Below are 456501 nucleotides of genomic sequence, written 5' to 3' on the forward strand. Positions count from 1 at the left end.
ACGCCGAGCCCGGCGGTGACGAGGCCGCGCAGCGTCTCGACCTCGTCGCCTTCGAAGCCGATGCGTGGGGTGAACCCGGCCTCGGCGCACAGGCGCTCGGTCGTTTCGCGCAACGCGTAACCGGGCCGCAGGAGGATGAACGTTTCGTCCGCGAGATCGGCGAGGCGCACCCGGCGGCGCCGGGCCAACCGGTGCCGTGGCGGGACCGCCAGCCGCAGTGGCTCGACGAGCAGGCGTTCCCAGTGCAGCTGGGGGTGCCCGGGGTCGCCGCTGGTGAGGACGAGGTCGGCGGTGCCGTCGAGCAGCTCCGCCTCCAGCCCGGCCTCGCCGTGCTGGCGCAGTTCGAAGCGGGCGCCGGGGTGCTCGAGCAGGAAGCCCCGCAGGACATCGGGCACCAGCCAGGTCCCGAACGTGTGCAGGAAGGCCAGCGGCACGACCCCGGTGCCCGGCGCGACGATCTCGCCGACTTCGCGCAGGCCCTGGTCCAGCTGGTCGAGCACGGCCTCGACGTGCCGCTTGAAGGCGTGCCCGGCCGGGGTCAGCCGCAGCAGCCGCCCGGACCGGCGGAACAGCTCGGCGCCGGCCTCGTGCTCCAGCCGCCGCAGCGCCCGGGACAGCGCGGGCTGGGTGAGGTGGGCCCCGGCCGCGGTCTCCGTGACGGTCGCGCCGCCGGCGACCTGGCGGAAGAGCCGCAGCGTCTGGACGTCCATGCCTCCAGTGTATGGAAATTCAGCCAATCAGGCATTGGACGCATGAGCGGCGCGCGGGCACGCTGGAGTCATGGCTACGGTGGCAGAACAACTGGTCAGGACGTTGCGGGACGCGGGCGTCGAGCGCATCTACGGCATCGTCGGGGACAGCCTGAACCCGATCGTCGACGCCGTGCGCCGCCTCGACGGCATCGAGTGGGTGCACGTCCGCCACGAGGAGACGGCCGCGTTCGCCGCGGCGGCGGAAGCGCAGGTCACCGGCAAGCTCGCGGTGTGCGCGGGCAGCTGCGGGCCGGGCAACCTGCACCTGATCAACGGCCTGTTCGACGCGCACCGCTCGGGCGCGCCGGTGCTGGCGATCGCGTCGCACATCCCGTCGAACCAGATCGGCACCGGGTTCTTCCAGGAGACCCACCCGGACCGGCTCTTCGCCGAGTGCAGCCACTTCAGCGAGGTCGTCGCGGACCCGGCGCAGCTGCCGCGGCTACTGCGCATCGCCACCCAGGCCGCCGTCGGCAAGGGCGGCGTCGCGGTGCTGACCATCCCGGGCGACCTCGCCGACCGCAAGGCCACCGGCCCGCTGACCGAGCGGCTTCCGCTGGTCGAGCCGTCGCCGCCGGTGCCGTCTTCGGAGACCGTGCGGGAGCTCGCCGACCTGCTGAACTCGGGGGAGAAGGTGATGCTGTTCGCGGGCGCGGGCGTCCGCGGCGCGCACGAAGAAGTCATGGCGCTGGCGGAAAAGCTCGCCGCGCCGGTCGGGCACTCGCTCGGCGGCAAGGAATGGATCCAGTACGACAACCCGTTCGACGTCGGCATGAGCGGCCTGCTCGGCTACGGCGCCTGCTATGACGCGATGCACGAGGCCGACCGGATCGTGTTGCTGGGCACGGACTTCCCGTACGACAAGTTCCTCCCGCAGGCCCGCACGATCCAGGTCGACCACGACGCTTCGCGCCTCGGCCGCCGCACGCCGCTGGACCTGGCCGTGCACGGCGACGTCAAGGAGACGCTGAAGGCGCTGCTGCCGCTGCTGCGGCCGCGCACCGACCGGGCGTTCCTCGACCGGATGCTGCGCGAGCACGTGCGGAAGCTGGAGAAGGTCGTCGGCGCGTACACGGGGAAGATCGAGCAGCGCCGTCCGATCCACCCGGAGTACGTCGCTTCGGTGCTCGACGAGGTCGCGGCCGACGACGCCGTGTTCACCGTCGACACCGGCATGGGCAACGTCTGGGCCGCGCGCTACCTGACCCCCAACGGCCGCCGCCGGGTGCTCGGCTCGTTCCGGCACGGCAGCATGGCGAACGCGCTGCCGCACGCGATCGGCGCGCAGCTGTCCCAGCCGGGCCGCCAGGTCGTGTCGCTCTCGGGCGACGGCGGGCTCGCCATGCTGATGGGCGACCTGCTGACGCTGCCGGCCTACGACGTGCCGGTGAAGGTGGTGGTGTTCAACAACGCCACGCTCGGCATGGTGAAGCTGGAGATGCTCGTCGACGGCCTCCCGGACTTCGGCACCGACCACGCGCCGGTGAACTTCGCGGCCATCGCGGCGGCGTGCGGCATCTTCGCCGAGCGCGTCGAGGACCCGGCCGACGTGCGCGGCGCGCTGGAGAAGGCGTTCGCGCACCCCGGCCCGGCGGTTGTCGAGGTCGTCACCGACCCGAACGCGCTGTCGATCCCGCCGCGGATCACCGGCGAGATGGTGCGCGGGTTCGCCCTCGGCGCGACGAAGACGGTGCTCAACGGCGGCGTCGGCAAGATGGTCGACCTGGCGCGGGCCAACCTGCGCAACGCCCCGCGGCCGTGAGGCCGGTGGCCACCACGCCGGGATCGTGGTGGCCACCGTGGTTCACGGGACGGCGACGATGACGCCGGTGGCGGCGAGGTGTTCCAGCGCCGCCACCACCCGGGCCCGGCTCGTCTCGCCGAGTTCCGCGGCGTCGAGCGCGTCGCGGGCGGTGGCGTGCATCGCCAGCTCCCGGACGAAGCGGACCACGTCCGGGGCGCCGAGCAAGCACCCGTCACGGCGCTCGCAGTGGTGGGCGAGCGCCTCGAAGGGCTCCCGCGGGTTGACCCGGTACGGTGCGTCGAGGTCCACTGTGGACGCCGTCCGTCACGCGTGGACGATCACGCCGCGGATGTTCTTGCCGTCCCGCAGGTCCTGGTAGCCCTCGTTGACCTGCTCCAGGGTGTACTTGCGGGTGACCAGCTCGTCGAGCTTGAGCTTGCCGGCGTCGTAGAGCCGCAGCAGCCGGACGATGTCGTACTGCGGGTTCGCCGAGCCGAACAGCGTGCCCTTGACCGTCTTTTCGAACAGCGTCAGCACGGCGCCGGACAGGTGCACGGTGAGCTTCTCGGGGTTGGCGAGCCCGGTGATGACGACGGTCCCGCCCTTGCCGACGACGTCGAACGCGGCGCTGACGACCTCCTCGTCGACCGTGCCGACGGTGATCAGCGCCTGGTCGGCCAGCTGGCCCCAGGTCAGCTCGCTGACCTTCTCGGCGGCTTCGGCGGCGGTGGCGAAGGCGTGCGTGGCCCCGAACTTCAGCGCCGTCTCCCGCTTGAACTCCACCGGATCGACCGCGACGACGTACTTCGCCCCGGCGTGCGCGGCGCCCTGCACGGCGTTGATGCCGATGCCGCCGATCCCGTAGACGACGGTGGTGTCCCCGGCCCGCACCCCGCCGGCGTAGTTGGCGGTGGCCCAGCCGGTGGGCACCCCGCAGCCGACGAGCACGGCGGTTTCCAGCGGCAGCCAGTCGTCGACCTTGACCACCGAGTGCTGCGAGATGGTGGCGCGCTCGGAGAACGTGCCGAGCATGCACATCGCCCCGAAGTCCTGCCCGCCGCCGTGGAAGCGGAACGAGCCGTCCGGCATGTGGCCGTCGAGGATGGTGGCGCCCATGTCGCACAGGTTCTGGCGGCCCGTCGAGCAGTAGCGGCAGGTGCCGCAGTTGGGGATGAAGCTGCACACGACGTGGTCCCCGGGCTGCACCTTGGTCACGCCCGGCCCGACCTCTTCGATGATCCCGGCGCCCTCGTGCCCGCCGATGATCGGGAACCGCGGCACGAGATCGTTGTCGATCAGGTGCAGATCCGAGTGGCACAGCCCGGCGGCGGTGTACTTGATGAGCACTTCGCCGGGGCCGGGCCCGTCGAGGTCGAGCTCCATGATCTCGAACGGCTTCCCGGCGTCGAACAGTACGGCTGCCTTCGTCTTCACGGCCATCTCCTCCACGTGCGGCGGTGCGCGTGCCTCGATTGTGTGGAGAAGGCGAGGGGGTGGAGTGTCCAAATCCCGGACACCTCGGCGTCAGCGGCCGGTCAGAGCGCCCCAATGTGGCGTTCGGTGCGTTGGACGCACCGAACGCCACATTGGGTGCGTTGGACGCAACCAACGCCACATTGGGGCGCTCGGGCTCAGCGGACCCGCAGCGCCCGCATCCGGTTGTAGAGGGTGGAGCGGCTGATGCCCAGCTGCTTGGCCGCCCGGACCTTGTTGCCGTCGCACGCGCGCAGCGTCCGGACGATGACGTCGTACTCGGCCTGCTCCCAGCCGGTCAGGGCCGCGCCCGTCTCCGTGCAGTCCGGGGCGAGGTCGGCCGCCGTCAGGTCGCCCGCCGAACGGCGGTCGGCCGCGGCCGCCAGTACGCCTTCGAGCTCGCGCAGGTTGCCCGGCCAGTGCTGGGACGCCAGCAGCTCCAGCGCGCCCGGGGTCAGGCGCAGCGAAGCGCCGAAGCCGCGTAGCAGCTCGCGGGCGATCGCCGGGATCTCGTCGCGGCGCTCCCGCAGCGGGGGCAGCTCGATCCGGCGGTGCACGCGCGCCGCCAGGGTCGCCTGCTCGCCGTGCAGCTCCGCCGGCGGGCCGCTGAGCAGGGCGAACCACGCCGTCGACGTGTCCAGCAGGCGGGCCAGGCGGACGGCCGCGAGCGGCGGCAGCAGCTGGATCCCGTCGAGCACCAGCAGGCCCCGCGCACCCGCCGCGGCCTCGACCCGCGCGCACCACTCCGCTTCGCCCGCGACGACGTCGGACGCGTCGAACTCGTGCACCGGCTCGTCCCCGGCGATCACCCGGGCCGCCGTGCTGCGGCCGGCGCCGGGCTCCCCGCAGACGAGCACCCGGCGGCGGGCGCGGCCGGCGCGGTGGAGGCGGTCCTCGATCGGCGCTGGGAAGAGCCCGCGGGCGGTGCGCGGGCGGGACACCACCGGGCTGGCCGGGCGCACCGGCGCCAGCTCGAACAGCAGCCCGGCGCTCGCCGACACGGCTTCGACGCGCACCTCCACCGGCGTGCCGGAGGTCAGCCGGATGCGGCGGAGGCCGCGCTGGGTGCGGCCGAGGTCCTGCAGCAGCCGGTGGTCGGCGGTGTCGACCAGCTCGGTCGCCGCGGTGTTGGCCAGCACGACGTCCTGGCCGAGCGCCAGCACCGCGCACGCCCGGTGCTGCACCGACTGGAACGCGGCCAGCAGCTGCTGCTCGGCGAGCTTCGCGCCGTCGAGCAGCCGCCGTTCGATGTCGGCGACCGCGCGCCGCAGGAAGGGCCCGAGCAGCGGGTTCGCGTCGCCGGCCGGGCCGGTGATGTCGAGGACGCCGGCCAGCCGCCGCGTCGACGGGTGCACCACCGGGTGGCCGTAGCAGGTGAACTGCTTCATGGCTTCGAGGAAGTGCTCGTCGCCGTCGACGGAGACACCGCGCCGGGTCTCGAACGGCGTGGCGAGCGAGTTCGTCCCGGTCCGCTCCTCGAGGAACTGGCAGCCGGGCACCGCGCTGATGTTCTCCAGCGCCAGCTCGACCGACCGTTCGGTGAACCGCCGCGCGACGATCCGGCACTCGTCGTCGGCGAGCACGACGCAGAACCGGGTGCCGGCCAGCTGCCGGGCCAGCTCGTCCAGCACGGGCGACGCGGCCCGCAGGAGCCGGCTGCGGCTGTCGACGTCGGTGATGTCCAGCCGGTCGATCGACGACGCCGGCGAGAGCCCGGACAGCTCCGCCCGCCGCCACGACTGCGCGATCTCGGTCCGCAGGTCCACTCGCACTCCTCGTCGAGCCGCTCGGTGTCCCCGGGCTCCCATCATCACACGCGGCGCAAGCGCGGGGCACCCGTCCGATCGGGCAGGTACCCGCCCGCTCCGGCCGGACGGTTCTCCGGTCCCGCCCGGACGGTTTCCGGTGTGAGCCATTTCGCTTGCCCGGCAACGGAAATAGCGTCGCGGAGCACCAAGCCCGTTCGTGAAAGGGACACCCCATGCAGGTCGACGAACTGATCAAGCCGTTCCCGCTCAAGGAGTTCCACCCGATGCCGCGGGCGCTGCTCGGCCCGGGCGCGCACGAGATGATCGGCCCGGAGGCCCTGAAGATGGGGATGAAGCGGCCCCTGGTCATGACGTCGGGGCTGCGCGGCACCGGCATCGTGCACAAGCTCTTCGAGTCGCTCAAGTACCACGGCCTCGACCCGGTGCTCTACGACCAGGTGGAGTCCAACCCCAAGGACTACAACGTGATGGACGCCGTCGCGCTGTACCAGGAGAACACCTGCGACGGGTTCGTCTCCATCGGCGGCGGCTCCTCGCACGACGCCTGCAAGGGCGCGCGCATCTCGGTCGCCCACGACGGGCGCAACATCAACGAGTTCGAGGGCTTCAACAAGAGCGAGAACCCCAAGAACCCGCCGCACATCGCCGTCTCGACGACCGCGGGCACCGGCTCCGAGACGTCGTGGGCCTACGTCATCACCGACACCACGACCGACCCGGACAACCCGCACAAGTACGTCGCCTTCGACGACGCGTCCGTCGTCACCCTCGCGGTGGACGACCCGGTGCTCTACTACGACTGCCCGTCGCACTTCACCGCCCAGTGCGGGTTCGACGTCCTCGCCCACGCGTCGGAACCGTACGTCTCCCGGCTCAACTTCACCCCCTCGCTCGGCAACGCGCTGTATTCGGCCGAGCTCGTCGGGCAGCACCTGCGGGCCGCCACCTGGCACGGCGACAACCTCGAAGCGCGCGAAGGAATGATGTACGCGCAGTACACCGCCGGGCAGGCGTTCAACTCCGGCGGCCTCGGCGTCATCCACTCGGTCTCGCACGCCGTGAGCGCCTTCTACGACACCCACCACGGCCTCAACAACGCCATCGCGCTGCCGCGGGTGTGGGCGTGGAACCTGCCGGTCGCGTACAAGCGGTACGCGAAGCTCGCCGGGGCGCTCGGCGTCGACACCACCGGCATGACCGACGTCAAGGCCGCCGACGCGGCGGTCGCGGCCGCGATCCGGCTGCTGCGCGACGTCGGCATCCCGGAGAAGTTCACCGACGTCCGCCCGGACACCCACCCGAAGAACCGGCTCGGCACCGGCCCGACGAAGTTCTACGAGCAGGCGGCCGTGATCAAGGGCGACGACCACGACGTCGACCGCGTCTCCCACCACATCCTCGGGGACTCCTGCACGCCGGGGAACCCGAAGGAGACGACGTTCGAGACCGTCCGCCCGGTGGTCGACCACTGCTTCAACGGCGACCTGGACGACTTCCTCTCCTGAAATCCGGCCCGCGGGTGCTCCGGCACCCGCGGGCCCCGGTCTTGAAAGGGACGCTCCGTGACGAGTTTCGCTTCGGTCGACGACGTCGCCGCGCGGCTGGCCGAGGTCGGTTACCTCGCCGACCGGCGGCTGGCCACCACCGTGTTCCTGCAGGCCCAGCTGGGTAAGCCGGTGCTGCTCGAAGGCCCGGCCGGGGTCGGCAAGACCGAGCTGGCCAAGGCGCTGGCCGCCGCGACCGGCCGCCGGCTGCTGCGCCTGCAGTGCTACGAGGGCCAGGACGAGACCAAGGCCCTCTACGACTGGGACTACGGCAAGCAGATGCTCTACACGCAGCTGCTGCGCGAGAAGATCGGGGCGATCGTCGAAGACGCGGCCGACCTGCGCGAGGCCGTCGACCGGATCAGCGCCCAGGACAGCGTCTTCTTCTCGGAGCGGTTCCTCGCCGCCCGGCCGCTGCTCGAAGCCGTCCGCTCGCCCGAGCCGGTGGTGCTGCTGGTCGACGAGGTCGACCGCGCCGACGAGGCGCTCGAAGCCGTCCTGCTGGAAATGCTCGCCGAACAGCAGGTCTCGGTGCCCGAGCTGGGCACGTTCACCGCCGAGCACCCGCCGTTCGTCGTACTGACGTCGAACAACACGCGTGACCTCTCGGCCGCGCTCAAGCGGCGCTGCCTGCACCTGTTCCTCGACTACCCGTCGGCCGCGCGCGAGCTCGACATCATCCGCTCGAAGAAGACCGGGCTGGCCGACGCGCTGGCCGGGCACCTCGTCGACGTCGTCCGCGGGCTGCGCGGGCTGAGCCTGCGCAAGCCGCCGAGCATCTCCGAAACGATCGACTGGGCCCGGACCCTGGCCGTCCTCGGCGCCACCGAGCTCGAACCCGGCCTGCTCGAAGACACGATCTCCGTGGTCGCGAAGTACGACAAGGACGTCGAACGCGCGGCCGCGGCCCTGCCGAAGCTCGTCGCGGGGGAGGAGGTGGCCGCCGGGAACGAAGGCGCGGCGGTGCGCGGCGAGCGCGACCGGCCCGGGCGGCACGGCCCCGGCTACTACGGCGAGAAGCAGCAGCCGGCGCCGGGCGACGAGCACGGCCGTGTCCGCCAGGTCAGCACCAGCCAGGGGGCGCGGTCGTTCACCGCGAACCTCGGCCGGCCCCGGCGGGCGTGATGGAAGCGACCGTCCACCACTTCGCGCGGCTGCTGCGCGCGGGCGGCGTGCGGGTCTCGGTGTCGGAGGTGCTCGACGCGCTCGCCGGGTCCGCCGCGCCCGGGATCCTCGCCGAGCGCGGCCTCTTCCGCGAGGCGCTGCGGACGTCGCTGGTGAAGGACCACCGCGACGACGAACGGTTCGACGAGCTGTTCGACGCCTTCTTCGCCCTCGTCCGGTTCGCCGGTGAGCCGTCGCGACGGGCGCGGGACCTCGACGGGTTCACCCTAGCCGACGAACTCGGCCAGCGGCCGCCGCGCGCGGACATGGAGAGCCCCGACGCCGAGGCCGGCGACCTGTTCGACCGGGCGAAGCTCGTCGAACGCTACAGCCCGCACCCCGAGCTGAACCCGATCGTGCTCGACGACGACACGACGGACGAGGTCGTGTTCTCCCAGCAGGAAGTGGCTTCGCTGGAGGACTCCAACTCCGTCCGGCTCGACGTCGACCGGACGCACGGCGCCGATCCCGGCGCGGTGAGCACCGCTCCGGGGACCGCACTGGACGCCGAGCTGAGCCTGACCGAGCAGGACGCGCTGCTGGGCTGGCTCGACGACGCCGCCGACCCGGGCGGCGACGAGGACGACGCCGCGGCGGTCCGGGCGCGCCTCGCCGGCGTCCTGGCAGGCCTGCCGGAGGCGCTGAAACGGCATCTCGAGTACCTGATGTCCCTGCGGCACACAGTGGAAGGCCGCCGCGTGGCGCCGGTGGGGGAGCTGGGCGGCCGCGAGCAGGACCAGCTGGAAGCCGCGGTGCGGCGGCTCGTCCAGAGCCTGCGGGGGAGCCCGACGCACCGGAAGCGCGAGGCCGCGCGCGGGCGCGTCGACTCGGCCCGGACGATGCGCCGCAACCTGCGCTACGACGGCGTTCCGTTCCGGCCGGTGACGGTCGCGAAGGCCGAGGACAAGCCGCGGCTGGTCGTGCTCGCCGACGTCAGCCTGTCGGTGCGCGCGACCGCCCGGTTCACGCTGCACCTGGTGCACCGGCTGCAGGGGATGTTCGGGCACGTGCGCACCTTCGCGTTCGTCGCGGAGCTCGCCGAGATCACCGGGCTGTTCGGGCGCTACCACGTCGAAGAGGCGCTGGGCCACGTGTTCGGCGGCGACGTCCTGGACATCGACGCGAACTCCGACTACGGCCGCGTCTTCGGCACGTTCCTGGCCGAATTCGGCGCGTCGGTGACGCGTCGCACGACCGTGCTGGTGCTCGGGGACGGGCGCGGCAACGGCAACGACCCCGACCTGCCCGCCTTCGAGGAACTGACCCGCCGGGCCCGCGAAACCATCTGGCTCACGCAGGAACCGCGCTACTCGTGGGGACTCGGGCCGTGCGACCTGCCCGCCTACGCCGAGTTCTGCGACCGCGTCCGCGTGGTGCGCGACCTGTCCGGTTTGGACAGTGCGGCGGCCGACCTGGCGACGGCGAGGACCGGCCGGTGACCGCCGTCCTGGACCCGCTGGCCCCGGGCCACCGCGGCTGGTGGGAGCGCGGCGAGCTGCTGGTCTGCCACGAAGACGGCGTCGCGGTGCCGAACGCGCTGACCGCCCGGCTGGCGCCGGCGCGGGTGACGCCGCACTTCCGGGTGTACGCACTGGGCAGGCGGACGCTGGTGTCGCACCGCTACCGCGGCGACGAGCTCGACGACGACCTGGCCGGCCACCTGGCTTCTGAGCTGGACTTCCTGGCCGGCCACTTCGAGGAGCTGTTCACCGGCGTGGTCCGCACCACCGTCCACGACCCGCTGCTGGCGTGGACGGTGTTCTACGCCAACACCTTGGCGGCGTTGCGGCGCCCGGCCCCGTCGGGGGCGATCGCCGAGTTCGCGCCGGTGCACTCGCGGGCGCTGGAGCTGGTGCGGGGCCGGTCGGTGCTGGATGTGGGGTCCTGCTTCGGGTTCTTGCCGCTGCAGATGCTCGCCAGAGGCCTGCGCCCGATCGCGTCGGATGTCTCCCCGGGCACGATGGGCCTGCTGTCCCGCGTCGCGTCCTGGTTCGGCACCCCGCTCCCGGTCCTGGCGTGCGACGCGGCGGCGGTGCCGCTGGCCTCGGGCAGCGTCGACACGGTGACGGCGATCCACCTGCTGGAGCACGTGCCCGCCGCCCACGGGCTGGCGGCGCTGCGCGAGATGCTGCGCGTGGCCCGGTGCCGGGTGGTGGTGGCGGTCCCGTTCGAGGCCGAGCCGAACCCGGCGTTCGGGCACGTCCGCTGCTTCGACTTCGCGGCGCTGCGGCAGTGGGGGCGCACGTCGGGAGTGCCGTTCACGGTCTTCGAGCACCACGGCGGCTGGCTGGTCCTCGACGTGGCGTGAGGTGCGTCTACTGGACAGCCGGTCTCCCGCTCAGCTCGGATACTCCTGCGGCCTCGAAACTCGTCTCTCGTTCCGACAACCCGAGCGCCGGAAGTACATCGTGCGGCAACCGCGCGAGGTCCGGGTTCTGATCGAGGGTGAGCTGTTGTGCCGGAGTCAACTGATGCACAACATGACTGCGGTGTTTTGTGCATCCGCGGAGTGGACTACTCGTGCACTTGCAGCTTGTATTCCGGCTGTTCTTGCGTCCCGTCCGGCTTCGGAATTCGAAATCCGTTTGAAGGATGCGCCCAACCTTCTGAACCATGAGCCGATCGCGGGCTTTTCCCGCCAAATTACGTGGCCGTCTGCCGATTCCACGAGAGTGGTCACGGCGTCTTCTACTTGTTCGGCGTCGGGCGAGCTGTCGAGGTAGATGGTTACGAGCGCGAAGTTCGATGGTGTTGGGGACCCGGCGTCATCTGCTGCGTGAGGAAAGTTCCACCGCTGATGCGGTCTTGCGCTCTGCGGACCATGAAGATCCAGGACTGCTTGGCGGATCTCCTCGAGTCGCCCGCCAGCTGCCTGAGTTCCGGATGGTCGGGTGCGAGTGATTCGAACTGGTAGACGAGCATTCGCACTTTCTCGGCCAAGTGGCGCAGGTCCTTGTGATCTTGTTTCGGTGTTGGCAGGTGAAAAGATTCGATTTTGTTGCCTGTCTGGATGGCGGTGCTGCTGTTGTCGCCGGAGACGGAGAAGCTCTCGGTCTGTGTGGGCTGGTCGTCGGACATGCGGCTAATTTGCCGCAGGCAAGGCAACCGGGCTACGGCCGATCAAGCGACGTGAAGCTCAGATCAACGCCCGTTTCGAAGCCGCGTAAACCGCCTCCGCGCGGCTGCCCACCTCGAGCTTCCGCATGATGTTCCCGACGTGGAACTTCGCCGTGGTCGGGGAAATGAACAGCTCCGCCCCGATCGCCTGGTTCGACAGCCCCTTGGCCAGCAGCTTCAGCACCGTCAGCTCACGCCCGGTCAAGCGCTGCGCGTCCGGCTGCCCCCGCCCCGAGAGCGTCCGCACCACCGAGGTCACGCTGCGCGAGTCGAACGCGGTTTCCCCGCGCGACACCGCTTTGATCGCGTTCGCCAGCGCCGTCGTGTCGACGTCCTTGACCACATACCCCCGCGCGCCCGCCTGGACCGCTTCCACCACCAAGTGGTCCTCGAGGAACGTCGTCAGGACCAGCACGGCCAGCGAGGGGTAGGCGGTCGTCAGCGAACGGCACAGCGCGAGGCCTTCGGAATCCGACGACGTCGACAGCTTGAGGTCCAGCAGCACTACCGCCGGCCGGCGGTCGGCGACCACCGCCTGGGCCTCCGCTGCCGTCGAGGCTTCGCCGACGATGCGGAACAGCGGGTCGCGCTCCAGGACCGAACGCAGGCCCTGTCGCAGGATCGCGTGGTCGTCGACCAGGACGATCGTGATCGGCTCAGCCATCGAGCGGCACCCCCACGACGATCTTGACCCCGCCGATGCGCGAGCGGCGCACCGAGAACGTGCCGCCCAGTTCGCGGGCGCGGGCGTCCATGTTGGCCAGGCCGCGGTGCGCGCCGTCGAGGTCTTGGCCGCCCGCGACGCGCAGGACCCGGCGCAGCACCTCCGGTTCGCCGCAGCCGTCGTCGGACACCGTGAGCACCACTTGGTCCGGGCGGTAGGTCAGCCGGATCAGGGCGCGGCGGGCGTGGCCGTGCACCGCGCTGTTGAACAGCGCCTCGCCGCAGATGCGGAACAGCGAGTGCTCGGCGCCGGCGGGCAGGTCCACCGGCTTGCCGCCGATGCGCAGCTCCACCGCCAGCTCGGTGGGCAGGTGCACGCTGGTCAGCCGTTCCAGCAGCTCGGGCAGGCCGTGGTGGGCGTGCTCGCGGTCGTGGCTCAGCGCGTGGATGACCGACCGCAGCTGGTCGACCGCGCCGCGCGCGAGGTCCTTGGCCACGCCCAGCCGCTCGGCCGCCTCCCCGGTCGCGTCGGCGCGGCACAGCTCGATCTGCATGCCCGCCGACAGCACCGACTGCGTGACGCTGTCGTGCAGTTCGCGCGCGATCCGGTTGCGCTCGGAGTCGAGCACCTCGCGCTGCCGGGCGGCCAGCAGCTCCTGCTGCGCGCGCTCGCTGCGCCGGTGCAGCGACGAGTTGTGCAGCGCCACCACGCTCTGGCTGGCGAGGATCCGCAGCACGGCCTCGTCGGTCGCGTCGATCTCGCGCCCGCGCGGTGCCCACAGCAGCAGCCCGCCGACGACCTCGCGCTCCAGCGCCACCGGCACCCGCAGGTGGCGGCCCGGTTCGTTGCCGGGCTCGTCGAAGTCGAGTGCGCCGGCCAGCACCCGGGTCAGGCAGGCGCGCACGTACCCCGGCATCGGGTCCACAGTGGACAGCTGACGGCCGCCGGGGCCGATGATCGTGCACCGCGGCTCGGCTTCGGGCAGCACGGAGTCGGCGACGGCGAACAGCGCGTACTCCGCGTCGACGTGCTCGGCGGCGGTCCGGACGGTCGCGCGCAGCAGGCTGTCCTGCTCCTCGACGGTCCGCACGAGGGTCCGGGAAATCCGGTCCAGCGCGTGGATGACGCCTTGCAGCCGCTCGATCGACGTCACGTAGGCCGGGTAGAACGACCGCTTGCCCGACCGGACGCCGGTCAGCTCGGCGAGGTAGCCGGGCCGGTCGTGGTCGTCGAGCGGGGCGCGGGTCACAGGGCCGCCCGGAACAGCGCTTCGATCTCCGCCACGCCGGCGCCGCGGGGGTTGGTTGCCAGGCAGGCGTCGTGGAGCGTGTTGCGGGCCAGCACCGGCAGGTGGGCGGCGGTGACGCCCAGCTCGCCGAGCCCCTTCGGCACGCCGACGTCGTCGGCGAGCGCGCGCACCTGGTCGGCGACGGCGAGGCCGGCTTCCTCCGGCGGCGTGCCGTCCTCGGCCAGCCCGAGCGCGCGGGCGATCGGCACGTACCGCGCGGGGTGCGCGCGGGCGTTGAACCGGACGACGTGGGGGAGCAGCACCCCGTTGACGACGCCGTGCGGCAGGTCGAGCAGGCCGCCGACCTGGTGGCTCATCGCGTGCGCCGCGCCGAGGATCGCGTTGGTGAAGGCCAGCCCCGCCTCCAGGCTCGCCTGCGCCATGAGCAGCCGGGGCGAGCGCTCGGCCGGCCGGTCGATGCTGCGCACCAGGTTGCCGTTGACGAGCGCGATCGAGTTGAGCGCGTGGTGGTCGGTCAGCGGGTTGTGCGCCTTCGACACGAACGCCTCGATGCCGTGCGTCAGCGCGTCCAGCCCGGTCGCGGCGGCCAGCCAGTCCGGCATCGTGGTGAGCAGCCGCGGGTCGGTGATCGAGACGTCCGGCACCAGGGTGCGGCCGATGATGGTGATCTTGGTGTTGTGCGTGGTGTCGGTGACGATGCAGAACTGCGAGACGTCCGCCCCGGTGCCCGCGGTCGACGGGATCATCACCATCGGCGGGATCGGCTGGTGGCTGCGGTCCACGCCTTCGAAGTCGAGGATGTCGCCGCCGTTCGCGGCCAGCAGCGCGACGCCCTTGCCCGCGTCGATCACCGAACCGCCGCCGAGGCCCATGATGACGTCGCACCCGGCTTCGCGGTAGCGCTCGTACCCGGCGGCGATCTCGTGGTCCTTGGGGTTCGGCGTCGGGTCGGCCCACACCGTGGCCGTCAGCCCGGCGGCGCGCAGGTGCCCGACCAGCTCGTCGACCCACGGTGTCGCGGACAATCCGGCATCGGTGATGAGCATCGGGCGCCGGGCGCCCAGCCGCGCGGCGACGTGCCCGGCCTCGGCCAGCGCGCCTTCGCCGAACATGATCTCGGGGGCGTGGAACTTCGCGATCGTGAGGCCTTCGGGCGGCGTGCTCGTGGCGCCGCACGGCCCGGCCGGCTGGGTGAGCCCGGTGGCGGGCCAGGCGCCGTCGTCGGTCACCCGGGCGGGCCGGCGGGTGAGGACCACGGGCACTCCCGATGTCGGGTCGGCGTTGACTTCCGGCCAGGCTACCCCGGCGATCCGCCGCTCCGGCCCGTCCGATCGGGTAGGTCGGCCCACTCCGGCAGCCGGACGCCGTGCAGCCCGCGGTAGGCCGCGCGCGCCGGTGGCGACCAGCTTTCGAGCAGCTCGGCGCGGGGTGCGAACACCTCGACGCCGATCGGGTGGCAGACGTCGACGGGGTCGCGCGCGTCCGGGCCCCACAGCGGGACGGACAGGTCGCCGCCCGGGCACGTCGACAGCGCGCACAGCAGGTCCACCTCGGCGAAGAACTCGAAGAAGTCGCCCGGGCGGGCCGGGCACGCCTTCATGAAGTACCGGTCGTCGCCGGTGAGCCCGGTGCACTGGAAGACGTTCAGGACGTCGTGCACGTCGAACTCGGTGAGCCCGAACGGCGCGACCGCGCGGACCAGGTTCGAGTGGCAGTGGAAGTCGAAGTCCTCGCCGGTGAGCAGCCGGTTGACGTACGGGTCGCAGCGGGTGCCCAGGAGGTCGTGGACGCGGCCGCCGTCGCCGTCTTCGCCGTAGTGCTCGAGGGTGTCGGCGGTGATCGTGGCCAGCGGGCGCAGGAACGGCAGCGTCGACCACAGCCGGTCGAAGGTGCTGACGTGCGCGCGCTGGAGCTGGCGGGTGCGGGCGGCCCAGAACCGCTCGCGCGGGTCGTCGGCGTGCCACAGGTTGAGGTCGCCGACCTGCGGGCCCTCGACGGTTTCGAGGCGGCACAGGTGCCCCTTCGGGACCCGCCACGCGCGGCCGGAGCGGATCGGGATCTCGAAGGCGTCGACGCGCACCCGGCCGGGCTCGGCGGCGAGCCGCCGGTAGAACGACCGGTCGACCTCGAGTGCGGCACCTCGGTAGGCGGGCGGGGGTGACCCCATGGGCGTGCTCCTTTCCTCGGGTGCGTCCAGCATGCCCGCGATCACGCACGGTGGTGTTCGATCACTCGTTCGGCTGCTGGGGCGGCGGCGGCCGGGCTTTTACCGTCGAAGTGCCCTATTTCGTGGGAGGAGTGACCGGCGTGCTCGTGGCCCTCCAGCGCACCGGCGACGAGCGTGCCCTGCCGCCCGCGGCGGAGCACGTCGTGGAGTTGCTGCGTTCCTGGGGCCGGGGGCCGGACCACCTGACGGGCCTGGCGCTGGCGGGCATCGCGTTGCCGGGCCCGCGCTTCGTCGACGCACTGGTGTTCACGCGCACCGGGGTGGTGGTGATCGCCGCGTACGAGCCCGGCCTTGACCCGGGATCGGGGGAGCGGGCGGGCGCGGCCGTCGCAGCGGCGAAGGGGGCGCTCTCCGGACACGAAGGCGGCCGGTACGTGACGGGCCTGGTCGCGGTCGTGCCGGGGGAGCCGCACTGGACCGAACCGGCCACCGTCCCCGGGGTCGCCGTCGTCCTGGCCGATCCGCGGAGCCTGCGCCGGATCATCGTCCAGCACAACCGCTGGCGGACCGTCTGGTCGGCCGACGACGTCCTCGACGCCTGCTACGCGCTTTCCCTGGCGCACCTGGCCCCGCCCCGGTCCGCCCTGGTCGCCGACGGGTTCCCGGCGCGCCTGCCGGTCCGCGACCGGCTGCCGGAGCTGCCCGCGGTCGTGCCGGTCCTGACGGAGCCGCCGCCCGTCGCCGAGGAACCCGCCGAGCCGGCCGTCCCGATGCCCCGTCGGCCGGGCTCGGCCGTCTTCCCGCGGCCACGGCCGATCCGGCAGGTCCCCTGGGGTCTGCTGACCGTGCTGGTGCTGCTCGTCGCGGCGGGGGTGATCGCCGCCGTGTTCGTGGCGCAGGTCTTCCACGGCTCGTAAAGATCGCGCCAAGTCGACCATCTGCACCGTTTCCCCGTGGCGTCCGCTGGGCACCTCCCGGTAGACGTGAAAGGGGTTCACGATGCCGCGCACCCGAGCGCTCCTCCTGCTGGCCGTCCTGACCGGCGCCGCCCTCACCGGGTGCAAGGTGCCCGGTGAGCCGGCGTCCGGGTCCCAGCCCTCCGGAACGGCCGCCGCCCCGCCGGTCGCGCCCGCCGAGGCACGGGCCCAGCTGGGGCAGCTCAAGGTCGCCGTCCGCGGCACCATGGACGGCTACAGCCGCGAGAAGTTCCCGCACTGGGACAAGGTAGACGGCGCCTGCGACACCCGCGAAGAGGTGCTCAAGCGCGACGGCAAGGACGTCACCACGAACGCCGACTGCGCGGCCAAGTCCGGGACCTGGGTGAGCCAGTACGACGGCGAGACCTGGCACAAGGCGTCCGATGTGGACATCGACCACATGGTGCCGCTCGGCCAGGCCTGGATCAGCGGCGCCAAGTCGTGGACCCAGGAGCGCCGGGAGCAGTTCGCGAACGACCTCGTCCGCCCGCAGCTGCACGCGGTCACCGACAACCTCAACGAGCAGAAGAGCGACAAGGCGCCGGACCAGTGGAAGCCGCCGCTCGTCGCCTACTGGTGCACCTACGCCACCGACTGGATCGTCGTGAAGCGCAACTACGGCCTGACGATCACCGTCCCGGAGAAGAACGCGCTGGAGTCGATGCTGCAGCACTGCTAACGCCGCTTCCCATGCGCCCCAATGTGGCGTTCGGTGCGTCCAGCGCACCGAACGCCACATTGGGGTTGTTCATCGTGGTTTGTGCTGGTCATGGTGATCGGGTGGCTGTGGTAACGCTTAGTTCGCGGTAGCGCGGACGCGGTCGCGGACGGTTTGTTCGTGCTGGACGAGCACAAGCAGCGCGCGCAGCAGGGTGGTGGCGTGGCGGGTGTCGAGGCGGAGTTTGTTGAGGATGCGCCAGTGTTTGAGGGCGGCGAAGCCGCCTTCTACCGCGCATCGCATCGCCGCGAATGCGGCGTTGGCCTGCTTCTGTGCCTTGGTCAGCGGCCGGTTGGTCTCGGCTTTGTAGGGGGTGAGCACGACCTGCTCACACCGGCCACCACACTCGGTGCAGTCACCGGTCGTGCGGACGTCTTTGTGCCAGCCGTGGAAGCCCTTGTCCGCGGCCGGGGTCAGGCCGTGCTCGTGCAGCCGTTCCCGCAGGCGTAGCCGGCGGGCGGCGGTGATGTCGGCGGTGCGGCCTGGCAGCGCCGCCGAGATCCACAGCAGCCGGCCGGTCTCGTCGGTCAGGGCGAGTACGACCAGGCCGTGGTGTTTGTGCTTGCCGTTGTAGTGGGCTCGGTTGGCTTTGCCGGTGCGGCGGCGGGTGCGGATCAGGGTGCCGTCCACCAGCACCACCTGCGCGCCCCGGGTGGCTTGGCGGCGCAGTACCCGGTTCAGGCGGGTGGCGCGGGCGGCGAGCAGGGTGATGGCTTCCAGTACCCAGCGGCGCACCGTGGAGGCGGAGACGCCCATGCCGGCTCCGAGGTGGGCCAGGCGCGGGTCGTCGCGCAGTACGGCGAGTACGACCAGTGCCTGGCCGGCGGGGTCGGCTTTGCGCCAGCGGGACCGCAGCTGACGGCGATGGGCGCGGATCAGCTCGGCCAGCATCTGCAGGGTCGGCTGCGACAGCGGAAGAACGACCTGGTAGGAAATGGGGTCGAAGCCCTCGGCGGGTTGTTGACTCACATCTCGATCGTGCCGAGGGCTTCACCTATGTCCGGGTCACCACGCCGGTCCCGGGCGCAGTTGCTGCCACAGAACCCAACCTGCCCGGCCACGCCACCGTGACCAGCCACAACCACGATGAAACAACCCCATTGGGGGCCTCAGCGGTCGCGCCGGCCAACGTTGCTGCAGCACTGCTAACGCAGCGAGCGCGCCGCCGCCAGTGCCTGGCCGGCGTAGGACTGTCCGAACAGGACGGTGTGCACCAGCAGCGGGAACAGCTGGTGCAGCGGGATCCGCTCGGCCCAGCCGTCGGCCAGCGGCGCGACCTCCTGGTACGCGGCGAGCACGCGGTCGAGGTGCGGGCAGCCGAACAGGTGCAGCATCGCCAGGTCCGTCTCGCGGTGCCCGCCGTGCGCGGCGGGGTCGATCAGCCACACCCGCTCGCCGTCCCACAGGACGTTGCCGTTCCACAGGTCGCCGTGCAGCCGGGACGGCGCTTCGGCCGAGGCGGGGATCCGGTCGCAGGCGCGCTCGACCAGCGCCGCATCGGCCGGGCCGAACGTCCCCGCGTCGACGGCCAGCCGGACGTAGGGCAGCACCCGGTGCGCGGCGTACCACGACGCCCAGTCCTCGCCGGGGACGTTCGCCATCGGCGCCTGGCCGATCCACGCGTCGGCGGGCCCGCCCGGGGGCGCGGCGCCGAACGCCGGCGCCCCGGAAGCGTGCAGCCGCGCGAGCCCGCGCCCGAAGCGCTCCGCGGCGGCCGCCGACGGACGGCCCGCCGGAACGCGGTCGAGGACCAGCTCTTCGTCGTCGTGGCGGTGGACGGCCGGCACCGGCACCGCGTCCGCCGCGGCCAGCCACCGCAGCCCCGCGGCTTCGGCGGCGGTCGCGCCGGGGGCGTGCCCGCGCTTGACCACCACGACGCGGCCGTCGTCGAGTACGGCTTCGCGGATGCTCATGTCCCGCACGGTACCGGCGCGCTACCGTAGTCGCGGCGAGACAGGGGGAACGACAGGTGACGGTCACGGTCCGGAAACTCGAGCAGCTGCTGGGCGGGCTCGCGGAGGTTGAGCGCTCGGAAGCGCGCGACTACTCCTCGTTCAGCGTGCGCGGCAAGCGGTTCGGCTACTTCTGGCCGCGGACGCGGACCGTCGGCCTGAAGCAGGAGATCTCCGAGCAGCTGGCGCTCGTCGCGGAACGCCCGGACGTCTTCGAAGTCCAGTTCACCGCCGGCGGGTTCGGCTGGGTGGTCGTGTACCTCGACGGCATCGACGCCGACGAGCTGGCCGAGCTGCTCTACGAAGCCTGGCGGCTCTCGGCCCCCGAGGAGCTCGTCGCGGAGACGCCCTTCACCAGGACCGCTCGCGCGTAGAGCAGGTCGAACCCCAGCCGCTGGACGTTCTGCTGCGACTTCGAGCCCGGCTGAGTGGTGACCACGGCGAGGTCGCACCCGAGTTCGGCGGCGGCCGCGAGCCGCGCGCGGACCAGCGCCGTCTGCACGCCGCGGCGGCGGTGGGCGGGCAGTGTCGCGGCGGCGCCCAGCTGGGCGATCCCGTCGGCGACCCGGAGCCCGGCGCCGCCGGCGAACTCGCCGTCCCGTTCCGCGGTGAACCGCAGCATCCCCGGCATGTCCCGCAGCGCGTTGAGGATCGTCTCGCGCGGGAATTCCTCGTGCGAAGGCACGCCTTCGGTGTCGGCGACGACGGACGCTTCGGCGATCCCGGCCAGCCACGTCTCCAGCTCGTCGTCCCCGGTCCGGCGGATGCCCTCCGGCGAGTCGGCGGCGGTGACCCGCCGGCCCAGCACGTTCTCGTAGTTCTCCAGCCGGTACCCCCGGCCGGTCAGGAAGGCACCGACCGAGGCGTCGGCCAGCTGCGACAGCTCGATCTGCACCGGCGCGCCGAACTCGGCGAAGGCCGCTTCGACCTCGTCGAGGGCGTCCGGCAGACCGTCGAAGCCGATTCCGGCGACCTTGTTGAACGGCGAATCCGCCTCCGCGAAGCTCGCGACCCCACCGGCGAACGGCCGCGCGAAGCCGATGTCGTCGCCCCGGCGGGCCCGCGCGGCGTCACTGCTCTCGACGACCAGCCGCACCTCGGCGCGTTCGATCCGCTCGGCCAGTGCCACGTCGCAGAAAAGCCGTTCCCCGTCCATGTCCCCACAGTGGCGGACGCGGACGGGGAACTCCAACCGGTTTTCTCAGCCCTCCACGCGGTGCGAGGCCCAGAACGACGTCAGGTCGGTCGACCCGGCCGCCGCCTGCGCCGCCGCTTTGAACTCCGCGGTGGTGGACACGCCGTACCAGTGCGACTGGGCGTAGGACTTCAGCAGGTTCGCCATCGCCGTGTCGCCGATCAGCCGCCGCAGGTCGTGCAGCGTGCACTTGCCGTAGTTGTAGACGACCGTCGAGTACCGCGACGAATGCGCGTCCCAGTAGGCCATCGAGTTGGTCAGCTTCTCCGCGCTCGACTGCCACGTGATGCCGCAGCCGCTGCCGGTGATGCCGCGGTAGAGGTCGGTGGCGTAGTCGGTGAAGCTCTCGTCCAGCCACGGGGAGTTGTACTCGTCGTCGCCGACGATCCCGTAGAACCACTGGTGCGCCAGCTCGTGCGGGAGCGCAGTGGTGGACACGAGGTCGAGGACGAAGCCCGGGTACTCCATGCCGCCGAACCAGAAGTTGTTGTCCAGCACCACGTCCACCTCGCCGTACGGGTAGTCGCCGAAGCGGCCCGAGTGGACGTCGATGGAGTCGGTGGCCAGGCTCAGCATCTGGTTGGCGCTGCTCGTGGAGATCCCGCTGACCGAGTAGACGTTCACCCGCACGCCCTTGCCGGACGTCGTGGTGATCTTCGCGAACGGACCGGCGGCCCAGGCGAAGTCGCGGACCTTCGAGGCGGTCGCGTGCGTCGTGGTCGTGCTGCCGCTGGTCGTCTCGGTCGACGAGCCGGTGGCCGGGGTCAGCAGCGACGTCGGGTGCACCAGCGTGACGTCGAAGTCGCTGATCACGGTGTAGAACGACTCTCCGTTGTTGGTGTACGGGTCGAGGTGCCAGCCGGCGCCGTCGCGCACCGCGAGCACCGGCAGCGCGTTGCCGATCATGTTGTACGCGCCGTCGTGGCCGAACCGGTCGGCGCCGCTGGGCACGACGATCTGCAGGTCGAACCCGATGGTCGCGGACTGGCCCTGGGCCAGGGCCGCGGGCAGCGTGATCTTCATGGCCGTGCAGTTCACGCTCAACGCCGAGGGCGTGCCGCCGGTGACGTTGGTGACCGTGATCGGCGTGGACGGGCAGCTGCCGTGGTAGTTGTCCCAGAGCCGCAGGTAGACCTCGGGCAGCGCGGTCGCGGAGCCGTTGGTGAAGCTGACGCTCTGGTGGCCGTTCCACGTGTCGCCCGCGGTGTTCGACGTCAGGTTCACCGTGTAGGCGGGGTTGATCGGGGTGCGGGTGGAGTCGGCCGGGGCCGAGCCGATCGTCCAGGTGAAGGTGGCGCTGCCGCTGTTGCCGGCCGGGTCCTTGGCGGTGACCGTCACCGACGAGGTGCCCGCGGTGGTCGGCGTGCCGGTGATCTTCCCGGTGCTGGCGCCGATCGTCAGCCCGGCGGGCAGGCCGGTCGCGCTCCAGGTGAGCGCGTCGCCCTGCGGGTCACTGGCCTGGACCTGCAGCGACACGGCCTGGCCGACGGCGCCGGACTGGGCACCGGGCGAGGTGACGACCGGGGACTGCGGGTTCTGCGAACCGGTGGTGGTCAGCGAAAAGTCGTCGAGGAGGAAGTTGGTGGCGAGGCTCGAGTCCTCGGTGCCGGTGACCTTGAGCGTCACCGTCTGGCCCAGGTAGCGCGACACGTCGACGGTGCGCTGGACGTACCCGGTGTTCTTGTCGAGGTTCGAGTAGCTCGCGAGGGTGTCGGTGCCGACCTGCACCACCAGCTTGTCGTAGGCGGTGGTGGTCGTCGTCTCCTTGGTGTCGATGTGCGACCACCACGACAGCGCCGCCGACGCGCAGCCCGCGGGCAGCGTCAGTGACTGGGACAGCGTGTCGGTGTGCGTACTGCCGTAGCCGTCGAGCCAGGCGTCCATCGTGCCGCCGTGGGCCGGCTCCGCCGTGGTGGCGGCGGAGATGACCCCGCTGGTCTGGGTCCACGGCGTGGTGCCGCTTTCGAACCCGCCGTTGCCGACGACCTGGTCACCGCAGACCGCCGCGGCCTCGGCCGGCGCGGCGGCGACGACTGTGCCCAGCAGGCCCACGGCCGTGCTGAGCGCAGCAGAAAGCACCCTCGATCTCATGGGGGAGTCCTTTCGCGGCCCCGTCCGTCGGGGCCACGGAAAAGGGTCCTCCGCGGCCGGGGCGGCAACAACCCGCCATGAGTCGGGTTCCGGGGTCAGGCCTGCTGGAGCACGTTCAGCAGGATGAAGAGCAGCACGAGCGCGCCGGCCACCGCGACGGCGGCGGAAACCGCCGACCGGATCATCTCCCCGAAGCCCTTGGCGGTCCGGGCCCGGTAGGCGGAGTAGTTGGCGCGGGCCTCGCGGGCACCGTGGACCCGGCTGCCGACGAGCAAGCCGGCTCCGAGTGCGAGGAGGACGGCGATCAAAACGGACACGAGCGAATCCCTTCGTAAGGGGGAACGGTGGATGGCCTCTATTCCTAGACCCGACGGACGGCGCGCGCCACGGCTTTCCGCGGATTCTTCACGGGCCGGTCGGCCCTGGTGGGACGCGCGTCCCGCGTTCTCCGGAAAGCACGGGCGGACGGTCGGCGGTATCCGTCGTTCTCCCTGTCGCGCAAGGGGAATTCGGTGGTCAGCCGCTCGCCGCGAGTCCCTTGTGCCGTTCCCGCAATTCTCGTTTGACGATCTTACCGCTCGGATTCTTGGGAAGGCGCTCCGTGAATACGACGTACTTGGGACATTTGTAACCGGCGAGGTGTGACTTCGCGTGGTCGATCACTTGCTCTGTGGTGAGAGTGACGCCTTCGCGTGGCACGACGACGGCGGTCACCGCTTCGATCCAGTGTGGATGGCTGATGCCGAACACCGCCGCTTCGGCGACGCCGTCGAGCAGGTACAGCGCCTCCTCGACTTCCCGGCTCGCGACGTTCTCGCCGCCGGTCTTGATCATGTCCTTCTTGCGGTCCACGACGGACAGGTAGCCGTCCTCGTCGACGACGCCGAGGTCGCCGGAGTGGAACCAGCCGGCGCGGAACGCCTCGGCCGTCTTGTCCTCGTCGCGGTAGTACCCGAGCGTGGCGTGCGGGCTGCGGTGCACGATCTCGCCGACGACGCCGGGCGCGACCGGCCGGTCCTCGTCGTCGACGATCCGGGTTTCGACGTTGAGCGACGGCCGCCCGGCCGAACCGGCCCGGTCGAGCTGCTCGTGCGGGCGCAGGATCGTCGCCAGCGGCGCCATTTCGGTCTGGCCGTAGAAGTTCCACAGCTCGACGTCCGGCAGCCGGCGGCGCAGCTCGCGCAGCACCTCGACCGGCATCGCGGAGGCGCCGTAGTAACCCTTTCGAAGACTCGAGAGGTCCGTGTGGTCGAAGTTTTCGTGGCGCAGCAGGGAGATCCACACCGTCGGCGGCGCGAACAGCTTCGTCGCGCGCTCCCGCTCGACGGCGGCGAGCAGCGCGGCCGGGTCCGGGCCGGGCAGGAGCACGCTGGTCGCGCCGAGGTAGACGTCGACGGAGAAGAAGCAGTCCAGCTGCGCGCAGTGGTACAGCGGCAGGGAATGCACCTCGACGTCGTCCGCGCTCATGCCGCCGTCGATCACGCACGAGACGTACTGCGAGAGCAGGGACCGGCTCGAGAGCAGCACGCCCTTCGGCCGCGATTCCGTGCCGGAGGTGTACATGATCCGCAGCGGGTCGTCGTCGGCGACGAAGACCTCCGGCGCGGTGGCGTCCCCTTCGGACAGCCACCCGTCGACGTCTTCCCACTCGCCGCCCGCGCCGATCCGGCCGCGGACGACGTCGCCCAGCTCGGCGAGCTCCAGGGCTTTCCGCGCGGTCGGCTCGAGCGCGCCCTCGGCGACGAACGCGGCCACTTCGGCGTGGCGGAGGAGGTAGGCGATCTCGTCGGCGCCGAGCATGAAGTTGACCGGCACGAGGAGCACGCCGAGCTTGGCGGTGGCGAACGCGAGCGCGCCGTACTGCCAGCAGTTGTGGCTGAGCAGCGCGAGCCGGTCACCCTTGCGCAGCCCGCGCGCGGCGAGCGCGTGCGCGAAGTGGTTGGCGGCGGCCTCGAACTCGGCGAAGGTGAACCGCCGCGGCCCGTCGACGACGGCGAGCTTGCCCGGCACCCGCAACGCGGTCCGGCGGAGCAGGTCGCCCAGCGCGTGCTGCCGCGCCCGGTCGACGAGGGCGGCGGTGGCAGCAGTGTCTTCGGAGAACGGCTGATCCATCCCGGCAGTCTCGGCCGGGAAGTGCGAACTCGCAAGCCTGCCCGGTTCGCGGCGTATGCACCCGCTGTACGGATCTTGTACACCGGGTTGCCAGCTTGAAGTCTTCCGACAGGGAGGAAGACATGGTCCCCAAGATCAAAGCGCTGGCCGCGGTCGTCTGCGCGCTGCTCACGCTCTCCGGTGGCGCGGTCGCGACCGCCGCGCCGGCCGACGTCGCCGGGAGCGGGATGGAAGCGCTCTTCAACACCCCGGCCGAGAACGGCGACCGCGACCACTCGATCGAACAGCGGCTGGTCCAGCTGGTCGACGGGGCCCCGGCCGGCTCGGAGATCCACTTCTCCGTCTACAGCTGGACCCGCCCCGCGGTCGCCGAAGCCATCAAGGCGGCGCAGGCCCGCGGCGTCAAGGTGCGGATCGCCATCGACGGCGGGGCGGACGACGACCCGGCCAACACCGCGATGCCGATCCTCAAGTCCGCCGGGCTCACCCAGCTGGTGTTCTGCGGCACCGGCGGGCTGAACACCGGCTGCATCGCCCACGGCGGCAGCCCGCACTCGATCAACCACGACAAGCTGTGGATGTTCTCCGAAACCGAGGGCAAGAAGGACGTCGTCGTCATCGGCTCGCACAACCTGACGACCACGCAGGGCAACATGTTCAACAACGCCCTGCTCACCTACGGCGACCCTGATCTGTACGGCTTCTACCTCGGGCACGTGCGGAAGATGCTGGCGCAGAAGAAGGACAACGGCTACTTCGACAACGGCGGCTACCACAAGTCACCGGACAGCGGGGTGACGAGCTACCTCTCGCCGCGCGCGGACTCGAAGGGCGGCACGTCGGAGGAGTTCGCCACCGACACCTGGGCCCAGCTGCTGAAGTGGATCACCAAGTACGAGGCGGGCTGCGCGCTCGACGTCGCACAGGCGAACATCGCCGACTCGCGTACGCCGGTGGTCACCGAGCTGGCCCGGATCGCGAAGCTCGGCTGCCAGGTCCGGATCGTCTACGGCACCATGGGCACGGCCGCGCTGGCCGCGCTCAAGGGCAAGGCGAACGTGACGCTCAAGCGCTACAGCTCGACGGTGAACGGCCGCGAGATCACGGTCCATTCGAAGTACATGCTCTACACGGGCCACTACAACGAGACGGCGCACCGGTCGATCGTCTTCACCGGCTCGCACAACGTGTCGGGCGCGGCGCTGCGGGACAACGACGAGATCCTGATCAAGGTGGAGAACCCGGCGATCAGCACGGCCTACCACGACAACTTCGCGACGATCCTGTCCCGCGCGAAGTGTTCCGCCCCGCCGACCGGCACCTGCTGAGCGGAAGTTCGTGAATGCCACATCGAGGGACCAAGTGTCCGTGAATGTGGCATTCACGTCCGTTCGGCGAGCTGTCCGAGGGCCGCCGCGGCCCGCGTCTCCAAGGGCCGGTAACCGGACTGCGCGGCCAGCTTCGCCGCCGCTTCGCCGTGCGTGCGGGCCAGCTCGGCGTCGCCCACCGCCAGCGCGGCCTCCGCCAGCCCGGTCAACGCGGCCGCCTCACACCACGTAAAACTGGTCTCCCGCGCGATCTCCAGCGCCGCCGACAACGGCGAGACCGCCTCCGAGGCCCGGTCCAGCCGCAGGCACGTCTCACCCAGCGCTGCCAGCGCTGACGCCTCCGTACCCCGGTCGCCGATCCGCCGGGTCAGCTCCACCGCCTCCGCCGCGTCGGTCAGGGCCCGCGTGGCGTCGCCCGCGCGGGCCTCCAGCACCGCCCGGCCGGACAGCGCCGCCGCCTCGCCGTACTGGTAGCCCAGCTCGCGGTTCGCCGTCAGGGCCCGCTCGTAGAACGACGCCGCGACCGGGTCGCCCAGGTCGCGGTGGACGTGGCCGAGGTCGACCAGCACCACCGCCACGCTGAAGCGGGCGCCGTCGCGTTCGGCGATCTCCAGGGCGCGGCCGAAGTGCGCCAAGGCTTCGCCGAGGTCGCCGACCTGGCCGCAGGCGAAGCCGACGTTGGCCAGTGCCATCGTGACGCCCGGGATGGCCAGCTCTTCGCACAGCCGCAGGGACTCCAGGCCGCACGCGATCGCCTCGTGCGGGTCGCCGAGGCGCTGGTGGACCGCGCTCAGGTTGTTGAGGACCGCGGCGCGGCCGGCGGGCCAGTCCGCGGCGAGCCCGTCGTGCAGGACCGTCGTCAGGTGCGCGCGGGCTTCGGCGTAGCGGCCGCTGTTGACGCCGGCGAGCGCGATCGACAGCCGCATTGCCGCCTGGGCCTGGCGGGCGCCCGCGGCCTGCGCGGCGGCCAGCGCGGTCGTGGCCGTGTCGATCCACTCGCCGTGGTGGCCGCGGTGGTGGAAGAACGCCCGGAGCGCGTCGGCGAGGTGCCACGCGTATTCCCGGGCGTCGGGGTGCTCGACGGCCGCGGCGAGGTTCGGCCACTCCGTGTCCAGCCAGCCGAGCGCCGCTTCCGTGCCGTCGAAGACCCGCGCGGGCTCGGCGCGGGGGAGGCGCAGGAAGTGCGGGATCAGCACGCGGCCCGCGGCGTCGGCCGTCGCGAGGTAGTGGTCGAACAGCCGGCGCCGGGCCGCGTCCTGGTCCGCCGCCGTGTCGTCGGCGGTGGCCCGGCTCGCCGCGTAGCTGCGCAGCAGGTCGTGGAAGCGGTAGCGGCCGGGCAGGTGGCGTTCGACGAGGTGAGCCGCGGCGAGTGCCTTGAGCAGCCGGCCCGCGTGGCTTTCGGCAACCTCGGCGAGCTCGGCGGCGACCGGTGCGGTGAACGTCTGGCCCGGCACCAGCGCGAGCCGCCGGAACAGCAGGCGGTGCTCGGCGGGCAGGGCCCGGTAGGACACCGAGAACGCCGTCGTCACCGCGCTCTCCTCGGCGCCGTCGACGCTCAGCCCGGCCAGCGGGTCGCCCCCGGCCAGCTCGCGGGCCAGCTCCGCGATCCCGGACGCCTCGCCGGCACCGAGGTTCGCCGCGGCCAGCCGCAGCGCCAGCGGGAGGTGCCCGCACAGCCGGGCCAGCTCGGCCGCGGCGGCCGGCTCCGCGGCGACCGCGGGCGGGCCGAGCATCGTCTCCAGCAGCTGCCGGGCGTCGTCGGCCGGCAGCACCGACAGCGGCACCGCGCGAGCCCCGGTCCGGGCGATCAGGTCGCCGAGCCGCTGGCGGCTGGTGATCAAGACGGTGCCCGACGGCGGCAGCAGCGGCGTCACCTGCGCGCTGTCGCGGGCGTTGTCGAGCAGGACCAGCACCCGCCGGTCGGCCAGCAGCGAGCGCCACAGCGCCGTCCGCCCGTCCGGGTCCGGCGGGATGGCCCGCGGGCTGGTGCCCAGCGCCCGCAGCAGGTGCGCGGCCGCGACCGCCGGGGTGAGCGGCTCGTGGTCCGGGTCGAACCCGCGCAGGTCGAGGTAGAGCTGGCCGTCGGGGAACCGGTCGCGGACGCGGTGCGCCCACCGGACGGCGAGCGCGGTCTTGCCGACGCCCGCGGTACCGGTGACCAGCCGGATGTCCGGCCCCGGCCCGGTGCCCGCCGGTGCGTCGAGCCGGGCCAGGTCGGCGGCGCGGCCGGTGAAGCCGCGGACGTCGTGGGGGAGCTGGGCCGGGCGCACCGGCTCGGGCGGTGGCTCGGGTGCGGCGTCGAGCGCGGGGTCGCCGGCCAGGATCGCGGCTTCGAGGCGGGCCAGCTCCGGTGCCGGGTCGAGGCCCAGTTCGGCGGCGAGCCGGGCGCGCAGGCCCCGGAAGGCGGCGAGGGCGGCGTCGGTGCGGCCCTCGCGGTGCAGGGCGAGCATCAGCTGGCCGACGAACCGCTGCCGCAGCGGGTGCGCGGCGACCAGCTCGGTGAGCTCGGCCAGGAGGGCGCGGCCCTGCCCCAGCCGCAGCTGCGCGTCGATCCGGTCCTCCAGCGCGCTCCACCGGGCCTCGTGCAGGCCGGCGAGCAACCGCTCCGCGACGTCGGCATCGGCGGCCCCGGCCAGCGCGTCGCCCCGCCACAGCGCGAGCGCCTCCCCGAGCAGCGCGACCGCGGTCTCGTCGTCGGCCGCGCGGGCCCGCCGGACGAGCGCGGTGAAGCGGTGCGCGTCGACCGCGTCCGGGGCGGCGCGCAGGACGTACCCGTGCCCTTCGGTGACCAGCTCGGGGCCGCCCGCGGCGCGGAAGACCGCCCGGATCCGGGACACGAGCGCCTGCACGGTGCCGCGCGCGCTCGCCGGGGGCTCGGTGGGCCAGAGCAGGTCGACGAGCCGGTCGCGCGACACCGGGCGGCCGGCGTCGAGGAGCAGCACGGCGAGCACGAGCCGTTGTTTGCGGGAGCCGAGGTCGACCGGGGCGCCGTCCGCCGTGGCCTCGACGGCGCCGAGGACGCGGAACTCCACCCGGTCACCTCCCGTTCACCCGGCCGGGGCAAGGCGTGCAAGCTTACTGCAAGCTTCTTGCAGGCCCGGTCCGCGATCCTGGCCGGGCTGCAGGACACCACCCCGACGATGTCCACGCGCCGGCTCGTTCCGCCGGTGGAACCGACGGGTTCGGCTGTTGTAACCACCGCGGCACGAGCTGGGGGTAGGGCCACCTCGGCGACCCCTCCACGGTCGCCGAGGTGGCCCTTCGCGCGTTCGGCATGGGGACGGGTTCCTGCCCGGGGCAGCTTCCGCCTGGAGCCGTAACCCGCCACCGTCCGTCCACAGCGCCCGCCGGAGGGTCTTGAATGAGTCATTCAGGACCTCCGAAGACCTGAATGACTCATTCAAGACGTTCGGGAAGTCGGTCGCCGGCGGGCGTCACGCGGTTGCGCACCAGGTCACCGCCCCGCTCCGGTGGCGGCGCACGCGGGCGCACCGCAGAATGCGCGCATGCAGCCGACGGTCGTCCGGGTGGCGCGCCTGACCGACCCGGCCGGGCCCGCCGACGGAACTCGCGTGCTCGTGGAACGCCTGTGGCCCCGCGGCACCGCGCGCACGGCGGTCGTCCTGGACGGCTGGTACCGCCAGCTGGCCCCGTCCGACGACCTGCGCACCTGGTACGGCCACGACCCGGAGCGGTTCGCGGAGTTCGCCGAGCGGTACCGCGCGGAGCTGTGCGAGCCGGACCGGGCGGCGGCGCTGGAGAAACTGCGCGAGCTGGCCGCGGCCGGCCCGGTGACCCTGCTGACGGCGAGCGGGTCGCCGTCGATCAGCCAGGCCGCGGTGCTGGCTGGGGTGCTCACCGGCGAGGCGTGAGCGGCCGTCATGAGCGGGTTCCCCCGGAACCGGCCGTGATCGTCGCCGTCGCGGTGCCGAGCACGTCGTGGCGGGCGGTCAGCACCAGCGTTCCCGGCGGGCCCGCGAACGGCCGCACCCACACCGCCGCCGCGCCGCCCGTCGCGCCGAAATCCAGTACCGCGTCCCCGATCAGCTCGCCGGGCCCGGTCAGCGTCAGTGAGACCGATCCCGTCGTCCCGGCCCGGATCGTCCCGAACCGGTCGGTCGCGGCGACCACCACCCGGGTCGCGTCGCCGCCGTCGGCGCGCAACTCCGGATCGTCGGGCACGCAGGCGAGCACGTCCCGGCTCCGGTCCCCGCTGAACCGGCGGCTGACGACCAGCCGCCCGCCCGCGTAGCCGTCGATCCGCAGCTGCGGCCGCTGCCCGCGCGGGACCACGAGATCCACCGCGAACGGCGGGTGCGGCAGGTGCGGGAAGTCCGCCCGGCGGCTGCGCGCCTCACCCACGGGACGGTCGTCGAGGAACACCGCCAGTCGGTCGCAGTTCGACCAGATCGTCGCGCCCCGCCCGGGCCCGGACGGCTGGGCGGTGAAGTCCCACTCGAACCCGGGCTCGACGACCGCCCGCACGTCCGGTGAGCCCTGCGACGCGTAGACCGCCGCCGCGGGCTTCGCGATCCGGAAGATGTCGGACACCCCGGCGTACTTCGACCCGCCGACCGACCGCTGCCAGCCCGACGGGTAGTCGAACGCGCACCACGCCAGCAGCCCGCAGTAGCGGTCGTCCGCGGCGGCCAGGTCGTGGGCCTTCGCGTGCAGTTCCGCCTGCAGCTGCCGGGTGGCGGGCGGGTCGGTGCGGCGGTAGGCGCGGGCCCCGGCGAGCGTGCCGATCGTCTCCGTCACCAGGTACGGCACGCCCGCACGTGGCGGGCGGAGCCGAAAGGGCGCTCCGCGGCGGGCGGTGTAGTCGTTGTACGCCAGGATCTCGACGTCGGCGCCGGCGTAGCGCGCCCCGGTCGCGCTGGCGAGCGCGCCGCTCGTCGGGCGCGACGGGTCGAGCCGCTTCGCCAGCCGCCCGGTCTCGGCGTACATCGCCGTCGTGCCGTCGGCCTCGTTCACCCGCGTACCCCACACGACGACGCTCGGGTGGTTGCGGTCGCGGGTGACCATGCCGGCCACGTCCTGGAGGTTGCTCCGCTGCCAGGCGGCGTCGCCGACGTGCCCCCAGCCCGGGATTTCCTCCCACACCAGCAGGCCCAGTTCGTCGCAGGCGTCGAGGAACGCGCTCGACTGCGGGTAGTGCGAGCAGCGGACCATGGTGCAGTTCAGCTCGCGGCGCAGGATCTCCGCGTCGCGCCGCTGCACGCGGTCCGGCATCGCGCCGCCCGCGAACGGGTACCACTGGTGGCGGTTGAGGCCGAACAGCTTGAGCCGCCTGCCGTTGAGGAAGAAGCCGTCCGGGGTGAACCGGGCCTCGCGGAACCCGGTCCGCACCGTCCGCCCGCCGAGCACCGCCGTCCCGGCCCGGACGGTCACCACGACGTCGCACAACGCGGGGTCGTCGACGTCCCAGAGCCGGACGTCGCCGAGCCCGTGGACGTCGAACTCCACAGTGGATCCGTGGATCGGCGCCGTCGCACGCGCGAGTTCCCGGCCCGCCTGCCGCACCGATGCGGTCACTTCACCGACCACCGGTGCTTCGAGTGTGCACGTCAGGTGCAGCGAGCGGCCGGGGGAGAGGACGTCCACAGGACGCGCGAAGACGTCGGTCACGCGGATCCGCGGCACGGCCCCGATCGTGGCCGGGCGGTAGATCCCGGCGGGCTGGTAGAAGTCGAGCACCGCCGGGCCCGCGCTGCCCGGCAGGTTCGGCGGGACGTCCAGCGCCCACCGCCCGTCGACGACCACGGCGAGGACGTTGTCGCCGTCGGCGATCCCGGGCAGCTCGACCTCGAACGGGAGGTAGCCGCCCTGGTGGGTGGCCAGGAGCGTGCCGTTGAGGTACACCGCCGCGTTCGTCAGGACGCCGTCGAAACGCGCCCGGTACCGCTGCGCCGGGCTCGCCGTGAAGTGCTTGCGGTAGATCCACCGGTCCTGCCACGACGCCGGGTTCCAGCCGGTCCAGGACAGCGGCGTCACGCAGTGCGGGAGCCGGACCGGATCGAGGTCGGTCTCGTCGAACGCGGCATCGGCGCAGCCGTCGGCGTACCGCCCGAACAGCCAGAAATCGGTCAGCAGCCCGGTTTCCGGGCCGGGCGCGGCGAGTCCCGACGAGCCCGCGACGACGGCGCCGAGCAGCGCGGCCCCGCCCGCGGCGAGGAAGCCGCGCCGCGAAAGCCGCGGACCGGTCATGGCGACCTCCGTACTCGGGCGGGACTTCCCCAGTGTGTCCCAGGAGGACGCCCGCCGGCACGGATTTCAGCGCAACGTCGAAGCGCGCACCACCAGTTCGGGCGTGAAGACGACCTGCCGGTGCTCGTGGTCGCGCTCGGTGGTCTCGGCCAGCAGCAGCTCCGCGGCGGTGCGGCCCAGCCGGCGCCGGGGCTGGCGGACGGAAGTGAGCGGGACCGCGGCCGCCGCGGCGAACTCGATGTCGTCGTAGCCCACGATCGCCAGGTCGTCCGGGACGCCCATGCGCAGGTTCGCGCAGGTTTGCAGCAGGCCGAGCGCGACGAGGTCGTTGGCGCAGAACGCGGCGGTGGGGCGGATCGCCGCGGGCAGCCCCGCCAGCCGTTCGCCGGCGCCGCGGCCGTCGGCCACGGTCAGCGCCGTGGTCGTCAGGTCGACCAGCCGGTCCGGCGGGAGACCGGCGGCGCTCAGCGCCCGCAGCGCGCCGAGCCGCCGGTCGCGGACCTGGCCCACCGAGGTGTGGTTGCCGATGAACGCGATCCGCTCGTGGCCCTGCTCGATCAGGTGCCGCACGGCGATCTCGCCGCCGTAGACGTCGTCCACCGCGACCGAGCAGTGCGTGGTGCCGCCGGGCGTGCGGTCGACGACGACCACCGGCGTGCCGCGGCGCGCGATCTCGTGCAGCAGCGGGGCGTCCGGGTCGACCGGGGTGATCAGGATGCCTTGCACGCGCTGCTGTTCCAGTCGCCCGAGGTAGGCCGCCTCCCGCGTGGGCTGGTGCGCGCTGTTGCAGAGGAACAGCGAGAGGTCGCCCGCGTCGGCGGCGTCCTCCATGCCGGCGGCGACGTCGGTGAAGAACGGGTTGCTGCCGTCGAGCATGACGTAGGCCAGCACGCGGCTGCGCCCGGCGCGCAGCTGCCGCGCGGATTCGTTGCGCACGAAGCGGAGTTCCGCCATCGCGGCCTCGACCTTCGCGCGGGTCGCGGGGCTGACCCGGTCGGGCCGGTTGAGCACGTTCGACACCGTGCCGAGGGAGACGCCGGCCGCCGCGGCGACGTCCTTGATGCCCGCCGCTCTCGGCTCGGCGCCGGACTCCTGGACCGTCATCGGACCCCCTCATTGAAACGTAATATCGCCACGAACTGTCGGCGTACGAAGCCGTTCGGCCACGGTTCGGCCGATTCATTGACTTGCTCTTCCATCGCATAGTAGCGTCACCGCGCCAGGTTTGTGAAACCTTTCAATCCGGAGGTCGCGATGACGCGGCAGGACCCGGGCGCGGCCCCTCTGCTGGAGGTGCGCGGCGTGACGAAGTCGTTCGGCGCCGTCGCGGCGGTCGCCGGCGTGAGCTTCGGCCTGCACGCCGGCGAAGCCCACGCGCTGGTGGGCGAAAACGGCGCCGGCAAGTCCACGATCGTCAAGATGCTCGCCGGGGTGCACAAACCCGACGACGGCACCTTGCTCCTGGACGGCCGGCCGGTCGAGTTCGGCTCCCCGGCCGACGCGAAAGCCGCCGGCATCGCGGTGATCTACCAGGAACCCACGCTCTTCCCCGACCTTTCCGTCGCGGAGAACATCGTGATGGGCCGCCACCCCCGCACCACTCTCGGCCGGATCGACCGGGCGGCGATCCGCGCCGAGGCCGAACGCCTCTTCGCCCGCCTCGGCGTCCGGATCGACCCGGCCCGCCCCGCGCGCGGCCTCTCCATCGCCGACCAGCAGATCGTCGAGATCGCCAAGGCGCTCAGCGCCGACGCCCGCGTGCTGGTGATGGACGAGCCGACCGCCGCGCTCAGCCGGGTCGAGGTGGACCGGCTCTTCGCCGTCGCCCGCACGCTGCGCCAGGAAGGCGCGGCGATCATGTTCATCTCCCACCGCTTCGAGGAGATCACCGAGCTCTGCCAGCGCGTCACGATCATGCGCGACGGCCGCCACGTCTCCACCGACCGGCTCGAAGACGTCACCGTCGACGAGATGGTCAAGCGGATGGTCGGGCGCGACCTCGACGCGCTGTTCCCCAAGCAGGACGTCGAACCCGGCGCGGTCGTGCTCGAAGTCGAAGGCCTGGCCCGGGAAGGCGTCTTCCGCGACATCTCCTTTTCGGTGCGGGCGGGGGAGATCGTCGCGTTCGCCGGACTCGTCGGCTCCGGCCGCAGCGAAGTCGTCCAGGCCGTCTTCGGTGTCGACGAGCGCGACGCGGGTGTCGTGAAGGTGAGCGGCAAGAAGCTCAAGCCGCACTCCTCACGGGCCGCGATGGGCGCCGGGATGGCCCTGGTGCCCGAAGACCGCCGCCAGCAGGGCCTGATCATGGACCTGTCGATCGAACGCAACGTCACCCTCCCGCGGTCGCGCGCGCTCTCGAAGCTCGGCTTCCTGACCGGCGCGAGCGAACGGCAGGAGGCCCGCCGCTGGACCGAACGCCTGCGCACCAAGTACCGCCGCCTCGGTGACCCCGTCGGGACGCTGTCGGGTGGCAACCAGCAGAAGGTCGTCCTCGCCAAGTGGCTGGCGATGGCGCCGAAGGTGCTGATCGTGGACGAACCGACCCGCGGCATCGACGTCGGCACGAAGGCCGAGGTGCACCGGCTGATGTCCGCGCTGGCCGCCGAAGGCGTCGCGATCGTCATGGTCTCCTCGGAACTGCCCGAGGTGCTCGGCATGGCCGACCGCGTCCTCGTGATGCGGGAGGGCCGGATCGTGGCCGAGCTCCCGCGCGCCGACGCCACCGAGGACGCCGTCATGTTCGCCGCGATGGGCCAGGGAGCCGCCGCATGACCGCGACGAAGGAGGCACCCGTGACCAGGGAGCCGGCTGTCCACTCCGGACGATCGTGGACCGCGAACGTCTTCAAGGCGCGCGAATCCGGCATCGTCCTCGCCCTGATCGTCCTGGTCGCGTTCACCGCGACGCAGAACTCCCGGTTCCTGTCCGGGCAGAGCATCCGCGACATCCTGCTGGGGACCGCGATCCTGGCCGTGCTCGCCGTCGGGCAGGCGGTCGTGATGATCACCCGCAACATCGACCTCTCGGTCGGCTCGGTGCTCGGCCTGTCGGCGTTCGCGGTCGGCACGCTGATGAAGGACCACCCGGGCCTGCCGGTGCTCGTCGCCGTGCTGGTGGGGCTCGTCGTCGGCGCGGTGTGCGGCCTCCTCAACGGCGCGCTCGTGCGGTTCGGCCAGGTGCCCGCGCTGGTCGTCACCCTCGGCACGCTCTACGCCTACCGCGGCGTCAGCTACTTCTGGGCCGGCGGCCAGCAGATCAACGCCGACAAGCTGCCTGCGTCCTTTTTGGACTTCGGGACGGCGTCGGTGCTCGGCGTGCCGTGGCTGGTCCTCATCGCACTGCTGGTGCTGGTGGTCGCCGGGATCGTGCTGCGCAGCTACCCGGCCGGGCGCGAGCTGTACGCGATGGGGTCGAGCCCGCAGGCCGCGCAGCTGGCCGGGATCCGGGTCGGCCGCAACACCATCGCCGCGTTCCTCGTCAGCGGCGCCCTCGCCGGGCTCGCCGGCGTCCTGTTCGCGGCCCGCTTCGGCACCGTGGACGCAGCCGCCGGCACCGGCTACGAGCTGAACGTCGTCGCCGCGGCCGTCGTCGGCGGGGTCGCGGTGTTCGGCGGCAGCGGCTCGGTCTGGGGCGCCGGCCTCGGGGCACTGCTGCTGACCGTCATCGGCAGCGCCCTGGCCGTCCTCGACATCAACCAGTTCTGGCAGCAGGCGATCGTCGGCGCGCTGATCCTGCTGGCCATCGGCGCCGACCGGCTGGTCGCCGTCCGGGTCGCCAAGGCACTGAAGAAGAGGGACGCCCATGTCTGACCGACCGAACCCGCTCGGGCGGCTGCTCAGCTGGGACGCCGCCGTAGTGCTCGTGACGGTGATCGTGCTGGTCGTCGCTTCGGGCGCCGTCGAGAACTTCGGCACCAGCCGCAACTTCACCTTCCTGCTGCTCGACCTCCTGCCGATCGCGCTGGTCGCGCTGCCGATGACGTTCATCATCGTCACCGGCGAGATCGACCTCTCGGTGGCGAGCACGCTCGGGCTGACGTCCGCGGTGATGGGCTCGCTGTGGGACTCGGGACTGTCGATCGAGACGATCATCCCGCTGTGCATCGTGCTCGGCGCGGTCCTCGGCGCACTGAACGGCTTCTTCGTCACCGTGCTGAAACTGCCTTCGCTCGCGGTCACCATCGGCACCCTGGCGCTGTACCGCGGCCTGGCCTTCGTGGTGCTCGGCGACGGCGCGGTCGCCGACTTCCCGCGGGCCTACACGAGCTGGGTCACCGGCACCATCGGCGACGGTCCGATCCCGAACGTCCTGATCCCGCTGGTCATGGCGGCGATCGTCTTCGGCATCGTGCTGCACGCGACGCCGATCGGCCGCGGCGTCTTCGCGGCCGGTGCGGGCGAACAGGCGGCCCGGTTCGCCGGCATCCGCACCGGGCGGCTCAAGTTCTGGCTGTACGTCGTGAGTGGCGCGGTCGCCGGGCTCGCCGGGGTGCTGTGGACCCTGCGGTACTCCAGCGCCCGCGCCGACAACGGCTTCGGCCTCGAACTCGCCGTCGTGGCCGCCGTGCTGCTGGGCGGCGTGTCCATCTTCGGCGGCAAGGGCACGCTCCCCGGCGTGCTCGCCGGGGTGGTCCTGCTGGCGTCCCTGCAGAACGCGCTGCGCCTGCAGGACGTGTCCAACGAGGCCCTCAACATCGTGACCGGCGTGCTCCTCATCGTGTCGGTCCTGCTCCCCAACATCGTGACTTCGGCTCGCACGGCAGTGCGTCGTCGTCGGCAAGCGGTAACTCCGGAAAGGTGACGAAGATGTCCCGACGGTTCCTCAGCGGCGCGGTCTCGGCCGGGCTGGTGCTGGTCCTGGCCGCCTGCGGCGGCACGACCAAGAACGACAACGCCGGTTCCGGCGCGCAGCAGTCCACCGGCGCGGCGAACCCGAACGCCGCGGCGCAGACGGGCGTCAAGATGGCGTTCCTGCCCAAGCAGCTCAACAACCCCTACAGCGACATCGAGGTCAGCGGCGGCAAGGAGGCGCTGGGCGAGCTGAAGGGCGAGTACAAGCTGGTCGGGCCGAACGACGCCAGCGCGTCGTCGCAGGTCAGCTACATCAACACGCTGATCCAGCAGCAGCAGGACGTCATCGGCATCGCCGCGAACGACCCGAACGCCGTGTGCCCGTCGCTCAACCAGGCCCGCAGCGCCGGCATCAAGGTCGTCGCCTTCGACTCCGACGCCGCCAAGGACTGCCGCGACGTCTTCATCAACCAGGCCACCACGCAGGGCATCGGCGAGGCGCTGGCCAAGCAGGCCAAGGACCTCTCCGGCGGCTCGGGCGAGATCGCGGTCCTGTCCGCGACCCCGAACGCCACGAACCAGAACGCCTGGATCGAGGTGCTGAAGAAGGAACTGGCCAAGCCGGAGTACGCGAACATCAAGCTGGACAAGGTCGCCTACGGCAACGACGACGACCAGAAGTCGTTCCAGGAGGCCCAGGGCCTGCTGCAGTCGTTCCCGAACCTCAAGGTGATCGTTTCGCCGACCACCGTGGGCATCGCGGCCGCCGCGCGCTACGTCAGCTCGTCGAGCTACAAGGGCAAGGTCGCGGTGACCGGCCTGGGTACGCCGAACCAGATGCGCGCGTTCGTCAAGGACGGCACGGTGAAGCAGTTCGCGCTCTGGAACCCGGCCGACATCGGCTACCTCGCCGCGTACGCCGGGGTCGCGCTCAAGTCGGGCCAGATCACCGGCAAGGAAGGCGAGAAGTTCAAGGCGGGCAAGCTCGGCGAGTACACGATCGGCGCGAGCGGCGAGATCGTCCTCGGCCCGCCGACGACGTTCGACGCGAACAACATCGACAAGTTCAACTTCTGATGCCACGGTACTGCTTCTGGCTCCAGGTCAAGCCCGACCGGAAAGCCGAGTACGCCGAGCGGCACCGGGCGGTGTGGCCCGAAATGCGGCAGGCCCTGCACGACGCCGGCTGGCGGAATTATTCGCTGTTCCTCCGCGACGACGGCCTGCTGATCGGGTACGTCGAGGCGGACGACCTCGAAGCCGCACAGGCCGCCGTGGCGGAGACCGACGTCAACACCCGCTGGCAGGCGGAGATGGCGGAGTTCTTCACCGGTCTCGACGGCGGCCCACCGGATGAAGGGTTCCAGCTGCTCGACGAGGTCTTCCACCTCGACGTCCGGGAAGGACAGTGATCGCCGTGGATGTCAAAGCGGCCCTGCGGGCCCAGCGCATCGAGACGCCGTCGTGGGCGTACGCCAACTCGGGCACCCGGTTCAAGGTGTTCCCGCAACCCGGCGTCCCGCGAACCGCGGAGGAGAAGATCGCCGACGCGGCGACCGTGCACCGCTTCACCGGGGTCGCGCCGAGCGTGGCGCTGCACATCCCGTGGGACAAGGTCGACGACTACGGCGCCCTGACCGCGTACGCCCGGGACCTGGGCATCGAGATCGGCGCCATCAACACCAACGTGTTCCAGGACGAGGACTACAAGCTCGGTTCGGTGACCAACCCGGACGCCGGGATCCGCCGCAAGGCGACCGACCACCTCCTGGAAGCCATCTCCATCATGGACGCGACCGGGTCGCGGGACCTGAAGCTGTGGTTCTCCGACGGCATCAACTACCCCGGCCAGGACGACATCCGCGACCGCCAGGACCGGCTCGCGGCGGCGCTTCGCGAAACGTACGAGCGGCTCGGGGAAAACCAGCGGATGCTGCTGGAGTACAAGCTCTTCGAGCCCGCGTTCTACGCCACCGACGTCCCGGACTGGGGCACGTCGTACGCGCACTGCGTCGAGCTGGGGGAGAAGGCGACGGTGTGCATCGACACCGGCCACCACGCCCCCGGCACGAACATCGAGTTCATCGTGGCGTTCCTGCTGCGCGCGGGGAAGCTGGGCGCGTTCGACTTCAACTCGCGGTTCTACGCCGACGACGACCTGATGGTCGGGGCCGCGGACCCGTTCCAGCTGTTCCGGATCATGTACGAGATCGTCCGCGGCGACGCCCTCGACCCGGCGTACGGGATCGCGTTCATGCTCGACCAGTGCCACAACATCGAGGCCAAGATCCCGGCGATCATCCGGTCGGTGATGAACGTCCAGGAGGCCACGGCCAAGGCGCTGCTGGTGGACCGGACCGCGTTGCGCGCGGCGCAGCAGGCGGGGAACGTCCTCGAGGCCAACGCGGTGCTGATGGACGCCTACAACACCGACGTCCGGCCGCTGCTGGGCGAGCTGCGCACGGACGCCGGGCTCGACCCGGACCCGGTCGCGGCGTATGCCCGCAGCGGGTACCAGGAGAAGATCGTGGCCGAGCGCGCCGGCGGCACGCAGGCCGGGTGGGGAGCATGAGCATGACCGTCCCGGAAGAACTCGTCGCGCGCAGCAACGCGCTCGGCGCCGACCCCCGGAACACCAACTACGCCGGCGGCAACACCTCCGCCAAGGGCACCGCGGTCGACCCGGTCACCGGCACGCCCACCGAACTGCTGTGGGTCAAGGGCTCCGGCGGCGACCTCGGCACGCTCAAGGAGTCCGGCCTCGCGGTGCTGCGGCTGGACCGGCTCCGGTCGCTGGTCGACGTCTACCCGGGCGTCGAACGCGAGGACGAGATGGTCGCCGCGTTCGACTACTGCCTGCACGGCCGGGGCGGCGCGGCGCCGTCGATCGACACGGCGATGCACGGTCTCGTGGAGGCCGCGCACGTCGACCACCTGCACCCGGACTCGGGCATCGCGCTGGCCACCGCGGCCGACGGCCCGGCGCTGACGAAGGAGTGCTTCGGCGACCGGGTCGCGTGGGTCGACTGGCGCCGGCCGGGCTTCCAGCTGGGCCTGGACATCGCCGCGGTCAAGGCGGCGAACCCGCAGGCCATCGGCGTGATCCTGGGAGGGCACGGCATCACCGCGTGGGGCGCGACCTCCGAAGAGTGCCAGCGCAACTCGCTGGAGATCATCCGGACGGCCGAGGAGTTCCTCGCCTCGCGGGGCGCGCCCGAGCCGTTCGGGCCGGTCGTGCCCGGGTTCGAGGCGCTGCCGTCGGGTGAGCGGCACGCGCGTGCGGCGGCGCTGGCCCCGGTGATCCGCGGGCTGGCCTCGACCGACCAGCGCGTGCTCGGCCACTACACCGACAGCGACGTCGTCCTGGAGTTCCTGGCCCGGGAGAAGCTCGCGGCCTTGGCGGCGCTCGGGACGTCGTGCCCGGACCACTTCCTGCGCACCAAGGTCCGGCCGCTGGTGGTGGACCTGCCCGCGACCGCGCCGCTCGAGGACGTCGTCGCGCGGCTGAAGGAACTGCACGCCGAGTACCGCGACGAGTACCGCGCCTACTACGAGCGGCACGCGGTGGCCGATTCGCCCGCGATGCGCGGAGCCGACCCGGCGATCGTGCTCGTCCCCGGCGTCGGGATGTTCTCCTTCGGCCGGGACAAGCAGACCGCGCGGGTGGCGGGGGAGTTCTACGTCAACGCGATCAACGTGATGCGCGGCGCCGAAGCGGTCTCGACGTATGCGCCGATTCCGGAGAGCGAGAAGTTCCGGATCGAGTACTGGGCGCTGGAAGAGGCGAAGCTGCAGCGGATGCCGAAGCCGAAGCCGCTGGCCGGGCGGATCGCCCTGGTCACCGGCGCCGGTTCGGGCATCGGCAAGGCCATCGCGCAGCGGCTCGCCGCTGAGGGTGCCTGCGTGGCGATTGCCGACCTCAACGGCGACGCGGCGGCGGAGGTCGCGGCGGAAATCGGCGGTACCGCCGTCACCGCCGATGTCACCGACGCCGCGGCGGTACAGGCGGCGGTGGACGCGACCGTGCTCGCCTTCGGGGGCCTCGACCTGGTGGTCAACAACGCCGGGCTGTCCATCTCCAAGCCGTTGCTGGAGACCACCGAACGCGATTGGGACCTCCAGCACGACGTGATGGCGAAGGGGTCGTTCCTGGTCGCGCGGGCCGCCGCGAAGGCGATGATCGACCAGGGCATCGGCGGCGACATCGTCTACATCTCCTCGAAGAACGCGGTGTTCGCGGGCCCGAACAACGTCGCCTACGGCGCGGCGAAGGCCGACCAGGCCCACCAGGTCCGGCTGCTGGCCGCCGAACTCGGCGGGTACGGGATCCGCGTCAACGGCGTGAACCCCGACGGCGTCGTCCAGGGTTCGGGCATCTTCGCCGGCGGCTGGGGCGCCCAGCGCGCCGCCGTCTACGGCGTCCCGGAGGAGAAGCTCGGCGAGTTCTACGCCCAGCGCACCATCCTCAAGCGCGAGGTGCTGCCCGAGCACGTCGCGGCCGCCGTGTTCGCCCTGACCGGCGGCGACCTCACCCACACCACCGGCCTGCACGTGCCGGTGGACGCCGGGGTGGCCGCCGCGTTCCTCCGCTAGGAGAGCCGATGACCCTCGATCGCATCACCCCGCGCCGCACCCGCGTCGGCCTCGTCTCCGGCGGGCTCGGGGCGTACTGGCCGCAATTCCCCGCGCTGCTGCCGCAACTGGCGGCGTCTGCCCGCCGGGTCTCTTCGCGACTGTCCGAACTGGACTGCGAAGTCGTCGACGCCGGGTTCGTTTCGGACGCCGCCGAAGGCGCGGCCGCGGCGGAGAAGCTGCGCGTCGCCGGGTGCGACCTGATCATCGGGTTCCTCACCACGTACCTGACCTCCAGCATGCTGGCCCCGGTCGCGCAGCGCTCGGGCGCGCCGGTGCTGCTGCTCAACCTGCAGCCCACCGAGTCGATGGACCACGAGTCCTTCGACACCGGCGCCTGGCTCGCCTACTGCGGCGCGTGCCCGCTGCCGGAGATGGCCAACGCGTTCCGCCGCCTGGGCGTCGAGTTCCGGTCGGTGTCCGGGTACCTGGAGGATCCCCGTGCGTGGGCCCGGATCGAACGGTGGATCAAGGCGGCCGGGGTGCGGGCGGCGCTGCGGCACGGCCGCCACGGCCTGCTCGGGCACCTCTACCCGGGCATGATGGACGTCTCGACGGACCCGACACTGGTGTCGGCCCAGCTCGGCGGGCACGTCGAGGTCCTGGAGGTCGACGACCTGCGGGTGCGGGTGGAGAAGGTGTCCGACGACGAGACGGCGGCGCGGGTCGAGCTGGCCCGCGAGGTGTTCACCGTGGACGAATCTGTCGTGGCCGAAGACTTCGCCTGGGGCGCCCGGGTTTCGGTCGCGCTGGACCGGCTGGTCGAGGACTTCTCGCTGGATTCCCTGGCCTACTACCACCGCGGCCTCGACGGCGAGACCCACGAGCGCGTCGGCGCCGGCTTCATCCTCGGCGCGTCCCTGCTCACCGCGCGCGGCATCCCCGCGGTCGGCGAGTACGAGCTGCGCACGTCACTGGCCATGCTGGTGATGGACCGGCTCGGCGCCGGCGGTTCGTTCACCGAGCTGCAGGCGCTGAACTTCCGCGACGGCGTCGTCGAGATGGGCCACGACGGCCCGGCGCACCTCGGGATCAGCGCCCGCAAGCCCCTGCTGCGCGGCCTCGGCGTCTACCACGGCAAGCGCGGCTGGGGCGTGTCGGTCGAGTTCGACGTCAAGCCCGGCCCGGTGACCCTGTGCGGGCTCGGGCAGCGGCGTGACGGGACGTTCTCGCTCATCGCGTCCGAAGGCACGGTCGTGCCGGGACCGCTGCTGCGCATCGGCAACACCACATCCCGCGTCGACTTCGGCTGCGACCCCGGCGAGTGGACCGACGCGTGGTCGGCCAGCGGCATCGCGCACCACTGGGCCCTGGGCACCGGCCACCGCGTCGCCGAGCTCACGGCCGTCGCGGACCTGCTCGGCCTGGAGCTGACCGCGGTGCGCCCGTGAAGCGGGTCGCGGCCGTCGACCTGGGCGCGTCCAGCGGGCGCGTGATGGCCGGAACGGTCGGCCCGTCGACGTTGCGGCTGGAGGAGGTGCGGCGCTTCCCGAACGGCGGCGTCCAAGCCGGGCCGTTGCTCTACTGGGACATCCTGGGGCTGTACCGCGAAACCCTCGCCGGGATCCGGGACGCCGGCGCGGTGGACGGCGTCGGCATCGACTCGTGGGCCGTCGACTACGGGCTCCTCGACGATCGCGGCGCCCTGCTCGGCAACCCCGTCTGCTACCGCGACCCGCGCACCGACGGCGTCGCGGCGAAGGTGGCGGCCACGGTGCCGGCCCGCGAGCTGTACGACGTGACGGGCTTGCAGCGGCTGCCGTTCAACACGCTGTACCAGCTGCTGTCCGAGGGCGACCGGATCGAGGCGGCGTCGGCCATGCTGCTGATCCCGGACCTGCTGAACTACTGGCTGACGGGCTCGATCGGCGCCGAGCGCACCAACGCGTCCACGACGCAGCTGTACGACGTGCGTGCCCGGACGTGGGCGCTCCCGCTCGCGTCCCGGGTCGGGATCCCGTCCCGCCTGTTGCCCCCGTTGCGCGATCCGGGCACGGTGGTGGGTACGGCCGCCGAGCTGTCCGGCCTCCCGGTGATCGCGGTGGGCTCGCACGACACGGCGTCGGCGGTGGTCGCGGTCCCGGCCGCGGCCGGCGAGAACTTCGCCTACATCTCCTCGGGCACATGGTCCCTGGCCGGCCTGGAGCTGCCGGCACCGGAGCTGAGCGACGCGGCACTGGCGGCGAACTTCACGAACGAGGGCGGCGTCGACGGCACGATCCGCTTCCTGCGCAACGTGATGGGCCTGTGGGTGCTGTCGGAAACGCTGCGCACGTGGTCCATTTCGGACTTACCGCCGCTGCTCTCCGCCGCGGCTTCGTCCCCTGCACTGGCGGCGGTGGTGGACATCGACGCCCCGGAGTTCCTGCCGCCCGGCGACATGCCCGCCCGGATCGCTCTGGCTTGCACCGCCACCGGCCAGCGCCCGCCGCCGGACCGGCCCGCGATGGTGCGCTGCATCGTGGACAGCCTGGCCCTGGCCCACCGCCGCACGATCCGCGAGGCGGCGCGCCTGACCGGCCGCCGCGTCGACGTGGTCCACCTGGTGGGCGGCGGCGCCCGCAACGAACTGCTCTGCCAGTCGACGGCGGACGCATGCGGCGTCCCGGTCCTGGCGGGCCCGGTGGAGGCGGCGGCGCTGGGGAACGTGCTGGTGCAGGCCCGGGCGCTGGGGGAGGACCTCCCGGATCTGGTTTCGATGCGGGCGCTGGTGCGGGAGACGCAGGAGATCCGGCGCTACGAACCGTCGGGCACCGGTGACTGGGACGCGGCCGAGGCGCGCCTCAGAGGTTGATGTTGCCGTGCACGTCGCGCAGCTGCACGACCTTGCCGGTCACGTTCCCGGTCACCGTGTTGTGCACCTCGCCGTAGGAGATCCGGCTCTCCGGGAGCTGCTCCCACTCCGCCCGCAGCGCCTCGGCGAACTCCGGGTCCGCCGCCTCCGCGGACTCCAGCCGCTCGGCGAGCGCCTTGACCGGCTCGGTGCCCGACGGCGCCCCCGAGGCCGCTTCCAGGGCCAGGGTGGCGGCGGGGTCCTTGGCGAACTTGCGTTTCACCAGGTCGTACAGGCCGGTCGCACCCTTCGCCGCGAGCGCCGCGGCAATGGAGATCAGGATCGGTTCGGGCATCCTCCCAACCTAGCCGCGCCCCGGCCGCGGAACCAGGTTTGCGCGTTCGTGCCCCACGGAAAGCGGCAGCCGGGCAGACTCCCGCCACCACGGTTGTGCGCCCCGGTGATCCTCGCGACGCTGGTCGGAAAATCACCGACAAAGGAGTCCGCGATGGCGCACCGCTCCCGCACCCTGGCCGCCGCTGCCGCCGGCGCGCTGGCCCTCTCCATCCTGTTCCCGGCCATCGCTCGAGCCGACCCGCCCGGCGCGCTCCCGGTGAACGCGTCCGACTTCGAAAAGACGTTCCAGCCGGCCTTCGACTACGACAAGGACGGCTGCTACCCGACGCCCGCCATCGGCCCCGACGGCACGATCGCCCCCGGCCTGTCGCTGGGCGGGGACACCAACGGCCACTGCCGCGACTCCTGGGACCTCGACAACACCAACTCCTATTCGCGCCAGAAGTGCAACAACGGCTGGTGCGCCGTGATGTTCACCCTCTACTTCGAGAAGGACCAGGCCTCCCTCGGCCCGGGCAGCGCCGGCCACCGCCACGACTGGGAGCACGTGGTCGTCTGGGTCAAGGACAACCAGGTGGAGTACGTCGCCACCTCGCAGCACGGCGGCTTCGCCGTCCACGACCGCGCGAGCATGCGGTTCGAGGGCACCCACGCGAAAGTCGTCTACCACAAGGACGGCGGCTCGACGCACTGCTTCCGCGCGGCCAACGGGAACGACGACCCGCCGGAGAACCACCGGGGCACCTGGCAGTACCCGGCGCCCGTCGGCTGGGACGGGTACCCGGCCGGCCTGCGGGACAAGCTCGTCCAGGCCGACTTCGGGAGCGCGACCTTCGGCATCAAGGACGGCCAGTTCACCGGCAACCTCGCGAAGGCCAAGCCGGCCGGGATCCCGTTCGACGAGAACGCCTAGAGCCAGCCCCGTTCGTCGGCGATCCGGACCGCTTCGACGCGGTTGCGGGCGCCGGTCTTCGTGATCGCCGCCGAGACGTAGTTGCGGACCGTCCCCTCGGACAGGTAGAGCCGGGACGCGATCTCGGCGATCGTCGCGCCGGTCCGCGCGGTGATCAGGACGTCGCGTTCGCGGGCGGTCAGCGGGGATTCGCCCGCCGCCAGCGTGGCGACCGCCAGTGCCGGGTCCACCACCCGCTCGCCGGCCCGGACGCGGCGGATCGCGTCGGCGAGCACCTCGGCGGGCGCGTCCTTCACCACGAAGCCGGCCGCGCCCGCCTCCATCGCGCGGCGCAGGTAGCCGGCGCGGCCGAACGTGGTGAGCATGACGACCCGGCAGTCCGGCACCTGCGCGGCGAGCACCGCCGCGGCGGTCAGGCCGTCGAGTCCCGGCATCTCGATGTCGAGCAGCGCGACGTCGGGCCGGTGTTCGCGCGCCGCGGCGACGACCTGGTCGCCGCGGCCGACCGACGCGACCACCTCGAAGTCAGCCTCGAGCGCGAGCAGCGCGCACAGCGCCTGGCGCACCAGTTCCTGGTCGTCGGCCAGCAGCAACCGGATCACACCGTCACCCGCAACCGCCAGCCGCGCGGGTCCGCCGGTCCCGCGTCGAGCACCCCGCCGGCCGCCGTCACGCGCTCGCGGAGCCCGGCGAGCCCGGAGCCGCCTGCGGCCGCGCCGCCCACACCGTCGTCGATGACCTCCACAGTGGACGCTGAGAGCGTCACCGTGCAGCGGGTCGCCCGCGCGTGCCGGGCCACGTTCGTGAGCCCTTCTCGCACCACCCAGCCGAAGAGTTCCTGGTGCGCGGGCGCGACGATGTCGGTGGCCGTGGGCAGGTCGGCGGTCACCCCGCAGGCGCGCAGCAGTTCGCGGCCGCGCGCGAGCTCGCCGGCGAGGGAGACCTCGCGGTAGCCCGACACCGCGGCGCGGACCTCGGTCAGCGCTTGGCGGGCCAGCGTTTCCACCGCGCCCATCTCCGCACCCGCGCGAGCGCCGTCGGTGCCGACGAGCCGTCGCGCCAGGGTGCTCTTCACGGTGATCGCGGTGAGCGAGTGGCCGAGCAGGTCGTGCAGGTCCCGAGCGATCCGCGCGCGTTCGGCTTCGGACGCCAGCCGCGCGACCTCGGCGCGGGCCGCGACCAGCGCGGTGTTCGCCCGGATCGCCTCGGCGAAGGCGCCGACCATGAGCACGGTGAACACGAGTGCGACCGCCTGCGCCCAGCCCGGCCCGTCCGGCCACGGGACGGCGACGGCCGCGACCGCGGCCCCCGCCACGAGGACGACCGCGACGCGCCGGGGGAGCCGGGGCGCGGCGAGGGAGAGGACGACCGCCGCGAGGAAGAACGCGTCGGCGTGGGCGAAGGGGAGCGCGGCGGCGAACAGCACGGCACAGGTTCCGGTGAGCAGCCAGAACGGGCGCTTCGCCCGGCGCGCCGCCGCGGCCGCGGCGAGGAGGTAGCCCACGGCGAACGCGGCCACGAGCGCGCAGCCCACGGCCGCAGCGGTGCCCGCAGAGTGCTGCAGCACGCCCGCCAGCGTCACCGCCGGGTACACGAGCATGCCCGCGTCGAGCAGCCGCAGCCGCCAGCCGCGCACCCAGCGCTGCACGTCCGATGCCCCGTCCACCACCGGAACGCTACCGCGATCGCCGGCCGTTGATCAGCACGGTGACACCGAGGAGCAGCAGTCCGCAGACGCCCTGTTCGACGCGCAGCCACAGCGGGAACAGCCCCGGCAGCGCGACGACGACGGCGATCGCCACGAGCATCACCGCCGAGACGATCCGCAGCCGCAGAAGCCCCTTCTTCGACCCGCGGGCGGCGCTGCGGGCGAAGGCGAACGTCAGCAGCGAACTCGCGACGACGAGGGTGGCGCGCACCCAGACGGCGTCGGTCACCATCGCCGGGTGGTTCCGGAACAGGACGATCACGGCGAGCGTGAGCACGGAGAGCGCGGCGTACGCGCCGGTGAGCAGCAGCAAGGGCCGGAAACCGGCCGGTCGGGTCGTGGTGGTCATGCCGGAAATGCTCGTCCGGAGCGGCGCGCGGAGGCAGTGCCGTCCCGCATCGGGCGGTCATGACATTTGTCATCGGCGCGGTAGTGGGAGAGCGCTCTCACAGCGTGCTACAAAGGACGGGTGACGACGCAGCCGCCCACCTTGGAGGACGTCGCGCGGGTCGCCGGCGTCTCGCGGGCCACGGTGTCCCGCGTGGTCAACAGCGTCCGCAACGTCGACCCGAAGCTGCGCGAGACGGTCGAGCGCGCGATCGCCGACACCGGCTACGTCCCGAACCGGGCCGCGCGCTCCCTGGTCACCCGGCGCACCGGCGGGATCGCCCTGGTGGTGTCGGAGCCGGAGCGGCACGTCGAAGCGTTCACCGGCGGCGTCTTCGGCGACCCCTTCTTCGGCCGCGTCGTCGAGGGGGTCGTCTCCCACCTGCGGCCGCACGGGCTGCACCCGCTGCTGATGCTCGTCGACAGCGACGACGAGCGCGCGAAGCTGGTCGCAAAGCTGCGCCAGGAGCAGGTCAGCGGCGTCCTGCTGATTTCCCTGCACCCCGCGGAGGACCCGCTGCCGCGCGCGCTGACCGACGCGGGCGTGCCCACGGCGCTGTTCGCGCGGCCCGCCCGCCCGGCGCCGGTGTGCTACGTCGACGTCGCCCACCAGGACGGCGCCCGGCTCGCGGCCGAGCGGCTCGTTGCGCGCGGCTGCCGGCGCGTCGCCACGATCGCGGGCCCGGCGGGCACCCCGGCCGGCCAGGACCGGCTGGCCGGGTTCCGCGACGCGATGGCCCGGCACGGCCATGCCTACGTGGCGGTCGCCGAAGGCGATTTCACCGAGCACGGCGGCGAACGGGCGATGGAACACCTGCTGGCCGAGGAACCCGCGCTGGACGGGCTCTTCGTGGCCAACGACCTGATGGCGTACGGCGCGCTGACGGTGCTCCGCGAAGCCGGCCGCCGCGTCCCGGACGACGTGGCGGTGATCGGCTTCGACGACAGCCGGGTCGCGCTGAGCTGCCGCCCCCGGCTCACGACGGTCCGCCAGCCGGTCGAGGAGATGGGCGCGGCGATGGCCCGGATGGTCCTGGACCGGATGGCCGATCCGGACCTGCGGGCCGAATCGGTGATCTTCGACCCGGAACTGGTGGTCCGCGGCTCGGCGTGAGCGCTGGGTGCTCGAGCACATGACGAGCGAGACCGCGCGGGGCACGCCGACATCCCGCGCGAGCAGCTCGACGGCGTCACCGGCCGCTGAACTGTCCGGACAAGTTCCGCTCGGTGGTCTGGACACCGGCCACCGCGCTGTGCTCAGATCGACCCGGCTTTTCCAACGTTGTAAAAAATGCCATGGTCCCCAGACCGGAACGGAGTTCCGCCCGTGCGGACGAGAACAGCGAGAGCCATCCGGCTGACGTGCGTGGTCGCCGTCGCCGCGGCTACCGTGACCGTCGCGACCCCCGCCACCGCCGCCCCCCGTGGCCAGACCGTCACCGCCGGGAACGCGCGCTTCGAGGTGCTGTCGCCGACGGTCATCCGGACCGAGTACGCCGGTGACGGCCGCTTCACCGACGCCGCCACCTTCAACGCCGTCGGGCGTGACGCGTTCACGCCGACGCCGTACACCTCCACCGTTTCCGGTGGCGTGCTCACGATCCGCACGAGCGCGACGACCCTGACCTACCGGCTCGACTCGGGCCCGTTCGACGGCGGCAACCTCGAAGTGCGCACGACCGCCGGCGCGACCCCGGTGCTCGCCGCGCCGTGGCGGCACCTGACGTGCCGGACCGGCGCGCTGTGCGAGGCCGAAGACCTGACCGCCGACGGGCTCGGCGTCGCCACCGACCACCGGGGCTACACCGGCGAAGGCTTCCTCGCCGGCTTCGAAAGCACCGGCACGTCGGCGACCGCGGACGTCGAAGCCACGACCGCCGGGACGTACTCGGTGGCTGTCCGCTACGCCAACGGCCAGGGCGGGGACGGCCAGCACGTCACGCGCACGCTGAGCGTTTCGGTCGACGGTGGCGCGCCGCAAAAGCTCACCCTGCCGGTGACGGCCGACTGGGACACCTGGGCGGTCGCGTCCGTCCCGCTGACCCTCGGCGCCGGGCACCACAGCGTCCGCCTGCAGCGGACCGCGGCCGACTCCGGCAACGTCAACGTCGACGCCCTCGCGGCGCTCCCCGCCGGCGCGGCCTTCCCGCCCGCGTCGGCCCGCGCGTTCACCGGCTGCCCGGCCGGCGTGAGCTGTGAGGCGGAAGCCGGGCTCCGGGCCGGTTCGGCCGTCGTCGCGACCGACCACCCGGGCTACGCCGGGCGCGGCTTCGTCGCCGAGCTGAACCGGGGTTCGTCGCTGACGCACCGGATCACCGACGTCGCGACCGCCGGCACGTACCTGCTGCACGTCCGGTACGCCAACGGCACCGGCGGCGACGGGCGCCACGAGACGCGTACCGCGTCGGTCGCCGCGAACGGCGTCACGCGCACGCTGAGCCTCCCGGTCACCGACAACTGGGACGCGTGGAAGAGCGCGTCGGTCCCGGTCGACCTGAAGGCCGGCGCGAACGACGTCGTCCTCGGCTGCCCCGACGACACCAGCTGCCACGTCAACATCGACACCGTCGCGGTCACCGCGTCGGGCGCGGCCGCACCGCAGCCGCACCTCGCGCTCGGCGGCTACCGGCGCGGCCTCGACGGCGTGAACGGCGACAACGGCACTCCGTCGCTCACCGAAGGGCTCCTGCACCAGGACGGCTGGTACCTGCTGGACGACAGCCCGTCGGCGCTCTACGACACCGCGACCCGCAAGGTGACCCAGCGGCCGTCGCACGGCGGGAGCCCGTACCAGGACGGCTACGTCTTCACCTTCGGGCACGACTACAAGGCCGGGCTCCGCGACCTCGCGACGCTGACCGGGCCGCCCGCGCTGCTGCCGCGCTGGGCGTACGGCGTCTGGTACTCCGAGTACATCGACCGCACTGCGGCCGACTACCGCGACACGATCCTGCCGCGCTTCCGCAGCGAGGGCGTGCCGCTCGACGTCCTGGTCACCGACACCGACTTCAAGGCGCCGGACACCTGGAACGGCTGGCAGATCGACACGAACAAGTTCCCGGACCCGGCGGGCTTCTTCGCGTGGTCGAAGGCGCAGGGCCTGCACAACACGCTCAACACCCACCCGAGCATCATGGGCTCGGACCCGCAGTTCGCCCGCGCGCAGGCGACGGCGAAGGGCAAGCTGGTGAAGTCCGGCTGCGGCACCGACTGCTACGTCTTCGACTGGGGCGACCCGGACCAGCTGAAGGCCTACCTCGACCTGCACGCCGGGATGATGCAGCAGGGCAACGACTTCTGGTGGCTCGACTGGTGCTGTGACGCGTCGAAGTCGAGCCTGCCGGGCGTCACGCCGGACGCGTGGATCAACCAGCAGTACGCCGACCTGGCCGCGCCGGCGACCGGCCGCGGCTTCGTCATCTCGCGGGCCTACGGTTCGCTGCAGGCCGGCGGTTACGGCGGCCCGATCGGGCTGTCGACGGGACCGTGGGCCGACAAGCGCAGCACGCTCCACTTCACCGGCGACACGTCGTCGACGTGGGGCACCCTGCGGATGGAGGTCGGGATCACCCCGGCCGAGTCGGCCGCGACGGGGATGTCGGCGATCAGCCACGACATCGGCGGGCACAACGACACGACCGGCCTGCGCGGCAGCGAGACGTACACCTCGGGCGGACAGCAGCGGCAGACGGCCAAGCTGCCCGACGACATGTACGCGCGCTGGGTGCAGCTCGGCACGTTCCAGCCGATCGACCGCCTGCACAGCAACCACAGCGACCGGCTGCCGTGGCAGTACGGCGACGCGGCGAAGGCGTCGGCGACGAAGTTCCTGAACCTGCGCGAGAACCTGGTGCCCTACACCTACACGCTGGCCCAGCAGGCCGCCACGACGGGCGTTCCCGTGGTGCGGCCGACCTACCTCGAGTACCCGGACGACCCGGCCGCCTACGCGGCCGCGTCGAGTGAGTACTTCTACGGGCCGGACCTGCTGGTGGCGCCGGTGACCACGCCGGGGACGTCGGCGACGACGTCGGTCTGGTTCCCGCCGGGGCAGTGGACGGACTACTTCAGCGGCAAGGTGTACACCGGCGGCACGACGCAGCAGGTCACGTCGGACCTCGGCACGATGCCGGTGTTCCTGCGCGGCGGCGGCATCACCGCGACCCGCACGGCGGACGTGCCCAACGACGCCAAGAGCCCGCTGGACCGGGTGACGGTGACGGTCGCGCCGGGCGGGTCCGGGTCCTTCTCGCTGTACGAGGACAACGGCACTTCGTCGGCGCAGAGCACGACCACGAAGATCAGCTACGCCGAGCGCGGCGGGTCGCGCACGGTGACGGTGGCGCCGCCGCAGGGCCGGTACCGGGTGGCGGATCGCGAGTGGACGGTGAAGTTCCTCGGCGTGGCCGCGGCACCGAGCCGGGTCAAGGTCGGCGCCGGGTGGGCCCCGGCGTCGGCGTGGAGCTGGGACGCGGCGACGAAGACGTTGACGGTGAAGGCCCCGGCCGGCCCGGGCCGGGCGCCGGTCACCGTGACGTACTGAGCCGCCGATAAGGGGCTTTCCCCGCAGTTGATGCGGGGAAAGCCCCTTATTTTTGCTTACTTCGCCAGCACTTCGGTTTCGCGGGCGCCTTCGGCACCCAGTTCCGCGGCCAGCGCGCGGGTTTCCGGGTCGGCGCCGGAGGTTTGTTCCCCGCGCGCGAGGACCACGACCTGCGCCGCGTGCGCCTGCAGCAGTGCGATCAGGCGCCGGTCGAATTCGTCGGCGCCGTCGGTGCGCAACGCCGCCAGGTCCGCGGGCGTGACCATCCCCGGCATCCGGTGTCCACTGTGGACGTCGCTGTCCGGCAGCCCGGCTCGGTGCTGTGCCGACTTCAACCGCGTCAGCAAGCGTTCCGAAGGCGCCACCACGGCGCTCGCCGCCGACCGCACGGCCGCGCTCCCGGCCCGCTGTGGGGCCAGCCGGGCCGCCGCGAGGGCGTTCGCCGTCATCGGCACCACGAGCTGCAGCCACGCCACGTCCGTCGGGTTGAAGGCCGCCGGCGTGGTGGCGGGTCCGGGGGCGGCGGGAGCGGTGGTGGCGCACCCGCCCAGGATCAGCGCCACCACCGCCGCCCCCAGGGCCCGCCCTCTCACGGGCGGCCGGGCAGCCGGTAGTTCGGCCCGAGCACCGTGCCGCGGTCCGGCTTGTACAGGTCGAACCCGCGCGGGTCGCACTGCAGGCCGCCGTTGATGCAGTGGCTCACCAGCGCGGCCAGGGTCGGCGGGTCCCACGCGTTGAAGAAGTCGTAGTGCCACGAATACCCGCGTCCGCTGGCCAGGTGCACCCCGGACATGTCGCCGCTGACCGGGAAGGCGATCTTGAACTCCAGCATCGGCACGGCCACCGGGTGGTCGGCGGGACACGTCAGCGTCGCCCGGTCCGGGTACGCCATGTGACTCTTGTGGTCGGCCGAATCCAGGTGGACGCCGTCCCAGCAGCTCGGGGCCTGGTAACGGATGTTGAGCTGGCTGCCGGCCACGCAGTTCACCGGGATGTCCCAGTTGTGGAAGCTGTCCCCGCACTCCCAGCCCTCGATCGCTCCGGGGGCGTGCTGGAATTCGTCCTGGGTCGCGGTGACGGTGCCGGCGACGTACCGCAGCCCGGTCGGGAACGGCACGACCTTCGTGTAGTCGAGGATGCCCGACTTGTAGTAGACGACCTGCGCGAAGTTCGGCAGCACCACGTTGCTCCCGTTGTACACGGTCGGGAACCAGTACGCCGACAGGTCGTCCGGTGCCAGGCAGGTCGTGTTGCCGACGCCCGCGGCCTGCAGTGATTGCAGTGTCGTGGCCGCGTTCGTCGTCTTGTTGCCGATGAACGTGTGGTCGTGCGAAGCGCCGGGCAGGCCCGGGAAGACGATCGGGTCGTCCGGCTGGTGGTGGCTGGGGGAGCAGTTGACCTGGAACTCGTGGTGGGTCACGAGGTCGTCGGCTCCGGCGGGCGACCAGGTGGCCGCGGTCAGGAAGGCGCCTGCCAGCACGGTGGCGGCGGTGCAGGCGAGGAGCGCGGCTTTCGTTGCCAAGGGTCCTCCACGGTGAGGGTGCCAAGGATGGGAGAGCGCTCTCCAAGAGCATGCGCACCCGGGCACCGCCGTGTCAAGGAGCACCCGGATACCGCGCTCGGAAGCCATTGTCCGGTTCGGGACGAGATTCTTGACAACGCGGGCCGCCGTGCCGAACCATCGAGCGCGCCGGAGAGCGCTCTCCAATCTCCGTCCTCTTGTCGTACGGGAGTCATCGTGGACCGACCGTCGCTCCTCCGTGCCGTCCCGGCGCTGGTGGCCCTGCTGGTGCTGGGGTTGCTCGCCGGCCCCGCCCCGGCGCACGCCGCCACCCTGCTTTCCCAAGGCAGACCGGTGACCGCGTCCAGCACCGAAGGCGCCGGCACCCCGGCGTCGGCGGCCGTCGACGGCGACCCCGGCACGCGGTGGGCGAGCGCCTGGAGCGACCCGCAGTGGCTGCAGGTCGACCTCGGCGCGTCCGCCGACATCAGCCAGGTCAGCCTGAACTGGGAGGCCGCCTACGCGACTGCATACGAAATCCAGATTTCCGACAACGCCACGAATTGGCAGACTGTATACAGTACGACCACGGCCGTCGGTGGTCTGCAAAATCTCGCCGTCACCGGGCACGGGCGTTACGTCCGCCTCTACGGCACCCACCGCGTCGGCGGCTATGGCTATTCGCTGTGGGAGTTCCAGGTCAGCGGCACCCCGGGCGCGCAGAGCGGTCCCGGCGTCACGCGGGTGACCGGCTCGCAGGGGAACTGGCAGCTGACGGTCGACGGTATCCCGTGGACCGTGAAGGGTCTGACCTGGGGCCCGCCGGTGAGCGAAGCAGCTACGCGGATGCCGGAGCTGCACGCGATCGGCGTCAACACCGTCCGCACCTGGGGCACCGACGGCACCACACAGCCGCTGCTCGACGCCGCCGCGGCCAACGGCATCAAGGTGGTCAGCGGCTTCTGGCTGCAGCCCGGCGGCGGCCCGGGCAGCGGCGGGTGCGTCGACTACACGACGGACACGAACTACAAGAACACGATGCTCGCCGAAATCCAGAAGTGGGTTACTGCATACAAAACACATCCCGGCGTGCTGCTGTGGAACGTCGGCAACGAGTCGATCCTCGGCATGCAGAACTGCTACTCCGGCACGCAGCTGGAGCAGAACCGGATCGCCTACACGCGGTTCGTCGACCAGGCGGCGCAAGCCATCCACGCGATCGACGCGAACCACCCGGTCACCTCGACCGACGCCTGGACCGGGGCCTGGCCGTACTACAAGGCGTACGCGCCGAGCCTCGACCTGTACTCCGTCAACTCCTACGCCCAGGTGTGCCAGGTCAAGCAGGACTGGCTCGCCGGCGGCTACACGAAGCCGTACATCATCACCGAGACCGGGCCGGCCGGCGAGTGGGAGGTGCCGGACGACGCCAACGGCGTCCCCGCCGAACCGACCGACCAGCAGAAGCGCGACGGTTACGTCAACGCGTGGAACTGCGTGCTCGCGCACCCGGGTGTGGCGCTCGGCGCGACGCTCTTCCACTACGGCACCGAAGGCGACTTCGGCGGCGTCTGGTTCAACATCACCACCGGCAACGAGAAGCGGCTGTCCTGGTACGCCGTCCGCAGGCTCTACAGTGGACAGACCGGGGGCAACACGCCGCCGGTGATCTCGTCGATGAACCTCAGCCGCAGCACCGACGTCCCGGCGGGCGGCACGTTCACCCTGACCGCCGCGGTGTCCGATCCGGACGGTGACCCGATCACCTACACCATGGGGTACAACAGCAAGTACATCAACGACGCGGCAGGGCTGATCCCGGCGCAGTTCACCGGGAACGGCACGTTCACCGTCACCGCGCCCCAGCAGCTCGGCGTCTGGAAGATCTACCTCTACGCCCGGGACGGCCACGGCAACGTCGGCATCGAGACGCGTTCGCTGCGCGTGGTGGCGCCGCCGGTGCCGGGCACCAACCTGGCCCGCGGCACGGCGACGACGGCGTCGACGTACCAGGCCGACGGTCCCGGCGCGCCGTACCCGCCGCAGGCCGCGACCGACGGGAACACCGCGACCCGCTGGGCGAGCGCGTGGGCGGACCCGCAGTGGCTGCAGGTCGACCTCGGCCGCGCTCAGGCGTTCGACCACGTCCAGCTGGTCTGGGAGGCGGCGTTCGGGAAGGCGTACGAAATCCAGGTCAGCGACGACGCGGCGAACTGGCGCAGCGTGTACGGGACGACGTCCGGGGACGGCGGTGCCGACGACATCGCGGTCTCGGCCACCGCGCGGTACGTCCGCGTGAACGCCACGCAGCGCGGCACCGGGTACGGCTATTCGCTGTACGAGTTCGGCGTGTACCGGACGTGACCCGGTGGGTGGCCCCTCCCTGGCGAGGGGCCACCCGTTGCGTCAGGCCGGGATCAGGCAGAAGAGGTGCCCCTCGGGATCGGCGAGCACGACCCAGTCGGTCCCGCCGGGCTGGAAGTCCGGCCGGGTGGCCCCGAGTCCTTCGAACTCGGCGACGGCGGCTTCGAGGTCGCCGACGGTGAGGTCGAGGTGCGCGTGCTTGGCCGCGTCCGGCCAGCCGGGGCCGCGGTAGCCCTCGACGCGCTGGAAGCCGAGCCCGACCGGGCCGCCGCCGAGCTGGGCGGAGTCCGCGTCCTGGTGCGCCACCTCCCGGCCGAGCGCCTTGGCGTAGAAGGCGGCGAGCGCGGCGGGGTCGGCGCAGTCGAGGACGATCGTGGTGAGTTCTGCGGGCATGGAACCGCTCCTTTCGTTGTGCGGCAGCCTGCCCGCGGTCCCGGGGTGCGGTCTTGAAGATCCTTGCGGCGCGGAATTGTCGTACCCCCGGCGTACCGTCCGGGACGTGCGTGAAGCAGTCGAAGTCGTGGCCCGCCCCGGGTACGCGGTGAGCGTGGTCGAATGCGCCGACGACCACACCGGGTGGTCGCCGCCCGAGGTGTCGCCGGCGTACCGGATGGTGCTCGTCCGCCGTGGCCGGTTCCGCCGTCGTGCCGGGGGAGTGGTGGCGGACGCCGACCGGACGGTGGCCTACCTCGCCGTGCCCGGCGACGAGGAGTGCTTCGCGCACCCGGCGGGCGGGGACACCTGCACGTCGGTGAGTTTCGGGTCCCGCTTGTGGTCCCGCCTGGCGGGCGAGCGCCCAGCGCGGCCGGTGGTGTATGTCGACGCCGAGTTGGAACTGGCCCACCGCCGAGCCGTCGCATCGGCGGCCGACCCGGATTACGCGCTGGCGGAGGAGTTACTGGTCCTGGTGGGCCGGGCGATCACCCGGGCGGTGACCGGGACGGCGCGTGCGGACGACCGCGAGCTGGTCGCGCGGGCCAGGGAAGCGATCGGCGCCGACGATCCGGCGTCGGGCGGGCTGTTCCCGCTGGCGGAGGCGCTGGGGGTGTCACCGTACCGGTTGAGCCGCGTGTTCCCGCGCGAGCTGGGTGTTTCGGTGACGCGGTACCGCAACCGGGTACGCGTCGGCCGGGCACTCGACCGGCTGGCCGCGGGGGAGCGGGAGCTGGCGGTGCTGGCGGCGGATCTGGGGTTCGCCGACCAGGCCCACTTGACGCGCACGGTCCGCGAGCACACCGGCGCGACACCGGGGGTGATGCGCCGGCTGCTGGCGAACTAGACGGAGAAGCGAACCGTCCCACGCCACCACCGGACGTGGTCCCACATGCAGCTCGGCGCGCGCGAACCACAGCACCGATGAGCCCGAACCCCGCCACCCGGCTCGCAAGGATCGCGCGGCGGGCACGGAGTTAGGCGCGTGGTCACCCCCAGCGGCCACGTGAGTCACCCCGTGGCCGCAGCGCCACCCAGGGTCCTGTGTCATGTTTCCGAAACACCGAACGGGGGTATCGTAGTCTTTCCGGGACGGCCTGTGTCAAGTTTTCGGAACAGCTACGCTGATGGTTGTCACGTTTCACGGCTGAGGGTGGTGTGTGGTGAGCGAAGAGCGCAGTTTCGCCGAACGGCTGGCGCACTTGATCGCGACCGTGCACCCGCCGGACCGCAAGCCGTACTCCTACCGGGAGATCGCGACCGGGGTCGCCGACCAGACCGGCGTCTCGATGTCGGCGACGCACGTGCAGCAGCTGGCCGTCGGCGCGCGCAAGGACCCCAAGCGCTCGCACATCCAGGCGCTCGCGCAGTTCTTCGGCGTGCCCGTCACCTACTTCTTCGACGAAGAGGTCGCCGGCCAGGTCGACCAGCAGGTCGAGGACGTCGTGGCGTGGCGTGACACCGAAGCGCGGAACCTGGCGCAGCGCGCGATGCGGCTCTCGCCGCGCGACCGCGAGACCGTGACGGCGCTGCTCGACCAGCTCAGCAGTTACGACGACAACCGCAGCCGCGAAGGCCGCCGCCGGAAGCCCGAGTGAGTCACCGCGGTCGGTTACGATGACCTCGTCCGTGATCGCGCCCCGGTGCAGCCGGCTGGCGCCCGGTGAGCGGGGAGGACCCATCGACGAGCGTGGTCTGCCGGACCTCCGCGACCGGGCGCGGGCGCGCGTCCGGACGGTGCTCGCCGCCGTCCCGCTGCCGCGGCCGTGGTCGATGAACGGCTGGGTGGACGGTCTCGAGGCGTGGCGGGGGCGCGAGATCGACCTGGTCCCGATCGCCTACCGGCCCGGGCAGCCGTCCGGGGCCTGGCAAGCGCGCCCGGGCTACGACCTGATCGCCTACACCGAGCACACGTCGGCGCTGCACCAGGACCACATCATCGCCCACGAGCTCGCCCACATGCTGTGCGCGCACACCGGCACCTGCCTGATGGCCGAGTCCGAAGCCGCCGAGCTGGCCCCGGACCTCGCGCCGGCGGCGTTGTCGCACCTGCTCACGCGCGTCACGAGCAGCACCGAGGAGTACGAAGCCGAGCTGATCGCCGTCCTGCTGATGAGCGCGGCGACCAGCGAGCCACCCGCCGTTCAGCCGGGCGCGTCCGGCCGGGCGGCCGACCAGGCTAGGCGGCTGGCGGCACTCCTGGGATAGTCGCGTCCCGTGATCGACATTCTGTTCCTCGGGGTCGGGGCGTTCGCGCTCGTCGTCGGCATCTGGCGGGCCGTCCGCGCGCGGCGCACCGGTGCGGGCGCGGGACTGGCCGTCTCGCTCATCGCGCTGGGCGCCGCGTTCTGCTTCCTCTCCAACCGCACGCAGCAGTTCGAGAGCGAGCTCTACCCCAGCCTCGGCCGCCTGCTGTCGAACCTGGCGACGATGGTCGCCGCGTACGGGATCGGGCTGACGGTCGCGGAAATCAGCGGCACCCGCGACCGCGGCCGCCGCACCCGGGCGATCGCGCTCGGCGTCGCGCTGACGCTGCTGACCGTGATGTTCTTCAGCACATCGGACCTGCCGCGCGGGGTCGGCCTGTTCGACGAGCTGTACCGCACCCACCCGACGCTGGTCGTCTACGTCTTCACCTACACCGTGTACCTGGGCCTCGCGGTCATCGACATCGGGATCGTGGCCGCGGTGACGATCCGCGCGAGCGGCGGCGCACTGCGCGCCGGGCTGGCGCTGTTGCTGCTGGCGTCGGCGTTCGCGATCGCGTACCTCACGGGGAAGGTCGTCGCGACGATCCACGCGCTGGAGGCCGACCACCCGGCGAAAGCGTTGTGCCGCGGGCCGTTCTCGACGCTGCCGTGCACCCTGGACGTCGGGTTCCCGGCCGTGTCGGTGCTGCTGATCGTGCTGGGCCTGACGATCCCGGCGGTCCCCGGCCTGGCGGCGGCCCGCCGCGACGCGCGGACGTTGCGCCTGCTGCGCCCCCTGCGCGCGCACCTGACGCGCCGCTACCCGGAGATCGTCCGCATCGACCCGGGCGGCCCGTCCCGCCGCGAGCGCCTGCTGACGGCGATGAGCGAAACCAACGACGGCCTGATCCTGGCCGGCGCCACCCCGGACCTCCCGCCCGCCGCGGCGGCGCGCCTGGTCCGCGACCTCCCGGACGAACCCGAAGAAACCCCACCCCCCACCGCGGCCGCCGAACCGTTCGCCGCGGACGTGGCCCGGCTCCGCGCGATCGCCCGCGCCTACCGGAAACTGGAGGGATCGGCCCCGCCCGAACCGACGCCACGGTGAGCGGCCGTCACGCCACGACAACCGGCACACGGACCACCCGGCGGTCAGCCTCGGTTCGCGGGGCGCCTGCCGTTCAGCCCCCGAACGGCGCTGAGAGCCTCGGTTCCCAGCCCTTGTCCGTGAGCGCGACCAGCTGCAACTCCACCGCCCGGTCATACACCGGAAGCAGCGGCCGGACCTCGGCGGCCACCCGCTCGAGGACCTCCACCTCACCACCCATCGCCACCGTCAGGTGCGCGGCCGGCCGGGGACCGAACCGCCCGCCGTACGGCTCGACCGAGGGCCACCGAGCGCAGACCGCGTCGGTGACCGGCTGGAGGGCGGGGACCGGGATCGCCGCGAAACCGGGCGCGGTCAAGAACTCGGTCAGCGGCACGTCGATCGGCGGGAACGTCGCCGCCAGCTCGCGCGCCGCGTCGAGGACCTGGTCGGTCAGCTCCGCATCCGGCAAGAAGGGGTAGAGGGCCGTCACGTGGGCGGGCAGGCCGGGGCGGACCAGGGCGGGGTCGACGCGGCGGGCGGCGTCCAGGATCGGCTCGGCGGCGGGCAGCAGGATCACCAGTGCGGTGGTTCCGGTTTCGGGCACCTCCGCATCATGGCAGTCACGCGACGGCGGACTCCGGGAACCGGCCCGCGCGGGCCAAGGAAAGGCTGCGCCGGCACAGCTCGACGAGCTCCTCGTTGGCGCGGCTGCGCGGGACGCGCCCGCAGAGCCCGCACCGGATGGTCACCTCGCCGGCCAGTTCGTCGACCGCGACCAGCGCCTGGTGGTCGCAGCGGCGGCACCAGCGGTAGCCGATCGCCGGGTTCGTGTGTACCGGCGACGACACGCATTCGTGCAGCCAGCGGCGGTGCGTGCGGCAGGTGACGCGGTCGGTCGGATCGAGGCCGCCGTCGTCTTCCACGCGGTCTTCGCTCGCCAGCGTCGAAGCCAGCAGCGGCTGCCGCGCGGCCGCGGGCCGGTCTTCGGGGTTCGGCGTGGCCCACGCGTGGTGGTCGCCGCACCGGCACTTCTCGCTCATGTCGCCCCCAGGGTCGGGTCGTTCGATGGCTCGAGTGTGAGCGCGGCCACGCACGGCGGACAACCGGAAAAGCGCTCTGTGTCGACCGGCGGCACGCCATTCGCGTCGGACGGGTGAGCGGACTTCGGCGCTCAGTTATGCGAACATATGTTCTATGACCGACGAGGGGCCCATCCTGCACGCCGATCTCGACTCGTTCTACGCGTCGGTCGAGCAGCGCGACGATCCGGCGTTGAAAGGACGGCCGGTGATCGTCGGCGGCGGGGTCGTGCTCGCCGCGAGTTACGAGGCCAAGGCCTACGGCGTGCGCACGGCGATGGGCGGCACGCAGGCCCGCAGGCTGTGCCCGCACGCGGTCGTCGTGCCGCCGCGGATGTCGGCGTACCTGGCCGCCAGCCGCGCGGTGTTCCAGGTGTTCCACGACACGACGCCTTGGGTGGAAGGCATCTCGATCGACGAGGCGTTCCTGGACGTCGGCGGGTTGGCCAGGATCGGCGGACGGCCGAGCCACATCGCCGAACGGCTCCGCGCCGCCGTCGCCGAGCGGGCGGGGCTGCCGATCACGGTCGGGGTGGCGCGGACGAAGTTCCTCGCCAAGGTCGCCAGCCGGGTGGCCAAACCGGACGGCCTGCTCGTCGTCCCGCACGACGGCGAGCTGGAGTTCCTCCACCCGCTGCCGGTTTCGGCGCTCTGGGGCGTCGGCAAGGTCACCACGGAGAAGCTGCACGCGCGCGGGATCCGCACGGTCGGCCAGCTCGCGACGTCCGAGCAGGTCGACCTCGACGGCTTGCTCGGCCGCGGACCCGGCCGCCACCTCCACGCCCTCGCGCACAACCGCGACCCGCGCCGGGTGGAGGTGGGGGTGCGGCGCCGCTCGATCGGCGCCCAGCGGTCACTCGGCCGCGGCAGGCGGACCCCGGCCGAGCTGGACGTCGTGCTGGTGGCGCTGATCGACCGGATCGCCCGCCGGCTGCGAGCGGCCCACCGCGTCTGCCGGACGGTCACGATCCGCCTGCGCTTCGCGGATTTCGAACGCGCGACCCGTTCGCACACGCTGGCCGACCCGACAGCCGGCACCGGCGTGCTGCTCGCCGCGGCGCGGGAACTGCTCGTCGCCGCGCTCCCGCTGATCGCGGACCGGGGGATCACGCTGCTCGGCGCCGCACTGTCCAACCTGACCGACGACGACCCGTTCCAGCTCGCCCTCCCCTTCGAACGGCAGCGGGCGACGGAACTCGACAGCGCGCTGGACGCGGTGCGCGACCGTTTCGGGAAGGCGGCGGTCACCCGCGCGGTTCTGCTCGGCCGCCCGGACGACCTCGAAGTGCCGATGCTCCCCGACTGAGGAATCGCCGGATCAGCTGTCGATGCGGCGGGCATGGGTCAGCGTGGACAGGGCGACGGGCCGAAGCGCGTCGGTGCGCTCCCACAGCCGCGCGGCGATGCTCTGCCGCTGCCCGGCCTGTTCGAGGACTTCGAATCCCGCGGCGCGCAAGAGATCGGCGAACGCGGCGGGGGAGAGGACCGTGTGCCACGGCTCACCCCCGGCCGCGGCGACCGGCCCGACCGCTTCGGCGTAACCGTTTCCGGCCGCGTCGCGCAGTTCCGCGGGAAGCAGGTGATCCGCGACGATTTCCGATCCCGGCGCGAAACGGCCGAGATCCGTCAATGTGGCGGCAATCGCCTCGCGCGTCAGGTACATGGTGACACCGAGCCAGCTCACGAACACGGGGCGAAACAGGTCCAGTCCACTCTGGACGAGCCGTTCCCGGAGCGGATCCGCTTCGAAGTCGACCGGCACGAAGGTGACCGAAGCCGGTTCGGCGATCCCGGCGGCGGCGAGCAGTTCCCGTTTGACCACCTGGGTCGCCGGGTGGTCGACCTCGAACACCCGGAAACGTCCGGGTACTGTGCGATATGCGAACGAATCGAGGCCGGCGCCCAGAATCAGATACTGGTCTATACCGGAATGGGAGAGCCGCTCCTCGGTGAACCGGCTTCGGCACAGCGCCTCGGCGCGGGCCCCCGCGAGGACCGGATGGGTGCCGTGGAGCCTGTGGTATACCAAGAGATCCTCCGCCCGCGCGCCGAGGAGCGTCACGGCGAAGGAGTCCGCGAAGATGTACGGTTCGGCGTCGACGAGCAAATGTGCCGCCCGTGCGGCGGCTGCGGTGAAGGCGGTCCGGCTGGCATTACCGGGAAACTCGGGGTTGGTCACGTCACCACGGTACCGATTTGATTTCGAGCATATCACAAAATTGATTTTTCGACAAGACGCAGCCCATTTCGACTCCGTTGCGGTCACTCTGGACCCGGGCGACCCGCTCGCCCGGGCGGCCATTGTGGACGCTTCACGGGTGTCGCGCGTGCCGGACGGGATTCGACAGGTTAGGGTCTGTCCGACCGTGTTCTGGAGAAGATGAGGAACGACGAACCATGGCGCAACGGGTGCAGGTCCAGATGGTGGACGACCTCGACGGGAGCGAGGCTTCGCAGACCGTCCCCTTCAGTCTCGACGGGGTGACCTACGAAATCGACCTGTCGGAGGACAACGCCTCCGCGCTGCGCGACGAACTCGCGCGCTACGTCGGCGCCGCGCGGCGCATCGGGGGCCGCAAGGTCCGCCTCGCGACCGGCCAGTCGCTGTCCGGCTCGGGCAGCTCGGGCACCGACCGCGAGCGCAACCGGCAGATCCGCGAATGGGCCCAGGCCAACGGCTACGAGGTCGCCGAGCGCGGCCGCCTCTCCAGCGAGATCATCGCCGGCTTCGAGGCCGACCAGGCCGCGGCGGCCGAGCCGGTCGACACCAAGCCGGCGCGCAAGCGGGCCCCGCGCAAGAAGTCTTGAGGTCGGCGGAACCGCCTGACGCGTAGCCGGATCGTCGCGGTGAGTGCGCACCGCGCGGTCCGCTCGCGGGAGTTCCGGCCGGAGCGCCCCGATGGGACGTCGAGTGCGATCACCGCGCCCGACGTCACTTCGGGGCGCTTTCGTGCGTCCGTAGGTGTTCGTTGTGGACGACGGACGCGGTTCGGCGGGTGTCAAACCTTGTCGACGGTGCCTTCGATGGCCAGACTGTCAGTGCTCCGCGCGGCCGGTACCGCGTAGGAGCACCGGCCCGGTGGCCGCCTCCTCCCTCGATGGCCACCGGGCCGCCTTCTTGCCTCAACCGGCCGTCTACCGCATACTGCATACAATCTGCAGTCTGCGAGGAGGCGGTCGCCATGACCGAGATCCGCGAGCTCCGGGACGTCTACGGCCGGCGGTACCGCGTCGGGGAATCCGATCGGGAACTGCTCGGCAGGCCGCGGACGTGGATCACCTGGCTGGCCGCCGCGGCCATGCTCGCCGCCGGGGTGCAGCAGTACGGCTTCGCCGCGATCGTCCCGGCGCTGAGCCGGGCGCACGGCTGGACGTTCGGCGGGATCGCGCTGTCCTTCGCGGTGTGGGCGATCTGCCAGGCCGGGGTGGCCTTCCCGGCGGCGTGGCTGCGCGACCGCGGGGCGCTGCCCGCGCCGATCGCGATGGCCGCCGGCGCTGTTCTGTGCGCGGCCGGGCTCGTCACGCTCGGCCACGCGAGCAGCCTGGTCACCGTGTTCCTCGGGTACTCCGTGCTCGGCGGGCTTGGCACCGGACTGGTGTACGCCACCTGTGTCGGCGCCGTCCTGGCGTGGTTTCCGGAGCGCACGGGCCCGCGCGCGGGCGTCGTGAGCGGTGCTTTCGCCTTCGGCAGCGTGCCTTTCGTCGTCCTCGCCGCCGCACTGCCCGAGGCGAGAGCAGCGCTCTTGGACGTGACTGCCGCTCTCGTGGTCGTCGTGATCGCCGGCTGTGGCGCGGTGCTGCGCTACCCGCCGCGGCACTGGTGGCCCGCCACACCGGAGCCGCGTGCCTGGGCGCTGGACCGGGCGCACAACCGGCGGCCGGCCGTCCGGCACTACCGGCCGGCGGAACTCCTCCGGTGCGCCACGACGCGCGCGCTGTACCTGGTGGTCGTGCTCGCCGCCGCCGTGCTGTTGTTCGACCTGGCCTACCTGGCGACGTTCGTCGCCGAGCGCAGCGGACCCGGGCTCGCGGCGGCCGCGGTGGCGGTGCTCGCCGCGGCGACCGGCGGTGGTCGCGTCCTCATCGGACGGCTGGCCGACCGGCTCGGCCGCCACCGGATCCTGCGCTTCGCGCTCGTCGCGGGCGGGCTCGCGCAGTTCGTCCTGTTCTCTTCGGGCGAGCACCGGCACGCGGCCGGCCTGCTGCTGGGCGCCGCGCTGGCCGGGCTCGGCAACGGGTGCTGCTACACGCTGCTGGTCGGGCTGGTGCGCGAGTACTTCGGCGAGGAGTCGGTCGCGCAGAACTTCGGGATCCTCTACAGCGCCAAGGCGGCGGGCGCCGTGGTCGGGATCGGGCTGACCGCGGTCGTCGTGGCTTCGCACGGGTTCGCCGGTGCCTTCACCGTGGCCGGTGTGCTGAGCCTGGCGGCCGGGGTGCTGTCCGGGCGGCTGACCCAGCCGGGCCGCCCCGAGTCGCTGCTGCCGGTGGCCTGACGTGGGCCGGATGACGAGCCGGCGCCGGGTGGTGCGCGTCCGGGACGGCGCGCACACGATGCGGCCGGACACGCTCACCGTCGAGGAACCCCTCGAGATCCGGGTCGGCGGCAAGGCGCTGTCGATCACGATGCGGACGCCGGGCGACGACTTCGACCTCGCCGCGGGCTTCCTGGTCGGCGAAGGGGTGGTCCGCGCGCCCGCCGACATCCAGGCGATCCGCTACTGCGCCGGCGCGACGGCCGACGGCGGCAACACCTACAACGTCCTCGACGTGGCGCTGGCCGAGGGCGTCGCCCCGCCGGACGCGTCGGTGGCGCGGAACTTCTACACGACGTCGTCGTGCGGCCTGTGCGGAAAGGCGAGCCTGGACGCGGTCCGCACGACGGTGCCGTGGCCGGTTGCCACCGACCCGTTCACGACGGACCCGGCGGCGCTCGCTGGTCTGCCAGACGAACTCCGTGCGGCGCAACGGGTTTTCGACCGGACGGGCGGCCTCCACGCGGCGGGCCTGTTCGACGCCGACGGGAAGCTGTTGTGCCTGCGCGAGGACGTCGGGCGGCACAACGCGGTGGACAAGGTCGTCGGCTGGGCCACGCGAGCCGGGAACCTGCCGCTGGCGGGCACGGCGCTGATGGTGAGCGGCCGGACGTCGTTCGAGCTGGTGCAGAAGGCCGTGATGGCGGGGATCCCGTTGCTGGCCGCGGTTTCGGCGCCGTCGTCGCTGGCGGTGGACCTGGCCGCGGAGCTGGGGCTGACGCTGGTGGGGTTCCTGCGCGGGACGTCCATGAACGTCTACACGCGACCGGACCGCCTGGGCCTTCAACCGAGCTGACCGAGCACCACCCCGACGGCGCCTTCGACCGGACTCCGGTGCACGGCAGCGAGCTGCCACGTGGGCGGGTGGTCGAATCGCCGCACGGTGAGCTCGGGAAACCGCGCGGCCACGGAGGCGGGCAGCACACAGGCGGCGAGCCCGGCCCGCACGATCCCCGTGGCGGCGGCGAGATCATCGACTTCGAGCGTGATCCGGCGGCAGGGGAAGGCCCGGTCGACGGCTTCGCGGATCGCCCAGCCGAGCGGAAAGTCGACGAGGGCCAGGGCGGAGAGGTCCGCGGGAGCGGAGCGCGATCCACCGGGCGCGGTGGCGAGCACGAGTTCTTCGGCGGCGAGCGGAGTGGTGACCAGGCCAACCCGGGCATGATCCGCGACCGTCGCGGAAACCGCCGTCAACACCACGTCCACTGTGGACTCCGCCACCGCGCACCCCGCCTCCCCGGCCGCCACCGAGCGGACCTCGACAGCCAGGCCCGGGTGCGCCTCCCGCAGTCTCACCAGCACCCGGTGCAGGTCCGTCAGCAATCCCGCGCAGACCCCCACCCGCACCCGCCCACCCACCGGCGAAACCACCGCCCGTGCACGCTCCGCCGCCTCCAGGGCCGCCCGCGCCGCGGGTACGAAGGCCTCGCCGGCGGGCGTCAGCACCACGCGGTGGGTCGTGCGGTGGAACAACGGCGTCCCCAAATCGCGCTCCAGCGCGCGGACCACTGTGGACACCGTCGACTGCACCGTCCGCAGCCGCTGGGCCGCCGCCGTGAAGCCGCCCTCCTCGGCGACGGCCACCGCCACCGCCAGCTGACGGAGTTCCATTTCAGCCGAGCACCTCGCGGACCAGTGCCGCGGTCTCGCTCGGGGTGCGGCCCACGCGGATGCCGGCCGCCTCCAGGGCCGCCTTCTTCGCGGCCGCCGTGCCCGATGAGCCGGAGACGATCGCGCCCGCGTGGCCCATCGTCTTGCCCTCCGGTGCGGTGAAGCCCGCGACGTAGCCGACGACCGGCTTGGACACGTTGGCCCGGACGAACTCCGCGGCGCGTTCCTCCGCGTCGCCGCCGATTTCGCCGATCAGGACGATCACGTCGGTCTCCGGGTCCTTTTCGAACGCTTCGACGGCGTCGATGTGCGTCGTCCCGATGATCGGGTCGCCGCCGATGCCGACGCACGTCGAGAAGCCGACGTCCCGCAGCTCGTGCATCAGCTGGTAGGTCAGCGTGCCGGACTTCGACACCAGGCCGATCCGGCCCGGGCCGGTGATGTCGGCCGGGATGATGCCGGCGTTGGCGCGGCCGGGGGAGATGATGCCGGGGCAGTTCGGGCCGATGACACGCGTCCGCCCGCCCGCCGCGACGGCGTGGGCCCACAGCCGCGCGGAATCGTGCACCGGGACGCCTTCGGTGATCACCACCGCCAGTCCGATGCCGGCGTCCACCGCTTCGATCACCGCGTCCGCGACGAACGGCGGAGGTACGAACAGCACGCAGACGTCGGCGTCCGCCGAAGCCATCGACTCCGCGACGCTGCCGAACACCGGCAGCGAACGGCCGGTGAGCTCCACCGTCTGCCCGGCCTTGCGCGGGTTCACCCCGCCGACGACGTTCGTCCCGGCGGCCAGCATCCGCCGGGTGTGCTTGGCGCCTTCGGAGCCGGTCATGCCGGAGACGACGATCCGGCTGGTCTCGTCCAGGAAGATGGCCACGTCAGACCTCTGCGATCGCGAGCTTCGCCGCCTCGCGGGCGGCGTCGTCCATGGTGGCCACCACGGTGACCAGGGGGTGGGCGGCTTCGGCGAGGATCCGCCTGCCTTCGGTGACGTTGTTCCCGTCGAGCCGGACGACCAGTGGCTTGGTCGCGCGCGAACCCAGAACCTCCAGCGAGCGCACGATCCCGGTCGCGACTGCGTCGCACGCGGTGATGCCGCCGAAGACGTTGACGAACACGCTGCGCACCCGCGGGTCCCCGAGGATTACCGTCAGCCCGTTCACCATGACCTCGGCCGACGCGCCGCCGCCGATGTCGAGGAAGTTCGCCGGGCCGCGCGCGCCCGCCTCGGCCGCGGCCGCCGCGACGACGTCCAAAGTGGACATGACGAGGCCGGCGCCGTTGCCGATCACGCCGATGTCGCCGTCCAGCCGGACGTAGTTGAGGCCCTTCGCGTGCGCCTCCCGTTCCAGGGGGTCGCCGCCGGTGTCGTCGTCGAACGCGGCGGACCGCCGGAAGGCCGCGTTGTCGTCCAGGGTGATCTTCCCGTCCAGCGCGACGATCCCGGCCGACGTGCTCGCCAGGGGATTGACCTCGACGAGCGTGCAGTCTTCGGCGACGAACACCGCCCACAGCTTCTCGACGACCCTGGCCACCGCGGCCCGGACGTCGGCCGGGAACGTCGCCGCGACCTCGGCCGCGTCGACGCCGGTCAGCGGGTCGACCGGGACGCGCCGCAGCGCCGCCGGGTCGGTGGCCGCCACCTCTTCGATCTCCATCCCGCCGTGAACCGAGGCCATGGCGAGGAACGTCCGCCCGGCCCGGTCGAGCAGGAAGGAGACGTAGTACTCCTCGGCGATTTCGCTCGCTTCGGTGACCAGGACGCGGTGGACGGTGTGGCCCTTGATGTCCATCCCGAGGATGTCGTCGGCGGCCTGCTCGGCGTCGTCGGCCGTATGCACTACGCGGACGCCGCCCGCCTTGCCACGGCCGCCGGTCTTCACCTGCGCCTTGACCACGACCGGGCCGCCGAGAGCCGCCGCCGCGGCGCGGGCTTCCGCCGGATCGGCGGCGACGCGGCCGCGGGGGACGGGTACGCCGTGCTTCTCGAAGAGGTCACGGGCTTCGTGTTCGAAGAGGTCCATGCGGGGGCGTCCTTTCCGTGACGGGGCAGGGCAAGGGCGTGGAGTAGTGGTCCGCGGGGGCGGGATCGAGGCCCGGGAAAAACCCTGCGGATAGCCCTGGACACGGGCTGCTCGAGGAGTGACTATATGCCTACCCCATACGGTATGCAATCTACAGTCTGCCGCGAAGAGGCCGCTGACCTCGAAGGACGCCGGCAGCGGCACGAGCGGACCCGGAAACGGACCGCCGGACAAGAGAGATCCGGCGGCGGACCAGAGGAGTTGAGCGATGGCGCTGACCACGACCGGCACGACCGCGGGGGAGAGTGCCCGTGCGACGAACGGCGCCGAGCCCGCGCCGGCCGAAATCTCCGGCGGGCACCTGGTGGCGAAAGCCCTGAAGGCCGAAGGGGTCGACACGATCTTCACCCTGTGCGGCGGCCACATCATCGACATCTACGACGGCTGCGTCGACGAAGGCATCGAGGTCATCGACGTCCGGCACGAGCAGGTCGCGGCCCACGCCGCGGACGGCTACGCGCGGATCACCGGCAAGCCCGGCTGCGCGGTCGTGACCGCGGGTCCGGGCACCACCGACGCCGTCACCGGGGTCGCGAACGCGCTGCGCGCGGAGAGCCCGATGCTGCTCATCGGCGGCCAGGGCGCGCTGACCCAGCACAAGATGGGGTCCCTGCAGGACCTCCCGCACGTGGACATGATGGCGCCGATCACCAAGTTCGCCGCCACCGTGCCGCACACCGCCCGGGTCGCGGACCTCGTGAGCATGGCGTTCCGCGAGGCCTACGCCGGTGCGCCGGGACCGTCCTTCCTGGAGATTCCGCGTGACGTCCTCGACGCGCGGGTGCCACTCGATCAGGCGCGCATCCCCGAAGCGGGCCGCTACCGCGCCTCGACGAAGAACGCGGGCGACCCCGCCGACATCGAGAAGCTCGCGGACCTGCTGGTCCACGCGAAGAAACCGGCCATCCTGCTCGGCAGCCAGGTCTGGACCACGCGGGCGACCGGGCCGGCGACCGACCTCGTCCGCACGCTGAACATCCCGGCGTTCATGAACGGCGCCGGCCGCGGCACGCTGCCCCCGGGCGACCCGCACCACTTCCAGCTCTCCCGCCGGTACGCCTTCGACAACGCCGACGTCATCGTCATCGTCGGCACCCCGTTCGACTTCCGGATGGGCTACGGCAAGCGGCTGTCGAAGGACGCCACCGTCGTCCAGATCGACCTCGACTACCGCACGGTCGGCAAGAACCGCGACGTCGACCTCGGCATCGTCGGCGACGCCGGCCAGGTCCTCGCCGCCGTCGCGGAGGCGGCATCCGGCCGGACCGACAACGGCGCCGTCGGCCGCAAGACCTGGCTCGAAGAGCTCCAGGCCGTGGAGGAGAAGGCGAAGCAGAAGCGGCTGCCGCTGCAGCACTCCGACGCGAGCCCGATCCACCCGTACCGGCTGGTCCACGAGATCAACGAGTTCCTCACCGAGGACTCGATCTACATCGGCGACGGCGGCGACATCGTCACCTTCTCCGGGCAGGTCGTCCAGCCCAAGTCGCCCGGGCACTGGATGGACCCCGGTCCACTCGGGACGCTCGGCGTCGGCATCCCGTTCGTCATGGCCGCCAAGCACGCCCGGCCGGACAAGGAGGTCGTCGCGCTCTTCGGCGACGGCGCCTTCAGCCTCACCGGCTGGGACTTCGAGACGCTGGTGCGGTTCGACCTGCCGTTCGTCGGGATCGTCGGCAACAACTCGTCGATGAACCAGATCCGCTACGGCCAGGCCGCGAAGTACGGCCTCCCGCGCGAGCGCGTCGGCAACACCCTCGGCGACGTCCGCTACGACGAGTTCGCGCGGATGCTCGGCGGCCACGGCGAAGAAGTCCGCGACCCCGCCGACATCGGGCCGGCGCTGCTGCGGGCGCGGGAGTCCGGCAAGCCGTCGCTGATCAACGTCTGGGTCGATCCCGACGTGTACGCCCCCGGAACCATGAACCAGACCATGTACAAGTGAGCGGAGGCCAACGCATGGGTAAGGCATTGGAGGGCGTCCGCGTCCTCGACATGACGCACGTGCAGTCCGGTCCGTCGTCGACGCAGCTGCTCGCCTGGCTCGGCGCGGACGTCATCAAGCTCGAAACGCCCGGCCGAGGCGACATCACCCGCGGGCAGCTGCGCGACCTGCCCGGGGTGGACAGCCTCTACTTCACGATGCTGAACGCCAACAAGCGCAGCATCACGCTCAACATGAAGAGCGAAGAAGGCAAAGAGATCTTCGAAAAGCTGGTGTCCGGTGTGGACGTCCTGGTCGAAAACTTCGGCCCCGGCGTCGTCGACCGGTTCGGCTACCCGTGGGAGAAACTGGCCTCGCTCAACCCGCGGTTGGTCTACGCCTCCATCAAGGGCTTCGGGCCCGGCCGCTACGCCGACTTCAAGGCCTACGAGGTGATCGCGCAGGCCATGGGCGGCGCCATGAGCACCACCGGCTTCGAGGACGGGCCGCCGACCGCGACCGGGGCGCAGATCGGCGACTCCGGCACCGGCATCCACCTGGTGGCCGCCATCCTCGCCGCGCTGTACCAGCGGACCTCCACCGGCCGCGGCCAGCGCGTCCAGGTCGCCATGCAGGACGCCGTGCTCAACCTGTGCCGGGTCAAGCTGCGCGACCAGCAGCGGCTCGCCCACGGCCCGCTCGGGGAGTACCCGAACGACCAGTTCGGCGACGAGGTCCCGCGGTCGGGCAACGCTTCCGGCGGCGGGCAGCCCGGCTGGGCGGTGAAGTGCGCCCCCGGCGGGCCGAACGACTACATCTACGTGATCGTCCAGCCACCCGGCTGGGCCCCGCTCGCCCGGCTGATCGGCAAGGGGGAGCTGGCCGACGACCCGGCGTGGGCCACCCCCGAGGTCCGCCTGTCCAAACTGGACAAGATGTTCGCCCTCGTCGAGGAGTGGACCGAGCGGCACACCAAGTGGGAAGTCATGGAGAAGCTCAACGCCTGCAACATCCCGTGCGGGCCGATCCTGTCCACGAAGGAGCTCATCGAGGACGACACCCTGGCCGAGCTCGGCTCGGTCGTCGAGGTGCCGCACCCGGAACGCGGCGCGTTCAAGACCGTCGGCTGCCCGCTGAAGCTGTCCGACTCACCGGTCGAGATCGAGCGGTCGCCCCTGCTCGGTGAGCACAACGAGGAAGTGCTGGGCGAACTCGGCTACGGCGAGGCGGAGCTCGAGAAGTTCCGCTCGGCGGGGGTGATCTGAGTGGCGGATCGCGCGGCGGTCGAAAAGATCCTCGACCAGGTGGCGGCCGAGGGGCGGTCCTCGCTGACCGCGCCCGAGGGGCGTGCGGTGTGCGAGGCATACGGTATCCCGACCCCGGCGGAACGGCTGGCGACCTCGGCCGAGGACGCCGTGGCCCACGCCGAGGCCATCGGGCTCCCGGTGGTGCTCAAGATCGTCTCCCCGGACATTCTCCACAAGACCGAGGCCGGCGGGGTGCTCGTCGGCGTTCAGGACGCCGAAGCCGTGAAGGCGGGTTTCGAGAAGATCGTCGAGAACGCGAAGGCCTACGACGCCGATGCGCGGATCCTCGGTGTCCAGGTCCAGCAGATGCTCACCGAAGGCCAGGAGGTGATCATCGGCTCGGTCACCGACCAGACGTTCGGGAAGGTCGTCGCGTTCGGCCTCGGCGGCGTGCTGGTGGAGGTGCTCAAGGACGTCACCTTCCGGCTCGCGCCGACGACCGCCGAGGAAGCGCTGTCGATGGTCGACGGTATCCAAGCGGCCGAGATCCTGCGGGGAGTCCGTGGCTCGGATCCTGTCGACCGAGACGCCTTGGCCGCCGTGATCACCGGCCTCGGCGAGCTGGTCACCGACTTCCCGCAGCTGTCCGAAGTGGACCTCAACCCGGTGCTCGCCACCGCGCGCGGCGCGACCGCGGTCGACGTCCGCATCCTGGTCGACCCGGACGCGGCGAAGGAGCCGATCCGGTTCACCCAGGAGGAGATCCTCGCCTCGATGAACCGGATCATGAAGCCGGCGTCGATCGCGGTGATCGGCGCGTCGGTCGAAGCCGGGAAGATCGGCAACTCGGTGATGAAGAACCTGGTCAACGGCGGTTACGCGGGCGAGATCCACCCGATCAACCCCAAGGCGGCCGAGATCCTCGACCGCAAGGCCTACCCGAGCATCGCCGACGTGCCGGGGGACGTCGACGTCGCGGTCTTCGCCATCCCGGCGAAATTCGTCCCCGCGGCGCTGGAGGAAGCCGGGAAGAAGGGCGTGGCCGGGGCGATCCTCATCCCGTCCGGCTTCGGCGAGACCGGCAACATCGAGCTGCAGGACCAGGTCGTCGCGATCGCGCGCAAGCACGGCGTGCGCGTCCTCGGCCCGAACATCTACGGCTACTACTACACGCCGGAAAACCTGTCGGCCACCTTCTGCACCCCGTACGACGTCAAGGGCGGCGTGGCCCTGTCGTCGCAGAGCGGCGGCATCGGCATGGCGATCCTCGGCTTCAGCCGCTCGGCGAAGATGGGTGTCTCCTCGATCGTCGGCGTCGGCAACAAGGCCGACATCGACGAGGACGACCTGCTCACGTTCTTCGAGCACGACGAGAACACCGAGCTGATCGCCATGCACTTGGAGGACCTGAAGGACGGGCGGGCGTTCGCGGAGACGGCGAAGCGCGTCTCCCGGCGCAAGCCGGTCGTGGTGCTGAAGGCCGGGCGGACGTCGCAGGGCGCGAAGGCGGCCAGTTCGCACACCGGCGCGCTGGCCGGGAACGACAAGGTCTACGACGACATCCTGCGCCAAAGCGGCGTCGTACGGGCACCCGGGCTCAACGACATGCTCGAGTACGCCCGCGGCATCCCCCTGCTGCCCGCGCCGAAGGGCGAGAACGTCGTCATCATCACCGGCGCCGGCGGCTCGGGTGTGCTGCTGTCGGACGCTTGCGTCGACAACGGGCTGCACCTGATGGAGATCCCGCCGGACCTCGACACCGCGTTCCGCGCGTTCATCCCGCCGTTCGGCGCGGCAGGCAACCCGGTGGACATCACCGGCGGCGAACCGCCATCGACCTACCGCAACACGATCGCGCTGGGCCTCGAGGACGACCGCGTCCACGCCCTGATCCTGGGCTACTGGCACACCATCGTCACCCCGCCGATGGTGTTCGCGGAACTGGTCTCCGAAGTGGTCGGCGAATACCGGGCGAAGGGGATCCACAAGCCCGTCGTCGCGTCGCTGTCCGGCGACGTCGAAGTCGAGGAGGCGAGCGCGTACCTCTACGACCACGGGGTGGTCGCCTACCCGTACACGACCGAAAAGCCCGTGGCGGTGCTCGGCGCGAAGTACCGCTGGGCGCGGGCCGCGGGCCTGCTCTGAACGTCCTCCACAGGGGCTGGCCCGACTACCGGGAAAGGACGAAGATCCACCGCACGACGGCAGCAGAGGGACACGAGTCAACGGTGACGGAAGAGAACTCTTATGACCGCAGCCACGTACCAGGAGATAGTTGACGAGAACGGAAGAGTTTACCGGGTGGGCGAGTCCCCGCAGGACATCATGGGACGCTCACGCAGCTGGATGGTCTGGCTGCCCTGGATCGCCATGATGGCGGTGAGCGTGTTCGAGTACGGCTGGGGCGCCGTCGAAGGCACGTTGGAAGAGAAGTACGGCTGGACGCTGTCGGACGCGTTCTGGCTGGCGAGCATCTGGGCGGTGTTCCAGGCCGGGGTCGCCTTCCCGGCGGGCCGGCTCCGGGAACGCAACGTCGTCTCGGCCAAGACGGCGATGCTGCTCGGCGCCGTGTTCAGCGGCATCGGCTACTTCACCATCGCGCACAGCGGGAACCTCACGCTGGCGTTCATCGGGTACTCCGTCCTCGGCGGCACCGGCGCCGGGCTGGTGTACGCGACCTGCATCAACATGGTCGGCAAGTGGTACCCGGAGAAGCGCGGCGCGCGGACCGGGTTCGTGAACGGCGGCTTCGCCTACGGCTCGGTGCCGTTCATCTACCTGTTCAGCGCGTTCCTCGGGCACGAGAACGTCACCGGGGTGCTCGACGGCATCGGCCTGTACATGCTGATCGTCGTCGGCGTGTGCGGGTTCCTGTTCAAGGACCCGCCGAAGAGCTGGTGGCCGAAGGAGGTCGACCCGCTCACCTGGGCCAAGGGCAAGGCCGGGGTGAAGACCCTCGCCAAGAACCCGCCGGCGGTCCGCCAGTTCACGCCGATGGAGGCGATCCGGACCGGCATGCTCCCGCTGATGTGGGTGTGCCTGGTGATCATCGGCGGGGTGTCGCTGTTCGGCATCAACTTCCAGGTGCCGTTCGCCAAGGAGAGCCACTTCGGCGCGTTCGTCGCGGCTTCCTCGGCCGGTGTGCTGGCCATCGTGAACGGCACCGGCCGCGCGGTCGTCGGCTGGGCGTCGGACAAGATCGGCCGACGGCAGACGCTCACGCTGGTGCTGGTGATCGCGGCCGGCGCGCAGTTCGGCGTGCTGTACGCCGGGAACACGCACAACCTGGTCCTGTTCATGGTGTTCGCGTTCCTGACCGGGTTCGGCGGCGGGGCCTTCTACCCGCTGTTCGCCGCGCTCGTGCCGGACTACTTCGGCGAGAACAACAACGCGTCGAACTACGGCCTGGTCTACAGCGCGAAACTGGTCGGCGGCGTCGGCGGCGGCGGGCTCGCCGCCGGCGTCATCAGCGCGTGGGGCTACACCGGCGCGTACATCCTCGCCGGGTGCATCGCGCTCCTTTCCGCGGTGCTGACGCTGTTCCTGCGCCAGCCCGGCCGGACACGCCACCAGCTCGCCGAAACCGAGCTGGTGGCGCGGCCTTCCGCCGCGACGGGCGGCTAGCTTGAGTTTTAACCTGTTTGGCGGGGTCGTGGGTTGCTGGACTTGGTTTTCTTGCCGTGTTTGGGTTTTTGCTTGTTCGTGCCGGTGACGGTGTGGACGTCGTGGCGTGTGGCGGGCTGCTGGTTGGGCAGTCCCGCGGGTCGTCCGGGGCCGGGCCGGGAAGGTTTCGGGACACGGGCGGGACAGGCCAGTTGTGGACGCAGGTTGCGAAACCCCCGTCGGATCCGTGCCGGGCTGAGTCGCTGGGCGGGGCGGGGTTTCTCCCAGGGGCGGCGCAGATCCTCGGTGAGGTCGCGGGCGAGGCGGAGCTGGGTGTAGGCGATCAGAAGAAGCCAGGTCCAGCGGTCGGCGGCGTCGGCTGAGCGCAGTTTCGGGGTGGTCCAGCCGAGGGTTTGCTTGAGCATGCGGAAGGTGTGCTCGATGTCGAACCGGCGCAGGAAAGCCTGCCAGGCCAGATCGACCTCGGCGACCTCGAGGCCGGTGCGGGAATGCCAGAGCCACACGGGTTTCGGGATCGCGCCGGAAGGCAGCCGCTGGACCTGCAGAAGGATGACGGTGCCGTCGAGGATGGGCAGGTCTCCGGTGTGGCCGGTCCAGGCGGTGCGGGAGGTGAGCTTGGGGTGCAGCCGGTCCCAGGCCCGGATCAGTGCTGGGCCGTAGAGCCGGGTCGTGGTCTCGATGGTGATATCCGGCTCGCCCCAGGTGGCCGGGTCGCCGAAGGCGAACTCGGCGCCGTGGCGGGCGGGGCGGCCGGGGCTGGGGCCGGGCCGCAACGGCGGCGCGGGACGGCGCAGCACCCGGTCCGACCGCATCCGCACCAGCACGACGACCGGGAGATCGGCCAGCACGTGCGCGAGCCGGGGTCCGTCGTAGCCGGCGTCGGCCACGAGCAGGATTTCCGGATCCCCTGGTGACCAGTGTCCGGCGGTGATCAGCCGGTCCACGACGTCGCGGATCTGGCGGGCGGTCACGCTCGCGGTGTCGTCTCCGGGCGCGAGCCGGACCGCGTCCAGCGGCGCGGTCCACGAGTGCCGCCCGCTCTCCAGAGCGACGACGATCGAGTAGGGCCAGCCCGGCACCATGATGTGCTGGTCCTTGCCCCGGCCATAGGTGTGACACAGGATCCGTTGCGGGCTCGTGTGTGCTTCCGGGCGCAGCCAGCAGGTGACGTCCACCGCCAGCACCAGCCGCCCGTCCGCGGCACGAGGCAGCGACACCGTGGTCAGGGCGGTGCGTAACCGGTGGAAGTCGACCCGGCCCTGGGCCAGCGCGGCATAACCGCTGCCATGCCCGCGGCGATGCTCACCGGTCAGTGACAACTCCGCGACCGAGCGGACCGGGCCGTCCACGCACAACACCGCGTCGGTCAGCTCGAACAACGCGTCCGCCCGCCGGGGCAGACAACGGTAGAACTCCTGCCGCAACGCCGACAGCTCCCCGGCCGCATCGACGTCCCCAGCATGGTGCACACTGATCAACTGAAGCCCTTGGTTCGATCTTCCATCTGTCGCAAGAGGAATGATCGACCAAGGGCTTCACTCATGATCAACCAGGGTCTCACCCAGCCACGCAAACGTTAAAACTCAAGCTAGGGTCTGTATCGAAGTCGGCGTCGGTGTCGGTGTGGACAGCCGGCGGGTGGTCCGCCGACGTCTTGAATGACTCATTCAGGACCTCCGAGGACCTGAATGAGTCATTCAAGACCTTTGACCTGGCGAACACGGCGGCAGCGCGGCGGGCCAGGCGTGGACGGTCTGCCGGAATCCGGGATCACGCTCGCGGCATTCCTGCGCTTAGAAGGCGGGGCCACGGTCGCCGAACGGCTCTGAACGATTTAGATAAGGCGCTAGTCCGGTTTGCCGCTCCCCGGTCCTGCCGAAATCAGGATCGGGGAGCCTCCGGACGTTCGTGGTAGGCCTGGCGGGTCCGTTCGGTGTGCTTGGCCATGATCTGCTCGGCTGCTTCGGCGTCCCCGTCGGAGATGGCGTGGATCAGCTCGTCGTGCTCGTTCCACGCGTCTCGTCCCCGGGGCCGGGCGATCGGCGTGTAGTACCACCGGACCCGGCGGTCGACCAGGCCGATCAGCTCCGCGAGCACCGCGTTCCCCGACAGCTTCGTGATGAACGCGTGGAGGGCGGCGTTGGCGGCGACCAGCCCTTCGGTGTCTTCCGCGTGCAGGGCCTGGACGCCCACCTGCTGCAGGTCCCACAGCTGCCGGACGTCCTGTGGGGTCGCGTTGCCGGCGGCGAGCTTCGCGGAGTGCGTCTCCAGCACGCCGCGGACACTCAGCAGCTGGTCGGCCTCTTCGTCGGTCGGGAGGTGGACGAACGCGCCCTGGGCCGGGCGGAGGTCGACCCAGCCTTCGCTCTGCAGCCGCTGCAGGGCTTCCCGGACGGGCTGCCTGCTGACGCCGAGGTACTCGGCCAGGTCGGCTTCGACGAGGTGCTGCCCGGGTTCGAGGGTGCGGTTGATGATCAGCTCGGCGAGGGCCTCGTAGACGACCTGCCGCAGCGGCGCCGGCCGTTCGACGCGCTTGGCGGGGGTGGAGCCGAGCGCGCCCTTCGCGGTGCGGCGGCCGGTCGGGCCGCGGTCTTGGAGCGGGGAAGCGGGCTGGCTCACGGGACACCTCGGAAGGGGAGAGGAACGCGATGATCTGCTCACAGGATACAGGTTTTGGTATGCAAAATCCCGGAATCTCACCCGGCCGGGAGTTTTCTCCGCGCACGCCACCTGCCTCTGGCCTGCGTAGCGGATCCAGGATACTGTATGCAATCACGTGCTGGACCGAAGCGGGAGGCACATCATGAAGGTGGCTGTTCTCGGGGCCGGGGCGATCGGCGCCTACGTCGGGGCCGCGCTACACCGCGGCGGGACCGAGGTGCACCTGATCGCCCGGCGGGCCCACCTCACGGCGATGCGCGAGCACGGCGTCCGCGTGCTCAGCCCGCGCGGCGACTTCACCGCGCACCCCCACGTCACGGACGATCCGGCCGAAGTCGGCGAAGTCGACTTCGTCTTCCTCGGCCTCAAGGCCAACTCCTACGCCACGTGCGGGCCCTTGCTCGCCCCGCTGCTCGGCCCGGAAACGGCGATCGTGGCCGCGCAGAACGGCATCCCGTGGTGGTACTTCCACGGCCTCGCCGGACATCCCCTCGAAGGGCGGCGGATCGAGACGGTCGACCCCGGCGGCTCGGTGACCGCGGTGCTCGGGCTGCGGCGCGCGATCGGCTGTGTCGTCTACTGCTCGACGGTCATCGAGGAACCGGGCGTGATCCGGCACCTGGAAGGCACCCGGTTCTCCCTCGGCGAGCCGGACGGCGGGATCTCCGCGCGCTGCAAGGTGCTGAGCGCGGCGATGATCGTCGGCGGGCTCAAGGCGCCGGTCGAGCCCCGTCTGCGCGACGACATCTGGATCAAGCTGATGGGCAACGTCGCCTTCAACCCGCTCTCGGCGCTGACCCGAGCGACCATGGCGCAGATGTGCGAGCACGACGACACGCGCGCGCTCGTCGCCACGATGATGACCGAAACCCTCGCCATCGCCCGTGCCGCGGGCAGCGACCCGAAGGTCTCGGTCGAGAAGCGCATCGACGGCGCCTGGCGCGTCGGCCACCACAAGACGTCGATGCTGCAGGACCTCGAAGCCGGCAAGCCGCTGGAGACCGACGCGATCATCGGCGCGGTCGTCGAACTCGCGGCGCTGACCGGCGTGCCCGCGCCGGCGTTGCGCCACGTCCACGCCGCCATCGGCCTGCTCGGCCACACCAGCACGACGCCCGTCCCCGTCGGGTCGCACTGAACCGGAGGTGCCCGTGAAGCGCAAGAAGACCGAGCCGTACGTCCGGCTCACCCAGCCACTCGTGCGCGATTCCGGCGTGCTGCGGCCGGCGACCTGGGAAGAGGCCCTCGACCGGGCCGCCGCCGGGATCCGCCGGACCCTCGAGACCAAGGGGCCGGAGGCGTTCGGGATGTTCTCGTGCGCCCGCGCGACCAACGAGATGAACTTCGTCGCGCAGAAGTTCACCCGCGCGGTGATCGGCACGAACAACGTCGACTCGTGCAACCGCACCTGTCACGCGCCGAGCGTCGCCGGCCTGGCGCGGGTGTTCGACAGCGGCGGCGGGACGTCGTCATACCAGGAGATCGAGGACGCCGACGTCATCGTGATCTGGGGCGGCAATCCGCGCGAGGCGCACCCGATCTTCTTCCAGCACGTGCTCAAGGCCGTCCACAAGGGAGCGAAGCTCTTCGTCGTCGACCCCCGGCAGACGAGCACCGCGAGCTGGGCGCACCGGCAGCTGCAGCTCGAAGTCGGCACCGACATCCCGCTCGCCCACGCGATCGCGCGGGAGATCATCCACTCCGGACTGGCGAACACGGCGTTCATCGAGCGGGCCACCGAGGGTTTCGCCGACTTCGCCGCGTCGGTCGAGCCGTGGACCCTGGAGGTCGCCGAGAAGACCACCGGCGTCCCGGCCGAGCTGATCCGCGAACTGGCCCACGCCTATGCCCGCGCCGACCGCGGGCAGCTGTCGTGGACGCTCGGGATCACCGAGCACCACAACGGCACCGACAACGTCCTGGCGCTGATCAACCTGGCACTGCTGGCCGGGCAGGTCGGCCGCTACGGCGCCGGGCTCAACCCGCTGCGCGGGCAGAACAACGTCCAGGGCGGCGGCGACATGGGCGCCATCCCGGACCGGCTGCCCGGCTTCCAGGACGTCCTCGACGCGGACGTGCGCGCGAAGTTCGACGCGGCCTGGGGCTCGTCGATCCCGCCGCACAGGGGCCTGAACCTCACGCAGATGCTCGACGCGATGGAACGCGGCGACCTGACCTGCGTGTACATCATCGGCGAGAACCCGGTCCAGTCCGAAGCGGACTGCGAGCACACGATCAAGCGGCTGGCCAACGTGGACCACCTCGTGGTGCAGGACATCTTCCTCACCAAGACCGCGCAGCTGGCCGACGTCGTGCTGCCGGCGTCGGCGGCCTGGTGCGAGAGCGACGGCACGTTCACCAACTCCGAACGGCGGGTCCAGCGCGTCCGCAAGGCCCTCGAACCGCCGGAAGGCGCGCGCGACGACATCGAGCTGCTTTCGGAGCTGGCCCGCCGGCTCGGCCACGACTGGGACTACACCGGCGGCGAGGAGGTCTGGGACGAGCTGCGCTCGCTCTCGCCGATGCACGCCGGGATGTCCTACGCGCGGCTGGAGGAACTCGGCGGGATCCAGTGGCCGTGCTACTCCGAAGACACCCTGGAGCCGACGTTCCTGCACGGGCGGCTGTGGGCCGAGGACCCGGCCGAACGCGGCCGCCCGGCGCCCTTCACCGTGCTCGAGCACAGCCCGCCGGTCGACCTGCTCACCGAGGAGTTCCCCATCCGGCTCACCACCGGGCGGCGGCTGGACTCCTACAACACCGGCGTCCAGTCGGGCGGGTTCCCCTCCCCGCTGCGGCAGGGCGAGACCTTGGACCTGTGCCCGGAGGACGCCCGCGCCCTCGGCGTCACCCCGGACGAACTCGTCCGCATCACGTCGCGGCGGGGCGAGATCGTCGCCCCGGTCCGGCTCGACAAGGGCCTGAAACCGGGGCTGGCGTTCATGACCTTCCACTTCCCGGACGAGATCGACGTCAACGTCATCACCATCGAGGCGACCTGCCCGATCGCCGGGACCGCGGAGTACAAGGCCGCGGCCATCCGCGTCGAGAAGCTCCCGGTGGAGGTCTGAAGTGGACCTCAAGCTCTTGGACGCCGTTGCCTCACGGGAAGAGCGGGAGGCGGTCGCGGGGTTCGCCGGTGGCGGCCGCGACCAGCTGCTGCCCGCGCTGCACGCGGTCAACGACCGGGTCGGCTGGATCAGCCAGGGCGCGCTGAACCTGATCTGCGAGACGTTGCACGTCCCGCCCGCCGACGCGTACGGCGTGGCGAGCTTCTACTCGTTGTTCGCGCTGGAGGAACGCCCGGAGCGGGTCGTGCACGTGTGCACCGACCTGGCGTGCCGGGTGAACGGCGCGGAGACCGTGTGCGACGTCCTCACCGAGCACGTCGGCGCCGCGGGGAAGGCGCGCGGCGGGGTCACGTGGCTGCGCAGCCCGTGCCTCGGCGTCTGCGAACGGGCCCCCGCGGCGCTGACGTTCCAGGCCGGTGACCCGGCCACCACCGAGCTGGTCGCCCCGGCCACCGGCGCGTCGGCCGTGCTGGCCGCGCAGCGGACACCGTCCGCTTCGGACGGTGCCGCGCCGGTGATCCACCAGAAACAGGGATTGCGGCTGCTGCGCCGCGTCGGGGTCGTCGACCCGTCCAGTTTGGACGGCTACCGGGCGACCGGCGGCTACGCGGCCCTGCGCAACGCCCTGCGGATGGGGGAGGCCGCGGTGCTCCGGGAGGTCACCGACTCGGGCCTGCTCGGCCGCGGCGGGGCGGCGTTCCCGACTGGGCGGAAGTGGGCGGCCACGGCCGCGCAGCCCGCCGGGCCGCACTACCTCGTGTGCAACGCCGACGAAAGCGAACCCGGCACGTTCAAGGACCGGGTGCTGCTCGAAGGTGACCCGTTCGCGCTGGTGGAGGCGATGACGATCGCCGCGTTCGCCATCGGCGCGCGTCAAGGGTACGTCTACCTGCGCGGCGAGTACCCGCGGGCGCTGCGGCTGCTGCGCAACGCGCTGGCGGTCTGCCGCGAGCGTGGCTTCCTCGGCACGGACATCATGGGGCACAACGGGTTCTCGTTCGACATCGAGATCCGGCGCGGCGCCGGCGCGTACATCTGCGGCGAGGAAACGGCGATCTTCAACTCGATCGAAGGCTTCCGCGGGGAACCTCGCACGAAGCCGCCGTTCCCGGTCGAGAAGGGGCTGTTCGGCAAGCCGACCGTGGTCAACAACGTCGAGACGCTGGTGAACGTGCCGCTGATCCTCACCGAGGGCGCGGCCGCGTACCGTTCCCTCGGCACGGAGGCCTCGGCCGGGCCCAAGCTGTTCTGCCTGTCCGGCAACGTCGAACGCCCCGGTGTCTACGAAGTGCCGTTCGGTACGACGCTGCGGGAATTGCTGGCCATGGCCGGAGGCGTACCGGAGGGCCGCTCGTTGCGCGCCATCCTGCTGGGCGGCGCGGCGGGCGGGTTCGTCCGGCCGGACGAGCTGGACCTGCCGCTCACCTTCGAGGACGCGCGGGCGGCGAAGACGACGCTCGGTTCGGGCGTCGTCCTGGTCCTCGACGACCTGGCCGATCTCGGCGGCTTCCTGCTGCGGATCGCGGAGTTCTTCCGCGACGAGTCTTGCGGGCAGTGCGTCCCGTGCCGGATCGGGACCGTGCGGCAGGAGGAGGCGATCCGGCGCGTCCTCGCGGCCGGCTCGGAGGAACGGCCGTTGCTGCGCGAAGTGGGCGGGGTGATGCGGGACTCGTCGATCTGCGGCCTCGGCCAGACCGCGTGGAACGCCATCGAGTCCGCCATCGACCGGTTGGGAGCCCTCCAATGACCATTGTGGACATCGGAATTCCGAAGCGGCTGGTCGAGTTCACCGTGGACGGCGAGACCGTCCGCGTCCCCGAAGGCTCGACGATCCTCGACGCGTGCACGGAGGCGGGCAAGGAGATCCCGACGCTGTGCTACGGCGACACCCTGGAACCGGCGAACGCCTGCCGCGTCTGCATGGTTGAGGTCGAGGGTTCGCGGACGCTGGTGCCCTCGTGTTCGCGCAAGGCCGAGCCGGGCATGGTGGTGCGCACCGATTCCGAGCGGACCCGGACCAGCCGCAAGGTCGTCCTGGAGCTGCTGGCATCCGCGACCGATCTCTCGACGACGCCCGGGGTGGCGGAGTGGCTGGCGGAGACGGGCGCGGATCCGGACCGCTTCGGGCCGGACGCGGCGACGGTGGCCCAGCCGGCCATTGTGGACAACGAGCTGTACGTCCGGGACTACGGGAAGTGCATCCTCTGCTACAAGTGCGTCGACGCGTGCGGCGAGCAGTGGCAGAACTCGTTCGCCATCACCGTCGCCGGCCGGGGTTTCGACGCGCGGATCTCGACGGAGTTCTCGAACCCGCTGCCCGACAGCGCGTGCGTGTACTGCGGCAACTGCGTCGAAGTCTGCCCGACCGGGGCGCTCAGCTTCAAGCGCGAGTACGACAAACGCGAGGACGGCACCTGGGACGAGACGCGGCAGAAGCAGACCACGACGGTCTGCACGTTCTGCGGCGTCGGCTGCAACCTGACACTGCACGTCCAGGACAACGAGATCGTGAAGGTGACGTCCCCGCACGACAGCTCGGTGACGCACGGGAACCTGTGCATCAAGGGCCGGTTCGGCTGGCAGCACGTCCAGAACCGGTAGCCGCACCCCCGCGCGGAGGCGCCGTGGCTCGACGAGTCGCGGCGCCTCTGTCGTTCCCGAGCGTTGACCCCGCCGCAGGTCACCGGCTATTCTCGATATGCGAAAGAAAAATTCCGGATAGTGAAATTTGAGGTAGCGATGCCCGAGCACTCCCTGCCGTACGTCGTCAACCTGTCGCTGCTGTTCAAGGAGGTCCCCCTCCTCGAGCGCGCGGCGGCCGCGCGGGCGGCGGGCTTCACCGATGTCGAGTACTGGTGGCCGTTCGAGTCCGCCGTACCCGCGCGGGACGAGGTGGACGCCTTCGTGAAGAGCCTGGACGGCGTTCGGCTGCGCGGGCTGAACTTCTACGCCGGGGACATGGCGGCGGGGGAGCGGGGCCTGGTCTCGTGGCTGGGCCGCGAGGCGGAGTTCGCCGACAGCCTGGTCGTGGCGCTGGGCATCGCCGAACGCACCGGGTGCCGCAGCTTCAACGCCCTCTACGGCAACCGGCTCGACGGCGAAGACCCCGTCAAGCAGGACGACCTGGCGCTCGTGCACCTCGCCGGCGCCGCGGAAGCCGCCGCGAAGATCGGCGCGCAGCTGGTCCTCGAACCGCTCTCCGGTGCGGACCGCTACCCGCTCAAGACCGCCGCGGACGCCGTGGCCGTGCTCGACGACCTCGGGCGCGACAACGTGCGGCTGCTGGCCGACCTGTACCACCTGGCAGTCAACGGTGATGACCTGGACGCGCTCGCGACGACGCACATCTCCCGGATCGGGCACGTGCAGATCGCCGACGCACCCGGGCGCCACCAGCCCGGCACCGGCTCGCTGGACATCGAGGGACACCTCGCGAAGCTGCAGAACGCCGGCTACGACGGGTTCGTCGGGATCGAGTACGTCCCGGAGCCCGACACCCTCGCGTCGCTGGACTGGCTGCCGAAAACTCGAAGGGGACAAGCATGAAACTCGGATTCATCGGACTGGGCGTGATGGGCGCCCCGATGGCCGCGCACCTGGTCGCGGCCGGGCACGACGTGAGCGGCTACGACGTCAACGCCGCCGCGGGGGAGAAGCTCGCGGCCGCCGGCGGGCGGGCCGCGACCGGGGTCGCCGACGCGGTCGCCGGTGCGGACGTCGTGATCACGATGCTGCCGAACCACCCGCAGGTCGAGGAGGTCGTGCTGGCCGCCGGTGGCGTGCTCGACGCCGCCGAACCCGGCACGCTGCTGATCGACATGAGCACGATCCGCCCCGAGACGTCGATCGCCGTCGCGGAAGCCGCGCGGGACAAGAAGATCCGCGTGCTCGACGCGCCGGTGTCGGGCGGCCAGGCCGGGGCCGAGCAGGCGTCGCTGTCCATCATGGTCGGTGGCTCCGGAGAAGACTTCGAGGCCGCGAAGCCGGTGTTCGACGTGCTCGGCAAGACCGTCGTGCACGTCGGCCCGCACGGCGCCGGCCAGGTCGTGAAGGCGGCCAACCAGCTCGTCGTGGGCGGGATCTACGGGCTCGTCGCCGAGGCCATCGTGCTGCTCGAAGCGTCCGGTGTGGACGCCGCGACCGGGCTGGACGTGCTCGCCGGGGGCCTCGCGGGCAGCCGGATCCTCGAACTCAAGCGCAAGTCCATGGTGGAGCGTCAGTTCGCGCCCGGCTTCCGGATCGACCTGCACCACAAGGACATGGGGATCGCGCTGGCCGCCGCCCGGCAGGCCGACGTCGCGCTCCCGCTCACCGGGCTGGTCGCCCAGCTCGTCGCCGCCGGCCGCGCCATGGGGTACGGCTCCCTGGACCACTCGGCCTTGCTGAAGGTCGTCGAACAGTTGTCGGGCCGCGTCCCGGCGGAGGTGTGACATGCCCAGAATCCCCGCGATGCAGGCGGTCGTCGACGTCCTGGAAAGCGAAGGCGTCGACACCGTCTTCGGCTGCCCCGGCGCCGCGATCCTCCCGCTGTATAACGCCCTACAAGGCCGGGCGATCGAGCACCTGATCGTCCGCCACGAGGAGGGCGCGACGCACATGGCCGACGGCTGGGCCAGGACGAACGGCAACGTCGGCGTCGCCATCGGCACCTCCGGTCCGGCCGGGACGAACATGATCACCGGGCTGTACACCGCGCACGCGGACTCGATCCCGATGATCTGCATCACCGGCCAGGCGGCCACGACGAAGCTGCACCAGGAAGCCTTCCAGGCGGTCGACATCGTCGAGATCGCCAAGCCGGTGACGAAGTGGGCGGTGCAGGTCAAGGAGGCCGCGCAGCTGCCGTGGATCTTCCGCGAGGCCTTCCGGATCGCCCGCTCGGGGCGGCCGGGCCCGGTGCTCATCGACCTGCCGATCGACGTCCAGAAGCAGGACATCGAATGGGACTCCTCGATCGACTCGCCGTTGCCCGTGACCAGGGTGACGCCGGCCGCCGCGCGGGTCGAGCGGGCCCTCGACCTGCTCTTGGCGGCCGAGCGCCCGATCATCCTGGCCGGTGGCGGCGTCGTCCTCGGCGAGGCGAGCGGGCAGCTGCGGGCGGCGGCCGAGCGCCTGGATGTCCCGGTGCAGGTGACGCTGATGGGCAAGGGGAGCTTCCCCGAGGACCATGAGCTGTTTGCCGGGATGGCCGGCATCCAGACGTCGCAGCGCTGGGCGAACGCGGCCTTCCTGGAGTCGGACCTGGTGCTGGCGCTGGGCGCGCGCTTCGGCGACCGGCACACCGGCGAGCTGTCGGTGTACCGGGGTGACCGGAAGTTCATCCACGTCGACATCGAGCCGACGCAGCTGGGCAAGGTGTTCGGGCCCGACCTCGGCATCGTCTCGGACACGCGCGAGTTCCTGGACGCGCTGCTGACGGCACTGGAGAAGCGCTCGACGGCACCACGCCGCGAGTGGGTCGGCCGGATCGCGGAGCTGAAGGAAGCGCTTCCCCGCCGCGAGGACTTCGACACGCTGCCGATCAAGGCGCCGCGGGTTTTCAAGGAGATCAACGAAACCTTCGGCGAGGACACGTACTTCGTCACCGCGATCGGGCTCTACCAGATCTGGTCGGGCCAGTTCCAGAAGGCGCACAAGCCGCGCCACTACCAGGTGTGCGGCCAGGCCGGCCCGCTCGGCTGGGAGATCCCCGCCGCGATCGGCGTCAAGAAGGCGCGACCCGAAGCCGAGGTCGTCGGCGTGGTCGGCGACTACTCGTTCCAGTTCCTCGTCGAGGAGCTGGCGGTCGCCGCGCAGTACGACGTCGGGTTCGTGCTGATCATGCTCAACAACGAGTACCTCGGCCTGATCCGCCAGGCCGAGACCGGGTACGACATGAACTTCGAGGTCGACATCCACTACGACTCGAACGGCACGGACAACGTCAAGATCATGGAGGCCTACGGCTGCTCCGGCACCCGCGTGCACGAGCCGGGGGAGATCCGGACGTCCCTGGAGTGGGCGCGCAAGGAGGCCGAGCGCACCAGCCGCCCGGTCCTGGTCGAGATCATGATCGAGCGCGAGGGCAACGCCGCCATGGGTGCCGCTCTCGACGCCGTGAAGGAGTTTGAGCCCGCGTAACACCCGCGTGACCACGGCCGCCGCACGAGACCCCGACCTCGTGCGGCGGCCTTTCCGCGTCCGGGGCCCGGCGGTTGTCGGAAAGTACAAACCGGGGTCGCAAATTCACCCTTCTTTCAGGGGTTTTGCCGTGGCCCCGGCCACACCCGAGCGTGTGTACTCCTTGACGAAGCAGCCCCGAAAGGACGTCCACAGTGGAATTCCTCCGACCCGCCTCGCTGGCCGACGCGCTCGCCGCGCGTGCCGCGAACCCCGGTGCGGTCCCGATCGCCGGCGGCACGGACGTGATGGTCGAGCTCAACTTCGACCACCGCCGTCCCGGCGCCCTGCTCGACCTCGGCCGCGTCGCCGAGCTGCACGAGCACGGCACCGACGACGGCCGGATCCGGCTCGGCGCGGCCGTGCCCTACACCCGGATCATCGCCGAGCTGGGTGCGAAGTTGCCCGGCCTGGCGATGGCCGCGCGGACCGTCGGGTCCCCGCAGATCCGCAACCGCGGCTCCGTGGGCGGCAACCTGGGCGCGGCTTCGCCCGCGGGCGACTCGCACCCGGCCCTCCTGGCCGCCGACGCCGAGGTCGAAATCGCGTCGGTACGCGGCACCCGGGTCGTGCCGGCGAAGGACTTCTACGTCGGGGTCAAGCGCAACGTCCTCGAGCCGGACGAACTGATCACGGCCGTGCTCATCGACCCGGCCACCGGGCCGCAGCAGTTCAGCAAGATCGGCACGCGCAACGCCATGGTCATCGCCGTTGCCGCTTTCGGGCTGGCGCTGCACCCGGAGGAACGGCGGGTCGGCACCGGCGTCGGCTCGGCCGCGCCGACGCCCCGCCGAGCGCTCGACGCCGAGGAGTTCCTGGCCGGCGAGCTGGACTGGGAGTCGCGCCGACCGGTGGCCGATTCGGTCAAACGCCGCTTCGGTGACTTGGTCGCCGGAGCCGCGTCCCCGATCGACGACGTCCGCGGCAGCGCGGCCTACCGGCGCCATGCACTGGGGGTCATGGCGCGGCGCACGCTGACCTGGGCCTGGACCGAATACTGCGGAGGGAGCGCGAAGTGCGCGTGAACGTCACCGTCAACGGCGAATCCCGCCAGGCGGACAACGTCTGGGAAGGCGAGAGCCTGCTCTACGTGCTGCGCGAGCGGCTCGGCCTCCCGGGCTCGAAGAACGCCTGTGAGCAGGGCGAATGTGGATCCTGCACGGTCTACCTCGACGGCGTCCCGGCGTGCGCGTGCCTGGTCGCGGCCGGGCAGGCCGAGGGCCGCGACGTCGTCACCGTCGAAGGCTTGGCGGAAGGAGACGACCTCGACCCGGTGCAGGAGTCGTTCGTCGAGAAGGGCGCCGTCCAGTGCGGCTTCTGCACGCCCGGCCTGCTGGTCGCCGCGCACGACCTGATCGAGCGCGTCCCGGATCCGAGTGACGTCGAGATCCGCGAGGCCCTCGCGGGGAACCTCTGCCGCTGCACCGGGTACGAGAAGATCCTCGACGCCGTCCGCGACGCCGCCGCGAAGAAGGCCGTCCGATGAGCGCCCCGGCCCGCTCCCCGCAGGAGCTGCACGACACTATCGCCGGCGGCATCGGCGAAAGCCCGCTGCGCCCGGACGGCACGCTCAAGGTCCGCGGCGAGTTCGCCTACTCCTCGGACCTGTGGCACGAGGACATGCTGTGGGGCGCCACCCTGCGCAGCCCGCACCCGCACGCCCGAATCGTCCGCCTCGACGTCTCCCGCGCGCTGGCCCAGCCGGGCGTGCACGCGGTGCTGACCCACGAGGACGTACCCGGCGAGAACGTCTACGGCCTGAAGTACCAGGACACCCCGGCGCTGGCCGACGGCCTGGTCCGCTACCAGGGCGAGCCGATCGCGATCCTCGCGGCCGACCACCCGGAGATCGCGCGGCAGGCGCTCAAGGAGATCGTCGTCGAGTACGACGTCCTCGAGCCGATCACCGACCCCGAGCGCGCCGCGCACGACGACACGCTGCCGAAGCTGCACCCGGGCGGGAACCTGGTCCGCCACCAGCGGATCGTCAAGGGCGACCCCACCGCGACGGCAGACGTAGTGGTCTCCGGCGTCTACGAGATCGGCATGCAGGACCAGGCGTTCCTCGGCCCGGAGTCCGGCCTCGCGGTACCGGCTGAGGACGGCGGTGTCGACCTCTACCTGGCGACCCAGTGGCTGCACGTCGACCAGCGCCAGACGGCGAAGGCCCTCGGCCTCCCGCTGGAGAAGGTGCGGCTGACGCTGTCCGGGGTCGGCGGCGCGTTCGGCGGCCGCGAGGACCTGTCCATGCAGATCCACTCGTGCATGCTCGCGCTGCGCACCGGCCGCCCGGTGAAGATGAGCTACAACCGCCTGGAGTCGTTCTTCGGGCACGTCCACCGCCACCCGGCGAAGATGTACTACGAGCACGGCGCCACCCGCGATGGGAAGCTCGTCTACGTCCGGGCGAAGCTGTACTTCGACGGCGGCGCGTACGCGTCCAAGACCCCGGTCGTGGTCGGCAACGGCACCACGCTGAGCGTCGGTCCCTACGACGTCCCGAACGCGCACATCGAAGGCTGGGGCGTCTACACCAACAACCCGACCTGCGGCGCGATGCGCGGCCTCGGCGCGGTCCAGCCGACGTACGCCTACGAGTCCCAAATGGACAAGCTCGCGTCCGCTTTGGACATGGACCCGGCGGAACTGCGGATCCGCAACGCGCTGAGCGAAGGGTCCACTGTGGTCACCGGCCAGGTGGTCGACTTCCCGGCGCCGGTGGCCGAGCTGGTGCAGCGGCTGCGTGACCTGCCGCTGCCACCCGAACCGACCGGTGAACGCGACATCCGCGAGCTGCCCGGTGGCGCGTCCAACACCACCCACGGCGAAGGCGTCGTCCGCGGCGTCGGCTACGGCGTCACGATCAAGAACATCTCCTACGCCGAAGGCCTCGACGACTATTCGACCGCCCGCGTGCGCCTGGAGGTGCTCGGCGGCGAGCCGGTGGCCATGGTGCACACCGCCGCGGCCGAGGTCGGCCAGGGCTTGGTGACGCTGCAGCAGCAGATCGCCCGCACCGAACTGGGCCTGACCCGGGTGAGCGTCCACCCGGCCGACACGAGCGTCGGCGACGCGGGCTCCAGCTCGGCGTCGCGCCAGACGTACGTGACCGGTGGCGCGGTCCGCAACGCCTGCCGCGCGGTCGCCGAGGCCGTCTACGCGCGGCTCGGGGTGCCGGCCGAGGGCATGTCCCTGACCGGCGGGAAGGTCGTGGCGGCCGACGGCGAAGTCGTCGCGGACCTGGCCGAACTGCTCGGCGATACCGCGATCGAGGAGACCCGCGAGTTCCACCACCGCCCGACCTACCCGCTCGACCCGGAGACCGGCCAGGGCGACGCCCACGTCCAGTACGGCTTCTCGGCCCACCGCGCGGTGGTCGACGTCGACCTGGACCTCGGCCTGGTCAAGGTCGTCCAGCTCGACTGCGCCCAGGACGTCGGCAAGGCGATGAACCCCGACGCCGTCGTCGCCCAGATCCAGGGCGGCTCGGCGCAGGGCCTCGGCCTCGCCGTCATGGAAGAAATCCTGGTCGAGGGCGGCAAGGTGCGGAACCCGTCGTTCACCGACTACCTCATCCCGACCATCCTCGACATGCCGCCGATGCGCGTCGACGTCCTCGAACGGCCCGACCCGCACGCGCCCTACGGTGTCCGCGGCGTCGGCGAGCCGCCCACGATCTCGGCCACGCCGGCGATCGCCAACGCCATCCGCGCGGCCACCGGCCTCGAGCTGCCGCGCGTCCCGATCCGCCCCGAGCACATCACAGGAGTTTGAGATGACCACGTCGATTTCCGTCGAGCAGGAATGGCTCGGCGAAGCCGTCCGCATCGCGGAGACCAACGTCGCGAACGGCGGCGGCCCGTTCGGCGCGCTGATCGTCAAGGACGGCGAGGTCGTCTCGACCGGCGTCAACCGCGTCACCGCGAGCCTCGACCCGACCGCGCACGCCGAAGTCGTCGCGATCCGCGCGGCCTGCCAGGCGCTCGGCACGTTCAAGCTCGACGGCTGCGTGCTCGTCTCCAGCTGCGAGCCGTGCCCGATGTGCCTGTCGTCGGCGCTGTGGGCGCGGGTGGACAAGGTGATCTTCGCCGCCGACCGCGACGACGCGGCCAAGGCCGGCTTCGACGACCGCGCCTTCTACGAACTGTTCGACCGCCCGCGCGAAACGTGGACGGTACCCGTGACGCGACTGTCCACGAAGGACGGTTTCGCACCCTTCGCGGCCTGGCTCGACAAGGCCGACCGCACCGACTACTGACCCACAAGGCCAGCTGACCGGAGCACAACCCAACGATCGTCCCGCTCGCCCAGGCACGGCGTAGTGCCTAGGCCTGGCCGAGCACACCCACCGGCAAGGGCAGGACGCATGACCCAGACCGAAGTCCCCACCCCAGTAGTCGAGGAAGTATCCCCGCAACGCCGTTCCCTGCTCGACAAACTGTTCGAGCTGCGGGCCCGGCAGAGCACGATCGGCCGCGAAGTCCGCGGCGGCGTCACGACCTTCGTCGCGATGGCGTACATCGTGCTCCTCAACCCGCTCATCCTCGGCGCGTCCGCCGACATCACCGGCGCCCGGCTGTCGGCCGCCCAGGTGACCACCGCGACGGCGCTGGCCGCCGCCGTGATGACCGTCCTCATGGGACTCGTCGGCAACGCGCCGCTCGCGCTGGCCGCCGGGCTCGGCATCAACGGCATCGTCGCCTTCCAGATGGCCCCGTCGATGACGTGGGCGCAGGCGTTCGGGCTGGTCGTGCTCGAAGGCGTGTGCATCGTGCTGATGGCCGTCAGCGGTGTGCGCGAACGGATCATGAACGCGATCCCGCGGCCGCTCAAGATGGCGATCACCGTCGGGATCGGGCTCTACATCGCCCTGGTCGGGCTGGTCAGCGCCGGGTTCGTGACCCGGATGCCGGACGCGGCGCAGACCACGGTCCCGGTCCGCCTCGGGGCGAGCGGGCACCTGCACGGCTGGCCGATCGTCGTGTTCTGCTTCGGCCTGCTGCTGATGATCGTGCTGCTGGCTCGCAAGGTGCCGGGCGCGGTGCTGATCAGCATCGGCGTGGCGACGGTGTTCGCGGTCGTGCTGCACGAGGGGTTCGGCGTCGGCGGCTGGGGCCTGACCACGCCGGCGCTGCCCGACCACGTCGTCGCGGCGCCGGACTTCGGGCTCTTCGGTCACATCGACCTCTTCGGCGGCTTCGCCTCGGCGGGCGCGCTCGCGGCGACGGTGTTCCTGTTCACGCTGGTGCTGTCCGGCTTCTTCGACGCGATGGGCACGATCACCAGCGTCTCGGACGAAGCCGGGCTGTCGAAGAACGGCAAGGTCCCGCGGATGGGCCGGATCCTGCTGGTCGACGGCGCGGGCGCGATCGCGGGCGGCGTCACCGGCTCGTCGCCGAACACGGTGTTCCTGGAGTCCGCCGCCGGCGTCGGCGAAGGCGCCCGGACCGGCCTCGCGAGTGTCGTCACCGGGCTGCTGTTCGCCGGGACGCTGCTGTTCACGCCGCTCGCCGGGGTAGTCCCGGCGCAGGCCGCGGCGCCCGCGCTGGTGGTCATCGGCGGCATGATGGTCGCGCAGTGCCGCAACATCCCGTGGAACGACCCCGACTACACGATCCCGGTGTTCCTGACCGCCGCACTGATCCCGTTCACCTATTCGATCACCAACGGCGTCGGCGCCGGCCTGATCGCGTTCGTGCTCATCAAGATCGGCCGTGGCAAGTGGCGCGAGGCCGGCTGGCTGCTTTCCCTGCTGGCGCTGGTGTTCGCGGTGTACTTCGCCGTCGATGGCGTCGAAGCCCTTTTCCGCTAAGGAGATCCCCGTGGCCCTGATGTTCTTCAACGGTGGCGCCATGCGCGGCGAACCGCTGCACCACCTGCTGGAAGGTTCGCCGTTCGTGGGCGCCGCGCGGACGGCGGCGAAGTACCGGTTCTACGCCGTCGGTTCGCAATGCCCGGCGCTGTACCCGGTCTCGCACGGCGGTGCCGAGGTGACCGGCGAGGTCTACGACGTCTCGCTGGACGACCTGCGCGACAAGGTACTGCCGTCCGAGCCGCACGAGCTGGAGCTGGGTGTGGTGGAGCTGACCGACGGCAGTTCGGCGTTCGCGATGCTGCTGCGGCGGCCGTACACCTCGCACGTCGCCCTGCGGGACATCACCGAGATCGGCGACTGGCGGGCGTACTGTGTCGAAAGGTCCCAATCCGACCGGCAGCCACGGCGGAACGCGTGCCGGTGAGCCGGTCGACTCCGGATCGTGTCCGCCTACTTTCGGTCAGATCGGGACCAAGCGAGCGCGTGAAGGTCCTGGTCGCGCCGGACAAGTTCAAGGGGTCGCTGACCGCGGCCGAGGTGGCGTCGGCGGTGGCTTCCGGTCTCGCCGACGCCTGCCCGTCGCTCGCGGTCGCGACCCTGCCCGTGGCGGACGGCGGCGACGGCACGGTCGACGCCGCCGTCGCCGCCGGGTACCAGCGGGTGTCCGTCCCGGCCCGTGGTCCGACAGGCGCGCCCATCACGGCGTCCTACGCGGTTCGCGGGGAAACTGCGGTGGTCGAGCTTGCGGAAGCGTCGGGGCTGCACCGGCTACCGGGGTCTCCCGCGCCGCTGACGGCGACGAGCGCGGGTACGGGCGATGTCATCGCGACGGCGGTGGCCGCGGGCTGCCGCCGGATCGTGCTCGGCGTGGGCGGCAGCGCGTGCACCGACGGGGGCGCGGGCCTGCTGACCGCGCTGGGTGCGCGGCTCTTGGACTCGTCGGGTCGCGAACTTCCTTTCGGTGGCGCGGCACTGTCCCGGCTTGCTTCGCTCGACGTGTCCGGTCTGTCCGAAGTGGACATCGAGCTGGCGAGCGATGTGGACAATCCGCTGTACGGTCCGGACGGGGCCGCTTTCGTGTACGGGCCGCAGAAGGGAGCTTCGCCGGGGGACGTCGAAATACTGGACGCCGCGTTGCGGCACTGGGCGTCGATCGCCGGTCCGGAGTTCGCGGACCGGCCCGGGGCGGGGGCTGCCGGGGGAGTGGGGTTCGCCGCGATGGCGGTGCTGGGCGCGCGGATGCGGCCGGGGATTTCGTTGCTGCTGGGCCTGCTCGGGTTCGATTCCGCGCTGGCCGGAGCGTCGCTGGTGATCACCGGTGAGGGGTCACTGGACCGGCAGACGCTGTCGGGCAAGGCCCCGGCCGGGGTCGCGCGGGCCGCGGCGGCTGCGGGGATCCCGTGCGTTGCCGTTTCCGGGCGCTGCCTGTTATCAGCGCGCGAGCTGGCGGAGGCGGGGATCTCGGCGGCGTACGCGCTCACGGACCTGGAGCCGGACCCGGCCCGCTGCATGGCGGAGGCGGCTCCGCTGCTGCGCCGCCTGTCCCGCCGGATCGCGGCCGACCACCTGGCGACGTGACCCGCCCGCGACCGGTGTCTTGAATGAGTCATTCAGGTCTTCGGAGGTCCTGAATGACTCATTCAAGACCTTTGCGGCTCAGGCGTCGGCGATGCGGTCCAGCCACTCCGCCATCAGCACCCGCTCGGCGTCGCTGAGCGCGGTCGCTTCGCCGAGTCCGGCGCGCAGTGCGATCGCCCGCTCCGGCAGCGCCGAGCTCGCCGGTTCGGTGGTGCCGGTGAGGATGCGGCTCAGCACCGTTTCCCTCGCCGTCGCCGAAAGCTCGAGGTCGCGCTCGGCTTCCGGCGTGGCGATCAGCGACAGCACGACCCCCATCCCGGTCGCGTGCACCAGCCGGGCCGCCCGCTCGACGCTCACCCGGAGGCGGCCGGCGGCCGCGACGCGCTCGATGATCTCGCGCAGCATCGCTTCGGCCTCGCGCGCGGCGGGCGACGTGCGGCCCTTGCGGGCGTCGCCGTACATGAGCACGTAGAACTCCGGGCGGGACAGCCCGAACTCCTGGTGCAGGTCCCAGCCGCGCCGGAGGTCCTCGACCGCGTCGCCGGTCGAGCCCATCGCGCGCTTGCTGGTGAGGTACTCGTCGAACCCGTACGCCGCGACGGCGTCGAGCAGGCCGTCCTTGTCGCCGAAGAGCCGGTACAGCGCCGGGGGCTGGACGCCGGCCGCCGCGCTGACCGCGCGGGTCGAAAGGCCGTCGCGGCCCTCCGTCACCAGCAGGTCGGCCGCCGCCTTGAGGATCCGCTCGCGCGTCTCCGCCGCCGGGCTGGTCGCCGTCTTCGTCACCATGGTTCCAATGGTAACAAATCTTGGGTAGCACTACTTCGGTATCGGTGATACGGTGAGTCGAGTATCAACGGAAACAGGAGTGGTCATCCATGCACACCCGCACTCTCGGCCGGAGCGGTCCGGCCGTCTCCGCCCTCGGTCTCGGCCTGATGGGCATGTCCGACCTGTACGGCCCGGCCGACGAAGCCGAGTCGGTCGCGACGATCCACGCCGCTCTCGACGCCGGCGTCACCCTGCTCGACACCGGTGACTTCTACGGCATGGGCCACAGCGAACTGCTGCTCCGCGACGCCCTGCGCGGCCGCGCCCGCGAACGTGCGGTGGTCAGCGTGAAGTTCGGCGCGCTGCGCGGCCCGGACGGCAGCTGGCTCGGCTACGACAGCCGCCCGGAGGCCATCAAGACGTTCCTCGCCTACAGCCTGCGCCGCCTCGGCGCCGACCACATCGACGTCTACCGCCCGGCGCGGCTCGACCCGGCGGTGCCGATCGAGGACCAGATCGGCGCGCTCGCCGAGCTGGTGCGGGCGGGCCACATCCGGCACATCGGCCTCTCCGAAGTCGGCGCCGACACCCTGCGTCGCGCGGCGGCCGTGCACCCGATTTCGGACCTGCAGATCGAGTATTCGCTGCTCTCGCGCGGGATCGAAGCGGAGATCCTGCCGGCCGCCCGCGAGCTCGGCATCGGCGTGACCGCGTACGGCGTCCTCTCGCGCGGCTTGCTGAGCGGGCACTGGTCGCCGTCGCGCGAACTGACGGCGGGCGACTTCCGCGGCCACAGCCCGCGGTTCCAGGGCGAGCACCTCGAGCGCAACCTGGAGCTGACCGACGCGCTGGGCAAGCTCGCCGCGGCCAAGGGGGTGACGACCGCGCAGCTCGCCATCGCGTGGGTCGCCGCTCAGGGCGAGGACATCGTCCCGCTGGTGGGTGCCCGGACCCGGGTCCGGCTCGCCGAGTCCCTGGGCGCCGCCGACGTCGAGCTGACCGCGGCCGACCTCGCGGACATCGACGCCGCCATCCCGGCCGGTGCCGCGTCGGGTGGCCGCTATGCCGCGGCGCAGCTGGACCACCTCGACAGCGAGAGGTGACGGCGCTGCGCCGTCCGGCGGAGGGCTGGATCGATCCAGTCTGATCGGACATTGCTTGTCACCCGTCGGTGGCTCAATATGTTGCGGCTCGCAACATATTGACGACAACGCCGTCGGAGGTCGGAAATGATCAGGTGGAAAGCGGTCCTGGCCTGTGCGGGAGCAGGTGTCCTGCTCGCCGGGCTGATGCCGGGCACAGCCCTGGCGAGCGGCACCGCCACCGACTGCTGCGGCGGTGGGGCGTCCTGGGCGACCGGCAACAAGTCCGCGCTGGGCACTTCGACGACCGCCGGCAGCCCGGTGTGGTTCACCGTCGCCGACGGCGTGACGTCCGAGGTCTTCTACCCCCGTGCCGACGTGCCGAACACCCAGGACATGCAGTTCGTCGTCACCGACGGCTCGACCTTCGTCGACCTGGAACGCGACAACACGAACCACGTCGTCACGATGCCCGACGAGAAGGCGCTGCAGTACACCGTCACCAACACCGCCAAGAGCGGGAAGTACCGGATCACCACCGACTACGTGACCGACCCGGCCCGCTCGACCCTCGTCACGAACACCCGGTTCCAGTCCCTCGACGGCGGCAGCTACCGGCTCTACCTGCTGGCCAACCCGTCGATGGCGGGCGGCGGCGCGAACGACAACGCCTGGTGGGACGGCAGCGGCCTGGTCGCCAGTGGCACCGAGACGCTGTTCGGCGGCGCCGCCACGACGGTCGTCCAGGCTCTGCGCGTCTCGACCGGCTTCACCGCGCACGACAACGGCTACACCGGCGCGGGCAGCGACTGCCTGACCGACCTGCGCGCCGACAAGAACCTGAACAACCAGTTCGACAACATCTCGGGCACCGGCAACGTCGTCCAATGTGGTCAGATCCCGGTCGGCGCGGACACCACGTTCACCGTCGCACTCGGTTTCGGCAACACCGCGGCGGCCGCGACCTCGGCCGCGAGCGGGTCGCTGAGCAGCGGGTTTTCCAGCGTCTCGGCGTCCTACCGCAGCGGCTGGAACTCCTACGTCGGTGGGCTGAAACCCGCTCCCGCGAGCGTGTCCGGTGACACGCAACGGCGGCGCGCGTACTACGTCGCCGCGATGGCGCTGAAGACCGCCGAGGACAAGCAGCACCCGGGCGCGAGTGTCGCGGGCCTGGCGACGCCGTGGGGCAACTTCACCAACGGCGACCAGCTGAACGACGGCTACCACCGCGTCTGGGGCCGCGACCTCTACCAGCAGGCGACCGGCCTGCTCGCCGCCGGGGACAGCGCCCAAGCCAAGCGGATGGCGCAGTTCCTCTGGAACTCCCAGTGGATCGGCAGCCCGACCGCCGGCGACGGCACGACGTACCCGGCCGGCTCGTTCCCGCGCTACAGCCCGGTTTCCGGGGTCGCCGGCGCGAGCGCCCAGCAGCTCGGCTGCTGCGAACAGCTCGACCAGGACGCCGACGCCATCCTGCTCGCGTGGCTGACCGGCCTCACCGACGCCTCGACCTACGCCAAGGTCAAGACGACGGCGAACCACATCGTCGCGACCGGCCCGGACACCACCGAGCGGTGGGAAGAGCAGTACGGCAAGTCGCCGTCGTCGGTCGCGGCCGAGATCGCCGGCCTGATCGCCGCGGGCGCGATCGCCCGGGCCAACGGCGACACCGCGAGCGCGACGACATGGGAGTCCACAGCGGACTCGTGGCGCAATTCGCTGGCCGGCTGGACGGTGACGACGTCCGGCTACTGGGGCGGCCACACCTACTACGAACGGCTCGACCGCGCCGGGAACCCCAACGACGGTGCGACGATCTGCTTCGACGAAGGCTGCTTCTACGAACACGACGTGACCGACTTCGGCTTCCTCGACCTGGTGCGGCTCGGCATCCGCCCCGCCGGGGACGCCACGATCGCGAACTCGGTGGCCCCGACCGCGGCGGCGTCCGACGGGAACTCGGCGATGCAGGTGACGCTGCCCAACGGCGACGTCTACTTCCACCGCTACCCGCACGACAACTACGGCGAGAGCACCGCGAACTGCAGTGGCTGGCCGGCCGGTGGCAGCCAGCGGTTCGGACGGCTGTGGCCGGTGCTGTCGGGCGAGCGCGGCCAGTACGAACTGGCCAACGGCCGCTCGGCGGCGGTGTACCTCAAGTCCATGGCGGACTCGGCCAACGACGGGTACTTCGTGCCCGAACAGGTCTGGGACCGCGGCGACGTCGGGTGCTTCGGGCTCGGCCGCCCGACCGGCAGCGCGGGCCCGCTGATGTGGGCCGAAGGCCAGTACCTCCGGCTGGCCCAGAACATGGACGCGGGCCACAACCTCGACACGCCGTCGATCGTCAAATCCCGTTACGGCACCTGAGCGGCCAGCTTGCGTGCCCGGGCCAGCAGCTCGTCGGCCCGGGCACGCAGTTCCGGCGTCTCGCCGTCGAGCCGGGGCAGGAGGTTCGCGTAGTCCGACACCAGGCGCCGGTAGCCGCGGGTGAACTTGGTCTTGCCCTTCTCCCGCGCGAACCGCCGGTCCAGGTCGATGATCTGCTGGGCCAGCACCGCGGCGACCGACGCCAGCTCCGCCCGCGCGTCCGCTTCGGCGTCCCGGCGCTCGCGGCGGGCCAGCGTCGCCCGCGCGGTCCGGCGCCCGGCCACGTACAGCACGAGCGAACCCAGGCCGACCACGAGGACCGCGGCCGCCGCGATCAGGTACCGGGGCAGCGACGGGCTGACCGTGCGGCCGCCGTCGGGGATCGCGCCGGACCGCACCAGCAGGTCGTAGTTGACGACCGCGACCTTCAGCGCGTCGGCCGGGCGGTCGACGAACCCGTCGATGCCGTTGCCGATCATCGACTCCGCGACGTAGGCCTTGCCGAAGTTCTCGTCGTCGTGCCCGGGCAGCCGGGAGCAGCCGTACTTGTCGTAGTCGTCGCCGTCCCGGCTGAGCAGGAGACCCATCGTGCCGTCGGTCGCGCCGGACAAGCTGTCGCACACGTCGCTCAGCTCCGCGCCCGGCTCGAGGAAGGCGACCACGAGCCGCCGGTTGCCGATCACGTGCTCCGCGGCCGCCTGGTCGATCGCGACGCCGGGCGCGGCGTACACCGACGACGTCCGCAGCTGCCGGGCGACAGGGCCGGAGAAGAGGCCTGCCGACCACAACGCCCAGCCGGCCAGCACCAGGCAGCCGAGCACCGCGACGCCGAACGCGCTGCCGAAGAACCGTTTCACGCGAGCCTCCCCCGCAGGAACGCGGCCGGCCGGTAGTCGGCGCGGCCGAGCAGCTCCGCCGTGGTGTCCAGTTCGGACTCCGCTTGGTCGAGCAGCTGCTGGACGTGCTTGTCCGGCAGCTGCTCGTCGAACGCTGCCCGCGCGGCCGTCAGCCGGGTGATCCCGCGGGTGAGCGACGCGGCCGACTCGCCGTCCGTGAGACCGGAGACCTCCACGGCGAGCGCGGTGAGACCCGCCAGCCGCGCGGGTGCCCGGACGACCCGCGCGGGCCGTCCCACCCGGCGTACGGACAGGATCAGGAACCCGGCGGCGCAGGCGGCGAACAGCCACGGCAGCGCGGGCAGCGCGACGCGCAGCGGGTCGAACGGGGTGTAGGGCAGCGGGCGGTCGAACAACCCGGCGTACCGGATGGCCGTGACCCGGTCGAGCCACGCGTTCAGGACGGTGCTCTGCGGGTAGGCGTACATGCTGAGCCGATCGCCGAACTGGCCGTAGAAGCTGGCCGAGGCGACGTCGGCGAACTCCGCGGCCGACGGTCCGTCGTACTCGACCCACGAGCCGTACACGACGACGACGGGGCGGCCGGGGAACTCGCGGGCCAGCGCCGGTCCGAAGTGGACCATCGGCCCGCCCGACGGCTGCTGCGGCAGCACGACGTACAGCGGCTGGGCGCCGGGGAACGCCGGTGTCGTCGCGGGCGGGGTCTTCGCCGTCGTCCCGGGTGCGAGGTAGTGGCCGGTGCCGCGGAGTTCGGTGGTGACGGGGGCCAGTTCGGCCGGCGTCGGGTCGCGGCGCGCGAGCGGAGGTCCGTCCGGCGGCTCCGGCTGGTGGTTCAGCTTCGCGACCAGCGTGGCCAGCGGCGAAGTGACGTCGCCGGTGCCGAACTGGCGGATCCACTCGGCCGCGCGGTCGGACGAGACCCCGTAGATCCCGCCGCTGACCTCGGTGCCGATGATGCGGACCGCGTCGTCGTCGGCGTCGCGCACCCGTTCGCGGAGGTCCTTCGGCAGCCCGGGTGGCGCCGCGATGATCCGGACTCCCGCGGTCCCGGCCGCCGCTCGGACGGCTTTGTCGTCCCAGTTCGCGATCGCGCCCGGCAGCCGGACCACGGGCGAGGCCTTCACCATCGCCGACAGCTGTCCGGTCGTGGGGATGGTCGCACCGCTGAGCTCGCCCGCGGAGCCCTCCGGGATCGGGTTGGCGGGTGCGGGCGCCTGGCCGTAACTGACGTAGGTGCTCTGCTGCTGCACGAGCAGGAACGTCACCAGCACCCCGACGGCCACCGCGAGCAGGGTCCACCGGAGGACCTCCGGCCAGCGCCTAAGCACGGGCGGCCTGCCAGAGCGCGTCGGCGCGGCGCGCGTGTTCCTCGGCCGACCTGGCCGCGCGCACCCCGCCGTGCGCGGCCGCGATGGTCTCTGCCCGAGTCAGCAGCTGCTCGGCTTCGGGCAGGGGCGCGGCCGCCGCGTCGCGGCTGACCGCGGCGCTGTCGATCGCCGCGCGCGCGGCCGACCAGGCGACCCGCCGGCGCTCGTCGCGCTCCCGCGACCGGGGCACGGCTACCGCTCCGAACCCGGCGACGGCGATCACCACCGCGGCGAGCACCCACACCACCCACGTCATCCCGGCCACCTACGCTCTCTCGAGGAGGAGATCATTCTGCCGGTAGGGGCCCGCGGATGTGACAACTTTGCCGCATCGTGTCGCAGGTGTTCACCGGACCAAGTGGACGGTCTTGGCGGCCGGGACGAACGTGGCGGTCTGTCCTCGGGTGAGGGCGACCGTGTCGGCTTCGAGGCCGTCGCCGAACGCGACCAGTCGGTCGGATTCGACCTCCACCGTCAGCGGGGTCCCGGTCAGCTCGCCTTCGGTGTGCTCGGTCCCGGTCGACGGCGACGGCCAGGCTTCGCGCACGAACCAGACCAGCCGGGCCTCGCCGGGGCCGGGCAGGCGCAGCCCGCTGCGGCGTTCGCGCCACACCGAGCCGCACCAGCCGGTCGCCCCGGTGCCCGTCCCGACGAGGATCCCCGACGACGCCTGGCGTTCCCGCGGCCCGCCACCGACCCCCAGCCGGTAGCGGGCCGTCTGGTGCCCGGCGTGCCCGAGGTAAATCTCGTTGAGCGCCAGCAGCCGCTGGCCGTCGTCCGCGGTGAGCTCGGCCATCGTCCGGTGCTCGACGTCCCCGGTGCTCCGCACCAGGTCCGCGACCGCGGCCGGCGGGTGCTTGACGAGGACGCCGGGCCGCGTCGGCGTCACGCCGATCACCGGCTGCCCGTCGAGGTACTTGGCCACGTTGGCGATCAGGCCGTCCTGGCCGACCACGACGACGATGTCCTCCGGTGTGAACAGGAACCGGTCGAGGTCCGCGCGTTCGACCTCGCCGCGGCGCCAATCGAGCGGGATCGCCGCCGACGCCGTCTTGAGCGCGGCGCGCAGGGCGGCGTCCGCTCCGGTCACCTCGCCGAGGTCGCGGCCGCGCGTGCGCAGGAAGAACTCCGCCTGGCCGCGCGTGCCGTGCCGCGCCAGCAGCTCGTCCAGTTCGGTGCGCCGGTGCACCAGCACGACGCGCGGGGCGAGGCTCACGACCGCACGCCGAGCTTGGTCAGCAGCGGGGCGAGCAGGTCCGGGGTGACCGTGAGGCTGTCGATCTGAGGCAGGTTCCCGGCCAGTTCCTTGAGCGCCAGCCCGGTGAGCACGCCTTCGGGCAGATCGCGGTACGCCGCCAGCCGCGCGGCCTCGCCGGCCGCCTCGGCTTCCCCGAGTGCCCGTTTGCCCTCGGCCTCGACCTGGGTCAGGCGTTCCTTGCGCGACGCCTGCGCCTCGGTCTCGATCCGGCTCGCCGCGGCGGCCTCCTCGGCCTGCCGCCGGGCGTTCGCGCCACGCTGCGCGAGCAGCTGTTCCTCGCGCCGAGCCAGCTCGATCTGGTTCTGCAGCTCGTTTTCCCCGATGGCGCGTTCGCGTTCGACGGCCAGCGCGCGCCGCTCGTAGGTCGCCCGGTCGGCCTCCTGCTGCACCTTCTCCCGCGCGGTCGTCTGCAGTGCCTTCTCGACCTCCGGCTCGGCGCGGATGGCGACGACGCGGACGTCGACGACCGCCGAGCCGGTCTGCGCGAGCCGGGTGTCCTCGTCGGCGAGCCCGGCGCGGATCCGGTCGCGGACCGCCTGGACGCCGTCGACCAGCGCGACTTCCAGCGACGTGCGGGTCAGGACCTCGACGGCGTACTGCTGGACGTTCTCGGTGAGCAGCCCGCTGATCTGCGCGAGGGGATCGCCCCGCCAGCGGCCGGTGTCCGGGTCGATCGAGAAGTCGATCCGCTGCGCGGCCAGCTCCGGGTCCTCGATCCGGAAGGTGAGCGCGAGCTGGACGGTGACGTCCTGGAAGTCGGCCGTGCGCGCGTGGAACAGCAGCGGCAGCTCCCGGTCGTCGACCGGCACCTCCGACACGACGGCGGTGAGCGGCCGGTACCAGAACGACAGCCCGACGCCGTCGTGCGCGAGCTTGCCGCGGCGGAAGTGGCGGATGTGCACGGTGGGGGCGCCACGCAGGTGCCGGAACCCGAAGCGGCGGTCGATGTCGGCCATGAGGTCCTCCTCTTATCGTCGGTGTGACGATATGGGGCCGGAGGTCTAATCGTCAAGATGACGATTAAGAGGTAGGGTGGTGGCATGGGTCACCCGCCGTTCGCCGTCACCGTGGACCTCGTCGTGCTCACCCTGACCGGGGACGAGCTGTGCGCGCTGGTGGTGCGCCGCGGAATCGAGCCGTACCAGGGGGAGTGGGCGCTGCCGGGCGGGTTCGTCCAGGCGGACGAAGACCTCCCGGACGCGGCGCGGCGGGAGCTGGCGGAGGAAACGGGGCTGGCTCCTGGGACCGTCCACATCGAACAGCTCGCCGGGTACGGCGCGCCGGGCCGGGACCCGCGGCTGCGGGTCGTCACCATCGCCTACCTGGCGTTGGCGCCGGACCTGCCGACGCCTTCGGCCGGGACGGACGCGGCCGATGCCCGCTGGGTGCCGGTGCGGTCGCTGGCGGCCGAGCGGCTGGCGTTCGACCACGACCGCATCCTGGCGGACGGTCTCGAACGTGCGCGGGCGAAGCTGGAGTATTCCCCGCTGGCCACGGCGTTCTGCGCGAAGGAGTTCACGGTGGCCGAGCTGCGGCGGGTGTACGAGCTGGTGTGGGACACGCGGCTGGACCCACGGAACTTCCACCGCAAGGTGACGGGAACCGCGGGACTGCTGACCCCGACCGGCCGCACGACGACCCGCGACGGCGGCCGGCCGGCGCAGTTGTACCGGAAGGGGACGGCGGAGCTGCTGTACCCGCCGATGCTGCGGGGGTGACGCTCAGGCGCCGAGCGCGTGCCCGGCGGGGCGGCGGGTGTGGGCCCAGGCGGGAAGCGCGGTCAGCACACCGACGGCGAGCAATACACCCAGCGCCGCCGCCAGCTGCCACGACGCCGGGGGAGTGGCGGATCGCGGATTCACGAACCCGTACACCGCGAGCCCGCCCGGGATGCCGGCCAGCACCGCCGGCACGGCGGGCACGAGCTGCGTGGTGCACAACGCCGTGACGACCTGGCCGGGCGTGGCGCCGAGGGCGCGGGTCACCGCGAGGGCGCGGCGGGCCTGGACCGCGCCGCTCCAGCCGACGAACACCGTGTTGAGCGCGGAAAGCGCCCCCAGCGCGAAGATGACGCCGAGCGCCACCTGACCGCTCCGGGCGTTCACCGCCGCCATGGCGGGATCGGTCAGCCGGGTGCCGGTGTCGTCCACGGCGAAGGCGAGCAGCGCGGCCGCCGTGACGCTGATCGCGGCCGTGCCGATCGCCGTCAGCGCCGCGCGGCCGGGGCGGCGGGCGAGCAGCCGGACGCCGACCAGGAGCGGCGTCGGCAGGTACGCCGTCACCGCGGTCAGCCGTCGGCGGCGCGTGACCGGGTGGGCCGGCTCGGCCAGGGTCCGGACGGTGCTCGTGCGCGTGGCCCGCAGGACCGGCCCGAGGGTCGCGACCACGACCACCAGCGCGGCGAGCAGCACCACGGCGACGACGGTGCCGACGTCCGGCGGACCGGTCGTGACGAGCAGCCCGGTGCTGGGGTCGGCCAGCGCGGGCGCGGCGAGCGTCCCGGCGCTCAGGCCGAGCGCGGTCGCCGCGGCCGTCGGCACCAGGTACTGCGCCAGCAGGGCGGCGGCCACCGTCCGGGGCCCGGCCCCGACGGCCTTGAGCAGTCCGGCACGCCGGTTGTCGCGGCCGGCGCGCACGGCGGCGAGCGCGGCGAGGGTGACGATCGCGGCTGCGGCGAGCAGCCAGCCGCCGGCGACCAGGGTGGGGCGGGTGTCCCGGATCAGGTTCCGGTCCGTCTGGAGGACGGTCTGCCAGGTGTGCGTGTTGACCCAGTCGCCGCCCCGGTTGTCCTTGGCGAACACGGTGTCGCGCCAGTGGGCCGGTGCGTCGGGGTCGGACAGCTTCAGGTGGATCAGGTGGACGACGTCCGCGTCGCCGGCCGCCGCGTGGGCGTCGGCGGTGGTGAGCCAGAGCCGGCCGCCGCGGTCGCTCGGCCCGGGACCCTGGGCCCAGTCGCTCCACGGGTAGACCGGGGTGGCCGCGCTGATCGCGATGCCGACGACCGGGTACGCGCGCGCCCCGATCGTGACGCGGTCGCCGACGTGCACGCCGAAGACGTCCGCGAAGCCGCGCTCGAGCACCGCGCCGCCGGGACGCACCCAGGACCCGTCGGTCACGAGTGGACGGTCCACAATGGACGGCATGCCGTCCCGGCCCTCGACCGAGGTGTGGGCGGTGCCGCCGGGCAGTCCGACGGTGGCGTCGAAGGCGAAGACCGGGTCGCCCTGCGCCGCGACCCCGGGCGCGGCCGCCAGACGCCGCGCCAGGTCGGCCGGGTCCGCGGCCGTGGTGATGGCGGTGAGATCGGGCCCGGCGGTGGCCTCGCGGGTGTTCTGGTACCCGGTGGTCACCGCGTTCCCGGTCGCCAGCCCCAAGCTGAGGGCGGCGGTCGCGGCCGTGACGGCGACCAGGAACAGCGCGGCCTCGCCGGGGCGGCGGCGCAGGTCGCGCGCGGCCAGGCGCCACAGGAGCAGCAGGCGTCCCACGGCTCAGCCTTCCCAGCTCAGCAGCGAGCCGAGCGGAGTGGTGACGCCGAGCCGGGTGTCGTCGACGAGCATGCCGTCCCGCAGGGAGACGACGCGGTCCGCGGTGGCGGCGACGCGCTCGTCGTGGGTGACCACGACCAGCGTCTGACCCGCGGCGCGCAGTTCGCCGAAGAGGCGCAGGATGTCGCGGGTCGCGGTGCTGTCCAGGTTCCCGGTCGGCTCGTCGGCGAGGACGGCCAGTGGCTCGTTGACCAGGGCCCGCGCGATGGCGACCCGTTGCCGCTGCCCGCCGGACAGCTCTGCGGGCAGGTGCCGCGCCCGGCCGGCGAGCCCGACGCGGTCGAGGAGTCCGGCGGCCCGGTCGCGCGCGGTGCGCGGCGAGGCGCCGGCGAGCAGCGCCGGCAGCTCGACGTTCTCGGCCGCGGACAACTCGTCCATCAGGTGGAAGTCCTGGAACACGAAGCCGATGGCGCGCCGCCGCAGCCCGGCCAGCGCCCGCTCGCCGAGGTGGTCGACGCGCCGCCCGCCAAGGAAGATTTGACCGCTGGTGGGCCGGTCGAGCCCGCCGAGCAGGTGGAGCAGCGTCGATTTCCCGCAGCCGCTGGGGCCGGTCACGGCGAGCGTCTGCCCGGCGGGCACGGTGAGGTCGACGCCGTCGACGGCCCGCACGAGGCCTTCGCCGCGCCCGAAGAACCGCGTGAGGCCGGTCGCCCGCAGCACGGGTTCCGCGCCGCCCGGCCGCGGTGGGAGTGTTCCGGGGCGCGCGCGGCCTCCGACGAGCCTGCTCATGCGTTTCCTCCGCCTTTCCCGCGAGCGGCCCAGGTCCGCTCGCACGCCTCCAGCCAGCGCAGGTCCGCCTGCCGGCGCAGGGCGATGCCCTCCAGGAGCAGCCCGGCCTCCGCGTTCGTGTCCCGGTCGAGGACGGCACGCTGGACGTCGGCGAGGTTCCGGAGCAGCTCCCGCCGGTGCGCGTCGACCAAGGCGAGCGGATCGGCCAAGCCGGATTCGGCCGCGGCGACCAGCTTCAGGTGGAACTCCGGCACGTCCGCCTTGGGCCCGGCACTCTCGGCCATCCACGCGACCACGCGCTCCTGTCCGGCCGCGGTCAGCGCGTACACCTTGCGCCGCGGGCCGCGGACCGGCGTGTCTTCGCGCTCCTGGACGACCAGGCCGAGCTTCTCGAGCCGGGCGAGCGTGACGTAGATCTGCCCCACGTTCAGCGTTTCACCCAGCGGCCCGAGTGCCGTGACCAGGCGCCGCCGCAGGTCGTAACCGTGCGACGGTTCCTTGGCCAGCAGCGCCAGCACGACGTCCTGCATGGCGCAATAGATAGCGGTTAAGCAATCAGGGTGTCAAGCGGCGCGGGCCGGCACCAGCCGTCGCGCGGCCGTGACCAGGGGCAGCAGTCGGGTGCCGAAGTTGCGGACCGCGAGGCCGCCGCGCGTCGCCGGGACCAGCAGGGCCGCGGCCGTGGAGACATTGCGCTGCTTGGGTTCGACCAGCTTCCGGTGCGTGCTTTCGTACCGCCGGAACGCCGACGCCGCGTCGGCCGGGGTCCGGCCCAGCTCCTCGGCCAGGGTGTACGCGCCCGCCATCGCCAGCGTCGAACCGTCGCCGAACAACGACACGCACGACGCCGCGTCGCCGGCGAGCACGATCCGGCCCGACGACCAGCCGTCCAGGCGCACCCGGCTCACCGAGTCCAGGTACAGGTCGTCCGCCTCGCGCACGCGCTCGAGCAGCTCCGGCACACGCCAGCCGGCACCCTCGTACGCGTCGGCGAGCATGCGCTTGTGCAGCGCGGAGTCGCGGTGGTCGAACCCCGGCACGGCGCCCCCGCGGAACATGAACGCCGCGATGCCGCGGCCGCGTGACGGGTGGACCGCCAGCGCCCGGCCCGGCGAGTTGTACATGACGATCGACGTGGCGTCGGCCGGCGCTCCGGCTAGCGGGAGCGTCGCGATGTAGACGCCCATGTGCTCCACGAACGCTTGCTCCGGCCCGAACACCAGCCGCCGCACGTTCGAGTGCAGGCCGTCCGCGCCGATCACCAGGTCGAAGCGCCGCGCGGCACCGCGCTCGAACGTGACTTCGACGCCGCCGCCGTCCTGGTGCAGCCCGGTGATCGAGTCGTGGAAGACGAACTCGGCGTCCGCGCGGGCGGCTTCGTGCAGGATCGCCGCGAGGTCGGTGCGGGGCAGCTCGATGCCGCCGTCGCCGCCCAGCGCGACGCGGCCGGTGCGCCGTCCCGCGTCGTCGACGAACTTCAGCTCCGTCGCGTCGGTGCTCGCCTCGCGCAGCTTCGCGGTGATGCCCATCCGCTCGGCGACGCGCGACGCCGGCCCGCGCACGTCGACCGGGCTGCCGCTCGAACGCAGCCCGGCGGCGCGCTCGACCACGGTCGGCCGGAAGCCGGCACGGGCCAGCCAGTACGCCAGCGTCGGCCCGGCGACGCCCGCGCCGGAGATCAGTACGGTCTGCTCGGTCATGGTGGTACCCCCATCTGAGTCCTGACCATCGGTCAGTCTCGACCGTACGCTCCTGTCCAACGGTCAGGCAAGGGGCTAGGCTCGGGCGATGACCGACGACACCCGCGCCCGGATCCTGCGCGCCGCGCTCGAGGAGTTCTCCGAGCGCGGCTTCCACGTGACGTCGGTGCGGGAGCTGGCCGAACGCGTCGGCGTCACGAAAACCGCGGTGCTGTACCACTTCCCGGGCAAGGCCGACATCGTGACGGCGCTCGCCGAGCCGCTCCTGGACGACCTCGAAGCGGCGATGGCGAAGGCGGCGGACGCCCCCGACCCGCGCGCGGCGGCGATCGAAGGCCTCCTCGGCGTCTGGCTCGGGCACCGCTACCTGCTGCGGATGAACCTGCGGGACCTCGGGCTGACCGCGTCGACGGCGGTGTTCGAGCGCTTCCGCGACGGCATGCTCACGGCGAACCTCCTGGTGGCGGGCCCGGACGCGGACCTGGCCGGCCGCGTCCGCGCGGCACAGGCGATCGCGATGCTCAGCGACCCGGTGGTGCTGTTCGCCGACGCCCCGGTGGACGAGCTGCGCGCCGCGGTCCTCGACGGCGTCGACCGGCTGTACGCGGTGGCCGAGCCCGAAGACCGGCCCCGCGCCCGCCGCGGCCGACCGCCGGTGATGAGCCCGGAGACGATCGAAGCGGCCCGGCGACTCTACGACGCGGGCCACGCGCCGTCCGACATCGCGACGGCGCTGGGCGTCTCCCGCGCCACGATCTACCGGCACCTGCCCGGCGTCGAATAATGAGACGCATTAATGAGACTTATTGAGACGCGACCTCGATGGCGGGCAACGCCGCCAGCTGGGCGGGAGTCAGCTTGGCCGCCGCCTCGAAGACCTTCTGCTGGTGCTCCTTGATCCGCTCGTCCACAAACCGGCTCAGCTCGAAGGCCAGCCGCCCGGTCTGGCGGACCGTGACGTCGTCCACCAGCGGCCGCGCCGCCGACGTGATGACGATTCCCGAGGCCGCCCCGGCCGAGGATTGTGAGACGCCCACCGAGTAGGTCTCGCGCGGATTGACGGGCCCGTCGAGTGAGAAGTCCCGGAGCCGCTCGAGCAGCGCGTGCCACTCGGCGACCTCGCCTGGCACTCCGGTGGCCTCGACGTCGGCCACGGTCAGGCTCATGCCGCGGTCGCCGGTGCGGAAGCAGCGCGCGTAGGAGTTGAGCGCCGACACCCACAGCGCCTCGACGAGCACCGGATCCACGCGAGGGTGGGCCAGTTCCGCGACGAGCCGTTCGCAGCACTTGAGGGTGAACTGGAGGTCGTCGAAGATCGCGACGAGGTCGGCCAGGCCCAGTGCGCCGGGGGTGGCCAGCTGCCGGGCGCTCGAAGGGGTCGTCGTGGAAGCGGGCATCCTCCAACGACACCGCATCCGGGAGCGTCCCGGGGTCTCAATTTGCGACACCACCCGCCACGGGCCGCAGGGTCAGCGTGAACGACGTCTTCTGCGGCACCAGCCGGTACGGCGGCAGCACCCCGGGCCCGCACGCCGCGGTCCCGAGGCCGTGCTGGGCCACGTCCAGCGTCAAGTGCACCAGCGAACCGGACTCCAGCTCGTCCGTGTGCCGCGCCGTCTCCAGGGCCGCCGCCGTCCAGCGGCGGGCCGTGAAGTCGAACACCGGCTCGCCGTCGACGCGGATGCCGGTGCCGTCCGGGTCCGTCCAAGCCGCCCAGCGCACCGCCGTGCGGTTGCCGTTCTCCTGGGGGAAGACGTATGGCGTCTGCAGGCCGTCGACGCTGCTGGAGAACCGGCCGATCCGCACCGCCTGGCGGCTGTCCGGGTACGCCTCGCCGGGGCCGCCGCCGAACCACTCGGCCGAGCCGAACGTACCCGGGATCGCCATCGCCAGGCCGAGCCGGGGGAGCGTGTCCGGCACGGGACCGTCCGGGGTGACGTCGACGCGCAGCCGGAGGCCGCCGTCGAAGGCCGTCCAGGTGTAGTCCGCGAACAGGCCGAACGACCGCGCCGGCGGGGCGACCCGGGTGCGCACCACGAGTTCGTCCCCGTCGGCGTCGACCGCGATGATCCGGTGCTGCATCCGGTGCAGCCCGGCCTCGAGCCACATCGAAGCCTCCGACGGCCCGGGCGAGGAACCGCGGTCGTTGTCGGTGGTCGCGCGCCAGACGTCGAGCCGCGGGCCGCTGACCGGGTGCCCGCCGAGTGCCGTCAGCGCGCCCGTCACGGCGTCGAACTCGCCGGTGCCGAGGACGAGCTGCCCGGCCGTGCGGAACACCGGCCCGAGCACGGGCGGTACGGGACGCGCGGGGGCCGGCGACACCGGCAGCTGACCCCAGCCGACGACGTGCCCGGCGGGCGCCCACGCCGTCGCCGAAGCCAGCGACGCAGTGATGGTCAGCCAGGATTCACCGGCGGCGGTCGGCAACGAAGGCAGCGGAACGGAAACGCTCTGTCCGGAGTGGACAGTTGGAACATCGAGGACGCCTTGTGCGGCGGCGATTCCTTCGTCTTCGAGCACCCACGAGAACTTCAAGTGCTCGGTCGAGATGAAGTCGTAGTGGTTCGACACCCGGATACCGGCCGGATCGGCGTCGATCCGCACCGGCTCGATGATCTTCGCGAACTCCGTCATTCCCGGCGACGGCGTCCGGTCCGGGAAGAGCAGGCCGTCGATGACGAAGTTGCCGTCGTGGAGGGTCTCGCCGAAGTCCCCGCCGTAGGCGAAGTGGCCCGGGGCGGCGAGGCCGTGGTCGATCCATTCCCAGACGAACCCGCCCTGGCAGTTCGGGTACCGCTCGAACAGCTCCCGGTACTCCAGCAGCCCGCCCGGGCCGTTGCCCATCGCGTGCGCGTACTCGCAGAGGATGAACGGCAGGTCCCGGCGCCGCTCGTTGTCGTCCTCGCGGCGCCCGATCCGGTCGACTTCGTCCGGGGTCGCGTACATCCGGCTGTGGACGTCCACATAGGAGCAGTCGTGGTCGCCCTCGTAGTGCACCGGTCGCGTCGGGTCGCGGTGGCGCACCCAGTCCGCCATCCGCGCCAGGTTGTCCCCGGTGTGGCTTTCGTTGCCGAGCGACCACAGGATCACGCTGGGCCGGTTCTTGTCCCGCTCCACCGTGCGCCGCATCCGGTCCAGGTAGGCGTCCGTCCACATCGGCTCGGCGCTCGGGTTGCGCTCCCAGCCCAGCGGCCCGAAGCCGTGGGTCTCCAGGTCGCACTCGTCGATCACCCACAGGCCGTACTCGTCGCACAGCTCGAGGAACGCCGGGTCCGGCGGGTAGTGGCTGGTCCGGACGGCGTTGACGTGGTGCCGCTTCATCAGCAGGACGTCGGCCAGCGCCGTCTCCCGGGACACCACCCGCCCGGTGCGGGGGTCGTGCTCGTGGCGGTTCACCCCGCGCAGCAGCAGGCGCCGTCCGTTGACCTTGAGCTGACCGTCCTCGATGGACACCGTCCGGAAGCCGATCCGCACCGGCACCCGTTCGGCCGCGGTGGACAGCGTGCCCTCGTACAGGCGGGGTGTCTCGGCGCTCCACGGTTCGACCGGCAGCTCCAGCGGTTCGCCTGCCGGGTGTCCCACGACACCGAGCGAAGGGACGTCCAGCACGACGTCCGGGCCGGTGTCGACGCGGAGCGTGCCCAGCCCTGAGACGTGGTCGTAGTCCGCGCGGACCCAGTAGTCGCCGATGCCGCCGAGCGGCCGCGACAGCAGCGTGACCGACCGGAAGATCCCGGACAGCCACCACATGTCCTGGTCCTCGAGGTAGCTGCCCGCCGACCACTGGTGCACGCGCACCACCAGGACGTTGTCCCGGGGCAGCAGCAGCGGGCCGACCTCGAACTCCGACGGCAGCCGGCTGCCCTTCGTGACGCCGAGCTCGGTGCCGTTGAGCCAGATCCGGCCGCACGAGTCGATCCCGTCGAAGCGCAGCAGCGCGGACCCGGATGGCCAGTCCGCGGGCAGGTCGAAGCGCAGCCGGTGGTCGCCGGTCGGGTTGTCCGACGGGACGTGCGGCGGGTCGACCGGGAACGGGTAGTGGACGTTGGTGTACGCGGGCGCGCCGTGGCCGTGCAGCTGCCACAGCGACGGCACCGGCAGCTCGGCCCACCCGGAGTCGTCGGCGTCGAGCGGATCCGGGGCCGCCGCGACGCTGGGGGAGAGCCGGAACCGCCAGGTGCCGTTCAGCGACAGCGACGGCGCGTCGGAGGTGAAGGCCGCGCGCGGCGGTACCGAACCGTGGCCCGGGCCCGGGTCTTCGACGTACGACATGGAGTCCTCTCCGTCAGCGCCGTGAACGCTCCCGTGAACGTTCACGGGACGCCCGGAAGTCTGCGTGGCGCCGCGTCGGCGTGTCAAGGGATCAGGCGGATTCGCGCAGGTGGAGGGCGCCGCGGATGATCAGCTCGCCGGGCTCGAGGGGCGCGGCACCGGTCACGAGCCGGGCCGCCTGCTCGACGGCGAGAGCGCCGAGCGCGCGGGTGTCGATGGCGACGCTGGAGAGCTCCGGCTCGACGAGGGTGCCAAGCGCGAGCCCGTCGAAGCCGATCACCGCGAGATCGGCGGGCACGCGCAGGCCGAACCGGCGGGCCTCGCGCAGGGCGCCGATGGCGATGACGTCGTTGAAGGCGAACACGGCGGTGACGTCGGGGTGCGCGGCGAGCAGGGTGGCGAGCGCGGCACCCCCGCCGTCGACGCTCTGCGGAGCGCGCGCGATCCACCCGGGTGCCAGCGCGATGCCGTGCTCGGCGACGGCCCGCCGGAACCAGTGCTGGCGGATGCTCGGCTCGGGCCGGCCGTCGTGGTCGAGCATGCCGATCCGCCGGTGCCCGCGGCCGACCAGGTGCGCCACGGCCTCCCGGACGCCGTCCTCGCCGTCGATCGCGATGCCGCTGAATCGCGGGGCGCGCGGCTCCCGGCCGAGCAGCACCACCGGGATGCCGGGGGTGAACCGGTCGAGGTCCTCGTCGGACCGGCTGAAGTAGCCGACCACCGCGTCCACCTGGGTGCCGATCACCCGCAGCGTGGCCAGTTCCTGCTCCGCGTCGCCGGCGGTGTCGTAGACGACGACGTGCCAGCCGCGGGCCCGGGCCGCCTCCAGCGCGCCGGAGGCGACCTCGGTGAAGAAGGGGTTGAGCAGGTCCGGCACCACCAGCCCGATCGTGGTGGTGTCCTGCCGGACCAGGCCGCGGGCGAAGCGGCTGGGGCGGTACCCGAGCTCGCGGGCGGCGTCGAGCACGCGCTGCTTGGTCGAGCCGTCGATCTCGGCCTTGTCGTTCAGCGCCCGCGACACCGTCTGCCGGGACACCCCGGCCGAGCGGGCGACGTCGTGGATCGTCACCCGCCGGGGTTCGGTGCTGCTCGTGGACACCCGTCGAGTATGCCCGCCCGCGGCCGGGCCGCTACCCGAGCGGGGTGCGTTCCCGCCGCTTCGAGACGAAGCGCCAGCCCACCGCGAGCACCACGGCCAGCACCGGGATCGAGTAGAACGCGATCTTCTCGGCGCCGTCGGAGAAGCCCATCAGCACGACGACCAGCACCAGGAACGCCAGCGTCGCCCAGCCCGAGTACGGCGCCCACGGCATCCGGTACGACGGCCGTTCGACCTCGCCGCGCAGGGCGGCCTGGCGCAGGCGCAGCTGGCAGAAGACCAGCGTCGCCCACGTGGTGATCACGCCGAGCGAGGCGATCGCGATGGCGATGTCGAACGCGTCTTTGGGCACCAGGTAGTTCAGCACCACGCCGAGCAGGTAGGCGACCGAGGTGAACAGGATGCCGCCGTAGGGCACGTGGCGGCCGCTCATCCGGCTGACGAACGACGGCGCCTCGCCCTTCTCGGCCAGCGAGCGCAGGATCCGGCCGGTCGAGTAGAGCCCGGAGTTGACGCTGGACAGCGCCGCGGTGAGCACGACCGCGTTCATCACGTCGCCGATGCCCGGGATGCCCAGGCGCGAGAACACCGTGACGAACGGGCTCTCGTCGCCGTTGTAGAACGGCCAGGGCAGCAGCATCGCCAGCATCAGCACGGAGCCGACGTAGAACACGCCGATCCGCCACACCACGCCGTTGATCGCCTTCGGCAGCACCTTGCGGGCGTTCTTGGTCTCGCCGGCCGCGATGCCGACGACCTCGATGGCCGAGTAGGCGAAGATGACCGCCTGCAGCGTCATCAGCGCGATCCCGATGCCGGCCGGGAAGAGTCCACTGTGGCCGGTCAGGTTGTGCGGCCCGGCGGTGGTGCCGCCGATGTCCGCGCTGGTGAGCACGAGGCCGATCGCGGTGATCAGGAAGACGACGATGGCCAGCACCTTGACCACCGAGAACCAGAACTCGAGCTCCCCGAACAGCTTCACCGAAAGCAGGTTCACCGCGATCAGCACGCCGAGCGCGACCAGCGCGGTGATCCACTGCGGCACGTCCGGCAGCCACTTGTGCACGTAGATGGCCACGGCGGTGATCTCCGCGATGCCGGTCATCGCCCAGTTCACCCAGTACATCCAGCCGGAGACGAACCCGGCCCACGGGCCGATGAACTTCCGTGCGTAGGTGACGAAGCTGCCGGAGCTGGGCTCGTGCAGGACGAGTTCGCCGAGCGCGCGCATCACGAAGTAGGCGGCCACCCCGCAGATCGCGTAGGAGAAGATCAGCGACGGGCCGACCTGGTGCAGCTTGCCGCCGGCACCGAGGAAGAGCCCGACGCCGATCGCGCCGCCGATGGCGATCATCTGCACTTGGCGGTTGCCCAGCGCTTTCGAGTAGCTTTCACCTTTTTCGGTGAGGAGCGAGGAATCCATGGTCCACGGACGCTAGAGCTTGTGCGGCAAGTCACCAAGCGGACTAAGGAAGACTTAAGGTGTGCCGGAGATCACCGCACGTTTTTCCCGCTATTACCCGGTTTCGATTTGACAGGGGTGCCGCGCGCCCGGATCCGGGCGCCTTCTACGCTACGGCGGTGGACCTCGCGGCGCTGCTGGACCGGATCGCCGACGACGTCGCGTCCGACGTCGGCCGCGGCGCTGTCGCGGACTACATTCCCGCACTGGCCAGGGTCGAGCCGCGGCGGTTCGGCATGGCGGTGGCCGAAGTGGACGGTGCGCTGCACGGCGTCGGCGACTGGCGGCACCCGTTCTCCGTGCAGAGCATGTCCAAAGTGTTCACCCTCGCCTTGACGCTTTCCCGCGGCGACGGCGTGTGGGCGCGGGTCGGCCGCGAACCGTCGGGCGACCCGTTCAATTCGCTGGTGCAGCTGGAACACGAGGATGGCATCCCGCGCAACCCGTTCATCAACGCGGGCGCGCTGGTGGTGACCGACGAACTCGCGCGCCACGGCGACGCGGCGGAGGCGTTGCTCGCGTTCCTGCGGGAGGAGAGCGGCCGCCCCGAAATCGACGTCGACCCCGAGGTGGCGGCGTCGGAGGCGGGCCACGCCGACCGCAACCGCGCCCTCGCGTACTTCATGGCCTCCTACGGCAACATGCGCCACCCGGTGCCGTCGGTGCTCGACCAGTACGTCCGCCAGTGCTCGATCGCGATGAGCTGCGCGGACGTCGCCCGCTCGGCGTTGTTCCTGGCCCGCCACGGCGTCCGCAACGACGGGTCCCGCCTGCTCGGCCTGAGCGCGGCCAAGCGCATCAACGCGGTGATGCTGACGTGCGGCACCTACGACGCGGCGGGCGAGTTCGCCTACCGCGTCGGCCTCCCGGGCAAGAGCGGCGTGGGCGGCGGCATCGTCGCGATCGTCCCGGGCCGGTGCGCGGTGTGCGTGTGGAGCCCGGGTTTGGACGCACGCGGCAACTCCGTGGCGGGGGTGGCCGCGCTCGACCGGTTCACGACGCTGACCGGGTGGTCGGTCTTCTGAGTCAGCGCAGGTAGTTGTAGACGGTGGCGCGTGAGATCCCCAGCAGTTCCGTCAGCGCCGGCACCGCGTTCTTCAGCTCCAGGAACCCGCGCTCCTTCACCGACCGGACGAGGTCCTTCTTCGCCGCCGCCGGGAGGGTGCGCGGGGTGTGGCCGCGGTCGGCCGCGTAGGCCTCGACCAGGGTGCGGAGTTCGTCGGCGGTGCGGGCGCGCAGGGTTTCGGCCAGCGGGGCGGGTTCGGCGGTGGCGGCCAGGCGTGTCAGGGCGTGGGCCGCCGCGGCGAGCTGGGAGACGTCGAGGTTCAGGCACAGCGCGGCCACGTACTCGCCGGCGGAGTTGCGGATGCCGATCGACGTGCTCTTCGCCGGGCGGCCGTCCGGGAACCGGTTCGGGTAGTTCTGCAGCACGTCCGGGAAGCCCGGGTCGGCGATCCGCGCCAGGCCCAGCTCGGTGGCGGGGTCGCCGACGGCGCGACCGGACAGGGCGCCTTCGATCGCGCGGACGGCGTGGGCCGGGTCGCGCAGGTCGTGCAGCACCACTTCGCACAGGCCGGGGAACATCCGGCCGACGGCGTGGGCGATCTTCTCCGCCTCGCGCAGCAGCAGCTCGTCCTCGGTCATCCGAGCAGCTCCCGCAGCTTGTCGGCCGCCTTCAAGCCGGAGCCGGTGAGGACGACGACGGTGGTTTCGCCCGGCCGGATCGCGCCGCGGGCGCGGAAGACGTCGATGGCCGCGGCGGCGGTCGCGCTGGTCGGCTCGGCGTAGAGACCCATCGCCGCCAGGCGGCGGGCCGCGGCGGCGATGGCGTCCTCCTCGATCGCGGCCGTGTCGCCGCCGGAGCGGCGGATCGCCGCGACGACCTCCGGCAGCCGCACCGGCTGCCGGATGGCGGTGCCTTCGGCGACGGTCGGGGCGAACGGCGGCGGCTGCCGGTCGTGGACGGCGGCGTCGATGGGGGAGCAGTTCCGCGGTTGCGCGACGAGCAGCCGCGGCCGCCGCGTGATCGAGCCGGCGGCCAGCAGCTCGCCGAACCCGAGGTCGCAGCCCAGCACGATGCTGCCCGCGCCGGCCACCGTGACGACGGCGTCGGGCGCGCGGAAGCCGAGGTCTTCCCACAGCTCGTAGGCGAGGGTCTTGGTGCCCTGCAGGAAGAACGGGTGCCAGTTGTGGCTGGCGTAGGTCGTCGTGACCGAGCGCCGGACGGCCTCGGCGGCGGTGTCGTCCCGGCTGCCGGGCACCAGCTCGACGGTCGCGCCGTACGCGCGGGTCTGCAGGACCTTGGCGGGCGAGGTCCCCTCGGGGGCCAGGACGGTCGCCGCGATCCCGGCCGCGGCGCTGTAGGCCGCGACCGACGAGCCGCCGTTGCCGGAGCTGTCTTCCAGGAGTTCCTTCACCCCGGCGCCGGCCAGCGCGGAGACCATGACGCTGGTGCCGCGGTCCTTGAAGCTGCCGGTCGGGCTGAACCACTCGAGCTTGAACCGGACGTCGGCGTCGCCCCAGCGCCGCGGCACCAGCGGGGTACAGCCTTCGCCCAGCGAGACCGGCTGGAGGTCGCCGGGCAGCGCGGCCCGGTAGCGCCAGAGCGACCGGACCCCGGTGTCGACGTCGCCGGGGCCGAGCCCGGGCAGCGGGGCCACGGTGAGCGGGGCGCCGTCGTCGCCGCGCCACCGCAGCGGGTCACCCGGGTACCGCTTGCCCGAGCGGTCGTCGGTGTACCAGTAGTCCACAGTGCCTCCTTGCTGGACGATCAGTCCAAGCGTAGACGATATGTCCACTGTTACCGACGGGTATGCGAAATGTCTTCAGCTTTTCTCAGGGAAAATTTGTAACGCGGAGAGGGAAGATTGCGATCACTGCCGCTCGTCGGACGTCGGGTGGCGCACTGATGGTGTTCGCTCGAATACCGGTGGTCGTGCCGCGGCCGACGGTCCCGGAGGGTGGGTGCCTGATCGTGTGAGCACGGGGGATCCGGGTGGGCGTCGAATCCACAGTGGACCCCCGGTGGAGCGCGGAGGGGGTCGCGCATTCACGGGCGGATTCTTGTCAGCGCCCGTAAAGGTAATGACTAATGCTCGCTCGCGGCCGCATAATTGACGTCCAATGCGGTCGTCGAGAAGGGGATACCGGTCGGTCGGTATTACTTTCCCGATATACCGTGGTAGCAATGCCGAAACTTCCGACCCGCCGGACGGAGTGAGCCGGTGCGGGTAACCGCCCGGCGTCCACCAGGCGGGATGGGTTGCGCCGTCCGGCGGCGTAGGTCGGGTGGACCACCGCCGGGAACCGGTCCGGACGTCACGGCCGGCAATCCGGTCCCGCATCCCGGACGCGGAGAACATGACGGCGACGTTAAATTCTTGCGCTGACGGCCTGGTCCGTCTCGAATTTTCTGAACCGCGGCGATGAAATCGCGGTGGGTTGTTGACGACGTGGAGGGAACCCGCTTAAGTACTCCCCGTTACCCCTCACCCATTCGTGCGTAGCGGGAGTTTCCATGCGTCTGTCGAAAGACGACTCCGCGCCGGCCGGGCTGGTTGTCGCCGTGTCGCCGCTGCGATGGCCGTCGGCACGCGGGGTCGCCGCCGTCGCGCGCGGGGGCGGGCTCGGCGTGCTCGACCTGACCGCCGGGGACGCCGCCGGCGCGGAGGAGCTGGCGCTGCTGGGCGAATGGGGTGTCCCGGCGTTCGGGGTCCGGCTCGCGGGCCCGCCGCCGGGTGCGGAGCTGCCCGAAGCCGTCACCACGGTCCTGCTGACCGAAGACGCCGGGTGCACGGCACACGACTTCCCGGGCCGCCGGGTGCTCGCCGAGGTCACGTCCCGTTCGTCGGCCGCGCGGGTGGTCGACGCCGGGGCGCACGGCCTCATCGCGCGGGGTCACGAGTGCGGTGGCCGGACGGGTGAACTGAGCACGTTCGTGTTGCTGCAGGCCCTGCTCGCCGACGACGCGCCCGACGTCCCGGTGTGGGCCGCGGGCGGGATCGGGCCGCACACCGCCGCGGCCGCCATCGCCGGTGGCGCCGCCGGCGTCGTGCTCGATACGCAGCTCGCCCTGCTGCCCGAAGCCGAGCTGCCGGCTCGGCTCACCGCCGGCCTGACCGGGCTCGACGGCTCGGAAACGACCGTCGTCGACGGCGTCCGCGTGCTCGCGCGCCGGGGTGCCGAGCCGCTCGAAGCGGGACAGGACGTCTTCCTCGCCACCCGGTTCCGCGACCGCTGGGGCACGGTGACCGCGGCCGTCCGCGGCCTGGCCGACGCCGTCGAGACGGCGCTGCGCGGGGAAACGCCGGTGCTGGGCCCGGACAGCGCGGGCAGCCGCGCGCTCGGCACGGCGCTGCCGATCGCGCAGGGCCCGATGACCCGCGTCAGCGATCAGCCCGCGTTCGCCGCCGAGGTCGCGGCGGGCGGCGCGCTGCCGTTCATCGCGCTGGCCCTGTCCGGCGCGGACCAGACCCGGGACGTCCTGGAACGGACCCGCGAAACCGTCGGCGACGCGCCGTGGGGCGTCGGCGTGCTCGGGTTCGCCGCCGACGACGTCAAAGCCGCCCAGCTGGCGGTGATCCGCGAGCTGCGGCCGACCCACGCGATCATCGCGGGCGGGCGCCCGGCGCAGGCCGCGGTCCTGGAGGACGCCGGGATCTCGACGTTCCTGCACGTGCCCTCGCCCGGACTGCTGAAGCAGTTCCTCGAGGCCGGGGCGCGCAAGTTCGTCTTCGAAGGCTCGGAATGCGGTGGCCACGTCGGGCCGCGCACCAGCTTTCCGTTGTGGGAGGCGCAGCTCGGCGTCCTCGCCGACTTCCTCGCCACCACGCCGGATGCCGCCGCGGGGCTGCAGCTGCTGTTCGCCGGGGGCGTCCACGACGCGCGGTCGGCCGCGATGGTGGCCGCGCTCGCCGCGCCGGTGGCGGCGCGGGGTGCGGCGATCGGGCTGCTGATGGGCACCGCGTACCTGTTCACCCGCGAGGCCGTCGAGGCGGGCGCGGTGCTGCCGGGGTTCCAGCGGCAGCTGCTGGCCGCCCGGCACACCGACCTGCTGGAAACCGCGCCGGGCCACGCCACCCGCTGCGTCCGCAGCCCGTTCACCGCGGAGTACGCGGCGATCAAGGCGGACCTCGCCGAGCGCGGCGTGCCCAGCCGCGACGCGTGGGAACAGCTGGAGACGCTCAACGTCGGACGCCTCCGCCTGGCGAGCAAGGGCATCGAGCGCGTCGGCGCCGAGCTGCGTGACGTCGGCGAGGACCGGCAGCTCGCCGAAGGCATGTTCATGGCGGGCGAGGTCGCGGTGCTCCGCTCGGCCGTGACGACGATCGCCGACCTGCACCACGCCGTGGGGGCGGGCGCGGACGCCTTCCTGCGCGCGCGGGCCGCGGAGTTCGGGGCCACCGAACCGGAACCCGCCGCGCCCGAACCCCTCGACATCGCGATCGTCGGGATGGCGTGCCTGTTCCCGCAGGCCCCCGACCTGGCGTCGTTCTGGGCGAACGTGCTGTCCGGAGTGGACGCCGTCACGGAGGTCCCGCCGCAGCGCTGGGACACCTCGCTGTACTACGACCCGGACGGGCAGGGCGAGAAGACGCCGTCGCGCTGGGGCGGGTTCCTGCCCGAGATCGGCTTCGACCCGCTGCGCTACGGCATCCCGCCGTCGTCGCTGGCCAGCATCGAACCCGTGCAGCTGCTGGCGTTGGAGGCCGCGCACCGCGCGCTGGTGGACGCCGGCTACGAGAAGCGCGCGTTCGACCGCTCGCGGACGTCGGTGGTGTTCGGCGCCGAGGCGGGCAGCGACCTGTCGAACGCGATGAGCCTGCGGACCGTGCTGCCGTCCTATGTGGGCGAACTGCCGTCCGAACTGGACGAACGGCTGCCGCGGATCACCGAGGACTCGTTCCCCGGCGTGCTGGCCAACGTCATCGCCGGGCGGATCGCCAACCGGCTCGACCTCGGCGGGGCGAACTACACCGTCGACGCGGCCTGCGCGTCTTCGCTGACCGCTGTCGATGTAGCCTGCAAGGAGCTGACCGCGGGCACCAGCGACCTCGTCCTCTGCGGGGGCGCGGACCTGCACAACGGCATCAACGACTACCTCCTGTTCGCCTCGGCGCACGCCCTCTCGCCGACCGGGCGGTCGGCGACGTTCGACAGCGCGGCGGACGGCATCGCGCTCGGCGAAGGTGTCGCCTGCGTCGCGCTCAAGCGCCTGGCCGACGCCGAACGCGACGGCGACCGGGTCTACGCGGTGATCAAGGGCGTCGGTGCGGCGTCCGACGGCCGCGCGCTGGGGCTGACCGCGCCGCGGCCGGAAGGCCAGCACGCCGCACTGACCCGCGCCTATCGCAACGCCGGTGTCTCTCCCGCGCAGGTCGGACTGGTGGAGGCACACGGCACCGGGACCGTCGTCGGCGACCGGACCGAGCTGGCCACGCTGACGAAGGTGTTCACCGAGGCCGGGGCCGCCCCGGGCGGCTGCACGATCGGGTCGGTGAAGTCCCAGATCGGGCACACCAAATGCGCGGCGGGCCTTGCGGGGCTGATCAAGACCGCGCTCGCGCTGCACACCGGCGTCAAGCCGCCGACGCTGCACATCTCCGCGCCGAACCCGGCCTGGGACGCCGAGACCAGCCCGTTCGTGTTCCAGTCGGCGGCACAGCCGTGGACCGCGCCGGCCGCCGAGCGGATCGCCGGGGTCAGCGCGTTCGGCTTCGGCGGGACCAACTTCCACGTCGTGCTGGGTGCGCACGACAGCGTCCCACCGGTCCAGACCGCCGACGAGTGGCCCGCGGAACTGTTCACCTTCGCGACGGAGGCGGCGGCGCGGGACCTGCTGGCGCTGGCGTCGGACGTGCCGGCCGGGCACGAGCCGTGGCGGTTGCGGGACCTGGCGCTGAGCGCGTCGCGGCGGGCGGAGGGCCGGGTAGCGCGGCTCGCCGTGGTCGCGTCCACTGTGGACGAACTGGTTTCCCTGCTGCGCGACGCACTCGACGGGCGGGATCCGGCCGGGGTGTTCCGCGGCGACGGGACCGAACCGGGCGCGGTGGCGGTGCTGTTCCCCGGCCAGGGCAGCCAGCGGCCGGGCATGTTCGCCGAGCTGTTCGTCGCCTTCCCCGAACTGCAGCGGTACCTGCGCCTCGACCCGGCGACGGCCGGCGTCGTCTTCGGCCCGGCGGTGTTCGGCGAGCCCGCGCGCCGGGCGTCGGAGGACCGGGTCACCGACACCCGGGTCGCCCAGCCCGCGCTCGGCCTGGCCGGGCTCGCGGCGTTCCGGCTGCTGACCCGGGCCGGCGTGCGGCCCGCGATGCTGGGCGGGCACAGCTACGGCGAGCTGACCGCGCTGGCCGCGGCCGGCGTCTTCACACCCGAGGGACTGCTGTACGCGAGCCACGCCCGGGCGGGGTCGATCCTGGACGCGGTGCCCGCGGCGGACCCGGGCGCGATGGCGGCGGTGTCGGCGTCCGCGGCGGACGTCGAGTCGGTGCTCGGCGCGTCGCCGGTGGTACTGGCCAACCACAACTCGCCGAAGCAGACGGTGATTTCCGGGGCCACCGCGGACGTCTCGGCGGCGGTCGAGCGGCTGCGCGCCGCCGGACTGGGCGCGAAACGGATCCAGGTGGCGTGCGCGTTCCACAGCCCGCTGGTGGCGGGCGCGGGCGAGGCGTTCGGCCGCACGCTGGGCGCGATCGGCGTCGTGCGGCCCGCGGTCCCGGTGTACGGCAACCGGACGGCGGCGCCGTACCCGGCCGAACCGGACGAGATCCGCGGCGAGCTGGCCGCGCAGCTGGGCGCGCCGGTGCGGTTCGTCGAGCAGGTCGAGGCGATGTACGCGGCCGGCGCACGGGTGTTCGTCGAAGCGGGACCGGGCGCGGTGCTCGCCAAGCAGGTCGCCGCGATCCTCGGCGACCGTCCCCATCGGACGGTCGGCTTCGAGCAGCCGGGCCGCCGCGGCCTGCCGGGCTTCCTCGGCGCGCTGGCGCGGCTGGCGGTGTCCGGGGTGCCGGTCGAGACGGGCTGGCTGTTCCGCGGCCGCGACGCGGCCGACGCGGGCACGGCCCCGCGGCCGAAGCGTCCGGGGTGGACGGTCGACGGCCACCTGCTCCGCACCGCGGACGGCACGATCCCGGCGGGCGCGCTGCGACCGGCCTCACGGGTGACGCTGAGCCTGACCGCCGCGGCGGCACCGACGACGTCGTCTTCGGAGGAGATGGTCGCGGACTTCCTCCGGACGAGCCGCGAGATGATCGCCGCCCAGCGTGACGTCCTGCTCGGGTACCTCGGCAACGGCGAGCCTCAGGTCGTGGTGCCGGAGCGCCCCAATGTGGCGTTGGTTGCGTCTGACGCACCCAATGTGGCGTTCGGTGCGTCTGACGCACCGAACGCCACATTGGGGCGCTCGGTGCTCGAGACCGTGGTCGCGGTGATCGGCGAGCGGACCGGGTATCCGGTGGAGATGATCGAGCCGGATCTCGATCTCGAAGCCGACTTGAGCGTCGACTCCATCAAGCGCGCGGAGATCGCGGGCGAGCTGGCCGCGCGGCTGGGGCTGACCGGCGGTGACGTCGAGGAGTTCGCCAAGGCCCGCACGGCGGCGGCGATCGCCGACCTGGTCGGGACGCCGCAACCGTCCGCCCCCGGTACGTCCGTGCTGGAGACCGTGGTCGCGGTGATCGGCGAGCGGACCGGCTACCCGGTGGACATGATCGAGCCGGACCTCGACCTCGAAGCCGACCTGAGCGTCGACTCCATCAAACGGGCCGAGATCGCCGGAGAGCTGACCATCCGCCTGGGCACCGGCGACGTCGAGGAGCTGGCCAAGGCCCGGACCGCGGCGGGGATCGCCGAGCTGCTGGGCACCGGCGAGACGGGCCGTGACGAACCGCTGCCGGTCGTGGGCGAGCCCGAACCCGTGATCGTCGCGCCGAAGCGGTACGTCATGACCGAGGTAGAACTCGCCCCCGCCGCCACCCTCGACATCGCGGGCCACCGGTTCCTGGTCGTCGGCTCCGGCGCGTTCGCCGACGGCGTCCGGGGAGAACTCGAGACCCACGGCGCGGAGGCCGAGACCGGCGAAGAGGTGCGCCCGGGCTTCGACGGGTACCTGTTCCTCGACGCCGTCCTGCCCACCGCCTTCCCGCGCTACCAGGACGCCCTCGCCGGGCACCCCCGGTGGCTGCTCAGCGCCGGACCGGCCGAGGGGCTCCGCGGTTTCCACCGCGCCGTCGCCCGCGAGTACCCGGACACGCTCAGCCGGGTCGTCGAAGGCGCGGACGCCGCCGGGCTCGTCGCCGAACTGTCCACACCGGACCGCGAGCCGGTCGTCGTCCGCCGTGGGAACGCCCGGCACGGCATCGAACCCACCGAGGAAGGTCTCGGCCTGCTCGCCGGCAGCGGCGCGGGACCCGCGGGTGACGGCGTGGCCGAAGCCGCCGCCATCGGGCTGGACCGCGAGTCGGTCGTCCTCCTCGTCGGCGGGGCCAAGGGCATCACCGCCCGCTTCGCCCGGACGCTCGCGGCCACGGCGCGGTGCCGGATCGAGCTGCTCGGCCGGACGGCCTTGGCCGCGGAAGACGAGTACCCGCAGGCGAAAGACGCCCAAGAACTCCGCGCCGCCCTCATTTCCGCCGGCCTGAAGAACCCCGCCGAGATCGAGCGGGCCGTCCGGCGGATCACCGGCGAGCGCGAGGTCCGGACCACCCTCGCCGAGCTCGAAGCCCTCGGCAGCCCGGTGCGCTACCAGTCCGTCGACATCCTCGACTCCGAAGCCGTCCACCGCGCGGTCAAGGAGATCCACGCCGAGCACGGACGGCTCGACGGGATCGTCTACGCCGCCGGCGTCATCGAGGACAAGCTCGTCGCGGACAAGACCCCGGAGTCCTTCGCCCGCGTCTACAGCACCAAGGCAGAGGGCGCCCGGACCCTGCTCGAAGCGACCGCCGACCTGCCCGACGAGCCGAAGTTCGTCGTCCTGTTCGGCAGCATCGCCGCCGCGCTCGGCAACCGGGGCCAGGCCGACTACGCCGCCGCCAACGACGCACTCGAAAGCCTCGGGCGGCGGTGGCCCGCCGGGCGGGCGGTGACCGTCCACTGGGGACCGTGGGCCCCGGCCGGCGAGCACGACGGGATGGTCACGCGGGAGCTCATGCGCGACTACGCCCGCCGCGGCATCGCGCTGATCGACCCCGAGGAAGGCGCCCTCGGCCTGCTGCGCGAGCTGGCCTGGGGCCGCGCCGGCACCGCCGCCGTCGTCCACACCGCTTCGGGGTGGTGACCGGGATGCGCGTGGCGATCGTGGGCATGTCGGTGCTGCTGCCCGGGGCCCAGGACCTGGCGTCGTACTGGCGCAACCTCGTCGGCGGCGTCGACGCCATCACCGAAGTGCCCGCGGAGAAGTGGGACATCGCGCACTACGCGCCGGACGAGCGGCGGGCCGACCGGGTCTACTGCCGCCGCGGCGGGTTCGTCGACGAACTGGCCGAAGTGGACGTCGCCGGGTTCGGCATCATGCCCACCTCGGTGCCCGCCACCGAACCCGACCAGCTGATCGCGCTGCGGGTCGCGGCACAGGCGCTAGCCGACGCCGGCGGCCCGGACCGCCTGCCCGCGGACCGGGCGAAGGTCGGCGTCGTGCTCGGCCGCGGCGGCTACCTGACCCCGGGGCTCGTCCGGCTCGACCAGCGCGTCCGCACCGCCACCCAGCTCGTCCGCACGCTCGGCGAGCTGCTGCCGGACCTCGACCCGGCGAGCCTGGACGCCGTCCGGGCGGCCTTCACCGACCAGCTCGGCCCGGAAGCGCCGGAGTCCGCGATCGGGCTGGTGCCCAACCTCGCGGCGTCGCGGCTGGCCAACCGCCTCGACCTGCGCGGCCCGGCCTACACCGTGGACGCCGCGTGCGCGTCCTCGCTGATCGCCGTCGACCACGCCGTGCGCGAACTCGCGAGCGGACGCTGCGACGTCGTCCTCGCCGGCGGCGTGCACCACTGCCACGACATCACCTTCTGGAGCGTGTTCACCCAGCTCGGCGCGCTGTCGCCGACCGAGCGCATCCGGCCGTTCCACCGCGACGCCGACGGCGTGCTCATCGGCGAAGGCACCGGCGTCGTCGTGCTCAAGCGCCTCGCCGACGCCGAACGCGACGGCGACCGCGTCTACGCTGTGATCACCGGGACCGGCGTCGCTTCCGACGGGCGGACCGCGAGCCTCGCGAACCCCGACTCCGGCGGCCAGGTCCGCGCGGTCCGCCAGGCGTGGACCGCGGCCGGGCTCGACCCCGCCGCACCGGACTCGCTCGGCCTCCTGGAAGCCCACGGCACCGCGACCCCGGCCGGCGACACGGCCGAGCTGGCCACCCTCGCGGAGGTGTTCGGCACGCGCGGCGAAGCGGTCCTCGGCTCGGTCAAGTCGATGATCGGGCACACCATGCCCGCGGCCGGCATCGCCGGGCTGGTCAAGGCCGCGCTGGCCGTGCACCACGGCGTCCTGCTGCCCACGCTGCACTGCGACGACCCGCACCCCGGCCTCGCGCGGACCCGGTTTTCCACCTTGGACACCGCGAAGGACTGGGACGCGGCCGTGCGCCGGGCCGGGGTCAACGCGTTCGGGTTCGGCGGGATCAACGCCCACGTCGTGCTGGAACAGGCCCCGGGGCGCCCACGACCCGCAGCGGTCGTGCGGGAACCCGAGCGGGTGCTGCGCCTGGCCGCCCGCACCGTCGAGGAACTGCGGGACCTGCTCGAGAAGCCCGGAACATCGTCGACCGGCGACGGGCCGGTCCGCCTCGGCGTCGTCGACCCGACGGAGAAACGCCTGGCACTGGCCAGGAAGGTGCTCGCCCGCGGCCGGGCCTGGCGGGGCCGCAACGACGTCTGGTTCGCCGATCGCCCGCTGCTCGGCCCGGGCGGCGGGAAGGTCGCGTTCGTCTTCCCCGGCCTGGAATCCGAACTCGCGCTGAACTGCGGTGACGTCGCCCGCCACTTCGGGCTGCCGTGGCAGCACGCGGACGTCGAAGTCGGCGACGTCGGCCGCCAGGGCACCGCGGTGTTCGAGCTGGGCCGGCTGCTGCACGCCGCGCTCGGCCGCCTCGGCGTCGTCCCGGACGCGGTCGCCGGGCACAGCCTGGGGGAGTGGACGGCGATGGCCGTCGCCGGCGTGCACGCCGAGGCGGAGGTCGACGCGTTCCTCGCCGGCTTCGACCCCGACGCGCTCGTCGTCCCCGGCCTCGCCTTCGCCGCGATCGGCGCGCCCGCGCCGAAGGTGACCGAGGAGCTGGCCGGGCGCATGGACGTCGTGCTCTCCCACGACAACTCGCCCAACCAGGCCATGATCTGCGGTCCGGCCGCCGCCGTGGCCGCGCTCGTCACGCGCTTCCGCGACGCCGGGATCGTCGCGCAGGTGCTGCCGTTCCGGTCCGGGTTCCACACGCCGATGCTGCGGCCCTACCTCGGCCCGATCCGCGACGCGGCCGCCCGGTTCACCCTGCACCCGCCGCGGCTGCCGATCTGGTCGGCGACGACGGTCGCGGAGTACCCGGCCGCCGAAGCGGACGTCCGCGAGCTGTTCGTGCGGCACCTGCTGGAGCCGGTCCGGTTCCGGCCGCTCGTGCGGGCGCTGCACGCCGCCGGGTTCCGTGCGTTCGTCCAGGTCGGCGCGGGCCAGCTCGGCTCGCTGGTCGGCGACACCCTGCACGGCGAGGAACACCTGGTCGTGGCGGCGCACTCGGCGCACCGGCCCGGGCTCGCGCAGTTGCGCCGGGTCGCGACGGCGTTGTGGGCCGACGGCGCCGACATCGACTTCACCCGGCTGCCCGGCGAACGCCCTTTGCCGCCCAAGGCGGTCAAGCTGGACCTCGGCGGCCGCCTGATCTCCCTCGACGAGGGGGTTCGCGCCCGCATCGCGCTCCCGGCGGCCCGCCGGTCCACTGTGGACGACCTGGCCGGGAAGGGCCCGCTCGCCGCGGAACTCGCCGCCCTGCTCACCGACACGGCCGAGCTGGCGTCCACCGCACTCGCCGGGGCGTCGCTTTCACGTGAAAGCGACCACCTGGGGCGTAGCTTTCACGTGAAAGCTCCGGTCGAGCTGGACACCACCCTCGAGGTGTCGGTCGAGGCGATGCCGTACCTGCTGGACCACTGCTTTTTCAAGCAGCCGCCGGGCGCCGATCCGGGTGACCGCTGGCCGGTCGTGCCCGCCACGACGGTGATCGACCACCTGATGGGCTACGCCGAGCAGGCCGCGCCCGGCCGCCGCGCGGTCGCGGTGCACGACGTCCGGCTCACCCAGTGGATCACCGCGGTCCCGGCGGTCACCGTCGGCGTCCGGGTCCGCCCGCACGGCCCCGGCCGGGTCCTCGCCGCACTCGACGGCTACTCCCAGGCCGTCGTGGAGCTTGCCCAGTCGTACCCGGCCGACGCGCCGGCGCCGTGGCGCTTCCCGGCGGAAACGGAGCAGGTCCCGGAAACGACGGCCGCCGAGCTGTACGCCGACCGGTGGATGTTCCACGGCCCGCGCTTCCAGGGCGTCACCGAGCTGACCGCCGTCGGCGAGCGGCACGTCCGGGCGGTGCTGACCACGCCCGCCGCGCCCGGCGCGCTGCTCGACAACGTCGGCCAGGTGCTCGGCTACTGGATCATGTCCCGGCTGGCCGAACGCACCACCGTCTTCCCCGTCGCGGTCCGCGAAATCCGGTTCCACGGCCCGCACCCGGCGGCGGGGGAGCGCCTGGAGTGCCTGGTCAAGATCACCGGGCTGACCGGTGAGTTCCTCGACGCCGACATGCAGCTGGTCCACAACGGACAGGTGTGGGCCGAGTTCACCGGCTGGCGCGACCGCCGCTTCGACAGCACCCCGCACATCCGCCAGGCCGACCGGACGCCCGAGCGCTCGACGCTGTCGGTCGAGCAGCCGGGCGGCTGGGCGCTGGTGCACGAGCAGTGGCCGGACCTGGCCACCCGCGAGCTGATCATGCGCAACTACCTCGCCGGCGCCGAACGCGACGACTACGGAAACCGGCCGCCACGCGGGCGAAGGCAGTGGCTGCTCGGCCGGATCGCCGCGAAGGACGCCGTCCGCCAGTTCCTCTGGACGCGCGGCGAGTCCGAGATGTTCCCGGCGGAGCTGCGCATCGGCAACGACGGCGCCGGGCGCCCGTTCGTGACCGGCGCCTACGGCCGGGAGCTGCCGCCGCTGACGATCTCGGTGGCGCACCGGGCCGAAGCGGGCGTGGCGATCGCCCGGCCGTGGCCGTGCGGCATCGACGTCGAAGAGGTCGGGACGCGGCGGGAATCCACTGTGGACGCCGCGCTGGGTGCGGCCGAGCAGGCGCTGTTCGCGGGCCTGCCCGGCGATCCGGAACGGTGGTTCGCCCGGTTCTGGACGGCGAAGGAAGCCGTCGCGAAGCTGCTCGGGACCGGCCTGCGCGGCGAGCCCCGTGACTTCGAGGTCGTCGCGGCCGCACCGGCGGAACTCACCGTCCGCGCCGCCGGGCGGGACCACCTCGTCCACTGCGCCGACGCCGACCGGCCGCCGCGCCGCTACGTCGTCGCCTGGACCGAAGAGACGAAGGAGACAGCCGGATGAGCGTCGAGACCACGGCCACGGACGAGGAGACCGTCCTCGCGCAGATCGCGGGGATGCTCCGGGACCTGCTGGAAGAGTACGGCCTGGACGATGCCGAGATCACGATGGAGACGACGTTCCACGACGACCTCGAACTCGAGAGCGTCGACCTGGTGGCGCTGTCCGGGCAGCTGCGCGAGCACTACGGCGACCGCGTCAACTTCGCGACTTTCATCGCCGAGCGCGACCTGGACGAGATCATCGCGCTGACGGTCGGCGAGCTCGTCCGCCACACCGTCGCCTCGCTGCGGGCGACGGCGTGAGCCGGATCCGGGCGGGCGAGCTGGACGTGCACGTCCAGCGGCTCGCGGCCGAGGCCCCGCTCGACGGGGACGCGCCGCTCGTGGTGTGCGTCCACGGCCTGCTCACCGACAGCCTCGCCAGCTACTACTTCACGCTCGGCCCGGCGCTGGCCGCGCGCGGGCTCGACGTCCTGATGTACGACCTGCGGGGCCACGGCCGCACCACGCGCCCGGCGTCGGGCTACCGGCTGGACCAGTTCGTCGACGACCTCGTCGCCGTCCTCGACGCCTGCGGTGCGACGCGGCCGGTGCACGTCGTCGGCAACTCGTTCGGCGCTTCGGTGGCGTTCGGCCTGGCCGCCGCCCGGCCGGACCGCGTCGCGAGTGTCATCGCGATCGAGGGCGAACCACCCACGTCGGCGTGGACGCAGCACATGGCGGACGGCCTCGCGGACGCCAAGACCCGGCTGGCGCTCGACGAGGTCATCGGCTGGATCGCGGACAACCACGGCGCGCACACCGCGCGGCTGTCGAAGGCCGCGCACCGGATCCTGGAGACCACCACGATCGCCGAGGACGTCCCGCGCAGCGCGACCATCGCGGCGGACCTGTCGGCCGTGCGCTGCCCGGTGTTCGCCATCTTCGGCGGCGACTCCGGCCTCGCCGCCCAGGTCCCGGACTTCGAGGCGAACCTGGCGCGGTGCCGGTGCGCGGTGCTGCCCGACCAGGGCCATTCGGTGCTGGTCGAGCGGACCGCCGAGGTGATCGACCTGGTCTTCGAGTGGGTCCGCGACACCTCGCGCGCCCCGGCGCGGGTGCGGTAGTGGCCCGGTTCCTGTTCGTCGTCCCGCCGCTGGTCGGGCACGTGAACCCGGCGGCGGGCGTGGCGGGCGAGCTGACCGCCCGCGGCCACGAGGTCGCCTGGGCGGGCCACGACGAGCTGCTGTGGCGGCTGGCCGGCCCCGACGCGCTCGTGTTCCCGTGCGCGTTGCCCCCGGAGGTCCCCGAGCGGCCGCCGGACCTCAAGGGGCCCGCCGCGCTGCGGTTCCTCTGGCAGGACTTCCTCGTCCCGCTGGCCGACACGATGGCGCCCGGGGTGACCACCGCCCTCGACGCGTTCTCCCCGCACGTCGTGGTCGCCGACCAGCAGGCACTGGCCGGCGGGCTGCTCGCCGAAGCGCACGGCCTGCCGTGGGTCACCTCGGCGACGACGTCGGCGGAACTGGTCGATCCACTGGCCGGGATGCCGAAGGTCGCGGACTGGGTCGGCGAGCTGCTGGCCGGCCTGCGCGCCCGCATCGCCGGCGACCGCGGCAGGGCCGATCCCCGGTTCTCCCCGCACGGCGTGCTCGCCTTCACCACCCGCGAACTGCTCGGCGCGGCCGCGCTGCCGCCGCGGGTCCGGCTGGTCGGCCCGGCCCTCGGCGCGCGGCCGTCCACAAGCGACTTTCCGTGGGAGTGGCTCGACCCGCTGCGCCCGACCGTGCTCGTCTCCCTGGGCACCGCGAACACCGGTACGGGCGCGGAATTCCTGGCGGCGACGGCGGAGGCGTTCGCCGGCCTGCCCGCCCGCGCGGTGATCGTGGACCCGGGCGGCGTGCTCGGCCCGGTCCCGCCGAACGTCCTCGTGCGGCCTTCGGTCCCGCAGCTGCCGTTGCTCGCGCGGGTGGACGCGGTGCTCTGCCACGCGGGCCACAACACGGTGTGCGAGGCGCTGTGGCACGGCCTGCCGCTGGTGGTCGCCCCGATCCGCGACGACCAGCCGATCGTGGCGGCCCAGGTGGTCGCCGCGGGCGCGGGCATCCGCCTGCGCTTCGGCCGCGTGAACCGCGACCGGATCGTCACGGCGCTCGAAGAGGTGCTGACGGAACCGTCGTACCGGCGCGCGGCCGAGGTGGTGGCGGCTTCGTTCCGCGCGGCGGGCGGCAGCGCCGCGGCGGCCGGGCACCTGGAGCAGCTCGCGCTGGAAAGCCTGCTGCCGGAAACTTGATGTTTACCGGGAAAAATCACCCGGGCTACCGTGCCGGGATGACTGTTTCCGTGTGCGCTCCGAGTGACGTCCCGGCCCTCGTGGCCTCGGCCGCGGCGCTGTTCGCCGAGGACGGCGGCCGCCGCGATCCGTTCATGGACACCGGCTGGCCCGCCCGCGAAGGCGAGGCCTACTACGCCGGCCTCGTCGAAGACCCGGCGTGCCTGTGCCTGCTGGCGGCCGGCGGGCACCTGATCGGGCGGCTGCGGCCGCCGAACCCGCTGCGGCCCGCCGCGGTGAGCGCGGTGCTGGAGAGCATCCGGGTCGGCCCGGAGCACCGCCGGTCCGGCGCCGGTGCCGAGCTAGTCGCGGCTTTCCTGGACTGGGCAAGGGAGAACGGCGCGAACGACGTCACCGTCACGGCTTACGCGGCCAATCACGGTGCGCTGGAGTTCTACCGCGCGCAGGGCTTCGAGCCCTTCGAAGTGGTGCTGCGTCACCGGAACGAGTGGCTATCCACAGTGGACCCGGCGCACTAGCCTCGGAGGCCGAGCGAGGAGGGCGCGAGATGACGGCCACCGCGGAGGTCGCCCACGAGCCGGGGCCCGTGCCGCTGAGCAAGGGGCGTGTGAACGCCGTCTTCGGCGCCGTGCTCCTCGGGATGCTGCTGGCCGCGCTGGACCAGACCATCGTCGGGACCGCGCTGCCCACGATCGTCGGCGACCTCGGCGGTGCCGGGCACCTGTCCTGGGTCGTCACGTCCTACCTGCTCGCCGAAACTATCATGACCGTCGTCGTCGGCAAGCTCGGCGACCTCTTCGGCCGCAAGCTGATGTTCCAGCTGTCCGTGGTCGTGTTCGGCATCGGCTCGTTCTTCGCCGGGTTCGCCGACAGCATGGTGTGGCTGATCGTCTGGCGCGCGGTGCAGGGTCTCGGCGGCGGCGGGCTGATGGTCACCTCGACCGCGCTCATCGCCGACGTCGTCCCGCTGCGCGAGCGCGGCAAGTACCAGGGCGTGCTCGGCTCGGTCTTCGGCGTGGTGACCGTCGCGGGCCCGATGCTCGGCGGCTTCTTCGTCGACCACCTGTCCTGGCGCTGGGCGTTCTACGTCAACATCCCGCTGGTCGTCGTGGTGCTGGTCGTGGCGTCCTCGGCGATGCCGAACGCCCGCGCCGCGGTCAAGCCGGTCATCGACTACCTCGGCATCCTGCTCATCGGCCTGGCCGCGACCGGCCTGACGCTGGTCACGAGCTGGGGCGGCACGCAGTACGCGTGGACCTCGCCGACGATCATCGGGATGGCGATCGGCTCGGTGGTGCTGCTGGCCGCGTTCGTCTTCGCCGAACTGCGGGCGAAGGAACCGATGCTGCCGATGCGGTTGTTCCGCAACCCGGTCTTCACCGTCGGCGGGATCATGAGCTTCGTCGTCGGTTTCGCGATGCTCGGCGCGCTGTCGTACCTGCCGACGTACATGCAGTACGTCCAGGGGACGTCCGCCACGTCGTCCGGGGTCCGGCTGCTGCCGATGGTGCTGGCGCTGCTCGTCGCGTCGATCGCCGCCGGCAACGCGGTCAGCAGGACCGGGCGCTACAAGATCTTCCCGCTGGTCGGCGCAGCCGGCATGACCATCGGGCTGTACCTGCTGTCGCGGCTCGACGCCGACACCGGCTTCTGGGAGGCGTCGGCGTACATGGCGGTGCTCGGTCTCGGCATCGGGCTGGGCATGCAGGTGCTGACCATCGCCGTGCAGAACACCGTCGACTACGCCGACCTCGGCGTGGCCACCTCGGGCGTGACGTTCCTGCGCTCGATCGGCAGTTCGTTCGGCGCGGCGATCTTCGGCACGGTGTACGCCAACCAGCTGACGCCGAACCTGGCCGCGGCGTTGGCCTCGTTGCCCCCGGGCGTCGACCCGCGGGCGCTGCAGGTGCCCACGGCCTTGCACGCGCTGCCGGACGCGGTGTCCGCACCGGTGATCAAGGCGTACAGCGACTCGTTGCACGTGGTGTTCCTGGCCGCGGCGCCGGTCGGCCTCGTCGCGTTCGCGCTGGCGTTCTTCCTCAAGGAGGTCCCGCTGCGCGACACCGCCCGCGCGGCCGCCCCGGACCTCGGCGACGGCTTCGCGATGCCGGAGGCCCGCACGGACGACCGCGAGCTGGAACGTGCGGTCGCGACGCTGTTCTTCCGCGAGCGCCGCAAGGTGGCCCCGGCGATCGTCGAGCGGGCCGGCAGCGACCTCGACGAAGGCGGCATCTGGTGCCTCCTGCAGGTCCACCTGCGCGAACGCCGCGGCGAGCCGGCGACGCTCAAGGCGATCGGCGAGCACTTCGGCGTCCCGGCGCCGGTGCTCGAACCGGCGTTCAACCGCCTGGAACTGACCGGCCACCTGCGCTACACGCGCGACGGCTGGGAGCTGACCCCGGCGGGCCGCACGGAGTTCGCGAAGGTGGTCGGCGCCTGGCACGACTGGCTGGCCGACCGCCTCGGCGACTGGGGCACCGGCGACCGGGCCGAGCTGGACGAGGCGATCGGCCGCGTGGCGGCCCGCCTGCTCGACCAGAGCGCCGAGTCCCGGGCGTACGGCCGGCACGCGCTGGCCTGATAAGCGTCACTTTCACGTGAAAGCGACCACCTGGGCGCGTAGCTTTCACGTGAAAGTGACGGGTTCAGCGGCGCCAGAAGTCGTGCGGGGTGCGGCCCGGCCGGAAGCCGCACGCTTCGACGAGCGCGGCGGCCTCGGCGAACCCCTTGCCGACCAGGCCGGGTGCGTGGGCGTCGCTGCCGAAGGCCACGGCTTCGCCGCCGTCCTGGAACCACCAGCGCACGACCTCGCCCGGCAGCGGCACCTGCGTGTTGACCTCCAGGGCCCGCCCGCTCGCCTTCAGTGCCCCCAGCACCGTGCGGAACTCCTCCTCGAACTCCGCCACCTCGAACGGCGGGCCCTCGGCGGGCCACGACCGGAGTGCGTAGTCGATGTGGGCGAGCACCGCGAAGTCCGCCGTCGACTCGACCAGGCCGAGCACCTCCGCCAGGTACGCGCGCAGGATCTCGCCGGGCGGACGGCCGGAGACCACGCTCAGCTCGTGGTAGTGCCCGTTGTCGCCGGGCAGGGAGTGCACCGAGCCGAGCACCCGGTCGAAACCGTGGGCCGCGAGCAGCGCGTCGGCGCGTTCGCGGTGCCAGTGCGGCTCGCTCAGCTCGACGCCGGAGAGGATCCGCAGCGCGGGGAACCGCTCGCGGCACTCCGCGACGCACGCCAGGTAGCCCTCGACGTCGAGGTCCGGCGGCTCGAGGACGCCGTCCGGGCGCAGCCGCACCCGGAAGTGGTCCGGCAGCAGCGGGCGGACCGGCTCGGGGATCAGCCACGGCGTCAGGTCCGCGTGCTCGGTGAACGCCACCGACGGCAGCCCCAGTTCGAGTGCCCGCTCGCAGGACCCGAGCATCGACCCGGTGACCGTGTCCCAGGACCATTCGGTGTGCACGTGACCGTCCGGCGGCAGGCTCATGAACCCACGTTAGCGGCGGACTTGGGCTACCTTCGGGACCATGGCGCAGAAGTCGGCGGCGGTGGAGCTCGAAGTCGGGCACCGGACCGTGCGGATCTCCAACCCGGACCGGGTCTACTTCCCGGCCCGCGGCGAGACGAAGCTCGACCTGGTCAACTACTACCTCTCGGTGGGCGACGGCATCGTCAACGCGCTGCGCGAGCGGCCGTGCATGCTGCACCGGTTCCCGTCCGGCGTGGCGGGGGAGAAGGTGCACCAGAAGCGCGTGCCTAACGGCGCGCCGCCGTGGCTGGAAACCGTCCGGGTCACGTTCCCGCGCTACAACCGGCACGCCGACGAACTGTGCGTCACCGAGCTGGCGCACGTCGCCTGGGCGGTGCAGATGTCCACAGTGGAGTTCCACCCGTGGAACTCGCGGCGCGCCGACACCGAGAAGCCGGACGAGTGGCGCATCGACCTCGACCCGATGCCCGACTGCGGCTTCGACCGCGTCCGCCGGGTCGCCCACGTCGCGCACGAGGTCCTCGACGAGCTCGGCGCGGTCGGCTGGCCGAAGACCTCCGGAGGCCGCGGCCTGCACGTCTACGTCCGGATCGAACCCCGCTGGGGCTTCACCGACGTCCGCCGGGCGGCGCTCGCCTTCGCCCGTGAGGTCGAGCGGCGCGCACCTGACGACGTCACCACGACCTGGTGGCGCAAGGACCGCGACCCGCGGACGCTGTTCGTCGACTACAACCAGAACGCCCGCGACCACACGATCGCCAGCGCGTATTCGGTGCGCGGCAACCCCGAAGGCACGGTGTCGACGCCGATCCGCTGGGACGAGATCGACGACGTCGAGCCGGGCGACTGCACGATCGCGACCGTCCCGGCCCGCTTCGCCGAACTGGGCGACCTCCACGCGGACATCGACAAGGCCGTCTTCTCGCTGGAACCGCTGCTGGAGTGGGCCGACCGCGACGGCGTGGAGGAACCACCCGACCCGGACTGACGTATTTTCCGGGCGGGTCCGCGGCTCTGCCCGGGGTGAAGGTCGTGCTGTCGGGTGTGGACGCGGGCGCGTGGAGCCTGCTCGCGTTGCAGGTGGTCCTCGAACGCGAAGGCCACGAGGTGCTCGTGGCGGCCGAGGTGCTGCGGACGTGCCGCCGCGCGCGGCCGGACTGCCTGGTGCTGTCCACTGTGCTCGGCGGTTCGGGTGCGGACGTGCTCCGCCGCGTGCGCGCCGACCCCGGGCTGCGCGGGCTGCCCGTGGTGCTCGGCGGCCGCGTGCGGAACACGCGCGCGGAACTGCTCGCCCTCGGCTACGACGAGGTGTTCCCGGTCGCCGCCGCGGATCCCGGGAGAGCCGTGGCGGCGCTGCGGGCGTACCTGGCGCGTCAGTCCAGGCGTTCGACGATGGTCGCGTTGGCGAGGCCGCCCGCCTCGCACATCGTCTGCAGGCCGTAGCGGCCACCGGTCTGCTCCAGCACCGACAGCAGCGTCGTCATCAGCCGGGCGCCGCTGCCGCCGAGCGGGTGCCCGATCGCGATGGCGCCGCCGTGGACGTTGACCTTCGCCGGGTCCGCGCCGATCTCGTGCTGCCAGGCCAGCACGACGCTCGCGAACGCCTCGTTGACCTCGAACGCGTCGATGTCGGCCACGCTCAGCCCGGCCCGGTCGAGCACCTTGCGGGTGGCCGGGATGATGCCGGTCAGCATGAGGAGCGGGTCGTCACCGGTGACGGCGAAGCTGTGGAGCCGGGCGCGTGGCCGCAGCCCGAGCGCCTTCGCCGTTTCGGAGCTGGTGATCATCAGTGCGGCGGCCCCGTCGTTGATCGGCGAGGAGTTGCCCGCGGTGACGTGCCAGCCGAGCTGCGGGAACCGCTGCTCCCAGACGTCGGCGCGGAAGGCGGGCTTGAGCCCGGCGAGGATCTCCGGCGTGGTGCCCGACCGCACGGTCTCGTCGGTCGTGACGTCGACGAGCACACCGTCGGGCCCGGGCGCCTTGAGCGGCGCGACCTCGCCGGCGAACTTCCCGTCCGCCCACGCCTTCGCGGCCCGCTGGTGACTCCCGGCGGAGAACTCGTCCAGCTGCGCCCGGCTGAAGCCCCACTTCGCGGCGATGAGCTCCGCGCTGATGCCCTGCGGCACCAGCCCGTCGGGATAGCGCGCGGCGACCTGCGGACCGAACGGGTCCCGCCCGGCGACCTGGCTGCCCATCGGCACCCGGCTCATCGACTCGACACCGGAGGCGATCACGACGTCGTACGCGCCGGCGATGACCCCCTGCGCGGCGAAGTGAACGGCCTGCTGGCTGCTCCCGCACTGCCGGTCCACGGTCACGGCGGGCACCGACTCCGGCAGCCCCGCGGCGAGCGCGGCCCACCGTGCCGTGTTCATGCTCTGCTCGCCGATCTGCCCGACGGCGCCGCTGATGACGTCGTCGACCCGGGCCGGGTCGATGCCGGTGCGCTGGACGAGCTCGCGCAAGACGTGGGCATGCAGGTCGACCGGGTGCACCCCGGCGAGCGTTCCGTTCGGCTTGCCCTTGCCGATGGGGGTCCGTACCGCGTCGACGATCACCGCGTCCGTCATGGCGTCTGCCTCCTCGCAGATCGGGGATGTGTTCGGTATACGTCGGGTGGGTTGGATTACACAACTCAGCTGTTCGCGAGGTCACATGGGGTGGTTGTTTGGTGGCGGGGTCGCGAATGACTCATTGGGGACGCTGGTGGTCGCGAATGACTCATTCGCGACCTCTGGTCGACCCGCCTCACTGGGCGACCCCCGCCACGCCACACGACCAAAGTGCTAGGTTGGATTTTCAACCCGATGGAGGTGGCATGGTCCGGCGTGGTCGCGAGTGCTCGGTCGCGGAGGCCCTCGAGGTCGTCGGCGAACGGTGGAGCCTCCTGGCGTTGCGCGAGATCATGCTCGGGAACCGGCGGTTCAACCAGATCGCCGAGAACACCGGCGCGAGCCGGGACATCCTCGCGGCTCGGCTGCTCAAGCTCGTCGAGGCGGGCGTGCTCGAGAAGGTCCAATACGAGGCTCACCCGCCGCGGCATGAGTACTACCCCACCGAAGCCGGGAGGGCGCTGCAGCCGATTCTGCTCGGGCTGATGGCCTGGGGTGACAAGTACGTCCACCAGGGCGAACCGCCCACCCTCTGGCGTCACGCCTGCGGTGAAGAGCTGCTGGCGGTCACCGTCTGCGCCCACTGCGGGGAGCCGGCCAACGCGCCGGGCACCCACGCCATCCGGCTGGGGGCCGTGCGCTCGTAAGTCAGCAAAAAGGCCTCCTCGCATCCCTCGCGAGGAGGCCTTTTTGCTGCCCGGGCGTTGACTTGAGACCCCCGTCACGGTAACTCTTGAACGAATCAGTGCAAGAACCTGACAACAGCACGAGAAATCGGAGCAGTCGTCAGGAAGGCCTCGACGAAGAGGTGCACATGACGTGCTGCCGTGCGCCGCCGGACTCCGTCCGCGCGTGCCCGTTCCCTGGTTGTGCCGTCCCGACGCGTCTCCCCTCCTCCCCGGATCCGAGGAACCCCATGAGAACGAAGCGACTCCTGTCGCGCGCGGCGACCTACGCCGCCCTGTCCCTCCTCCTCGCCGCACCCGCCGTGGCCGCGAGCGGCGCCACGGCCGCCACTCAAGCCGTCCAGCCGGCCGCGCAGGCGGCCGCCGCGACCTACACCGCGAGCAGCCAGCTCGCCGGCTACCCCGTCTCGAACGTCGGCGACGGCAACCAGGCCTCCTACTGGGAGAGCACCAACAACCAGTTCCCGCAGTGGGTCCAGGCCGACCTCGGCACGGCCACGAACATCGCGCAACTGGTGCTCAAGCTGCCGTCGAACTGGGAAACCCGTACAGAGACCCTCAGCGTGCAAGGCAGCACCGACGGCTCCGGGTTCAGCGACCTCAAACCCTCCGCCGGCTACCGGTTCGACCCCGCCACCGGCAACACCGTCACCGTCGACGTCACGGCGACCACCCGGTACGTCCGGCTGAACGTCACCGCCAACACCGGCTGGCCCGCCGCGCAGCTGTCCGAGTTCGAGGTGCACGGCCCGGCCGGCGGGGACACGCAGCCGCCGTCCGCGCCCGGCAACCTCGCCTACACGCAGCCCGCGAGCGGGCAGATCCGGCTCACCTGGTCGGCCTCGACCGACAACACCGGCGTCGCCGGCTACGACGTCTACGCCAACAACCAGCTGCGCGGCAGCGTCGCCGGGAACGCCCTGACCTACACCGACACCCAGCCCGACGGCACCACCGTCTCGTACTACGTCCGTGCCAAGGACGCCGCGGGCAACCAGTCGGGCAACAGCAACACGGTCACCCGCACCGGCACCCAGGCCGGGACGAACCTCGCGGTGGGCAAGCCGATCACGGCGTCGTCGACGGAGTTCACCTTCGTCGCGGCGAACGCCAACGACAACTCGACCAGCACGTACTGGGAGGGCGGCGGCGGGACCTACCCGAACCTGCTGACCGTCGCGCTCGGCTCGAACGCCGACCTCGACCAGGTCGTTGTCAAGCTCAACCCGGACCCGGCCTGGGGCCCGCGCACGCAGACGATCGCCGTCGAAGGCCGTGAGCAGAGTGCGACCGCGTTCACCACGCTGGCCGCCGCGCAGACTTACGGCTTCGACCCGGCCACCGGCAACACCGTCACCATCCCGCTCAGCGGCCGGGCCGCCGACGTCCGCCTGCGCGTCACCGCGAACTCCGGCGCCGGCGGCGGGCAGGCCGCGGAGTTCCAGGTCTTCGGTGTCCCCGCGCCGAACCCGGACCTGACGGTCTCCGGCGTGTCCTGGTCGCCGCAGAACCCCGTCGAAACCGACGCGATCACCGCGTCGGCGACCGTCCGCAACGCCGGGACGGCCGCTTCGGGCGCGACGAACGTCAACCTCTACCTGGGCACCACCAAGGTCGGTACCGCCAACGTCGGCGCGCTCGCGGCCGGGGCTTCGGCGACGGTGTCGGCGAACATCGGCACCCGGGACGCGGGCAGCTACCAGCTGACCGCGAAGGTCGACGAGGCCAACGCCGTCATCGAGCAGAACGAGGCCAACAACTCCTACACGAGCTCGACGGCCCTGGTCGTCAGCCCGGTGCAGAGCTCCGACCTCGTCGCGGCCACGGCGTGGTCGCCGAACAACCCGTCCGCGGGCAACACCGTCACCTTCAGCACGACCCTGCGCAACCAGGGAACCGTGGCGAGCGCGGGCGGCGCCCACGGCGTCACGGTGACGATCACGGACCAGAACGGCACCGTGGTGAAGACGCTCACCGGCAGCTACACCGGCGCGATCGCCGCCGGGGCCACCGCGAGCCCGGTCGCCGTCGGCACCTGGACCGCCGCCAACGGCCGGTACACGGTGAAGACCGTCGTCGCGAACGACGCCAACGAGCTGCCGGTCAAGCAGGCGAACAACACCAGCACGCAGTCGTTGTTCGCCGGCCGGGGCGCGAACATGCCCTACGACATGTACGAGGCCGAGGACGGCGTCGTCGCGGGCGGCGCGTCCGTCGTGGGCCCGAACCGGACCATCGGCGACCTCGCGGGCGAGGCGTCGGGCCGCAAGGCCGTCACGCTGAACTCGACCGGCGCATCGGTGGAGTTCACCACCCGCGCCTCCACCAACACCCTCGTCACGCGGTTCTCCATCCCGGACTCGGCGGGCGGCGGCGGGCAGAACTCGACGCTGAACGTCTACGTCGACGGCACGTTCCTCAAGGCCATCGACCTGACCTCGCACTACGCGTGGCTCTACGGCGCCGAAACCGGCCCGGGCAACTCGCCGGGTGCCGGGCCGCGCCACATCTACGACGAGGCCAGCATGATGCTCGGCACCACCGTGCCCGCCGGGCACCGGATCAAGCTGCAGAAGGACGCGGCCAACAGCACGAACTACGCGATCGACTTCGTGAACTTCGAGCAGGCCACCGCGGTCGCGAACCCGGACCCGGCGCACTTCGCGGTACCCGCCGGGTTCACGCAGCAGGACGTGCAGAACACGCTGGACAAGGTCCGCCAGGACTCGACGCTCACCGGCGTCTACCTGCCGGCGGGGAGTTACACGCTGTCGAGCAAGCTGAACGTCTACGGAAAGGCCGTCACGGTCACCGGCGCCGGGCCGTGGTTCACGAAGTTCTCCGCGCCTTCGGGCCAGGAGAACACCGACATAGGCATCGACGTGCAGGCGAGCGCGAACGGCTCGACGTTCAGCGGGTTCGCGGTGTTCGGCAACTACACCTCCCGCATCGACGGCCCCGGCAAGGTGTTCAACCTGACCAACGTCGCCAACCTGACGATCGACGACATCTGGGTGGAGCACCAGGTGGTCATGGTCTGGGGCACCAACGTGGACAACACCACGATCAAGAACTCCCGGATCCGCGACACCTTCGCCGACGGCGTCAACCTCACGAACGGGAGCACCGGCAACCACGTCACCAACATCGAAGCCCGGTCCACCGGCGACGACAGCTTCGCGCTGTTCGCCGCCACGGACCTCAACCCGGGCAACCAGTACGACAACGTGTTCGAGAACCTGACCTCGCTCACCCCGTGGCGCGCGGCCGGGCTGGCGGTCTACGGCGGGTACAACAACACCTTCCGGAACCTCTACATCGCGGACACGCTGACGTACTCGGCGATCACGATCAGCTCGCTCGACTTCGGCTACCCCTTCCTCGGGTTCGGGCCGCAGCAGACGACGGTCCAGAACGCCTCGCTCGTCCGGGACGGCGGCCACTTCTGGGGCCAGCAGACCTTCCCGGCGATCTGGCTGTTCTCCGCGTCCAAGGAGTTCCGCGGGATCCGGGTGTCCGATGTGGACATCCAGAGCCCGACCTACAGCGGCATCATGTTCCAGACCAAGTACAACGGCGGTCCGGAGCACCCGGTCGAGGACACCGTGCTGACGAACGTGTCGATCACCGGCGCGCACCGCAGCGGGGACGCCTTCGACGCCAAGTCCGGGATCGGCATCTGGGCCAACGAGCTGCCGGAACCGGGCCAGGGCCCGGCCGTCGGCTCGGCGACCTTCACCGGGCTGACGCTGAGCGACAACGACGAGGACATCCGCAACAAGACGACCACGTTCACCATCATCCGCAACTAGAACTGGTCGGAGTGCGCAGGTGCCCGCCGGGAAACCGTTTCCCGGCGGGCACCGCCGTGCCAGGATGACGCCGGAGGTGGTCGACGTGCGGATCCTGGTCACCGGCGGCACCGGGCAGCTCGGCTCGGCGGTCGTGGCGCGCCTGCGGGCGGCGGGGGAGGAGGTCCGCGTGCTGAGCCGCCGGGCCGGCCCCGACGTCGTCCGGGGCGACCTGCGGAGCGGGCGCGGCGTCGACAGCGCCGTGGCCGGGGTGGACGCGGTCGTCCACTGCGCCACCGACTTCCTGCACGAGACTACCCTGGCGCGGACGCTGATCGAGGCGGCACGCTGGGCCGGCGGGCCGCACCTGGTGTACGTCTCGATCGTCGGCGTCGACCGCGTGCCCCTGGGCTACTACCAGGCCAAGCACGAGACCGAGCAGCTCCTCGCCGCGTCCGGGCTGCCCTGCACGATCCAGCGCGCCACGCAGTTCCACGGCCTGGTCCGGTCCCTGCTCGCGGGCGCGACCCGGCTGCCGGTGGTGCCGGTGCCGCGGATCTCGTTCCAGCCGGTGGACGTCCGGGACGTCGCCCGCCGGCTCACCGACCTGGTCCAGGACGACCCGGTGGGCCGGGCGCCCGACTTCGGCGGCCCGGAGATCCTGACGGCGACGGAGCTGGCCCAGGCGGTCGGCGAAGCGAGCGGGCGGTTCCGGCGGATCGTGCCGCTGACGGTGCCGGGGGAGACGTTCCGCGCCTACGCCGACGGCGGACACCTGGCTCCGGAGCACCGCGACGGCGAGATCACCTTCCGCGAGTACCTGACCGGGCGCACACAGATGTATTCGGATTAATTATGAAGATTCTTGACCTCGGTTCCGGATAGGTCATATGTTTGGCGGGCTGCACGCCGGTCCCGCCTTCAACGCCGAACGGATCCGACATGTCGAACCCTCCCTCTCGTCGTACCTTCTTCAAGCTCGGTGGCGCGGTCGGCGCCGGTCTCGCCTTCAGTGGTGTTCCTGTTTTCGCTGCCAGCGCGGACGTTCTCCGTCCGGAGGTCGCCGACCTCGTGCCGGACGACCGCGCGACGACACTGTGGTACCCGGCACCCGCGGCCGAGGACAAGATCATCGAACAGGGCCTGCCGATCGGCAATGGTCGGATCGGTGCCCTCGTCGGCGGTGATCCCGCCGCAGACTTCCTGTACCTCGCCGACGCGTCGCTGTGGACCGGCGGCGCCAACGACGTCCTCGAAGACGACGGCCAGTTCCCCTACGAGCGCGAGAAGTTCGGCACGCTCGGCCTGCTGGCGAAGCTGCGGATCTCGGTGCCGGCGCACACCGGCGTCACGGACTACCGCCGCACGCTCGACCTGAGCAACGGCGTCGTCGTGATCACCTACCGGTACCAGGGCGTGCGGTACCGCCGCGAGTACTTCGCCAGTCACCCCGACGACGTCGTGGTGATCCGGCTCAGCGGCGGACCCGTCACCGGCTCGGTGTCCCTCGAGCCCACCCGCGGCGAGACCATGGCCGGCGCGGCGGCGTTCACCGGCACCTTCGGCAACGGCCTGAAGTACACGTGCACGGTGGCCGGCGGGACCACGTTCAGCGGCAGCCGGGGCGTGGTCATCGTCCTGAGCGGCGGCACGAACTACGTGCCGGACGCGGCGCGGAAGTTCCTCGACGCCTCCCTCGACCCCTTGGCGCTCGCGAAGCAGAAGGCGTCGAAGGCCCTGCGCGCCGGGGGAGGCGCGCTGCTGGCCACCCACGTCGCCGACTACCGGCGGCTCTACGACCGGATGAGCGTCGACCTCGGCCAGTCGCCGCCGGCGAAGCGGGCACTGGACACGTGGTCGCGGCTGCTGGCCCGCCACGACGACCCGGCCACCCCGGACCCGGAGCTGGAAGCGAGCTACCTGCAGTTCGGCCGCTACCTGACGATCACCGGCTCGCGCGACGGGCTGCCGATGGGCCTGCAAGGGCTGTGGCAGAACAACAACACGCCCGACTGGATGAGCGACTACCACACCGACATCAACGTCCAGATGAACTACTGGCTGGCCGACCGGGCGGCGCTGCCCGGGAGCTTCACTGCGCTGGCTGATTACTGCCTAGCGCAGCTTCCCGTGTGGACGGACAGCACGAACCGCCTGTTCAACGACCCGCGCAACAGGTTCCGGAACACCAGCGGCAAGATCGGCGGCTGGGCGGTCGCGTTCTCGACCAACATCTACGGCGGCTCCGGCTGGTGGTGGCACCCGGGCGGCAACGCCTGGCTGTGCAACTCGCTCTGGGACCACTACGCCTTCACGCAGGACAAGGCCTACCTCGCGCGGATCTACCCGCTGCTCAAGGGCGCGTGCGAGTTCTGGGAGGCGCGGCTGCTGCCGATGACGGTCGGCGGGCGCGAGGTGCTGGTCGACGACCACGACTGGTCGCCCGAGCACGGCCCGCAGGACACCCGCGGGAACACCTACTCCCAGGAGATCGTCTGGGACCTGTTCGAGCACTACCGCGAAGCCGTCGCGGTGCTCGGGCGGGACCGCGCGTACGGCGACCGGATCGCCGGGCTGCAGCGGAAGCTGTACCTGCCGGAGGTCAGCCCGACGACCGGCTGGCTCGAAGAGTGGATGTCGCCGGACAACCTCGGCGAGACCACGCACCGGCACCTGTCGCCGCTGATCGGCTTCTTCCCCGGCGACCGGATCGCGGCCGACACGGCCCCGAAGGCCTTGCTCGACGGCGTGCGCGCGCTGCTGATCGCGCGTGGCATGGACAGCTACGGCTGGGCGACCGCGTGGCGCTCGGCGTGCTGGGCCCGGCTCAAGGACGCCGATCGCGCGTATCAGCTGCTGCTCACGGTGCTGCGGCCGTCGGTGGCCAACGGCAACGGGACCGCGCCGAACTTCTTCGACATGTACAGCCAGGGCAGCTACACGATCTTCCAGATCGACGCGAACCTCGGCGCGCCGGCCGCGATGGTGGAGATGCTCGTGTACTCGCGGCCGGGTGTGCTGGAACTGCTGCCCGCACTGCCCGCGGCGTGGGCGGGCTCGGGCCGGGTGACCGGCATCGGCGCGCGCGGCGGGTTCGAGGTCGACCTCGCGTGGCGCGCCGGGAAGGTGACGGAGGCGGTGATCCGCAGCGTCGGCGGGACCCGGACCGAAGTCCGCGCCGGGACCTGGCAGCGCACGATCGGCCTGCGGCCGGGCGGGTCGGTCACGGTCCGGCCGACTTGAACCGCGCGGCCCCGCGCGAGAGGCTGCCGGGGAACCCGGACACCGGGGGACGTCGAGTAGATCCGGAGGCGCGATGACGATCATCGGCGGGCGGGAAGTGGCCTACACCGACCACGGTGGCGACGGCCCGGTGGTCGTGCTGCTGCACAGCTTCCTGATGGACGGCCGGATGTTCGCCGCGCAGCTCGCGGCGTTCGAGGGCTTCCGGTGCGTCACGGTCGACGAGCGCGGGCACGGCGGCACCCCCGCCGACGGCCCGTTCGACTACTGGGACGTCGCCCGGGACGTCCTGGGCGTGCTCGACCACCTCGGCATCGAGCGCGCGGCGGTCGTCGGGACCAGCCAGGGCGGGTTCGTCGCGCTCCGGCTGGCGCTGCTGGCCCCGGCGCGGATCAGCGCCATCGCGGTGCTGGGCACGTCGGCGGCCGCGGAGGACCCCGCCGTCGCGGCCGGCTACCGGGCGGTCCTGGACGCGTGGGTATCGAGCGGCGCCCCGGCCGACGTGCTCGACGGCGTCGCGCGGATCTGCTTCGGCGACTTCGACGCGCCGGAGTGGCAGGAGCGCTGGTCCTCGGCGCCGCATTCGCAGCTGACGCCGGCCATGAACGCGCTCGTGGACCGGGACGAGGTGCTTTCGCGGGCGGGCGAGATCTCGTGCCCGGCGCTGGTCCTGCACGGCTCGGCGGACCTCGCCTACCCGGTCGAGCGGGCGGCCGAGCTGGCGGACGCGCTGCCGGCGGCCGAGCCGCTGGTCGTCGTCGAAGGCGGCGCCCACTTCCTCAGCTTCACCCACGCCGCGGCGGTGAACCCGCACTTGCTCAAGTTCCTCGAGACGCACGCGTGACGGACGTCGATCTGCGCAAGCTGCGGTACTTCGTGGCGGTCGCCGAGGAGCTGAACTTCGGCCGCGCCGCCGCGCGGCTGCACATCGCGCAGCCGGTGCTGTCGCGGCAGATCCGCGCGCTTGAGGCGGAGCTGCGGGCACAGTTGTTCCGGCGGGACAAGCGGTCCACCGAGCTCACCGAGGCGGGCCGGCAGCTCCTGGCGGACGCGCGTCCGCTGCTGGCTTCGGCCGAAGCACTGCGCCGCCGGGTCGCGACGGCGGCCCGCGGCACGTTCACCGTGGCGTTCATGCCGGGGCTCACGGTCACCGACGCGGTCCAGGCGCTGTCGGCCCGCCACCCCGAGGTCGCGGTCGAGCTGCTGCGCACGACCTGGGAGGACCAGACCGAGGTGCTCCACGACGGCCGCGCCGACGTCAGCGTGATCCGCCTTCCGGTGGACCGGCGCGGGCTGAGCGTCCGGCCGCTGTTCACCGAGCCGCGGGTCGCGGTGGTGCGGACCGACCACCGGCTGGCGGGCAAGGAGTCGGTGCGCGTCGCCGACCTGGCCGAGGAACATCTGCTGAACGATCCGGATGCGGTCCCGGAGTGGCGCGACATCGCGGTCGAACTGCGCGACGGCACCGCCCCGCCGTGGCGGGAGTTCCGGAGCGTGGAGGAGAAGCTGGAGCACGTCGCCGCCGGGCGCGGGGTCGCGGTGGTGCCGCGCTCGACGTCGGCGTACTACACCCGGCCGGACGTCGCGCACGTGCCGGTCGAGGACCTGCCGCCGAACGAGGTGTGCCTGGCCTGGGTGGCCACCCGGCGGTCCCGGCTGATCGCCGAGTTCGCGGAGCTCATCGCCGGGTGACGCCTCAACGCTCCGCCACGACGCGGAGCCGGTCCGTCCGGGCCGGGAACAGCGCCGCCCGCAACCCCTGCCACAGCTTCGGCGGACGGCGGGGCGTCGCCACCACCGGCGCGGGACCGGCCCGGTACTCCAGCTCCACCATGGCCCAGTCGTAGATCCAGTCGCCTCGCATGGCGTTCCTTCCGTCGGACGATGGAGTTCACGATCGTGCTGAGGCGCCCGCGTCCGCATCGGGTGAACACGCAGTCCGGCCGGGCGCGGCCCTTACCCCCGCAGCTCCGCCACCGCGTCGAGGTGCCGCGGCGCCCAGCCGAGTTCGCGTCGCGCGCGGGCCGACGTCAGCCGCTGGTCCAGCGCGAACGCCTCGGCGATCGGTCCCATCCGGTCCACCGCCTCCTCGAGCGACAGCGTGCTGACGCGGCCCGGGCACCCGGCGGCGTGGGTAAGGGCTTCGACGACGTCCCGCACCGGCACGTTCTCGCTCACGCCCGCGTACACCGATTTCGCGGGCGCGCGCAGGGCGAGTACGTACAGCTCGGCGATGTCCTCGACGTGCACGAGGGCCCAGTGGTTGGCGCCGTCGCCGATCACGGGGACGGCGCCCGCCGCGCGGCCAGGGCCGGCGAAGAACGCCTCGACGAGCCCGCCGCCGAGGCCATAGACGAGTCCGGGCATCACCAGCACCGGGTGGCCGCCGCGGGACAGGACGCGATCCTCGTTGGCGCGGCGCCACGCCGTGATCGCCGGCGGGGACTGGGGTGCGTCTTCGTCCACGACGCCCGCGGTGTTCCCGTAGACCCAGACGCCGCCGGTGTGCACGTACGGCCCGCGGTCGCCGAGGCCGTCCTGCAGCGCGTCCGCGGCCGCGCGGTCGACGTCGGCGGTGTCGTCGCCGTAGTGCTGGCCGAGGTGGATGACGCCGCCGGCCGACGCCGCGGCTTCGCGGAGGACACCGGCGTCCGTCAGCTCGCCCGGGACCGGCCGCGCGCCCAGTTCGGTGAGCGTCCGCGCCGCGGCGTCGCTGCGGGCCAGCGCGCTCACCTCGTGCCCGTCCCGCACGAGTGCCCGGACGGTGGCGCGGCCGACGTACCCGGAGCCGCCGGTGAGGAAGACCTTCATTGCCAACCCTTCGTGGTCGTGGTGGTTCGCCCTCCACTCTCGGCCGCACCCGGCCGTCGCGTCCAAGACCCTTTCCGGCGCCTTTGATACCTTCGGGGCACCATGACCGCGACGACGTTCCTGTTCGTGCCCGGCGACCGGCCCGACCGCTTCGGCAAGGCCGTGGCCAGCGGCGCCGACGTCGTGCTCCTGGACCTCGAGGACGCCGTCGCCCCGGCGGACAAGGACACCGCCCGCGCGGCGGTCGGCACGTGGCTCGACGGCGGTGGCACCGCGATGGTCCGGATCAACGCCCCGGGCACCCCGTGGTTCGAGGCCGACGCCGCGCTCGTGGCGGCGCTCGGCGTGCCCGTGGTCGTGCCGAAGGCCGAAACTCCGGGCGTGCTCGCCGGGTTCCGCGAAGTCGTGGCCCTCGTCGAAACCGCGCGGGGCGTCGAGCGGGCCGGCGAGCTGGCGGCCGTGCCGTCGGTGACGCGGCTGGCGTTCGGCAGCGTCGACCTGGCGGCGGAACTGGGCGTCGCCCCCGAAGACCCGGAGCCGTTCGCCTACGCGCGTTCGCGGCTGGTGATCGCCTCCGCGGCGGCGGGACTGGCCCCGCCGGTGGACGGCGTGACGACGGACCTGCGCGACGACGAACGGCTGGCCGCCGACGTCCGGTACGCGCGCCGGATGGGGTTCGGCGGCAAGCTGTGCGTCCACCCACGGCAGATCGCGCCGGTCCGGGCGGGCTTCGAGCCCACGGAAGCCGAACGCGCCTGGGCCCGCCGGGTCTTCACGGCGGGCGCCTCGGTGTCCACTGTGGACGGGAAGATGGTGGACAAGCCGGTGCTGGCCAGGGCCCGCCGGATCCTGGGGGAGTGAAGCCGGTGGCGCACCAGGTCGAGCTGCGCCGGCTCCGGCCGGGTGACGCCGAGTTCTGCTTCGAGGTGCACCGCGCCGCGCTCGGGGGAGTACGTCGACGCGATCTGGGGCTGGGACGAGCCGGTGCAGCGTGCCTACCACGACCAGAACTTCGACGTGGCGCACACGCGGGTGATCACCGTCGACGGCCGCGACGCCGGCGTGCTGACCGTCGAAGAAGCCGGCACGGAAGTCGTCCTCGGCCTGATCGAGCTCGTCCCGGCGTACCAGGGCCGCGGCTTCGGCGGGCACCTCGTCCGGGAGCTGGCCACCAGAGCGGCCTCACGCGGCCGGGACGTCGTGCTCCGCGCGCCCGCGCGTTCTACGAGCGGCTGGGTTTCGTCGTGACCGGCCGTCCCCGCGAGCACAAGATCGCGATGCGCTACACGGCTCCCTGACGCCGCAACGCTTCCACGTCGAAACCGAACTCGGCCAGCACGGCGTCGGTGTGCTCGCCCACGTCCGGGACCGGGTCCATCCGCGGCGCCCGGCCGGGGACGGTGATCGGCGGCAGCGTGGCCCGGATCGGCCCGGCCGGGGTCGCCACCTCCGCGAACCGGTCGCGTGCCGTCAGCTGCGGGTGCGCCAGGACGTCGGGCAGCTCGCGGCGGCGGGCGTGCGCGATCCGGCCCGCCGTCAGTCGCGCCTCGAGCTCAGTACCGGTCAGCCCGGCGAAGATCGCGTCGATCTCCCGCTCCAGCACGGGCCGGTTCGCGACGCGGGCGCTGCCGGTCGCGAACCGCTCGTCGGTCACCCACTCCGGGCGCTCGACCGCGTGCTCGCAGAACGCCGCCCACTCGCGGTCGTTCTGCACGGCCAGCACCAGCTCCGTCCCGTCCCCGGCGGCGAAGGTGCCGTAGGGCGCGATCGCCGGGTGGCTGGTGCCGGTCCGCGGGGGCGGCGTCCCGCCGTAACCCGCGTAGTAGAGCGGAAAGCCCATCCACTCGACCAGCGAGTCGAACAGGCTGACCTCCAGCTCGGTGCCCTGCCCGGTGCGCTCCCGGTCGTAGAGCGCGGACAGGATCCCGGAAAAGGCGTACATCCCGGCCCCGATGTCCGCGGCCGGGATGCCGCTCTTGGCCGGCTCGGTCTCCGACCCGGTCACCGAAACCAGCCCGGCTTCGGACTGGATGAGCAGGTCGTACGCCTTCGCGTCGCGGTAAGGCCCGCTCGAGCCGTACCCCGACACCGAGCACGTGATCAGCCGCGGCCGCGACGCGCGGACGGCCGCCGCGCCGAGGCCGAGCCGCTCGGCGACGCCTGGGGCGAAGTTCTGCACGAAGACGTCGGCCCGGTCCAGCAGGGCCGCCATGACTTCACCCGCGGCGTCGCTCTTGAGGTCGAGCGTGATGCTCTCCTTCGACCGGTTGAGCCAGACGAAGTGGCTGGACAGGCCGTGCACGGTTTCGTCGTAGGCGCGAGCGAAGTCGCCGCTGCCCGCCCGCTCGATCTTGAGCACCCGCGCGCCGAGGTCGGCCAGGTGCCGGGTGGCCAGCGGCGCGGCGACCGCTTGTTCGCAGGACACGACGGTGACGCCGTCGAGGGGCAACGAGGGCATGGCCGCATCCTGCCACCGGGGTCAGACGGCGCGGGCGATGGCGATGTTCCCGGCGAGCCGCGCGCCGGCCTCGTAGATCATGTACTCCCGGCCCTGGTAGGTGCCGAAGCTCGGTGCCGCGCAGCGCCCGTTGTCCGGGGCGCCGGAAAGCGGTGAGTGGAACACCCCGAGGTGGACGCGCTTCGAGAAGTCGTTGCCGACCTCGGTGATCATCAGCTGCCCGCCGTGGGCGATGTCGGTGTTGTAGACGACGTACGTGCTGTCGTTCCGGAAGAGCAGGTGCGGGCCGCCGATGTCCGAGGCGCCGACGTCGGTGTGGCGCACGAGGGGAGTCTGCGAGAACGTCCAGTTCAGCGCGTCGGGCGACCAGCCCCAGCCGATGTCTCGGTGGTTGGTGGTGTTGTTGAGCATGAAGACCATGACGTACCGGGCGTTCTTCGCCGGCAGGTCGTGGCGGAACACCCGGGCGTAGGACGTCTCGGTGGTGCCCGCGGGCTGCAGCCGCGTCGAGAGGACTTCCTTCTCGTAGGTGAAGTGGATGCCGTCGGCCGAGCTGGCCAGCCGGGTCACGGTGTTCTCGCCGTGGAAGTACAGGTAGACCCGCTGGACGTCGTCGTTCCACAGGGCGTGCGGCGAGGAGACGTGACTGACCGAGTACTCGCCCGGCCAGGAGTTCTTGATGATCGGGTTGGCGGCGTACTCGGTGAACTCCTCGTCGAGGGAGTTCGCGTACGCCAGGCAGATCCCGCCGGGCGCGTCGTGCGGGGCGTAGTAGAGGTAGTACGCGCCGAGCGCGCCCGGGATGCGGCCCTTGGTCCCGCGGACGCAGGGGAAGATCAGCTCGCCGGTGGGGTTGTAGCGCAGCTTGCTCTTCACGAGGGCCAGGCGCTGGTACCGGTAGTCCGGGAACCCGGCCGGTGCCGCGGAGGCGGTCCCGGGCAGGAACGCGGCCGCGCCGAGCGCGGCGGTGCCGGCCAGCAGGCCGCGGCGGGTGAGGGTCATGGCCGCTCCTTCGTCGTCGAAGTGTGCCGCGACGGTGGCATGGGGCCGGGGTGAGGTCAAGGGAGTGATACGTATTACTGCTTCCAGGGCAGCGGTGGGGGAGTTTCGGGCAAGGAGACCCGCCTGGACTCCAGCAGCCACCTGGTCGTGGTGAACACGGCGGCGGCCGCCGCCGGTTCGGAGGGCGGGAGGTGCAGTTCCCCAGCTAGCGGAACCGTCAGAGATCGAAAGCCGCGATGATCGCTTCGCGTTGGGCGCGTGTGGCGCCGAAGTAGGCGCGCGAAACTGATGTTCGAGGCGCCTCAGTGAGAACTGCGTTCGAGGCGGAACGCGTCCGCGACGTCACACAGGTACATGGTGTCGCTGTCGAGGTCGAGCCCGCCGGTGACAGGTTTTTCCGTCCGCGCAGGCGAAGCGGTTTTGGCGCGGGCGGCGATGGCCGCGGTGATCACCGCGGCCTCGACTGCCGTTTCGCTGGTGGCGCCCGCGCGTGATGCGTCGGCGACGTCCGCGTCTCGGTAGGGTTGCAGTTCGAGCAGGCCGTCGCGGATCTCTATCACTCGTCGATAAAGCCGCATGCGCATGTTCCAGAACCCGACTCGCTGAGTCAGCGCGATGGCCGGATTCGCCTCGTACAGCGCGTGCCACAAAGGCTGCAGCCGCAGGTACTGCTGGTATCGGCGCCGCCATCCGGCTACCGCGGGAACGGCGACACCGAGCAGCACGAGAAGATATGCGGTGTTGGGTGCCACCGCGCTGACCACGAACAGGTGCCCCAGCTCGTAGTCGAACGCGAACCGCCCAGACGCAATGAGCACGACCTTGTTCACGAGATAGACCAGGGCCAGCGCCGTGCCGCCGACGACCAGGTGCAGACCCACCCTCATGGCACGATCTGCGGTGTTGCGTGCGTGGCGCAGGCAGAGGCGGATCACGTTGCCGAACGCCGGCGTCAGCGTGAGCACGTAGACGACCCAGTATTCGAACACCCAAGGCGATTGCGGCCGCAAGTCCGGGCTCAACGTGTACAGAAGGAACATCAACGCGAGCATGCCCACCGCCCACCACACGTTCCAGCGACTGCGCGGCAGGCCATTCAGCTGGGCCATGACGTCCTGTGCCGACCACGCCACGAGAACCATGCACGCGTGCCCCGACAGCCAGGGCAGGTTGACCGAACCACTCAACCAGGTGATCGTCTGTTGACCTGCCGGAGTCAGCACGGTGAGCGATAGTGCCAGGCCCAGCAGCAACCGGCGGACCTCGACGTCGCGCCCACGCCAGCCGAACAACAGCAGCCATGCGACGCACGGCGGGACGTAGCGGACCAGCAGTTCACCCATGGAAGCCGTCCAAGGCGTTGCGCAGCCGGTCTGTCAGGGTCGCGTCGGTGCGGGCACGGTGGCGGATCAGCGTCGCCAGCATCTCTGCCTCGCGTTCCTCGTCCGTCGAGTATCCGCCACGACCCAGTACACGTTCCACCAGCGTCGGATCGAGGTTGGGCAGTAGTGGTTTCGCCTGCTCTGCCAGACTGAACGAGACCGGGTAGTGGTCGCACAGCACGTGTGCCAGCTCGTGCAGGATGATGTGCTCCCGATGGGGAGGAGTTGTCTCGAGTTCGTAGAAGATCAGGTCGACGGACTCGGTGGCGACCCACAAACCGCAGACGCCGGTAAGGCCCGGCATCGGCACCAGCTTGATCGGCCGTCCACGCCGGGCGGCGATCCGCTCGGTCAGCACGTCGAGGTCGAACGGTACGGGAATCTCCAGCCCCCGGAGTCGCCCGGCACATCGCCTGCGCAGGCTCACGGTCTGCCGTCCGACTCGGGTAACCCCTCCAGCTCCCGGACCCGCTCGACCATGTCGGCGATCGTTGCAAGACTCTTCTCGGACAACCCGGTGGCGCGTAAAGCGATCTGCCGCACCGGCGTGTTCCGCAACGCGGTCAACAGCGCCAGCTCGGCGTCGATCCGCGCAGCCGCGGCGTCGTCGAAGAAGTAGGCGGGCGGCACGCCGAAGAACTCGGCCAACGCCTCCAGGTGACGTTTTGTCGGATTGTCTCGCTGCCCCTTGCGCAGCTGCCACACGTAGCTCGCCGAGATCGTCGGCCCGCCTCTGGCCTTGATGGCCTCGGCGACCTCCTCGAAGGTGTACTCACCACCGTCGCTCGCGCGCACGGTGCGAAACAGATGATCGACCCGCGCGGCCAGCGCTCCAACGTGCCCGGACATGGCCGCCATCATAACTGTCGGCATCAACCCCTGCGAAGGAGAAACGGCCGCTGGATTCGCGCCAGTTGACACTGGCTGTCTTCTACAGTCTACTGACGAAGGCATCACGTCAACTGAAAAAAATGGGCGCGGTAGCGGGGGAGGACGCTGCCACGATCCAGCCGCGGTGAGGGCGTTGAGGTGAGGGGAACCGTGTGACGAGGGGACTTCGTGCTGGCCGTGTCCGCAGATCCAAGCTGATACGCGCAGTGGCGCTCGGCCTGGTCGCGGTGTTGCTCGGCGGCATCGGTGCGGACGCTCGGCTGGGCCACAGCCCGGACGGGTACCGGACCGCCGCAGCGCCGGGACAGCGGTGGGGCACCGCTGCGGGGCTTTCACATCTGGCCGACGGGGCGGTCAACCGAACCCTGCCGACGACGGAACGCGGCCGCTACCCCCGGTTGCCGGCGATAGCCGAGCCGCCCAACGCCGCTTCGGCGGAGCTGGGGCCCAGTGGGGCGCATACCGGCTTCAACCGCGCTGCCAGCACGGAAGTACTGGCCGCACGGGACGCATTCAAGAAAGTTTACGCGAACACCGACGGCACCGAGACCACGGAGTTGTCGACGACGCCGGTTCACTATCGCGGCGCCGACGGAACCTGGCAGCCGATCGACACGACCGTGGTGCCGGGCACCGACGGTGGCTGGCGCAACACCACCAACGCCGTCGCGCTCGAGTTCGCCGCGCGCGCCGACCACCCTGAACTGGTCCGGGTGGGGGTCGAGGGCGGACACTCGCTCGCCTACGGGCTCATCGGTGCCGCACCGGTGGGCGGCACCGTGCAGGGATCGACGGTCACCTACGCGGGCGTCCGGCCGGGCGTCGACATGCGGTTGGCGGTCCAGCCCGGCGGGGTGAAAGAAACCCTTGCTCTCCAACGTAACCCGGCCGACAACACGTTCACGTTCCCGCTGCGGCTCAGCGGGCTCACGGCGGCCTTGGCCGACGGCGAAGTGGTCTTCACCGACGCCGCCGGAACCGCCCGTGCGGTCATCCCGCGCGGCGACCTCACCGACGCGGCCGGAGTGCGTTCGACCGCCGTCGGCTACGAACTCGTCGATGGCGCGCTGCGCGTGACAGTGGATCGGGGCTGGCTGGCCGATCCTGCCCGCAAGTACCCGGTGGAGGTCGACCCGACCGTCGGACCGCCGCTCAATTCGGACGCCGCCGACGGCGCCATGTACGTGCGCGGCTCCGGCTCGGCGGAAGGCAAGGCAGAACTCCAGGTCGGCAAGCTCGACGGCGCGTCGACGGCGTCCTACGTCGCGTTCGGCCGCCTGGTCGACAGCCTCAAGTTCGAGTCGATCTACGGCGCCCAGCTGATGGTCGGGAACTACTTCGCGAACTCATGCCGGGCCCGGCCGGTGACCGTGCACCCGGTGACCCAGGCATGGACGTCCACCGGCAGTTACTCCTACCCGGGACCGGCTGTCGGCGCGGCACTCGGGTCGAAGTCGTTCGCGCACGGGTTCGTCGAGGAAGGACACTCCAGTTCTGCCTGTCCGCCGGCGGCCGAGCTGATCGATCTCGGCCTCGCCGGCGTCAACCTCGTGCAGGGTTGGGTGAACGGCACCACCCCGAACTACGGTCTCTCATTGCGTGGGGACGTCTCGGACCCGTTGAGCGGCAAAAAGCTCACCGGGACCGCGACCGACAACCCGCCTCGGCTCTACGTCACGCACAGCCCGTACAACGCGACCTATGCCATGCCGAAACCGGTGCCGGACCCGCCGGTGCTGCAGAACCAGGACGGTCGTGTCAAGTTCACCGTCACCAACCGCGGCGCCGCGGCGTGGACGCCTGAGCAGTATTACCTCGCTTACCGTGCCTACAACGCGACGACCGGCGCCGCCGTCGGCCAGCAGCGGTCCGCGAGCCTGCCCGGCACCATCGCGCGGGGCGCGAGCGTGACCCTGGACGCGACCATCAAGTCGTTGCCGCCCGGCACGTACTTCCTGGACTTCTCCATGGTCGGTCCGGGAGGTGTCTTCTTCACCGACCACCTGGTGTCACCACTGCGGCTGAGCCTGCAGATCATCGACATCGCGCCAGTGGTGCAGGAACTCTATCCACCCAATGGGTATCACGCGCCGACCCTGACGCCGACGCTGTGGGGCCGGGCGCTGGACATCGACGCGCCGCCGGGCAGCTCGTTGTCGTTCAAGTTCGAGCTGTGCGAGGCGAACGACGCCGGGAACCCGGTGAACTGCTTCGACTCCGGCTACCAGAATTCGCAGGCGTGGTCACCGCCCGCCGGGAAGCTGTCGTGGGCCAAGTCGTACCTGTGGCGCGTGTTCGTCAAGGATGCCGGCAACGAGGTGACCTCGCCGCGGTCGACGGTGCTCACCGAGGTACCTCAGCCCGAGATCACCTCGCACTTCGCGGGAGCCTCGAAGAGCGCGGACGACCAGGACTTCGACGGGCAGTCCGGGAACGTGACGACCGCGGCGGTGGACGCGTCGGCCGCGACCGTCGGCCCCGAACTGTCGGTCGCGCGCACCTACAACAGCGCCGACCCGCGCCGGAACGGCCTGTTCGGCGCCGGCTGGACCAGCCGGTTCGACATGCGGCTGGTGCCCGACGACGACGGCTCGGGCAACGTCGTCGTCACGTACGCGGACGGCCAGTCCGTGAGGTACGGCCGCAATCCCGACGGCACGTACGCGACCGCGTCCGGGCGGACGGCCGTACTGGCCCCGGTCTCAGGTGGCTGGACGCTCGACGATCGCTCCGGCACGGTGTACGCGTTCTCGTCCAGCGGACGGCTCACCCGCATCACCGACAACGCGGGCCGCGCCCTCGTGCTGACTTACAACAACACCGACGGCATGCTCGCCAAAGCCCAGGTTTCCACCAGCCAGACCAACACGGCCGGTCGCGCGCTGCGGTTCACGTGGACGGGCGCGCATGTCACCACGGTCACGACGGACCTCAACACAACCTGGAAGTACACCTACACCGGGGATGTGCTCACGTCGGTGTGCGCGCCGGACAACAGCTGCACCCGGTACACGTACGCCCCCGGTTCCCACTACCGCACGGCGGTGCTCGACGACCGGCCCGATTCCTATTGGCGGCTCGGCGAAGGCCAAGGCACGGCGGCAGGCAGTGACGTGGCCATCAACCTCGGCAAGGACGCCGGCACCTACACCACCGTCACCCTGGGTACGCCCGGCGCGGTGGCGGGGTCGGCCGGGACCGCGGTCACGTTCAACGGCACGTCCTCCCGGCTCGATCTGCCGAAGGGCACGCTCAAGAAGAGCCGGGACAGCGCGGTGGAGCTGTGGTTCAAGGCGAACCCGACCGGCACCGGCGGCCCGCTGCTCGGCTACCAGGACAAGGCGTTCGACACCGTGCCGGGCCGGGGAGTCCCGATCCTCTACCTCGGCACCGACGGCAAGCTGCACGGCCAGTTCGGCGCGACGACCATCGCACCGCTGGCGTCGCCGGGCACGGTCAACGACGGCCGGTGGCACCACGCCGTGCTGTCGTCGATGGGGACGACCCAGACGCTGTACCTCGACGGCGTACAGGCAGCGCAGGCTACCGGCGTCACCGTCGACCACTCACTGTTGACGTTCAACCAGATCGGTGCCGCGTATGCCACCGGGACGTGGCCGGCGTGGGGGAACGCCGGAAAGCAGTTCTTCGCCGGCGCGATCGACGAGGTCGCCGTCTACGCGCACCCACTCGGTGCCGCCGCCGTCTCCGCGCACTACCGGTACGGGACCGGCGCGGCCGACCAGCTCACCAAGATCGCGATGCCGAGCGGTGCCCAGGCGGCGGCCGCCACCTACGACACCGCGCTCGACCGCGTGGCGACGTATACCGACCGCGACGGCGGCACGTGGAAGATCGGCGCGCCGCTCGTGTTCGGCGACGACACCGACTTGCGCCGGACCGTGCAGGTCCTCGACCCGACCAATCGCCCGAACCTCCACGAGTACGACGCCCTCACCGGGGTGCTCCTGCGTTCCGGCCTGCCACTGGCGCTGGAGATCCGCGACGAGGACCGGCCCGGTGGCCCGGTCCCGCCACCGCCGACACCGGTCGACAAGTGCGAGAAACCCGATCCGGCCGATCCACAGTTCTGCACGGTGATCCCCGGGGACGCCGGCGGGCCGGTGTTCGTCACGCAACCGACCGGGGGCCTGGCGATCCGCACCTACCAGTACGACAAGGCCGGCAACCTCACCGTCGCCACCAACGAGAACGGCGACTCCATCACCATGACGTACGACGGCCAGGGTCACCCGGTGTCGACGAAGACGTGCCAGTCGGCCGGCGTCTGCCAAACCAGCTACACCACGTACCCGGCGACCGCGCCGGACCCGTCCGACCCACGCAACGACCTGCCGCTCGAAACCCGCGACGGCCGCTCGGCGAGCGCCACCGACACCACGTACCGGACGAGCTACACCTACTCGTCCTCCGGGAACCTGAGCAGCCAGACCACACCGGACGGCAACGTCGTCCGATCCACCTACACAGTCGGCGCGGAGGCCGCCGTCGGCGGCGGGATCGTGCCCGCGGCACTCCCGCTGACCAGCACGGACGCGCGCGGCAAGGTGACGAGGTTCGGCTACTACGCGAACGGCGACCTGGCGAAGGTCACCGAACCGTCGGGGATGGTGACCAACTACACGTACGACGCGCTCGGCCGGCAGGTGACCGAGACGGAGGTGACCGACACGTTCCCCGCCGGGGTGACCACCACGACGGCGTACGACGCCTTGTCCCGGCCGGTCAGCGTCACCGGGCCGGTGACCACGAACGCCGTCGACGGCACCCGGCACCAGCGCCGCACGGTCACGACCTACGACGTCGACGGCAACGACACCCAAGTCGACGACGCGGACCTGCTCGGCGGCGACGCCACGCGCACCGTGAAGACCGAGTACGACGAGAGCGGGCGGGCCATCAGGGTCGTCGACCCCGAGGGCAACGAGACCACGTCCACCTACGACCGGTCCGGCAACCGGGTATCCACTGTGGACGCCAACGGGAACCGGTACGACTTCGCCTACACCGCGAGGAACATGCTCGCGGAGATCAGGCTGCGGGCGTACACGGGTGACACGAATGGCGGCCTGACCGGCGACTACCTGGTACTGCACTCGTATTCGTACGACTACGCCGGCCGCAAGGTCAGCGACACCGACGCGATGGGCCGTCGCACCGAGTACCTCTACACCGGCGACGACAAGCTGCGGAAAGCGGTGTTGAAGAACTTCCACGACCTCGACGGTTCGACCCGTGACTACGTCCTCTCGGACGTCACCTACGACGGCGCCGGCAACGCGGTCAAGCAGGTCACTGACAACGGCGCGTCGACCGTCACGGCCACCTACGACCGGGTCGGCAACATCCTGACGTCCACTGAGGACCCGACGGGTCTGGCCCGGACGACTACGTACACCTACGACGCCACCGGGAACGTCACCCGCACCAGCCGGAACGGCAAGGCGTCGAACGTGCCGTGGTCGATGTCCCAGGACGCCGAGGTCGTCGATCTCACCTACGACGACAGCGGCAACGCGGTCAGGCAGACCACCTCCACGGGCGACACGACGCTGGTCAGCACGTCCGCCTACGACCAGCGTGGCAACCTCGTCGCCGACACCGACCCGCGCGGCAACGTGACCGGCGCGGACCCGGCCGCGTACACGACGAACTACACCTACGACGAATTCGGCCGGCGGACCGTCGTGACCGGCGCTCCGGTGAACGTCGAGAACGGCGGCGCGGCGGCGACAGTGCGACCGGTCGCGACGACCGGGTACGACACGTTCGGCGAACCCGTGGCGATCAAGGACGAGGCCGGTTCGGTCTTCCGCACGGCCTACGACAGGCTCGGTCGCGTGGTCACGCAGACCAAGCCCGCGTACACGCCGCCGGGAGCGTCGACCGCGATCACACCGGTCCTCCGCACGTCGTACGACGGCCTCGGCAACGTCGTGGAGGTCACCGACCCGCTCGGCAACGCGCAGCGGTTCGGCTACGACCAGCTGAACCGGCAGGTGAGCAGCGACAAGCCGTTGGCGAACAACACCGACCGGGCCGTCTGGCGCGCCACCTACACCAGAACGGGTCAGCGACTGTCCACAACAGACCCGCTGGGCGGTCGGACCGAGGCGACGTACGACGACCTCGACCGCCCGATCACGTCGACTCAGGTGGAACGCTTCCCGCGGCTGGACAACCTGACCACGCGACTGACCTACGACGACCGCGGCGCCGTCACGGCGACCGCCCAGCCGTCCGGCGCGACCGCGCGGAACACCTTCGACACCCTCGGACAGCTGATCCGCCAGACCGACGCGAGCGGGGTCACCACCCAGTACGGCTACGACAAGTCCGGGCGCGCGGTCCGGCAGAGCGACGCGGCCGGGAGGACCAGCCAGACCAGCTACGACCGGATCGGGCGCGTGGTCGCCACGTCGAACCTCCGGCCGGACGGCACCACGGCTCGCATCCAGCGCCAGACCTACGACGCAGCAGGCAATCCGACGTCCGCGACCGACGCGAAGGGTGCGGTCACGACCTTCGAGTTCGATGCGGCGAACCGGCTGACCACCCAGACCGAACCGGTCGCCGCGGGTTCGTCGATCACCACCTCGTTCGGCTACGACGCGGCAGACCGGCGGACGCGGTACACCGACGGCCGTGGCAACTCGACGTACTTCACCTACAACGTCCTCGGCTTGCCCGAATCGGTGATCGAGCCGCCGACACCAGCCTATCCGGCTGCCGCCGACCGAACCTGGACAGCCGGCTACGACGCGGCAGGAGCCCAGGTGCGGACGATCATCCCCGGTGGTGTGGCGACGACCACGGCGTACGACGCGGCCGGACGCGTCACCCAGCGGACCGGGACCGGCGCGGCGACGCCGACAGCCACGCAGAACCGGGCGTACGACGCCGTGAACCGGATCACTTCCGCGGGTGACAACACGTTCACGTACAACGACCGCGGCCAGCCGCTGACCGCCCGTGGCCCGTCGGGAAGCGCCGACCTCGCGTACGACGTCGACGGCAACCTCACCGCGCGGACGGACGCGGCGGGCACGGCGACGTTCGCCTACACCAACGGACGCCTCAGCAGCACGACCGACGGGTTGACGCAGGTCACCGAAACCCTCGGCTACGACGCGACCGGCCGCGAGTCCACCATCGGCTACGGCGGTGGGCGCACCCGTACGTTCACCTACGACGACCTCGGCCGTACTGACACCGACGTGCTGCGCAACGGCACCGGGCAGAATGTCGCCGCGATCGATTACGGCTACGACGACAACGACAACCTCACGAGCAAGACGACCAGCGGTTTCGCGGGCTCGGGCAGCAACACCTACGGCTACGACCAGGCCGGCCGCCTGACCTCGTGGGCGACGCCGAGCGGGACGGTCACCTACGGCTGGGACGCGTCCGGTAACCGTGTCGCCGCTGGTGGCAAGACGTCGACCTACGACGCCCGCAACCGGCTGACGGCCACTGGGGATGTCAACTACGCGTACAGCGCACGGGGAACCTTGAACAGCGCCGGTGCGCGGACGTACGGCTTCGACGCGTTCGACCACAAGATTGCCGACGGTTCGACGACGTACGCCTACGACGACCTCGACCGGCTGGTTTCCCGTGGTGGCACGAAGTTCACGTACGCGGGCACCGATGACACCCCGGTGGGCGCCGGGGCCGAGAAGATCGCTCGCGACCCGGACGGTGATCCGCTGGCGGTCGGCGACAGCCTGGTCGTCGCGGACGAACACGGGGACGTCGTCGGCGGGTTCGGAGCCGGCGACCCCCTCGCCGCGCTGCCGGATTCGACGACGTACGACCCGTTCGGTCAGGTCGCGGCGGCTCAGGGCGATGACGGGTCTCTGGGCTACCAAGGTGATTGGGCCGATCCGGACACCGGCAACGTCGCCATGGGCGCGCGGTGGTACGACCCGTCGACCGGGCTGTTCCAGTCGCGGGACCAGGCGACCTACACGAGCGGTGACTCGGTCTTGGCCAACAGGTACGCGTACGGAGCGGCGAATCCGCTGAACTACGTGGATCCGGACGGGAACTGGCCGTGCCTGAAGCTGAGCTGCCTGAAAAACGACGCCAAGCAGATCGGCAACGCTGTCGTGCAGGGCGTTTCGGCGGTCGCCAACGTCGTCAGGACGACCTACAGGGGTGGCGAGGAGCTGTACAACAGGGGCAAGCAAGCCCTCGGCACGGTGTGGAACGGCCTGAAGTCGATCGGCACGAAGGTGCGCAACTCCATCAAAAAAGGCGTCAACGAGTTCCGCGAATTCGTCCGTGATCCGGGTGGATACGTCAAGCAGAAGGCCAAGCAGCTCTGGAGCTACGTCGAGAAGAAGAAGCACAAGATATCCGACGCGCTCCGGAAGGCCAGGGTGCACGCTCAGCAGAAGGCGCGCGAGGTGGCGAAGAAGATCGCGGATCACAAGATCACCACAACGGCCCTGGCCGCCATCGAGAAGACCGCCAAGACGGTTTTCATGCGCCCGAACAACCCGATCGGTGCGATCGTGTGGCTCGGTGGCCAGCTGGTCACGGGGGCGGCGAGCGTGATCATCCAGCCCAAGCTCCCGATCACGAACGTGGTCAAAGACACCGTCAAATCCGCCGAGAACCTGCGCGACAGCCTTGTGTGGAAGACCGTGGTGGCGATGTTCGAGGGGCAGGGCGAGGCGTACTGGGGCTCTGTCACCGCGTCGGCGGAGCTGGCCTCCTGGATAGCGCCCAAGGTGGCCGAGTCGATGCGGCAGCCAGAGTCTGCGTGGTGCCACAGTTGGCTCGACTGCGGCTGGCGGTCGGCCTGGACCATCGGTGCTGTTGCCAACGGAGATCCCCGCGTTCTGACCGACCTGTACAAGGGCACGGACTCGTCACCGGACTACATGACAGTCGATGCGTCGGTCATCCTCCCTTCGATGATTCACGGTCCTTCAGCGGGTCTGACCCTGACTCGGAACGGCCAGCTGTCGGTGTCCACAGGAGAGGTCATCGGAACTCCCGCGGTGGGCGCAGGATTTCGTCAGGGATGGTTCAAAGGGGACTTGAGTCGCGACGAGGTTGACAGCGGCGCGACCGGACCCGGTCTCAGCTTGGGCGTTAGCAGGGGTATTCGAGGGCCGTTCGGGCCCGCGGTCGGGTTGACGAGATCCCTCGGTGACGACGATCCGGTCTGGTCCATCGAGATGGGAGTAGGCGTCGGCGCCCCGTTGAGTCCGATGTCGACTGGCCCGGCCGACTTGACCGTGGGAATCGGTGACAGCAAGGTCCTATGGAAGTGCCGGAGCTGTGCACCGTTGCCGGGGCAGGGTTCGTGGTGACGAAGAAATCCGAAAGGTATCCGATGCTCAGATCCAGACTGATGACCGTGGCGGTCGCCGTGCTCGCCACGGCAGCCACCCTGGTGGCCCCCCAGGCGGCGCACGCGGACGCGGCGGGCAAGGGCGGCGACTACGTCCCCTTCACCTCGTCGAAGATCGTCCTCGACACCCGCACCGGGGTGGGCGCCACGGCGGGTGTCCGTGGCGCGGCGAGCGTGACGACGTTCCAGGCACTCGGCGTGAACGGGATCCCGGCATCCGGGGTCAGCGGTCTCGTGCTGCGGGTCGCGGCGTTCACGCCGTCCGCCGAGAGCTACCTCAAGGTGTATCCGACCGGCACCGCGCGGCCAGGTCCGGCGGCGCTCAACTTCCCGGCCACGCAGTCGCTTTCGAACTTCGCGTTCGTCCAGCCGGGCGCGAACGGGAAACTGGACGTCTACAATAACGCTGGCACCACCCACGTCTACGTCGAGGTGCAGGGCTACTTCACCAGCGCGCCGAGCGGCACGTCCGGCGGTCTGGTACCGGTGACACAGGTCCGGGCGGTGGACACGACCAGGGGTACCGGCACGGACAAGGCCAAGATTCCCCCGAAGGGCACCATCACGGTGAATCTCACCGCCGGTGGTGTACCGGCGGATGCCACGGCGATCCAGGCGCACGTCACCGTGCCCGAAACCACGGCTGCGGGATACCTCTCGGCCACGCCCGTCGGCAACGCGAAGGGCGTCGTTCTCGCCAACTACGGCAAGGGCATGGACACCTCGTCAGGCGGGGTGATCCAGCTGGGCACGGGCGGGCAGGTGACCTTCACCAACGGCGGTACCGCATCCATCGACCTCGTCATCGACACCATGGCGTACTTCACCAGGACGCCGAACGCCGGCGCCGGTTTCCGGCCGGCCGTCAACCGCCTCTTCGGCCAGTCGGTCGCCGCCGGTGCCACTGTCGACGTCGTTGTCGGCGGGACGAGCGGGATGCCCACCCGGGGTGTCGCCGGGGCCGCGTTGAGCTTCGAGGCCTACGGCCCCGCGCACGCCACCTTGCACGCGTGGCCGTCCGGCACCGCCCAGCCCGCCACGGCGATCACCCAGCACCCGGCGAACGGCCACCAGCGGTCCTCGGCGATCATCAAACCCGGTACCGACGGCAAGATCAGGGTGCAGAACGAAAGCACGTCCGCGACGTTCATCTACGTCGATCAGGAGGGCTGGTTCGCCGACCCGCTCCCGACCCTCCCGGTCGCGCAGAACACCCCGGTCAGCGTCGTCCAGGCGGCCTCGGTGCCCGGGCAGGGCGCGGGGACCGTCGAGTACGCGTACGTCGACAACATCGGCCGGGTCGTGATCGGCCACCAGACGCAGCTGGACAACTTCTGCTGCGTCCAGTTCGCGCCGATCTCCGGAAACGAGGCGTTCACCGGCCAGCCGTCGCTGGTCGCGCGTCCGGATGGAACGGTCCAGGTGTCCGCGCAGTACGCCGACGGCGGCGATGTGTGGACGAGCGCGCAGACCGCCCCGAAGGCCGCCAGCTGGACGTCGTTCACCGACATCGGCGGCTCGACGGCCGCGCCCCCGGCGACCGTTCAGCTCAGTAGCGGCGTCACCACCCAGTTCGGCGTCGACGCGGACGGCAAACTGTGGACGTACGCGCAGACCGGCGCGGTTCCGTTCTGGCGCGACCTCGGCGGGGCGGGGCTGACCGGAACCCCCGTGTTGACCACGGTTCGCGACGGTGTTCAGCTGTTCCTCCGCACCACGACCGGCACCATCACGACGGCCACGTTCCGCACCGACGGGTCGCTGTCCGCCTGGACCGACCTCGGTGGTGACGGGACGGGCGTGCCCGCGGTCGTGCTCTACCCCGGATACCGGTTGCGGGTCTTCGCCCACGCCGCGGACGGCACGGTCGTGACCAAGCTGCAAGACACCTCGGGGACGTTTCCGCAGGCGTGGGAGCCGCTGGGAACGTTCGTATCCCCGGGGAACCCGGCGGCGATGCTCGACCCGGTGAGCGGCCTGACCGTCGTGCTCGCCCGCGCCGGGGACGGGATCATCTACAAGGCGGTGGAAACCGGGCAGGGCACGGGCGTGTTCAAGGACTGGACGTTCGCGCAGACGGAACAGCCCGCGCCGGCCGCGGGAACCGACCCGACGTTCGCGACGATCGACAACGGCAGCGGCCAGACGACGTTCTTCGTCTACCGCACGATCAACGGCACACCGGTCTTCGCCACCTGACCCACAACCCGAAGATCGTCCCATGAGGAAAGCCGCCCTCGCGGGACTCGTCGGCGGTGGCGCCCGCCACCGCCGACGAGTCCGTGACATGAGGCCCGACCTGCGGCAGCTGCCGTTCCTCGTGTGCGGTCGATGCGCGCCGTCGTGGGTTGGCGTCTCCGCCGGGCCCGCGAGCGTCTCAGCGGGTGTGCAGCCAGCGCTTCCGGCCATCCGGGTGATAGGAATGGCCGGTGACCGAACCGAACACCATCGAAGCCGCCGCGGCCGAGGCCGTCACGCTGACCAGCGAGCTCATCCGCATCGACACGACCAACACCGGGGACCCCGACACGCTGGTCGGCGAGCGGGCGGCGGCCGAGTACGTCGCGGAGAAGCTGACCGACGCCGGCTACGAGATCACCTACGTCGAGTCGGGCGGGAAGAACCGGCACAACGTGATCGTCCGGCTCGAAGGCGCGGACCGGTCCCGGGGTGGGCTGCTGATCCACGGGCACCTCGACGCCGTCCCCGCGGACCCGTCGGAGTGGTCGGTCCACCCGTTCTCCGGCGCGATCCAGGACGACTACGTCTGGGGCCGCGGCGCGGTCGACATGAAGGACATGTGCGGGATGGCGCTCGCGCTGGCCCGGCACTACAAGCTGAACGGCATCGTGCCGCCGCGCGACCTCGTCTTCGCCTTCCTCGCCGACGAGGAGGCCGGCGGGAAGTACGGCGCGCAGTGGCTGGTCGAGAACCGGCCCGAGCTGTTCGAGGGCGTCACCGAGGCGATCAGCGAGGTGGGCGGCTTCTCGATCACGCTCAAGGACGACGTCCGCGCGTACCTGATCGAGACGGCGGAGAAGGGCATCCGCTGGATGAAGCTGCGCGTGCGCGGCACCGCCGGGCACGGCTCCATGATCCACCGCGACAACGCGGTCACCAAGCTCGCCGAGGCCGTCGCCAAGCTCGGCAACCACCGCTTCCCGCTGGTGCTCACCGACTCCGTGAAGGAGTTCCTCGCCGGCGTCACCGAGATCACCGGCTGGGACTTCCCGGAGGACGACCTCGAAGGCTCGGTCGCCAAGCTGGGCAACATCTCCCGGATGATCGGTGCGACCCTGCGCGACACCGCCAACCCGACCATGCTGACCGCCGGGTACAAGTCGAACGTCATCCCGTCGGTCGCCGAAGCCGCGGTCGACTGCCGGATCCTGCCCGGCCGGCTCGAAGCCTTCGACCGCGAGCTCGACGAGCTGCTCGGGCCGGACATCGAGAAGGAGTGGATGGAGCTCCCGCCGGTCGAGACGACGTTCGACGGCGCGCTCGTCGACGCGATGACCGCCGCCGTGCTGGCCGAGGACCCGGGCGCGAAGACGCTGCCGTACATGCTCTCCGGCGGCACCGACGCCAAGTCGTTCCAGCAGCTCGGCATCCGCAACTTCGGCTTCGCGCCGCTGAAGCTGCCCGCGGACCTCGACTTCTCGGCGCTCTTCCACGGCGTCGACGAGCGGGTCCCGGTCGAGGCCCTGAAGTTCGGCACCCGCGTGCTGGACCGGTTCCTGCGCACGTCCTGATGACCGGTTTCGCGCTCGCCGACGGTACGTCCCTGCAGGTCATCCGCAGGGGCGACCCGGCCGCGCCGGTGACCGTGGTGTTCGTCCACGGCTACGCGCTCGACCAGCGCAGCTGGGGCCGGATCGCGCCGCTGGTCCCGGACGCGGCCGACGGACCGGTGGCCGTGCTGACCTACGACCAGCGCGGCCACGGCGGTTCGGGGCGGGCGCGGCGCGGCACCGCGACCATGGCGCAGCTCGGCGACGACCTCGCCGAGCTTCTCGAGCGCGAAGTGCCGGAGGGCCGGGTGGTGCTCGTCGGCCACGACATGGGCGGCCTGGCGATCATGTCGCTGTCCCAGCGGCACCCGCAGCTGTTCGCCGCGCGGGTGTCCGGCCTGGTGCTGCTGGCGACGTCGTCGGGGACGCTGGCCACCGAGGTGTCGGCGGCCTGGCCCAACGCGCTGGGGAAGCTGGCGCGCGACCTCGAAGCGGTGCTCGGCTCGAAGCTGTTCGGCGTCGTGCGCGAGCACACCAGCCGGGCGGTCAGCGCGGGTCTGCGCTGGTGGCTCTTCGGCGACGACCCGGACCCGGAGCTGGTCGAGCTGACCGTGAAGATGATCCGCGGCAACTGGCCGCACACCGTCTCGCTCTTCCGCCCGGCGCTGGACGCCTACGCGCGTGAGGCGGCGCTGGCGCAGGTGAGCGGCGTGCCGGTGACGGCGATCGTGGGGGAGCGGGACCGGATCGTGCGGGCCTCCGACGTCGAGCAGTGGGCCGGCGGGCTCGACGACGGGACCGCCGTGGTGCTGCCGGGCGTCGGGCACGTCGTCCCCCTGGAAGCGGCGCCGCAGGTGCTGCCACGGGTGGTCGCTTTGGTGAACGCCGGCTACCGACAAGACGAGAGTTCTTGACAACTTCTCTGTTCGGCGCGAAGCTGAGCGCATGTTTTCCGTGGCGGTGATCGAAGACCCGGCCGCGGCCGAGGTGTCGCTGGACCCGATCCGCGCGCGGCTGCTGGCCGAGCTGGCCGAACCCGCGTCCGCGACGATGCTCGCGGCGCGGGTGGACCTGCCGCGCCAGAAGGTCAACTACCACCTGCGGGCGCTGGAGGCGCACGGCCTGGTGGAGCTGGTCGAGGAGCGGCGCAAGGGCAACGTCACCGAGCGGATGATGCGGGCGACGGCCTCGTCCTACGTCATCTCGCCGGCCGCGCTTTCCGCCGTCCAGCCCGACCCCGCGCAGTCGCCGGACCGGCTCTCGGCCCGGTGGCTGCTCGCCGTGGCCGGCCGGCTGGTGCGCGACGTCGGCTTGCTCATCACCGGTGCGGCCAAGGCGAAGCAGCGGGTCGCGACCTTCGCGCTCGACGGCGAAGTGCGGTTCGCCTCGCCCGCCGACCGGGCCGCGTTCGCCGAGGAGCTGACCACGGCGATCACCACCCTGGTGGGCAAGTACCACGACGAAGCGGCCGAGAAGGGCCGCGGCTACCGGGTGGTCGTCGCCGTGCACCCGAGCATCCCGGAGGAGACCGCCAGTGGGGCATGAGTTCGAGGCGACCGACGTCGCCGAGGTCGATGCGACGCCGGAACAGGTGTGGGACGCCATCGCGACCGGGCCGGGCATCGACTCGTGGTTCATGGGCCGCAACGAGGTCGAGGGCGGCACCGGCGGCGTGGTCCGCGGTGCGTTCGGCGGGTACCAGCCGGAGTACCGGATCCGGGAGTGGGACCCGCTCGAAAAGCTCGTCTACGGCAGCGACCCGGCGCCGGACGGCCGCAAGATCGCCTACGAGTTCCTCATCGAGGGCCGCGACGGCGGCAGCTCGGTCATCCGCTGCGTCACCAGCGGCTTCCTGCCCGGCGACGACTGGGAAGACGAGTTCGAGGCGATGACCGCGGGCGGCGCGCTGTTCTTCCGCACGCTGGTCGAGTACGTCACGCACTTCGCCGGCCGCACCGCGGTCCCGGTGACGGTGTTCGGGCCGGTGGTGGGGGACTGGGACGAGGCCTGGGCACGGCTCGGGACGGCACTGGGGTTATCTGCACGGCCGGCGCTGGGCGACCGCGTCTCACTCGGCGGCGTCGTCTACGCGGCCAACGCGCAGACGGTGGGGATCCGGACGGCGGACGCGATGATCCGGTTCCTGCAGGGCTTCCACGGCCCGATGGTCGCGGCCCACCACATCTTCACGCCGGGCGCGGACGCGGCGACCGAGGAGAAGACCTGGAGCGAGTGGCTGAACCGCGTGCTCGGCTGACAGTCGAGCCGCAGGGCCCGACCCCAAGCGCCCCAATGTGGCCTTCGGTGCGTCTGACGCACCGAAGGCGGCCTTGGGTGCGTCAGACGCAACCAAGGCCGCCTTGGGGCGCTTGGCCCGGGCGAGGAACAAGTCGCAGTTCGGCTAGGTCGGCAGGGCGCCGGGCAGGCTCTGCGCCGTCTTCTTGCGGCGCAACCAGACCCTGCGCGTGCCGTCGGCGTAGAGCCGCACGGTGCGCAGTTCCCAGCCCGCGAACTCCGCGTGGATGGAGAGCTGGATCGCCGCCGCACGCCGGGACACGCCCGGGGGGAGGTGCAGGCGGCGATACTCCCAATCCCCTTCGACCACCGCCTCGCTGACCGTCGTCATGGCTGGATCACCTGGGTCCCTTCTCCGGCGGCCGAGCCGACGAGCACGCGGCCGCTGCTCTCCTCCACCCCGACCGAGTCCGGCTGGCGCACGGTGGGGAACCGGTACTTCTCGACGGGTTCGCCGCCGCGGACGTCGAACCCGACCACTTCGTTGCGTTCGGTGAGCGTCACCCAGGCCAGGCTCCGCTTCGCGTCGTAGGCGATCCCGTACGGCGCGCCGGGCACCGGGTAGCGCTGCCGCATGATCAGCGGCGAAGCCGAGAACGCGATCAGCGCACCGGCGCGCGCGTCGGTCACCAGCACGCGGCCGTAGGAGTCCGCCACGGCGTTCGCGGCGCCGTCGCCCGCGCGCAAGCCCTCGTTGACCTTCCCGGCCGCGACGTCGAGCGAGAACACCGCGGTCCGCAGTCGGTCCAGGACCACCACGCCCGTCCCGGTGTCCACGACGTCGTCGGCGCTGTAGAGCTGCCCGCCGATCGTCCGCGCCGGACCCGTCGCCGGCAGCACCTGGATGTCCTTCGCAGGCCCCATCGCCACCAGCCGGTCGGCGCCGTAGGCGATGCTCGACGCCGGGTTCCCGCCGGTCTTCGTCTCGGTCAGCTTCCGCTCCGGCAGCGCCAGCTCCTGCACCACGCCCGCACCCGGCTCCGCGATCGACACCCGGCCCGGCGTCACGGTCAGCTTCTCCGCCTTGCCGTATAACGGCATATTCACCGGGGCGGACGCGAGCGCGTTCAGGTCGTACAGCCGCAGCGACGGCGGCTCGGAAAGCGCCACGACGAGGGTCGAGGTCTTCGCGTCGACGGCGAGAGCGGAAACCGCGCCGCCGGGCAGGACCTGCCCGGCGGGCTTCACGCTCACCGCGGGGGAGGCCGCCGGGCGCGCGGCCTGCGGATTCGCGACGATCTGCAGTTCGTCGCTGTTGTCCTTCGCCGACGAGCAGCCCGAGAGCACGAGGGCACCGGCGAGCGGGAGCGCGATCCACGACACGGCGGTGAGCCGACCCACGCTGTGGCCTCCGGATGTTCCTCGGTGGTTGGTCTTCACCAGCATGCTCCTCGATCCCCTTGCCGTCACGTCCGTGTCACCCAACAGACACCTACCGCGGCCAGCGCTCGGGGTAGCCGACCTCGATCGCGCTGACGTCGTCGAGCGCGGACCGGATGGCGGGCGGCAGGGTGATGGCTTCGGCAGCCAGCGACCCGGTGAGCTGACCGGTGTCGCGCGCGCCGACGACGGGGGCGACGACGCCCGGGCGGTCGCGGACCCAGGCCAGCGCGACGGCCAGCGGCGAGGTGCCCAGCCCGTCGGCGGCGGTGGCGACCGCCTGCACGATCCGGGCGGCGCGGTCGGTGCGGTGGTGCTCGACGTAGCCGGCGTACGCGCTGTTCGCGCCGCGCGAGTCGGCGGGCGTGCCGGTGCGGTACTTGCCGGTCAGGACGCCGCGGCCGAGCGGCGCCCAGGGCAGCAGCCCGATGCCGTGGTGCTCGGCGGCGGGGACGACTTCGCGGTCGACGCCGCGTTCGAGCAGCGAGTACTCGACCTGGGTGGAGACGATCGGGGCGACCGCCGCGGCACCGGCGGCGGCGGTGGCCAGCTGCCAGCCGGCGTAGTTCGAGACGCCGATGTAGCGGACCTTTCCGCTGGTCACGGCGTACTCGAGGGCGGACAGCGTCTCGGCGAGGGGTACGCAGCCGTCCCAGGCGTGCAGCTGCCAGAGGTCGATGTGGTCGGTGCCGAGCCGTTTCAGCGAGCCGTCGAGGGCGCCGAGCAGCGCGCCGCGGGAGGCGCCGCCGCCGAACGGGCCGTCGGTGCGCTTGGCGACCGCCTTCGTCGCGAGGACGACGTCTTCGCGGGGGACGAGGTCGCCGAGCAGCGAGCCGAGCACCCGCTCGCTCTCGCCTTCGCCGTAGATGTCGGCCGTGTCCACCAGGGTGCCGCCGGCGTCGACGAAGGCGACCAGCTGGCTGGCCGCTTCCTCCGCGTCGGTGTCGCCACCCCAGGTCATGGTGCCGAGCGCCATCCGCGAGACGCGCAGTCCCGAGCGGCCGAGCAGTCGCTTTTCCACGACCGCCGAGCCTAGTGGGCGGGCCCCGGCGAACCTGACCAAGGTGAGTCGTGTCGCGGCCGAGGGCCCCCGTTAGGGTTCGGCCCCGTGCGACTCGGACTCAATCTCGGCTACTGGGGAGCGGGGAACGACCCCGCGAACCCGGCCCTGGCGAAACAGGCGGAAGAGCTCGGCTACGCCGTCGTGTGGGCCGCGGAGGCCTACGGCTCGGACGCGGTGACCGTGCTCACGTGGCTCGCCGCGCAGACGTCGCGGATCGACGTGGGTGCCGCCGTGCTGCAGATCCCGGCCCGGACGCCGGCGACGACCGCGATGACCGCCGCGACCCTGGACAACCTTTCGGGCGGCCGGTTCCGGCTCGGGCTCGGGGTGTCGGGTCCGCAGGTGTCGGAGGGCTGGCACGGGGTCCGGTTCACCTCGCCGGTGGAGCGCACCCGGGAGTACGCCGCGATCGTCCGGTCCGCGCTGCGTCGCGAGCGCCTCCGGTTCGACGGCGAGCACTTCACGCTGCCGCTGCCGGACGGCCCCGGGAAGGCGCTGCGGCTGACCGTCCGCCCGGCGCGCAAGCACATCCCGCTCTACCTGGCCGCGATCGGCCCGAAGAACCTGGAGCTGACCGGCGAGATCGCCGACGGCTGGCTCCCGGTGTTCTTCTCACCGGCGCACGCGGGGGAGCAGCTGGCGCGGATCCGGGCCGGCGCCGAGGGGGCCGGGCGCACGCTGGAGGGCTTCGACGTCGCGCCGAACGTGCCGCTGGTGCCCGGGGACGACTGGCGGGAGTGCGCGGACGCCGTCCGCGCCTACGCGGCCCTGTACCTGGGCGGGATGGGGAGCAAGGAGAAGAACTTCTACAACCGGCTGGCGTGCCGGATGGGCTTCGCGGCCGAAGCCGCGGAGGTGCAGGAGCTGTACCTGGACGGCGACCGGGCGGGGGCGATGGCGGCGGTGCCGCTGGAGTTCCTCGACGCGACGTCGCTGCTGGGACCGAAGGAACGGATCGCGGAGAAGATGACCGAATTCGCCGAAGCCGGCGTGACGACCCTGTCGGTGTCGCCGTTCACCCCGGACGCGGCCGGCGCGCTGGGTACCGCCGTCGAGGCGCTCGAGCTGGCGGGGGTGGCCTGACGTGGGCTGGTTCGAAGCACTGGTGCTGGGCCTGGTCCAGGGCCTGACCGAGTTCCTGCCGATCTCGTCGAGCGCGCACCTGCGCATCGTCGCGGCGCTGGCCGGCTGGGACGACCCGGGCGCGGCGTTCACCGCGGTCACCCAGATCGGCACCGAGCTCGCGGTGATCCTCTACTTCGGCCCGAAGATCGGGAAGATCCTGCGTGCCTGGTTCTTCTCGCTGTACAAGCCGGAGTGGCGGCAAGACCCGGACGCCCGGCTGGGCTGGCTGATCATCGTCGGCTCGCTGCCGATCGTGGTGCTGGGGCTGCTGCTGCAGGACCAGATCGACAGCGCGTTCCGCGACCTGCGGATCACCGCGTCGGTGCTCATCGTGTTCGGCCTGATCCTGCTGGTCGCCGACCGGATCGGGAAGCAGGAGCGCACGCTCGACCACCTGACGGTGCCGCACGGCCTCGGCTTCGGTTTCGCGCAGGCGCTCGCCCTGATCCCGGGCGTGTCCCGCTCGGGCGGCACGACGAGCGCCGGCCTCCTGCTGGGCTACACCCGCGCGGAGGCGGCGGAGTACTCGTTCCTGCTGGCCTTGCCGGCGGTGTTCGGGTCGGGCGTGTACAAGCTCAAGGACATCGGCTCGGGCGAGGTGCCGGCCCAGTGGGGCCCGACGATCCTGGCGACGCTGGTGGCGTTCGGGGTCGGGTACGTGGTGATCGCGTGGCTGATGGCCTACATCAAGAAGCGCAGCTTCGTGCCGTTCGTGGTGTACCGGCTGGTGCTGGGCGTGCTGCTGTTCGTGCTGATCTTCACGGGCGCGCTGGACCCGAACGCGGGCCCGGTCGGCCACTGATCCGCGCGTCTGGCGACAGGGGCCAGGCAAAGTCGGGTCGGTGCGGTCCGCGGCGGTGCGCCGGTGTCTTGAATGACTCATTCAGGACCTCCGAAGACCTGAATGAGTCATTCAAGACGTGGGCGGGCGGGTTACCGGCGGCGGTGCCTTGGCGCCTGGCGAGGTGAACGACTCGTTCATGACTTTGTCGGCGGCCGGAGCGACCGCGCGCGAGCCGAGCCGCTCGGTCCGCCGGTGATCGGCGTGGCCCGGTCGGACACTGATCCACCCTACGTGGAAACCGCGTGATCGGTCCCCACGTAGGGTGGGTCCCGTGAGTACGGTGATCCTCCTCCGGCACGGCAAGTCGACGGCCAACGGTTCCGGCGTCCTCGCCGGGCGCTCGCCGAAGGTCAGCCTCGACGACACCGGCCGCGCCCAGGCGGAGAAGCTCGTCGAGCGGCTGGACGGCGTGCCCCTCTCGGGGCTCGTCGTCTCGCCCATGCTGCGGTGCAAGCAGACGGTCGGCCCGCTGGCGGCGGCCCGCGGGCTCGAGAAGACGGTCGAGCCCGGGCTGTCCGAAGTGGACTACGGCGAGTGGACCGGCAGGGAACTCAAGCACCTGGCGAAGGAACCGCTGTGGCGGGTGGTGCAGGCGCACGCCTCCGCGGCGGTTTTCCCCGGTGGTGAGGGGCTCGCCCAGATGCAGGCGCGCTCGGTCGCCGCGGTGCGGGCGCACGACCGGCGGATCTCCGCGGCGCACGGTGACCACGCCGTGTGGCTCCTGTGCAGCCACGGTGACGTGATCAAGTCCATCCTCGCCGACGCGCTCGGGCAGCACCTCGACGCCTTCCAGCGGATCGTCGTCGACCCGGCGTCCATCTCGGTCGTGCGGTACACCGAGACGCGGCCGTTCGTCATGCGGGTCAACGATCACGGTGGCGATCTGCGCGGCATCGTGCCGCCGGAACCCAAGCCGGACCGCAAGGCGAAACGGGGCAAAAAGGCTGCCCCGAGCAGCGACGCCGTCGTGGGCGGTACCACCGGGCCGTGAGCTTGGCCACCTCCGGAAAGCGCTGACATCGATGGCGGGGGAACCCGTAGGGTGGCGGGACCGAGTGTTCCACCCCGACCAGGAGCCTGCGCCGATGATTTCGCCGGACAACCCGTTCGCCGCACCCAGCGAGCTGCCCTACGCCCTGCCGCCCTTCGACCGGATCGCCGACGAGCACTACCGGCCCGCGTTCGAGGCCGGGCTGGCCGAGCACGCGGCGGAGATCGAGCAGATCGCGGCGCAGGACGCCGAGCCGACGTTCGAGAACACGATCGTGGCCCTCGAGCGCGCCGGCGAGCTGCTCGGCCGCGTGGCGAGCGTGTTCTACAACCTGTCCGGCTCGAACAGCACCGACGAGATCCAGGCGATCCAGGCGGAGTTCGCGCCCAAGCTGGCCGCCCACCACGACGCGATCCACCTGAACCCGAAGCTGTTCGCCCGCATCGACGCCCTCCACGCCAAGCGCGCCGAGCTCGGGCTCGACGAGGAGTCGCTGCGGCTGCTGGAGCGGCGGCACACCGACTTCAGCCGTGCCGGTGCCGGGCTGGGCGAGGCCGAGCAGGCCCGCCTGCGTGAGCTGAACGCGCAGCTGTCCACCCTGCAGACGAAGTTCCAGCAGAACCTCCTGAAGGACACCAACGAGCTCGCCGTCGTCATCGAGGATCGGGCCGAGCTGGCCGGGTTCGGCGAGGGCGCGATCGCGACCGCGGCCGAAGCGGCCTCCGCGCGCGGCGAAGACGGCAAGTACGTGCTCACCCTGACCCTGCCGACGAGCCAGGCGTCCCCGCTGGAAACCCTGCGCGACCGCGACGTCCGCGAGCGGATCCACGCCGCGTCGATGGCCCGGGGCAACGGCGGCAACGACTTCGACAACAACGGGGTCGTCGCCGAGATCGTCCGCCTCCGCGCCGAGCGCGCCGCGCTGCTGGGCTACCCGAACCACGCGGCGTACGTCATCGCCGACGAGACAGCCAAGACGGCGGAAGCCGCGGCCGGGCTGCTCGAGCGGCTGGCACCCGCCGCGGTCGCGAACGCCCGCGCCGAAGCCGCGGAACTGCAGCAGCTGCTGGAAGCCGACGTGCCGGGCGCGAAGCTGCGGCCGTCGGACTGGCCGTTCTACGCCGCGCAGGTCCGCCGGGAGCGCTTCGACGTCGACACCGAGGCCCTGCGCCCGTACTTCGAGGCCGACCGCGTCTACCTCGACGGCGTCTTCTTCGCCGCGAGCAAGCTCTACGGCCTGACCATCACCGAGCGGCACGACCTCCCGAAGTACCACCCGGAGGTCCGGACCTTCGAGGTCTTCGACGCCGACGGCACCGCGCTCGGCCTGTACCTGCTCGACCTCTACACCCGCGACGCCAAGCGCGGCGGCGCCTGGATGAACACCTTCGTCGACCAGTCGGAACTGCTGGACCGCAAGACGGTCGTGGTGAACGTGCTCAACGTGAGCAAGCCGCCGGCGGGGGAGCCGACCCTGCTGACCTTCGACGAGGTCGTGACGGCGTTCCACGAGTTCGGCCACGCCCTGCACGCGCTGGTCTCCTCGGTCCGCTACCCGACGTTCTCCGGCACCAACGTGCCCCGCGACTTCGTCGAATACCCGTCCCAGGTCAACGAGATGTGGATGCTGTGGCCGGAGGTGCTGGCCAACTACGCCAAGCACCACGAGACGGGCGAGGCGCTGCCGCAGGAGCAGGTCGACAAGCTCCTCGCCGCCCAGCAGTACGGCGAAGGCTTCGCCACCACCGAATACCTCGCGGCGTCCCTGCTCGACCAGGCCTGGCACGGCCTCGGCGTCGACGACCGGGTGGGGGAGGTGCAGCGCTTCGAAGCCGAGGCGCTGGTGAAGGCCGGCGTGGCCGTCGAGGCGATCCCGCCGCGCTACCGCACGACGTACTTCGCGCACATCTTCAGCGGCGGCTACAGCGCCGGGTACTACTCGTACATCTGGAGCGAGGTCCTGGACGCCGACACCGTCCAGTGGTTCCGGGAGAGCGGGGGACTGACCCGCGAGAACGGCGACCACTTCCGCCGCACCCTTCTGAGCCGCGGCGGCAGCGTCGACCCGATGGACGCGTTCCGGGCGTTCCGCGGCCGCGACCCGGAGATCGAGCCGCTGCTGGCCCGCCGCGGCCTCAACGGAGTCTGATCTCTAACTGTATAACGACCTATACTGCGGGGCTGGTTTCGAAAAACCAGCCCCGCACTTGCTTTTACAGCACCAAAACCCGCTCAGAACCGGGAAACCCTTCAGGCGACCAGCCGCAGCCACGCTTCCGCGAGTGCCGCGTGACCGGCGGGGGTCGGGTGCACGCCGTCTTCCGACCAGCGCTCCGGTCCGGTTTCCGCGGAGAGCCCGGCGAACATGCGGTCGGCGGCGAGCAGGTGGGCACCGTACTCGCTCGCGAGGTGCCGCACGGCCTCGATCTTCGGGTCGAGGCCGGCTCGCCAGTCCCGGCGCACGTCGTCGTCGATGCGGATGTCACCGGCTTCGGTGACGCCTTCGACCGGCAGGAGGAACGGCTCGATGAGAATCAGCTTTGTGCCGGCTTCGGCGAGGGGTGCGAGCAGGCGATTGTAGCCCGCCGCGAACTCGTCCGCGGACACTTCGGGTGCGTGTGGGTCGAAGGTGTGGCGTCCGTTGGCGTTGACGCCGACGAGGATCGAGACGACGTCGGGGCGGGCGTCGAGGACGTCGTTCTGGGTGGCGGAAGCACCATTCGCCGGCGACGAGCAGGGGGTAGCCGCAGCGGGCTTCGCCTTCCGGTCGCCAGAGCGTGGTGATGGAGTCGCCGGCGAAGAGCACGGTGCTGTGGGGCTTCAAGGTGATCGTCATGCGGTCGAGCGTGGTGGTGGCGGCTGGCGGGGGACGCACAGCGGGCTGGCATCCCCCGCTTTCGCGCTGTCAAGCCGTGGCGGTGCGTTCGTTCGCGACGATGTGGTCGACGAAGCCGTAGGCGAGAGCTTCGTCGGCGTCGAACCAGCGGTCGCGGTCGGCGTCGGCGGTGATGCGTTCGACGGTCTGGCCGGTCTGGGCGGCGGTGATCTGGGCGATGCGGCGCTTCATCTTGCCGAAGACCTCGGCCTGGATGGCGATGTCGGTGGCGGCGCCGCTGATGCCGGCGGAGGGCTGGTGCATGACGATGCGGGTGTTGGGCAGGAGGTAGCGCTTGCCGGGGTGGCCGGAGGAGAGCAGGAACTGGCCCATGGAGGCGACGAAGCCGAGGCCCCAGGTGGAGACGTCGGGTTTGACGAGCTGCATGGTGTCGTAGATGGCCATGCCGGCGGTGACGGAGCCGCCGGGTGAGTTGATGTAGAAGGTGATGTCCTTGTCCGGGTCGTCGGCGGCGAGGAGGAGGAGCTGGGCGATGATGCGGTTGGCGACTTCGTCGTTGACTTCGGAGCCGAGGAAGACGATGCGGTCGCGCAGGAGCTGCTGGTAGACCGAGTCGTCGGGGGCCTGGGCGGCGGTGTGCATGTCGGGCAGGGCGAGAAGGGTCATGGGGCGACCGTAGGGGCAGAGATCCTTTGGGCGGGGCCGGTTTCGCTGTGGGCGTGGGGTGTTCGCCGGACGCGAAAAGGGCCGCCGTCCACAACGGACGGCGGCCCTTTTGCCGGAGCTGGGCTCAGATGAGGCCGAGCTTCTGCACGGTGTCGCGCTCCTCGACGAGCTCGGCGACGGAGGCGTCGATGCGGGCGCGGGAGAAGTCGTCGATCTCGAGGCCCTGGACGATCTCGTACTTGCCGTCCTTGGCGGTGACGGGGAAGGACGAGATGATGCCTTCGGCGACGCCGTAGGAGCCGTCGGAGACGACGCCGGCGGAGGTCCAGTCGCCGGCCGGGGTGCCGTTGACCCAGGTGTAGACGTGGTCGATGGCGGCCGAGGCGGCGGACGCGGCGGAGGAGAGGCCGCGGGCTTCGATGATGGCGGCGCCGCGCTTGGCGACGGTGGGGATGAAGTCGTTTTCGAGCCAGGCCTGGTCGACCTCGACGGGCTTGCCGCCGACCTCGGCGTGCTGGACCGAGGGGTACTGGGTGGCGGAGTGGTTGCCCCAGATGGCGAGCTTCTTGAGCTCGGTGACGGGGACGCCGAGCTTCTTGGAGAGCTGGGCGAGGGCGCGGTTGTGGTCGAGGCGGGTCATCGCGGTGAAGCGGTCGGCGGGCACGTCGGGGGCGTGCGAGCGGGCGATGAGGGCGTTGGTGTTGGCGGGGTTGCCGACGACGAGGACCTTGATGTCGTCGGCGGCGCCGGCGTTGATGGCTTCGCCCTGGGGCTTGAAGATGCCGCCGTTGGCTTCGAGAAGGTCGCCGCGCTCCATGCCCTTGCTGCGGGGGCGGGCGCCGACGAGGAGGGCGATGTTGGTGCCTTCGAAGGCCTGCTTGGGGTCGTCGAAGATGTCGATGCCGGCCAGGAGGGGGAACGCGCCGTCGTCGAGCTCCATGGCGGTGCCCTCGGCCGCCTTGACCGCCTGCGGGATCTCGAGGAGCCGCAGCTTCACCGGGACGTCTTGGCCGAGGAGCTGACCGGAAGCGATGCGGAAGAGCAGCGCGTAGCCGATCTGGCCGGCGGCGCCGGTGACGGTCACGTTGACAGGGGCTTGGGTCATTGCGGTACTCCAGCTTGAGACGACTTTGGCTAGTGCAGTGGAGCCTATCCCTCCTTGGCGTTGCTGGTCGGGTGCGTCCAGTCACTGTTGTGAGGATCGCTTTTCGGGGGTTCCGGGTGGCGAAGCCCCCGGCCCGGGGCGGAGCCCCGGTTGTCACAGCTCGCTTTTCAGGGCTCGGTGACGTTGGCGGCGAGGCGGTGGAGGAGGTCGGTGAGCTGGGTGATCTCGGTGTCGGTGAGGCCTTTTCGCATGCGCTGGTCGTGGGCGATGGCGGCGGTGGCGAGGCGGTGGAAGAGCTGTTCGCCGTCTTCGGTGAGTTCGACGAGGTGGACGCGGCGGTTTTCGGGGTCGCGGCGGCGGGTGACGAGGCCGGCGGTTTCCATGCCGTTGAGGTGGTGGGTGAGGGTGGCGCCTTGGATGCCGACGGCGTCGGCGAGTTCGCGCTGGTTGGCGACGGTGCGGGTCTTGAGGGAGATGAGGATCTGCCAGACGGGTTGGGAGCCGCCGGCGGTGGCGAGGGCCTGGTCGAAGGCGCGGCCGGCGGTTTTGGCGGTGCGGGCGAGGACGACGCCGATGGGGGTGGTGGTGGGTGGTGGCACGGGCAGCACCTTACCGCAGGTCTCTAACCGTTTGACATCTAATCGTTCGACTTCTAACGTTGTGCTCATCGAACCGGAAGGGGAATGCGATGAGCACCGAAGAGCAGGTCCGCGAGTTCGGCCGGGTCTGGGCCGCGGCGGAAGAGCGGGGTGACACCGCGGTGCTGGCCGGCCTGGCCGCCGAGGGGTTCCGGCTGGTCGGGCCGCTGGGCTTCGTCCTGGACCGCGACCAGTGGCTGGCGCGCTACGGCGGCGGTGACCTGGTGACCGAGAAGCTGGCGTGGGACGACGTCGAGGTCCGCGACTTCGGCACGACCGCCATCGCGATCGGCGTGCACGAGCAGGTCGCCCGGCACCGGGGCAACCCGGTGAACGGCCGGTTCCGCGCCACGCACGTCCTGGTCCGCAACGGCGACCGCTGGCAGCTGGCGGGTATCCACCTGAGCCCCATCGGCGGGCCGTTCGCGCCGGCGGGAGAGCCGCGATGAGCGTCGAACTGAATCACACGATCGTGTGTGTCACCGACCGGGAGAAGTCGGCTGAGTTCCTGGCCGGGATTCTCGGCCTGGAGGTGGGGCCGGTGACCGGGCCGTTCGTGCCGGTCCGGCTCGCGAACGGTGTCACGCTGGACTACCTGCGGGTGGACCGGGTGACGAGCCAGCACTACGCCTTCCTGGTCGGCGAAGACGACTTCGACGCCGCGCTGGCGAGGATCGAGCGGGCCGGGATCACGTACTGGGCGGACCCGTTCCACGAGCGGGCCGGTGCGCTCAATGACATGAACGGCGGGCGCGGGCTCTACTTCGAGGACCCGGACGGCCACAACCTGGAACTGCTGACGAGGGGGTAGCCGTGCGGGTGAGCATCGGGTCACGGACTTCTCGTGGCCGGACAAGCTGACCGAAGAACTGGCCGGTGTCGCGGTGGCCGCCGAGGACGCCGGGCTGGACACCCTGTGGGTGCCCGACCACCTGCTGCAGGCCGACCCGAACAGCACCCCGGACTCGGCGATGCTGGAGGCGTACACGACGCTGGGGTTCCTGGCCGCCCGCACCAGCCGGATCGGGCTGGGGACGATGGTGTCGGCCGTGACGTTCCGGCCGCCGTCACTGCTGATCAAGGCGGTCACGACGCTGGACGTCCTCTCCGGCGGGCGGGCCCGGTTCGGGGTCGGCACCGGGCACCACGAAGGCGAGGCGCGGGCGATGGGCCTGCCGTTCCCGCCGGTGGCCGAACGGTTCGAGCGGCTGGAGGAAACCCTGCGGCTGGCGCGGCGGATGTGGGACGGGGACTCCTCGCCGTTCGAGGGCGCGCACCTCCGGCTCGACCGTCCGATCGGGAACCCGCGCCCGGTGCGGCGGCCGCGGGTGCTGATCGGCGGGGCGGGTGAGCGGAAGACCCTGCGGCTGGTCGCGCGGTACGCCGACGCGTGCAACCTGTTCGACATCCCCGATGGAGGCAAGACCGTGCGGCACAAGCTGGCCGTCCTGGCGCGGCACTGCGAGGCCGCGGGCCGGCCGTACGGGGAGATCGAGAAGACGATCAGTACCCGGCTCGCGCCCGGGGAGCCGGCGGAGTCGTTCGCGGCGCGGTTGGCGGAGTTCGCCGGGTGGGGGATCGAGCACGCGGTCGTGATCACGGCGGGTCCGTGGTCGCCGGCGGCGGTCGCGACGCTGGGGCGGGCCGGGACGCTGCTGGCGGGGTGAAACGATCAAGCCCGGACGTCGCGTGGGTGATCACCCGCGGCGAGCGGCGGTCCGGGGGCGCGAAATCGTTTTCCTCTCGTATTCTTTCGTATCGCCGAGAATGCGGGTTCGAAATTATCGGTATACCGCGTGGCGGGACGACTGCGGGGTGTTGCTCCGTTCAGGGGCGTTTGCTTCCATGATCCTTTCGCTACCATGGTCGGCGCCCCCGTACCCAATTCGAATGTATTGGGAAGGATTTCAATGCTGTCTGCGGTCGTTGCTGCCGTAATGGCGCTGTCCTCTGTGGTCACCCCGCATTCGTGGAACACTCCTCCGCCGCCCGACAAAATCGTCATCGACGTCGTGAACGCCATCGGCACGGGCTGTCCGCCGAACACGTCCGCGGTGGCGGTTTCGCAGGACAACACGGCGTTCACGGTGACCTACAGCGCCTACACGGCGTTGGTCGGGGTCGGCGCCGGTCCGCTGGACGCCAGGAAGAACTGCCAGATCGGCCTGCGGGTGCACGTGCCACAGGGTTTCACCTACGGAATCGCGCAGGCGGACTACCGCGGATTCGCCCACCTGGAACGGGGAGCGACCGGCCTGGAAAGAGCGAACTACTATTTCCAGGGAAATTCGCCGACGGCGTACGTGCAGCACCCGCTGGCGGGGCCGTTCGAAGACGACTGGCATTTCACCGATTCGACGGAGGTCGGTGCGATCGTGTTCAAGCCGTGCGGCGAGGAACGCAACCTGAACATCAACACGGAATTGCGCGCGGCGGCCGGGACGTCGGATCCGAAGAAGACGACGAGCTACGTCACGATGGACTCGACCGACGGCAGCATCACCACGGTGTACCACTTCGCGTGGCTGGTCTGCCCCTGATCGGCTCCGGCTCCGGGTGAGGCGGAGAAGGTGGAGAGGGGCGGCGTGGTCAGGCGACCGCGCCGCCCCGGACCGCTATTTCGCCGGGGCTCGCGGGTCGGTGGCCTCGAGGCCGAAGACGCGGCCGAGGGAGACCAGGGCTTCGTCGAGGTGGCTGAGGCTGGAGAGGACGGCGCGGGTTTCGGCCTGCTCGACGCGGTCGGAGACCGGGGTGCCGTCGTCGCGCACGAGCGTGCCGGGTGTGGGGCCACCCGGCGCGTCGAGCGCTTTGCGGAGGACGTCGATGTTGGTCAGCAGCCGTCCGGTGAACTGGCGGAGCCGGTCGGTGTCGGCGCCGGCGAGCTGGCCGGGCTGGGCGCGGGCGGCGACGTGGCGGGCCCGGAAGGCGATGGTTTCCAGGGTGGTCAGGACGTGCCAGCCGTAGTCGCGGCGGGCGCTGCGCAGGTTGACCGGGTGGGTCAGCGGTTCGATGGTGGTCCGGACGACCTCGACGGAGCGGTCGAGGTCGCGGGAGAGCTCGATGATGTTGACGTTTTCCTCGCCGGCGAGCAGCCCGCAGGTGTGTTCGAGGAACTCCTCGAGCTCGTCGAGCACCTCGGCGATGTCGTCGAGCATGACCGAGCGGGTGCGGACCGGGACGATGACGACGGCGGCGAGGATGCCCGCGGCCGCGCCGACGGCGGTTTCGGCGACGCGGATCCAGAGCACGGCGAGGCTGAACGTGCCCAGCAGGCTGTAGAGCAGGCCGAGCATGCTGGTGATGAAGAACGCCATCACCACCTGCGAGACGCGTGCGGTGTAGACCATGCCGAACACGCAGACCAGGATCAGCGCGAGCGTGGCCGGGGTGTTCCCGCCGACCAGCAGCGCGAGCAGGACCCCGCCGACGATGCCGATCAGGGTGCCGCCGAGGCGGCGGACGCCCTTGACGAAGGTGGCGCCGGCGCTGGAGGCACCGATGAAGACGACGAAGACGGTCAGCACGGCCCAGTACCAGCGCTGGTGGGACACCAGTTCCCCGCCGAGCACGGCGAGCCCGCCGCCGACGACGGCCTGGATGGCGCTTCGGGTCCGGTTGTCGTAGGCGAACCGGGGTTCCGGCTCTTCCGCCGATTCGTCGTCGAGCGGGTCCACAGTGGCCTCGGGCACGGCGGCGCGCTGGGCCCGGTCGTCGGCCAGCGCCAGTTCGGCCAGTGCCTTGCGGACGCCGTCGCCGGGGGCGGCGTGTTCGTCGATGCGGCTGCCTTCGACGAGCATGCGGCTGTACTCGCCGGTCTGGCTGATCAGCGGGAGCTCGCGCGGGTCGCGTTCCATCAGGGCGCGGAAGCGGGCGAGCCGGGCGATGAGGTCGTCGCGGACGTCGGGGCCGAGTTCGTCGGAACAGGTGCGCTGCACGGTGCTGGCCAGCCACTGCACGGCGAGTTCCACTTCGATGGCGCGGCGGCGGAGGCGGTCGGCGGCGCGGGCGTCGACGACGTCGGGTGCGGCGTCCTCGATGAGCAGGACGCATTCGTGGAGCCGGGCCAGCGAGGTCCGCAGCTGCTTGCGCGTCCGGTCGCTGCCGCCCACGGCCAGGTACGCCTCGGCGGCGCGGACGACGGCGGCGAGGCGGGCGCGGAAGGCCCGGCGGACCCGCAGGAACTCGGCTTCGGCGTTGTGCCGCAACAGCACGAACCGGACGACGGCGTTGGCGAGCACCCCCACCGCGAGGGCCAGCAGCAGCTGCGGCACCTGCTTGAGGTGGGCCTGCAGGAACATCGGGAAGAAGAACAGGAAGAACGCGATCGACCCGAGCGCGGTGCCGCGCGGCCCGAAGCGCTGCGCGTAGACGGCGACGAAGATCAGCAGCACGAACACGACGCTGTCCATCGGCGGCAGGGCCGAGCCGAGGCTGGCGGTGGTGATCGACGCGGCCCCGGTGAGGAAGGCCAGGACGAGCGTGCCGGCCTGGGCGCCCGGGGTGGCGTCGTTGACCGTGAACGCCGTCATCATGGCGGCGATGGCGCCGACGAGCATCACGGTGAGCGGCAGGTGCGCGGGCAGCAGCGCGCCCACGGCCAGGACGATGCCGAGCACCGCGGACCCGGCCAGCCGCAGCCGGACCAGGCCGGGGTCGGCCGCCGCGAGCCGGTCGAGGGCGGCGAGGCGGTACCGGTTCATCGGGCGAGCAGCTCCCATTGGGCGAGGGTGGTGCGGCGGCCGCGGGTGGCGGTGATCCGTAGCCGGTAGCGGGCGTGCGCGGCCGGGGTGGCGAGGGCGAACGGGCGGGTCTGGCGGCGCCAGCGGAACAGCTCGTCTTCGCGTTCGTCGAGGGTGGTCCACTCGGTGCCGTCGTCGGAGCCTTCGAGCACCCACGCGCTGGGGTCGCCGCCGCGGGTGCCGGAGGTGAGCGTGTACATCGTGACCGGGCGGGGCTCGCCGGTGACGGTGAACTCGATCGACGGCGTGGCCCCGCGGAAGGTGATCTGGGTGCGGGTGGTGTCGTCGAACAGCGCGGCGACGTTCTTGGCTTCGGCGCTCGTGGCGGTGCCGGTGAGGTCGGTGACCGGGTCCGGTCGCTCGGCGGGTGGTGGCGGGGCGCCCCAATCGGTGGGCTCGGTGGTCAGGTCGAAGACCAGTTCGGCGCCGCCGGCGAGGGTGGCGTGGGCGATCGAGGTGTCTTCGTGCGGCTCGCCGTTGACCGTGAGCCCGCGGACGTAGACGGTTTCGTCGGTGTTGCCGGGCGCGTGGACGACGAGCTTGCGCCCTTCGCCCAGGTGGACAGTCGCCTTCTCGAACAGCGGCGACCCGATGGCGTAGCGGGGGCTGCCGACGGCGAGGGGGTAGAAGCCGAGCGCGCTGAAGAGGTACCAGGCGGACATTTCGCCGTTGTCCTCGTCGCCGGGGTAGCCCTGGCCGATCTCGCTGCCCAGGTAGAGCCGTCGCAGCACTTCCCGCACGACGCGCTGGGTCTTCGCGGGCGCGCCGGCGAGGTTGTAGACGTAGGGGATGTGGTGCGAGGGCTGGTTGGAGTGCCCGTACTGGCCCATGCGGACGTCGCGGGCCTCGGTCATCTCGTGGATCAGGCCGCCGTACGCGCCGGGCCGCCGTCCGGTCTCCGGGGTGGCGAAGAAAGTGTCCAGTTTGGCTTCGAGACCGGCGTTGCCGCCGTGGAGAGCGGCCAGGCCCGGGCCGTCGTGGGGTGCGGTGAAGGCGGTGTTCCAGGCGTTGGTTTCGACGAAGTCGCCGCCCCAGGCCGCCGGGTCGTAGCCGGCCGGCCCGAACTTGCGGCGCCCGTCGCGGTGGCGGCCCTGGAAGAACCCGATCTCGGGGTCGAAGTGGTGGACGTAGTGCATCGCGCGCTCGCGGAAGTAGACCGCGTAGTCGGCGTACCGGCGGGCTCGCGCCCCCGCACTTTCACGTGAAAGTGCGTCGGAGAGGTTGGCGAGGCCGAAGTCGTTGATGCAGCCTTCCAATGCCCATGACAGTCCTTCGTGGACCGACACCGGGGTCCAGCCCAGGAAGATCGACTCTTCCAGCCCCTTGCGGCCGACCGAGCGCTGCGGCGGGGTGACGGTGGCGTTCTTCAGCCCGGCGTCGTAGGCGGCCTCGACGTCGAAGTCGCGGATGCCCTTGAGGTAGGCGTCGGCGAACGCGACGTCGGAGCTGGTCCCGGTCATCAGATCGGCGTAGCCGGGCGAGGACCAGCGGGAGATCCAGCCGCCCTCGCGGTACTGCTGCACGAACCCGTCGACCAGCCGCCCGCAGTGCTCCGGGGCGAACAGCGCGTACGCCGGCCAGGTCGTGCGGTAGGTGTCCCAGAAGCCGTTGTTGACGTACAGCTCGCCGTCGACGACCTTCGCCCCGGTCCGGCGCCGCGTGCTCGGCCAGAAGCGGCGCACGACCGGGCTCGCGTGCCGGATCCCCTTCGGCGTGTTCTCGTGGGCGACGTTCGGGTACAGGAACAGCCGGTAGAGGTTGGAGTACAGCGTCGTGGCCTGGTCGTCGGTCGCGCCTTCGACCTCGACGCGGCCCAGCTGCTCCTGCCACAGGTCCCTGGCCCGCGCCCGCACCTGCTCGAACGTCGTCCCCTCGGGGATCTCCAGCTCGAGGTTGCGCTTGGCCTGGGCGAGGCTGATCAGGGACGTCGCGATCCGCAGCGTGACGTCGGGGCCGTCGAACTCGAAGTAGCCCGACACGCGCCGCCACGGCGGACGGTGGATCTTCGCACCGCGGGTGGCCGGGGCGTCGGTGACGCCGTAGACGAACATCCGGCGCGCCCCGGCCGACAGCCGGCTGCGGACCCGGGTGTACCCGCTGATCTCACCGGTGTCGGCGTTGATCCGCAGGCGGCCGCGGTTGCGGACGTTGTCGAACAGCAGCCAGCCGTGCTTGTCGGGGAAGGTGAAACGCAGGATCGCCGCGTGCGACGTCGGCGCCAGGTCGGCGGTCATCCCGTTGGCGAACCGGACGCCGTAGTGGTGCGGCGCGTCGGTCTCGTCGGCGTGGGAGAAGGCCAGCGCCCGCTTGCGGCGGTTCGGCTCGACCGGGCCGGTGCCGGGCATGAGGTGGAAGGTGTGGCGGTCGCCCATCCACGGGCTCGGCTGGTGGCTCAGCGCGATGGCCTGCAGCGCGGGCCGGTTCCGCTCGTCGTTGTGGCGGTGGTAGGAGTAGACCCAGTTGGTGACGCCGGCGTCGGTGACCGGGGTCCAGAAGTTGAAGCCGTGCGGCACCGCGGTGGCCGGGATGTTGTTGCCGCGGGAGTAGTCCCCGCTGGAGTGCGTGCCCCGGGTGGTCCGGACGAAGTCGACGGGGTCCCTTGGCAGGTCGGCGCGGTCGGCGACGCGGACGTCGTCGATCCACCCGGTGATGTCGTCCGGTGCGTCGGTGCGCAAAACGATCCGGGTGATCCGGCGCCCGGCGAACGCACCCAGTGGCCGGCGCACCGGGTTCCACTGGTCCACCCAGAGCGTCTTGTCGTCGACCGGCTCGAACCCGGCGCTCGTGCCGTCGGCGAATTCGACGTCGAGGCTGACCCGGGTGGCGTGGTAGGCGGGGATGTCCCCGTCGGCGGCGGGGAAGACCACATAGGACAGCTCGGTGCGCCCGGTGACCGGGACGTCGAGTTCGAACAGGACCGCGCGCGGGCGGGCGCTGTAGCGCAGGGCCCGCGCCCCGGTGAAGCCGACGCCGGTCTTGGCCGTGGGGGAGCGGTCCGGCCCGCTGTCCACGACCAGGGCGGGATCCGCGGGCTGCGGATCACCGCTTTCGAAGGAGGAGAAGAACACGGCGTCGGACATGGGGACACCGTATCCGCCGAACGGCGCAGCCGCGGTTCCGACGCGGTCAGCCGGGACGCCCGCCGGACCGCCAGGCAGTGGTCTTGAATGAGTCATTCAGGACCACCGAAGACCTGAATGACTCATTCAAGACGTCGGGGAGCCGCTGCCGGACGGACTTTGCCGGGACCCAATCCCCGAACGCCGTGAAGGCCACCTCCGGGAACTCTACGTTCCTCGAGGTGGCCTTCACGGGCTTTTACCGGGCTAGATCTTCGCGCACTGCCCCGCGGCCGGGCCGCGGACGGTGTTCGGCAGGTCGTGGTCCGTCGGGACCGGCGAGTTCGCCGCGCACGCCAGCGGGCCGCCGACCGTGCTCGACGTCAGCACCGGGCCGTGGTTGGCGGTCAGCGCGACCGGGCCGGCGATGTCGGTCAGCTCGATCGACACCGTCCCGCTCGTCCCCGTGATCGCCACCGGGCCGCCCACCTTCGTGCGGTTCAGCACGACCTGGCCGGCGCCGGTCGCCGACAGCGGGCCGTTGACCTGGCCGCCGCGGACGATCAGCGAGGCGCCGCCGGACACCGTCACCGGGCCCGAGATCGTCGCGTCCTGCAGGCACACCGTGCCCGACGAGACCGTGAGCGGCCCGTTCGAAACACCGGTGATCGTGCGGGTGCACGCCGCGTCCGGCTTGCCCAGCAGCTCGAACTCGGCCAGCTGCGCCGGGGCGCCGGTGCTGGTCGCGGTCACTTCGAGCTTGTAGTAGGCGTAGTGCGCCGGGTTGGCGACCTTGAACGCGCGGGTCTGCTGCCGCCAGCTGAACGACTGGTTGGCCTGCTGGTCGGCCACCGCCCACGTCTTGCCGTCGTAGGAGCCCTTCAGCGTCCAGCTCTTCGGGTCGCCCGCACCGGTCTGGGACGTCAGCGTGTAGATCGCGGCGGCCTCGTCGGTGTTGTTCAGCTGGTACTGCACGGCCCCGGTGACCGCGGCCTGGGTGCGCGACGTGTTGTCCACCAGCGCCTTGGCGTCGGAGCCGTCCGAAGTGGACAGCGTGCCCTTGCCGGGGCCGGTCTCGTCGTGCAGCGGCGCCGGGACGGCGTCGCCCTGGGTGATCGACTTCGGCGCGTCGTTCGGGCCGGTGCCCCACTTCGACGGGTTCGGGCCCATGTCGAAGTCGATGACCCCGCCGCGGGCGATCAGGTCCTGCGAAAGCGACGTCGAGGAGTACGCCTTGCCGTTGACCTTCACCCCCTGGACGTAGACGTTCTTCGCGCTGTTCTTCGGCGCGTTGATCACCAGGTCCTTGCCGCCGGCCAGGTGGATCGTCGCCTTCTTGAACAGCGGCGACCCGATCGCGTAGTTCGGGCTGCCCATCTGCAGCGGGTAGAAGCCCAGCGCGCTGAAGGTCCACCACGCCGACTGCTCGCCGTTGTCCTCGTCACCCGCGTAGCCCTGGCCGATCTCGCTGCCGGTGTAGAGCCTCGAGAGCGCCTCGCGGACCTTCTCCTGCGTCTTCGACGGCTGGCCCGCGTAGTCGTACATGTAGAGCGTGTGGTGCGAGGCCTGGTTCGAGTGACCCAACTGGCCCATCCTGACGTCGCGGGCCTCCCGCATCTCGTGGATCACGCCCCCGTAGGAACCCGGGAAGTTCGCGGTCTCCTGGTCGGCGAAGAACGCGTCCAGCTTCTTCGCCAGCCCCGCCTTGCCGCCGTAGAGGTTCGCCAGGCCCTGACCGTCCTGCGGCACGGAGAACGCCATGCCCCAGCCGTCGGTCTCGGTGTAGTCGATGCCCCACACCCGCGGGTCGTAGTCCTGCGGCGACCGGCTGAACTTGCCCTGCGCGTCACGGCCCTGGAAGAACCCGACGCTCGGGTCGAACAGGTTCACGTACTGCTGCGCGCGGCTGGTGAAGTACTCGTAGTTCGACAAGTACTCCTGCTTGCGCGGGTCGCTCGCCGGAGCTTCGTCGTAGAGCTTCTTCGACAGGTTCGCGATGCCGAAGTCGTTGACGTAGCCCTCGATCGACCACGAGAACCCGTGGTCGGCGGTGTTGGGCGCGTAGCCGAGGAACATGCCCTCGTCGACGCCCTTGCGGCCGACCGCGTTGTTCGGCGGGGTCACCGTCGCGTCCTTCAGCGCCGCGTCGTAGAACGACTTGACGTCGAAGTTCTTCACGCCCTTGAGGTAGGCGTCGGCGAACGCGACGTCGGCGCTGGTGCCGGTCATCAGGTCCGCGTAGCCCGGGGAGGACCAGCGCGAGATCCAGCCGCCGTCGCGGTACTGCTGCACGAACCCGTCGACCATCTTTCCGGCCATGTCCGGGGTCAGCAGGGAGTACGCCGGCCAGGTGGTGCGGTAGGTGTCCCAGAACCCGTTGTTGACGTAGGTCTGGCCGTCGACGATCTTCGCCCCGGTCTGCGTCGGGGTGTCCGCCCCGGCCTTCGGCGAGACGAAGCTCGCGTACTTGTAGGCCGGCTTCTCGGTCGTGCCGGTGTTCTCGAACGCCGAGTTCGGGTACAGGAACAGCCGGTAGAGGTTCGAGTACAGCGTCGTGAGCTGGTCCTTCGACGCGCCCTCGACCTCGATCACCTTCAGCTGGTCGTCCCAGGCGCGCTGCGCGGCGTCGCGGACGGAGTCGAAGGTGGCGTTCGGGGCGATCTCCTGGGCCAGGTTCTTCTTCGCCTGGTCCACGCTGATCAGCGACGTCGCGATCCGCATGGTCACCGTCTTGTCGGCGCCGGCGGCGAACCGCAGGTAGCCGGCGACGTTGTCGTGACCCTGCCCGGTGAGCTTCGCGCCCGAGGTGACCGGCTTGTCGAAGGTGGCGTAGACGAACATCCGGCCCGCACCGGCCGACAGGCCGCTCTTGACGTCGGTGTAGCCCGACAGCGTGCCGCCCGCGGTGTCGAGCGTCAGCCCGCCCTGGTTCTTGTAGTTGTCGAAGATCAGGCTCGAGTCGCTGCCCGGGAAGGAGAACCGGAACACCGCCGCGTGGTCGGTCGGGGCGATCTCGGTCTTGATCCCGTTCTCGAACTGCACGCCGTAGTAGTGCGCGCGGGCGACCTCGTTGTCGTGCTTGAACGCCAGCGCTCGTGCTTCGTGGTCGGCGTTCGGGACGCCGGCGGCCGCGGATGGCATCACCTGGAAGGTCTGCCGGTCGCCCATCCACGGGCTCGGCTCGTGGCTGACGCTGAACGCCTGCAGCTCCGGCAGGTTCTGCGCGTTGTTCTGGCTGTGGTAGTTGTACATCCACCGCACGTCGTCGTTGTCGGCGTTCGCGTCGGTCACCGGGGTCCAGAAGTTGAACCCGTGCGGCACCGCGGTGGCGGGGAAGTTGTTGCCGCGGGAGAACGAGCCGTTGGCCATCGTGCCGCGCGTGGTGAGCACGTTGTCGCTCGGGCGGGTGCTGGCCGGCGGGGTCGGCGTCGCCGAGATCTTGACGTCGTCGAGCCAGCCCTGCAGCGAGCCGGGGCCGTCGGGGTTGTCGTAGCCGACCAGGATCCGGTCGATCGTCTTGCCCTTGGCGACCGTGCCGATCGCCGAGCGCACCAGGTTCCACTGGTTGGTGTAGAGGACCTTGCTCTTGCCCTGGCCCTCCGGCGTCAGCGGGAAGCCGTACTGGTCGGTCGCGCCGAGGTCGCGCAGGCGGGTGCCGTCGGTGAAGACCAGGTCGATCGCCACGTTGGTGCTCTGGTACTTCAGGTCACCGGTGATGAACTGGGGCTGCACCTTGTAGGACAGCTCGGTCGAGGGCACGACCGGGACGTCGACGTCGAAGACCTTGTTGTAGGACCAGCCGTGGGCCTGGGTCTGGCTGCCCGAGTAGCGGAACGCCTTGAGCCCGGTGAAGCCGACGCGGTTCTTGTTCGTGTACCCGCTGGTCGGGCCCGAGTCGGTGAAGGAGCGCATGTTCGGCAGCGGCGGCGGCGCCGGCTCGTCGTTGGCCAGCAGCAGCTCCGACAGCTGCAGGATCGGCCCGCCGTTGTTGCGGGTGATGTTCAACCGGAAGAACTTGTACGCCGCGGTCGGCGCGGCCAGCGCGTAGTCCTTCTGCTGGAACCGGGCGGTGAACGCCTGGTCGGCCTGCTTGTCGAGGTCGGTCCAGGTGAGGGCGTCGTTCGAGCCCTGCAGCGTCCAGTCCTTGGGGTCGCGGTTGTCGAAGTCGTTGGCCGAGGACAGCGCGTAGTGCGTGATCGACGTCGGCTCGGACAGCGTGAGCTGCGCCCACGCCGTCGGGTCCCAGGACAGCCACTTCGTGTCGGTGGTGCCGTCGACGAGGTTCGACACGACTTCGCCGCCGCTGGTGTTCTCGCTGCTGGCGCTGGTCTCGGTCACCTTGCCGCGGATGTCGCCGGGGATGGCGGTGCCGTTCGCGCCGTTGATCCCGGACGCGCGCGGCTTGCCGTCGGCGTCGGTGTCCACGGTGTCGGTCCAGGTCGGCTGGACGTCACCGGCCTCGAAGGAGGAGGAGAAGTCGGCGGGCAGAGCTTCGTCGGCGGCCGACGAAGCCGCGGGGACGGCGACCAGGCCGGCGGCGACCAAGGCGGTCACCAGGAAAGCGACCGGTGGTCTGGCGCTTCGGGGCATCATTGCTCCCAGTGCTGGAGGGCGGGTTCATCAAGCGCCGCGCAGGCGGGGACCGGCGGCGCCCAGGAAGACAAACGCGCGGGTGACATCGATGTCAAGACCGGCCGACAAACCTGGCCAGAAGTGGACAACCCGCCGGGCGCGGCCCCGGCAAACCACTCCCGGCGGACCGGCGTGATCGGTAAGGTCACGGCCATGACCGACCCCGCCGACCGGGTGCTCTCCCGGGCGTCCCTGGCCGAAGGCAACCCGACCGGCTGGTTCGACCAGCTCTACACTGCCGCCGAACGCGGCGAAGCGGTCGTCCCCTGGACCCGCGGCGAACCCAACACCGACCTCGCCGACTGGGTCGAGCCGGGCGAAGGCCGCCGGGCACTGGTCGTCGGCAGCGCCCTCGGCGACGACGCGGAGCTGCTGGCCTCGCAGGGCTGGGCGGTGACGGCGTTCGACGTCGCACCGACCGCGGTCAAGGCCGCCCAGGCCCGCTTCCCGGACTCCGCGGTGGACTACGTGGTCGCCGACCTGCTGGATCCGCCGGGGGAGTGGCGGCAGGCGTTCGACCTGGTCGTGGAGATCATCAACATCCAGGCAATGCCCCGCGAGTACCGCCCGGCGGCGATCGCGTCCCTGGCCGGCTTCCTCGCCCCGGGCGGCACGCTGCTGGTCTCCGAGGTCGCGGAGGAGAGCACCGACACCGAGACGTGGGTGGGCCCGCCGTGGCCGTTCAGCCGCGCGGAGATCGAGTCCACCGCCCAGGACGGCGTCCGCCTGCTCAGCCTGGAGACCATCCGCGAGGGCACCCGCTACTGGGCGGAGTTCACCCGGTAACGACGCCGGACGCGCACCCGGAACCGGCCGGCCTCCCCGCGCCGATGCCCCGGGCCGGGTGGCCCGGTCGGCTGCGGCCGCACTCGCGTCTTGAATGAGTCATTCAGGGCGTCGGAGGTCCTGAATGACTCATTCAAGACATCACGGCCCGCCGCGATGCCACCCAGCCGGACTGCCGCTGCAGCGCCGGCGTTCGGAGTACTAGCAGCTAGCCAGGAACCTCGACAGCACCCGCGTCCCGAAGTGCAACCCCTCCACCGGGACCCGCTCGTCCACCCCGTGCGCCATCGCCCGGTACGGGAAGCCCTTCGGCAGCCACAGCGGCGCGAACCCGTAGTTGTCGATCCCCAGCTGCGCGAACGCCTTCGCGTCCGTCCCGCCGCCCAGGCAATACGGCACCACGACGGCTTCGGAATCCTCCGCGCGCAACGCCGACGACATCGCGGAGAACCACGGCGAGTCCACCGGAGCCTGCACCGGCGGCTGGTGCGCGACGAACTCCCGCGTCACCCCTTCGCCCAGCAGCTCGTCCAGCACCGCGAACAACGACTCCTCGGTCCCCGGCAGCACCCGGACGTCGACCTGCGCGGTCGCCGTCGAGGGGATCACGTTCACCTTGTAGCCCGCGTCGAGCATCGTCGGGGTCGTGCTGTTGCGGACCGTCGGCAGCACCAGCGCACCCGCCGGGCCCAGTGCGGCCACCGCCGCGTCCACGGAGTCCGAAGTGGACAGATCCACCGGCACGCCCAGCGCCGCGCCGGTCCGCTCCAGGAACGCCCGTACCGCCGGGGTCAGCGACACCGGCCATGCGTGGGCCGCGATCCGGTGCAGCGCACCGACCAACCGGGTGACGGCGTTCTCGGCGTTCGGGCGCGAGCCGTGGCCCGCGCGGCCGCGGGCGGTCAGGCGCAGGTGGGCGGTGCCGCGCTCGGCCGTCCCCACCGGGTACAGGTGCACGTCGCGGCCGTCGGCGGCCGGCACGTGGTAGGTGTAGCCGCCCGACTCGCTGATCGCCGCGACGCACCCTTCGAACAGCGATGGATGCCGGTCGACCAGCCAGTGCGCGCCCCACTCGCCGCGGTCCTCCTCGTCGGCGACGAACGCCAGCACCAGCTCGCGCCGCGGCCGCACCCCGCCCGCGAGCGCGGCGAGCACCATCGCCACGAAGTCCTTCATGTCGGTCGCGCCGCGGCCCCACAGGTAGCCGTCGCGCACCTCGCCGGAGAACGGCGGCACCGACCAGTCGGCCGCGTCCGCCGGGACGACGTCCAGGTGCCCCTGCACCAGCAACGCCGGCAGCGACGGGTCGGTGCCGGGCACGCGGGCGATCACGCTGGCCCGCCCGGGCGCCGCCTCGAGGATCTGCGAGGGGATGCCGAGGCCGTCCAGGAACGCCGCCACGTACTCCGCCGCCGGCCGCTCCGGGTTGGCGTCGTTGTTCCCGCGGTTGGTCGTGTCGAACCGGATCAGGTCCGCGCACAGCTCGACGACGTCAGCCATAGATGCCCTGCACCGCCCCCGCCGCGATCGCCGTGACGACCTTGAACGCCTTCATCGCCTCGGTCATGTCCGGCGCGTCGAACCCGACCCGCCGGGTGCCGATCTGCTCCACCGTCGGGATCACCGCGGTCGCCTGCGCCAGGTGGCTCGCGTCGAACTCCACCTCGATCCGGTGCGGCCGGACCTGCCGCTCTTCCCGGCCGGCCCGCGCCATCGCGTCGGCCGCCGCGCCGGTCAGCAGCTCCGCCGTGCGCGCCGGCGGCAGGCAGATGGCCGCGTACCGGCTCACGCACTCCTTCACCTGGACCAGCTCCGCCTCCGGAGCGTAATCACGGGCGTCTTCACACGTTTCGTCGTCACCCGAAACGAGCAGGACAGGGACGCCGTACTCCGCGGCCATCGCCGCGTTCAGCCTGCCTTCGCTCGCCGGGACGTCGTCCAGCCACACCCCGGTGATCTGGTTCTCCAGGTAGGTGTGCGAAAGCACCCCGTCGAACCCGGCACCGGCGTGGTAACCCAGGAACACCACACCGTCCACACCGGAATCGATGCCCTGCATCATCGACAGCGGCTTGTGCCGCCCGGTGAGCATCCGCGCCCGCGGGTCGAGGTCCTCCAGCAGCAGGTTCCGCTGCGACGAATGCGCCTCGTTGACCAGCACGTCCGCGGCCCCGGCGTCGAACAGCCCGGCCAGCACGGCGTTGACGTCGCCGGTGAACAACCGCCGGAAGCGGTCCCACTGCGGCGAACCGGGCACGACGTCGTCGGTCCAGGTGACGCCGGTGGCGCCTTCCATGTCCGCCGAGATCATGATGCGCATGACCGGCACTCTAGCCAGGCCCCGCCCGCCACGGGCGCGGAATCCCCGATCACGCAGCGTCACGCGAATCGATCGATAACGATCGGACACCTGCCGAGGCGGCAACATATTGCGCGGTTGTCCCGGTATGTGGTTACTTCTCGTCCTTGGGGAGGCTCACAAGCGAACGATGGGGTGGTTTTTGGTGCAGTTCCAACGCAGACTCGGGCGGTTCGCCCGCGTGGGCGCGGTCGCCGCGGCCGCGACACTGGCGGCGATCCCGCTCGCCGTCCCGGCCCAGGCGCAACAGGGCAAAGTGCTGCGGGTCGCGCTGACCACCGGCATCGACCACCTGAACCCGTTCACCGCCGTGCTCGCCGCCTCGACGCAGATCGGCCGGTTCACCTACGAGTTCCTCACCGTCCCGAACGCCGAGAAGGCCGAGGCCTCGCCCGCGCTCGCCGAATCCTGGACCCCGTCGGCGGACAAGCTGACCTGGACGTTCAAGATCCGCACCGGCGTCAAGTGGAGCGACGGGAAGCCGGTGACCGCCAAGGACGCCGCCTACACGTTCAACCGGATGCTCACCGACGAGAACGCGCGCACCGCCAACGGCAACTACGTGGCCAACTTCGAGACGGTCACCGCGCCCGACGACACCACGCTCGTCATCAAGACCAAGGCCGTGCAGGTCAACATGAACCTGCTCGACGTCCCGATCGTGCCGCAGCACATCTGGGAGCCGGTCACCGACCTCAAGGACCCCAAGACCGACCAGCTGGCCATCGCCGGCGTCTCCGACGGCCCGTACCAGGTCACCGAGTACAAGCCGAACGAGTACGTCAAGTTCAAGGCCAACAAGGACTACTGGCGCGGCGCCCCGAAGGTCGACGAGCTGCAGCTGCTGCAGTTCAAGGACACCGAAGCCGCGGTCAACGCGCTCAAGCAGGGCGAAGTCGACGTCATCAACCGGCTCAACCCCAACCAGTTCGCCGCGCTGCAGGGCCAGGAGGGCATCACCACCAACGCCGCGCCCGGCCGCCGCTACGACGAGCTGGCGATGAACTTCGGCGTCCAGGACAACGCGAACCACCCCATCGGTGACGGAAACCCGGTGCTCAAGGACATCAACGTCCGCAAGGCGATCGCCCAGGCCGTCGACACCCAGGCGATCGTGGACAAGGTGCTCAAGGGCCTCGGCCAGGTCGGCGGCGGCGTCGTGCCCGCCGTCTACAGCGCCTACCACTGGGACCCCAGCGACAGCGAGAAGACCAAGTTCGACCTCGCCGCCGCCAACGCCACCCTCGAGCAGGCCGGCTACAAGAAGGGCCCCGACGGCGTCCGCACCGCCCCGGGCGGCGCGAAGCTGGAACTGCGCCTGACCGGGCACTCCAACCGCAGCTACGACCAGGGCGTCGCCCAGTACGTCAGCGGCTGGCTCAAGGACATCGGCATCACCGTCAAGCAGGACCTGGTCTCCGATGACGAGCTGTCCGACCGCACCGCCACCGGCAAGTACGACCTCGCCATCGGCGGCTACGGCACCAGCCCGGACCCGGACTACGTGCTCTCGCTGCACACCTGCGCCGCGCGGCCCAGCGCCGACGCCAAGGGCGGCAGCACCGACACGTTCTTCTGCGACGCCCAGTACGACGACCTCTACAAGAAGCAGCTGACCGAGACCGACGACGCGAAGCGCGCCGAGTACGTCAAGCAGGCCCAGGCCCGGCTCTACAGCCAGTACCCGACGATCGTCCTGGACTACCAGAACGCGCTCGAGGCCTACCGCTCCGACAAGTTCTCCGGCTTCACCACCCAGCCGCAGCCCAAGGGCGCGATCCTCGAGCAGACCGGCTACTGGGGCGTCTACGGCGCCACGCCGGCCGGCTCCGAGAACGCGAAGGACGCCAACGCCGTCGGCGGCGGCTCGGACAGCACCGTCGTGTGGATCGTCGTCGGCGGCATCGTCGTGGTGGTCCTCGTCATCGGCGGGATCGTCCTGTCCCGCCGGAACAAGACCTCGGAAGACCGCGAGTAGGAATGACCGCCCCCGAACAAGCCGCGGTGCTCGTCGACCCCGACGAGCACCGCGGCGGGACCGGCACCGCCCGGTTCGTCCTCCGGAAGATCATCGAAGCGGTCGTCAGCGTCGTGCTGGTGGTCGTCCTGTTCTTCTTCCTCTTCCGCATGCTGCCCGGCGACCCCGTCGCCGCGATGACCCGCGACCGCGTCACCAGCCCCCAGCAGATCGCCGAACTGCGCGAGAAGATGGGCGTCGACAAGCCCGTCTTCGTCCAGTTCGGCCAGTACTTCTGGAACCTGCTGCACGGCGACCTCGGCGAGTCCCGGCTGCTCAACAACGGCCGCCCGGTCGCCGACATGATCGCCGAACGGCTCTGGCCGACCATCCTGCTCGTCGGCAGCGCCACCATCCTGGCCGTCGTCATCGGCCTGTGGCTGGGCATCCGCGCCGCCTGGCGCCGCGACAGCTTCTTCGACCGCGCCCAGACCGGGATCGCGCTGACCCTCTGGTCGGTCCCGCAGTTCTGGCTCGGCCTGATGCTGCTCGTGGTGACCAACGGCCTGTTCCCCAGCCGCGGCATGCACTCCCCGGACACCGCGCCCGACGTCTTTTCCCAGACCCTCGACGTCCTGCACCACCTGGTGCTGCCGTGCCTGACGCTGCTGGCGGTGTTCTACGCCCAGTACATGCTCATCATGCGGTCGTCGCTGCTGGGGGAGATGAACGCCGACTACCTCACCACCGCCCGCGCCAAGGGCCTGCGCGACGACCTCGTCCGCCGCCGCCACGCCGTTCCCAACGCCCTGCTGCCGACCACCACGCTGGTGTTCATGCAGTTCGGCCAGGTCGTCGCCGGCGCGGTCACCGTCGAAGCGGTGTTCAGCTGGCCCGGGCTCGGGCAGCTGACCTACGACGCCCTGCACGGGCCCGACCTGCCGGTGCTGCAGGGCGTGTTCACCGTGCTCGCGAGCGCCGTGGTGCTGATGAACCTGCTCGCGGAGCTGCTCTACCGCGTGCTCGACCCGAGGGTGCGTACCTCATGACCACCGCAGAGACGCCCCGGCAGATCGCCTGGCACCGCCGGCGCGCGTCGCTCGCCCGGACCTGGCGGGAGTTCGCCGCCCAGCGCACCGCGCTCATCGGGCTGATCCTGCTCGGCGCCACCGTCGTCGTCGCGCTGCTGCTGCCGCTGATCAGCGACCAGAGCGGCCTCGACGTCACCAAGGCCACCGGCGAGCCGCTCGCCCCGCCGAACGGCGACTTCTGGCTCGGCACCGACAACTTCGGCCGCTCGGTGCTGCTGATGACCGTCTGGGGCAGCCGGATCTCCCTGCTCGTCGGGTTCTCCGCCGCGCTGCTGTCGGTGGTCATCGGCACCCTGATCGGCATCACCGCCGCGCACTTCGGCGGCTGGGTGTCGGCGACGCTGCTGCGGTTCACCGACTTCTTCCTGGTCCTGCCTTCGCTGATCCTCGCCATCGCGCTCTCGGCGGTGCTGCCCAAGGGCGTCGGCACGATCATCGTCGCCATCGGCCTCACCGCCTGGCCCAGCACCGCGCGGCTGGTCCGGGCGCAGACGCTGACCATCGAGAGCCGTCCCTACATCGAGCGCGCCCACGCCCTCGGCGGCGGGCACCTGCACGTCATCGGCAAGCACGTCCTGCCCGGTGTGATGCCGCTGGTGCTGGCCAACACGACGCTGGTGGTCGGCAACGCCGTCATCGCCGACGCGACCCTGTCGTTCCTCGGCGTCGGCGACCCCAACTCGGTCACCTGGGGCCTGGTGCTCGAAAGCGCGCTCAACAACGGCGCCATCAGCCGCGGCGCCTGGTGGAACGTGCTCCCGCCGGGCATCGCGATCGTCCTCGTCGTCCTCTTCTTCACCCTGGTCGGCCGGGGACTGGAGACCGTGCTCAACCCGAGGTTGAAGAAGTGACCACCCCGCTGCTGCAGCTCAAGGACCTCAACGTCACCTACGCGGTGGGCGACCAGGAGGTGCCCGCCGTCCGCGGCGTCGACCTGTCCCTCGACCCCGGCGGCACCCTCGGCGTCGCCGGCGAATCCGGCTCGGGCAAGTCCACCGTCGCGATGAGCGTGCTGCGGCTGCTGCCGCGCACCGCGAAGATCACCGGCGAGATCGTCCTCGACGGCGAAGACGTCACCGCCATGAAGTGGGGCCGCCTGCGCGCGGTCCGCTGGGCCGAGGCGTCGGTGGTGTTCCAGGGCGCGATGCACGCGCTCAACCCGGTCCGCAAGATCGGCGAGCAGATCGCCGAGCCGATCCGGCTGCACCCGCCGTCGGGCAAGCCGTTGTCCGACGCCGCGGTCGACGCCCGCGTGGCCGAGCTGCTCACCCAGGTCGACCTGCCCCCTGGCCGGGCCGGCGCCTACCCCCACGAGCTGTCCGGCGGGCAGAAGCAGCGCGTCATGATCGCCATGGCGCTGGCCTGCTCGCCCCGGCTGATCATCGCCGACGAGCCGACCACCGCCCTGGACGTCATCGTCCAGGCCCAGGTCCTCGCGCTGCTCTCGCGGCTGGTCGCCGAGCAGGACATCGGCCTGATCATGATCAGCCACGACCTGTCCGTGCTCGCCGCCACCTGCCAGCGGATCGCCGTGATGTACGACGGGCGGATCGTCGAGGAAGGCCCCAGCGCCGAGGTGATGGGCTCGCCTCGCCACGAACACACCCGAGCGCTGGCCGCGGCGTTCCCGACGGTCGGCGACCCGGTGTCGCGCTTCGCCCCGGCGACCAGCAACCCGCTGCCGCCCGAACCCGCCGACCGGGTGGCGGGTGGCGAGCCGCTGCTGGCCGCGGAGAACCTGCGCGTGTCCTTCCGCGACCGCACCGGCAAGCGCATCGACGCCGTCGCCGGGGTCGACCTCACGGTGTCGCGCGACGAGATCGTCGCACTGGTCGGGCAGTCCGGCTCGGGCAAGACGACGCTCGCCCGGACGCTGCTCGGCCTGCAGAAACCCGACTCCGGCGTGGTCCGCTACGACGGGAAGCCGGTGCCTTCGGGCGGGGCGGGGCTCAAGGCCTACCGGCGGCAGGTCCAGCTGGTGCTGCAGGACCCGACGAGCGCGCTGAACCCGGCCCACACGGTGTACGAGGCCGTCGCGGAGGGCCCGCGGATCCACAAGCTCGCCGACGAGCGCGACGTCGTCCACCGGGCGCTGGAGGCCGCGGAACTGCGGCCCGCGGAAAAGTACGCCGACCGCCTCCCGCACCAGCTCTCCGGCGGCCAGCGCCAGCGCGTCGTCATCGCGGGCGCTTTGGCGCTGGAGCCGTCGGTGGTGGTGGCCGACGAGCCGGTCGCGTCGCTGGACGCGTCGGTGCGCGGCGAGATCCTCGGGCTGCTGCTGCGGCTGCGCCGCGAGCTGGGCCTCGCCGCGCTGGTGATCACCCACGACCTGGGCCTGGCCTGGAACATCGCCGACCGCGTCGCCGTGATGTACCGCGGCGAGCTGGTCGAAACCGGGACGGTGGAACAAGTCCTGCTCGATCCGCACCACGACTACACGAAGTCCCTGCTGGCCGCGCTGCCCGGCGGCACGGCCCAGCGCCGCACCGTCGAAACCTGACCGCGGCCCACGTCTTGAATGAGTCATTCAGGACCTCCGAAGACCTGAATGACTCATTCAAGACACTCAGCACCTGGCTCCACGGCCCGAAACCTGACACTGCGATAACCCCGCTCGAGCGCGGTGTGTAATCTCCGAACGGAAATGGCGACCACCACCGACCCCGCACAGACGCCCTCGGCCGGACTGGCCGAGCGGCTCCGCGTGCCCTCGCGATTCCCGTACCGCACGATCGCGATGGGCACCGTCGGGAGCACCCTGCTCATGCTGGCCGCCTTCGGCGCCGGCGGCATCCTGATCAAGGACCCCGTGCTCGGCCACGGCCCGCTCTCGTGGATCCGCTACGGCCACGGGCGCATGCTCGCCAACGCCGTCCTCTACACCGGCTTCGGCCTGGTCGTGTGGGCGTGGGTCCGCCTCGGCCGCTACGTGCTGGCCGGGCGCATCGGCAGCCGCCCCATCCTGGTCGCGGCCGGCTGCTGGATGGCGCCGCTGCTCATCTCGCCGCCGCTGTTCACCCGCGACGTCTTCTCCTACCTCGGCCAGGGCGCCCAGCTGCTCTACGGGCTCGACCCGTACGCCAACGGCCCCGCCGAGCTCGACGTGCTGCCGAACGTGGTCCAGAACGTCCACCCGCTCTGGCAGACCACCCCGGCGCCGTACGGGCCGCTGTTCCTGCTGATCTCGAAGGGCGTCGTCGCCACCACCGGTGACAACATGATCCTCGGCGTCATCCTGATGCGCGTCGTGCTGCTGGCCGGGCTCGCCGGCACGCTGTGGGCGCTCCCGCGGCTGGTCAAGCACCTCGGCGGCAAGCTCCCGGTCGCGCTCTGGCTCGCGGTGGCCAGCCCGATGATGGTGATCCACCTCTTCGGCGGCCCGCACAACGACCTGATGATGCTCGCCTTCCTCACCATCGGCGTCCTCGCCGCACTGGAACGCAAGCACGTCGTCGCGGTGGTACTGGTGACGATCGGCATGCTGATCAAGCCGACCGCCGCGATCGCCCTGCCGTTCCTCGTCTGGATCTGGGCCAACCACCTCGAAGGCGAGTCGAAGGTCCGCAACTTCCTGCGCGCCGGTGCGGCGTCGGTGGGCCTGTTCCTGCCGGTGTTCGTCGCGGGCACCTGGATTTCCCTCGGCTCGCTGAACATGGGCTGGTGGTCCGGGCTCAAGGCACCCCAGCTGATCGCGAACTGGCTCAACATCCCGACCGGCATCGGCGAGGTGTTCTACAACCTGGTCCACCTCGTCGTGGACGTCCAGGTCTCGCCGTTCGTCACGGTCGCCCGCGCGGCCGGCATGCTCCTGCTGATCGTGTTCGGCGTCCGCCAGTGGTGGCTCGGCCGCGGCGGCGGCACCGAAGCCGTGTACCGGGCGGGCATCTCGCTGCTGGCGGTGGCGATCCTCATGCCGCCGACCCTGCCGTGGTACCTGACCTGGGGTTTCGTGCTCCTGTCGGCGTTCAAGTGGCAGCCGCGGCACCTCGCGCTGGTGGTGGCGGTGTCGGTGTTCGTGACGCTGGTCTACTACCCGACGGGCGAGCAGGCCCTGTACGACTGGTGGTTCATCGCCCTGGTCGTGGTGGCCAGCCTGTACTCGGCGGCCTCGCTGCTGCGCCCGGACCCGCTGGGCATCATCGACGCCTGGCGCCGCCCGGAGAAGTTCCTCCGCGACTAACCGGTCCAGCCACGCCAGGTGTGGACGGTCGTCACCACCACCGCGTGCTCCGGCGGGCGCCCGGCGTACTGCTCGTACTTCGCCACCAGCCACGACACCGGCTCCGCCCGCTCGGCGTCCGGCAGGATCCGCGCGGTGCCGTCCGCCCGCACCCACCACAGCCGCGACCAGTCCTCGGCGTAGCCGTCCGCCAGGAAGCACACCGCCGGGTTCTCCTCGATGTTGCGCAGCCGCCGCAACGACGTCGTCGACTTCGGCTTGTGGTCCACCGCGAACACCACAAGATCACCGCGCACCGCGAACGTCACCGGCACCAGGTGCGGGATCCCCGAAGCCGACACCGTCGCCAGCCGCGCCACCCGGGCCGCGGCGAACCGCGCCCGGGCCTCTTCCGGCGTCATATCAGCGCGGGGGAGTCGAACGTCAACGTCCCCAGGTCCGCGTCCAGGCTCACCTGCACACCCAGCGGCACCGTCGGCGACGACGCCACGTGCCCGAACCCGAACTCCTCGACCACCGGCACCCCCAGCGGCCCCAGCCGGTCCAGCACCAGCCTGCGCACCTCCGCGGGGTCGCCGCACGCCGCCCACGACCCCAGCACGATGCCCCGGACACCGTCGAACCAGCCGCTGCGCAGCAACTGCGTGAACATCCGGTCCAGCCGGTACACGCTCTCCGTCACGTCCTCCAGCAGCACCACCGCGTCCCGCCCCGAACCCGCCTCCGGTGTCCCCAGCCCGGAAGCCAGCAACGACAGGTTCCCGCCCGTCAAAATGCCCGAAGCCCGGCCCGGGACCAGCGCGGTACCACCGCGGACCACGACGTTCCGCTCGGGTTCGAACAGCGCCCGCCGCAGGTGCTCCACCGCGAAGTCGTCGAACAGCACGCTCGCCGGCATCGGGGAGAACAAAGTGGACAGTCCCAAGTGGACGTTCACCGCGCGGTGCAGCGCCGTCACGTCCGACGACCCGGCCAGCACCTTCGGACCCGCGTCCCGCAGCGCCGCCCAGTCCACCAGGTCCAGCATCCGCTGCGCCCCGTACCCGCCGCGCGCCGCCAGGACGCAGCGCACGCCCGGGTCCAGCCACGCCTCGGTGAACTCCGCCGCCCGGGCCGCGTCCGAACCGGACAGATAGGGCGGCGATCCGGGCGAAGCACGCACGCACGGCCCGATCCGCACCTCGACGCCCCAGCCGCTCAGCACAGGCAGCGCCTTCTCCAGCAGGTCCGCCGGCACCGGGCCGGACGGCGCCACCAGCGCCAGCGTGTCGCCGGCCCGCAACCGCGGCGGCCTCACCGCGACAGCTCCAGCCGCGCCACGCCCGGCGTCTCGAAGCCCAGCACCTGGCCGTAGAACGACAGCTCCGCCTCCAGCGCCGCCACGATCGTCTCCGCCTGCCGGAAGCCGTGCTGCTCACCCGGGAACCGCTGGTAGGCGTACGGGATCCCGCGCCCCTCCAGCCCGGCCACGAACCGGTCGGCCTGCTCCGGCGGGCAGATCCGGTCCTCCAGGCCCTGCTGGAACAGCACCGGCCCGGCCAGCGACCCGGCGTTCGCCAGCGGCGACCGGTCGACGTACCGCTGCCGGGCCGAGGGCAGCGGTCCGACCAGCCCGTCGAGGTACCGCGACTCGAAGTCGTGCGTCTCACCGTCGGTGCCGGTCCACCCGGCCAGGTCCAGCACCGGGTACATCACCGTGCCCGCCCGGTACGTCTTCGTCGTGGTCAGCGACGCCGCCGCGGTGAACCCGCCCGCGCTGCCCCCGCGGATCCCGAGCCGGTCGCCGTCGGCGAGCCCGGCCGCCACCAGCGCCTCGGCCACCGCCACGCAGTCGGCCACGTCCACCACGCCCCACTGCTCGCGCAGCCGCTCCCGGTAGGCCCGCCCGAACCCGGTCGACCCGCCGTAGTTCACCGCCGCCACGCCGATGCCGCGGCTGGTGAAGTACGCGATCTCCAGGTCCAGCACCGGGAAGTGCTGCCCGGTCGGCCCGCCGTGGACTTGCACCAGCAACGGCGGCAGCTCACCTTCGGGCGCCGAAAAATCCGGGTTCGCGGGCAGGTACAGCACCACCGGCACGTCGTCGCCGGCCGCCGTCGTGATCACGCGCTCTTCGGGCACCGGCAGGTACTCCGCCGGCAGCTCCGGCTGCGGCGTCAGATCCGTCACGACCGCGCCGGCCAGCTGCACCACCGCGGCTTCGCGCACCGGGCCCGCGGCCACCCCCACGAACCCGTCGCCGAACGCCGCGAACCCCGTCGAGGACCACGCCGTCAGCTCCTCTCCCAGCGGTGTCAGCGAGCCGTCCGCCTCGTCGAGCACCGCCAGCCGGCCGCCCGCCAGCACCGCGTGCCGCCCGCCGCCGAGCGGGACGAACCAGCGCGAACCGACCTTCCACAACGGCCCGCCCAGCTCCCGCGCCACCGGCGCCAGGTTCACCAGCGACCCGTCCAGGCCGACCCGGTGCAGGTTCCACCAGCCGTCCGGGTCCAGCAGCGCCAGCAACGACGCCGGCGTCTCCCACTCGACCTGGCACACCGAAACGTCCGCGCCGCCGGCCAGCACCTCGTGCGGCCCGAACGACCCGTCCTCGGCCACCGGCGCCACGCACAGCTCGGTCCCGTCCCACGGCATCGCCGGGTGGTCCCAGCCGAACCAGGCCGCGTGCCGTCCGTCCGGCGACAGCTTCGCCACGGTCAGGAACCGGTGGCTGGAGGCCAGCACCCGCTCCCCGGCACCGGACAGCGCGATCGCCACCAGCTCCCGCTCGACGTCGGTCGGCCGCGGTCCGGTGGAGCGCTCCCGGACCGCCCACACCTCACCCGGCCGCCCGGCCCGGAGGTCGCCGTACCGGACGCCCTGCGGCTCCGCGGGCTCCGGTGTCAGCGGCACCACACCGGTTTCGCTGAGCGCGTAAACCCGCTGATCCGCCCAGTGCGTGAACACCACCACACCGTCGGTCACCGCCCACGGCCGCCCGCCGTACTCGTGCAGCCGGTTGCGGACGTTCCACGGCGCCGGCAGGACGTCCTCGGTCCCGCCCGGAACGGCCTTCACCAGCGCGACCCTGCCCTGCTCACCGGGCCGCGCCTCGGCCCACCACACCTCGTCCCCGACGACGTCGAGCCACTGCGGGCCGCCACCGGCGGCGGCCACCTCGGCGGCGGTGATGGGCGAGGACCAGGTTCCGTACGGCGAGATCCGAGACACCCCCAGAGGCTAGCGGCCCGCGAAGGTGGGGCGGCGGATGCCGATCATGCGGCGGTGGCCTAGGGTCGACAGTGCTATGTCTCGCGTAATCCACGTCTTCCGCCAGCCGGATCGGTTCGTCGCCGGCACCGTCGGCGAGCCCGGCGATCGCACGTTCTACCTCCAGGCTTCCGAGGACGTGCGCACCATCAGCGTCACCATCGAAAAGCAGCAGGTCGTCGTCCTCGCCGAACGCCTCAGCTCGCTGCTCGAAGAGGTCGCCAGCCGCTTCGGCGCCGACGTACCCGACGACGTCCCCGAGGACCTCGTCGACGTCGACCCCCTCACCGTGCCGGTCGAGGAGGAGTTCCGCGTCGGCACCATGGGCCTGGGCTGGGACGCCGACAGCAGCGCCGTCGTCATCGAGCTGCTCGCCATCACCGAGGGCGAGGTCGACGAAACGGTCGTGCTGGACGACACCGAAGAGGGCCCGGACGCCGTCCGCGTCTTCCTCAGCCCGGCCGCCGCCCGCGCCTTCGCCGAGCGCGCCGACCGCGTCGTCAACGCCGGCCGCAAGCCGTGCCCGCTGTGCGCGGAGCCGCTCGACCCGGCCGGCCACATCTGCCCCCGGCAGAACGGCTACCGGCGCGAGACCGACGCGGGCGAAGACTGACCATGGCCACCACCCCCGCCGAGCAGCCCGACCCCGCCGACCCGGCGTCCCGCGAGCTGGTCACCCACGGCCGCATCGACGTCGAAGGCCGGCTGGTGGACGCCTCCAACGTCACGCTGTTCTGCGCCATCGAGCTCGACGGCGTCACCGGCCGGGTGGTGTACAAGCCGGTGTCGGGGGAGCGGCCGCTGTGGGACTTCCCGGACGGCACGCTGGCCGGGCGCGAAGTCGCGACCGCGATCATCGCCGACGCCACCGGCCTCGGCGCCATCCCGCCGACCGTGCTGCGCGACGGCCCGTTCGGCCCCGGCATGGTCCAGCTGTGGGTCGAAACCACCGAGGACGACCTCGTCGAGGTCCTCCCGGCCGGCGAAATCCCCGACGGCTGGCGCCCGGTGCTGCACGCCCACGACCGCGACGGCGAACCGGCGGTGCTGGCCCACGCCGACCACCCCGGGCTGCGCGACCTCGCCGTCCTCGACATCGTCGTCAACAACACCGACCGCAAGGGCGGGCACCTGCTGCCCGGCGTCGACGGCCGCGTCTACGGCGTCGACCACGGCATCTGCCTGCACACCGACCCGAAGCTGCGCACCGTGCTGTGGGGCTGGATCGGCGAACCGGTGCCGCCGGACACCGTCGAGAAACTCCGCAAGCTGCGCTCGGAGCTCGACGGCGGCCTCGGCGAGACCCTGTCCGAGCACATCACCCGGTTCGAGATCCGCGCGCTCGCCGAACGCACCGACCTGCTGCTCGCCGAAGGGATCTTCCCCGAACCGGGCGACGACTGGCGCGCCATCCCGTGGCCCCTGTTCTGATCGACGCCGCCGCCAGGGCCCGGCTCGCCGACCGCTTCGGCGCCGAACTGGCCGGCCCGTGGTGCGACGCGCTCCCGGACCTCGTCGCCCGCCTGAGCGCGCGGTGGGGGCTGACCGTCCGCGAGGCCAGGCCCGGCAACACCGGCCGCACCCTCCTGTGCACGGGTCCCGGCGGTGACCTGCGGGTCCTCAAGCTCACCCCGGACCCCGAAGTCGCGCGCCTCGAAGTCACCGGGCTGCGCGCCTGGGCCGGGTGCTCCCGCGTCGTCCAGGTGCTCGACGCCGACCTCGACGCCAACGCCATCCTCCTCGAAGGCCTGGTCCCCGGCACCCAGCTCGACGGCGACGTCCCGTGGCCCGAGATCGGCGAGATGCTGGACCAGCTCCACGCCGTCGAACCGCTCGGTGACTTCGGGCGGCTCGCCGAAGGCATCGAGTTCATCTTCACGCTCTCCGAGCGCCGCCGCCGCGAGTCCCCGGCCGTCGAACACCTCAGCGCCGAGGTGCTGGCGAAAGGCCGTGAACGTGCCATGGAGCTGGCCACCAGCGGACCGGTCACCCTCATCCACGGCGACCTGCACCCGGCCAACGTCCTCGACGCCGGGCCCGGCCGCGGCGCCGTGGCCATCGACCCGCGCCCAGGTCTGGGCGACCCCGCGCTCGACGCCGTGGACTGGATGTTCGTCCCGGTCGCGAAGGGCGGCACGATCGACGACGGCCTCGCCGCGCTCGCCCCGCACGTCACCGGCTTCGACGCCGAGCGCGTCCGTGCCTGGTGTGTCGCGATGGCCCCGTTGGTCGCGCTCGCCCCATTGCGCCGCGGGGAACCGTCGCCGTTCACCGAAGCCGTCCTGGAACTGGCCCGCTGACCGGCGTGGCACGACCCACCGAGGTGCCTCGGCGCACTAGGTTGCCTGGTCGTGCGCTCCCACTCCTATGACGACGTGCTGGCCAGCCGACGCCGCAAGAAGGTGCCGGAGGTGCCCGCCGAACCCGGTCTCGTGGTCGAGGACCCGGTCAGCGGCTTCTGCGGCGCGGTGGTGAAGATCGAGTACGGCAACGTCGTGCTCGAAGACGCCAAGGGCCGCCACCGCGTCTTCCCGTTCGCCCCGGCCGGCTTCCTGCTGGAGGGCAAGCCGGTGACGCTGGTCCCGGTCAAGGCCCCGGCGAAGGCACCCGCCCGGCAGATCTCGGCGTCCGGCTCGGTCAAGGTCCAGGGCCTGCAGGCCCGCGTCGCCCGCGACTCCCGCATCTGGGTCGAAGGCAAGCACGACGCCGAGCTCGTCGAACGCGTCTGGGGTCACGACCTGCGCGTCGAAGGCGTCGTCGTCGAACCCCTGGACGGCGTCGACGTCCTCGCCGACCGGATCGCCGAGTTCGGCACCGGCCCCGGCCGCCGGCTCGGCGTGCTGGTCGACCACCTCGTGCCCGGCAGCAAGGAGTCCCGGCTCGTCGAGGCGATCCGCGACGACAACGTGCTGGTCACCGGCCACCCCTACATCGACGTCTGGGAAGCCGTGCGCCCCGAAGCCGTCGGCATCCGGGCGTGGCCGAAGATTCCCCGTGGGACCGAGTGGAAGCAGGGCATCTGCGACGCGCTCGGCTGGGGGCAACCTTTCGAAGGCTGGCAACGTGTCCTGAGCGGGGTGAGCAGTTTCCGCGACCTCGAGACCCCGCTCATCGGGGCCGTGGAGCGGCTCATCGACTTCGTCACCGAACCCGCCGAGGAGGACTGAATGTCCGATTTGTCCAAGGTCACGCGAAGGTTACGTCCCGTCACTGCGCCGGTGCGATCCGGCGCGATCTGAGAGCATGAAGCCATGTCTTGGGCACTGGTCTGGTTGATCGTCGGCATCGCCCTGGTGATCGCGGAGGTCGTCTCCGGGGACTTCGTGCTGATCATGCTGGGGGTCGCGGCACTCTTCGGCGCCGGCGCCGAGGTGCTCACCGGGAACCTGTTCATCGACGTCGCCGTGTTCGCCGTCGCCTCCGTCGGCATGCTCGCGCTGGTGCGGCCCGCGCTCAAGCGCCGTTTCCTCGCCGGGCCGACCCACCACACCGGCATCGAAGCGCTGATCGGCGCCAGAGCCGTCGTCCTGTCCACAGTGGACTTCGAGGCGGGCCAGGTGAAACTGGCCGGGGACGTCTGGTCGGCGCGCAGCATGTCGGAGCACCTCCCGCCCATCCAGCCCGGCACGTCGGTCACGGTCGTCGAGATCTCCGGAGCCACCGCCGTCGTTGCGGCCGAGCCGTGAGCCTCGGGCTCGTCACCGTCGGAGCAGGCCGGGCCGCGGTGATCGAACGGCTCGGGAAGTTCCGCGTCGTGCTCGGCCCCGGCCGCCACTTCGTCCTGCCCTTCGCCGACCGCGTCCGGGTGCGCGTCGACCTGGGCGAGCAGATCCTGTCCGCGCCGCCGCAGCCGGTCGAGACCGGCGACGGCAAGGAAATCGACGTCGGATTCGAAGTCGTCTTCGCGGTCACCGACCCGCGGCTGGCGACCTACGCGACGACCAACCCGGCGATCGCGATCGAGCAGCTGGCCCGCACCGCGCTGCGGCAGGAAGCCGGCCTGACCACCGCCGAGCGCGCCGTCACCGCGCCGGGGGACCTCCACCGTACAGTGTGGACGGTCCTGCACGACACCACCGGCCGCTGGGGCGTCGCCGTGAAGGAGCTGAAGCTCTCGGTGCGTCCACCCGCGGCACCCGGAACACCGTCAACCGCCCAAGAATGGTACTAGGTAAGGGGAAATTCTCTTGACCGGATTTGTGATCGGCTTGGTCATAGCCTTGGCCTTGCTGGTGATCATCACGATAGCCAAGGCGGTCATGGTGGTGCCGCAGGCGCAGTCGGCCGTGATCGAACGGCTCGGCCGGTTCCGCACGGTCGCCTCGCCGGGCCTGAACATCCTCGTGCCGTTCCTGGACAAGGTGCGCGCCCGGATCGACCTGCGCGAGCAGGTCGTCTCGTTCCCGCCGCAGCCGGTGATCACCGAGGACAACCTGACGGTGTCGATCGACACGGTCGTCTACTTCCAGGTCACCGACTCGCGCGCCGCGGTGTACGAGATCTCCAACTACATCGTCGGTGTCGAGCAGCTGACCACCACCACGCTCCGCAACGTCGTCGGTGGCATGAGCCTCGAGCAGACCCTGACTTCCCGCGACTCCATCAACACCCAGCTGCGCGGGGTGCTCGACGAGGCGACCGGCCGGTGGGGCATCCGCGTCAGCCGGGTCGAGCTGAAGGCGATCGACCCGCCGCCCTCCATCCAGGACTCGATGGAGAAGCAGATGCGCGCCGACCGCGAGAAGCGCGCCATGATCCTCACCGCGGAAGGCCAGCGGGAGTCGGCGATCAAGACCGCGGAAGGCCAGAAGCAGAGCCAGATCCTCTCCGCCGAAGGTGCCCGCCAGGCCACCATCCTCGCCGCCGAAGCCGAGCGGCAGTCCCGGATCCTGCGGGCCCAGGGTGAACGGGCCGCGCGGTACCTGCAGGCGCAGGGCCAGGCGAAGGCGATCGAGAAGGTGTTCGCGGCGATCAAGGCCGGCCGCCCGACCCCGGAGGTGCTGGCCTACCAGTACCTGCAGACGCTGCCGCAGATGGCGCAGGGCGACGCGAACAAGGTCTGGATGATCCCCAGCGACTACGGCAAGGCCCTCGAAGGGTTCGCCCGCGCGCTCGGCGCTCCCGGCGACGACGGCGTCTTCCGCTACGAGCCGCCGAAGGAGGACGACGTCCCGGCCAAGCCCGACCTCGAGGACGAAGAGGTCTCCAGCTGGTTCGAGACCAAGAGCGACCCGAAGGTCGCCGAGGCCGTCGCGGCCGCGGAAGCCGTGGCCCGCAAGGAGGTCCCGGCGATCGGGGCGCCGTCGACGCCGTCCGCGCGCCCGTCGATCCCGCGTCCGGCCCAGCCGGCGCCGGAAGCGGACGAGGACCGCGGCACGGAGGTCACGCCGTCCCCGAAGCAGCCGCCGACCCCGCAGAGCGGCCAGCCCGCGCTGCCCCAGCCGCAGTCGCCGGCCGGCCCGCCGCCGGGTGGCCAGTACCAGGGTCCGCCGCAGGGCCAGCCGCAGTCGCCGCCCCCTGGCCAGTTCGGCGGCCCGCAGCAGCAGAACCCGGGCAGCGGCCCGTTCCCGCAGCAGCCCCCGTTCGGCGGCCCCCAGGGCGGCCCGCGCCGCTGACGCGCACAGCCGTGAAGGCCTCCTTCCCAGGCGAAAACGCCGGGAAGGAGGCCTTCACGGCGTTTCAGCGCTGGTACACGGAAACGTCGTCGATGTCGGCCTTGGAGCGGTCCTTGAGCGCGATCACGCACGCCACCGTGACCACCGCCGACAGGACGATGTAGCCCGAGATCGAATACGGCGTCCCGGTCGCGTGCAGCAGCCACGTCGCCAGCAGCGGTGCCGGCCCGCCCGCGAACACCGACGCCAGCTGGTAACCCAGCCCGGCCCCGCCGTAGCGCAGGTGCGTCGGGAAGCTCTCGCCGATCAGCGCCGCCTGCGGTCCGTACTGCAGCGCGTGCGGGATGAACGACACCACGACCGCGGCGAACACCAGCGCGTGGCTGCCGTGCGCCAGGATCGTGAAGTACGGGAACGCGATCACGGCGGTGAACACGGCCCCGGTCAGGTACACCCGCTTGCGCCCGACGCGGTCCGACAGGTGGGAGAACAGCGGGATCAGCGCGAGCTCGCACGCCGCCCCGACGAGGACCGCGTTGAGCACGAACGTCTTGCTGAACTCGTGCCGCGCGACGACGTAGATCAGCACGTAGCTGGTGAACAGGTAGAACGGCATCTGCTCGCTGAACCGGACCCCGGCCGAGAGCAGGATTTCCCGCCAGTGGTGCTTGATCGCGTCCAGCACCGGGGTCCGGGCGGTCCGGCGGTTCTCGACGAGCTTGGCGAACATCGGCGTCTCGAGGATCTTCAGCCGGATCACCAGCCCGACCGCGACGAGCACCAGGCTGGCCAGGAACGGCAGCCGCCAGCCCCAGGAGTCGAACGCCTCGGGGGAGAGCGTCGCCGAAAGCAGCGTCATGCCGCCGGTGCCGAGCACCAGCCCGACCGGGACGCCGATCTGCGCGAAGCTGCCGAGCAGGCCGCGTTTGCGCTGGTTGCCCCATTCCATCGCGAGCAGCACCGAGCCGCTCCACTCGCCGCCGATGGCGATGCCCTGCACCAGCCGCAGCAGCACCAGGAGCAGCGGCGCGGCGATCCCGATCGCCGACGTCCCGGGCAGCATCCCGACGACGCCGGAGGAGATGCCCATCAGCAGCAGGGTGACGATCAGCGTCGCCTTCCGCCCGATCCGGTCACCCCAGTGCCCGAAGATCGCGGCCCCGACCGGGCGCGCGGCGAACCCGACCGCGTAGGTGGCGAAGGACTGCATGGCTCCCGCGTAGGCGCTCGACGCGGGGAAGAACAGGTGCGGGAAGACCAACGCCGCCGCGGTGTTGTAGAGGAAGAAGTCGTACCACTCGATCGTCGTGCCGATGGCGCTCGCCAGCGCCGCCCGCCGTACTTGCACTCGCCCTGACCTGCTGTCCGGCTCCACCTTGTGAGTGACGCCGTTGTCGCCCAAGACCATCTCGCAACACCTCCGGTGACCGATGTCACACAACAGTGTGACGCCCGTGGACGGTTTAGGCGATCGATGACCGGCATCTCGTCCGGTCGGTGATGAACTAAAGTGCAGATTCAGCAACTTTGCAGATTCGGCAAACTTCGCTATGGTGGGTGCATGGACGCCAAAGGCCTGCGCGAGCGCAAGAAGCACGAGACGCGCATCGCGCTGAGCTGGGCGGCCATCCGGCTGACCGTCGAACGCGGCCTCGACAACGTCCGCATCGAAGACATCGCCGCCGAAGCCGGGGTTTCCACCCGGACCTTCAGCAACTACTTCGGCAGCAAGGGCGAAGCCATCGTCGCCCGGCACCAAGACCGGGCCCGGGCGATCGCGGCCGCGCTGCGGGAACGGCCCGCCGGGGAATCGATCTGGACGGCCATCACCCAGGCCGCGCTCGAGGGGTTCGCGCTCGGCCAGCCCGTTCCCACCGGGCAGGCCGCGGACCAGTCGTGGATCGAAGGACTGCGGCTGATGGTCGCGGAACCCGCACTGCAGGGCGAGTTCCAGAAGGCCGGCGCGGCGGCCGAGGCCGAACTCGCCGCCGCCGTCGGCGAACGCACCGGCACCGACCCCGCCCGGGACGTCTACCCGCGGCTCGTCGCGGGGGTCGTCGGGGCCGCGCTCAACGTCGTCACCCAGCAGTGGCTCGTCGCCGAGCCGCCGCAACCGCTCGAAAGCCTCCTGCGCGACGTGTTCGACCGGCTCTCCGCCGGGTTGCCCGAACCGCGCTGACCGTCCACTGAAGACGCCCGCACGACGGGCCATTTCGTCCTGCCCAAGAGGAGTTCCGCCATGGAAGACGTCGTCATCGCCGGAGCCGGGCCCAACGGCCTCATGCTCGCCTGCGAACTCGCCCTCGCCGGCGTTCGCCCGCTGGTGCTGGAACGGCTGCCCGAGCCCACCACCGAGAACCGCGCCAACGGGCTCGTCGGCCAGGTCGTCCGCCTCCTGGACCGCCGCGGCCTGCACGAACGGCTGGCCGGCCCGCTCGGGCCGCCCACGCCCGCGTTCGTGTTCGGGGCGATGCGCCTCGACCTCACCCTGACCGACCCCAACCCGCTGACGATCCTCGGCGTGCCGCAGCGGCGCGTCGAGGCGATGCTCGGCGAACGCGCCGCCGAACTCGGCGTGGAAGTCCGCCGCGGCCACGAGCTCACCGGCCTGAGCCAGGACGCCGACGCGGTCACCCTCGAGGTCTCCGGCCCCGGCGGCCCGTCGCGGATCACCGCGCGGTACCTCGTCGGCGCGGACGGCGGCCGCAGCGTCACCCGCAAGCTCGCCGGCATCGGCTTCCCCGGCGTCACCGAAGACCGCACCCTGTCGCACACGGCCAACGCCACCGTGCCCGCCGAGTTCGTCGACCCGGCATCCGGCGGCCTGCGCGTGCCCGGGCACGGCGTCATCCCGCCGTTCTTCCACTACCGCACCGAAATCGGCTTGTTCGTCTACGCGCCGTTCCCGGCCGGCGCGCTGGTCACCACGATGGAGTGGACCGACGAGGAGGAAACCGGCGACGAACCGCCGATGACCCTCGACGAGCAGCGCGCGAGCATCCGCCGTGTCCTCGGGTTCGACCTGCCGATCGGCCCGCCCGAAGGCGACGGCCCGCACCTGCTGCGGCGGCTGCGCGGACGCAACACCCGGCTGGCCGACAAGTTCCGCGAGGGCCGCGTCCTGCTGGTCGGCGACGCGGCGCACGTCCACTCCGCGATCGGCGGCCCTGGGCTCAACCTCGGGCTGCAGGACGCGGTCGGTCTCGGCTGGAAGCTCGCGGCCGCCGTGCGCGGCTGGGCCCCGGCCGGGCTGCTCGACACCTACGAGAGCGAACGCCGTCCGGTCGCCGAGCGCGTTGTCATGCACACCCAGGCCCAGGCCGCGCTGATCACGCCCGGGCGTGACGTCACCGCGCTGCGCGAGCTGTTCGGCGAGCTGCTGCGGCTGCCGAGCACGGTGCAGCACATCGCGGACCTGATGTCCGGCGCCGACGTCCGGTACGAGCCGGCCACCGACCACCCGCTCGACGGCCGCTGGGCCCCGGACCTGGTGCTGGCCGACGGCACCCGGCTCGCCGAGCTGACCACGACGGCCCGGCCGCTGCTGCTGGACTTCACCGGCTCGCTCGGCGACGAGCTGCGCGGCTGGACCGACCGGGTCGACCTCGTCACCGGCTCGGCGAAGGGCGACGTGACCGCACTGCTCCTCCGGCCCGACGGCTACGTCGCCTGGGCGAGCAGCGCGGTGGAGCCCGAGCGCAAGGCCCTGCGGACGGCGCTGGAGCGGTGGTTCGGCAGCCCGGTTGACATGTAGGAGATCTCCTACGTATGGTCGGCGGCATGACGATCACCCACGTGCAGTTCCTGACCCTGCCCGTCGCCGACCACGCCCGCGCGCGGGACTTCTACGTCGGCAAGCTCGGCTTCGAAGCGCTCGTCGACCGCCGCACGCCCGAGGGCGGCCGGTTCGTGCTGGTCGCGCCGAAGGGGGCGAAGACCGGGGTCGTGCTGACCGACCAGCAGGTCACCGGGGTCGAGCCGGGGTCGCGGCACTTCCAGCTGCAGACCACCGACCTCGACACCGACGTCGCCGCGCTGCGGGCGGCCGGGATCGAGGTGGCCGAACCGGAGGAGCGGCCGTGGGGGCGGGCGACGTCGTTCAAGGACCTCGACGGCCACACCCTCGGCCTGCTGCAGCCGTCGGACTTCGGCAACGTCCCGAACTGATGCCGGTCAACGACGACGTCTTCGCCGCGCTGGCCAGCCCGGCCCGGCGCGAGGTCCTGCGGCTGCTGCTGGACGGCCCGATGCCGGCCGGCGCGATCGCCGACCGGTTCGACATGGCCCGGCCGAGCCTCTCGGAACACCTTCGGGTACTCCGAGAGGCCGGCCTGGTCGCCGAGCAGCGGCAGGGCCGCAACCGCGTCTACCGGCTGGACGCGGCACCGCTGGAAGAAGTCGCGGACTGGCTGACGCCGTACGAGCGCTTCTGGCGCGGCAAGCTCGCCAACCTGCGTGACCTGCTGGACGAGGAGGACGACCTGTGACCGGCGACGATCCGACCGCGATCCACGTCGACCAGTTCCTCGCCCACCCGGCCCGCAAGGTGTGGCGCGCGCTGACCGAACCGGACTTGCTCGAACGCTGGATCAACATGCCCAACGACATCAAACCCGTGGTGGGGCACCGGTTCGAGCTGCTGGCCGAGCCGGTGCCCGCGGCCGGGTTCGCCGGCGGCCCGGTGGCGTGCGAGGTGCTGGAAGTCGAACCCGAGCGCAAGCTGAGCATCCGCTGGGGTCCGCAGTGGACGGTCACCTGGCGGCTGGTCCCCGAAGGCACCGGCACCCGCCTGTTCCTCAGCCACGAAGGGTTCGACCCGGACGACGAGTTCCAGCGCGTCTCCCGGCGGATCATGGGCGGCGGCTGGCGCTCCCACGTGCCGTGGGCGCTGGCCCGGTTGCTGGACACGCTGCCGGATCCGGCCCCGTTACCATCGGGTGGTGAACCCCGCGACCGCTGATCCTGCCGCGTCCAAACCGCTGCGCGCCGACGCCCGCCGCAACCGCGCGCGGGTTTTGGAGGCCGCCGAGAGCGTGTTCGCCGCCAAGGGCACCGGCGCGCCGACGGAAGAGGTCGCCCGCGCCGCCGGGGTCGGCATCGGCACGGTGTTCCGGCACTTCCCGACGAAGGAAGCCCTGCTCGAAGCGGTGCTCTACGCCCGGCTGCACCGCTTCGTCGACGAGGCCGAGGCCGCCGTCGCGGCGGAGTCCGCGGACCCGGGCGGGGCGTTCTTCACGTTCCTGACCAGCTGGATCGAGATGTCGAGCGCGAAGAACGCCTACTTCGAGGCACTCACCGCGGCCGGGGTCACCGTGCCGGTGGCGAAGTCCGACATCGGAGCCCGCCTGATGGAATCCCTCGGCGTGCTGCTTTCGCGCGCGCAGGGTGCCGGCGCGGTGCGCGAGGACCTCGTCGTCGGCGAGCTGATCACGGTGATCATCGGAGTCGCGCGGGCCGCCGAGTACGCCGGCCCGGACGCGCGCCTGCGCGACCGGGCCGTGACGATCCTCTTCGACGGCCTCCGCCCGTCAGCGGGGGACCGGCGCTGAGGCGACCGGCTCCAGCGCCGGGCGCTTCGCGGTGAGCGTGTCCCCGGAGGACTCGCCCCGCAGCCGGCGCCGCACCCACGGCAACGCGTGCTCCTGCGCCCACCGCAGGTTCTGGCTGCGCCGGGCCGCGGCACTCAGCACCTCACGCGGCCCCAGCTCGGCCGCCGTCAGCGGGTGCTCGACCCCGAGCGCGGCCAGCACCGCGATGGCGACCTCGGTGTGGCCGTAGGCGTTGAGGTGCAGCCGATCCGGAGCCCACCGGCGCCGGTCGCGCAGCTGCCGCATCGCCCACATGTCCACCAGGAGCGCCCCGTGCTTCGCGGCGATGGCGCGCACGAACTCGTTGTAGATCGCGACCCGGCCGCGCATCTTGCGGAACAGCGCGTCTTCGACCCCGTCGACCCCGGTGAACAGCACCAGCCGCGCCCCGGTGCCCCGGATCCGCGCGACGGCGACCTCGTAGTCGACCATCAGCGCGTCGATGTCGACCTTGGGCCGCATGAGATCGTTGCCGCCGGCGTAGAGGGTGACGAGGTCGGGCGCCATGGCCAGCGCGGGCTCGAGCTGTTCGGCCAGGATCTGCGGCAGCAGCTTGCCCCGGATCGCGAGGTTGGCGTACCGGAAGTCCGCCTCGCGCGCGGCGAGCTGTTCGGCGACGCGGTCGGCCCAGCCGCGGACGCCGTTCGGGTAGCCGGGATCGTCGTCGCCGACGCCTTCGGTGAACGAGTCCCCCAGGGCCACTAAGCGCTTGCTCATGTCCGCAGTCTAGGCAACGCCCGTCACGCGCTGACCTGCCGGGCCCGATGGTCGGCGACGTGCACCCGCGTCGCGCACCGCGTCGAGCAGAACCGCCGCCGGCCATTCCGGGACGTGTCCACATACGCCATCTCACAACCCTCCCGACCGCAGATCCCGAGCCGGTCCGGCGCCTCGCACACCAGGTGCGCGAGACCTCCCGCGGTGTAAGCCCGCACTCGGCCGACCGGTCCGGCGTCCTCCGCCGAGTAGTGCAGGTGGGGTGGCTTGCCGTCGTGGGTGGTGATGTACGGGCGGCACGCCGCTTCGGCGAGCAGCGTGTTGACCAGCTCCGGCCGGGCCGCGGACTCGGCGGCGAACACCGGCCGCAGCTGCTCGGCCCACGTCCCGATCCGCGTGGCCTCGTCCTCGGTCAGCGCCTTGATCGCCATGCCGTTGCGGACCATGCCGTCGAGGAGCTCGCTCGCCGAGCCGGCGTTGACCAGGTCGGCGGCCACGAGCGCGGCCGGGCCGCCGTAAGGGTTGAAGTGCACTAAGTCATTACAGCACGATCGGGGGCATGGACGTCAACCGTTGCCCCCGCTGCGGCTGGCCGCTCGCCGAACTGCCGGCGACCGCGGCCCAGCGCGCTTCCCACCGGCTCGACTACGTGCGCTGCGTCTGCGGCAGCTGGCTCGCCCGGCTCGACGGCGAAGTCGTCGGCGCCACCCGGCCGGCCCGGTGAGTCAGAGGTCGAGCACGCCCGCCGCGTTGTCGTTCCACTGGTCGACGCGGCGGATGTACTCGTAGAGCGCGCGGCTGCCGCGGACCCAGCGGCCCTGGTCGGCGATGGCGAGGTCGTCCGCGCCGGCCCGGCGCGCCTCGGTCGCGAACCCGGACCGCAGCGAGTGCCCGGTCACCGGGTACGGCAGGCTCGCCCGGACCCCGGCCCGGGTCAGGATCTGGTTGACGCCGGTGGTGCTCAGCGCGGGCACGCCGACGTTGCCGTGCCGGTCGACCCGGCGAAACGCCGGACCCTCGGTGATCCCGGCACCGGAGCGCCACGCGTGCCACGCCCGCACCGGGTCGGTCTCGGGGTTTTCGCGCCGCGGGACGACCATGTCGCCGGTGCTCTTGCCGTGCCGCACGGTCACCGCCAGCCCCCGGTCGTCGACCGGCTCGACGTCGGTGACCAGCAGGTTCGCCAGGTCCGAGCAACGCGCGGCGATCGGGAACCCGATCAGCAGCATCGCCCGGTCGCGGGCGCCGGCCAGGGTGTCCGGGCAGGCGCGCGACATCGCCCGCAGGTCGGCGAGGGTCACCATGGTGGCCTTGCCGCGCCCGCGCTGGACGCCCTCCCTGGCGAGCCGTTGCCGGTAACCCTTCAACGCCCGCCAGGCGGCGCGGCTCGCTTCGGGATCGACGACGACCTTGTGGTGCCGCAGCCCGGCCAGCGCCCCGGTGAGCCGCCGCTCGATCGTCGACGGCGCCGCCGGCGCGGCCAGCTCCGGCACCTCGGGCACCGCGCGTTCGTCCGGGCGCAGCGTGCGGCCGCGCTCGAGCCACACGACGAACCCGGTCAGCGCGCCGATCGTCGCCGACAGCGGCGGGATCCCGGCCTCGGCGGTGTAGTCCTGCCACACCTGCCAGTCCTGCGCGTAGGCCTTGAGCGTGTTGGGCGGCCGCTGCCCGTCGACGTGCCGGGTCGCGGCTTCGTCCAGCAGCGCGAGCCGCTCCCGCGGGCTGGCGGCGGCGAGATCGGCGTCGGTCACCGGTTGCAGGTCGGGCACGCGCCGAGGTTACGGGATGTCGATCTCCGCGGGCAGGAACCGGTCCAGGGCGTCGGCCACCTCATCGGGGCGTTCGAGGGTCTGGATGTGCGGGGCGCCGGGAACGACCTCCAGCTTCGCGCCGCCGCCGATCCGCGCGGCGACGGCGGCCATGCCGTCGATGGTGATCGACGCGTCGGCCTCCCCGGCGAGCGCCAAGGCCGGGGCCGGGAAACCGCGCAGCCGCTCGTAGACGTCGAGACCGCCGTAGCCACGCCAGATCGACGCCCACGTGACCGGGTCGAAGGAGGCGACGCACTCACGGGCGTAGCGCACGCCTTCGGTGTCGGCTTCGAGCGCGGCCGCGGTGAACCACCGCTCCAGTGTCGGCCCGACCAGCGGCTCCATGCCGCCGGTCTCGGCGATCCGCGCGCGTTCCTCGAACGCCGCCGGAACCGGCCGGTCCGGCGCGCCCAGCAGGGTCAGCGAGGCGAAGCGGCCGGGTGCGGCGACGGCGGCGGTCTGCGCGATCGCCCCGCCCAGCGACAACCCGGCGACGTGCGCGATACCCAGCTCGAGCGCGTCGAGCACGGCCACGAGGTCGGCACCGGCAGCGGCCATGGTGAACGGCAGCGGCGCGCCGGCGGCGGACCCGTGCCCGCGGCTGTCGTAAGCGAACACCCGCCGCCCGGTCGCCAGCCGGTCGAGCACCGGGTCCCACATGCGGCGGTCCAAGCCCAGGGAGTGCACGAGCAGCACGGCGGGCCCGTGGCTGCCCCGGGTGGTCACGGTGGTCTCGTGGTCGGAAGCGCGCATCCTCATGCCTTGATCTTCCCGGTCGCGTCCACGCAAAATCCGTGCCGGGACGCTGTCGATCCGCCCGGGCCCCGTTCGTATCAGCGGTGAAGACACCACCGAGGAGGACGACGTGAAGCAGTACCTGCTCAGCATCTACCAGCCCGACGGCCCCACCCCGCCGCCGGAGGTGCTCGACGAGGTCATGAAGAAGCTCGACGTGCTGAACGCCGACCTCAAGGCGGCCGGGGCGTGGGTGTTCGCCGGTGGCCTGCACCCGCCGTCGACGGCCACCGTGCTGCGGGCCGCCGACGGCGACACCCTCGTCACCGACGGGCCCTACGCCGAGGGCAAGGAGCACCTCGGCGGGTTCACCATCATCACCGCGCCCGACCTCGACGCGGCCCTCGCCTGGGGCGGGCGCCTCGCCGACGCCGTGGCGCCATTGCCGGTCGAGGTGCGACCGTTCAGCGGATGAGGATCGAGGACGTCTACGCCGCCGAGTACGGGCGTGCGGTGTCGGTCCTGGTGCGGGTCTTCGGGGACATCGACGTCGCCGAAGAAGCCGTGCAGGACGCGTTCGCCGAAGCCGTCCGGCGGTGGCCGGCCGCCGGGCTCCCGCCGAGCCCGGCGGGCTGGATCATCACCACCGCCCGCAACCGCGCGATCGACCGCCTGCGCCGCGAGGCCGCACGGGCGGACAAGCACGCCCAGGCGGCTCTGACGCACGCCGAAGCCGAGCCCGTCGAGGAGGGCGCCGTGCCCGACGAACGGCTCCGGCTGATCTTCACCTGCTGCCACCCCGCGCTGGCCCGCCCGACACAGGTGGCGTTGACATTGCGGCTGCTCGGGGGCCTCACGACGGCGGAGATCGCGGCCGCGTTCCTGGTGCCCGAGCCCACGATGGCCCAGCGGATCGTCCGCGCGAAGAACAAGATCCGCGACGCGGGGATCCCGTACCGCGTCCCGCAGGACGCCGACCTCCCCGCGCGGCTGTCGGGGGTGCTGGGCGTGCTGTACCTGATCTTCAACGAGGGCTACGCGGCCAGCACGGGGGAGCACCTGGTCCGCGACGACCTCTGTACCGAGGCGATCCGGCTCACGCGCGCACTGGCCGGGCTGATGCCCGATGAGCCGGAGGTCTGGGGGCTGCTGGCGTTACTGCTGCTCAGCCATTCGCGACGGGCCGCCCGCACCACCCCGGACGGCGACCTGGTGCTGCTGGCCGACCAGGACCGGTCTCGCTGGGACGCGGCGTCGATCGCCGAAGGCCAGGAGATCGTCCGCCGGTGCCTGCGCCGCAACCAGCCGGGGCCGTACCAGATCCAGGCGGCGATCCAGGCCGTCCACAGCGACGCCCCGACCGATTGGACGCAGGTCAAGGCGCTGTACGACCAGCTGCTAACGATCGCGCCGACGCCGGTGGTGGCGTTGAACCGGGCGGTCGCGGTCGCCGAGGTCGACGGCCCGGCGGCGGGACTGGCCCTGGTCGAGGCGCTGGATCTGCCGCGCTTCGGGCTGTACCACGCGATCCGCGCGGACCTGCTGGACCGCCTCGGCCGCCCGGGGGAGGCGGCGGAGGCGTATGCGGTGGCGATCGGGCTCACGGGGAACGGCGCCGAGCGGGAGCTTCTGCGGCGCAAACTCGCCGCCTCCGGGCGTCGCGGGTAGCCCACCCAGTTTTTGAGGGCCCCTTCCGACCATCAGGCCCATTTGAGTTCGGATATGTGACCTTATCCAAAGTCAGACGTGCCTCAGCTAATCTTTTGATTTTGAACAGCTGCTTCTGGTTCTGATCAGAAGCTTTGATAGGGTCCTGATCATGACGGAAGACGCTGGTCAGATCCGGGTTTGCGAGTACCGGCGGTGCGGGGCACCGCTGCCGCCCGCGGTGGGGCGGGGAAGCCGGGCGCGGTTCTGTCAGGACGGCAAAACTTGGGGGCGGCGGAACCTCACCTGCCGCGACGCCGAAGCCGTGCTGGCGGACGCCGAGTCGCTGCGGGAGAGCGACACTGAGCTGGACGACACCGCCGTCACCGCGCTCGCCGGCCAGGTCGACCGGGTGCTCGAACCGGCCCGCGGGCTCGTGGAGACGCTCACGACGCTGCGCCACCAGCTCGAGGCGACCACCGCCACCGCTCTCTCCGAGCGGGACGCAGCACTGGCCGAAGCCGATGAGCACCGTCTGCAGCGTGGCCGTGCCGAAGCCGCCGCCGCTCAAGACCGGGAGGAGGCCGAAGCGGCCGTCGCCGCGGCGAAAGCCGCCGAACAGGACAAGACCGCCGCCCTCCGGGAGCGGGACGAGGAGCGCGCGGCCCGGCGCGCCGCCGTGCAGGAGCAGCAGCGGGCCGAAGGACAGCTGGCCGCCGTCCGGGACGAACTCGCCCGGGTCGCCGATCGTGCCGACGCCGCCGCGGCCTTGGCCGGCGAACGCGCCGCGACGATCGCGACCCTGACCGCCGAACTGGCCGCCGCCCGGGCGGCCATCGACGAGGAACGCGGCCGCACCGCAGCTGCCGCAGCACGAGCCGAGGCAGCCGAAAGCCGTGCGGACGCCATCCAGGAACGCTTCGACGCCGCCCGCGAAGACCACACCAAAGCCGTGGCGGCGCAGGAGGACCGCGCCCGCGTCGATGCCGAACGCCTACGGGCCGGGTATGACCAGCGGCTCGCCGAGACGCAGGCCGCCCACGAACAGACGATCCGGTCGATGCACGAAACCACCACGAACCTGGGCGCCGAACTCCGCACTGCCGTAAGCCGCGGTGACGCGGCCGAGCGCGAGCTGGCCCGCGTGCTCGCCGTCCTGCGTGACACGTCGGAGCTACCCGAAACACTTAAGCAATTACTTGACCAATCGCCGAGTCAGTCTTAACTTAAGTAGATGCTTAACCATGATGAGTCGCTGGACCTGGTGTTCCGCGCCCTGGGCGACCGGACGCGGCGGGCGCTGGTGGAGCGGCTCGTGCGCGGTCCGGCGTCGGTCAGTGAGCTGGCCGAGCCGCTGACCATGTCGCTCGCCGCGGTCGTGCAGCACCTCCAGGTGCTGGAGACGGCCGGGATCGTGCGGTCGGAGAAGGTCGGCCGCGTCCGCACCTGCCGGATCGAACCGGAGGTGCTGCGCGCCGGCGAGCACTGGCTGGGACGGCAGCGCACCACGTGGGAGGGCAGGCTCGACCGGCTCGGTGACTTCCTCGCCGGGCCGGGGACCTCGGAAGGGAGCACGTCATGACCGTCAAGCACGCCACCTTCACCCTCGAACGCACCTACCCCGTGCCGCCGCGGCGGGTCTTCGCCGCGTGGTCGGACCCGGCCGCGAAGGCCCGCTGGTTCGTCCCGGACGGCTCGCACACCTTGGACTTCCGGGTCGGCGGCACGGAAACCGTCGACGCGCTCGGCCCGAACGAGACGAAGCTGAACGTCGTCTCGACCTACCACGACATCGTCCCGGACCAGCGGATCGTCTACGCCACGACGCTCAGCGGCGGGAACGCGCTCGCCACGGTCTCGATCACCACGGTCGAGCTGGTCGCGGAAGGTGACGGCACCCGGCTGGTGCTGACCGAACAGGGCACCTTCCTCGACGGCGCCGAGGAACCCGAGTGGCGCGAGCAGGGCACGGGCGACTGGCTCGACCGGCTCGGCGAGGCGCTGAAATGACCGCCGCACTCATCGAATCCCGCGTCTCGGCCGTGGCGGCGAAGGACGTCGAGGCCCTCGTCGCGCAGTACGCCGAAGACGTCACGCTGTTCGACGCGGTCGGCTCACTGTGCGACCGGGGGCGCGACGCCGAGCGGGCCCGGCTGACGCAGTGGTTCGGCGCCTACCGCACGGAGATCGGCCTGCGGATCCGGGACCTCGAGGTGGTCACCGGCGGCGATGTCGCCTTCGCGCACTACCTCTTCCAGGTCCGCGGCACCATGACCGACGGCACCGAGGTGTCGATGTGGGTGCGCTCCACCGTCGGGCTCCGGCGGGGCGAGGACGGCTGGAAGATCGTGCACGAACACAGCTCGGTGCCGTTCGACGGCGCCACCGGGGAAGCCCTCACGACGCTGGTTCCCGCGTCCGGTACCGCTGCGGGCTGACGCCGAACTCGCGCTTGAAGGCTGTGCTGAGGGCGAACGCGCTGCCGTACCCGACCTGGCGGGCCACCGAACCGATGGTGGTTTCCCGGTGCTGGCGCAGCAGGTCGGCGGCCAGCGCGAGCCGCCAGCCGGTCAGGTAGGCCATCGGGGTCTCGCCGACCGCCGCGGCGAAGCGGCGGGCCAGTGCCGCGCGGGAAATGCCGGTGGCGGAAGCCAGCTCGGCGACCGTCCACGGTTCCGCGGGCTGGTGCTGCAGCAGCCGCAGCGCCTGGCCGACGACCGGGTCGTCGTGGGCGCGGTACCAGGCCGGCGCCGCGGTGTCCGGCCGGTCGAACCAGGCCCGCAGCGCCGCGATCAGCAGCAGGTCGAGCAGCCGGTCGAGGACGGCTTCCTGACCTGGCACGTCCCGGCCGATCTCGGCGGCGAGCAGCGCCACCAGCGGGGTCGGCCAGTCGGCCGCACGCAGGACGATCAGGGTGGGCAGCGCCGCCAAGAGCCGTTTGCTCAGCTCGCCTTCCATCGTGTATGTGCCGGTGAGCAGCACGACCGGGCCGTCGGTGCCGTGGCCCCAGGTGCGGACGCCGAGGCCGGTGAGCTCGGTGAGGTGCCCGCCGGCGGGGGTCCGGCACTCTTGCCCGGGCAGGATGATCGCCTGCGGTGGCGTCCCGGGGTGGTCGGCGACCAGGTACGGGTCGGGGCCGCGGGCGATCGCGACGTCACCTTCGCCCATCGAGACTGCTTCGCCGCCGTCGGGCACGATCCACGCTTCGCCGCGGACGACGGCCACGACGGTCAGGGGTGCCCGGTCTTCGATGCGCAGCGACCACGGCGGGGTCAGCACCGAGCGCAGCAGGAACGCGCCGTGGGCGCGAGGGCCGTCGAGGAGCGCGGCGAGCGGGTCCATGCGCCGGAGTGTAGACGCTGGAACATGCCATCGAGTTTCTGAACTATGGAGAGTCTCACCGCCGACCGGTTGACTTACGGCCATGACGTTGAGGGGGAAAGGAAAGCCGATGTCGACGGTGGTGCTGGTGGCCGCGCTGGTCGCGGCCGGGTTGATCGCCGGCCTGTTCTACGCCTACGCCTGCTCGGTCATGCCGGGCCTGGCGCGCGGGGACGACAAGACGTTCGTCGAGGGGATGCGGGGGATCAACGTCGCCATCGTCAACCCGGTGTTCCTGCTGACGTTCCTGGGCGCGCCGGTGCTGGCGGGCGTGGCGGTGTTCCTCGACACCGGCGCGCGGCCGTGGGTGCTCGCCGGGTTCGGGTTCCTGGTGGCGATGCTGGTGGTCACCGGCGTGGTGAACATCCCGCTCAACAACGCCCTGGACGCCGGCGGTGACGACTACGCGGCGGTGCGGGCTCAGTTCGAGGCGGTGTGGGTGCGCTGGAACGTCGTGCGCGCGGTGGTGAGCACGGCCGGCTTCGGCTGCCTGGTCACGGCCGTGCTCATCCGGCGCGGCTGATCACTCCGCGATGCGGAAGAGCAGGTCGGTCACCCACTGGGCGGGGTCGGGTACTTCGAGGGGGTTGCTGCGCAGCACTTCCAGGCGGCAGCCCCACTCTTCGCCGTCCGGTCCTTCGCGGCGGTCCCACTCGATGCCCTGGGCGGCGCCCCATTCGAGGACCGACGCGGTCGCGGCGGCCAGGCCGTCGGGGGCGCCGACGTAGGTGTCGAGGACGTACCGGCCCGCCGGAAGCTCGTCGGCGAAGGCCGGTTCTTCCGGTTCGAAGGCGTCGTCGACGGGCACGCCGGCTTCGACGGTGAACCGCATCCCCGGGTGCAGTACCCGGTAGCGGAAGAACGGCGCTCCTGCCGGGACGACGGTGCCGATCAGGGCCGGGAGCCGGTCGGCGATGCGCGGGAACTCCGGGATGGCGACGGTGGCGCGCTCGGCGACGTACCGCTGGGCCGGCCGCTCGACGATCTCGGGCATCAGGCGAAGTCCTCCGGGCCGAGCATCGGGCGGACCTCGATGCTGCCGTAGGTGGCGGCGGGGTGCTTGGCCGCGATTTCGAGTGCTTCGTCGAGGTCGTCGCAGTCGAGCACGACGAAGCCGCCGATCTGTTCCTTGGCCTCGGTGAACGGCCCGTCGGTGAGCAGGACTTCGCCGTCGCGGACCCGGATGGTCGTGGCTTCCGACGGCGGGCGCAGGCCACCGCCGCCGTGGATCTTGCCGCGGCGTTCGAGGTCCTCGCCCCAGCCGCCGCAGCCGTCGTTCTGGTGCGCTTCGGCGCTCTCGTCACCGGCGATCATCAGCAGGTACCGCATGTCAGCATCCTTCCAGGACGGCGCGCAGGCGCGCGGCGAAGGCGGCCGGCTCGGCTTCGAAGCCGCCGTGGTCGCCGGGGAACGGTTCGGCGGTCAGCCCGAGGTCGGCGGCCAGGCCCAGACCCGCTTCGTGGGCGGGCAGGCCGGCGGACTTCTCCCCGACGCCGACGACCAGCCGCGCGGACGTCGCCCGCAGCGCGTCGAGGTCGGGCTCGTAGGCACCGATCGCGGCCATCAGGTGCCCGAAGAAGTAGGCGAAGTTGCCTTCCATCACCCTCATCTGGGCGAACTCTTCGGGCGTCGGGTCGGCGGGCGGGGCGATGTCGAACCCGGACATCTCCATGAAGGCGGCGATGGCGGCGCCGATGCCGTGCTCGCGGTAGATCGCCGGGATGTCGGGGCCGGCGAGGACGTCCGGGCCGAGGTAACGCGTCACCGGCGGTTCGTGCAGCACGACGGTGCGGACCCGGCCGGCGTGGCGCACGACGTGCTCGAGCAGCGTGATCGCGCCGCCGCTGCTGGCGAAGACGTCGGCGGGACCGACCTCGGTGAGCAGGCGGTCCACGTCGTCGGCGTGTTCGCGGATGGTGTCCGGGCCCGGCTCGCCGTGCAAGGGGCTGCGGGAGATGCCGCGGGGGTCGTAGGTGACGACGGTGTGGTCTTCGGCGAGGAGCGGGCGGATCGGGGCGAACATGGTGGAGTCGGCCGCGCCGCCGGGCACGAGCAGCAGGACGGGGCCGCTGCCGGTGACGTCGTAGGTGAGGGTGGCGCCGGGAACGTCGAGGGTGGTCATGGGGTCTCCTCCGGTCGGGGTTCGTCCACCCGACGAACGGGATCGGCCCGGACGGACACCGTCTCCGAGATTCTTCGCGTGAGGTAGGCGCGTTCGGCGTCGGTGGGCGCCAGCTCGCGCGCGGCGGCGTACCACCGGGCGGCTTCGTCGTGGCGGCCGAGGCGGCGGAGGAAGTCGGCGCGGGTGGCCGGGAGCAGGTGGTAGTTCGGCAGGTCCAGTTCGTCGAGCAGGGTGAGGCCGGCTTCGGGGCCGTCGGCCATGCCGATCGCGATGGCCCGGTTGAGGTCGACGACGGCGCTGGGGACGAACTTGCGCAGCTCGCGGTAGAGGCCGGCGATCTGCGGCCAGTCGGTGTCGGCGGCGCGGGTGGCGATCGCGTGGCAGGCGGCGATGGCGGCCTGGATCTGGTACGGCCCGGGACGGCGTCGGCGCAACGCGGTCTCCAGGACCTGCGTGCCTTCGGTGATGCGCTCGGTGTCCCAGCGGGTGCGGTCCTGCTCTTCGAGGGGGACGAGCTCGCCGTCGTCGCCGACGCGGGTGGCGCGTCGGGCGTGCTGGAGCAGCAGCAGCGCGAGCAGGCCGAGGGCTTCGGGTTCGTCGGGCATCAGCCCGGCCAGGACGCGGGCGAGCCGGACGGCTTCGGCGGCGAGGTCGGGGCGCTGCAGGTCGGGTCCGGCGCTGGCGGAGTAGCCCTCGTTGAACGTCAGGTACAGCACGCCGAGCACGGCGTTGGTGCGTTCGGGCAGCAGGTGCGCGGGCGGGACGCGGTAGGGGATGCGGGCGTGGCGGATCTTGCGCTTCACCCGCACGAGCCGTTGCGACATGGTCGCTTCCGGGACGAGGAAGGCGCGGGCGATCTCGGCGGTGGACAGCCCGGCGAGGGTGCGCAGCGCGAGCGCGACCTGGGCTTCGGTGGCCAGTGCGGGGTGGCAGCAGGTGAAGATGAGCCGCAGCCGGTCGTCGGTGACGCCGCTGTCGTCGGGTTCGGGTTCGCCGGGGACGTGCACGCGGGCGGCCTCCTCGAGCTTGGCGGCGCCGACGGCGTCGCGGCGGAGCCGGTCGGTGGCGCGGTTGCGGGCGGCGGTGGTCAGCCAGGCGCCGGGCTTGCGCGGGACGCCGTCGCGGGGCCAGGTGCGCAGGGCGAGGGCGAACGCCTCCTGGGCGCACTCCTCGGCCAGGTCCCAGTCGCCGGTGACCCGGATGAGCGTGGCCACGACCTGGCCCCACTCGTCGCGGAACGCGTCGGCGACCGCGGTTTCGACGTCCACGCCTTGCTCCTCCCGCCCGGTTCACCCACCCGACGAACGGGCCAGCCCGGGACCGACAGCCCGCCGCCGGGTTGCCGCGGTCGGGTGTCTTGAATGAGTCATTCAGGGCACCCGAAGACCTGAATGACTCATTCAAGACCTCTCGGCCGGGACTCGCCGCCGGGGCCGCCTACTCGGTCGCTGCCGCGTGGCAGGCGCCGAACCCTTCGGCGCGCGCGACGATCCGGCCGCCCTCGATCCGCACGGCCGCTTCGGTGGCGTCGCTGACCGCGGTGACTCCGGCGGCCGCGGCCAGCTCGCCGCCCGCGTCGCAGACCAGCCGCAGCCGGGGGCGGGCCGGCGGGGTGATCGCCTGGTCGAGGCAGCCGCGCAGGTCGGCGACGGCGAGGCGGGCCAGCGGGGCGAGTTCGCCCGGGTCGCTGGTGACGAGCACCGCGGTGACGTCGGCGCCGGCGCGGACGGCTTCTTCGAAGGCCGAGGCGCGGTGCAGGCCGAGGACGGTGACGACGCCGTCGCCGGGCCGGACGGTCTCGCCGGTCAGCAGGTCCGTTGCCGCGGGTGGCTGCCACGGCTCGTCGACCGGCCGGGTCTGGGCGGTGATCGGCGGGACCGCGGGCCAGTCGTCGCTCAGGCCCAGGTCGAGCAGCGCGGCGCAGGCGGTGACGAGGTGGAACGGCTCGCCGAAGCCGGGTGCGGCGGCCGCCAGCTGGCTCGCGCCGTGCAACGTCGTGAGGGCGGCTTCGGCGACCCGCACGAGGCGCCGTCCCGGGCGGGCGCGCTCGAGGGCGAGGCCGAGCAGGATCGCGTTCACGCGCATGAGCTGTGCGAACGGCCGCCGGGTGTGCTCGTCGGCGAGGACCTCGGGCAGCAGGTCGCGGGCGAGGCGGGCGTCTTCGCCGTCGCTGTCGGTGGCCAGGGGCAGGCGCGCGACCCAGGCGCGGGCGAACGCGGCCAGGACGGCGGCCGCGCCTGCGTCCTGGGGCGGGGTGGCGAGGCGCGGGGCGCGTTCGGCGAGGTCCGCCAGGACGGCGAAGTACAACGCTCGCTTGCCGGGGAAGTTGGAGTAGACCGCGCCGCGGGTGAGCTCGGCGCGGTCGGCGATGACGTCGATCTTGGCTTCGCGGAAGCCGCGCCGGGCGAACTCGTCCCGGGCGGCGGCGAGGACCTTGGCGCGGTTGCGTTCCTGGGTTTCCGCCCTGCTGAGCCTGGCCATCGTCCTCCTTGCCGCGGTGTCGCGAATCAAGATACCGTGACCACTGAGATGACATGAACATCTGATTAGAACATCTGGAGTGGTGGATGACCCCCGAAATCGATCTCACGGACCTCGAGGTCCTCACCGACCCGTTCACCGCCTACGACCGCGCGCGGGAAGTGAGCGCGGTGGCCAAGCTGGTCATCCCCGGGTTCGGCCCGTTCTGGGCGCTGACCCGCTACGCCGAGGCCCGCGCGATGCTGGCCGACCCGCGCTTCGAGGTCCGGTCCGAGAGCTTCATGCGGCCGCCGGGCATCCCGGAGCACTGCCTCGAATACCTGCGGACCATGGCTGAGCAGGACGGACCCGAGCACCTGCGGCTACGGCGGTTGGTCGCCCCGGCCTTCGCCCCGAAGCGGGCCGCGCAGCTGCGGCCGCGCCTGGCCGCCATCACCGGGCGGCTGCTCGACGCGCTGCCCGCGCACGCCGAGGACGGCGTCGTGGACCTGGTGGCGCACTTCGCGCGGCCGTTGCCGATGGACGTCATCTGCGAGCTGACCGGCATCCCGGAGGCCGATCGCCCGCGCTGGCGCGAGTACGGGGCCGCGGTCGCGGGCGGCGTCGGGCCGGACTTCGCCGCGGCGATCCCGGCGATCATCGAGGGTGCGAAGGAAGCCGTGGCGCGCAGCCGGGCCGAGCCGGGCGACGACCTCATCGGCGATCTCGTGCGTGCTCAGGACGACGACCGGCTCACCGACACCGAGCTGGTCACCCTGGTGTGGCACCTGGTGCTGGCCGGGCAGACGCCCGTCAACCTCGTCGCCAACGCCGTCGAGGCGCTGCTGCGGCATCCGGACCAGCTGAAACTGCTTCGTGCGGACCTGGGGTTGTGGCCGGGGGCGGTCGAGGAGCTGATGCGTTTCTGCAGCCCGCAGCTGCTGACCACCCCGCGGTTCGCGCGCGAAGACGTCGAGATCGACGGCGAGCTCATCCGCGCGGGCGAGCGGGTGACGGCGGCGATGGTGGCCGCCGACCGCGACCCGCGGGTGTTCGACGGCGCCGACCGCCTCGACGTCACCCGGACGGGGCCGGCGCAGCTGGGGTTCTCGCACGGCCCGCACTTCTGCCTCGGCGCGTCGATCGCCCGGGTGGAGACCGAGGTGGCGCTGTCGATGCTGTTCGACCGCTACCCGGACGTGGCGCTGGCCGGCGACGTCCCCCGGGCTCCGGACGGCGGGACCTGGCGGCCCGCGCGGCTACTGCTGACGCTCTGAGATGAGCGCTTCGATGCCGTCCAGGATGCGGGCGAGCCCGAAGCGGAAGGTGTAGCCCGGGTTCTCCGCGGCGTTGTGGGCCTCGCCCGCGGCGGTGCCGACCCGGGAGGAGATCGGGTGGTGCGCCGGGCCGGCGGCCGGGATGTCGGCCAGCACCGGCGCGGCGCGCTCCCACCACTGCGCGTCGGTCAGGCCGCTGACGCGGACCTGGCGGGCGTTGTCGACGGAGCTGCGCGCGGTGGTCCGGACGAGGCCGGTGATCAGGCTGACCACGGCGTCCATCTCGACGTCGTCGAGGCCGATGCCTTCGACCGCGCGCAGCTCGTTCTCGTACTTGGCGAAGCTGTGCGGGCCCAGCGGTGAGCGGCTGGTGGTGAGCTGCAGCAGCCAGGGGTGCCGGTGGAACAGCGCCCACTGCGCTTCGGCGACGGCGGTCAGTGCCGCGCGCCAGCCGAGGCCCGGTTCGGTGGCCGGGAGTTCGCCGTGGACGTGGTCGATCATCAGGTCGATCAGCTCGGCCCGGCCCGGCACGTAGGTGTAGAGGGACATGGGGGAGACGCCGAGCAGCTCGGCGACGCGGCGGATGGTGACCGCCTCGATGTCGTCGGCGTCGGCAAGCAGCACGGCCGCGCGGACGACGCCGGCGGTGCTCAGCTTCGGTTTCGGGCCGCGGCGCGGGGGTGGCGAGATGCCCCAGAGCAGCTCGATCGCTTTGCGCGGGTCGCTTTCGCCGTTGTCCTCGGTGCTCACGCCGGCCATTGTGCCCACCCGTTCTTCGTACTTCGTACAGAGTTGTGCTAACCTCGATCTTCGTACATCGTACAGAGTAAAAAGGGGGAGCATGACTCCGCAGATCCACGCCGAGGGGGTGCGCAAGCGCTACGGCGACGCGTACGCCCTCGACGGTTTCGACCTGTCCGTTCCGGCGGGCACCCTGTGCGGCCTGCTGGGGCCGAACGGGGCGGGCAAGACGACGGCGGTGCGCGTGCTGTCCACGCTGCTGCGCCACGACAGCGGCGTCGCACGCGTGGCCGGCTTCGACGTCGCCACTGAATCAGCGAAAGTGCGGTCCGCGATCGGGCTGGTCGGCCAGCAGGCCGCGGTCGACGAAATCCTGTCCGGGCGGCAGAACCTGGTGCTGTTCGGCCGGCTGCACCACCTGGGGCGGCGCGAGGCCGCGCGCCGCGCCGACGACCTGCTGGAACGGTTCGGCCTGGTGGAGACGGGGTCGAAGCCGGTGTCGGCCTACTCGGGCGGGATGCGGCGGCGGCTCGATCTGGCCGCGTCGCTGCTGGCGGCGCCGCGGGTGCTGTTCCTCGACGAGCCGACGACCGGGCTGGACCCGCGCAGCCGCCTCGAGGTGTGGCGGGCGGTGCGGTCGCTGGTCGCCGACGGCACGACCGTGCTGCTCACGACGCAGTACCTCGAGGAAGCCGATCAGTTGGCCGACCGCATCTCGCTGGTCGAACACGGGCGCGTCATCGCCGAAGGGACCCCGGCGGAGCTGAAGGGCTCGCTCGGCGCGACCCGGATCGACCTCGTGCTGACCGATCCGGACGTGGTCGGGCCGGCGACGGCGTTGCTGGCCCGCGTCACCGGGGCCGAGCCGGTCGCCGAGGAACTGCGGGTCAGTGCGCCGGCCGAGCCGTCCATGCTGGCCGACGTCGTGCGCGAGCTGGCGGCGACCGAGCTGGCGTTCGCCGACGTGGCGCTGCGGCACCCGACGCTCGACGAGGTGTTCCTGGAGCTGACGGGGGTGGCGCGATGAGGTGGGCCCTCGAAGACGGCTGGACGCTGACCCAGCGCTACCTGGCCCAGCTGGCGCGGCGCCCGGCCCGGCTGGCGACGGTGGTGGCGTTCCCGATCCTGATGGTGCTGATCTTCGCCTACCTGCTCGGCGGCGGGATGAGCGTGCCCGGCGGCGGCTCCTACCGCGAGTTCCTGATGCCGGGGATGTTCGCGATGACCATGGCGTTCGGGCTGTCGGGGACGATGATCGCGGTGCTGGACGACGCGGCCAAGGGGGTCACCGACCGGTTCCGGTCGCTGCCGATGGCGCCGTCGGCGGTGCTGACCGGCCGGGTGGCGGCGGACCTGGCGAACGCGGTGCTGGCGCTGGTGGTGCTGCTGGGCTGCGGGTTCGCGGTCGGCTGGCGGCCGCACGGGTCGCCGGCCGAGACGCTGGCCGCGCTCGCGCTGCTGCTCCTGCTGCGGATGGCGCTGGTGTGGGCGGGGATCTACCTGGGGCTGCTGACGTCGGACCCGGCGATGGTGACGCTCGCGCAGACCCTGGAGTTCCCGTTCGGGTTCCTCTCCAGCGCGTTCGTGGCGACCGCGACCATGCCGGCGTGGCTGGGAACCGTGGCGGAGTGGAACCCGTTGTCCTCGACGGTGACCGCCGCGCGGGTGCTGTTCGGCAACCCCGGCGCGGCCGGGACGTCCTGGGTGAGCACGCACCCGGTGCTGATGGCCGTGGTCTGGCCGCTGGTACTGCTCGCGGTCTTCGTACCGCTGTCCGTGCGCCGATACGGGAGGCTGGGGAACTGAACGTCGACTTCACACCGGGGGAACCACCGCGGGCGGGACGGCTCGTCGTGGACGGCCGCGAGCTGTCCATCGTGGCTGGACTGGGGGAACTGCTGCGGGAGCCCGAGGGGTTCTGGGCGGTCGCGGCGACCGCGGCTCTGCGGCTGGTCGCGGCGGGACGGCTGCTGCCGGGGGTGACCGCGGGCGGGTACGACGCCTGGCGCGCCGGGCCGCTGGAACCGGCCGAAGCCGCGTGGCTGCGTGACCTGGCGGCCGCGATGCCGCCGGACGGGCGGGCGCCGGAACCGCTGCTGCGGGCGTTCCTCGACGCCGTCGCCGACACGCTGCCCCGCACGCCCGCCGCGGCGAAGGCGGCCGGGACGCGGTTGTTCGCCGCGGTCGCGCCGCAGCGGGCCGAGCCGCTGCGCGACTGGGCGGACGAACTGGCCGCGGGCCTGGACTCGGGTATCCGGGTGTCGCTGCGGATCGAGGCGCCCGGCGGGTTCGACGCCGGGCGCTACCGCGCGGTGGTGCAGGTGCACAGCCTGGCCGAGCCGGGTCAGGTCGCCGACGCGGCGGAGCTGTGGGAAACCGGCCGGTTCGGGCCGCGGGCGCGCATCGACGTCGTGCTGGCGCTGCGGCGGGGTGCGCAGGTCTGGCCGGCGCTGAGCCCGCTGCTGACCTCGGCGGTGCCGGACGAGCTGGCGCTGGTCGAGGACGAGATGACCGAGCTGGTCGCGGCCGCGGCCCCGCGGCTGGCGGCGGCCGGGATCGACGTGCACTGGCCCGCCGAGCTCGCGGGGTCGCTGACCGCGCGAGCGGTGGTCCGCGCCGGCGACGCACCGGGTGATCTGCCGTCGTTCTTCGGCGGCGGCCGGGCGCTGGAGTTCGACTGGCAGCTCGCACTGGGCGGTGAGGTGCTGACCGAGGCGGAGCTGGACGCGCTCGCCGAGGCCCGCCGGGCGGTGGTGCGGCTGCGCGACCGGTGGGTGCTGGTCGACCCGGCACTGGCGGCGAAGGCGCGCGAGCGGGTGCTGAAGCCGCTGACGCCGGTCGACGCGCTCGGCGCGGTACTGACCGGCACCACCGAGGTCGACGGTGAAGTGGTCGAGGTCGTCACCGAGGGCTGGCTGGCGCGGTTGCGGGAGCGGCTGTCCGCGCCGCCGGAGCCCGAGGTGCCCCCGGCCGGGCTGGCCGCACAGCTGCGGGATTACCAGCTGCGCGGGCTGCAGTGGCTGGCCACCGTGACCGGGCTGGGGCTCGGTGGCTGCTTGGCCGATGACATGGGCCTGGGCAAGACGGTCACGTTGATCGCGCTGCACCTGCATCGCGCGTCGGGGCCGACGCTGGTGGTGTGCCCGGCGTCGCTGCTGGGAAACTGGGAACGCGAGATCCACCGGTTCGCGCCCGGCGTTCCGGTACGGCGCTTCCACGGCAGCGCTCGCTCGCTCGAGGACCTCGAGGGGTTCGTGCTGACGACGTACGGCACGCTGCGCACCGATCCGGCGCCGCTGGCCGCGGTGCGGTGGGGGTTGCTGGTCGCCGACGAGGCCCAGCACGTCAAGAACCACCGCTCGGGCACGGCGAAGGCGTTGCGGCTGGTGCCGGCGGCGGCGCGGGTGGCGCTGACCGGGACGCCGGTGGAGAACACGCTCTCGGAGCTGTGGGCGATCCTGGACTGGTCGGCGCCCGGCCTGCTGGGGTCGTTGCCGGAGTTCCGGGAACGCTGGGCGAAGCCGATCGAGGCCGGGGACCCGGCGGCGGCCGAACGGCTTTCGCGGCTGCTGCGGCCGTTCCTGCTGCGGCGCCGCAAGTCCGATCCCGGGATCGCGCCCGAGCTGCCGCCGAAGACCGAGACCGACCGGCCCGTGGCGCTGAGCCCCGATCAGGTGGCGCTGTACGAGGCGGTCGTGCGGGAGCTGATGGCCGACATCGCCGCCAGCGACGGGATGGCGCGGCGCGGGCGGATCGTGAAGCTGCTGACCGCGCTCAAGCAGATCTGCAACCACCCGGCGCATTACCTCAAAGAGCCGGGCGGCCGGTCGGGCAAGGTGGAGCTGCTCGACGAGCTGCTGGACACCATCCTCGCTGAGGGTGGCGCGGTGCTGGTGTTCACCCAGTACGTCGCCATGGCGCGGCTGCTGGAGAAGCACCTGGCCGGGCGCGGGATCGCGACGCAGCTGCTGCACGGCGGCACGCCGGTCGCCCGCCGCGAGGAGCTGGTGGCGCGGTTCCAGGAGGGTGCGGTGCCGGTGTTCCTGCTGTCGCTGAAGGCGGCCGGGACGGGGCTGAACCTGACCCGCGCCGATCACGTCGTGCACTTCGACCGCTGGTGGAACCCGGCGGTGGAGGACCAGGCGACCGACCGGGCGTACCGGATCGGGCAGACGAAACCGGTGCAGGTGCACCGGCTGGTGGCCGAGGGCACGGTCGAGGACCGGATCGCGGCGATGCTGCGGGAGAAGCGGGCGCTGGCGGACGCGGTGCTGGCCGGCGGCGAAGCGGCGTTGACGGAACTGACCGACACCGAGCTCGCGGAGCTCGTCGAACTGAGGAGCCGCGGATGACCGACGACCGGGTGCGCGGGTTCCCCGCGTTCGGGGCGGCCGGGCGGTTGGCCCGATCGTGGTGGGGGCGGGCGTGGGTGCGCGCGATGGAGGACACCGCGCTGGATCTGCGGCAGCTGAAGAAGGGCCGCCGGTACGCCGCGGCCGGGCTGGTCGGGCCGATCACGGTCAGCCCGGGCCGGATCGCGGCGGTGGTCGAGGACGCCGACGGCGGCCCGTTCCGCACGGAGCTGCGGCTGGCGGAGCTGTCGGACGGCGACTGGACGCGGTTCTTCGACCGGGTGGCTTCGCGGTCCGGGCACCTGGCGGCGCTGCTGGACCGGGACATGCCGCACGACCTGGTCGAGGCGGCCGACGACGCCGGCGTGCACCTGCTGCCGGGGATCGGCGACCTCGACCCGGAGTGCGACTGCCCGGGCTGGGAGCTGCCGTGCCGGCACGCGGCGGCGTTGTCGTTCCAGGCGTCGTGGCTGCTGGACGCCGACCCGTTCGTGCTGCTGCTGATGCGCGGGCGGGGCGAGCGGGAGATCCGGGACGAGCTGGAAAGCCGGCTCGCGCCGGTGGCCGGCGCCGTCGTCCCGGCGGACCGGACGCCGGGGCCGCTGCCGGACCTGGCGGCGTTCCGGCCGTCGGGCTCGCCGTCGATCCCGGCGGCGCCGGGAGTGCCCGCGGAGGCGTTCGAGCTGCTGGCGATCAACGCTTCGGCGCAGGCCCAGGCCGTGCTGGCGGGCGAGCCGTGGCCGGGACGCCGGCCCGACGCGGTCCGGCTGGCCGCGCGATTCCCCGCCGTGGCGGACCGGCTCGGCACGGGTCCCGAATTCGACCGCGCGGTGGCGGCGTGGACGTTCGGCGGCCGCGACGGGCTGGAGGTGCTCGACTCGGCGTGGAGCCCGCCGAAGCCGGTGCTGGCGGCGGCGCGGGCCGCGCTCGACGGCGAGGATCCGGTGTTCGAGCGCAACCACTGCACGATCGGCGACGTCCAGCTGCGCCTGGACCGCCGCGGCCGGTGGCACCCCTACCGCCGGGAGGGCGACACCTGGTGGCCGTCGGGACCGCCGGAGACGGATCCGGGACTGCTGTCGGGCTGAACCCCGCGGAATTCGCGGTATCCAGCGCGGGGGTGACTGCCTCCTGTCCCGCGACGGCGGCGTTCCGCCGGGCCACTGGGGGTGCGGGCGCGCGGGTTGCGGCACCTTCCCGCGCGCCCGCCCGGACCTTTCTTGTCGGTGCCCGTCGCTAGCGTGCGGGCATGGACCCTCTTGCCGCCGACCTGCGGCGCTATCTTCAGGAGAACCGCGACCACGTGCTCGCGTCCCTTTCGGGGCTGAGCGAGTACGACGTGCGCCGTCCGATGACACCGACGGCCACCAATCTGCTGGGGCTGATCAAGCAACCTGGCCGGTGGCGAGTTCGGCTATCTCGGTGACTGCGTGGGCCGGCCGGCGCCGGTCACGTTGCCGTGGGTGGCCGATGGGTCGATCTGGGACAGCGCGGACATGTGGGCGACCGCGGACCAGAGCCGGGCGGAGCTGGTCGAGCTGTATCGGGCTGCGTGGCGCCACTCCGACGAGTCGATCGCGGTGCTGCCGCTGGACGCGCCGGCCGAGGTGGCGTGGTGGCCGGAGGAGCGTCGCCGTACGACGTTCGGCTCGCTGCTGGTGCGGGTGGTGGCCGAGACCGCGCACCACGCGGGGCACGCCGACATCGTGCGCGAGCTGATCGACGGCCGGGCGGGCGGCGACCACGACGACATCGGTGACGCCGCCTGGTGGGCCGCCTACACGGCCCGGGTCCAGGCGGCCGCCGACCACCACCGTCAGCCCACCAGGGAGGCCGTGTAGTCCTTGACCCGCATCGAGTCGTGCATGCGCACGCCGCCGGTGTTCAGCTTCGCGACCGCGCGGCTGACCCCGGCCGGCAGGGCCGAGACGAGCCGGCCGCCGGTGGCCAGTGCCCAGACGCCCGCGCGGGACGCCGGGATCAGGCTCCGGGCCGCTCCGACGGCGAAGGCGCGGCTTTGGCGGACCAGTTCGGCCATTTCCCGCTCGTAGGCGGCGAAGGCGCGTTCGTGGTCCCCGCCCGCCGCGGCCAGTTCGCCGGCGAGGACGTAGGCGCCGAGCACGGCCAGGCTCGTGCTGCCGCCGACGGCCGGACCGGGGCAATAACCCGCGTCGCCGACGAGGGTGACGCGGCCGCGCGACCAGGATTCCAGCCGCAGCTGGGTGATCGAGTCGAAGTAGAACGGGCCCGGGCCGTCCAGTCCGGCGAGCCAGCCGTCGACCTGCGGGTGCATCCCCGCGTACGCCGCGCGCAGCAGTTCCTTCTGGCGCGGGACGTCCCGGTGGTGGTAGCCGAGTTCCTCGTCGCGGCGGAACAGGAACACGGCGCGGGCCTCGTCGAGGTGGCGGGCGCTGTAGATGCCCGCGGTGCGGCCCGGTCCGAGGTGCAGGACCGTCTCGCCGTCGCCGAGGTCGGCGGTGCCCGGCAGGGACAGCACGGCCAGGTAGGCGCCGATGAACTTCGTCAGCCCGGCTTCCTCGCCGAAGACCAGGCGCCGGACGTTCGAGTGCAGGCCGTCGGCGCCGACGATCACGTCGAAGCGCCGCGGCGGGGCGTGTTCGAAGGTGACGTCGCCGTCGGGGGAGATGGCGGTGATCGAGTCGCCGAAGAGGTACTCGGCGTCGTCCCGGCCGGCGTCGTAGTAGATCTCGCTGAGGTCGTCGCGCATGATCTCGACGTGCCGGTCGGAGGTGGCCTGGTAGATCTTCGACAGGTCCACCCGCGCCGGACGGCGGACGCCTTCGCGGCGCAGCGTCATCCGGGTGGTGCCGGTCTTGAGCGCTTCCACCCGCGGCAGCACGCCCATCCGCTCGGTGATGTCCATGGCGGGCCGGAACAGGTCGACCGCGTGGCCGCCGGTCTTGCGCAGCGCCGGGGCGCGTTCGACGACGGTGACGTCGAAGCCGTGGCGGGTGAGCCAGTACGCCAGTACTGGGCCGGCGATGCTGGCGCCGGAGACGAGGATCCGCATGAGTACCTCCCTGACTTAACGGTAGGTAAGTTGTACCACGGTTCCTTACCTATCGTTAAGTCAGTTATGCTGGGCCGGTGCCGAAACCCTCCGACACCAAGCAGCGCATCCTGGACGTCGCCCGCGACCTGTTCACCAGCCAGGGCGTCCAGCGCACCAGCCTCCAGGACATCGCCCGCCGGCTGGGCATCACCAAACCCGCGCTCTACTACCACTTCCCGTCCCGCGACGACCTGGTCCGCAGCATCGTCCAGCCGATGCTCGACGACGGCGAGGCGTTCCTCCTCGCCCAGGAAGCCCGCGGCGACGCGCCGGTGCGGGAGCTGATCGAGGGGTTCTTCGACTTCAACTACCGCCACCGCGCGGACGTGATCATGCTGCTGTCCGAGATGCCGACGCTGGCCGACCTCGGCCTCATCGACAAGGCACTGGGCTGGCGCACCCGGCTCACCACGCTGATCTGCGGCCCGTCGCCCACGCTCGAGCAGCAGGCCCGCGCGATCCTGGCCCTCGGTGGCCTGCAGGACGTCTGCATGCAGTTCCCCGACGCCCCCGTCGACGAGCTGAAAGCCGCCGCGGTCGCCGGTGCCCTCGACGCGCTCGGCGGCTGATGTCGAAAACCCGATAGCGGCTCCGTCCCAGGGTCAGCAGCGGCCACAACGGGCCGCCCCGGAGACGGAGGACACCGTGGAACAGCACGCGATCACCGAGGTTCTGAACCGGCCGTACAGCAAGGAACTGCTGGCCCGCGACATCACCCGCCTGGCCTACGTCGCCCAGGACGGCACCCCGCGCTCGGTCCCGATGGCGTTCACCTGGAACGGCTCGGAGATCGTCATGTGCACCGCGAAGAACATGCCGAAACTGCGCTCCCTGCGGGCGAACCCGGCCGTCGCGCTGACGATCGACACCGAGTCCCACCCGCCGAAGATCCTGCTCATCCGCGGCCGCGTCGAACTCGACGTCGTCGACGGCATCCCGGCGGAGTACCTGCAGATGAACGGCAGCTACGAGATGACGCCCGAGCAGCGCGTCGAGTGGGAGCGCGAGGTGCGCTCGCTCTACGACGGCATGGTCCGGATCGTCGTCACCCCGACCTGGGCGAAGCTGATCGACTTCGAGGAAACCCTGCCCAGCGCGGTCGAGGAGCTGGCCCGGCAGCGGGCCGAACGCGGTTAGCGGACGGCGGCGCGCTCGATGATCGCTCCCGTGTCGACGCCGGCCGGGAGCGTGCCGAACGCGATGCCCCAGTCCCCGCCGAAGCGGGAGGCGCAGAACGCGTCCGCGACCGCCGGGTGACCGTGGCGCACCAGCAGGGAACCCTGTAGGACCAGCGCCATCGACTCGACCACCCGCCGCGCCCGGTACTCGATCGCGTCCAGGTCGGTCAGCTCCTTGCGGAGGCGGTCGACGGCGTCGTCCAGCCGCGCGTCGCCGCCGGCGGCCTGCTCGACCTCGGTGAAGAACGCCGCCACCGATTCGGGCTGCTTGCCCATGGCGCGCAACGCGTCCAGCGCCGCCACGTTGCCCGAACCCTCCCAAATGGACGACAGCGGCGCCTCGCGGTAGAGCCGCGGCATGCCCGACTCTTCGACGTAGCCGTTGCCGCCGAAGCATTCCAGGGCCTCGGCCGCGTGCACCGGCGCGCGCTTGCACACCCAGTACTTCGACACCGCCAGCCCGAGCCGCCGGAACGCCTGCTCCTGCGGGTCATCGGGCTGGTCGCCCGCCGCGGCCAGCCGCATCGCCACGGTCGTCGCGGCTTCCGACTCGACCGCGAGGTCGGCCAGCACGTTGGCCATCAGCGGCTGGTCGACCAAAGCCTTGCCGAAGGCGTGGCGGTGGGTCGCGTGGTGCACCGCGCGGACCGTGCCCAGCCGCATCCCGGACGCGCTGCCCAGCGTGCAGTCCAGCCGGGTGTTGTTGACCATCTCGATGATCGTGCGGACCCCGCGGCCCTCTTCGCCGACCAGCCAGCCCACGGCGTTGTCGTACTCGATCTCCGACGACGCGTTCGACCGGTTGCCCAGCTTGTCCTTCAGCCGCTGCAGCCGGATCGGGTTGCGCGAGCCGTCGGGCAGGACGCGGGGGAGCAGGAAGCACGACAGCCCTCCGGGGGCCTGCGCCAGCGTCAGGAACATGTCCGACATCGGCGCGGAGGTGAACCACTTGTGCCCGACGAGGGTGTAGCTGCCGTCCGCGCTCGGGGTCGCCGTGGTCGTGTTGGCGCGGACGTCGGAGCCGCCCTGCTTCTCGGTCATCGACATGCCCGCGATCAGGCCGCGCTTGGTGCCCGGCTCGCGCAGCCCGAAGTCGTACTCGGTCGCGGCCAGCAGCGGCTCGTACCGCGCGGCGAGCTCCGGATTGGCCCGCAGCGCCGGGATCGCCGCGTAGGTCATCGAGATCGGGCAGCTGTGGCCGAACTCGGCCTGGCCCCACACGTAGAACTTCGCCGCCCTCGCCGCGTGGGCACCTTCGCGGCCGTCGCGCCACGGCGTGCCGTGCAGCCCGTGCGACACCGCGACGTTCATGAGTTCGTGCCAGTACGGGTGGAACTCGACCTCGTCGATCCGGTTGCCGTAGCGGTCGTGGGTGCGCAGCACCGGCTCGTTCTCGTTGACCAGCCGGCCCCACTCCTGGACCCGCTCGCTCCCGGCCAGCCGGCCCAGCTCGTGCACCTCGCCCGCGGCCCACCCCGCACCCGCCCGCTCCAGCCCTTCCAGCAGCGCCGGGTCGTCGCCGACGTCGTGGCCGGTCAGCGGCGGGACCTGGTTGGTGACCTCATGCGTGGCGGGCATCGGAACCTCCTAGAGCGCGGACGACGAATGTGCGGAGCTCGGCGACATCACCGGCGTTACCGCTGGTCAACGGGCCGATCAAGACTTCGGCGGCGGCCCCGACCAGCGCGGCGGCGGTGAGCCGGCCGTCCTGCGGCGGCAGCGCGCCCTGCCGCACCCCGGCGGCGACGTGCTCGGCGACCACCTCGGTGAACGCGCGCCGGAACTCGAGCCGCTCGGCGTCGATCAGCGCGTCGACCGGCTCGGCGAGCAGCGCGTAGGCCTGCCGCGGCGCCTTCAGCGCGCGCTGGGCGAAGGTCTCGAACACCGCCAGGACCCGTTCGGCGGGCGCACCCGGCCGCGCGGACGCGGCCCGCACGGCTTCGACCTCCCGCGTCACGACCTGCCGGAACACGTGCACGACCAGGTCGGCCTTGGTGGGGAAGTGCTTGTAGACACTTCCCACGGCGACCCCGGCGCGCTCGGCGACCGCGGCGACGGAGCACCCGCTGTAGCCGTGCTCGGCGAGCTGCTCGGTCGCCGCGGCGACGATCGTCGCGCGCTGGGCGTCCAGGCGTTCCTGCACCTTCGGGGTGCGGCGGTAGGGCACGTGAAGAAGTGAAGCACTGATTCACTACTTCAGTCAACGCTCCAGCAGCCGCTTCGCGCCCCGCACCTCGGCCTCGACGTCGGCCCGCAGCTTGCGGCGCAGCAGCGGTTCGGCCAGCCAGCGCAGGGGAGCGGCGAACCCGAACGCGATCCGCCGGGTCACCCGCGTCCCGCCGGCCACCGGCACGCACACGAAGGAGGCTTCGAACGTCGACACCCGCCGCGCGAGCCGGTTTTCCGGGCGGTCGGGCAGGCGCACGTCGACGCGCTCACCCCGCGTCAGCGTCATCCGCGACACGATCTTCGGCCCCGGACCGAGCCCGGGCAGTGCCGACCGGAACCGGAACTCGGTCACGTCGCCGTCCCGGCGCACCCAGTCGATCGGGCCGAGCTTGCGGTCGACCTGCGCGTACCGCCGCGGGTCCATCACCAGGGCCAGGAAGGCTTCGGGAGTGCACGACACGGTCTGTTTCACGGTCACTTCCACCATAGAAAGAGAGTAATTTCTCACTATGGCCCGTACAACCCCCGGCGTCACCCGCCGCCGCATCCTCGACGAAGCCGTCCGCCTCTTCGCCACCCGCGGCTACGACGCCACGTCCGTCGCCGACATCCAGACCGCATGCGGCCTCAACCCCGGCAGCGGCGCCCTCTACAAGCACTTCCCGTCCAAAGCGGCCCTCCTCGAAGCCGCCGTCCACGACAACCTCACGCGGCTGAGCACCAGCACCGCCGAAACCACGTCACTCCCCGAAGACCCCCGCGAAGCCCTGCGCGTGCTCGCCGACGCCGTCTGGGCGTTCATGGCCGCCGACCGCGACCTCATCCGCCTGATGATCCGCGAATTCACCGGCTTCCCCGCACTGTTCGAGCGCATGTGGGAAGGCGTCGTCGCCACCGTCTACCACCGGGGCACGGAATGGATCACCACACTGCGGGACCAGGGGAGAGCCGACGTCACCGACCCGCGCGCGACCGCCGCGGTGCTCGTCGCATCGCTGACCTACTACCCGATCCTCGACGTCCTCATCGGACACACCCCGGGCGACCTCGAACCGGACCGCTTCCTGACCGCGTGGCTCGACGCCTCGATCGCGGCACTCCACCTGCGCGACTGAGCTTGCCCCGGAGCGCACTCCAGCTCCTACCGTCGACCCCATGACCACCCCGCAGCACAAGATCGGCTCCGGCTTCGGCGCCACCAGCACCGCCACCGAAGTCCTCGACGGCATCGACCTCACCGGCAAGCTCGCCCTCGTCACCGGCGGCTACTCCGGCATCGGCCTCGAAACCACCCGCGCCCTCACGCACGCCGGCGCCCACGTGATCGTCCCCGCCCGGCGCCGCGCCACCGCCGAAACCGCCCTCCGCGGCATCGCCGAAGTCGACGAACTGGACCTCGGCGCCCTGGACAGCGTCCGCGCGTTCACCGACCGCTTCCTCGCCACCGGCCGACGGCTCGACCTCGTCATCGACAGCGCCGGCGTCATGGCCTGCCCCGAAACCCGCGTCGGCCCCGGCTGGGAGGCCCAGTTCGCCACCAACCACCTCGGTCACTTCGCCCTGGTCAACCGCCTCTGGCCGGCCATCGCCGACGGCGCCCGCGTCGTCTCCGTCTCCTCCCGCGGCCACCACCTCTCACCCATCCGCTGGGCCGACCCCCACTTCGAAACCGGCTACGACAAGTGGCTCGCCTACGGCCAGGCCAAAACCGCCAACATCCTCTTCGCCGTCCACCTCGACCGCTTCGGCCGCGAGGGCGGCGTACGCGCCTTCGCCCTGCACCCCGGCTCCATCCTCACCAACCTCGTCCGCCACATCCCGCCGGCCGAGCGCGTCGCCCAAGGCTGGGTCGACGAAAACGGCGTCCCCAGCGGCTACTTCAAAACCCCCGAAGCCGGCGCCGCCACCCAGGTCTGGGCCGCCACCTCACCCCGCCTCGACGGCATGGGCGGCGTCTACCTCGAAGACTGCGACATCGCCGAACCCGCACCCGACGGCGACGGCGTCACCGACGTCGGGCTCCGCGTCGGTGTCCGCGACTACGCCATCGACCCCGCCGAAGCCGCCCGCCTCTGGGCGCTCTCGGCCGAACTCACCGGCGTCGACGCTACTTCCCGGTGAGCACGCCCACCGCGATCCCCAGGATCGCCGTGTTGTAGACGAACGACATGACGCTGTGCGTCAGCACCGTGTACCGGATCGACCGGGCCTGAACCTCCACATCGGACGTCGCGAACGACGTCCCCACCGTGAACGCGAAGTACGCGAAATCCAGCAGGTTCGGCCGCTCCGTCGCCGGGAACCGCAACCCCGGCCCCGGCGTGCCCCGGTAGTGCAGGTGCGCGTACCGGTCCGCGTACCCGAAGTGCAGCAGGATCCACGCCGCCAGCACCGCCGGCACCGCGCTGATCTGCAGTACCAACGCGTACTCGCCGTCCTCCTCGGCGATCACGTTCGCCGTCAGGATCAGCAGCCCCGCCGACATCCCGACCACACTCACCAGCACCGTCGCCGCGAAACTCGACCGGCGCCCCAGCAGGCTGTGCAACCACGCCGGCGCGCCGTCACCGGCCAGCCGGTACCGCCGGATCCGCAGGAACCTCGTCACGATCACCGCCACCGCCAGCACGTCCCACGCCAGCAGGAACACCACGTCCAGCCCGGTGTCCGGCGCGACCAGCCAGCCCAGCCCGAGCAGCACCAGCAGGAACTCCGCGCACTGGTACCAGATCCTCCGCAGACGACGCACCGCGCGAAGCTAACCGCCCCCGCGCCCGGCGGCACCCCGGATCACCTGGTCAGGTGGCGTGATTGACCAGCGCCACCAGGTACCGGCAGGGGAGCGCACCCGGGTTCGCGAACACGCAGTCCGCCGGCGCGCCCAGCTGCAGGCAGTCCCCGGCACCCAGCTCGTGCACCTGCGCCCCCTCCCGGAACCGCAACTGCCCGGCCAGCACCCAGATCTGCTGGTGCAGGAACGCGTACGTCCCCGCCGCCATCGGCACCTCGGCACCCGGCGGCAGCTCGACCTCCACCAGCTCCAGCGGACGGCCGCCGGCGGGGGAGACCGCCCGGCGGCGGTACCCGGTGTCCGGGTCCACCCACACTGGCTGCTCCGCCGCGCGCACCAGCCGCCGCTCGTCACCCTCGGCGCGCGCGATCAGCTCCGACAGCGTCAGGCCCAGCGCGTCCGACAGCTTCGCCAGCAACGCCGCCGTCGGCTGCACGTCACCCCGCTCGATCTTGCCGATCATCGCGCGCGACACCCCCGACCGTTCGGCGAGCGCCGCGGCCGAAAGACCACGGGAGGTCCGGGTGGCGTGCACAGTCGCCGCCAAGCGGGCAGACAGGGGATCGGTCATAACACTGGATACTATACGACTCATCGTGGCTACCATATGAGCCATGATTCGCGACGCCACTCCGCAAGACGCCCCTGCCTGTGCGGCCATCTACGCGCCCTACGTCACCGACACCGCCATCTCCTTCGAAACCGACCCACCCGACGACACCGAAATGGCCCGCCGCATCACCGCGGCCCACGCCTGGTTCGTCTTCGAAGACGACGGCCACATCGCCGGATACGCCTACGCGACCCCCTTCGCCGCCCGCGCCGCCTACCGGTGGTCCTGCGAGACGAGCATCTACCTCGAACGCGGCCGCCGCCGCACCGGAGCCGGGCGCGCACTGTACGAGACGCTGTTCGCCCGGCTGCGCGAGCGCGGCTTCCACCGCGCCTTCGCCGGCATGACCCTGCCGAACGAAGCGAGCGCCGGACTGCACCGCGCCCTCGGCTTCGAACCCGCGGGCGTCTACCGCCGCGTCGACTGGAAGCACGGCGCCTGGCACGACGTCGCCTGGGTCCAGCGCGACCTCAGCGCAACTGAAGGTTGCACATCACCGCCGGCCGAGCTAACGTGACAAGCAACCAAACGTTGCATAAGGAGCGGACATGGACCACGGAACCCTCGAACGCGAAATCCACATCGACGCCACCCCCGACGTCGTCTTCGACGTCGTCAGCAACCCCGAGCACGTCCGCGAATGGTGGCCCGACGAGGCCGAATACCCCGTCGAACCCGGGGGAGAAGGCCACATCGCCTTCGACGGCCACCCCGTCCGCTTCACCGTCGTCGACGCCATCCCGCCCAAGCTCTTCTCCTTCCGCTGGACCCACGCCGAGGGGGAGACCGCCGCACCGGGCAACTCCTTCCTCGTCGTCTTCGAACTCGAACCCACCGGAACCGGCACCCGCCTGCGCATGACCGAAACCGGCTTCCGCGAACGCGGCTGGGACGAAGCCAAGATCGCCGCCGAATACACCGACCACGAAAGCGGCTGGGACCACTTCCTGCCCCGCATCCCCGCCGTCACCGCCAAGGTGGGAGCCACCTCGTGACCGCCGCCGTGGACGACGACCTCTGGTCGGCCATCGGCGACCCCACCCGCCGCCGCATGCTCGACCTCCTGCTCAGCGAAGGCCGGGGGACCGCCACCAGCCTCAGCGAACACCTCCCGGTGACCCGCCAGGCCGTCGCCAAGCACCTCGCCGTCCTCGACCGCGCCGGCCTCGTGCACGCACAGGCCGAAGGACGCGAAAAGCAGTTCCGCGTCGACGAAACCCAGCTCGGTCGCGCCGTCGCCCAGCTCGCCGACGTCGGCAACGCCTGGGACGCCCGGCTCCGCCACATCAAGCACATCGCCGAAACCATCGAACGGAAGAAGCAGTAGAAATGGACATCCTGCACCGCATCGGCATCCAGAACGCCAGCCCCGAGAAGGTCTACGAAGCACTCACCACGCTCGACGGCCTGTCGGACTGGTGGACCGAAAAGACCGTGGGGGACACCGAACTCGGCGGCGTCATCGCGTTCCGCTTCATCCCGGGCGGCTTCGACATGAAGGTCATCGAGCTCGAGCCGGGCCGGCTCGTCCGCTGGGAAGTCGTCGACGGACCGCCGGAGTGGATCGGCACGACGATCCGCTGGGAGCTCGACCAGCGCAGCGACTACACGATCGTCCTGTTCAAGCACGAGGGCTGGCGTGAAGCGGGCGAGTTCATGCACCACTGCAGCACGAAGTGGGCGATCTACCTGATGAGCCTCAAGCAGCTCGTCGAGACCGGGGAAGGTGCCCCGGCACCGCGGGACGTCATGATCAGCGACTGGCACTGACGTTACCTGACATAATGTACATTATCGGCACTTGAGGGCATGCTGCGGCGGGAACCCGGGAGGGGTGCCGAAGCCGAGTTCCCGGGGTGGAGTGTTCGCTTCGCCAGGACGGCTTCTCCTGAGGTTTCTCGCCCGCCGTTCTTCTGTGACAGGCGTCGAGCGCTCGTGAGGGCACCCGCCGGGGGCTGTAGAGCATCCCCTGGAGCAGGGATAACGATGTCCTGCCACTCGACCCTAAAACGTCACGGTGACGAAACTCGACCGGGGAAACGGCCACGGGAAAAACGGTTGGCGACCTTCAATGCTGCGGATCGCTCAGCCGCTTGTCCCTCGGAGTCCCGGGTGGCCCCGTTGGCAGGTTAGGCACTCGAACATACGTGCGCATCCCCGCTGTGGGCATCGAGGGGGCGATTCGAGCCCGAAATCGACTCCGAGAGAGTCCTGGATCCCCCAGGGGGGTCATTCCAGGCTAAACCGACATTTCATGCATAATGGCAATTATGCATGAAATGTCGGTTCGGGACCCGGGCACCGGAATTGTCGGTGGTGTGCGGTACAAGATCCACATGAGGCTTTCCGAAGCACAGCAAGCCTTCTTCGCCGCCCGCCGGCCGCGCAAGGACTCGCCGCACACCACCGACGCCTACCGGCGGGACCTCGCCGGGATCACCACTCTCCTGGTTTCGGAGCTGGGCCGCCCCGCCGAGGACCTGGAGGTCGCCGAGCTGACGGGACCGGCGCTGCGCGCGGCGTTCGGTGCGTTCGCGGACGGGCACGCGAAGAGTTCGGTGCTGCGGGCGTGGTCGACGTGGAACCAGTTCCTGACGTTCTGCGTCGCCGACGGCTTGCTGCCGGGCAATCCGATGGGTGCGGTGGCGCGGCCGCGGACGCCGGCGTTGACGCCGAAGCCGTTGCGGGGTGAGGAAACCCCGGAGCAGCTGCTGTCGGCGGCGGCCGCGGGTTCGCGGCGGGCGCGGGATCCGTGGCCGGAGCGGGACGTGCTGGTGATCGCGCTGGGCCTGGTGGCGGGGTTGCGGGCGGCGGAGATGCGGGCGTTGTCGTCGCGGTCGCTGGTGGGGCGTGCGGGTGAGTTGCGGTTGCACGTGAAGGGCAAGGGCAGCCGGGACCGGTCGATCCCGGTGCAGCCGGTGCTGGCGGAGCTGATCGAGCGGTACCGGGAGTCGTGCCGGGTGCGGTTCCCGAACGCGCGGTTCTCCCCTGGTTCGCCGTTGCTGCTGGACCGGGCGGGTGAGCCGATCGGGCGGGGTGCGCTGGAGTACCTGGTGAAGTCGTGTTACCGGGGAGCGGGGTTGCACGACCGGGTGCCGGCGGGGGCGAACTTGCACGCGTTGCGGCACACGTTCGCGACGCGGCTGGCGGAGGACGGGGCGACGGCTTCGGAGATCATGGCGTTGCTGGGGCACGCGAGTTTGGCGACGAGCCAGAACTACATCGAGGCGACGGGTCGTGAGCAGCGTGCGGCGGCGGCGAGCAACCGGACGTACCGGGCGCTGGACGGGCTGGGCTGAGGGTCAGCGGAGTTGTTCGAGGTCTTTGGCCGCGCGGGCGATCTCGTCGGCGAGGCCGCGTAGTTCGCGGGGGTCGGCGCCGTCGTCGACGGCGGTGACGATGTCTTCGGCGGCGCAGCGCAGCTGGAAGAGGCGGTCCTGGAGGGCGGCGATCTCGGTGTCGGAGAGCACGACGGCGTCTTCGGGGAGTCCGCTTCGCTGCAGTGCCGTGCGGCGTTCGTAAGCGCGTTGGCGGCAGGATTGGCCGCAGTACCGGCGCCGGCGGCCGACGTTGCCGGCTTCCGGGAGGCGGCGGCCGCACCAGCCGCAGTGCTTGGGGGCGCCGCGACGGGCCGGGACGGGTTCGAGCTGGGTCAGTTCGGCGGCTTCCCTCACCCGGGAGACCCTAGCTGGCCATCGCCGGGTCATGCCGGGGCCATGGCGGAAGTGCACACTTGGGGTATGCAGTCGTCGTTCCCGTACCTGGCCGATCCGCTCCCCCGTGCTTTCGCCCACCGGGGCTGGCACCTCGATGAGCTGGACGGGCTGGAGAATTCGCTGCCGGCGTTCAAGCGGGCGTGCGCGGAGGGGTACCGGTACCTCGAGACGGACGTGCACGCGACGGCGGACGGTGTGGTGGTGGTGCACCACGACCCGAACCTGGATCGGACGACCGATGGTTCCGGGGCGATCGCGACGAAGACGTGGGAGCAGCTGAAGGGCGTCAAGGTCGGCGGGAAGGTGCCGTTGTCGCGGCTGGAGGACGTGCTGGAGGAGCTGCCGGACGCGCGGTTCAACATCGACGTGAAGGCCGATCAGGCGGTGGAGCCGTTCGTGCGGGTGCTGGAGCGGACGGGTGCGCACGACCGGGTGGCGGCGGCGGCGTTTTCGGACGCGCGGCTGGTGCGGTTGCGGAAGCTGGCGGGGCCGAAGCTGGTGACGGCGATGGGGCCGCGGTCGGCGTTCGCGTTGTGGGCGCGGGGGAAGCTGCCGCTGCTCCCCCTCGGGCGGCTGGTGCTGGGGGCGATGGCGCAGGTGCCGGTGCGGCAGGGTGCGTTGCGGGTGGTGGACAAGGCGTTCCTGTCGATCGCGGGGCGGTCCGGGATCGAGGTGCACACGTGGACGATCGACGATCCGGCGGAGATGCGGATGCTGCTGGACCTGGGGGTGCACGGGATCGTGACGGACCGGCCGGACCTGCTGCGCGAGGTGCTGATCGAGCGGGGTACGTGGCAGCAGGCCTGACCGGGCCGGATCAGCGGGGTGGTTTGCCCTGCCAGGCGGCGGTCCAGGTCTTCGGGCCGAGCAGGCCGCTGTCCTTGATGCCGTTGGCGCGCTGGAGGTCGAGGACGGCGGTGCGGGTCTTCTCGTAGTAGCAGCCGGTGCCGGTGAAGCCGTAGCCGTAGGCGTTCATGCGCAGCTGGAAGGCCTTGAGCGGGGCGGCGCAGTCGCCGTATTGGTAGACGACGCCGGGCCAGGCGGGCATCGGGCCGCCGGGGGGTGGCGGGGTGGGTGCGGGGGCCGGTCCCCCGCCGATGTAGGCGGAGTCGGCGTAGGTGGGGATGCGCTTGCTGCGGGCGTCGGCGTCGCCGGCGAGCTTGAGCATGCCGGCGCACTGCCAGGGTTGCCAGCCGCGCATGCGGTAGAGGTAGAGGGCGCGGTAGTCCTGTTCGGCGGGTGCGGCCTGGTCGGGGCGGCCGGTGCCGCCGACGCTGCGCCAGGTGGGCAGGTCGAACTGGTAGGCGCCGTAGTAGCCGTTGCCGGTGTTGGTGGCGTAGCGGCCGCTGGATTCGCACATGCGGAGCTTGGCCCAGGTCGTCGACGCGGGGTCCGCGGTGGCGACGGCGGGGACGGTCAGCTGCAGACCCATGGCGGCGAAGGCGAGGAGAAGGATCCTCGCGGTGGTGCGTCTCCGGATCTGGATCATGGGAGCACAGTAGGAGTGTGTCCCACTGACCACAAGGGACACACTGCGCGCCTCAGTCTCACATGAAACTCTGTTCACACGCGTTCGCGACACGCCGCGAGGGCCGGAACCGTGATTGCCCCGGAAGTGGCGAATGCGCCTGAAGCGACAAACCGGACACGGTTTCGGCGGTGCTGTGAGCGCCGTCGCTACCTCCCAGTAGTCTCCGCGCTGACCTGGAAGTTCTTGAGCTGAAGGAGCCGTGGATGACGCTGGCCGGGACGCGCTCGTCCAAGCGTGAGCGCTGGGGCTGGTATTTCTACGACTGGGCGAATTCGCCGTTCTATTCGTCGTCGACGACGGTGTTCGGCGCGCTGTCGATGAGCGGGATCGCGGCGGCGGACGCGAAGACGAACTTCACCCTTAACGGGGACCGCCCGTGCGTCGACGCGGCGGGCAAGGCGGACACGCTGCACCACTGCGACGTGACGTTGTTCGGGCTGCATTTCCCGGCCGGTTCGGTGTGGGGCTACCTGCTGTCGGTGGCGACGGTGGTGCAGGTGCTGGTGCTGCCGATCGCGGGCGCGGTGGCCGACCGCAGCCACAACAAGCGGCGGATCCTGGGCGGGTTCGCCTTCCTGGGTGCGGCGGCCGCGGCGGCGATGTTCTTCCTCGCGGGGTCGGACTGGCAGCTGGGCATGGTGCTGTTCATCATCGCGAACATCGGTTACGGCGGTTCGCTGGTCGTCTACTACTCGTTCCTGGTCGACATCGGCGGGCCGGACGAGCGGGACGACATCTCGGCGAAGGGCTGGGCGTTCGGGTACCTGGGTGGCGGGCTGGCGCTGGCGCTGCAGCTGGGGTTCTACCTCGGGCACGACACGTTCGGCGTGAGCGAGGGCATGGCGGTGCAGATCTGCTTCCTGACCTCGGGGTTGTGGTGGGCGGCGTTCACCGTCCCGGCGGTGCGGGCGCTCCCCCGGCGGCACGAGCCGGTCGACGTCGTGCCGGGGAAGACGGTGTTGCGGGCGGGCTTCGCGGAGCTGCGGCAGACGCTGGTGTCGGCGAAGGCGTACCCGTTGACGCTGGCCTTCCTGGGCAGCTACCTGGTCTTCACCGACGGCATCAACACGGTGGTGACGGTGTCGGCGCAGTACGGCAAGGACGAGCTGGGCTTCGGCAACAGCGTGCTGATCGTGACGATCCTGGTGATCCAGTTCGTGGCGTACCTGGGCGGGACGCTGCACGGGCTGGTGGCGCGGCGGATCGGGGCGAAGCGGACGATCCTGGGCAGCCTGGTGCTGTGGGTGGTGGTGCTGGCGGGGGCATACTTCGTGCAGCCGAAGCAGATGCTGCAGTTCCTCGCGGTGGCGGTGGGGATCGGGCTGGTGCTCGGGGGAACGAACGCGCTGTCGCGGTCGTTGTTCAGCCAGATGATCCCGGCGGGCAAGGACGCCCAGTACTACTCGCTCTACGTCGTGGGCGAGCGCGGGACGTCGTGGCTGGGGCCGCTGGTGTTCGCCGGCGTCGGGCAGGCGACGGGGTCGTTCCGGCTGGCCATCGTGGCGCTGGTGGTCTTCTTCGCGGTGGGTCTGGTGCTGGTGTGGCTGGTGCCGGTGCGGCGGGCGATCGTGGCGGCGGGCAACACCCCGCCGGAGGTGCTCTAGGCCCCGATAGGGTCGGCTGTCGTGACCTTTGTGAACGACCGGGCCGCCGGCCCCGACCCCACGGACGCCCTGTCGTCGGTCCCCGCGGCCGGTTCGCGCCGCGGTACGCCGCCGGTGGGCAGGCTGAAGTTCTGCTACGGGCCGATGGACTGCGGGAAGTCGACGCTCGCGCTGCAGATCGACCACAATCACGCCCGGCAGGGCCGGCGGGGCCTGATCCTGGTGCGCCACGACCGTTCGGGCGCGCCGCAGATCTCCAGCCGGATCGGCCTGACGCGGCAGGCGGTGGAGGTCGTCGAGGACACCGACGTGCGGGACCTGGTCCGGCAGGAGTGGGCGCGCGGGCAGCACGTGGACTACGTCGTGGTGGACGAGGCGCAGTTCCTCTCCCCCGCCCAGGTCGACCAGCTGGCGGAGCTGGCCGACGAGGTGGAGATCGACGTGTACTGCTTCGGGATCGCGACGGACTTCCGGAGCCGGTTGTTCCCGGGTGCCGCTCGTCTGTTCGAACTGGCGGACGAGTTGCAGCCGGTTCAGGTGGAGGTGCTGTGCTGGTGCGGGCTGCCCGGGCGGTTCAACGCGCGGGTGGTCGACGGCGAGGTCGTGCGCGAAGGCGATACCGTCGTGGTGGCAGATACCGAACAATCCGTAGTTGAAACTTCAGCTTCAGCACGTTTTGAGGCCGAATTCGCTACGGTGCGTTATCAGGTATTGTGTCGCCGCCACTTTCGATCGGGTGACTTGGGGCCGGTTACTGCTCATCACGGTCAGTTACGGTTGACCTGAGCTGTGCCCCAGTAGCCCATCCGGGGGATATCAGCACTAAGAAGGCCGTATTGACGTCACGCCGGAGCGCGAAACGCCTCCTACTAGAGGAAGCTGATGCCGGCGGGTGACGCAGCTCATCGTGAGCAACGACATGGCCGCCCGGGAATCCCCGGGGGCCCCGAGTCGTTGCATAGGGTGAGCATCACCCTGGCTCCACCCCGGAGCTGACTGAAAGGACCCCACTATGGCCGACCGTGTTCTTCGTGGAAGCCGGCTGGGAGCGGTCAGCTACGAGACCGACCGCAACCACGACCTCGCTCCACGCCGCACCGTGCGTTACGCATGCCCGAAGAACCACGAGTTCGAGGTGCCGTTCTCCGACGACGCCGAGATCCCGACGGTCTGGGAGTGCCGCCTGCACGGCAGCGAATCGGAGATCGTCGACGGTGGGCAGCCCGAGCAGAAGAAGGTCAAGCCGCCGCGCACCCACTGGGACATGCTGCTGGAACGGCGCACGATCCCCGAGCTCGAGGACCTGCTCAACGAACGTCTCGCCGAGCTGAAGGGCCGGCGGACCTCCCGGTCCGCGTAGTCCTGATCGGCCCGTAGCCACCGCTCCCACCACAACGGAAAGGCCCCCGCGACCTCCCCCCGCGGGGGCCTTTCGCCTACCCGGCGGCAGGTGACCCGAGTGCGGCCCTGTCGGCCGCGCCGACTCACTTTGCCGGGCCGCGGCCTCCGGAGGTCTTGAATGAGTCATTCAGGACCTCCGGTGACCTGAATGACTCATTCAAGACCTTTGCCGCGCGCTAAAGGGGCCCTGCAGCGCTGCCCACTGCAGGAGCATGATCGTCTTCGCGTCGGCGATCTCCCCCGTGCCGATCATCTTCAGTGCGTCCTCGAACCGCAGCTCCACCACCTCGATGTCCTCCCCCTCCTCGGCGATCCCGCCACCCGCGCCCCGGTCGGCCGGGTCGTACGGCGCCGCGTAGCAGTGCAGGCGCTCGGTGACCGAGCCCGGGCTCGTGTAGACGTCGAACACGTGCTCCAGCGCGCCGATGCGGACGCCCGTCTCCTCCTGCGCCTCGCGCCGGATCGCCGTCTCCGCGTCGTCGGTGTCCAGCAAGCCCGCGGCCGCCTCCAGGAACATGCCGTCCGGATGGTCGTTGACGTAGACCGGGTAGCGGAACTGGCGGGTCAGCAGCACCGTCTCGCGCGCCGGGTCGTAGAGCAGCACCGTGGCGCCGTTGCCGCGGTCGTAGGTCTCCCGCTGCTCGGTCGTCCAGCGGCCGTCGCGGTGCTGGAACTCGAACGTCGTGCGGCGCAGGACGTACCAGGCGTCCGACAGCAGTTCGACGTCGGTGACCCGGACGCGCGGGTTGCGGGACAGGCTTGTCGGAGAGGTCATGCCCTGACCATAATGTGCAGAACTCGGAAGAAACAAGGAGGATCGTGCATGCTGGTCGGGGAACGCCGTGAACTGCTGCTCGCCCGGCTGGCGGCCGAGGGCAAGGTGCTGGCGAAGGACGTCGCGGCCGAGCTCGGCGTCTCCGAAGACAGCATCCGCCGGGATCTGCGCGACCTGGCCGCGGCCGGGCTGTGCCAGCGCGTCTACGGCGGCGCGCTGCCCGTCTCCCCCGCCGTCGCCGACTACGGCAGCCGGGCGGCCATCGCCGTCGACAGGAAAGACAGGGTCGCCGCGGTCGCCGCCGGGCTGGTCCGGCCCGGGGCGACCGTCATCCTCGACGGCGGCACCACGACACTGGCCGTCGCGAACGCGCTGCCCCGTGACCTCGAAGCCACCGTCGTCACCCACAGCCCCACCGTCGCTGTCGCGCTGCTCGACCACCCGGGCGTGGAGGTCTTCCTGCTCGGCGGCCGGCTGTTCCGGCACTCCGCCGTCACCTGCGGCGCCGCCGCGGCCGAGGCCGCCCAGGCGATCAGCGCCGACGTCTTCCTCCTCGGCGTCACCGGCGTGCACCCCGAGGCCGGGCTCACCACCGGGGACGCCGACGAGGCCGCCATGAAACGCACACTGGCCCGGCGCGCCGCCGACACCTACGTCCTGGCCAGCGCCGAAAAGCTCGGCACCGCGTCGCGGTTCACCGTCCTGCCCTTCGCCGACGTCGCCGGCGTGATCACCGACTCCGACGACCAGAACGTGCAGGAACTTGCAGACCTGGGCGTGCCGATCCTGCGGGCGTGACCTCGGTGAACCACTCCCGGCCGGCCACCACCGCGAACAGTGGCGCCGGCAGCCACACGAGCAGTCTCAGCACGGCCGAGAGCCGCCCGGTGCCGCGGACGTCGGACACGTGTGCGGCGAGCGCGGCCTGCTTCCGCCCGGCGTAGCGCCGGACGTCGAAGCGGTGGGTGACGGCCGAGGCGGGGCTGTAGGCGTGCTCGAGGGCCTCGGGGTCGTAGTCGAACGGGATCCGCAGCGCCCGGACCACCCGGACGAACCGCAGCGCGAAGTCGCGCGGCAGCGTGGCCTCGAGCAGCCGCGTCCCGGTCAGCCGGGCGGCCCGGCGCGCGACTTCGTGCACCTTCACGTGGTCGCGGTGGCCGTAGCCCCCGTTGGCGTCGTAGCCGAGCAGCAGGTCGGCCCGCTCCTCGTGCAGCACGGCCGCGAGCCGGTGCGCGGCCTCCTCGGTGTCCGCGCGGGCGAAGCGCTGTCGGCCGGGCGGATCCGCGTACAGGACCGGCCCGTGCCCGCTGTCGGCGTACCCGAGGTGCACGACGCGCCGCACGCCGAGGATGGCCGCCGCGGCCTCCAGCTCGCCCCAGCGGGGCGTCGGGTGCTCGGCGGCCATGCCGTCGGTGGCCACGATGACCACCACCCGGTGCCCGTCGGCCGCGGCGCGCGCCAGGGTGCCGCCGCTGAGCAGCACGGGGTCGTCCGCGTGCGCGTGGAAGGCCACGATGGTCGTCATCCGCCCCATGATGGCCGAGAACGGGCGGCGCCGGGGCCAGTCCGTCCTCAGCCGCGCTTGACCAGCCGCCGCACCTGGTGCCAGCGCCGCTCCGCGCCCCACTTCGCCACCCGCAGGAACGCCTCGCGGATGATCGAGCCGTCCATCTTCGACTCGCCGATCTCGCGCTCGGTGAAAGTGATCGGCACCTCGACGATCTCGAACCCGGCGTCGGCCGTGCGGATCGTCAGGTCGATCTGGAAGCAGTAGCCGTGCGAGTTGACCTCGTCCAAGGCCAGCTTCTCCAGCACCGGGCGCCGGTAGGCGCGGAAGCCGGCCGTGATGTCGCGGGTGCGCATGCCCAGCGCGACCTGCGAGTAGATGTTGGCGCCGCGCGAGAGGACCTGGCGCTTGAGCGGCCAGTTCACGACGCTGCCGCCCGGCACGTACCGGGAGCCGATCGCCAGGTCGGCGTCGCCGACGGCGTCCAGCAGGCGCGGCAGGTCCTCCGGCGCGTGCGAGCCGTCGGCGTCCATCTCGACGATCGTGTTGTACTCGCGCGCCAGGCCCCAGCGGAACCCGGCGATGTAGGCGGCGCCGAGGCCGGCCTTTTCCGTGCGGTGCATGACGTGGACGTGGTCGTTCGCGGCCGCGCGCTCGTCGGCCAGCTCGCCGGTGCCGTCCGGGCTGCCGTCGTCCACCACGAGCACGTGCACGTCCGGGAGTACCTTGTGCAAGCGATCCAGGATCGGGCCGAGGTTTTCCCGTTCGTTGTACGTCGGGATCACCACCAGCACCGGATCGATTTCCCGGGCCCCCCGCGGCGCCTGCGACATCCGTGCTCCTCCGATATCCGCGGCGGTCAGTCCGCCGCTTCCCCTGCTGCCGTGCCGGCGCTCGCGCGCCGGGTGCGAAAACGGAGTACGAGCCCGCCGGCCACCCCGGCGATCGCCAGTGCCAGCAGCCCGTACTCCGTCCACGCACCGAGTCGATCCGACAGCGTAGTCTGCGTCCGGAGCGGGATGCGCCCGACCAGGGAATCCGCGGTGAAAAGGCCCGTTGAGCTGGTCACGGTCCCGTCGGGGGCAACGATCGCGCTCACGCCTGAGACGGCGGACACCACGATGGCCCGGCCGTGTTCGACCGCCCGCAGCCGGGACATCGCCAGCTGCTGCACGCTCATCTCGCTCTCGCCGTACCAGGCGTTGTTGGTCGGCACCACGAGCACTTCGGCCCCGTCGCGGACGGCGTCGCGGGCCGGGTAGTCGAACGCGGCTTCGTAGCAGACGAACACGCCGACCTTGGTGCCGGCGACGGCCAGCGTCTGGTTCGTGCCGTCGCCGGGGAGCATGTCGACGGTCTCGGAGTCGAGGAACGGCGTGACGAGCTCGGCGACCTTGCGCGCCGGGACGTACTCGCCGAAGGGCACCAGCTGCTGCTTCGCGTAGCGCTGCCCGGGCCCGGTGTGCGGGTCCCAGGCGATGACGGAGTTCTGGATGTGGCCGTCGGGCAGCTCGTAGAGCGCGCCGATCAGCGCGGGGACGCCGAAGTTCGCGACGAGCTGGTCGACCTGGGGATCGGGGCCGGTGACGGTGGTGGCGCTCTCCGGCCAGAGCACCAGGTCCGGCTTGGGGACTTTCCCGGTGCGGACGGCGTCCAGCAGCCGCTGGCTCTCGGCGATGGTGTTGCGGCGCAGCAGTTCGCGCTCGCCCTGCAGGGCGAGACCGATGTCGGGAGCGTTGCCCTGGACGGTCGCGATGGTGCGTTCGCCGTCCTGGGCGCCGGTGCCGATCGCGGGCCACAGCGCGAGCCCGGCGACGACCGGGAGCACCGTGCCGAGCGCGGCGAGGACGGCGGGCCGGGTGAGCTTGCGGTGGTCCCACAGGCGGGCGGCGAGGGCGGCCAGCGCGAAGCCGGTGCCGACGACGGCGAGGCCGACCAGCGGGGCGCCGCCGATCGAGGCGAGCGGCAGGAAGGCGCCTTCGGGCTGGCTGAACGCGACCCGGCCCCACGGGAAGCCGCCGAAGGGGAACCAGGCGCGCGGGGTCTCCAGCGCGATGAACACCAGCGCACCCCACAGCGGCGCGAGCGGCAGGCGCGCCACGAGGGTGATGAGGCCGCCAGCGAGGCCGTAGTAGAGCGCCAGCGCGAATGACAAGCCCAGCCAGGGCCACGGGCCGAAGTCCGGGCCGAGGAAGTCCAGCAGCCACGTCAGCAGCGGCAGGAAGAACACGAACCCGAACGCGAAGCCGTAGCCGAAGGCGCCGCGGAAGCTTCGGCCGCGCAGCACGAGGGCGAAGCCGGCGAACGCGAGCGGGGCGAGCCACCACAGCGGGCGCGGGGCGAAGCTCAGGTAGTAGGCGAAGCCGGACACCAGCGCCGCGGCCAGCCGCAAGAGCCACGCGCGGGGAAACCGCCGGGTCCGCGAGGGTTGGTGCGGGGTGCCCGGTTCGGGGTCCGCCACGGTGACTGCCACGGCTGAGAACTCTAGGTGATGGCGTCGTGGAGGACCGCACCCGCGCGGACCGTCCGCAGGCAGGACGGCAGCGCGGCGTCCGGTTCGAGCCGCGGCAGCGGCGGCACGCCGGCGCGCGGGTCGGTGGACCAGCGCTGCACGCGGCTGTCCGGGGTGGCCACGACGAGGTCGGTGGCGTCCCAGATCGCGTAGTGCGCCGGCGCGCCCGGGACGAGGCTGCCGGTGACGCCGTCGTTGACGCCCGCCGCGCGGTGCCCGGCCCGGGTGTGGGCGGTGAACGCCGCCCGCGGCGACAGGCCCGCGCCCGGCGTCCGGTGGTAGGCGCCCGCGCGGACGCTCCCCCACGGGTCGAGCGGCGTCACCGGTGCGTCGGAGCCGAAGGCCAGCAGGACGCCCTCGGCGGCGAGGGCCGAGAAGGGGTTGAGCCCGGCGGCGCGGTCGGCGCCGAGGCGCTCGGCGTACATGCCGTCCGCGCCGCCCCAGAGCGCGTCGAACAGCGGCTGCACGGAGGCGACGGCGCCCCAGCCGGCCAGCAGCTTCGCCTGCTCGGCGGTGACCATTTCGACGTGCTCGAGGCGGTGGTGGCGGGCGGCGAGCGCGCGCTGCCCGACCTCCTTTTCAGCGAGCCGGAAGCCTTCGACGACTTCGGCCACGGCGGCGTCGCCGATGACGTGGAAGCCCGCCTGCAGCCCGGCTTCGGTGCAGGCGGCGAGGTGTTCGCCGATGCGGTGGGCGTCGAGGTACAGCGTGCCCGAGCCGGCGTGGTCGGCGTAGGGGACGCTCAGCGCGGCGGTGTGGGAGCCGAGGGCGCCGTCGACGAACAGGTCGCCGGCGAGGCCGCGGGCGCCCAGCTGCCGGGCGGTGTCCACCGCGCCGAGCTCACCCCAGTAGCCGACGACCTCGGGGGTGCCCGGGCCGGCGAGGGCGAGGAGGGCGGCGAGGTCGTCGCGGCCGGAGATGTCGGGGCCGGCGCACTCGTGGACACTCACGATGCCTTGCTTCGCGGCCTCGGCGAGGAAGGCCCGCTGGGCGCGTTCGCGCTGCTCGGGGCGGATGGCGGCGCGCACGGCCGCGCGGACGGCGTGGTGGGCGGCGCGGGTCAGCGGCCCGTCGGGCGACCAGCCGTCGGCGGTGCGGGCGGCCGGGGCGAGCTCGACGAGCGCGGTGGACACCAGCGCGGAGTGGACGTCGACGCGGCTGAGGTAGACGGGCGCGCCGCCGGCGGCGTCGTCGAGTTCGGCGCGGCTGGGCAGGCGCGGGTCGGTCCAGGCGGACTCGTCCCAGCCGTGGGCGAGCAGGACCTGGCCGGGCGTGACGGCGGCGCGGACCCGGCCCAGCAGGTCGGCGCGGTCGCGGGCGCCGGTGAGGTCGAGGCCGGTCAGGTGCAGGCCGGTGGCGGTGGCGTGGACGTGCGCGTCGACGAACGCGGGGGCGACGAAGGCGCCTTGGAGGTCGACGATCTCGGCGTCCGGGTGAAGGGCTCGGGCGGGGGCGTCCTGGCCGACCCAGACCACGGTGCCGCCGGTGACCGCCATGGCGGTGGCGTCCGGGCCGGCGGGGGTGTAGACGCGCCCGCCGAGCAGGAGCGTCGTGTGTTCGTCCGTCACGCCCTTGAGTCTGCTCCCCCGTCCGAGGGCTTCCGCCACCTGGGGGAAGGCACGCCAGCAGGCAGGAAGATTTACTCCGTGAGAACGTTATGACAGGATATTTTAACGCGTTCCCGACGACTAGGAGTACAAGTGACTGCGATCCAGGAACCTGTGACGCCTGCCGCCGCCTTCGACCAGCCCTACGAGTACGCCCGCGCCGAGCTGGTGGAACCCGACTGGCGCCGCTTCCCCGGCTGGCACGACGTGACCGAGGCCGAGTGGCGTGACGCGCAGTGGCAGCGGGTGCACTGCGTCCGCAACGCCAAGCAGCTGCGCGCGCTGATGGGCGACCTGCTGGAGGAACGCTTCTACGAGGACCTGCTCGCCGACCAGCGCGAAATGGCGACCATGTCGATGCTGCTGCCGCCCCAGATGCTCAACACGATGGCGCCCACGGCGGGCACCGACCCGGCGAAGGTGACCGAGGCGTTCTACGCCGACCCGATCCGCCGCTACATGCTCCCGGTCAAGAGCGACCGCGACGCCACGTGGCCGAGCCACCCCCACTCCGAGCGGGACTCGCTGCACGAGGCGGAGATGTGGGTCGTGGAGGGCCTGACCCATCGCTACCCGACCAAGGTGCTGGCCGAGATGATCTCGACCTGCCCCCAGTACTGCGGCCACTGCACCCGGATGGACCTGGTCGGCAACTCCACGGAGACGGTCGAGAAGCACAAGCTGACCCTCAAGCCGGTCGACCGCCAGGACGCGATGATCGCGTACCTGAAGAAGACCCCAGGCGTCCGCGACGTGGTCGTCTCGGGCGGCGACGTGGCCAACGTCCCGTGGCCGCAGCTGGAGTCGTTCCTCATGCGGCTGATGGACATCGACACCGTCCGCGACATCCGCCTGGCGACCAAGGCCCTGGCCGCGTTGCCGCAGCACTGGATCCAGCCGAAGGTCGTCGAAGGCCTGGAGCGCGTCGCCGTGACCGCCCAGCGCCGCGGCGTCAACCTGGCGATCCACACCCACGTGAACCACGCCCAGTCGGTGACCCCCCTGGTGGCGGAGGCCGCGCAGACGGCGCTGAACGTGGGCGTCCGCGACGTCCGCAACCAGGGCGTGCTGATGCGCGGCGTCAACGCGACCCCGGCGCAGCTGCTCGACCTGTGCTTCGCGCTGCAGGGCGAGGCGAACATCCTGCCGTACTACTTCTACATGTGCGACATGATCCCGAACGCGGAGCACTGGCGGGTCTCGGTGCACGAGGCACAGGAGCTACAGCACTCGATCATGGGGTACCTGCCGGGGTATGCGACCCCGCGGATCGTGTGCGACGTGCCGTACGTCGGGAAGCGGTGGGTGCACCAGCTGGCCGAGTACGACCGTGAGCTGGGGATTTCGTACTGGACGAAGAACTACCGGACCGGGATCGAGCTGGACGACCCGGAGGCGTTGCAGCGCCGGTACCCGTACTACGACCCGATCTCGACGCTTCCCGAGGCCGGCCAGACCTGGTGGGCGAACCAGCCCCGGGCTTGACCTGACCCCACCCCGGCGCCGCACCACGCCCGGGTCCGGCCCCGCAGGTCAGTACCGCGGGCCGTACCCGGGCGTGTAGCGACCGGTCTCGAGGTTGACCGACTCGCCGTGGCCGAGGTCGACGTGCCCGGGCGGCCACGCGAGGTGCGACGCGGAGTCGTCCGGTGTGCGTGCCGGCTCGGGCGGCTTCAGGAGGAACGGCGCCAGGCCCCTGCCGCCGGTGGAGTCTCCGGGGCGAGCGTCCCGGCCGCGGTCGTACCACGCCTCACCGCCGGGGCGGCTGTGCGGGAGGGCCGGCTTCGCGCGGCCGGCTCCGGGGTTCCTCCCGGTCAGTTCCTCCACGGCCGCGTTGTACGCCATGTCGGCGGGCTTCACGACGTCTTCGTAGCCGCGGTCGATGACCTTGCCGGGCAGCCAGGGCGCGACCGCCGGTGGCACGTGGTACTTCCGCACCACGTGCTTCCGGAGCCATTCGTCACCCAGAGAGCCGTACAGGTAACGCTGGGCGTCGCGCAGCACGAGGCTTTCCGAGGAGCCGATCTTCGCGTCCGACTGCCGCAGCGCGGTCACCGTCCACAGCGCCTTTTCCACCAGGACGTCCCAGGGCGTGCGGGGGTACTCGCGGCCGGGTACCGCGCCCGCCTGCTTGAGCGCGTAGTTCACCACGTAGGAGACGCGGAAGTTGTGCTGCCGGTCGGCGGGGTCGGCGGGCACGAGCCGCTCGGACTCCGAAGCCGGCTTCCGCTCCGCGGCCACCCAGGCGCGGATTTCCCTGCCCGCCCTGACCATGTCGTCCGGCAGGGGCACGGCGGAGGGCAGCGCGGAGTCGGCGACCTGGGCGGGCTTGGGGCGGTCGGCGCGCCGATCCGGAGACGGCGGCGGCGCGACGGGAACCTTCGGGCGGTCGTGGGACATCGTCGTTCCTTCAGTAGCGGTGGATCTCGGGCGGATGGGGCCGAGGCGGCTGTCCCGGCGTACGAGGTCCGGGCGGGACCGGCAGCGATGGCAGGATCGGGCGTGGGCCCGGCGGGGTGAGCCGCGGGCCGTTCGGGCTGTAGAGCCCGCCGTCGCGGCCCACGACGGAGACCCGGACGAGCACGCCCTCCTTGCGGCCGATGTCGGTGAGCGTCCGCTGCAGCGCCGCCGCCTCGCTGCCCTTGCCGACGGCGACGTTCCTCAGCCGGACGTCGATGAGCACCCCACCGGCCCGCCCCTTCTGCAGCTCGGCCTGCTGCTTGACGTCTTTGGTGAAGTCGGCGCGCACGCGGTCGGTCTGCACCGGTCCGTCCGGTTTCCCGCGCCACTGTTTGACGTCCCTCGTCTCGCGGACGACGCGCAGCTCGCTCCTCCACTGCCGGTGATCGGTCGACAGCTGGCCCTTGACTTCCGGCCGTACACCGGCGTCGGCCCGGACATCCGGGTTCCGCCCGCCGTCGACCGGGGCTGGCTGGTGCGGGCGGACGTCCGGTGTGCGCTCCGGGCGCCGCGTCATCGTGTTCTCGTTGCGGGCGTTCCAGTCGGCGTGCTTCGCTGCGTCGGGCTGCGGCGGTTTGGGTTGCGGTGGCGGTGGCACGTCCGGCCGCCGGACTTGGTCAAAGGCCATGGGTTTCCTCCAGCGGTAGCCGGTCTTCCGGCACGAGGTGACCGAGCGCCCAGTCGGCGTCGGTGAACCAGCCGAGCCTGGCGGCGGCCTTGTCGTCCCAGCTCGGCCCGTCGGCGACCACGCCGCCGACGATCGATTCGATAGCCGACGGCCGGCGGGTTCCGAACGTGACCCGGTCGCGGACTTCCTGTTCCCGGTTGTCCCGCGCGGTCCACGAGTCGACGGCCAGGTACTGCTCGTAGGGGTTTTCGCCGGGGATCGCGCGGCGGTAGCGGCGTTCCCACCCGGCCGAGTCCGGGTGCCGGTCCTCCTCGGCGAGTGCCCGGGCGAGGGCCTCCTTGACCGGCGCCCAGCGGTACGGCGTGGCCACGAAACCCCAGTCGTCGTCCGGGCAGGCGTTCGCGCCGTCGCGGGCGAGCGACTCGCGCAGCGCTTCGGCGCAGTGCCGCGCCAGCTCCTCCCCGGACGTGTCGGGCTGCAGCTGCCCGGATCGCACGGCCACCGCGTCGTCGACGGCGTGCGAGACCGCGCAGTCCCGCAACCGGGCGTCGAGACCGGCCAGCAAGCGGCGTTCCCCCGGGTCGAGCGTCGGGTTGGGCTGGTTGAGCAGATGGGCGACCACGGTCAGCTCGGCGAGGAGGGTCAGCGCGGGCCACTGGGCGAGGACGCGGCGCGCGGCGGTCATTTCGCCCAGCGTGCACGCCTCGGCGAGGCAGTCGCGGCCGCACGTCGCGCTGCGCCTGCCGATCAGCCGGTCCACCGCGGCGATCTCGCCCGCCGCCCGCTCCGCGTCCTTGCCGTCGGCGATCGCCACCAGCAGCGGGCGGTCCATGCCGTCGGTGAACACCGCGCTTTCCCCGCTGTTCAGCGAGACCACGTAGCGCGACTGGTCCGCGTCGAGGTTCATGGTGGCGCCGACGCTGCGCCGGTCGTCCTCCGCGGGCAGCCGGTGCACGACCTTCACCGCGGTGTTCTTGATGACGTCCGGGATCAGCTTGCCCGGGATCTGCTCGACCACGACCAGCGCCTCGCCGTACGCGCGGACCTCGGCCAGCAGTGCGGCGAACATCTCCACCCCCCGCGCCGCCGTGCCCGCCTTGTCGCCCTCGGGTTTGCGCAGCAGGCGGTGGGCCTCTTCGATGACCGTGACGTGGTGCAGGGCGTTGCCGGGGTTGTCGGCGCGCAGCAGCCGCAGGTGCTCGGTGAGCTGGATCAGCAGCGCGCCCATGAGGAACGCCTTGTCGGCGTCGTCGCCGACGTCCTCGATCTCGAAGACGACCCGGGCACGCAACAGCTGTTCGAAGTCCAGCGGGTGCCCGCCCTCGAAGAGCCGTCCGGTGGTGCCCAGCCGCAGGCTCGACAGCCGGGTGGCGATGAACCCGTGCACGTCCGCGGCCATCTCCGCGCCGTACCCGAGCCCGGCGACGACCTCCGCCGCGACCCGTTGCAGGTCGGCCAGCGTCGGATAGCGCGGCCGCCCGCCGTCGTAGGCGGGCGTGCCGGCGACGAGGTCCCAGCCGAGCTCTTCGTACGAGCGGGTCAGCGCGGTGGCCAGGATCTGCGGGAACGGCTCGTGCGGCTCGAACGCGGCGAGGAACAGCGCGCGGATCAGGTCGAGGTGCGTTTGCAGCGGGAACCGGTCCTGCTCGCCGTCGCGGGTGCGGACCGCGGCGGGCTCGAGCGGGTTGAACCCGGCGGGTGCCACCCGGGGATCGCCCGGCCGGATCACCACGACCTCCGGTTCGCCGTGCGGGTTCAGCAGGCGCAGCCGGTTCGCCATCCGCCGGTACTCGGCCTTGGCGGGCTCGATCACCAGCCACGGCAGCCCGATGCGCGTGGCTTCGGTGAGCAGGTGCCGGACGGTGAACGACTTCCCGCTGCCGGTCGCGCCGCAGACGAACGTGTGCCGGTTCAGCGATCCCGTCGTCACGTCGAGGTTTCCGACCGGTACGCGCGAGGCGTCGAGGACCTGGCCGAGCCGCACCACGTCCTCGTCGGGCACGTGGTCGGGCCGCTCGGGGGTGAGGTCGAACCGGTGCGGCTCGGTCACGCGGATGCCGCTGACCTCGTGGCGTGGCGGCCGGGTCAGCGCCACGAGCAGGTCGGTGGTCGCCACGAACGCGGCGCGGTCGTCGCCGGGGTGGTCCGCCGGACCGGCCGGCGAGATCGTGTACGGCTGATCGGCGACGTCGGCCGCCGCGCAGAGGATCCCCGCGACGCGCTGCGCGTCGGCTCTGCCCCTCGCGCCGACGAGCACGCGGATCCGCCAGGTGTTCCCACGCTGGGACCGGGAAAGCTCGCGGTGGCGGGCTTGCTTGCGTTCCAGCTCGACGCGTCTTCCTTCGCCGACTTCGGATCGCGAAAGCGGCATGATCTCGCTCACCAGCCGGTCCAGGTCGGGTTGGACCCGCTGGGGCCTCAGCGGTTCGGCGACCACGACCCAGGCGAACGGTTCGCGCAGGTGCGTTACGTGCTGCTGGAACGAGCCTCGGCGCCTGCTCTCCGGCGAGGCCTTCGCCGACGCCGGCGCCCACAGCGCGTCCGGCGACCCGGTGCACAGCTCCCAGCACGGGAAGTCCGGCCAGGCGCCGCCGGGCAGTGCGATCGCACGGGCGCCGGGCGGGAACAGCAGTTCCGCCGGCTTGCCGTCCCGCGACGGCGTGGCGAAGGGCAGGTTCGGCCGGCCGCCGAGCAGGAAGCGCACCTGGCCGGAGCCGTCCCGCACCCACGCGGCCAGCAGCGCGGCGCCGGGTGTGCCGCCGGCCAGCAACGTCGAATGCGCGCCGCCCAGCGAGGTCAGCAGGGGTCCGTCGAGGGGCTCCCGCTGCTCGCGCGGCGGTCCGTTCTCCGGCCGTTGCCCCCGCGGGCCGGTCGCGGGAACCTCCACCACCTGGTGGAACTTGACGTCGTGCCAGGTCATCGGACGGCCCGCTGCGGTGCGGGGGTGGGCGAGACCCGGTCGGACAGGCAGATCGGCGGGTAGCAGTTCGCCAGCACGACCTGCCTGCCACCGCCGGAGCTGTCGACGAGGATGAACTCGGTGGTGTCCATGCCGAGGATGGCCTGCGGCTCGGTGATGAACTCGTAAACCCGCGCGGTCGTGGTCGAGGTGCCGATGTTCTCCGCCGACGACCACGTGCGGTTCGCCGTCCAGGTGTGCCCGCGCGAGTCGGACGCCCCGCGCTGGGACTTGAACGTCGATTGCGTCGAGTTCGAGCCGGTGTTCGTGGTGGCGGAGAAGCTGTCCCCGCCCCCGTCGCTGAACGTGCGGCCCGCCTGGTGGCTCAGCTGGTTGACGACGAACTTGTACCCCCGGCCGATGAACTCGGCGGCGATGTTCGCGTCCTTGTGGTTGTACATCTTCATGATGCACACCGCGCCGCCGGTGCCGACGATCTTCTCGAGGTCGTCCTGCGGCTGGTCGAGGAACAGCATGAGCCGGACCCCGGCCGCGCGCGCCTGCTCGGACAGCGCGCGCACGGCGGCCCCGCCGAGCCGGTCGGCGCCGACCACCGCGAGGTGCGTGCCGTGGAGGGAGCCTGCCCGCATCGCGTGGTGCGCCAGGCGCAGGAGCATCCGGTCGACGAGGTCCTTGCGGTCGTCCTTGCCGCCGGGCATGGCGAGCAGCGACACCGCCTGAGCCGTCCACAGTGGCCGTGTGCCGCCCGGGGCGACCTCGTGCAGCACGTCGCAGTGCGCGGCCCACAGCCTCAGCTGCCGTCCGGTCCAGTCGTTCTGGTCGATGTCGCCGATGCCCGCCAGGAGCCGGTCGACCTCCGGCGGCGAGAGCGGTTCGGTGTCCGGCCCGCGGCGCAGCACCCGCAGGCCCGCGGCGAGCCTGGCGAAGGTCACCGGGCCGCTCAGGCTGGTGAGGACCGTGCGCAGGACGTCGACGGCGAGCGCGCGCTCGTGCGGCTGCTCGGCGGCGCGCCCGGTCGCGTCGGGACGGTCGGTGAGGACGTGGGCCAGGCCGTCGGCGATGTCCTCGGTGGACAGTCCGGCGAGGACGTCGAAGTCGCTGCCGCCGTCGAGGACGGCCCAGCGCGTGTCCATCCCGCGCGCCGCGGCCAGGCGGGTCAGCTCGCCGCCGACCTCCTGGCCGGTCAGGTCCAGCACGGTCAACCGGTGTCCACGGGACAACAGCGACGTGCCCACCATGGCGAGCAGGCACGCCCAGCCGTACCTGGCCGGATCCCCGCCGATGACGTCCACCCGCGTCGGCACGGCCGCCGGGTGCACCGGGTACCACTGTGGACCGTTCCGCTGCCGGGCCTCTCGCTGCCGCGCCTCCTGCACCTGCTGTTCGTGGCGGCGGTTGGCCTCCGCCCACCCGCGCAGGGCGTGCTGGTGGCGCTCCAGCTCCGCCGCCCGCAGCGCGAGGTACGGCCGGCGGAACCGGACCAGGTCCGCGGTCGTGCGCCGGATCTCGTTCGCCGCGGAGACAACCCACAGGCACAGCAGCAGCCCGGCGGCGGGGAGCAGGTAACCGTAGACCTGCTTCGCGTTGAAACCGCCGTAGCGCGAGACCGATTTTTCGATGGTCACCTGGTAGACGCCGAAGGCGAGGAACAACAGCACCGCGAGCGTGCTGCGGACCACGACCCGGCGCACCGCCTTGGCGCGCCGCGCGGACAGCGGACCGGTGTCCGGGTGCGGCGGCTCGACCCACACCGGCTGGGGACCCAGGTCCAGCGGCGGTGGCAACGGCGAGCCGGCGTCGACGAGTTCGGCCGCCTGCCAGCCCCACCGCGCGGGCGGGGTGAACAGCCGCCCCGCGTACAACGCGGGCCAATCCCCGCCGGACGCCGTGGCCGTCGGGCGGCGACCGGCCCAGGTGTTCGCGGGAGTGGCCGGGCCGCCTGGCGCGTTCGCCGCGCGATAGCGCTTGGCCTCCGCTTTGCCCGCCTCTCTCGCATCCGCTCCGGACGCGCCGTTCGCCAGCGCCGAGTTCGCGGCGCGGGCCGCCGCGGCGATCTCCCCGGGGTCGCCGCTGATCACGACGTCGGCGAAGTACCGGTGCCAGTCAGCCACCATGGCGTGGCTCCCCTCCCCCTCGGCTCGTCATCGCGGGCTGTCGCAGCCGATGCAGCGGTAGCCGTGCCCGATGAACGCCGCGATTCCCGCGACGACGAGCCCGCCGACCGCCCACACCCCCGCGGTCACGAGGTGGGCGGGCTGGGGGATGCCGCCGTTCGCCGCGGCCAGCAGACCGCTGTCGGCCAGTGCCTTCGCGATGCCGCCCAATCCGGCGGCGAAGGCGACGACGGCCCAGAAGACCGAGATCGTCCCGACGAAGTAGCGCCCGCCGCAGTTCCCGCATGGGCGGCGTCTCGAGACCGTTGCCTGTGCCATGAGCTCGCTCCTCTCAGCCGTCGAGGCACCTGCTGATCGGCAGGTACCGGAAAGCAGAGTCGCGAGATCCGTGGTTGATACGGCGAAGCGGCCCGAACCTCAGGCCGGCGAAGGCGCGAGGGGCTCCTTCGGACTCGTCGGCGCCGGCCAGATTCCCGGGAGGTACGGCTTTCCCTCGGGCTTGCCCGGCAGCGGAATGCGGGGCAGGGACGGGTTGATCACCTTGGCGAGGGCGTCCTTTCCGGAGTGCGCGCCGTCGAGCATCGCCTGGGCGAGCAGCCCCGTCACCTTCGCGGCGGCGAACGACGCGCCGCTCCACAAGCTGAAGGTGAACTCGTCGGTTTCGGCGGGCTCGGTGATCAGCTTGCGTGTCCCCGCGCCGTTGCCGTACACGGCGTGCCACGGAAGAAGGCTGGGAGGAAACGCGCTCGGCGGTGGTTCCTGGGTGCGCCGGACGCTGGGACCGAGGATCCCGCACCCGCCGGCGAAGACGTCGATCCCGTCCCACCAGCTGCAGAAGCTCGCTCTCGGGGGCGACAGGCCGGGGACGGGCGTCACCGTCTCGTCCACCGCGCCGACGGCGATCACCTGGGCGAAGTCCTCGCTGAACCCGGCCGGCCAGTGCTTGTCGGCGGTCCACCGGTTGGCGGCCGCGGTGACGACGACGACGTCGGGGTGGTGGCCGAACAGCTTGTCGAGCGCGCGGCGGAGTTCGGCGGGCTCCCGGTTCTCCTCCTCGGACGTGCCGAAGAACGACAGGTTGACGATCTTCAGGTTCTCGACGGCGCAGAGGTCTTCGATGCACTTCGCGACCGTCCGGTCGGCGCCGCCCGCCGACTCGTCCAGGCCGCGGCGAACGTCGATGAGCACCGCCGGTGCCTGCTGCTTGATCAGCCCGGCGACGAAGGTGCCGTGACCGTCGTAGCGGCCCAGCGCCTCGCCCGAGACCGGCAACCGGTCTTCGTTGTCTTTCCAGCCTTCGGCCAGGTTGTCCTTGATGTAGTGGTGCGGCTCCCCGCCGAGGATGACCACCCCGGTGTCGACCACCCCGACGACCACCTGCCCGGTGACCGGCGATCGCTTGTCGGCCAAGGTGTTCCCGGTGTAGAGCTGAAGGGTGGCCGCGCCACCGATGCGTCCACCTGCGGGGTTGGCTACGGTCACGATCGTCCCTCCCGGCTGCGACGTGGTGCTTCCATGGACTACAGACGCGGTGGACACCCCGATTGATACACCGTGGGCAGGGGGCGGCGGAGATGACCGGTGCGGGAGCGGTGCCCGGCTTGGGTCACGCGCTCGCGGCCGTCGACCTCGCCTACACCGCGCCACCGCGTGCGCGCCGGCTCGCGAAGCAGGCGTTGGCGAGTGCCGGCGGGGAGAGCGAACCGCTCGCCGTGGCCGAACGGGCCCTCGGCATGGCCCACACCGCGCTCGGCGACCTGGTCAGGGCGGAAGAGCACCTGCTCGCCGCCGTCGAGATCGCGGACAGCGCCGGGTTCCCGGTCCGGGCCGCCGAGGCACGCGGATCGATGGCGTACCTCCTGTCGTTGACCGGCCGGTTCGACGACGCGCTCACTCAGGCCGACCTGGCCGCGCCCGCTCTGGACGGGGTGCCGCGGGCGCGGTTGCGCATGCTCCGCGCGTTGGTGCTCACCGAGGCCGGCCGGTTCGACGAGGCCGCGGACGGGTACCGCGACGCGCTCGAGGAGCTGCGGCGATCCGACGGGGATGCCCTGCTGGAAGGGGACATCCGCAACAACCGCAGCATCGTCCACGTGCACCGGCGGGACTGGCGGGCCGCGCAGGCCGATCTGGACCGCGCCGAGGCGGCCTTCACGGCGATCGGGCACTGGGGCCGGCTCGCGAACGTCTGGCACAACCGCGGGCTCGCGGAAGTCGCCCGTGGTGACCTTCCGGCGGCACTGGCCGCGTTCGACGAGGCCGCCGAACGGTACCGGTCGTCCGGCCGGGATCCGGGCCTGCTGCCGATCGAGCGGGCCGAAGCCCTGCTGTCGGCACTCCTGGTCGAGGACGCGCGGCGGGAAGCCGAGGTGGCCGTGGCGCGGTTCGCCGTCCAGCGCAACGCCGTCGACCTCGTCCAGGCCAGGCTGCTCCTCGCGCGCGCCTCGCTGTTGACCGGTGACCTCGCCCTGGCCGCCGAACAGGCCGAACGGGCCAGGCGGTCGGCGATCGCGCAGCGCCGCCCCGGCTGGGCGGCTTTGGCCGGCTACCTCGGTCTGAGGGCGCGCTGGGAGGGTGGCGACCGCGGCACCGCCGTGATCCGCGCCGGACGGCGGTCCGCCGCGGCGCTGATGCGCGCCGGATGGGTCATGGAGGCGCTGGACGCCCGGCTGATCGTGGCCCGTGCCGCGCTCGAAGCCGGCCGGATCGTCGTCGCCCGGCGCGAACTGGCCGATCCGGCGTTCGCCCACGACGGCAGGCCCGCGGAACAGCAGGCCCGCGCCTGGCACGCGCAAGCCCTCCTCCGCCTGTCCGAGGGCGACCGGGCCGGTGCGGAGCACGCGATCCTGGCCGGGATGCGGGTGCTCGAGCGGTTCCGGGCCAGCCTCGGGGCCACCGAACTGCGGGTGCACGCCGCGGGCCACGCCGGCGAGCTCGCGCGGATGGGGCTGCGGCTCGCAATGGAGACCGGGCACCCGGAGCCGGTGCTGATGTGGCTGGAGCGCTGGCGAGCCGGCGCTCTGATGCTGCGGCCCGCCCGGCCGGCGGACGACCTCGGCCTGGAGGCGGGACTCGCCGAGCTGCGCCAGGTCATGGCCGAGCTGAGCACCGTCACGGAGCACGGCGGCGACACCGCGGCCCTGCGCCGCCGGCAGGCGCTGCTCGAGTCGGCGATCCGCGGGCGAGCTCACCGCGCGAACGGGGATCTCGGCGCGGAGGTGGGCACGCTCGGCTCCGTTTCCGGTCTGCAAGCTGCGCTCGGCTCGGCGGCGCTGGTGGAATACGTCACCACGAACGGCGACCTGCACGCCGTCGTCGTCCGGAACGACCTGCTCCGGTTGCACCGGCTCGGCCCGACCGCCGGAATCGAACACGACCTGACCGCGCTGCGGTTCGGCTTGCGCCGGCTGGCCTACGGCGCCGGGTCATCGGCTGTCGACGAATTGGTCGCGCTCAAGGCCGCTTGCCTGGACCGGGCGCTGATCGAGCCGTTGCTGCCCGAAATCGGCGACCGACGGCTGATCATCGTGCCCACCGGCTTCCTGCACGCGATGCCGTGGGCGGTGCTGCGTTCCTGTGCGGGACGTGCCTTGTCCGTCGCGCCGTCCGCCGCGTTGTGGCTGCGGGCCGCCACCACGACCGACGGCTCCACCGGCTCCCGGGTGTTCGCCGCCGGGCCCGGCCTGCCCCACGCCGCAGCCGAAGTCGTCGCACTGGCCGGCCGCTACCGCGGGGCTCGGCGGCTCACCGGCCGCAACGCCACCGCCACCGCCGTGACCGCGGCACTCGACGGCGCCGAGCTGGCGCACATCGCGGCACACGGCAGGTTCCGCACGGACAACCCGCTCTTCTCGGCACTCCGGCTGGCCGACGGCCCACTGACCGTTTACGACCTCGAACGGCTCACCCGGCCCCCGCGGCACGTGATCCTCTCCGCGTGCGAATCGGGGCTCCCCGTCGTCCGCCCCGGCGACGAACTGCTCGGCCTGGCCGCCGCCCTGCTCGCGATGGGCTCGAAGAGCCTGGTCGCGAGCGTGGTCCCGGTGCCCGACCACGCCACCCGGCCACTGATGCTGCGCCTGCACCGCCACCTGCGCCGCGGCGCGGGGCCGGCCACCGCGCTCGCCATGGCTTCCCGAGACTGCACCGACGCCGACCCGGCCACGCGGGCCGCGGCGACCGGGTTCCTCTGCTACGGCGCCGGTTAGTTCAGCAGGGCCAGCACCGCCGCCGACTTAGGCGGGTCGAGGAAGCGCAGGCCCATGAAGTTGTCGCCGGGGTTGAACCCGGGCAGCGCCCAGATCGCTTCGTACGGCACGGCGACCGTCCGGTAGTGGCGCAGGCTGTAGACGTTGCTCCACACGCACTTCCCCGGTGCGGGCTGCCACAGGCGCCGGGCGAACGCGGGGTCGCGGAAGCTGTGCCCGACCTCCGCGACCGCCCGCACGTGCTTGCCGCCGGTGAGCAGGACGACGTCGCCGGTGCGCACGGTGGCCATCCGCTTGTCGTGCTTCTCCGTGGCGCCCCAGAACCGCGCGCGGCCGTCCGGGTGCAGTGCCGTCAGCCGCTCGACGTCGGCCGGGGACGCGTCCGTGAACGGGACCGGCCGGTCGAGCGTCGCCGCGCCGTAGCGGCGGGCTTCCGGCGTGCCGTAGGACGGCTGGATGAAGACCTGCGCCACGGCCGAACGGTAGCTCAGCCGCCGTGGGTGGTGTCGCTCTGGTAGGTCGTGTACGTGTACGGGTTGTCCAGGATCTTCGTCTCCGGGACGTCCGGGTTCATTCCCTGCCGCCACGCTTCCTCGCCCAGCTGGGAGCGCAGGTGCTCGACCGTGTCCTCCACGCGGCGGCGCAGCGCCGGCAGGTCCACGCCGACCAGGTGGCCGTCGCGCTTCACGACGCGGCCGTCGACCAGGACGGTGTGGACGTCGCCGCGCTGGGCCTGGAAGGCCACGTGGCCGTAGGGGTTCAAGAGGGGGAACGAGGCCGGGGAGTCGTCGTTCTTCAGCAGGACCACGTCCGCCTTCTTGCCGACCTCGAGGGTGCCCAGGTCGGTGCGGCCCAGTGCGTGGGCGCCGCCGCGGGTCGCCCAGTCCACCACCTGCTCCGCGCGCAGGGCCGCGTGCGTCACCGTTTCGCCCTTCGCGTGGGCTTCCAGGTGCTCGCGGGAGCGGTCCGCGCCCAGGGTGGCGCGCATGGCGGAGAACAGGTCGCCGCTCCACCAGACCGACGTGTCCATCGACAGCGACACCGGGATGCCGTACTGGCGCAGGGCCCAGGTGGGCGGGTAGCCCTGGCCCGCGCTCTGCTCGCTTTCGGTGGACACCGACACCGAGCCGCCGGTCGCGGCGATGCGGTGGTAGGAGTCCGCCGACAGGGAGGCGCCGTGGACGTAGATCGTCTCCGGGGTCATGAACCCGTTGTCGTGCATCAGGCGGATGCCGTCGTCGCCGGTCGCGCCCCACACGCCGGCGTGGGTGGTGACCGGGACGCCGAGGTCGCGGGCCACTTCGAACGCCGGTTTCTCCGGGAACGCCGGGTCGCCGGTGACGTCGAACGCGAGCTGGAAGCCGAGGTCGCCGCCGGTGCGGCGGGCGACGAAGTCGCGGAACTCCGGGGTGCCGGTCCAGTTCGCCGGTGCGTCCTGGATGTTGCCGTAGGCCAGCACGAACCGCCCGGGCACGGCTTCGAGCGCGTCGGCCGCCGCGTCGGCGTGCTGGGTGGTCTGCAGGCCGTGGGACCAGTCCACAGTGGTCGTGACGCCCGCTTCGAGCGCTTCCCAGGCGCCGAGCAGGTTGCCCGCGTAGATGTCCTCGGGGCGGAACACCTTGCCCCATTCGAGGTAGTACCAGACGAAGTACTGCGTGAGCGTCCAGTCGGCGCCGTAGCCACGCATGGCCGTCTGCCACAGGTGCCGGTGGGTGTCGATCATCCCCGGCATGACCAGCCCGCCGGTCGCGTCGATCTCTTCGGTGCCGGCCGGGACCTCCAGCGCGGGCCCGATGGCGGCGATCCGGTCGCCGGTGACGAGGACGTCTTCGCCGGGCAGCACCCGGTGGGCATCGGCCAGCACCGTGCCACCCCGCAGGACGATCGATCCGCTCATCGCTGCCTCCAGTTGCGTACACTCGTCCGCCAGACGGACATCGGGTGGGTGCCGCCACTTTCGTCCTGTGCCGAGCCGGTGTCAATCCCCGCCGCTACGCTGCCGTGGAGGACCATCGGAGAGGGAGGTGGCGCATGCCACGCGAGGGAACCGGTCCCGACTTCATCGAGGCGCTGGCCCGCGGGCTCGAGGTGATCACGGCGTTCCGGCCGGGCCGCCCGGCGATGACCCTCGCCGAAGTCGCCACCGCCGCCGGCCTGGCCCGCCCGACCGCGCGCCGGATCCTGCTCACCCTGGAAGAGCTCGGGTACGTCCGCACCGACGGGCGCGAGTACACGCTCACCCCGCGGGTGCTCGACCTCGGCGTCGCCTACGTCCGCTCGACCGGGCTGTGGGACGTCGCCCGCCCGCACCTGGAACGCCTGGTCGCGCGCACGAACGAGTCGTGCTCGATCGCCCAGCTCGACGGCTCGGACATCGTGTACGTCGCCCGGGTGGCGGTCCCGAAGATCGTCGCGCTCACCGTGCAGATCGGCACCCGGTTCCCGGCGCTGCCGACCTCGCTGGGCAAGGTCCAGCTCGCCGCGCTGCCGCCGGACGAGCTGGAGGCGGTGCTGGCCGAGCCGACCCGGTCCGGGCTGGTGCCGCGCTGGCGGCCCGACCGCGCCGAGCGCGACGCCGAGCTGCGCGAAGTCCGGGCGCGGGGCTGGGCGCTGACCGACGAGCAACTCGCGCCGGGCATCCGGTCGGTGGCCGCGCCGCTGCGTGACGGGTCCGGACGGGTGATCGCCGGGGTGAACGTCAACTGCCACGCCGCCGAGACGCCGGTGGAGAAGCTGCTGGAGCACCACCTGCCGCTGCTGCTGCACACCGCCGGGGAGATCAGCGCGGACTTCGCCCGGCTGGACACCGTCCCGCACGTCACGGTCCCAGCCACGCCTTAACCGCACCCCGTCCGCGCGGCCCGGATGTCATGCCCGGAGGTCTTGAATGAGTCATTCAGGACCTCCGGTGACCTGAATGACTCATTCAAGACGCTCGCTCGGCCGCCGTGCCAAGCGAGCACCTTGACCGCGTCCTCGCAGCGGAGCAAACTGCGGACACTAGTCCGACAGACGGACAGATGCGGAGGCGTTGCGTGGAACGACCCGAGGGCCCGCTGTCCGGGCTGCTGGTCGCGGACTTCTCCCGGGTGCTCGCCGGCCCCTACGCCACGATGCTGCTCGCCGACCTGGGCGCCGACGTCGTCAAGGTCGAAGGGCCCGGCGGCGACGAGACGCGCACGTGGATGCCGCCGGTGCGCGGCGACGTCTCCACCTACTACCTCGGCGTCAACCGCGGGAAGCGGTCGATCGCCCTGGACCTGCGCGACGAAGCCGACGCCGCGGTCGCCCGCGAGCTGGCTGCCCGCGCGGACGTGCTGATCGAGAACTTCAAGCCCGGCGGGCTGGCCAAGTACGGCCTGGACTACGCCGCCGTCAAGGAAACCAACCCCCGCTCCGTCTACGCCTCGATCAGCGGGTTCGGCTCGGGCGAAGGCCGGCACGTGCCCGGTTACGACCTGATGGTGCAGGCGATCTCGGGGCTGATGAGCCTGACCGGCGATCCGGACGGCCCGCCGTACCGGGCGGGGATCTCGGTGTTCGACGTGATGGCGGGCAACCACGCGGTGATCGGCATCCTCGCCGCGCTGCGCCACCGCGACGCGACCGGCGAAGGGCAGCACGTCGAGGTCAACCTGCTGTCCTCGGCGCTGACCGGGCTGGTCAACCACAGCTCCGCCTACGCCGCCGGCGGCGTGGTCCCGTACCGGATGGGCAACGCCCACCCCAGCGTCTTCCCCTACGAACCGCTGCCCACCGCGGACGCCGACCTCATCGTCGCCGCGGCCAACGACGGGCAGTTCCGCAAGCTGTGCGACGTCCTGGACCTGCCAGACGTACCCGACGATCCGCGGTTCGCCCGCAACGCCGACCGCACGAAGAACCGTGAAGAGCTGCGGCCGATCCTGGTGGAACGGCTGGCCAAGAGGAGCGCGGTGGACTGGTTCGAGGCGCTGACGAAGGTCGGTGTCCCATGTGGACCGATCAACACCATCGACGGCGGGTTCGCGATGGCCGAACGGTTCGGCCTCGACCCGGTCGTCGAGGTCGGCGACGGCGACCGCGCCGTCCCGACCACGCGCCACCCGATCCGGTTCTCCGCCACCCCCGCCGCCTACCGGCTGCCGCCGCCGGAACTCGACGAACACGGCGCCGAACTGCGCGCCTGGCTGACGGAGGACCGCGATGCCTGAACCGGCCTACGAAACCGCGCTGGGTTCGTCCACGAAGGACAAGATCACCCTGCTCGGCCGGGACCTCGCCGAGGACGTGATGGGCTCGGTCGGCTTCGGCGAACTCGCCTTCTGGCTGGCGACGCAACGCCGGCCGTCCAAAGGGGAGACTCGCGTCTTCGAGGCGGTCCTGGCCGCGCTGGCCGACCACGGCTTCACCCCGACCGCGATCGTCACCCGGCTGACCTACCTGTCCGCCCCCGACTCCGTCCAGGGCGCGCTCGCCGCCGGGCTGCTGGGCGGCGGGTCGCGGTTCCTCGGCGTCACCGAAGACTGCGGCCGGTTCCTGCACGACGTCCTCGCCGGAGCCGAGCTGCCCGCCGACGAGGCGGGCTGGGACGCGCTCGCGCTGGAGACCGTCCGGAAACAGCGCGCGGCGAAGAAGTTCGTCCCGGGGCTCGGCCACCACGTGCACAAGGACGGCGACCCGCGCACCCGGCGGCTCTTCGCGATCGCCGCGGAGGAGGGACTGCGCGGCCCGCACCTGGAGCTGTTCGCCGCGATCGGCCGCGTGCACCCCCAGGTGCTCGGGAAGACGCTGCCGCTCAACGGCGCGGGCGTCTGCGGGGCGGCGCTGGCCGACCTCGGGCTGCCGCTGGAGCTGCTGCGCGGGTTCGCGTTGCTGGCCCGGACCGCCGGGCTGATCGGCCAGCTCGCCGAGGAGCTGCGCCACCCCGTCGCCAACGACATCTTCCTGTCGGTCGACTTGAACAACCGGCCGGTCCCGCCCGACCCCGAATCCTGAGAGGAACGCCGATGCGGCTCGTCACCGAGGACAACATCACCGAGCTCGCCGCGGCGCGCTGGTCGAGCGCGCATGACCCGCGGACGGCGGAGGTGATGGCCGCGCTCGTGCGCCACCTGCACGCCTTCGCCCGCGAAGTGCGGCTGAGCGAGACCGAGTGGATGGCCGCGATGCGGTGGCTCACCGAAACCGGGCAGATCAGCGACGAGAAGCGGGAGGAGTTCATCCTCGCCTCCGACGTGCTCGGGCTGAGCATGCTGGTGGTGCAGATGAACCACGCCTTCGACGCGAAGGCGACCCCGGCCACGGTGCTCGGCCCGTTCCACATCGACGGCTCCCCGGAAAAGGAGTTCGGCGGCGACATGTCCGACGGCCTGCCCGGCACGCCGCTCTACATCACCGGAACCGTCGCGGGGCTGGACGGCTCCCCCGTCGCCGGCGCGGTGCTGGACGTGTGGCAGGCCGACGAGGAAGGCGCGTACGAGTCGCAGATCCCGGACATCGACGAAGCCCGGCTGCGCGCGAAGTACACCAGCCGCGCCGACGGGGCCTACTGCCTGCGCACGATCGCGCCCAAGGGCTACTCGATCCCGATGGACGGCCCGGTCGGCGAGCTGATCCGCGGCACCGACATCAGCCACTTCCGGCCCGCCCACGTGCACTTCCTGATCAACGCGGCCGGCTACGAACCGCTGATCACGCACCTGTTCCAGGAAGGCGCCGAATACCTCGACACCGATGTCGTGTTCGGCACCAAGCAGGAACTGGTCGTCGCGTTCGAGTCCCGCGAGCCCGGGCCGACACCGGACGGCGGGCACTGCGCCTGGCCGTGGCTCGAGGCCCGGTACGACTTCGTCCTCCAGCCCGTGTGACCCGCGGTGCGCGCCGCGGAGATCCGGGTGGCGGGCGAGCCGCCCGTGGTGACCGACCGGCCGGAGCCCGAACCGGGGCCGGCGGAGGTCGCGGTCAGCGTCACGGCGGCCCCGATCACCCCGCTCGACGTGCTCTGCGCGTCCGGCACGTCCTACTTCGGCCGCCCGGCGACGCCGTACGTGCCGGGGGTGCAGGGGGTCGGCGTGCTGACCCGGCCGGCGCCGACGCACCCGGCGGGCACGCCGGTCTGGTTCGCCACCGCCGCGGGCATGCTCCCCGGTGACGGCAGCATGGCCGAGCACGCCGCGGTGGCGTCCACCGACGTCGTCGTTCTGCCGCCGGGCGCCGACCACGCCCTGGTGGCGGCGCTCGGGCTGTCGGCGGTCGCGGCGTGGCGGTGCCTGACCGCGACCGGGGAACTCACCGCCGGGGAAACGGTGCTGGTGCTCGGGGCCGGCGGGGTCGTCGGCCAGTCGGCGGTCCAGCTGGCGCGGGTGGCCGGTGCGGGGCACGTCGTCGCGTGCGCGCGCTCGGCGGCCGCGGTGGAACGGGCCCGGCGGCTCGGCGCGGACTCGGCGGTCCAGCTCGAAGCAGGCGACGACGTCGGGAGCCTCGCGCGGCGGCTCGGCGAGCACCCGGTGGACCTGGTGATCGACCCGGTGTGGGGACTCCCGGCCGCGGCAGCGCTGCACGCGCTGCGCCCGGGCGGGCGCCTGGTCAACCTCGGCAGTTCCGCCGGCGAGCAGAGCCCGCTCTCCTCGGCCGTGCTGCGCAGCCGGTCGCTGCGTGTCCGGGGGTACACGAACAACGAGCTCAGCGCGGACGAGCGCCGCGAAGCGCTCCTGACGGTGGTCGGGCACGCGCTGGCCGGTGCCCTGACCGTCGACTACGCGCGGGTCGCGTTGCAGGACGCGGCCCGGGCGTGGACCCGCCCGGGCCGCGTGGTGCTAGTTCCCTAGGCCGGCGTACCCGTCGGTGGCCAGGCGCTTGCCGATCTGGTCGTAGACGGCCTGGTCCTCGGGTGCGATCGTGCCCAGGCCGTCGACGTACCGGTTGAACAGGCAGAACGACGCCGCGATCAGCACGGTGTCGTGGATTTCGACGTCCGTGGCGCCCTCGGCGCGGGCGGCGGCGACGAGCTCGTCGGTGACCGCGCGCCCGGTTTCGCGGACGGCGAGGGCGATCCACAGCAGCGCCTTGATCTTCGCCGACACCGGCGCGTCGTCGATCCCCCCGCACGCGGCGTCGACCACCGCGCGGCCGCCGTCGAGGGTCTCGGCGGCCGCGGCGGCGTGACTGCCGGTGCAGAAGCGGCACTCGTTGCCGTTGGACACGACGGCCGCGATCAGCTCGCGTTCGCCGACGGTGAGGGAGTTGGGACCGCGCAGCAGCACTTCGGCCAGCTGCCCGAGCGGCGCCGCGGTCTCCGGCCGGTAGGCGAACAGGGCGGAGATCCCGGGCAGGGCCGGGTCGAGCGGGATGTGCGGCATCGGTCCTCCTGGGGTGGGGCGAAAGATCCTCCTCGCGAGTCTTTCGCCCCGCGGCGGCCCGGCCAACCTCCGCTTTGCGCAACCGGGCCGCTGCCGAACGCCTCAGCCGATGCTGAAGTCGTCCGCGTAGAGGGCGCTTTGGCCGTACCAGCCGTGGACGTAGACGGTCACCGCGCCCGACGCGCCGGTGGTGAAGGGCACCGACAGCTGGGTCCAGCCGCTGCTGGAGGTCCAGGTGCTCGCGCTGGCCGCGCCGCGGACGCCGACGTAGGCGTAGCTGCCCTGCACCCATGCCTTGAGCGTGTAGGCGTGGTTGGGGGCGAGGGTGACGTTCTGCGCGGCTTCGCCGGTGGCCGAGGCGGTGGGCACGACCTGCAGCGCGTGCGTGCCCGAGTGGGCCGGGGAAGCGACGATCGCGTCACCCGCGGCGCTCCACGGGCTCAGCGCGCCGGTTTCGAAGCCGCCGTTGACGACCCCGCCGGCGGGCGGGGTGCCGTTCACGGTGAGCGTGAAGGTGGCGCTGTGGCTGCCGGAGGTGGCCGCGCCGGTGACGGTCAGCGGGTAGACGCCGGGGACCGCCGCGGTCGTGGTGCTCACCGACAGGGTCGCGGTGCCGCCCGCGGTCACCGTGCCCGGGCTGACCGACGCCGTGACGCCGGCGGGCGCGCCGGTGACCGACAGCGCGACCTGCTGCGCGGAGCCGGACGTCACCGCGGTGGTGATGGTCGCCGTGGCGGACTTGCCGGGGTCGACGGCGGCCGAGGCCGGGTTCGCGGTGAGGGAGAAGTCGTTGCCGGGGACGGAGGTGCCGCCGGTGAAGGGCTCGAAGGCGTGGCTGAAGAACCAGGTGTCCTGGGCGATGCCGGAGCAGTTGTCCGCGGCGGCGCCGCCGCGGCAGCTGCCGTTGTCGCGCTGCAGCGCCCAGAAGGAGATCTCGTTGATGCCCTTGGCGACGGCCCAGTTGTAGACGGTCGCGGCGTCGGCGGTGGTGAAGGTTTCGGCGGGGCCGAAGTCGTCGACGCCGATCATCTCGGTGACCCCGACGCTCGCCCACAGCTGCGCCTGCGTCTTGCCCGGGTAGAGCGCGGCGAGCTGGGAGACCAGCCCGGTCGCGGCGGTCTGGGTGTCGGTGGCCATCTGGTGGGCGGCGTTGTCGTAGTAGTCGAAGGTCATCAGGTTGACCACGTCGACGCGGGTGCCGTTGGTGACGGCGTTGCGCAGCACGGCCAGGCCGCTGTCGGCGAGGCCGTGGGTGGTCGTGGGCAGGGTGTAGGAGATCTGCAGGGAGCGGCCGTTCGCGGCGGCCCAGTCCTGGACCTTCTTGATGGCCTTGTTGCGGCGGTCGATGCCGGCGGCGTTGGTGAGGGAGTTGTCTTCGATGTCCATGTCGAGCCGCGGGACGTAGTAGGTGGTGATCACCGATTCGTAGGCGGCGGCGATGGAGTCCACGCTTGTGCAGCTGTCGGCGATCTCGGTGCCGGTGTTGTCGGCGGTGTAGCCGCCGAAGGACGGGATGACGTCCCCGCCGCGGGAGCGGATCGTGGCGATGTCGGCGCCGAAGGTCGAGTTCGCGATCGGCATCCCGGTGTCGCCGTTCCAGTAGACGGTGCAGGAGCCCTTGGTGGCGGCCTGGATGAATGCCATGGTGAGGTGCTTGGCGCCGGACTGCTGGGCCAGCGCGGCCGGACTCTCCCCCGTCCAGGCTTCGAAGTAGGGCGCGAACACGTGCGCGGGCAGCGGCGTGGCGGCCTGCGCGGTTCCGGCGGCGCTGACCAGCGAACCGGCCGAAACCGTCAGCGCGGCCAGGAAAACGGACATTCGGGCGGAGAATCTGCGTCGTCGCATCTAGCGCTCCAGAGCCGGCGGTGAACCGTGCCGCGGCGGTGCACGGGGGAACGCCCTCAGGATTGGATCAGACCAATCAGTCCGTCAAGGTCTAGACCACTAAACCGGCCGGACGGCCGCCGGGGTTGCGCCGAGCGTGACCAAGTCCACCCGACTAACGATCGTGACAAAAACGTTCCAACACCACGGATCTCCCGGTAGCGTGCGCGTCCATGCGGGTGACATGGGGGAAGATTGGACAACACAGAGTGACCAAACCGTGGCGGGCGGCCCCGAAGGCCGCCCTCTCCAGCCCGCTGACGCTCATCGTGGCCGCGGTGACCTCACTGCTCGCCTGCTTCCTCGGCACCGCCGCGGTCCTGCAGGCCTCCGCGGCCGGCGGCGCTACGGTGAACTACCAGACCGGCATCACCTGCCCCGACAGCTACGGCCCGGTCTTCGGCAAGGGCAACATCCGCGTCCAGGACATCCCCGCCGTCACCCAGGCCGTCCAGCGGCACGCCCCCGCCCACGGCTTCGGCGCACCCGTCGTCGGCGCCTACACGACCGTGCTGCGCGGCACCGAGTTCAACGGCGACCCGCACTACAAGATCCGCCTCGGCTACCGCGACCAGGTCGGCCTGGACAACCTGACGCTCCAGCAAGGCTCGCGCGCACCCGGCCTGTGGCTGGGCAACGTCGTCGCCGACGCCGAACACATCGGGGTCGGCGCGAAACCCAGCTTCCAGGGCATCCCGCTGCCGCCGGTCACCGGCATCTACGGCGACCTGCTCGACCCGCCACCGCGGTGGTGGTGCTCCCAGCAGTCCGGCGCCGTCGTCGACCGGCTGGTCGACGACCCGATCGACTCGATCGTCTTCGCCACCGACCAGAAGACCTTCGACACCGCGATCAAGGCCATCGGCCTGCCGACGATGCAGTACTTCCACATTTCCTTCTACGAACCGGCCCCGACCACCCTCAGCGCCGCCGAAGACCTGCTGCGGCGCTCCCAGGACCTCGTCGCCGACGTCCGCGCCGACCTCACCGCCCAGGGCCTCGGGTCCCTGGTGGCCGCCAACGTCCCCACCTTCGAACGCTCGGTGCAGATCGCCCGCCAGGCCCAGGACAACGTCTTCGTCTCGATCCTGCCGCTCGCCCTGATCAGCGTCCTGGTCGGCTGCGCCGGCCTCGGCACCGTCGCCCTGCAGTGGTACCAGCGGCGGCACGCGCAGCTGCGCCTGCTCTCCGCCCGCGGCAGCGGCCCGGCCGCGCTGGGCGGGCTCGCCGTCGCCGAACTCGGCCTGCCGATCTTCGTGGGCGGCGCCGCCGGAGCCGTCGCGGCCCGGCTGCTGCTGGGCGTCTACGGCCCGCCGGGCGCCCCGGATCCGGCCGCCGAGCTGCGGGCCGCTGGGGTCGCGGCGGGCACGCTGGCGGTCTCGCTGGCGCTGCTGGCCCTCGTCGTCGCCGTCCGCGTCCACCGGGAGTTCGAACTCGGCCGGGTCCGGGGCAAGGGCAACCGGGCGCGGGCGCTGGCGTACTTCCCGTGGGAGCTCGCGACCGCGGGAATGGCCTGGCTCGGCTGGAACCGCCTCGCGCACTACGGCAGCGGGTCCCGGCTCGGAAATCCATTACCGCAGGTGGATCCGCTGGCGCTGACCTACCCGGTGTTCGTAGTGCTGACCGTCGGTCTGTTGACCGCGCGGCTGGCGTGGCTGGCCCTGCACGCCTCCCACCGCGCCCGGCTCTGGTCACGCCCGGCGCTGCAGCTGGCGATCCGCCGGCTGGCCGGCGCCCGCGCACCGGTGACGGGCGTGCTGGTGATCGGCACCCTCGCCGTGGGCACCCTGGCCACCGGAATCGGCATCGCCCGCGGTCAGGAAGAGGCACTCGACACCAAGTCGGCGGTCTTCGTCGGCAGCAACGCCCGTCTCGACACCGACAGCCCGATCGGCATGGGCGACGTCGCCATGCCGCCGTCACTGGCGGGCACCAGCACCGTGGTCGGCGAGCTGACCGGCACCGGCAGCGTCGTGCTCGTGGTCGACCCGGCGACGTTCGCCCACGGCGCCGCCGTGGACAGCGTGCCGACCGGCGACCTCGACGGGCTGCTGCGCAAGATCTCGCAGCCGGACCCGCGCGGCACCCCGGTCATCCGCGTCGGGCACACGGCCAAGCAGACCGCCGCGCTGCCGGACGGGCTCCCCGACGCCGTCCCCGCCAGCGACCTGCCGGTGTTCCCGATGATCGGCACCTCACCCGGCTACGTCGTCTCCCGCACGGTGCTCAGCCACGCGCAGCTCGACAGCGTCCCGAAGTGGAGCGTGCTGACGAAGGCTCCGATGGCGGAGGCGACGACCGCGCTGCGCTCCGCGGGGGTGTTCATCCCGAACCGCGTCAGCCGCGAAACCGCGCTCGACGGCCTGCCGTTCTTCGTCGTGTCGTGGACGTTCTCGTTCGTCGCGCTGCTCGGCGCGGTTCTCGGCATCGTCGCGATCCTGTCCCTGCTGGTGGCGGTCGAAGTCCGCCGACGGCAGAACGCCCTCGCCGGCGCCCTCGTGCTGCGCATGGGCATGCGGCCACGCACCCTGCTCGCCAGCCACCTCATGGAACTCGGCGCGCTCAGCGGCCTCGCCATCGCCGTCGGCGTCGCATGCGGCGTCTCCGTGGCCGGCCTGTCCGTCCCGCGGTTCGACCCCGCCACCTTCCTCGCCCCACGCTCCGAACTACCCGACCCGCTGCCCTTCGTGCTGACCGTCGTCGTCATCGGCGTGGCGGTCGTCGCCCTCGCCGGCTGGATCGCGGTGCGCTCGGTGCGCACCGCCCGGACCGCGGAGCTGATCCGTGCCTGAAAAACCGATCTTCTCCCTGCGCGGCATCGGCGTGGACTACCCGACCCCCGCCGGGATCGTCACCGGCGTCGACGACGTCAGCATCGACGTCCCCGCCCGCGGCATGACCGTCCTCGCCGGACCGTCCGGCTCCGGCAAGTCGACCCTGCTGCGCGTACTCGGCCTGTTCGAACAACCCACCCGCGGCACCCTGACCTTCCAGGGCGCCGACATCCGCAAGCTCAAGCACCGCGAACGCCGCGCACTGCGCCGCCACCACCTCGGGCTGGTGTTCCAGAACCCCGCCGACAACCTGCTCGGCTACCTCCCGGTCGCCGAAAACCTCCGCGCCGCCGCCGAAGCCGCCGGCACCGACTGCAACCCCGACGACATCCTCGGCCAGCTCGGCCTCCACGGCACCGGCGACTGGAAGATCTCCGCCCTCTCCGGCGGGCAACAGCAACGCCTCGCCTTCGGCTGCGTCCTCGCCGCCCGCTCCACGGTGATCCTCGCCGACGAACCGACGTCCCAGCTCGACGAAGCCTCTGCCGACCTCGTCCTCGACACCCTGCGGTACCTGGTGGACCAGGACTTCGCGGTACTGGTCGCCTCCCACGACGACCGCCTCATCGACCTCGGCGCCCGGGTCGCCCGGCTCCACAAGGGCACCCTCGAACGCATCGAAGAACGGGAACCGCAGCCATGACCCTCGTCGAAGCCAAAGGCCTCCGCCGCAGCTTCACCCACCCCAGCGGCGACATCGAAGTCCTGCGCGGCCTCGAACTGCGCGTCGCCGCCGGCGAACTGGTCACCGTGTCCGGCCGCTCCGGCTCCGGCAAGAGCGCCCTGCTCGCGCTGCTGTGCGGCTTCGACTCCCCCGACTCCGGCTGCGTCCTCCTCGACGGCGTCCCCATCAGCGGCGCGCCCCCGTGGCACACCTGCGCCGTGCTCCCCCAAGCCCTCGGCCTGGCCAACGAACTGACCATCGCCGAGAACGTCGCCCTCCCCCTGCGGCTGCGCACCGACGTCCCCCGCCCCGCCGCCGCCCAGATCCACGCCCGCGTCACCGAACTCCTCGACGAACTCGGCATCGGCGAACTCGGCGACCGTTATCCGCTCGAGGTCTCCTTCGGTCAGCAGCAGCGAGTCGCACTCGCCCGTGCGGTCGCGGGGCGCCCGCGGGTCCTGCTCACCGACGAGCCGACCGCCCACCTCGACGCCGGCTCCACCCCCCGCGTCCTGCGGCTGCTGCGCCGCTGCGCGTCGGAGGGAGCGGCGGTCATCGTCGCGACCCACGACGACGAGGTCCACCGCATCGCCGACCGCCGCGTCCGCCTCCTCGACGGCGTGCTCACCGCCCTGCTCGACTGATCGATCAGGAATCGAGAAGCTCAGGTCAGCAGGCCGGGAATAGCGTCGTCGCCGTACCGCAAAGACGACCACAGGAGCACCGCGATGACCACCCAGGGGATCAAAACCGTCCTCCACCCCGTCACCGACCTGGCCGCGGCCAAAGCCGTCTACACCGCCCTGCTCGGCACCGAACCCCAGGCCGACGCGCCCTACTACGTCGGCTACGACACCGAAGGCCAGCACATCGGCCTGGTCCCCAACGGCGCCCAGCAGGGCATGACCGGCCCGGTCACCTACTGGCACGTCGACGACATCGCCGCGAAACTCGCCGAAGTGACCGCCGCCGGCGCCAAGGTCAAGGACGAGCCCAAGGACGTCGGCAACGGCCGCCTCGTCGCGACCTTCACCGACGCCGACGGCAACGTCCTCGGCCTGCTGCAGGACTAACCCAGCGCGGTGGCCCGGCTGACGTCCTCCCACGCCGCCAAGTCCGCCGCCAGCGCCTCGTGCTGCGCCCGGATCGCCTCCACCGCGTCCGCGCCCAGCGCGAGGCGCAGCGGAGCGTCAGGACTCCCGACCGCCCGGACGATCGCCGCCGCGGCCTTGGCCGGGTCGCCCGGCTGGGTGCCGTCCATCTGCTCCACCGCCTCCCGTGTGCCGGACGTCGACACCGCGTACGCCTCGATCGTGCGCGAGCGGTGCATGCGCCCACCCCCGAACTCCGTCCGGAACGCACCCGGCTCCACGATCAGCACCCGCACCCCGAACGGCGCCACCTCCGCCGCCAGCGCCCCCGAAATACCCTCCAGCGCGTACTTCGCCGCGCAATAAGCACCGAAGCCCGGCATCGACAGCTGCCCGCCCATCGAACTGATCTGCACGACCGTGCCGCTGCCCTGCGCCCGCAGGTGCGGCAGCACCGCCTTCGTCACCGCCACCGCGCCGAAGAACATCACGTCCAGCAGCCCGCGCAGCTCGGCCATCGTGAGCTCCTCGACCGCGCCGACCGAACCGTTGCCCGCGTTGTTCACCACGACGTCGATCCGCCCGAACGCCGCCAGCGCGGTCTTCACCGCCGCGTCGATCTGCCCCTCGTCGGTCACGTCCAGCGCCGCCGTCCGGACCCGGTCACCGCCACGCTCGACCAGATCCGCCAAGGTCTCCGGCCGCCGGGCGGTCGCCACCACGCGGTCACCCGCCGCCAGCGCGGCCAGCGCGATCTCCCGCCCGAACCCGGCCGAGCAGCCGGTGATCAACCAGACGCGGCCGTCGGTGTTCGTCATCTTTCCGTCCTCCCAGTGGTTTCCTCACCCCATCCTGCGGACGATCACCACCGGGGCGCCAACACCGGTCTCCTGCCACGGCTACAGTCAGAACCTGTGACCCCCGAGCTACGGCACCTGCGCTACTTCGTCGCCGTCGCCGACGAAACCAGCTTCACCCGCGCCGCCGCCGGCCTCCACATCGCCCAGCAGTCGCTCTCCCAGCAGATCACCGTCCTCGAACGCACCCTCGGCGCCCGCCTGTTCGACCGCGACGCCCGGGGCACCCGCCTCACCGCCGTCGGCGCACTGTTCCTCCCCGAAGCCCGCGCGGTACTCACCCGCGCCGACGAAGCCGTCGCCACCCTCGGCCGCGCCGTCCGCGGCGAAATCGGCACCGCCCGGCTCGCCTTCCTCACCACCACCGCCAACTACCTGCTGCCCCCGATCGTCCGCGCCGTCCGCCAACGATTCCCCGGCCTCACCGTCACCACCGCCGAAGCGTCCATCGCCGAACTCGTCGACGGCCTCCGCCACCACCGCTTCGACCTGGCCTTCACCCGCCCACCCCTGGTCGACGACCTCACCACGCGCACGCTGCTCACCGAAGAAGTCTGCGCCGTCCTGCCCGCCGACCACCCCCTCGCCACCCGTACCGCACTGAAGCTCGCGGACCTCGCCGCCGAACCGTGGGTCCTCACCCCGCGCACCAGCTGGGAACCCTGGCACCGCGCCTACGACGACGACTTCGCCGCCGCCGGCTTCACCCCGAACGTCGTCCAGCGCGCCGCCACCGTCCAAGGACTCCTCGGCCTCGTCGCCGCCGGCGTCGGCGTCACCCGCCTGACCCGCTCCTCGCACAGCCTCCGCCGGAGCGGAGTCGCGTTCGTCCCGTTGGAAGGCGACGTCGCCCGCACCGAACTCGTCTGGTCACCTGCCAACGACAACCCCGCCATCCGCACCATCACCGACGTCGCCGCCGAACTCGCCGCGACCACCGACCTCACCGAAGCCGGCTAGGGTCGGTATCAAAGTCGGTGTCGGTGTGGACTGCCAGCGGGTGGTCCGCCGACGTCTTGAATGACTCATTCAGGACCTCCGAGGACCTGAATGAGTCATTCAAGACCTTTGACCTGGCGAACACGGCGGCAGCGCGGCGGGCGAGGCGTCGACGGTCTGCCGGAACCCGGGATCACGGTCGCCGAACGGCCCTGAACGATTTCGATACAGGCACTAGGCCTGATCCACTTCACGGGCGCCGACCACCCGAACCGTAGAATCGACGCCGATGCGACGTCTTCGGTGGTACTGGGGGGCACTGGTCCTCGTCTGCGTGGCCCTGCTGATCGGCTCCTTCGTCTTCTTCGGCTCCGAAAGCAAAAACGGGCAACCCCAGCCCCGCCAAGGCCCACCCGGCACCGGCCCGCTCACCGTCGTCGCCATGGGCGACAGCACCGTCTCCGGCGAAGGCGCCGGCCAGTACACCGCCACCACCAACGGCCAAGGCGGCAACTGGTGCCACCGCTCACCCAACGCCTTCGTCGAAAAGATCGACATCCCCGGCATCACCGCCCACGTCAACCTCGGCTGCTCCGGCGCCCCCGCCGAACAGGTCGCCCTCGGCGACACCAAGCAGTGGACCGAAGGCTCCCAAGCCCAGCAGCTCGCCACCCTCGTCAAGGACCACCGCGTCGCCGCCGTCGTCATCGCCGTCGGCGCCAACGACGAACCCAAGTTCTCCAACCAGGTCACCGAATGCTTCAAAGCCTGGTTCGACCCCGGCGGCCCGCCCTGCAGCGAAGCGCTCAAGCAAAGCTGGCAGTCCAAAGTGGACGCCATGGTGCCCAAGGTCGCGACCGCCGTCTCCGACGTCAAGAAAGTCCTCGCCCAAGCCGGCTACGTCCCCGCCGACTACCAGCTCGTCCTGCAGTCCTACGCCGCACCCATCGGCCCGGACCTGCCCGAAGACCTGCGCACCCTCAACGGCTGCCCGTTCCGCGTCGAAGACCTCCGCTGGATCTCCCAGACCGGGATCGGCGTCCTCTCCTCCGGCCTGAAAGCGGCCGCACAGCAGACCGGCGCCCGGTTCCTCGACCTCGCCAAGGCCGGCGTCAAGCACGAAGCCTGCAGCGGCGGCGCCAACCCCGCGACGGAGTGGTTCACCCGCCTCACCCTGCAGCTGTCCGACCTCGGCCAAGCCGACCGGGCCGGGCACGCGCTGCAGGAGTCGTTCCACCCCAACGCCGCCGGGCACGCGGCGATCGCCAACTGCCTCACGGAGTTCATCGCGGCCCGCGAAGGGAACGCCTCCTGCCTCGCCGGGGCGGACGGGAAGCTGCACTCGGCCCCGGAGGTCGTGGCCCGCTGAGCCCTCCCCGGTCTGTAGCGGGGGTTTCCTCAGGTGCTATGACGGCTTTTCAAGCCTGCCAGGCGGTATAGGGCGTTATACACTTAAAGATCGAGTGCTGCTCGCAACGCGATGTCGATGCGCTCCTGGACTTCCAGGTCGATCTCGGCGATCCGCTCGTCGAACCACGGCCGGTAGAGCCGGGTCAGGTTGAGTGTCGACACCCAGTAGCGCGCGTCGATCGCGACGCCGAGGATGTCCTGCGGGTCACGTTCGAGCAGCTCGGTACCGAGCAGCCAGGGCCGCTCGGATTCGTTCACCCCGTCCGAGGACAGCAGCACGACCGTGCGCTGCCGGGCCGGATCGGTCGGGGGGTGGTACGTCCAGACTTCACCCCTGCGCACGCAGATCCTTTTCCGCCGCGGTGCGCTCGGCCTCGTCCGATTCCGCGACGGCCGGCTCCGGCTTCCGCGGGGTGTATCCCGTGCGAACCGCCTCGCGCCTGGCTGCCTTCGACAGCCAGGACGAGACCGAGATTCCGTGGGCTTTCGCGGCTCGTTCGGCGAATTCCAGCGCGCCGCTGTCCAGCGAAAGCGTGACCTTACGTGTTGCCATACCTTTTACCGTACCAGTGCTCCGGCCCCCGGACGGGCCGCCGGCGTCAGAACGTCGGCGAACGTCCCTCGAACGGCGTAGAGAGCACCACCGTCGTCCGGGTCGAGACCTTCGCCGACTCGCGGATCCGGCGCAGCAGGTCCTCCAGCCCCAGCGGCGACGGGACGCGCACCAGCAGGATGTAGGACTCGTCGCCGGCCACCGAGTAGCACGACTCGATCTCCTTGATGTGCTGGATCCGCTGCGGGTAGTCGTCCGGCGCCGCCGGGTCGTTCGGCGTCAGCGAGATCAGCGCCGTCAGCGGCAGGCCGATCTGCTCGCCGTCGAGCCGCGCGGTGTAGCCGAGGATGACCCCGCGCTGCTCGAGGCGGCGCACCCGCTGGTGCACCGCCGACACCGACAGCCCGACCCGCTCGGCGAGGTCGGTGAAGCTGCGCCGGCCGTCGGCCGCGAGCTCCTGGACGATCGCCTGGTCCAGCGGCTCCAGGCCACCGGCCGTCATGCGTCCAGCACGACGAGCTCGTGCGGCTGGTTGTTGACCGACTCGACACCGTCCTCGGTGACGATCACGATGTCCTCGATCCGGGCGCCCCAGCGGTTCGGCTGGTAGATGCCCGGCTCGACGCTGAAGGCCATGCCCGGCTCCAGTGGCAGCGCGTTGCCGGCGATGATGTACGGCTCCTCGTGCACGTCCAGGCCGATGCCGTGGCCGGTGCGGTGGATGAAGTACTCGCCGAACCCGGCCTCGGCGATGACCTCGCGCGCGGCGGCGTCGACGGCCTCGGCGGTGACGTCCGGCTTGACCGCGGCCACCGCGGCGGCCTGGGCGCGCTGCAGCACCGCGTAGGTCTCGGCGACGTCGGCGTCGCGCGGCGTGCCGACGGCGTAGGTGCGGGTGGAGTCGGAGTTGTAGCCGGCGGGCAGCGGGCCGCCGATGTCGACGACCACGACGTCACCCTTCTCGATGACGCGGCCGGAGACGTCGTGGTGCGGGCTGGCGCCGTTCGGGCCCGAGCCGACGATCACGAAGTCCGCCTGGACGTGCCCCTCCTCGACGATGGCCGCGGCGATGTCGGCGCCGACCTCGGCCTCGGTGCGGCCGGGCCGCAGCCACTCGTGGACGCGGGCGTGCACGCGGTCGATCGCGGCGCCGGCCTCCCGCAGCGACGCGATTTCGGCGGCGTCCTTGCGCATCCGCAGTTCGCGCACGACCGGGCCGGCCAGCGTCTGCTCGGCCTCGCCGAGCGCGGCCCGCAGCGCCAGCACGTGCAGCGCCGGGGTGAAGTCGCTGACCGCGACGCGGCCGGGCTTGCCGAGCCGGTCGGCGACCAGCTTGTACGGGTCGTCGCCATCCACCCAGGTGAGCAGCTCGACGCCGAGCTCGTCGGTGGGGACGTCGGCGTACCCGGGCGCCTCCAGCTTCGGGACGACGAGCGCCGGGGTGCCGTCGGCGGGCACGACGAGGGTGGTCAGCCGCTCGAACGAGCCACCGGCCTGCCCGAGCAGGTACCGCAGGTCGGAGCCGGGCGCGATCAGCAGGGCGTCGGTGCCGGCGGCGGCCGCGGCGGTGCGGGCGCGGTCGAGGCGGGCGCGGAGGGCGGCGGCGTCGGGGGCTGGCGTGTGGAGGGATCGGCGCGACATGAGGGCGAGCCTAGCCGGGCGACGCCACCGGCCGGACGGCCTGGGGCCGCGACATGCCGGGCCGGGTGACGCGGCTCCCCTCCCCCGCCGGACTCGACCCCGGGGTGCGTCGCGCACCCCGGGTGACCGCCGGGCGTGGCAGGCTGTGCGGGTGACCGGATCCCTTGCCCTGCTCGACTCCGCGAGCCTGTACTTCCGTTCGTTCTTCGCCCTGCCCGACTCCATGCGCGCCGCGGACGGGACGCAGGTCAACGCCGTGCGCGGGTTCGCCGACACGATCGCGCGGATCCTCACCGACCGGCGGCCCGCCCGGCTCGTGTGCTGCCTGGACGCGGACTGGCGGCCGAAGTTCCGCACCGACCTGCTCCCCAGCTACAAGGCCCACCGGGTCGCCGAGGAGACCGGCAGCGGCCCGGACGTCGAAGAAGTGCCCGACACGCTCACCCCGCAGGTGCCGATCATCCTCGACCTCCTCGAGGCGTTCGGGTTCGCGACCGCGGAGGCGGCCGGCTACGAGGCCGACGACGTCATCGGCGCGCTGGCCACCCGGGAGAAGGCCGTCCCGGTCGAGGTGATCACCGGCGACCGCGACCTGTTCCAGCTGGTGCGCACCGAGCCGTCGCCCGCGTCGGTGATCTACGTCGGCAAGGGGTGGGCGAAGGCCGAAGTGCTGGGCCCGGCCGAAATCGCCGAGCGCTACAGCCTGCCCCGCGAGACGGCCGGACCGGCGTACGCGGACATGTCCGTGATGCGCGGCGACCCCTCCGACGGGCTCCCCGGCGTCGCCGGGATCGGCGAGAAGACCGCGGCGAAGCTGATCACGCAGTTCGGCTCGCTGGACGCACTGCTCGAGGCCGCCGCGGCCGGGGACTCCCGGGTCCCGCTCAAGACCCGGCTGCGGCTCTCCGACGCGGCCGACTACCTCGCGGTCGCCCCCACCGTCGTGCGGGTCGCCGTCGACGCGCCGGTCGAGCAGTCCCGCCCCGACACTGTGCCCGCGGCGCCCGCCGATCCTGAGCGGGTCGCCGAGCTCGCCGAACGGTGGAACCTGGGCAACTCCGTCGAACGGCTCCTCAAGGCCCTGCCCGGCGCCTAGAAGTGCGTGCCGCACCACGGTGCGGCGATCGTCGTGAACAGCTCGTCCGCCCGCGCCACCGCGGCCGGGTCGCGGACCTCGACGCGGCCCGCGTGCGCCAGCGCCGTGGCACTCCACTCCCCCAGGTACAGCATGCCGAGGGTGTCGACGTCGAGGGTCAGGTCCGCGGCGGCCCCGGTCCGCCGGGTACCGCCCGGCCCGACCTCGTAGTGGCCGGCGTTGGCGGGCAGCAGGCGGTCGGTCACCGCCAGCACCACCGGCTCGGCCGCCCGGTACGTCCGGGCCGCCAGCACCGCCGGGACGTCCACCGGCCGCAGCCACAGGTCGTCCTCGACGGCGAGCGTGGCCGAGTGCCGGTGGTCGGTCAGCATCGCCGACAACGGCTCGTCCACCGGGCGGTGGCGGGCGTGCACCGCGGAGACCAGGTCGACCGACAGCAGGAACCGCCAGAGGCCGGCCAGGGCGGCCGGGCCGTCGGCGTGCAGGTCGCGGACCTTCAGCACCGCGCCTTCGTCCGGTGCCTCCAGCGACCGGCGGCTCACGGTCTCGTAGACGACGAAGCCGTCATCCCCGTCCGGTCCACTGTGGACGGCCACGACGTGGTCGCCGTCCGGGCCGGCGAGCCGGTCGTGCATCACCGGCCACCACTGCGGCGGGCGGCCGATCGTGCCCGGACGGCGCCCGATCCGCCGGTACAGCGCGGGAATCTCCTTGACGGCCTCGTCCGGCGTCAGCATCCGCACCTCGCCCGAAAGCGCGACGCGCTCGTGCAGCCGGGCCGCCGGCCGCGCCACCCGGATCGTCTTGCCCAGCGCGGCCGAGCCGTAGCCGAAGCGGCCGTAGATCGTGGGCTCACTGGCGTGCAGGACCGCCAGCGGCAGCCCGCGCGCGGCGATGTCGGCCAGCTGGACGCGCATCAGCTCGGTGAGCACCCCGCGGCGAGTGCGATCCGCGCGCACCCCGACGCCGTCGACCGCGGCCGCCGCCAGCGCCCGGCCACCGGGCACGGTGAGGTCGGTGTCGAAGGAACTGGCGATCCCGATCGGGGTGTCGCCGTCGAACGCGCCGAACTTGTGCGCCGCCGGCCACGAAACCCCGAAGCGGGACCAGAGGTCGTCGCTGACGCGGTTGCTGTGCAGGGAACGGCCGAGCAGGTCGAACGTGCTGCGGCGCTCGTCCTCGGTGACGGGGCGGACGTCGAAGGCGGTCATGCCTCCGATCTTGCCGCCCGCCGCGGGCGACGGCACCTCGTTTAAAAGTGGGAGCCGCTCCACGGCACCGACCGGGTGCCGAACAGCGTGTCCGCGGCCGGCGGCGCGGCGGCGTCCCGCACCTCGATCCGGCCCACACCGGCCAGCGCCGAAGCCTTCCAGGTGCCGAGGTACAGCATCGCGAGCGTGGTGACGTCGAGCCGCAGGGCAGCGGGCCCGTCGCCGCGCTCGGCCCCGTTCGGGGTGATCCGGTAGGTGCCGCTGTTGCCGGGCAGCAGCGGATCCGTGACCTCGACGACGACCGGCTCACCCGGCCCGTACTCCCGTGCGCCCAGCGCTTTCGGGACGTCGACGAGCCGGATCCAGTGCTCGTCGCCGATCCGGTTGTCGGTCAGCCGGCGGTGGTCCGCCAGCAACAGCTCGATCGGCTCGTCGAGCGGACGTTCCTCGGCCACGATCCGGTCCACCAGGTCCACGCCGAGCAGGAACCGCCACAACCCGGCGAACGCGGCCGGCGTGGCGGCGAACAGGTCCGGGACCTCCAGGTCCTTGGTCCACGGGTACGCCTGAAGACCCTCGACGAAGAAGGTGGCGAACCCGTCCGGCCCGTCGGGACCGTGGTGCACCACCGCTTTCATCGGCTGGCTGCGGCGCCGGCACTGGGCCTCGTAGAGCCGCCACAGCACCTCCGGCCGCGACATCATCCCCGGCCGGCGCCCGATGCGGTCGTAGACGCCGGGGAGGGCTTCCCAGGCCTGGTCGGCGTTCAGCAGCTCGATCTCGCCGCCGGCGGGGGCGTCCGGCCGCAGCCGGGCCCGCGCGCGGTCGACGTGGTAGGTGCGGTTCCGGGTCGCCAGGCCGTAGCCGAACCGGCCGTAGATGCCGGCCTCGGACGCCAGCAGGTTCGCGCACACCACACCACGCTCGGAGAACTCCTCCAGCTGCGCCGCCATCAGCGCGCGCAGCACGCCGCGGCGGGTCCGGTCCGCGCGGACGCCGACGCCGGTGACGCCGGCCATCGGCACCCGCGCCCCGCCCGGGACGGTCAGCTCCGCGTCGAAGAACCGGGCCGTGCCGATGAGTTCCGGGTCGAACGCGCCGATCGCCCCGCCCGGCTGGTACGCGCGCCCGGAGCGCTCCCATTCCGCGTCGGTGGCCGGGGCGACGTGCACGGTGTCGCGGAACAGGTCGCTCGCGGCGCGGTGCTCGTCGGTGTGCAGCGTCCGGATCTCGAAGTCGCTCATCCCCGGATCATCTCCGGAAACGACGAAGTCCGGCCACCGGAATTCCCCGGCGGCCGGACTTCTCGCGCGCTACTTGGTGGCGGGCGGGGAAACCTCGTAGTTCCCGCCGTCGCCCTTGACCGTGATCTGCACCTGCTGCGGCTTGCCCGCGATCGTGGCGGTGCACTCGAACTTCGCGCCGTCCTCGACCTTCTGCTCGGCCGGGCACGTCACGCCGGTGACGCCGTCGATCTTGTACGTCTCGGTGAGCAGCTTCTGCACGTCGGTCTGCATCTGGGTGTTGTTGAAGACCTGCGTCTTGAAGAACCCGGGCGCGACGAACCCGAGCACCCCGACGACGGCCAGCACCACGACCAGCGCGACGACGCCGATCAGCAGGCCCTTCTTCGACTTCCCCTGCTGCTCGCCCTCCGGCGCACCGGGATACTGCTGCTGTTGCTGGCCGTAGTCGTACTGACCCGGCGGCGGCTGCTGCCCGTAGCCCGGCTGCGCCTGGGGCCCGCTCTGCGGGTACGCCCCGCCCGGCTGCTGCCCGTACCCCGGCTGGGCCTGCGGGCCGCTCTGCGGGTACCCGCCACCGGGCTGCTGCCCGTAGGGCGGCGGCTGCTGGCCCCACTGCGGCTGCTGAGGCGGCTGCGGCTGGCCGTAGCCGCCGGGCTGCTGCCCCCACTGCTGGGGTTGCTGCGGCTGGCCGTACTGCTGCTGGTTCGGGTCGTAGGAAGGCGGCTGCTGGCCCCACTGGGGCTGCTCCTGCGGGCCGCTCGGCGGGTACGCGCCGCCCGGCTGCTGCCCGTACTGGGGCTGCTGTGGGTCGTTGCCGCCATACGGCGTGCTCATCGTCTGCCTCCGCCTGCTTCGCTCAAACTAGCTCTCCACCCCGAAACCGCCGTAAAGCCGCGTACGCACGGTGTCGCACGCGATCCAACCACAGGTCGGACCCGAGCACACGTGACCACGCTCATCCCTTCCGCCGCTTGGAGCAGGCCTAACACGAAGTTCACGCGGCGCCCGCCGCTACGACACCGCGTCGCAGCGCCTTCACCGCCGCGGCCGCCGCCGCGCCCACCGGGTCGGCCTTGCCGAGCACGTCGCGGATCTGGTCCAGCAGGTCGATCACCTGGCGTGACCAGCGCACGAAATCACCCGCCGACAGCTCCTGGCCGTTCGCCTCGGCCGCGGTGAGCACCTTCTCCAGCGATTCCCCGCGCGCCCACCGGTAAACCGGCCACGCGAACCCGGCGTCGGGCTCCCGGGTCCGGTCGAGCCGGTGCCGCCGCTCGTCCTCGGTCAGCTCCACCCACAGCCGCACGGTCTCCTGCCACGCCTCGGGCACCGCACCCCCGGGCAGCCGCGGCTCGCCCGCGGTGTCACGGCGCGCCTCGAACACCAGCGTCGAGACGACGGCGGCGAGTTCGGCCGGGCCGAGATCGCGCCACACGCCGTGCCGGATGCACTCGGCGGCCAGCAGGTCGGACTCGCTGTAGAGCCGCGTCAGACGCCGGCCGTGCTCGGTGACGCGGTCCTCGCCGTCCCCGGCCGACTCCGGGCCCAAGTAGCCGCGTTCACCCAGCAGCGCCAGAATCCGGTCGAACGCGCGCGCCAGCGAGTGCGTCGTCGCCGCGACCTTCCGTTCCAGCTGCTGCGTTTCCGCCGTGAGCCGCTGGTACCGCTCGACCCAGCGCAGGTTCGCCTCGCGCTCGGCCAGCCCGTGGCCCGGGTGGGCGCGCAGGGCCCGCCGCAGCGCCGCCAGCTCACCGTCCTCATTGGCCCCGGACCGCCGCTTCTGCCTGCCCGGCAACGAAATCCCGGCGTTGCGCAACGTCGAGGCGATGTCCCGGCGGGTCTTCGGCGACCGCAGCTCGATGTGCCGCGGCAGCTTGATCCGCCCCAGCGCCTCCACCGGCGCAGGGAAGTCCGCCACCGACAACGGCCCGGACCACCGGTCCTCGGTCACCACCACCGGACGCGGCTCGCGGATCGGGTCCAGACCCGGGTCGACCACCACAGCGAGCCCGGCACGACGGCCCGCCGGCACCGCGATGACGTCACCCTTGCGCAGCTTCTCCAGCGACTCCGCGGTCCCCGCCCGCCGCGCCGCGGTGTTCTGCCGCGACAGCGCCTTCTCCCGCGTCGAGATCTTCGCCCGCAGCTCGACGTACTCCAGCATCTCGTCGAAGTCGCCGGTGATCGCGGCCGCGTACCCCTTCAGGGCTTCCTTGTTCCGCTCGATCCGCCGCGCGGTCCCGACCACCGACCGGTCGGCCTGGAACTGCGCGAACGACTGTTCCAGCAGCTCCCGCGCCTCGGCCGCGCCGACCTGCGCGACCAGGTTCACGGCCATGTTGTAGCCCGGCCGGAACGACGACCGCAGCGGGTAGGTCCGGGTCGACGCGAGCCCGGCGACCTGCTTGGGGTCGACCCCGGGCTGCCACGCGACGACGGCGTGCCCTTCCACGTCGATCCCGCGCCGCCCGGCCCGGCCGGTCAGCTGGGTGTACTCCCCCGGCGTCAGGTCGACGTGCGCTTCGCCGTTGTACTTCACCAGGCGCTCGAGGACGACCGTGCGGGCCGGCATGTTGATCCCCAGCGCGAGGGTCTCGGTCGCGAACACGACCTTCACCAGGCCACGGACGAACAGCTCCTCGACGGTCTCCTTGAACGCCGGCAGCAGCCCCGCGTGGTGGCCGGCGATGCCGCGCTCGAGCGCTTCGCGCCACTCCCAGTAGCCCAGCACGCCCAGGTCGCCCTCGGGCAGGTCCGACGTCCGCGCGTCGATCACCCGGCGGATCTCCTCGACCTCCCCGGGGCCGTTGAGCCGCAGCCCGGACCGCACGCACTGCGCCACCGCGGCGTCGCACCCCGCGCGGGAGAAGATGAACACGATCGCGGGCAGCAGCCCGGCCCGGTCCAGCTGCTCGACGACGTCGACGCGCGACGGCGGCCGGAACCGCGGCATCCGCGACGGCGCCCCCCGCCTCCCGCGTGGGCCCCGGAACCCGGCCGGCGCGTACTGGCGGCCGATCTCCTCGGTGCGCCGCAACAGGGTCGGGTTGATCCGCAGCTCGGCTCCGGGCAGGTGGGTGTCCTCGCCCGCGAACAGGTCCAGCAGCCGGTTCCCGACCAGCATGTGCTGCCACAGCGGCACCGGCCGGTGCTCGTCCACGACGACGGTGGTGTCGCCCCGCACCTCGACCAGCCACTCGCCGAACTCCTCGGCGTTGCTGACGGTGGCCGACAGCCCGACCACGCGGACGTGCTCGGGCAGGTGCAGGATCACCTCTTCCCAGACCGCGCCGCGGAACCGGTCGGCGAGGTAGTGGACCTCGTCCATGACGACGTACCCGAGGTCGGTGATCGTCGACGAGCCGGCGTAGAGCATGTTGCGCAGCACCTCGGTGGTCATCACGACCACCTGGGCGTTGCCGTTGATCGAGGTGTCCCCGGTGAGCAGCCCGACGGCGTCGGCGCCGTGGCGGGCGACCAGATCGGCGTACTTCTGGTTCGACAACGCCTTGATCGGCGTCGTGTAGAAGCACTTGCGGCCCTCGGCCAGCGCCAGGTGCACGGCGAATTCGCCGACGACGGTCTTGCCCGCCCCGGTGGGCGCGCACACGAGCACGCCGTGGCCGCCCTCGAGGGCTTCGCACCCCCGGACCTGGAACTCGTCGAACTCGAAGGACGCCTCCGCGGCGAAGCGCGTCAGCTCGGGGTACTTCCCGCGGCGCGAGGAGGCCGCATAGGCCTCGGCCGGGGACGGAGAAGGGCTATTGGCCACCTCGTCAGGGTTTCACATCCCCCCGTCGTTCCGCACGCCGCGTGACCGACGGCGTGGCGACCCCCGCGGTATAGGGCGTTATACACCTGAATCGGACGCGGAACCGGATCACGGGCGGGCGCGTCGGAGCGGCGGAAGGAGGTCCCGATGACCGAACCGTGCCCGAGCTGCGGGCAGCTGGACCAGGTGCAGCACGTGCCGGCGGTGTACCACGGCGGGCACTCCTTCTACCGCGGCCAGGGCCCGACGGTCGCCGTCCCCGCCGGCGACGGCGTCGTCTACACGAGCAGCCAGGTCAGCGGGGTCTCGGTCACCGCGGTCGCCCGCTCCCTCGACCCCTTTCCCCCACCGCGCCGCAACGGCGGCCTTGTAGCGGCGGTGATCCTGCTGGCACTGGTCGGCAGCTGCTTCCTGCTGCTGCCGTTCTCGGCGGCCGACGACCCGCTCCCCGGCGGCGAGGGAGCGAAGGCGCTGGGCTTCGCGGTGCTCTCGCTGCCGGCGTTCGGGGTGTACCTCGCCGCGGGTGTGCTGGTCTGGCTCTACGTCCGCCGCGTGCGGGCGCACCGGAAGCAGCGGAAGGGTGTCCCGGCGGCCCAGCAGGTGTGGGAACAGGGCTGGTTCTGCCACCGCTGCGGCGGCGTCTACTTCGCCGAGGCCGGACGGCTGCTGACCCCCGCCCACTTCCGCCAGCTGGTGGCGCGCGCGGGCGGCTACGACCGGTAAGACGTCTTGAATGAGTCATTCAGGTCTTCGGAGGTCCTGAATGACTCATTCAAGACGCCGGACCGCGCGTTAGGCCAGCACCGTCAGCGCGCCTGGGACGCAGCTGACCGTCACCGGGACCGTGCCCTGGGGCTCGCCGTCGGCGTACGCGGGCCAGTTGTTGCCGGTGAGGGCGACCGAGCGGGCGCGCAGCGTGCGGACCGCCGGGTGGGTCACGTGCTTGCCGGTGCGCAGGCCCGGGAGCATCCGCATCAGGCCGCGGCGGGTGGCGTGGCCGATGATCGTGACGTCGAAGACGCCGTCCTCGGGGTCGGCCGTGGGGCAGATCGGGACGCCGCCGCCGTAGAAGCGCGTGTTGCCGATCGCGACCAGCGTGGCGTCCAGCTCGATCCGGCCGGTGCCGGTGTCGACGACCACCGGGCGGGACCGGAAGGACGCCAGTTCGGCCAGGATCGCCAGGTCGTAGCGGCGGGGCCCGGACGGCCAGCGCATCCGGTTGGCGCGTTCGTTGACGCTGGCGTCGAACCCGGCGCAGAGGACGGTCGCGAACCACGTGTCGCCGATCCGGCCGAGGTCGATCCGCCGCCGCGCACCCGATTTCAGGGCCGCCACCAGCGCGTCGACCGCGGCCAGGGGCTCGGCCGGGACACCGAGGGCGCGGGCGAAGTCGTTGCCGGTACCCGCCGGGACCAGGCCGAGCGCCACGTCGTGGTTCGCGCAGAACTGGACGCCCTGGTGGGCGGCGCCGTCACCGCCGAGCACGACCAGGACGTCGAGACCGGCGCCGTGGGAGGTCCGCATCAGCTCGCGGGACTCCTCGACGGAGTTCGCGACCAGCACGTCGAGCCGGTCGACGGCGGCGCGCAGCCGCTCCGCGACCGTGTCGGCGATCCGGGCGGCGGCGCCGTGCCCCGAGGCCGGGTGCACGGCGAGCGCGGCGTGGATCCCCACTACGTGACGTCGTCGGTGCTCGACCGGCCGCCGGAAGCGGTCGGCGTGGACGGCTCGTCGTCGATGGTGCTCGGCGTGTAGTCGAACGGCGCGGCCTCGTCGTCGGCGAGCTTGTCCCAGCCCTCGTCGCCGCGGGCCTTTTCGAGCTTGCGGTCGTGGAAGCGCGCCATCTGCACGGCGATCTCGAACAGCACGGTGAGCGCGCCGGCGAGGCCGAGCATCGAGAACGGGTCGGAGCCGGGGGTCGCGAAGGCGGCGAAGACGAACAGCGCGAACACGATGCCGCGGCGCCACTTCTTCAGCTGCACGTACTTGACCACGCCGACGCGGTTGAGCATCACGACCAGCAGCGGCAGCTCGAAGCTGATCCCGAAGATGATCAGCAGCGACAGCAGGAACGAGATGTACTTGTCCGCCGTGAGGGCGGTGACGAACGCGTCCTGCCCGAAGCCCATGAGCAGCTGCAGGGCGTGCGGGAAGAGGATGTAGGCGAGCACGGCGCCCGCGGCGAACAGCACCGACGCGAACCCGACGAACGTCAGCGCGTACTTGCGCTCCTTGCTGTACAGGCCCGGCGCGATGAACGCCCAGAGCTGGTACAGCCAGGCCGGCGAGAGGAGCACGGCACCGGCCGCGATGCCGACCTTCAGCTGCGTCATGAAGGCCTCGAACGGCACGGTCTGCAGCAGCCGGCACCCGTCGGCGCTGTCGAGCCGCCGGTCGGCCGGGATGGCGCAGTACGGGTCCTTCACCAGGTCGCCGAGCGACGGGATCGGACCGATCTTGGTGCCGAACCAGATGAACCCGAGGATCCCGCCGACCACGACCGCGAGCAGCGCGAAGCCGAGGCGGCGGCGGAACTCGTAGATGTGCTCGATGAGCGTCATCGTGCCGTCGGGGTTGCTGCGACGGCTGCGCTTGCGCCGCTTGGACCGGCGGCTGTCACCGTTTCCGGAGGCGGATTCCGCCACGGTTGTTCCGTTCTCGTCGGAGTCCGCCGGAGCGCGCCGCTGCGGGCGCGCTCCGTGGACGGGGGACCGGGTGTGGCCTAGCCGCTCAGCTGGCGTTCTTCTGCGGCTGGTCGGCGGCCTGCTGCTTCTTCAGCTCGTCGAGCTGCCGCTGCAGGTCGGCGACCTGCTGGTCGGTCGAAGCGGGTGCGGCGGGCTTGGCCGGGATCTGCTTCGTCTCGGCGGGCTCGGCGTCTTCGCTCGCCGCGGCCTTGTCGCCGGTGAGGTCCTTGGTCTCGGCCTTGAAGATCTTCATGGACTTGCCGATGGACCGGGCCGCGTCGGGAAGCCTCTTGGCCCCGAAAAGCAGCACGACGACGAGCACCAGGATGATCAAATGCCACGGCTGCAATCCGTTCAGCATGGTGGCCTCCTATCTGCGTCTGGTAGGGATGTTACTGGTTTTCCGGCTTCCGGCGGCGCTCCGCGAACGCGACGCGCAGCGCGGCCGACCGGGCGCGGATCATCCCCGCCCGGTCCTGGGTGTTCGCAGCCACCATGCTTGCGGTCTGCCGGAAGGCACGCAAGACCTTCACGGTCCGGACCAGCAGGACGACGAGCAGCAGCAGGCCGATCGCGGCGAGCACGACGGTGGGCAGGTACGGCACGCGCACCAGCCTAGTGGTCACAGGTTGACGGAAGGTGACGGGCTCGGGCCACCGCGTCGGCGGCCCGGCGTCCGACGTCCGACGCGAGGTCGGCCGGGCTCTCGACCAGCGCTTCCCCGCCCAGACCGAGGACCAGCCGCACCATCCAGGACTGGTCGGCGTAGCGCATCCGGATCCGCAGCCGGCCGCCCTCGAGCTCGTCGAGCTCCTCGCACGGGTAGTACTCGGCTACCCAGCGTGCGTCCGGGTCGAGGACCAGCACCGCCTCCCGCTGATCGGGACGTTCGCGGAAGACACCGTCGGAGATGTCGGTCGGGTGGGCGTGCGCGGGCGGCCGTGACGGCTCCTCGAGGACGGTCAGCTCGTCGATCCGGTCGAGCCGGAACAGCCGGACGCCCTCGGCGCGGCGGCACCAGGCCTCCAGGTAGCCGACCGCCTGGACGATCAGCAGCCGCATCGGGTCGACCGTGCGCTCGGTGATCTGGTCCTTCGAGGCGGTGTAGTACCGGATCCGCAGCGCTCGCCCGTCCTGCAGGGCCCGGGCCACCTCTTCGCGGGTCCGCGCGGTCTTCTCGCCCTCGCGCACTCCCCCGCCGACGACCACGCCGGCGGGCTGGGCCTGCCCGGCCGCGGCCTCGATCTTGGCGATGGAGCGGCGGACGGCGTCGCCGTCGACCACGCCCGGTGTCTCGGCCAGCGCCCGCAGCGCCACGAGCAGCGCGGTCGCCTCGCCGCCGGTGAGCCGCAGCGGGCGGTTCATGCCGGCGTCGTGGGTGACGACGATCGTGTCGCCCTCGAAGGACAGGTCGATCAGGTCGCCGGGCCCGTAGCCGGGCAGCCCGCACATCCACAGCAGCTCGAGGTCCTTGCGCAGCTGCTTCGGCGTGACGTCGAAGTCGTGCGCCGCCTCGTCGATACGGATGCCGGGGCGCGCCAGCAGGTACGGCACGAGCGCGAGCAACCTCGGCATGCGGTCGGTGGACCCGCTCACAGCGCGCTCACCTGCCGGGAGACGACGGCTTCGAGCCGGTCCTGGACCGACTTGGCCAGCACGTCCGGTTCGAGCACGACGACGTCGGGACCCTGCGCGCTGATCCAGTCCGCCGCCGACTCGGGGTAGAGCAGGCCGATCTCCACGAGATCGCCCTCTTCGCCGTCCACGGTGGCGCGGCCGACCACGGTGCCGCGGCGGCGGACGCCGGCGGCGCGGCCGTCGGCGACCCAGACCCGGGCGGTGGTGACCGGCGACGGTTCACTGCCTCCGGTGGCCGTGACGAGCTTGAGCAGGTTGACGCCCTCGGGACGCCGCACCTCGCCGGGCTTGCCGACCGCGCGGACCTGGCCGGTGACGCGGGAGAGCCGGAAGCAGCGGGTGGCGCCGCGGTCGCGGTCGTGCCCGACGACGTACCAGCGGGCCCGCCACGACACCACGCCCCACGGCTCGAGGGTTCGCATGATGCGTTCGGGCGAGCCGCTGCGGCGGTATTCGAAGCGCACGGCCTGCCCGCTTTGGACCGCGGCCAGCAGCGGCCCGAACGCCGGTTCGGCGCGCACCCGCGGCTCGACGACGGTGGGCGCCTGGTCGTCGACCTCCAGGCCGGCGGCGCGCAGCTTCACCAGCGCGCCCTGCGCCTGCCCGGTCAGCTCCGGGGAGTCCCACAGCCGTGAGGCGAGCGCGACCGCGGCGGCTTCGTCGGGGGCGAGGTCGATCTCGCCGAGTTCGTAGTCGCGACGGGCGATGCGGTAGCCCTCGATGGCGTCGAACGCGGAGTTGCGGCCGGTCTCCAGCGGGATGCCGAGTTCGCGCAGCTCGGTCTTGTCCCGCTCGAACGTCCGGAAGAAGGCGTCGTCGCTGGCCGCGTCGGCGTACCCGGGCACGATGCCGCGGATCCGCTCGGCAGTGAGGTACTGCCGGGTGGACAGGAGGGCCAGCACCAGATTGACCAGCCGTTCGGCGCGTGCGGTGGACACCCGGTAGAGCCTAGCCCGCGCCGCCCGGCCCGATCGTGAGGTCCGGGGTACGCGCGTCGTAATCGGTTCGCGCGGCGTCGACGGCGTCGAAGTTCGCCTCCGCCCAGTCCTTGAACCCGGCCACCAGCGCGCGCAGCGATTCCCCCAGCGGCGTAAGGGAATAGTCGACGCGGACGGGCACCGAAGGCGTCACTTCGCGGCGCACGAGACCGTCGCGTTCGAGCACCCGCAGGGTCTGGGTGAGCATCTTCTGGCTGACCCCGGCGATGCGCCGCGAAAGGTCGCTGTAGCGCTGCGGGCCGTCACCGAGCGCGACCAGGATCAGGCTGACCCACTTGCCGGCGATCTCGTCCAGCAGCTTCCGGGTCGGGCAGGCGGCGAGATAGGCGTCGTAGGCGGCCTTTTCGGCGTGCCGCCGCTGTTCCGCCGTGCGCGTGGGCACCGGGCGAACCTCCGGGTACGTGGGGAACCTGCGAGTGCGTACTTCCCGATGGAGAGTAGCTCCCCATACGGTCGCGGGGAAAGGAATCCGACCGTGGAGGAGACGAAAGATGCGCGCGGTGGTGGTCCGGCGGTTCGGTGGGCCGGAAGTCTTGGAGTCGGCCGAGGTGCCGGTTCCGGAGCCCGGCCCGGGGCAGGTGCGGATCCGGGTGGCGGCGGCCGCGGTCAACCCGGTGGACCTCGCGACCCGGGCGGGGGTGCTCACCGAGGTGGGGGTGATCCCGCCGCGCGAGGTGCTGGGGCTGGGCTGGGACGTCGCCGGGGAGATCGACGTCGCCGGTGACTCCCGGTTCCGCGTGGGCGATGCCGTGCTCGGGCTCCGCGACCGGATCGCCCTCCCCCTCGGCTCGTACGCCGACTACGTCGTCCTCGACGCCTCGGCCGTGGCACCCGCTCCACCGGGCGTCTCCGCGGTCGAAGCGGCGACGCTGCCGCTCAACGCACTGACCGCCGCCCAGGCGCTCGACCTCGTCGAAACCACCGGGAGCGTCCTGGTCACCGGCGCGGCGGGCGCCGTCGGCGGGTACGCCGTCGCCCTCGCGCACGCCCGGGACCTGCACGTCGTCGCCGTCGCGGGGGAAGCCGACGAAGCCCTCGTCCGGCGGTTCGGCGCCGACGAGTTCGTCCCGCGCGGCCCCGCGCTCGCCGACCGCGTCCGCGCGCTGGTCCCCGGCGGGGTGGACGCCGTGCTCGACACCGCGCTCCTCGGGCTGGACGCGCTGGACGCCGTCCGGGGCGGCGGCGAGTTCGTCGCCTTCGCCGCCGGTGCCGCCCCGATCCCGCTGCGCGGCGTCCGGGTCCGGAACGTGTGGATCCGCGCGGACGGCGCCCGGCTCGCCTCGCTGGCCGCGACCCTGACCCCGCGCGTCGCCGACGTCCTCCCCCTCACCGAGGCGGTGCAGGCGCACGAACGGCTGGCCGCCGGCGGGCTGCGTGGCAGGCTCGTGCTGACTCCCTAGCCTGGACGGCATGGATGATCGCGTACTCCTCATCACCGGTGCCTCGCGCGGCCTCGGCGCCGCGACCGCGCGGCTGGCCGCCGAAGCCGGGTTCAAGGTCGCGCTCGTGGCGCGCCAGGCCGGGTCCGTCGCGGCGCTCGCCGCCGAACTCGGCGAAGACCGGGCGCTCGCCCTCGGTGCCGACGTCGGCGACTGGCCGAGCGTCTCCGGGGCCGTCGACGAGACCGTCGCACGGTTCGGGCGGCTCGACGCGGCCTTCGCCAACGCCGGCATCGGCGTCGGGACGTCGTTCTTCGGCACCGGCGACCCCGACCCGCGAGCCTGGGAGGAAATGGTCCGCACCAACGTCCTGGGCGCCGCCTACACCGCCCGTGCGGCCCTCCCCGCGCTCAAGGAGACCGCCGGGCACCTGCTGATCACCGGGTCGGTCGCGGGCCGCTACATCCGCAACAGCAGCCTCTACTCGGCGACGAAGTGGGCGGTGACCGGGATGGCGGGGGCGATCCGCGAGGAGGCCGTCGGCACCGGCGTCCGGGTCACGCTGATCAACCCGGGCATCACCGACACCGACATCCTCAACGACGAGCAGCGCAAGAAGCCGAAGCTGGCGGCGGACGACATCGCCCGCGCGGTGCTCTACGCCCTCCAGCAGCCCCCGTCGGTCGACGTCAACGAAATCATGGTCCGCCCCACCGGCCAGGTCCTCTAGCGGCTCAGGCGGGCGACGCGGCCACCGGCGCCACTGGCCCAGCAGGCCGCACCGGCGCAGTCGACGGAGTCGAAGCTGCCGTCGTCGAACCGGGTCCAGTGCCGGCCGCCGTCCGGGCTGAGGTCGCTCCCGCCGGGACCGACCGCGAGCACCGCGGCGCCGCGCCAGGCCAGCCCGGAGCGGTACCCGGCGGGGTACTGCCCCGGGGTGGTCCAGGTGCGGCCGCGGTCGCGGGTCAGCGCGACCGCCGGGCCCGGCGCGTCCGGGTTCGCGAAGTCGCCGCCGATCGCGACCCCCTGGGACGGCGAGCGGAAGGCGAGGGCGAACACGCCCGCCGAGGGGCTGCTCGGCAACGGCGTGTCCGAAGCCGTCCAGTGGCGGCCGCCGTCGCCGGAGTGCAGGACGCGGGCGGTGGCGCCACCGCCGGTGGCGAGCCAGGCGTCGAACGGCCCGGCGGTGGTGACGCACTGGCCGCTCGCGGCGAACCCGGCCTCACCCGGCAACGCGGCCGGGAAGCCGCTGCCGGGAACCTGCCGCCAGCTGCGGCCGCCGTCGAAGGTGGCCTGCACGCGGAACTTGCCGTCGACCGGGTCGCTCATCGCGAGGCCGCGCCACGGGTCGAAGAACGCGAGGCAGTCGTAGAAGGCGGCCGCGTCGGTGTTCTGGAACGTCTGGCGCCAGTGCGCGCCGCCGTCGTCGGTCCGGTAGACGCGCGAATCGGTCCCCGGCCCGATCGACAGGACCACGGCGTGGTCGGCGTCGAAGGCCTCGATGTCCCGGAACTGGAGCGCCTCGGTCCCGGGCGGCCCGACGGACTTCCAGGTGGCGCCGCCGTCGGTGGTGCGCAGGACAGTCCCCTGCGTGCCGCTCACCCACGCGACCCGGGCACTGACCGCGGACAACCCCCGGAACTGGGCGGTGACGCCGGTCGGCTTCAGCTCCCACGTCGGCGGGTGCTCCCCCGCCGACGCCGGGACCGCGACCGAAACCAGCAGAGCGAGCACGAGCAGCACGACACGCATGCGCCCGATCCTCCCTCACCCCGACCCCGACTTTCGTCGCGTCCCCAAAAGCCGTGAAGGCCTCCTTCACGGGCATAAAAGCCGGTAAGGAGGCCTTCACGGACCTTCGTCAGAGCGAGCTGATCAGGCGTTCCACGCGCTCGTCGACCGAGCGGAACGGGTCCTTGCACAGGACCGTGCGCTGGGCCTGGTCGTTCAGCTTCAGATGCACCCAGTCGACCGTGAAGTCGCGGCCCGCGGCCTGGGCGGCGGCGATGAAGTCGCCGCGCAGCTTCGCGCGGGTCGTCTGGGGCGGGGTGTCCTTGGCGGCCTCGATCTCGCCGTCGTCGGTGACCCGGCGGACCAGGCCCTTGCGCTGGAGCAGGTCGAAGATGCCCCGGCCACGGCGGATGTCGTGGTAGGCCAGGTCGAGCTGCGCGATCCGCGGGCTGGACAGGTCCAGGTCGTGCTTGTGCCGGTAGCGCTCGACCAGCCGGTGCTTGATCGCCCAGTCGATCTCGGTGTCGATCTTGCCGAAGTCCTGCTGCTCGACCGCGTCCAGCGCCCGGCCCCACAGCTCGACGACGCGCTCGTTCGCCGGCGTCGACCCGTTTTCCTTGAGGTGCTGGACCGCGCGGGCGTGGTACTCGCGCTGGATGTCCAGCGCCGACGCCTCGCGCCCGCCGGCCAGCCGGACCTGCCGGCGGCCGGTGAGGTCGTGGCTGATCTCGCGGATCGCCCGGATCGGGTTGTCCAGGGTGAAGTCGCGGAACTGGACACCGGCCTCGATCATCTCGAGTACCAGGTTCGCCGAGCCGACCTTGAGCATGGTCGTCGGCTCGGCCATGTTCGAGTCGCCCACGATGACGTGCAGCCGCCGGTAGCGCTCGGCGTCGGCGTGCGGCTCGTCGCGGGTGTTGATGATCGGCCGCGAGCGGGTGGTCGCGCTCGAGACGCCCTCCCAGATGTGCTCGGCCCGCTGCGAGAGGCAGTAGACCGCCCCGCGCGGCGTCTGGAGCACCTTCCCGGCGCCGCAGATGAGCTGCCGGGTCACCAGGAACGGCAGGAGCACGTCCGCGATCCGGGAGAACTCGCCCGCGCGGGTCACCAGGTAGTTCTCGTGGCAGCCGTAGGAGTTGCCCGCGGAGTCGGTGTTGTTCTTGAACAGGAAGATGTCGCCGCCGATGCCCTCGTCGGCGAGCCGCCGCTCGGCGTCGACCAGCAGGTCCTCGAGGATGCGCTCCCCGGCCTTGTCGTGGGTGACCAGCTGGACGAGGTCGTCGCACTCGGCCGTCGCGTACTCGGGGTGCGAGCCCACGTCCAGGTAGAGCCGGGAGCCGTTCGACAGGAAGACGTTCGATGAGCGTCCCCACGAGACGACCCGCCGGAAGAGGTAGCGCGCCACCTCGTCGGGCGAGAGCCTGCGCTGTCCGTGGAAGGTGCACGTGACCCCGAACTCGGTCTCGATGCCAAAGATCCGCCGCTGCATTCCACCAGAGTAGGCGCTGGACCCCCTTCGACGGTGCGCCGTTCGGGCGTCGACACGCCCCCGGTATGCCACAGACGGTGAAATCCCCCCGATTCAGGCACGATTGGAGCACTGCTCTTGACGACTTGGGGAAGGCGACTCCTTGACACACCAGCTCATCCAGGCCTTCCGGCGGGTCGGCCGCACCGATCGCGCCCTCATGCGGCGCAGCGCCGCCCTGCCGGCCACGAAGGCCGATGACGCGCTGATGGCGTTGTCCAGATCGGCTAACAAGTCGCACCTGTGGTGGGGGGTCGCGGCGCTGCTCGCGGCGCGCAAGGGCCCCACCCGGCGGGCCGCGCTGCGCGGGGTGGTCGCGATCGCCGGCGCCAGCGCCGCGGCGAACCTCCTCGGCAAGCCGCTGTTCCCACGCCGTCGCCCGGCCGAGGAGGAGGTGCCGATGCACCGCCGCCTGCGGAAACGGCCCACCTCGTCGTCGTTCCCGTCCGGGCACTCCGCGTCTGCGGCCGCCTTCGCGACGGCGGTGGCGATGGAGTCGCCGCGAGCCGGGCTCGCCGTGGCCCCGCTGGCGCTGGCCGTCGCGTACTCGCGGGTGCACACGGGCGTGCACTGGCCCTCCGACGTCGGCGTCGGCCTGGCCATCGGCACCGGCGTGGGCCTGGCCACCCGGCACTGGTGGCCGCTGCACGACGACGTCCCCGGCCGCACGGCCCACGACGCCGACGCGCCCGAGATGGTCGACGGCGACGACATGCTCGTGCTGGTCAACCCGAAGTCCGGGATCGACGGCCAGGACCCGACCGAGGACGCCCGGCACGCCTGGCCGAAGGCCGAGATCCTCTACCCGGACCCCGAGCAGGACCTGATCGCCCAGCTCGAGAGCGAGATCGACGCCCGCGGGACGGTCCGCGCGCTCGGTGTCGCGGGCGGGGACGGCACCGTGGCCGCGGTCGCCGCGGTCGCCGCCGAACGCGACCTGCCACTCGCCCTCATCCCGGCGGGCACCCTCAACCACTTCGCCCGCGACGTCGGCGTCAGCTCCATGCCCGACGCCGACGCCGCGACCGAGCTCGGCAACGCCGTCGGCATCGACCTCGGCGAGGTCCGGATCGAGGGGGCCGGCGAGCCCGCGCACCGCTGGTTCGTCAACACCGCCAGCCTCGGCGGCTACCCGGAGATGGTGCGGTTGCGGGAGAAGCTGCAGGAGAAGCACCCCAAGTGGCCCTCGGCGGCGATCGCGCTGGCCAGGACACTGCGGAACGCCAAGCCGCTGACCGTCCGGCTCAACGGCAAGCTCATCCAGGTGTGGCTGCTGTTCGTCGGCAACGGCACGTACGCGCCGAAGGGGTTCGCGCCCAGCCGACGTCCCGCACTCGACACCGGCCTGCTCGACATCCGCTACCTGCGCGCCGACCTGCCCTACTCGCGTGCCCGGTTCCTGGCGGCGATGCTCACCCGGACCCTCGCCGCCAGCCACGTCTACCAGGAGCTCGACCTGCCCGAGCTGGACGTCGAACTGCTCGACGGCCACCGCCGCGTCGCCACCGACGGCGAGGTCGGCCCGCTCGGCAACCGGTTCCGCTTCCGGTCCCGGCCCAGCGCGCTCACCATCTACCGCCTTTAGCCGCTCTTTACCTTCTCTCAACAAACCCACAGCGATCTCTGGCTAGCTTCGCGAGCGAGGTGCGGGTGATCATGCCCGCGGCCAGGGGACGAGCGGGGATGCGATGGACGGGCACGGGGTGGCGCGCGCCTTTCACGGGGTCGCCGCCGATCCGGTGCTGCCGGGTGACGTGACCGCGAGGGCCCGCGACCTGGGCCCGCTCGAGTCGCCGATGATCTGGCTGGCCTTCGCGTCGGCTGCCGTCGCGGTGCTCGCCGTCGTGGTCGCGCTCTGGTACCGCCGCCGGGTGCGGCGCTGGGGGTTCACCGCCTTCGGGGTGCTCCTGCTGCTCGCCGCGGTAACTGCGCTGAACAGCTACGTCGGGTACGTCCGCACCTCCGACGACCTCGCGCGCCTGCTGCAGAAGGGCCCCGGCCCGGTCAACCTGGCCGGGCGCCTGCTCGACGACGGCAAGGAGGCCCCGTCCGCCCCGAAGGCCAGTGCGCCGACAAGGACGTCCGGCGGCCAGCGCGTGGACGTGCTGAACGTGCCCGACCCGGCGCACGGCGTCCCGTCGGGCAGCAACTACGTCGTCCTGCCGCCGGGCTACGACCAGGACACCGCCCGCCGCTACCCGGTCGTCTACCTCATCCACGGCTACCCGTTCGGCGGCCCCCGCGACTGGCTGACCTCCGGCGACGCGCCCGGCACGCTCCTGGCGCTGCAGCAGGCCGGCGTGATCGCCCCGATGATCGTGGTCAGCGTCGACCTGACCGCCGGCAACCCCAGCACCGACTGGGAGTGCCTGGACGTCCCCGGCGGCCCCAAACTGGAGACGTACCTGACGGCGACGGTGGTCCCGGCCGTCGACCACCACTACCGCACCCTCGCCGACCGCGGCCACCGCGCACTGGGCGGCATGTCCGGCGGCGGCTTCGGCGCGCTGAACATCGGGCTGCACCACGTCGACGAGTTCGCGACCCTGGTGATCGCCCTCCCCTACGACGACCTCAACGACTCGATCGGCATCCTCGGCGGCGACCAGGCCGCCATCGCCGCGAACACCCCGCGCCGGTACCTGCCGACCATGAAGTTCACCGCGCCGATCTCGGTGATGCTGGCCGTCGGCACGGGCGCCCCGACCGACGTGACGACCGCCCACCGGATCGCGGACTCCCTGCGGGCCCGAGGGCAGGAGGCGGTGGTGCACGCCGAGCGGGGCTTCAACCACACCTGGCACACGGCCCGGGCGACGCTGCCGTACTTGCTGGCGTTCGCGGACCAGAACTTCCGGGCGTCCCCGGCGACTTCCTGAAAGCCGGTTGCGCCGCAGGAGACCCTGGAGCATGGACCTCGCGACGCACTACGCCACCGGCCCGGCCGAAGCCGCCCGCCTCGCCCGCACCCCGCACGGCAGGCTCGAGTTCCTGCGCACGCGCGAGCTGATCCGGCGTTTCCTGCCGCCACGCGCCGTCGTGCTCGACGCCGGTGGCGGCACCGGCGTCCACGCGGCGTGGCTCGCCGCCGACGGGCACGAGGTGCACCTGCTCGACCCGGTACCGGCCCACGCCGACCAGGCGCGGAGGCACCCGGGCGTCACCGCCGGGATCGCCGACGCCCGCGCGCTGCCCGTGGCGAGCGCCGGCTGCGACGCCGTGCTGCTCCTCGGCCCGCTCTACCACCTCGTCGAGAGCGCGGAGCGCGCCCGGGCCCTCGCCGAAGCCCGCCGAGTGCTGCGCCCGGGCGGACTCCTCGCGGCCGCGGGCATCAGCCGTTGTCTCTCCCTGCTGGAGACAGCCACGTCGGGCGCGCTCACGCCGGACCGCGAGGAGCGGGTCCGCGCGGCGCTCGACACCGGCGTCTACGACGGTCACGTCGGATTCGTCCCCACGCACTGGCACACCGCCGCCGAACTCCACCGCGAGATCGCGACCGCCGGTTTCAGCGGGACGACCGTGTACGGCGTCGAAGGTCCGGCCTGGCCCGCGCTCGACGTGGCCGGACTCGACCGGTTCGACGACCTGGCCGACTCGGCCCTGCGCGCGGCCCGGATCGCCGAGCGGGACCCGCGGCTCATCGACACCAGCGCCCATCTGCTCGCCATCGCCCGCCGCTGAACGCGAAAGCGGGGCGCGGCCGGTGGCCACGCCCCGCTTTGCTCAGGAACTCACTCGCCGTCCGGCTTCGCCTCCGGCTCTTCGCCCGCCGGGTCCGGGACCGGCAGCAGTGCGTCCAGTGCCGCCCCGGTCAGGCGGCGGAACGCGCGGCGCGGGCGGTCGCGGTCCAGGACCGCCACCTCCAGCTTGATCGGGTCGGCCTCGCCGTTGCCGTTCGCCGCGGCCGCGTTCGACGACGAGGTGGACGAAGACGACGAGGACGTCGTCGCCGGCTGGGTCGGGGTGCGCAGGGCGGCCACCGCCACGCTCAGCGCGCCCTGGAGGTCCAGGCCGTCCTCGAAGGTTTCCTTCAGCTTCGCCGCGATCTTCTCGTTCTGGCCGCCCATGACCACGTACTGCGGCTCGTCGAAGATCGAGCCGTCGTACGTCAGCCGGTACAGCTGGTCCTCGGCCGAGGTCGCGGCGACCTCCGCGACGCAGACCTCGACCTCGAACGGCTTCAGCTGCTCGGTGAAGATGCTGCCCAGCGTCGCCGCGTAGGCGTTCGCCAGCGCCCGCGCGCTCACGTCACGCCGGTCGTACTGGTAGCCCTTGAGGTCCGCGTGGCGGATGCCCGCCACGCGCAGGTTCTCGAACTCGCTGTAGCGCCCGACCGCCGCGAAACCGATGCGGTCGTAGATCTCGGACACCTTGTGCAGGGTCGCCGACGGGTTCTCCGCCACGAACAGCACGCCGCCCGCGTACTTCAGCACCACCACGCTCCGGCCGCGCGCGATGCCCTTGCGCGCCAGCTCGGAACGCTCCCGCATCAGCTGCTCGGGAGAGGCATACAACGGCATCGTCACGGTGTGCGCTCCAGGTCTTTCGGTGTTCCTACGTTCACTGGTCCGGCTCCGCGTCAGGCGAGCCGGCGCTGCTGGCGCTCGATCCGCCCCTGCACGACAGCCTCCGCGACGGCCGCGGTCTCCGACTCCGGCAGCTGCACGGCGCCGTGCTCCGCGGTGATCGTCACGACGCTCGGGAAGATCCGCCGCACGAGGTCCGGGCCGCCGGACGCCGTGTCGTCGTCCGCCGCGTCGTACAGCGCTTCCACCGCCACCCGGATCGCGCCTTCGACGTCGGCGTCCGGGTCGTGCAGCTTCTTCAGCGCCGATTTCGCGAACAGCGAACCCGAGCCGATACCCGCGTAGCCGCCGTTCTCCTCGTAGCGGCCGCCCGCGGCGTCGTACGAGACGATCCGGCCCGCGTGCTTGGCGTCCTCGGCTTCCAGGTCGTACCCGACGAACAGCGGGATGGCCGCCAGCCCGGCCATCGCCATCTCGAGGTTCGCCTTGACCATGCCGGCCAGCTTGTTCGTCTTGCCGTCCAGCGACAGCGAAACGCCCTCGATCTTTTCGTAGTGCGCCAGCTCGACCGCGTACAGCCGCACCATCTCCACGGCCAGCCCCGCCGTGCCCGCGATGCCGACCGCCGAGTACTCGTCGGTGACGTGCACCTTCTCGATGTCGCGGCTCGCGATCAGGTTGCCCGACGTCGCCCGCCGGTCACCCGCGATCAGCACGCCGCCCGCGAACGTGCAGGCCACGATCGTCGTCCCGTGCGGCACGCCCAGTTCGGCCGCACCACCCGTCACGCGCCGCTCCGGAAGCAGCTCCGGCGCCTGTACCCGCAAGAAGTCGGAGAACGACGACGTCGCCGATGAGAAGTACGCGGCAGGCAGCGCGGGACCCGAGATGCCCCTGGTGTTGTCCATACGTGCTCAAAAGTCCCATCTGTGCGGGCCGGAGCCCCGCGCGCGCCAACGGCCACGCGGAACCCCGGCCGCCGGCTGAACGGTCGGCAAGGGCGCAGTGCCCCGGTGCGGCTACTCGCCGCCCTTCTGCACGTAGGCCCGGACGAAGTCCTCGGCGTTCTCTTCGAGCACGTCGTCGATCTCGTCGAGGATCGTGTCGACGTCCTCGCCGAGCTTTTCGCGCCGCTCCTGACCCGCCGCGCCGGTGTCGTCGAACTCCTCGTCGGAGTCACCACCGCCGTGCTTTTCGATCTTTTCCTGGGCCATCTCGCCTCCCGGTGTGGCTGATGTTTCCTAGCCTACCCAGCGGCCCCGACATTCGGGGTCACGCCGCGATCGCTGGTGCGTCCCGCCTAGTCCGAACCGGTGAGCGCCTCCACGAGCTCTTCCGCGGTCGCCGCGTTGTCCAGCAGCTTGCCGACGTGCGCCTTCGTCCCCCGCAACGGCTCCAGGGTCGGGATGCGCACCAGTGACTCCTTGCCCACGTCGAAGATGACCGAATCCCACGACGCGGCCGCGATCGACGCCGCGTACTTCTCCAGCGCCCGGCCCCGGAAGTACGCCCGCGTGTCCGACGGCGGCGTCGTGACCGCGGCGAGCACCTCTTCCTCCGAGACCAGCCGCTTCATCGAGCCGCGCGTCACCAGGCGGTTGTACAGGCCCTTGGCCAGGCGCACGTCCGAGTACTGCAGGTCGACCAGGCGCAGCCGCGGCGCGCCCCAGGCCAGGTTGTCCCGCTGCCGGTAGCCCTCCAGCAGCCGCAGCTTCGCCGGCCAGTCCAGCCGGTCGGCGCACTCCTGCGGGTCGCGCGCCAGCGCGTCCAGCACCTCGCCCCAGACCCGCAGGACCTCCTTCGACGCCTGGTCGGCGCCCGTGCGCTCCAGGTTCTGCGAAGCGATCTCGTGGTAGGCGAACTGCAGGTCGAGACCGGTGTACTTCTTGCCGTTCGCCAGCGCGACCTGCGTCTTCAGCGTCGGGTCGTGGCTGATCTGGTGCACCGCCTTGACCGGCTCGTCGAGCTTCAGGTCGTCGAAGCGGATGCCCGACTCGATCAGGTCCAGCACCAGCGCCGTCGTCCCGACCTTCAGGTACGTCGAGTACTCCGACATGTTCGCGTCGCCGATGATGACGTGCAGCCGGCGGTACTTGTCCGCGTCCGCGTGCGGCTCGTCGCGCGTGTTGATGATCCCGCGCTTCAGCGTGGTCTCCAGGCCGACCTCGACCTCGATGTAGTCCGCACGCTGGGAGAGCTGGAACCCGGCCTCTTCACTCTGCTGGCCGATCCCGACCCGGCCCGAGCCGGTCACCACCTGCCTCGACACGAAGAACGGCGTCAGCCCCGCGATCACCGCGGTGAACGGCGTCGACCGCGCCATCAGGTAGTTCTCGTGCGTGCCGTAGCTCGCGCCCTTGCCGTCGACGTTGTTCTTGTAGAGCTGCAGCTGCGGCTGGCCCGGGACGGACGCCGCCTTCAGCGCGGCCTCCTCCATCACCCGTTCGCCCGCCTTGTCCCAGATGACCGCGTCGCGCGCGTTCGTCACCTCGGGCGCCGAGTACTCCGGGTGCGCGTGGTCGACGTACAGCCGCGCCCCGTTGGTCAGGATGACGTTCGCCGCGCCCAGGTCCTCGACGTCCGGGTCGTGGCCCGGCCCGCCGGGGCCGGTCAGGTCGAACCCGCGCGCGTCCCGAAGCGGGCTCTCCACCTCGTAGTCCCACCGCGCCCGGCGGGCGCGCGGGATGTCGGCCGCGGCCGCGTAGGCCAGCACGACCTGGGTGGAGGTGAGTACCGGGTTCGCCGTCGCGTCGCCCGGCACGGAGATGCCGTACTCGACTTCGGTTCCCATGATCCGCCGCATGTCCCCACCCTACGGGGTCGTCCTAGTGGAACGATGCACCCATGCCAGGCAGTGACGAACTCGTTGCCCTCTATGACCAGGCCGGCTCGGTGGTCGGCGAGACCACCCGCGCCCGCGTCCGCGCCGACGCCCTGTGGCACGCCGCCGGCGTCGTCCTGGTCCGTTCGAGTGACGGAAAAGCCGTCTACGTGCACCTCCGCACCCCGGACAAGGACGTGTTCCCCTCGACCTGGGACTGCTGGGCCGGCGGCGTGGTCGCCGCGGGCGAAACCCCGGCCGAGTGCGCCCGCCGCGAACTGGCGGAAGAACTCGGCGTCCACGGGGTGGAACCCGTTCCCCTGTTCACCAAGGTCTACGACGACGGCCGCAACCGCTGCCACAACTTCGCCTTCGAGGTCCGCTGGGACGGCCCGATCCGCCACCAGGCCGAAGAGATCGTCGAAGGCCGCTGGATCCCGCTCGAAGAGCTGCGCGCCTGGATCGACGACCCGGCACCCGCGCTGCCCTTCATCCCCGACGGCCGCGAAGGCGTCCAGGAGTGGTTCCGCCGCTACGGCTGAGCGGCCAGCTTCGCCGCCATGGCGGGCAGCAGGCGCTTGGCCGCGTCCACGGCCCGCGCCTCGGTGCTCGCCGAGACCGTCAGCTCGGACACGAGCGTTCCCCTGGCCAGCAGCACCGTGCAGGTCTTGCCGTCGCGCCAGGCTTGCTGCCGCTCGACCCCGGGCTGGGCGGGGACGTTCACCGTCTTGCCCGCGCACTCGTTTTCCGCGACCGCCTGAGCGGCCGAGGAGTCCGGGAACACCAGGACGCGGTGGCTCAGCTCCGAGCCGCTGGAGTAGCGCCAGGTCGCGGTCCGGCTCCCCGCCGACGGCCCGTCCGCCAGGCACCCCGCGATCTCGCTCGAGCCGGGCTGCACGCCCTCCTCCGCGACGTCCGCGTCGGACAGCAGCGCGCGTTCCGCGAGCAGACCGGGATCGGGCGCCGGCGGCGTGACCGGGGCGGCTTCCGCCCGGCTCACCGGCGCTTCGACGGTCGTGACCGGCGCGGACGTCGGCGCCGGATCGTCGTAGTACGTCTCGAGGTTGTTCGGATCGGGCCCTTCGCAGGCCGTCAGGCCGACCAGCGCGACCGCGGCCAAGGCGACCACCTGACGATGACGCACCCGGCCTCCTGTCGTCGGTTTCCGTGCCTGCGAAGGGTAGTGCAGCCGCTCAGTCCCACTGCAAGGAGGACCGGTGTCGCCAGTACTCCTGCGGGTTCTCGGCGAGGTCCGCGAGCGCGCCGCGCTCCTCGGCGCTCAGGGCAAGCGTGGTGGCGCGCAGGTTCGCCGCCAGCTGGGCCGGGCTCGCCGGGCCGATGACCGCGCGGTCCGCCCAGTCCTGTCCCAGCACCGCGGCCACAGCGACCGCGTCCGGCCCCGTCTCGTGCGCCGCGGCGACGTCGAGGACGGCGGGCGGCGCCTCGACGGCGAGCCGGCCGTTGGCCAGGGTTTCCTTGACCAGGACCCGCTTCCCGGCCGCGTGCGCCGCCTCGAGGGCGCGACCGGCGGAGGGCTCCAGGACGTTCCACGTCGACTGCACGGCCGAAAACACCGGCTGCCCGGCGACTTCCAGCGCGAACGCCCGCTCGATCGCGTCGGCCTGCTTCGGCCCGGACGTCGAGAACCCCACCGCCACGCCGTTCGCGGCGAGCTCCGCCAGCGCCTCGACCAACGGCTCGTCGGTGAACAGTGGACTGTCCACAGTGAGCGAATGGACCTGGTAGAGCCCGACCCGCTCCCCCAGCAGCGCCAGGGTTTCCGCCCACTGCGCGGCGAACCGCGCCGCCGAGTGCTCCTTCACCTCGTGCACTTCGGCGTCGAGCCGCCACTGCCCGACGTAGGCGTAGCCCCACTTGCTCGAGACCTCGACGTCGGCGTGGCCGCGCTCGGCGAGCCAGCCGGCCAGGAACTCCTCCGAGCGCCCGTACGACCGGGCGACGTCGACGTGCCGGACCCCGGCGGCGTAGGCGTCGTCGAGGACTTCGAACGTCGCCGCGCGCATCGAAGCGACGTCCCGCACCGGCGGCAGCGCCCCGTCGCGGCCCAGGTTGATGTACGCGGGCCTGCCGAGCGCGGCCAGGCCCAGTGCGATGCGGTCCACGGCGCCCCTCACGCGGTCTGCTTGTGCCGCAGGATCGCCAGCCACTGGCCGGAGTTCTGCGCCTGGCGGTGGAGCTTCTCCAGCCGCGCGGCCGGAGCCCGGACGTAGCCCTTGCCGAAGACGGGCGCGATCTGGCGGAGGCTCGCGCCCCCTTCGCGGGCCGCGAGCAGCAGCCAGTCCGACGCGTCGGCGCAGGCGGCCGACGCGCGGCGGAACTCCCCGAGCAGGTCGATGAGCTCCTGGGCGCCCACCTCCCCCGCCTCGACGGCGGCGGCCGTCGTCTCGAGCCAGGCCAGGACGTCGGATTCGGTGATGGGCGCGCGAGGCCGCCGGGTTTCTTCGCTCACGGCCCGGAAGTATAGGTCGTTATACGCCGGTATGGTGGGAGGGAAGCCATGACGACACGCACCGAATCCGAGCCTGACGTCGAGCACCTGCTCGACGTCTTCAAGGCGCTCGCGAACCCGGTCCGGCTCCAGGTCCTGCGGTGGCTGCGGGAGCCGGAGCGGCACTTCCCGGTCGAGCGCGCGATCGCCGACCCGGCCGAGGTCGGCGTGTGCGTGAGCCACATCCAGGAGAAGCTGGGGCTCGCGCAGTCGACCGTGTCGGCGTACATGGCGTCGCTCCAGCGCGCCAGCCTGGTCCGGGCGACGCGCGTCGGCAAGTGGACGCACTACAAGCGCGACGAGGCCCGGATCGCGGAGTTCGTCGCCGTGCTCGGCCACTCCCTCTGATCCCCTCCCCTGCCGTTCGACGACCTCCCCGCTGCGTCTCACATCGTAAATATGCGATACTTCGATACATGGGCACGATCGAGAACATGCGGCTCGGCCGCTACGGCATCTGGACGTTCGACTTCGAGAACCAGCCGGCCGGCCTGATCCGGGACTCCGTGCAGGAGCTGGAAGAGCTCGGCTGGCCGGCCGTCTGGATCCCCGAAACCGAGCGACGCGAAGCCTTGACGCACGCGGGGTTCCTGCTCGCGGCCACCGAGCGCCTCACCGTCGTCAACGGGATCGCGCAGATCTGGGCCCGCGAGCCCCAGTGGACCCACGGCGGCGCCCGGCTCCTGGCCGAGGCCTACCCGGACCGCCACCTGCTGGGCCTCGGCTACGGCGGCGGCGGCAAGCCCGGCACCCGGCCACTGCAGGCGATGACCGATTACCTCGACGCCCTGGACGCCTTCCCCGCCTCCGGGACGCCGATCCGGCGGCTGCTCGCCGCGTACGGGCCGAAGATGCTGGAACTGGCCCGCGACCGCTCGGCGGGCGCGCACACCTACCACGTGACCCCGGAGCACACGGCCCAGGCACGCGAGATCCTCGGCGACGGCCCGTTCCTCGGCGTCGAGCACGCCGTGCTGTTCGAGACCGACGCGGCCGAGGCGCGGGCGACCGCCCGCGCCCACCTGCACACCTACCTCACGTCGAAGTACAACATCGCCAAGTTCCTGCGCCTCGGCTACACCGAAGCGGACATCGACAGCGGCCGCGGCAGCGACCGCCTCGTCGACGACCTCGTCTTCTGGGGCGACCTCGACACGATCACCGCCAAGCTGGGCGCCCACCTCGACGCCGGTGCCGACCACGTCGGCATCCAGGTGCTCGGGGCCGGACCGAGCACCTCCGTCATGCCACACTGGCGCCGGCTGGCCGAAGCGCTGCTACCCGCCGGCGTCGCGTAGCCCGAACCGCGCGGTGCAGTGCCACACGCGCTTGAGCACCTGGGGATCGTGCCGCCCGGCGCGGACGGCCTCGCCGATGACGCGGGCGTCCAGCCACCCGTTTTCGGCGATGTCCGCGCCGGCCCGCACAACGTCCTCGCCGCGGTAGTCCGCGTGCTCGGCCAGGACGGCCACGGAGAGCCGGAACCCGTGGTGCCAGTACGTCGGGCAGCCGAACCCGGCGGCCGCGGCCTCGACGTCGGTGCCGCGGAACGCCGGGTCCAGCACCAGCGCCGCGACGTCGGACGGGACCAGCAGCGGGCCGTGGACGTGCGCCTCGATGTAGTCGTCCAGTTCGTCCGGCGCGTCCGCTTCGACGAGCGGGAGCAGCGGCAGGTGCGCGACCGTGCCGAAGTCCGCCGGCTCGCGAAAGCTGTCGGGGTAGCAGAACGTCACCCGCGTGAGCACTTCCCGCTTCAGGCGCAGGTGCGAGGAGCCGAACCGGACCGACCCGCCCGCGGGACGGCGGCGGTGGTTGAGGGAGCCGTACTTCGGCCGCGCCGACGGCGGCAGGTCGTCGTAGACGCCGCCGAAGATCCGGTGCTCCCAGCGCCACCGGTCACCGCCGACGTGCGCGGTCAGGCCGCCGTTGCCGGTCCCCGTCTCGAACTGCGAGCGGTAGACGCCGTCGGCGCGCAGGTGCCGCAGCAGCGGGACGTTCCCCACCAGGCGTTCCGGGTGGAAGTGCACGGTGACGTCGAGGTCTTCGGGCAGCGGCGGCCCGGTCACCCGGCCGGCGACGTGGCGCACCGCCGCCTGCCAGCGCGGTTTCCCGTTCCCCCGGGCCATGGGCGTCACCCTACTCCCGCGCGGTATAGGTCGTTATACACAAGGCGAGGTCCGAAAACCGCTGGCTTCGGGAGCCGCCCGCCGGATTGACTGCGCCCATGCGACTGGCGGGTTTCGGGGTCACGGTGCGGTTCGCGCTGCTGGCCGTGGTCTGGGGTGCGAGTTTCCTGTTCATCAAGGTGGGGCTGAGCGGCCTCTCCCCCGCGCAGGTCGCGCTCGCCCGGGTGGCGCTCGGCGCGCTCGCGCTCGGGTTCGTGCTGGCCGTGCGCCGGCGCCCGCTCCCCCGGGATCCCGTGCTGTGGGGTCACCTCGCCGTCGTGTCGGTACTGCTGTGCGTGGTGCCGTTCCTCTTGTTCTCGTGGGCGGAGCAGTACATTTCGTCCGGTTTGGCCAGTATTTTCAACGCGACCACCCCGCTCATCACGATGCTGCTGGCGGCCGCGGCCCTGCCCGAGGAACGGTTCACCCCGCCGAAGGTCGCCGGGCTGCTGCTGGGTTTCCTCGGGGTGCTCACGATCGTCGGCGTGTGGCACGGCGTCGACGTCTCCCACCAGCTGACCGCGCAGCTCGCCTGCCTCGGCGCGACCACCTGCTACGGCGCCTGCTTCGTGTACATGCGCCGCTTCGTCTCCCCGCGCGGGACGGACCCGGTGGTCGTCGCGTTCGGGCAGACCGCGGCCGCGACCGTGCTCTTGGGACTGCTCGCCCCGGTCATCGCCACGGCACCGGTGCACCTGGACCTCGCCGTGGTGGCGAGCATGGTCGCACTCGGGGTGTTCGGCACCGGGCTGGCCTACGTCTGGAACGTCCGCATCATCGCCGCCTGGGGCGCGGCCAACGCCTCGGCGGTCACGTACCTGACGCCGGTCGTCGGGGTGCTGCTCGGGGTGCTCGTGCTGGGCGAACCGGTGAGCTGGAACCAGCCGGCCGGCGCGCTCCTCGTGGTGCTGGGCATCCTGGCCGCCCACGGCCGGCTGCGGGCGCGCCGCGCCGCCGAGCCGGAGCTGGTCCGCCCCTAGACACGCAGGTGGGGCGGTGCGCCGAAGCGCACCGCCCCATCGGCTTGTTCGCACCTACAGGTACTGACCGGTGTTCGTGGCGGTGTCGATCGCCCGCCCCGAGTCCTGGTTCTTGCCGGTGACGAGCGTGCGGATGTAGACGATCCGCTCGCCCTTCTTGCCGGAGATCCGGGCCCAGTCGTCCGGGTTGGTGGTGTTGGGCAGGTCCTCGTTCTCCGCGAACTCGTCGACGATCGCGTCGAGCAGGTGCTGCACGCGGAGACCCGGCTGCTTGGTCTCCAGCACCGACTTGATCGCCGACTTCTTGGCCCGGTCCACGATGTTCTGGATCATCGCGCCCGAGTTGAAGTCGCGGAAGTACAGGACTTCCTTGTCCCCGTTGGCGTAGGTCACCTCGAGGAACCGGTTCTCGTCGCTCTCCTCGTACATCCGCTCGACGGTGTGCTGGATCATCGCGTCGAACGTCGCCTTGGCGTCGCCGCCGAACTCGGCGAGGTCGTCGGCGTGGATCGGCAGGCCTTCGGCCAGGTACTTGGAGAAGATGTCCTTCGCGCCTTCGGCGTCCGGACGCTCGATCTTGATCTTGACGTCGAGCCGGCCCGGCCGCAGGATCGCCGGGTCGATCATGTCTTCGCGGTTGGAGGCGCCGATGACGATGACGTTCTCCAGGCCTTCGACACCGTCGATCTCCGACAGCAGCTGCGGCACGATCGTGGTCTCGACGTCGGACGACACGCCCGACCCACGGGTCCGGAAGATCGAGTCCATCTCGTCGAAGAACACGATCACCGGGGTGCCTTCGGAGGCCTTCTCCCGCGCTCGCTGGAAGATCAAGCGGATGTGCCGCTCGGTCTCGCCGACGAACTTGTTGAGCAGCTCGGGGCCCTTGATGTTCAGGAAGTAGGACTTCCCGTCCTCGTTTTCGCCCCGCGCCGCGGCCACCTTCTTGGCCAGCGAGTTCGCCACCGCCTTCGCGATGAGCGTCTTGCCGCAGCCCGGCGGGCCGTAGAGCAGGACACCCTTCGGGGGCCGCAGCTGGTACTCCTGGTACAGGTCCGCGTGCAGGAACGGCAGTTCCACCGCGTCCCGGATCTGCTCGATCTGCCGGGTGAGGCCGCCGATGTCCTCGTAGCGGACGTCCGGCACCTCCTCCAGCACCAGGTCCTCGACCTCCGCCTTCGGCACGCGCTCGTACGCGTAGCCGGCCTTGGAGTCGACCAGGAGCGAGTCGCCCGGCTTGAGCGGCTGCTCCGCCAGCAGATCGGAGAGCAGGACCACCCGCTCCTCGTCCGCGTGCCCGACCACCAGCGCGCGAAGGCTGCCGCCCTCGACGTCCGGCGCGAGCACCTCGCGCAACGCGCACACTTCACCGGTGCGCTCGAAACCGCCGCCTTCGACCACGGTGAGGGCCTCGTTGAGCCGCAGCGCCTGGCCGCGCCGCAACGACGAGATCTCGACCGCGGGCGAAACCGACACCCGCATCTTCCGGCCCGCGGTGAAGACGTCCACCGTGTTGTCCTCGTACGCCTCGACGAAGACGCCGTACCCGGACGGTGGCTGGGCCAGCCGGTCGACCTCTTCGCGGAGAGCGAGGAGCTGTCCTCGCGCTTCACGCAGCGTCTCGACCAGTTTGGTGTTGCGCTCGGTGAGCTGGCTCACCCTTTCCGAGGCCTCGGCGAGTCGTTGTTCGAGAACTCGGTTCTGCCGTGGCGAGTCCGTCAGTTTGCGGCGCAGCAGCGCCACTTCTTCCTCGAGAAAACGGATCTGCCGAGCCTGCTCGTCCGCCGTCGTCCCAGCTCCGGATGTTGCTGAAGGGTCGGCCTCCTCGCGCCGACCTCCGGGAAGGTCATGATGCATCGGGCACCTCCTCGGAGTGCTTTTCATTCCACGGTACCGGCGATCACCGACAAGAAAAGGCCTTTCCGGATCACAAGATCGGCGCGTCGCGGTTCGCCGGCCTTCCCCAGCACGGACATTCCCGCAGCGCAAGCGGCCATTTCGGTGCCGTGGCACGGGTGTGTCGCGGGTCCGACCGGGCCGGGGTGAAACAAGCACGACGGGAGTACCCCGTCCTCGCGGTGCCCAACCGGCGGGACAACGGGCAATTCCGGCCAGTTCCGCCCTAACCGCGCGGCGGACGGGCCCGGTGGCTAGCATCGGGCCGACATCGGCACCGTCTGCCGGGTCTCTTCGAAGGACGCTAGGGGGCACCACTCATGACCTACCCGCCGCAGCAGCCGGGCGGCTACGGCCAGCAGCCCGGGGGCTACGGGCAGCAGCCCGGGCCCTACGGCCAGCCCCAGCAGGGCGGCTACCCCCAGAGCGGACCGCAGCAGCAGCCGGGCTACGGCGGCACCCAGCAGTTCGGGCAGCCGGACCCGTACGGCCAGCCCCAGCAGTACGGCCAGTCCGACCCGTACGGGCAGCCCCAGCAGGGCGGTTACCCGCCCCAGACGGGCGCTCAGCCCCAGCAGGGCTACCCCCAGTACGGCCAGCAGGACCAATGGGGCCAGCCCCAGCAGCAGGGCTTCGGCGGCTACGACCAGTACGGCGGCGGCTTCGGCGACGCGCCCCCGCCCAAGAAGAAGAAAACCGGCCTCATCGTCGGCATCGCGGTCGGCGCGGTGGTCCTCGTCGGCGGCGGTGTGACCGCGTTCGTCCTGGCCAACAAGGATGACGACAGCACCACCGCCGCCCCGCCGGCCAGCAGCAGCTCGGCCGCGCCGACGTCGGCACCCAAGACGTCCGCTTCGAAGCCCAAGACCACGTCGCCGACCCGGCCCTCGACCAGCGGCAGCAAGCCGGCGAGCGGCCCGGCCCCGGCCGGCCAGGCCAGCTCGAAGGAGCTGTTCGACACGACGATCGCGGCCTACAACGCCAGCGACGAGAAGGCGCTCGGCGACGTCATCTGCCGCAGCGTCTACGAGGGCAGCACGGGCGACATCCCGAAGGTCACGGTCAAGCTGACCGGCGAGCCGACCGAGACCGGCGACAAGGCCACCGTGCGCTATTCCGCCACGGACGGGAGCAAGACCAAGGTCGGCACCATGTCCGCGCAGAAGGAATCCGGACTGTGGTGCCTGTCCAACGTGAAGGCGGACGGCTCGTGAGCCGCCGCCGGCGGTGAAGCGCGCGCTCGTCGCCGGGCTGGTCCTGCTCGGCGTGGCCGGCGTGGGCGTGGTGCTGGGACTGCTGCTCGTCGCGCCGTCCGGTGCCCCGCCCGCGCCCTCGGACACGCCCCGGCCAGCCCGGCCGTCGCCGTCCCCCTCGCCGAGCGCATCGGACACGGCGGCGGTCGGCGTCCTGGCCAAGGCGATCGTCGACGCCATCGCCCGGCACGACTCGGCGGCGTTCGGCAGGCTGACCTGCCGCCCGCAGAGCGCGGAGGCACTGGCCGGGCTGCAGCGGACGTGGGACGCGGCCGGCCCGGTCACGGCGACCCTGGCGGAACCGCCGGAGGTGCGCGGCGAGTCCGCCACCGCGAAGGTGCACGTGGAAGCGGCGGGCGGCACCAAGGACACGCCGTTCCCCCTGCACAAGGAGAGCGGCCGCTGGTGCGTGCCGGGTTAGCCCTTGCCCTTGGCCGGGCGGCGCGACACGCGCGGTGAGACGGTCCCGTCCGCCAGGCGGCGCGCGGTGAGCAGGAACGCCGTGTGGGCGACCATCCGGTGGTCCGGGCGGACGGCCAGGCCGACGACGTGCCACGGGCGCATGAGCGTTTCCCACGACTCGGGCTCGGTCCAGCACTGCTGCTCGCGCAGCGACTCGGTGACCCGCGAAAGCTGCGTCACGGTCGCGACGTAGACGGTCAGCACGCCGCCCGGCACGAGGTGGGCGGCCACGTTCGGCAGCTGCTCCCACGGGGCCAGCATGTCCAGCACGACCCGGTCGACCTCGCCTTCGTGCGAGGCCAGGTCGGCGACGGTGAGCGACCAGTTGGCCGGCTTCTCGCCGAAGAACTTCACGACGTTCTGCTCGGCGTGCACGGCGTGGTCTTCGCGGATCTCGTAGGACTGCACGCTCCCGGCCGGGCCGACCGCGCGCAGCAGCGAGCACGTCAGCGCGCCCGAACCGGCACCCGCCTCGAGGACTCGCGCGCCCGGGAAGATGTCGCCCCACATGACGATCTGGGCGGCGTCCTTCGGGTAGATCACCTGCGCGCCGCGCGGCATCGACAGCACGTAGTCCGGCAGGAGGGGACGCAGCGCGAGGTAGGTGGAGCCGCCCGCGGACGTCACGACCGACCCTTCAGGACGGCCGATCAGGTCGTCGTGGGCGAGGCCGCCGCGGTGCGTGTGGTACTCACCGCCGTCGGCCAGCGTCAGGGTGTAGTGGCGCCCCTTCGAGTCGGTCAACTGCACCCGATCACCCGCGCGAAACGGTCCGCTGACCGACAACACTTCCTCCTGTACCCCGAATGGCCGACGACAGATCTTCGCAGGCCGCCCGGGGCGCGGCGTCAGCGGGTGCGGCGGTTCAGCGCGGCCCGCAGGTCGTCCCGGCGCAGCACGCCCGCCGGACGGCCCTCGTCGTCGACGACGAGGAACTGCCACGCGGCCGTCTCGCGGACCCGCTCGACGACGTCCTCCCCCGGCTCCGACGCCAGGAGCACGGTCTCGGCCCGGATCGGCTCGGCGGCCAGCTCGGCCGGCGCGTGCGGCGACGTGCTCGCGAGCCGCTCCGCCGCGCCTTCGTCGAGCAGCCCGGCCGCGACACCGTCGGCCCGGACCAGCACCACGCCCCGGCCCGCCGACGCGGCCAGCGCGTCCGACACCGGGCTTTCGGCGGGCAGCTGCAGCACCGGCCGCACCAGCTCGCCGAGCACCAGCCCCTCCGGCCACGTGCGGCGCGCCTCGGCGGCCAGCTCCGAGCGCGCGCCGAGGATGACGAACCACGCCGTGACGACGCAGACACCCAGCCGCAGCCAGCGGTCCGGGCTCGCGGTGGCCAGGCCCCACAGCGCCCAGACGAGCAGCCCCGCGGCCACGACCGCCCCGCCGGCGACCGCGGCGCGCGTGCCCTTCGAGCGGATCCCGGTGGCCGCCCAGACCCCGGCGCGGACCAGCCTGCCGCCGTCGAGCGGCAGCCCGGGCAGCAGGTTGAACACGCCGACGGCGAGGTTCGCCACGGCGCACTCGGCCACCAGGAGCCAGACCGCGCCGTCCGGCGGCACGGCGAACATCAGCAGGCCGCAGAACGCCCCGAGCAGCAGCGACACCGCCGGCCCGGCCGCGGCGACCAGTCCTTCCTGGCCGGGCCGCTTGGGTGTGCGGGCCACTTCGGACAGGCCGCCGAGCAGGAACAGGCGCAGCCGCCGCACGGGGATCCCCAGCCGCAGCGCGACCAGGCAGTGCCCGAGCTCGTGCGCGAGCACGGAAAGCCCCAGCAGCAGTGCGAACGCGCCGGCCAGCAGCCACGAGGTGACGGTGGAGGCGTCCGGGAGCAGCCGCCCGACGAGCGGCGCGTAGAGCACGACGACGATCAGCGAGCCGATCCACCAGGACGGCGCCAGCAGCACGGGGACGCCGGCGACGCGGAAAAGCACGAGCCCGCCGTCCGGGCGGACGGCCTGCCGGGTGCCCCCGGTGCCCTGTTCACTGGTCGCGGCCATGCCCGAGAGCCTAGAGCCCTGGGTGTGGGGAGCGGGTGATCCGGCCCGGATGGTGTCGCGCACCCGCGTGTCCTGAATGACTCATTCAGGTCTTCGGTGGTCTTGAATGAGTCATTCAAGACACTCGGCGGCGGACAGAACTGCGGGCCGGTCGCCACACCGCAACCCGGGGACCGGCGGAAAGCGCTCCCACCCGGTGGCTTCTCCCCACCTCGACGCCGGTGCGGGCGTTGCGGTCGCCGGAACTGTCGTACCCCGGCGTTACGCTCTGCCCATGCCCGACGCCGACACCGTCACCACGGAACCCCCAGCCGCCGCCGTCGCCACCGAGGTGCGGCGGCGGCCCGCGTTGTCGCCGTCACGGGCCAGTGACTTCAAGCAGTGCCCGCTGCTCTACCGGTTCCGCGCGGTCGACCGGCTGCCCGAGGTGCCGACCAAGGCGCAGCTGCGCGGCACGCTCGTCCACTCGGTGCTGGAGCGGCTGTTCGCCTTGCCCGCCGCCGAGCGAGTCCCAGCGCAGGCGCGCGAGCTGCTCGGCCCGGCGTGGACCGACCTGTCCGCGGACCGTCCGGAGTGGACCGAGCTGTTCGACGACGAAAAGCCCGACGAGCACGCGGAGTGGCTGCGCTCGGCGGAAAAGCTGCTGGACGCCTACTTCGAGCTGGAAGACCCGCGGCGGCTGGAACCGGAGGCGTGCGAGTTGCACGTCGAGATCGAGCTCGGCTCCGGTGTCCTGCTGCGCGGCTACATCGACCGCCTGGACGTCGCGCCGACCGGCGAGATCCGGGTGGTGGACTACAAGACCGGGGCCGCGCCGCGGGAAATCGGCGAGGCCAAGGCGATGTTCCAGATGAAGTTCTACGCCGTCGTGCTGTGGCGGCTGCGCGGGATCGTGCCGCGGCAGCTGAAACTGATGTACCTCACCGACGGTCAATCGCTGGCCTACACCCCGGACGAAGCCGAGCTGCTCCGCTTCGAGCGCACCCTCGAAGCCATCTGGCAGGCCATCCTCAAGGCGGGCAAGACCGGCGACTTCCGCGCGAACAAGAGCAAGCTGTGCAACTGGTGCGACCACCAGGCGCACTGCCCCGAGTACGGCGGCACCCCGCCCGAATACCCCGGCTGGCCGGAGCCCGGCGCGGGCGAGGAGACGCCGCTGGACCGGGCCGACTGATGGCCGACGCGTTCTACGTCCCGCTCGGCGAAGGCCGGTTCGCCGCGACCGCGCACACCGCCGGCCCGTGGTCCTCGGAGTCGCAGCACTTCGGGCCGCCGTCGGCGTTGCTGGTGCGGGCCCTCGAAAACGTCGAACCCGCGCACCCGGCCGAACTGGCCAGGGTCACCGTCGAAATCCTCGGGCCGGCCCCGGTCGCCGAACTGACCGTGCGGGCCCGGGTGGAGCGCCCCGGCCGGTCGGTCGAGCTGCTGCAGGCGGAGCTGGCGAGCGCGGAGCGCGTGGTGGCCCGCGCGTCGGCGTGGCGCGTCGCGACCTCGGACACCGCCGAGATCGCCACTGACGGCGGGCCGATGCTGCCCGCGCCGGACAGCGTCACGGAGTCGCCGTGGCCGGAGGGCTGGCAGAGCGGCTACCTCGACGCGGTGGAGTGGCGCGCGGTCCGCGGTGGCATGGACGTGCCCGGCCCGGCCGCGGTCTGGGCCCGGCAGCGCGTCCCGCTGGTCGACGGCGAAGAGCCGAGCGGGCTGCAGCGGCTGTTCACCATCGCCGACTCCGGCAACGGCGTGTCGAACTTCCTCGACCCGCGGCAGTGGTGGTTCATCAACTCCGAGCTGACCGTCCACCTGCGGCGGGTGCCGGCGGGCGAGTGGCTCGGCCTGGACGCGGTCACGCTGGTCGGCGAGCACGGCATCGGCACGGCGACGAGCATCCTCCACGACGCGAGCGGCCCGCTGGCCACCGGCGCGCAGGCGCTGATGGTCCGGCCGCGACAGGCCGGGGGCGGATAGCCACCCACAATCGGCCCGGATCCAATAACCTTCGCGGAACGACCGACTTGAGGAGCGCTCCGGTATGCAGATCACCTCGGTGGTCAACCAGAAAGGCGGGGTCGGCAAGACCTCGCTGAGCGTCGGCACCGCGGCCGCGCTGGCCGAGCGGGGCCGGCGGGTGCTGCTTATCGACCTCGACCCGCAGGGCCACGCGACGACCGAGATGCTCGGCCTGTCCGAGGTCCGCGGGGACACGCCGACCCTGGCGAAGGCGCTGGCCAAGACGTGGAAGGGGCCGATCGAGGAGCTCGTCGTCCCGCACCCGCGCAGCAACCTCGGCAAGGGCGGCGCACTCGACGTCGTGCCTACGTCACCGGGGATGTTCGACCTGATCCGGCGGCTCGACTCGTTCCGCGTACCCGGCTGGCAGCTGGCGCGGGTCATCCAGTTCGCCAACTACGACCACTGCGTCATCGACTGCCCGCCGGCGCTCGACGTGCTGACGAACAACGCGCTGGCGGCGTCGCACGGCATCCTCGTGCCGGTCCAGCCGGACAAGACGAGCATCCGCGCGCTGCGGCTGCTGGCCGACCAGGTCCGGTACGTCGAGCAGACCGTGGGGCGGCAGCCGCTGTCGTGGTTCGGGCTGGTGCCGAGCCTCTACCGGCGGCCGATCTCGCACTACGCGGCCGCGGCGCTGCAGGAGATGTACGAGTTCGGCATCCCGATGCTGTCGCACCTGCCGCTGGGCGTGGTGATGAACGAAGCGGCCGCGCACGGCGTCCCGGTGACGACCTACGCCCCGGAGACGTTGCAGGCGCTGTCGTTCCGCGAGATCGCGGGCACCCTCGACGGCTACCTGGAGCAGAACCAGGCCCCGGCCGTCGTGCCCGCGGACGAGGAGTTCGTCTTCGAGGACTTCATCTCCGAGGTCGCGGTGGCGCGCAACGTCAACGACAACGGCGTCCGCAAGGGCCTCTACGACCTGCTGCCGAAGAAGCCCAACCGGCCGCGCTGAGGTTCGGCGCGGCCGGCCGGGCTCCAGGGGTCAGAGTCGGCAGGAGCGGATGTCCGACGCCAGGATCGCCTTGGCGCCCACTTCGGCCAGCTCGTCCATGATCCGGTTGACGTCCTTGCGCGACACCATCGCGCGCACGGCGACCCAGTCTTCGTCGGCCAGCGGGGCCACCGTCGGCGACTCGAGGCCCGGCGTGATGGCGATCGCCCGCTCGACGAGCGTGCGCGGGCAGTCGTAGTCCAGCATCAGGTACTGCTGCGCGAACACGACCCCGCGCAGCCGCGCCGCGAGCTGCGACTTGGCCTTGCTCTCCGCGGTCCCCTTGCGCTGCAGCAGCACCGCTTCGGAGACGCAGATCGGGTCACCGAAGGCCACCAGGTTGTTCTGGCGCAGCGACCGCCCGGACTCGACCACGTCCGCGATCGCGTCCGCGACGCCGAGCTGGATCGAGATCTCCACGGCGCCGTCGAGGCGGATCACTTCGGCCTCGACGCCGTGGCGGGCGAGGTCGTCGCGGACCAGCCGCGGGTACGACGTCGCGAGCCGCTTGCCGTGCAGGTCCGCCGGCTTCCAGTCCTTGCCCGCCGGGGCGGCGTAGCGGAACGTCGAGCCGCCGAAGCCGAGTGCCTGGATCTCCTCGACCGGCGCGCCGGAGTCGAGCGCGAGGTCCCGGCCGGTGATGCCGAGGTCGAGTTCGCCGGAGCCGACGTAGATCGCGATGTCCTTGGGCCGCAGGAAGAAGAACTCGACCTCGTTCACCGGGTCGAGCACGGTCAGGTCGCGCTGCTCATGCCGCTTGCGGTAGCCCGCCTCGCCGAGCATCTCCGTCGCCGCGGCGGCGAGGGCTCCCTTGTTCGGCACGGCAACACGCAGCATTTCGCTCTTCTCCTCGTTCAGCGGTGGACCACCCGTCACAGGTAGCGGTAGACGTCCTCGGTCGACAGACCGCGGCCGAGCATCAGCACCTGCACCCGGTACAGCAGCTGGGAGATCTCCTCGGCGAGGCGGTCGTCGGACTCGTGCTCGGCGGCGATCCACACCTCGCCGGCTTCCTCGAGCACCTTCTTGCCCTGGGCGTGCACCCCGGCGTCCAGGGCGACGACGGTGCCGGACCCGTCGGGACGGGTACGCGCGCGCTCGGCAAGCTCCGCGAACAGCTCATCGAAGGTCTTCACGATCTGCAGATCCTTCCACCCCGGCCCCGCGGGCGCCGCCCCGCCCCGCCGCGGGTGCAGCCCATCTCACACGGGAGTGGACGCCACCTCCCACGAGCTGGGATCAGAAGAGCGACCCCCGCTCGAAGTCGAGCAGGTACCGCTTGCGTTCCAGGCCGCCGCCGTAGCCGGTGAGCGAGCCGGTCGAGCCGACCACCCGGTGGCACGGGACGATGATGCCGATCGGGTTCTTGCCGTTCGCCAGCCCGACCGCCCGGGACGCGCCCGGGTTGCCGAGCCGGTCGGCCAGCTCGCCGTACGAGATCGTCGTGCCGTACGGGATCTCGCGCAGCTGGGCCCAGACCGAGCGCTGGAACGGCGTCCCGACGAAGGTCAGCGGCAGCTCGAACTGCTCGCGCTGCCCGGCGAAGTACTCCTTCAGCTCGGTTTCGGCGCGGGCGAAGATGTCCGCGCCGGGGTCGGCCCGGCCGAACGTCAGCTCGTCCGGGCGGTGGCGCTGCCCGGCCATGTACAGGCCGCAGAGCGCGTCGTCCTCGGCGACCAGCGTCAGCGGGCCGCAGGGACTGTCGACGATCGAGTGGGAACGCATGGGACCTCCTAGGCGGCGGGCATCCGGTTGATCGCGTGGTCACCGGTGGCCCACAGGTGCTGGGTGGCGTAGGCGCGCCAGGGGCGCCACGCCGCGGAGCGGGCGACGACGGCGGCCTGGCCGCCGAGACCGAGGGTTTCGGCGGCGTACTTGATGCCGAGATCGGTGGGGAGGAAGGCGTCCGGGTCGCCCAGCGCCCGCATCGCGATGCTCTCGACCGTCCACGGCCCGAAGCCCGGCAACGCGGTCAGCGCCGCCCGGGCCGCGTCCCAGTCGCTGCCCGCGCCGAGGTCGAGGCCGCCGGTCAGCGCCTCGACCAGGGCGAGCAACGTGCGACGGCGGCTGCGCGGCATGGCCAGCGTCTCCGGGTCCAGCGACGCCAGCGCCTCCGGGGACGGGAACAGATGGGTCAGGCCGCCTCCGGGGTCCTCGACCGGTTCGCCGTGGGCGACGACGAGCCGGGCCGCGTGGGTCCGGGCCGCCGCTGTCGAGACCTGCTGGCCCAAAACGGCCCGGACGGCGAACTCGGCGCCGTCGACCGTGCGCGGGACCCGGCGGCCCGGCGCGGCGGCGACCAGGGGCGCGAGCAGCGGGTCGGTGGCAAGCTGGTCGTCGACGGCGACCGGGTCGGCGTCGAGGTCGAGCAGGCGGCGGCACCGGCTGGTCGCGGCGGGCAGGTCGCGGAGGTCGGCCAGGGTCAGCCGGCACGCGATGTGCCCGTCTTCGGGCCGCAGCGCGACGATGCCGGGGCCGTGCGGCAGCCGCAGCGTCCGGCGGTAGGCGCCGTCCCGCCACTCCTCCACGCCCGGCACGCCGGTCGCCACGAGGTGCCCGAACAGGTTGTCGGGGCACAGCGGCTTCCGGTACGGCAGCCGCAGCACGAGCGCCCCGGCGGCCGCGGGCCTGCCCTTGGCGCGCTGCCGCAGTTCGGTCGGCGAGAGGGCGAAGACCTCGCGCACGGTGTCGTTGAACGTCCGGATGCTGCCGAACCCGGCGGCCAGCGCCAGTTCGGTCATCGGCAGGGTGGTCGTCTCGATCAGGGTCCGCGCGGTCTGCGCGCGCTGGGCCCGCGCCAGCGCCAGCGGGCCGGCGCCGAGCTCGGCGAACACCTGGCGCTCGACCTGCCGGACGCTGTAGCCGAGCCGGGCGGCCAGCCCGCGGACCCCTTCGGTGTCCACGACGCCGTCGGCGATCAGCCGCATAGCGCGCGCCACCAGGTCGGCGCGCTCGTTCCACAGCGGCGAGCCGGGGCTGGCGTCGGGACGGCAGCGCTTGCAGGCGCGGAACCCGGCCTGCTGCGCGGCCGCCGCGCTCGGGTAGAAGCTCATGTTCCGCGGCTTGGGCGGCACCACGGGACAGCTGGGCCGGCAGTAGATCTTCGTCGTCAGGACTGCCGTGTAGAACCACCCGTCGAACCGGGCGTCCTTGCCCTGCACGGCCCGCACGCACCGTTCGAAGTCTTCATGCACGCGACCCAGCATCGCCGAGCGCGACGGCCGGGGCTAGCGGAAATGCGACATGGGCGTCAGCCCAGCAAAGCCGCCAGCGCGGGCACGTCGACACCCACGAGCGAGTCGCGGAACACGCGCCGCTCCCCCGCCTCGACCGGCACGTCGTTCGGGATGACCAGGACCGTGCAGCCCGCCGCGACCGCCGACGCCGTGCCCGGCGGGGAATCCTCGACCGCGACGCACGCCGCCGGGTCGACGCCGAGCAGCTCCGCGGCCTTGAGGTACGGGCGCGGGTGCGGCTTGTTGAGCCCCTCGACCTCGTCGCCGCACACCGTGACGTCGAAGAAGTCGCGGCCGATCGTGTTCAGCGCCAGCTCGGTCAGGTCGCGTTCGGTCGAAGTGACCAGCGCCGACCGCAGGCCCGCCGCCTTCACCGCGGCCAGTGCTTCGCGGGCCCCCGGGCGCCACGGCAGCGCGTCGTCGAACAGCCCGGCCGTGCGGCGGCGGATCTGGTCGCCGGTGGCGGCGATCGCCTCTGGCGTCACTTCCCGGCCGACGACCTCGAGCAGGTACTCCGCGGTGTCGTCCATGTTGGACCCGACGAGCGTCATCCGCTGTTCCTCCGACAGCTTGCCGCCCAGGGCTTCCGCCGTCTCGTAGAGGGCGACGTCCCACAGCTTCTCGGAATCGACCAGTGTGCCGTCCATGTCCCACAACACGGCAAAGAGTCCGTCCCGCGACGACGTGCTCTTTCCCGCGGAGGCGCCAATCAGCACAGTGGATTCCCTCCAGGTCAGGTGTTGAAGTACTTCGCTTCGGGGTGGTGGCAGACGATCGCGTCGGTCGACTGCTCGGGGTGCAGCTGGTACTCCTCGGACAGCTTGACGCCGATGCGGCCCGGCTCGAGGAGCGCGACGATCTTCGCCCGGTCCTCGAGATCGGGACAGGCGCCGTAGCCCAGTGAGAACCTCGCCCCACGGTAGCCGAGCTTGAAGAAGTCCTCGACGTCGTCCGGGTCCTCTGAGGCGACCGCCACACCGCCGGGCAGGGTCAGCTCCTGCCGGACGCGGCAGTGCCAGTACTCGGCCAGCGCCTCGGTGAGCTGCACGCCGAGGCCGTGCACTTCGAGGTAGTCGCGGTAGGCGTTCGCGGCGAACAGCTCGTTCGCGTAGTCCGCGATCGGCTGCCCCATGGTCACGATCGTGAACGGCACGACGTCGACCTCGCCGGCCTCCCGCGGCCGGTAGAAGTCGGCCAGGCAGAGCCGCCGGTCGCGGCGCTGGCGCGGGAAGGTGAACCGCACCCGCTCGGGCGCGCCGGGCTCCGGTTCCGTGAGCACGACCAGGTCGTCGCCCTCGGCGACGCAGGGGAAGTAGCCGTAGACGACGGCCGCGTGGGCCAGGACGCCGTCGGCGGTCAGCCGGTCGAGCCAGTACCGCAACCGCGGCCGGCCTTCGGACTCGACCAGTTCGTCGTACGTCGGCCCGGCCCCGCCGCGCGCGCCCTTGAGGCCCCACTGCCCCATGAAGGTCGCGCGCTCGTCGAGCATCGCGGCGTAGTCGGCGAGCGCGACGCCCTTGACCACGCGCGAACCCCAGAACGGCGGGGTCGGCAGCGGCACATCGGTGGCGACATCGGAGCGTGACGGCGGCGGGCCTTCGAGGGCTTCCTCCTCCTCCTTGCGGGCCTTGCGCGCCTCGGCGATCCGCAGCGAGCGCTCACGGCGTTCCCTGCGCTCCTTGCGCTTCTGCTCCGCGTCGGCGTCCACCAGCGGCGTCTCCCCGCGCTTGGCGGCCATGATCGCGTCCATCAGCCGCAGGCCTTCGAACGCGTCCCGCGCATAGCGGACGTCGCCGAGGTAGAGCTCCGTGAGGTCGTTCTCGACGTACGACCGGGTGAGCGCGGCGCCGCCGAGCAGCACCGGCCAGCGCGCGGAGACGCCCCGGGAGTTCATCTCCTGGAGGTTCTCCTTCATGATCACGGTCGACTTCACCAGCAGCCCGGACATCCCGATCGCGTCGGCGCCCTGCTCCTCGGCCGCGTCCAGGATGGTCGTGATCGGCTGCTTGATGCCGAGGTTGACGACCTCGTAGCCGTTGTTGGACAGGATGATGTCGACGAGGTTCTTGCCGATGTCGTGCACGTCGCCGCGGACGGTCGCGAGCACGATCCGGCCCTTGCCGGCGTCGTCCTCCTTCTCCATGTGCGGCTCGAGGTGCGCCACCGCGGCCTTCATCACCTCGGCGGACTGCAGCACGAACGGCAGCTGCATCTGCCCGGACCCGAACAGCTCGCCGACGGTCTTCATGCCCGACAGCAGCGTGTCGTTGATGATCTCCAGGGCGGGCCGCTGCTCCAGGGCCGCGTCGAGGTCGTCGGCCAGCCCGTTGCGCTCGCCGTCGACGATCCGGCGTTCGAGGCGCTCGAACAGCGGCAGCGCGGCCAGCTCTTCGGCTCGCGACGCCTTCGATGAGGCCGCGCTGACGCCCTCGAAAAGGGCCATCAGCTCCTGGAGCGGGTCGTAGCCTTCGCGGCGGCGGTCGTAGATCAGGTCGAGCGCGACCGCGCGCTGTTCGTCGGGGATCCGCGCCATCGGGAGGATCTTCGACGCGTGCACGATCGCGGTGTCCAGCCCGGCCTGGACGCACTCGTGCAGGAACACCGAGTTCAGCACCTGCCGGGCGGCCGGGTTGAGCCCGAAGGAGATGTTGGACAGCCCCAGCGTGGTCTGGACCTCGGGGTGGCGCCGCTTGATCTCGCGGATCGCCTCGATCGTCTCGGCCCCGTCGCGGCGCGACTCCTCCTGGCCGGTGGCGATGGTGAAGGTGAGCGCGTCGACGATGACGTCGGACGTGCGCAGCCCCCAGTTCCCGGTGATGTCCTCGATCAGCCGGGTCGCGATGTCGGCCTTCTTCCGCGCGGTCCGCGCCTGGCCGTCTTCGTCGATGGTAAGGGCGACTACCGCCGCGCCGTACTCGCGGACCAGCTCCATGACCTGGGTGAACCGGGACTCCGGCCCGTCGCCGTCCTCGTAGTTGACGGAGTTGACCGCGCACCGGCCGCCGAGCCGCTGCAGGCCCGCCTCGAGCACGGCGACCTCGGTGGAGTCGAGCATGATCGGCAGCGTCGACGCCGTGGCGAGGCGCCCGGCCAGCTCGGCCATGTCCGCGGTGCCGTCGCGCCCGACGTAGTCGACGCAGAGGTCGAGCAGGTGGGCGCCGTCGCGGGTCTGCTCGCGGGCGATCTCGACGCAGTCGTCCCAGCGGCCCTCGAGCATCGCCGTGCGGAACGCCTTCGAGCCGTTGGCGTTGGTCCGCTCGCCGATCATCAGCACGCTGGCGTCCTGCTTGAACGGCACCGCCTGGTAGAGCGACGACACGCCGGGCTCCGGGCGCGGCCGGCGCGGCACCGGTTTCGTCGCGGAGACGGCCGCGGCGAGCTGCCGGATGTGCTCGTCGGTGGTCCCGCAGCAGCCGCCGACCAGGCCGACGCCGAACTCCCGGACGAACCCCGTCAGGGCCTCGACCAGCGCTTCCGGGCCGAGCGGGTAGACGGCGCCGTCCGGGCCGAGCTCGGGCAGGCCGGCGTTCGGCATCACCGACAGCGGCACCCGGGCGTGCTTGGCCAGCTGCCGCAGGTGCTCGCTCATCTCGGCCGGGCCGGTGGCGCAGTTGAGCCCGATGACGTCGATGCCGAGCGGCTCCAGCGCGGCCAGTGCCGCGCCGACCTCGGTGCCGAGCAGCATGGTCCCGGTCGTTTCGACGGTGATCGACGCGAGGACCGGCACGCGCCGGCCTTCGGCGGCCATCGCCCGCTTCGCGCCGATGATCGACGCCTTCGTCTGGAGGATGTCCTGGGTGGTCTCGACGATCACCGCGTCCACGCCGCCGGCCAGCAGCCCGCGGACCTCTTCCTGGTAGGCGTCGCGCAGGGTGATGAACGGCGCGTGCCCGAGCGTCGGGAGCTTCGTGCCGGGGCCGACCGAGCCGAGCGCGAACCGCGGGCGGTCCGGCGTCGCGAACTCGTCCGCGGTCTCCCGCGCCAGCCGGGCGCCGGCTTCGGCCAGTTCGAAGATCCGCTCGGTGATGTCGTATTCGGCGAAGTTGGCGAAATTGGCCCCGAAAGTGTTCGTCTCGACCGCGTCCGCCCCCGCTTCGAGGTAGCCGCGGTGGACGGACCGGACGACGTCCGGCCGGGTGACGTTGAGGATCTCGTTGCAGCCTTCGAGCCCGCCGAAGTCGTCCAGGCTGAGGTCGTGGGCCTGCAGGGCGGTGCCCATCGCCCCGTCGGCCACCAGGACGCGTGAGCCGAGGGCTTCGAGAAAGGCGGACGACAGGCGGTCGGACATGCTGAACAGGGTAAGGCCGGTGGTCGTAGGCTGGTCCGGTGAGTGAGCCCGTCGACGAGACCCCGCGGCCGCCTGGCGACCGCCCCGAACCCACCCGACCGTTGATGGTCGTCGCCTTCGAAGGCTGGAACGACGCAGGTGACGCGGCCAGCCGGGCGGTCGAGCACCTGCAGCTGAATTGGGACGCCACGCCCCTGGCCGAACTGGAGCCCGACGACTACTACGACTTCCAGGTCAGCCGCCCGACCGTCCGGATGGTGGACGGCGTCACTCGCCGGGTGGACTGGCCGACGACGACGCTCTCGGTGTGCCGCCCGGACGGGTTCGACCGCGACGTGGTCCTCGTCCAGGGACCCGAGCCGAACATGCGCTGGCGCGCGTTCTGCGCGGAGCTGCTGGAGCACATCAAGCAGCTCGACGTCGCGACCGTCGTGACGCTCGGCGCGCTGCTCGCCGACACCGCGCACACCCGGCCGGTCCCGGTCACCGGGACGGCGTACGACAAGGACACCGCGTCGCTCTACGGCCTCGACCTGAACAACTACCAGGGCCCGACCGGCATCGTCGGGATCCTGCAGGACTACTGCGTGCAGGCGGGCATCCCGGCCGTGTCGATCTGGGCGGCGGTGCCGCACTACGTGTCGCACCCGCCGTCCCCGAAGGCGACGCTGGCGCTGCTGCACAAGCTGGAGGACATCCTCGACGTCGAGATCCCGCTCGGCGCGCTGCCGGAGCAGGCCGAGGAGTGGCAGCGCACGGTCAGCGAGATGGCCGACGAGGACGAAGAGATCAGCGAGTACGTCCGGGGCCTCGAGGAGCGCGGCGACGCGCAGAGCGAAGTCGCGGAGCAGGACGTCAGCGGCGACAAGATCGCCGCGGAGTTCGAGCGCTACCTGCGGCGCCGCGGCCGAGGCGGCGGACAGGAAGGCTTCGGCCTGCGCTGAGGGCTACTTCAGCCAGCTGGTGGCGAACGCCCGGGCGGGGTTCGCCACCAGCATGGCCGTGACGACGTCCCCGCCCAGCGCCTTCGTCAGCCGCGGCGCCAGCGTCGTGAGCAGGTACGGCAGGCCACCCGGCTCACGGCGGGCCGTCGCGGTCGTCGTGTCGCCGCCGAGCAGCAGCTGACCGCCGTGCCCGGCGCCGACGAGCGCTTCGAGGCAGTCCGCGAGCCGCCAGTCCGTGTCGCGGTTGGCCAGTGACGGCCCGTCGAACGCCAGGAAGACGCCGGTTTCCGCGATCTCGCGCTGGGTCCTCGGCTCCGGGTGGCGGTTCAGGTGCCCGAGGATCACCCGGTCGGCGGGCACGCCGAGCGTGCCGCACAGCAGCTCGGCGATCTCGGGCCCGGCGGTGCCGTGTTCGAGGTGGACCGCGATCGGCGCCCCGGTTTCTTCGTGCGCCACCGCGGCGGCGGTCAGCGTCGTCCGGGCGTGCGCGTCGATCGCGTGGAACGCGCCGGCGACCTTGATCAGCCCCGCCCGGTGCTGCCGCATCCGCAGGTCCTCCGGCAGGTCGGCGGGCCCGGTGCCCTCGACGAGGTCGGCGACGAAGAGCCGGACCAGGTCGTCGACCACCTGGCGGAGGAACGCCGGTGAGTAGTGCGCGGCCCGGTGCAGGCCGGTCGCCGCGACCACGTGCACCCCGGTTTCCCGCGAGCAGTGGGCGAGTTCCCGGGTCCGGCGGCCGAGCCCGAACGGCGTCCACTGCACCACGCTCGCCCCGCCGGCGGCCCGGAACCGGATCAGCTGCTCCAGGGCCGCTTCCGTGCTGTCCAGCTCCTCGCCCGGGAGCAGTTTCGAGGCGAAGAAGAGGTGGTCGTGCGAGTCGGTTACGCCGAGCGCGGCCGGATCGATGTCGCCGAGCAGCGTGCGCACCTTGGGTTCCCCAGTCACCCGGCCGAGTGTAACGGCTGAGCCGTTACGATGGCGCGGTGCCGGAAGACTTCCGCCTCGACATGGGCGCGCCTTGGCTGAACCTGCTTGCGACCCGCGGCCGCCACTTCGGGCCGCAGCCGGTGGAGCGCATTCCGACCGCGGAGCGGCTGCGCGACTGGCTGGCCGCGTCGGAGCTGACCCCGCTCGCGCCGGTCACGGACTTCGACGTGACGACGGCCTATGACCTGCGTGAAGTGCTTCGGCCGCTCGCCTTGGGCGCAGTGGACGGCGTCGCGCCGACCGCCGAGCAGGTGCGGGCGCTGACCGGATTCCTCGACGCGGAGCCGGTCCACCTGGCCGCGCTCGACCGGCTGCACCGCAGCGCCCCGCCGACCGCGGCCGCCGCCTTCGCCCGGTTGGCCCACCAAGCGGCGGACTGGCTGACCGGTCCCTTGCGGCACGACTTGCGGGCCTGCCCGGAGCAGGATTGCCGAGGGGTGTTTTCCGACCCGGGCGGCCGGCGACGCTGGTGCCCGTCCCCCGCCTGCGCGAGCCGTGGCCGGGTGCGTGCGCTCAGGGAACGGCGCCGCACGGAGTCATGACAGCCACTCAGGACGGCCAGAGGATGCGGCGCATCGGCACCGCACCCCGCGCGCGCTTCCGCCACTCGCGCGGATATCCCAGCGAAACCTCTTCGAACCGCACGCCATCGGCCTCGGTCGTGCGCGGGATGTGCAGGTGCCCGTACACCGCGATCTCCGCGCGGTACCGCACGTGCCAGTCCTCGGTCTTGGTCGAACCGCACCACAGCGCGAACTCCGGCCAGTACAGCGGCGCGGTCGGGTGGCGGTGCAGCGGCCAGTGCGACATCAGGATCGTGCCGTGGTCCTCGGGGATCGCGTCGAGGCGTTCGGTGCTGATCTTCAGCCGGTCCGCGCACCACGCCTGCCGGCTCGGGTACGGGTCCGGGTGCAGGAAGTACTCGTCGGTGCAGACGACCCCGGCCTCGCGCGCCTGGCGCAGGGCCTCCTCCAGGGGCTTGCCCTCGGCCTCCGGGGTCCGCCAGCTGTAGTCGTAGAGCAGGAACAGCGGCGCGATGGTCAGCGGCCGCGAACCGTGCTCCCAGACCGGGTATTCGTCCTCCGGGGTCAGCACGCCGATCTCGCGGCACCGCTCGACGAGGTGTTCGTAGCGGGCCTGGCCGCGCAGCTGGCACGGGTCGTTGTTCGTGGTCCACAGCTCGTGGTTGCCCGGCACCCAGACGACCTTCGCGAACCGTTCCCGCAGGGTCTTCAGCGTCCCGATGGTGGCATCCGCGCGCTCGGCCACGTCGCCGGCCACGAGCAGCCAGTCGTCCGCCGTCTCGGGGACGACGGAGTCGAGGATCGGGCCGTTGCCCTCGTGGGTCACGTGGAGGTCGCTGGTGGCGAAGAGGTGTGGCACCCCTCCACCGTAGCCACCGCGTTCCCGGGGACTTCGTGAAACCTGCGAATCCGGGACAGCATGAGCACGCCCGCGAGCACGTAGACACCAGCCTGCACGTCCAGCAGCACCGCGGGCCCGGTCACCGAAACCAAGGTGCCCGCCAGCAGCGCGCCGACGGTCGTGAAGGTGGCCATCACGGCGAACGTCGTGCTCAGCACCCGCCCGGCCCGTTCCGGCGCGACCACGCTCTGGATCTCCGACAGCACCCCGGCACCGACGACCACGCCCGGCGCGCCGACGAGGACGAACAACCCGACGTACACGCCCAGAGCGGTCGTCACCGGCGAGAGGTTCCAGATCACCGCGGACAGCACGCCCATCGCGAGCGATCCCCACCCGAGCAGGGCGGTGGGCGCCACCCGCCGCGCCACGGTCGCCAGCGCGAACCCGGCGGCCAGCCCGCCGATCGCCTGCACGCCCCGCAGCAGGCCCGCGTCGGCCTCGCTGCCGCCGAGCACGTCGAAGACGTACACCACGAACAGCACCAGGAACATGCCCTGCGCGAGCGACGTGCACACCAGCGCGAGGCCGGTGCGCCACAGGCGCCGGTTGCGCGTCAGCTCCCGCAGGCCGTCGAGCCAGGCCTGGACGACGGGTTCGCGCACGGCGGCGGGCGCGGGCGCCGTCACCCGCCGGAACGGCTTGGCCAGCAGTGCCGCGGCCACCGCGAGGACGGCCAGGTAGCCGGTGATGACGTCGGCGAGCCCGCCGAAGCCCAGCAACGCGCCGCCCGCCCAGCCGCCGGCGAGCCGGGCGACGCTGCCGTTCACGCTCATCAGCCCGTTGGCCCCGGTCACGTCGGCGACCCCGACCAGCTCCGGGACGAGCGCGTTGCGCGCCGGCTCGAACACCGACGCCAGCGCCGCCTGGGCGGCCATCACCGCGTAGACCACCGCGACACCGGGCTCGGCCAGCAGCGGGAGCGCCACGACGGCGAGCCCGCAGCAGACGCCGAACAGCACCGCGCGGCGGTTCCACCGGTCGGCGACGACGCCGGCGATCGGGCTCAGCAGGACCGCGGGCAGCAGGCCGAGCACGATGCTCAGCGCCGTCGTCGCGGCGGAACCGGTGCGCTGGAAGACGTAGACCGGCAGCGCCACCTGCAGCATCCATTCGGCCGTCTCGCCGAAGAACGCCGCCACCCACAGCCGTGCGAACGCGGGCACCCCCAGCAGCTGTTTCACGCCTCCGCCTTCCCCGAGTGCTCGATGCGCGGGAACGCGCGGAGGCCGAGGTGCACCGACCCCGCGTCCGCCGGCGCATCGGTCCGGATCGCGCCGACGTACGGCCGGACCAGCGCGTCGATCGCCTCGGTCAGCCGGGTCAGCTCCGCGGGCGTGACGCGCAGCGCGTAGGTCGACATCCCGGTCGCGGCGCGCCAGGCGGGATCGAGGTCGTCGAGGGAGTCCAGGTACCGCTGGGTCAGCTCCTGCTCGTGGCTCAGCGTCGCGCCGACGACGCCGAGCTGCGCGGCCCGGTGCGCCGGGTCGTCGGCCAGCTCCCCCATTTCGAGGCCGACCTGCCGGGCGCGCCAGGGGCGTTCGCGGCCGTCTTCGGCGTCGGCCCGCTCGACCAGCCCGTACTGCGCGAGCTGCCGCAGGTGCCAGCTGCAGTTGGACGCCGTCGAGCCGACCGCCTCCGCGCACTCGCTCGCGGTGCGCGGGCCGACGGCGGTCAGGTGGTTGAGCAGCGCCGACCGCAGCGGGTGCGCCAGCGCGCGCAGCAGCTCGACGTCCTCGATCCGCTTGCGCGGCGGCAGCTCGGCCATTGTCGCCCCAAGTCTGAAAGAGTTGTTTCGAAAGAATTCTTTCATAGTCGGTCCCGCCTGCGGGTTTGTCAACCGGCTGCGCTATCGTTCGCTGCGCAGCAGCTGCCCAGGGCAGTGACTGCGCCGTGACCCGACCTTGGATGGACGTTGCCCGACCAGCGCGAACTCGCCACCGCCGCCGCCCTCGCCCTCCCCCGGTTCGTGGGCTCGACCGCGCTCTTCCACGCCGCGGTCGCCGAACGGATGGGCGTCACCCCGACCGAGCTGCACTGCCTGCACCTGCTCCACGGCGGCGTCAGCGACTCCCCGACCGAACTCGCGAAGCTGCTCGGGATGTCGACGGGGGCCTTCACCCGGCTGCTCGACCGGATGGCGCTGCACCGGCTGGCCGAACGCGCGCCGGACCCGGCCGACCGGCGCCGGCTCGTCGTCCGGCCGCTGCCCGACCGGATGGCCGAGCTCGCCGAGCTCTACGCGCCGATGGCCCGGTTCGTCGGCGAGCGGCTCTCGCGCTTCGACCGCCGCCAGCTGACCGCGCTGCTCGAGTTCCTCACCGACGGCACCGCGGCCGCCGAGCGGTCGACCGCCGACCTACCGGATGTGACGCAGGCCATAACCCGTTGACTAACTCTACGGTAGTTGCGTTAACTTGTTCTCACTATGAAGAACTGAACCGCGCCCATCCCGCTTCCGAGGCGGCACCCGGTCGAGCATGACGCTCCCGCGTGCCACGACGCCCGGCGGGATATCCGCTTCTTCTCCTCCGGGCCCGGTGATGCGCAATGTCAACCCTTTTTCCCTTGCAGGCCAAGGACGTCGTCTTCGGCTACGGCACCCGCGTGGTGCTCGACGGCGTCTCGCTGACCGCGTCGGCCGGGCAGCGGCTCGGCCTCGTCGGCGAGAACGGCACCGGCAAGTCCACCCTGCTGCGCCTGCTCGCCGGGCTCGAAGAACCGCGCTCCGGCGAGGTGCTTCGCGGCCCCGACGTCGGGTTCCTGCTGCAGGAACTGCCGTTCGGCATGGACGCGACCTTCGCCGACGTGCTCGACGACGCCCTCGCCGAGATCCGAGCCGCCACCGCCCGCCTCGACGAGCTGACCGCGGCGATGACCGACCGGCCCGACGACGAAGCCGTGCTCGAGGAGTACGGCCGAGTCCTGGAATGGGCCCAGGCCCACGACCTCTGGGACGCCGACCGCCGCGCGAAGCTCGTCTGCGACGGGCTCGGCCTCGGCGGCGTCGAACCGGACCGGCGGCTCGGCACGCTCTCGGGAGGGCAGCGGTCCCGGCTCGGGCTGGCCGCGCTGCTCATCCGGCAACCGGCGACGCTCTTGCTGGACGAGCCGACCAACCACCTCGACGACTCGGCGATGGCGTTCCTCGAACGCCACCTCGCCGAGCTGACCGGGATAGTCGTGCTGTCCTCGCACGACCGGGTGTTCCTCGACGCCGTCTGCACCGACATCGTCGACCTCGACCCGGCCGCGGCGGACCGGCAGGCCGGCGGCGCGGTCCGCTACGGCGGCAGCTACTCCGACTACCTCGGCCACAAGAAGGCCGAGCGCGCGCGGTGGGAGCAGCGCTACGCCGAAGAACAGGAGGAGCTGAAGGAACTGCGGGAGACCGTCGCGGTCACCGCGCGGAACGTCGCCTACGGCCGCGGCCCGCGGGACAACGACAAGTTCATCCACCACTTCAAGGGCGCCCGCGTCCAGAAGACGATCTCGCGGCGGGTGCGCGACGCCGAGCAGCGACTGGAGAACCTGGAACGCGACCAGGTCCGCAAACCGCCGGCGCCGCTGCGGTTCCGGGCGGAGCTCACCGGCCGGGCGGCCGGCGAAGGGCCGGCGATTTCGGTGCGTGGACTGGAAGTCCCGGGCCGGCTGAGCCTGCCGCGGCTGGACGTCGAGGGTTCGGCGCGGCTGCTCGTCACCGGCGGGAACGGCGCCGGGAAGTCGACGCTGCTCTCGGTGCTGGCCGGCCGGCTGGCACCCGCCGCCGGGACGGTCCACTTCGGACACGGCGTGCGGGTCGGCTTGCTGGAGCAGGACGTCGCGTTCGCCGCACCGGAGCGGACCGCGTCCCGCGTCTACCGGGACGCCCTCGGCGAGGAGGCTCCCCCGCTGAGCCGGCTCGGCCTGCTGGCGTCGCGGGACCTCCGGCAGCCCGTCGGCGCGCTCTCGGTCGGCCAGCGGCGGCGGCTGGCGCTGGCGATCCTGCTCGCCGAACCGCCGGACGTGCTCCTGCTCGACGAGCCGACGAACCACATTTCGCTGACCCTGGCGGAAGCACTGTTCGCGGCCCTGGAGACGGCGCCGGGCGCGGTCGTCATCGCGTCCCACGACCGCTGGCTGCGCCGCGACTGGTCCGGCGACCACCTCGCCCTGGCCGACGGCCACCCCGCCGCCGTATAGGCCGTTATACAGAAGCCAGGAGCGGAGCTTTCACGTGAAAGCTCCGCTCCTGGTCCTCAGAGGGCGATGCCGAGGAGGGCGTCGACCGCGATGCGGACGAGGCCCGGGGCCGTGGGGTCGGTGCCGTCGCGACGGAGGGCCTCGGCAGCCCACGCGTCGATCGCGGCGAGGGCCTTCGGGGTGTCGAGGTCGTCCGACAGGTGGTCGCGCAGCCGGGAGATCGTGTCCTCGGCCGACGGCCCGGTGGCCAGCGAGACGGCTTCGCGCCAGCGCGCCAGCCGCGTCTCGGCCTCGGCCAGCAGCGAGTCCGTCCAGGGCCGGTCGGCGCGGTAGTGGCCGGCGAACAGGGCCAGCCGGATCGCGCCCGGGTCGACCTGGTCGGCCCGCAGCCGCGAGACGAACACCAGGTTGCCGCGGGACTTGGACATCTTCTCGCCGTCGAGGCCGATCATCCCGGCGTGGACGTAGTGGCGGGCGAACTGGCCGTCCTTGGCCACGGCTTCGGCGTGCGCCGCGCTGTACTCGTGGTGCGGGAAGATCAGGTCGGACCCGCCGCCCTGGAGGTCGAACCCGAGGCCGAGCCGGTTGACGGCGATCGCGCTGCACTCGATGTGCCAGCCGGGACGGCCGGGACCCAGCTCGGATTCCCACGACGGCTCGCCGTCGCGGGCGACGCGCCACAGCAGCGCGTCGAGCGGGTGGCGCTTGCCGGGGCGGTCGGGGTCGCCGCCGCGCTCGGCGAAGAACTTCGCCATCGTCGGCTCGTCGTAGTTCGACTCGTAGCCGAACTTGCCGGTCGCCGAGTGGTCGAAGTAGATGTCCGGGAACTCCGGGTCGTCCGCCCGGTAGGCGGCGCCGTTGGCCAGCAGCTTGGCGATGACCTCGACGATCTCCGGGATGCTCTCCACCGCGCCGACGAACTGCTGCGGCGGGACCACCCGCAGCGCCGTCATGTCCTCGCGGAACAGCGCCGTCTCGCGCATGCCCAGCACGACCCAGTCGTCCTTGTCCCGCTCGGCCCGCTCCAGCAGCGGCTCGTCGATGTCCGTCACGTTCTGCACGTAGTGGACGTCGTGGCCGTTGTCCCGCCAGATCCGGTTCACCAGGTCGAAAGCGAGGTACGTCGCGGCGTGCCCCAGATGCGTCGCGTCGTAGGGCGTGATGCCGCAGACGTACATCCGGGCGGTGGCGCCGGGCGCGGTCGGGCGGATCTGCCCGGTGGCCGTGTCGTGGAGCCGCAGCGGGCGGGGGGTGCCGGGGATGCGGGGCACGTCGACCGATGACCAAGTCTGCATACCCCGACTGTAAGCGCTGCCCCGCACACCCTCCCGCCCGGTGGGACTCCTCCCCCACGTGGCGGAGTCATTCCTCCCGGTGGGCCGCGTTCGCTTCGATGGCGTCACGGATGAACACGCCCACGCCGGGACGCTGCTCGTCGGCCCGGACCAGGAACTCCAGCTGCGCCGGCTCGGTGACGTACAACGCCCCGATCCGCCGCTGCGTCTCGTAGGAGCACTCGCCTATCACGCGGGACAGCATCTCCCGGTGTGCCTCGGCCAGTTCCCCGGCCTCGGGGCTGTCCGGCGCGCCGCCGGCGTCCAGGACGGCGCCGAGCCGCGCCACCCAGTCCTTCCGGGCGGCCTCACCGGCCGCCAGGTCCTCTTTCGACGGCGTCGCCGCGCCCCGCCACTCGGGGGTGTGCGCCCACCGGCGGGCGGCTTCCTCCGCATAGCCGTCCGGCTCGCGGAACCCGCCGAACACTTCGAACTTCTCTTCGGGCGTCAACGCGCTGCCCATGGCTCTCGCCTCCATCACGCGGTCGACGGCCGCGACCATCCGCCCGAGCTCCCCGATCCGCGCCACCAGCAGCTCCCGCTGCTTTTTCAGGTGCGCGTCGGCGTCGATGCCCGGGTCGTCGACGAGGGTCGCGATCGTCTCGAGGGGAAAGCCGAGCTCCCGGTAGAACAGGATCCGCTGCAGCCGGTCGAGGTCCTCGCCGGAGTAGCTGCGGTACCCGGACGCGGTCCGCCCGCTCGGGCTGAGCAGGCCGATCTCGTCGTAGTGGTGCAGCGTCCGGACGGTGATCCCGGCCAGTGCGGCGACCTTGCCCACCGGATGCCCCATCGTTCCCCTCCTCTTCGGTGGCCGTTCGGCCCTTGCGACGACCACGGTGCTGCCTGACGCGACGTGAGGGTCAAGCATCACCCTTCCGCAACCGCCGTCCGGCGGCACGCGCGATTAGCCTGGCCGGATGATCACCGGGCTCGTCGTCGGCGGCGCGGTCGTCGTGGTCGCGCTGGTCACGGCGGTCGTGCTGGTGCGGCGCCGTCCTCGTCCCCGGTTCGTCGCCGGCGCCGTCCCGCACGAGCCGATCGCCGCTGTGCCGCGCGCCACACTGCTGCCGAAGATCGACGAGACGTTCCGGACCGGCCGGTTCTGCGTCCTGCTCGGCCGCGGCGGGGTGGGCAAGACGCACGTCGCCGCCGCCTACGTCCGGGCCGCCCGCTCCCCGGTGGTCTGGGTGGCGGCCGAAGACCCGGCGGCTCCCGCTCGTGCCTTCGCCGCGCTGGCCCGGGGTTCCGACACCGAAGCGGCCGCCCGCGAGGGCCTGGCGTGGCTCGACGGCCTCGACGACGCCCTCGTCGTCTTCGACGGCGCGACCGACCCGGACGCGCTCAATCGCTGGCTTCCCGCCCGTGCCCGCGTCCTCGTGACGACGACGGTGCCGGACTTCGAAGTCCTCGGACCCACGCTCCCGGTGCCGGCGTTCACCGAGTCCGAAGCCGTCCACTTCCTGCGTGCGCGGTCGGGCCGCGACACCGCCCTGACCGACGTCGTGAGGGAACTCGGCGGCCTGCCACTGGCGCTCGCCCAGGCGGGCGGGGTGCTCCGGAGCGGGGGCACCCTCGACCGGCTGCAGCGGATCCCGCCGCTGGAACGGGACCCGGGCGAAGACCACTCGCCCTGCGTCGAAGACACGACGATAGCGGCATTGCGAGCGGTGGCGGCCCGGGACAGCCGGGCCGCGGCGGTCGCCGAATTGCTGGCCGTGCTCGGCCCGCCGGGTGTCCGGCTCGCGCTGGTCCACCGGGTGGGCCCGGACCCGGTGGCGGTGGACGCGGCGCTGGCCGGTCTCGCCGCGGCGTCCCTCACGGAGTCCGACCTCAGCGGCGACGTGGTGACGATGCACCGGCTGACCCGGCGCGCGATCCTCGGCCTGCTGCACACGGAGGACCGGCTGGCCGCGGCCCTGGATCGGGCGTTCGCCGTGGTGGACGGGGAGGACACCGGGGACCTCGCCAGCCACGCCGCCGCGTTGTGGCGGCACTTCCGGGCCCTGCCGTCGGCGGAAGCGGGCCCGCGGCTCGGGCCGGTCCTGCGGCTGCGGCGCCGTTCGGTGGACCTGCTCGTGGGCGAGGGCGCGCGCGGGCAGGCCCGTGCGCTCGGCGTGGAGGTGCTCGCCGACCACGAGGCGTACCTGCCCACCGGTCACGCCGACACGGCCCGCGCCGCGCGATCGCTACACCGGGCAGAGGAAGACCGGGCGGCCCACGGACGTCACCGACGAGGGCCGTGACGCTCAGCGGCGCCGGGTGCGCAGGTAGTCGCCCACCACCGCCGCGCCGAGGCCGTCCAGGTCCGGGGCCACCACGCGGCCGCCCGAGCGGCGGGCGATCAGGTCCACGAACGCCGTCAGCCTCGGGTCGTCACCCAGCCGGAACACCGAAATCGACGCACCCAGCTTCGCCAACCGATCCACTTCGGACAGTGTCTTGTGGAGCGTCCGGTCCTGCGGCGGGTAGTCGAAGACCGCCTCGCCGTCCGGTTCCAGGTGCGCGGTCGGCTCGCCGTCGGTCACCATCAGGACCACCGGTTGCGCGTCCGGGTGCCGCCGGAGGTGCTGGCCGGCCAGCAGCAGCCCGTGGTGGGCGTTCGTGCCCTGCTCCCACGCGCTCTCCAGCCCGATCAGCTCCGGCAGCTCCACCGGCATCGCGTAGCGGCCGAACGTGATCAGCTGCAGCGCGTCGTTGCGGAAACGCGTGCTGATCAGCTGGTGCAGGGCCAGCGCGGTGCGCTTCATCGGCAGCCAGCGGCCCTCCTGCACCATCGACCACGACGTGTCGACCAGCAGCGCGACCGCCGCCCGGGAGCGGTGTTCGGTCTCGACCACCTCGACGTCCTCGACGTCCAGCCGGACCTGGCGCTCCCCCACCGACACCGAACGCAGCACGGCGTTGCGGATCGTGCGGGGTACGTCCCAGGGCTGCATGTCCCCGAACCGCCACGGCCGCGACGCGCCGGTCGGTTCGCCCGCCGCGCCCGCCGATTCGGTCTCGCGATCGCCGGTCTTGCCGCGCAGCGCGTTCACGACGTCGGACAGCGCCGTCTCGCCCAGGCGCCGCAACGCCTTGGGCGACAACCGGAGCGTGCCGTCGGCCGCCCGCTCGAACAGGCCCTGGCGGCGCAACTCACGCTCCAGTTCGGACAGCCGCCGGGCGTCGACCCCGGCGTCCTTGCCGAGCTGCCGTTCGAGGGCCTCCAGGTCGATGTCGTCCAGGCTCGCGCCCGGGTAGGACTGGCCCAGCTGCTCGGCCAGCGCGTCCAGCTCCGCCAGGTCGGCCATCGCCTGCGCGCCTTCACCCATGCCGAGCGGGTTCTTGCCGCGGAAGCGCTCCGAGCCCGTCCAGTCCTCGCCCGGCCGCGCCGCGCGCAGCTGACTGTCCAGCTGGGACAGTTGCTGCGCGAGCCGCGGGTCGCCGAACGCCTGCTGAGTCAGCTCGGCGAGTTCGGCCCGCTGCTCGGCCGACATCGAGTTCAGCATCCGCTGCGCGGCCGCCGACCGCTCCGCGAGCGCGTCGATCAGCTCTTCGACGTTCCGCGGGTTCTCCGGGAAGAACTCGCCGTGCTTCGCCATGAAGTCCTCGAAGCGCTGCTGGACGTCGTCGGCGCCCTGGGCGTGCGCGGCGAGCAGGTCGTTGAGGTCGGAGAGCATCTCGTTGATCCGCTCGACGTCCTCGGGCCCGGCGTTCTGCAGCGCCTGCTTCATGCCCTGGAACCGCGACTCCATCAGCTCCTGGCCGAGCAGGTCGCGGATCTTCTGGTAGTTCTCCCGGCCTTGCTCCGAGCGCCAGTCGTAGTTCGCCAGCTCGTTGACCGCCGCCGCGGTGCCCGGCGGGAGCGCGTCCAGCTGGGCCTCGCGGAAGCGGGCGTCGTCGTCCGGGTCCGGGAACAGGTGCCGCCGTTCGGCGTCGAGGGCCTCCTGCAGCAGGCGCTGGACCTCCTGCAGGGTGCCGTCGAGGTTGTTGCGGCGCTGGATCTGCGACCGGCGCTGCCAGAGCCGCCGGGTCAGCTCGTCCAGGCCCGACGTGCGCTCGGTGCCGCGGCGCAGCAGCTCCTCCAGCGCGCCGCGCGGCGACGTCCCGGCCATCACGTCGCGGCCGATCTCGTCGAGCGCGTCGCGCAGGTCGGCCGGCGGCGCGAGCGGGTCCGGCCCGTCGTGCCACGGGCCGTAGGAGTAGCCGTCGGGGAGCGGGACCGCGGTCATCGGCCGTAGACGGTCGTCGCGTCGTCGGAGTCCTTGGCCAGCCGCCTGGCCAGGAACAGCGATTCGAGGGCGAGTTCGACGGCGGCCGCGATCCGCCCGGCGGGCTCGTCCGGGGCCACGCCCGCGCGCTGCGCGACCTCGTGCAGCACCGGCAGTTCCGGCAGCGCCGCGAGGACGTCCGTGGCCGGGACGCGCTCACCAGTGGCGACCAGGTGGCCCTCCTCGACGGCGTCGGCCAGCGGGCGCAGGTCGAGGCCGGCGAAGCGGGCACGGGCGGTCTCGGCGACCGCGCGGCGCATCAGGTGCACGAGGTGCTCGATCTCGCGGCCTTCCTCGCCGGGTTCGAACTCGATCTTGCCCCGCAGCACGGAGGGGACGGCGTCGAGGTCGACCGGCCGCGCCACGGCGGGTTCCTCACCGGTCAGCGCCGCGCGCCGCAGGGCCGCGGCCGCCACGGTTTCCGCCGCGGCGACGGCGAACCGCGCCGAGACGCCGGAGCGCTGGTCGATGACCGTCGATTCGCGGAGGTTCCGGACGAACCGGGCGAGGACCTCCAGCAGCGGCTCGCCGACCTCTGCGACGAGGTTCGCCTCCTGCCGGACGACCGCGACCTCCGCCTCGACGTCCAGCGGGTAGTGCGTGCGGATCTCCGCGCCGAAGCGGTCCTTGAGCGGGGTGATGATCCGGCCGCGGTTGGTGTAGTCCTCGGGGTTCGCGGTGGCGACGAGCAGAACGTCCAGCGGCAGCCGCAGCGTGTAGCCGCGGACCTGGATGTCGCGCTCCTCCATCACGTTGAGCAGCGCGACCTGGATGCGCTCAGCCAGGTCGGGCAGCTCGTTGATGGCGACGATGCCGCGGTGGGCGCGCGGGACCAGGCCGAAGTGGATGGTCTCGGGATCACCGAGGCTGCGGCCTTCGGCGACCTTCACCGGGTCGACGTCGCCGATCAGGTCACCCACCGAGGTATCCGGGGTGGCGAGCTTTTCGGTGTAGCGCTCGGAGCGGTGGCGCCAGGCCACCGGCAGGTCGTCGCCGAGCTCGGCGGCCCGGCGGATCGACGCGGGCGTGATCGGCTGGAGCGGGTGTTCGCCCAGCTCCGAGCCTTCGATGACGGGCGTCCACTCGTCGAGCAGGCCGGCGAGGGTGCGCAGCAGGCGGGTCTTGCCCTGGCCGCGTTCGCCGAGCAGGACGACGTCGTGGCCGGCCAGCAGCGCGCGTTCGAGCTGCGGCAGCACGGTGCGCGAGAACCCGACGATGCCGGGCCACGCGTCTTCGCCGTTCTTGAGGGCGGTCAGCAGGTTGTCGTGGATCTCTCGCGCGATCGGCCGCGGCTCGTACCCGGCCGCGCGCAGGGCCCCGGCGGTGCGGGGAAGAGCGTCTGGAACAGCGTTCACCTCCTCGACGCTACTGCCGGATCGGCGGTGCGTCGATGTGGAGCGACTCCAGCGTGGCCGCGCTCTGCCGGTGCGGGGCGAGCCGGTAAAATAGGGCGTCGTGTGCCGTCCCAGTGCGACTTTCGCGGTGTGGTCCAGCGCGTGGCTGAACGGAGCCGCCGCTTCCGACGATGTGCTCGACGCCCTGCTCGCGTGGGGTGAAGCCCACGACGTCGTGGCCGCCGACGCGGCCGCCGCGGAGGCGTTCGCGCTCCCGCTGGCCTTCAACCGGGCGGCCACCCCCGTCCAGCTGCTGATGGCGCTGCGTTCGCAGGGAGCGAAATCGCTCCAGCTGGTCCTGCCGGTCGCCGGCGACGTCCGCGGCCTCGGTGGCGGCGGCCCGTTCACCGAGGCGGCGTTGCGCGCGGGCGACGCGGTGGTGCTCGCGGACCTCGGCTTCGGCCTCGTGCCGGAGCCGATCGCCGAGGGCCTGGTCCGGTGGACCGTCTATTCGCTGGCTTCGCCCGCCCGGCCGGAGTACGTCGGCCTGGCCGACGCCGAGCACGGCCTGACCGACGCGATCCGCGCGAGCGCGGGCGCCCTCCAGGCGGCAGACGTCGCCTCGGACCGGCCGGGTGTCCGCGCGGAGCTGTCGGCGCACCTGCGCTCCCGTCCGACCGTCGACTGGCCGGCTGGGACGCCGGGGCGTGCCCTGCGGGTGCTGCAGCGGGCCGAGGAGATCGCGGCGATCCTGGTGGTCGCGTCGGCGGACGACCCGGGTGGCGCGTTGTCGGCCTCGGCGTCGACGCTGCGGGCGCAGGCGTTGCGGCCGCTGTCGGACGCGGTTCGTACCGCCCGCTGCGCCGCGGTCAACGAGGCGGTGCGGGTCTTCGCGGAACAGACGGCGCGCGAAGGCTGACAGCCATCGAAATCCGGCCTGCCCGGCCCGCCGAACTCGAAGCCGTTGCGCGGCCCCAAGCGCCCCAATGTGGCCTTCGGTGCGTCTCACGCACCCAAGGCGGCCTTCGGTGCGTCTGACGCAACCAAGGCCGCCTTGGGGCGCATTCCTGCGGCAAGCCCGCCTCAGCGAGCCGGGCGCTTCGCCGGTTCGCAGCAGCCGATCGCGCACGGGGCGCCGTTGACCGTGCAGCCCGCCGACGGGAACGGCGACAGCTTGCGCGGCTCGGCCCCGTGCGTGTGCTCGCGGATCAACTCCACCACCAGCTCGGCGAAGCGCGGGTCGCTGCCCGCGGTCGCCGCACGGGCGAAGGCCATGCCGTGTTCCGCCGCGCGTTCCGCCGCCTCGTTGTCCAGGTCCCAGATCACTTCGAGGTGATCGGAGACGAACCCGATCGGCGAGACGACCACCCCGGTGACCCCTCGGGCGTGCAACGCGTCGATGTGGTCGACGATGTCCGGCTCCAGCCACGGCACCTGCGGCGGCCCCGACCGCGACTGCCACACGACGTCGTATTCGGCGATCCCCGCTTCGGCCGCCACCAGGCGGGCCGCTTCGGCGATCTGCCGCGAGTACCGGTGACCGCCTTCCGCGGGCGGGCCGGACGCCTTGTCCGCGCTGTCAGGCACCGAGTGGGCAGTGAACACCGTGCGGATGCCGGGGGCGTTGCCGAGCGACGCGTGCGCCGCGCGCAGGCCGTCCGCGACCGCCGACACGAACAGCGGGTGGTCGAAGAACTGCCGCAGCTTCACCAGTTCGGGTGCCTCGGCGCCGACCGCGGCGCGGGCGCGCTCGATGTCCTCGTCGTACTGCCGGCACGCCGAGTAGCCGCCGTACGCGCTCGTGGGGAACACCAGGACCCGCTTCGCGCCCGCCGCCGTCAGCTCGGCGAGGGTGTCCTCGACCATCGGGTGCCAGTTGCGGTTGCCGAAGTGCACCGGGAGGTCGATTCCCGCGGCCGAGAGCTGCTTCTCGACCGCGGCCATCGCGTCACGGTTCAGCTTGTTGATCGGCGAAACGCCCCCGAAGTGCTGGTAGTGCTCGGCGACCTCGAGCAGCCGCTCCCGCGGCACGCCCCGGCCCCTGGTGACGTTTTCGAGGAACGGCATGACGTCGTCGGGCCCTTCCGGACCGCCGAACGAAAGCCACAGCAACGCGTCGTATCCCACCCCGTCATCTTGCCGATGTGGCGGCCCGCACGCTGACCCGGCCCAGTTGTGAATCGATCGGTACAAAACTCTGGTACGGTGTCCGCATGGCCAGGCCACGGGAGTTCGACGAAACCGCCGCCGTCGAGAAGGCGATGCACGCCTTCTGGGAGCACGGCTACGAAGCCACCTCGACGCAGGACCTCTGCGCGGCCACCGGGCTCGGGCGCAGCAGTGTCTACAACACCTTCACCAGCAAGCGGGCACTCTTCGGGCGGTCGCTCGCGCACTACACCAGCACCCAGCTCGGCAAGCGGCAAGCGGTCCTCGACGGCCCGGGCACCGCGGCCGAGCGGCTCACCGCGGTCCTCGACCAGGCCATCGAGGACGACCTCGAGCCACGCCGCCGCGGCTGCCTCGTGGTCAACACCCTGGCCGAACTCGGCGTGCCCGACGACGAAGTGGGCGCGGCACTGCGGAACGACACCGACCGCAACCTGGCCATGTTCGCCGAATGCGTCCGGGAAGGCGTGCTCGACGGCAGCCTCCGCGACAGCCTCGACCCCGCCGCGGTGGCGGAGTTCCTGCTCGGCACCACCTCCGGCCTGCGCGTGATGGCCCGCCGCGGCACGAGCCGCGACAGCATGCACGCCGTCGCCGACATCGCGCTTTCGGCGATCGTCGCCGGCTGACGAGTCCCCCAGCACGGCAAAAGTTCACCTTGCCGCAGTTTTGAACTGATCGATACACAACCAAGGAGGATCCGTGCCCCTGGCCGTCTTCGTCCTCGGGCTCAGCGTGTTCGCGCTGGGCACGTCCGAGTTCATGATCACCGGCCTGCTCCCCGGCATGGCCGCCGACCTGCACGTGAGCATCCCCGACGCCGGGCTGCTGATCTCGGCGTTCGCCATCGGCATGGTCGTCGGGGCGCCGCTGCTGGCGATCGGCACCCTCCGGCTCCCCCGCCGCCGGACGATGCTGGCCCTGCTCACGGTGTTCGCCGCGGCGCACGTCGTCGGCGCCCTCGCGGACGGGTACGCCGTCCTCTTCGCCACCCGGGTGATCGCGGCGCTGGCCTGTGCCGGGTTCTGGGCCGTCGCGCTGGCGACGACGATCGCGCTCGTGCCGGTCGAGCGGCGCGGACGGGCGATGGCGGTGCTGGTCGGCGGGCTGACCATCGCGAACATCGCCGGGGTGCCCGCCGGCACGTTCCTCGGCCAGCACGCGGGCTGGCGCACGGCGTTCTGGGCGGTGGCGGCGGTGACGGTGCTCGCGATCGCCGGCGTGGCGCTGCTGGTGCCGGAGACGACCGGCGGCGCGGTGGGCGTCCGCCGCGAGCTGCGGTTGTACCGCCGGGGACGGGTCTGGCTCGCGCTCGGCGTGATCGCCTTGTGCCAGGCCATGATCTTCGCCGCGTTCAGCTACCTGGCGCCGTTGCTGACCGAGACCGACGGCCTGCCCACGGAGTGGGTGCCCGGTGTCCTGGCGCTGTTCGGTGTCGGCGCGCTGATCGGGATCAGCGCCGGCGGCCGGCTGGCCGACCGGCGGCCGTTCGCCACGCTCTACGGCTGTCTCGCCCTCGCGCTGGCCGCCCTGCTCGTGCTCGCCGTCACCACCGACGCGCTGGTCGCCGTCGTGGCCGTGCTCGCCTTCGGCGTGGCCGGGTTCGGCGCCAACCCGGCGCTGAACCTGCGCGCCTACCAGGCCGCCGGCGACGCGCCGACGCTCGTCGGGGCCAGCACGACGTCGGCGTTCAACGTCGGCAACACCATCGGCCCGTGGCTGGGCGGCGTCGCGATCGACGCCGGGCTCGGCTTCCCGAGCGTCGCCTGGACCGGCATCCTGCTCGGCGCGGCGACCCTGGCCGCGCTCACGGCCGCGGCCGTCGTCCAGCGGAACGACGACCGCGAGCCGGTCGCGGTGTGAGGCTCAGACGCCGAGGAAGTGCACCCCGCCGTCGACCATGATCATCGACCCGGTGGTGGCGGGCAGCCAGTCCGACAGCACCGCGCAGACGCTCTTCGCCACCGGGTCCGGGTCCGTGCTGTCCCAGCCGAGCGGCGCGCGCTCGCCCCAGCCGTCCTCCAGGTCGACGAAGCCCGGGATGGACTTGGCCGCCATCGTCTTCATCGGACCCGCGCTGACCAGGTTGACGCGGATACCCTGCGGCCCCAGTTCCTTGGCCAGGTACCGGTTGACCGACTCGAGCCCGGCCTTCGCGACGCCCATCCAGTTGTAGACCGGCCACGCGACGCGCGCGTCGAAGTCCATGCCGACGTACGACGCGCCGCGCCCCATCAGCGGCAGGCACGCCTTCGCCAGCGACATGTACGAGTACGTCGAGATCTCGATCGCGGTCTTGACGTCTTCGGCGGGCGCGTCCAGGAACGGCGCGCCGAGGCAGGTCTGCGGGGCGAAGCCGATCGAGTGCAGCACACCGTCGAGGCCGTCGACGTGCTCGCGGACCTTGCCGGCGAGGCCGTCGAGGTGCTCCTGGTTCGTGACGTCCAGCTCGATCACGGGCGCCTCTTCGGGCAGCCGCTTCGCGATGCGCTCGACGAGCGACATGCGGCCGAAGCCGGTCAGCACCACCTTCGCGCCCTCCTGCTGCGCGATCTTGGCCGCGTGGAAGGCGAGCGAGGCGTCGGTGATGATGCCGGTGATCAGCAGGCGCTTGCCTTCGAGCAGTCCGGGCACGGGTCCTCCAAGTCTGGTACGGGGTAAGGGTTTCAGTGACCGAGGCCGAGGCCGCCGTCGACGGGCAGCACGGCCCCGTTGACGTAGCCGGCTTCCTCGGAAGCCAGGTACCGCACAGCGGCGGCGATCTCCGACGGCTCGGCGTACCGGCCGGCGGGCACCTGCGCGAGGATCTCCTTCTTGCGGTCCTCGGGCAGCTCGTCGGTCATGTCGGTGTGCACGAAGCCGGGCGCGATGACGTTCGAGGTGATGTTGCGCGAGCCGAGCTCCCGGGCCAACGACCGGGCGAACCCGACCAGCCCGGCCTTCGAAGCGGCGTAGTTCGCCTGCCCGGCCGAGCCGGAGAGGCCGACGACCGAGGAGATGAAGACGAACCGGCCCCACTTGCCGCGCAGCATCCCGCGCGAGGCGCGCTTCGCAACCCGGTAGGCGCCGGTCAGGTTGGCGTTGATGACGCGCTCGAACTGCTCGTCGCTCATCCGCATCAGCAGCGTGTCGTCGGTCAGGCCGGCGTTGGACACCAGCACCTCGACCGGACCCTGGTGCTCCTCGACGAGCTTGAAGGCGGCGTCGACCTGCTCGGTGTCGGTGACGTCCGCCTGCACCCCGAACAGCCCCTCGGGCGCTCCCGAACCACGGTGCGTGACGGCGACCTGGTGCCCCTGCTCCGCGAGGTCCCGGGCGATCGCCAACCCGATGCCCCGGTTGCCCCCGGTGACCAAGACCGACCGTCCCACAGTGTTCTCCCTCTTCGCCGACCGTGCGCTGATGTCGGGCACGAGGCTATCGGCAGTGCTCCCGGGTCGCGCAGGGTGTCTGGGCACGTGCGGGGGCGGGAGGCGAGGCCGGTTCGCGTTGGTGCGCGGGGACGTAAGAGGACGGTGAAAGTACCCGTCGGTAGGTGAACGGAGCGTGACGAAGGAGGGTGGGTGGGGGCCGATCGGAGCGCGGATGCGTTCTTGCTCTCACTTTTGGCGGGGTGCGATGTGGGCCACAGAGCGTCACCGGGATGGCTCAGCGATCCGGCGCACCGCTCGGTCGCGGCTGACCCGCGAGGCTCAGGAACGCGATCGCGGCGCCCATCTCGTCGACGCGGCGGACTTCGGCTTCACGCCGTCGAGGTCCGCTTCGAGCTGACCGAGGGGCGGGTGCCGGCTTGCTCGCCATCCCCGAGGGAGCCGAGGTCACCGTCCGGGACCGGGTGCTGCGGGCCGACGGGGTGGCGGTTCAGCTCTCGGTGTCGCGGCTCCCCCGCGTGCTGACCCGCGGGGCCCGGCGGTACGTACGCACGGCTGGAAGAAGCCGGGCACCCGATCGGCTCGTTCGCCGAACAAGTCGGCGCGCGGATACCGGCTTCCGCCGAGGCCGCGCAGCTCCACCTCGGCCCCGGCGCACCCGTCGTCACCATCACCCGCGTCGCCTACGCCGCCGACGGCACGCCGCTCGAAGTGAACGACATGGTCCTCGCCGCGGATCGCTACCAGCTGCACTACGAATGGCCCGCCGGCTGACCGCACCGACCGTCCTAAGGCGGTGTTAGGAACCCGCCGTCGACCTTGCTGCCCGCTCACGCCTTCGTCACCGTGAGTCGCAACACAGGAGGTCGACGATGACAACCCGGATCAGCCCCGCCGCCGGTGGGGCCGTGAGCGAGAAGCGCGTGATCGGCAACGTGCTCCGCGGCTCGATCGGCAACTTGGTCGAGTGGTACGACTGGTACGCCTACGCCGCGTTCACCACCTACTTCGCCAAGTCCTTCTTCCCGACGACCGACACCACGGCCGCGTTCCTGGGGACCGCCGCCGTGTTCGCCGTCGGGTTCCTCATGCGGCCGCTGGGCGGGTGGATGCTCGGGCGGTTCGCGGACAAGTTCGGGCGGCGCAGCGCCCTCGTGCTGTCGGTGACCCTCATGGCCGGCGGGTCGCTGCTCATCGCCGTGACGCCGAGCTATCACACGATCGGGATCGCCGCGCCGATCCTGTTGCTCGTCGCGCGGCTGATCCAGGGCCTGTCGGTCGGCGGCGAGTACTCCACCTCCGCCACGTACCTGTCCGAAGTGGCCACTCCCGGCAAGCGCGGCTTCTACTCGAGCTTCCAGTACGTGACGCTCTACGGCGGCCAGCTCCTCGCCCTCGGCCTCCAGCTGATCCTGCAGGCGATCCTCACCGAGCAGCAGCTGACGTCGTGGGGCTGGCGGATCGCGTTCGGCGTCGGCACGGTCGCCGCGCTCAGCGTGATGTGGCTTCGCCGAGGGATGGACGAATCGGCGAGCTACACGCGCGAAGCCGGCGAAGGCAAGGGAAGCGAACGCGGCACGCTGCGCACCCTCGCCAAGTACCCCAAGGAGATCGCGCTCGTCGTCGGCCTGACCCTCGGCGGCACGGTCGGCTTCTACACCTTCGCCACCTACAGCCAGAAGTTCCTCGAGAACACCGCGCACATCCCGCGGCGGCAGGTCACCATCGTGCTGTTCTGCGCGATCCTCGTCGCGGCGATCCTGCAGCCGCTGGCCGGCCGGCTGTCCGACCGGATCGGGCGCCGGCCGCTGCTGCTGTTCTTCGGCGTCGGCGGCACGCTGCTCACCGTCCCGATCATGACGGTGATGGGGTCGACCCGGAACCCGGTCGGCGCGTTCTTCCTCGTGCTCGCCGGGCTGGTGATCGTCGCCGGGTACACCTCGATCAACGCGATCGTGAAAGCCGAACTGTTCCCGACGAAGATCCGCGCGCTCGGCGTCGGCCTGCCCTACGCGCTGACCGTGGCGATCTTCGGCGGCACCGCCGAGCTCATCGCGCAGGCCCTGAAGAGCGCCGGGCACGAAACGGTCTTCTTCTGGTACGTCGCGGGCTGTGTCCTGGTCTCCCTGATCGTCTACGGCACAATGCGGGAAACCTCCAAGACCTCGGAGCTGGAAGACCGCTGACAAGGGGATGACCGTGCGCGTGCTCCTCGTCGAAGACGACGCGGGTGTCGCCGGCGCGCTCGCCGAGTCGCTGCACGCGCGCGGTCATCCCGTCACCAGCGTCGGCCGCGGGGCCGACGCCCTGCACCGCCACCGCGACGCCGAGCTCGTGCTCCTGGACCTCGGGCTGCCCGACCTCGACGGCCTGGACGTCCTCCGCAAGATCCGGGCGGTCTCGCCGGTCCCGGTCATCGTCCTGACCGCCCGCGGCGACGAGCGGTCCGTCGTCCGCGGGCTGCGGCTCGGCGCCGACGACTACCTGACCAAGCCGGTACGGCTCGCCGAGCTGCTGGCGCGGATGGACGCCGTCGTGCGGCGCGCGGTCGCCCGGGACGTACCAGCCGGGGACGTCGTGCGCGTCGAGGACGTCGAGATCGACCTCGGGGCCCGCCGGGTGCTCGTCGCCGGGCAGGACGCCGGGCTCACCACCAAGGAGTTCGAGATCCTCGCCGTGCTCGCGGCCCGGCCCGGCACCGCGGTCAGCCGCCAGCAGCTGATGGACGAGGTCTGGGGCGACGCCTACCTCGCGGTGTCGCGCTCGCTCGACGTCCACCTGACCGGCCTGCGCGCGAAACTCGACCGGCCCGGGCTGCTCACCACCATCCGCGGCTTCGGCTACCGGCTCGGCCGGGACTGACGCCGTGCGCGCCCGGCTGCTGGTGGTCCTGGTGGCCCTCGCGCTCGCGGTCGTCGCCGCGTTCGCCGTGCCGCTGCTGACCGCCACCGCGGAGCAGCGCACCCAGCAGCTGGTCATCTCCCGCACCGCCGACGTCGACCGGTTCGTCGTGCTGGCCCAGCAGGCCGTGGACACCCGCGACCCGGCGGCCCTCGCGGCCGACGCGGCGCGCTACGCCGAGCTCTACGGCGAAGGCGTGGTCATCGTCGACGCCCGGCGCGTCCCGCTGGTGCAGGCGGGCGGGCTGACCGCGGCCGACCCGGCGGTGCACGCGCTGGTGGAAGCGACCATGCGCAACGAGCCGGCGCCGCGCGTCGACGGGCTCTCGCCGTGGTCGGCCGAACCCGCCTACTTCGCCCGCCCGGTCGGCACCGCCACCCGCGTCTCCGGCGTGGTCGTGCTGCGCGCGTCGGTGACGGCGGCGGCCGCGGACGTCGCCACCCGCTGGGGCACCATCGGCGCCGGGGCGCTGCTGGTCGCGGTGGTGTTCGTGCTGCTGGCAGTGGTGCTCGCCCGGTGGATGGTGCGGCCGCTGCACGAGCTGGAGACCGGCGTACTGGCCGTCGCCGCCGGGCACCGCGCGCACGTCCCGGAACGCGCCGGGCCGCGCGAGCTGCGGTCGCTGGCGGCCGAGGTCAACCGGATGTCCGAAGCCGTCCTCGAGGCCGCCGACCAGCAGCACCGGCTCGTCGCCGACGCCTCGCACCAGCTGCGGAACCCGATGGCCGCGCTGCGGCTGCGCGTCGACTCGCTCGCCCACCAGGTCGAAGGCGACGGCGCCACCTACCGGGCCACCGTGGCCGAGGTCGAACGCCTGGAGAAGCTCCTCGACGGGCTGCTGGCCCTCGCGCTCGCCGAGAGCACCGCGACGCGCGTCGCGGCCGGCGGCGCCGACGAGGCGTGCGACCTCGCGTCCGTGCTCGCCGAACGCGTCGACGCCTGGCGCCCGGCCGCCGACGACGCCGGTGCGGTGCTCGTGCCGCCCCCGGGCCACGATGAGCCGGTCACCGTGCGCTGCCCGGAAGGCGAACTCGCGCAGATCCTCGACGTGCTGCTCGACAACGCCGTCCACTACGCCGGTCGCGGCGCGAAGATCACGACGGACTGGAAAGCCGGTGCGGAAACCGCGACCCTCGTCGTCCGCGACGACGGCCCCGGACTGTCCACTGAGGACCGGGCGCGGGCCACCGAACGGTTCTGGCGCGCGGGCGGCGAAGGCGCCCCGCGCGGCACCGGCCTCGGGCTGGCCATCGCGCACCAGCAGGTGCGCACCCGCGGCGGTGTCATGGAACTGCGCCAGGCCCTCCCCCGAGGCCTGGAAGTCCGGGTCACGCTGCCGCTGCAGGAGGGGCCATGACCACCACGCGGCGCACCGCCCTGCTCGGCGGCCTCGGGCTCGCGCTGGCCGGGTGTTCGACGGCCGGGTACCGCGGCCCGGAGCGGACGGTCACCATCGCGGCCGGCGAACGCGGCGGCTTCTACCTCGCCTTCGCCGAACTGCTCGCGGCCGAGCTCAGCCGCGCGGAACCGCTGCTGCACGCCACTGCTGTGCCGACCGAGGCCAGCGTCGCGAACGTCGGCCTCGTCCACCAGGGGCAGGCCGACCTCGGGTTGGTGCTCACCGACGTCGCGCAGACGGCGTTGAACGGCGCTCCGCCTTTCGGCGCGAAGGTGCCGCTGCTCGCGCTCGGCCGGGTCTACGAGAACTACCTGCAGCTGGTGGTGCGCGCGGACGGGCCGGTGCGCCGCCTGGCCGACCTCGCCGGCCGTCCGGTGTCGCTGGGCGCGGGCGGTTCGGGCGCCGCCCAGCTCGGCGAGCGCCTGTTCGCGAAGGCCGGGGTCGCGGTCGACGCCCGGCACCTGCTGTTCGACGACGCCGTCCGCGCGCTGGCCGGCCGCCGGATCGACGCCATGCTGTGGTCCGGCGGCGTGCCGACGCCCAAGCTCGCCGAACTCACCCGCACCACCCCGATCTCGCTGCTGCCCCTGGATTCGGTGGTGCCCGCGCTGCGCGCCACGTACGGCCCGGTGTACGACCAGGTCCAGGTGCCCGACGGCGCGTACCGCGGGGTCGGCGCGCTGGGCACGATCGGCGTCGCGAACCTGCTGGTCTGCTCCCCCGCGCTGCCCGGCGACGTCGCCGCGGCGGTCATCCGGCTGCTCGTCGAACGGGCCACCGCGCTGGTGCCCGCCGAAGCCGTCGGAACGCAGTTCCTTGACGTGCGCACGCTGATCGGCACGCAGCCGGTCCCCCTGCAGCCGGGTGCGGCGGCCGCGTACCGGGCGCTGCACGGCTGACCGCTAGATTGGGCTCGTGACCGAACCCCGCCGACCGATCGTCGAGATGCCGCTGCGCGTGCGCTACCACGAGTGCGACGGCCAGGGCATCGTCTTCAACGCCCACTACCTGGCCTATGTGGACATGTGCGCGTTCGAGGCGGAGAAGGCGCTGTTCGGTTCGCACGACGAGTTCCTCGCCCACCGCGTCGACGTCGTGGTCGCGGAGGCGAACCTGAAGTTCCGCGCGCCCGCGCGCTACGACGAAGAACTCGTCGTTTCGCAGTACCTGAACCACCTCGGCACGACGTCGCTGATCTTCGACTTCGAGATCCACCGCGGCGAGACGCTCGTGCAGGCGGCGAACGTCCGCTACGTCTTCATCGATCCGGCGACCCTGCGCCCGACACCGCCACCCGACGCGGTCCGCAAGGTCTACGCGGCCCTGCTCGAAGACTGAGCCGTGTTCCGCGTTCTCTTCTACCACCCCGAAATCCCGCCGAACACGGGCAACGCGATCCGCCTGGCCGCCAACACCGGCTGCGAGCTGCACCTGGTCGAGCCGTTGGGGTTCACGTTGGAGGACAAGCAGTTGCGCCGCGCGGGGCTCGACTACCACGACCTCGCCCGGGTGCACGTCCACGCTTCGCTGTCCGCCGCTTGGGAAGTGCTGCTGCCGGCGAAGGTGTACGCGTTCAGTGCGGCGGCGACCCGGCTGTACACGGATGTCGCGTACGGGCCGGGAGACGTGCTGCTGTTCGGGCCCGAGTCGGTCGGGCTGTCGGCGTCGGTGCAGGAGGCGCCCGAGGTGACCGACCGCGTGCGGCTGCCGATGCTGCCGACCAGCCGGTCGCTGAACCTGGCCAACACAGCGGCGATCACGGTCTACGAAGCCTGGCGGCAGAACGGCTTCGCGGGTACTGACTAGTCGTCGTTGCCGAGGACGCGCTTGCGGCGGGCGAGGATGTCTTCGTTCAGCTCACGGGCCCGCTGATGCTCGCCCAGGTTGCTGAGGTCGGCGGCGAGGTTGCCGGCGAGGATGAGGGTGTCGGGGTGGTCCTCACCGAGGACACGTTTGGCGCGGGCGAGGGTATCTTCGTCCAGGTCGCGGGCCCGCTGGTGTTCGCCAAGCGCCCGGAGGTCGGCGGCGAGGTGGCTGGCGTCGATGAGGGTGTCGGGGTGGTCATCGCCGAGGACCCGTTTGGCGCGGGCGAGGGTATCTTCGTGCAGTTCGCGGGCCTGCTGGAGTTCGCCTACGTCCCTGAGGTCGGCGGCGAGTCTGTTGGCGGAGATGAGGGTGTGGGGGTGGTCGTCGCCGAGCACGCGTCGGCGGCGAGCGAGAGTGTCCTCGTTCAGCTCACGAGCCCGCAGATGCTCGCCCAAGCTGCCGAGGTCGACGACGAGGTTGTTGGCGGTGCTGAGGGTGTCGGGGTGGTCGTCGCCGAGCACGCGTCGGCGGCGAGCGAGAGTGTCCTCGTTCAGCTCACGAGCCCGCAGATGCTCGCCCAAGCTGCCGAGGGCGAGGGCGAGGTTGCTGGCGGTGGTGAGGGTACTGGGGTCGTCGTGGCCGAGGACGCGTCGGCTGCGAGCGAGGGTGTCTTCATTGAGCTCACGAGCCTGCTCATGCTCGCCCAGGCTGCCGAGGGCGAGGGCGAGGTTGCTGGCGGTGATGAGAGTGTGGGGGTGGTCCTCGCCGAGGAGATCCCTGCGAAGTACGTACGCCCGCTGAAGTAGTGGCAGTGCGGCGCGGGGCTCACCACGGGTGTGAAGGTAGGACGCGGTGCGGTCGAGCAAGTAGGCGACTTCGCCCGCTGCCGGCTGCCATGCGCGGTGGGGATCACACACGACCAGCAGATGCGGGAGCAGCTCTCGCCAGCGCGGCCAGCTCGGCGGGTTGACCCACGGATTGTCGGGCAGACCAGCGTCTAGCAGCCGGACTGCGGTGACCGGCCAGGTCGAGTCTCGGTCGTCCTCGGTAACGACGTCGTCGCGGGTGCGGGCCCGCAGCAGGGCGGCGGGGACCCGGTGGAGCTGGATGGTCGTGGTGGTGACCTCGGCCATGCCGCGGCTGCGCAGGGCGGCCGTGACGTCGGCGAAGGCCAGCGGATCCCGCGCAGCGGCCCCGCCATCGCCCTGCTGATGGGTCAGCAACGTGAGCGGCACCGGCTCAGGGGCCAGCCACGCCACCAAGGTGAGGATGTTCAGCGCGGCGGGATTCTCCCGGGCGAGCTGGTCGAACGACACCGTCCACGCCGCGGCCAGCGAGACGGGGTAGCCGCTGCCCTTCTCGTGGCGGCCCATCAGTTCATGGCCGCGCTCGACGAGCAGTTCGAGGTATCTCTCGACGGTCAGGCTGCTTGTGGCCAGCAGGCGTGCTGCCTGGTTGACGGCCAGGGGCAGGTCGCCGACGGCCTCGGCAATACGGTCAGCGTCGGTTTCGCTGAGCCGGGAACAGCGGGTTCGCAGCAACTGCACCGACTCGGGACGACTGAATTCCCGCACCGGCAACGCGGCACCGATGTCGTCCCAGTCGGGGTTCCGCGAGGTGATGATCACGTGCCCGTCCCCGGCGGGCAGCAGCGGTCGCAGGGCCGCGGGGTCTTCGGCGTTGTCGAACACCACCAGCCACCGCCCGCGCGACTGCAGTGCCCCGCGCAACCGGGCCAGTACGACAGCGGGCGAGTCCTTCTCGGTCGCCAGATCCAGCGCCTGGGCGAGATCGACCAGGTGGCTGGTGACGAGAGCCGGGTCTTCGGCGGGAATCCACCAGGCCACGTCGTAGTCCTCGGCGTAGCGATGGGCGTATTCGATCGCGGTGGTGGTCTTGCCGACCCCGCCCATCCCGTTGAGCGCCTGAACCACCGCCGGCTGCCCCGAAGACAACGCCGCCCGCAGCCCGGCCAGCAGCTCGTCGCGGCCGGTGAACGTAGCCGTGCGGGCGGGGATGTTCGAGATCCGGCCGGCGAGCTTCGATGCCTCTCGGGAACGTGGGACCCGATTCAGCGCCCGCTCCAGCTTGGTCGCCAGTTCGTGGGGCGAGGACACCTTGGTGATGGTGAGACCGCTGTCTGGCAGCCGTTTGCGGAACGCCTCCTGCCGGGCCCCGTACTCCAGGTCCCGGATCAGCGCCGGTGGTCCTTCGGTGTCCTCGGCCAGCACGAACACCAGCCGCTCCATGCCGGTGGCGGTGGCGATCTCGAATTCCTGCTCGCAGTAGGAGACCTCCGGACGGCCCCGCACCGGTGTGCCGTACCGAAACCCGGCGATCAGGACGTAGATGTCGGCCTCGGCCAGCATCTCCTGGTCGAGTTGCTCGGGTGTCGCGTCCCGGGCGGTAAAGGCGGACATGTCCACCACCGCATCCCCCGCCGCGGCCACCGCGTCCTTCGCCGCTGCCACGAACGACCGCGGCTTCGGCCACTCGCCCAGCTCGCTGGTGTGGCTGAGGAACACCCGCCGCGCCTGCTCCCCGACTGCCAACCCCCGTCTCCTCACGTTCGCCGTACCTGGGAACAGTCTCTCCGATCCACGCGGGCGTTACGGTGACCGCGAACCGTCATGATCGCCGTCCGGTAGGTTCGCCGGATGCGACAGCAGTTCCTGGGGGCGCTCATCGGCGCCGCGTTCGGCACCGTGTTCGTCCTGGTCAACTCCGGTGACCCGCTTCCCGCGGTGATCGGCTGGGTGCTGCGCGCCCTCGCCGTCCTCGCGCTCGCGGCCGTGGTGGTCCTCGGGCTGCGCGCGGGCGGGCGCCCGACGCTCGAGGGGCGGCCGGTGTTCGGGCCGAGCTACCGGGTCATCGTCATCGGCGAGGTCGTGCTGCTGGTCGCCGGGTTCTTCGTGCTGACCCTGCTGGAAGCACCGGTGGAGGCCAACGTCGCCTGGATCGCCACGATCGTCGGACTCCACTTCGTCGCGCTCGCTTCGGCGTGGAAGACCCGCTCGATCCTGGTGGTCGGCGTCGTTCTGACGGTGCTCGGCGTCCTCGGTCTCGCACTGCTCGGAAGCGTCACCGACTGGGTGCCGTTCGTCAGCGGCGTCCTCTCCGGGGTGACCCTGCTCGGCGGAAGCCTTTACGGCGTCCGCCGAGCCTGAGTCACGGGAGTCTCTGCCCGAAGAACAGGCTGGCCGCCGCGCCGATCATCAGGATCAGCGTGCCCACGACCACCCACGGCTTGCTCGCGTCGGCGTCCTTGATCTCGTAGCCGATCTGCTCGCCGAGGTCCCCGTAGACCTTCTTCAGTTCCTCGGCGCTGGCCGCCTTGTAGAAGTCGCCGCCCGAAAGCCGCGCGATCTCGCGCAGTGACTCGTCGTCGACGCTCACCGGCTGGGCCTTGCCGTCGATGTCGACCGAGCCGTGCGTGGTGCCGAACGAAATCGACGAGATCGGGACGCCCGCCTGCTTCGCCGCCTGCGCCGCCGTGTAGCCGCCGCGCGCCGCGTACAGGTCCTCCGGCACCGTCTGCTTGCCGTCCGACATCAGCACTATCCGGGCGGGCGGCGGTCCGTCGGCCCCGCCCACGACGCTGGAGAAGCTCTCCACCGACTGCAGGGCCGCGAAGATGCCCTCACCGGTCGCCGTCGACTGCGCCAGCTTCAGGTTCTCGATCGCCTTGATCACGCCGTTGCGGTCCGTGGTCGGGTTGACCAGCACCGTCGCCGTGCCCGCGAACGAGATCAGGCCCAGGTTGATCCCCGGCGTCATGTTCTGCGCGAACTGCGTGGCCGCGTCCTGCGCCGCCTTCAGCCGCGTCGGGGCGACGTCGGTGGCCTCCATCGACAGCGAAACGTCGATCACCAGCATCACGGTGGCCCGGTTGCGCGGCACCTTCTGCTCGGCGGTCGGCCCGGCCAGCGCCACGGTGAGCAGCAGGAGCGACAGCACGATCAGCACCGCAGGCACGTGCCGGACCCAGCCCTGGCTCTTCGGCGCGACCCGTTCGAGGAGGTCGAGGTTCGCGAACCGCATGGTCCGCTTCCGCCGCGCCCGCTGGGCGAGCACGTACCCGACGGCGACCGCGGCCACGGCGATCAGGAGCAGGAACCACCACGGCGCCGTGAAGCCCGTCAAACTCACGCGACACCCCCGGACCAGCGCCGCTTGCGGGCGACGACGAACCGCACCATGTCGGCGATCCAGTCGGCGTCCGTGCGCAGCGTCAGGTGCGCCGCACCCGCGCGGCGCAGGCCGGCCGCCACCTTCTGCCGGTGGGCGTGGGCCGCGGCCCCGAACTCCTTGCGCAGCAAGGCCGAAGCGTGCACTTCGCGCTGTTTCCCTGTCTCCGGGTCGGCCAGCACGACGGTGCCCACCTCGGGCAGGTCGACGTCGCGCGGGTCGAGGACTTCGATCGCGATCAGTTCGTGGCGCCCGCCCAGGGCCCGCAGCGGCCGCTCCCAGGACGTGTCGCCCAGGAAGTCGGAGATCACCACGGCAAGGCCACGCCGGCGCGGCGGACGGCGCAGGGCCTCCAGCGCCTGGGCGAAGTCGCCCCGGGTGCCCTCGGCCGCACGCGGTGTCTCGGCCAGCTTCCGCACCAGCCCGCGCGCGTGGGCGAGGCCGCCGCGCGCCGGGATGCGGGTGGTGTCCGCGCCGGTGGAGACCAGCGCGCCGATCCGGTTGCCGCCGCCCCCGGTCAGGTGGGCGACCGCCGCGACCGCGCAGACCACCAGGTCGCGCTTCTCGCACAGCGCCGTGCCGAAGTCGAGGCTCGCCGACAGGTCGGCGACGACCCACGTCTCCAGCTCGCGGTCGGCCACGGTCTCGCGGATGTGCGGGGTCGTGGTGCGGGCGGTGACCGCCCAGTCCATCCGGCGGACGTCGTCACCGGGCTGGTACGGGCGGGCTTCACCGGGCTCGGAGCCCGGCCCCGGCACGAGGCCGAGGTGGTTGCCCTGCAGCAGCCCGTCGAGCCGACGGCGGACGTCGAGCTCCAGGGTCCGGAGCCCGGCCTCCATCCGGTCGCCGCGCAGCACCGGCGGCGCCCACGAAGGGCGTGCGCCCTTCTCGTTCTTCGCCATCGCCGGGTTACCTGACCGGCGCGCCCGCCGGGACCGGGCCACCCTGGCCGGCCCCGCCCTGCGGCCGGGCCGAGACCTGCGGCAACGGCACGGTCTGCAGCACGCGCGTGATGATGTGGTCGATCGGCACGCCGTCGGCCAGCGCGTCGTAGGACAGCACGAGCCGGTGGCGCAGCACGTCCGGCACGACGTCGACGACGTCCTGCGGCAGCACGTAGTCGCGCCCGCGGACCAGTGCCAGCGCCCGGGCGGCGGCGATGATGCCGAGGCTCGCGCGCGGCGAGGCACCGTAGGACACCCAGCCGGCGACGTCGGCGAGGCCGTGCTCGTTCGGCGTGCGGGTGGTCAGCACGAGCCGCACGACGTAGTCGACCAGCGCGTGGTGCACGAACACCTGCGACGCGACGCCCTGCAGCCGGACCAGCTCGGCCGGGCTGAGCACCTCGTGCGGGGTGGGCGGGGTGACGCCCATCCGGTAGATGATCTCGCGCTCCTCCTCGGCCGAGGGGTACTCGACCTGGATCTTGAACAGGAAGCGGTCACGCTGCGCTTCGGGCAGCGGGTACACGCCTTCGTTCTCGATCGGGTTCTGGGTGGCGAGCACGAGGAACGGGTCGGGCATCGGGAACGTCTGCCCGCCGATCGACACGTGCCGCTCGGCCATCACCTCGAGCATCGCCGACTGCACCTTCGCGGGCGCGCGGTTGATCTCGTCGGCGAGGACGAAGTTCGCCACGACCGGGCCGAGTTCGACGTCGAACCGCTCGGCGCCCTGGCGGTAGATCCGGGTGCCGAGGATGTCGGCGGGCACCAGGTCGGGCGTGAACTGGACGCGGGAGAACGAGCCCCCGACGACCCGCGCGAACGTCTCGACGGCGAGGGTCTTCGCCACGCCGGGCACACCTTCGAGCAGCAGGTGGCCCTTGGCCAGCAGGCCGACCAGCATCCGCTCGACCAGGCGGTCCTGGCCGACGATGATCCGCTTGACCTCGAACACGGTCCGCTCCAGCAACTGGGCGTCCCGCGCCGGTGTCGCCTGCTGGCCGTTCCCGCCCTCGGCGTAGCCGGGCTCGGTCACTCTGCCTCCTCGAAAGTTCGTGCGCCGCCCCCGCGACGGTGATCACGCGGTGCGACCGTACTGCGTCCCCCGGCCGTAAGTCCGTCCGGCACGCGGACGCACGGGTTGCCCCGTCAGTAGCCAACACCTTTCCCGGTGTGACATCTGTGAAGCTGATCCGGTTCCCGGTCTCAGCGGTGCCGTTCGAGGTCCTCCGGCGTGTCGATGTCGTCCGCTTCGCCCAGTTCGGCCGGCACCTCGGTGACGCTCAGCCCGCCGAGCACCCGCCGCAGCGCCGCGTTCTCCACTTGCTCGGGCAGCGCCGCCCGCAGCGCCGCGACCTGCCACGCGCCCAGCAGCCACTGCCGGGACCCGCCGGCGTCCACCAGGACCGCGCCGTCGCCGTCGCCGATTCCAGCGACCAAGCGGTCCACAGTGGACTGGCGGACGCCCGGGAGGTCGGCCGCCAGCACGACGACCGCCTCGACGTCGTCCGGGACGAACGCGAGGCCGGCGGCCAGTGCCGCGACGGGGCCGGTGCCGGGCACCGGTTCGCGCGTCCACACGACGTCGAAGCCGGGGCGCCGGGGGCCGACCACGATCACGCGTTCCGCGCCGTCGAGGGCGTGGATCGCGCGGGTCAGCAGTGGTTTGCCACCCACCGACAGCGCCGGCTTGTCCACACCGGACAGTCTGCTGGCCGAACCCCCGGCCAGCACGATCCCCGCGTACCGCATCCCGGGAATCTAGCCCATACTCGACACGTGTCCTACACCGTCGAACCCCGCGTGGACGCCTACATCGACGCCCTGCCGGACTGGCAGCAGGCGATCTGCCGCGAGGTCCGCGAGCTGGTCCACGCGGCGGACCCCGAAGTGACCGAGACGATCAAGCGCACCCGGCAGCCCTACTTCGTGCTCGAGGGCAACATCTGCGCCCTGCTGGCGGCGAAGGACCACGTCAACGTCTTCGTCTACGACGGCGGCATCGTCCCCGACCCCGAAGGCATCATCACCGCCGGGCACGGCAACAAGACCGCGCGGACCGTCGCCTTCCGGGAGGGCGAGCCGATCAACGCGCCCGCGCTCACCGCGATGTTCCGGCAGATCATCGCCAACAACCGGGCCGGCGGCTGGCGCAAGCTGAAGCGCGAGCAAGCCTGACCTCAGCGGCCGAGCACCAGGTAGGCGAGGCCCAGCACGCCCCGGTAGTCGCGGAAGTACTGCCGCTGCCGCTCGTCGAGCCAGTCCCGCACCTCCGCCGCCCGCGGATCGGCCGGGTTCGCCAGCACCCACTCCTGCCAGGCCAGCTTCGACGTCGACTCGAAGTCGTCCCATTCGAGCTGGTCGGCGGTGCTGACGTGCAGCACCCGCCAGCCCGCGCCGGTCGCGGCGTCCAGCAGTTCCGGCAAGGTCAGCGTGTCCGGCCCGAAGATCTCCAGCGCCGCCGCTCCCGGCGGGGCGGCCCAGAAGCCGTCGCCGTAGAGCACCCGGCCGGCCGGCACCACCCGCCCGAGTTCCGCCAGCGCCGCCTTCGTCGAGCCGAAGGCGTGCGCGGCGCCGATGCAGAACGCCCGGACGGCGGCGCCGTCCCAGGTCGCGGCGTCGGCCTCCGTGAACTCCACCGCGAGGCCGCGCTCGCGAGCCGCCGCCCGGCCTCTCGCCAAGGAGACCACGTCGGTATCGACACCGGTAACGCGCAGGCCAGGGGCCCTCGCGGCCGCCCGCAGCAGCAGCTCACCCCACCCGCAGCCGAGGTCGACGAGGTGTCCTTCGCCGAGGGCCATCCGGTCGAGCAGCAACGACGCGTGAGCCTCGGACAGGGGCGTGTTCCAGCGCATCCGCGTGCGCCGCAGCGCGTTCAGTTCGTCGTCCACGCGGCCGATCTTGTCGCCTCGTCACCAGGGCGTCGAGCGGGTTTCAGCCGATCAAGCGGGTCGCGTACGGCATGATCCCGCCGTAGCGGACCGGCGCGATCCGGACGCGCAGCCCGGACTGCGGGGCCTCGACCATCTGCCCGCCGCCGAGGTAGAGCGCGACGTGGTGGATGCCGCCCGCGCCGCCCCAGAACAGCATGTCGCCGCGGCGCATCTGGGACAGCGGAACCCGCCGCCCCGCCGTGTACTGGTAGCCGCTGTAGTGCGGCAGGCCCGTGACCCCGGCGAAGGCGTAGATCATCAGGCCGGAGCAGTCGAAGCCGATCTTGTTGTAGTCGCCGTAGCGGTCGGCGACGCCGCCGTCGCGGATGCCGCGGGTCGGGCCGCTCGCGTTGCCGCCGCCCCACGCGTACGGCAGGCCGATCTTGGACAGCGCACGGGCGATGACCGCGACCCGGCCGGGCCCGCGGGCGGCTTGCTCGCCGGGCGGCCGCCACCGCCGCCGGAGGAGGCGAGCGCGGCCTGGCGGGCGCGCTCCTCGTCCTCGCGCTGCTTCTGGGCGAGCCAGTCCTGGTAGCGCTGGCGCTGGCCCTGCAGGCCGCTGACCTTGGCCTGCGCGGCGTAGAGCTGCTGCTCGACGTCGGACTTGTCCTTCTCGAGCCGGGTGTTCTGCGTGGCCTGGCTGTCCTGCGCGCTGATCGCCCTGGCCTGCGCGGAGTCGGCGCTGGTCTTGGCCTCCCGGGCGGCGTCCTGCTTCTGCTGCGCGATCTCCGCGGCCTTGCGGGCCGCGGAGTCCTTGTTCGACTTCGCGGTCTGCGCCTGCTGGAGCCGGTCGAGGGCGTTGAGCCGGTCGCCGCCGACGGCGTCGAGCAGCTGGGCGCGGGCCAGCATGTCCTTGGGGCTGTCGGCGCTCAGGTACGCCGAGAGCGAGCCGACCGTGCTCCCCTGCTGGAAGCTCGCGGCGGCGAACGTCTTGAGGTCGTTGCGGGCCTTCTCGATGGCCGCGGCGGCCGCGTCCGCCTCGGTCCGGGCGGCCTTCGCGTCGTTCTCGGCCTGCGCCGCGGCGTCCTGCGCGGCCTGCAGGTCGACCAGTGCCTTGTTGGCCTCTTCCTGCTTGAGCTCGACGTCGTCCTGCAGTTGCGACAGCTTCTGCTCGGCCTGGGCGAGCTGGTTGGTCAGCCGGCCGACTTCACCGGCCTTCGCGTTGGCGTCGGCCTTGCTGTTGTTCAGCTCCGAGTCGCTCGGGTTCGGCGGCGGCGGTGGCGCCGCCAGGCCCGTGCCGCCGGCCCCGAACAAGATCACCAGAGTGAGCGCGCTCACGGTGAGTCCGCGACGGGTCCACGGCACCCCCGGACCCCCACGCCGTCCCGCCACGACCGCCCACCTCCGCTCACCTGCGCACATCGCGCGTCACTGCAGTCACACCACTATCACAAGCATCACCGGAAACTTACACACCGTAGGCACCAATTCCCCTCATTGAGGGACCCCGGCAACGGATGGCGCAGCCCACACCGCGTGTCGTCTTGTCCGGCAAACAGGACGCGCGTACTGTTTGAGGCACCGCGAGGTGTGCCATCCCGAATCCGGTCCTACGGTGGGGGTGCGCAAGACTCGCCACCACCGAACCCGACCGAACTGACCCGGGACTCGACCGCCGCACCGGCGCGGAAGTCCATGCCACTGGAGTTAGACGTGACCGCACCTGCCAGCAAGGACAGCTTCGGCGCCAAAGACACGCTGAAGGTCGGCGACGCCTCGTACGAGGTGTTCCGCCTGAACAAGGTCGAGGGCGCCGAGCGGCTGCCCTACAGCCTGAAGATCCTGCTCGAGAACCTGCTGCGCACCGAAGACGGCGCGAACATCACCGCCGACCACATCCGCGCGCTCGGCTCGTGGGATCCCAACGCCGACCCGTCGATCGAGATCCAGTTCACGCCGGCCCGCGTGATCATGCAGGACTTCACCGGCGTGCCGTGCGTCGTCGACCTCGCCACCATGCGCGAGGCGGTCACCGACCTCGGCGGCGACCCCGACAAGGTCAACCCGCTCGCCCCCGCCGAGCTGGTCATCGACCACTCGGTCATCATCGACGTCTTCGGCCGCGCCGACGCCTTCGAGCGCAACGTCGAGATCGAGTACGAGCGCAACCGCGAGCGCTACCAGTTCCTGCGCTGGGGCCAGGGCGCCTTCGACGAGTTCAAGGTCGTCCCGCCGGGCACCGGCATCGTGCACCAGGTCAACATCGAGCACCTCGCGCGCACGGTCATGGCCCGCAACGGCCAGGCGTACCCCGACTCCTGCGTCGGCACCGACTCGCACACCACCATGGTCAACGGCCTGGGCGTGCTGGGCTGGGGCGTCGGCGGCATCGAGGCCGAGGCGGCCATGCTGGGCCAGCCGGTGTCGATGCTCATCCCGCGCGTCGTCGGCTTCAAGCTGACCGGCGAGATCCCGGCCGGCGTCACCGCCACCGACGTCGTGCTCACCATCACCGAGATGCTGCGCAAGCACGGCGTGGTCGGCAAGTTCGTCGAGTTCTACGGCGAGAGCGTCTCCGCGGTGCCGCTGGCCAACCGCGCCACCATCGGCAACATGAGCCCGGAGTTCGGCTCCACCGCCGCGATCTTCCCGATCGACGAGGAGACCGTCCGCTACCTCAAGCTGACCGGCCGCTCCGCCGAGCAGGTCGCGCTGGTCGAGGCCTACGCCAAGGAGCAGGGCCTCTGGCACGACCCGTCGCGCGAGGCGTCCTACTCCGAGTACCTCGAGCTGGACCTCTCGACGGTCGTCCCGTCGATCGCCGGCCCGAAGCGCCCGCAGGACCGCATCGAGCTGTCGGACGCGAAGTCCTCGTTCCGCAAGTCGATCCACGACTACGTGGACGGCGAGCAGGTCACCCCGCACACCAAGGTCGACGAGGCCGTCGAGGAGTCGTTCCCGGCTTCCGACCCGGCCGCCCTGTCGTTCAAGGACGAGGACGCGGTCGACCTCCAGTCGGCGGCCAACGGCGGCAGCGGCCGCCCGTCCAAGCCGGTCAAGGTCTCCAGCGCCGACCGCGGCGAGTTCATCCTGGACCACGGCGCCGTCGTGATCGCCTCGATCACCTCGTGCACCAACACCTCGAACCCGTCGGTCATGCTCGGCGCCGCGCTCCTCGCGCGCAACGCGGTCGAGAAGGGCCTCGCGGTCAAGCCGTGGGTCAAGACGTCGATGGCGCCGGGCTCGCAGGTCGTCACCGACTACTACACCAAGGCCAACCTGTGGCCGTACCTGGAGAAGCTGGGCTACCACCTGGTCGGCTACGGCTGCACCACCTGCATCGGCAACTCCGGCCCGCTCTCGGACGAGATCTCCGCGGCCATCCAGGAGAACGACCTCACCGCGGTCTCGGTGCTCTCGGGCAACCGGAACTTCGAAGGCCGGATCAACCCCGACGTGAAGATGAACTACCTCGCGTCGCCGCCGCTGGTCATCGCCTACGCGCTGGCCGGCACGATGGACTTCGACTTCGCGAACCAGCCGCTGGGCCAGGACACCGACGGCAACGACGTCTTCCTGAAGGACATCTGGCCGACGGCGAAGGAAATCCAGGAGACCATCGACTACGCGATCACGCAGGAGATGTTCACCAAGGACTACGCCGACGTCTTCGACGGCGGCGAGCGCTGGAAGTCGCTGCCCACCCCGGAGGGCAAGACCTTCGAGTGGGACGCGGAGTCCACCTACGTCCGGAAGCCCCCGTACTTCGAGGGCATGACGCCGGAGCCGGCCGCGGTCACCGACATCACCGGCGCGCGCGTGCTGGCGAAGCTGGGCGACTCGGTCACCACCGACCACATCTCCCCCGCCGGCGCGATCAAGCCGGGTACCCCGGCCGCGCAGTACCTGACCGAGCACGGCGTGGAGAAGAAGGACTTCAACTCCTACGGCTCGCGGCGCGGCAACCACGAGGTGATGATCCGCGGCACGTTCGCGAACATCCGGCTGCGCAACCAGCTCCTCGACGACGTGCAGGGCGGCTACACCCGCGACTTCACGCAGGAGGGCGCCCCGCAGGCGTTCATCTACGACGCGGCGCAGAACTACGCGGCGGCGGGCACCCCGCTGGTCGTGCTGGGCGGCAAGGAGTACGGCTCGGGCTCGTCGCGCGACTGGGCGGCCAAGGGCACCTCGCTGCTGGGCGTCCGCGCGGTGATCACCGAGTCGTTCGAGCGCATCCACCGCTCGAACCTGATCGGCATGGGCGTCATCCCGCTGCAGTTCCCGCAGGGCGAGTCGGCCTCGTCGCTCGGCCTCGACGGCACGGAGACGTTCGACATCTCGGGCATCACCAAGCTGAACGACGGCGAGACCCCGCGCACGGTGCACGTCACGGCCACCAAGGCGGACGGCACCAAGGTGGAGTTCGAGGCGGACGTCCGCATCGACACCCCGGGTGAGGCGGACTACTACCGCAACGGCGGCATCCTGCAGTACGTGCTGCGGAAGATGACGCAGGCGTAAGGGTTTTCGCTTTGAAGGGCCTCCCCGCTCGGTCGAGCGGGGAGGCCCTTTTCGTTACGCAGGTACAGCTTCCCAGCGCACGCTCGACACCGAAGGCTCCAGGGAAAGCCGCGACACCGCCGCCTCCATCTGGGCGTCGTCGCGCTGGTCGCCGACCAGCTCGGCGCGAACCTCGACCGTGCGGTCGTCGCGGTCCGTGCTCAGCACCGACAGCAGGCGGAAGTCCGTGCGGGTCAACGACTGCACGAGCAGCGCCCGCACGTGCGCCTCGGTCGCGTCGCGCGTGACGGCCTGGAACGCGTACCTCGTCGGCGTCTCGTCGCCGGCGTCCGGGCGGCGGTCGACGGCGCGCCCGAGCGGCCGCAGCACCACGTTCACCCCGACCACGACGGCGGTTCCGGCCGCCGCGACCGCGTACAGCCCGGCGCCGGCGAGCGCGCCGACCGCCGCGGAGCACCACAGCGTGGCCGCCGTGTTGAGGCCGCGGACGTTGAGGCCGTCGCGCATGATGACGCCGGCACCGAGGAACCCGATGCCCGAGACGATCTGCGCGGCCACCCGCGTCGGGTCGGCGTCACCGCTCGAGGCCAGGCCGCCGAAGCCGTGCGCGGACAGCAGCACGAAGAGGGTCGCCCCGACGGCGACCAGCGCGTTGGTGCGCAGCCCGGCCAGGCGGGCGCGGAACTGGCGCTCGATTCCGATGACGGCACCCAGGCCGACCCCGGCGCCGACGCGCAGCAGCATTTCGAAGATGGTCATGATCCGGCTCTTTTCCGGCGTGCGCGCACTGCCGGACAGGGGCGGCCGGACTCAGCCCAGCGGGAAACCCCCGGTGAGCGCGCGCCCGGCCGTCCGATGACTGTCCGCTGGCATGTGCCGCTCACCTCGCTTCCCGTACTCGTGTTGATCAAGCCCCGCCACTGTACCGGACGCGAAAAGGCCGGGGCGACGTCCGCTGCGTCACCCCGGCCTTTTCGTGGCTCAGCCCTGCGCGGCCGCCGTCTCGAACGGCTGGACGTTCGGCTGGAACACCTGGCCGGCCGCCGGGACCTTGAGGTCGGTCAGGTAGTCGGCCACGGCCTTGTCGACGCCGAGGGCGTCACCGAGGATGCAGTGGCCGAACGCGTCGACCGACAGGAGGCGGGCGTTGCCCAGCTCCTGCGCCATCCGCTGGGCGAACTGGTACCGCGTCGCCGGGTCGTAGTAGTTGCCGACCACGACGACCGGGACGTCGGTCTTGGCCTGCCACGGCCCGCGGTAGGCGTCCGGCTTCTTCGCCGGCCACGCCGGGCAGGCCGCCGTGTCGGCGAACGCCTGGTAGCGGCCGAAGGTGGGCGACTCGCGCTCCCACTTGGCGGCGATGCCCGGCACCTGGTCCTGCTTGATCCGGAACGGCTTGTCCGAGCAGTTGACGGCGAAGTACGAGTCGTCGCTCGTGTACGGGCTGTCCGGGTTCTGGTCGGCCAGGCCCTGCTTGCCCGGCGTGAGCACCTTGAGCGGCTTGGCCTGCAACGTCTGGGCCTGCGCGCCCGCCGGGTGGATCGCGGTGTAGAGCGCCTGCAGGTCCTCGGCCAGGCTGGCGAACGCCGCCGGCGAGTACAGGACGCTCGAGGCGGCGCCGGTGAACCGGTTGATGTCGACCGTGCCGCCACCGGGGATGGTGATCGGCTGCTTGCGCAGGTACTCGCGGAGCTCGTCGAACTTCGCCCGCGGGTTGCCGTCGCTGAACGCGCACTTCGCGCCGGCCTGGTCGCACCGCTTGAGGAAGCCGTCGAGGGCGATCTCGAAGCCCTGCGCGCGTTCGCGGTCGTACTCCACGCCGTCGCCGGTGCGCAGCGCCGGGTCGACGTTGCCGTCGATCACGATGGCCCGCGACTGCTTCGGGAACATCGAGGCGTAGGTCGAGCCGATCAGCGTCCCGTAGGAGAAGCCGACGAACGACAGCTTCCGGTCGCCGACCGCCGCGCGCAGCGTGTCGAGGTCGCGCACGACGTCCTTGGTGGACATGTGGTTGAGCAGCGAACCCGCGTTGTTCTTGCAGAACTGCCCGTAGTCGCGGTAGCTGGCCAGCGTCCCGGAGATCTCGGCGCGCGACAGCGGCACCGGGATCTGCGCGGAGAAGACCTCGTCCGCGTCCTCCTGGGTGGTGAAGCAGCGCAGCGGGTTGCTGTCCCCGACCCCGCGCGGGTCGAACCCGACGAGGTCGAAGCGGTCGAGGACCTGCGGCTGGAAGTAGAACTGGCCGCCGATCGGCATCCGCAGGCCGGACCCGCCCGGGCCGCCGGGGTTGAGGAACAGCGAGCCGACGCGCTTGTCCGGCGTGCGGGCCGCGCGCTTGAGAAGAGCGATGTCGATGGTGCCGAGCGTGGCGTTGTCGTGGTCGATGGGCACCCGGTAGCGGGCGCAGCTGTAGTACTTCACCTGGTCGTCGGGCACCCCGGCGAGGGTGTCCGCCGGGCAGGTGCCCCAGTTCGGCGCGGCGGTCGCCCCGACGACCGCCGGCTTGACCGCGGCTTCGGCGGCAGCCGCGGCGGTACCCGCCGTCCCGACGGTGGCGACCCCCGCCACCAGCGCTCCGGCCAGCGCGAACGAGCGTATCCGGCCCCTGGTGGATCTCCGCAAGACGTCCTCCCTAGGTCACGCATTCACCGCGCGTCCAGGACGTCACGGCGCGTTACCCGGGTGAGACTGGCACAAACCGGTGAAAGCCGTCACCGGCCAAAAGGATGGTGGGAACCTACCCGACGACCCGGTCGAGCAGGAAAACCGGCAACGGGCGGCCGGCTTCCTGCTGCTCCATCGCGTAGCCCGGCCAGAACTCCAGCAACCGCCGCCACATCGCGGCGTACTCCTCGCCGGTCAGCTCCCGCGCGACGACCTCGACGGGACGCCCCGCCAGCGCGATCCGCGCCTTCGGGTTCGCGCGCAGGTTGAGCGCCCACGCCGGGTCGTGCCGACGGCCCCAGTTGGAGGCCGTCAGCACGAAGTCACCGCCGTGCGGGTAGTAGAGCAGATTGGTGCTGCGCTCCAGCCCGCTCTTGCGGCCCGTCGTCGTGAGGGTCAGCGACGGCAGCCCGGCGAGCGCCACGAGGCTCACCCGGCCGCCGAACGCCTTGTGCAGTTTCTTGTCCGCCCACACGACGAACCGCGCCGTGCGCATCAGCCACGGCTTCGTGCCGACGGCCCGGGCCAGGGCCCGAAGAGGATTAGCCACGCACGGATCTTGCCAGGCTCACCCCGAACCGCTGCTGGGAGTCGGTCCACCAGTGCGCCAGCTCGAACCCGGCGGCCGCCAGTTCCGCTTCGACACCGGACGGCCGGAACTTGGCGGAGATCTCCGTGCGGATGTGCTCCCCTTCGGCGAAGCCCACCGTCAGGCCGGCACCCGGGATCTCGACGGTGAGCGCCCGCCGGGCGCGCAGGCGCATCTCGATCCACTCGTTTTCCGCGTCCCAGTGCGAGACGTGGTCGAACTCGTCGGTGTCGAAGTTCGCGCCGAGCCGGGCGTTGATCACCCGCAGCACGTTCTTGTCGAACTCCGCCGTCACGCCCGCGGCGTCGTCGTAGGCGCGTTCGAGGATGCCCGCGTCCTTGACCAGGTCGGTGCCGAGCAGCAGCCACTCCCCTTCGTCGAGGACGTCCCGGACCGACCGCAGGAAGGCCGCGCGCTCGGCGGGCAGGAAGTTGCCGATGGTGCCGCCGAGGAACGCCACCACCCGGGGCTGGCCCCCGGGCAGCAGGGCCAGGTGCTGGGTGAAGTCGCCGACGACGCCCCGGACCGTCAGCCCCGGGTAGTCCGCCGAGATCGCTTCGGCGGCTTCGGCGAGCGCCGACTCGGACACGTCGAGCGGGACGAACGCCTCCAGCGTGCCGTGCGCGGTGAGCGCGTCGAGCAGCAGCCGGGTCTTCTCGCTCGACCCCGAGCCCAGCTCGACGAGCGTGTGCGCGCCGGTCAGCTTCGCGACGTCGCCGGCGTGCGCGGCCAGCACCTCGCGCTCGCTGCGGGTCGGGTAGTACTCCGGCAGCTGGGTGATCTTCTCGAACAGCTCGCTGCCTTCGGCGTCGTAGAACCACTTGGGCGGCAGCCACTTGCGCTCCGCGGTGAGGCCGGCGACGACGTCGGCGCGCAGTTCCGCGGTGACGGCGTCGCCGGAGCGGTGGTGGTCGAGATCGACTTCGGTCATGGGTTCTCCTGGGTCAGGGGAAGCAGTTCGACGCCGGCCGCGGTGGCGCGCACGGCGTGGTGGTCGGGGACGGGCCGCCAGCGCGGGTCGCCGTCACAGGGCTCGGAGGACAGCAGCACCCCCGCCGGGGTCTCCAGCAGGGACAGCGCGTGTGTCCAGGCCGTGGCGATGAGGGTCGAGCCGTCGGTGAGCAGGAAGTTGAGCCTAGAACCGGGCGCGGCCGCTTCGACGGCGGCGGTCAGCGCCGCCACCGCCGTCAGCGGGTCTTCGCCCGTGGCGAGCCGGGCTCGCAGCAGCGCCCAGAGCACCGCCGAATCCGTCGGTGCCTCCAGCGTCAGCAGCTCGGTGACCGGCAGGGTCTTCGCCAGTTCGGCCAGCGAATCCGGGTAGCCGCGGACGACGCCGTTGTGGCTGAACAGCCACGGCCCGGCGGTGAACGGCGCCGCGGCCGCTTCGGTCACCGGCATGCCGGTGGTGCCGTTGCGGACCGCGGCGACGAACGCGCCGGAGGTGACCGCCGCGGCCAGCGGCGGCAGCGTCTCGTCCGTCCACAGTGGAGTCGAGCGGCGGTGGCGCAGCGGCGGCGAGCCCGGGCCGGGGTACCACCCCAGCCCGAACCCGTCGGCGTTGACCGAGCCGCCGCCGCGCATGTCCGCCGGCGCGTAGGACTGCACCAGCAGCGAATGCGGGGCGCGGAAGAGCACCTCGGCGGGCGAGACCGGCTCGCCGAGGTAGCCGATGTGGCGGCACATGCGCCTAACCCACCTCGCCGGGTGCCGCGTCGCGGGCCGTCCGGAAGCCGGCGAAGATCTGCCGCCGGATCGGGTAGTCCCAGTTGCGGAACGTGCCGCGGATCGCCGCCGAGTCGGTGCCGAACGAGCCGCCGCGCAGCACCTTGTACTCCGGCCCGAAGAACACCTCCGAGTACTCCCGGTACGGGAAGGGCGCGAAGCCCGGGTAGCCGTGGAAGTCGGTGCTCGTCCACTCCCAGACGTCGCCGATCAGCTGGTGCACGCCGGCCGGCGACGCGCCGGCCGGGTACGCGCCCACCGGCGCCGGGCGCAGGTGCCGCTGGCCGAGGTTGGCGTGCTCGGCGCCCGGCTCCTCGTCACCCCAGGGGAACCGGCGCGACCGGCCGCTCGCGGGGTCGAACCGCGCCGCCTTCTCCCACTCCGCTTCGGTCGGCAGCCGCCGCCCGGCCCAGGTCGCGTACGCCTCGGCCTCGTAGTAGGAGACGTGCACGACCGGCTCGTCGGCGGTGATCCGTTCGTAGACCCCGAAGCGGGTCCGCCACCAGCCGTCCTGCTCCCGCTTCCAGAACCGCGGGGCGGTGATGCCGTGCTCGGTCCGGTACGCCCAGCCCGCCGGGCTCCACCACCGCTCGTCGTCGTACCCGCCGCCGTCCAGGAAGGCGGCGTAGGCCCCGCAGGTGACCGGGACGGTGTCCAGCCAGAACGCGTCGACGGCGAGCTCGTGCGCCGGGCGCTCGTTGTCCAGCGCCCACGGCTCGGCCGACGTGCCCATGGTGAACGCGCCGCCCGGCACCAGCACCTCGGCCGGCAGCGCGCCGGAGCGGGCCGACGGCGGCTCCGGCGCGTGCAGCACCGGGTCGCCCTTGCGCAGCTGGTGGGTGGCCAGCATCGTCTCGTCGTGCTGCTGCTCGTGCTGGGTGATCATGCCGAACGCGAACGCCCGCTCGGTCAGCCTGCTGCCCTGCAGCGGCACGCGCTCCAGCACGTCGAACGCCTTCTCGCGCACCTGCTTCACGTAGGCGCGCGCCTCGGCCGGGCCGAGCAGCGGCAGCTCCGGCCGGTCGGCCCTGGCGTGCTGGAAGGCGTCGTAGATGTCGTCGATGTCCGGGCGCAGCGGCTCCCGGCCGCCGACGTCGCGGACCAGCCACAGCTCCTCCTGGACGCCGATGTGCGCCAGGTCCCAGACCAGCGGCGACATCAGCTTGGAGTGCTGGCGGACCAGGTCCTCGTCGTCGACCGCGTCGGTCAGCGCCACGCTGCGCTCCCGCGCCCTCTTCAGTGCTTCGGCGGCACGGGCGCGCAGGTCCTGCGCGCTCAGGTCGTCCAGTGCTTCTGCCTCTGTGCTCATGCTTCGCTCCTCGATCGGGACACGCGCCCCTGCACGCTCTCGCTGATCTCGGTGATCGATCGGTCCGTCAGCCCGGTCTCGCCCAGCTCGGCGCAGCCGAGGTCGGCCAGCGCCGCCGCCACCGCGGCCAGCGCCGGATCGTTCAGGCCGCACCGCGCCGCGGTGGTCCACCGGCCCGCCACCGGCGCGCACAGGTCGAGCACCTTGTCCACGGTGGACGGTCGGGCCAGCAGTGCGCTCACGAGCGCGACCGGCGGCAGCCACGCGCCCGGCGGCTGCGCGTCGAGGTACCGGATCTCCAGGTACCCCTGCGGGCGGACCGGGGTGAACATCGTCGTGAGGTGGTAGTCGAGGTCCGCCGACGTCGGCCTCGGCAGCAGCGCGGCCGCGCCCCTGCCGTCGATCCAGTCGGCGAACGTCAGCCCCTCCGGGGCGTCCCACGGCCGGTCGGCGCGGGGCAGCACCAGCAACGGCGTGTCCATCAGGCGGGCGGCCCACTCCGCCGCGGGCTCGCCCGCGACGCGTTCGGTGCGCGACCGGACGGCTTCGGTGTCGTGCACCGCGAGCCAGCGGGCCGAGGCGAACCCCGTGTCGCGTCCGGCGTGGACGCGGGAATTGGCGAAGAGGGCCAGCAGCGGCGGGCCCATGGCGTGCGCGGCCGCCCAGCGGAACGCGTGCTGGTCGGCCTCCCCCGCGTCGACGCACACCTGCAGGCCCGCGGTGCTGCACATCATGGTGATGCCGCCGGTGCCGATCGCCGCGAACCGGCGTTCCATCGCCGCGTAGCGCGGCGTGCGCAGGATCCGGCGCGGCGCGCGGTGCGCGTCGATGCCGGTTTCGCCGAGTTCGAGCCCGTGCCGGGCGAGGAGGGTGCGCAGGTGGCGCAGATCGGCCGAGACGACCGCGTCGAGTTCGCGGAGCGTGGCCTGGGGAGGGCTGGAGATTTCGACTTGGCAGCCGGGTTCGAGGCTGACCGGGCTGCCGGCCGGGAGTGGCGTGGCGGGGCTGTCGGGACGCAGTGTCCGCGGGGTGTGCGCGCCCAGCGCCGTGGCCAGTACATCGGGATCGAGCGGTCTTGCCGGGTCTTCGGCGTGGTGCACGGTGAACTCCAGCTCCACGCCGGTCAGGCGAGGTGGCCCGTGCTTGAAGCACACCGATGCGACGTACGCCTCCCCGGCCGCGCGGTCCGCGAGGAGCCGTGCGGTCTGGTTGGACGCACTGCCCGACTTCTCGGGAAAATCGTGCATCGTAGACGCTTCTGTCATGTCCGTTCCTGGTTCCGTGTGGTGGAACTTCTTGACTTCGGACGCTACACGCGGGGTACGACAAATTCAGGGCTCGTCCTGACCCGCAAGACGCCTTCACCACTCCGTAAGAACTCGCTGATCAGGGCAAAGCGGACTCGGTGCCCAGTCCCAATTCGGCCGCGGACGCGCGCACGGCCTCGATCACCAGGTGCAGCGCGGGCAGCCGGGACGCGGTCCGCCGGTAGGCGATCGACACCGTCCGGAGCAACGGGGTGGTGAGCGTGACGACGTCGATCCCCGGCGGCCGCAGCAGGCGCAGGCCGAGGTCCGAGACCAGGGTGATGCCCAGCCCCGCGCCCACCATCGCCATCGCCGTCGACTGCTCTTCGACCTCGTGGTTGATCTTCGGGGCGAAGCCGTGCCGCTGGCAGGCGGTGCGCATCGCGCGGCCGAAGTGCGACTTCGCGCTCGCCAGGATCCACGGGTGCTCGGCGAGGTCGTCCAGCGACGCCGACCCCGAGGGCACCGCACCTCGCGGCACCGCGGCGTGCAGCCGCTCCACGGCCACTACCGCGCGCTCCAGCCCGGGGTCCCACGTCGTCGGCGAGTCCGAGTAGTCGATGACGAACGACAGGTCGAGGCTGCCGTCCCGGACGGCTTCGGCGGTGTCCTCCGGCGCCAGCTCGCGGGTACGCACCTCGATCCCGGGGTGCTCGCCGGCCAGCGCGGTCAGCGCCGTCGGGAGCAGGCCGGAGGCCACCGACGCCCACACCCCGGCGGTCAGCCGGACCGTGCGGGACTCCTGCGCCTCCTCCAGCGCGAGTGTCGCGCGCTCCACCGAGCCGAGGATCTCCTCCGCGTGCTCCGTCAGGAGGGTGCCCAGCTCCGTCAGCTGGACGCGGCGGCCGAGCCGTTCGAACAGCTTCGCGCCCACGTCGCGTTCCAGCTGCGCGAGCTGCTGCGAAACCGCCGAAGCGGTGTAGTGCAGCGCGGCGGCCGCCGCCGTCACGGTGCCCCGGCGGTGCAGCTCGCGAAGCATCCTCAAGCGGTGCAACGAAAGCTCCATACACAAAACCTAAACGAGATCGTGCAGGTTCGTTAAATGGACGCGGCCGCCTCCCGGAGCGCACTCTCGTGGAGGCGGCCAGGACGGCCGCCCCGGACTTCCCTGGAGGTGAGTGGCCTGATGACCCCGCGCAACGCCGAACCGCTGATGCGGCTCACGTGGACCGATTCCATCACCGGCGCGCACGGCTACCTGGTCGTGCACAGCTTGGTCTCGGGCGTCGCCACCGGCGGCACCCGGATGCGGGCGGGCTGCACGATGACCGAGGTGGAGGACCTCGCCCGGGGCATGGCCAACAAGACCGCGACCTTCAACCTGCCGGTCGGCGGGGCCAAGGGCGGCATCGACTTCGACCCGAAGGACCCGCGCGCGTTCGGCGTCCTCAAGCGGTTCTGCTCGTTCCTGCGGCCGTGGCTGGACGCGCACTGGGTGACGGCGGAGGACCTCGGCGTCCCGCAGCACCTGATCGACGAGGTGTTCGCCGAGCTCGGGCTGGAGCAGTCGTACCACGCCGCGATCCGCCGTTCGGCCGACCCGGCTCGTACCCTGCGCCGGGTCCAGGCCGGCCTCAACGCACCGGTGCCCGGCGGGCTGCTGCTCGGCGACGTCGTCGGCGGCTACGGCGTGGCGCAGTCGTGCCTCGGCGTCGCGGCGGCGTGGGACTGGGACGTCGCCGAGACGACGGTGGCGATCCAGGGCATCGGCACCATGGGTGGCGGCGCGGCCTGGTACCTGCACGAAGCGGGCATGAAGGTGGTCGCGGTGGCCGACGCCGCGGGCACGCTCTACGACCCGGTCGGGCTCGACGTCCCGGCGCTGCTGGAGCTGCGCGACCGCTTCGGCGAGGTGGACCGCTCGCGGCTGCCTGCCGGGGTGCGCTCGCTCCCCCGCGACACGATCGTCGGCATCGACGCGGACATCTTCGTGCCGGCCGCGATCTCCTACGCGCTGCGCCCGGACAACGAGAACCTGGTCAAGGCTTCGGTGGTCGTCGAGGCGGCCAACGCGGCGACGACACCGGAAGCGGAGGCGGCCCTTTCCGCGCGGGGTGTCGCGGTGGTGCCGGACTTCGTGGCGAACGCGGGCGCGGCGGCGTGGGCGTGGTGGCTGCTGCTCGGCGAGGTCGGCGCCGATCCGGCGGACTCGTTCCTGCGGCTGCGCACCGAGATGCAGGCGAAGGTCGCGCTGCTGCTGGCCGAGTGGCGGATGGACCGGCTGCCGCTGCGCGTCACCGGGCTCCGGCTGGCCGAAGCCAACCGGGCCCAGCGCACCGAAGCCGCGCTCGCCCCGGAAGGCGAACCGCAGCTGCTCATCCCCTAACGGCTCGCGAAGCGGTCGGTCGCGCCGATCAGGACGTCCTGCATCGACGCGGCCGACACCGTGTGCCCGACGTCGTCCAGCATGACCAGCTCGCTGCCCGGCCAGGCGTGGTGCAGCAGCCACGGCGTGCCCACCAGGTTGTTCGTGTCCAGCACGCCCTGGGCCAGCACGGCGGGGATGCCCGCGAGCTTGCCGGCGTCGCGCAGGATCTCGCCGTCGGGCAGGAACGCGCGGTTGCTGAAGTAGTGCGTGACGAGCCGGGCGAAGCACAACCGGTACGCCGGGTCCTCGAAGACGTCGGGTCGCGGCACGCCGGGGAGCATGGCATCTTCCCAGGCGCACCAGCCCTCGGCCGCCTTCTGGTGGATCGCCGGGTCCGGGTCCATGAGCAGCCGGTGGTAGGCGGCGGACAGGTCGCCGTCGCGCTCGCTCTCGGGGACGCCTTCCCGGAACTTCGCGAACCCCTCCGGGAAGTACGCGCCGAGCCCGCGGATGAGCATTTCGATCTCGATGTGGCGGTCGGTCGCCAGCCCCATCAGGACGATCTCGCTGACCCGGTCCGTGTGGCGCAGCGCGTAGACCAGGCTGAGCACCGAACCCCAGGAACCGCCGAAGAGCAGCCACTTTTCGATGCCGAGGTGCGCGCGAAGCCGTTCGAAGTCCGCCACCAGGTGGTCGGTGGTGTTGGCGGAGAGGTCGGCGACGGGATCGCCGGCGTAGGGGGTGCTGCGCCCGCAGCCGCGCTGGTCGGCCAGGACGATGCGGTAGCGCGCCGGGTCGAAGAACCGCCGGACGTTCGCCGAGCAGCCGGCCCCGGGGCCGCCGTGCACGACGAGCGCCGGCTTCCCGGCCGGGTTCCCGCAGGTCTCCCAGTAGATTTCGTGCCCGTCGCCGACGTCGAGCCTGCCATGGTCGTACGGTTCGATCTCGGGGTACAGCATCGGCACGTCCTTCCACCCAGGATGCAACAGCGCTGTCACATTAGCCGGGGTGGCAGAATCGCGCCTGCCTTTTTCAGTTCAGGGTCTGGGCCAGCTCGTCGAGCGTCTCGGCCAGCTCCCGCGGGCCGGCGGGCCCGATGTGGATGACGGCGTCGTCGCCCGACCCGGTCGTGTAGCTGAGGTAGCGGCCCCAGTCCGTGTCGGCGTAGTGCAGTGGCTGCTGCAGGCAGGTGTGGCGGCCGACGTCGTCGCGCCGGCCGACGTAGAGCTCCCCGCTGCCCGAGACGGGCCGCTGCACCAGGCTGACGACGTCGGCGACCGCCGGGGCCAGCGGGTACGCCTCCTGGCCGCGGCGGGCGGCCTCGGCCAGGTCCGCGACCCGGACGGTGCGCGGGTGCCCGCCGCCGGGCCCGACCGGCGGCAGCTGCTCGACGAGGGATTCGGCGAGCCGGTTCCGGTCGATCTCCTGCACCCCGACGTGGGTGCCGTCGGAGACCGCGAGGATCGCCTGCAGCCCCTTGGCGGCGGCGAGCACGCCGTAGGTCTGCCCCTCGACGCCGACCCAGCCGTAGCACTCCCGCGCGGGGCTGACCAGCAGCGGCAGCCAGTCGAGGAAGTCGACGGTGACCCGGCCGCGGACGTCGACGAGCCCGGCTTCCGCCAGCGCGGCGTCGATCCGCTTGCCCGCCTCGTCGCGCTCCTCGTCCGACAGCCAGATCGGCTCCGGCCGCAGGGTGATGTGCAGCTGACCCGCCTGCTCGCGCTCGGCCAGCGCGGCCAACGCCTCGACCGGAACTTCCACCCGGCCTGTTGCCACGTCCACCCGCCTACTCGCCGATGACCGGCGGACTGGTCCGCTGGTCGGTACCGAAGATCGCGTCCGGATCCGCCTCGATCAGGAAGTCCGGCCGCTGGTGCTCATCATCTTCCTCACCCTCGCCGCGCCGGCCGCCGGGGCCCATGGCCCCCATCTGCCCGCTGCGCCCGGCCGCCGACCGCGCCGCGGCGGCTTCCGCCGCGGCCGCGTTGCCGAGCCCGCCCATGCCGGAACCGCGGCCGCTGCCCAGCCCGCGCTCCCCGGCGGCACCGCTCCCGCCGCCGGTTCCGCTGCCGCCGCCGATGGGCCGCCCGTTCGAATCGAGCAGCCGGCTCCCGGCGTTGGCCGGCCCGCGCCCACCGGTACTGGAATTGGGGTCGTTGCCGAAGGTGTTCGAGTAGTTCTGGCCGCCGCCCCCACCGGTGCTGGTCGGGTAGAACTCGATCCCCCCGGTCCCGGGCGGGTTCCCGCCGGGCCGTTCGGTCGTCTGCCCAGGCCGCGTCGTGGTCGTGGTCGGGCGGCCAGTGCCGGTGGTGTGGGTGTCGTCTTCCCCGGGCCGGACGGTGCCGCCCGGGCGATCGGTGCTTCCGGGCCGATCCGTGCCACCCGGCCGGTCGGTCCCCCCGGGGCGGTCGGTGCCGCCGGGCTGGTCGGGCCCACCGGTGTGGGTGGGATCGACGCTGGAGGTCGTGGTGTGGTCGCCGTCGCCGGGATCACCACCCCCGCCTTCGGGGTACCACCTGTTCTTGTCGGTCGGCTCGACGATCCGGCCGGGGCCGCTCGGGGTGTTGACGGCGATGGCGGCGCCGTCGGACTCGAGGACGCCGTAGTCGGTGGGCAAGATCGACCGGGTGCTGTCGGTGACGCTGCTGTACTGGTCCATGACCCGGACGTTGGTCTCGTTGGCCGCGTTGTACTTCGCGATTCCGGTCTGGTAGTCGTCTATGTCGTCTTTGGCCATAAAGGGCCCAGCGATCGGGATGGCGGCTTTCAGCCCGGTCGTCCAAGGGTTCGGCTTCTCCGGCTTCGGAGGAATCTCCACGACGGCGTTGTTCGACTCTTGGAACACCGCCGCCTGGGTGTCCACCGAGGCGCGGGTCGCGTCGAGCGGCTCGGCACTGTCGTGGAAGGCCCGTTCCATCGGCCCGGCACCCGCGTTCGCGGCGTCGGCCGCGTCACCGGTCCACGCGTTCACCATCCTGGTTTGCAGAGCCTTGATGCTCGCCCCGCGTTCCGCGTAGGCGTCCGAGAGTTGCGCGACGGACTCGGCCATCCGCTGCAGCCCGGACGTGTCGCCCTGTCTGAAGTTGTCGTAGATCTGCTTGCCGTCCACCCGTCATGCCCCCTTGAGTGTCTTGATGACGCTCGACGCCACCTGCGTGGCCGCGGCGCAGGAATCGTCCTGCCCCTGGTACCCCTGCGCGTACACGTCGAAGGTGAGGTCGTCCGCGATGCCCACGCCTAGCCCGCACGAACCCATCGAGCGCTCGTCTTGGGCATCGAAGTAGACGGCCGGGTAGCCCTCGACTTCCGGAGCGCGCTCGAGGAACCTGATGAACTTCTTCTGGCGGTAGCCCGCGTAGATGCCGGCCAAGCCGCCGGCGCCCTTGTCGCGGCTCCCGGTGCCCAGTGCCACAGACAGGCCGATGCCTTCACCGCGCAGCTTCCAAAGGCAGGACGGACCCGCCTGAGTGAAGACCGTGTCGCCCTGCGCCTTGAATTCCCCCGCGTCGGTGTACCGCAACGAGCTCAGCACGTCCTTCGGAACGATCGCGCAGGTGTCGCCGACGTACTTGCTCACGTCGAGCGGAGCGGCGGCGACCTTCGGCACTTCGGGATCAGCCGAAGTGGTGCCCGTCACCGCCGAGTCGGTGGGCGACGGAGACGCGGTACCGCCCGTCGTCGTGGTGCAGGCCGTGGCGGCTCCCGCCGAGACGACGATCAGGACGGCGATCAGACAGAGTTTGCTTCGGAACAAGTTCGGCTCGCCTATGCCTTGAAGGTGTCGGACAGGCTCTGGTCGGTGACCACGGTCTTCGACTGGGCTGCCTTGAGCTTCTTGATGTACTCCTGCGCGTACTTGCGCATGGAATCGTTCTGCCGCTGGAGCGCAAGGACCGAGTCGCCGGTGGTGGTCGCGTAGCTCCCGCTGACGGGGTCCTGGCCGGGCGCGAGTTCGCCCGCAAGGACGATCTCACGGATCTTGCTCCCGTCCTCGACGATCTTGTCCAAGACGTCTTCCCACTGGCCGATCAACGACTTCAGCTCTTCGGGGTCCATCTTGAACTGGCCGCCCCCGCCACCTCCGCCGCCGTACACGCGGCCTGGGGTGTCGAAGACGTCGCCCCACAGCGCCTGAGCCGCCTGCCCGGCTTCGCCGATGATCACGACCAGCACCTTCCCCTCAGTTCACCCACCGTGATGTGGCAAAGACTAGCCAACCGTCTCACTCCGTGTCAGCGAATCGCCGCAACGTTCAGACGATGAGGGCGCCCATCCGGTTCCCCACCACTCCGGGTCACAGTACGTACGTACGGATTGCGAAACTCCGGTCCCCGGTGCCAGGATTTCAGGATGCCACGCGTAAGCCAGGATCACCTCGACGCACGCCGGCGCCAGATCCTCGACGGCTCGCGCGTCTGCTTCGCGCGCTACGGCTACGAAGGTGCCACAGTCCGGCGCCTGGAGGAAGCCACCGGGCTGTCGCGCGGGGCCATCTTCCACCACTTCCGCGACAAGGAGTCGCTCTTCCTCGCCCTCGCCGAGGACGACGCCGTGCGGATGGCGGACGTCGTCGCCGAGCAGGGCCTGGTTCAGGTGATGCGCGACCTGCTCGCCGGGGGCGACCACCCGGCCGACTGGCTCGGGACGCGGCTCGAGGTGAGCCGGCGGCTGCGGACCGATCCCGAGTTCCGCGGGCGCTGGGCCGAGCGGTCCGAGCAGCTCACCACCGCCACCCGGCTGCGGCTGCTGCGCCAGCGCGACGCCGGGAACCTGCGCGACGACGTCGACGTCGACGTCCTCACCGCGTTCCTCGAGCTCGTCCTCGAGGGGCTCGTGTCCCACCTGGCCATGGGCCTGCCCGCCGCCGGCCTGGGTCCGGTGCTCGACCTCGTCGAGGAGACCGTGCGGCGCCACCGGCAGACGACGGTTTGAGCTGTCCGACACACCGATATCCCCAGCGCTGACCGCGAAGGACACGTTAAGATTGTCCGCATATCCGCAGTACACGCCGATTTCTTGCTAGGAGTGACCGTTTCGTGCGCGCAGCGCAGTCACCCGGTGACAGTACCGGGCCGGGTGACCGACCCGGCTGTCCGATAGGTACTCCCCCCGCCTCCCGGGCGGGTGCGGAATGATGCAGATCCTCTTCGCCGTGCTCGGCGTCCTCCTCTTCGTGCTGCTGACGGTCGGCACCGGGCTCGCCGTCGCGGCCGAGTTCTCGCTGACCGCGCTGGAACGCAGCACCGTCGACGCCAACGTGCGCCAGGTCGGCGACCGCCGGGCCCTGACCGTCCAAAAGGCACACCGGACGCTGTCGTTCCAGCTCTCCGGCGCCCAGGTCGCGATCACGCTGACCACGCTGATCACCGGTTACCTGGCCGAGCCGCTGATCGGCGAGCTCGTCCGGCCGCTGCTCACCGGCGTCGGGCTCCCGGCCGGGTTCGCCGCGGGCGCGTCGATCGTGCTCGCCCTGGTCCTGGCCACCTCGCTGTCGATGATCCTCGGCGAGATGGTGCCGAAGAACCTCGCCATCGCCCGGCCGCTGCCGACCGCGCGCGCGGTCGCCGGCTACCACTCGCGGTTCTCCGCGCTGTTCCGCTGGCTCATCACGCTGATGAACAACAGCGCGAACTTCCTGGTCCGCAAGTTCGGCGTCGAACCGCAGGAAGAGCTGCGGTCCGCGCGCTCGCCGCAGGAGCTGGGCTCGATCGTGCGGTCCAGCGCCGAAAGCGGCACGCTCGACACGTCCACCGCGGAGCTGCTGGACCGCTCGCTGCGGTTCGGCGAGCGCACCGCGGAGGAGCTCATGACGCCCCGCGTGCAGCTCGAATCGCTCAGCGTCGACGACACCGTCGACGACCTCATCGAACTCTCGCGCCGCACCGGCTTCTCGCGGTTCCCGGTGCACGCCGAGGACCTCGACGACGTCCGCGGCGCCGTGCACGTCAAGCAGGCCTTCGCCGTCTCGGCCGCGGAGCGGGCCGCCGTTCCGATCGGCTCGGTGATGCGGCCGGTGCCGACCGTGCCCGAGTCCCTGCCCGGCGACGACCTGCTCAACCGCCTGCGCGACTCCCGCTTCCAGCTGGCGATCGTCGTCGACGAGTACGGCGGCACGGCCGGGCTGGTGACCCTGGAGGACGTCGTCGAGGAGATCATCGGCGACGTCCGCGACGAGCACGACGACCGCGAGGCGCCCGCGTCGCAGCAGGTCGGCAGCGACAGCTGGCTGGTGTCCGGCCAGCTGCGCCCGGACGAGGTCACCGACGTCACCGGGTTCCGGATGCCGGACGGCGACTACGAGACCATCGCCGGGCTGATCCTCGAGCGGCTGGGCAAGATCCCCGCCGAGGGTGACGCCGCGGACGTCGACGGCTGGCGGCTCACCGTCACCACCATGGACAAGCGGCGGATCGCCGAGGTCGAAGTGGCCCCGGTCCGCGTCCCCGCGGAAGCCCCGGTAGCCGAGGTGGTCTCGTGAGCGACTGGCTGAACATCGCCCTCGTCGGGGTCCTGCTGCTGGCCAACGCCTTCTTCGTCGGCGCGGAGTTCACGCTGATCTCCTCGCGGCGGGACAGGCTCGAAGCACTCCTGGAGCAGGGCAAGACGCGCGCGAAGATCGTCATCAACGCGAGCAAGCACGTCTCGCTGATGCTGGCCGGCGCGCAGCTGGGCATCACCATCTGCTCGCTGCTGCTCGGCCGCCTCGGCGAGCCCGCGATCGCGCACCGGCTCTCGGCGTTCTTCGACCTGCTGGGCCTGCCCGAGGCGCTGCTGCACGCGGTCTCGTTCGCCATCGCGCTGGCGTTCATCACTGTGCTGCACGTGCTGATCGGCGAGATGGTGCCGAAGAACCTCGCCATCGCCGAGCCCGAGCGGCTCGCGCTGTGGCTGGTCCCGGTGCACGTCGCCTGGGTGAAGGTGGCCAACCCGTTCATCTGGCTGCTGAACTTCGTCGCGAACTCGCTCCTGCGCGCGGTGAAGGTCGAGCCGAAGGACGAGCTGGAGACCGCCTACACCTCCGACGAGCTGGCCGAGCTGCTCAGCGAGTCGCGCCGGGAGGGGCTGCTCGACCAGTCCGAGCACCGGCGGCTCGCGCAGACGCTGTCTTCGGTGCAGAAGACGGTCGCGGACGTGCTGGTGCCGACCGCCGAGCTGACGACGCTGCCGTGCGGGCCGACCCTCGGCGACGTCGAGCTGGCGGTGTCCTCGACCGGCTTCTCGCGGTTCCCGGTCTGCACCGACGACGGGCGCCTGACCGGCTACATCCACGTCAAGGACGTCCTCGACCTGGCCGGGCAGGACCCGGCGACGATCGTGCCGTCCGGCAAGACGCGCCAGCTCACCGAGCTGCGCGCCGACGCCCGCCTCGACGTCGCCCTTTCGGCGATGCGCAAGGAAGGCAGCCACCTGGCGCGGGCCCTCGACACCAGCGGCAACGCCGTCGGCGTCGTCGCGCTCGAGGACCTCGTGGAGGAGTACGTGGGCACGGTCCGCGACGGCACGCACGTGGGCGCATGACCGGAACCGAAGTGCTCGCCGAACCGGACTGGCTGGCCCGGGAGGCGGCGCACGTCGAGCGGATGCGGCGGTGGACCGGTCCGCACCAGGAGCGCCGGGCGCGCGGCGAGAAGCACCCGGTGCTGGACTTCCTGTTCACCTACTACTCGTACCGGCCGTCGCACCTCGAACGGTGGCAGCCCGGGCCCGGCGTCGCGCTCGCCGGGCCCGCGGCGCGGCGCTTCCTGGACCGCAAGGGCTACGTCGAGACGGCCGACGGCGTCATGCTGGATCCCGAGGGCTTCACCCCCGGGAAGGCCCGGACGGCGGAGTTCGTCCTGGCCCTGCTGACCGCGACTGCGTCCCGCGCGCCGCGGCTGAGCTGCTTCGGGCTGCACGAGTGGGCGATGGTGTACCGCGAGCCGGCGGACTCGGTGCGGCACAACCAGGTGCCGCTGCGGCTGGGTTCGGCCGGCACCGACGCCGTCGTGGAGTCCCTCGACATCCGCTGCGGGCACTTCGACGCGTTCCGCTTCTTCACCGAGCCCGCGCGGCCGCGGAACGAGCTGACGCCGTCGAGGGAGACGCAGATCTCCCTGGAGCAGCCCGGGTGCCTGCACGCGAACATGGACCTGTTCAAATGGGCGTACAAGCTGGACCCGTTCGTGCCGGCCGAGCTGGTGGCGGATTGCTTCGAGCTGGCGGTGGAGATTCGCGAGCTCGACATGCGGGCGAGCCCGTACGACCTGGCGGCGCTCGGCTACCCGCCGGTGCGCATCGAGACGGCCGAGGGACGGGCCGAATACGCCCGTTCACAGGCTTCGTTCGCCCGCCGGGCGACACCGGTCCGTCATCGCCTGATTGCGCATTGCCATCGCCTGGTCAGGGGAGCACCCTGAAGCGCGTGCAACTGTGAGTCAGATTATTCTCTCGCCGATACTCACCTGTTAGGGTGATAACGGTTTGGTTGCATCGCAGCGCGTGCTTGGCATGCGCTCACCCCCGAAAGGATGACGATGGGGCGACACTACCGGGAAGAGGAGCCGGTGCCGCACCCTCACGACCGCACTTCGCACCCCCGCGGTGAGGCGTCCGGTTCACACCCGGTCGAGGGCCGCAGCGAGACTTCGGGCGCTTTCCGCACGCCGAAGCGCAGCTCCATTTCGGAGGCGTTCGGGATCGCGGGGCGGCCCACCGGTACGTCGCGGGCTCCCGGCCGCGGTGAAGCTTCCGGTTCGTACCCCGTGGTGGGACGTGGTGAGCGGTCCGGGTCGTACCCGGTCGCCGGGCGCGGTGAAGCTTCCGGCTCCTACCCCGTCGCGGGGCGCGGCGAGACTTCCGGCTCGTACCCCGCCGTGGGGCGCGGTGAAGCTTCTGGCTCCTATCCCGCCGCCGGGCGCGGTGAAGCTTCCGGCTCCTACCCCGCCGTGGGGCGTGGCGAGGCGAGTGGCGCGCATCCGGCCGCGGGTCGCGGCGAGCGGTCCGGTTCGTACCCCGTCGTCGGCCGCGGCGAAGCTTCCGGCTCGCACCCGGTCGCCGGGCGTGGCGAAGCCAGCGGTGCCTACCCGGCCGTGGGCGAGCGGCCCGGTTCGCAGCCCGCCACCGGCCGCGGCGACGCCTACCCCGCTGCCGGCCGCAACGCCCCGACCGGTTCGTACCCGGCCGCCGGCCTCGACGAGCCGTCCGGTTCCTATCCCGCCCGGCGCGGTGAAGCGTCCGGCAACTACCCCATCACCGCGCGGCGCGAACCGGCTTCCCGTCGCGGCGAAGCCCCCGCCGCGACCGAGACCAAGCCCGCCGGTCCCCGCGCCACCCGGCGCGGCCGGGCCCCGGCCGAGAGCGCTGCCGAACGGACCGAGGTCATCACCCGGCCCGACGAAGGCGACTACTCCTCCGCGTCGCAAACCGACTCGTCCCGCACCCTCACCCGCGGCATGACCACCCGCGCCAAACGGCGTGCCGAAAGCACCGAGACCAGCGAGAACACCGCTCCGCCGCGCCGCAGCGAAGGGACCGGCTCCCACCGGACCATCGGCAAGGGCGAGGCGACCGGCTCCCACCGCATCGTGGGGAAGAAGGCTCCGCGCCGCCGGATCGCGACCTGGCCGATCGCCTGCATGGTGCTCGCCGCCCTGATCGGGCTCGGCATCGTCGGGTGGAACTGGGCCGACAGCGAGCTCAACAACCGGGCCGAGGCGCAGGCCGCCAGCTGCTCGCAGGGCACCTCGCACATGCGGGTCGTCGTCACCCCGAGCGTGCAGAAGCCGCTCACCGCCGCCGCTGACCGCTGGAACAAGGCCGCCACGGTCGTCCACGGGCAGTGCGTGCACGTGATGATCGAGGCCAAGCCGTCTTCGCAGGTCCTCGACGCGCTGGTCGGCCGGGCCAACCTGGACTCCATCGGCGGGCTCCCGGCCGCTTGGCTGCCCGAGTCGTCGTACTGGGTGAGCGAGCTGACCACCAAGAAGCCCGAGATGATCGGGTCGCCCGCGCAGTCGGTGGCCAACGCCCGCTCCGCGGACTACCCGTTCATCGGCCTCTCCGGCCAGGGCGTCGACGACACCCTCCTGCGCGCCGCCCAGACCTTCCGCGAGTACCTCGAGCAGCCTGCCCAGCAGGCCGACTTCGCCGCCGCCGGGATCAAGTCCGCCTAGACGCGCGTGCCGTTGTCGAGCTCGGCCACCACGGCGAGGTCGTCGTCGGCCAGCTCGAAGTCGAAGATCCCGAACTGCTCGCGGGTCCGGGTGGTGGTGGCCGACGACGCCACCGCGACAGTGCCGGCCTGCAGGTGCCAGCGGAGCACGATCTGGGCCGGCGTCTTGCCGTACTTCGCGGCGAGCGCGGTGACCGTCTCGTCGGCCAGCAGCCCGGCGTTCGCGGCCGGGCTCGACGCGGCCGTCACGATGCCCCGCTCGGCGTGGAACTCGCGCAGCGGCAGCTGCTGCAGCCACGGGTGCAGCTCCACTTGGTTGACGGCGGGGACCGCTCCGGTCGCGTCGATCAGCCGGCGCAGCTCGGCGACGCCGAACCCGGCCACGCCCAGCGCCCGGACGCGGCCCTCGGCGCGCAAGCGGCTCAGCGCGCGCCAGGTGTCGGTGAAGGCGCCTTTCGTGCCGTCCAGCAGGCACAGGTCGGCCTGCTCCAGCTGCAGCGCGGCCAGTGCCTGGTCGGCGGCGCGGCGGGCGGTGTCGTAGCCCTGCGCGGGGACTTTGAAGCTGACGAACAGTTCTTGGCGGGGCACGTCCGCCGCGGCGAGGGCCGTGGCGACCGCCGCCTCGGTCCCGGGCGTGGTGTCGATGCCCCGGTAGCCGGTGTCGAGGGCGATGCGGACGGCCCGGCCGGTTTCGGCCGCGGACAGTCCCGCGACACCGAACAGCAGCTGGGGGATGCGGACTCCGTCGGACAGGGCGAGCGAAGGCGGGACGGCCATCAACCGGTGATCCTCACTTCGGATGCTGCGCGGGTGCTCCCCATCATCCCACCGACGCGGCCCGCTCGCGCAGATGTGCCGCCGTCGCCGGGTCGGCCGGGTAGAACGACTCGATCACCAGTTCCGCGACCGTGACGTCCAGCGGGGTACCGAAGGTGGCCACTGTGCTGAAGAACGTCAGGTCCGTGCCCTCGTGGCGGAACCTCAGCGGCACGAAGATGTCACCCGGTCCAGGGACCTCCACCTCGGGCACCGGCTGGTCGCACGGGTAGCCGCGCAGCTCCTCGAGGAGGTCGGCGAGCCCGGCGTCCGCGGTCTGGCCGACCTGGCGCCGCAGCCGGCCCAGCAGGTGCGCGCGCCACTCCCCCAGGTTCAGGATGTGCGGGGCCATGCCGTCCGGGTGCAGGGTCGCGCGCAGCACGTTGGTGGTCAGCTCGGGCGCGATCCCGGCGACGAAGAGCCCGATGCTGGCGTTGGCGTCGACGAGGTCCCAGTTCCGGTCGACGACGGCGGCCGGGTAAGGCTCGTGCCCGGCGAGCAGCTGCCGGACGGCCTGGCGCACGGCGTCCATCCCGGGATCCCCCAAGGCGTTCTCGGTGTAGGCGGGCGCATACCCGGCGGCGAGCAGCAGCCGGTTCCGCTCGCGCAGCGGCACCTCGAGGTGCTCGCCCAGGCGCAGCACCATGTCCCGGCTCGGCTTGGACCGGCCGGTCTCCACGAAGCTGAGGTGGCGGGTGGAGATGTCCGCCGAGATCGCGAGGTCGAGCTGGCTGATCCGGCGCCGGTCACGCCATTCCCGCAGCAGCTCACCCACCGGCCGCTGCCGCGCGGCCGCCTGCACCGTAGTCGTCACCCGACCGACGCTACGGCGATCACGGGACGGCTGCCATTACCTCGGGGGTAACGGCCCCGCATTACCTCCCGCGTAATCGACGCGCCGCCGCCGGGCCGCCAGAGTGGGTCTCAGCGCAGGACGACGAAAGCCGTTGTCCCCCAACGAAAGGATCCACCATGAGCGACGTTCGCGGGCTCGTCGAGCAGTACCTCGCCGTCTGGAACGAGACCGACGGGGACAAGCGCCGCGCCCTCATCGCCGACGTCTTCACCGAAGGCGCCCGCTACACCGATCCGCTCGGGGCCGTCGCCGGGCACGACGGGATCGACCAGTTCGTCGGCGGGGCACAGCAGCAGTTCGCCGGGCTCACCTTCAGCCTGCCCGCCGACCCGGACGCCCACCACGACCTCGCGCGGTTCCAGTGGTACCTGGGCACGCCCGGGGCCGAGCCGGTCGCCATCGGGTTCGACGTCGTCGAGCTCGAGGACGGGAAGATCGCCAAGGTGCACGGCTTCCTCGACAAGCTGCCGGGCTGACCGGAACGGCGTGCGGGCTCCCGGGCAGGGGAGCCCGCACGCGGCGCCGCTAACCCTTCAGCGCGCCCCGCCAGCGCACGGTCGGGCGCAGCTTCTCCGGGTTCACCCGGTGCTTGTTGGCGCCGACGATGTCGAACATCGACTCGATCAGCGTCTCCGACAGCAGGTGCGGCTCCAGCCCCAGCCCGACCAGCCCGGTGTGTTTCACGTTGTAGTAGTGCTCCAGTGCCTCGGTGCGAGGGTTCTCGAGGTGCTCGATCTGCACCGGACCGGGGAACCGGTCGGCGACGAGCTCGGCGATGGCGGCCACCGACAGGCTCTCCGTCATCTGGTTAAAGACGCGGAACTCCCCCGCCGCGGCCGGGTTCTCCACGGCGAGCCGGATGCACTCCACGGTGTCGCGGATGTCGATCAGGCCCCGGGTCTGCGCGCCCTTGCCGTACACGGTCAGCGGCTGGCCCAGCACGGCCTGGATGACGAACCGGTTCAGCACCGTCCCGAACACCGCGTCGTAGTCGAACCGGGTGGCCAGGCGCGCGTCCAACGCGGTCTGCGGCGTCTGCTGGCCGTACACGACGCCCTGGTTGAGGTCCGTGGCCCGCAGCCCCCAGGCGCGGCACGTGAATTCGATGTTGTGCGAATCGTGGACCTTCGTCAGGTGGTAGAACGAGCCCGGCCGTTTCGGGAACAGCACGCGGTCTTTGCGCCCGTTGTGCTCGAGGTCGAGCCAGCCTTCTTCGATGTCGATGTTCGGCGTGCCGTATTCGCCCATCGTGCCCAGCTTGACCAGGTGGATGGCGGGGTCGATCTCGGCGATCGCGTAGAGCAGGTTCAGCGTCCCGACGACATTGTTGTGCTGGGTGTACACCGCGTGTTCGCGGTCGATCATCGAATACGGCGCCGACCGCTGCTCCGCGTAGTGGACGATGGCGTCCGGGGCGAACTCGCGCACCGCGCCGAACAGGAAGTCCGCGTCCAGCAGGTCACCTTCGTAGCTGGTCAGCGCACGGCCGGAGACTTCGTGCCAGGCGGCGATCCGGTCTTTCAGCGATTCGATCGGGACCAGGCTTTCGACGCCGAGTTCGGCGTCGTAGCCACGCCGGACGAAATTGTCGAGGACGGCCACCTCGTGGCCTTTGTCCGATAAGTGCAGCGCGGTCGGCCAGCCCAGATATCCGTCACCGCCGAGAACCAGCACCCGCATTGTGCCGCCTTTCCTGCTCGTTCAAGAACCCGACGCTATCGATCAGGTGCTGATGAGCACCTGGCAAAGAGCTGTGAATCTCCTATGCGTGAGGGGGTCGGACGGCGGCGCGGCCGGCCCACGGGGAGGATGGGGACATGACGACCGTAACCAACGGCGTGCGGCCCCGCACAACGGACAAGACGCGCCGCCGCGGCTGGGCCCGGCTGGCCCGCGCCGCCGCGACGTCGGTCGCCGCCACGGTCCTCAGCCAGGTCGTCCTGCTCGCCGTCCTCGCCACCGGCGGTGCCGCCGCGCTCGCCGGCACACTGGCCTGGGCCGCCGGGGCGGTGCTGAACTTCCTGGTCACCCGCCGCTGGGTGTGGGGCCGCACCGGGCGGCCGCGCGTCCGCCGGGAACTGCTCCCCTACCTGGCCGTCATCGGTCTCGGCGGCCTCGCCTCGATCGGGCTGACCACGCTGGCCGGGTCGCTGCTGACCCCGCTCGCCCTGCCGCACTTCTGGTGGATCGTGCTGGTCGACGGCGCGTACGTGGCCAGTTACGCGGTGGTGTTCGCCGTGAAGTTCACCCTGCTCGACCGGCTCGTGTTCGGCCGCGGCGCAGCACGTACCCCCGCCACCACGTCCCGGTCATGACGCGCGCGTAGTTGGCGCCGTAGACCAGGCTGCCACCCTTCTTGCTCTTGCCCGCCTTGCGCAGCCGCATGCTCATCGGCAGCTCGAGCACGCGGGCGCCGCGCGCGGTGACACCGAGCATCAGCTCCGACGACTGGTACTGCGGTTCGTTGAGCGGCACCACGCAGGCCAGCTCGGCCCGCATCGCGCGGAACCCGAACGACGTGTCGGTGATCCGCCGCGCGGTCAGCACCGACGCCAGCACGGCGAACACCCGGACGCCGAGCCACCGGACGCGGCTGTCGGCCTCCTCGTGCCCGAGCCGCCGGGACCCGGTGACGAAGTCCGCGGTGCCCTCGACGACCGGGCTGACCAGCGCTTCCAGCTCGGAGTTGTCGTACTGCCCGTCGGCGTCGGTCGTCACGACGTACTCGGCGCCGCACTCCGCCGCCAGGTGGTAACCCAAGCGCAGCGCCGCGCCCTGGCCGCGGTTGCGCGGCGCCACGCACACGTACGCGCCGTGCGCCTCGGCGATCGCGGCCGTGTCGTCGGTCCCGCCGTCGACGACGACGAGGACGTCCACCGGCATCCCGAGGCACCGGTCCGGCATCTTCTCCAGGACCTCACCGACGCCGCCGGCCTCGTTGTACGCCGCGATGACGACGGTCAGCGGAGCGAGCTTCAGCTCGGGGTGGCGGTCCCGGAAGCCGGCCAGTGCCCCCGAATCGACGTCGTCGGGGAAGGCGGCGAGGCGTTTCCGGCTGGCCGAGGTCAGCGTCGTGAAGCCGAGTGCCCCGGCCACGGGGAACAGCACGAGCGCCGGGATCTGGTAGCGCCACGAGAACAGGAAGACCGCGGACGCGAAGAGCAGGACCAGGCCGCTCGACGCCGCCAGGAGCGCGCCCGCCTGTGCGCGGTCCAGCGGCTTCTTGCGCCGGAAGACCGTCAGCAGGCCGAGCAGCGCGCCGATCCCGAGCACGCCGCCGGAGACGTACCCGCCGCCCAGCTGGTAGTCACGCAGGATCTTCGCCAGTGGCTGGTCGACGCTCGCGACGACGCCGTCGTTCTGCCGCGTGACCAGGTCGATCAAGGACTGGTCGGCCCACTGCGGGTAGGACAGCTGGAACTGCCACCGGTCGAGCGGCACGTCGGTCGGGTCCTGCTCGCGGGACCAGGCGAAGCTCTTGGCGAAGTCGTCGAGGACCGCGGCGGCGACGTCGCCGGGCTGCTCCTTCAGGACGTCGATCGCGAACTCGTGGGCCAGCGCGGCCTTGTCGGCGCCCGGCGGGAGCGCGCCGGGCCAGTTCGGGTCGAGGTCGGCGTGCGTGTAGTTGTCCACGAGCCGGGTTTCGCGCGGCTCGGCCGGGCAGAACACCCGCAGTTCCGGCGAGAGGTGGAGGTTCGGGCAATCCGCGACGGCGGCGGTGCGGCCGTAGAGCATGTTCCCCGACGGCCCGGTCAGCCCCCACTTGCCGGTCTCCGAATGCACGCGCGCCGAGTACGGCACGAGCACGACGAGCAGCCCCAGCACCCCGGCACCGGCCCGGCGCCAGCCCGCCCAGTGCCGCCACGCTCCCCCGGCGACGACCAGGAAGACCACCAGCGGCAGGGCGAGGGAGATGCCGATCAGCCGGGTCAGCACGCCGAAGCCGAGCAGCAGTCCCGCGGCGCCGGCGCGCTTCCAGCCCGGCGTGCCCCGGCCGAGCAGCAGCCACAGCAGCCCGAGCAGCACCGCCTCGAAGAGGACCTCGGACATGATGTTCTGCTCGATCTGCAGCTGGTAGGCGTCGAGCAGCACCGGCACCGCGGCGAGCGCCGCGACCCACGGACGGCCGCCGAGCCGCAGCACCAGCGCGTAGAGGCCGATCGCGACCAGGATCCCGCCGGCGTGCTGGACCGCCGCGACCCACGCCAGGCCGCCGACCGCGAGCAGCGGCCGCAGCACGAGGTCGTAGCCGATCGGGTTCAGCTGGTCGGCGCGCAGGGCGTGCAGGTTGTCGATGTAGCGGAACGAATCGATGTACAGCAGCGCGGGTTTGTAGGCGAGCCAGGTCAGCACCCGCAGGACGATCGCCGGGACGAGGAGCAGGAGCAGCAGCCAATGGCGGCGCAGGAACGCCGTCACGGTGTCGCGTTCGGACGGTCGAGCCCGGAGAAGTACTTCCACGCCGTGGCCAGGCCGTCGACCAGCGAGACCGAGGGCCGGTAGCCGATCGTCGCCGCGCTGGCCGAGACGTCGACGACCACCGCGGGCATCTCCCCGGCCGGCGCCTCGACGTGCTCGACGGGCAGCTCGGCGCCGGTCACCTCGCGGACGGCCTCGACCATCTCCAGCACCGACACCGAACGCCCGGCCCCGACGATCGCGCGGCCGGTGTACCCGCTGTCGAAGGCCGAGAGGATCGCCCCGACGACGTCGTCGACGTGCACGAGGTCGCGGCGCTGGCGCCCGTCGCCGTAGACCTTCACACCGCCGCCGGTGCGCGCGGCGCGCATCATGCGCGGCACGAAACTGTCCTTGTGGGACATTCCCGGGCCGTAGACGTTGGTGAACCGCAAGGCACACGTCGTCATGCCGTACGCGCCGGCGTAGCCCGACAGCAGCATTTCGCACGCCGCCTTGGTGGCGCCGTACGGCGTCAGCGGCCGCAGCGGCAGGTCCGGGGTGATCGTCGCGGTGCCGACGTCGCCGATGACCGCATTGGTGGAAGCGAGCAGGAACTTCGGCACGTCCCGGCGGCGGGCGAGCTCGAGCAGTTCCTGGGTGACCAGTACGTTGTCGGCGAAGGTGTCCTCGGGCAGCTCGACCGACTTCAGCACCGACGTCAGCGCGGCGAGATGCACGATCCCGGCGGTCTCCGGGGTGACAGCCTCCTCGCGGACGGCGGCTTCGCGGAGGTCACCGGTCACCACGCGGACGCCGTCGGCGTCCTCGGGGAACGACACCCGGTCGACGACGGTGACCGGCACGCCCCGGTCGCGAAAGGCGCGCACGACGGCCCGGCCGATGAAGCCGCTGCCGCCGGTCACGACCACGGACGTCCGATCAGGACCGTGCGCACTCGCCATGGCGGTCAACCTACCTCCCGAACCTGTGCGCACGCCGTGGGCCCGCGTACGCAGAAGTGCGTATGGCCGCGCCCCCGGCCGGGTTGGTGTCCTTGAGCGGTCACACAGCAATGGGGAGGAAGACACACCATGAAGCGACTCTTCACCGTTTCGGCCCTGCTCCTGGCTTCGCTCGCGGGAGCTCTCACCGTGTCGGCCGCGCCCGCCCAGGCGGCGACGACCGATGTCGGCGTCATCCCGTCCAGCCGGTCGTGCCCGGTCGGTACCGAGGCGATCGTGATCCGGACGGACGACGAGGACTCGGGCAACGCCAACTCGCGGGGCGGGTTCATCGGCGCGGTCAGCAGCACGAGCAACACGGAGATGTTCTTCTGCCGGGTGAACGGCACCGCGTTCCGCGGCGTTACGCAGTCCGGCTCGTTCCGGCCCTACGCGGTGCTGAAGCTGGGCGCGAACTGCCCGAACGGCTCGCAGGAGTTCTCGCGCCGGTTCGACAACGAGGACGACAGCAACAACAACTCGTTCTCGGGCAACATCTTCCCGAACGTGAGCGACAGCAACACGCTGCTGCGGTTCTGCCTGTTCGCGCCGGGGGTGGCCACGACGACGGCGTTCCCGAACGTCGGCTTCGGCTACCTCGTGTTCTCCGGGGTCGACTCGTCGGGCTTCTTCCACACCGACGACGAGGACGACAGCAACAACAACTCCTACAGCGCGCCGGCCGGGATCAGCAGCATCGCGCAGTCGATGGTGAGCGCGGGTTCGAACACCACGCTGAACGTCCGGATCGCCCGGTAACAGCCGGTTCGTATCTCCCTCGGTTCGCCCGGGTCTTTTCCGACCGGGAGAACCGAGGGGGATGCGAGTGAGCAGTGAAGTGACGGCGCGGTGCCTGCACCGCGCCTTCGAAGTCGTGCGCGAGCTGAAGACGGCGGGGCCGGGCGAAGCACTGGCAGGACTGGGCCGGCTGGTCGGCTGCGACGTCATCTCGTGCACGAGCACCGAGCACACGACCCGCCGGCTGACCGGCACGGTGACCGACCGGCCGGAGCAGAACCTGATGCGCCACCCGGAGTTCCGGGCACTGGCCCACCAGCACCCGGGCTTCGCGGCACACCGCTCGGGGTCGCTGCGGCTGGGTACGGCGGCCGCGTTGACCGATCTCGCCGACCTGCGGACGTTGCGCGGACTGCCGTTCTACACCGACTTCTACCGCCCGCGCGGGACCGTCGACCAGCTGCTGTGCGTGGTCCAGGTCGACGACCGCCACGGGCGCGTCCTGACGCTCAGCCGGTCGCGGCCCGGGTTCTCGGCCCGGGACCACGACCTGGTCGAGCTGCTCGCGCCTCACCTGGCCCAGGCGTTCGCCCGGCACGAGCGCCCGGCGGTCCGGCCGGTCACCGGCACGCCTCCGGAGCTGACCGTCCGCGAGCAGGAGGTGGCCGATCTGGTCGCGCGGGCTGCCACCGACCGCGAGATCGCCCGCCGCCTCGGCATCAGCCCGCGCACGGTGCAGAAGCACCTGCAGCAGATCTACCGCAAACTCGACGTCACCAGCCGCACCGAGCTGCTGCTCCGCCTGACGAATCCGTGAACGGTCGTCAGGCGAAGGCTTCCGGGGGCGGGCAGGAGCAGACCAGGTTGCGGTCGCCGGACGCACCGTCGATGCGGCGGACCGGGGGCCAGATCTTCGCCGCCGTCCGGCCCGCCGGGAACACCGCCGTCTCGCGGCTGTACGGGCGGTTCCAGTCGCCGGCCAGGCAGCCCGCCGTGTGCGGGGCCAGCCGTAGCGGGGACTCCGCCAGGGGCCACTCCCCCGACGCCACGCGGTCGATCTCCGCGCGGATCGCGATCATCGCCGCGCAGAAGCGGTCCAGCTCGGCCAGGTCCTCGCTCTCGGTCGGCTCGACCATCAGCGTGCCCGCGACCGGGAACGACATCGTCGGCGCGTGCAGCCCGTAGTCCGCCAGCCGCTTCGCGACGTCGTCCACGGTCACGCCCGTCGCCTTCGTCAGCGGCCGCAGGTCCAGGATGCACTCGTGCGCCACGAAACCCGACCGGCCGGCGTACAGCACCGGGTAGTGCTCGCCGAGGCGCCGGGCGATGTAGTTGGCGTTGGCCACCGCCACGAGCGTCGCCCGGCGCAGGCCGGCGGCGCCCATCATCCGGACGTACGCCCACGAGATCGGCAGGATCGACGCACTGCCCCACGGCGCCGCGCTGACCGGGCCGACGCCGGTCGCGGGGCCGGCCGCCGGCTGCAGCGGGTGGTTCGGCAGGAACGCCGCCAGGTGCGCGCGGACCCCGATCGGCCCGACGCCGGGGCCGCCGCCACCGTGCGGGATGCAGAACGTCTTGTGCAGGTTGAGGTGCGACACGTCGGCGCCGAACCGGCCGTACTGGGCGACGCCGATCAGCGCGTTCAGGTTGGCGCCGTCGACGTACACCTGCCCGCCCGCGTCGTGCACCGCCGCGCAGACCTCGCCGACGGTGTCCTCGTACACCCCGTGCGTCGACGGGTAGGTCAGCATGATCGCGGCCAGGTCGCCGCGGTGCTCGTCCACAGTGGACCGCAGGTGGGCGAGGTCGATGTTCCCGGCGTCGTCGCAGCGGACGACGACCACCCGCATCCCCGCCATCACGGCGCTCGCCGCGTTCGTGCCGTGCGCGCTGGCCGGGATCAGGCAGACGTCCCGCGCGCCCTCGCCGCGCGAGCGGTGGTAGGCGCGGATCGCCAGCAGGCCGGCGAACTCGCCCTGGCTCCCGGCGTTGGGCTGCAGCGAAACCGCGTCGTAGCCGGTGATCCGCGCGAGCCAGGCGCTCAGGTCGGCCACCACTTCGAGCAGGCCGGCGGCGTCCTCGGCGGGCGCGAACGGGTGCAGCCCGGCGAACTCCGGCCAGGTGACCGGTTCCATCTCCGCGGTGGCGTTGAGCTTCATCGTGCAGGAGCCGAGCGGGATCATGCCGCGGTCGAGCGCGTAGTCCCGGTCGGCCAGCCGGCGCAGGTACCGCAGCATCGCGGTTTCCGACCGGTGCTCGTGGAACACCGGGTGCGTGAGGAACTCGCTCGTGCGCCGCAACGGCGCCGGGAGCGCGTCGGCCGTGTCCGCGTCCAGGCCGTCCACATCGGACACCGAGACGCCGAACGCCTTCCACACGAAGGAAAGCCGCTCCCGCGTGGTCGTCTCGTCGCAGGCGACGCCGACGTGGTCTTCGTCGATCCGGCGCAGGGAGACGCCGAGGTCGCGGGCCGCCGCGACGACCGCGTCGGCCCGGCCCGGCACCGCCGCGGTCACGGTGTCGAAGAACTCGCCGTGCACGACCTCGACGCCGCCTTCGGCCAGGCCGGCGGCGAGCACGGTGGCCATCCGGTGGGCCCGCAGCGCGATCGCGCGGAGGCCATCAGGCCCGTGGTACACGGCGTACATCGACGCCATGACGGCCAGCAGGACCTGCGCGGTGCAGATGTTCGAAGTCGCCTTCTCGCGGCGGATGTGCTGCTCGCGCGTCTGCAGCGCGAGCCGGTACGCGGGCGCGCCGTCGGCGTCGGCCGAGACACCGACCAAGCGGCCGGGCAGCTGCCGCTCGAGCCCCTTCCGCACCGCGAGGTAGGCCGCGTGCGGACCACCGAAGCCGAGCGGGACGCCGAACCGCTGCGTCGACCCCACGGCGACGTCGGCGCCGAGCTCACCCGGCGGCCGCAGCAGCGTCAAGGCGAGCGGGTCCGCGGCCACGACCACCGCGGCGCCGTGCTTCTTGGCGTCCGCGATGGTCAGGTCGAGTTCGCGCACCGCGCCCGAAGCGCCCGGGTAGGCCAGCAGCACGCCGAAGAAGTCGCCGCCGAGCCCCAGCCCGGTGAGTCCCTGGGACAGGTCTTCCACGACCAGCTCGATCCCGAGCGGCTCGGCCCGCGTCCGCAGCACGGCGAGCGTCTGCGGCAGGGTGTCCTGGTCGACGACGAACCGGTGCGACGCGGACTTCCCGGCCCGCCGCACCAGCGTCATCGCCTCGGCGGCCGCGGTGGCTTCGTCGAGGAGGGAGGCGTTCGCGACCGGGAGCGCGGTCAGGTCCGCGATCATGGTCTGGAAGTTGAGCAGCGCTTCGAGCCGCCCTTGGGAGATTTCCGGCTGGTACGGCGTGTAGGCGGTGTACCAGGCCGGGTTCTCGAGCACGTTCCGCCGGATCACCGGCGGGGTCACGGTGTCGTGGTAGCCGAGCCCGATCATCGCGGCGGTCGGCCGGTTGCGGGCGGCCAGCGCGCGCAGTTCGGCCAGCGCCTGGGCTTCGGAGGCCGCCGACGGCAGTTCGAGCGGCTCGGCGGACGCGCGCAGCGACTCGGGAACGGCGTGTTCGGCGAGTTCGTCGAGGGAAGCGACCCCGATGACGTCGAGGATGTGCCGGAGTTCGCCGGGACCGGGCCCGAGGTGCCGCTCGGCGAAGGGAATCCCCTGTTCCAGGGAGGCGAGTGACGGATTCACGGAGGCCTCCCTGCGAACGCGACCACGGTCGGGGGTCCGGGGGCGAAGCCCTCCGGGCGGGGTGTGGGGGTTGCACCCCCACAAGACACGCCGCGCGAGAGCGGCGAGCGCGTGCCGCGAGCATGCCTCGCCATGAGCGAGGCACCCTCCCCACTCTGTCCGTACCCCGAAGGGCGCCTGAGAGTTTCGCCCGCGTGGTTGAGCCGGGCTTGCACCGTCGGCGGGGCCATCAGGCTGTGTCCTGACGACCCGCTTTCCAGAGGCGTCTCATCCGCGCGGTCCAGGGTGCCTGAGAGGTTCCGGGGAGGACTTGCTCCTTCGGCGCCGAGCTCAATATGAGGCTCGGACTCTCCCGCGCGGGTTCGTCGACCGCAAGGAGAACCTTACTCCGTCCGCCGCGGCGGTGATCAACCGGTCTTGCGTGCGTTGCGGCGCTGGGTGAGCTCGTCCGGCTGGTGCGTCTCGACGACACCGCCGTCGGCGCGTTCGGCCGGGAACTCGTGGATCGTCCCGCTGATTTCCTGCATGGCGCCGCTGACCGCGATACCGAAGACGCCTTGGCCGCCCTGGAGCAGATCGACGATCTCCTCCGGCGAGGTGCATTCGTAGACGGTGGTGCCGTCGGAGAACAGCGTCACCCTGGCCAGGTCGCGGACCCCGCGCACGCGCAGGTGGTCGACGGCGACCCGGATGTTCTGGAGCGAGACCCCGGTGTCCAGCAGCCGCTTGACGACCTTGAGGACCAGGATGTCCTTGAACGAGTACAGCCGCTGCGAGCCGGAGCCGTGCGCCGTGCGGATGCTGGGTGCGACCAGCTTCGTCCGGGCCCAGTAGTCGAGCTGGCGGTAGGTGATCCCGGCGATCTGGCACGCGGCCGGGCCGCGGTAACCCACCAGCTCGTCCGGCAGCGAGTTGTCGGGGAACAGCTCACCCTGCTCGCCACTCGCGACCTCAACAGGCTGCTTCTCGGAACCAGCCTCGACCACGCAAGCCTCCCCTCGCCCGACCTGGTGGCCGGCGAATGACAGCCGGGGAGTCCCAGGAGCGGGACCCACCGGAGATCAATCGCCACGATCCGGCCCCAGACCGTGAATCACACCGTGGCGATTTACCTCCTTCGACGGTAAGCGCCGGGACAGTGCCGGTCAACGCGACGCGCGGCAAGCCTCAACGGTCGGATGAGCCTTTGAGCCGTTCGCCGTACCCGGCACACGCGGACTTAAACCCCTTGACCCGATTTACTCAGTCGAGTAACTTTTTACTCATGCAAGTAAAGACCGAACACCTGGCCGAACTGGGACTCAGCCCAGCCGAGGCCGCCCGCCGCGCGCAGATCATCGGCGCGACCATCGGCGTCCTCGCCGACCTGGGGTACCGCCGCACGACGTTCGCCAAGATCAAGGAACGCGCCGGGCTCAGCAGCACCCGGCTGATCTCCTACCACTTCACGAACAAGGCCGGCCTGATGCAGGCCGTGCTGAGCGCGGTCGTCCAGACGAAGAACGACTACCTGACCGAACGCACCGGCGGCGGGCTCGACCCCGCCGACCGGCGCGGCTACCTGCGGGCGCACATCGAGACGTCGATCGCGTTCCTGCGCGCGTACCCGGAATGCGTCCGGGTCCTGACCGAGCTGGCCGCCAACGCCGACGACGTCGACGGCTGGGTGATGACGAAGGTGCTGGTCGACGACCTGCGGGTGCACGGGCTGGCCCGTCAGCTCAAACAGGGCCAGGCGGAGGGCGTCTTCGGCGACTTCACGCCCGAGGTGATGGCGATGTCGATCGCGCAGGCCATCGACGGCGTCGCCGCGGCCTACGCCGCCGACCCGGCGCTGGACGTGGAGAAGTACGGCCGCGAGGTGGCGGACACGTTCGTCAAAGCGACGGCGCCGTGAGGGCCCGGTCGAGCCGCTCCTCGATGCGGGCCTTCGGGAACGCGCCGACGATGGTCTCGACCGGTTCCCCGCCGCGGAACAGGATCATCGTCGGCAGCGACATGACCTGGTAGGACCGGGTGGTCTCCGGGTTCTCGTCCGCGTTGATCTTGCGGATGGCGAGCTGCCCGGCCCGCTCGGTGGCCAGCTGGGCCAGCACCGGGCCGACCATCCGGCACGGGCCGCACCAGGTGGCCCAGAACTCGACCAGCACGGGGACGTCGCTGCCGAGGACCTCGGCGAACGCCGCATCGGTGACAGCACTGACTTCGGACACCACGGTCTCCTTCACGGACGCGGGGATTCGGGCACGACACACGGATCGGGCGCCTGCCGGGCGAGCGCTCCGGCGAGCTTCGCGGCCAGTTCGGCGCGGATCCCGCCGAGCCGGGCCAGGAGTGCGTCGGCTTCTTCGAGCTTGCGGCGGTAGACCTCGATCGAATTCGCGCAGGAGTCGCCGGTTTCGTGGCCGCTGCGCAGGCACTCGACGAACGGGCGCGTCTCCTCCAACGTCAGCCCGACCGTCTGGAGGGTCTGGATCTCCTTGACCAGCTGGAGGTCGTCCTCGTCGTATTCGCGGTAACCGTTCGCCGAGCGACGGGCCGCGAGAAGACCCTGGTCCTCGTAGAAACGCAGCGCACGGGTGGTGACACCCGTGCGCTGCGCCAATTCTCCGATCCGCATACCCCGACGCTAGACGTTGACGTCCGCGTCAAGGCAAGTTCTCAGGTGTCCGCTCCGCGGAAGTCTTCCGGCGACACGGAGTCGAGGAACTCGCGGAACTTCTCGACCTCGTCCTCCTGCTCGTCCGGGATGATCAGGCCGGCCTCTTCCAGCACCGCGTCCACGGCGTGGATGGGGACACCGATCCGCAGGGCCAGCGCGACCGAGTCGCTCGGCCGGGCGGACACCCGGATGTCGCCGTCGAAGACCAGTTCCGCGAAGAACGTGCCTTCCTTGAGGTCGGTGATGACGACCTGCTCGAGCTCCCGGCCGAGCGCCCCGATGACCTCTTTCAGCAGGTCATGCGTGAGCGGACGGGCCGGGCGGACTCCCTGCTGCTCCAACGCGATGGCGGTGGCCTCGACCGAGCCGATCCAGATCGGCAGGTACCGTTCGCCCTCGGTTTCCCGCAGCAACAAGATCGGCTGATTCGCGGGCAGCTCGACCCGCACCCCGACGACGCGCATTTCGCTCATCGGATTTCGCCTCCCTCTCGTGCACGGGCTTCAGCGGTGGAACGGCTTCGCGCCACCACTGTCGACGCTACCCGTCATCCGCGCGCTGTGCTCGCTGTCCGGCTCTCTCGGTTCGCCTGCCGCAAACCCGTGCCTTCACGGTACGGCATGCGGTGCCGAACATTCAGTCATTGACATGGGACCGCAAAGAGGATCTCACTGCCCCGTTACGATCAACACCCGGCGACGCCACGGATTCCGGCCTTGACGAGGAGCGTGTGCAGCGTCACGGACAGTGCCGCCAGCTCTCGCACCACTTCGTCGGCCCTCGATTTCGCCTCCGGGTCACGATGCCGGTACACCGGGGTCACGATCTGCTCCAGCAACCCGACCTCGCGGTCGGCCGCGGCGCGGAAGGCACGCAGGTGTCTCGGCTCGATACCGAATTCGGTCATCGCCCGCACCGTCCGCGCCACCAGCACCGCGTCCGGGTCGAAGAACCCGGCGGGACCGGGCCGGACCAGGCCGTACTGCTGCAGCTCGGCCAGGGCGGCCGCGTCGATGCCCGCCTGCTCCAGGAGTTCCTCCTGGGTCAGGCGCAGCTCCCGGCCCGCGGTGAAGTCGTCCGCCACGGGCAGGCCGACGTTCTCGACCGGCGCGTCGATCGGCACCAGCCGGCGCGGTGGCCGGGGCAGGGCCGCGGCGGGCTCGGCACCCGAGTCCGCCGCGTCCAGCTGTTCCTTGATGACCTTCAACGGGAGGTAGTGGTCCCGCTGGGCGGCCAGGACGAACCTGAGACGCTCCACGTCCGCCGCGGCGAACTGCCGGTACCCCGAAGGCGTCCGGCCCGGCTGGACCAGGCCTTCGGCTTCGAGGAACCGGATCTTGGAGATGGTGACATCGGGGAATTCGCCGCGCAGCTGCGCGAGAACGGCCCCGATGCTCAACCCGTCGCGTTGTGGCCGTCCGGCCGCCGTCACTGCGCCCCCTGGCCCCCGTGCCCCGGGCCGGTCAGGAAGACCAGGCGGAACTTCCCGATCTGGACCTCGTCGCCCCCGGCGAGGACGGCCTGGTCGACCGGCTCGCGGTTGACGTAGGTGCCGTTGAGGCTGCCGACGTCGATGACGACGAACTCGCCACCCTCACGCCGGAATTCGGCGTGCCGGCGCGAGACCGTCACGTCGTCCAGGAAGATGTCGCTGTCCGGGTGCCGCCCGGCGCTGGTGGTGTCGCGGTCGAGCAGGAACCGCGAGCCCGCGTTGGGCCCGCGCTTCACGACCAGCAGCGCCGAACCCGCCGGCAGGGCGTCGACGCCCTGGACGGGCGCCTCCGCGGCGGGAGCGGGCTCGTGGCCTTCGACTTCGGCCAGGAAGTCGGCCCGAAAGACAGAGGTCCGCTCCGGAGACTGCTCCGGGGGAACGCCGCCGGGCCCGTCGTTCGTGCTCACCTGAGCTCTCCTCCACACATGCTGTGTTGCCTAGTACTCAAGAACGTGTAGCTGCCAACGTACCGTGCCTGATCGATTCTCCGAGCCCCGGCTCCCCGAACCGGCGCAGTGCTGGTCCGACCGGGTGGGAGCGGGCTTCAGCCCTTGGTCAGCGCGTCGTAGGCCTCGGCTTCGAGCAGCGCTTCCAGACCCGCCGGGTCGTCGAGCCGGATCTCGATCAGCCAGCCCTCGCCGTAGGGGTCGCTGTTGATCAGTTCCGGCGAGTCGGCGACCGAGTCGTTCACCGCGACGATCTCGCCGTCGACCGGCGCGAACAGCTCGGAGACGCTCTTGGTCGACTCGACCTCGCCGAAGACGTCGCCCGCGGTGAGCTGGCGGCCGACCTCGGGCAGGTCGACGAACACGACGTCGCCCAGCTGGTCTTGCGCGTACTCGGTGATGCCCACGCGGACGAGCGTCTCCTCGCGGGTGGCGACCCACTCGTGTTCCTCGGTGTAGCGAAGCTCTTCAGGAGCGGACACCGCCGGTCCCCTTTCATGCCCTCACTGGCGAAACGTGCTGGGCGAAGTCTTACACCCACACGGCGCAACCGCCGGGCCCGACCCGGGCGAAGCTCACTCGTCCGCGGCGCCGCGCAGGGCGTTGCGGGCCTGGACGACGTAGAGCACGCCGGACCAGACGTACAGGACGCCGCCCCAGATGGTGAACGCGTAGCCGATCGGCCGGGCGACCGCGGCGACGTCGGAGCCGCCTTGCGCCAGCAGCAGGAACGGGAAGGCGTACATCAGGACGAAGGTGGCGCCCTTGCCGATGTAGGTGACCTCCGGCGGGGCGAACCCGCGGCGGCGCAGCGTCAGCACGCACACCCCGAGGACGGCTTCGCGCAGGAGGAGCGGGACGACGACCCACCACGGGATGATCTCGCGGGCCAGGAACGCGATGAGCGTGGCGAGGATGTAGAGCCGGTCGGCGGCGGGGTCGAGCAGCTGGCCGAGCCGGGACATCTGGTTGAGCCAGCGGGCGAGCTTGCCGTCGAGCCAGTCGGTGAGCGCGCTGAAGACGAGGACGGCGAGCGCCCAGCCGTCCTCCTCCGGGCCGAGCAGCAGCCAGAGGAACACCGGCACGCCGGCCAGCCGCAAGAGGGACAGCATGTTGGGAACGTTCATCGCCTGCCGCAGCAGGGACGGCTCGGGGGCGCCCGCCTGAGCGGCGGGTTCGGGCGCGGCTGTGCTCACCGGGCCATTAAACAGCGGGGCAGGGTGGCGGCGCCGGGTGGTGCGCCGGCGCGGGCCGGGCGGATCATCGATCTCGGCCTTCCGGATCGGCGGCGGAGCGCGTTCGGCACCAAGACAGCCGCCGCCGGGTGTGCGGGGCCGGGCCGCCGCGATAGCGACGGCCCGCCCGGGTCAGCTCGCGCGGCGGTGGCTCCACCCGCGTCGCTGCAGCTCCGCGCTGGTCAGCGACTCGGGGCGGCCGCGGTAGTCGGTGCCCATCCAGCGGGCGCGGCCGGCTCGCCCCTCGAGGACGTACGGGCGGCCGCCGCACCAGACGACGGTGCAGGGGACGGTCGGCGGACTGGACGGATCTTCGGTGCTGGTCGCAGCTTCGGCGTTCATGACTCTCACGTGCTCGGGACGGGTTTCGGGGACGGGAGCTCTTCGTGCCTCCCACCAAGATCTTCGGCCCGCGGGGCCGGATTGTTAACCGGCGCCGCGCGAATTAGACCGATCGATTCTGAAGGGCGGCCTGAGGTTTCGGAGCGTGAACGGAATGTTAATTGTCCATTGTGGACGGTGTTCGGGTGGCCACCGGACCGGGCCGCCACCCGGCTGGAGTAATCTCCGGCACACCCGTGGGCGCGTCGCCCCTCGGTGCCTCGCCCGGATGGGCCAGAATGACCGGGCCAGCCAGCCGGGGAGGAAGGATCGCGGTGCCCCACCCGACCACCACGAAGACGTGGCTCGTGGCCTGCCTCGCCGTGCCCGTGCTCGCCGCCTGTTCCGCCGAACAGGCCGCCCAGGCGCCCGCGCCGTCACCCTCGGTGTCGAGCGCGGCCCCGACGCCGACGTCCACCGGCACTCCCCCGCCGCCGCCCGCCACGGAAAGCTCGTCCGCGGTCCCGTCCGCGCCGAAGCCCTCCGGAGCGCCGCCGTCGGTGCCCGGCTCCTGCGGCACGGTGACCGCCGCCAGCGGGCTGACGCTCTACGTCTTCGACAGCGGCTCCGCCGGCGTCAGCTGCGCCGCGGCGACGAAGCTCGTCGGCGACTTCCACCGCAAGATCGGCGGCCGCCAGGGCGCCGGCTCGAACGACGCGGTGAACGAGACCGTCGACGGCTGGCTGTGCACGTCCGGGCCGCCCGCCGCGCAAGGCGGCACCACCTGCACCAAGGGCGAGCAGACGGTGTTCGCCGCCGTCGTGCCGTCCGAGTGATCCCCGCCGAACCGTTCCGCTCCTGAAGGGCCCATGAAGACTCTCGCGTACCCCTTGCTGCTCGTCGCCGCGTCCGCCGCACTGGCCGGGTGCGGCGGCGGCGATCCGGCCCCCGCCGCGCCGTCCTCCGCCGTGCCCGCGGCCGCCGCCGCGGCGGAGTCGGCCGCGCCCGGCGTCCCGTGTGGCGACGTCACCGGCGCCGGCGGCGCGAAGACGGCGGTCATGGCCCACGGCAAGGTCGACTGCGCCGCGGCCACGAAACTGCTGACCGACTACTTCGCGAAGCTGACCCCAGCCGAGGCGAACTCGCCCGACGGGCCCGGCCCGATCGTCCTCGACGAGTGGACCTGCGGCAGCGGTGCCAACGACCCGGTGACCGCGTGCTCGACCGAGGACGGCCGCCAGGTCGAAGGCACCCGCCGCTGACCAAGCGCCCCAAGGTGGCCTTCGGTGCGTCAGACGCACCCAAGGCGGCCTTCGGTGCGCAAGACGCAACCAAGGCCACATTGGGGCGCTTGAGAGCACGGGTCAGGACTTGAGTTCCGGGAAGTCCTCTTCCCGGAACTCCGTACCGGCTCCGCGCGCGGGGTCGCTTTCCCGGCCGCGCAGCTCCACCCGCCGGATCTTGCCCGAGATCGTCTTCGGCAGCTCCGCGAACTCGAGCCGCCGGATCCGCTTGTACGGCGCCAGGTGTTCGCGGCAGTACGCGAGGATCGCCTTCGCCGTCTCCGCGGTCGGCTCGTGGCCCGGGGCCAGCACGACGTACGCCTTGGGCACCGCGAGCCGGATCGGGTCGGGGGCCGGGACGACCGCCGCCTCCGCCACCGCGTCGTGCTCGATCAGCACGCTCTCCAGCTCGAACGGCGAGATCCGGTAGTCCGACGCCTTGAACACGTCGTCCGTGCGCCCGACGTAGGTGATGTAGCCGCGTTCGTCGATCGAACCGACGTCACCGGTGTGGTAGAAGCCGTTGGCGAACGCGGCCGACGTGCGCTCGTCGTCGTCCGCGTAGCCGGTCATCAGGCCGACCGGGCGGTGCTGGAGGTCGAGGCAGATCTCGCCCTCCGCCGCCCGCTCGCCGCTGACCGGGTCGACCAGCGCGACCACGAACCCCGGCAGCGGGCGGCCCATCGAGCCGGGCACGACGTCCTGGCCGGGCGTGTTGGCGATCTGGACGCTGCTCTCCGTCTGGCCGAAGCCGTCGCGGATGGTCACGCCCCACGACTTCCGGACCTGCTCGATCACCTCGGGGTTGAGCGGCTCCCCCGCCCCGACGACCTTCTTCGGCGGCGACTTCAGCGCCGTCAGGTCGGCCTGGATGAGCATCCGCCACACCGTCGGCGGCGCGCAGAAGCTCGTCACCCCGCAGCGGTCCATCTGGGCCATCAGCGCGCCCGCGTCGAACCGGTTGTAGTTGTAGAGGAACACTGTCGCTTCGGCGTTGAACGGCGCGAAGAAGTTGCTCCACGCGTGCTTCGCCCAGCCGGGCGAGGAGATGTTCAGGTGGACGTCGCCCGGCTGCAGCCCGATCCAGTACATGGTGGAGAGGTGACCCACCGGGTACGAAACGTGCGTGTGCTGCACCAGCTTCGGCTTCGCGGTGGTGCCGGAGGTGAAGTACAGCAGCAGCGGGTCGGTGGCCTTGGTGGGGCTGTCGGGCGCGAACTCGGGCGACTCGGCGAACGCGGCCGAGTACTGCTGCCAGCCTTCGACCGGCTCCCCCACGGCGATCCGCGTGTAGCCGCCCTCGACGTCCGCGAACTTCCCGGCGTCCACCGAGCGGACCACGACGTGCTTGGCCGCGCCGCGCTCGACGCGGTCGGTCAGGTCGGCGGGGCCGAGCAGCGTCGACGCGGGGATGATGACGGCGCCGAGCTTGATCGCGGCGAGGATGGTCTCCCACAGCTCGCCCTGGTTGCCCAGCATGAGGATCAGCCGGTCGCCGCGGCGGACACCGAGCTTCCGCAGCCAGTTCGCGACCTGGTTGGACCGGCCGGACAGCTCCGGGTAGGTCCAGCGGTTCTCGGTGCCGTCCTCCTCGACGATCCACAGCGCGTACCGCTCGGCGTTGTCCGGGTCGTGCGCGACGACGTCGAACCAGTCGATCGCCCAGTTGAACTCGTCGAGCTCCGGCCAGGCGAAGTCCCGGTAGGCCGTGTCGTAGTCCTCGCGGTGGGCCTGCAGGTAGTCGCGCGCCACGCGGAACGCGTGGTGGACTTCCGAAGCGGTCACGCCTGCCTCCTTCTATTCGCCCTTGAACTCCGGCGCGCGGCGCTCCATGAAGGCCTGGACCGCTTCGCCGAGGTCCTTGCTGGGCAGGAACGCCGAGTTCCACGCCGCGACGTACCGGAGGCCGTCGGCGACCTGGCGCTCGGTGTTCGTCGCCAGTACCTGCTTCGTACCCTGCACCACGAGCGGCGGGTTCGCAGCGATCTCCACGGCGAGTTCCCGCGCGGCCTTCAGCAGCGCGTCCTGGTCTTCGTACACGTCGTTGACGAGACCGATCTTCTCGGCGCGTGCGGCATCGACGTCCTTGCCGGTCAGGGCGAGCTCCCGCAGGTGCCCTTCGCCGATGATCGAGGCCAGGCGCTGGAGGCTGCCGAGGTCCGCGACGATGGCAACGCGCACCTCGCGGACGCTGAACTTGGCGTCGGCGCTGGCCAGCCGGATGTCCGCGGCCGCGACGACGTCGACCCCGCCGCCGATGCACCAGCCCGAAACGGCCGCGACGACCGGTTTGCGGCATTCCGCGATGGAGCTGACCGCCGCCTGCAGCGATCGGACCTGGTCGAGGAACGCCGTCCGCGGCCCGGCGAGGCTGTCCCCGCCCAGCATCGGCGCCCAGTCGCCCATCATCGCCGGCAGGTCGAGGCCGTAGGAGAAGTGCTTGCCGCTGCCGGTGAGCACGATCGCCCTGACCTGCGGGTCGGCGTCCAGCGCGCGGAACACCAGCGGCAGCTCGCGCCAGAAGTCCGGGCCCATCGCGTTGCCCTTCGAGGGGCCGAGAAGCGTCACTTCGGCCACGTGGCCGTCGACGTCGACCTTCAGGGAGACGAGGTCGGGCAGACTGTCAGCAGTAGCGGTCATGGGGTCATCTTGACCCATGCCCGCCACGGCCCGCCATTGGCACCTTGTCAATTGACCCGCGCGTCACCGTGCCAACCTGGTCGGGGGATGCTTTCCTGAAAGAGACTCGCACCACGACCCGGGGAGGACGGTGGGACATGAGCCCGGCCAGCAGCGCGACCGCGATCGAGCCCGATCCCCCCGCCGCGCCGGTGCGGCGCGCGTCCCGCCCGATCGAGCTCACCGGCTCGTTCGACCACGAGGGCCACCGGCTCTGGTACACGGAGTTCGGCAGCGGCGACCGCGTCGTCGTGCTCACCCACGGCATCATGCTGACCCGCCGGATGCACGCCCCGCTGGCGCGCCGGCTGGCCCGCGCCGGCTTCCGGGTCGTCACGCTCGACCTGCTCGGCCACGGCGACTCCGACCGGCCGACCGAGTCGTGGCTCTACTCGATGCCGTCGTTCGCGGAGCAGACCCTGGCGCTGCTCGACCACCTCGAAGTGGACTCGGCGGTGGTCGGCGGGACGTCCCTGGGCGCGAACGTCTCCCTGGAAGTCGCGGTGCAGGCGCCTTCGCGGGTCCGCGGCCTGATCGTCGAGATGCCGGTGCTGGACAACGCGATCGTCGCGGGGCTGTTCACGTTCGCCCCGCTGCTGATGGCGGCCCGATTCCTGCCGGTCACGGTCCAGGCGGTGGCGCTGGTGGCCTCCCTGGTGCCGCACGGCAACCAGTGGGTCGACGTCGTGACGGACACGCTCTCCCAGCGCCCGGCCCCGATGGCGGCGCTGCTGCACGGCGTGCTGTTCGGCCGGATCGCGCCCCCGAAGTCGGTCCGCCGCAAGATCACGGCCCGCACCCTGGTGATCGGCCACCAGGGCGACCCGATCCACCCGTTCGGCGACGCGGACACACTGGCGATCGACATGCCGGACGCGGAGTTCGTCCAGGCGCGCAGCCCGGTCGAGCTGCGGTTCGACCCGAGCCGGCTGTCCGACGCGATCCGGGACTTCGCCGCGAGCTGCTACGAGGACTGAACCGGTGCCGCTGGTCCGGGTGACGGGCAGCTCGGGGCCGATCCCCCGGATCCGGTGCTGGCGGGCTGACTCGACCGCTTCGTGTGGAGGACCAGCCGCGCGGACGTCGAAGCTCTCTCGCCGAAGGCGCGCGACGGGATCGCGTTCTTCTGCGGCTCGACCGAGCACGACGACGACACGCTCCGGGACCGGCTCCTGAGCCGGACTTCGAACAGCTTCGGCGAGCACCCGGAGGAGCGGCCGGCGCCCGAGGTCGCCGATGCGGTCCTCGCCGCCGCCGGCCGGCTGCTCCCTACGAGGCCTGAAGCGGCGCCAGCCCGGCCACCGGGCCGATCACGATCACCGCGGGCGGGCGGACGCCCGATGCCGCCGCGTCCGTGACCACCGTGTCCAATGTGGACCGCAACGTGCGCTGGGTGCGCATCGTGCCGTCCTCGACGATCGCCACCGGGGTGTCCGACGGGCGGCCGCCGTCCAGGAGGGCCTTCGCGAACTGCGGGAGGCGCTCGACGCCCATCATCAGCACGATCGTGCCGCGCATGCGGGCCAGCAGCTCCCAGTCGACCAGCGACCGGTCGTCGCCCGGGGCCACGTGGCCGGAAACCACCACCACCTCGTGCGCGACGCCGCGGTGGGTGACCGGGACGTCCGCCACCGCCGGGACGGCGAACGCGCTCGTGATGCCCGGGACCATCGTCACCGGGACGCCGGCCTCCGCGCAGGCGAGGACCTCCTCGAAGCCGCGGCCGAACAGGTAGGGGTCGCCGCCCTTCAGGCGGACGACGAACTTGCCCTCCTTGGCGCGCTCCACCAGCGTCCGGTTGATGACGTCCTGGCTGGCCGCGCGGCCGTACGGGATCTTCGCCGCGTCGACGATCTCCACCTCGGGGGCGAGCTCGTCGAGCAGCTCGCGGGGCGCCAGCCGGTCGACCACCACGACGTCCGCGCGCGAGAGCAGGCGCCGGCCGCGGACCGTGATCAGCTCCGGGTCGCCCGGGCCACCGCCGACCAGGGCGACCCCGGGCAGGGTGCCCTCCGGGTGCGGGGTGCGGCCGTCCTCGATCGTGCCGTTGTGGAGGCCGTCGAGCATCGAGTCGCGCACGGACGCCGAGCGCAGCGGCTCGCCGCCGGAGAGCACGCCGAACAGGAGGCCGCCGTGACGGCCGGACGCCGGGGTCACCGCCGAACCCGACTCGCCCTCGTCGGCACGCACGCAGAACACGCGCTCACGCTCGGCCTCGGCGCAGATCTCCGCGTTCACCGCCGGGTCGTTCGTGCAGGCCAGCGCGTACCAGGCGTCCTTCAGGTCGCCGGCGGCGTAGCGGCGTTCGTGCCAGACCAGCTCGCCCGCGTCCACCATGCCCTGCACCGACGGCGTCGTGTGCGGCGACACCAGTTCGACGCGGGCACCCGCGCTGATCAGCCGGGGCAGCCGCCGCTGGGCCACGGTGCCGCCGCCGAACATGACAACGCGGCGGCCGGTGAGCTGGAGGCCGGAGAGGTAGTGCGGGTCGTCCATGCGCGGGAGTTTATTGGCGGTTCACCTCAGCGCCAGCCCAGCGTGCGTTATGCCACGCCGGAGCCGGGCGAGCAGGTGCCCGCCCGGCTCGGCGCGTCAGCTCGCGCGGCCTGACGCCGGGTACGGCAGCAGGGCCATCTCGCGCGCGTTCTTGATCGCCGTGGCGACCTGCTTCTGCTGCTGCGGCGTCAGCCCCGTCACCCGGCGGGCGCGGATCTTGCCGCGGTCGGAGATGAACTTCCGCAGCAGGTCGACGTCCTTCCAGTCGACATGCGTGATCTTGTTGGCGTGCAACAGGTTCACCTTGCGCTTGGCGGGGCGGTCCCGGTTCGGCTTCGGCATCCGGCTCACCAGCTCGACTTCGAGACGCCGGGCAGCTCGCCGTTGTGCGCGGCCTGGCGCATCTTCACCCGCGACAGCCCGAACTTCCGCAGGTACCCGCGCGGCCGCCCGTCGGCGGCGTCCCGGTTGCGGATCCGCGTGGGGCTCGCGTCGCGCGGCAGCTTCTGCAGCGCGACCACCGCTTCGCCCTTCTCCTCCGGAGACGCCGACGGCGACGAGATGACGGCCTTGAGCGCGCGCCGGCGTTCGACGTACCGCGCCGCGATCACCTTCCGCTGCTCGTTCTTGGCGATCTTCGACTTCTTGGCCATCAGCGCTCTTCCTTGAACTCGACGTGCTTGCGCGCGACGGGGTCGTACTTGCGCAGGACCATCCGGTCGGGGTCGTTCCGCCGGTTCTTCTTGGTCACGTACGTGTAGCCGGTGCCCGCGGTCGACCGCAGCTTGATGATCGGCCGGACGTCGGTGCTCTTGGCCATTACAGCTTCACTCCCCTTGCCTTCAGCTCGGCGACGACGGCCTCGATGCCGCGCTTGTCGATCGTCTTCATGCCTTTGGCGGAGACGCGCAGCCGCACCCAGCGGCCTTGGCTGGGCACGAAGTAGCGACGGTTCTGCAGGTTCGGCTCCCAGCGCCGCGAAGTGCGGCGGTGCGAGTGCGAGACCTGCTTGCCGTAGCCCGGCTTGCGGCCGGTGACCTGGCACACGGCGGACACGGACCCTCCCGAGTTGGTAGTGGCGTGGTTGAATGTGATTGTCGTTTTCATCTACTCTACGCACCGTACCCCGTCCGTATTCCTGGAGCGCCAGTGACCCCACACCCCCGCGTCCCGCTCGTCCTCGTGAGCGGCCTCGCCCCGGGCCCGAACGCCGAGCTCGCCGAGCTGCTGCGCGGTGCCGGGCCCGGCACCGCCGTCGTCCACCACGACCTGCGCGAGATCCACTCCGGCGTCGTCCGCCGCCGGCTGCGGCTGGAGCAGCGCGACCAGCTGACCGTCCTCGAGCTGGCCCACGGCTGCGTGTCCTGCACGCTGCGCGAGGACCTGCTGCCGCTGCTGCGCCACCTCGCCCGGCTGCCGGAGGTCCGCCGGATCGTCGTCCGGCTCGACGAGGCGATGGAACCGGAGCCGGTCAGCTGGGCGATCCGGAACGTCCTGGTCGGCGACCACCCGGTCAGCGACGACGTCGAGCTGCGGGCGGTGTTCACAGTCGTCGACTGCGCGACCTTCCTGGCCGACGCCACCGGCGACGACGTCCTGGCCGAGCGGAACCTGCAGGCCAGCCCGGAGGACGAGCGCACGGTCGCCCAGGTGGCGCTCTCGCAGGTCGAATTCGCCGACGTCCTGGTGCTGGCCGGCGCGGCCACCGACGCCTGGTCCGCCGCGAAGGCGTCCGCGGTGCTCGACCGGGTCGCGCCGTCGGTCCCACGCGTCGAGCTTGCGCGGATCGACGGGCACACCGTGCTCGACGCCGTGCCGTCGGACGCGCGGCGCGGCGAGGTCACCGACATGCACGGGGCGCTGCTGCGCGGTCAGCCGCCGCTGCACGCCGACTGCGGCATCGGCCTGGTCACCTTCACCGCGCAGCGCCCGTTCCACCCCGAACGCCTCCACGACGCCCTCGACGTCCTCCTGGACGGCGTCGTCCGCACCCGCGGGCGCGCCTGGGTGGCCAGCCAGCCCGACGTCGCGTTCTGGATCGAGTCGGCGGGCGGCGGCCTGGGCATCGGGCACGCCGGGCCGTGGCTCGCGGCACCGGACGGTCCCGCGTGGACGGACGTCTCCCCCGAACGCCGCACCCTGGCGTCGTTGCGCTGGGACCCGGTGCACGGCGACCGGGCGCAGGAGCTCGTCGTGGTGACGGACCAGACAACGCCCGACGAGATCGACGCGGCCCTGCGCGGCGCTCTACTGACCGAAGCGGAACTCGCGGCAGGACCCGAGGCGTGGGCGCGCTATCCCGATCCGTTCGGCGACTGGCACGAAGAGCCGTGCGAGGACACCGAACCCGACCCGGCGCGGCACTCCGCGGCGAACCGAAAGGAAGAACGATGAAGACCGGAATCCACCCCGATTACCACCCCGTGGTGTTCAAGGACTCGTCCACCGGCGACGCGTTCCTGACCCGCTCCACCATCACCTCCGACAAGACGATCGAGTGGTCCGACGGGAACACCTACCCGCTCGTCCTGGTCGACATCAGCTCGTGGTCGCACCCGTTCTGGACCGGCACCCAGCGCATCATGGACAGCGCCGGGCAGGTCGAGAAGTTCCACCGCCGCTACGGGAAGCGGGGTACGCGCTGATGGCCGTCCCGAAGCGCAAGAAGTCCCGCAGCAACACGCGTTCGCGGCGGTCGCAGTGGAAGGCCGCCGCGGTCGACCTGGTGCCGATCAAGGTCGACGGCGAGGTTCAGCTGGTGCCGCGGCGGCTGATGAAGCACTTCCACTCGTGAGCGTTCCGGTCACGGTGCTGTCCGGCTTCCTCGGCGCGGGCAAGACGACGCTGCTCAACCACATCCTCGCCCACGGGGCGGGGCCGCGGGTCGCGGTGATCGTCAACGACATGAGCGAGGTCAACATCGACGCACGCCTCGTGCGCTCGCAGGAGCGCCTCGTCGAGCTGACCAACGGGTGCATCTGCTGCACCCTGCGCGAAGACCTCCTCGAGGAGGTCTCCCGGCTCTGCGCCGAGGGCCGGTTCGACCACGTGCTCATCGAGTCGAGCGGGATCTCCGAGCCGATGCCGGTGGCGGCGACGTTCACGTTCCTGGACGCCGTCGCCCACCTCGACACCATGGTGACGGTGGTGGACGCGGCGAACTTCGCCCGTGAGCTGGCGGCCGGGGATTCCCTGGTGGAGCGGCGGCTTGACCAGTACGCCGGGGATGAACGCACCGTCAGCGACCTGCTCGTGGACCAGGTCGAGTTCGCCGATGTCCTGCTGCTGAACAAGACGGACCTGGTCCCGGCCGCCGAGCTGGACCGCCTGGTGGCGACGCTGCGGCGGCTCAACCCCGCCGCGGACGTGGTCACCGGCAGCTTCGGGCAGGTGCCGCTGGAGCGGGTCTTCGGGACCGGGCGGTACGACGTTTCGCGGGCGCAGGAAGCGCCCGGCTGGGTGGCCGAGCTGAACGGCGACCACGTGCCGGAGACCGAGGAGTACGGCATTTCCAGCGTCGTCTTCCGCGCGTCGCGGGCGTTCGACCCGGCGGCGCTGTGGGACTTCGTCACGCGGCGGTTCGACTCGGGGGAATTCGGAACCGTGTTGCGGTCCAAGGGATTCTTCACGCTGGCGTCCCGGCCCGGGGTGACCGGGTTGTGGTCGCAGGCGGGCGCGGTGGCGCGGTTCGAACCGCAGGGGGTCGCCGGGGCACCGCGTCAGGAACTGGTGTTCATCGGCGTCGACCTCGCCGGGGAGGCGCTGCTGAAAGCGCTGCACGAGTGCCTCGGCGAGGCCACCGGACCGGACCCGTTCCCGGAGTGGGGCCCGGTCCACGTGCACTAGTGGTCGTCGTAGTGGTCTTCGTGGGACGCGTGGCGGTGCCCGTCGTGGAGGTAGTCGACGTGGTCGCCATGGGGCACCGCCACGTGGCCGCAGCCTTCGCCGTGGGCGTGGTCGTGGCCCGTGTGCGGGACGTGGCCGTGGATTTCGCACTCGTCGAAGTGACCGTCGTGGGCGCGGTGCAGGTGGCCGTCGTGGGCGTAGTCCACGTGGTCGCCGTGCGGGAGCGCCGCGTGGCCGCAGCCCTCGCGGTGCACGTGGTCGTGGCCGGCGTGTTCGACGTGCGGGATCGTCATCGGGTTCTCCTCCGGGGCGGTGTCCACTTCGGACGCTAGCCCGGGCTCCTCCGGCGGGCCGGGCGAAAGCTCCCGGCTCACCCGATAGCGGCCGCTCCGTCCGAGTTGATCAACCCAGGTTTATCAGTCTAGGTTGACGATCGTGACGGACGAGGAGCTCCTCCAGGCGAGCACCGACCTGCGCGTCGCGCTCGGGCGGCTGGTCCGGCGGCTGCGGCAGGGGTACGTCGTCGGCGAGCTGACCTTGCCCGAGCGCTCGGTCCTCTCCCGGCTCGACCGCGAAGGCCCGGCCACCCCGGGTTGTCTCGCCGACCTCGAACGCGTCAAGCCACAGGCCATGGGCGTCACCCTCGCCGGGCTGGTCGAGCGGCGGCTCGTCGAGCGCCGCAAGGACGATTCCGACGGCCGCAAGGTGCTGATGTCGGTCACCGAAGCCGGGGTCAAGCTGCTCACCGACCGCCGGTCCGCGACCACCCGGCAGATGGCGGCCGCGCTGGCCGAGCAGTTCACCGAAGCCGAGCAGCGCGAGCTGATCGCGGCCATCCCGCTCATCGAACGGCTGGCGGACCGGCTGTGAGCTACAAGTGGGTCGCGCTGTCGAACACCACGCTCGGCGTGCTGATGTCCGCGCTCGACGGCTCGATCGTCATCATCTCGCTGCCGGCGATCTTCCGCGGCATCGGGCTCGACCCGCTCGCGCCCGGCAACATCGGCTACCTGCTCTGGATGATCCTCGGCTACCTGCTCGTGCAGGCCGTGCTGGTGGTGACGCTCGGGCGGCTCGGCGACATGTTCGGCCGGGTCAAGATGTACAACCTCGGCTTCGTCGTGTTCAGCGCCGCGTCGGTCGCGCTGTCGTTCGACCCGTTCCACGCCGGCGGCGGCGCGCTGTGGCTGATCGGCTGGCGGATCGTGCAGGCCGTCGGCGGGTCGATGCTGACGGCGAACTCGGCCGCGATCCTCACCGACGCGTTCCCCGCCGAGCAGCGCGGGATGGCGCTGGGCGTCAACCAGATCACCGCGCTGGCCGGGCAGTTCCTCGGCCTGGTCGTGGGCGGGCTGCTCGCCGAGATCGACTGGCGCGCGGTGTTCTGGGTCAGCGTGCCGTTCGGGCTGCTCGGCACGATCTGGTCGATCCGCAGCCTCCGCGAAGTCGGGACACCGAAGCGCGCCAAGGTCGACTGGGGCGGCAACGTCACCTTCGCGGCCGGGACGGCGTTGCTGCTCGCCGCGATCACCTACGGCATCCAGCCCTACGGCGGCGGCGCGACCGGCTGGGGCAACCCGTGGGTGCTCGGCGGCATCGGCGCCGGCGTGCTGCTGCTCCTGCTGTTCGGCGTCATCGAGACCCGCGTGGCGGCGCCGATGTTCCAGCTTTCCCTGTTCAAGATCCGGGCGTTCGCCGCGGGCAACATCGCGGCGTTGCTGACTTCGGTCGCTCGTGGTGGCATGCAGTTCATGCTCATCATCTGGCTCCAGGGGATCTGGCTGCCTCTGCACGGCTACGACTACGAGCGCACGCCCCTATGGGCGGGTATCTACATGCTGCCCCTGACCGTCGGGTTCCTCATCGCGGGCCCGGTGTCGGGGTACCTGTCCGACCGCTTCGGGGCACGGCTGTTCTCCACCGGCGGGCTGCTGCTGGTCGCGGCGGCGTTCCTCGGCCTGCTCATGCTGCCGGTGGACTTCCCCTATCCCCTGTTCGCGGCGCTGCTGGTGATCAGCGGCATCGGCCAAGGCATGTTCTCCGCGCCGAACACCTCGGCGATCATGAGCAGCGTCCCGACCGAGCAGCGCGGGGTCGCCTCCGGGATGCGGGCGACGTTCCAGAACTCCGGAACTTCGCTGTCGATCGGCGTGTTCTTCTCGCTGATGATCGCCGGGCTCGCGTCTTCGCTGCCCCAGACGCTCACCAGCGGCCTGCAGGCGCACGGCGTCCCGGCGCACGTCGCCGACGGCGTCGCGCAGCTGCCGCCGGTCAGCACGCTGTTCGCGGCGTTCCTGGGCAGCAACCCGGTCGGGCACCTGCTCGGCCCCGACGTCCTGGACGGGCTGGCACCGGGCGACCGGGCGACGCTGACCGGCGGCGAGTTCTTCCCGCAGCTGGTTTCCGGCCCGTTCCACCACGGCCTCGTGGTCGTGTTCACCGCCGCCGCGGTGATGGCCGTCGTCGCCGCGGTGGCCTCCGCCTCGCGCGGCAAGCGCTACTTCCACACCCCCGAGGGATCGAAGGAGAACCGATGACCGACGAGATCGTTGCCGGGACCGTCACCATCACCGGCCACGGCGGGGACGAGCTCGAGGCGTACCTGGCCAAGCCGACCGACGAGATCCCGCGCGGCGGGGTCGTGGTGATCCACCACATGCCCGGCTACGACGCGGCGACCAAGGAGATGGTCCGCCGCTTCGCCGTCGAGGGCTACAACGCCTTGTGCCCCAACCTGTACACGCGCGAAGCACCGGGCGCGGACCCGGACGACGCGGCGGCGACGGTCCGCGCGTCCGGCGGTGTCCCCGACGACCGCCTGGTCGGCGACGTCTCCGGCGCCGCGGACTACCTGCGCGCGCTGGAGAACGCGAACGGCCGGATCGGCGTGATCGGCCACTGCTCGGGCGGGCGCCAGGCGTTCCTCGCCGGGTGTTCGCTCGACATCGACGCGGCGGTCGACTGCTACGGCGCGTTCGTCGTCAACGACCCGCCCGAGGCGATGAAGCAGATGAAGCCGCTGCTCGGCCTGGCGCCGCAGCTGTCGTGCCCGCTGCTGGGCATCTTCGGTGCCGACGACCAGTTCCCGGGCCCGGACGAGGTCGCCGTGCTGGCGGCGGAGCTGGAGAAACTGGGCAAGGAGCACGAGTTCCACACCTACGCGGGCGCCGGCCACTCGTTCTTCTCCGTCGACCGCCCGAGCTACCGCCCCGAAGCCGCGACGGACGGCTGGCAACGCATCCTCGACTTCTACGCCCGCACGCTGACCGCCTGAGAGGACTTGCCATGTGCACTTACCTGACCGAGAAGTTCGCCCTCGAAGGCAGCGGCAAGGGCGCCCGCGGGTGGTTCCGGCTGAGCGAAGGGACCGTGTACGTGGACCACCCGGTCCACGCGCCGTACGGGCACACGGTGAACATCGACTTCCGCAACCCGGAGCTGGGCGCTTCGGCGCGGGTCGCCCTCGAACTCACCGAAGAAGACGCCCTGGCCTTGGCGGACGCGATCCACGCGGCGGTCAAGTCCGCTCCGGCGGGTCTGGCTTCGCGGAACCAGTGATTCAGGGCGTGTAGAGCGCGCCCAGGAACTCCAGCAGGAGACGCTCCCGCAACGGCGCCGGTGCCGTTGCGAGGAGCGCGTTGATCGGGGCCATCCGGTCCGGCAGACCGGCGGCGCCGCCGAGGCCCGCGGCCGCGAGCAGGCCCGCGAACTGTTCCGACGTCAGCGTTGCCGGGTCCAGGGCCGCCACGAACTCGGCCACGGCCGCGTCGACGACGACCGGGCCCGCCTCGCGCGCCGCGTCGACCGAAGCCGCGAGGTCGGTCAGGAACTCCTTCTCGCTGCCGTGGTTCGCCGCCGTCACCGTCAGGTGGAGGTTCGCCGGCGAAGACAGGTGGGCGAACTGCGGCTGGACGTACCAGCCGCGGGCCTTCATCTCGTCCGCCACCGTGAACAGGTCGAAGCCGTCGTCGCCGGTGAAGGCGATCAGCGTCGACACCGGATCGCCCAGGACGTGCAGACCGTCGATCTCGGTGATCCCGGCCCGGATGCGGGACACGGCGGACCGCGTCGCGGTGGCCAGCGCAAGGTAGCCGTCCTCGCCGAGGTGGAGGACCACCGCCCAGGCCGCCGCGAGGGGGCCGCCCGAGCGGGTGCTCTGGATCGTCGTGTTCAGCATCGTGTAGCCGGGCCAGGACGCGCTCGCGAAGTAGTGCGAGCGCCGCAGTTCCGCCGAAGCGTGCAGCAGCACCGACGTGCCCTTCGGGCAGTACGCGTACTTGTGCAGGTCCACCGAGACGCTCGTGACGCCGGGGACGCGGAAGTCGAACGGCGGGACGTCCGCGCCGAGGCGGGCGAAGTACGGCAGCACCCAGCCGCCGATGCACGCGTCGACGTGCATCCGGACGCCGCGTTCGAGTGCCGCGGCCGCGATCGGCGCGATCGGGTCCAGGACGCCGTGCGCGTACGACGGCGCGCTCGCCACCACCAGGACCGTCGAGTCGTCGATCGCCGCCGCCATCGCGGCCGGGTCCGCGCGGAACGTCACCGGGTCGACCGGGACGTCGATCCGCCGCAGCCCGAACAGGTGCGCCGCCTTGTGGAACGCCGCGTGCGCGGTCGTCGGCAGCACGATCGACGGCGACGCGATCTCCGGGTGCGCGTCCCTCGCGGCCAGCACCGCCAGCAGGCACGACTCCGTGCCGCCGGAGGTCACCGAGCCGACCACTCCGGGCACGGCACCGAGCAACGCCGAAGCCGCCGCGACGAGGTCGTTCTCCATGCGCAGCAAGCTCGGGAACGCCGTCGGGTCTAGGCCGTTGGCCGACGACGCCAGCGCGTGCGCGGCGGCGCCGAGCGAGTCCACTTCGGACAGCCCGCTGTCGTACACGTAGGCCAGCGTGCGACCACCGTGGGTCGGGAGGTCGCCCGCGCGCAGTTCCCGCAGTTCCGCGAGGACGTCCTCAGGCGGGTTCATGGCGCGGCTCCAGCACCTTGCGCCGCAGCAGCGGCAGCGCCAGCGCGATCAGCACGCCGGGGATGATCGATGACCCGATCAGGATCGCCACGATCGCGCTGTCCGGCTGGAACGCCGTGGCGTCCGTGCTCGATACGTAGCCGCCGAACGCCAGGATGAGGGCCCACAGGCCGCCGCCGAAGGCCAGCCCGAGCGTCTCCCCCGCGGTCCACACGCCGGCCGCGATCCCGGCGCGCGTCTCGCCGGTGCGCTCTTCCTCGGCCGTGATCAGGTCGGGCAGGATCGCCAGCGGGAACACCGAGATCCCCGCGTACCCGACCCCGCACAGCGCCACGCACACGAAGGACACGAACAGCGGGATCGACTGCGCGAACACCAGGCCCAGCAGGCCGATCGCGAAGGCCGCGGTGGCCAGGCGGAAGCCGTTGAGCTTGCCGACCCGGTCGCCCAGGCGCGGCCACAGCGGCATGGTGACCAGCGCCGGGCCGACGAAGATGACGAACAGGATCGTGCCGTAGCTCTCGCTGCCGAGGATGCGCTGGGCGAAGAACGGAATCGCGGCGAGCACCGTGCCGATGCCCAGCGCCTGGATGAAGTAGGTGCCGAGCAGCCAGCGGAACGGCCGCCAGCCGGCCAGCGTCCGCACGAGCTCCTTGAGGTTCACCGTGTTGGGCCGCAGCGAGCCGACCGGCGCGTCCTTGAGCCCGAAGTACACCAGCAGCGTCGCGGCCAGCACGATCAGCCCGATCACCACGGCCATCACCCGGTAGCCGGTGACCCCGCCGATGCCGGTGCTGATCGCCGGGGCACCGCCGCCGCAGATCAGGATCGTCACGGCGAGCACGCCGATCCGGACGCTGGTGAGCTTCGTGCGCTCGGTCGCCGACTCGGTCAGCTCGGCGGGCAGTGCGTTGAACGGCACCTGGAAGAGCGCGTACGCCGTGGCGCACGCGGCGAAGGCGATCGCCACGTACAGCGCGTCCGGCAGCGGGTTCCCGAAGCCGGGGTGGGCGAACATCGCGGCGAACAGGATCGCCACGCCGATGCCGCCGATCAGCAGGAACCGCCGCCTGCTGCCGGTCTTGAGCAGGTCGGCGTCGGACAGCCGGCCCGCGATCGGGTTGAACAGCACGTCCCAGGCCTTGGGCACGAACACGATCGCGGCGGCCCAGCCCGCGGGCACGGCCATCGTGTCGGTCAGGTACTTGACCAGAACCAGGCCCGGGACCGTGCCGAAGGACCCGGTGACGAACGAGCCGAGCGAATAACGGAACCTCGTCCGGCCGGACAGCGTCGCCATGGTCCTCCTCGCAGAGCGGATCCCGATGCTGCGATCAGTAGTGGATCTCGGCCCGCACCGGGTAGTGGTCGGAGGGAATCGTGCCACCGTCGTAATGCACCAGCCGTACCGGGCCGACCTCGGCGCGTCGCACCGAGCCGACGTAGTCCAGCGAATCGCGGTAGGTCGCCGGGACGGACTTCGCCGCGGCCGGGTTGGTCGCCGCGTCGAAGGTGTACTCCCCCGCGCCGGTCGTGTGCAGCGTGCCGCCCAGTGCGGCTTCGCCCTGCTCGGCCTGGGTGCGCCCAGCGCCGTCGCGGCGGCTCTGCCCGGCCCAGTACTCGATGTTGAGGTCACCGGCGACGGCCACGGCGTCCCCGGCCGGGACCCGGGCCGCGGTCAGGTCGCGGAGTTCGCCCAGCTGCGCCATCCGGATCTCGTGCGCCTTGGGCAGCGTCTCGGGTCCTTCGTCGGCCTGCAGGTGCGTGCCCGCGAGCCAGAGCGCCTTGCCGTGCGCGAAGATCCGGACCAGCGCGGCGCCCTTGTTCGCCAGGTAGTCCGCGGTGCCCGAGTAGGAGTTCCGGTAGACGAGCTGGTGCTTCTCGGTGATCGGGTACTTGCTGAGCACGGTGACCCCGCCGTTGACGACGAACGGCGAGGTCGAGCAGTTCCCGCTCACGCTCGACCAGCCCGGCGAAGTCGAGCAGTACTGGCCGACCAGCGGGGTCTGGAAGGGGTAGGCGCCCGCGAGCCGGTCGCGCAGGTCCTCGGCCTGGGCGCTGAACGCTTCTTCGAGCACGACGACGTCGGTGTCCTGCGCGCGGATGACCTGCTCCGCGGCTTGGGCCCGGGCTTCCTTGTCGGAGGTGTTCGGGTTGGCGATCCACGGGAGCTGCCAGAGGTTGAAGCTGAGCACGCTCACAGCGGCGTCCGCGGCTTGGGCGGGTGCGGCGGTGAAAGCGGCGATGACGACGGCGGCGAGAATGGCGGTCCGGCGCACGCGGGGTCCTTTCAGGAGACGACGAAGGCGCGGGAGGTCCCGCTGAGCTGGGCGATGGCGCCGGTGATCCCGTGCTTCCAGGCACCGAAGTGGACCACCCGGTACTTGCCGACCGGCGTCTCGGCGGGGATGTCCCAGGTGACTTCGGCGCGGGACTCGCTCACGAAGGTGCGGGTCCAGCGGAACTTCGTGGCCCAGTCGCCGTCGTCGGCGTAGCGGACCCAGCGGCCGTCCGCGTACCGCTGGATCTCCAGGAACGTCCCGTCGCGGCGCAGGTCGTTCTTCGGGTGGCCGGTCACGAACGCGACCGAGACCTGCTCGCCGCGCCGGTAGCTGCTCTTCGCGTCGGTGACGACGTCGCCGAAGCTCTTGAGCAGCGGCGCGCTGTCGAAGACGACGCCGGGCTGGAAATTGACGAGCTTGCCGCGCAGGTCACGCGGGACCGGCCCGTGCGGCACGTCCGTACCCGCCTTCAGCGCGGCGGCGAGCTTCGCGAACTCCTGCTGGTACGCCGGGAGCGTGTAGCGGCCGAAGAGCGTCGACGCGCCTTCGTACTGCTGCGAGTCGTACTCCTCCGGCGTCGTCACGTACTGGCTGTAGGCGTTGGCGTAACCCTGCATCAGGACGTTCTCGAGCGGCACTCCCAGCACCGAAGCGACGGTCTTCCGGATCCGCAGCCCGGCGACGATCGTGTACTCGGCGGGCCCGGCGACCAGGTGCAACTGTCCGATGCGGACGAGCTGCAGCGGCAGCACCTCCGGCGCCCACGGGTACGGCTGCATCGCCCCGAACGGCACCGCGACGACCTTCGGCGCCTGCGCGTCCGCCAAGGCCTGCGGGATCGGCGCGTCGATGCCGCCGAGCCAGTCGATGAACGGGTTCTTGATGCCTTCGGGCAGCGGCAGGCCCGGGCCGTCCTCGGTGCTGCCGGCCAGCATGGAGACGCCGATCGCGGCGGTGCAGGTGCGGTGCGGGCGGCCGTCCGGGGTGAATTCCGGGGCCACGTCGACGGCGGACATGTCCACGTAGGTCATCCGGTGGCCGACGCCGCCGGTGACCTTTTCGCCCGCCGCGTCGAACGCGCGTTTCGCCGCCTGGAACTGGAGTTCGCCGATCCGGCGGGTGTTCTCGAACTCCGTCTCGGGCGTACCCGGCTTCAGGTTCAGGTTCGGCGTCATGTCGCCGGAGTTGGTCTGGGCGAAGGCGGCGACGAACCCGGGCGGGCCGTCGAGGTAGCGGACGCCGGCGTGGTCGTGCTCCCACGCGTAGGCGGCGTAGCCCTTGTTGTCGCTGCTGATCAGGTGGTTGCCGTTGCTCATCGACGTGCCGTGGGTGGCGAACCAGGTGATCGCGCCGACGTCCCGTCCGCCTTGGCGGAAGCGCAGCACGGTGACCGCGGGGTCGATCGAGAGCGGGAAGTGGTCCTTGTCGGGGTTGCGCTCGAAGGCGACCCGCGACCGGTTGGCGCTGGCCTCGGTCAGCTCGGTGCGGCCGAGGCTGAGCTCGCCGGGCTTGAGGTCGTCGTGCGCCCGGCCGATGGCGTCGACGATCCCGGCGACGACGGCGTCGTAGGTCTGCTGCTGGAAGCCGAGGATCGACAGGTCGTACGCCGCGTAGTGCGAGTCGCCGCCGCAGGCCGAGTGGGTGTGGGTGGCGTTGAGCAGGACGTTCTGCTCGGTGTAGCGCGCGCCGTACTTCTTCGCGAGTTCGCGCAGGACGCCCTGGTGCACGGACTGGAACAGCGCGCCCAGCTCGGCGGTGACGAAGACGATCCGGTGCGCGCCGTCGTCGACGATGAAGGCGCGGGCCCGGGTGCGCAGGTGGATGCCGGCGGTCTGCTGCTGCGGCATGGAGTAACCCATCATGCCGTTCTCGGCGGCGGGCCCGGTGACGTCCCCGATCCCGACGCCGACCCGCAGCTCCGGCTCGGCGGCCTCGGCGGCTCTCCCGCCGAGGCCGCCGAGCGTGGCGGCGAACGGGAGCGCGGCGGCTCCGGCCAGGACGTGACGACGGCTCACCGGCATACGGTCTCCCGACTAACGTGAACGACTTTCGCGTTAGTCGGGACCGTACGTGACCCCGGTTACCCGGGCAACCCGGCGAAAGTACCGGCAACGCCGGCGCAGGCACCGGCGAGCGGCGTTTCCCGCGACACCGGCTCCGCCCGAACTCACGTGCGGCGAGTTCGGCAAAGGTCTTGAATGACTCATTCAGGACCTCCGAAGACCTGAATGAGTCATTCAAGACGCCACCGCGCCCGTCAGGAGACCGGGTCAGCCCAGCGCGTCCGCGATCTTCGTCAGCGTCGCCGCGTCCCCGCGCAGCAGCAGCTGGGTCACCACCGTCTCCTCCCACGCCTGCAGCTCGTCCCGGATCTTCGCCGGCGGGCCGATCAGCGAGGTGTCCTCCACCAGCGACGTCGGGATCGCGGCCGTCGCTTCCTCCTTGCGCCCGGCCAGGTACAGCTCCTGCACCTTGTCCGCCACGTCCTCGTACCCCAGCCGCGCGAAGACGTCGTGGTGGAAGTTGACCGTCTTCGCGCCCATCCCGCCGATGTACAGCGCCAGCGACGGCTTGATCCACGACGCCGCCTCTTCGACGTCGTCGTGCACGATCACCGGGATCGAGCACGGCACCTCGAACGTCTCCAGCGTGTGCCGCGCCCCTTCGCGCGCGAAGCCCTCCTCCAGGGCTGCCTTGTAGAAGGCGTTGCTCTTGGGCGAGAAGAACAACGGGAGCCAGCCGTCGCCGATTTCCGCGGCCAGTGCGACGTTCTTCGGGCCCTCCGCGGCCAGGTGGATCGGGATCTCCTTGCGCAGCGGGTGCACCGTCGGCTTCAGCGCCTTGCCGAGGCCCGTCCCACCGCGCAGCGGCAGCTGGAAGTGGGCGCCGTCCAGGGTCACGGGCGCCTCGCGGGCGATCACCTGCCGGACGATGTCCACGTACTCGCGCGTGCGGGCGAGCGGCTTCGGGTACGGCTGGCCGTACCAGCCCTCGACGACCTGCGGGCCGGACGCGCCCAGCCCGAGAACCATCCGGCCGCCCGACAGGTGGTCGAGGGTCATCGCGCTCATCGCCGTGGCCGTCGGCGTGCGCGCGGCCATCTGCACGATGTTCGTGCCGAGGCGGATCCGGCTGGTGGAGGCGCCGTACCAGGCCAGCGGCGTGAACGCGTCCGAGCCGTACGCCTCCGCCGTCCACACCGAGTCGAAGCCGAGCTCCTCGGCCTTCAGCACGGCCTCCAGCGCGCCCGGGGTCGGGCCGCTGCCCCAGTACCCGACGTGGAATCCCAGCTTCACGAATGCCTCCTAGACGTTCGGCGCGTAGTGCTCGAGCTTGCCCCGCTCGGACAGCGGGGGCAGGTTCCTCCGTGGAGTCTCGACCAAGGGCGCGCCGGGAGCCACCTCGCCGCGCACGCGGCGCCAGCCGGCGCGGGCCCGCGGGTGGTAGCGGCGGTCGTGCGGGACGAGCTTGAACACGGCGTTGATCAGCTTGCCGACCCGCCGGTGCCGCCGCGCGTCGCGCTCGGACCAGCGCAGGCCGAGCAGGTCGCGGATCTCGCGGTCGTAGAGCCCGGTGGTCAGCCACACGAAATTGCGCGCGATCAGCGCGCTCAGCGGCCGCCAGAGCGGGTCCGGCAGCCAGGGCAGGAACGGCGGTTTCGCGATCCCCCGCAGGTCGAGGACGTCCCGCGTGGCCTTGTTGTCCTCCAGGACCTCGGCGCACATGTGCTTCCAGTAGCGCTGGAAGTCCTCCCAGCTCTCCGGCACCGGCCGCATGGTCATGTCGTACATCCGCCACCACGTGACGTGCTCGTCGAACAACCGGCGTTTTTCGGCCTCGCCGATCCCGCCCATGAAGTGGTCGGCGATGAGGATCGTGCTGACGAAGAACGTCGAGTGCGCCCAGTAGTAGGTGTCCGGGTCGAGCGCGTGGTAGCGCCGGCCTCGCGCGTCGACGCCCTTGATGCGGTCGTGGTAGCCGCGCACTTCCAGCGCTGTCGCGTGCGCCCGCGGGCCGTCGTAGACGACACCGCCGATCGGGTAGAGCGAGCGGAACAGCCGCTGCCAGCGCTCTTCGAAGAACCGCGAGTGCTGCTCGACGCCGGCGCCGAGACCGGGGTGCATGTTCTGCATCGACCCCGCCCACAGCGCGATGAGCAGGCCACGCCAGTCGCCGAAGTACTTCCACGTCAGCGAGTCAGGACCCAGTGGCTCCGGCGTCATCGGCACACTCCTCGTCGAGTCGAACTGACTACGTGTGTTGTCAGGCTAGGATCTGACAACACACGTAGTCAACCGAGGAGTGATCATGCCGGGCCGCACGTGGGCGGGCACGACCCTGGACGACCGGAAGGCGCTGCGGCGCGAGCAGCTCGTGGCCGCGGGCCTCGAGCTGCTGGGCACCGAAGGCTCGGCCGGGACGAGCGTCCGCGCGGTGTGCCGGCACGCGAAGCTGACCGAACGCTACTTCTACGAGAGCTTCGCCGACCGCGAAGAGCTGGTCGCGGCGGTGTACGAGCACGTCGGGGAGCAGGCGCGGCAGGCGCTCGTGACCGCCGTGCGGGACGCGCCGAGCCCGGTCCGCCGGGCCGAGAACGCCGTGCGCGCGTTCGTCGAGCTCATCGTCGACGACCCGCGCCGGGGCCGGGTCCTGCTGCTCGCCCCGCTGACCGACCCCGCGCTCACCCGCCGGGGGCTGCACCTGCTGCCGGTCTTCGCCGCGCTCGTCGGGGAACAGCTGTCCCACGGCGACGAGACCGAACGCCAGATGGTCGCCGTCGGGCTGGTCGGCGCGCTGAGCAACGTCTTCATCGCCTACCTCGACGGCTCGCTGAAGGTCTCGCGCGAGCGGCTCGTCGCCCACTGCGTGAAACTCGTGCTCGGCGCCGACGACCACTGACCTCACCTCCGACCTCGTGACACTCGCGCGGGTGATCGGGCACACTCAACCCATGCGTACCGCTGGGCGGAACGACGGCGCGAGTGGCGACGGCCTCGTCGCGGCCCGGCTCGCCGCACTCTTGGAGGCCTTCCGGCCGGGTGACGAGACGCTCGGCGTTTCCGAGCTGGCCCGCCGGACCGGGCTGGCGAAGACGACGGTGCACCGGCTCGTCGGGCACCTCACCGGCACCGGCCTCCTCGAGCGCGAAGCCGGCTCGGTGCGGCTCGGACTGCGGCTGTTCGAAATCGGCCAACTGGCCTCACCCCGCCGGGGCCTGGTCGAGGCGGCCCGGCCCTACCTCGCCGACCTGCGCGAGGCGACGCGCAACACCGTCCACCTCGCGATCCTCGAAGGCACCGAAGTCGTCTACCTCGACGTCCTGCGCGGCCCGGACGCGCCGACGCTGCCGTCCCGCATCGGCGGCCGGTTCCCCGCGCACGCCACCGGGGTCGGCAAGGCGATCCTCGCTTTCTCTCCGGAATCCGTGGTGAACCAGGTGATCGACGCCGGATTGCCCCGCATGAGCCCGAAGACGATCACCGCGCCCGGCCTGCTCCGCCGTCAGCTCACGCGGATCCGCGAGGACGGGATCGCCTTGGAGCGCGAGGAATCCGGCGTCGGCGTCGTGTGCGCGGCCAGCCCGCTGCTCGACTCCCGCGGCGTCGCGGTCGCCGCCGTCTCGATTTCCGGCTGGGCCAACCGGATGCGGACCGAACGGGTCGCGCCCGCCGTCCGGACGGTCGCGCTCGCGCTGACCAGGACACTCTCCGGGTCCACTCGGGACAGTCGGAAATAATCTTGCGGGACAAGGCTTTCGCGGTGCCTAGGCCGTCCGGCTGACGTAATCGTCCCGAGCTGGACGACTGATCGGGAGGGGCTACGATCCGTCCAATGGCCCAGCACAGCCGGGGAACGACCGGCCCGGCCCGCTCCCCCGCGACAATTCCCGGGCCGGCGGTCACCGGCTTCTCCGCCGCGCACCGGTTGCTGTCGCTCGACATCGTGCTCGCGCTCCTGGCGCTGGCCGGTGGCCTCCGGGTGCTCTACCTGGCCGCGCCCGCGCCGGCCCTGCCCGCCGAAGCCGCGAACGTCGCCCACGCCTACGCCCTCGGTCACCTGACCCCGTTCACCGACGCGGGCGGGGCCGGGATCAGCCGGTTCGGCTGGTGGCAGCTCTCGGCCTACACGATGGTCACCGACGCCTTCGGGCGCTCGGCGACGGCACTCGCGGCGGTCCGCGAGGCCGTGCTCGTCGCCGCGCTGCTCAGCGCCCTGCTGCTGTGGTTCCTGGCGCGCCGGCTCGGCTTGACGCGGTGGGCGGCGGCGGCCGCGGTGCTGCTGCTCGCGGCGTCCCCGCTCGCGCTCGGCCTGCAGCGGCTGGTCGTCGTCGAGCACCTGGCGGTCGTGTGGGCGCTGGGCGCGCTGGTGCTCATCACCCGGCCCGGCGCGCGGATCCGGCACGACGCCCTGGCCGCAGTCTGTCTCCTCGTCGCCGTGCTCACCTCGCCGCTGGCGCTGGTCTTCCTGCCTGCGGCGGGCTGGCTGCTGGTGCGGCGCGCGCCCGTCCGCGCGGCCTTGGTGGCGGTGCTGCTCAACCTCGGGCTGGGCCTCGCGTTCGGCCCGGCGGCCGCCGCACTCCGGCCGCACCTCGCCGACCGCGGCCGGCCGACGGTCACCGACTGGATCGCTCTCGATCCGGCGTGGGCGGTGCTCTCGACCGTCGCGCTGGTGGCCGCGCTCGCCGTGACCGCCTTGCGGCCGTTCGCGGTGTCCGGCTTGCTCCTCGTGGCGGCCCTGCTCGTCCCCGGGGTACCGGCCACCGCCGTGCTCGCCATGCTGGTCCCCCTCACCCCGCTGCTGCTGGCCGCGGTCGTCCAAACCGCGTCGCCGCCACGCCCCACGGCCCACCGGTGGCAGCCCGGCCGCGGTCCCGGGACGACGCTGGTACCGGTCGTCCTCGTCGCCGTGGTCGCGGCCGGCTGGGCGTACGGCTACCCGGCCTTGCGGCCGGCGGCCGACCGCGGCGGGCCGCTCGCCCAAGCACAGCAGTGGTTGCGGGCCAACGCTTCCGGCGCCCGGGTGCTGGTCGACGACGGCGCCTGGGCCGAACTCGCCGACGCCGGCTGGCCGACCGGGCTGCTCGTCCCGCCCGCCGCGTGCGCGGGCGGCTGCCCGCCGGTCGAATGGGCGGTCTTCGCGGACGGCACGACCGATCCCCGCGGCCGCTACCCCGCCCTCGGCGTCGTCTTGGCCGAAGCGGGCGTGACGGCGGTCTTCGGCGACGGCGACCGGTCGGTCACCGTGTCCCGGCTCGGCCTCCGGGCCGCCGACCCCGCCGCGCCGTCGGAGGAGTCCGCCCGCGTCCACGCGGGGGAAGCCCTGGCCGCGTCGGACCGGATCGCCCTGCCCCCGGACGCCGCCGCCGTGCTGCGCGAGGGTCGCGTGGACCCGCGGCTGATCGCGACGATCGCCGCGCTGGCGGCGATCCGGCCGGTCAGCGTCGGGGCGTTCCCCGCCGTACCCGGCGAAGATCCCGCCGGGCAGCCGCGCCGTCAGGTGCTCCTGACGGCGGGCAAGGACGCGGTGAGCGCGTTCTACACCGGCCAGCGCGACCTGTTCCGCCCGTCTTCGGTCAGCGAAACCACCGGCGGCGTGCTCGTCACCTACCCGCTGTTCGCTCCGCCGGGACTGCTGCTCCCGTTCTCCTCCCCCTGACGGCGAAAGGGCTTCCCATGCGCACCCTGCTCAGACCCGGCGGGCTGACCGCCGCGGCCCTCCTGCTCGTCGCCCTGACGCCGGTGACGGCCGAGGCGGCGACGGCCCCCGGCCCGGGCGTCGGCTGGATCCGGGTCGGCCACCTGTCGCCGAAGGTCCCGCCGGTCGACATCTACTTCGCCCCCTTCGGGCAGGCCGAGAAGGTCGTCATCCGCAAGGCCGGCTACGGCGCCGTCACGCCGTACTCCTCGCTCGACCCCGGCAAGTACACGCTGTCGATGCGGCCCGCCGACGCCTCGTCGAGCACGCCGCCCGCGCTGTCGGCCACCATCGAAGTCGCCGAGCGCAGCGCCTACTCGCTGCTGGTGTTCGCGAACGGCCCGGACGGCACGCTCAAGGGCGACCTGGTGTCCGACGACCTCAGCGCGCCCGCCGCGGGCAAGGGCCGGGTCCGGGTGGTCGAAGGGTCGGCGGCGATCGCACCGGTCACCGTGGCCGGACCGCGGGGCGTCACGCTCGCCAGGGACGCGGCGTACGGCCAGACATCGTCCTATGTGGACGTTCCGGCCGGGCGCTGGCCGCTGCAGCTTTCCGGCGGCGCGGTGAAGTCGGCGGCCGAGGTCGACGTCAAGGCCGGCTCGTCGACGACGCTGCTGGTCACCGAGAACTCCGGAGCGCTGAAGGCGACCCCCATCGCCGACGGTGCGTCGCTGCCCGACCCGCCGAAGCTGGGCGTCGAGACCGGCGGTGGCGGCACCGCGCCGTCGTCCGGTAGCCCGCTCTGGCCGGCGCTCGCGGCGGCCGGGCTGCTGGCCGCGCTCTTCGTGGGACGCCGGGCGTCCCGTGCGCGCTGACCTCGGCGCGCTACTCGTCGCGGCCCTGCTGGCCGGGGGCTGTTCAGCGGCGCCACCACCCGCCGTTTCGCTCCCGCCCGCGCCCCCGGCGGCGACCGGGCCCCTGCCGCTGCCCGTCCCGGCCGACGTCCGCCCGGTGCGGCTGCGCATCCCCGCCATCGGCGTCGACGCGGCCGCGCTGGTCCCGCTCGGACTGAGCGCGGACCAGCGGCTCGAGGCGCCCGCGCGCTTCGAAGACGTCGGCTGGTACGCCGCCGGGCCGGTGCCGGGTGACCCAGGCCCGGCGGTGATCGCCGCGCACGTCGACTCCCGCGCCGGCCCGGCGCCGTTCTTCCGGCTGCGCGACCTGCACAGCGGCGACCAGGTGTTCGTCGCGCGCTCGGACGGCCAGGAGACCCGGTTCGTCGTCGACGCCGTCCAGCGCTACCCGAAGGACGCGTTCCCGACCGGCGCGGTGTACGGGCCTGCGCCTGGCAGCGCGCTGCGGCTCATCACCTGCGGCGGCAGCTTCGACGCGGCGAAACGCTCGTACCGCGACAACATCGTCGTCTACGCCTCGACCCGCTGGGGCTAGGCCTCCTTGATCAGCCCGCGCCGCGCCAGCTCGGGCCGGACGCCGTCGCCGAACCAGTACGCCTCCTCCAGGTGCGGGTAGCCCGACAGCACGAACTCGGTCACGCCGACGCTGTGGTACTCCTCGATCAGGTCCGCGACCTCGCCGTGGCTGCCGACCAGCGCCGTCCCGGCACCCCCGCGGACCAGGCCGACCCCGGCCCAGAGGTTCGGGTGGATCTCCAGGCCGCGGACGCCGCCGTCGGTGCGTCCGCCGTGCAGCGCGACCATCCGCTGCTGCCCCACCGACTCGCTCGCCGCCAGCTGCGCCTGCGCCTTGGCGACCTGCTCCGGGCTCAGCGCGTCCAGCAGCTTCTGCGCCTCCGCCCAGGCCTCGGCCGAGGTGTCGCGCGAGATCGTGTGCAGCCGGACGCCGAACCGGATCGGCCGGTCGCCGGCCAGCTCGCGCACCTTGCCGATCTTCTCCGCGACCTGCGCGGGCGGCTCGCCCCAGGTCAGGTAGACGTCGGCGTGCCGCGCCGCGACCGGCAGCGCGGCCGGCGACGAGCCCCCGAAGTAGATCGGCGGCACCGGGTCCGGCGCGGCCAGCGTCGTCGCGCCTTCGACCCGCAAGTGCTCGCCTTCGAACGTGAACGGCTGCCCGGACCACACTCCGCGCACGATCGTCAGGAACTCGTCGGTGCGCGCGTAGCGGGCGTCGTGGTCGTGCCAGTCGCCGAAGCGCCGCTGCTCCACGGCGTCGCCGCCGGTGACGATGTTGAGCAGCACCCGCCCGCCCGAAAGGCGCTGGAACGTCCCCGCCATCTGCGCGGCGAGCGTCGGCGAGATGACGCCGGGGCGGAACGCGACCAGGAACTTCAGCCGGGTCGTCTCCCGGATCAGTGCGGCCGTGGTCAGCCACGCGTCTTCGCACCACGTGCCGGTCGGGGTCAGGACCCCTTCGAAGCCCTGCCGTTCGGCGGCCCGGGCGACTTGGGCGAGGTAGTCGAGATCCGGTTCGCGCTGTGCCGACGGGCCCTGGGACCGGTTGGCGTGGAAGCGTTCCACGATCGTGCGGCCGTCGCCGCTGGTGGGCAGGAACCAGTGCAGCCTGATGCTCATCCGTTGCTCCTGGCCTGGTCCAGATCGGGGGCGAACCGCCGGTCGGCGAACGCGGCGAAGTCCACCTTGCCCGGCAGCGTCTTCTCTGCGGTGAAGGCGTCCGCGAGCTGCTGTTCGGACGCCACCACGGAGTCGTCCAGCGCGATCGGCAGGTCACGCCCGGCGTCGACGGCCTTCCGCGCCACTTCGAGCTTCAGCCCGGTTTCCTTCGCCCAGGCCTGGGCCCACTCGGCGCGGTGCGTGTCGGCCCACTTCTGCGCCTTGACCACCCGCACGGCGAAGTCGCGCAGCGCCGAGTTCTTGCCGGGGTCGGCCAGCGCCGCGGTGCTCGCGGTCAGGAAGCCGAGGCCGTTCGAGGCGCCCCGGCCGTCGGCCAGCACCCGGGCCTGCGCTTCGATCTGCGCCTGCGCGGTGTAGGGGTCCCAGATCGCCCAGGCGTCGATCGTGTGCTGGGTGAACGCGGCGTAGGCTTCCGACGGCTGCAGGAAGTTCAGCTTCACGTCCGTTGTGGACAAGCCGTTGTTGTGCAGGGTGTTCAGCAGCTGGCCGTGCGCCGAGCTGCCCTTGGCGACGCCGATCGTCTTGCCCTTCAGCTCGGCGACGGTCCGCAGCGGCGAGTCCGGCGGGACCAGCAGCGCTTCCCGTTCGACGTTGCTGCGCGAAACGCCGATCACCTTGATCTTCGCCTTCGCCGCGGCCGCGAAGATCGGCGGCGTGTTGCCGACACGGCCGGTGTCGATCGCGCCGGCCGACGCGGCCTCGAGCAGCGGCGGGCCGGAGGTGAAGGTGGCCCATTCGATCTTGTACGGCGTCCCGTCCAGCTGGCCGGCCGCGGTGAGCAGCGACTTGACGCCGCCCTTCTGGTCGCCGACCTTGAGCGTCACCTTCGCCAGGTCCGCCGCGCTCACCGGCCCCGGCACGGCCGCCTGGTCGGCGCCGGTCGCCGAGCCGCACCCGGCCAGCACCAGCGCGGCCGCGACGGCCGCCATTCCTTTACGCCACAGCATCTTCGGTCACTCCCAGGTCCGCCAGCACCCGGCGGCGGAGGTCGTCGTGGTCATCGGTTTCGCGTGGCCGGTGGGTGGCCACGATCCGGCCGCCGTCGAGCACCAGCACCCGTTCGGCGAGGCGAAGGGCCTCGTCGACGTCGTGGGTCACCAGCAGCACGCCCGGCCCGTGCCGGCGCCAGAGATCCAGCACCAGGCCGTGCATCGCGATGCGGGTCAGCGCGTCGAGGGCGCCGAAGGGTTCGTCGAGCAGCAGCAAGTCGGGTTCGCGCACGAGCGCGCGGGCCAGTGACACGCGCTGTGCCTCACCGCCGGACAGCGTGAGCGGCCAGTCGTCGGCGTGCTCGGCCAGGCGGACCTCGGCAAGCGCTTTCTCTGCCAGCGCGCGGTCGCCGGACTTCAAGCCGAGGACGACGTTGCGCCAGACCTTCCGCCACGGCAGCAGCCGCGGCTGCTGGAACGCGACCGAGACGGTCCCGGTGACGACCGCGCTGCCCTCGAGGTCGCCGTCGAGGCCGGCCAGGACGCGCAGCAGCGTCGACTTGCCGGAGCCGCTGCGGCCCAGCAGGGCGACGAACTCGCCGCGCTCCACGGTCAGGTCGAGTCCACTGAGGACGGTGCGGTCGCCGAACCGCTTCGTGAGGCCGCGGACCTCGGCTACCGGGTTCGCCACCGCAGCACCTTCCGTTCGAGCAGCCGGACCAGCGCGTCGGTGACCAGGCCGAGCAGGGCGTACAGGACCAGGCCGACGACCACGACGTCGGTGCGCAGGAACTCGCGCGCGTTGTTGATGAGGTAGCCGACGCCGGCGTCGGCGTTGACCGTCTCGCCGACGATCAGCGCGAGCCAGGCGATGCCGAGCGACTGCCGCAGCCCGACGAGCCCTTGCGGCAGCGCGCCGGGGATGACGACGTGCCAGAGCCGTTCCGCGCGGCTGAACCCGAGTGCCCGCGAGGCTTCGACGAGGTCGGGGTCGGCGCCGCGGATTCCCGAGTGGACGTTGAGGTAGAGCGGGAAGGCCACGCCGAGCGCGACCAGCACGATCTTCGTTTCCTCGCCGATGCCGAACCACAGGATGAACAGCGGGATCAGGCCGAGGAAGGGCAGCGTGCGCAGCATCTGCACCGGCGGGTCGACCAGCACCTCACCCCAGCGGGACAGCCCCGACACGATGCCGAGCACCGCCCCGACGGCCGCGCCGATCGCGAACCCGGCGCCGACCCGGCCGAGCGAAACCGCGAACGCGGTCCCGAGTTCGCCGCTGCGCGCGACTTCGGCGCCGGCTTGCACGACCGTCCACGGTGAACTGAGCTTGTCGGGCGGCAGGGCGCCGGTGGCGCTCGCGAGCTGCCAGGCGGCCACGAGCACCACCGGGCTGATCCAGCGCCGGAGGTCGAGGCGCCGCGCCTTGCGCGGTGGCCGAGGACCGGCCGGCCGGACGCGCGTGAGCACGCCCGTGGTGGAAATCGACACGGATTTCTCCCGGGGACAGGGGTTTCTTCGCTTGCGTGGCCCCGACCTTCCGGTCCCCGGGAAGCGAAGTCAATCCGCGCCCACTCCGTGAACGCCCCGTGTTTCAGCCCGTGGAACGACTTGGCTCAGCCGCCGAACATGACCTTCCATTCGGCGAGCGACCGCGGCCGGTAGACGAAGTTGCTGCGCTTCACTTCCGACAGCGCGGCCGACGGCTCCGCCGAGTACTGGTGCCCGGGGTAGACGACCGGATCTCCGGCGAGCCCGGCGAGCTGCTGCAGGCTGCGGTAGATCTCTTCGGCGTCGCCGCCGGGGAAATCGGTGCGGCCACAGCCTTCGAGGAACAGGGTGTCCCCGGAGACGAGCTTGCCCTCGACGAGGAAGCACTGGCTGCCCGGCGTGTGCCCGGGCGTGTGCAGCAGGCGGATCGGGATGGCTCCGACTTCGAGGACGTCGTCGTGGTCGTGCGCGCGCAGGTCCGTCCCGGACACCCCGGTGACCCGCTTGACCCACTCGGTCTCGGCCCCGTTGACGTGGATCGGCACCGGTTGGACGGCGAGCAGCTCGGCGATACCGGGCAGCGAGAAGCCGAGCATGTCCCCGCCGACGTGATCGGGGTGGTGGTGCGTCGCCAGCACGCCGGTCAGCCGCATCCCGTCGCCCGCCAGCACATCCAGCAGATCCTGCACGGCGTACGCGGGATCGACGATGACCGCGTCCCCGGTTTCGCGGTCGCCGATCAGGTAGGCGAAGTTCAGCATCTGCGTGGCGACGGAGTCCCCGACGGCGAAGTCGCGGCCGGCGAGCAGCTGCCGGAAGTAGAGCCGATCAGTCATGCCGGACACCCTACGGTCCGGCCGCCGCGCGCCTGCGATGAACAGTGTCAAGCGGGCTTGAGCAGCCCCATCCGATCCGCCATGCCGCGCACCTCACGGGCCACACCTTCCCGGCGCGTGCGAGCGAGCATGGTCGAGATGATCTCTCTCACGAAGGGATTGCTCCGGGTGCGGATGTGCCCGAGCTTCTCCGCACGGATGAGCAGCGACACCACCTCTTCGTCCGGCCTGCGGATGCCGTACAGCGCACGTGCGTGCTCGATCAGGAACGTCGTCCGGCGCGAGTCGATGGCCAGTTCCGCCGGATCGAGGGTCTCGGCGAGCCGAGCGGCTTCGGCGTGATCCCCGCGCTCCAGTGCGGACGAGATGCGCCAGAGGACGACATTGGCCGGACTGAACAGCAGGAAGTTCCTGTTCCCGTGCGCCACGTGCTCAGCCAGGCCGGCCGCTTCGTCGAGGGCCGCGGTCGCGTCCCCGCCCAGCACCGACTCGGTGTAGCCCGTGGTCAAAGTGAGCGCCCCGCGCACGTCGTAGGCATCGGCCGGGATGTCGTCGAGAGCCCGTTCGGCGAGCTTCGCCGCACGTTTGTGCGCGCCGAGTCCCGACAAGGCTTGCGTACGCGCGAACTCGGCGAGACCGACCCAGCCGGGCTCTCCCAGCCGCTGAGCAGCTTCGTGCCCGCGTTCCGCGGCGATCCAGGCCAGCTCGAAAGCGCCGAGCCCCTTCGTGAGAAGAGCGGTGGTGTGGGTCGCCGTGACCAGCGAACGCAAGGCTTCGGGTTTTTCAGCGTGGGTGTGAAGTGCCACCAGCAGATCAGGAAGCCGAGCCCCTACCTCGGCGTCCTGATTCGCCTGCCGGAGCGCGGCGAGCAACTGTGTCTCCGCCAGAAGGACGGCGAGCTCACCGACCGGGGGTTCGGTGCCGTCGAGGTCCGTGCTCAGCAGCGCGTCGCGGATCGCCGGGATGGCGGTGCCGGCCTGCGGATCACGGATCTCCAGACCATCGCCGGTGATGTCGTACAAGCTGACGCGCAGCGCCCCGGCGATCGCCACGAGGGTCGAGCGCTTGTCGATGGCCGAGCGTTCGTTCTCGATCTTGGACAGGTACCCCTTCGACAAGCCGGACAGCCCGGCCAGCTGTTCGAGCGACATACCTCGCCAGCGCCGGAACCGTCGAATGGTGACGCCGATCGAGTCCATACCGGCATGCTACCCACCCAGGTTTCCTCCGAGGAAACGTTTGTGAACGGCGCGTTTGTAGATTCTCTGACCATGCGTGATCAACTGCTGACTCCACAGCCCGTCCAGGGCGCCCACCAGGACGCGGTGATCTACATCGACCCGGAGGCCATCCATCCGGTCGTCGACGGGAAGTGGCACCGGACTCGGCTGACCGGCATCCCGCAGGCCGGCCAGCGCGTCACGATGCTGTGCGGGGTCACCGCGTCGGCTGCGTTCCGGCCGCTCGGCCAACGCCGGGATCACGGCGTGCCGACGGCCTGCCCGCCCTGCGATTCGCTGTATCGGCGGGAACGCGGCATCCCGCAGCAGCACACCCGGCAAAGCCGCTAGGCACCTTGAGGTCCGCCCGCACCCGGCGCGGCCGCCGCGGTCAGCGCGGCCAGCACGGCGGCGACGGCGGGCGGGTCCGGCGGGTCTCCGTAGGTGGCGGCGTGGATGCGGCGGTGGACGCCCGGCAGTTCGGTCGTGTGGATGTCCGGGCGGCGGTGGGCCGCCAGCGCGAGGCCCGGCAGCGTGGCGACGCCGAGGCCCGCCGCGACCAGGGACTGGACCACCACCATGTCGTCGCTGAAGGCAGCGATGCGCGGGCTGAAGCCCGCCTGGCCGCACACCACGTCCAGTTCCGCCCGGCAGCGGTCGCAGCCGCCGATCCAGGCGGAATCGCGGTGGGCGGCCGGCTCGTCGGCCGGATGGCGGCTGATGAGGTGGATCGGGTCGTCGGCGAGGTGGCGGAACCGGACGCCTTCCTCCTCGAGGCGGGCGCCGGCGTGCTGGAAGACCACTGCGACGTCGATGTCGCCGCGGCGCAGCAGGTCCAGCGCTTCCACCGGGTGCTGGTCGACCAGGCTCAGTTCCAACCCCGGGTGGTCGTGCGCCAGTGCGGCGGCCGCCTTCGGGACGAGGGTGCTCAGCACGGACGCGTTGGCCGCCAGCCGGACGCGGCCGGCGCGCAGGCCGACCTGGGCGGCCAGCTCGGTGGCCGCCGCGTCGGCGCGGCCGACGATCTCGGCCGCGCGGCCGGCCAACAGCCGCCCTTCCGGGGTCAGGCGGATGCCGCGGCCGGCGCGCTGGACGAGCTTGGCGCCGGTCGCCGCCTCCAACCGGGACAGGTGGTGGCTCACCGACGGCTGCGAATAGTGCAGCTCGCGGGCTGCGGCGGTCACCGAGCCGTGGCGAGCCACCGCGGCCAGGACCTTGAGCTGGACCAGGCTGAGCATTCATCGACGATATCAATGCTTCGTCGGCCGGATTGGCATTGGACGTCATGTCCCCGCCCGGGCCATCCTGGGTGCCGACCCCGAGGAAGGCACGACGATGACGGTCACCTGCGACCTCACGATCACGCTCGACGGCTACGCGGCCGGGCACCACCAGACCGAGCAGCGCCCGTTCGGCGACGACGGCGGCGACGGCTGGGGCGACCGGTTGCACGCCTGGTACGGCGAAGGCCACGACGAGCACCCCGCCGAGTTCGACCACATGATGACGGCGAAGGCGTTCATCATGGGGCGCAACATGTTCGGCCCGGTGCGCGGCGAGTGGGACCGGCCCTACCACGGGCCGGTGTTCGTGCTGACCCACCACCCGCGCGAACCGCAGCCGATGGCCGGCGGCACCACGCTCCACTTCGTCACCGACGGCATCGAGGCCGCGATGGATCGCGCGCGCGAAGCCGCCGGGGACGGCGGCATCTCCGTCCACGGCGGCGCGACGACCGTCAACCAGTACCTCGCCGCGGGCCTGATCGACGAGCTGCGGCTGCACATCTCACCGTTCACGCTCGGCGCCGGCGTCCGGCTGTTCGACGGCGTACCCCCGCTGAACCTCGAGCAGATCGACGGGCGCTCGACGCCGTCGGTCACGCACCTGCGGTATCGCGTGCTCCGCTGAAATTCCCGGTGGTGAGCACGAGCCGGCCGAAGACCTCGCCCACGTCCAGCTTCCGGTGCGCCGCCTCGGCCCGTTCCAGTGGCAGCACCTCGTGCACGACCGCCCGCAGGCCGCCGGCGAAGAGATCGGCGGTGACGGCGGACCGGTCGGCCATCGGCACGGTGTCCGCGCTGAACGTCGCGAAGGACAACGACTTCCGGAAGTCCGCGAGCAGCTCCTTCCCGAAGTCGGCGGGCGGGTAGCCGCCCATCACGCCGACGGCCACCAGGCGCCCGTTGGGGTTGAGCTTGCCGAAGAACGACGGGAGGTCCGGGCCGGCCACGATGTCGAAGATGACGTCGAAGCCCCCGGCTCCCCCGCCGTCGCGGCCGAGCACCTCGGTCGCGCCCAGTTCCCGCAGGCGCTCGCCGCGCTCGGGCGACGACGTCGTCACCGCGATCCTCCCGGCGCCGCCGCGGGCCGCCAGCTGGACCGCCATGATGCCGATGCCGCCGGCCGCGCCGCGCACCAGCACCGACTCGCCCGGGGCGAAGTGCGCGTGGCGCAGTCCGAAGTGGGCGACCATGCCCGAGCTGCCGAGCGTCACGGCGTCGACGGGCGAGACGGCGGGCGGGAGCGGGACGAGCGTCTCCACGGAAGCGACCGCCTGCTCGGCGTAACCGCCGCCGACGCCGGTGAAGGCCCAGACCCGCCGGCCCAGCCAGGCCGGGTCGACGCCGTCGCCGACCGCGGCCACCGTGCCGGCGATCTCGCCGCCGAGGACGTGACCGGCCTGGAACCCGTGGTCCCCGAGCGCACCGCTGCGGATCACGACGTCGACGCCGCCGACGCCGATCGCTTCGGTGCTGATCAGCACCTGCCCGCCGGCCGGGCTCGGGACCGCGAGGTCGACGACGGCCAGCCCTTCGGGACCGCCGAATTCCTGCACCGCGACTGCTTTCACTGTCTTCTCCGTCGTTCCGGAATGGATGGTCGACCGCGGACGCTAACGGACGCCCCCGTCCGGTTGGCTAAAGTGAGGGAGTGACCGAGGTTTTGTCTCACGTCCTGCGCTCCGACGCCCGGGACAACCGCGAACGCATCCTCGAAGCGGCCCGCGCGGTGTTCGCGGTCGACGGCCTGGCGGTGCCGATGCGCGAGATCGCCCGCCGGGCCGACGTCGGCCCGGCGACCCTGTACCGCCACTTCCCGACGAAGGAAGCGCTGGCCACCGAGGCGTTCGCCGACCAGATGCGCGCGTGCTACACGCTCGTCGACGAGGGCCTCGGCGACCCCGATCCGTGGCGCGGGTTCACCACGGTGCTCGAGCAGCTGTGCAAGCTGCACGCCCGCGACCGGGGCTTCACCGCGGCGTTCATGGCCGAGTTCCCGCACGCCCTGGACTTCGCGGGGGACCGCGAACGCGCGGTGAAGTCGCTCGGGGAGCTGACCCGCCGGGCCAGGGACGCCGGTCACCTGCGCCCCGACGTCGAACTGGCCGACGTGATCCTGGTGCTCATGGCGAACGGCGGCATCCAGGCCGCGTCACCGGCGGCGCGCGTCGCGGCTTCACGGCGCTTCGCCGCTCTCGCGATCCGGGGCCTGCGGGCCTGACGCCCACTGGTGGCCGCTCCCCCGGTGCAGGGCGGCGTACACGCGGTCTCGCAGGACGTTGGCCTCATGGTCGGACAAGGTGGCGCCCAGCGGGCGGAGCACCAGGCGGACCAGGAGGTTCCGCTGCCCGCGGTGGGCCCCGAGCCGGGCGAGCGCGGCCGGCGGCAGGTCCGCGCACGGCGTCTCCTGGCGGATCTCGACCGACTCGACGACGTCGGCTTCGTCGCCGAGGGCGTCCCGGACCCGGTCGCCGAGGTCTTCGGCCCGGTCGCCCGCGTCGACCGCGATCGACAGGTCACGGCGTACCGGCGGCAGCGCCGACACCGGCCGGTAGGGCGCGAGGTCGGTCAGCTGCGCGGCGACGGCCGGCTCGGCCGACCGCAGGAGCCGGATGTCGGGGATGCCCTTGCGCAGCATCACCATCCGGTCGAGCCCCATGCCGAGCGCGAGCCCGGACCATTCGGAGCCGAGGCCGGCACGCGCCAGCACGGCGGGGTGCGCGAGCCCGCACTCGGCGACCTCCACCCAGCGGCCGTCTTGCTCGACGTCGAGCTGCGCACCGTCCACTGTGTACGGATGACGCCGGGGCTCGAGCCGCCACTTCAGGCCCGGCACGAGCGCGGCGACCATGTCCTCGAGGTCGGCGCGGCCGGTGGGGTGGCGGGTGATCCGCCACAGGTCGAGCTGGTGGGGCGTGCCGGTGTGCAGCCGGTCGATGCTGTCCCGCCGGTAGACGATCCCGGGGCAGACGAGCAGGACGTCGTCGGCCGGGCAGGCGGCGAGGGCCCGCAGCGCGGCGGGGACCATGGCGGTGGAATGGCTGCGCAGGACGTGGCCGTCGTCGACGTACCGGGTGTAGCGGGCATCGCGGGTGACGTCGGCGGGGTCGTAACCGAGGTTGTCGTAGTTGTCGGCGATGGTGACGATCCGATCGCCGGGCCAAAGACGGATGCCGGTCGGCCAGAGGCTGCTCAGTGCCTCGACGGCCTGGGCGACGACGAGTTGTACGGCGTGCGCCCCGGCCCGCGCGTCGGTGAGATCGCGGACGGCGAGATCACGGATGAGCTGGGCGGGGGTGAGTGGTTCGGGCATGACGGGACCTCCGGGATGAGCGGGCTGGTGAGGGAAATGGCTCCCCCTGGCCCGGCACCCGGCGAGGTCAGTGCGTCCGCTGTTTCGCGCCCGTCAGCCGACGGTGGGCGTGGCACCGGAACCCCGCCGGCACGAGGGCCAGGGGGCCGGTAAATCGGCGGTACTCCGCGACGACGGCCACACATCCAGGCTAGTGGCAACGTCACGTCGTTTTCTCTTCCCTCACTCGCCCACCTCCCCGTCGGCCAGCTCCCGCAGCACATCCAGGTGCCCCACGTGCCGCGCCGTCTCCTGCACCACGTGCGCCACCACCCAGCGCACCGTGAACTCCCCCCTCCTCCGGGTCCGGTCATCCGGCCCCAGCCGCCGCAACGCCTTCTCCGCCCGCCCCCACTCCGCCCGGTACGCGGCCACCACCGACTCCGGCGTGTCGGATTCCGCCAGGTCCCAGCTCGGGTCCGGCGTCCCCGCCCACAGCGACGGCAGGTCCGCCCCACCCGCCTCGATGCACAGCCACCAGCGCTCCACCGCCGTCAGGTGCTTCACCACCCCCAGCGCGCTCATCCGTGGCGAAGTCGGCAACGGGGTCGCCGCCGCCTGGTCCGTCGTCAGGCCCGCCAGCTTGTTCACCGCCGTCGCGCGCAGGAACTGCAGGAAGTCCAGCTGGAGGCGCAGTTCGTCGGCCGCGAGCCTCGCGGGCCAGCGGCGGTGCGTCTTCGAACTCGTGTTCGACATGACCGCAACGTACCCCACAGGTCCGACAAAATAGAGTGATCGCCATGTGGTGGGGACTGCTTTGCGCTCTGGGCGCGGCGATCGCGTACGGCGTGGCTTCGGTGATGCAGGCGGTCGCCGCGCGGGCGACCGACACCGGGGCCGACGGCGTCGATCCGAAACTGCTCGTGCGCGTGCTCGGCCAGTGGAAGTTCGTCCTCGGCCTGGCGCTGGACGTCCTGGGGTTCGTCGCGCAGATCGCCGCCCTGCACGTCCTGCCGCTGTTCGTCGTGCAGGCCGCGCTCGCCGCGAGCCTCGCCGTCACGGCCGTCGCCGCGCGGTTCCTCGGGGTGCGGCTCGGGCGGCGGGAATGGGCGGCCGTGGCCGTCGTCTGCGCCGGGCTCGCGCTGCTCGGGGCGGCCGCCGAAAGCGAAGGGTCCGATCCGGTCGGGCTCGGGTTCCGGCTGGGGCTGATCGGCGCGGTCGTCGTGCTGGCCGGGGCCGGGATCGCCGCGGGGAAGGCGAACCGGCGGGTGCGGACGCCGGCGCTCGGGCTGGTCGCCGGACTGAGCTTCGGGGTCGTCGCCATCGCCGGGCGGATCATCCCGAGCCTCGCGCCGCTCGACCTGCTCACCGACCCCGCGACCTACACCGTCGCGGTCGCGGGCGGGATGGCGATGCTGTTCTACGCGACGGCGCTGCAACGCGGGAGCGTCACCACGTCCACCGCGATGATGGTGCTCGGCGAGACCGTCTTCCCGTCGCTGATCGGCGTGTTCGCGCTCGGCGACCGCACGCGGCCGGGGTTCGCGGTCGTCGCCGTCGCCGGGTTCGTGCTCGCCGTGGCCGCCGCGCTCGCGCTGGCGCGGTTCGGGGAACCGGCCACCGAGCCGCGGACTGAGACGAAGCCGACCGTTTTCCCGTAACTCTTTTACTTAGACTAGCCTTACCTATCCACGACGCGGACAGGGAGGCGCGGGTGAGCACGACGGGACGAGAAGTCCTCCGCCGGTCGATCGCCGGGCAACGACGATCGGTGACCCTCGCGGCGCTGCTGACGGCGTGCCACCAGGGCGGCGAAGCGCTGGTGCCGGTGGTGATCGGCGTGGTGATCGACCAGGCCATCGCCGACGGTTCGGTCAGCACGCTCCTGCTCTGGCTCGCGGTGCTGGGTGTCCTCTTCGCCGCGCTGTCGACCAGCTACCGCCTGGGCGCGCGCTTAGGCGAACGCGCCGCGGAGCGCGCGGCCCACGAACTCCGCCTCGACGTCGGACGCCGGGTGCTGCACCCGGGCGGGGTCGCGGACTCCGGTGCGCTGGCCGGGGAGCTGGTGAGCATCGGGACGTCGGACGCGAAGCGGGTCGGCACGGTCAACGGCGTCCTGCCGTTCGCCGCCGCCGGGCTGGCCGGGCTGCTGGTCAGCGCCGTCGCGCTGCTCACCATGTCGCTGCCGCTCGGCCTGCTAGTGCTGCTCGGCACGCCGCCGATGCTGTACCTGGCCCACCTGATCGGCAAGCCCCTGGAGCGCCGCAGCGAGGCCGAGCAGGAGCGCTCCGCCTTCGCGTCCGGCATCGCCACCGACCTCGTCGCCGGGCTGCGCGTGCTCAAGGGCGTCGGCGCCGAAAGCGCCGCCGTCGACCGCTACCGCCGCACCAGCCAGGACTCGCTCAACGCGACCCTGCGCGCCGCTCGCGCCCAGGCTTGGCACAACGGCGCGCTGCTCGCGCTCACCGGTGTCTTCATCGCCGTGGTCGCGCTCGTCGGCGGCAACCTCGCCGCCGCGGGCGACATCAGCGTCGGCGACCTGGTCGCCGCGGTCGGGCTCGCGCAGTACCTGATCACGCCGTTCACGATCTTCTCGTGGGTCAACGGCGAACTCGCGCAGGGCCGGGCGTCGGCCGCGCGCATCGCCGACGTGCTCAACGCGCCGCCCGCCGTCGGTGCCGGCGACGCCACGCTGCCGGTCCCGGCCGCCGGGCACGTCAAGCTGGCCGCGCTGAACCGCGGCGCGCTGCGGGACGTCGGCTTCGAGGCCCGGCCCGGTGAGCTGCTGGGCGTGGTCGCCACCGACCCGGCCGCCGCGACGGACCTGCTCGACTGCCTCGGCCGCGCCGCCGACCCGGCGAGCGGCTCGGTGTCGGTCGACTCGGTCGACCTGTCCACTGTGGACCCGAGCCGGGTGCGGGAGGTGGTGCTGGTCGCCGCGCACGACGCCGACCTGTTCGCCGGCACCGTCGCCGAGAACGTCGAAACCGGGCCCAGGACCGCCGAAGCGATGACCGCGGCCGCCGTCGACGAGGTGGCCAGCGCGCTGCCCGACGGCGTCGCGACCGCCGTCACCGAACGCGGGCGGTCGCTGTCGGGCGGGCAGCGCCAGCGGGTCGCCCTCGCCCGCGCGCTCGCCGCGGACGCGCCGGTGCTGGTGCTGCACGACCCGACGACCGCGGTCGACACCGTCACCGAGGCGCGGATCGCCGCGGGACTGGCGGAGCTGCGGCGCGGCCGCACGACCATCCTCGTGACCACCAGCCCGGCGCTGC

Annotated in this window: 424 protein-coding genes, 1 pseudogene and 1 riboswitch (2 of these 426 running past the window's edge); of the genes and pseudogenes, 212 read left to right on the forward strand and 213 right to left on the reverse strand. The window is 71.9% G+C overall.

Annotated elements, in window-relative coordinates:
* Positions 1–710 carry the 5' portion of a LysR family transcriptional regulator gene (locus H4696_RS08560; RefSeq protein WP_086862995.1) on the reverse strand. It extends 172 nt beyond the left edge of the window, so the window shows 710 of its 882 coding nt (coding positions 1–710); its start codon is at positions 708–710; its stop codon lies beyond the left edge, outside the window.
* 70 nt (positions 711–780) lie between these two features.
* Here H4696_RS08560 and H4696_RS08565 point away from each other — a divergent pair, with 70 nt between their 5' ends.
* The gene (locus H4696_RS08565; protein ID WP_086862996.1) at positions 781–2514 is read left to right on the forward strand and encodes a pyruvate dehydrogenase; all 1734 of its coding nucleotides are present in this window, start codon (positions 781–783) and stop codon (positions 2512–2514) included.
* Between the two features lie 42 nt (positions 2515–2556).
* Here the strand turns inward: H4696_RS08565 and mftB are convergent, their stop codons facing one another.
* From mftB to H4696_RS08580, 3 genes are all read right to left on the reverse strand, one after another.
* Positions 2557–2805: a mycofactocin biosynthesis chaperone MftB gene (gene mftB, locus H4696_RS08570; RefSeq protein ID WP_086862997.1), complete on the reverse strand. Its 249-nt coding sequence runs from the start codon at positions 2803–2805 to the stop codon at positions 2557–2559.
* A gap of 15 nt (positions 2806–2820) precedes the next feature.
* A complete protein-coding gene (locus H4696_RS08575) occupies positions 2821–3930 on the reverse strand; it encodes an NDMA-dependent alcohol dehydrogenase (RefSeq protein WP_086863003.1) in 1110 nt (369 codons plus the stop codon).
* Positions 3931–4127: 197 nt separating this feature from the next.
* On the reverse strand, positions 4128–5735 hold the full coding sequence (locus H4696_RS08580; protein ID WP_249027128.1) for a sigma-54-dependent Fis family transcriptional regulator: 1608 nt from the start codon (positions 5733–5735) through the stop codon (positions 4128–4130).
* Between the two features lie 215 nt (positions 5736–5950).
* On the opposite strand from H4696_RS08580, the gene mdo reads away from it, so the two are divergent.
* The 4 genes from mdo to mftM are packed head-to-tail and all read left to right on the forward strand — an operon-like array spanning position 5951 to position 10754.
* Positions 5951–7243 carry an NDMA-dependent methanol dehydrogenase gene (gene mdo, locus H4696_RS08585; protein WP_086862998.1) on the forward strand — a complete coding sequence of 431 codons (1293 nt, stop codon included), beginning with the start codon at positions 5951–5953 and terminating at the stop codon, positions 7241–7243.
* Between the two features lie 57 nt (positions 7244–7300).
* The gene (locus tag H4696_RS08590) at positions 7301–8407 is read left to right on the forward strand and encodes an AAA family ATPase (protein WP_086862999.1); all 1107 of its coding nucleotides are present in this window, start codon (positions 7301–7303) and stop codon (positions 8405–8407) included.
* On the forward strand, positions 8407–9885 hold the full coding sequence (locus H4696_RS08595; RefSeq protein WP_086863000.1) for a VWA domain-containing protein: 1479 nt from the start codon (positions 8407–8409) through the stop codon (positions 9883–9885). The genes H4696_RS08590 and H4696_RS08595 overlap by 1 nt, the downstream gene beginning before the upstream one ends.
* Positions 9882–10754 carry a mycofactocin oligosaccharide methyltransferase MftM gene (gene mftM / locus H4696_RS51040; RefSeq protein ID WP_086863001.1) on the forward strand — a complete coding sequence of 291 codons (873 nt, stop codon included), beginning with the start codon at positions 9882–9884 and terminating at the stop codon, positions 10752–10754. Before H4696_RS08595 ends, mftM begins: the two co-directional genes overlap by 4 nt.
* Before the next feature lie 419 nt (positions 10755–11173).
* On the opposite strand, the gene H4696_RS08605 is transcribed toward mftM, so the two are convergent.
* Genes H4696_RS08605 through H4696_RS08625 form a run of 5 tightly spaced genes read right to left on the reverse strand, consistent with a single transcriptional unit; the run spans position 11174 to position 15643 of the window.
* Positions 11174–11524 (reverse strand): hypothetical protein, encoded by a 351-nt coding sequence (locus H4696_RS08605; RefSeq protein ID WP_086863002.1) that lies wholly within the window; start codon positions 11522–11524, stop codon positions 11174–11176.
* A gap of 58 nt (positions 11525–11582) precedes the next feature.
* The gene (locus tag H4696_RS08610) at positions 11583–12227 is read right to left on the reverse strand and encodes a MadR family response regulator transcription factor (protein ID WP_192782174.1); all 645 of its coding nucleotides are present in this window, start codon (positions 12225–12227) and stop codon (positions 11583–11585) included.
* Positions 12220–13476 (reverse strand): GAF domain-containing sensor histidine kinase, encoded by a 1257-nt coding sequence (locus H4696_RS08615; RefSeq protein WP_086862843.1) that lies wholly within the window; start codon positions 13474–13476, stop codon positions 12220–12222. The genes H4696_RS08610 and H4696_RS08615 overlap by 8 nt, the downstream gene beginning before the upstream one ends.
* Positions 13473–14732: an iron-containing alcohol dehydrogenase gene (locus tag H4696_RS08620; RefSeq protein ID WP_249027112.1), complete on the reverse strand. Its 1260-nt coding sequence runs from the start codon at positions 14730–14732 to the stop codon at positions 13473–13475. Before H4696_RS08620 ends, H4696_RS08615 begins: the two co-directional genes overlap by 4 nt.
* A gap of 41 nt (positions 14733–14773) precedes the next feature.
* Positions 14774–15643, reverse strand: a complete 870-nt coding sequence (locus tag H4696_RS08625) for an urea carboxylase-associated family protein (RefSeq protein ID WP_086862844.1) — start codon at positions 15641–15643, stop codon at positions 14774–14776.
* Between the two features lie 140 nt (positions 15644–15783).
* Between H4696_RS08625 and H4696_RS08630 the strand changes: the two genes are divergently transcribed.
* Entirely contained in the window at positions 15784–16560 is a 777-nt protein-coding gene (locus H4696_RS08630; protein WP_249027113.1) for a hypothetical protein, read from the forward strand.
* An 82-nt stretch (positions 16561–16642) separates the two neighbouring features.
* Positions 16643–17299, forward strand: a complete 657-nt coding sequence (locus H4696_RS08635; RefSeq protein WP_086862846.1) for an HNH endonuclease family protein — start codon at positions 16643–16645, stop codon at positions 17297–17299.
* 117 nt (positions 17300–17416) lie between these two features.
* On the opposite strand, the gene H4696_RS08640 is transcribed toward H4696_RS08635, so the two are convergent.
* Both H4696_RS08640 and H4696_RS08645 read right to left on the reverse strand, forming a co-directional pair.
* Positions 17417–18307, reverse strand: coding sequence for a transposase family protein (locus H4696_RS08640; protein ID WP_086862847.1), 891 nt, complete (start codon positions 18305–18307; stop codon positions 17417–17419).
* A gap of 176 nt (positions 18308–18483) precedes the next feature.
* Entirely contained in the window at positions 18484–19251 is a 768-nt protein-coding gene (locus H4696_RS08645; RefSeq protein ID WP_086862848.1) for a fructosamine kinase family protein, read from the reverse strand.
* Positions 19252–19307: 56 nt separating this feature from the next.
* On the opposite strand from H4696_RS08645, the gene H4696_RS08650 reads away from it, so the two are divergent.
* Complete coding sequence (locus tag H4696_RS08650) at positions 19308–19664, forward strand: MmcQ/YjbR family DNA-binding protein (protein WP_086862849.1); 357 nt, start codon at positions 19308–19310, stop codon at positions 19662–19664.
* Here the strand turns inward: H4696_RS08650 and H4696_RS08655 are convergent.
* From H4696_RS08655 to H4696_RS08670, 4 genes are all read right to left on the reverse strand, one after another.
* The gene (locus H4696_RS08655) at positions 19589–20446 is read right to left on the reverse strand and encodes a GNAT family N-acetyltransferase (RefSeq protein WP_086862850.1); all 858 of its coding nucleotides are present in this window, start codon (positions 20444–20446) and stop codon (positions 19589–19591) included. The two genes, H4696_RS08650 and H4696_RS08655, sit on opposite strands and share 76 nt — an antisense overlap.
* 45 nt (positions 20447–20491) lie before the next feature.
* A complete protein-coding gene (locus H4696_RS08660) occupies positions 20492–22564 on the reverse strand; it encodes a putative Ig domain-containing protein (RefSeq protein ID WP_086862851.1) in 2073 nt (690 codons plus the stop codon).
* 107 nt (positions 22565–22671) lie between these two features.
* The gene (locus H4696_RS08665) at positions 22672–22893 is read right to left on the reverse strand and encodes a hypothetical protein (protein WP_086862852.1); all 222 of its coding nucleotides are present in this window, start codon (positions 22891–22893) and stop codon (positions 22672–22674) included.
* A 199-nt stretch (positions 22894–23092) separates the two neighbouring features.
* On the reverse strand, positions 23093–24688 hold the full coding sequence (locus tag H4696_RS08670) for a fatty acyl-CoA synthetase (RefSeq protein WP_086862853.1): 1596 nt from the start codon (positions 24686–24688) through the stop codon (positions 23093–23095).
* A gap of 122 nt (positions 24689–24810) precedes the next feature.
* Here H4696_RS08670 and H4696_RS08675 point away from each other — a divergent pair, with 122 nt between their 5' ends.
* A complete protein-coding gene (locus H4696_RS08675) occupies positions 24811–26016 on the forward strand; it encodes a phospholipase D-like domain-containing protein (protein ID WP_086862854.1) in 1206 nt (401 codons plus the stop codon).
* 53 nt (positions 26017–26069) lie between these two features.
* On the opposite strand, the gene H4696_RS51175 is transcribed toward H4696_RS08675, so the two are convergent.
* Entirely contained in the window at positions 26070–29048 is a 2979-nt protein-coding gene (locus H4696_RS51175; RefSeq protein WP_086862855.1) for an AfsR/SARP family transcriptional regulator, read from the reverse strand.
* Between the two features lie 474 nt (positions 29049–29522).
* Here H4696_RS51175 and H4696_RS08685 point away from each other — a divergent pair, with 474 nt between their 5' ends.
* Positions 29523–29888 carry a DUF488 domain-containing protein gene (locus H4696_RS08685; RefSeq protein WP_086862856.1) on the forward strand — a complete coding sequence of 122 codons (366 nt, stop codon included), beginning with the start codon at positions 29523–29525 and terminating at the stop codon, positions 29886–29888.
* Between the two features lie 7 nt (positions 29889–29895).
* Here the strand turns inward: H4696_RS08685 and H4696_RS08690 are convergent, their stop codons facing one another.
* Both H4696_RS08690 and H4696_RS08695 read right to left on the reverse strand, forming a co-directional pair.
* On the reverse strand, positions 29896–32223 hold the full coding sequence (locus tag H4696_RS08690) for a glycoside hydrolase family 2 protein (RefSeq protein WP_086862857.1): 2328 nt from the start codon (positions 32221–32223) through the stop codon (positions 29896–29898).
* A gap of 66 nt (positions 32224–32289) precedes the next feature.
* Complete coding sequence (locus H4696_RS08695) at positions 32290–33327, reverse strand: LacI family DNA-binding transcriptional regulator (RefSeq protein WP_086862858.1); 1038 nt, start codon at positions 33325–33327, stop codon at positions 32290–32292.
* 150 nt (positions 33328–33477) lie between these two features.
* Between H4696_RS08695 and H4696_RS08700 the strand changes: the two genes are divergently transcribed.
* The 9 genes from H4696_RS08700 to H4696_RS08740 are packed head-to-tail and all read left to right on the forward strand — an operon-like array spanning position 33478 to position 44439.
* On the forward strand, positions 33478–34995 hold the full coding sequence (locus H4696_RS08700) for a sugar ABC transporter ATP-binding protein (protein WP_086862859.1): 1518 nt from the start codon (positions 33478–33480) through the stop codon (positions 34993–34995).
* Entirely contained in the window at positions 34992–36032 is a 1041-nt protein-coding gene (locus tag H4696_RS08705; RefSeq protein ID WP_086862860.1) for an ABC transporter permease, read from the forward strand. The genes H4696_RS08700 and H4696_RS08705 overlap by 4 nt, the downstream gene beginning before the upstream one ends.
* Positions 36025–37023, forward strand: a complete 999-nt coding sequence (locus H4696_RS08710) for an ABC transporter permease (RefSeq protein ID WP_086862861.1) — start codon at positions 36025–36027, stop codon at positions 37021–37023. Before H4696_RS08705 ends, H4696_RS08710 begins: the two co-directional genes overlap by 8 nt.
* A gap of 5 nt (positions 37024–37028) precedes the next feature.
* The gene (rhaS, locus tag H4696_RS08715; protein ID WP_086862872.1) at positions 37029–38090 is read left to right on the forward strand and encodes a rhamnose ABC transporter substrate-binding protein; all 1062 of its coding nucleotides are present in this window, start codon (positions 37029–37031) and stop codon (positions 38088–38090) included.
* On the forward strand, positions 38090–38425 hold the full coding sequence (locus H4696_RS08720) for an L-rhamnose mutarotase (RefSeq protein ID WP_086862862.1): 336 nt from the start codon (positions 38090–38092) through the stop codon (positions 38423–38425). Before rhaS ends, H4696_RS08720 begins: the two co-directional genes overlap by 1 nt.
* Positions 38422–39585 (forward strand): L-rhamnose isomerase, encoded by a 1164-nt coding sequence (gene rhaI / locus H4696_RS08725; RefSeq protein ID WP_086862863.1) that lies wholly within the window; start codon positions 38422–38424, stop codon positions 39583–39585. The genes H4696_RS08720 and rhaI overlap by 4 nt, the downstream gene beginning before the upstream one ends.
* A 2-nt stretch (positions 39586–39587) precedes the next feature.
* The gene (locus H4696_RS08730) at positions 39588–41606 is read left to right on the forward strand and encodes a bifunctional aldolase/short-chain dehydrogenase (protein WP_169735085.1); all 2019 of its coding nucleotides are present in this window, start codon (positions 39588–39590) and stop codon (positions 41604–41606) included.
* A gap of 8 nt (positions 41607–41614) precedes the next feature.
* Positions 41615–43036 (forward strand): L-fucose/L-arabinose isomerase family protein, encoded by a 1422-nt coding sequence (locus tag H4696_RS08735; RefSeq protein WP_086862865.1) that lies wholly within the window; start codon positions 41615–41617, stop codon positions 43034–43036.
* 44 nt (positions 43037–43080) lie between these two features.
* Positions 43081–44439, forward strand: a complete 1359-nt coding sequence (locus H4696_RS08740; protein ID WP_086862873.1) for a rhamnulokinase — start codon at positions 43081–43083, stop codon at positions 44437–44439.
* Here the strand turns inward: H4696_RS08740 and H4696_RS08745 are convergent.
* Positions 44429–44773 carry a hypothetical protein gene (locus H4696_RS08745; RefSeq protein ID WP_086862866.1) on the reverse strand — a complete coding sequence of 115 codons (345 nt, stop codon included), beginning with the start codon at positions 44771–44773 and terminating at the stop codon, positions 44429–44431. The genes H4696_RS08740 and H4696_RS08745 overlap by 11 nt on opposite strands.
* Before the next feature lie 153 nt (positions 44774–44926).
* Between H4696_RS08745 and H4696_RS08750 the strand changes: the two genes are divergently transcribed.
* Complete coding sequence (locus H4696_RS08750) at positions 44927–45688, forward strand: NPP1 family protein (protein WP_086862867.1); 762 nt, start codon at positions 44927–44929, stop codon at positions 45686–45688.
* Here H4696_RS08750 and H4696_RS08755 read toward each other — a convergent pair.
* From H4696_RS08755 to H4696_RS08765, 3 genes are read right to left on the reverse strand one after another with little or no spacing between them, the layout of a single operon-like run.
* Positions 45685–46290 carry a response regulator transcription factor gene (locus H4696_RS08755; RefSeq protein WP_086862868.1) on the reverse strand — a complete coding sequence of 202 codons (606 nt, stop codon included), beginning with the start codon at positions 46288–46290 and terminating at the stop codon, positions 45685–45687. The two genes, H4696_RS08750 and H4696_RS08755, sit on opposite strands and share 4 nt — an antisense overlap.
* Positions 46287–47354 (reverse strand): sensor histidine kinase, encoded by a 1068-nt coding sequence (locus H4696_RS08760; protein WP_249027114.1) that lies wholly within the window; start codon positions 47352–47354, stop codon positions 46287–46289. The genes H4696_RS08755 and H4696_RS08760 overlap by 4 nt, the downstream gene beginning before the upstream one ends.
* A 10-nt stretch (positions 47355–47364) precedes the next feature.
* On the reverse strand, positions 47365–47745 hold the full coding sequence (locus H4696_RS08765) for a hypothetical protein (protein WP_086862870.1): 381 nt from the start codon (positions 47743–47745) through the stop codon (positions 47365–47367).
* Between the two features lie 120 nt (positions 47746–47865).
* Here H4696_RS08765 and H4696_RS08770 point away from each other — a divergent pair, with 120 nt between their 5' ends.
* Positions 47866–48897, forward strand: a complete 1032-nt coding sequence (locus tag H4696_RS08770) for a substrate-binding domain-containing protein (RefSeq protein WP_192782175.1) — start codon at positions 47866–47868, stop codon at positions 48895–48897.
* A gap of 213 nt (positions 48898–49110) precedes the next feature.
* Positions 49111–52326 (forward strand): TIM-barrel domain-containing protein, encoded by a 3216-nt coding sequence (locus H4696_RS08775; protein WP_086862592.1) that lies wholly within the window; start codon positions 49111–49113, stop codon positions 52324–52326.
* Between the two features lie 56 nt (positions 52327–52382).
* Here the strand turns inward: H4696_RS08775 and H4696_RS08780 are convergent, their stop codons facing one another.
* Positions 52383–52892 carry a DUF305 domain-containing protein gene (locus tag H4696_RS08780; RefSeq protein WP_338078660.1) on the reverse strand — a complete coding sequence of 170 codons (510 nt, stop codon included), beginning with the start codon at positions 52890–52892 and terminating at the stop codon, positions 52383–52385.
* A 23-nt stretch (positions 52893–52915) separates the two neighbouring features.
* Complete coding sequence (locus tag H4696_RS08785) at positions 52916–53848, reverse strand: DUF1996 domain-containing protein (RefSeq protein ID WP_086862594.1); 933 nt, start codon at positions 53846–53848, stop codon at positions 52916–52918.
* A 216-nt stretch (positions 53849–54064) separates the two neighbouring features.
* Between H4696_RS08785 and H4696_RS08790 the strand changes: the two genes are divergently transcribed.
* Complete coding sequence (locus H4696_RS08790; protein ID WP_086862595.1) at positions 54065–56191, forward strand: discoidin domain-containing protein; 2127 nt, start codon at positions 54065–54067, stop codon at positions 56189–56191.
* A gap of 42 nt (positions 56192–56233) precedes the next feature.
* Here the strand turns inward: H4696_RS08790 and H4696_RS08795 are convergent, their stop codons facing one another.
* A complete protein-coding gene (locus H4696_RS08795) occupies positions 56234–56584 on the reverse strand; it encodes a VOC family protein (protein ID WP_086862596.1) in 351 nt (116 codons plus the stop codon).
* Between the two features lie 76 nt (positions 56585–56660).
* On the opposite strand from H4696_RS08795, the gene H4696_RS08800 reads away from it, so the two are divergent.
* From H4696_RS08800 to H4696_RS08815, 4 genes are all read left to right on the forward strand, one after another.
* Complete coding sequence (locus H4696_RS08800; RefSeq protein WP_086862597.1) at positions 56661–57470, forward strand: helix-turn-helix domain-containing protein; 810 nt, start codon at positions 56661–56663, stop codon at positions 57468–57470.
* A 316-nt stretch (positions 57471–57786) separates the two neighbouring features.
* Entirely contained in the window at positions 57787–58221 is a 435-nt protein-coding gene (locus H4696_RS08805; protein WP_086864213.1) for a transcriptional regulator, read from the forward strand.
* A gap of 19 nt (positions 58222–58240) precedes the next feature.
* A complete protein-coding gene (locus H4696_RS08810) occupies positions 58241–58831 on the forward strand; it encodes a hypothetical protein (protein WP_086864212.1) in 591 nt (196 codons plus the stop codon).
* Positions 58832–58840: 9 nt separating this feature from the next.
* Positions 58841–59920, forward strand: a complete 1080-nt coding sequence (locus tag H4696_RS08815; protein WP_086864211.1) for a hypothetical protein — start codon at positions 58841–58843, stop codon at positions 59918–59920.
* A 73-nt stretch (positions 59921–59993) separates the two neighbouring features.
* On the opposite strand, the gene H4696_RS08820 is transcribed toward H4696_RS08815, so the two are convergent.
* Positions 59994–60506: a 2'-5' RNA ligase family protein gene (locus tag H4696_RS08820; protein ID WP_338078661.1), complete on the reverse strand. Its 513-nt coding sequence runs from the start codon at positions 60504–60506 to the stop codon at positions 59994–59996.
* A gap of 16 nt (positions 60507–60522) precedes the next feature.
* Entirely contained in the window at positions 60523–60942 is a 420-nt protein-coding gene (locus H4696_RS08825; RefSeq protein WP_192782177.1) for a hypothetical protein, read from the reverse strand.
* A 154-nt stretch (positions 60943–61096) separates the two neighbouring features.
* On the opposite strand from H4696_RS08825, the gene dinB reads away from it, so the two are divergent.
* Positions 61097–62287 carry a DNA polymerase IV gene (dinB, locus tag H4696_RS08830; protein ID WP_192782178.1) on the forward strand — a complete coding sequence of 397 codons (1191 nt, stop codon included), beginning with the start codon at positions 61097–61099 and terminating at the stop codon, positions 62285–62287.
* A 12-nt stretch (positions 62288–62299) separates the two neighbouring features.
* On the opposite strand, the gene H4696_RS08835 is transcribed toward dinB, so the two are convergent.
* Positions 62300–63160, reverse strand: a complete 861-nt coding sequence (locus H4696_RS08835; protein WP_086861381.1) for a class I SAM-dependent methyltransferase — start codon at positions 63158–63160, stop codon at positions 62300–62302.
* Between the two features lie 218 nt (positions 63161–63378).
* Between H4696_RS08835 and H4696_RS08840 the strand changes: the two genes are divergently transcribed.
* From H4696_RS08840 to fdhD, 3 genes are all read left to right on the forward strand, one after another.
* Positions 63379–63789 (forward strand): histone-like nucleoid-structuring protein Lsr2, encoded by a 411-nt coding sequence (locus H4696_RS08840; protein ID WP_086861382.1) that lies wholly within the window; start codon positions 63379–63381, stop codon positions 63787–63789.
* Between the two features lie 374 nt (positions 63790–64163).
* Positions 64164–65474 (forward strand): OFA family MFS transporter, encoded by a 1311-nt coding sequence (locus H4696_RS08845; RefSeq protein ID WP_086861383.1) that lies wholly within the window; start codon positions 64164–64166, stop codon positions 65472–65474.
* Between the two features lies 1 nt (position 65475).
* Complete coding sequence (fdhD, locus tag H4696_RS08850) at positions 65476–66309, forward strand: formate dehydrogenase accessory sulfurtransferase FdhD (protein ID WP_192782180.1); 834 nt, start codon at positions 65476–65478, stop codon at positions 66307–66309.
* Here fdhD and H4696_RS08855 read toward each other — a convergent pair.
* The 3 genes from H4696_RS08855 to sucC are packed head-to-tail and all read right to left on the reverse strand — an operon-like array spanning position 66297 to position 69154.
* Positions 66297–67124: a LysR family transcriptional regulator gene (locus H4696_RS08855; protein WP_086861384.1), complete on the reverse strand. Its 828-nt coding sequence runs from the start codon at positions 67122–67124 to the stop codon at positions 66297–66299. The genes fdhD and H4696_RS08855 overlap by 13 nt on opposite strands.
* 1 nt (position 67125) lies before the next feature.
* On the reverse strand, positions 67126–68007 hold the full coding sequence (sucD, locus tag H4696_RS08860; RefSeq protein ID WP_192782181.1) for a succinate--CoA ligase subunit alpha: 882 nt from the start codon (positions 68005–68007) through the stop codon (positions 67126–67128).
* Between the two features lies 1 nt (position 68008).
* A complete protein-coding gene (gene sucC, locus H4696_RS08865; RefSeq protein WP_192782182.1) occupies positions 68009–69154 on the reverse strand; it encodes an ADP-forming succinate--CoA ligase subunit beta in 1146 nt (381 codons plus the stop codon).
* A gap of 268 nt (positions 69155–69422) precedes the next feature.
* Between sucC and H4696_RS08870 the strand changes: the two genes are divergently transcribed.
* The 4 genes from H4696_RS08870 (at position 69423) to H4696_RS08885 (ending at position 76009) form a co-directional block, all read left to right on the forward strand.
* Complete coding sequence (locus tag H4696_RS08870; protein ID WP_211299699.1) at positions 69423–71159, forward strand: thiamine pyrophosphate-binding protein; 1737 nt, start codon at positions 69423–69425, stop codon at positions 71157–71159.
* A 14-nt stretch (positions 71160–71173) separates the two neighbouring features.
* A complete protein-coding gene (gene frc, locus H4696_RS08875) occupies positions 71174–72403 on the forward strand; it encodes a formyl-CoA transferase (protein WP_086861127.1) in 1230 nt (409 codons plus the stop codon).
* The gene (locus tag H4696_RS08880; protein WP_086861129.1) at positions 72404–74530 is read left to right on the forward strand and encodes an acetate--CoA ligase family protein; all 2127 of its coding nucleotides are present in this window, start codon (positions 72404–72406) and stop codon (positions 74528–74530) included. It abuts the gene before it with no gap.
* A gap of 102 nt (positions 74531–74632) precedes the next feature.
* Complete coding sequence (locus tag H4696_RS08885; protein WP_086861131.1) at positions 74633–76009, forward strand: MFS transporter; 1377 nt, start codon at positions 74633–74635, stop codon at positions 76007–76009.
* An 8-nt stretch (positions 76010–76017) separates the two neighbouring features.
* Here H4696_RS08885 and H4696_RS08890 read toward each other — a convergent pair whose 3' ends face one another.
* Positions 76018–77478: an NF041680 family putative transposase gene (locus tag H4696_RS08890; protein WP_338064941.1), complete on the reverse strand. Its 1461-nt coding sequence runs from the start codon at positions 77476–77478 to the stop codon at positions 76018–76020.
* Positions 77479–77890: 412 nt separating this feature from the next.
* Positions 77891–78628: a GntR family transcriptional regulator gene (locus H4696_RS08895; protein ID WP_086862808.1), complete on the reverse strand. Its 738-nt coding sequence runs from the start codon at positions 78626–78628 to the stop codon at positions 77891–77893.
* A 184-nt stretch (positions 78629–78812) separates the two neighbouring features.
* On the opposite strand from H4696_RS08895, the gene H4696_RS08900 reads away from it, so the two are divergent.
* The 14 genes from H4696_RS08900 (at position 78813) to H4696_RS08965 (ending at position 95293) form a co-directional block, all read left to right on the forward strand.
* Positions 78813–79808: a 2-dehydropantoate 2-reductase gene (locus tag H4696_RS08900; RefSeq protein WP_086862807.1), complete on the forward strand. Its 996-nt coding sequence runs from the start codon at positions 78813–78815 to the stop codon at positions 79806–79808.
* 13 nt (positions 79809–79821) lie between these two features.
* Complete coding sequence (locus tag H4696_RS08905) at positions 79822–81741, forward strand: molybdopterin oxidoreductase family protein (protein ID WP_086862806.1); 1920 nt, start codon at positions 79822–79824, stop codon at positions 81739–81741.
* Between the two features lies 1 nt (position 81742).
* The gene (locus H4696_RS08910; RefSeq protein WP_086862805.1) at positions 81743–83488 is read left to right on the forward strand and encodes an NAD(P)H-dependent oxidoreductase subunit E; all 1746 of its coding nucleotides are present in this window, start codon (positions 81743–81745) and stop codon (positions 83486–83488) included.
* On the forward strand, positions 83485–84342 hold the full coding sequence (locus tag H4696_RS08915) for a 2Fe-2S iron-sulfur cluster-binding protein (protein WP_086862804.1): 858 nt from the start codon (positions 83485–83487) through the stop codon (positions 84340–84342). Before H4696_RS08910 ends, H4696_RS08915 begins: the two co-directional genes overlap by 4 nt.
* Positions 84343–84480: 138 nt before the next feature.
* Complete coding sequence (locus H4696_RS08920) at positions 84481–85287, forward strand: hydroxypyruvate isomerase family protein (RefSeq protein WP_192782183.1); 807 nt, start codon at positions 84481–84483, stop codon at positions 85285–85287.
* Entirely contained in the window at positions 85284–86171 is an 888-nt protein-coding gene (locus tag H4696_RS08925) for a 2-hydroxy-3-oxopropionate reductase (protein WP_086862802.1), read from the forward strand. The genes H4696_RS08920 and H4696_RS08925 overlap by 4 nt, the downstream gene beginning before the upstream one ends.
* 1 nt (position 86172) lies before the next feature.
* Positions 86173–87861 carry a glyoxylate carboligase gene (gene gcl, locus H4696_RS08930; protein WP_086862801.1) on the forward strand — a complete coding sequence of 563 codons (1689 nt, stop codon included), beginning with the start codon at positions 86173–86175 and terminating at the stop codon, positions 87859–87861.
* A 194-nt stretch (positions 87862–88055) separates the two neighbouring features.
* Entirely contained in the window at positions 88056–88925 is an 870-nt protein-coding gene (locus tag H4696_RS08935) for an FAD binding domain-containing protein (protein WP_086862800.1), read from the forward strand.
* Entirely contained in the window at positions 88916–89386 is a 471-nt protein-coding gene (locus H4696_RS08940; RefSeq protein ID WP_086862799.1) for a (2Fe-2S)-binding protein, read from the forward strand. Before H4696_RS08935 ends, H4696_RS08940 begins: the two co-directional genes overlap by 10 nt.
* Positions 89383–91674 carry a xanthine dehydrogenase subunit D gene (pucD, locus tag H4696_RS08945; protein ID WP_086862798.1) on the forward strand — a complete coding sequence of 764 codons (2292 nt, stop codon included), beginning with the start codon at positions 89383–89385 and terminating at the stop codon, positions 91672–91674. The genes H4696_RS08940 and pucD overlap by 4 nt, the downstream gene beginning before the upstream one ends.
* A gap of 1 nt (position 91675) precedes the next feature.
* On the forward strand, positions 91676–92158 hold the full coding sequence (locus tag H4696_RS08950) for a nucleoside deaminase (protein ID WP_086862797.1): 483 nt from the start codon (positions 91676–91678) through the stop codon (positions 92156–92158).
* A 108-nt stretch (positions 92159–92266) separates the two neighbouring features.
* Positions 92267–93712, forward strand: a complete 1446-nt coding sequence (locus H4696_RS08955; RefSeq protein WP_086862796.1) for an NCS2 family permease — start codon at positions 92267–92269, stop codon at positions 93710–93712.
* A gap of 10 nt (positions 93713–93722) precedes the next feature.
* Positions 93723–94139: an allophanate hydrolase-related protein gene (locus tag H4696_RS08960; protein ID WP_086862795.1), complete on the forward strand. Its 417-nt coding sequence runs from the start codon at positions 93723–93725 to the stop codon at positions 94137–94139.
* 59 nt (positions 94140–94198) lie between these two features.
* The gene (locus H4696_RS08965; RefSeq protein WP_192782184.1) at positions 94199–95293 is read left to right on the forward strand and encodes a glycerate kinase; all 1095 of its coding nucleotides are present in this window, start codon (positions 94199–94201) and stop codon (positions 95291–95293) included.
* Between the two features lie 78 nt (positions 95294–95371).
* Here the strand turns inward: H4696_RS08965 and H4696_RS08970 are convergent, their stop codons facing one another.
* A complete protein-coding gene (locus H4696_RS08970) occupies positions 95372–96079 on the reverse strand; it encodes a TetR/AcrR family transcriptional regulator (RefSeq protein ID WP_086863400.1) in 708 nt (235 codons plus the stop codon).
* Positions 96080–96168: 89 nt separating this feature from the next.
* Between H4696_RS08970 and H4696_RS08975 the strand changes: the two genes are divergently transcribed.
* Both H4696_RS08975 and H4696_RS08980 read left to right on the forward strand, forming a co-directional pair.
* Complete coding sequence (locus tag H4696_RS08975; RefSeq protein WP_086863399.1) at positions 96169–97164, forward strand: aldo/keto reductase; 996 nt, start codon at positions 96169–96171, stop codon at positions 97162–97164.
* Positions 97165–97290: 126 nt separating this feature from the next.
* Positions 97291–99513 carry a glycoside hydrolase family 15 protein gene (locus H4696_RS08980; protein WP_086863398.1) on the forward strand — a complete coding sequence of 741 codons (2223 nt, stop codon included), beginning with the start codon at positions 97291–97293 and terminating at the stop codon, positions 99511–99513.
* Here the strand turns inward: H4696_RS08980 and H4696_RS08985 are convergent.
* The 5 genes from H4696_RS08985 to H4696_RS09005 all read right to left on the reverse strand — a co-directional run bounded on the left by H4696_RS08985 (position 99501) and on the right by H4696_RS09005 (position 103951).
* A complete protein-coding gene (locus tag H4696_RS08985; protein ID WP_192782185.1) occupies positions 99501–100370 on the reverse strand; it encodes a hypothetical protein in 870 nt (289 codons plus the stop codon). The genes H4696_RS08980 and H4696_RS08985 overlap by 13 nt on opposite strands.
* Complete coding sequence (locus H4696_RS08990; RefSeq protein ID WP_086863397.1) at positions 100367–101698, reverse strand: hypothetical protein; 1332 nt, start codon at positions 101696–101698, stop codon at positions 100367–100369. Before H4696_RS08990 ends, H4696_RS08985 begins: the two co-directional genes overlap by 4 nt.
* The gene (locus H4696_RS08995) at positions 101691–101993 is read right to left on the reverse strand and encodes a DUF6403 family protein (RefSeq protein WP_086863396.1); all 303 of its coding nucleotides are present in this window, start codon (positions 101991–101993) and stop codon (positions 101691–101693) included. Before H4696_RS08995 ends, H4696_RS08990 begins: the two co-directional genes overlap by 8 nt.
* 90 nt (positions 101994–102083) lie before the next feature.
* Positions 102084–102953, reverse strand: a complete 870-nt coding sequence (locus tag H4696_RS09000; RefSeq protein WP_086863395.1) for an NAD(+)/NADH kinase — start codon at positions 102951–102953, stop codon at positions 102084–102086.
* Positions 102950–103951: an SPFH domain-containing protein gene (locus H4696_RS09005; protein ID WP_086863394.1), complete on the reverse strand. Its 1002-nt coding sequence runs from the start codon at positions 103949–103951 to the stop codon at positions 102950–102952. Before H4696_RS09005 ends, H4696_RS09000 begins: the two co-directional genes overlap by 4 nt.
* An 84-nt stretch (positions 103952–104035) precedes the next feature.
* Between H4696_RS09005 and H4696_RS09010 the strand changes: the two genes are divergently transcribed.
* On the forward strand, positions 104036–104713 hold the full coding sequence (locus H4696_RS09010; protein ID WP_086863393.1) for an NUDIX hydrolase: 678 nt from the start codon (positions 104036–104038) through the stop codon (positions 104711–104713).
* A 3-nt stretch (positions 104714–104716) separates the two neighbouring features.
* Here H4696_RS09010 and H4696_RS09015 read toward each other — a convergent pair whose 3' ends face one another.
* The 4 genes from H4696_RS09015 to H4696_RS09030 are packed head-to-tail and all read right to left on the reverse strand — an operon-like array spanning position 104717 to position 108969.
* Positions 104717–106480, reverse strand: a complete 1764-nt coding sequence (locus H4696_RS09015; protein WP_086863392.1) for an ABC transporter permease — start codon at positions 106478–106480, stop codon at positions 104717–104719.
* A 3-nt stretch (positions 106481–106483) separates the two neighbouring features.
* Complete coding sequence (locus tag H4696_RS09020) at positions 106484–107269, reverse strand: ABC transporter ATP-binding protein (protein WP_192782186.1); 786 nt, start codon at positions 107267–107269, stop codon at positions 106484–106486.
* The gene (locus tag H4696_RS09025) at positions 107266–107799 is read right to left on the reverse strand and encodes a PadR family transcriptional regulator (protein ID WP_086863390.1); all 534 of its coding nucleotides are present in this window, start codon (positions 107797–107799) and stop codon (positions 107266–107268) included. Before H4696_RS09025 ends, H4696_RS09020 begins: the two co-directional genes overlap by 4 nt.
* 33 nt (positions 107800–107832) lie before the next feature.
* Positions 107833–108969 (reverse strand): FAD-dependent monooxygenase, encoded by a 1137-nt coding sequence (locus H4696_RS09030; RefSeq protein ID WP_086863389.1) that lies wholly within the window; start codon positions 108967–108969, stop codon positions 107833–107835.
* An 88-nt stretch (positions 108970–109057) separates the two neighbouring features.
* On the opposite strand from H4696_RS09030, the gene H4696_RS09035 reads away from it, so the two are divergent.
* Positions 109058–109753 carry a TetR family transcriptional regulator gene (locus tag H4696_RS09035; protein WP_086863388.1) on the forward strand — a complete coding sequence of 232 codons (696 nt, stop codon included), beginning with the start codon at positions 109058–109060 and terminating at the stop codon, positions 109751–109753.
* A 19-nt stretch (positions 109754–109772) separates the two neighbouring features.
* Here the strand turns inward: H4696_RS09035 and H4696_RS09040 are convergent, their stop codons facing one another.
* From H4696_RS09040 to H4696_RS09055, 4 genes are all read right to left on the reverse strand, one after another.
* Positions 109773–110366: a hypothetical protein gene (locus H4696_RS09040; RefSeq protein WP_086863387.1), complete on the reverse strand. Its 594-nt coding sequence runs from the start codon at positions 110364–110366 to the stop codon at positions 109773–109775.
* 37 nt (positions 110367–110403) lie between these two features.
* Positions 110404–113241, reverse strand: a complete 2838-nt coding sequence (locus H4696_RS09045) for a glycoside hydrolase family 2 TIM barrel-domain containing protein (RefSeq protein ID WP_086863386.1) — start codon at positions 113239–113241, stop codon at positions 110404–110406.
* 91 nt (positions 113242–113332) lie between these two features.
* Entirely contained in the window at positions 113333–114340 is a 1008-nt protein-coding gene (locus H4696_RS09050; protein ID WP_249027152.1) for a LacI family DNA-binding transcriptional regulator, read from the reverse strand.
* Between the two features lie 31 nt (positions 114341–114371).
* On the reverse strand, positions 114372–115763 hold the full coding sequence (locus H4696_RS09055; RefSeq protein WP_086863384.1) for an amino acid permease: 1392 nt from the start codon (positions 115761–115763) through the stop codon (positions 114372–114374).
* 158 nt (positions 115764–115921) lie between these two features.
* Here H4696_RS09055 and H4696_RS09060 point away from each other — a divergent pair, with 158 nt between their 5' ends.
* The gene (locus H4696_RS09060) at positions 115922–116827 is read left to right on the forward strand and encodes a glutaminase (protein WP_086863383.1); all 906 of its coding nucleotides are present in this window, start codon (positions 115922–115924) and stop codon (positions 116825–116827) included.
* A 1-nt stretch (position 116828) separates the two neighbouring features.
* Here the strand turns inward: H4696_RS09060 and H4696_RS09065 are convergent, their stop codons facing one another.
* Positions 116829–117446 carry a helix-turn-helix transcriptional regulator gene (locus H4696_RS09065; RefSeq protein ID WP_086863382.1) on the reverse strand — a complete coding sequence of 206 codons (618 nt, stop codon included), beginning with the start codon at positions 117444–117446 and terminating at the stop codon, positions 116829–116831.
* Positions 117443–118552 (reverse strand): threonine synthase, encoded by a 1110-nt coding sequence (locus tag H4696_RS09070; RefSeq protein ID WP_086863381.1) that lies wholly within the window; start codon positions 118550–118552, stop codon positions 117443–117445. Before H4696_RS09070 ends, H4696_RS09065 begins: the two co-directional genes overlap by 4 nt.
* Before the next feature lie 767 nt (positions 118553–119319).
* Here H4696_RS09070 and H4696_RS09075 point away from each other — a divergent pair.
* From H4696_RS09075 to H4696_RS09105, 7 genes are read left to right on the forward strand one after another with little or no spacing between them, the layout of a single operon-like run.
* Positions 119320–126078, forward strand: a complete 6759-nt coding sequence (locus H4696_RS09075) for a type I polyketide synthase (protein WP_192782187.1) — start codon at positions 119320–119322, stop codon at positions 126076–126078.
* 5 nt (positions 126079–126083) lie between these two features.
* Positions 126084–130382 carry a type I polyketide synthase gene (locus H4696_RS09080; RefSeq protein ID WP_086859081.1) on the forward strand — a complete coding sequence of 1433 codons (4299 nt, stop codon included), beginning with the start codon at positions 126084–126086 and terminating at the stop codon, positions 130380–130382.
* Positions 130379–130684 carry an acyl carrier protein gene (locus tag H4696_RS09085; RefSeq protein ID WP_086859080.1) on the forward strand — a complete coding sequence of 102 codons (306 nt, stop codon included), beginning with the start codon at positions 130379–130381 and terminating at the stop codon, positions 130682–130684. The genes H4696_RS09080 and H4696_RS09085 overlap by 4 nt, the downstream gene beginning before the upstream one ends.
* The gene (locus H4696_RS09090; protein ID WP_086859079.1) at positions 130681–131487 is read left to right on the forward strand and encodes an alpha/beta fold hydrolase; all 807 of its coding nucleotides are present in this window, start codon (positions 130681–130683) and stop codon (positions 131485–131487) included. The genes H4696_RS09085 and H4696_RS09090 overlap by 4 nt, the downstream gene beginning before the upstream one ends.
* The gene (locus H4696_RS09095; protein WP_086859078.1) at positions 131487–132653 is read left to right on the forward strand and encodes a glycosyltransferase; all 1167 of its coding nucleotides are present in this window, start codon (positions 131487–131489) and stop codon (positions 132651–132653) included. The genes H4696_RS09090 and H4696_RS09095 overlap by 1 nt, the downstream gene beginning before the upstream one ends.
* Before the next feature lie 38 nt (positions 132654–132691).
* Positions 132692–133171 carry a GNAT family N-acetyltransferase gene (locus H4696_RS09100; protein ID WP_086859077.1) on the forward strand — a complete coding sequence of 160 codons (480 nt, stop codon included), beginning with the start codon at positions 132692–132694 and terminating at the stop codon, positions 133169–133171.
* 29 nt (positions 133172–133200) lie between these two features.
* Positions 133201–135234 carry an MFS transporter gene (locus H4696_RS09105; RefSeq protein WP_086859076.1) on the forward strand — a complete coding sequence of 678 codons (2034 nt, stop codon included), beginning with the start codon at positions 133201–133203 and terminating at the stop codon, positions 135232–135234.
* 64 nt (positions 135235–135298) lie between these two features.
* Here the strand turns inward: H4696_RS09105 and H4696_RS09110 are convergent, their stop codons facing one another.
* Positions 135299–136138, reverse strand: coding sequence for a PHP domain-containing protein (locus H4696_RS09110; RefSeq protein WP_086859075.1), 840 nt, complete (start codon positions 136136–136138; stop codon positions 135299–135301).
* A 40-nt stretch (positions 136139–136178) separates the two neighbouring features.
* On the opposite strand from H4696_RS09110, the gene ligD reads away from it, so the two are divergent.
* Positions 136179–137129, forward strand: coding sequence for a non-homologous end-joining DNA ligase (gene ligD / locus H4696_RS09115; RefSeq protein WP_086859074.1), 951 nt, complete (start codon positions 136179–136181; stop codon positions 137127–137129).
* A 44-nt stretch (positions 137130–137173) separates the two neighbouring features.
* Positions 137174–137584, forward strand: a complete 411-nt coding sequence (locus tag H4696_RS09120; protein WP_192782188.1) for a response regulator — start codon at positions 137174–137176, stop codon at positions 137582–137584.
* Here the strand turns inward: H4696_RS09120 and H4696_RS09125 are convergent.
* Entirely contained in the window at positions 137515–138711 is a 1197-nt protein-coding gene (locus tag H4696_RS09125; RefSeq protein WP_086859072.1) for a thiolase family protein, read from the reverse strand. The two genes, H4696_RS09120 and H4696_RS09125, sit on opposite strands and share 70 nt — an antisense overlap.
* A 248-nt stretch (positions 138712–138959) precedes the next feature.
* On the opposite strand from H4696_RS09125, the gene H4696_RS09130 reads away from it, so the two are divergent.
* The 6 genes from H4696_RS09130 to H4696_RS09155 all read left to right on the forward strand — a co-directional run bounded on the left by H4696_RS09130 (position 138960) and on the right by H4696_RS09155 (position 148165).
* A complete protein-coding gene (locus H4696_RS09130) occupies positions 138960–139400 on the forward strand; it encodes a winged helix-turn-helix transcriptional regulator (RefSeq protein ID WP_086859071.1) in 441 nt (146 codons plus the stop codon).
* A 269-nt stretch (positions 139401–139669) separates the two neighbouring features.
* The gene (locus H4696_RS09135; RefSeq protein WP_192782189.1) at positions 139670–143251 is read left to right on the forward strand and encodes a discoidin domain-containing protein; all 3582 of its coding nucleotides are present in this window, start codon (positions 139670–139672) and stop codon (positions 143249–143251) included.
* A 64-nt stretch (positions 143252–143315) separates the two neighbouring features.
* A complete protein-coding gene (locus tag H4696_RS09140; protein WP_225955633.1) occupies positions 143316–144083 on the forward strand; it encodes an SDR family oxidoreductase in 768 nt (255 codons plus the stop codon).
* An 89-nt stretch (positions 144084–144172) separates the two neighbouring features.
* Complete coding sequence (locus tag H4696_RS09145) at positions 144173–146473, forward strand: glycosyl hydrolase family 95 catalytic domain-containing protein (RefSeq protein WP_086864940.1); 2301 nt, start codon at positions 144173–144175, stop codon at positions 146471–146473.
* A 73-nt stretch (positions 146474–146546) separates the two neighbouring features.
* Entirely contained in the window at positions 146547–147317 is a 771-nt protein-coding gene (locus H4696_RS09150; protein ID WP_086864941.1) for an alpha/beta fold hydrolase, read from the forward strand.
* Positions 147314–148165 carry a LysR family transcriptional regulator gene (locus H4696_RS09155; RefSeq protein ID WP_086864942.1) on the forward strand — a complete coding sequence of 284 codons (852 nt, stop codon included), beginning with the start codon at positions 147314–147316 and terminating at the stop codon, positions 148163–148165. Before H4696_RS09150 ends, H4696_RS09155 begins: the two co-directional genes overlap by 4 nt.
* Before the next feature lie 4 nt (positions 148166–148169).
* Here H4696_RS09155 and H4696_RS09160 read toward each other — a convergent pair whose 3' ends face one another.
* Together H4696_RS09160 and H4696_RS09165 are read right to left on the reverse strand one after the other, a co-directional pair.
* Positions 148170–148337, reverse strand: coding sequence for a hypothetical protein (locus tag H4696_RS09160; protein ID WP_169735198.1), 168 nt, complete (start codon positions 148335–148337; stop codon positions 148170–148172).
* Between the two features lie 92 nt (positions 148338–148429).
* Complete coding sequence (locus tag H4696_RS09165) at positions 148430–149284, reverse strand: NAD-dependent epimerase/dehydratase family protein (protein WP_086864943.1); 855 nt, start codon at positions 149282–149284, stop codon at positions 148430–148432.
* Positions 149285–149386: 102 nt separating this feature from the next.
* Here H4696_RS09165 and H4696_RS09170 point away from each other — a divergent pair, with 102 nt between their 5' ends.
* Positions 149387–150145, forward strand: a complete 759-nt coding sequence (locus H4696_RS09170) for an HpcH/HpaI aldolase/citrate lyase family protein (protein WP_086864944.1) — start codon at positions 149387–149389, stop codon at positions 150143–150145.
* A 42-nt stretch (positions 150146–150187) separates the two neighbouring features.
* A complete protein-coding gene (locus H4696_RS51180) occupies positions 150188–150532 on the forward strand; it encodes a GNAT family N-acetyltransferase (protein ID WP_086864945.1) in 345 nt (114 codons plus the stop codon).
* A 34-nt stretch (positions 150533–150566) separates the two neighbouring features.
* On the opposite strand, the gene H4696_RS09180 is transcribed toward H4696_RS51180, so the two are convergent.
* From H4696_RS09180 to H4696_RS09200, 5 genes are all read right to left on the reverse strand, one after another.
* Positions 150567–151742, reverse strand: a complete 1176-nt coding sequence (locus tag H4696_RS09180; protein WP_086864946.1) for a CaiB/BaiF CoA transferase family protein — start codon at positions 151740–151742, stop codon at positions 150567–150569.
* A 21-nt stretch (positions 151743–151763) separates the two neighbouring features.
* Positions 151764–152744 carry a glycoside hydrolase family protein gene (locus H4696_RS09185; protein WP_086864947.1) on the reverse strand — a complete coding sequence of 327 codons (981 nt, stop codon included), beginning with the start codon at positions 152742–152744 and terminating at the stop codon, positions 151764–151766.
* Positions 152745–153046: 302 nt separating this feature from the next.
* The gene (locus H4696_RS09190; RefSeq protein ID WP_086864948.1) at positions 153047–154087 is read right to left on the reverse strand and encodes an MAB_1171c family putative transporter; all 1041 of its coding nucleotides are present in this window, start codon (positions 154085–154087) and stop codon (positions 153047–153049) included.
* Entirely contained in the window at positions 154080–154553 is a 474-nt protein-coding gene (locus tag H4696_RS09195; protein ID WP_249027248.1) for a hypothetical protein, read from the reverse strand. Before H4696_RS09195 ends, H4696_RS09190 begins: the two co-directional genes overlap by 8 nt.
* Positions 154550–154975 carry a helix-turn-helix domain-containing protein gene (locus H4696_RS09200; protein ID WP_086864951.1) on the reverse strand — a complete coding sequence of 142 codons (426 nt, stop codon included), beginning with the start codon at positions 154973–154975 and terminating at the stop codon, positions 154550–154552. The genes H4696_RS09195 and H4696_RS09200 overlap by 4 nt, the downstream gene beginning before the upstream one ends.
* Before the next feature lie 248 nt (positions 154976–155223).
* Here H4696_RS09200 and H4696_RS09205 point away from each other — a divergent pair, with 248 nt between their 5' ends.
* The 6 genes from H4696_RS09205 (at position 155224) to H4696_RS09230 (ending at position 170393) form a co-directional block, all read left to right on the forward strand.
* Entirely contained in the window at positions 155224–164364 is a 9141-nt protein-coding gene (locus H4696_RS09205) for an RHS repeat-associated core domain-containing protein (protein ID WP_192782190.1), read from the forward strand.
* A 23-nt stretch (positions 164365–164387) separates the two neighbouring features.
* Entirely contained in the window at positions 164388–166604 is a 2217-nt protein-coding gene (locus H4696_RS09210; RefSeq protein WP_143265485.1) for a DUF8189 domain-containing protein, read from the forward strand.
* A 230-nt stretch (positions 166605–166834) separates the two neighbouring features.
* The gene (locus tag H4696_RS09215) at positions 166835–168157 is read left to right on the forward strand and encodes a M20/M25/M40 family metallo-hydrolase (RefSeq protein ID WP_086865372.1); all 1323 of its coding nucleotides are present in this window, start codon (positions 166835–166837) and stop codon (positions 168155–168157) included.
* Complete coding sequence (locus tag H4696_RS09220) at positions 168157–169050, forward strand: alpha/beta fold hydrolase (RefSeq protein WP_086865371.1); 894 nt, start codon at positions 168157–168159, stop codon at positions 169048–169050. The genes H4696_RS09215 and H4696_RS09220 overlap by 1 nt, the downstream gene beginning before the upstream one ends.
* Before the next feature lie 31 nt (positions 169051–169081).
* Positions 169082–169681 carry an ArsR/SmtB family transcription factor gene (locus tag H4696_RS09225; protein ID WP_192782191.1) on the forward strand — a complete coding sequence of 200 codons (600 nt, stop codon included), beginning with the start codon at positions 169082–169084 and terminating at the stop codon, positions 169679–169681.
* The gene (locus tag H4696_RS09230) at positions 169671–170393 is read left to right on the forward strand and encodes an SRPBCC family protein (RefSeq protein WP_086865370.1); all 723 of its coding nucleotides are present in this window, start codon (positions 169671–169673) and stop codon (positions 170391–170393) included. Before H4696_RS09225 ends, H4696_RS09230 begins: the two co-directional genes overlap by 11 nt.
* Before the next feature lie 144 nt (positions 170394–170537).
* On the opposite strand, the gene H4696_RS09235 is transcribed toward H4696_RS09230, so the two are convergent.
* From H4696_RS09235 to H4696_RS09245, 3 genes are all read right to left on the reverse strand, one after another.
* Positions 170538–170762, reverse strand: coding sequence for a DUF5703 family protein (locus tag H4696_RS09235; RefSeq protein ID WP_086863416.1), 225 nt, complete (start codon positions 170760–170762; stop codon positions 170538–170540).
* A complete protein-coding gene (locus H4696_RS09240; protein ID WP_086863417.1) occupies positions 170759–171772 on the reverse strand; it encodes a YncE family protein in 1014 nt (337 codons plus the stop codon). Before H4696_RS09240 ends, H4696_RS09235 begins: the two co-directional genes overlap by 4 nt.
* A 91-nt stretch (positions 171773–171863) precedes the next feature.
* On the reverse strand, positions 171864–172832 hold the full coding sequence (locus H4696_RS09245; protein ID WP_169735108.1) for an aldo/keto reductase: 969 nt from the start codon (positions 172830–172832) through the stop codon (positions 171864–171866).
* 87 nt (positions 172833–172919) lie between these two features.
* Between H4696_RS09245 and H4696_RS09250 the strand changes: the two genes are divergently transcribed.
* The 4 genes from H4696_RS09250 to H4696_RS09265 all read left to right on the forward strand — a co-directional run bounded on the left by H4696_RS09250 (position 172920) and on the right by H4696_RS09265 (position 177983).
* On the forward strand, positions 172920–173957 hold the full coding sequence (locus tag H4696_RS09250; RefSeq protein WP_086863418.1) for an LLM class F420-dependent oxidoreductase: 1038 nt from the start codon (positions 172920–172922) through the stop codon (positions 173955–173957).
* A 1-nt stretch (position 173958) separates the two neighbouring features.
* Positions 173959–174801, forward strand: a complete 843-nt coding sequence (locus tag H4696_RS09255) for an undecaprenyl-diphosphate phosphatase (RefSeq protein ID WP_086863419.1) — start codon at positions 173959–173961, stop codon at positions 174799–174801.
* Between the two features lie 313 nt (positions 174802–175114).
* A complete protein-coding gene (locus tag H4696_RS09260; RefSeq protein ID WP_086864141.1) occupies positions 175115–175834 on the forward strand; it encodes a histidine phosphatase family protein in 720 nt (239 codons plus the stop codon).
* A 94-nt stretch (positions 175835–175928) separates the two neighbouring features.
* Positions 175929–177983, forward strand: coding sequence for a M3 family metallopeptidase (locus H4696_RS09265; protein ID WP_086864142.1), 2055 nt, complete (start codon positions 175929–175931; stop codon positions 177981–177983).
* Between the two features lie 101 nt (positions 177984–178084).
* Here H4696_RS09265 and H4696_RS09270 read toward each other — a convergent pair whose 3' ends face one another.
* From H4696_RS09270 to H4696_RS09285, 4 genes are all read right to left on the reverse strand, one after another.
* Positions 178085–178498 carry a GDSL-type esterase/lipase family protein gene (locus H4696_RS09270; protein WP_249027192.1) on the reverse strand — a complete coding sequence of 138 codons (414 nt, stop codon included), beginning with the start codon at positions 178496–178498 and terminating at the stop codon, positions 178085–178087.
* 241 nt (positions 178499–178739) lie between these two features.
* Positions 178740–179336: a ClpP family protease gene (locus tag H4696_RS09275; RefSeq protein WP_086864143.1), complete on the reverse strand. Its 597-nt coding sequence runs from the start codon at positions 179334–179336 to the stop codon at positions 178740–178742.
* A 124-nt stretch (positions 179337–179460) separates the two neighbouring features.
* On the reverse strand, positions 179461–180441 hold the full coding sequence (locus tag H4696_RS09280) for a malate dehydrogenase (protein ID WP_086864144.1): 981 nt from the start codon (positions 180439–180441) through the stop codon (positions 179461–179463).
* A gap of 167 nt (positions 180442–180608) precedes the next feature.
* A complete protein-coding gene (locus H4696_RS09285) occupies positions 180609–181040 on the reverse strand; it encodes a MarR family winged helix-turn-helix transcriptional regulator (RefSeq protein WP_169735151.1) in 432 nt (143 codons plus the stop codon).
* Between the two features lie 89 nt (positions 181041–181129).
* Here H4696_RS09285 and H4696_RS09290 point away from each other — a divergent pair, with 89 nt between their 5' ends.
* From H4696_RS09290 to H4696_RS09305, 4 genes are all read left to right on the forward strand, one after another.
* The gene (locus H4696_RS09290) at positions 181130–181528 is read left to right on the forward strand and encodes a nuclear transport factor 2 family protein (RefSeq protein ID WP_086864146.1); all 399 of its coding nucleotides are present in this window, start codon (positions 181130–181132) and stop codon (positions 181526–181528) included.
* Complete coding sequence (locus H4696_RS09295) at positions 181525–181890, forward strand: VOC family protein (RefSeq protein ID WP_086864147.1); 366 nt, start codon at positions 181525–181527, stop codon at positions 181888–181890. The genes H4696_RS09290 and H4696_RS09295 overlap by 4 nt, the downstream gene beginning before the upstream one ends.
* Positions 181891–181963: 73 nt before the next feature.
* Positions 181964–182746 (forward strand): TIGR03560 family F420-dependent LLM class oxidoreductase, encoded by a 783-nt coding sequence (locus tag H4696_RS09300; protein WP_249027191.1) that lies wholly within the window; start codon positions 181964–181966, stop codon positions 182744–182746.
* 270 nt (positions 182747–183016) lie between these two features.
* Positions 183017–183619: a DUF4360 domain-containing protein gene (locus H4696_RS09305; protein ID WP_086864149.1), complete on the forward strand. Its 603-nt coding sequence runs from the start codon at positions 183017–183019 to the stop codon at positions 183617–183619.
* A 75-nt stretch (positions 183620–183694) separates the two neighbouring features.
* Here the strand turns inward: H4696_RS09305 and H4696_RS09310 are convergent, their stop codons facing one another.
* The 3 genes from H4696_RS09310 to H4696_RS09320 form a co-directional block, all read right to left on the reverse strand.
* Entirely contained in the window at positions 183695–185779 is a 2085-nt protein-coding gene (locus tag H4696_RS09310) for an FUSC family protein (RefSeq protein WP_086864150.1), read from the reverse strand.
* Positions 185776–188898, reverse strand: coding sequence for a GH92 family glycosyl hydrolase (locus H4696_RS09315; RefSeq protein WP_192782192.1), 3123 nt, complete (start codon positions 188896–188898; stop codon positions 185776–185778). Before H4696_RS09315 ends, H4696_RS09310 begins: the two co-directional genes overlap by 4 nt.
* 246 nt (positions 188899–189144) lie before the next feature.
* Positions 189145–193467, reverse strand: coding sequence for a GH92 family glycosyl hydrolase (locus H4696_RS09320; RefSeq protein WP_192782193.1), 4323 nt, complete (start codon positions 193465–193467; stop codon positions 189145–189147).
* 195 nt (positions 193468–193662) lie between these two features.
* Between H4696_RS09320 and H4696_RS09325 the strand changes: the two genes are divergently transcribed.
* On the forward strand, positions 193663–194295 hold the full coding sequence (locus H4696_RS09325) for a class I SAM-dependent methyltransferase (protein WP_086864376.1): 633 nt from the start codon (positions 193663–193665) through the stop codon (positions 194293–194295).
* A gap of 201 nt (positions 194296–194496) precedes the next feature.
* Here the strand turns inward: H4696_RS09325 and H4696_RS09330 are convergent, their stop codons facing one another.
* Both H4696_RS09330 and H4696_RS09335 read right to left on the reverse strand, forming a co-directional pair.
* The gene (locus H4696_RS09330; RefSeq protein ID WP_086864374.1) at positions 194497–195795 is read right to left on the reverse strand and encodes a M20/M25/M40 family metallo-hydrolase; all 1299 of its coding nucleotides are present in this window, start codon (positions 195793–195795) and stop codon (positions 194497–194499) included.
* Complete coding sequence (locus tag H4696_RS09335) at positions 195788–196615, reverse strand: M55 family metallopeptidase (RefSeq protein ID WP_086864375.1); 828 nt, start codon at positions 196613–196615, stop codon at positions 195788–195790. The genes H4696_RS09330 and H4696_RS09335 overlap by 8 nt, the downstream gene beginning before the upstream one ends.
* Positions 196616–196784: 169 nt before the next feature.
* Between H4696_RS09335 and H4696_RS09340 the strand changes: the two genes are divergently transcribed.
* The 5 genes from H4696_RS09340 to mptB all read left to right on the forward strand — a co-directional run bounded on the left by H4696_RS09340 (position 196785) and on the right by mptB (position 203882).
* A complete protein-coding gene (locus H4696_RS09340; protein ID WP_192782194.1) occupies positions 196785–198632 on the forward strand; it encodes an ABC transporter substrate-binding protein in 1848 nt (615 codons plus the stop codon).
* Between the two features lie 2 nt (positions 198633–198634).
* Positions 198635–199660 (forward strand): ABC transporter permease, encoded by a 1026-nt coding sequence (locus H4696_RS09345; protein WP_086862962.1) that lies wholly within the window; start codon positions 198635–198637, stop codon positions 199658–199660.
* Positions 199657–200553 carry an ABC transporter permease gene (locus tag H4696_RS09350; protein WP_086862963.1) on the forward strand — a complete coding sequence of 299 codons (897 nt, stop codon included), beginning with the start codon at positions 199657–199659 and terminating at the stop codon, positions 200551–200553. Before H4696_RS09345 ends, H4696_RS09350 begins: the two co-directional genes overlap by 4 nt.
* Complete coding sequence (gene nikE / locus H4696_RS09355) at positions 200550–202202, forward strand: nickel ABC transporter ATP-binding protein NikE (RefSeq protein ID WP_086862964.1); 1653 nt, start codon at positions 200550–200552, stop codon at positions 202200–202202. Before H4696_RS09350 ends, nikE begins: the two co-directional genes overlap by 4 nt.
* A gap of 144 nt (positions 202203–202346) precedes the next feature.
* Positions 202347–203882, forward strand: a complete 1536-nt coding sequence (mptB, locus tag H4696_RS09360; RefSeq protein ID WP_086862965.1) for a polyprenol phosphomannose-dependent alpha 1,6 mannosyltransferase MptB — start codon at positions 202347–202349, stop codon at positions 203880–203882.
* On the opposite strand, the gene H4696_RS09365 is transcribed toward mptB, so the two are convergent.
* The 3 genes from H4696_RS09365 to H4696_RS09375 are packed head-to-tail and all read right to left on the reverse strand — an operon-like array spanning position 203879 to position 207092.
* The gene (locus tag H4696_RS09365) at positions 203879–204283 is read right to left on the reverse strand and encodes a TIGR03668 family PPOX class F420-dependent oxidoreductase (protein ID WP_086862966.1); all 405 of its coding nucleotides are present in this window, start codon (positions 204281–204283) and stop codon (positions 203879–203881) included. The genes mptB and H4696_RS09365 overlap by 4 nt on opposite strands.
* Positions 204280–205179 carry a S66 peptidase family protein gene (locus H4696_RS09370; protein WP_086862967.1) on the reverse strand — a complete coding sequence of 300 codons (900 nt, stop codon included), beginning with the start codon at positions 205177–205179 and terminating at the stop codon, positions 204280–204282. The genes H4696_RS09365 and H4696_RS09370 overlap by 4 nt, the downstream gene beginning before the upstream one ends.
* Positions 205176–207092 (reverse strand): prolyl oligopeptidase family serine peptidase, encoded by a 1917-nt coding sequence (locus H4696_RS09375; RefSeq protein WP_086862968.1) that lies wholly within the window; start codon positions 207090–207092, stop codon positions 205176–205178. Before H4696_RS09375 ends, H4696_RS09370 begins: the two co-directional genes overlap by 4 nt.
* Positions 207093–207168: 76 nt before the next feature.
* On the opposite strand from H4696_RS09375, the gene H4696_RS09380 reads away from it, so the two are divergent.
* From H4696_RS09380 to H4696_RS09410, 7 genes are all read left to right on the forward strand, one after another.
* A complete protein-coding gene (locus tag H4696_RS09380; protein WP_086862969.1) occupies positions 207169–207744 on the forward strand; it encodes a DUF3090 domain-containing protein in 576 nt (191 codons plus the stop codon).
* Positions 207745–207746: 2 nt separating this feature from the next.
* The gene (locus H4696_RS09385; protein WP_086862970.1) at positions 207747–208562 is read left to right on the forward strand and encodes an SCO1664 family protein; all 816 of its coding nucleotides are present in this window, start codon (positions 207747–207749) and stop codon (positions 208560–208562) included.
* On the forward strand, positions 208547–209431 hold the full coding sequence (locus H4696_RS09390; RefSeq protein ID WP_086862971.1) for an aminoglycoside phosphotransferase family protein: 885 nt from the start codon (positions 208547–208549) through the stop codon (positions 209429–209431). The genes H4696_RS09385 and H4696_RS09390 overlap by 16 nt, the downstream gene beginning before the upstream one ends.
* A gap of 51 nt (positions 209432–209482) precedes the next feature.
* Entirely contained in the window at positions 209483–210298 is an 816-nt protein-coding gene (locus H4696_RS09395) for a DUF3097 domain-containing protein (RefSeq protein WP_086862972.1), read from the forward strand.
* Between the two features lie 84 nt (positions 210299–210382).
* Positions 210383–210817: an NfeD family protein gene (locus H4696_RS09400; protein WP_086862973.1), complete on the forward strand. Its 435-nt coding sequence runs from the start codon at positions 210383–210385 to the stop codon at positions 210815–210817.
* Complete coding sequence (locus H4696_RS09405) at positions 210814–211302, forward strand: SPFH domain-containing protein (RefSeq protein ID WP_086862974.1); 489 nt, start codon at positions 210814–210816, stop codon at positions 211300–211302. The genes H4696_RS09400 and H4696_RS09405 overlap by 4 nt, the downstream gene beginning before the upstream one ends.
* Positions 211303–211318: 16 nt before the next feature.
* Positions 211319–212746, forward strand: a complete 1428-nt coding sequence (locus H4696_RS09410; protein WP_086862975.1) for an SPFH domain-containing protein — start codon at positions 211319–211321, stop codon at positions 212744–212746.
* 64 nt (positions 212747–212810) lie between these two features.
* Here the strand turns inward: H4696_RS09410 and H4696_RS09415 are convergent, their stop codons facing one another.
* Complete coding sequence (locus H4696_RS09415) at positions 212811–214154, reverse strand: MFS transporter (RefSeq protein ID WP_086862976.1); 1344 nt, start codon at positions 214152–214154, stop codon at positions 212811–212813.
* A gap of 153 nt (positions 214155–214307) precedes the next feature.
* Between H4696_RS09415 and H4696_RS09420 the strand changes: the two genes are divergently transcribed.
* Genes H4696_RS09420 through H4696_RS09445 form a run of 6 tightly spaced genes read left to right on the forward strand, consistent with a single transcriptional unit; the run spans position 214308 to position 218295 of the window.
* Entirely contained in the window at positions 214308–214925 is a 618-nt protein-coding gene (locus tag H4696_RS09420) for a TetR/AcrR family transcriptional regulator (protein ID WP_086862977.1), read from the forward strand.
* Positions 214926–214985: 60 nt separating this feature from the next.
* Entirely contained in the window at positions 214986–216500 is a 1515-nt protein-coding gene (locus tag H4696_RS09425; protein WP_192782195.1) for an FAD-dependent monooxygenase, read from the forward strand.
* Positions 216501–216526: 26 nt separating this feature from the next.
* Complete coding sequence (locus H4696_RS09430; protein ID WP_192782196.1) at positions 216527–216913, forward strand: VOC family protein; 387 nt, start codon at positions 216527–216529, stop codon at positions 216911–216913.
* Positions 216913–217233, forward strand: coding sequence for a metalloregulator ArsR/SmtB family transcription factor (locus tag H4696_RS09435; RefSeq protein WP_192782197.1), 321 nt, complete (start codon positions 216913–216915; stop codon positions 217231–217233). Before H4696_RS09430 ends, H4696_RS09435 begins: the two co-directional genes overlap by 1 nt.
* A complete protein-coding gene (locus tag H4696_RS09440) occupies positions 217230–217706 on the forward strand; it encodes an SRPBCC domain-containing protein (protein ID WP_192782198.1) in 477 nt (158 codons plus the stop codon). Before H4696_RS09435 ends, H4696_RS09440 begins: the two co-directional genes overlap by 4 nt.
* Positions 217687–218295 carry an SbtR family transcriptional regulator gene (locus tag H4696_RS09445; RefSeq protein WP_192782199.1) on the forward strand — a complete coding sequence of 203 codons (609 nt, stop codon included), beginning with the start codon at positions 217687–217689 and terminating at the stop codon, positions 218293–218295. Before H4696_RS09440 ends, H4696_RS09445 begins: the two co-directional genes overlap by 20 nt.
* Here the strand turns inward: H4696_RS09445 and H4696_RS09450 are convergent.
* Positions 218275–219051, reverse strand: a complete 777-nt coding sequence (locus H4696_RS09450) for an SGNH/GDSL hydrolase family protein (protein ID WP_192782200.1) — start codon at positions 219049–219051, stop codon at positions 218275–218277. The two genes, H4696_RS09445 and H4696_RS09450, sit on opposite strands and share 21 nt — an antisense overlap.
* A gap of 23 nt (positions 219052–219074) precedes the next feature.
* Positions 219075–219584, reverse strand: coding sequence for a CGNR zinc finger domain-containing protein (locus H4696_RS09455; RefSeq protein WP_192782201.1), 510 nt, complete (start codon positions 219582–219584; stop codon positions 219075–219077).
* Positions 219585–219610: 26 nt separating this feature from the next.
* Here H4696_RS09455 and H4696_RS09460 point away from each other — a divergent pair, with 26 nt between their 5' ends.
* Positions 219611–219775, forward strand: a complete 165-nt coding sequence (locus H4696_RS09460) for a hypothetical protein (protein ID WP_166640695.1) — start codon at positions 219611–219613, stop codon at positions 219773–219775.
* Position 219776: 1 nt separating this feature from the next.
* Here the strand turns inward: H4696_RS09460 and H4696_RS09465 are convergent, their stop codons facing one another.
* Positions 219777–220820 carry a tyrosine-type recombinase/integrase gene (locus H4696_RS09465; RefSeq protein WP_192782202.1) on the reverse strand — a complete coding sequence of 348 codons (1044 nt, stop codon included), beginning with the start codon at positions 220818–220820 and terminating at the stop codon, positions 219777–219779.
* Positions 220821–220829: 9 nt separating this feature from the next.
* Positions 220830–221621: an alpha/beta fold hydrolase gene (locus H4696_RS09470; protein WP_192782203.1), complete on the reverse strand. Its 792-nt coding sequence runs from the start codon at positions 221619–221621 to the stop codon at positions 220830–220832.
* 106 nt (positions 221622–221727) lie between these two features.
* Here H4696_RS09470 and H4696_RS09475 point away from each other — a divergent pair, with 106 nt between their 5' ends.
* The 6 genes from H4696_RS09475 to H4696_RS09500 all read left to right on the forward strand — a co-directional run bounded on the left by H4696_RS09475 (position 221728) and on the right by H4696_RS09500 (position 225682).
* Positions 221728–222072, forward strand: coding sequence for a YciI family protein (locus tag H4696_RS09475; protein WP_086862471.1), 345 nt, complete (start codon positions 221728–221730; stop codon positions 222070–222072).
* On the forward strand, positions 222069–223265 hold the full coding sequence (locus H4696_RS09480) for an RNA polymerase sigma factor (RefSeq protein ID WP_086862470.1): 1197 nt from the start codon (positions 222069–222071) through the stop codon (positions 223263–223265). The genes H4696_RS09475 and H4696_RS09480 overlap by 4 nt, the downstream gene beginning before the upstream one ends.
* A 151-nt stretch (positions 223266–223416) precedes the next feature.
* Positions 223417–224469, forward strand: a complete 1053-nt coding sequence (locus H4696_RS09485) for a coiled-coil domain-containing protein (protein WP_225955634.1) — start codon at positions 223417–223419, stop codon at positions 224467–224469.
* A gap of 9 nt (positions 224470–224478) precedes the next feature.
* Complete coding sequence (locus H4696_RS09490; protein WP_086862469.1) at positions 224479–224826, forward strand: ArsR/SmtB family transcription factor; 348 nt, start codon at positions 224479–224481, stop codon at positions 224824–224826.
* Positions 224823–225254, forward strand: a complete 432-nt coding sequence (locus tag H4696_RS09495) for an SRPBCC family protein (RefSeq protein WP_086862468.1) — start codon at positions 224823–224825, stop codon at positions 225252–225254. The genes H4696_RS09490 and H4696_RS09495 overlap by 4 nt, the downstream gene beginning before the upstream one ends.
* Positions 225251–225682 (forward strand): YybH family protein, encoded by a 432-nt coding sequence (locus H4696_RS09500; protein WP_086862467.1) that lies wholly within the window; start codon positions 225251–225253, stop codon positions 225680–225682. Before H4696_RS09495 ends, H4696_RS09500 begins: the two co-directional genes overlap by 4 nt.
* On the opposite strand, the gene H4696_RS09505 is transcribed toward H4696_RS09500, so the two are convergent.
* A complete protein-coding gene (locus H4696_RS09505; RefSeq protein ID WP_086862466.1) occupies positions 225642–226586 on the reverse strand; it encodes an AraC family transcriptional regulator in 945 nt (314 codons plus the stop codon). The genes H4696_RS09500 and H4696_RS09505 overlap by 41 nt on opposite strands.
* A 109-nt stretch (positions 226587–226695) precedes the next feature.
* Between H4696_RS09505 and H4696_RS09510 the strand changes: the two genes are divergently transcribed.
* A complete protein-coding gene (locus H4696_RS09510) occupies positions 226696–227148 on the forward strand; it encodes an anthrone oxygenase family protein (protein WP_086862465.1) in 453 nt (150 codons plus the stop codon).
* Here H4696_RS09510 and H4696_RS09515 read toward each other — a convergent pair whose 3' ends face one another.
* From H4696_RS09515 to H4696_RS09535, 5 genes are all read right to left on the reverse strand, one after another.
* Positions 227149–227619, reverse strand: coding sequence for a GyrI-like domain-containing protein (locus H4696_RS09515; RefSeq protein WP_086862464.1), 471 nt, complete (start codon positions 227617–227619; stop codon positions 227149–227151).
* Positions 227619–227954 (reverse strand): YciI family protein, encoded by a 336-nt coding sequence (locus tag H4696_RS09520; protein WP_086862463.1) that lies wholly within the window; start codon positions 227952–227954, stop codon positions 227619–227621. Before H4696_RS09520 ends, H4696_RS09515 begins: the two co-directional genes overlap by 1 nt.
* Before the next feature lies 1 nt (position 227955).
* Positions 227956–228747, reverse strand: coding sequence for an alpha/beta fold hydrolase (locus H4696_RS09525; RefSeq protein ID WP_086862462.1), 792 nt, complete (start codon positions 228745–228747; stop codon positions 227956–227958).
* Complete coding sequence (locus tag H4696_RS09530; protein ID WP_086862461.1) at positions 228744–230015, reverse strand: RNA polymerase sigma factor; 1272 nt, start codon at positions 230013–230015, stop codon at positions 228744–228746. Before H4696_RS09530 ends, H4696_RS09525 begins: the two co-directional genes overlap by 4 nt.
* Before the next feature lie 169 nt (positions 230016–230184).
* Positions 230185–231228: a TetR/AcrR family transcriptional regulator gene (locus tag H4696_RS09535; protein ID WP_086862460.1), complete on the reverse strand. Its 1044-nt coding sequence runs from the start codon at positions 231226–231228 to the stop codon at positions 230185–230187.
* Between the two features lie 86 nt (positions 231229–231314).
* Between H4696_RS09535 and H4696_RS09540 the strand changes: the two genes are divergently transcribed.
* A complete protein-coding gene (locus H4696_RS09540; RefSeq protein WP_086862459.1) occupies positions 231315–232484 on the forward strand; it encodes a cytochrome P450 family protein in 1170 nt (389 codons plus the stop codon).
* Here H4696_RS09540 and H4696_RS09545 read toward each other — a convergent pair.
* Complete coding sequence (locus tag H4696_RS09545; RefSeq protein WP_086862458.1) at positions 232467–233243, reverse strand: TetR/AcrR family transcriptional regulator; 777 nt, start codon at positions 233241–233243, stop codon at positions 232467–232469. The two genes, H4696_RS09540 and H4696_RS09545, sit on opposite strands and share 18 nt — an antisense overlap.
* Before the next feature lie 82 nt (positions 233244–233325).
* Between H4696_RS09545 and H4696_RS09550 the strand changes: the two genes are divergently transcribed.
* The 6 genes from H4696_RS09550 to H4696_RS51190 all read left to right on the forward strand — a co-directional run bounded on the left by H4696_RS09550 (position 233326) and on the right by H4696_RS51190 (position 239418).
* Positions 233326–234252 (forward strand): ATP-binding cassette domain-containing protein, encoded by a 927-nt coding sequence (locus H4696_RS09550; RefSeq protein ID WP_086862457.1) that lies wholly within the window; start codon positions 233326–233328, stop codon positions 234250–234252.
* Positions 234249–235031 carry an ABC transporter permease gene (locus H4696_RS09555; protein ID WP_086862456.1) on the forward strand — a complete coding sequence of 261 codons (783 nt, stop codon included), beginning with the start codon at positions 234249–234251 and terminating at the stop codon, positions 235029–235031. Before H4696_RS09550 ends, H4696_RS09555 begins: the two co-directional genes overlap by 4 nt.
* A 71-nt stretch (positions 235032–235102) precedes the next feature.
* A complete protein-coding gene (locus H4696_RS09560) occupies positions 235103–237577 on the forward strand; it encodes a DEAD/DEAH box helicase (protein WP_192783012.1) in 2475 nt (824 codons plus the stop codon).
* The gene (locus tag H4696_RS09565; RefSeq protein WP_086862455.1) at positions 237574–238665 is read left to right on the forward strand and encodes an SWIM zinc finger family protein; all 1092 of its coding nucleotides are present in this window, start codon (positions 237574–237576) and stop codon (positions 238663–238665) included. Before H4696_RS09560 ends, H4696_RS09565 begins: the two co-directional genes overlap by 4 nt.
* A gap of 161 nt (positions 238666–238826) precedes the next feature.
* A complete protein-coding gene (locus H4696_RS51185; RefSeq protein ID WP_338064937.1) occupies positions 238827–239003 on the forward strand; it encodes a mycothiol transferase in 177 nt (58 codons plus the stop codon).
* Between the two features lie 37 nt (positions 239004–239040).
* On the forward strand, positions 239041–239418 hold the full coding sequence (locus H4696_RS51190; protein ID WP_338064936.1) for a mycothiol transferase: 378 nt from the start codon (positions 239041–239043) through the stop codon (positions 239416–239418).
* Here H4696_RS51190 and H4696_RS09575 read toward each other — a convergent pair.
* Complete coding sequence (locus H4696_RS09575; RefSeq protein WP_086862454.1) at positions 239394–240608, reverse strand: FAD-dependent monooxygenase; 1215 nt, start codon at positions 240606–240608, stop codon at positions 239394–239396. The genes H4696_RS51190 and H4696_RS09575 overlap by 25 nt on opposite strands.
* Before the next feature lie 77 nt (positions 240609–240685).
* Here H4696_RS09575 and H4696_RS09580 point away from each other — a divergent pair, with 77 nt between their 5' ends.
* Positions 240686–241219, forward strand: a complete 534-nt coding sequence (locus tag H4696_RS09580) for a TetR/AcrR family transcriptional regulator (RefSeq protein ID WP_086862453.1) — start codon at positions 240686–240688, stop codon at positions 241217–241219.
* Positions 241220–241295: 76 nt separating this feature from the next.
* Entirely contained in the window at positions 241296–241787 is a 492-nt protein-coding gene (locus tag H4696_RS09585; protein WP_086862452.1) for a pyridoxamine 5'-phosphate oxidase family protein, read from the forward strand.
* Here H4696_RS09585 and H4696_RS09590 read toward each other — a convergent pair.
* The 3 genes from H4696_RS09590 to H4696_RS09600 are packed head-to-tail and all read right to left on the reverse strand — an operon-like array spanning position 241784 to position 244484.
* Complete coding sequence (locus tag H4696_RS09590) at positions 241784–243406, reverse strand: acyl-CoA dehydrogenase family protein (protein WP_086862451.1); 1623 nt, start codon at positions 243404–243406, stop codon at positions 241784–241786. The genes H4696_RS09585 and H4696_RS09590 overlap by 4 nt on opposite strands.
* Positions 243390–243995: a TetR/AcrR family transcriptional regulator gene (locus H4696_RS09595; protein WP_086862450.1), complete on the reverse strand. Its 606-nt coding sequence runs from the start codon at positions 243993–243995 to the stop codon at positions 243390–243392. The genes H4696_RS09590 and H4696_RS09595 overlap by 17 nt, the downstream gene beginning before the upstream one ends.
* A gap of 33 nt (positions 243996–244028) precedes the next feature.
* A complete protein-coding gene (locus H4696_RS09600) occupies positions 244029–244484 on the reverse strand; it encodes an SRPBCC family protein (RefSeq protein WP_086862449.1) in 456 nt (151 codons plus the stop codon).
* A 22-nt stretch (positions 244485–244506) separates the two neighbouring features.
* Here H4696_RS09600 and H4696_RS09605 point away from each other — a divergent pair, with 22 nt between their 5' ends.
* Positions 244507–245112, forward strand: coding sequence for a TetR/AcrR family transcriptional regulator (locus H4696_RS09605; protein ID WP_086862448.1), 606 nt, complete (start codon positions 244507–244509; stop codon positions 245110–245112).
* Positions 245113–245152: 40 nt separating this feature from the next.
* Positions 245153–246118, forward strand: a complete 966-nt coding sequence (locus H4696_RS09610) for an SDR family NAD(P)-dependent oxidoreductase (protein ID WP_086862447.1) — start codon at positions 245153–245155, stop codon at positions 246116–246118.
* Here H4696_RS09610 and H4696_RS09615 read toward each other — a convergent pair.
* Entirely contained in the window at positions 246105–246746 is a 642-nt protein-coding gene (locus tag H4696_RS09615) for a DUF1345 domain-containing protein (protein ID WP_086862446.1), read from the reverse strand. The genes H4696_RS09610 and H4696_RS09615 overlap by 14 nt on opposite strands.
* A 49-nt stretch (positions 246747–246795) precedes the next feature.
* Positions 246796–247359, reverse strand: coding sequence for a helix-turn-helix domain-containing protein (locus H4696_RS09620; protein ID WP_086862445.1), 564 nt, complete (start codon positions 247357–247359; stop codon positions 246796–246798).
* A 43-nt stretch (positions 247360–247402) separates the two neighbouring features.
* Here H4696_RS09620 and H4696_RS09625 point away from each other — a divergent pair, with 43 nt between their 5' ends.
* The 5 genes from H4696_RS09625 to H4696_RS09645 all read left to right on the forward strand — a co-directional run bounded on the left by H4696_RS09625 (position 247403) and on the right by H4696_RS09645 (position 250700).
* Positions 247403–247918, forward strand: coding sequence for a GNAT family N-acetyltransferase (locus H4696_RS09625; protein WP_192782204.1), 516 nt, complete (start codon positions 247403–247405; stop codon positions 247916–247918).
* A 31-nt stretch (positions 247919–247949) separates the two neighbouring features.
* A complete protein-coding gene (locus H4696_RS09630) occupies positions 247950–248396 on the forward strand; it encodes an SRPBCC domain-containing protein (protein ID WP_192782205.1) in 447 nt (148 codons plus the stop codon).
* Positions 248393–248728 carry a metalloregulator ArsR/SmtB family transcription factor gene (locus tag H4696_RS09635; RefSeq protein ID WP_192782206.1) on the forward strand — a complete coding sequence of 112 codons (336 nt, stop codon included), beginning with the start codon at positions 248393–248395 and terminating at the stop codon, positions 248726–248728. The genes H4696_RS09630 and H4696_RS09635 overlap by 4 nt, the downstream gene beginning before the upstream one ends.
* A 2-nt stretch (positions 248729–248730) precedes the next feature.
* Positions 248731–249171, forward strand: a complete 441-nt coding sequence (locus H4696_RS09640) for an SRPBCC family protein (protein ID WP_192782207.1) — start codon at positions 248731–248733, stop codon at positions 249169–249171.
* A 548-nt stretch (positions 249172–249719) separates the two neighbouring features.
* Entirely contained in the window at positions 249720–250700 is a 981-nt protein-coding gene (locus H4696_RS09645; RefSeq protein WP_192782208.1) for a tyrosine-type recombinase/integrase, read from the forward strand.
* A 3-nt stretch (positions 250701–250703) separates the two neighbouring features.
* Here H4696_RS09645 and H4696_RS09650 read toward each other — a convergent pair whose 3' ends face one another.
* Entirely contained in the window at positions 250704–251075 is a 372-nt protein-coding gene (locus H4696_RS09650) for a hypothetical protein (RefSeq protein ID WP_160697702.1), read from the reverse strand.
* 66 nt (positions 251076–251141) lie between these two features.
* On the opposite strand from H4696_RS09650, the gene H4696_RS09655 reads away from it, so the two are divergent.
* A complete protein-coding gene (locus H4696_RS09655; RefSeq protein WP_192782209.1) occupies positions 251142–251924 on the forward strand; it encodes a glycerophosphodiester phosphodiesterase family protein in 783 nt (260 codons plus the stop codon).
* Between the two features lie 10 nt (positions 251925–251934).
* Here H4696_RS09655 and H4696_RS09660 read toward each other — a convergent pair whose 3' ends face one another.
* Positions 251935–252606, reverse strand: coding sequence for a transglycosylase family protein (locus H4696_RS09660; protein WP_192782210.1), 672 nt, complete (start codon positions 252604–252606; stop codon positions 251935–251937).
* Positions 252607–252851: 245 nt separating this feature from the next.
* On the opposite strand from H4696_RS09660, the gene H4696_RS09665 reads away from it, so the two are divergent.
* The 3 genes from H4696_RS09665 (at position 252852) to H4696_RS09675 (ending at position 255612) form a co-directional block, all read left to right on the forward strand.
* Entirely contained in the window at positions 252852–254252 is a 1401-nt protein-coding gene (locus H4696_RS09665) for an MFS transporter (RefSeq protein WP_086863792.1), read from the forward strand.
* Positions 254253–254273: 21 nt separating this feature from the next.
* Positions 254274–255038, forward strand: a complete 765-nt coding sequence (locus tag H4696_RS09670) for a thymidine kinase (protein WP_163046633.1) — start codon at positions 254274–254276, stop codon at positions 255036–255038.
* Between the two features lie 226 nt (positions 255039–255264).
* A complete protein-coding gene (locus tag H4696_RS09675; protein ID WP_003081521.1) occupies positions 255265–255612 on the forward strand; it encodes an RNA polymerase-binding protein RbpA in 348 nt (115 codons plus the stop codon).
* Between the two features lie 198 nt (positions 255613–255810).
* On the opposite strand, the gene H4696_RS09680 is transcribed toward H4696_RS09675, so the two are convergent.
* Complete coding sequence (locus H4696_RS09680) at positions 255811–256428, reverse strand: NUDIX domain-containing protein (RefSeq protein ID WP_086863793.1); 618 nt, start codon at positions 256426–256428, stop codon at positions 255811–255813.
* A gap of 48 nt (positions 256429–256476) precedes the next feature.
* Here H4696_RS09680 and H4696_RS09685 point away from each other — a divergent pair, with 48 nt between their 5' ends.
* Entirely contained in the window at positions 256477–257226 is a 750-nt protein-coding gene (locus tag H4696_RS09685) for a DeoR/GlpR family DNA-binding transcription regulator (RefSeq protein WP_086863794.1), read from the forward strand.
* Here H4696_RS09685 and H4696_RS09690 read toward each other — a convergent pair.
* Genes H4696_RS09690 through H4696_RS09705 form a run of 4 tightly spaced genes read right to left on the reverse strand, consistent with a single transcriptional unit; the run spans position 257159 to position 262015 of the window.
* Entirely contained in the window at positions 257159–257953 is a 795-nt protein-coding gene (locus H4696_RS09690) for a PIG-L deacetylase family protein (RefSeq protein ID WP_192782211.1), read from the reverse strand. The genes H4696_RS09685 and H4696_RS09690 overlap by 68 nt on opposite strands.
* A gap of 47 nt (positions 257954–258000) precedes the next feature.
* Positions 258001–258768, reverse strand: a complete 768-nt coding sequence (locus H4696_RS09695; RefSeq protein WP_086863249.1) for a polyprenol monophosphomannose synthase — start codon at positions 258766–258768, stop codon at positions 258001–258003.
* 26 nt (positions 258769–258794) lie between these two features.
* Entirely contained in the window at positions 258795–260408 is a 1614-nt protein-coding gene (lnt, locus tag H4696_RS09700) for an apolipoprotein N-acyltransferase (protein WP_086863250.1), read from the reverse strand.
* An 11-nt stretch (positions 260409–260419) separates the two neighbouring features.
* A complete protein-coding gene (locus H4696_RS09705) occupies positions 260420–262015 on the reverse strand; it encodes an amidohydrolase (RefSeq protein ID WP_086863251.1) in 1596 nt (531 codons plus the stop codon).
* Between the two features lie 132 nt (positions 262016–262147).
* Between H4696_RS09705 and H4696_RS09710 the strand changes: the two genes are divergently transcribed.
* Positions 262148–263539: a KamA family radical SAM protein gene (locus tag H4696_RS09710; protein WP_192782212.1), complete on the forward strand. Its 1392-nt coding sequence runs from the start codon at positions 262148–262150 to the stop codon at positions 263537–263539.
* Positions 263540–263587: 48 nt separating this feature from the next.
* Here H4696_RS09710 and H4696_RS09715 read toward each other — a convergent pair whose 3' ends face one another.
* The 6 genes from H4696_RS09715 to H4696_RS09740 all read right to left on the reverse strand — a co-directional run bounded on the left by H4696_RS09715 (position 263588) and on the right by H4696_RS09740 (position 271658).
* Positions 263588–264454 (reverse strand): hypothetical protein, encoded by an 867-nt coding sequence (locus tag H4696_RS09715; RefSeq protein WP_192782213.1) that lies wholly within the window; start codon positions 264452–264454, stop codon positions 263588–263590.
* A 10-nt stretch (positions 264455–264464) separates the two neighbouring features.
* Entirely contained in the window at positions 264465–265142 is a 678-nt protein-coding gene (locus tag H4696_RS09720; protein ID WP_143265231.1) for a hypothetical protein, read from the reverse strand.
* Positions 265132–268062 carry an ATP-binding protein gene (locus H4696_RS09725; protein WP_192782214.1) on the reverse strand — a complete coding sequence of 977 codons (2931 nt, stop codon included), beginning with the start codon at positions 268060–268062 and terminating at the stop codon, positions 265132–265134. The genes H4696_RS09720 and H4696_RS09725 overlap by 11 nt, the downstream gene beginning before the upstream one ends.
* Positions 268059–270176 (reverse strand): hypothetical protein, encoded by a 2118-nt coding sequence (locus tag H4696_RS09730; protein WP_192782215.1) that lies wholly within the window; start codon positions 270174–270176, stop codon positions 268059–268061. The genes H4696_RS09725 and H4696_RS09730 overlap by 4 nt, the downstream gene beginning before the upstream one ends.
* Positions 270177–270203: 27 nt before the next feature.
* On the reverse strand, positions 270204–270494 hold the full coding sequence (locus H4696_RS09735; protein WP_086863927.1) for a hypothetical protein: 291 nt from the start codon (positions 270492–270494) through the stop codon (positions 270204–270206).
* Positions 270495–270593: 99 nt separating this feature from the next.
* Complete coding sequence (locus H4696_RS09740; RefSeq protein ID WP_158104401.1) at positions 270594–271658, reverse strand: S8/S53 family peptidase; 1065 nt, start codon at positions 271656–271658, stop codon at positions 270594–270596.
* A gap of 92 nt (positions 271659–271750) precedes the next feature.
* Here H4696_RS09740 and H4696_RS09745 point away from each other — a divergent pair, with 92 nt between their 5' ends.
* Positions 271751–274384: a CHAT domain-containing protein gene (locus H4696_RS09745; protein WP_192782216.1), complete on the forward strand. Its 2634-nt coding sequence runs from the start codon at positions 271751–271753 to the stop codon at positions 274382–274384.
* On the opposite strand, the gene H4696_RS09750 is transcribed toward H4696_RS09745, so the two are convergent.
* Both H4696_RS09750 and H4696_RS09755 read right to left on the reverse strand, forming a co-directional pair.
* The gene (locus H4696_RS09750) at positions 274381–274857 is read right to left on the reverse strand and encodes a hypothetical protein (RefSeq protein ID WP_086865466.1); all 477 of its coding nucleotides are present in this window, start codon (positions 274855–274857) and stop codon (positions 274381–274383) included. The genes H4696_RS09745 and H4696_RS09750 overlap by 4 nt on opposite strands.
* A gap of 14 nt (positions 274858–274871) precedes the next feature.
* Positions 274872–276281, reverse strand: a complete 1410-nt coding sequence (locus tag H4696_RS09755) for an amidohydrolase family protein (RefSeq protein WP_086865465.1) — start codon at positions 276279–276281, stop codon at positions 274872–274874.
* A 134-nt stretch (positions 276282–276415) separates the two neighbouring features.
* On the opposite strand from H4696_RS09755, the gene H4696_RS09760 reads away from it, so the two are divergent.
* The 5 genes from H4696_RS09760 (at position 276416) to H4696_RS09780 (ending at position 281193) form a co-directional block, all read left to right on the forward strand.
* On the forward strand, positions 276416–277225 hold the full coding sequence (locus tag H4696_RS09760) for an IclR family transcriptional regulator domain-containing protein (protein WP_086865464.1): 810 nt from the start codon (positions 276416–276418) through the stop codon (positions 277223–277225).
* 194 nt (positions 277226–277419) lie between these two features.
* Positions 277420–278577 carry a CaiB/BaiF CoA transferase family protein gene (locus tag H4696_RS09765; protein WP_086865463.1) on the forward strand — a complete coding sequence of 386 codons (1158 nt, stop codon included), beginning with the start codon at positions 277420–277422 and terminating at the stop codon, positions 278575–278577.
* The gene (locus H4696_RS09770) at positions 278570–279361 is read left to right on the forward strand and encodes a citryl-CoA lyase (protein WP_086865462.1); all 792 of its coding nucleotides are present in this window, start codon (positions 278570–278572) and stop codon (positions 279359–279361) included. The genes H4696_RS09765 and H4696_RS09770 overlap by 8 nt, the downstream gene beginning before the upstream one ends.
* Before the next feature lie 11 nt (positions 279362–279372).
* A complete protein-coding gene (locus H4696_RS09775) occupies positions 279373–280233 on the forward strand; it encodes a dioxygenase family protein (protein ID WP_086865461.1) in 861 nt (286 codons plus the stop codon).
* 6 nt (positions 280234–280239) lie between these two features.
* Positions 280240–281193 (forward strand): zinc-binding dehydrogenase, encoded by a 954-nt coding sequence (locus tag H4696_RS09780; protein WP_192782218.1) that lies wholly within the window; start codon positions 280240–280242, stop codon positions 281191–281193.
* Here H4696_RS09780 and H4696_RS09785 read toward each other — a convergent pair.
* Both H4696_RS09785 and H4696_RS09790 read right to left on the reverse strand, forming a co-directional pair.
* Positions 281182–281724 carry a carboxymuconolactone decarboxylase family protein gene (locus tag H4696_RS09785; protein ID WP_086865460.1) on the reverse strand — a complete coding sequence of 181 codons (543 nt, stop codon included), beginning with the start codon at positions 281722–281724 and terminating at the stop codon, positions 281182–281184. The genes H4696_RS09780 and H4696_RS09785 overlap by 12 nt on opposite strands.
* A 102-nt stretch (positions 281725–281826) precedes the next feature.
* Positions 281827–283542, reverse strand: coding sequence for a glycosyl hydrolase family 18 protein (locus H4696_RS09790; RefSeq protein WP_086865459.1), 1716 nt, complete (start codon positions 283540–283542; stop codon positions 281827–281829).
* A gap of 275 nt (positions 283543–283817) precedes the next feature.
* On the opposite strand from H4696_RS09790, the gene H4696_RS09795 reads away from it, so the two are divergent.
* The 4 genes from H4696_RS09795 to H4696_RS09810 all read left to right on the forward strand — a co-directional run bounded on the left by H4696_RS09795 (position 283818) and on the right by H4696_RS09810 (position 288179).
* Positions 283818–286400 carry an FtsX-like permease family protein gene (locus H4696_RS09795; RefSeq protein ID WP_086865458.1) on the forward strand — a complete coding sequence of 861 codons (2583 nt, stop codon included), beginning with the start codon at positions 283818–283820 and terminating at the stop codon, positions 286398–286400.
* Positions 286393–287085, forward strand: coding sequence for an ABC transporter ATP-binding protein (locus tag H4696_RS09800; RefSeq protein WP_086865457.1), 693 nt, complete (start codon positions 286393–286395; stop codon positions 287083–287085). The genes H4696_RS09795 and H4696_RS09800 overlap by 8 nt, the downstream gene beginning before the upstream one ends.
* Positions 287082–287750, forward strand: coding sequence for an ABC transporter ATP-binding protein (locus H4696_RS09805; RefSeq protein ID WP_192782219.1), 669 nt, complete (start codon positions 287082–287084; stop codon positions 287748–287750). The genes H4696_RS09800 and H4696_RS09805 overlap by 4 nt, the downstream gene beginning before the upstream one ends.
* A gap of 84 nt (positions 287751–287834) precedes the next feature.
* Positions 287835–288179 (forward strand): VOC family protein, encoded by a 345-nt coding sequence (locus H4696_RS09810; protein ID WP_125316439.1) that lies wholly within the window; start codon positions 287835–287837, stop codon positions 288177–288179.
* On the opposite strand, the gene H4696_RS09815 is transcribed toward H4696_RS09810, so the two are convergent.
* Entirely contained in the window at positions 288176–289015 is an 840-nt protein-coding gene (locus tag H4696_RS09815; RefSeq protein WP_086864337.1) for an oxidoreductase, read from the reverse strand. The two genes, H4696_RS09810 and H4696_RS09815, sit on opposite strands and share 4 nt — an antisense overlap.
* Before the next feature lie 96 nt (positions 289016–289111).
* Between H4696_RS09815 and H4696_RS09820 the strand changes: the two genes are divergently transcribed.
* Both H4696_RS09820 and H4696_RS09825 read left to right on the forward strand, forming a co-directional pair.
* On the forward strand, positions 289112–290014 hold the full coding sequence (locus tag H4696_RS09820; RefSeq protein WP_192782220.1) for a LysR substrate-binding domain-containing protein: 903 nt from the start codon (positions 289112–289114) through the stop codon (positions 290012–290014).
* A 268-nt stretch (positions 290015–290282) separates the two neighbouring features.
* A complete protein-coding gene (locus H4696_RS09825; RefSeq protein WP_192782221.1) occupies positions 290283–291362 on the forward strand; it encodes a GDSL-type esterase/lipase family protein in 1080 nt (359 codons plus the stop codon).
* Between the two features lie 83 nt (positions 291363–291445).
* Here H4696_RS09825 and H4696_RS09830 read toward each other — a convergent pair whose 3' ends face one another.
* The 4 genes from H4696_RS09830 to H4696_RS09845 are packed head-to-tail and all read right to left on the reverse strand — an operon-like array spanning position 291446 to position 293597.
* Positions 291446–291745: a hypothetical protein gene (locus tag H4696_RS09830; RefSeq protein ID WP_086858800.1), complete on the reverse strand. Its 300-nt coding sequence runs from the start codon at positions 291743–291745 to the stop codon at positions 291446–291448.
* Entirely contained in the window at positions 291732–291956 is a 225-nt protein-coding gene (locus tag H4696_RS09835) for a hypothetical protein (protein WP_086858801.1), read from the reverse strand. The genes H4696_RS09830 and H4696_RS09835 overlap by 14 nt, the downstream gene beginning before the upstream one ends.
* Before the next feature lie 46 nt (positions 291957–292002).
* Positions 292003–292458, reverse strand: a complete 456-nt coding sequence (locus tag H4696_RS09840) for an Lrp/AsnC family transcriptional regulator (protein WP_086858802.1) — start codon at positions 292456–292458, stop codon at positions 292003–292005.
* Positions 292455–293597: a M24 family metallopeptidase gene (locus H4696_RS09845; RefSeq protein WP_086858803.1), complete on the reverse strand. Its 1143-nt coding sequence runs from the start codon at positions 293595–293597 to the stop codon at positions 292455–292457. The genes H4696_RS09840 and H4696_RS09845 overlap by 4 nt, the downstream gene beginning before the upstream one ends.
* Before the next feature lie 151 nt (positions 293598–293748).
* On the opposite strand from H4696_RS09845, the gene H4696_RS09850 reads away from it, so the two are divergent.
* A complete protein-coding gene (locus H4696_RS09850; protein WP_086858824.1) occupies positions 293749–294693 on the forward strand; it encodes a 5'-3' exonuclease in 945 nt (314 codons plus the stop codon).
* Here the strand turns inward: H4696_RS09850 and H4696_RS09855 are convergent.
* From H4696_RS09855 to H4696_RS09870, 4 genes are all read right to left on the reverse strand, one after another.
* Positions 294690–295904, reverse strand: a complete 1215-nt coding sequence (locus H4696_RS09855; protein ID WP_169734937.1) for a GNAT family N-acetyltransferase — start codon at positions 295902–295904, stop codon at positions 294690–294692. The genes H4696_RS09850 and H4696_RS09855 overlap by 4 nt on opposite strands.
* Positions 295905–295945: 41 nt before the next feature.
* The gene (locus tag H4696_RS09860) at positions 295946–297148 is read right to left on the reverse strand and encodes a GNAT family N-acetyltransferase (RefSeq protein WP_086858805.1); all 1203 of its coding nucleotides are present in this window, start codon (positions 297146–297148) and stop codon (positions 295946–295948) included.
* A gap of 69 nt (positions 297149–297217) precedes the next feature.
* Entirely contained in the window at positions 297218–297985 is a 768-nt protein-coding gene (locus tag H4696_RS09865) for a DUF4333 domain-containing protein (RefSeq protein WP_086858806.1), read from the reverse strand.
* Positions 297986–298145: 160 nt separating this feature from the next.
* Positions 298146–300923 carry a DEAD/DEAH box helicase gene (locus tag H4696_RS09870; RefSeq protein ID WP_086858807.1) on the reverse strand — a complete coding sequence of 926 codons (2778 nt, stop codon included), beginning with the start codon at positions 300921–300923 and terminating at the stop codon, positions 298146–298148.
* A gap of 147 nt (positions 300924–301070) precedes the next feature.
* On the opposite strand from H4696_RS09870, the gene H4696_RS09875 reads away from it, so the two are divergent.
* Positions 301071–301646, forward strand: coding sequence for a hypothetical protein (locus tag H4696_RS09875; protein ID WP_086858808.1), 576 nt, complete (start codon positions 301071–301073; stop codon positions 301644–301646).
* A 69-nt stretch (positions 301647–301715) separates the two neighbouring features.
* On the opposite strand, the gene H4696_RS09880 is transcribed toward H4696_RS09875, so the two are convergent.
* The 7 genes from H4696_RS09880 to H4696_RS09910 form a co-directional block, all read right to left on the reverse strand.
* Positions 301716–302597: a diacylglycerol/lipid kinase family protein gene (locus tag H4696_RS09880; protein WP_086858809.1), complete on the reverse strand. Its 882-nt coding sequence runs from the start codon at positions 302595–302597 to the stop codon at positions 301716–301718.
* Positions 302597–303568 (reverse strand): twin-arginine translocase subunit TatC, encoded by a 972-nt coding sequence (gene tatC, locus H4696_RS09885; protein WP_086858810.1) that lies wholly within the window; start codon positions 303566–303568, stop codon positions 302597–302599. Before tatC ends, H4696_RS09880 begins: the two co-directional genes overlap by 1 nt.
* 85 nt (positions 303569–303653) lie before the next feature.
* On the reverse strand, positions 303654–303968 hold the full coding sequence (gene tatA / locus H4696_RS09890) for a Sec-independent protein translocase subunit TatA (protein WP_086858811.1): 315 nt from the start codon (positions 303966–303968) through the stop codon (positions 303654–303656).
* Positions 303969–303999: 31 nt separating this feature from the next.
* A complete protein-coding gene (locus tag H4696_RS09895; protein ID WP_086858812.1) occupies positions 304000–304212 on the reverse strand; it encodes a bacteriophage holin in 213 nt (70 codons plus the stop codon).
* A 10-nt stretch (positions 304213–304222) separates the two neighbouring features.
* Entirely contained in the window at positions 304223–305203 is a 981-nt protein-coding gene (locus H4696_RS09900; protein ID WP_086858813.1) for a helix-turn-helix transcriptional regulator, read from the reverse strand.
* Positions 305200–306183: a helix-turn-helix transcriptional regulator gene (locus H4696_RS09905; protein WP_086858814.1), complete on the reverse strand. Its 984-nt coding sequence runs from the start codon at positions 306181–306183 to the stop codon at positions 305200–305202. The genes H4696_RS09900 and H4696_RS09905 overlap by 4 nt, the downstream gene beginning before the upstream one ends.
* Before the next feature lie 10 nt (positions 306184–306193).
* Positions 306194–306625, reverse strand: coding sequence for a winged helix-turn-helix transcriptional regulator (locus tag H4696_RS09910; RefSeq protein ID WP_086858815.1), 432 nt, complete (start codon positions 306623–306625; stop codon positions 306194–306196).
* A gap of 109 nt (positions 306626–306734) precedes the next feature.
* Here H4696_RS09910 and H4696_RS09915 point away from each other — a divergent pair, with 109 nt between their 5' ends.
* Entirely contained in the window at positions 306735–307643 is a 909-nt protein-coding gene (locus H4696_RS09915; RefSeq protein ID WP_086858816.1) for an NADP-dependent oxidoreductase, read from the forward strand.
* A gap of 10 nt (positions 307644–307653) precedes the next feature.
* Entirely contained in the window at positions 307654–308352 is a 699-nt protein-coding gene (locus H4696_RS09920; RefSeq protein ID WP_086858817.1) for an SDR family oxidoreductase, read from the forward strand.
* Here H4696_RS09920 and H4696_RS09925 read toward each other — a convergent pair.
* Positions 308349–309374, reverse strand: a complete 1026-nt coding sequence (locus H4696_RS09925) for a WD40/YVTN/BNR-like repeat-containing protein (RefSeq protein WP_086858818.1) — start codon at positions 309372–309374, stop codon at positions 308349–308351. The two genes, H4696_RS09920 and H4696_RS09925, sit on opposite strands and share 4 nt — an antisense overlap.
* Positions 309375–309483: 109 nt before the next feature.
* On the reverse strand, positions 309484–310842 hold the full coding sequence (gene pafA, locus H4696_RS09930) for a Pup--protein ligase (RefSeq protein ID WP_086858819.1): 1359 nt from the start codon (positions 310840–310842) through the stop codon (positions 309484–309486).
* A 199-nt stretch (positions 310843–311041) separates the two neighbouring features.
* On the opposite strand from pafA, the gene H4696_RS09935 reads away from it, so the two are divergent.
* The 3 genes from H4696_RS09935 to H4696_RS09945 all read left to right on the forward strand — a co-directional run bounded on the left by H4696_RS09935 (position 311042) and on the right by H4696_RS09945 (position 314562).
* Positions 311042–312466: a bifunctional phosphatase PAP2/diacylglycerol kinase family protein gene (locus H4696_RS09935; protein WP_420831556.1), complete on the forward strand. Its 1425-nt coding sequence runs from the start codon at positions 311042–311044 to the stop codon at positions 312464–312466.
* 103 nt (positions 312467–312569) lie between these two features.
* The gene (locus H4696_RS09940; RefSeq protein ID WP_086858821.1) at positions 312570–313760 is read left to right on the forward strand and encodes an alpha/beta hydrolase; all 1191 of its coding nucleotides are present in this window, start codon (positions 312570–312572) and stop codon (positions 313758–313760) included.
* A 31-nt stretch (positions 313761–313791) separates the two neighbouring features.
* Positions 313792–314562, forward strand: coding sequence for a class I SAM-dependent methyltransferase (locus tag H4696_RS09945; protein WP_086858822.1), 771 nt, complete (start codon positions 313792–313794; stop codon positions 314560–314562).
* 50 nt (positions 314563–314612) lie between these two features.
* On the opposite strand, the gene prcA is transcribed toward H4696_RS09945, so the two are convergent.
* From prcA to dop, 4 genes are all read right to left on the reverse strand, one after another.
* Positions 314613–315407: a proteasome subunit alpha gene (prcA, locus tag H4696_RS09950; RefSeq protein ID WP_086858823.1), complete on the reverse strand. Its 795-nt coding sequence runs from the start codon at positions 315405–315407 to the stop codon at positions 314613–314615.
* A gap of 53 nt (positions 315408–315460) precedes the next feature.
* Complete coding sequence (gene prcB / locus H4696_RS09955) at positions 315461–316315, reverse strand: proteasome subunit beta (RefSeq protein ID WP_192782222.1); 855 nt, start codon at positions 316313–316315, stop codon at positions 315461–315463.
* 111 nt (positions 316316–316426) lie between these two features.
* Positions 316427–316621, reverse strand: a complete 195-nt coding sequence (locus H4696_RS09960; RefSeq protein ID WP_013226725.1) for a ubiquitin-like protein Pup — start codon at positions 316619–316621, stop codon at positions 316427–316429.
* 86 nt (positions 316622–316707) lie between these two features.
* Complete coding sequence (dop, locus tag H4696_RS09965; RefSeq protein ID WP_086865718.1) at positions 316708–318210, reverse strand: depupylase/deamidase Dop; 1503 nt, start codon at positions 318208–318210, stop codon at positions 316708–316710.
* A 41-nt stretch (positions 318211–318251) separates the two neighbouring features.
* Between dop and H4696_RS09970 the strand changes: the two genes are divergently transcribed.
* Positions 318252–318770, forward strand: coding sequence for an NUDIX hydrolase (locus H4696_RS09970; protein WP_192782223.1), 519 nt, complete (start codon positions 318252–318254; stop codon positions 318768–318770).
* Here H4696_RS09970 and H4696_RS09975 read toward each other — a convergent pair.
* The 3 genes from H4696_RS09975 to H4696_RS09985 are packed head-to-tail and all read right to left on the reverse strand — an operon-like array spanning position 318761 to position 320698.
* Positions 318761–319372 (reverse strand): hypothetical protein, encoded by a 612-nt coding sequence (locus H4696_RS09975; RefSeq protein ID WP_338078663.1) that lies wholly within the window; start codon positions 319370–319372, stop codon positions 318761–318763. The two genes, H4696_RS09970 and H4696_RS09975, sit on opposite strands and share 10 nt — an antisense overlap.
* 49 nt (positions 319373–319421) lie before the next feature.
* The gene (locus H4696_RS09980; RefSeq protein ID WP_086856968.1) at positions 319422–320363 is read right to left on the reverse strand and encodes an aldo/keto reductase; all 942 of its coding nucleotides are present in this window, start codon (positions 320361–320363) and stop codon (positions 319422–319424) included.
* A complete protein-coding gene (locus H4696_RS09985; RefSeq protein WP_086856967.1) occupies positions 320360–320698 on the reverse strand; it encodes a hypothetical protein in 339 nt (112 codons plus the stop codon). Before H4696_RS09985 ends, H4696_RS09980 begins: the two co-directional genes overlap by 4 nt.
* Before the next feature lie 48 nt (positions 320699–320746).
* Between H4696_RS09985 and H4696_RS09990 the strand changes: the two genes are divergently transcribed.
* Together H4696_RS09990 and H4696_RS09995 are read left to right on the forward strand one after the other, a co-directional pair.
* On the forward strand, positions 320747–321085 hold the full coding sequence (locus tag H4696_RS09990) for an ArsR/SmtB family transcription factor (protein WP_086856966.1): 339 nt from the start codon (positions 320747–320749) through the stop codon (positions 321083–321085).
* Positions 321086–321153: 68 nt separating this feature from the next.
* Complete coding sequence (locus H4696_RS09995; protein ID WP_086856965.1) at positions 321154–322035, forward strand: TIGR03620 family F420-dependent LLM class oxidoreductase; 882 nt, start codon at positions 321154–321156, stop codon at positions 322033–322035.
* Here H4696_RS09995 and H4696_RS10000 read toward each other — a convergent pair.
* Positions 322015–322863, reverse strand: coding sequence for a DUF3626 domain-containing protein (locus H4696_RS10000; protein ID WP_086856964.1), 849 nt, complete (start codon positions 322861–322863; stop codon positions 322015–322017). The two genes, H4696_RS09995 and H4696_RS10000, sit on opposite strands and share 21 nt — an antisense overlap.
* Before the next feature lie 98 nt (positions 322864–322961).
* On the opposite strand from H4696_RS10000, the gene H4696_RS10005 reads away from it, so the two are divergent.
* Positions 322962–323882, forward strand: a complete 921-nt coding sequence (locus tag H4696_RS10005; RefSeq protein ID WP_086856963.1) for a DMT family transporter — start codon at positions 322962–322964, stop codon at positions 323880–323882.
* Positions 323883–323936: 54 nt separating this feature from the next.
* On the opposite strand, the gene arc is transcribed toward H4696_RS10005, so the two are convergent.
* Positions 323937–325739 (reverse strand): proteasome ATPase, encoded by a 1803-nt coding sequence (gene arc / locus H4696_RS10010; protein WP_086856962.1) that lies wholly within the window; start codon positions 325737–325739, stop codon positions 323937–323939.
* Between the two features lie 359 nt (positions 325740–326098).
* Here arc and H4696_RS10015 point away from each other — a divergent pair, with 359 nt between their 5' ends.
* Positions 326099–326992 (forward strand): hypothetical protein, encoded by an 894-nt coding sequence (locus tag H4696_RS10015; protein ID WP_086856961.1) that lies wholly within the window; start codon positions 326099–326101, stop codon positions 326990–326992.
* Positions 326993–327005: 13 nt separating this feature from the next.
* Entirely contained in the window at positions 327006–327452 is a 447-nt protein-coding gene (locus H4696_RS10020) for a hypothetical protein (protein ID WP_086856960.1), read from the forward strand.
* Here H4696_RS10020 and H4696_RS10025 read toward each other — a convergent pair.
* On the reverse strand, positions 327449–328279 hold the full coding sequence (locus H4696_RS10025; protein WP_086856969.1) for a tRNA (adenine-N1)-methyltransferase: 831 nt from the start codon (positions 328277–328279) through the stop codon (positions 327449–327451). The genes H4696_RS10020 and H4696_RS10025 overlap by 4 nt on opposite strands.
* Positions 328280–328341: 62 nt before the next feature.
* Entirely contained in the window at positions 328342–329493 is a 1152-nt protein-coding gene (locus tag H4696_RS10030) for a M50 family metallopeptidase (protein WP_192782224.1), read from the reverse strand.
* 274 nt (positions 329494–329767) lie between these two features.
* Between H4696_RS10030 and H4696_RS10035 the strand changes: the two genes are divergently transcribed.
* The 3 genes from H4696_RS10035 (at position 329768) to H4696_RS10045 (ending at position 332458) form a co-directional block, all read left to right on the forward strand.
* On the forward strand, positions 329768–330667 hold the full coding sequence (locus H4696_RS10035) for a RecB family exonuclease (protein WP_086860485.1): 900 nt from the start codon (positions 329768–329770) through the stop codon (positions 330665–330667).
* A complete protein-coding gene (locus H4696_RS10040) occupies positions 330667–331458 on the forward strand; it encodes a thioesterase family protein (protein ID WP_086860487.1) in 792 nt (263 codons plus the stop codon). Before H4696_RS10035 ends, H4696_RS10040 begins: the two co-directional genes overlap by 1 nt.
* Before the next feature lie 64 nt (positions 331459–331522).
* Entirely contained in the window at positions 331523–332458 is a 936-nt protein-coding gene (locus H4696_RS10045; protein WP_086860489.1) for a ParA family protein, read from the forward strand.
* Positions 332459–332488: 30 nt separating this feature from the next.
* Here the strand turns inward: H4696_RS10045 and hisG are convergent, their stop codons facing one another.
* The 6 genes from hisG to metH form a co-directional block, all read right to left on the reverse strand.
* A complete protein-coding gene (hisG, locus tag H4696_RS10050; protein ID WP_086860499.1) occupies positions 332489–333334 on the reverse strand; it encodes an ATP phosphoribosyltransferase in 846 nt (281 codons plus the stop codon).
* A gap of 35 nt (positions 333335–333369) precedes the next feature.
* Entirely contained in the window at positions 333370–333633 is a 264-nt protein-coding gene (locus H4696_RS10055; protein ID WP_086681128.1) for a phosphoribosyl-ATP diphosphatase, read from the reverse strand.
* A gap of 103 nt (positions 333634–333736) precedes the next feature.
* Positions 333737–334222 carry a methylated-DNA--[protein]-cysteine S-methyltransferase gene (locus tag H4696_RS10060; protein WP_086860491.1) on the reverse strand — a complete coding sequence of 162 codons (486 nt, stop codon included), beginning with the start codon at positions 334220–334222 and terminating at the stop codon, positions 333737–333739.
* An 8-nt stretch (positions 334223–334230) separates the two neighbouring features.
* Positions 334231–335691: an AlkA N-terminal domain-containing protein gene (locus tag H4696_RS10065; RefSeq protein WP_086860493.1), complete on the reverse strand. Its 1461-nt coding sequence runs from the start codon at positions 335689–335691 to the stop codon at positions 334231–334233.
* Positions 335692–335747: 56 nt separating this feature from the next.
* Positions 335748–336392 carry an HAD family hydrolase gene (locus H4696_RS10070; RefSeq protein ID WP_276328928.1) on the reverse strand — a complete coding sequence of 215 codons (645 nt, stop codon included), beginning with the start codon at positions 336390–336392 and terminating at the stop codon, positions 335748–335750.
* Between the two features lie 74 nt (positions 336393–336466).
* Positions 336467–340021: a methionine synthase gene (gene metH, locus H4696_RS10075; protein WP_086860497.1), complete on the reverse strand. Its 3555-nt coding sequence runs from the start codon at positions 340019–340021 to the stop codon at positions 336467–336469.
* Between the two features lie 38 nt (positions 340022–340059).
* Between metH and H4696_RS10080 the strand changes: the two genes are divergently transcribed.
* Positions 340060–340965: a PAC2 family protein gene (locus tag H4696_RS10080; RefSeq protein WP_192782225.1), complete on the forward strand. Its 906-nt coding sequence runs from the start codon at positions 340060–340062 to the stop codon at positions 340963–340965.
* A 3-nt stretch (positions 340966–340968) separates the two neighbouring features.
* Here H4696_RS10080 and H4696_RS10085 read toward each other — a convergent pair whose 3' ends face one another.
* The gene (locus H4696_RS10085) at positions 340969–341910 is read right to left on the reverse strand and encodes a phosphotriesterase family protein (RefSeq protein WP_249026817.1); all 942 of its coding nucleotides are present in this window, start codon (positions 341908–341910) and stop codon (positions 340969–340971) included.
* 38 nt (positions 341911–341948) lie between these two features.
* On the opposite strand from H4696_RS10085, the gene H4696_RS10090 reads away from it, so the two are divergent.
* Positions 341949–342494, forward strand: coding sequence for a CGNR zinc finger domain-containing protein (locus tag H4696_RS10090; RefSeq protein ID WP_086856017.1), 546 nt, complete (start codon positions 341949–341951; stop codon positions 342492–342494).
* 7 nt (positions 342495–342501) lie between these two features.
* On the opposite strand, the gene H4696_RS10095 is transcribed toward H4696_RS10090, so the two are convergent.
* Genes H4696_RS10095 through H4696_RS10105 form a run of 3 tightly spaced genes read right to left on the reverse strand, consistent with a single transcriptional unit; the run spans position 342502 to position 345145 of the window.
* Positions 342502–343335, reverse strand: a complete 834-nt coding sequence (locus tag H4696_RS10095; RefSeq protein WP_086856018.1) for a metallophosphoesterase family protein — start codon at positions 343333–343335, stop codon at positions 342502–342504.
* The gene (locus H4696_RS10100) at positions 343299–344561 is read right to left on the reverse strand and encodes an MFS transporter (RefSeq protein WP_086856019.1); all 1263 of its coding nucleotides are present in this window, start codon (positions 344559–344561) and stop codon (positions 343299–343301) included. Before H4696_RS10100 ends, H4696_RS10095 begins: the two co-directional genes overlap by 37 nt.
* On the reverse strand, positions 344558–345145 hold the full coding sequence (locus H4696_RS10105; protein WP_086856020.1) for an ArsR/SmtB family transcription factor: 588 nt from the start codon (positions 345143–345145) through the stop codon (positions 344558–344560). Before H4696_RS10105 ends, H4696_RS10100 begins: the two co-directional genes overlap by 4 nt.
* 147 nt (positions 345146–345292) lie before the next feature.
* On the opposite strand from H4696_RS10105, the gene H4696_RS10110 reads away from it, so the two are divergent.
* Together H4696_RS10110 and H4696_RS10115 are read left to right on the forward strand one after the other, a co-directional pair.
* A complete protein-coding gene (locus tag H4696_RS10110; protein WP_086856021.1) occupies positions 345293–345769 on the forward strand; it encodes a MarR family winged helix-turn-helix transcriptional regulator in 477 nt (158 codons plus the stop codon).
* A 158-nt stretch (positions 345770–345927) separates the two neighbouring features.
* Entirely contained in the window at positions 345928–347559 is a 1632-nt protein-coding gene (locus H4696_RS10115) for an ABC-F family ATP-binding cassette domain-containing protein (protein WP_086856022.1), read from the forward strand.
* A gap of 56 nt (positions 347560–347615) precedes the next feature.
* On the opposite strand, the gene mshC is transcribed toward H4696_RS10115, so the two are convergent.
* The gene (mshC, locus tag H4696_RS10120; protein ID WP_086856023.1) at positions 347616–348854 is read right to left on the reverse strand and encodes a cysteine--1-D-myo-inosityl 2-amino-2-deoxy-alpha-D-glucopyranoside ligase; all 1239 of its coding nucleotides are present in this window, start codon (positions 348852–348854) and stop codon (positions 347616–347618) included.
* A gap of 67 nt (positions 348855–348921) precedes the next feature.
* Complete coding sequence (locus H4696_RS10125; protein ID WP_086856024.1) at positions 348922–349683, reverse strand: MerR family transcriptional regulator; 762 nt, start codon at positions 349681–349683, stop codon at positions 348922–348924.
* Between the two features lie 127 nt (positions 349684–349810).
* Here H4696_RS10125 and H4696_RS10130 point away from each other — a divergent pair, with 127 nt between their 5' ends.
* On the forward strand, positions 349811–351136 hold the full coding sequence (locus H4696_RS10130; protein WP_086856025.1) for a hypothetical protein: 1326 nt from the start codon (positions 349811–349813) through the stop codon (positions 351134–351136).
* A gap of 3 nt (positions 351137–351139) precedes the next feature.
* Here H4696_RS10130 and H4696_RS10135 read toward each other — a convergent pair whose 3' ends face one another.
* Positions 351140–353104 carry a vWA domain-containing protein gene (locus H4696_RS10135; protein ID WP_086856026.1) on the reverse strand — a complete coding sequence of 655 codons (1965 nt, stop codon included), beginning with the start codon at positions 353102–353104 and terminating at the stop codon, positions 351140–351142.
* On the reverse strand, positions 353101–354498 hold the full coding sequence (locus tag H4696_RS10140) for an ATP-binding protein (protein ID WP_086856027.1): 1398 nt from the start codon (positions 354496–354498) through the stop codon (positions 353101–353103). Before H4696_RS10140 ends, H4696_RS10135 begins: the two co-directional genes overlap by 4 nt.
* A 100-nt stretch (positions 354499–354598) precedes the next feature.
* Here H4696_RS10140 and H4696_RS10145 point away from each other — a divergent pair, with 100 nt between their 5' ends.
* A complete protein-coding gene (locus H4696_RS10145; protein WP_086856028.1) occupies positions 354599–355396 on the forward strand; it encodes a hypothetical protein in 798 nt (265 codons plus the stop codon).
* Between the two features lie 164 nt (positions 355397–355560).
* Here H4696_RS10145 and H4696_RS10150 read toward each other — a convergent pair whose 3' ends face one another.
* Positions 355561–356604: a ferrochelatase gene (locus H4696_RS10150; RefSeq protein ID WP_086856029.1), complete on the reverse strand. Its 1044-nt coding sequence runs from the start codon at positions 356602–356604 to the stop codon at positions 355561–355563.
* 86 nt (positions 356605–356690) lie between these two features.
* Here H4696_RS10150 and H4696_RS10155 point away from each other — a divergent pair, with 86 nt between their 5' ends.
* Complete coding sequence (locus H4696_RS10155; protein WP_086856030.1) at positions 356691–357275, forward strand: TetR/AcrR family transcriptional regulator; 585 nt, start codon at positions 356691–356693, stop codon at positions 357273–357275.
* 73 nt (positions 357276–357348) lie between these two features.
* Positions 357349–358509 (forward strand): Cmx/CmrA family chloramphenicol efflux MFS transporter, encoded by a 1161-nt coding sequence (locus tag H4696_RS10160; RefSeq protein ID WP_086856031.1) that lies wholly within the window; start codon positions 357349–357351, stop codon positions 358507–358509.
* Between the two features lie 3 nt (positions 358510–358512).
* Here H4696_RS10160 and fabI read toward each other — a convergent pair whose 3' ends face one another.
* Both fabI and fabG read right to left on the reverse strand, forming a co-directional pair.
* On the reverse strand, positions 358513–359280 hold the full coding sequence (gene fabI / locus H4696_RS10165; protein ID WP_086856032.1) for an enoyl-ACP reductase FabI: 768 nt from the start codon (positions 359278–359280) through the stop codon (positions 358513–358515).
* Between the two features lie 32 nt (positions 359281–359312).
* Positions 359313–360017, reverse strand: a complete 705-nt coding sequence (gene fabG / locus H4696_RS10170) for a beta-ketoacyl-ACP reductase (RefSeq protein ID WP_086856033.1) — start codon at positions 360015–360017, stop codon at positions 359313–359315.
* A 576-nt stretch (positions 360018–360593) separates the two neighbouring features.
* Between fabG and H4696_RS51500 the strand changes: the two genes are divergently transcribed.
* From H4696_RS51500 to H4696_RS10205, 7 genes are all read left to right on the forward strand, one after another.
* A complete protein-coding gene (locus tag H4696_RS51500) occupies positions 360594–360791 on the forward strand; it encodes a UTRA domain-containing protein (protein WP_420831557.1) in 198 nt (65 codons plus the stop codon).
* A 98-nt stretch (positions 360792–360889) separates the two neighbouring features.
* Positions 360890–362203: an MFS transporter gene (locus H4696_RS10180; RefSeq protein ID WP_086856034.1), complete on the forward strand. Its 1314-nt coding sequence runs from the start codon at positions 360890–360892 to the stop codon at positions 362201–362203.
* Positions 362204–362210: 7 nt separating this feature from the next.
* Positions 362211–362879 (forward strand): response regulator transcription factor, encoded by a 669-nt coding sequence (locus tag H4696_RS10185; RefSeq protein ID WP_086856035.1) that lies wholly within the window; start codon positions 362211–362213, stop codon positions 362877–362879.
* 4 nt (positions 362880–362883) lie between these two features.
* Positions 362884–364275, forward strand: coding sequence for a sensor histidine kinase (locus H4696_RS10190; protein ID WP_086856036.1), 1392 nt, complete (start codon positions 362884–362886; stop codon positions 364273–364275).
* Positions 364272–365216 carry a TAXI family TRAP transporter solute-binding subunit gene (locus tag H4696_RS10195; protein ID WP_086856037.1) on the forward strand — a complete coding sequence of 315 codons (945 nt, stop codon included), beginning with the start codon at positions 364272–364274 and terminating at the stop codon, positions 365214–365216. Before H4696_RS10190 ends, H4696_RS10195 begins: the two co-directional genes overlap by 4 nt.
* Before the next feature lie 16 nt (positions 365217–365232).
* The gene (locus H4696_RS10200) at positions 365233–365655 is read left to right on the forward strand and encodes an acyl-CoA thioesterase (RefSeq protein ID WP_086856038.1); all 423 of its coding nucleotides are present in this window, start codon (positions 365233–365235) and stop codon (positions 365653–365655) included.
* Between the two features lie 3 nt (positions 365656–365658).
* Positions 365659–366123, forward strand: a complete 465-nt coding sequence (locus tag H4696_RS10205) for a tRNA (cytidine(34)-2'-O)-methyltransferase (protein WP_086856039.1) — start codon at positions 365659–365661, stop codon at positions 366121–366123.
* Here the strand turns inward: H4696_RS10205 and fxsT are convergent.
* On the reverse strand, positions 366120–368675 hold the full coding sequence (gene fxsT, locus H4696_RS10210) for an FxSxx-COOH system tetratricopeptide repeat protein (RefSeq protein WP_086856040.1): 2556 nt from the start codon (positions 368673–368675) through the stop codon (positions 366120–366122). The genes H4696_RS10205 and fxsT overlap by 4 nt on opposite strands.
* Before the next feature lie 105 nt (positions 368676–368780).
* On the opposite strand from fxsT, the gene H4696_RS10215 reads away from it, so the two are divergent.
* Positions 368781–369290: a hypothetical protein gene (locus H4696_RS10215; RefSeq protein ID WP_086856041.1), complete on the forward strand. Its 510-nt coding sequence runs from the start codon at positions 368781–368783 to the stop codon at positions 369288–369290.
* 1 nt (position 369291) lies between these two features.
* Here H4696_RS10215 and H4696_RS10220 read toward each other — a convergent pair whose 3' ends face one another.
* The 4 genes from H4696_RS10220 to mobA form a co-directional block, all read right to left on the reverse strand.
* Positions 369292–370272 carry a VWA domain-containing protein gene (locus tag H4696_RS10220; protein WP_086856042.1) on the reverse strand — a complete coding sequence of 327 codons (981 nt, stop codon included), beginning with the start codon at positions 370270–370272 and terminating at the stop codon, positions 369292–369294.
* The gene (locus tag H4696_RS10225; protein WP_086856043.1) at positions 370269–371213 is read right to left on the reverse strand and encodes a DUF58 domain-containing protein; all 945 of its coding nucleotides are present in this window, start codon (positions 371211–371213) and stop codon (positions 370269–370271) included. The genes H4696_RS10220 and H4696_RS10225 overlap by 4 nt, the downstream gene beginning before the upstream one ends.
* A 7-nt stretch (positions 371214–371220) precedes the next feature.
* Positions 371221–372291 (reverse strand): AAA family ATPase, encoded by a 1071-nt coding sequence (locus tag H4696_RS10230; RefSeq protein WP_086856044.1) that lies wholly within the window; start codon positions 372289–372291, stop codon positions 371221–371223.
* Between the two features lie 170 nt (positions 372292–372461).
* A complete protein-coding gene (gene mobA, locus H4696_RS10235) occupies positions 372462–373007 on the reverse strand; it encodes a molybdenum cofactor guanylyltransferase (protein ID WP_086856045.1) in 546 nt (181 codons plus the stop codon).
* 27 nt (positions 373008–373034) lie between these two features.
* Between mobA and H4696_RS10240 the strand changes: the two genes are divergently transcribed.
* Positions 373035–373433 (forward strand): DUF1801 domain-containing protein, encoded by a 399-nt coding sequence (locus H4696_RS10240; RefSeq protein ID WP_086856046.1) that lies wholly within the window; start codon positions 373035–373037, stop codon positions 373431–373433.
* A gap of 2 nt (positions 373434–373435) precedes the next feature.
* Here H4696_RS10240 and H4696_RS10245 read toward each other — a convergent pair whose 3' ends face one another.
* Positions 373436–374146, reverse strand: a complete 711-nt coding sequence (locus H4696_RS10245; RefSeq protein ID WP_086856047.1) for an SAM-dependent methyltransferase — start codon at positions 374144–374146, stop codon at positions 373436–373438.
* A 43-nt stretch (positions 374147–374189) separates the two neighbouring features.
* Positions 374190–375550 (reverse strand): annotated as a pseudogene (locus tag H4696_RS10250) (NlpC/P60 family protein).
* Positions 375551–375823: 273 nt separating this feature from the next.
* Here H4696_RS10250 and acnA point away from each other — a divergent pair.
* Positions 375824–378652: an aconitate hydratase AcnA gene (acnA, locus tag H4696_RS10255; RefSeq protein WP_192782226.1), complete on the forward strand. Its 2829-nt coding sequence runs from the start codon at positions 375824–375826 to the stop codon at positions 378650–378652.
* 54 nt (positions 378653–378706) lie between these two features.
* Here acnA and H4696_RS10260 read toward each other — a convergent pair whose 3' ends face one another.
* From H4696_RS10260 to H4696_RS10295, 8 genes are all read right to left on the reverse strand, one after another.
* Positions 378707–379411: an MgtC/SapB family protein gene (locus H4696_RS10260; protein WP_086856049.1), complete on the reverse strand. Its 705-nt coding sequence runs from the start codon at positions 379409–379411 to the stop codon at positions 378707–378709.
* Between the two features lie 222 nt (positions 379412–379633).
* A complete protein-coding gene (locus H4696_RS10265) occupies positions 379634–381250 on the reverse strand; it encodes an alpha/beta hydrolase (RefSeq protein ID WP_086856066.1) in 1617 nt (538 codons plus the stop codon).
* Positions 381251–381389: 139 nt separating this feature from the next.
* Positions 381390–381812, reverse strand: coding sequence for a nitroreductase family deazaflavin-dependent oxidoreductase (locus H4696_RS10270; RefSeq protein WP_086856050.1), 423 nt, complete (start codon positions 381810–381812; stop codon positions 381390–381392).
* A 46-nt stretch (positions 381813–381858) separates the two neighbouring features.
* On the reverse strand, positions 381859–382836 hold the full coding sequence (gene egtD, locus H4696_RS10275; RefSeq protein ID WP_086856051.1) for an L-histidine N(alpha)-methyltransferase: 978 nt from the start codon (positions 382834–382836) through the stop codon (positions 381859–381861).
* On the reverse strand, positions 382833–383588 hold the full coding sequence (gene egtC, locus H4696_RS10280; RefSeq protein WP_086856052.1) for an ergothioneine biosynthesis protein EgtC: 756 nt from the start codon (positions 383586–383588) through the stop codon (positions 382833–382835). The genes egtD and egtC overlap by 4 nt, the downstream gene beginning before the upstream one ends.
* Before the next feature lie 4 nt (positions 383589–383592).
* Entirely contained in the window at positions 383593–384936 is a 1344-nt protein-coding gene (egtB, locus tag H4696_RS10285; protein WP_086856053.1) for an ergothioneine biosynthesis protein EgtB, read from the reverse strand.
* Positions 384933–386201 (reverse strand): glutamate-cysteine ligase family protein, encoded by a 1269-nt coding sequence (locus H4696_RS10290; protein WP_086856054.1) that lies wholly within the window; start codon positions 386199–386201, stop codon positions 384933–384935. Before H4696_RS10290 ends, egtB begins: the two co-directional genes overlap by 4 nt.
* Positions 386202–386322: 121 nt before the next feature.
* Positions 386323–387249 carry a LysR family transcriptional regulator gene (locus H4696_RS10295; protein ID WP_086856055.1) on the reverse strand — a complete coding sequence of 309 codons (927 nt, stop codon included), beginning with the start codon at positions 387247–387249 and terminating at the stop codon, positions 386323–386325.
* A gap of 120 nt (positions 387250–387369) precedes the next feature.
* Here H4696_RS10295 and H4696_RS10300 point away from each other — a divergent pair, with 120 nt between their 5' ends.
* Positions 387370–388569: a Glu/Leu/Phe/Val dehydrogenase dimerization domain-containing protein gene (locus H4696_RS10300; RefSeq protein ID WP_086856056.1), complete on the forward strand. Its 1200-nt coding sequence runs from the start codon at positions 387370–387372 to the stop codon at positions 388567–388569.
* Here the strand turns inward: H4696_RS10300 and pip are convergent.
* The 5 genes from pip to H4696_RS10325 form a co-directional block, all read right to left on the reverse strand.
* A complete protein-coding gene (gene pip, locus H4696_RS10305) occupies positions 388566–389510 on the reverse strand; it encodes a prolyl aminopeptidase (protein ID WP_086856057.1) in 945 nt (314 codons plus the stop codon). The two genes, H4696_RS10300 and pip, sit on opposite strands and share 4 nt — an antisense overlap.
* Positions 389511–389583: 73 nt before the next feature.
* A complete protein-coding gene (locus tag H4696_RS10310; protein ID WP_086856058.1) occupies positions 389584–390312 on the reverse strand; it encodes an ESX secretion-associated protein EspG in 729 nt (242 codons plus the stop codon).
* A gap of 25 nt (positions 390313–390337) precedes the next feature.
* Positions 390338–391660, reverse strand: a complete 1323-nt coding sequence (locus H4696_RS10315; protein ID WP_086856059.1) for a hypothetical protein — start codon at positions 391658–391660, stop codon at positions 390338–390340.
* 3 nt (positions 391661–391663) lie between these two features.
* Positions 391664–392305: a DUF3558 domain-containing protein gene (locus H4696_RS10320; RefSeq protein WP_086856060.1), complete on the reverse strand. Its 642-nt coding sequence runs from the start codon at positions 392303–392305 to the stop codon at positions 391664–391666.
* Positions 392306–392316: 11 nt separating this feature from the next.
* The gene (locus tag H4696_RS10325) at positions 392317–392715 is read right to left on the reverse strand and encodes a hypothetical protein (protein ID WP_086856067.1); all 399 of its coding nucleotides are present in this window, start codon (positions 392713–392715) and stop codon (positions 392317–392319) included.
* A 186-nt stretch (positions 392716–392901) separates the two neighbouring features.
* Between H4696_RS10325 and H4696_RS10330 the strand changes: the two genes are divergently transcribed.
* The 5 genes from H4696_RS10330 to H4696_RS10350 all read left to right on the forward strand — a co-directional run bounded on the left by H4696_RS10330 (position 392902) and on the right by H4696_RS10350 (position 398702).
* Positions 392902–393483, forward strand: coding sequence for a TetR/AcrR family transcriptional regulator (locus tag H4696_RS10330; protein WP_086856061.1), 582 nt, complete (start codon positions 392902–392904; stop codon positions 393481–393483).
* A 199-nt stretch (positions 393484–393682) separates the two neighbouring features.
* On the forward strand, positions 393683–395029 hold the full coding sequence (locus tag H4696_RS10335) for a hemolysin family protein (RefSeq protein WP_086856062.1): 1347 nt from the start codon (positions 393683–393685) through the stop codon (positions 395027–395029).
* Positions 395026–396069 (forward strand): hemolysin family protein, encoded by a 1044-nt coding sequence (locus H4696_RS10340; protein WP_086856063.1) that lies wholly within the window; start codon positions 395026–395028, stop codon positions 396067–396069. The genes H4696_RS10335 and H4696_RS10340 overlap by 4 nt, the downstream gene beginning before the upstream one ends.
* A complete protein-coding gene (locus H4696_RS10345) occupies positions 396066–396947 on the forward strand; it encodes a 3-methyladenine DNA glycosylase (RefSeq protein ID WP_086856064.1) in 882 nt (293 codons plus the stop codon). Before H4696_RS10340 ends, H4696_RS10345 begins: the two co-directional genes overlap by 4 nt.
* A gap of 528 nt (positions 396948–397475) precedes the next feature.
* On the forward strand, positions 397476–398702 hold the full coding sequence (locus H4696_RS10350; protein WP_225955638.1) for a hypothetical protein: 1227 nt from the start codon (positions 397476–397478) through the stop codon (positions 398700–398702).
* On the opposite strand, the gene H4696_RS10355 is transcribed toward H4696_RS10350, so the two are convergent.
* A complete protein-coding gene (locus H4696_RS10355) occupies positions 398699–399478 on the reverse strand; it encodes an aldo/keto reductase (protein ID WP_086864852.1) in 780 nt (259 codons plus the stop codon). The two genes, H4696_RS10350 and H4696_RS10355, sit on opposite strands and share 4 nt — an antisense overlap.
* A gap of 43 nt (positions 399479–399521) precedes the next feature.
* Positions 399522–400331 (reverse strand): helix-turn-helix domain-containing protein, encoded by an 810-nt coding sequence (locus H4696_RS10360; RefSeq protein ID WP_192782228.1) that lies wholly within the window; start codon positions 400329–400331, stop codon positions 399522–399524.
* A 158-nt stretch (positions 400332–400489) separates the two neighbouring features.
* Here H4696_RS10360 and H4696_RS10365 point away from each other — a divergent pair, with 158 nt between their 5' ends.
* On the forward strand, positions 400490–400849 hold the full coding sequence (locus tag H4696_RS10365; protein WP_086864854.1) for a nuclear transport factor 2 family protein: 360 nt from the start codon (positions 400490–400492) through the stop codon (positions 400847–400849).
* Between the two features lie 49 nt (positions 400850–400898).
* Here H4696_RS10365 and H4696_RS10370 read toward each other — a convergent pair whose 3' ends face one another.
* Complete coding sequence (locus tag H4696_RS10370) at positions 400899–402053, reverse strand: NAD-dependent epimerase/dehydratase family protein (RefSeq protein WP_086864855.1); 1155 nt, start codon at positions 402051–402053, stop codon at positions 400899–400901.
* A gap of 137 nt (positions 402054–402190) precedes the next feature.
* On the opposite strand from H4696_RS10370, the gene H4696_RS10375 reads away from it, so the two are divergent.
* The gene (locus H4696_RS10375; protein ID WP_086864856.1) at positions 402191–402688 is read left to right on the forward strand and encodes a GtrA family protein; all 498 of its coding nucleotides are present in this window, start codon (positions 402191–402193) and stop codon (positions 402686–402688) included.
* On the opposite strand, the gene H4696_RS10380 is transcribed toward H4696_RS10375, so the two are convergent.
* Both H4696_RS10380 and H4696_RS10385 read right to left on the reverse strand, forming a co-directional pair.
* Entirely contained in the window at positions 402618–404792 is a 2175-nt protein-coding gene (locus H4696_RS10380) for a glycosyltransferase family 2 protein (protein WP_086864857.1), read from the reverse strand. The genes H4696_RS10375 and H4696_RS10380 overlap by 71 nt on opposite strands.
* Complete coding sequence (locus tag H4696_RS10385) at positions 404789–405736, reverse strand: NAD-dependent epimerase/dehydratase family protein (protein WP_169735191.1); 948 nt, start codon at positions 405734–405736, stop codon at positions 404789–404791. The genes H4696_RS10380 and H4696_RS10385 overlap by 4 nt, the downstream gene beginning before the upstream one ends.
* 129 nt (positions 405737–405865) lie before the next feature.
* Here H4696_RS10385 and H4696_RS10390 point away from each other — a divergent pair, with 129 nt between their 5' ends.
* Together H4696_RS10390 and H4696_RS10395 are read left to right on the forward strand one after the other, a co-directional pair.
* Positions 405866–406534, forward strand: a complete 669-nt coding sequence (locus tag H4696_RS10390; RefSeq protein WP_086864859.1) for a hypothetical protein — start codon at positions 405866–405868, stop codon at positions 406532–406534.
* 67 nt (positions 406535–406601) lie between these two features.
* A complete protein-coding gene (locus H4696_RS10395; RefSeq protein WP_249027240.1) occupies positions 406602–407330 on the forward strand; it encodes a helix-turn-helix transcriptional regulator in 729 nt (242 codons plus the stop codon).
* Positions 407331–407337: 7 nt separating this feature from the next.
* Here H4696_RS10395 and gcvP read toward each other — a convergent pair whose 3' ends face one another.
* Both gcvP and H4696_RS10405 read right to left on the reverse strand, forming a co-directional pair.
* Positions 407338–410214 (reverse strand): aminomethyl-transferring glycine dehydrogenase, encoded by a 2877-nt coding sequence (gene gcvP, locus H4696_RS10400; RefSeq protein WP_086864860.1) that lies wholly within the window; start codon positions 410212–410214, stop codon positions 407338–407340.
* A gap of 266 nt (positions 410215–410480) precedes the next feature.
* A riboswitch (glycine riboswitch) is annotated at positions 410481–410579 on the reverse strand.
* A 42-nt stretch (positions 410580–410621) separates the two neighbouring features.
* Positions 410622–411200 (reverse strand): MerR family transcriptional regulator, encoded by a 579-nt coding sequence (locus H4696_RS10405; RefSeq protein ID WP_086864861.1) that lies wholly within the window; start codon positions 411198–411200, stop codon positions 410622–410624.
* 278 nt (positions 411201–411478) lie between these two features.
* Between H4696_RS10405 and H4696_RS10410 the strand changes: the two genes are divergently transcribed.
* The gene (locus tag H4696_RS10410) at positions 411479–412111 is read left to right on the forward strand and encodes a TetR/AcrR family transcriptional regulator (protein ID WP_086864862.1); all 633 of its coding nucleotides are present in this window, start codon (positions 411479–411481) and stop codon (positions 412109–412111) included.
* On the opposite strand, the gene trxA is transcribed toward H4696_RS10410, so the two are convergent.
* The 8 genes from trxA to H4696_RS10450 form a co-directional block, all read right to left on the reverse strand.
* Positions 412092–412427 (reverse strand): thioredoxin, encoded by a 336-nt coding sequence (trxA, locus tag H4696_RS10415; protein WP_086864873.1) that lies wholly within the window; start codon positions 412425–412427, stop codon positions 412092–412094. The genes H4696_RS10410 and trxA overlap by 20 nt on opposite strands.
* Positions 412428–412438: 11 nt before the next feature.
* A complete protein-coding gene (locus H4696_RS10420) occupies positions 412439–412834 on the reverse strand; it encodes a MerR family transcriptional regulator (RefSeq protein ID WP_086864863.1) in 396 nt (131 codons plus the stop codon).
* Between the two features lie 41 nt (positions 412835–412875).
* Positions 412876–413349, reverse strand: coding sequence for a bifunctional nuclease family protein (locus H4696_RS10425; protein WP_009078856.1), 474 nt, complete (start codon positions 413347–413349; stop codon positions 412876–412878).
* A gap of 212 nt (positions 413350–413561) precedes the next feature.
* Positions 413562–414308, reverse strand: a complete 747-nt coding sequence (gene ftsR / locus H4696_RS10430; RefSeq protein WP_192782229.1) for a transcriptional regulator FtsR — start codon at positions 414306–414308, stop codon at positions 413562–413564.
* Positions 414305–414775 (reverse strand): glycogen accumulation regulator GarA, encoded by a 471-nt coding sequence (gene garA / locus H4696_RS10435; RefSeq protein WP_086864865.1) that lies wholly within the window; start codon positions 414773–414775, stop codon positions 414305–414307. The genes ftsR and garA overlap by 4 nt, the downstream gene beginning before the upstream one ends.
* Positions 414776–414912: 137 nt before the next feature.
* Positions 414913–415296: a glycine cleavage system protein GcvH gene (gene gcvH / locus H4696_RS10440; RefSeq protein ID WP_086864866.1), complete on the reverse strand. Its 384-nt coding sequence runs from the start codon at positions 415294–415296 to the stop codon at positions 414913–414915.
* 93 nt (positions 415297–415389) lie between these two features.
* Positions 415390–416010, reverse strand: coding sequence for a cardiolipin synthase ClsA (clsA, locus tag H4696_RS10445; RefSeq protein WP_086864867.1), 621 nt, complete (start codon positions 416008–416010; stop codon positions 415390–415392).
* A 171-nt stretch (positions 416011–416181) separates the two neighbouring features.
* Positions 416182–416391: a hypothetical protein gene (locus H4696_RS10450; protein ID WP_086864868.1), complete on the reverse strand. Its 210-nt coding sequence runs from the start codon at positions 416389–416391 to the stop codon at positions 416182–416184.
* A gap of 314 nt (positions 416392–416705) precedes the next feature.
* On the opposite strand from H4696_RS10450, the gene H4696_RS49910 reads away from it, so the two are divergent.
* Positions 416706–417206 carry a hypothetical protein gene (locus H4696_RS49910; RefSeq protein ID WP_086864869.1) on the forward strand — a complete coding sequence of 167 codons (501 nt, stop codon included), beginning with the start codon at positions 416706–416708 and terminating at the stop codon, positions 417204–417206.
* A 33-nt stretch (positions 417207–417239) separates the two neighbouring features.
* Positions 417240–417632 carry a hypothetical protein gene (locus H4696_RS10460; protein ID WP_192782230.1) on the forward strand — a complete coding sequence of 131 codons (393 nt, stop codon included), beginning with the start codon at positions 417240–417242 and terminating at the stop codon, positions 417630–417632.
* Between the two features lie 102 nt (positions 417633–417734).
* Here the strand turns inward: H4696_RS10460 and H4696_RS10465 are convergent, their stop codons facing one another.
* Entirely contained in the window at positions 417735–419438 is a 1704-nt protein-coding gene (locus tag H4696_RS10465; protein WP_086860074.1) for an AMP-binding protein, read from the reverse strand.
* Between the two features lie 12 nt (positions 419439–419450).
* Complete coding sequence (locus H4696_RS10470; protein WP_086860073.1) at positions 419451–420293, reverse strand: crotonase/enoyl-CoA hydratase family protein; 843 nt, start codon at positions 420291–420293, stop codon at positions 419451–419453.
* Between the two features lie 137 nt (positions 420294–420430).
* On the opposite strand from H4696_RS10470, the gene H4696_RS10475 reads away from it, so the two are divergent.
* Positions 420431–421309 (forward strand): alpha/beta fold hydrolase, encoded by an 879-nt coding sequence (locus H4696_RS10475; RefSeq protein ID WP_086860071.1) that lies wholly within the window; start codon positions 420431–420433, stop codon positions 421307–421309.
* Positions 421310–421601: 292 nt separating this feature from the next.
* On the opposite strand, the gene cobA is transcribed toward H4696_RS10475, so the two are convergent.
* From cobA to rpmB, 5 genes are all read right to left on the reverse strand, one after another.
* Positions 421602–422828 (reverse strand): uroporphyrinogen-III C-methyltransferase, encoded by a 1227-nt coding sequence (gene cobA / locus H4696_RS10480; protein WP_086860069.1) that lies wholly within the window; start codon positions 422826–422828, stop codon positions 421602–421604.
* Positions 422829–422924: 96 nt separating this feature from the next.
* Positions 422925–423179, reverse strand: a complete 255-nt coding sequence (gene rpsR, locus H4696_RS10485) for a 30S ribosomal protein S18 (RefSeq protein WP_086860067.1) — start codon at positions 423177–423179, stop codon at positions 422925–422927.
* Positions 423176–423481 carry a 30S ribosomal protein S14 gene (rpsN, locus tag H4696_RS10490; protein ID WP_086860066.1) on the reverse strand — a complete coding sequence of 102 codons (306 nt, stop codon included), beginning with the start codon at positions 423479–423481 and terminating at the stop codon, positions 423176–423178. The genes rpsR and rpsN overlap by 4 nt, the downstream gene beginning before the upstream one ends.
* Positions 423481–423648, reverse strand: a complete 168-nt coding sequence (gene rpmG, locus H4696_RS10495) for a 50S ribosomal protein L33 (protein WP_003091682.1) — start codon at positions 423646–423648, stop codon at positions 423481–423483. The genes rpsN and rpmG overlap by 1 nt, the downstream gene beginning before the upstream one ends.
* Entirely contained in the window at positions 423648–423884 is a 237-nt protein-coding gene (gene rpmB / locus H4696_RS10500) for a 50S ribosomal protein L28 (RefSeq protein ID WP_086860064.1), read from the reverse strand. The genes rpmG and rpmB overlap by 1 nt, the downstream gene beginning before the upstream one ends.
* Before the next feature lie 93 nt (positions 423885–423977).
* On the opposite strand from rpmB, the gene mrf reads away from it, so the two are divergent.
* Genes mrf through H4696_RS10520 form a run of 4 tightly spaced genes read left to right on the forward strand, consistent with a single transcriptional unit; the run spans position 423978 to position 426674 of the window.
* Positions 423978–425222, forward strand: a complete 1245-nt coding sequence (gene mrf, locus H4696_RS10505) for a ribosome hibernation factor-recruiting GTPase MRF (protein WP_086860062.1) — start codon at positions 423978–423980, stop codon at positions 425220–425222.
* Positions 425219–425473, forward strand: coding sequence for a type B 50S ribosomal protein L31 (locus H4696_RS10510; RefSeq protein WP_086860060.1), 255 nt, complete (start codon positions 425219–425221; stop codon positions 425471–425473). Before mrf ends, H4696_RS10510 begins: the two co-directional genes overlap by 4 nt.
* Positions 425473–425622 (forward strand): 50S ribosomal protein L32, encoded by a 150-nt coding sequence (gene rpmF, locus H4696_RS10515; RefSeq protein ID WP_086860058.1) that lies wholly within the window; start codon positions 425473–425475, stop codon positions 425620–425622. The genes H4696_RS10510 and rpmF overlap by 1 nt, the downstream gene beginning before the upstream one ends.
* A complete protein-coding gene (locus tag H4696_RS10520; protein WP_086860056.1) occupies positions 425619–426674 on the forward strand; it encodes a GTP-binding protein in 1056 nt (351 codons plus the stop codon). Before rpmF ends, H4696_RS10520 begins: the two co-directional genes overlap by 4 nt.
* Here H4696_RS10520 and H4696_RS10525 read toward each other — a convergent pair.
* Positions 426671–426967: a hypothetical protein gene (locus H4696_RS10525; protein ID WP_086860075.1), complete on the reverse strand. Its 297-nt coding sequence runs from the start codon at positions 426965–426967 to the stop codon at positions 426671–426673. The genes H4696_RS10520 and H4696_RS10525 overlap by 4 nt on opposite strands.
* Before the next feature lie 142 nt (positions 426968–427109).
* Between H4696_RS10525 and H4696_RS10530 the strand changes: the two genes are divergently transcribed.
* The 4 genes from H4696_RS10530 to H4696_RS10545 are packed head-to-tail and all read left to right on the forward strand — an operon-like array spanning position 427110 to position 430232.
* Entirely contained in the window at positions 427110–427544 is a 435-nt protein-coding gene (locus H4696_RS10530; protein WP_169734979.1) for a MarR family winged helix-turn-helix transcriptional regulator, read from the forward strand.
* Entirely contained in the window at positions 427541–429211 is a 1671-nt protein-coding gene (locus H4696_RS10535; RefSeq protein ID WP_086860052.1) for an MFS transporter, read from the forward strand. Before H4696_RS10530 ends, H4696_RS10535 begins: the two co-directional genes overlap by 4 nt.
* Entirely contained in the window at positions 429208–429948 is a 741-nt protein-coding gene (locus H4696_RS10540; RefSeq protein WP_086860050.1) for a dienelactone hydrolase family protein, read from the forward strand. Before H4696_RS10535 ends, H4696_RS10540 begins: the two co-directional genes overlap by 4 nt.
* Before the next feature lie 11 nt (positions 429949–429959).
* Complete coding sequence (locus tag H4696_RS10545) at positions 429960–430232, forward strand: DUF6295 family protein (protein ID WP_086860049.1); 273 nt, start codon at positions 429960–429962, stop codon at positions 430230–430232.
* A gap of 1 nt (position 430233) precedes the next feature.
* Here the strand turns inward: H4696_RS10545 and H4696_RS10550 are convergent, their stop codons facing one another.
* The 6 genes from H4696_RS10550 to H4696_RS10575 all read right to left on the reverse strand — a co-directional run bounded on the left by H4696_RS10550 (position 430234) and on the right by H4696_RS10575 (position 438154).
* Positions 430234–431649, reverse strand: coding sequence for a pyridoxal phosphate-dependent decarboxylase family protein (locus tag H4696_RS10550; protein WP_086860048.1), 1416 nt, complete (start codon positions 431647–431649; stop codon positions 430234–430236).
* Complete coding sequence (locus tag H4696_RS10555; RefSeq protein WP_086860046.1) at positions 431636–432949, reverse strand: MFS transporter; 1314 nt, start codon at positions 432947–432949, stop codon at positions 431636–431638. The genes H4696_RS10550 and H4696_RS10555 overlap by 14 nt, the downstream gene beginning before the upstream one ends.
* A 34-nt stretch (positions 432950–432983) precedes the next feature.
* The gene (locus tag H4696_RS10560; RefSeq protein ID WP_086860045.1) at positions 432984–433928 is read right to left on the reverse strand and encodes a sphingomyelin phosphodiesterase; all 945 of its coding nucleotides are present in this window, start codon (positions 433926–433928) and stop codon (positions 432984–432986) included.
* 11 nt (positions 433929–433939) lie between these two features.
* Positions 433940–435952 carry a neutral/alkaline ceramidase gene (locus H4696_RS10565; protein ID WP_086860043.1) on the reverse strand — a complete coding sequence of 671 codons (2013 nt, stop codon included), beginning with the start codon at positions 435950–435952 and terminating at the stop codon, positions 433940–433942.
* Between the two features lie 249 nt (positions 435953–436201).
* A complete protein-coding gene (locus H4696_RS10570) occupies positions 436202–437227 on the reverse strand; it encodes an LLM class F420-dependent oxidoreductase (RefSeq protein ID WP_086860042.1) in 1026 nt (341 codons plus the stop codon).
* Between the two features lie 9 nt (positions 437228–437236).
* Positions 437237–438154, reverse strand: coding sequence for an oxygenase MpaB family protein (locus tag H4696_RS10575; RefSeq protein ID WP_086860040.1), 918 nt, complete (start codon positions 438152–438154; stop codon positions 437237–437239).
* A gap of 85 nt (positions 438155–438239) precedes the next feature.
* On the opposite strand from H4696_RS10575, the gene H4696_RS10580 reads away from it, so the two are divergent.
* The 5 genes from H4696_RS10580 (at position 438240) to H4696_RS10600 (ending at position 443015) form a co-directional block, all read left to right on the forward strand.
* Complete coding sequence (locus H4696_RS10580) at positions 438240–438830, forward strand: TetR/AcrR family transcriptional regulator (RefSeq protein WP_086860038.1); 591 nt, start codon at positions 438240–438242, stop codon at positions 438828–438830.
* A 52-nt stretch (positions 438831–438882) separates the two neighbouring features.
* Positions 438883–439668 carry an IclR family transcriptional regulator gene (locus H4696_RS10585; protein WP_086860036.1) on the forward strand — a complete coding sequence of 262 codons (786 nt, stop codon included), beginning with the start codon at positions 438883–438885 and terminating at the stop codon, positions 439666–439668.
* Positions 439669–439763: 95 nt separating this feature from the next.
* Positions 439764–441587, forward strand: a complete 1824-nt coding sequence (locus tag H4696_RS10590) for a glycosyl transferase (protein ID WP_192782231.1) — start codon at positions 439764–439766, stop codon at positions 441585–441587.
* Positions 441588–441604: 17 nt separating this feature from the next.
* Positions 441605–442441, forward strand: coding sequence for a DUF4397 domain-containing protein (locus tag H4696_RS10595; protein ID WP_086856635.1), 837 nt, complete (start codon positions 441605–441607; stop codon positions 442439–442441).
* Entirely contained in the window at positions 442431–443015 is a 585-nt protein-coding gene (locus H4696_RS10600; RefSeq protein WP_086856636.1) for a class F sortase, read from the forward strand. The genes H4696_RS10595 and H4696_RS10600 overlap by 11 nt, the downstream gene beginning before the upstream one ends.
* Here H4696_RS10600 and H4696_RS10605 read toward each other — a convergent pair.
* From H4696_RS10605 to H4696_RS10630, 6 genes are all read right to left on the reverse strand, one after another.
* The gene (locus tag H4696_RS10605) at positions 443012–444115 is read right to left on the reverse strand and encodes an LLM class flavin-dependent oxidoreductase (protein WP_086856637.1); all 1104 of its coding nucleotides are present in this window, start codon (positions 444113–444115) and stop codon (positions 443012–443014) included. The two genes, H4696_RS10600 and H4696_RS10605, sit on opposite strands and share 4 nt — an antisense overlap.
* Positions 444112–445122: an ABC transporter substrate-binding protein gene (locus tag H4696_RS10610; RefSeq protein WP_192782232.1), complete on the reverse strand. Its 1011-nt coding sequence runs from the start codon at positions 445120–445122 to the stop codon at positions 444112–444114. The genes H4696_RS10605 and H4696_RS10610 overlap by 4 nt, the downstream gene beginning before the upstream one ends.
* Positions 445109–445795, reverse strand: a complete 687-nt coding sequence (locus H4696_RS10615; RefSeq protein WP_086856639.1) for an ABC transporter ATP-binding protein — start codon at positions 445793–445795, stop codon at positions 445109–445111. The genes H4696_RS10610 and H4696_RS10615 overlap by 14 nt, the downstream gene beginning before the upstream one ends.
* The gene (locus H4696_RS10620; protein WP_086856640.1) at positions 445780–446595 is read right to left on the reverse strand and encodes an ABC transporter permease; all 816 of its coding nucleotides are present in this window, start codon (positions 446593–446595) and stop codon (positions 445780–445782) included. The genes H4696_RS10615 and H4696_RS10620 overlap by 16 nt, the downstream gene beginning before the upstream one ends.
* A 125-nt stretch (positions 446596–446720) precedes the next feature.
* Entirely contained in the window at positions 446721–447431 is a 711-nt protein-coding gene (locus H4696_RS10625; RefSeq protein ID WP_086856647.1) for an MBL fold metallo-hydrolase, read from the reverse strand.
* 47 nt (positions 447432–447478) lie between these two features.
* Positions 447479–448630, reverse strand: coding sequence for a helix-turn-helix domain-containing protein (locus H4696_RS10630; protein ID WP_086856641.1), 1152 nt, complete (start codon positions 448628–448630; stop codon positions 447479–447481).
* Positions 448631–448702: 72 nt separating this feature from the next.
* Here H4696_RS10630 and H4696_RS10635 point away from each other — a divergent pair, with 72 nt between their 5' ends.
* Positions 448703–449002: a hypothetical protein gene (locus H4696_RS10635; protein WP_169734830.1), complete on the forward strand. Its 300-nt coding sequence runs from the start codon at positions 448703–448705 to the stop codon at positions 449000–449002.
* Here H4696_RS10635 and H4696_RS10640 read toward each other — a convergent pair.
* The gene (locus H4696_RS10640) at positions 448999–449889 is read right to left on the reverse strand and encodes a LysR family transcriptional regulator (RefSeq protein WP_086856643.1); all 891 of its coding nucleotides are present in this window, start codon (positions 449887–449889) and stop codon (positions 448999–449001) included. The two genes, H4696_RS10635 and H4696_RS10640, sit on opposite strands and share 4 nt — an antisense overlap.
* A gap of 97 nt (positions 449890–449986) precedes the next feature.
* Here H4696_RS10640 and H4696_RS10645 point away from each other — a divergent pair, with 97 nt between their 5' ends.
* On the forward strand, positions 449987–450562 hold the full coding sequence (locus tag H4696_RS10645; protein WP_086856644.1) for a dihydrofolate reductase family protein: 576 nt from the start codon (positions 449987–449989) through the stop codon (positions 450560–450562).
* On the opposite strand, the gene H4696_RS10650 is transcribed toward H4696_RS10645, so the two are convergent.
* Positions 450531–451505, reverse strand: coding sequence for a zinc-binding dehydrogenase (locus H4696_RS10650; RefSeq protein WP_086856645.1), 975 nt, complete (start codon positions 451503–451505; stop codon positions 450531–450533). The two genes, H4696_RS10645 and H4696_RS10650, sit on opposite strands and share 32 nt — an antisense overlap.
* An 80-nt stretch (positions 451506–451585) precedes the next feature.
* Here H4696_RS10650 and H4696_RS10655 point away from each other — a divergent pair, with 80 nt between their 5' ends.
* The gene (locus H4696_RS10655; RefSeq protein ID WP_086856646.1) at positions 451586–452155 is read left to right on the forward strand and encodes a TetR/AcrR family transcriptional regulator; all 570 of its coding nucleotides are present in this window, start codon (positions 451586–451588) and stop codon (positions 452153–452155) included.
* Here the strand turns inward: H4696_RS10655 and srmL are convergent.
* Both srmL and H4696_RS10665 read right to left on the reverse strand, forming a co-directional pair.
* Positions 452111–453247: a PheS-related mystery ligase SrmL gene (gene srmL / locus H4696_RS10660; RefSeq protein WP_192782233.1), complete on the reverse strand. Its 1137-nt coding sequence runs from the start codon at positions 453245–453247 to the stop codon at positions 452111–452113. The two genes, H4696_RS10655 and srmL, sit on opposite strands and share 45 nt — an antisense overlap.
* 222 nt (positions 453248–453469) lie before the next feature.
* Positions 453470–453982 carry a DinB family protein gene (locus tag H4696_RS10665; protein WP_192782234.1) on the reverse strand — a complete coding sequence of 171 codons (513 nt, stop codon included), beginning with the start codon at positions 453980–453982 and terminating at the stop codon, positions 453470–453472.
* A gap of 44 nt (positions 453983–454026) precedes the next feature.
* On the opposite strand from H4696_RS10665, the gene H4696_RS10670 reads away from it, so the two are divergent.
* Together H4696_RS10670 and H4696_RS10675 are read left to right on the forward strand one after the other, a co-directional pair.
* Positions 454027–454887, forward strand: a complete 861-nt coding sequence (locus H4696_RS10670; protein ID WP_169735089.1) for a DMT family protein — start codon at positions 454027–454029, stop codon at positions 454885–454887.
* Between the two features lie 53 nt (positions 454888–454940).
* On the forward strand, positions 454941–456501 hold the 5' portion of the coding sequence (locus H4696_RS10675) for an ABC transporter ATP-binding protein (protein WP_086863026.1). The gene runs 110 nt beyond the window's last position; the window shows 1561 of its 1671 coding nt (coding positions 1–1561); the start codon lies at positions 454941–454943; the stop codon falls past the right edge of the window.

Origin of the sequence: Amycolatopsis lexingtonensis (genome assembly GCF_014873755.1) — a bacterium.
Lineage (GTDB): Bacteria > Actinomycetota > Actinomycetes > Mycobacteriales > Pseudonocardiaceae > Amycolatopsis > Amycolatopsis lexingtonensis.

Coding starts and splice junctions, on each gene's coding strand:
- H4696_RS09280 (WP_086864144.1), bottom strand. CDS start 180,441: ATGACCCAAGCCCCTGTCAACGTGACCGTCACCGGCGCCGCCGGCCAG.
- egtC (WP_086856052.1), bottom strand. CDS start 383,588: ATGTGCCGCCACATCGGCTACCTCGGCGAGCCGGTCTCGCCCGCCGAG.
- H4696_RS10195 (WP_086856037.1), top strand. CDS start 364,272: ATGACCACCACGCGGCGCACCGCCCTGCTCGGCGGCCTCGGGCTCGCG.
- H4696_RS10460 (WP_192782230.1), top strand. CDS start 417,240: ATGAAGACTCTCGCGTACCCCTTGCTGCTCGTCGCCGCGTCCGCCGCA.
- H4696_RS09320 (WP_192782193.1), bottom strand. CDS start 193,467: ATGCCCCGAAGCGCCAGACCACCGGTCGCTTTCCTGGTGACCGCCTTG.
- H4696_RS08995 (WP_086863396.1), bottom strand. CDS start 101,993: ATGACGTGGGTGGTGTGGGTGCTCGCCGCGGTGGTGATCGCCGTCGCC.
- prcB (WP_192782222.1), bottom strand. CDS start 316,315: ATGGACAACACCAGGGGCATCTCGGGTCCCGCGCTGCCTGCCGCGTAC.
- H4696_RS08825 (WP_192782177.1), bottom strand. CDS start 60,942: ATGAGCGAGAAGTGCCGGTGCGGCGACCACCACGCGTGGGCCACGCCG.
- H4696_RS10640 (WP_086856643.1), bottom strand. CDS start 449,889: ATGCTCAGCCTGGTCCAGCTCAAGGTCCTGGCCGCGGTGGCTCGCCAC.
- H4696_RS08855 (WP_086861384.1), bottom strand. CDS start 67,124: ATGGAACTCCGTCAGCTGGCGGTGGCGGTGGCCGTCGCCGAGGAGGGC.
- H4696_RS10345 (WP_086856064.1), top strand. CDS start 396,066: ATGACCGGAACCGAAGTGCTCGCCGAACCGGACTGGCTGGCCCGGGAG.
- H4696_RS08655 (WP_086862850.1), bottom strand. CDS start 20,446: ATGGACGGGGAACGGCTTTTCTGCGACGTGGCACTGGCCGAGCGGATC.
- H4696_RS09480 (WP_086862470.1), top strand. CDS start 222,069: ATGAGGATCGAGGACGTCTACGCCGCCGAGTACGGGCGTGCGGTGTCG.
- H4696_RS09125 (WP_086859072.1), bottom strand. CDS start 138,711: ATGACGGACGCGGTGATCGTCGACGCGGTACGGACCCCCATCGGCAAG.
- H4696_RS10290 (WP_086856054.1), bottom strand. CDS start 386,201: ATGACAGAAGCGTCTACGATGCACGATTTTCCCGAGAAGTCGGGCAGT.
- H4696_RS09135 (WP_192782189.1), top strand. CDS start 139,670: ATGAGAACGAAGCGACTCCTGTCGCGCGCGGCGACCTACGCCGCCCTG.
- H4696_RS09140 (WP_225955633.1), top strand. CDS start 143,316: ATGACGCCGGAGGTGGTCGACGTGCGGATCCTGGTCACCGGCGGCACC.
- H4696_RS08900 (WP_086862807.1), top strand. CDS start 78,813: ATGAAGGTGGCTGTTCTCGGGGCCGGGGCGATCGGCGCCTACGTCGGG.
- H4696_RS09550 (WP_086862457.1), top strand. CDS start 233,326: ATGACTCCGCAGATCCACGCCGAGGGGGTGCGCAAGCGCTACGGCGAC.
- pip (WP_086856057.1), bottom strand. CDS start 389,510: ATGCTGTACCCCGAGATCGAACCGTACGACCATGGCAGGCTCGACGTC.
- H4696_RS08980 (WP_086863398.1), top strand. CDS start 97,291: ATGATCAGGTGGAAAGCGGTCCTGGCCTGTGCGGGAGCAGGTGTCCTG.
- pafA (WP_086858819.1), bottom strand. CDS start 310,842: ATGCAGCGGCGGATCTTTGGCATCGAGACCGAGTTCGGGGTCACGTGC.
- H4696_RS09845 (WP_086858803.1), bottom strand. CDS start 293,597: ATGTCGCGCCGATCCCTCCACACGCCAGCCCCCGACGCCGCCGCCCTC.
- srmL (WP_192782233.1), bottom strand. CDS start 453,247: ATGCCCGAACCACTCACCCCCGCCCAGCTCATCCGTGATCTCGCCGTC.
- H4696_RS09010 (WP_086863393.1), top strand. CDS start 104,036: ATGGGTCACCCGCCGTTCGCCGTCACCGTGGACCTCGTCGTGCTCACC.
- H4696_RS09025 (WP_086863390.1), bottom strand. CDS start 107,799: ATGCAGGACGTCGTGCTGGCGCTGCTGGCCAAGGAACCGTCGCACGGT.
- H4696_RS09540 (WP_086862459.1), top strand. CDS start 231,315: ATGACCCCCGAAATCGATCTCACGGACCTCGAGGTCCTCACCGACCCG.
- H4696_RS10060 (WP_086860491.1), bottom strand. CDS start 334,222: ATGCGTTCCCACTCGATCGTCGACAGTCCCTGCGGCCCGCTGACGCTG.
- H4696_RS10670 (WP_169735089.1), top strand. CDS start 454,027: ATGTGGTGGGGACTGCTTTGCGCTCTGGGCGCGGCGATCGCGTACGGC.
- H4696_RS10375 (WP_086864856.1), top strand. CDS start 402,191: ATGACGACCGTAACCAACGGCGTGCGGCCCCGCACAACGGACAAGACG.
- H4696_RS09815 (WP_086864337.1), bottom strand. CDS start 289,015: ATGACGAACACCGACGGCCGCGTCTGGTTGATCACCGGCTGCTCGGCC.
- H4696_RS09040 (WP_086863387.1), bottom strand. CDS start 110,366: ATGCCCGCTTCCACGACGACCCCTTCGAGCGCCCGGCAGCTGGCCACC.
- H4696_RS10365 (WP_086864854.1), top strand. CDS start 400,490: ATGAGCGACGTTCGCGGGCTCGTCGAGCAGTACCTCGCCGTCTGGAAC.
- H4696_RS08675 (WP_086862854.1), top strand. CDS start 24,811: ATGGTCCCCAAGATCAAAGCGCTGGCCGCGGTCGTCTGCGCGCTGCTC.
- H4696_RS10525 (WP_086860075.1), bottom strand. CDS start 426,967: ATGACGATCCCGCACGTCGAACACGCCGGCCACGACCACGTGCACCGC.
- rhaS (WP_086862872.1), top strand. CDS start 37,029: ATGTCCCGACGGTTCCTCAGCGGCGCGGTCTCGGCCGGGCTGGTGCTG.
- H4696_RS10550 (WP_086860048.1), bottom strand. CDS start 431,649: ATGAACCCGCCTGAGGACGTCCTCGCGGAACTGCGGGAACTGCGCGCG.
- dop (WP_086865718.1), bottom strand. CDS start 318,210: ATGCGGCGGATCATGGGAACCGAAGTCGAGTACGGCATCTCCGTGCCG.
- sucC (WP_192782182.1), bottom strand. CDS start 69,154: ATGGACCTCTTCGAACACGAAGCCCGTGACCTCTTCGAGAAGCACGGC.
- H4696_RS10540 (WP_086860050.1), top strand. CDS start 429,208: ATGACCGACGAGATCGTTGCCGGGACCGTCACCATCACCGGCCACGGC.
- H4696_RS10270 (WP_086856050.1), bottom strand. CDS start 381,812: ATGCGCACGGCGCGGTTCGTCGTGTGGGCGGACAAGAAACTGCACAAG.
- H4696_RS08635 (WP_086862846.1), top strand. CDS start 16,643: ATGCCGCGCACCCGAGCGCTCCTCCTGCTGGCCGTCCTGACCGGCGCC.
- rpsN (WP_086860066.1), bottom strand. CDS start 423,481: ATGGCCAAGAAGTCGAAGATCGCCAAGAACGAGCAGCGGAAGGTGATC.
- H4696_RS09345 (WP_086862962.1), top strand. CDS start 198,635: ATGACCGCCCCCGAACAAGCCGCGGTGCTCGTCGACCCCGACGAGCAC.
- H4696_RS09715 (WP_192782213.1), bottom strand. CDS start 264,454: ATGTCCCACGACCGCCCGAAGGTTCCCGTCGCGCCGCCGCCGTCTCCG.
- H4696_RS10295 (WP_086856055.1), bottom strand. CDS start 387,249: ATGGAGCTTTCGTTGCACCGCTTGAGGATGCTTCGCGAGCTGCACCGC.
- H4696_RS09860 (WP_086858805.1), bottom strand. CDS start 297,148: ATGAGCGACTTCGAGATCCGGACGCTGCACACCGACGAGCACCGCGCC.
- H4696_RS10555 (WP_086860046.1), bottom strand. CDS start 432,949: ATGGCGACGCTGTCCGGCCGGACGAGGTTCCGTTATTCGCTCGGCTCG.
- H4696_RS10645 (WP_086856644.1), top strand. CDS start 449,987: ATGACGGTCACCTGCGACCTCACGATCACGCTCGACGGCTACGCGGCC.
- H4696_RS10665 (WP_192782234.1), bottom strand. CDS start 453,982: ATGTCGAACACGAGTTCGAAGACGCACCGCCGCTGGCCCGCGAGGCTC.
- H4696_RS10590 (WP_192782231.1), top strand. CDS start 439,764: ATGGCCCAGCACAGCCGGGGAACGACCGGCCCGGCCCGCTCCCCCGCG.
- H4696_RS09035 (WP_086863388.1), top strand. CDS start 109,058: ATGACCGACGACACCCGCGCCCGGATCCTGCGCGCCGCGCTCGAGGAG.
- H4696_RS08950 (WP_086862797.1), top strand. CDS start 91,676: ATGACCACGTCGATTTCCGTCGAGCAGGAATGGCTCGGCGAAGCCGTC.
- H4696_RS10625 (WP_086856647.1), bottom strand. CDS start 447,431: ATGACTGATCGGCTCTACTTCCGGCAGCTGCTCGCCGGCCGCGACTTC.
- H4696_RS10610 (WP_192782232.1), bottom strand. CDS start 445,122: ATGCTGTGGCGTAAAGGAATGGCGGCCGTCGCGGCCGCGCTGGTGCTG.
- H4696_RS08920 (WP_192782183.1), top strand. CDS start 84,481: ATGCCCGAGCACTCCCTGCCGTACGTCGTCAACCTGTCGCTGCTGTTC.
- H4696_RS10105 (WP_086856020.1), bottom strand. CDS start 345,145: ATGGCCGAGCTGCCGCCGCGCAAGCGGATCGAGGACGTCGAGCTGCTG.
- H4696_RS09675 (WP_003081521.1), top strand. CDS start 255,265: ATGGCCGACCGTGTTCTTCGTGGAAGCCGGCTGGGAGCGGTCAGCTAC.
- H4696_RS10370 (WP_086864855.1), bottom strand. CDS start 402,053: ATGCGGGTGCTGGTTCTCGGCGGTGACGGATATCTGGGCTGGCCGACC.
- H4696_RS08605 (WP_086863002.1), bottom strand. CDS start 11,524: ATGTCCGACGACCAGCCCACACAGACCGAGAGCTTCTCCGTCTCCGGC.
- H4696_RS09620 (WP_086862445.1), bottom strand. CDS start 247,359: ATGACCGATCCCCTGTCTGCCCGCTTGGCGGCGACTGTGCACGCCACC.
- H4696_RS10635 (WP_169734830.1), top strand. CDS start 448,703: ATGCGTGATCAACTGCTGACTCCACAGCCCGTCCAGGGCGCCCACCAG.
- egtB (WP_086856053.1), bottom strand. CDS start 384,936: ATGAGCACAGAGGCAGAAGCACTGGACGACCTGAGCGCGCAGGACCTG.
- H4696_RS09305 (WP_086864149.1), top strand. CDS start 183,017: ATGGCGCTGTCCTCTGTGGTCACCCCGCATTCGTGGAACACTCCTCCG.
- metH (WP_086860497.1), bottom strand. CDS start 340,021: ATGTCCGACCGCCTGTCGTCCGCCTTTCTCGAAGCCCTCGGCTCACGC.
- H4696_RS09790 (WP_086865459.1), bottom strand. CDS start 283,542: ATGTCCGTTTTCCTGGCCGCGCTGACGGTTTCGGCCGGTTCGCTGGTC.
- H4696_RS09555 (WP_086862456.1), top strand. CDS start 234,249: ATGAGGTGGGCCCTCGAAGACGGCTGGACGCTGACCCAGCGCTACCTG.
- H4696_RS09720 (WP_143265231.1), bottom strand. CDS start 265,142: ATGGCCTTTGACCAAGTCCGGCGGCCGGACGTGCCACCGCCACCGCAA.
- H4696_RS09785 (WP_086865460.1), bottom strand. CDS start 281,724: ATGCCGCACATCCCGCTCGACCCGGCCCTGCCCGGGATCTCCGCCCTG.
- H4696_RS09770 (WP_086865462.1), top strand. CDS start 278,570: ATGCCTGAACCGGCCTACGAAACCGCGCTGGGTTCGTCCACGAAGGAC.
- H4696_RS08795 (WP_086862596.1), bottom strand. CDS start 56,584: ATGCCCGCAGAACTCACCACGATCGTCCTCGACTGCGCCGACCCCGCC.
- H4696_RS09990 (WP_086856966.1), top strand. CDS start 320,747: ATGACGACACGCACCGAATCCGAGCCTGACGTCGAGCACCTGCTCGAC.
- H4696_RS09545 (WP_086862458.1), bottom strand. CDS start 233,243: ATGGCCGGCGTGAGCACCGAGGACAACGGCGAAAGCGACCCGCGCAAA.
- H4696_RS08740 (WP_086862873.1), top strand. CDS start 43,081: ATGGCCGGAACGGTCGGCCCGTCGACGTTGCGGCTGGAGGAGGTGCGG.
- H4696_RS10605 (WP_086856637.1), bottom strand. CDS start 444,115: ATGAGCATCAGGCTGCACTGGTTCCTGCCCACCAGCGGCGACGGCCGC.
- mdo (WP_086862998.1), top strand. CDS start 5,951: ATGCAGGTCGACGAACTGATCAAGCCGTTCCCGCTCAAGGAGTTCCAC.
- H4696_RS09825 (WP_192782221.1), top strand. CDS start 290,283: ATGCGACGTCTTCGGTGGTACTGGGGGGCACTGGTCCTCGTCTGCGTG.
- H4696_RS09865 (WP_086858806.1), bottom strand. CDS start 297,985: ATGAGCACGCCGTATGGCGGCAACGACCCACAGCAGCCCCAGTACGGG.
- H4696_RS09660 (WP_192782210.1), bottom strand. CDS start 252,606: ATGATCCAGATCCGGAGACGCACCACCGCGAGGATCCTTCTCCTCGCC.
- H4696_RS08690 (WP_086862857.1), bottom strand. CDS start 32,223: ATGACCGGTCCGCGGCTTTCGCGGCGCGGCTTCCTCGCCGCGGGCGGG.
- H4696_RS10040 (WP_086860487.1), top strand. CDS start 330,667: ATGGCCGACGCGTTCTACGTCCCGCTCGGCGAAGGCCGGTTCGCCGCG.
- H4696_RS09045 (WP_086863386.1), bottom strand. CDS start 113,241: ATGTCGTACGTCGAAGACCCGGGCCCGGGCCACGGTTCGGTACCGCCG.
- rpmG (WP_003091682.1), bottom strand. CDS start 423,648: ATGGCCAAGAGCACCGACGTCCGGCCGATCATCAAGCTGCGGTCGACC.
- H4696_RS09450 (WP_192782200.1), bottom strand. CDS start 219,051: ATGAGCAAGCGCTTAGTGGCCCTGGGGGACTCGTTCACCGAAGGCGTC.
- H4696_RS09235 (WP_086863416.1), bottom strand. CDS start 170,762: ATGACGACGGTCAGCGAGGCGGTGGTCGAAGGGGATTGGGAGTATCGC.
- acnA (WP_192782226.1), top strand. CDS start 375,824: ATGCCACTGGAGTTAGACGTGACCGCACCTGCCAGCAAGGACAGCTTC.
- H4696_RS09105 (WP_086859076.1), top strand. CDS start 133,201: ATGACGGCCACCGCGGAGGTCGCCCACGAGCCGGGGCCCGTGCCGCTG.
- H4696_RS10125 (WP_086856024.1), bottom strand. CDS start 349,683: ATGGGGCATCCGGTGGGCAAGGTCGCCGCACTGGCCGGGATCACCGTC.
- H4696_RS09295 (WP_086864147.1), top strand. CDS start 181,525: ATGAGCGTCGAACTGAATCACACGATCGTGTGTGTCACCGACCGGGAG.
- H4696_RS10330 (WP_086856061.1), top strand. CDS start 392,902: ATGCCACGCGTAAGCCAGGATCACCTCGACGCACGCCGGCGCCAGATC.
- H4696_RS08925 (WP_086862802.1), top strand. CDS start 85,284: ATGAAACTCGGATTCATCGGACTGGGCGTGATGGGCGCCCCGATGGCC.
- H4696_RS09185 (WP_086864947.1), bottom strand. CDS start 152,744: ATGACCCTCACCCGCCGCGGCCTGCTGGCCGGCACCGCCGCGCTCGGC.
- H4696_RS09920 (WP_086858817.1), top strand. CDS start 307,654: ATGGATGATCGCGTACTCCTCATCACCGGTGCCTCGCGCGGCCTCGGC.
- H4696_RS09110 (WP_086859075.1), bottom strand. CDS start 136,138: ATGAGCCTGCCGCCGGACGGTCACGTGCACACCGAATGGTCCTGGGAC.
- H4696_RS09665 (WP_086863792.1), top strand. CDS start 252,852: ATGACGCTGGCCGGGACGCGCTCGTCCAAGCGTGAGCGCTGGGGCTGG.
- H4696_RS10580 (WP_086860038.1), top strand. CDS start 438,240: ATGCCGGGCCGCACGTGGGCGGGCACGACCCTGGACGACCGGAAGGCG.
- H4696_RS09925 (WP_086858818.1), bottom strand. CDS start 309,374: ATGCGTGTCGTGCTGCTCGTGCTCGCTCTGCTGGTTTCGGTCGCGGTC.
- H4696_RS09065 (WP_086863382.1), bottom strand. CDS start 117,446: ATGACCGAGGACGAGCTGCTGCTGCGCGAGGCGGAGAAGATCGCCCAC.
- H4696_RS09735 (WP_086863927.1), bottom strand. CDS start 270,494: ATGGCACAGGCAACGGTCTCGAGACGCCGCCCATGCGGGAACTGCGGC.
- H4696_RS08955 (WP_086862796.1), top strand. CDS start 92,267: ATGACCCAGACCGAAGTCCCCACCCCAGTAGTCGAGGAAGTATCCCCG.
- H4696_RS10130 (WP_086856025.1), top strand. CDS start 349,811: ATGATCACCGGGCTCGTCGTCGGCGGCGCGGTCGTCGTGGTCGCGCTG.
- hisG (WP_086860499.1), bottom strand. CDS start 333,334: ATGCTGCGTGTTGCCGTGCCGAACAAGGGAGCCCTCGCCGCCGCGGCG.
- H4696_RS09605 (WP_086862448.1), top strand. CDS start 244,507: ATGGCCCGTACAACCCCCGGCGTCACCCGCCGCCGCATCCTCGACGAA.
- H4696_RS09915 (WP_086858816.1), top strand. CDS start 306,735: ATGCGCGCGGTGGTGGTCCGGCGGTTCGGTGGGCCGGAAGTCTTGGAG.
- H4696_RS09385 (WP_086862970.1), top strand. CDS start 207,747: ATGGCCACCACCCCCGCCGAGCAGCCCGACCCCGCCGACCCGGCGTCC.
- H4696_RS10450 (WP_086864868.1), bottom strand. CDS start 416,391: ATGAACGCCGAAGCTGCGACCAGCACCGAAGATCCGTCCAGTCCGCCG.
- H4696_RS10185 (WP_086856035.1), top strand. CDS start 362,211: ATGACCGTGCGCGTGCTCCTCGTCGAAGACGACGCGGGTGTCGCCGGC.
- H4696_RS08730 (WP_169735085.1), top strand. CDS start 39,588: ATGACCGTCCCGGAAGAACTCGTCGCGCGCAGCAACGCGCTCGGCGCC.
- H4696_RS09055 (WP_086863384.1), bottom strand. CDS start 115,763: ATGGATTCCTCGCTCCTCACCGAAAAAGGTGAAAGCTACTCGAAAGCG.
- H4696_RS09500 (WP_086862467.1), top strand. CDS start 225,251: ATGACCGCCGCACTCATCGAATCCCGCGTCTCGGCCGTGGCGGCGAAG.
- H4696_RS09630 (WP_192782205.1), top strand. CDS start 247,950: ATGGACCACGGAACCCTCGAACGCGAAATCCACATCGACGCCACCCCC.
- H4696_RS09625 (WP_192782204.1), top strand. CDS start 247,403: ATGATTCGCGACGCCACTCCGCAAGACGCCCCTGCCTGTGCGGCCATC.
- mobA (WP_086856045.1), bottom strand. CDS start 373,007: ATGCGGTACGCGGGGATCGTGCTGGCCGGGGGTTCGGCCAGCAGACTG.
- H4696_RS09810 (WP_125316439.1), top strand. CDS start 287,835: ATGACCACCCAGGGGATCAAAACCGTCCTCCACCCCGTCACCGACCTG.
- H4696_RS10015 (WP_086856961.1), top strand. CDS start 326,099: ATGACCTACCCGCCGCAGCAGCCGGGCGGCTACGGCCAGCAGCCCGGG.
- H4696_RS09425 (WP_192782195.1), top strand. CDS start 214,986: ATGGAAGACGTCGTCATCGCCGGAGCCGGGCCCAACGGCCTCATGCTC.
- H4696_RS09855 (WP_169734937.1), bottom strand. CDS start 295,904: ATGACCGCCTTCGACGTCCGCCCCGTCACCGAGGACGAGCGCCGCAGC.
- H4696_RS09575 (WP_086862454.1), bottom strand. CDS start 240,608: ATGCGGATCCTCGTCTCCGGCGCCAGCATCGCCGGCCCAGTACTGGCG.
- H4696_RS10225 (WP_086856043.1), bottom strand. CDS start 371,213: ATGGCGAAGAACGAGAAGGGCGCACGCCCTTCGTGGGCGCCGCCGGTG.
- H4696_RS08705 (WP_086862860.1), top strand. CDS start 34,992: ATGACCGCGACGAAGGAGGCACCCGTGACCAGGGAGCCGGCTGTCCAC.
- H4696_RS10595 (WP_086856635.1), top strand. CDS start 441,605: ATGCGCACCCTGCTCAGACCCGGCGGGCTGACCGCCGCGGCCCTCCTG.
- cobA (WP_086860069.1), bottom strand. CDS start 422,828: ATGGACGACCCGCACTACCTCTCCGGCCTCCAGCTCACCGGCCGCCGC.
- H4696_RS09685 (WP_086863794.1), top strand. CDS start 256,477: ATGCTGGTCGGGGAACGCCGTGAACTGCTGCTCGCCCGGCTGGCGGCC.
- H4696_RS09020 (WP_192782186.1), bottom strand. CDS start 107,269: ATGAGCAGGCTCGTCGGAGGCCGCGCGCGCCCCGGAACACTCCCACCG.
- H4696_RS09505 (WP_086862466.1), bottom strand. CDS start 226,586: ATGGACCCGCTCGCCGCGCTCCTCGACGGCCCTCGCGCCCACGGCGCG.
- H4696_RS10115 (WP_086856022.1), top strand. CDS start 345,928: ATGTCAACCCTTTTTCCCTTGCAGGCCAAGGACGTCGTCTTCGGCTAC.
- rpmF (WP_086860058.1), top strand. CDS start 425,473: ATGGCCGTCCCGAAGCGCAAGAAGTCCCGCAGCAACACGCGTTCGCGG.
- H4696_RS08610 (WP_192782174.1), bottom strand. CDS start 12,227: ATGGCTGAGCCGATCACGATCGTCCTGGTCGACGACCACGCGATCCTG.
- H4696_RS09805 (WP_192782219.1), top strand. CDS start 287,082: ATGACCCTCGTCGAAGCCAAAGGCCTCCGCCGCAGCTTCACCCACCCC.
- H4696_RS10585 (WP_086860036.1), top strand. CDS start 438,883: ATGCGTACCGCTGGGCGGAACGACGGCGCGAGTGGCGACGGCCTCGTC.
- H4696_RS09485 (WP_225955634.1), top strand. CDS start 223,417: ATGACGGAAGACGCTGGTCAGATCCGGGTTTGCGAGTACCGGCGGTGC.
- H4696_RS09490 (WP_086862469.1), top strand. CDS start 224,479: ATGCTTAACCATGATGAGTCGCTGGACCTGGTGTTCCGCGCCCTGGGC.
- H4696_RS08845 (WP_086861383.1), top strand. CDS start 64,164: ATGACCGAGATCCGCGAGCTCCGGGACGTCTACGGCCGGCGGTACCGC.
- H4696_RS08645 (WP_086862848.1), bottom strand. CDS start 19,251: ATGAGCATCCGCGAAGCCGTACTCGACGACGGCCGCGTCGTGGTGGTC.
- tatA (WP_086858811.1), bottom strand. CDS start 303,968: ATGCTGAACGGATTGCAGCCGTGGCATTTGATCATCCTGGTGCTCGTC.
- H4696_RS09130 (WP_086859071.1), top strand. CDS start 138,960: ATGGTCCGGCGTGGTCGCGAGTGCTCGGTCGCGGAGGCCCTCGAGGTC.
- H4696_RS09995 (WP_086856965.1), top strand. CDS start 321,154: ATGGGCACGATCGAGAACATGCGGCTCGGCCGCTACGGCATCTGGACG.
- H4696_RS10575 (WP_086860040.1), bottom strand. CDS start 438,154: ATGACGCCGGAGCCACTGGGTCCTGACTCGCTGACGTGGAAGTACTTC.
- H4696_RS10425 (WP_009078856.1), bottom strand. CDS start 413,349: ATGAGCGAAATGCGCGTCGTCGGGGTGCGGGTCGAGCTGCCCGCGAAT.
- H4696_RS09745 (WP_192782216.1), top strand. CDS start 271,751: ATGACCGGTGCGGGAGCGGTGCCCGGCTTGGGTCACGCGCTCGCGGCC.
- H4696_RS09960 (WP_013226725.1), bottom strand. CDS start 316,621: ATGGCCCAGGAAAAGATCGAAAAGCACGGCGGTGGTGACTCCGACGAG.
- H4696_RS08750 (WP_086862867.1), top strand. CDS start 44,927: ATGGCGCACCGCTCCCGCACCCTGGCCGCCGCTGCCGCCGGCGCGCTG.
- H4696_RS51185 (WP_338064937.1), top strand. CDS start 238,827: ATGGACCCTCTTGCCGCCGACCTGCGGCGCTATCTTCAGGAGAACCGC.
- H4696_RS09340 (WP_192782194.1), top strand. CDS start 196,785: ATGGGGTGGTTTTTGGTGCAGTTCCAACGCAGACTCGGGCGGTTCGCC.
- H4696_RS08685 (WP_086862856.1), top strand. CDS start 29,523: ATGCAGCCGACGGTCGTCCGGGTGGCGCGCCTGACCGACCCGGCCGGG.
- H4696_RS08840 (WP_086861382.1), top strand. CDS start 63,379: ATGGCGCAACGGGTGCAGGTCCAGATGGTGGACGACCTCGACGGGAGC.
- H4696_RS09415 (WP_086862976.1), bottom strand. CDS start 214,154: ATGGTCTTGGGCGACAACGGCGTCACTCACAAGGTGGAGCCGGACAGC.
- H4696_RS09365 (WP_086862966.1), bottom strand. CDS start 204,283: ATGACGCCGGAAGAGGCCCGGGCGCGGTTCGCCGCGGCCCGGGTGGCG.
- H4696_RS09840 (WP_086858802.1), bottom strand. CDS start 292,458: ATGACGGCCGGTGGCCTGGAGCCGCTGGACCAGGCGATCGTCCAGGAG.
- H4696_RS10565 (WP_086860043.1), bottom strand. CDS start 435,952: ATGCCGGTGAGCCGTCGTCACGTCCTGGCCGGAGCCGCCGCGCTCCCG.
- H4696_RS09600 (WP_086862449.1), bottom strand. CDS start 244,484: ATGGTGGAAGTGACCGTGAAACAGACCGTGTCGTGCACTCCCGAAGCC.
- arc (WP_086856962.1), bottom strand. CDS start 325,739: ATGCATCATGACCTTCCCGGAGGTCGGCGCGAGGAGGCCGACCCTTCA.
- H4696_RS09150 (WP_086864941.1), top strand. CDS start 146,547: ATGACGATCATCGGCGGGCGGGAAGTGGCCTACACCGACCACGGTGGC.
- H4696_RS08695 (WP_086862858.1), bottom strand. CDS start 33,327: ATGACGGTCCAGGAGTCCGGCGCCGAGCCGAGAGCGGCGGGCATCAAG.
- H4696_RS10300 (WP_086856056.1), top strand. CDS start 387,370: ATGACCCCGCGCAACGCCGAACCGCTGATGCGGCTCACGTGGACCGAT.
- H4696_RS08870 (WP_211299699.1), top strand. CDS start 69,423: ATGGCGCTGACCACGACCGGCACGACCGCGGGGGAGAGTGCCCGTGCG.
- H4696_RS09160 (WP_169735198.1), bottom strand. CDS start 148,337: ATGCGAGGCGACTGGATCTACGACTGGGCCATGGTGGAGCTGGAGTAC.
- H4696_RS10335 (WP_086856062.1), top strand. CDS start 393,683: ATGATGCAGATCCTCTTCGCCGTGCTCGGCGTCCTCCTCTTCGTGCTG.
- H4696_RS09460 (WP_166640695.1), top strand. CDS start 219,611: ATGGACGTCAACCGTTGCCCCCGCTGCGGCTGGCCGCTCGCCGAACTG.
- H4696_RS09005 (WP_086863394.1), bottom strand. CDS start 103,951: ATGGCCGACATCGACCGCCGCTTCGGGTTCCGGCACCTGCGTGGCGCC.
- ligD (WP_086859074.1), top strand. CDS start 136,179: ATGGCGCAGAAGTCGGCGGCGGTGGAGCTCGAAGTCGGGCACCGGACC.
- H4696_RS09430 (WP_192782196.1), top strand. CDS start 216,527: ATGACGATCACCCACGTGCAGTTCCTGACCCTGCCCGTCGCCGACCAC.
- H4696_RS08720 (WP_086862862.1), top strand. CDS start 38,090: ATGCCACGGTACTGCTTCTGGCTCCAGGTCAAGCCCGACCGGAAAGCC.
- mptB (WP_086862965.1), top strand. CDS start 202,347: ATGGCGACCACCACCGACCCCGCACAGACGCCCTCGGCCGGACTGGCC.
- H4696_RS10470 (WP_086860073.1), bottom strand. CDS start 420,293: ATGACCGCTACTGCTGACAGTCTGCCCGACCTCGTCTCCCTGAAGGTC.
- H4696_RS10355 (WP_086864852.1), bottom strand. CDS start 399,478: ATGGCCGTCCCGCCTTCGCTCGCCCTGTCCGACGGAGTCCGCATCCCC.
- H4696_RS09165 (WP_086864943.1), bottom strand. CDS start 149,284: ATGAAGGTCTTCCTCACCGGCGGCTCCGGGTACGTCGGCCGCGCCACC.
- H4696_RS09725 (WP_192782214.1), bottom strand. CDS start 268,062: ATGACCTGGCACGACGTCAAGTTCCACCAGGTGGTGGAGGTTCCCGCG.
- H4696_RS09335 (WP_086864375.1), bottom strand. CDS start 196,615: ATGCGCATCATGATCTCGGCGGACATGGAAGGCGCCACCGGCGTCACC.
- H4696_RS10385 (WP_169735191.1), bottom strand. CDS start 405,736: ATGGCGAGTGCGCACGGTCCTGATCGGACGTCCGTGGTCGTGACCGGC.
- H4696_RS10475 (WP_086860071.1), top strand. CDS start 420,431: ATGAGCCCGGCCAGCAGCGCGACCGCGATCGAGCCCGATCCCCCCGCC.
- H4696_RS08885 (WP_086861131.1), top strand. CDS start 74,633: ATGACCGCAGCCACGTACCAGGAGATAGTTGACGAGAACGGAAGAGTT.
- H4696_RS08970 (WP_086863400.1), bottom strand. CDS start 96,079: ATGGTGACGAAGACGGCGACCAGCCCGGCGGCGGAGACGCGCGAGCGG.
- H4696_RS09225 (WP_192782191.1), top strand. CDS start 169,082: ATGTTTTCCGTGGCGGTGATCGAAGACCCGGCCGCGGCCGAGGTGTCG.
- H4696_RS09525 (WP_086862462.1), bottom strand. CDS start 228,747: ATGACCACCCTCGACGTTCCCGGCGCCACCCTCACCTACGACGTCACC.
- H4696_RS09640 (WP_192782207.1), top strand. CDS start 248,731: ATGGACATCCTGCACCGCATCGGCATCCAGAACGCCAGCCCCGAGAAG.
- H4696_RS10410 (WP_086864862.1), top strand. CDS start 411,479: ATGCAAGTAAAGACCGAACACCTGGCCGAACTGGGACTCAGCCCAGCC.
- H4696_RS09535 (WP_086862460.1), bottom strand. CDS start 231,228: ATGGCCAGGCTCAGCAGGGCGGAAACCCAGGAACGCAACCGCGCCAAG.
- H4696_RS09690 (WP_192782211.1), bottom strand. CDS start 257,953: ATGACGACCATCGTGGCCTTCCACGCGCACGCGGACGACCCCGTGCTG.
- H4696_RS09935 (WP_420831556.1), top strand. CDS start 311,042: ATGCGGCGCAGCGCCGCCCTGCCGGCCACGAAGGCCGATGACGCGCTG.
- H4696_RS09315 (WP_192782192.1), bottom strand. CDS start 188,898: ATGTCCGACGCCGTGTTCTTCTCCTCCTTCGAAAGCGGTGATCCGCAG.
- H4696_RS09520 (WP_086862463.1), bottom strand. CDS start 227,954: ATGCGGTACCTGCTGATGATCGCCGGTGACGAGAGCGCCGAAGCGCAC.
- gcl (WP_086862801.1), top strand. CDS start 86,173: ATGCCCAGAATCCCCGCGATGCAGGCGGTCGTCGACGTCCTGGAAAGC.
- H4696_RS09470 (WP_192782203.1), bottom strand. CDS start 221,621: ATGAGGATGCGCGCTTCCGACCACGAGACCACCGTGACCACCCGGGGC.
- H4696_RS08595 (WP_086863000.1), top strand. CDS start 8,407: ATGGAAGCGACCGTCCACCACTTCGCGCGGCTGCTGCGCGCGGGCGGC.
- H4696_RS09610 (WP_086862447.1), top strand. CDS start 245,153: ATGACCACCCCGCAGCACAAGATCGGCTCCGGCTTCGGCGCCACCAGC.
- H4696_RS09760 (WP_086865464.1), top strand. CDS start 276,416: ATGCCACGCGAGGGAACCGGTCCCGACTTCATCGAGGCGCTGGCCCGC.
- H4696_RS09330 (WP_086864374.1), bottom strand. CDS start 195,795: ATGGCTGACGTCGTCGAGCTGTGCGCGGACCTGATCCGGTTCGACACG.
- H4696_RS09515 (WP_086862464.1), bottom strand. CDS start 227,619: ATGCCCGAGATCGTCGAGCGGCCGGCCCAGCGGTACGTCGCCGAGCGC.
- H4696_RS09100 (WP_086859077.1), top strand. CDS start 132,692: ATGACTGTTTCCGTGTGCGCTCCGAGTGACGTCCCGGCCCTCGTGGCC.
- H4696_RS09310 (WP_086864150.1), bottom strand. CDS start 185,779: ATGAACCGGTACCGCCTCGCCGCCCTCGACCGGCTCGCGGCGGCCGAC.
- H4696_RS09875 (WP_086858808.1), top strand. CDS start 301,071: ATGACCGAACCGTGCCCGAGCTGCGGGCAGCTGGACCAGGTGCAGCAC.
- H4696_RS09180 (WP_086864946.1), bottom strand. CDS start 151,742: ATGCCCTCGTTGCCCCTCGACGGCGTCACCGTCGTGTCCTGCGAACAA.
- H4696_RS08765 (WP_086862870.1), bottom strand. CDS start 47,745: ATGACCACCACGACCCGACCGGCCGGTTTCCGGCCCTTGCTGCTGCTC.
- H4696_RS09190 (WP_086864948.1), bottom strand. CDS start 154,087: ATGGGTGAACTGCTGGTCCGCTACGTCCCGCCGTGCGTCGCATGGCTG.
- H4696_RS10630 (WP_086856641.1), bottom strand. CDS start 448,630: ATGGACTCGATCGGCGTCACCATTCGACGGTTCCGGCGCTGGCGAGGT.
- H4696_RS08810 (WP_086864212.1), top strand. CDS start 58,241: ATGACCTCGTCCGTGATCGCGCCCCGGTGCAGCCGGCTGGCGCCCGGT.
- H4696_RS08700 (WP_086862859.1), top strand. CDS start 33,478: ATGACGCGGCAGGACCCGGGCGCGGCCCCTCTGCTGGAGGTGCGCGGC.
- mshC (WP_086856023.1), bottom strand. CDS start 348,854: ATGCAGACTTGGTCATCGGTCGACGTGCCCCGCATCCCCGGCACCCCC.
- H4696_RS08735 (WP_086862865.1), top strand. CDS start 41,615: ATGACCCTCGATCGCATCACCCCGCGCCGCACCCGCGTCGGCCTCGTC.
- H4696_RS09075 (WP_192782187.1), top strand. CDS start 119,320: ATGCGTCTGTCGAAAGACGACTCCGCGCCGGCCGGGCTGGTTGTCGCC.
- H4696_RS10180 (WP_086856034.1), top strand. CDS start 360,890: ATGACAACCCGGATCAGCCCCGCCGCCGGTGGGGCCGTGAGCGAGAAG.
- H4696_RS10005 (WP_086856963.1), top strand. CDS start 322,962: ATGCGACTGGCGGGTTTCGGGGTCACGGTGCGGTTCGCGCTGCTGGCC.
- egtD (WP_086856051.1), bottom strand. CDS start 382,836: ATGACCGAAGTCGATCTCGACCACCACCGCTCCGGCGACGCCGTCACC.
- H4696_RS09210 (WP_143265485.1), top strand. CDS start 164,388: ATGCTCAGATCCAGACTGATGACCGTGGCGGTCGCCGTGCTCGCCACG.
- H4696_RS10420 (WP_086864863.1), bottom strand. CDS start 412,834: ATGCGGATCGGAGAATTGGCGCAGCGCACGGGTGTCACCACCCGTGCG.
- dinB (WP_192782178.1), top strand. CDS start 61,097: ATGACCGACGAGGGGCCCATCCTGCACGCCGATCTCGACTCGTTCTAC.
- H4696_RS09835 (WP_086858801.1), bottom strand. CDS start 291,956: ATGGCAACACGTAAGGTCACGCTTTCGCTGGACAGCGGCGCGCTGGAA.
- H4696_RS10000 (WP_086856964.1), bottom strand. CDS start 322,863: ATGGCCCGGGGGAACGGGAAACCGCGCTGGCAGGCGGCGGTGCGCCAC.
- H4696_RS08670 (WP_086862853.1), bottom strand. CDS start 24,688: ATGGATCAGCCGTTCTCCGAAGACACTGCTGCCACCGCCGCCCTCGTC.
- H4696_RS08975 (WP_086863399.1), top strand. CDS start 96,169: ATGCACACCCGCACTCTCGGCCGGAGCGGTCCGGCCGTCTCCGCCCTC.
- frc (WP_086861127.1), top strand. CDS start 71,174: ATGGGTAAGGCATTGGAGGGCGTCCGCGTCCTCGACATGACGCACGTG.
- H4696_RS09030 (WP_086863389.1), bottom strand. CDS start 108,969: ATGACCGAGCAGACCGTACTGATCTCCGGCGCGGGCGTCGCCGGGCCG.
- H4696_RS09940 (WP_086858821.1), top strand. CDS start 312,570: ATGGACGGGCACGGGGTGGCGCGCGCCTTTCACGGGGTCGCCGCCGAT.
- H4696_RS08915 (WP_086862804.1), top strand. CDS start 83,485: ATGACCATTGTGGACATCGGAATTCCGAAGCGGCTGGTCGAGTTCACC.
- H4696_RS09970 (WP_192782223.1), top strand. CDS start 318,252: ATGCCAGGCAGTGACGAACTCGTTGCCCTCTATGACCAGGCCGGCTCG.
- pucD (WP_086862798.1), top strand. CDS start 89,383: ATGAGCGCCCCGGCCCGCTCCCCGCAGGAGCTGCACGACACTATCGCC.
- H4696_RS08625 (WP_086862844.1), bottom strand. CDS start 15,643: ATGGGGTCACCCCCGCCCGCCTACCGAGGTGCCGCACTCGAGGTCGAC.
- H4696_RS09510 (WP_086862465.1), top strand. CDS start 226,696: ATGTCGACGGTGGTGCTGGTGGCCGCGCTGGTCGCGGCCGGGTTGATC.
- H4696_RS09080 (WP_086859081.1), top strand. CDS start 126,084: ATGCGCGTGGCGATCGTGGGCATGTCGGTGCTGCTGCCCGGGGCCCAG.
- H4696_RS09200 (WP_086864951.1), bottom strand. CDS start 154,975: ATGTCCGGGCACGTTGGAGCGCTGGCCGCGCGGGTCGATCATCTGTTT.
- H4696_RS09590 (WP_086862451.1), bottom strand. CDS start 243,406: ATGCCCGCCACGCATGAGGTCACCAACCAGGTCCCGCCGCTGACCGGC.
- H4696_RS09945 (WP_086858822.1), top strand. CDS start 313,792: ATGGACCTCGCGACGCACTACGCCACCGGCCCGGCCGAAGCCGCCCGC.
- H4696_RS09755 (WP_086865465.1), bottom strand. CDS start 276,281: ATGAGCGGATCGATCGTCCTGCGGGGTGGCACGGTGCTGGCCGATGCC.
- H4696_RS09325 (WP_086864376.1), top strand. CDS start 193,663: ATGACCGACCCCGCCGACCGGGTGCTCTCCCGGGCGTCCCTGGCCGAA.
- H4696_RS10545 (WP_086860049.1), top strand. CDS start 429,960: ATGTGCACTTACCTGACCGAGAAGTTCGCCCTCGAAGGCAGCGGCAAG.
- H4696_RS09350 (WP_086862963.1), top strand. CDS start 199,657: ATGACCACCGCAGAGACGCCCCGGCAGATCGCCTGGCACCGCCGGCGC.
- H4696_RS10510 (WP_086860060.1), top strand. CDS start 425,219: ATGAAGACCGGAATCCACCCCGATTACCACCCCGTGGTGTTCAAGGAC.
- H4696_RS09265 (WP_086864142.1), top strand. CDS start 175,929: ATGATTTCGCCGGACAACCCGTTCGCCGCACCCAGCGAGCTGCCCTAC.
- H4696_RS10045 (WP_086860489.1), top strand. CDS start 331,523: ATGCAGATCACCTCGGTGGTCAACCAGAAAGGCGGGGTCGGCAAGACC.
- H4696_RS09435 (WP_192782197.1), top strand. CDS start 216,913: ATGCCGGTCAACGACGACGTCTTCGCCGCGCTGGCCAGCCCGGCCCGG.
- H4696_RS09680 (WP_086863793.1), bottom strand. CDS start 256,428: ATGACCTCTCCGACAAGCCTGTCCCGCAACCCGCGCGTCCGGGTCACC.
- H4696_RS10215 (WP_086856041.1), top strand. CDS start 368,781: ATGCGACAGCAGTTCCTGGGGGCGCTCATCGGCGCCGCGTTCGGCACC.
- H4696_RS08565 (WP_086862996.1), top strand. CDS start 781: ATGGCTACGGTGGCAGAACAACTGGTCAGGACGTTGCGGGACGCGGGC.
- H4696_RS09495 (WP_086862468.1), top strand. CDS start 224,823: ATGACCGTCAAGCACGCCACCTTCACCCTCGAACGCACCTACCCCGTG.
- H4696_RS10030 (WP_192782224.1), bottom strand. CDS start 329,493: ATGGCCGCGACCAGTGAACAGGGCACCGGGGGCACCCGGCAGGCCGTC.
- H4696_RS09730 (WP_192782215.1), bottom strand. CDS start 270,176: ATGGTGGCTGACTGGCACCGGTACTTCGCCGACGTCGTGATCAGCGGC.
- H4696_RS08745 (WP_086862866.1), bottom strand. CDS start 44,773: ATGCCCGAACCGATCCTGATCTCCATTGCCGCGGCGCTCGCGGCGAAG.
- H4696_RS09420 (WP_086862977.1), top strand. CDS start 214,308: ATGGACGCCAAAGGCCTGCGCGAGCGCAAGAAGCACGAGACGCGCATC.
- H4696_RS09145 (WP_086864940.1), top strand. CDS start 144,173: ATGTCGAACCCTCCCTCTCGTCGTACCTTCTTCAAGCTCGGTGGCGCG.
- H4696_RS10260 (WP_086856049.1), bottom strand. CDS start 379,411: ATGACCATCTTCGAAATGCTGCTGCGCGTCGGCGCCGGGGTCGGCCTG.
- H4696_RS09275 (WP_086864143.1), bottom strand. CDS start 179,336: ATGACCCTTCTCGCCCTGCCCGACATGCACACCGCCGCCCAGGCCCCC.
- H4696_RS09695 (WP_086863249.1), bottom strand. CDS start 258,768: ATGTCGCAGGCGCCGCGGGGGGCCCGGGAAATCGATCCGGTGCTGGTG.
- H4696_RS09655 (WP_192782209.1), top strand. CDS start 251,142: ATGCAGTCGTCGTTCCCGTACCTGGCCGATCCGCTCCCCCGTGCTTTC.
- H4696_RS09220 (WP_086865371.1), top strand. CDS start 168,157: ATGACCGGTTTCGCGCTCGCCGACGGTACGTCCCTGCAGGTCATCCGC.
- H4696_RS09290 (WP_086864146.1), top strand. CDS start 181,130: ATGAGCACCGAAGAGCAGGTCCGCGAGTTCGGCCGGGTCTGGGCCGCG.
- H4696_RS10135 (WP_086856026.1), bottom strand. CDS start 353,104: ATGACCGCGGTCCCGCTCCCCGACGGCTACTCCTACGGCCCGTGGCAC.
- H4696_RS09170 (WP_086864944.1), top strand. CDS start 149,387: ATGACCGCGACGACGTTCCTGTTCGTGCCCGGCGACCGGCCCGACCGC.
- H4696_RS10155 (WP_086856030.1), top strand. CDS start 356,691: ATGGCCAGGCCACGGGAGTTCGACGAAACCGCCGCCGTCGAGAAGGCG.
- H4696_RS09400 (WP_086862973.1), top strand. CDS start 210,383: ATGTCTTGGGCACTGGTCTGGTTGATCGTCGGCATCGCCCTGGTGATC.
- H4696_RS09775 (WP_086865461.1), top strand. CDS start 279,373: ATGCGGCTCGTCACCGAGGACAACATCACCGAGCTCGCCGCGGCGCGC.
- H4696_RS10390 (WP_086864859.1), top strand. CDS start 405,866: ATGAAGCGACTCTTCACCGTTTCGGCCCTGCTCCTGGCTTCGCTCGCG.
- H4696_RS09380 (WP_086862969.1), top strand. CDS start 207,169: ATGTCTCGCGTAATCCACGTCTTCCGCCAGCCGGATCGGTTCGTCGCC.
- H4696_RS10035 (WP_086860485.1), top strand. CDS start 329,768: ATGCCCGACGCCGACACCGTCACCACGGAACCCCCAGCCGCCGCCGTC.
- H4696_RS09565 (WP_086862455.1), top strand. CDS start 237,574: ATGACCGACGACCGGGTGCGCGGGTTCCCCGCGTTCGGGGCGGCCGGG.
- H4696_RS08710 (WP_086862861.1), top strand. CDS start 36,025: ATGTCTGACCGACCGAACCCGCTCGGGCGGCTGCTCAGCTGGGACGCC.
- H4696_RS09085 (WP_086859080.1), top strand. CDS start 130,379: ATGAGCGTCGAGACCACGGCCACGGACGAGGAGACCGTCCTCGCGCAG.